This window comes from Spirillospora sp. CA-108201 (genome assembly GCF_050936235.1).
Lineage (GTDB): Bacteria > Actinomycetota > Actinomycetes > Streptosporangiales > Streptosporangiaceae > Spirillospora.
Window position 1 is genome coordinate 8194074 of record NZ_JBNJNE010000001.1, and the last position, 460308, is coordinate 8654381.

Consider the following 460308-nt stretch of genomic DNA (forward strand, 5'->3'; position numbering starts at 1 on the left):
GGCCCAGGCGAACAGGAGCGCCTTCGCCCGCGGGGACATCCGGCTGCTCGCCCGCATCGCGGCTACCGACAGCGGGTCGATCTGCGCGACGGCGATGCCGAGGACGAGGTAGCGGGCGTCGTGGAACACCAGCAGCATCACCCCGGCGATCAGGGTCGCCTTGATGACCACGCCCAGCGTGACGGCCACCAGCACGCCCCGGGCGTCCCGCCGGAGCGCCGCGAGATCGATCTCGTGCGTGCTCCCGAACAGGCCGATCGCCAGCAGGAACCCGGCGAAGAAGGAGTACGGGGCCGAGCCCGCGAGATCACCCGGATGGACGAGGGCGCCCGCGCCGAGTCCGGCCGTCGTGGCGAGCAGAGCCCCGACGACGATGAGGGGAACGATCCGCGGCAGTCGTCTCCACGATATGCGCGCACCCAAAAGGCGTACTCCGTTCCACGGGCCGACCGCGCCCTTCGGGACGGGACGGCGTCCGGATCGACGGACCCCCTCACCCGAGAACATCATAGAAATGATCGCCGTCCCCCGAAAGCCCGACGCGATATCCGCCCCCTTACCGCCTGTCCGAATCCGGCAACCAACCTGAATCCGCAAACACCTCTGTCAGCCGACCGAAACCCGTCCAACGCGACCGTCCGACGGCGAGGCGAAGAACCGGCGGCGCCACGAAGGAATTCGGGGTGATGATCGCAGTCAGTTGGCGGTGAGGGCGTCGTCGGCGTTCTCGTCCTGGTGGTAGGCCGAGGCTTGCAGGTCGTAGAGCTCGGCGTAGAGACCGTTCTGGGCCGTGAGTTCGCGGTGGGTGCCGTGTTCGGTGACGCGGCCGTCGGCGAGCACGTAGATGCGGTCGGCGTGGCGGACGCTCGCGAGCCGGTGGGTGATCAGCAGGACGGTGCGGCCCTGCCGCGCGGCGTGCCGGCGGATCTGGTCGAACAGGTGGTGTTCGGCGCGGGCGTCGAGCGCGGCGGTGGGCTCGTCGCAGATCAGCAGGGGCGCGTCCCGGTAGAAGCCGCGCGCGGCCGCCAACCGCTGCCACTGCCCGCCCGACAGCTCGCATCCGTTGGCGAAGCGCTTGTCCAGGAGCGTGTCGAGCCCGAGGGGCAGGGCGGCGATCACCTGGTCCGCGCCGGCCGTGGCCGCGGCCTCGTCGATGCTCGCCCGGACCCCCGCGGCGGCGGGGTCGTCGCCCATGGTGATGTTGTCGGCGGCGGTCATCGGCCAGTGGGTGTGGTCCTGGGCGACGACGGCGATGGCCCGCCGCAGGGCCTCGGGGTCCAGGTCGCCCACGCGGGTGTCGTCCCAGCTGACGGCGCCGCTCTGCGGGGCGTAGAGGCCGGCGAGGATCTTGGCGAGGGTCGTCTTCCCCGACCCGTTCTCGCCGACCAGCGCGACGATCTCGCCGCGGCCGAGCCGCACCGACACCTCGCGCAGCGAGGGCGTATCGCTGTCGGGATAGGTGAAAGTCACCCCCTCGGCGCGGATCTCCTCGAATCCGCGCAGCGCCTCAAGCTGCCTCTCGGCGTCGCCCGGTTCGCCGGTGCGGGCCCCCTGCACGCGTTGTTCGGCGGTCTGGCAGTAGGCCATGTAGTCGTTGAAGTACAGGCCGTCCTCATAGCAGCGGTTCAGGGCGTAGACGAGGTTGACCAGGGAGGTCTGCCCGGCGCGGATCGCCAGGACCGCCGTCCCGGCCACCGCGAGCGGCATCATGCCCCGCCACAGGAGCAGTCCGAGGGCCGCGTACATCAACGCCGTCGCGACCCCCTTGAGGACGTCGCCCCAGATCTGGGACATCGTCTGCCGGCGTGCCAGGTCGAGGAGCACGCGGCGGATGTGGACGGCCAGCGCGGCGTACTGGCGCAGCAGGAACGCCCGGACGGTGAAGGAGCGGACCTCGGCGGCGTGGCGCCGCTCGGTCATCAGGTCGGACATGATCCAGCTCCGCCGGCGCACCTCCACCAGGTCCAGCTGGGTCAGGTACCCCAGCCGGGCCGCGCGGACCGCCGCCCACCCCTCGGGCAGCGCGGTGAGCAGCAGCAGCGGCAGGAGCACCGGGTGCAGCACGCCGAGCGCGCCGGCCGCCGCCGCGACGCCGACGGCGGCGGTGAACAGGTCCACGGCGTTGTCCACCATGGACGGGGCCGAGTCCATGCCCCGCAGCCGGGCCCGATGCAGGTCGTCCTGGAACTCGGCGTCGTCGAACGCCGCCAGCTCGATCGCGGTCGTCAGCTCGTACAGCCGCTGCTCGACGATCTGCTGGACCTGCGGGCGCAGCCGGGCCTGCGCCCACTGCGCCCCCGCCGAGAACGCCGCCCGGACCGTGACCGCCGCCCCGACCAGCACCAGCTCCGGGGCCGCGGCCCGCACCCGGTCCGGGGTCGGGCCCGCCGAGAACAGCGCGCTCAGCACTCCGGTGGTGGCCAGCAGCCCGAACGCGGTGAACACCCCGGCGGCCACGTTGAACGCGATCGTCGCGGCCAGGTCCCGCCGGCTCGCCCGCCACGCGAGCCGCATCACCTGCCCGATCAGGGTCGGCAGCCGCCGCGCCATGGTGAGCGTCCCGGTGTCCGACAGCTCGGCGGCCTTGCGGTACCACTTGTGCTCGCTCAGGGCCGGTCCCATGAGCGCGTCGACCGGCGGGGCGATGCGCCTGCGCCGCCATGGCGGCCTCACCGGCCCACCTCCCGGGGCGACGAGGTCTCGCGATCACCGGGGCAGGCGGCACTGGTCATGGAACGGGCCTCCGGGCAGTAGGGGACGGCCACCACCCTCTGTGCCGCACTTGTGTGCAAGGAAGGGGTATGGCGGTCTTTGGCCCCGCGCTCCTGCGGCACAGTTCTCCACCCGCCGGGTAAGCCCCGCGAAGCGTCCGGCGGCCTGCGAGCGCCTCCCGGCCGGCGGGCGACGGGCGGGGCGTCCGTGACAAGGAGGAGGAAGCCATGGACAGCGCGGAGTGGGATCGCCGGTACGCGGGCCGCGAGCTGGTCTGGTCGGCCGGGCCGAACCGGTGGGTCGAGGAGGTCGCGGCGGACCTGCCGGCGGGCGTCGCCCTCGACCTGGCCGCCGGTGAGGGACGCAACGCGCTGTGGCTCGCCGAGCGCGGCTGGAGGGTCGCCGCGGTCGACTTCTCCGCCGTCGGGCTGGAACGCGCCCGTTCGCTCGCCGTCCGCCGGCTCGGTGATCACGCGGAACGGCTCCGGCTGGTAAAGGCCGATCTGCGGGAGTACTCGCCGGCCCGCCACGCCGCCGACCTTGTGATCGTCGCCTACCTGCAGGTCGGCGAGCGGGTGCGCCGCCGTGCCCTGCGCGCCGCCGCCGACGCGGTGGCGCCCGGCGGGCTGCTGCTCGTCGTGGCCCATGACAGCGACAACCTCGTGCACGGCTTCGGCGGACCCCAGGACCCCGCCGTGCTGTACACCGCGCAGGACGCGGCGTCCGACATCGCAGGGTCGGGTCTCCAGGTGCTGCGAGCGGAGCCCAGAACGCGCGAGGTCACCACCGACGAGGGATCGCGCACGGCCGTCGACGCGTTCTTGCTCGCCCAGCGTCGGTGACCCGCTCCGCAACACGTCCACCACGGCCCGGCTCGGCCCCCGGTCCTCGCCCTGCGAGCGGCTGCCTCGTCGCCCGCGCCATGCGATCATTCGGTCGGCTGACGTGCCGTGCGGCTCGTACCTGGATCTGGGGCGTGATGAGCGGAAGACGCGAGGTCGACTCGGTGGCGGCGAGATACGTCCTGCGCGGCCTGGGCCGCGCCGCCGTCGTCCAACTGCTCGCGGGCATCGCCCTGCTGATGCTCGGGAACCTCGCCTTCGGCGCCATGGTCGACGAGATCGGGGCCACCCGGCGTGCCGCGAGGGGCGACGGCGTCCAAGGCCTGTTCACCGCTGAGTCGAGGACGTGCTCGCGGGCTGGGTGCTTCTGGTACGGCAGCTTCCGGAGTGGCGGCGGCCGCCCTGTGACCATCGACCGGGTCCGGTTGCGAGGCGGCGGCGACCGTTCCGTCTCCGCGGGCGACGCGGTTCCCGCCCTCGACGTCGGCTCGCCGGACTTCGTGCACAGGGCCGGCGCATCGCCGGACTGGAGCGAGGCGGTCGGGGTGGGCTTCGTCGCCGCCCTCACAGGAGGGCTCGGCGCGGGCTCGACCGGCCGGGTGCTGTGGGGTGTGCGACGAACGCGGCCTCCTCGCTCGTCGCGCAGGCGTGCGGCGAGGAGCCGCGGCCGTTCCGCGATGCGCGACCTCGCCGGCCGGGACCGGTGGGGGTGGACGGCCCGGCCTGGGCGGTCCGTGGTCCGGGTGAAGGTCGCCAGGTCGTGGGGGAGGACCGTGGCGGCGGTGGTCGTCCTGGTCCCGCTGGGGGCGGCGACGCCGTCTCTCCTCGCCGGGTGGTGGACCCGCCTGGAGGGGACCACGGTGATCGAGACGATCGCCGGTTCGTGGTGGCCGGTCGTCCTGGCCGTGACGGCGACCGTCGCGATCCAGACGCTCAGGCTCGCTCTGATGCGTCCGCGTATGTGGGTCACCGAAGAAGAGGTCGTCATCTGGGACGGGCTGTTGCTGTGGAAGGCGCTGCGGATTCCGCGCACCGGCCTGGCGGCGGTGCGGTGCCCTGAGCCGGGGCGACGCCACGAGGAGGAGGCGGCCCGTCTGACTCCGTTCGGGGAGGAGACCAACCTCGTCCTGCGGACGCGGGACGCCGTCCGGCTCCCCGCCCGGCGGCTGCGCTGGGGCAACTGGTTCTGGGTCATGCTGTCCTCGCGCGGCCACGGCCCGGGCCCGACGATCCCTCAGCGCGGGCGTCCCGTCCGCTCGCTGGAACTGCGCGTCAGGGAGCCGCGCAGGACGGTCGCCGACCTCGATCGCTGGCTGGGGGAGAAAGAGGAGACGGCCCGTCCCCGGCCCGCATCGGACGATCACGCCTATCACGGCAGGCTCCGCACGTACCGCGGAACCGGGAGCAGGCGCCTGAGGATCAAGGGGCGGCTCCCCCAGCCGGTGATCGCCGAGTTCGCCGGCGAGGGTCCCGGCACGCTGAGGGCCTCCTTGCGGCGCACCGAGTTCGGCCGGGGGACCCCGCTGGTGTCGTGCGGTCCCGGAGCCAGGGCGGCCGCCACCGTCCTGGACGACCGCTGGGTGGCGGACGCCGAGCTCACCAGCCGGTTCGTGCACGTCGAAGCCGAAGGGCCCTGGACGGTCACGGTCGGCGGCCCGGAGCGGTCACGCTCGTTCGGCCGCTCGACCACGGGTCACGGGCCCGAAGTGCTCAGGTACGAGGGGTCACCTGGAGTAGCCGTCCTGACGTGCCCGGACGGGGGGTTCCACGAGATCCATCTGCGCGGACCCGACCTGTCCAGCCTCTACGGCCGCGGTTCGGTGGCAGCCGCAGGGATGCCTGGGGCAGAGGTGTCCTCAGCACCGAGCCGCAGCACGTTCGCCGTTCCCACCGGGGCCGTACTCCAGATAGGAGCCGACGACACTGAATGGCGGATCGATGTGACGCCACTGGAGCAGGCCGATGTGAGTTCCGTGGAAGACGCCGGCTCCGTGCCGCCGGCGGGCCATGTGAGGCCGTTCGAGGGCTTCATCACGGGCGACCACGCCGCGGTCGTGCGCTACCTGGGACCACCAGGACGCGTCCTGTTCCATGGCGGAGGCGGCTTCGGCCTCGTCCGTCTCAGCACCGCACTCGCTCCCGTGCGGACGCTCGTCCTCCCCGGCCGGGAGCAGGTGCTGGATCTCCGGTCGCACACTCTCCTCCAGGTCGCCGGCGGCTCCGGCGCCTGGTCCATGGAAGAAGCCCCCGCCGCCGGAGCAGGCACAGGGCGGCAGCCGCGTTCATGAGCCCGGACGGCGTCACCGCCCGCTCTCGGCTGCTGTGCGGGCTGCGCCGGGGTCAGGCTGTGCGGCCGACGCCGCCGTAGAGCCATTTGCCGACCTCGGCGGCCGGCCTGTCCGTCTCGTCGTCTTCGGGGTTCCAGGCGTCGATGGTGACGAGGCCGGGATCGACGAGCCCGAAGCCGTCGAAGAAGAGCTCGATGTCCTTCTTGCCGCGGAAGTAGATGGGGGTGGGGGTGGCCGCGTAGGCCCCCTCGATCTGGTCGACCGCCGCCGCGGCGTGCCCCTCCGTCGTCACGTGCGTCGCGGCGAGGTGGCTGCCCGGCGCCAGGGCCCCGCGCAGGGGCGCCATGACGTCCTCCCGCTCCTCCAGGGTGAGGAAGTGGGTCATGGCGATCATCAGCACGCCGACCGGGGCCTCGAAGTCGATCAACCCGGTCTTGCGGGCGTGGCCGAGGACCTCGGCGGGCCGGCGCATGTCGGCCTGGGCGACGGTGGTGTGCTCGTTGGTCGCGAGCAGTGCGCGCCCGTGCACCAGGACCACCGGATCGCTGTCGACGTACACGACGCGGGCGTCCGGGACGATCTCGTGGGCGATCTCGTGGGTGTTGCCGACGGTCGGCAGTCCGGAGCCGATGTCGAGGAACTGCCGGATTCCCCGGCGCGCCATGTACCGCACGGAGCGGCGCAGGAACGAGCGGTTCTCCAGGGCGAGTTCGCCGATCTCCGGCATGGCCCGCGCGACCCGGTCCGCGGCGTCCCGGTCGACCTGGAAGTTGTCTTTCCCGTGGAGGTAGTAGTCGTACATCCGGGCGACGCTCGGCCGAGTGAGATCGATTTCCGGGGACAAACCACCCTCGGCCACGTACGACCTCCGCTAATGATCAAATTATTGCCAGGGCAAGACTAGCCCGGGGTCGACAGGGTGGCCAAGTCCGGCCGCGGCGCTGGGATCGTCCACGCCCTTCTGCTAAGTGCGGCGAAAAGGGATGAAACGGGCTCGGTGTCAGGTTCGAGGCTCCCGCTGAAAGCGCGGCCCGGAGTCGGTGTTCCCGTCCCTGCGTCGCGGCAGCCCGGCAGACTCCTGAGAGGCCGCGTCCCGGCGCGGGGCGGACGGGATCGTCCTCGATCGGATGCCCTCGCCCGGGGGTTCCGGCGGGTCGGCGGACGCCGGGCCGGGGACGGCCCCGGGCCCCGCGACGAGGGGCGGTTCGAGGGTGGCCAGCCCGTCGGCGATGAGAGTGGCCAGGTCGCTCATGACCGGGAAGAGGCCGCGTCCGAGCGCGAAGGCGATGTCGCGCGGTGTCCGGCGCCCGTTGACCTTGGCGAGCAGTTCCCGGCGCTGGGCGTTGACGGGCACGGTACCCGCGGGCCGCTCGCTCCGCGGCCTCGAGCGCACGGACAGGCCCGGCGCGGCCCAGGAGTGGACGAGGTCGAGCCGGCGGTGGATCTCGCGGATGGCCCGCTCGGTGTCCAGGCCGGGGTCGGACGCGAGCAGCGGGGCGGGGTCGTCGGGGTCGGCGGTGCAGGTGCGGACCCCGTACAACGCCATGGCGAACAGTGCGTCGGCGACCGCCGCGCGGGTGACGACCTGCACGCCGGCGTCGCCCAGGAGCCCGCGCACCACCAGTTCGCGCTCCAGCCGGCCGTCGGGGGCGCCGGCGGTGAAGGCGGCGCTCCAGTCGGCTTCGCTGATCCGCCCCGACCGCAGCAGCAGCGGCTCGGGCCCCGGCGCGGAGGGGGTGGACGCGGCCACCACCAGCCCGTCGCGCATGCTCACCGAGCCTCCGGGCGACCCGTCCATCATCACTCGCCATCGACGACTCCAGCGAGGACATCCTCATCACATTGCAGCGGCAGTACCATTTGCTCCGCATCCTCGGGCGCGGCCACGGCCGCCTGTTCCTCTATCTCGCCCTCGACCGGGAACGCGCCAACCTGGCGCTCGCCCGGCATCACCTGCGGCGCATCGAAGCCGAACTCAGCGTCTGACCGCGTCTTCTGTGAAAGGAGAATTGGGGGGAACGGCTATGCGCGGAGCCGTGCTGGCGGAACTGCAGGCACTCCGTGGCCAGGTCGTGGGCGTCACGGACGCGGCCGTGGCGTCGGTGGACGGGATCCTGGTGGCCTCCGACACCGGCGAGGTGCGGCCCGACGTGCTGGCGGCGCTGGCCGCGGCCTCGCTGGGCCTCGGTCGAAGCGCGGGAAACGAGGTCGGCATGGGCGAGCTGCGCGAGGTGGTGACCCGCTGCCAGAGCGGTCACATCGTGGTCTACGCCGTCCGGCGCACGGGGCTGCTCGTCGTCCTGGGCGATGAGGGACTCGACATCGCCGACCTGCACTTGCGGTCCCGGACCACCGTGGACCGCCTCGGCGCCATTCTCGACCAGAACTGAACCGTCACCGGACGGGTCACGGCTCCTCCGCCGGCCACCCGATGCGGACCCGGGCGCCCGCGCCGGGAGCCGAACGGACGTCCACGGAGCCGCTGGTGTCTACTTGGACGTTCGGGCGCAGAAGTTCGTCGACGACACGGCCCTTGTGTGAACCCATATTCCTCACCTATTCAGGAGAGAGAAGTGGAAGCGGAAGGCGACAGCGTCGCTTTGGGGGAAGGGATCTGACGTCCTGAGTGCCGGAGCGGCTCACTGCCGGGGCGTTTCCGTGATGAGGGGAGCGGGGCGGAAGCCCTTGGCGATGAGGTAGACGCCCAGGGACGCCTCCCAGACGATTTCCGGCGCCGTGAACAAGAAGTTCACCGGGGACCGCTGCTCGTAGACGCCGAACAGGACGGCGGTCGCGGTGGCGCAGGCGATGGGGCCTCCGATGAGCCCGATGAGCGCCATCGGGCGCGGCACCAGGCCCGACCGGAACATCAGGTAGCCCAGCAGGACCCCGTTGCCGAAGCCCGCGCAGAAGGCGGGGCCGAGCAGGAACGTCTGATCCTTCACCGCCACCAGCGAGCGGCCGATCAGAGCGGCGCCGCCGCCGCCGTCCGGGTCCTGCCGCAGCGCCACGACGGCGAGCACGCTGACGACGCCCATCACGATGACGGTCGATTCGAGGATGCGCGTGCCGACGTAGCCGAGGGCGACGCTCTCGCTCTGCCGTTTCAGGACGGGGAACAGCACGACCGCGGTGGCGATGTTCGCGACGGCGGTCAGGATCTCCAGGAGGGCTCCCGCCCGCACCTGCGTGTCCGCACCCGACCCCAGAATGTAGTTCGCGTCGTTGAGGACCGGGTCGTACAGGAACACGGCCGGGATCGAGAGGACGAAGGTGAGGACGAACCAGACACCGGCGATCCTGGCGGTCCGTTGGACGGCGTCCGCCGAGGTGTCCGGCGTCGGAGAACCGATCGTGTTCACAGGACTCTCCAGGGCTCGCGTCGGCCTCGCCCGATTGCCGGGATAGTCGTAGGGAACCACTTCGGACGGGGGCTGTCCCCACCCCCGGGTGGCCGGTTCAAGCCGCCCCGCGGTGCGCCGCACGGGGGGTTCGGGCGACGCCGGCCCGGCGCGGTGAAAGGATGATCGGTATGGGACAAGTCGTGGTGACCGCGGAGAGAACGCTCAAGGCGGGTCCGGACCAGGTGCTCGGAGCGCTCGGCGACTACACGGGGGTGCGCTCCCGCATGCTGACGGAGCACTTCGGCGAGTACGAGGTGCGGGAAGGCGGCCAGGGCGAGGGCACGGTGGTGCACTGGAAGCTGGCGGCCACCAGCAAGCGGGTGCGCGACTGCCTCTTCAGCGTGAGCGCCCCCGCCAAGGACCGCCTGGTGGAGAAGGACGCCAACTCCTCGATGGTCACCACGTGGACGGTCACCCCGGCCGCCGAAGGCGCGCGGGTCCAGGTCACCACCACCTGGGACGGGGCGGGCGGCATCGGGGGGTTCTTCGAGCGCACCTTCGCGCCCAAGGGCCTCCAGCGCATCTACGACGCGCAGCTGGCCAAGCTGGACGACGCGCTCGGCTCGTGACCGCGCCGGCCGACGAGGTCTACCGGCGGCGCTCCGCCCGTGTGCTGCTGGTGGACGACGCCGACCGCGTCCTGCTGTTCCGCTGGCCGAGGGACGCGGGGAGGCCCGAGGCGGGCCACTGCTGGATCACTCCGGGCGGGGGAGTCGAGCAGGGGGAGAGCCTGCGCGTGGCCGCGGCCCGCGAGCTGCGCGAGGAGACCGGGGTGATCGTCTCCCCGGACGACCTCGGCCCGCAGGTCGCCCTGACGTCCGGGCACGCGGACCTCGGCTGGGCCCGGGGCCTGTTCCGGGACGACTTCTTCCTGCTCCGCACGCCCGCCCGTGACATCGACACCACGGGCTTCACCCCCCTCGAACGCGAGCACGTCGGCGCCCACCGCTGGTGGGGGCTCGGCGAGCTGGCGAGCGCGGAGGAGCCGGTCTATCCGCTCAAGCTGGTGGAACTCCTCACCGACCTCCTCGCGGGCCGCACGCCCTCAGAGCCCGTCCGCCTCCCCTGGCACCACTGAGCGGCCAACCCGAGCACCGGCGGGTTCATCATGGACTGGGGCGTTCCGTTCCTTCAGGTACTCGGCTATCTGGGGATGCTCGCGACCGGCCTGTGGCTGTGCCACAGAGAGGGCGTCACCGGCCAGACCCCGGGCAAGCGCCTGCTCGGCATCCGGCTGCAGGGAGCCGACGGCGGCGCCCCCATCGGGTTCGGCGCGGCGCTCCTGCGCAGGCTCGCCCACGTCCTGGACGCCCTGCCCTGCTACGCCGGATACCTGTGGCCGCTCTGGGACGACCGGCGCCAGACGCTCGCCGGCAAGATCATGACCACGGTGGTCATCGCCTCCGTGCGGACGCCCGACGCGGCACGCACGACCGTCCGGCGCTGAGACGACCTCCGCCGCGGAGCCGGAGCCGGGGGCCGCGCCGGGTCGGCAGGCCAGGCTCCGGTCGGGCGCGGCCTCCCACGCGAACCCGTCCGGGTCGGTGAAGGCCTCGTCGCCGCCGACCAGCACGAGCCGGTGCGAGCCGGTGCTCTCCTGGGCGAGGCCGACGTCCTTGGCGAGGGCGCGGAGCGGGTAGAGGGCCAGGGTGACGGCCGAGGACGGGGTGTCGAACTCGGCGTACTTGCCGCCGAAGCTCTTGGCGACGGCCAGGCCGCGGTCGACGTAGAACCGCTTGCTCGCGTCACGCTCCTGACGTCCGCGCGGACGACGCCCGCCGTCGCCCACGAGCTCGTCCAGGCCCTCGGCGAGGCCGCCCAGACCGGGATCGGCGTCGGGGACCTGCCGGGCGCCCGCCGGTGGGCGCGGCGGCTCGCCGACCACCCGTCGCTGGCCGAGGTGGGCCACCGCGCGACGAGCTGGCAGCTGGTCGCCGACGCGCTGGCGGGCGACGCGGGCGGCGTGCTGTCCGGCGCCGTCCGGTTCCTGGACGCGTGGCGGCGGAGCGGCGGCCCCGCCTGGACCGGACCTCGAACCGGCGGTGACCGCCGTCGCGACGATCCACGGCCTCCGCGGAGACCGGGACGCCCGGCACGAGTGGAACACGATCCTGGAGGGGGTCGGCACGTCCCCGAACCGCGTCCACGGGTACGGCGCGGTGTTCGACGCGATGCTGCTGCTCCACAACGGCCAGGCGCCGGAGGCGCTGGAGCGGACGGCCTCCGAGCCCGGCGAGGTGTGGAAACGGGTCACCTGGATCTGGCTCCACTGGTACGTGGCGCTGCGCGCGGAGGCCGGCGTGCTCGCAGGAGGCCCCGACGCCCGCGACCGCCTGGACGACGCCCGCGGGCTCACCGCCGGCAACCCGGTGGCCGGTGCCGTCGTGGAGCGCGCCGAGGCTCTGCTCGACGGCGACCCGGAGCGGTTGCTCGCAACGGTGGACGCGTTCGACGCGGCCGGCTGCCACTACCAGTCGGCCCGCACCCTGCTGCTCGCCGGCGGCGACCACGCCGCTCGCGGAGCGACCGCGCTGACCGGCATCGGCCTCGCTCCCATGACCGTCCGGTAGCCCCACGGGGCGGAAGGCATCGTGCCGATGCCTTCTGCCGGAAACTCCATGAACCGAACATGCTGGGCGGTTTGTCCCTGAGCGCGGTATTGATGGCGACAAAGCATTCGCCGCGGCGCAGGTGATCGTGTCTCGCTGACCGGATCGGGCCGAACAGTTGTGGCGGCGGGACCGCGGTGGAAGGCTGAGTTCTCGTTCGCCCGTCATCATCGGCCGATCTTGACCGAAGTGCGTGACCGACGACGGTCTGTCGTTTTCCGCAACCAGAATGCTGGATTCTTCCGTGTAGTTGCACATGGCTTCGGGGGCCGCCTGGTGGCTGATATCGATGCTCTGAAAAAGAAGTACTTCGTTCAGCCCGACGACACGAGTCCGCCATCGGAACCGCTGCCCGCGACTTTCGGCGGCTGCAAGGTCACCCCGCTGATCGACGGCGCCGCCTACTTCGCCGACCTCGCCGCGCAGATCGCCGCCCTGGGCCAGGGGACGCCGAGCGAGAACAGCGGCCAGTTCCTCTATATCGCCGGGTGGTGGCTCCACCTGATGGGCGGCGCCGTCAACCCGTCGCCCAGTTCGTCGGGCGCCTCCACCGGGCCCTCGGTCGGCCTGGAGAACCCGTTCTCCCTCGACGGCCCCGGAGCCCCGAACCACCTGGTCGACCTGCTCAAGGCCAAGGCCGCGGCCGGAGTCGACGTCCGCGTCCTCGGCTGGGTCTCGTTCTCGGTGATGGCCGACTACTTCGTGCTGACCGCGTCGATCCAGAATGGCGCGGCCAGTATTCGCGACGTCAACGTGGGCACGATGGCCGCGATCCGCGAACTGCGCAAGGAGCCCGCCCTCGCCGACAAGGCCTGCCTGAACATCATCGCCCATTCCGCCGGCGCGGTGCACGCAAAAATGGCTCTCGTCGGCGACGGAACAAGCGCCGTCGGCTACACCGGCGGGCTCGACCTCGTGGGCGACCGCCACGGCGGCCAGCCGCACCCTCCCGCGCAGTGGCACGATGTGCAGGCGAAAGTCGAGGGCCCGGCCGTGCAGGCGATGTACGACCTCTACCGCGACATGTGGAACGAGGTCAAGAAACGAAAAGTCAAGTCCTTTCGCTATGCCGAGGAGAAGATCGCCAGCCACTCGGCGGCCATGGCCGCCGTTCCGGCGCGCACTTTACCGGCCGCGCCCGTGGGCAAGCACCACGTCCAGTCGCTGCGCACCGTGCCGCGTTTCAACTACACGTTCTTCAACCTCCTGCCCGAGAACGAGAAGATCTCCTTCGCCCCCGACGGCCTGTTCGAGGTGCGCTCCGCCTGGTTCAACGCCGTCCTCACCGCCGAGAACTACGTCTACATCGAGGACCAGGGATTCTGGTCGGTCGAAGTGATGATCTGGCTGAACCAGGCCCTCAAGGCCCGCAACGACCTCAAGGTGATCCTGGTGACCGGGATCACCGACCCGAACGACCCGCACTTCCCCCCGTACGCCAACGTCGCGCTGTTCAAGGGCCTGCTCCACGACCTGAACGGCCAGCAGCGGGGCAGGGTGCGCGCCTTCAGCCGCAACCTGATCGTGCACACCAAGAGCACGATCGTCGACGACCACTGGGCGATCATCGGCTCGGCCAACGCCTTCCGGCGCAGCCTCTACAGCGACGTCGAGCACGCGGTGGGCCTGCTCGACGAGGACGACGTGCTGGTGCAGCAGTACCGGACGCGGCTCTGGAGCGACCACTTCGGCCTCCTCGCCCCCGCCGACCAGCAGAAGATCGCCGACATCGACAAGGCGCTCAACGTCTGGGACGGCACCTGGGGCACGCCGGGCAGCGGGGTGGCCCTGCCGGCCGCTCTCACCCCCATCCCGCTCCCCACCACGCAGACGGTGCTCAGTAGCAAGGATCAGGACAAATACGACCGTTACGCCGACGTCGACTCGCGCGAGGCGTGGGGGGGTTGCCTGCCATGAGCAGCAGCAGCATGTTCGTGACCCTCAATGACTTCCTGGGCAGCAAGTGGCCGGCCTTCCTGCCCAAGCCCCCCGACCCCGCCGCGCTCGACCATGTCTGGATCGAGCCGCCGCAGACCACCGCCAAGGCCGGCGAGGTCAACCTGACCACCCGCCTGCTCTTCGAGCGGGAACTCGTGCTGGGCCTGCCCGGTCTCGACGCGGTGAGCCTGGTGCTGTTCCCCTCCGGCGGCGACGGCGCGCCCGCCGAGCTGGGGCTGGAGATCGACATCCTGCCGCAGACCGAGCTGCGCGTCGCGGACGTGCCCGTCGCGCTGCGCTTCGACTCGAAGCTGCTGCGCCCCATGCGCAAGGTGGCGGGCGGCGGCGACGCCCGCTACGAGCCCGACCCCGGGCGCCCGTACGTCCAGCTCACGATGCCGAAGCTCGGCGGGAGCGCCGGCAAGGACGGCATCACGTTCGACGCGCCGTTCACCGCCCAGCTGCCCCACCCCGTGATGATCGGCGACACCGGGCTGGTGGTCGACGGCGCCGCGGTCGCCTTCCACCGCGCGGGCGGCAAGGCGTGCCTGGTGCTGCAGTGGAAGGAGAGCGGCCTCAACGGGCTGCTCGGGCAGCTCGTCCCCAACCTGGGCGACCGCAGCCCGGCGGGCGAGCAGCAGCTCACCCTGCGCCTGATCATCGGCGACGGCCTCGAAGAGCTGCGCCTCGACTGGCAGGCCGCCGCCCCCGGCGCCGGCTTCTCGCTCCCCGGCCTCACCGTGGGCGTTCCGGCGTCCAGCCGGTTCTCGCTCCTGCTGCTGCCCCAGGGCGGGGGCCTCGGCCGCGCCGCGTTCGTCGTCACCCTGGCGGGGGGCGACCCGGTGAAGGCGGGCAGCACGTTCGCCTGGGGCCGCGACGGCGACCGCGAGCTGCACAACGACGAGCCGCCCCCGCCGCCCGACAAGCCGCTGTTCAGCGTCACGCTCAAGCCGACGAGCGGTCCGCGCAGCCTGGTGCTGCTCGACGTCCCGCTCGGCGCCGCGAAGCTGCCCGGCTTCTTCCGCCAGCTCACCACGCCGATCGCCCCGCTCGACCTGAACGACCCCGACGCCCTCTGCACGCCCGTGGCCTTCGACCCAGCGGACCTCCAGGGGGACTGGATCGCCCAGCTGAGCGTCGACATCGACGCGGCCGGCGGGGCGTTCACCCTGCCCTTCCTCAAGCAGGGCCAAGGCGAGGACTCCCAGTTCCTTCAGCTCTTCCTCCACACGCCGCTCGACGGCATGCCGATCAAGCTGCCCGAGGGCGAGGTCGCCTTCGACATCGGGGTGCGGCTGCGCGTGCTGAGCCTCAGCTTCGACCTGCTGTGCCGCCTGACCTTCAACCTGAGCACCTTCGCCCTCAAGGTCGACCACGACCAGGGGATCGAGCTGCGCTCCCCGGAGCCCGAGCGCGAGTTCCCCGAGCTGTTCGGGATGCGCTGGCGGTTCAAGGGCAGGGATCTGGGCGACAAGACGTTCCACTACTTCACCATCGCCACGAAGGACTACCACTACCAGATCCAGCAGCCCGAAGGGTCCGTGCTGGAGCTGGACTTCACGCGGGCCAGCGAGGAGCCGATCACCTTCAGCGTGCGGGACTTCGCCCTCACGCCCAAGGGCGTCAACCTCGCCGCCACCGTCACCGACCGGCCGGCCCGGCTGAACGGCCTGGGCACGCGCTTCCGCTTCACCGACAGCGGCTTCGTGATCCGCGAGAACCGCATCGCCGACTTCACCCTCGCCGGCTCCGGCCCGCTGCCGCCCGACCTCGTCGGCGACGCCACGGCCGACATCGCCCTGCAGTTCGCCCAGCGCGAGGGCGGCAACCTCACCCTCGTGCAGGGCGCCGCGAACCTGCGCGGCGTCAAGCTGCTGGACTGCAAGGGCACGCGCTTCCAGTTCTCCGTGGACGCCCTGGGCCTGCGGTTCGTCGACGACGGCGCCTTCCACCTCTACTTCACCGTCACCGGCTCCGCCCAGTTCGTGCCGGCGCCCGGCGACGACGCCGACGGGCCGCTGGCCCTGCTCGGCAAGACCCGCATCGACCTCGTCCAGTGCCCGCTCACCGGCGACGCCCGGGTGATCGGCAAGCACGTGAAGTTCCTGATCGAGCTGCCCAAGCCCAAGTCGTTCAACTTCCTCGGCTGCTTCGAGATGGAGCTGCGCGCGATCGGCTTCGTGCCCCAGTGCGAGTTCTTCGGCGGCGACGGGGCCATGCAGGTGGCCGGCCAGCTGAAGTTCGCCCAGGGCCCCGGCGACACGCCGGACTCGCGGCCCGACTACCACGAGCTGTTCATCGGCCTGCCGGCGCCGGGCGAGTTCGTCCCGCGCATCCACTTCACGCGCCTGGCGGTGAACCTGGCCCTCGGCGCCGCCTTCCGGCTGAGCGGCGCGGTCGACTTCGTCGACGAGCCCGACCAGACCGGGCTGATCGGCGAGGGCGTGGTCCAGATCCAGGGCCTGCCCGCCATCGCCGCCAGCTTCGGCTTCCTGCGCGTGCGCCGCGGCCCCGGCTCGCCTTGGCTGCGGGCCTGGTTCCTCTACCTGGAGATCCGCCAGGTCAGCTTCATGATCCCGGTCATCCAGATCTATCTGCGCGAGATCGGCATGGGGTTCGGCTACCGCTTCACCATCGCCTCCATCAAGGCCGCCGACGCCGAGAACGACGTCAAGAAGCTGCTCAAGACCCTGGAGGGCCTCTCGCGCACGCAGGGGGACCTGTCCAAGCGCGACCGCTGGGCGGTGGACCTGGAGGAGGCCGGCCAGGATCCGCGCTGGACGATCGTCCTGCGGGCGATGATCTCGCAGACCTCGGCCTCGGTCTCGCCCCTGCGCTACGAGGCCTTCGCCGAGGCCGACCTCGCCTGCGTCTTCCTCGTCGACGCGATCATCGCCTTCCGCAGCGACCTGACCTTCTTCATGGCGGTGCGCGGCTGGTTCAACACCAACTACGCCGACTACGTCAACAACAAGGACGGCGCCCGCGAGAACCCCATCATGAGCGGCTTCGTGCTGCTCTCGCCGCGCCAGAAGCGCTTCCTGGCCCACATCTCCAAGCCCGAGGGCGGTAAGCCGGGCACCCATCCGCCGCTGCCCGACTTCGTCCGCGACGCGATCGCGAACAGCCGTTTCTCGGCCACGCTGCTGATCGAGCCGGGCCTGTTCCACTACGAGCTGGGCTGGCCGAACATGCTGCGCTGGCACACCGAGCTCGGCCCGCTGGCGGTGGAGGTCGAGGGCGGGTTCATCTTCCGCGTCTCGACCACGGAGATGGTGCTCGGGACGAGCTTCCTGGCCCGCGGCAGGCTGGTGCTGAGCGCCGGCGTGGACCTCGGGCTGGTCGGCATGCGGATCAGCGCCACCGCACGGGTGGCCTTCGGAGCGCGCTACATCGGCGTGATCGACTTCCGCGACCCCACGGCCGACTCGGCCGTCTACGGCGCGATCGGGCTGGAGGTGCAGGTCGCCTTCGCCATCGAGTTCTGGATCAAGATCCCGCTGGTCTTCACCACCATCAGGCTCTCGTTCAAGTTCAGCCTGGAGATCACGTTCAGCGCCGGCCTGGAGATCGGCGTCAAGGGGCTGAGCGTGCCCGGCGTGCGCGGCGTCGGCACCGTCGGCGTCTCGTGCTGCGGCCACAGCCTCCACGCCACCGTCAAGGTGGCCTTCGAGGAGGGGAACGTGCAGGCCGCCCTCGACCGGACCAAGGAGTTCCTGTCGCTGGGCCTGGAGGCCACCGAGGTCGAGCCGGTGCCGGGCACCGAGGGCGCGCTGGACGCCGCGCCGGCCTTCACGCGCATGGCCGCGCCGCGCCGCGCCGCCCTGCCGCCGCGCGCCCTCGCGGCCGTGCTCGGCGAGGGGGCGGCGGCCCCGGCCCAAGGCGACGTGTTCCACGTGCCCGGCTACGTCGTCTTCGTGCTGCGCGACGCGCCGAGCTGGGACCCCGAGAACCAGATCTACTTCGTGCTGCTGCCGCAGGGCGAGCGGCTGCACCGGGACGCGCAGGGCCGGTTCGAACTCGACGAGGACGGGTTCCCGGTGGCGGAGCCCGAGGTGGGCTTCCTGCCGCCGCCCCCGGCCGAGGGCACCGCGGTCGGGAACGACTTCTCCCTGCGCGTGCCGAAGCCGGCGCCCGGCGAGAGCTACACGCTGCGGCATTTCGAGCCCCTGCCCGGCCCGCGGTTCGTCGACGTGAGCGGCGCGGTCGCCGCCGGCCAGCCGATCACCTGGGGGGTGAACTGGTCCGCGCGGCTCTACGCCGACGGCTCCGCCGAGCGCCGCGTCGTGAACCAGGCCACGGGGGAGCCGGGCGCCCCCGCGCCCCTGGCGGACGGGCTCAGCCTGGCGCAGCACGTCGCCAACGCCTTCAAGCAGACCTACACCGGGACGGGGGACGGCGCGGCCGCACGTCCGGTCGGCGACCCCGGCGCGCTGCCCGGCTACCGCCCCCCGGTCACCGACCCGCGGGTGCAGAACCCCTCCGACAGCTCGTTCGAGGCGGCCGTGCGCGGAGCGTACGAGCAGTTCGGCGGCTCGCCCTTCCTCAAGCGCGACCCCCAGGAGCTGTACGAGCAGCTGCTGGAGTCGGCCTTCGACCCGCGTACGACGATCTACGCCGCCGACGGCGCCGCCCCGGCCGACGGCGATCCCGGCGCCGTCAGCCCCGTCCAGGCCGACCAGCAGGCCCACCAGCTGCGCGGCGTGATCATCCACGACATCATCTCCGACCTGCGCGCGTTCCACGCCGAGAGCAGCCAGAGCGGGCGCGACGCCCTGGTCGCCGGCTCGCTCGCCTTCCAGATGGGGCTGGTGTTCGCGGTGCGCTCCGCCGACGGCCACCGCCCCGCCTGGCTCGACCAGGTGGCGCCCGGCCTGGACGCCCAGCCGTCGATCAGCCAGCGCGAGCGCCCCGAGGCGACCGCGCCCGGCCCGGCGAGTGAGGACGTGCGCACCTTCAACGTCGCCCAGGCCCAGTTCGGCCTGTTCCCGCCCGAGTTCGAGCAGGTGCGCCAGTACAGCGACGCGAGCACGATCGCACTCGCCTGGGATCTGAGCTGGCAGCGGCAGGCCATGCCGGGGACGAGCCGGGTCCAGAACGACCCCGACCACCACCTGGCCCACTACCTGGTGCGCAGGCGCGCCCTCGACGGTGACGAGGCCGAGCACACCACCACGGTGAAGCCGGTCAAGGTGCTGCACCGCCACACGACCGACGTCGCCGCTCCCGAAGGGGCGGGCCAGGCCGCGCCGACCGACACCCTCTCGCTGCTCCAGCCGCGCTTCCAGGTCGTCGACCACTTCTCCGACACGGCGAGCGACCGCGCCGCGCTGCCGCGCGAGGGGCGCAGCTACGTCTACACGATCACCCCGGTCGACTTCGCCGGCGGCTCCGGGCGCCCGCTGACCCTGATCGCGACGCGCTACCCGAACACCCCTCCGGCGGTGCCGGTGGACGGCGATCTCACGGTGAGCTACAGCATCGCGCCGTCCGACCTCGATCCGGCCGGGAGCGCGGCGACCCCCCAGGTGATGTCGCCGCGCCAGGTCTACGTCGAGTGGAGCGAGCCGGCCCGCCAGAACGGCCCCGCGGTGCCGATCCGCACCTACCGGCTGATCTTCCGCCGCGAGAGCACCGTGCCGATCGGCTCCTACGGCCTGGACAGCACGACCCAGCGCGGGCGCACCGCCGGCCTGCCGACCTCGAACGCGCGCCCCCTGCCCACCGACATCAAGATCGACCTCGACCACGTCTTCGGGCCGCCCGGCGCGCGCGCCGCGGTGATCCCGGTCGCCGTGCTGCGCGAGCGGGGCGTGCTGCCGGACGGAGCGTGGCGCCCCGAGGCGTGGCGGGTCTTCTTCCAGACGGTCTCCGACCGCGACGTGCCGTCGGCCCTCGCCCCGGTGCAGCTCATGCTCGCCGCCGAGGCGGTGGCCGCGCCGCCGGCGTCCCCCGCGCCGACCGACCGCATCGAGCACTCGGGCAACCCGCGCGAGGAGCGCCGCCCGGCCGAGCTGGAGTGGCTGCCGCGCCCGACGGCCTTCGACGTGGTGCGGCCCGAGGACGAGCGGGCGGAGCCGGGCCTCGCCCACACGCCGATGCCGCTCCAGAGCGTCGATCCCGCCGACGCGGCCGGACCGGCCCCGTTCGTCTTCACCGGCGACATCGGGGCGATCGTCGGGTTCCGGCCGCACCCCCAGGGGATCCGCGCGATCCGGTTCCGCTGGAACCAGGGGCCGAGCGGCGACGCCGCCTACCCGCTCGAACTGAACGCCGGGTACCGGTTGTACGAGCTGAACATCGACGCGGCCACCACCGACACCTTCGCCAGCGCCGCCCGGCTCGCCGGGGAGCTGCGCCTCCTGCAGGACGTCCAGATGCTCCCGGCCGACGACCTGCCGCTCATGCCCGGCGACACGCTGAACACCAGCCAGTGGGAGGCCTGGTATCCCGGCGCGATCCAGCGCCGTCGCCGGCCCGATCCCGCCGCCCAGGGCGTCCAGGACGAGCGCGGCCCCTGGTACTCCTGGCAGGACTCCTATCTGGAATGGCCGGAGTGGAAGGGCGTCACCCAGCCCGGCGGGAAGCGTGAGACGGCGCTGCACCCGCTGCTCGAACGCCTGGTGGAGCGGCTGCGCGGGATGCGCCCCGGCAGTAGCACCGGTCCGCAGGGCCGGCTGTCGGACGGCTACGCCGCCGCGCTGCAGGTCAGCCCGCCGACACTGCCGGGCGACCTGGCCGGCTTCCTGGCCAGCTGCCCGCCCGGCGCCGACCGGTACGGCTGGGGCGTGCTCCAGCGCCTCGGGCTGGCGGTGACCTTCAGCCTCCACGACCCCGTCACGGGCGCCGTGCGCGGCCCGAAGCTGCTGGAACTGCTCCAGGAGCTCTTCGCGCGGCTGGGGAGCGGAGAGACCCCTGCCGACCCCGACGCCGCGGCCTTCGCCGCCCTTCGCCGCCACCTCCATGTCGAGCTGCTGTTCCAGCCGGGGCGCAGCGTCCAGCTCGGCGAACGCCCCGCCGGGGGCGACGACCTGCTCGCCCTGGTCCAGCTCAGCCTGCGGCCCGCCGTGCGGCAGCGGCTGCGCTACCGCGCCGTCACCATCAGCGGGCGCTCGAACACCGACGTCGAGGTGCGCCTCACGCTCACCGCGCCCTGCAGCCTCGTCGACCGGCCCGACGGCGGGACGGGACAGCAGGAGCTCGAACCGCAGCCGTCACCGATCACCCGCACGATCAGGCTGCCGCTCAACGGCGAGGCGGCCCTGCTCCTGCGCGGCGCCACGCTCCCCGCGACGATCGAGGTGCGCCCGTCGGTCAGGCTGAGCGCGGATCCGAAGGCCTTCGACCCGGCGATCGCGCCCCTGCTGACCTACGACCCGGGCCGCAGGCTGCTCACCGCCCGCACCATGCTCGGCGCCGACCAGATCAGGCTTCTGCGGCCCTCCCTCGCCCCGGCCGACCTCCAGGCCGCGCAGAGCCTCGCCGGGACGGTCCGGAGCGAGGAGTTCGGCCCGACCGACGAGCGTGCCGGGCACTTCACCGTCGCGACCGACGCGCTGGCCAAGGCGTTCGCCGCCGCGGACGGCGACCTGCCCGAGCACGCCCAGTGGCTGCGGCTCAAGTACTACCTGGAGACGCTGAACAGCAACGACCCCAAGGTGCCCGACACCAGCAGGGTCAGCCTCCCCACCGGCGAGGCGGAGATCGCCAAGGCGCTGCCCGACGTCCTGGCCTGGACGGCGCGCTTCTTCGACGCCGGCGGCGCGATCGAGGCGGGGCCGGACGGGCTCGCCAGGACGGGCGCCGGCCCCTGGGCGGCCACGGCCTACCCGCGGGCGGGCTCGCCCGTTCCCGCCACGCCGGACGACGGCGGCCGCCTGACCTGCACCCAGCTGATCGAGGACCGCTGGGCCCACACGCTGCGCTACTACTTCCAGCCCTACGGCCGCTACGACCTGCTCTGGCAGAGCCTGCGGCGCTCACCCACGCTCTTCCCCGGCCGCGCCGCCGCCGAGGTCGACACCCCGGTCGTGAAGGTGGACCCCGCCGCGGGCGGGCTCGACGTGGTGGTCGAGCGCACGCAGGCCGTCGACGCCCCGCTCGTCCTCGGGTCCCGCCGGCTCGACGAGGCGGCCACCCCGGCCCGCCCGCCGGCGCCCGGCGCGATCTGGGAAGTGATCGTCGCCGAGCACCACGAGCAGGGCCTGGCCGAGCGCAACCAGACCCTCGCCCGCCAGCTCGCCTTCCGCCGGCTGGCCTTCAGCCTGCTGCGCCGCTTCGGCTATCCGAGCTGGTACCACTGGGTGCGCGCCTTCGCCGAGGACCACCAGCGCGAGCTGCCCGTGCGCCTCGTCGAGGACGAGTACCCGGACATCCCGGACCGCCTGCCCAGCCTGCCGGACCACCTCGTCCTCGACGGCGCGGCCGACCAGGACGAGCTGCGCGGCCTCGACCTGCCCGAGCGCGTCGGCGACTTCTCGCAGGGCGTCCTCGCCCTGCAGTGGCGGGCCCTGCCGTTCTACTACGAGCACCGTCTGCTGTTGATCGCCCAGACCGACGGCACCGTCTCGCCGGTCAACAGCGTGACCCAGCACGACCTGACCTACCGCTCGCCCCTGCCGACCGCCACCGTGAGCGGCGCCGACACCGTGTGGCACCGGCTGCCGCCCTTCCCCGCCGGGGGCCCCGACGACGCCCGGCTCCAGGCCGACACCCGCGTGCGCACCGTCACCATCCCGCTGCGCCGGTTCTGGGACAGCCTGACCGACGAGGCCCAGCAGCGCTGGCCCGGCGAGGCCCCCGACCCGGCGACCGGCGAGGCGACGGCGCGCAAGCCCGGCGCCCTGCCCGACCCCGAGGTGGTCTACCAGATCGTCGAGCTGTTCAGCGGCAACATCGAGGTGCAGGCCGAGTGCTTCTACGACCCGGTCGCCGAGAAGTTCACCCACCGCCAGCTCGGCAAGCGCTTCTTGGCGGCGCGGACCGAGCTGCTGCCCCCGGCGGGCGCCCTCGGCGACTTCCCGCTGGCGGTCGACCTGGTCCAGGTGACCGAGGAGCAGCTGAGCAGCGGCTACTCCACGGCGAACCTGCCGCTCGACACGCGCAACCGGGTGGCCGTCGACGGGCACGGGCGACTGCTGCTCGCCGGGGTGATGACGCGGGCGGACCGCGACGCCCTGGTCGGGCTGATGAACGCGCCGGACGCCGCGAAGATCCGGCGCCTGTTCGAGAGCTGGGACGTCACCGAGCCGGTGAGCGCCCCCGGGGACCTGCCCGCCCGGCTCGAAGCGCTGATCGACTTCCTGCCCGCGCAGACCCTGACCCTGGTCTGGGAGGGCCCCTCGGACGCCGCCGCGGAAGATCTGCGGCGTCTCCCCGGCGACAGCGCCTTCACCGGGGCGATCGAGCAGGTCATCGCCCAGGCCGCGGGCGCGGGGCCGGACGCCGTCACCCGCGTGGAGATCCCCGTCGGGCCGGAGCAGATCCCCGAGGAGCTCCAGGACAGGGTGGAGCTCGCGCGCGACGCGCCGGGCACGCGGTTCACCGCCATCGGGTGGAGCGGCGCGATGAGCGCCGCCGACATCGCCGCCCTGCGGCGCTGGGCGCGCTTCCCCGCGTTCGCCGAGGCCGTGGAGGAGCTGATCGTCGCGGTGCGCGAGGCCGGCGACGGCGACGGTCCGGCGCCTCCGGTCACGGTCCCGCTCGCCGTGGCGGTACGTCCCACCCAGGCCGCGCTCGACGGCGTCCTCGCTGAGAAGCTGCTGCTCGGGGCGGTGCTGATGCGCCACCACGGCATGATGCGCCCGGACGATCCCGCCGCGCTCCTGCCGTCCTACCCGGGGCGGCCCGACCAGCTCGCCCTCCGGCGGCTGCACCGCGCGAGCCAGGGCGGCGGGATGCGCGGGCGGACCCTGGTGATCCGCGCCCGCCGCGGCAGCGCCGCACCGAGCGAGCCGCGGCAGATCGAACCCGAGGACGTGTAGGCGCAAGGGCCCTTGACGGTGGCCCCCGGGCCATGAGCGGACCAGGAGCAGCAGATGGCGAAACTCCCCGAGCTGCCTAAAGTGAAGATCGCGGGCCCCTTCTGGGCGGCCGAGGCCGAGGTGATCCGGCTGGCCGACCCGGCCGGCAATCTCGCGTTCCGCACCCTCTTCGCGGACACGACGCCGCGCCAGGCCGCCGGCGAGAACAACGTGCTGCTGCCGGGCACGCTCCTGGCGCTGGTCTACGTCACCAGCGTCACGATCAGCCCGACCGACGGCGGCACGCCGCAGTACGTGTGGAAGCGCGGCGGGAACAAGCCCGACGGCAAGCTCCCGCCGCAGGCGATCCGGGCCGCGATCACCGCCGGCACCGCCAGCCTGCTGCTCCTGCAGGCCCCGGCCGACGGCTGGCCCAAGAACGCCGGCGGCAAGCTGCCGACCTTCACCTGCCTCGGCGGCGAGATCGTCCTCGACCCGATGACGGCCCAGGCCGGCGCCGTGCAGAAGCTGTACACCGCGCTCGGGCTCGGATCGGCGGCGATCACGCAGCGCACCGGCGCGGCCCGCCTGCTCGGCGCCCTCGCCGTCCACGCCGGTGGCCTGTCGGCCTTCGGCCAGATCCGCCTGCTGTGGGACACCGCGCCGGTCACCGCCGTGTTCCAGCTCGCCCGCCTCGCCCCCGACCCGGAACCGGCGCCGGGGACGAAGGTGCGCGGCTTCCGGATGACGATCGAGGCCGAGCGGCTGACGGACGCCGAGCGGACGGCGATCATCGACTCCTGGCGGCGCCTCAACCGCTACCTCGACCCGAACAACCCCCTGAACGGCCTGGCCGAGCCGGTGCCCGCGCCGGAGTGGGCCACCCTGGAGCTCGCCAACCCGCTCGCCGTCCCGCGCCTCTTCTGGGAGATCGCGCCCTGGCAGGAGCAGCCCGGGACGCGCCCGGTCGGCTTCGCGGGCGACGAGTTCGGCGTGCTCCTGAGCGACCGCCGGCCCTACGACCCGGCCGCCCAGCCGGACACGCTGGCCCGGATCACGCCCGCCCGCGCGCGCGTGGCCGCCGACGGCACGAAACTGCGGGTGGAGCTGGCGGCCGGAGCCCCGCCCGCGGGCTCCGCCGGCACGCTCGGCTACCAGGCCGGCCGCGACGGCGCGGGCTGGAGCGAGCGGGTCACCCTCGCCGCCACCACGCTCGCCTTCGACCCGAACGAGGCGGCGCGACGGCTCCGCGCCACCCTCCAGGTGCCCGAGCCGTCCTGGAGCCGCCCGGCGCCCGCCGCCGCGCGTCCCGTCACCCCGGCCGTGCTGTGGGGATTCACTCCGCTGGACGACGGCTGGGCCCAGCTCCCGCTGCCCAACCTGTCCGAGCAGATCTACCTCGACGCGGGCGTGGCCCGGGAGGAGCCCGCCCCCGTCCCCGGCAACCTGCTGCGCGGCGCCGTCAGCTTCGGCAACGACGATCCGGCGGGGCTCGGCCAGGCCCCCGGCGAGCAGCCCTGGAGCCTCACCCTCGCCGCGGCCCAGCGCATGACCGCCACCTGGGTGCTCGCCCCGGCCGGCGGGGGATACCAGCTCCAGTCGGCCGATCTGGCGCTGGACGCTCCCGAGGTCGCGCTCAACGGCCTGCTCTGGCTGAGCACCGAGGCGCCCACCGCGGCCGACGCCCTGCCCGGCTACGACGACTGGATCGGCGGACTGGCGACCGTCCCCCTGCACACCGTCACCGGGCGCGAGCTGTTCCCGCCCCTCGTCCGGCTCGCCTTCGAGGCGATCAGCTTCGCGTGGCGGAGCGAGCCCGCCTCCTCGGCCGGCCTCGGCGCCTGGGCCTTCCAGTACGGCGTCGATCCGGTACTGCTGCGCGCCCTGGTGGACGGCGGCGTCCTGCCGGCCGACGCCGTCGGCGCCGCGCTGCCCCTCGTCTGGCGCCGCCACCCGTCGCTGCCGATGGTGCAGGCCCTCGCGCTCACCCAGAGCGTCAGCCCGCCCAACGTGCCGATCGCCGGCCGGCAGCTCGTGCCGTTCGAGCTTCCGGTGACCCGCCAGAACGGCGTCGACCTGCCGAACGGCTGGCGCTTCACGGCCGAGGGCGCCGCGGGCTGGCCGCGGTACGGCGGCGGCCTCTCGCCCGCCCGCGAATGGCTCGGCACGAACGACCAGAAGCTGTACGACCTGCCCCTGGTGGCGCTGTCACTGCCCGGTCTCGTGCTCGACCCGCGCCCGGACGGCGACCCGCCGCAGAGCGACTCCGGGCTCGGCCTGCCCGTCCAGTACCGCTACGACCTGCCCTACACCGACGAGATCCAGGTCCTGGCCCAGCTTCCCAAGATCCCCAAAGACCCGCGCGAGAGCTCGCCGCTGCCCGACACCGCGCGGCCCGAGCCGCCGCGCCCGCTCGCCCGCGCGGACTACGCCGGCCACTGGCGACGCCTCGCCGAGCGCGCCGGCCTCGCCGCCGCCGACAGCGTGGCCGCCTTCGCGCGGCAGGACGGCCAGACCGTCCTGCGCCACCTGGCCTCGATCCACGCCTGGCGGGTCCGCGCCACGCTCGCCCTCGACGGCTACCCCGGCGAGATCCGCCTGGACAACGCCGACCCCGCCCCGAGCGCGCCCCTGACGCTGACGCGCGAGGCGGCCCTGCTCGGCATCGACGGCGACTTCGCCGACGGGACGGGCGGCCTGCGCCGCCTGCCCGCGGACGCGCCCGCGGGCTCGGCCCAGTACCGGCTGACGGCCGGGAGCATGGCCGCCCGCCCGGCCGGCGACGCCGGCTTCGCCGACCAGCGCGGCCTGGTGCGCGGCGCGAGCCTGTCCGCGTCCAACCTGATCAGGACCCCGCTGAGCCATCCCACGGCGGGGGACGTGCAGCTGACCACCACCCGCCTGCCGCTCACCCTCGGCCACGCCGCGGGGACCTGGCGGCTCTGGTTCCGCGACCTGCCGGCCGAGGGCTCCGCCTTCGGCAAGGCCTCCGCCCGCTCGCCCAAGGCCGTCGAGCTCGATCTCGACGGCAACGACCCCGAGGCGCGCAGCAGCGACTACGAGCACCGCACCGGGTACGAGTGGCGCCTGCGCCCGGCCGACGACGACCCCGACGCGCCCGCGCCCGGTCTCGACCTGTTCGGCCTGCGCTTCTTCCCGCTGGTGCTCGACCGCGTGGTCTTCGCCGGCGACGGCGTGGCCGCGGTCGACGTGATCGGGCGGCTGCAGCTTCCGGTGGCCGGCTCCGACGGCGAGCAGACCGACCTCAGCAACTGCGTGCGGCTGACCTTCTCCGGCAGCGGCACCGCGCTGAGCCTCAGCGCCGTCAACCTCGACGGCACCACCCTGGAGTGGCCCCTCGCCGTCTCCGCCGGCGAGGCCGGCGACGCGCCGCGTCTGCGGATCGGCCGGATCGCGCTGGCGCCCGGAGGCGCCGGCCTGACCGTCGAGCAGGTGCGGCTGTCCTTCCACCTGTTCCAGGTGGAGTGGGCGGTCGGCCTGCCTCCGATCGGCTTCCCCGACCCCGCGACGCCTCCCTTCACCCTGCCCGGCGCGACGGGCCCGGACCCGATCGTGCCGCAGCGGGTCGCCCTCGGCCTCGACCTGCCCGGCGGCGAGCACACCCTGGACCTCACCGTCTCCGTCCGCGTCGGCAGGCCGCCGACCGGTCTGCAGGCCCTCTACCGCTTCGACGAGGGCGGCGGCGCCACCGTCCACGACTCCTCCGGCACCGGTCAGCCGCTGCACCTGAGCGCGGCCTCGACCCAGGGCATGAGCTGGAGCTCGGGCGGCCTGACCCTCACCAAGGCGACGCTCATCCGCTCGGCCGCCCCCGCCGCGAAGCTGAACGCCGCGGTGAAGGCGAGCAACGAGATCAGCGTCGAGGCGTGGGTCAAGCCCGTCGGCGGCGTGCTGACGGGCGGGCAGTTCAACATCCTCACCGTCTCCTCCGACGCCGGGCACCGGAACGTGACCCTCCAGCAGCGCAAGGGGCTGCTCGACTCGTCCTTCGTGGACGCGTGGCTGCGCACCAGCACCACCAACGACGAGGGCGCGCCTGACCTGGCCACCCCGGCGGGCTCGCTCACCGCCGCCCTCACCCATCTGGCCTACACGCGCTCCGCCGACGGCCGGGCCCGGATCTACGTCAACGGGCAGCTGAAGGCCGAGCAGACCGTGGGCGGGAGCCTGGCCACCTGGAAAGACCAGTTCGAACTGGCCCTCGGCGACGAGCTCACGGGCGGCCGGGCCTGGCTGGGCACCTACCGCATGGCCGCCCTCTACAGCCGCGCCCTCACCGCCGAGGAGGTGGGGGCGCGCTTCGCCGCGGGCCCGGCCGTGGCGCCGACCGCGTCCAGAGGCGAGGCCGTCGCGGCGGCGCTGACCTTCAACCTGATGGCGAAGGGGACGGATCGCTTCACCCTCGACTCCGCGAACCTCTTCGGCGATCTCACCCTCGCCGTCGCCCTTCCCGACGGCTCGCCCGCGGCCCTGGCCGACGACACCGCGCTGCAGTTCAGCTGGAACGGCTACAGTGCCCCGCAGCCCGAGGGCCTCCAGTTCCTGCCGGGCATGCGCCTGGCCGACGACCGGACGCCCGGCCTGGACGGACGCGCCGCCCCCGGCTTCGCCACGGTGACGTTCCGCGCCACCGCCCGTCCGGACGACGTGCCGAAACTGTCCCTGACCGGCGCCTTCGTGGAGGCCCTGCTCGTAGCCCACTGGGGCCGCTCGCTGCACGACCGCGGTCCGGGCGCGAGCGCCGACGCCGCGGAGCTGTACGGCTCCTCGGCCGGCGACCTCGTGGTGGGCTACACCTCGCGCCTGGAGGGCTCGGACTGGCAGGAGGGCTTCCTGCTCAACGGGATGCTGACCGCGACCAACCTGGTCTCCTGGCCGCAGCAGCTCGGCTACGACGCGGCCAACGCGCGCATCACCCTGCCGGCGGCCCGCGCCGCCGGCGCCCCGCCCCTGACCCATCTGCGCCACACGATCCGGGTACTGCTGAACCAGCACGAGCTGCCCGGCTCCGCCCTCACCGGCGCCGCGGGCCCGCTGCTGTTCACCTTCGCCCAGGGCCAGAGCTGGCAGACCCTGGCCCTGGTGGAGCACCAGCTCGCCGAGGTGACGCCCGCGGCCGACGGGAGCGGCGGGACCCTGGGCCGCGAGGTCCGCTGGACGGCCGTGCAGGAGGTGCGCCTGCTCGCGCCCCAGCGCGCCGCGCAGTTCCTGCGCGCCATGGCCACCCTGAAGACCACCGACCCCGTCGAGGGCGTCAGCCCGCTCGGCGGCGTCAGCTCCGGCTACCTGGGCTCCGGCCTGTCGGCGCTGCTGGCCGACTCGGGGGCGGCGCTCGACTCCCTGCCCCCGGACACGCTGCTCGTCGAGGCGAGCGCCCACCACCTGGTGGGACTCGCGCCCACCGGGGAAAGCGTGGCCACCACGCTGCAGTACCTCCCGACCGGCAGCCAGGGCGCCCTGCTCAGCAGCCCGGCGGACTACGCGCCCAGCGACCCGACCGACCCGCGGTGGCTGCTGCTGACCATGCCCTTCCTGGGCCGGCTGCAGGACACCGCCCGCGACCTCGCCCAGCCGGCCGCCGGGCAGCCCAGCCCGCTGCAGGTCGACCCGCTGCTGCTCATCGCCCGCCTGCGCGCCTCGGCCCCCGCCACCGCCCTGCCCGCCCTGGCTCTCGCCCTGTGCGGCTGGGCAGACAACGCCCCACTGCCCGTCACCTTCGCCAGCCTGGACACCGCGGTCGGCCGCGGCTTCGCCCGGCTCGACCCGCTGGCGCTGGAGGAGAGCTGGTTCCGCGCGCAGAATCCGTCCCCCGAGCCGCAGGACGCGCTGCTGCGAAGCGTCCTCGCGGCCCTGCCCGAGACGCCGGCCCGGCTCAGCCGTCCGGTCGCGCTGCGCCAGGCCCTCGACCCGCGCCGCCCCTTCTACCCGCCGCAGCCGGCCGGCCAACCGGCGCCGGCCGAACCCTCGCCGTACGCCGACCCCGTCTGGCGCGAGGACGGGCTGCTGCTGACCCAGGCCGTGAGCAGTCTGGCGCCGACCAGCAAACCGCCCTACGGCTGGACCCTGGCCGCCGCGCTCATCGCGAGCAGCGGACTGCTCGGCCAGCCTCCCGCCGCCGGCCAGGGCCCCCGCCGCTATCCCGCCGCCACCCTCATCCCCGCGCCTCTCGCGCTCGACGGCGCTGACAACCCCCGTCCACTGAACCTCGTCGTCAGCCCGTACCTGGGGCTCCAGTGGCGGCCGGCTCCGGCGGTGCCGGCGGGCGGTCCTTCGCCGCTGCGACCCCGCCTGCTGCTGGCCGAGCTGCTCTGCCTCGCGCCCAGCACCGCACGGCTCCAGCCCGTCGCGAGCCGCATGTGGAGCGTCCAGCCCGGCAATCCCGAGCTCGCCGACGAGGCCCACCTGCGCGCCCAGGCCCAGGGCTGGGCCGCGCAGTCCCAGCGCCTCCTGGCGCCGGAGTCGCCGATCGCGGTGCTGCGCTACCGGATCGTCAGCGACAACACCCGCCCCGACAACCTGGGAGAGGCGGCCCTGACCACCGGCTACGCCTTCGCCCTGGTCCGAGCGACGACCGCGTCCCCGCTGGCGAGGCGCCTGTTCCGCATCCGCCCGGACCTCGCCGGCCTGCGCTACCGCGAGGGCCAGTGCGCCATCGCGGCGATCCCCGCGGGCCCCCGCGACTTCGAACTCGCGCCGCCGCAGACCGCCGGCGTACAACCGCTCCACCTCACCCGGCGCCCGGCGCGCGGGGACCTGCCGGCGTGGCCCTGGGGTCTCAGCGCGCTGCGCGTCAGCGTGCACTACACCAAGGGGCGGCAGGGCGTCGCCGGCGCGGCCACGCCCGGCGCGGCGGGCCAGACGCTCTGGTGGCAGACGGTCCAGCGCACGGTCCAGTTCCGCTCGGCGCTGCACACCGACCGGCCCACCGGCGGCCTGCCGCGACGCTTCCGCGCCCCGGCCGTCCGCAGCCTGCTCCCCGCGCCGCCCGACCCGCCGCTGCCCGCGCTGACCGAGCCGCTGTTCGACCAGCCCGACCTCCCCGAGCCGAAGACCCCGGAGGGGCCGGCGCTGGAGCGCTGGCAGCCAGTCCTGCCCGGCGAACTGCACTACCTGGTGAGCGGCGCACGCGCAGGCGTGTTCGTGACGCTGCGCAACCACCTCCTGCGCCAGAGCGGCGTCACCCTGGCCGGCGAGCATCCTCGCCCGCGCGGCCTGGCCATGCTCTCCGGCGGAGTCCCGGTCGAGCACCGTGCCCCGCGTCCGGTACCGCTGCCGCCCAACGGCGACGGGAGGCAGGACGTCGCGCTGCGCACCTGGGCGAGCCATTTCGACCCCGAGAAGCCGGCTCTCGTCACAGCGTCCCCGACCGACGAGGCCTTCCGCGCCGGCTTCAGCGACCCCCCGGAGAACCCGACCTACCGGCAGACGGCCCAGCGCCTGCGCCTGCAACTGGCCGCCGTCGAGCGCCACGCTCTGGACGTGGGCTGGGACGGTGTCCTGACCTTCGTCTACCGGATCGACGGCGGCATCACGCCGCCCGGCGGCCAGAAGTCGGACACCGGCATCCTCGACTGGATCCTGGCCCTGGAACTCGTGAGCGCCAGGCGGATCACGACCCTTGAGAACATCACCACCCCGACGCTGGTGCTCACGCCGTCGCTGCGGGCCCAGCTCGGCGCGGTCGGCGTCCCCCTGCCGGGACCGGAGGTCGACACCGTCGAGACGGCGAAGCTCGCGATCTGCCAGTTCGGGCTCCCCGGCGACGCGAAGACCCGCGCCGACCGGGCCCGCGAGCTGATCGCCGGGATGCCGCCCGGCGCGACCATCCACGCGCGCGTCCGAGCGCAGTTCGCCCCCCACCAGCCCGGTGCGGAGCCGTATCACGACGGCTACGGCCACATGCTGCGCTTCCCGCTGCGTGTGGCCGACCCGAACGCGCCCTACCTGCCCCTCGTCCCGCGCCACGTCCATTTCGAGGACCCCGAGTACAACCGGCGCCTCGCCTCGCCGTCCGCCCACGCCACCGTCCCGGTGCAGTTCCCCCAGCAACCGGGCGGCGCGAGCCCGCAGCGGACCGTCACGCTCTCCGTCGAGCGGCGGGAGTGCAACCCGGAGAGCACGCTGGCCCTGCGCTTCGACTGGGACGAACCACCCCCCGGCAGCCCGAAGGTCGCCCTGACCCTCCAGAAGATCGACCTGGACCAGACGCCGCGCGACCTGGCGGACCCGGACGCTCCCCGAACGCTCGCCCCGGGGAGGCTCTACGAGCTCTCGCTGGCGGCGATCCAGAAGCTGAACGGCCCGCTCAACCCCGGCGAGCGCCTGCGGCTCGTCCTGCACGTCGACTCGGGCCCGGTGAAGCCGGCCGAGGCGCAACTCGACATCACCATCGTGGAAGCATCGGTCATCCCCGCGACCGAAGCGGCCTACGCACTCCTGCGCAGGCAGACGGCCGGCAACCGCACCTATGTCGAATGCGTTCGCTTCGCCTGGGGTCCAGAGGCACAACGCGTGGAACTGGTGAACCCGGCCGACCTGCGCACCGAGGTGGTACGCCGCCGAGCGGTCTTCCAGTTCACCGACTCGACCCGCCCTGCCCGCCAGGAGGTGTACACCGTCCAGAAACTCACCCGGTCCGGCTCGACCCACATCCCGCCGGACGACTTCGACCGCGCCGGAGAAGCTTGATCACCGCTCCCGGGGCAGGAGGGCGCGGAACGCGCGCGCGGCCGCCTCGATGTTGGCCACGGAGCAGGTCTCGTCGGTGACATGGGCCTGTTCCGGATCGCCCGGCCCGAAGATCACCACGTCGGGTCCGCCGAGCCTGGCCGCCAGCACCGAGGCGTCGGTGAAATAGGTGGCGTACCGGGGACTCCGCGCGGACGAGCCCGGCTCCAACGTCTCCAGGACGTCCGCCATGCCCGGCCCGGACGGGTCGGTCGCGATGCCGGGCAGGTCCACCAGCCGTTCGATCTCGATCTCCGGGCCGCAGAGTCCGGCGATGCCGGCGGCGGCCTCGGCGGAGTCGAACTCCGGGACCGTGCGGACGTCGATGCGCATCTCGGCCGAGTCCGGGACCAGGTTCGGCTGGACTCCGGCATGGAACGTGCCAATGTTCACCGTCACCGGTCCGTGCGTCGGGCTGACCGGCCAGCCGCCGTGGGCGGCCACCCGCGTCGCCGCGGCGGCGAGCGCGACCAGGGCGTTGCGGCCCAGCTCGGGGCGGGAGCCGTGTGCGGAGACGCCACGGGCGGTCGCCCGCAGCCAGAGCGTGCCCTTGTGCCCGAGGACCGCCCGGTTGCCGGTCGGTTCTGCCACGACCAGCAGCCCGGTCGGGGCCAGCGCGTCCGCGCCGAGCCGGGCGGCGCCGTCGCAGCCGGTCTCCTCGCCGAAGGTGAACACGAGCTGGACGGGGCCCGCGCCCTCCCGCGCGGCCCGCACCGCCGCCTCGACCTGGCAGGCGACCCCGGCCTTCATGTCGCTGGCGCCGCGCCCCAGCAGCCGCCCGCCGCGCAGGTCGCCGCTCAACGGGTCGAACGACCAGCCGGACGGATCGGCGGGCACGGTGTCCAGATGCCCGGTGAACGTCACCGGCACCCAGGATCCGGGCGGTCCCGTCCGGGCGACCACGTTGGCCCGGCCGGGCTCCGGTTCCTGCAGCACGACGTCGAACCCGGCGTCGTGCAGAACCCCGGCGACGAGGTCCGCCGCCGCGCGCTCGCCGCCGCCCCGGGTGTCCAGCCGCACCAGCCGCCGCGCCAGCTCCAGCGCTTCCACCGCCATGACCATCTCCGTCCTTTCGCTCGGAACCGCTTCCCGGTCCGCCCCGATCAGGGCGCGGGGGCCGGGGCCCGGGTGCTCTCGCGGACGACCAGGGACGGCACGAACGCGATGTGCGCGGACGGCGGCCGCCGGCCCCGGCCGCCCGGCTCGGCCGCCGCGGCGGCCAGCAGCCGCACCGCCTCCGCCGCGATCCGCTCGCGCGGCTGGTCCACGGTCGTCAGCGGGGGCTCGGCGAGCCGCGCGAACTCGATGTTGTCGTAGCCGGTGACCTGGACCGTCCCGGGCACGTCGACGCCGTGCGCCCGGCAGGCGCGGGTGACGCCCAGCGCGATCAGGTCGTCGGCGCAGACGATCGCCTCGGGCGGATCGCCCTCGTCGAGCAGGCGCGCGGCGGCCGTCTCCCCCCAGGCCACGCTGTAGTCGCCGAGGAGCACGTGGTCGGCGTCCACGGTGATCTGCAGTTCCCGCGCGCGGTGCCGGAACCCGGCGAAGCGCTGCTCGGTCGAGGAGTTGGTGAGCAGCGAGCCGACGAAGGCCGCCGAGCGCGCTCCGCCCTCGCGGAGGTGGTCCATGACCTGGCGCATGGCGGCGACATCGTCCACCCCGACCCAGTCGGTGCTGGTGCCGCCGACGAACCGGTCGAGCTGGACGAGAGGCACCCGGTCCGCCGTGGCCTGTACCGCCGCGCCGCTCTCGGTCCCGTGGCAGGGGCTGACGATGATGCCGTCGACGTTGCGCGCCACGAGCGTGGCCAGCCGCCGCGCCTCGATCTCCGGGTCGGATCGGGCGTCGCACAGGAGCAGCTCCTTGCCCTCGCGCCCGAGGGCGTGCTCGACGTTCTCCACCAGCGAGGTGAAGAACGGGTTGGAGATGCTCGGCACCACCATGCCGACCGTGTCGGTGCGGCTGTTGCGCAGCGCGCGGGCGATGGGGTTGACCTGGTAGCCGAGATCCTCGGCGGCGCGGCGCACCCTGCGCTGGACGGCGGCCGACACGGGCCCGCGCCCCGACAGCACGCGCGAGACGGTCGCGGTGGAGACCTCGGCGCGCTCGGCGACCTGAGCGATCGTGACCCGCTGCAATCGTTTACCTCTCTGCGAAGCGTCGACAGTGGATGCTGAAAGGTAAAAAGTCCTGTTCGCAGTGTAGACCCTTGACGCCGACCAGACTTCCTATCTACGGTTCCCCGCAAGTTCACTGTAATCGATTACATGGAGGCGACATGATGGAACCGGCCGGGTCAGAGCAAGGCACGGGGGTGTACCCGCCCCGGCCGAACGCCCTGGTCGAGCTGTTCGGGACCCCGAAGGTCGTCATCGGCGTCGTGCACCTTCCGCCGCTGCCCGGCAGCCCGCACTACGAGGGCGTCCCGCTGGACGAGATCTGCGAGTTCGCCGTGCGGGAGGCGCGGGCCTATCTGGACGGCGGCTGCCACGGCCTCATCGTGGAGAACCACTGGGACATCCCGTTCCTCAAGCCGGGCGAGCACGGATACGAGACCGCGGCGGCCATGGCCGTCGTGACCGACCGGGTCCGGCACGCCACCGGCGGACGGCTGGGCGTCAGCGTGCTGTCGAACGCGGCCGAGTGCTCCATCGCCTCGGCGTGGTCGGGCGGCGGGGGGTTCGTGAGGGTCAACCAGTGGGCCAACGCCTACGTCGCCAACGAGGGCATCATCGAGGGCCAGGCGGCCCATGCCGTTCGCTACCGCAGCCGGATCGGCGCGGGCCCGGTGAAGGTCTTCGCGGACGTCCACGTCAAGCACGGCGCACACGCCATCGTCGCCGACCGCACCTTGGCCGAGCAGACCGAGGACGCCGAGTTCTTCGGCGCCGACGTCCTGATCGCCACCGGCTCGCGGACGGGGGACGCCGCCGCCCTGGACGAGGTCGAGGGCATCGCCGCGCACACCACCCTGCCGGTGGTGATCGGGTCCGGGATCACCGCCGGCAACGTCGGTGAGCTGATCTCGGCCTGCGACGGAGTGATCGTCGCGTCCTCGGTCAAGGACAACGGCCGGTGGTGGGGCCGCGTCGACGCCGCGAAGGTGCGCGAACTGACGGCCGCCGCCGCCAGGGCCGGCGTGGTCCTGCCGTGATCGTCTTCTGCGGCTACGCGAACGCCGACCTCACGGTCGCCGTCCCGGAACTGCCGGGGCCGGGGGACCGCGTCCAAGCGACCGGCGTGCGGCGCGGCGACGGCGGAATGGCGGCCAACGCGGCGGCGGCCGCGGCCCGGATGGGCGCCGACGCGCGGTTCGCCGGCGTACTCGGGCCCGACCTCCGGAGCACGGAGTTCCTGGAAGCGCTCGCCGCCGACGGCGTCCGGACGGACTGGACGTCCCGGGCGGGCGTCCTCACCACGGCCGTCGTCCTGCTGACTCCGGACGGCGAGCGCTCGGTCATCAGCCAGGACGACCGGGTCACCACCGACCACGTCGAGGAGGTGGCCCGCCGTGCCCGTGCCGCGGGCGCGGACTGGCTCTATCTCGACGGCTACCGGTTCCCCGAGGCGGAGGCCGTGCTGGGCGGCCCGGGCGGTCCCGCGCTCGTGGTCGACCTGGACGGCTGCGACGGCCCGCGGGCCGCGCGCGCCGCCCTCGACGCCGCCGGCCACGCGATCGTCGGCCGGGCCCAGGCCGGGGCCTTCCTCGGCGGGGAAGACGGCGCGTTCGGGGCGGCGGCGGCGAACCATCGGGTAAACCTGGTGGTCACGGATGGTGCCCGCGGCTGGACGCTGTTCACCCCGGACGGCGGCCGGCACGGCGGCCCGGCGATCGATGTGACCGCCGTGGACGCCACCGGCGCGGGCGATTGCTTCGCCGGTGCCTACTGCGCGGAGCTGGACCGGGGGACGGACCCCCCGGCGGCGGCCCGGGTCGCCGCCGTCGCGGCGGGCCTGTCGTGCACGCGGCCCGGCGCCCGAGACGGCCTGCCCCGCCGGGAGGCCGTCCTCGCCCACATCGCGGCGACCCGTCCCGAAGCGACCCGCACAGATCCCGGCACCGACGGCGGAACGTCCGATCCCGCACCGGCCCGCACCCGGGGAGAGGAGACATGATGCGACGTACGGTGACGGCCGCCGCCGCGGCCGTGCTGCTGCTCACGGCGGTCGGCTGCGACGCACAGGCCCGGCGCGAGATCGCGGCCGAGAAGAAGGCGACCGAGCAGGGCCCGCCGCCGCCCTCGCGGATCGCGCAGTCCTGCAAGGTGCAGGGCCGCGCGCCCAAGATCGGGATCGTGCCGATCAACCTGCAGGCGCTGTTCTTCAACCAGATCAACACCGGCGCGCAGACGGTCGCACGCAAGGCCGGCGCGCAGGCGCAGGTCGTCAACGGCAACGACGACTCCACCACCCAGGCCAACGCGATCGACGACATGGTGGCGGGCCACTACGACGCGATCATCGTGGACGCGGTGGACACCGAGGGCATCCGGCCCGCGATCCGGCGCGCGAAGGCGGCCGGGATTCCGGTCGTCGCGGTGGACGCCACCGTCGACGACCCCGCGGTCGCCACCCAGGTCGGCACGGCCAACGCCGAGGGCGGCCGGCAGCTCGGGGAGGCGCTGCTCCGGTCGTCCGGCGGCAAGGGCGAGATCGGCGTGGTCGGCGCGCTCAACAGCACGATCCAGAACGAGCGGCAGAAGGGCTTCACCGACGCCGTCACCGCCGGCGGCATGAAGATCAAGGCCGTGGTGGACGGCCGCAACATCCAGGAGAACGCCCAGACCTCCGCCGAGAACCTGCTCACCGGCAACCCCGACCTGCCCTACGCCTACGCCACCGGCGAGCCCGCCCTGATCGGGCTGGCCGCGGCCGTGGTCGGGCAGCAGCGCACCGACGGCCTGAAGGTCGTCGGCTGGGACCTGTCCCGGCAGGCGGTGGACGGGCTGGAGGCCGGCTGGATCACCGGCGTCGTCCAGCAGAACACCTTCCGGTTCGGCTACGAGGCGATGAACGCCGCGATCGACCTGGCCTGCAAGCGGACCGCGCCCAAGGACGTGCCCGTCCCGACGCAGATCGTCACCCCGGCCAATGTCAAGGACTACCTGTACTACCTGGAGAAGTGATGAGCGATCGACCGCTGGTCGCGCTGCGCGGCATCACCAAGTCGTTCGGCGCGGTGCAGTCGCTGCGCGGGGTGGACCTGACGCTGGCGCGCGGCGAGGTCCTCGGCCTCGTCGGAGACAACGGAGCCGGGAAGTCGACCCTGATGAAGGTCCTGGCGGGGGCGGTGCAGCACGACGCCGGCCAGATCGCCATCGACGGCCGCGACGTCCGGTTCGCGAGCCCCGCCGAAGCCCGGCGGGAGCGGATCGGCATCGTCTACCAGGACCTGGCCCTGTGCGACACCCTCGACGTCGCGAGCAACCTGTTCCTCGGACGCGAGCCGCACAGGGGCCCGTTCGTGGATCGCCGGGCGATGCACCGCAGGGCCGCCGAGACGCTGTCGGACCTGCACGTCCGCGTCAAGTCGACCTACCAGGAGATCGGTCACCTGTCCGGCGGGCAGCGGCAGGCGGTCGCGATCGCGCGTGCCGTGTCGTTCGAGCCGCAGGTCCTGATCCTGGACGAGCCGACCGCCGCCCTCGCGGTCGCCGAGGTCCGCCAGGTGCTGTCCATGATCCGGGACGTGGCGGCGCGCGGCGTCGGGGTCATCCTCATCACCCACCGGCTGCAGGACCTGTTCGAGGTCTGCGACCGCATCACCGTCATGTACGAGGGCCGCAGCGTCGAGGACGAGCCGGTGTCCGCCCTGGACATCGAGCGGCTCGTTGCGATGATCACCCGTTCCGGACCCGCGAACGCAGAGGAGGTGGCCTGAGCATGAGCGCACCGACCGCACCGACCGCACCGGCGCCCACCGTTCTGGCCGAGGCGCCCGGCTGGTGGGAACGCGCCAACAAGGCGACGCTCGCCATGGCGGCCGTCACCGTCCTGCTGTTCGCCGGATTCGGGATCGGCGCGGACAACTTCCTGAGCTTCGACAACATCTCCAACCTCGCCACCCAGGTCGCGATCACCTTGATCGTCGCGGTGGCCATGACCTTCGTGATCACCACCGGGCAGATCGACCTGTCGGTCGGTTCGACGGTCGCCTTCGTCGCCGTCCTCACCGCCGAGATGCTCAAGGCGGGATGGGACTCCTCCCTGGTGATCGTCGCCGCGCTGCTCGCCGGGCTGTTCTGGGGCGCGGTGAACGGCTGGCTGGCGGCCTACCAGAAGATTCCGCCGTTCATCGTCACGCTGGCGACGATGTCGGCGATCCGGGGCCTCGCGCAGCTGTGGACCCAGGGTTTCTCCGTCCCGATCGACCGGCGGCTGTACGTCGCGAAGATCGGAGAGGCGAAGTTCCTCGGCTTCTCGGCGCTGGCCTGGATCGCGCTGGCCGCCGTCGTGGCCGGCGGGGTGCTGCTGGCCAGGACGCGGTTCGGCGGCTACGTCAACGGCATCGGCTCGCAGGAGGAGTCGGTCCGCCGGGCCGGGGTGAACACCGACCGGATCAAGATGGTCACGTTGATGCTGGCGGGGCTGGCGGCCGGCGTGGCGGGCCTGCTCACCGCCGCGCGGCTCGGCTCGGGCTCGGCCAACTCCGGGCAGGGCTTCGAGCTCACCGTGATCGCCGCGGTGGTGCTCGGCGGCACCGACCTGTTCGGCGGCCGGGGCACGATGACCGGCACCATCATCGGCGCGCTGATCACCGGCATGATCGCCAACGGGCTGACCCTGCTCGACGTGAGCCCGTTCCTCACCCCCATCGTCACCGGCCTGGTCCTGCTGGTGGCGATCTGGGTCAACCTGCGCGGCCGATCCCTGGCCCAGCTCGCGTCCCACCTGGTGCGCAGATCATGACCGCGGGAACCGCCGCGGTGATGACCGTGACCGGCCCCGTCCCCAGCGCCGGTCTCGGGCTCACCCTCACCCACGAGCACCTGCGCAACGACCTGAGCGCGGCGGTCACGGCCCCGGCCGACCCCGCGCTGGCCTTCCTGCGCGACGCCCGCACCACCCCGGGCCTGGCCTGGCTGCTGCGCGAGGAGCCGTACGCCTGCCTGGACCACTGCCGGCTGGACGACGACCCGGCGATGCTCGCCGACCTGCGCGCGTTCGCCGAGGCCGGCGGCGGCACCGTCGTCGACGTCACTCCCGGCGGCATCGGCCGCGACCCGCTCGCCCTGCGCTCGCTCGCCGAGCGCAGCGGCCTGCGGATCGTGATGGGTTCCGGCTGGTACCTGGAGCGCCACCACCCGCCGCACCTGTCGCGGACGGACGAGCGCGCTCTGGCGGCGGAACTCGTCTCCGAGTTCACCGGCGGAGCCGACGGCACCGGCGTGCGGCCCGGGGTGATCGGGGAGATCGGGGTGTCAGCGGACTTCACCCCGGACGAGCACACCGCGCTGCGCGCCGCGGCCCGGGCGCAGCGTGAGACCGGCGCCCCGTTGTACGTGCACCTTCCGGGCTGGCAGCGCCGCGCACACGAGGTGCTCGGCATCGTCCTGGACGAGTACGGCGTGCCGCCGGGCGCCGTCGTGCTCTGCCACATGGATCCGTCCCACAGCGACCCGGATTACCAGAACTCCGTCGCCGAACGCGGCGTCTGGCTGGAGTTCGACATGATCGGGATGCCGTTCGGCTATCCGGGCGAGGGCCAGTCGCCCGCCCCGCACGAGACGGCGCGCGCGATCGCCGGGCTCGTCGCGCGCGGGCACGCCGGGCGGCTCCTGCTCAGCCACGACGTCTTTCTCAAGAGCATGCTCACCGCGTACGGAGGCAACGGATTCCGGTACGTCCCCGAGCTGTTCGTCCGGCGGCTGGCCGGGCTCGGCGTCACCGCGGACGTGACGCAGGATCTCCTGCGGGCCAATCCCGCCCGGCTTTTCGAGGCCGCCGCGGCCTGAGGCCGCAGCACCACGCGACATTTCCACCCGACACCAGAAAGAGGTTTCACTAGTGAGCCGCGTCCTGATCGCAGGCGAGAGCTGGGTCACCCAGTCCACCCATATCAAGGGGGCGGACTCGTTCACCACCAGTTCCTACGTCGTCGGCGTCGAGCCGCTACGGCGTGCCCTGGAAAGCCGGGGCCACCAGGTCACGCACCTGCCCGCCCACCTCGTCCCCGCGGGCTTCCCCGGGGCCCCGGACGCCCTCGCCGCCTATGACGTGGTCGTGCTCTCCGACATCGGCGCGAACTCCCTCCAGCTCGCGCCCGAGGTCTTCGAGCGGGCCGTGCCCGGCGCGGACCGGCTCGGCGCGCTGCGCGACTGGGTCGGGGGCGGCGGCGGCCTCCTGATGGTGGGCGGCTACCTGTCGTTCACCGGCTTCGAGGCCAAGGCGGCGTTCCGCAACACCGTCCTGCACGAGGTCCTGCCCGTGGAACTGCTTCCCGAGGACGACCGCGTCGAACTGCCCGCGGGCGCGCGCGCGGCGGTGACCGCCGCGGAGCACCCCGCCCTGGGCGGGGCGACCGGCGAATGGCCGCTCCTGCTCGGCTACAACCGTGTCCTGCCGCGGCCCGGCGCCGAGGTCCTGGCCACTCTCGGCGCCGACCCGCTGGTCGCCGTCGCGCCTTACGGGGCGGGCCGTTCGGCGGTGTTCACCTCCGACTGCTCACCGCACTGGGCGCCCAAGCCGTTCTGCGAGGAGTGGGACGGCTACGCCCGGGTGTTCGGCGGGCTCGTCGAATGGCTGGCGGGATGAGCCGCTCCCGCCACCTGCTGGAAGCCTGCGCGGAGCCCATGGCGCGCGCGGTGTCCATGCGGTTCGCCGAGGAGGTCCGCACGGGCGTGATCGGCGACCAGGCGTACGCCGACTACCTGGAGATCGAGGCCTCCTTCGTCGCGACCGCGGCGCGGCTGCACGGCCTCGCGGTCTGGGACGCGCCCGGCTGGACGGCGATGGAGCGCAACGCCCGCGCCGTCCACGCGCTGACGACCGAGCAGGCCGCCTACTTCGACGCCGCCCGCGCGGCGTGGCCCGTCCAGGCCCGTCCGGACGCCGCGAGACGGGCGGCGATCCTGTCGGAGTTCGCCCTCACCGGCGCCCGCGAGGGCGGATACCCGGCGGTGATGACCATTCTGTTCGCCGCCGAGAGCCTCTACCTCACCTGGTGCACCCGCGCGCACAGGGAGGGCCGCGTCCCTGCGGGCCCGATCGCCGACTGGGTGGCCCTGCACGCGGGCGATGCCTTCCGCGCGGGCGTGGACGCGCTCGCGCGGGAGGTGGACGCGCTGCCGGCCGCCGTCCCGGACGCCCTGCTCGTTCGTCTGTTCACGGGGATGCTGGAGGCCGAGATCGCCTTCCACGACGCCGTGTACGCCTGAACGGCGCCACATCCGGGCGGGCCGCCGGGTGCGGCGCCGAGCATGGCGAACGGGTGGTCCGGGAGATGGACGGACCCCGTCAGGAGGTGCTCGGGGCGGCCAGGGCGAGGTCGAGGTAATGCCGTCAATAGAAGTGAGGGAGCGCTGTCGCTCACCCAAAACCGCTTTTCTCCGTGAAAACACGGGATGAAGAGAGCCGCTGCCGTCCGGTCCCGGCCTTTCCGGCCACGGTCGAGACCGTTCCGCCTTTCTCGGGGCCGCGGTGCTGATAGAGAGTGATGGTCCGGCCGATGAATCCCGAGGCGGTCGTGAGTGAGAGGCCGCGGTGCCCCGAATGGTGTGGCATCCGGGGAAACGGAGGCGGTCGATGCTGCGCAAGGGGGAGAACGCCGTGCTGGGCGGCGGACGGGCCAGGGTCTCCGTGACCGCCGCGGGCGCGGCGATCGACGTCTCGGCGGTGCTGCTGGGCGACGACCGACGGGTGCGGTCCGACGACGACCTGGTCTTCTTCCACCATCCCGCCCAGGACGGTGTGCGGCTGGAGGGCGCCGAGGTCGTCATGGACCTGGAGGCGGTGCCCGGCGACGTTTCGACGATCGCGCTCGTCGCCGGCGTGGACGGGCCCGGGACGTTCGACGGCGTCACGGTGCGCGCCGAGGTGCGGGGCGGGCCCGGGTTCGCGGCTCCGCCGATGGCGTCGGGGGAGACGGTGGCCGTCGTCGTCGAGGTGTACCGGTGTGCGGGGGCCTGGAAGCTGCGGGCGGTGGGGCAGGGATGGGCGAGCGGGCTCGCCGGCCTGGCCACCGATTTCGGTGTGGACGTGACCGAGGAGCCGCCCAGAGAGGTCGACCCGCGCGAGCGGATCTCGTTGCGCAAGGAGGCCGTCCGCGTCTCGCTGGAGAAGAAGGGCATCGCCGGCGTGCGGGCGCGCGTCGCCGTCGCGCTCGACGCCTCCGGCTCGATGCGCAGGCTGTACAAGGAGGGTGTGGTCGCCGAGATCGTCGAGCGCATGGCGGCGATCGCCCTGCAGGTGGACGACGACGGCGCGCTCGACGCGTGGATCTTCGCGACGGAGTTCGCGCGGCTGCCGCCGCTGCGGGTCGCCGAGATCGAGGCGTGGACGCATGACAACCTGCGCATGCACGAGGCCGTCGCCGCCGACGGGAGCCGGGTCAGCCTCGGCGGCCGCAACAACGAGCCGCAGGTGATCGAGGACATCCTCGCGTTCTATGACGCCGGCCCTGGAGAACCGGCCCTGGTGCTGTTCTTCTCCGACGGCGGCGTGGCCAGGACCGCACAGATCGCACGCCTGCTGCGCGAGGCGTCGAACCGGCCGGTCTTCTGGCAGTTCATCGGCCTCGGCCACGGCCGGTACGGCATTCTGGAAAAGCTCGACACCCTCGACGGACGCCTCGTCGACAACGCCGGGTTCTTCGCGGTGGACGACATCGCCCGCACCAGCGACACCGAACTGTACGAGCGCATCCTCTCCGAGTTCCCGACCTGGCTGAGATCCGCGAGAGCCCACGGGATACCCCTCGGCTCGAACTGATGCGGCACCGCCGTCACCAGGCGATCAGGTCGAGGACGCTGGTGCGCTACGAAGAGGCGGTGCAGGACGCCCTGCACGGCCGGAAGACGCTTTCGTCCTCTCCACCCCACGGGCTGGGAAGGCCGGGTGTGACGTTCTGCTTCGACGATCGCGCGCTGGACGAGGCGACGGACTCTCGGAAGAGGACCGCAACGCCCGTTCTTCGAAGAACAGGGCCCGGCTGACGCCGGGCCCTGCGATGGAGCATTCGTTGGCCGGCGCTGTCCGCCGGCGGGGTCGTTCAGGTCCGCGGTGCTGTTCCGCGTGCGAGCAGCTTCGCGGCCGCCGGCGCCATGAAGGCGACGGTGCCCGCCACTGAGGCCAGCGAGGCGAGGCCGGCGATGACCAGCGTCGAGCGTGGACCGAAGGTCTCGGCCAGCCAGCCGATCAGGGGATAGCCGACGAGGGAGCTCCCGGTGATCACCAGCAGGTACAGGCCCATCACCCTGCCGCGCATCTCCTCCGGAGCGCTGAGCTGCGTGAGCGAGTAGGCCGTCGTGGTGAAGGTCATCATCGCCATGCCCGTCGGCAGCTGCATGGCCGCGAAGGCCCAGTAGTGCGGCATCAGTCCGGTCGCGGTCACCAGGACCCCGAAGACCGCCGCCGCGGCCAGCATGTTCCGCATGCTCGGCCGCCTCCGGCGGGCGGTGAGCAGTGAGCCGGCGAGCCCGCCGACGGCCGCCATCGCCGTGACGAGGCCGAAGGACGAGGCTCCGGTGTGGAAGACCTCTCGGCTCATCAGGGCATCGGTCACCGCGAAGTTCATGCCGAACGCGGAGACCAGCAGCATGACGGTCATCAGCATGACCAGGTCGCGGCGCTCCCGGACGTAGCGCAGGCCCTCGCGCAACTGGCCTTTTGCCCGTGGCACCGGATCCTTGAGGTACAGCTCGTCCTCACGCATGAGGTAGAGCCCGAGTTCCATGGCGGCGAACGACGCGGCGTTGATGAGGAAGACCGGACCGGTGCCGACGGCGGCGATCAGTACGCCGGCGACGGCCGGACCGAGGATCATCGTCGTGTTGAACAGCGCGTTGTTCAGGCCGATGGCATTGGACACGTCACGGGGCCCCACCACCTCGAAGGTGAACGCCATCCGTGCCGGGCTGTCCACTGTCACGGCCAGGCCGAGGCCGAACGCCAGGGCGTACACGTTCCACACGCTGACGGAGCCGGTGACGGTGAGCAGGCCGAGCACCAGCGCGAGCGCGCCCATCACCGCCTGGCTGATCATGAGGATGCGCCGCTTGGGGTAGCGGTCGGCCAGGACACTGCCGTACAAGCCGAACAGCAGCGCCGGCAGTAGCTGCAGACCGGCCGTGATGCCGACCGCGGCGCCGCTGCCGTGCGTCAGTTCCAGCACCAGCCAGTCCTGGGCGGTCATCTGCATCCAACCGCCGATGCTGGAGATGCCCTGACTCGGCATGAGCAGCCGGTAGTTGCGGTGGTTCCGCATCGAGCGGAACAGCCTGGGGTCCTGCTGAGCCGCCTGAGGATCGCTGCTCGGCGGGCCCTCCCCGGCGGAGTCGGCTCCACCTGCGCCCGAGATGTCGGACATTGTCGTCCCTTTCGTTTGTGTGGTCGTGCCGTGGCGCCTCTGAACGCCACCGCAGGGACCGTCCTGCCTGCGCTCGGCAAAGCAAGAGGTCGCCGGGCAGGGTGAGAATCGCGACACTGGACGTGCTGGGCGACTCCGACCTCGCCCAGGCGCTCGACCGTCCGCGCGCAGAACGCCCTCGCCCACCAGTTGCGGGCTCTGACCAGCACCTTCTCGATCCGGGACGGGCCCGGATCCTCGGTTCAGGTGGCCCCCGGGCGCTACGCCGCGGGTCGCGGAATGCCGCCATGGTGGATGCGATCCACCAGTGGCCTCAAGGGCCAGACCGCTGACAGTAGGCTCGCCGCGTGGAACTACCCAGGTGGCTTGAGGGCCAGTCGGACGAGGAAGTGATCTCCGTTCTCCGAGCGGAGGTCGATAGTGACCACAACAGGTTGGCCAACGTGGAGAAGCTGACGTTTTTCCACGAGCTGGTCGATGAGCCCGAAGAGGATCTGGCCGGGGAGTGGGACGCGTACTGCCGCCACGCCTCGCTTGTGGACGAGCGGATGAACCGGCTCCGGTCGGTCGCTTTGGCCCGGTTCGACCGTGAGGTTGTCCCGTTGCCTCCGGCCGATGCCGCCGCCGTGGTGTACAGCGACGACGACTTCTGGTTTCCGGGCTTTGTGGCCGAGAATCGTCACCCCTCCGACGATCCCTGGTCGGGGTCGACGCCCGAGGAGAAGATCGAGCACGCCATCTTCGGGACGAGGCCGGCCGGCCGGAGCGAGCTGGCCGGCGAGCGGCGGTGCGCCGCTCGCGGTGCAGCCGAACGGCGTGACTACGCCATCTGGCGGTCGACTCATCAGCCGCCGGATCCGACTGCCCGGTCGGCCGCCGAGTCCCGGGTGACCCGGGACCGCGCCGCGGTCGAGCGGCGATTCGCCGACGACTGGGGCATCGAACTGCCTGACTCGATCTTCCGGTATTGGCAGTTCCTGCTGTCACTCGGGCCGGTCGAACAGGGCGCGCTCCACGACACGGAACTACGACCGTACGGAATCATGGAGCTGTTCGACGATCCCGCGTGCCCGCCGCGTGAAGGTCTCGACGTTCGGGTGCACGGCCGTTACTACCGGGATCCGCCCGAGTTCTTGACCTTCATGCACGGCGGCACCGATGGGCTGCACTTCGGACTCTGGTACGACGATGGCCTTACCTGCACCGGTGTCGCGTCCTACTACAACAACGACGGTGGTGGCGTCGGCCTGCCGTCCGGCACTGCGCTGGAGGCGGTGCGCGAACAGATCGAATGGCGTCAGGCCCACCTCGACAGCGAGGCCGGCGAGCATGAGCCGATCGCCGCGAACCTGGCCGAGGAGAGGTTCAGGCTGCGGGCGCTGCGGGAGGTTCTCATGACCTTCGAGACCGGTGACCGGCTGGAGGAGGGCGATGCCTACCACGAGACGCACCCGGACGAGGGCGAGGTGCTCAAGGACGGCGACCCGAGCCGGTTCGAGACCCTGGACGGTGGTGGGGCGCTGGCCGACGGGGAGTCGGTCGTTCCGCGCGGCCGGCAACGTCCCCATAACCGCTACGACTGGTGCACCAACCTGCACGAACAGCTGACCGGGCATCCTGATGCGGTCGCCTCGTGGGTCACCGAGGCCCTGCGGCGCTGCGCTGCCGGGGATCCGGCCGGCGCCCTCACTCTCGGGCGTGACCTGCACTGGGCCAGTGGGGGAGACGCCGAACGGGAGCGTCAGGCGCACGAGCTACTCGTTGCGGCTTATCGGGCTCTCGACCGGCACAACCTCGCCGGGATCGCCGCCGCGCATCACCGGCACCGCGACCTCCCCCAGGTGGGCGTGCTCCGTACCTGAACGATCCTGATCCCAGGAATGCGGTCGGCTTCGGTGAACCGGCCTCACCGGGGGCGCGGGGCGAACAGCCGACGCTTGAGGTCGAGCTGGATGCCGGTCGTGTCGGCGTGGAACAGCGGGGTCAGGCCGCCGTGGCGGCGATCAGTCCCGGTGGTCGAGCAGGTCGACGATGATCTGGTGACCTTTGATCCGCGCGATGTCGAGCGGTGTGGCGTTCACCGGGTGGCTCTCGAACGGCTTCTCCAGGCCACGCCCGGGGTCCGCGCCTGCCATGAGCAGGGCACGCGTCACCTCGGCGTGCCCGTTCTCTGCCGCTTCGTGCAGCGGGGTGAACCCGTAGTTCTCTGTGATGTCCGGGTTCGCTCCGGCCTGGAGCAGCAGCCGTACCGGGTCGAGATGACCGTGGCGGCTGGCGTAGTGGAGCGGCGAGACGCCGTCCTTGTCGCGCGAGTCGAGATCGACCTGCTTCGTCGCGATGAGCAGCTCGGTGATCTCAGCGGTGCCGCGCGACGCGGCGTGCGACAACGGGGTCTGCCCCGCGGACGTCGCCAGTTCGACGTCGATCCCCCCGTCGATCAGCATGCGCGCGATAGCGACGCAGTCATCGTATTCGTCGTCCGGGTGGGATCCGATCTCCGCGCGAATCTCGTCGCGGCCGGTGAGAATGGTCTCGACGCCGTCGCGTACCACGGTGACCTCGTAGGCCACCGGCCGGTCCTTGGTGTGCTGGATCACCTGGTGCAGTGCGGTGAAGCCGCCGGGGAGAGCGATTCCTGGATCCGCGCCCGCTGCGAGCAGCGCCTCGACGCCGTCGCGGAACGCTTCGCGCGCCGCGACCAGCAGCGCCGTCCAGCCCCGCTCGTCGGCGACGTTCACCTCGACTCCGGCCGCTATCTGCTCTTTGAGGACGGTCAGATTCCCCATGTACGCGGCCGTCCGCAGGGCGTCCGCCCGCGAGACGTCGTCGGTGTCCGTCACGTGTCGCCCCCGCCTGCTGCTGCCCGACATCTCGTCAAGATCAAAGATTGTGTCATAAGCGAGTGCCGCCACGGCCCGGGCGATGCTCGCTCATTCGGGCTCGGCCAGGGCGGGCCGCGACCGAGGGCAGGCGTCCAGGCCGCCTACCCTCGGGCAGGTACGGCTTGCAGCGGTTGATCTGCTTGATCCGCGGCAGCAGGTCGAACCCCGGCAGCCTGGTGATTCCGAACCCGATGAACGACTGTCCATGGGGGGGTGGCGTTCGTGATCGCGGGCCAGGCGCCGGTGTGCGGTGAGCACAGGCCGGCGTCCGTTCGACCGCCCACCTGCGGGCAGCACGGCGAACCCTTTCTGGTCTGCGGGCTTGCAGACGATGTCGAGGGTCGTGCGCAGGGTGCCTGCGGCCCAGCCGACCAGCCGTCCGGCGAACCCGGCGTCGGCGAACACGAACCGGCAGGTGGGCGAGGCGAGATACAGCCCCAGCAGCGTGCCCTTGGCGCCGTCGCGATCCTGCACGCTCGCGGCGCACACCGTGACCGTGATGAGCAGGCCGAGGTGATGATGAAACGCTTGCGTTCGGCCACCTTCTTGCCCGGTGGCAGCAGCGGCTCCACCAGCGCCCACTCCTCATCGGTGAGGTCCGAGGGGTAACGCAGCCACACTGACCGGGATCAACTTCTCAAACGCGCACTGAGCTTGTTCTTTAAGCTGCCTGGCCGCCCGGTGGCGATCTGCGGTGTTTGGCGGACATGGGACGGCCTCCACGTGATCATGTGTCAACGACCAAGAAGACATGTGATCGACCGTGGAGGCCGTGGGTTGAGTGTGCTGGATGAGCGCGCTGGTGTCGATGAGCGCAGCGTGTTGTCCCGGTTCCGGGCGGGTTTCTTCGGGTGCTTGACCGCGCGGGCGGACGTGTTGTTCGAGCTGACGGACGCGGTGCTGTGCGCGGACGGGCCGGTGAAGACGCTGGTGGATCTGACCTTGGTGCCCGAGCACCGGCGCGGGCACGGTGCCCTGCACGACGGGCTCAACTCTGGCCGGATCGACGTGGCGCGGCTGCGTTGGGCGCTGGCGGCGTTGCCGCCGCCTCGGGCGGCGGGCGGGCGGATCGTGCTGGCCGTCGACGTCAGCCCGTGGTTGCGGCCGGACGCGGCGACCTCGCCCGACCGGCTGTTCTGCCACGTCTACGGGCGAGCCAAGAGCCAGTCCCAGTTCATCCCGGGCTGGCCGTACTCGTTCGTCGCGGCGCTGGAGACGGGCCGCACCTCGTGGACGGCGGTGCTGGACGCGGTGCGGCTCGGCCCCGCCGACGACGCCACCGCGGTCACCGCCGCCCAGCTGCGCCAGGTGGTGGAACGCCTGCTCGCAGCCGGGCGGTGGCGTGACGGCGACCCTGACATCCTGATCGTCTGCGACGCCGGCCACGACGTCACCCGGCCGGCGTTCGCCCTGCGTGATCTGCCCGTCGAACTGGTCGGCAGGATCCGTTGCGACCGGGGGCTGCGGCTGCCCGCACCGCCCCGCGACCCGCACTTCATCGGACGGCCGCCACGGCACGGCGGCGAGTTCGCCCTGGCCAACCCGGCGACCTGGCCGCAGCCGCAGCACACCACCACGACCCGGACGGCGCGGTACGGCACCGCGACGGCGATGTCGTGGGACCGGCTGCGTCCACGCCTCACCCACCGCGCCGCCTGGCTCGACCACGAAGGCAGGCTGCCCATCATCGAGGGCACCCTGATCCGGCTGGAGGTCGAGCGCATCCCCGGCACCGGTGACCCCAAACCGGTCTGGCTGTGGTCCTCGGCCACCGGCGCGACCGCCGACCATGCCGACCGGCTCTGGCACGCCTTCCTGCGGCGCTTCGACCTCGAACACACCTTCCGGCTGTTCGAACAGACGCTGGGCTGGACCCGTCCCAAGCTCCGCACCCCCCAGGCCGCCGACCGCTGGACCTGGATCGTCATCGCCGCCCACACCCGACTCCGGCTCGCCCGACGGCTCGCCGACGACCTACGACGACCCTGGGAGAAACCGGCCGAGCCCCGCCGGCTCACCCCCGCCCGTGTCCGCCGCGGGTTTCGGAACATCCACCCGACCCTCGCCTGCCCGGCCAGCGCACCGAAACCCACCACACCCGGCCCCGGACGACCGCCGGGCTCCACCAACCGCCAGCCCGCCACCATCCACGACGTCGGCAAAACGATCAGACGCGAGACAACCCTCACCGCTCGCTTCGGCCAGGCAGCTTAAAGAACAAGCTGAGAGAACAGGTGAAGCGCCTGGTGGTCAAGATCGTCGCAAGTCTCGATCTGTCAGGAACTCCCTCGTTGTCGCCCACGCCGCGCGGGAGACAACCAGCCCGTGGCCTGCGGACCCAGGTTGGAATTGCCTCATTGCTCGGTGACCAGTCAGTTGGGCTTGAAGGCATGGATGATGACGGCGGAGGTGTCAGTGCCAGTCCTCTGCAGTAGTTCGAAGGCAATGTGCAGTTGCTTTCGCCCCATGCCTCTACAGTCCAGCCGGGTTTTGCGGGCGTTGTAGGCGGAATTGTTGTTCATGATCCACCGGCCGGTGAGCAGTTCGTCCGTCAGGATCTCGTTCGCGGACGCGCTGCAGAAGCTGGCCGACGCGCACGGACGACGATCGCCGGTGGTGCACGGGGGAACAGGAGCCCGGCAATATTCTGCCGGGCTCCTTCGCTCGAATCATGGAGACCTCCGCTAGACGCGGGCTGCCTTTGCGATGATCAGCCATGCCTGGACACGTTCCGTGTCGACTCCGACCAGGCGTGCTAGATTCGCGGCCCGAACCGATGCCTGTTCATCAGTCGGGGTCTTCCACGCGGCTACGGCCACGTCATAGCACACATCGCCGCTGACCCCGCGAGGATCGATCAGGAGTAGCTCCCCACCGGCCCCGAGGAGAATGTTGCCTGAGGATGCGTCGCCATGACAGACCGTGTTTGAGTCCCCAGCTCCCAGGTCCTCAAGGATGGCGGCCGCTTGTCGTCGCTCATCGCGTGAGGCCCGGGTACGTCCTGACGGGAGGTCGTTCGACCTTTCGTCATTGAGTCTGGAGCGCAGCCAGTCGGCGAGAGTTGGAAGCCTGTCATTCTCCGTCTTCCGATCAAGCATCTTCCGAAAGATCGGAGCCAGGCGTTCAACCGATACTGTTCTGCCCTTCAATGAGTCACCCGGGAAAATGCGGCTTGCTACGGTCCACACGCCGACTGGTGTTTGGACGACATCGTAGATGTGCGGACCTACGCCCATGTTGAAAAGTGCTTGCGCGACCTGCGCCTGATCCATTCCTAGTGGATCAGGCGTGGACCTGACGACCAACTGTTCGTGAGCTGTTGCGACTTCGACTACGAACCCGTAGCGAGAGTTGAAGGTCCGAACAGGACGCCCCTCGTATCGCTCACATATTCGCGCTAGTTCGTCCGGAGTCTTCTCCAGCCAGGCGGAGGCCAGGTCGGGCCAACATGCCGATACGGCCTCGATTACATTGGCCGGAATCTCTGTATCGGCGCCTAACATGCGCGGGCGACCATTCTTATTTTGTTTGTCACTATCTCTCCTTGATTTGCTTTTTTGGCGATTTCACGCGAACCCCATCTTGGAAGGGGCTTGCTAAGACTATCCCCTAGCTCCTGACCTCCTGCAAGTTCACGACCGAAGAGGGCTTGCGGCGGTCTTCTCCCGAGAGGGGTCGCGGTTCCTGCCCCGCGCACCCGTTATGCGCAATGAGTTCGGTTCGATCGACATCGAGGGCTCGTTGGCCGCCTTCTAGCCAAGGCTTCGAGTAGGATCAGTTGGCGTTTTCGGCGGTAAGGCGCACGCGTTGGCGGGCGTAGGGGCGTCACCCACTGGCCTCTCCGTACGGCGGGTCAGTGTGCCGCTCGCTCGCCCAGGTCGTGCAGTACCGCCGCGAAGCGGCAGGCGAGTTCGGGGGTCAGCGCCACAGCGCTGTCTTCGCTGTCGAGAAGGGCAAGTTCGACTTGGGTGAGGCCGGGCGCGGCGTTCAGCGGCGAAACGAACGCCGTCAAGCACAGCTGGGCGGTTGCCGATTCACCGTCGGGGACCTTGCAGACGTCGGTGGTGAGGGCGTCTACCGGCTCGCTGAGGTGATGGACCCCATCCTCCAGATGCAGGTAGGCGTCGGCATCGAAATGCTCCGTGTGCACCAGGGAGGGCAGGGCTGCAGGGTGACCTGCAGCCCGTCGCGGGTCGGACGAACCCGCCACGGCTCGTCGCGCTCGGGTGGTGTCACATCAGAGTTGTGGGCCACCGCCCATGACTACCAAGAGTGACGGCATTGCGACAACGGGACTCGCTGATCTGGCACCGGGGCGTCGACAGCGAGCCCGGCGGAGACTCTGATCGGTTCGTTACCCGCTCTGGGATGAAGTTCGGGCCTGTCAGCGGTGCTTCATTACTGCACGGGGACCGGGTGACCGTCTCGGGTCACTCAGCACATGAACCAAGTACCGCCCGACTCGCCTATCGGCCGAGAAACCGCTCGGAGCGGCCCGCGCCGGATGGTTCCCTTGACCGTCTGGCTGTGCTCGGACACCGCCGATACAACAATCGTCACCCGCAGGGACCTGGGGAGGGTGTTCATGCGGGTCAGGCTGTTGCGCGCCCGGCAGGATTCGAACCCGCGACCGTCGGATCAGATGGCAGTTGCGAATGCTGAAGGACCCCGGGCACAGGTCGATGCCCTGCCCCACGGCCATCATCACGGCTCATGGTCCCCCGTCCTCTCGACGATCATTTGCTTCCCCGCCGTCGCCTGCTCGATCGAGGGCGATCGTAACGACGGCGAGCGACAACGGCCGGTCTCGGATCGGCGCGGCGGCGGAGACGGACGGGCCCGCGGCGGAGGCACCCGCATGAAGCGGTCGGTCGCGCATAAAGGTGGAGCGCGGCACGGGGGTCCCGTGCCGCGCTCCAGGTATGCGGCGTCTACCCGAGGAGTTGCTCCAGCAGGCAGGCGCCTTCCGCCCCATTGGGGCACTTGGATCCCAGGTCCACTTGCACGATCTGGGCGAGGCCGATGGCGAAGTTGACGTCCGTCTCCACCAAAGCCTGAGTACCGATCCGGCTGCAGAACGGCTTGTCCATTTGGTAGAACGTCCGCCACTGAGCGACGGCGTCCTGGAACGAGGCGTCCTTGCCTTCGATCGCGGCGATCTCTTGAAGCCTCCCCCAGATGCTGGAGACGAGGCGCTGGATATCTCCTACTCGCGGCCACGGTTCGGGGCCTGCGAGTGGGAGGCTTATCGGAGGAGCCCGACGAGCACCGCCAGACGATGGACGTCCGCCGGTTGGACGCGCTCCGGCTGCGGGCCCATGTCAGGGCACTTGTCCATGTCAGGGCACTTGTCCACCAACAGAGACCTCGTGTTCTCCAGGAGCAGACTGAGGGCGCGATGACGCCGAAACTTCACGTCCTCGAAACCCGGTACGCCCCGGCCCCTTGACGGGAAGAGGTCGAGCCAACGATCGCGGAGTCCCCGGATCGGGTCCTCCCCGTCGCTGACGTCAGCGATCTCGTTCAGCCTCTTTCGAGTCTCGCCAACGAAGACTTCCGCCCAAACCAGCTCCTCGCCGCGAAAACGCCCAGGCTGGTGGACGAAGGCGATGAGCATGGTCAGGAGCTCGACGTCCGCCGACTTGACGATGCCGGCTTCCGCCCGTGCCGCCTCCTCCCGACGACGCCGGCTCGCGTGAAGTTCTGCCAGGTTGCCAGGGGTGAATGTGGTGGCCATGATTTGTCTCCCATCGCATTGGCGGGTGAAGAGCTGAGCTACTTCCTGTTCCGGACGATAACGGAAGCGGATTCGGAGCGCAAATTCCTGAGGGCCGTTGATTAAGATTTCTTCGGCTCGGGCGCGACAGTTGTCTATGTCCACCCCGGCATGCTCCTGCCCCACCGCTCAGTGGCGTCCTATCTGTGGCTCCGCTTGAATGCACGATTTTCAATCGGCGCTGGCAAGTAGGTGATCACAGCATGGTCGCGGGTAGTGCGACAGGCCCTGAAAAACGAAGAAGCCCTGGTAGGCCGGGCGATCTTTCGCAACCCTCCTGCCCCACCAGAGGATTCGCAGGCTTTCTGTCGTTCTTCGACCCGTTGTCGGGTCGGGCGCCGCAGTGCGTGACCGGAGCATCAAGCTGGAATCGCCAAGCGCCGCGTTCGATACAGAAAGGCAATCGGTGGGCCAGGTTGTCATCGGTCGTCAAACAAGACAGCCCTCGGCTCGCCGGGTCGGCGGTCACCCTCTTTCCTGTGTCCGAATCGAATATAGGTACAGGTGTCCCGCCAGAATGCTTTTGCGTGACCGCGTCGTTCGGTTTGCCGGTCAGCCAGTGCCTCGGGCGCGGCCCAGAGCCAGCCCTCCGAGTGTCATGCCGATCAGCCCTACGAGCAGGGCGACCAGGGCTCCGCCCAGCCCATTGCCGGTGCCGAGACTTCCGTCGGAGGTGACCGCGACCAGCCCGCCGAGGATGGTGCCGATCACCGCTGCCGTCAGAGCCAACCGTGCACCATTCCGCCCGTCGCCGTCGCCGTTGCCGATACGGCCGGTGGAGCGGGCCAGGGCCAACCCACCGGTGATCGCGCCGGCCAGTGCCGTCAGCGCGGCCACGATGGCCCCGAGCCGCCCGACGCTCATGGCATAGGGATCGGCGGCGGCGATCAGGTGAGGGATGGACATGATGCTCCTTCTGGTGCTGCGGCCGGCTGGACACCGCTGATGATGTCGCCCGGAGTGCCTGCCGGTCGTCCAGCAGATGCGGACACCTTGCGCTGCCGACCAGGCGGTAGCCGGTTGCCGCCGGCGCGGTAGCAAGTGGACGGGCTACCGCGGGTGCGGTAGCCGCTCCTCGTCCGCGCGCAGGAGACGCTCGCGCGGGCCTCCGGTTAAGGTGCGCGCATGGGTACGGGACGGCACGGTGTGCGAGCCGCGGTCATCGACTGGGCGATCGCCGTCTGCGTGGCGGCGACGCTGCTGTTCACCGGGCTTTCCGGCCGACACTCCGCCACGGACCTGGAGCTGCTGGGGCCCGTGCTGCTGGGCGCCGGGGGCTTGGCGCTGGCCGCGCGCCGGCACGCGCCGGTGCCGGTCCTGGCGGTCACCGGGCTGTGCGCGGTGGGGTACCAGGCGGCCGGGTTCGATGTTCCCGCGGTGGCGTACCTGTTCGCGGTGTACGCCGCCATGCGGGCGGGACACCGTGTTGTCACGGTGGCGGCCAGCGTGACGGTGCTTGCCGCCCTCCCGCTCGCGGCCCTGGCCTCGGGCCTGCACAGCGTGGGCGCAGCGCTCGCGCAGGCTCGCGGCGCTCTCGAGATTGCCTGGCTGATCGCCGCCGGCGCCGCCGGGGAGGCACTGCGGCAGGCCGAGCGGCGGGCGGATGAAGCCGAACGCACCCGAGAGGAGACCGCCCGGCGCCGCGCCGACGAGGAGCGGCTGCGTATCGGACGGGAGATGCACGATTCGCTCACCCACCAGATCTCGATCATCAAAGTCCAGGCCGAAGCCGCGGTGCATGTGGCCCGCAGGCGTGGCGAGCAGGTACCAGAGACCCTGCTGGCGATTCAGGAGGCCGCACGTGAGGCGACTCGGGAGTTGCGCGCGACCCTGGAGGCGCTGCGCGATGACGGCACGGCCCCGCCGCGTGGAGTCGACCACGTCCCGGAACTGGTGGAACGAGCCCGGGCGACCGGCTTGCAGGCCACGTTGACGATCGAGGGGCAGCGACACGGCGTGCCGGCCTCAGTGGACCGGACCGTCTACCGGATCGTGCAGGAGTCACTGACCAACATCGCCCGTCACGCCGGTGCCGCCACCGCGACCGTCCGGATCGACTGCCGTCCGGACGTGCTCGCGATACGCATCGATGACGACGGTACGGCCACGCCCGACCCTGCCGCCGCGCCCGGTGTCGGGCTGCTGGGCATGCGCGAACGAGTCGCCGCCCTGGGGGGCCGGCTGCGCACCGGTCCGCGCGAAGAGGGCGGCTTCACCGTGCAGGCCGAACTCCCCGTGGACCCGACGCCGTGATCCGTGTCCTGCTGGTCGACGACCAGCCGCTCATTCGCAGCGGCTTCCGCGCGCTCCTCGATCTGGAAGACGACATCGAGGTGGTGGCCGAGGCCGACGACGGAAGTCAGTGCCTGGAACTGGCCCGCGAGCACCTGCCCGACATCGCACTCATCGACATCCGAATGCCGGTCATGGACGGGATCGAGGCGACCCGGCGCATCGCCGCCGACCCTGCCCTGGCCGGGGTGCACGTGGTCATCCTGACCAACTACGGCCTGGACGACCACGTTCTGGACGCGCTGCGCGCCGGCGCCGCCGGATTCCTCGTCAAGGACATCCAGCCCGAGGACTTCCTGCACTCGGTCCGCGTCGCCTCGCGCGGCGACGCGCTGCTGGCACCGTCGATCACTCGCCGACTGATCGACCGCTACATCACCCAGCCGTCTACTCCCACTCCCGTCATGGGGCGACTGCACGGACTCACCCACCGCGAAAACCAGGCCGTCGCACTGGTCGCGCAGGGCTTGTCCAACGACCAGATCGCCGCCCGGATGGTGATCAGCCCGTCGACCGCCAAGACCCACATCAACCGGGCCATGACCAAGCTCCACGTCCGGGACCGCGCCCAACTGGTGGTCCTGGCCTACGAATCCGGCCTGGTCGCCCGCGGCAACTCCTGACCGCCTTTGCGGCGCTGTGGTGAGCTCTCCCGAGTTCGCAGGCCGAGGCCGCGCCACACAAGTGGCAGGGCCACCGCCTGGCCATGGCGGTGCTGGACGGCAAGAGCGCACCGGCCGGCGTACCCCGCGATGCCCGCTGCGCACCTGCTTCTGGGCGGGACAGCCAGCAACAGACGTGGGTGACCGTGGACCTGTCCGGCAGATCCGGGCACCTCACAGGTGCTACCTGGCTGCTGCCGGCGATGGAGGCGGGGCTCCCGCCCGTCCGGCTGCACGACCTGCGGCACGGCGCGGCCACCATCCTGCTGCGGGCCGGGCATGACCTGAAGGTGGTGCAGGAGACGCTGGGGTTGTCGTCGATCACCATCGCCTCCGACACCTACACCAGCGTCCTGCCCGACCTGGCCCGCCAATCGGCCGAGGACGCCGCCGCCGTCATCCTCAACGCCCGCACTCAACCCGGCCGAACGGCAGCATCCGGCCGTGTCGTCCACTTGCCGGAGGCGTCACGCCGGTGACCGGCATGTGTTGACCACCGGATTTTGACGTCGGTGTCCGCCAGAGCGGCAGTGGAGGGGCGATTGAGGCGGAGCGCGCAGGGTGCGGCGACAGGGCCGCGACATACGAGCAAACAACGAGCGGACACGGTCCGGTGCTGCGCAGGTTCGAGCCTCGGGCGGGCACAAACACCCCTACGCCGACGCCGCCGGGACAACAACCTGGAGATCTCGTCGCTGTGGATTCCACCGTCTAGTATGGCGGGCTACGCGGAGGGATCATCCCCGCGTGCGCGGGGATGATCCCAACAGGTTCACGTCGACGTTCACCTCCTGAAACCGAATGAGATGACGTCTTTAGTTGTGCGGCGGTGATTCGCCGATGGGGGTGTTCTGTGCCGCCGCGAGCCACCATCGCCCGGCGCGTTCGACGAGGACGTACAGTGCCATCTCGGAGAATCCGCCGGTGTCGGCCGCCTGCCGGCGGATGTGCGTCACCACCACGCCGGGTGCGGGGGTGAGTGCGGTGACCACCTCGAACCGTGATGGTGGTGCGGCATTCGCCCTCATGAGCCGTCGGTGGATGGCGTTCAGTTCGGCGTAGCCCGCCACGGTCGCTCCGTAGGGGCTGCCCCACAGTACGTCCGCCGCGAAGGCGGAGTCGTAGAGGTCGGCGTCGCGGGTCTCGCCGGCCCGCTGCAGTATCGCGGCGAAGTCGGCTGCCACCGTCCGCGCGTTCACGGGCGCTTCGGGGTCGCTCAGGGCGGGTCGCGTCTTCATGGTTCGTCTATCCGTTTCCGTGCTTGGCGTATTGGGGGAACAACTCGGCCATGATCTGCCACAGCCGGGGCTTCTCCTCTGCGGTGGCGGTGCGGGCGGTGGCGGTGAGATGGTCCGGTCCGACCTGCAGCGACACCCTCGGGGTGTCGGTGAGGTTGAGATACCAGGCCGGGTGGCGGTCCGCGCCGCCATTCGAGGCGACCAACAGGTAGCGGTCCCGATCCCGGCCGTAGATGAGCGCGGTGCGGCGCAGCCTGCCGGACCGGCGGCCTCGCGTGGTGAGCAGCAGCGTCGGCCAGCCCCCGAAGAGGTGGCCTTCGACGCCGTCGGTCTCGAGGTAGGCACGGATGTGGTCGGCGACCCAGGGTGTGGGGCTGTCGAGGATCTCGTCTTCGGGCGCCGTCATTGCCCGCTCCTCGCGTCGGCGCGGCGGGCTCTGGCCGTCCGGTGGAAGACGGGGATCAGCACGGCTCCAACGGCCACGTGGGTGAGAGCGAGCACCGCCTTGCTGCCGCCGGCGGCCTGCACGCCGATGACGGGCAGGAACGACATCGCGAGCAGCGCCAGGGCGGCGGCCGTCCAGATCCGGGCCGCCAGCGGCGTCACCCGCTCCAGCGCGGCCAGCAGCGCCCAGCCGAGCAGCGAGGGGATCAGGGCGAAGACGCCGATGGCGGCCGCCCCCAGGTCCCGCGGCTCCTGTCCCATCTGCTGGACGACCAGGTCATGGCCCAGCAGCGGATCCCCGACCGCCCAGACCGCCAGCGCGGCCGCGACTGCACCCGCCACGGCCAGTGCCCGCGCACGTCGTGTGCTCCGGAGGCCCGCGCACCCGCTCGCGCTCACTTGCGTCCTCACGACATCTCCTTCAGCTGCTTTATAGTTCAGATCCTGAAGCTTTCCTCGGAGCGTAGCATTTACTTCAGAAGCTGAAAAGTTCAGCGGCTTAAGTGGCGGCTATGCTGGCCGCATGAGCTCCGAAGCCGATGCCGAGGCCGCCGCCGAAACCGGTGCCGGTGGCGATGCGGATGCGGTCGTGGCCGAGTTGAGCGCTCTGGTCTTCGAGGTCACCGGGCGGTTGCGCGCCCAGTTCAACGCCGCCGCAGCGCAGCTCGGCCTTCCCCCGGCCCAGGCGCTCGTCCTGACCAACCTGTCCGGCCCCGCCCCGATGCGCCGACTGGCCGACTGGCTGTCATGCGAGCCGTCGAACGTCACCGGCATCGTCGACGGCCTGGAACGTCGCGGCCTGGTGACCCGCCGCCCCGCCCCGGACGACCGCCGCGTCAAACACGTGGTGCTCACCGAGGCCGGCGAGCACAAACGCCGGCAGTTGCGCTCCAGCGCCCACTCGCTGGCCCGGACCTTCTTCGAACTCCCCGGCTCCGACCAGCAGCACCTCCGTGACCTGCTGGCACGCCTCCTGGCCGGACCGGCGAGCACAGACGCCGAATCCGACTGAACGCCGAAGTGTCACGCCCTGCCGGGCGCCGCCGGTCGTTCAGGCACCGATCATCCGTGCGCCGGTCGTCAGCTCTGTCCGGCGGGCGGCCTGTGGATGATGCGGTGGACGGTGGAGCGTCTGACGCTGTTCTCGCCTGCCAGGTCGGCCGGCGACGTCTCACCTTCGGCGCAAGTACGGGGGTACATCGTCGGCTGGTGCGGGAGGCGTGACACGGCCGGCGCCGGCGCCACGGAAGACGCCGGTGCGCAGGTCACCGAAGTTAGAACCGTTCAAGAAGATCATCGATGAGTGGCTGCGGACGGACTTGGACGCGCCCCGAAAGCAGTGGTACACGCCCAGGCGGATCTACGGCCGGCCGGCCGCCGAGCACGGCATGGCCGATGTCGGCTACACGACGGTCGTGACTATGTGTTCCGCCCCGCCGGCCCCAGATTTGGATCGAGGAGGGCCGTGGCCCGGCCAAGGTGTTCATTCCGCAACATCATCCGCTGAGGCTGAAGGCCGAGGTCGATTTCGGTGAGTTGTGGGTGCGGCTGGCCGAGGTGATGACGAAGTGCTCCTTGTTCGCCTACCGGATGTCGTATTCGGGCAAGGCGGTCCATCAGGTGTTCGCGACCTGCGGGTAGGAGGCGTTCCTTGAGGGGGCACGTGCATGCGTTCACCACGCTGGGCGATCAAGACCAAGGACGGCCTGAAGGCGGCCCGCTCGAAACCGAGGCGGTCCGGTCGCCCGCCGACCGTCCGCTCCATCCGGGCCCTGGTACTCCGCTTGGTGCGGGAGAACCCGAGTTGCGGCCATCGGCGGGTGCACGGCGAACTGCTGGTGCTCGGTATCCAGGTGGCCGCCTCCACGGTCCGGGAGATCCTCAAGGACGCCGGCATCGATCCGGCGCCCGAGCGTTCCTCCACCAACTGGGCCAGCTTTCTGCGTTCTCAGGCCGAGGTGCTGCTGGGGTGCGACTTCCTGGAGACGGTCACGCTTACGGGTGCGCGGCTGTACGTGCTGGCGGTCATCGAGCATCACAGCCGCAGCATCCGGGCTCTGGGTGCCACTGCGCACCCGACCGCCTCCTGGGTGACGCAGGGGGCCAGGAACCTGGTCATGGATCTGGAGGATGCCGGTTGCCGGGCGCGGTGGTCGATCCGGGACCGCGACGGCAAGTTCCCTGAGCTGTCTGATGTGGTCCTGGCCGACGCGGGCATCCAGATCGTGCTCACCGGGGTGCGGATGCCACGGATGAACGCGATCATGGAACGTGGGTACAGACCTGCCGCCAAGAGTTGCTGGACCGGACGTTGATCTGGAACCAGCGCCACCTCCTCCACACGCTGCGTGAGTTCGAAACCTTCTACAACGAGCACCGGCCGCACCGGGGCATTTCGAACGCCCGCCCGTGCACTCCACTGCCTCTGCCGATCATCGACCCTGACCAGATCGCCGTTCTGGACGTACGAAGACGCCAGCGTCTCGGTGGAATCCTCAACCAGTACGAGCATGCCGCGTGACCTGCATGGATGAGGTTTTCGGCATGAGCAACGTCGACGCGGCACAACAGCAACCGCGCGACACGGTCGTTGACGGGATCGCCGCGCCCGTAGGGCGGCGCGGCGCACATGCACAGGGTGCGGCGGTCGTCGCCGTCGAGCGACCCACGTAGGCTCTCCAGTCCTTCGCCGCTGACGTCGGCGCCCGTGACGTGCGCTCCTTCCGCGACGAACTGGCGTACGGTCGCTGCGCCGATGCCGCTTCCCGCACCGGCGGCGAGGACGTGCCTGCCCGCGAACCGGTCGCTGATCGCGACCTGCGCGGGCAGGCCCCTGCGCGGCGCGCGTGTACTCGGGTCGTGGTAGGTGGTGAGCGATGCGGTCGCCGTCGCGACGCATCACGTTCACGCTGCGGCGTCGTATCGTTCGCCGGTGGTGTCGGTGAACACCGCCGTCCACTCCAGCGCCGCCTCCTCGGGACCGCCGGTCACCCGCACGACCTCGACCTCGAGCCTGGGAACCGCTCGGCGCTCTCCTGGTAGAACCGGCCGATCTCGTCGTGCCCGTGCGCGCTGACGCACAGCCCGTACCATTCGGCGTCCCGCGTGAAGAACGCGAGGATGGCGGAGACGTCGCGCGACTCCTTCGCCTACCAGTAGCGTCGCGCGATCTCCTTGATGGTGTTTATCGTCAGGCCTCCGCTCAGTTCTTCAGGAACAGCTCGATGACGGGCAGGAGCACGTTCGGCCGTGTCGTCGGCAGACCGAGCCAGAGTGCGCTGTCCTCCGGCTCGTGCAGCACCGCCGGGCCCTTCTCGGCCGGGCGGCGCACCTCCGAACCGTCGTGCAGCAACTGCGCGTAGGCCACCCGGTCGCGCAGGCCGGGAACCACCAGCGGTTCTGCCGGCCACTGTGCCATGTGCAGGTACAACCTGCTGGTCGTCGGGTTGTACGTGGCGCGCACGCCGGGGGGAAGGGCCGTGAGGACATCGTCAGGTGCCTGCGTGCAGCCGTATATCGACCGGCTGTGCTGCCTCATCCATTCCCCGATCCCGTTCAGCCGGTCGAGCACGCGCTCGTCGAACTCACCCCTGCCGGTCGGGCCGACGTTGAGCAGCAGGTTACCGCCCCTGCCCACAACGTCGACGAGCGTCAGCACGAGCTGCTCGACGCTCTTCCATGTGGACTGGTCGCGGTGGTAACCCCACGCGCCGGAGAACGTCTGGCAGGTCTCCCACAGCGCAGGCTCACCGTTCACTCGCGGCCAGGTCCTCGGCACACCCTGCTCCGGCGTCGTGATGTCGTAGCCGACGTCGAGCCCCAGCCGGTCGTTGACGAGGACGTCGGGGCCGGCGAGCTCCCTGATCATTGCGAGCAGTTCCTCGCTGTGCCAGTCCGCCGCCCCCTTGCCCGACCGCGTCGTGTCGCCGGGGAACGGCGTGTCGGGCACGGGCTGGTCCGAAGGACGGGAGCGATTCGCCATCAGCGCGAACGACGCGGGATCGTAGCTGAAGTCGGGCCACATCACGTCGACCGGCCCGTACTCCGTGAGGAGCTCGCGGATCTGCCCCTTGACGAATTCCCGGTACGTGTCCATCTCGCGGCCCTTGTTCAGCTTGGCCCAGTCGCCTGCACCCGCGAGCGGGTGCAGGACGTCGACGGTGAAGTCGGGGTGGTGCCAGTCGATCAGCGAGTAGTACAGGCCGGTACGCAGTCCGCGTGCGCGGAACGCATCGAGCATCGGCCGCAGCAGGTCGCGGCCCGCTGGCGTGTTCGGTGCCTTGAAGTCGGTGAGCTCGGTGTCCCAGAGGCAGAAGCCCTCCTGGTGCTTGGTGACGACGACTACGTACTTCATGCCGGCGTTCGCCGCGGCGTCCGCCCACGCGACCGGGTCGTACAGGTCGGGGTCGAACCTGCCGAAGTAGCGCGCCTCGTACTCGTCCGCGGGTATCGCCTCGTTGCGCTGCACCCACTCGCCGCGCGCGCCCATCGCGTAGAGGCCCCAGTGGATGAACAGGCCGAATCTGTCGTTGGTGAACCAGGACGAGTCGCCCGGCGTGTGCCGCGGCATGGGGACGTTCGCCATGCGGATTCCTTTCAGCGTTGATGGCGCCGGCGACGCCGCCGCTGATGAACTGCTTCATCATGAGGATGTACAGGACGAGCACCGGCAGCGCCGACATGACGACGCCGGCGAAGACGAGCCGTAGTTCGTGGTGTTCTTGCCGTAGAAGTTGAGGATCGCAGCCGGGTCCGCATACAGCTTCGAGATCGGCGACCAGCACTGCACCGCCACCTGCTCGGACCCAAAGCTCTAAGAGCTTGAGGCGCGAGGTCCCAGTAGCAGGGTGCCTGCGTCGACGGGGAGGGCAGCGCCGGTGATGTAGCGCGCCTCGTCGGAGGCGAGGAACGCGACCAGGCTGCTGACGTCGGTCGGCTCAACCCACGGGACCGGCAGGGCGTTGAAGCCGAGGTAGTGATCGGCGAGCTCGTCGGGAGCCACCTGAGGCGAGATGGCGAGAAGCATCTCGGTCAGCACCGTGGTCGGGTGGACTGAGTTGACGCGGATGGAGTGCGGCGCGAACTCCACGGCGAGGGCCTTCGCGAGGCCGAGGAGCCCATGCTTGGAGGCCGTGTACGCGACGGCAGTTCCGCTTGCGCGGAGTGCATAGATCGACCCGATCATGATGATCGAGCCACCTCGACCACCACGGATCAGGTGCGGCAGGGCTGCTCTGCATGTGTTCCAGGCGCCGGTCAGGTTGACGTCCAGCGCCAGCTGCCAGTCGTCCTGGCTGGTCTCGAGAGTCGAGCCGGTGCGGATCACGCCGGCGTTCGCAACGACCACGTCCAGCCGGCCCAGCCCCGCCACGCCGAGCTCGACGAGATCGCCGAGCTCGGCCGGGACGCGAACGTCCGCCGGCCCGGCCACCACGTGAGCACCGCGCGCCCGAGCCAACTGCGAGGTCTCCGCGAGTCGCTCACGCTGCGTGTCAGTCGCACTGAGGTCGGTCAGGATCAGATCGGCACCCGCATCCGCCAGTCGCAGTGCGTGCGCACGACCCTGGTCGCCTGCTGCGCCCGTGATGAGGGCGACCCGGCCATGCAATGCTGATTCGTGGACGGTGTTCAACGCATCTCTCTGATCCGGGGGGCGGCCTCAGCCACGGGCTCAAGGATGATGAGGGGGATCGCACGGTCGGTCGACGCCTGGTACTCGTCGTACTTGGGGAAGATCGAGGTCATCAAGGACCACAGCCGGTCGCGTTTGTCCGGCTCAGCGGTTCTTGCCCGCGCGATCAGCTTTCGGGCTCGCACCTGGACCTCGGCCACCGGGGTTGCACACAGGTTGAGGTACCAGTGAGGCTGATTCGCAGAGGCCGCGTTCGACGCAGCCAGGACATAACGATCAGCGTCCTGTCCGTAGATGAGCGCGGTGCGGCGGAACAGCCCGGAGGCACGCCCGCGCGTGGTCAGCAGCAGCGTCGGGAAGCCCGGGAAGTCATGCCCGTCCTCGCCGTCGGTCTCGACATAACGGCGGATGTGGTCGCTCACCCAGTCCGTCGGAGAATCGAGCACCATTCTCGGATCGAGGCCCGGTGCGACGACCGCTGGGCCTTCCACCGCCTTGCCCATGCCAGCGCGGGCGGACACGTCGTCAGGTTCGGCCATCGTCATCTCTTCTCCCTGCCACACCCGGGTTGGTGCGGCGATGCGCTGCTCTTCATCACCAGTCGACGGAGAGGTACTGGACCTCGCAGAACTCGCGGATTCCCTCGCGGGCCCTTCGCGACCGAGGCCGCTCTGCTTGACGCCGCCGAACGGCGCCGCGGGGGCCGAGACGTCGCCGCGATTCACTCCGACCATGCCCGCCTCGATTTGCTCGCCGAGAGGCAGTGCCCACCTGAGGTTCGCGGCGTAGACGTACGCCGCGAGGCCAAGCTCGGAGGCGTTGACCTGATCGAGCAGGTCCTCCTCGGAGGCCCAGGACACGACGGGAGCCACCGGCCCGAAGATCTCCTCGTGCAGGATCGATGCGCCCACCTGACATCGGTCAGCAATGCGGGCTCAACGAACGAGCCTCCGGACCGGGGGACCGATGCCGTGGCGGCCAGGACGGCACCCTCGGCGACTGCCCTGTCCACCAGCGAGCGGATCCGGTGCGCCGCACGGGCGCTGATCACCGGGCCGATCTCGGTCCCTCCGTCGAAGGCGTGTCCCGCCTTCAGGGACCTGATCGCCTCGCCGAATCGAGCAGTGAAGCTGGGCAGTACCTTTTCGCGGACGTAGAACCGGTTGGCCGCGGTGCACGCCTGCCCGCCATTGCGGAATTTCGCCACCAGCGCGCCGCCGACGGCGGCGTCGACATCCGCGTCCTCCGCGACGACGAACGGCGCATTGCCGCCGAGCTCCATCGACGAGTTCACGACTCGAGACGCGGCCTGAGCCAGGAGGGCCCGGCCGACGCCGGTGGATCCGGTGAACGAGATCTTTCGGATCCGCTCGTCGGACAGCCAGGCGGAAACAACCCCGGCCGGTCTGGTCGTGGGGACGATGTTGACCACTCCAGGTGGCGCGCCTGCCTCGGTGAGGACGCCCGCGACCGCCAGGGCGGTCAGCGGCGTTTCCGCTGCTGGCTTCAGCGCGACGGTGCAACCGGCGGCAAAAGCGGGTCCGATCTTCCTGGCGGCCATCGCGGCCGGAAAATTCCAGGGCGTGACCAGCGCCGCGACGCCGACCGGCCGGGTGGTGACGACGATGCGTGCGCCGCCGTCGGGTGCCTCTCCGTAGTGCCCCTCGGGCCGGACAGCTTCCTCGCTGAACCAGCGGAAGAACTCCGCGGCGTAACGCGCCTCGGCCCGGGCATCGGGCAAGGCTTTGCCGTTCTCCAGCGAGATCAGAGCCGCCAACGTCTCGCTCCGGGCGATCAGGGGTTCGTAGGCACGTCTCAGCACCTCCGAGCGTCGTCGCGGTGGCGTGGCCGCCCACGCCGAGACCGCGGCAGCGGCCGCATCGACCGCGGCGAGGGCGTCGACCTCATCGGCGTCCGCGATCTCGGCGACCGGTGCACCCGTTGCCGGATCATCGATCGTCGACGTCTGGCCATCCGCTGCGCCCCGGCGTTCGCCACCCGCGCGCAGCCCCTGTTCCGGGACGAGCGAGCCGACGAGTGCGATGACGGACTCGGGCACAGCGGGATGCCACGTCACGACTGCGCCTGGGGACGCGAGCCCGGCTGCCGGTCGAACGCCTTTCCACGGGGGTAGGAGACCAGCTCGAACTGCATTCCCCACGGAGCCAGGAAGTAGACCCAGCGCTGTCCTTCGGACGCCCCCCGGCTTGAGGTCGGGTTGCCCAGCACGGTCACGCCTCGATCGCGCAGGTGATCCACTGCGCGATCGAGGTCCTCGACGTAGAGCGCGACGTGATGGCCACCGACATCGCTGTTGCGGGGTGGGACACCGTGTTGGTCGATCGCGTCGTACTGGAAGACCTCGAAGACCGCCTGACTGCCGCAGCGCAGGAAGTCGAGCCTCCGCATCACCGTCCCGGGCGGCACGTTGAGGTGCTGGGCCATCCAGACGTCGTCGGTGTCGAACGGTCCGAGCGAGTAGAGGTATTCGCAGCCGATGACGTCCACGAGCCAGTCGCGGGCCGCGTCGAGGTCCGGGACGGTGAAGCCGACGTGGTCGAGGCGGGCGAGGCCGGGAATGCCCAAGGTGAGCTCCATTTCGGATCCATTACTGGTCCACCATGCACAGACGGCGGGCTGTGTTGCGTAGCTAGGATTGCTTTTGGATCCAATCCATGTCAAGGTGGGCCGCGAATGAGATCGTGGAAGGACCGCCATGCCTGAGACCCGCCGCCTTGACCCGGCCACCGAGTGGACAGAGTCCACTGTCACCCAGGACGACTGGGACGCGGCGCCCCCCCGGCTGCTGACCTCGATGTTCAGCCAGCTGGTCCTGATACGCGCTTTCGAGGAGCTCGTTCTGCAGCTTGCCGGGGAGGGCCTCGTCCACGGTCCCGCTCACTCCAGCATTGGTCAGGAGGGCGGCGCCGTCGGATCCTGTATCGCGCTCACCACTCATGACACGGTGAACGGGTCCCACCGAGGCCATCACCAGTTCCTGGCCAAGGTGCTCACTCATCTGCATCCTGACGGCCTTGATCCGACCAACGCGTGGCCTGACGACGTTCACGCGGCGCTGCTGCGCACCTTGCGTGAGATCTGCGGGCTGGAAGGCGGGTTCAGCCACGGGCGCGGCGGCAGCATGCACCTGCAGCGGCTTGAGGCCGGCGCCATCGGAACGAACGCGATCGTCGGCGGCGGCGTTCCGCTCGCGGCCGGATCCGCGTGGGCGCACCGCAACGCCGCCACCGATGCCGTCACGGTGACCTACTTCGGCGACGGTGCGATCAACATCGGGTCGACCCTGGAGACGTTCAACCTCGCGGCCGCCTGGTCCCTGCCGATCTGCTTCTTCGTCGAGAACAACCAGTACGCCGTCGCCACCCACATCTCCGAGGTGACCGGCGAGCCCCGTCTTTCCGGCCGCGGACCGGGCTTCGGCATCCGCAGTTGGAAGGTGGACGGGATGGACCCGCTCGCCGTGCACCTGGCCATGCGGGAGGCGCTGGACCACATGCGCTCGGGGCTCGGGCCCACCCTGATCGAGGCCGACGTCTACCGCTACTTCCACCAGAACGGCCCGTTCCCGGGCTCCGCGTTCCGGTACCGGAGCAAGGAGGAGGAAGCCGAGTGGCGCGAGCGAGACCCGCTCGACGCCACGGCCGGACACCTGCGGCGTCGAGGCGTCCTCGGCGATCGCGACGTCGAGGAGGCCATGGCTCGCACCCGGGAACTCATGTCGGAGCTCACGTCGAAGATCCTGGAGCCGAAGCCGAACGGCAAGCCGCGCGAGCGGCAGATCAAACCGGGCGAGTGGCCCGACCCCGGCTTCGTCGACGAGGGGGTCAGGAGTGATCTCAGCGAGCTCGCGGACATTCGGTTCTCCGACACCGATGACCACGCCGATCGCCTCGAGCAGGTGAAGTTCATCGATGCCGTCGCAGGGGTCATGCGGCGCCGGATGGAGACCGATCCCCGCGTCGTGGTGCTCGGGGAGGACATTCACCGGCTCAACGGCGGCACGAACGGAGCCACCCGCGGCCTCAAGGAGAGCTTCCCTGACCGTGTGCTCGGGACTCCGATCTCGGAGAACGCCTTCACCGGTCTGGCCGGCGGGATGGCGATGGACGGGCGTTTCCGGCCGGTGATCGAGTTCATGTACGCCGACTTCATGTGGGTCGCGGCCGATCAGCTGTTCAACCAGATCGGCAAGGCACGGCACATGTTCGGGGGGACCGGTGCGGTGCCGCTCGTGCTGCGGAGCAAGGTGGCGATGGGCACCGGCTATGGCTCGCAGCACTCGATGGATCCGGCCGGCATCTTTGCCGCCGCTCCGGGCTGGCGCGTCGTTGCTCCCTCGACCCCCTTCGACTACGTCGGGCTGATGAACACCGCGCTCGCCTGCGACGACCCGGTGGTCGTGCTCGAGCACGTCGACCTCTACGGATCCTCGGGCCCCGGGATTCCCGACGACTGGGACTACCACCTCCCCGTCGGCCGGGCGGCGGTCCGGCGGCAGGGGAGCGAGCTCACCATCCTCAGCTACCTCGCCATGTCCCGGCACGTCCTGGACGCCGTCGCCGAGGTGGGCACGGATGCCGAGGTCATCGATCTGCGCTGGCTGGACCGGGCCAGCCTGGACTGGGAGACGATCGAGGCCAGCGTCCGGAAGACCGGCCGAGTGCTGATCGCCGAACAGGGCGCGCGGGGCACGTCGTACGGAGGCTGGCTCGCGGACGAGATTCAGCGGCGGTTCTTCGACTGGCTGGATGCTCCCGTTCACCGCCTCACCGGCGGCGAGGCATCACCCAGCATCAGCAAGGTCCTCGAACGCGCGGCGTTCGCCGGCACCGACGAGGTCGTCACCATGTTGCACGAGATCGCGGGAGAGTGAAGTGGCGGAGATCCTGCGTATGCCCGAGGTCGCTGCCGGCGCCGTCGAGGCGGTGCTGTCCAGCTGGGTCGCCGAACTCGGCACCGCGTTCCGCGCCGGTGACGTCGTCATGACCATAGAGACGGAGAAGGCCGTCGTCGACGTCGAAGCCGAGGCCGATGGTGTCCTGCTCCGGACGCTCGTCGAGGAGGGCACGACCGTCGAGGTGGGCGCCCCGATCGCGGTGTACGGCACCGACGGCGAGTCGACGGCCGACGCCGAGGCCCTGCTGACGTCCCTTGGGGCGCCTCCCTCGTCGGCAGGCGCGCACACTTCGGAGCAGCCCGTCCCTCCGGCCGACGGGTCGATAGCGGTACGGACGAAGGAGACCGGGCCCACGGCAGTGGCCACGGGTCCGCGCGGTGGGGAGCGACTGTTCGCGTCGCCGCTCGCGCGCAGGCTCGCGCGGGACGCGGGGTTGGCGCTGGCGGACATTCGCGGGACCGGTCCGCGTGGGCGGATCCGCCGGCGGGACGTCGAGGCGGCGGTCAAGGCGCGTTCCGTTCCGGTCCCGGCGGAACAGCGGCCCGCGGAGGGGCCGGCCACGTCCGGACACCGCGGACCGGTGCCCGCGGCTGCGGTGTCAGAGGGCCTCGATCGAGGCCACGAGGACATGCCGAACTCGCGTCTGCGCCGGGCGGTCGCGCGTCGACTGACCGAGAGCAAGCAGACGACGCCGCACTTCTACCTGCGCGGCGTCGCCCGGGTCGACCGGCTGCTGGCGCTGCGTCAGGAGATCAACGGGAGCGGACACCGGGTCTCGGTGAACGATCTGGTGGTCAAGGCGGTGGCGCGAGCGCACCGGGCGGTGCCGGCGATGAACGTCGAGTGGCGCGACGACGTGATCCGGCGGTTCCGGCACGTCGACGTCGCCGTCGCCGTGGCCATCGACGACGGACTGGTCACACCGGTCGTGCGGGACGCCGATCAGTTGGGCATCGCTCGGCTCTCGTCCGTCACCCGGGATCTGGCCGGCCGAGCGCGCGAGCGCCGGCTCCAGCAGAGCGAGCTCGAGGGCGGGGCCATCTCGGTCACGAACCTCGGCATGTACGGGGTCGAGGACTTCGCCGCGATCATCAACCCGCCGCAGGCGGCCATCCTCGCGGTGGGCGCGGCTCGTGAGGAGGCGGTTGTCTCCGCAGGTCAGGTCGCCGCGGCGACGGTGATGCGGCTGTGCCTCGCGGTCGACCACCGTCCGGTGGACGGTGCGACCGCCGCGCAGTGGCTCCGGGCGCTCGTGGAGCTGCTGGAGAACCCGGTGGAGCTGCTCGTGTGACGTGCGCGGACCACCTGTCGAACGCGGATCACCTGTTGAACAGGCCGCGGTGGCGGGAGAGCCGGAGCCGGGAACGCTCGATGTGCATCCGGATCAGGTCCTCACCGCGGCGCGTCGACCCGTTGAGCGCCGCCTCGGCTATGAGGCGGTGCTCGATGTTGTTCAGCTCGTAATCCTCCGGGCTGAAGGTTCCGATGAGGATCCGGCGATAGCGCTGCGTGGTGTTCCAGAAGTCGACGATCATCTTCAGCAGCCGCGGTGTCGGGACGCCCGTGTAGCAGGCGAGGTGGAACCTGCGGTCGCCCTCCAGGTAGGCCTGAGCGTTCCCGGTCGCCGCCTCCAGCTCCGCCAGCAGTCGCGTGATGTCGTCCTTCTGCTCCCCGGTCAGGCGGCCGACGCTCTCGGTGAATGCGAGCGGTTCCAACCGCTCGCGCATCTTGTAGATCTCGGTGTACTCCTCGAAGTCGAGGACGGCGACCTTCGCGCCGCTGTTCGGCACGATCACGACGAGCCCTTCGCTCTCGAGCTGCCGCAGCGCCTCGCGGACGGGGATCCGGCTCACGCCGAGCTCGGCGGCGACGGTCTCCTGGCGTACCCGCGCGCCGGGCTCCAGTTCGCCGGACTGGATGGAGTCGCGCAGGCGGCGGGCCACCACCTGTGTCATCGACTCGCGGCCCCGTGCCGGCCGCTCGCCGTGTATGGCTCCCACATCCGTTCCTTCCTTGGCGACGATCGCGACCGTGGCGGTCAAATGGATCCAAAACTAGCAGAGGAAGGCGGTCCGGCGACGCGGATGCTGGGCGTGCCCATGCACGGGAGGTTAAATATTGGATCCGACGTAGCGGATGTTCTTGGGAAAACATGGTTCAGACTCTTGACGTGACCTGCGGATCGGATCCAATATGGCGGCCATCAGATGAGGGAGATGTCCATCTGACGCCCACCTACCCCCGCCGGAGGACCACCAGATGTATCCCTTCGCGAAAGGCGTATCCAGACGCCGCGGCACGGCGGCGACCGCCGCCGCACTCCTGTGCGTGCTCTTCCTGACCCTCCTGAGCGCGTGCGGAAACTCCGCGGAGGGATCAGGGAAGCGGACCCTGCGGATTGTGGCGCCCGACGGGGTGCCAGCCGACTTCTACCTGGGCACCGCCTACCCGCTTGGCATCTTCAGCATGTACCAGATGGCATGGGCCCTCTTCCTGCCGGGTGAGGACGACTTCAGTATCACCAACGGGTTGGCTTCGTCGTACCGGGCGTCCTCGGACGGCCTGGTCCACACGATCGGTGTGAAGGAGGGGTTCACTTTCCACGACGGGTCCCCGGTCGACGCGGAGGCGGTCGCCAAGGTCCTGCACTCATACCTCTTCGCGAACGATCCGCTGCGGGACGAGGGCCCGTACGGCGCGGTGTCGGCCGCCTTCGGAAGCCCGTCGATCGTGCGTGAGGTGAAGGTCGTCGACCCCGGATCCGTCAAGGTCGTGCTGAGTCAGGCGCGCTCCGACATCCGTGACCAGCTCCTCCAGATGCCGATCCTCAACCCGAAGGTGCTGGCGAAGCCGGGCTACGGGAAGAGCGTCAAGGACCTGCGCGACGCCGGGTCCGGGCCGTTCCGGATCACCGATTTCTCGCCGGGGGAGTTCGTCGAGTTCGAGCGGTACCCCAAATTCCCCGAGAAGGTGTCCCTCGACCGCCTGCGGCTGCAGCAGGTAGCCGACCCGGCCGCACGCGCGCTGGCGATGCAGGGCAAGAACGCCGACGTGGTGTTGGACCTCGCGCCCGAGGACCACAAACGCCTTGCCGGGATCGACGGCAACAAGGAGTACGCGGCGACCCCGAGCAGCAACGTGTTCTTCAGGTTCTTCACCCCCAAGCATCCTGAGCTGAAGGACCCGCGGGTGCGCAAGGCGATCTGGCTCGCTCTGGATCGGGATGCCTACCGCACGGCCTTCTTCAACCCCACCAGCTCACACAAGGTCGACCAGCCGGTGGTCGTGAAGGGCGTTCAGGGATACAACGACGGGCTGGACGACCTGAACCACGATCTGGCGCAGGCCAAGGCGCTGATGCAGCAGGCCGGCGTGCAGCGGCTGACATTGCGCGCCATCACCATGGAGTCGTCGGGCCCGATCCTGTCCCTGCGCCGGCTCCATGAGGCGATCGCGGCCGATCTGAAGAAGATCGGGATTGATGTGAAGATCGACGTCGTGGACTCGGCCACGTACCTCAGTGACCGTTACAACTACGACTACGAGGTGCTCTGGTACGGCAACTCGTTCAATCCCGACTTCATCTTCCGGCTCTTCTACCTGGGATATCCCAAGCCTTGGGCCGCCCCGAGCCCGCTGGCGGACCGTCGGGTCGCTGACCTGGTCACGCATGCCTCCACCGAGGTCGACCGCGCGAAGCAGGTCGCGGCCTGGCAAGAGCTTCAGCGGCTGAACAACGAAGAGTTGTTCATGGGTGTTCCGATCGTGAGTGTCGGCACGTCGGCCGTGGCCAGCAGCCGGGTCCGGGACTTCGAACTGGGGTGGAACAACCGCGGCGCGCTGGTCTGGTTGTTCAAGAACGTTGCGGTCGGCTGAGATGGCGACGATGACGGTCACCGCCCGCTGGGGCAACGGGCTGCTCGGCATCACGCTCAGACGGCTGCTGGCCCTCCCGCTCGTGCTGCTCGGCATCGCGCTGATCGTGTTCACCCTGAACCGGCTCGTCCCCGGTGATCCCGCTCAGATCTATGCCGGAGGCGACCACGCGAACCCGGCCGATGTGGCCCGCCTCCGCGAGCTCTGGGGGCTGGACCAGCCTGTCGTCGAGCAGTTCGTTCGCTACCTCGGTCAGCTCCTGCGAGGCGACTTCGGCCGGTCGTTCTCGCAGCGCGCGGAGGTGCTCGACGTGCTCGCGGCCAAGGCACCGGCGACCATCGAACTCGCCCTTGCGGCCCTGGCCATCGGGATTCCGACCGGCGTCGCGCTCGGAGTGCTGTCGGCTCGCCGACCGCGCTCCTGGATCGACCGGATGTCGTCGAGCCTGGCGGTGACCGGCATGTCGACGCCGGTCTTCTGGCTCGGGTTCGTGCTCATCTTCCTGTTCTCGGTGAGGCTGGGCTGGTTCCCGATGAACGGACGGTTCTCTTCGTTCACCCGGTTGGACGACGTGACCGGCTTCATGACCCTGGATGCGCTCCTTGCCGGCGACGGCGGCGCCTTCGTGACCGCGGTGCAACACCTGGTGCTGCCGGCAGTGACGCTGGCGGTGCTCCCCGCGGCAATGATGGCCCGCTTCACCCGAGTGAGCTTCGTCGAAGTCCTCGGGTCGCAGTACATTCTCGCGGCCCACGCCTTCGGCATCCGCCCGCGCACGATCCTGTGGCGACTGGCGGCGAAGAACGCCGTGCTGCCGCTGATCAACCTGCTAAGCCTCATCGTCCCGAGCCTCGTCGTCGGAGCGGTGCTGGTCGAGATCGTATTCTCCTGGCCGGGCATCGGGCGCTTCCTGCTCGAAGCGCTGCAGTCGCGGGACTACATCGTCGTGCAGTCGGTCACGCTTCTCGTTGGCGTCCTCTATGTGCTGCTGAACCTCGTCGCCGATGTGGCGCACGTGGCCTTGGACCCGAGGGCGCGACGATGAGCGCGGCGACGACCGGCCGTTCCGGAACGGCGAACCGACTCGGCCGCCCACGGCTGCTACGCGACGTGCGCCACCGCATCGCCGCGAACCCGACGACGGCTCTGGGGGTCACGATGCTGCTGCTCATCGTGCTTGCCGTCATGGTCGGTCCGCTGGTGTGGACGACGGACCCGAACGCCCAGGTCCTGGCGGCACGCAACGCCAGCCCGAGCTGGGTGCATCCGCTCGGGACCGACTCGCTCGGCCGGGACACCCTGAGCCGTCTGCTGGTCGGGGGCCGCGCGTCGTTGGGGATCACTGCGCTGGCTGTCGCAGCGAGCGGCGTGGGCGGTGCCGCCGTCGGCTTGGCGGCAGGCTTCTTCGGCGGCTGGGTTGACGCGGTTCTGATGCGGTTGTGCGATGTATTCCTCGCGCTGCCCTTCCTCCTGCTCGCGTTGATGATCTCCGTGGCCCTCGGCCCGGGTGTGGGCAACACGGTCATCGCACTCACACTGCCGGCGATCCCCCGTGACGCGCGGCTGATCCGCTCGGCGGTCCTGACGGTCCGGCAAGCCGACTACGTCTTCGCCGCGAAGGCCGCAGGGGTGCGGCCCTGGCGGATCGCCACACGCCACGTCCTGCGAAACTGCATGGGGATCGTGGTCACCGTGCTGTGCGTCGGCGTGGCCTACACACTGCTCGCAGTCGCCGGTCTCGGGTTCCTGGGCTTGGGCGTGCAGCCGCCAGACCCCGAGTGGGGCGCGATGCTCACCGACGCCCAGACCAGCATCATGAGCAATCCGGTGGCCGCCCTGGTCCCAGGTGTCGCAGTGCTGCTCACCGCACTGGCCGCCAACTGGTGCGGCGATGGCCTCGCGGATGCCTCGGAAGCGGTGAGGTGAGCGATGACCACACTGCATGTCGAGCACCTCAGCGTCGCGTACGACAGCGTCGCGGGACAGGTCGACGCGGTGCGCGACGTCTCCTTCGACGTCGCTCCGGGCGAGATCGTCGGCATCGTCGGGGAGTCCGGGTCCGGCAAGTCGGTGACCGCACGGGCGATCCTGGGCCTGGTCCAGCGGCCCGGGCGGGTCACCGGGGGCTCGGTCCACTTTGGCGACACGGACCTGCTGGCGCTGCCCGAGTCCCGCCTCCGCACGGTGCGGGGCCGGCAGATCAGCATGATCTTCCAGGACCCCAGGAGCGCCTTGAACCCGCTCTTCACCGTCGGCGACCAACTGCTGACGGTGATGCGGGCGCACGGCAACCGCGGCGGCCGCAAGCGCGCGGAGGAACTGCTCCGGGACACCGAGATCCCGGCGGCCGCCCGCCGGCTCGACCAATACCCCCACGAGCTCTCCGGCGGCATGCGGCAGCGGGTGATGATCGCGATGGCACTGGCGAACGAGCCCCGGCTGCTGATCGCCGACGAGCCGACGACCGCACTAGACGTGACGGTCCAGGCGCAGATCCTCGACCTGCTGGGCAGGTTGAACGAGCGGGACGCGATGTCGATCCTTTTCATCTCGCATTCCCTCGACGTCGTGGCCGAACTCGCCGCCCGGGTGCTCGTCTTCCGCGACGGCGAGCTGATCGAGTCCGGCCCGTGCGCCGAGTTGTTCGCCTCCCCGCAGCATCCGTACACACGGACCCTGCTGGAGGCGTCCCGCCGGACCGGCGGCGCCGGCATCGCCGCCGAGGCGGAGGCTACGGCGAACGGAGAACCGAGATGAGTGACGTACTGCTGAGCCTCGAATCGATCGAGTGCCGGATCCCCACCCGCCGCGGAGTCGTGCGCGCGGTCGACGGGGTGTCCCTGGACCTGCTCCAAGGCGAAGCGCTCGGGCTCGTCGGCGAGTCCGGGAGCGGCAAGAGCACCCTCGGGCGCATTGCGCTGCGCATGCAGGACCCGACCTCCGGGCGGGTCGTTCTCGACGGCGCCAAAATCACCGCTTTGTCCGGACGCCGGCTCCGACTGTTGCGCCGCGACATGCAGACCGTCCTGCAGGACCCGCACGCGGCCCTCAACCCGCGCATGACCGTGCGGCGGATCATCGCCGAGCCGATGGCCGAGCTCGGCGTGGTACGGCGGTCTGACCTGGACTCCCGCGTCGACCGGCTGCTCGCCCGCGTCCATCTGGACGAGGCCATCGGCGGCCGCTACGCCCGGCAGCTCTCCGGTGGTCAGGCGCAGCGGGTCGCGATCGCCCGCGCCCTGGGCGTGGAACCACGACTACTCGTCGCCGACGAGCCCGTGTCCGCCCTGGACGCGTCCGTGGCCGCCCAGGTGGTCGACCTGTTCGCAGAGCTCAAGGCCGCGCTCGACCTGTCGGTGCTGTTCATCTCGCACGACCTCGGCGTCGTCCGGCACCTCTGCGACCGGGTCGCGGTGATGTACCACGGCCGGATCGTGGAGTCGGGACCGGTCGAGGAGGTGTTCGCGGAGCCGCGACACCCGTACACGGCGGCCCTGCTCTCCGCCACGCCCGGAGCCCGGCGGCGGCCCGGCTCGCGCCGGATCCTGCTGGCAGGGGACCCGCCGGACCCGACCGCGTCCGCGGACGGGTGCGTCTTCGAGCCCCGGTGCCCCTTGCCCGGCACGGTCGACCCCTCGGGGGCGCTGTGCCGCAGGCAACGTCCCGAACCGCTGCCGTTCCCGGCCGGCCGCGAGGCGGCGTGTCACTTCTCGGACGAGGTCGGGCGGCTTGCCGAGTCGTCAACCTTGGTACCCGTACACGGCAAGGCCACGACGACTGAAGGAGAAGAGCAGTGACCCCCACGACACCCGCGCCCGCGGGCGACACCTCCTGGTTCACCACGGCGCGGTTCGGACTCTTCGTCCACTGGGGCCTGTTCAGCATGACCGGCCGGGACTTCGCCCACCAGCGCGAGACGGCCATGGCGGCGGAGGACTACGCCGCCCGCTACCTTCCGCGCTTCGACCCGGACCTCTACGACCCGGAGGTCTGGGCGGACGCGGCGGTGCAGGCCGGGATGAAGTACGTCGTCATCATCGCCAAGCACCACGAAGGGTTCTGCCTCTGGGACTCGCGCCACACCGACTTCACCGCGGTCAACACGCCGGCCGGCCGCGACCTGCTCCGGCCCATGCTCGACGCCTTCCGCGCGCGCGGTCTGCGGACGGGCCTGTACTACTCACTGATCGACTGGCACCACCCCGACTTCACCGTCGACCAGATCCATCCGCAAGCCCACGGCGACCGCGCGCAACTCAACGCCGGGCGCGACATGAACCGCTACCGCGAGTTCGTGCGCAACCAGGTACGTGAGCTGCTCACCGACTACGGGCCCATCGACGTCTTCTGGCCCGACTACAGCTACGACGACGCCGCCTGGGATCACCGGTCGGCCAGTCCGCGCAACAAGGCGGCGTTCCTCGAAGCGGTCAAGACCGGATGGACCAGGTTCGATCCCGCCGTCGACCCTGGAAAGGGCGCCGCGGACTGGGACGCGGCTGGACTGCTGGAACTCGTCCGGGAGCTTCAGCCCCACATCCTGGTCAACGATCGAATGGGTGGCGACTTCGACATCGTCACGCCCGAGCAGGCGGTGCCGGGCGCCTGGCCGACGCTCGGCGACGGCACGCCCGCGGTGTGGGAGACCTGCGAGACCATGTACGGCCATTGGGGCTACACGCCGGCGATGCCGAACCTGAAGTCGCCCGAGCAACTGGTCGCGCTGCTCATCGAGATCGTCAGCAAGGGCGGCAACCTGCTGCTCAACGTGGGCCCCAACGGGCGCGGCGAGATCGATCCGCCGAGCCTCGAGCGGCTGGCGTCCATCGGGGACTGGATGCGACGCCACGGACGGTCCATCCATGGCTGCACCCAGGCACCGGCGGAACTGGTCGGTTCGCTGCCGCCCGGCACCCTGGCCACCTACAACCCGCAGGCGCACCGCCTTTACCTTCACCTCCTGCATTGGCCGACCCAGCCCCTGGTCGTCCCCGGGCTGGGCGAGCACGTCGATTACGCCCAGTTCCTTCACGACGGCGCGGAAGTGCGATCCCCGTCGCACCCGCTGGAGTTGCTCCACGCCCCCGATCCCGGCGCCCTGTGGCTTGAGCTCCCCATCGCCAAACCTGACGTCACCGTCCCCGTCATCGAGCTCTTCCTCACCGACGAAGGCGAGCGGGCCCGATGACCGCGAACGAGCGGCAGCCGCTTGCCGGCCGGATCGCCGTCGTGACCGGTGCTGGCCGGGGCATCGGCGCGAGCACGGCCCGATTCCTCGCCGCGGCCGGGGCGCATGTCGTCCTCACCGCGCGATCGGCCGCCGAACTGGACCGGGTCCTGGAGCAGATCGCCCGGTCGGGCGGCTCGGCCGAGAGCCGAGCCGGTGACCTCACCGCCCCAGGGTTCGTCGACGAACTCTTCGCCGGCGTCCGGCGGCGGCACGGAAAGCTCGACGTCCTGGTGAACAACGCCGGCACGGCGGCGTTCGGCCCGATCGAGGATGTGCCCCCCGAACAGGTCAGGGCGGTGCTCGACATCAACACCGTGGCGCCGTACGCGTGCATGCGCCGAGCGATCGTCCTGATGCGGGAGCGTGGGACGGCGGGGCACGTGGTCAACATCGGCTCGGTCGAGGCGCACTGGACCGCGCAGGGCGAGTCGGGAGCCTACCCGGCATCGAAGTTCGCGCTGCGCGCGCTCACCCTGGCGGTCTCGAAGCAGCTCGGTCTGGAGGGCAGCCCGATCCGGGTCTCGCTGGTCAACCCCGGCGGCAGCGACACCACGCTGGTCAACCCTGACCGCGCCCCCCGCACCGACCTCCTCGATCCCGACGAGGTCGCCCGTTCGGTCCTCCACATCGTCACGGCGCCGCCCGGCTCGCATGTCTTCGAGCTCGGCGTCGTCGCCACGGGCCGGCACTACTGGTAGCCGGGCCCGCACCAATCAATCCGCGGAGGAAACATTGCCCACCATCGAAGAGATCGGCCGTGCCTACTGGCGGGCCGAGGAGTCGCGCGACGTCGACCGAATCCTGGAGTTCTTCACCGAGGACGCCGTCTGGGAGGGCCCGGGAGTGACCCTCACCGGACGCGAGCAGATCCGCGAGTACTACGCGGAAAGCGCCGCCGCCTACCCTGGACTCGAAGTGACGGTGGGCGCGGTCCGCGGTGACGACGACGCCGCGGCCCTGGAATGGCACGCCCGGTTCACCGGCCCCTCGGGCGAGGTAGTCCCGCTGGACGGCGTCAACATCATGCGGCGCGAGGGCGACAAGATCGCCGCACTGACGGCGTACTTCGACGCATCGGTCTTCGCCGGGGAGGATGCCCGTCCGCGTCCCGTCGCCGTCTCCGACCGGTTCCGTGACAAGCGGGTGCTCATCACCGGAGGGGGCAGCGGCATCGGAGCCGCGACGGTGCGCCAGTTCATCGCCGAAGGCGCCCATGTCACCGCGGCCGACCTGAACGGCGCTGGCCTTGAGGCGGTGCGTTCCAGCCTCGGCGAGCACGGCGATCGCCTGACGACGTGCGAGTTGGACATCACCGACCCGGCGCGACGGCGCGAGCTCATCGACGCCGCGTGTGGGCCGCGGGGCGAGTTGGACGTCCTGGTGAACAACGCCGCGGTGTTCCTCCTAGCGGGGGTCGGCGCGACCGAGCACGAGTGGCAGCGGACGCTGGAGGTGAACTTGATGGCCCCGGCGCACCTGGTATCGCTCGCGGCCGACGCTTTGGGCCGGTCCGACGCGGGCGCGGTGGTGAACATCGCGAGCATCTCGGGGCATGTCTCGCAGGCGGGCAGATGGACCTACAACGCGAGCAAGGGCGGCGTGCTCTCGCTGACGCGATGCCAGGCGCTGGACCTCGCGCCGCGGGGGATCCGGGTCAACAGCGTGAGCCCCGGTTACATCTGGACCGAGGTCCTGGACCGCGGTGCGGACGGGGACCGGGAGAAGTGGGAACCGATCTGGGGGCGCTTCTGCCCGCTGGAGCGCTGCGCGGAACCGTACGAGGTCGCCGCCGCCGTCGCGTTCCTCGCCTCCGGCGCGGCTTCCTTCGTGACCGGTGCCGATCTCGCCGTGGACGGCGGCCTCACCTCGATGAGCCCGGACGGGCTCGCGACGTACGAGTTCAGTTCATGAGCTCCTTCGTCGACGCCCACTTCCACCTCTGGGACATCGACCGGTTCCGCTACCCGTGGCTCGGCGACCCGGGAGGAGAGCACTTCGCGTTCAACTACGTTCTGGAGGACTGGCTCGCGGACGTCGGGAACGTGGACCTGGTCGCGACCGTGCACGTCCAAGCCGAGATGGACCATGCGGTCGATCCGGTCGTCGAGACCGCCTGGCTCGCCGAGGTCCGCGCGGGCCAGGCGGGCCGCGCCACGCCGACGGTGTGCGTCGGCTACGCGGACCTGCGCGCGCCGGACGTCGAGGACGTGCTGGACCGGCACGGCGAACACGAGTTCTTCCGGGGCATCCGGCAGGAGCTCTGGTACGACCCGGAGTCCAAACGCTCCGACATCCTCACGTACAACCTTCTCGACGATCCCGCGTGGGCGCGTGGCCTGGCACGTCTGGTCCCGCGCGGGCTCAGCTTCGATCTGCTCGCCTGGCCCGGCCAGCTCGGCCGGGCGACGGAGATCCTCAGGGAACTGCCGGAGCTCGCCGTCGTCCTCGAGCACGCGGGACTGCCTCCCGCCGACCCGGAGGGGCGCGGCGCCTGGCGTCGGATGATCAACCGGTTCGCCCGCGAGGTGCCGAACGCCACCCTGAAGATCTCCGCGTTGAGTTTCCTCTCTCCCGCCTGGGACGTCGACGAGCTCGGCGGCCTCGTCCAGGAGGCCGTGGAGATCTTCGGGCCGGAGCGGTGCATGCTCGGCAGCAACTTCCCGGTCGACCGGCCGGCTGTCTCCTACCAGCGGTTGTGGAGTGACATGGAGGGATGGACCGCCGGCCTCAGCCCGGCAGAGCAGCGACAGGTGCGCGTCGAGAACGCGCTGCGTGTCTACCGGATCGAGCCGGGAGCCGCAGCATGAGGCTCGGACTGGAGGGCCGGGTCGCGGTCGTCACCGGAGCGGGCAGCGGAATCGGCGCCGGCGTCGCCCGCGCACTCGCCCAGGAGGGCTGCCTCATCGTCGCGGCCGACCTCCGCGAGACGGGTATCGCGCCACCCGCGGAGGTCGGTGCCGACCGGTGGCTGGCCGTCCCTGGCGACGTTTCCACACCGGAGGGCGCGCGCCGTCCCGTACAGGTCGCGGTGGAGGCGTTCGGCCGGTTGGACGTCCTTGTGGCGTGCGCTGGCGTCTACGAGACCGGCTCCCTGGAGGACGTCGACGAGAAGGTCTGGGACCGGGTCCACAACGTGAACCTCCGCGGCTCCTACCTTTGCGCCAGGGCGGCCATCACCGAGATGGCCGGGCGCGGCTTCGGCCGGGTGATCCTTTTCAGCTCGATCGCCGCGCAGACCGGCGGCGGGGTGGCCGCAGGCCCGGCGTATGTCGCCGCCAAGGCCGGCATCATCGGCCTGACCCGGTCGCTCGCGCAGAAGGCCGGGCCCCACGGGATCACCGTCAACTGCGTCGCGCCGGGGGTGATCGATACCCCGATGACCGGGGTGATGGGCGACGAAGTCAAGCAAGAGGTCGCCAGCCGGGTCCCGCTCCGACGCACCGGAAGTCCCGACGACGTCGCCTTCGTCGTTGCGATGCTTGCAGCCGAGGGCGCCGGATACCTCTCGGGCACCCACGTGGACGTCAACGGCGGGCTGCACATGGCCTGAGACCGGGCCGGCCGGATCCAACAAGAGAGCACGATCCGCCAGAACCCGGTTTGCCCACCTCGAACGGAGAGGAGTGAACATGAACCAAGAGCAGCACGGCCGCGGCTGGGTCGGATGTTCCCACTGCGGCCGGTGGGAAGGCGAGGCTGACGCCTAGAGCGAACGGGTGAAGGCGGTGCAGACCGCCCGGGACCGTCGCCTGGATCACCGATGCCGGGGAGGGCCGGAGCATACGGGACAGCGTCAAGCGGCTGAGAGCCGAGCTCGGTGAGCGGCTCCCAAGACAAGACGGCGGTCGTCACCGGCGCCGGACGCGGCATCGGAGCCGCGGTCGCGTGTCCGGCCGGGGCGCGGGTAGGTTTGATCGACATCAAGCCCGCCCTTCTCGAGACGGCCGTGCGCGAAGACCGTCGGCTCCGGTGGCGGCGCGCGGGGCGGCATGGCGATCCCGGCACCAGCCGACGTCACCTCGGAATTGCGGCTCAGAACGACCGCCGATCAGCCGGCCACCCGACGACCAGATGTTACAGACGTGATCAGCTACTTGCTCGATCAGTCATCAATCTCTTCTAGGCGCACAGGAGAAGACGTATGAAGCTCGCCTGCTCCGACTACACCTTCCCACTTCTCGACCACGAGGAGGCCTGCGCTCTCATCGCGAGCCTGGGGTTCGCCGGGGTCAACATCGGAGTGTGGGGCTCGATAACCCAACTGCGAGCTGACGAGGCCGCGGCCGATCCGAGTGTCCGCGGGCGCGAGGTGGCCGAGCGGCTCGCCCGCCACGGCCTGGTGCCCGCCGACGTCTTCCTTATCGCCGACCCGGACTACTCGGTCCTCGCGGTAAACCATCCGAGTTGGGAGGAGAGGGCGCGCTCCCGGGAGCGCTTCCAGCGGTGGATCGAGTTCGCCGACGCCGTTGGTGCGAACGGACTCACGATCCTGCCCGGTCTCGACTTCGACGGCATCGGCCATGAGGACTCGCTCTCCCGGGCAGTGGACGAACTGGCCGTCAGGGTCCAGGCGGCGCAGGAGGCCGGACTAGAAGTCTCAGTGGAGCCGCACATCGGCTCCGTCGTCGCCTCTCCGGACGACACCCGGCGCCTGGTCGATCTCTGCCCGGGCCTCGGGCTGACTCTGGACCACTCGCACTTCGTCATGCAGGGATACGCAGTACCAGAACTCGACCCTCTGTTCGGACGGGTTCGGCACCTCCATGCCCGAGGAGCCCGGCTGGACCGCCTCCAGGTTGGGATGAAGAACAACGAGATCGACTACGAGTACGTCGTCGGCGGCCTTCAGAACGCCGGCTTCGACAATTTCCTGATCACCGAGTACCTGTGGATCGACCAGGGCCGCTGTGACGAGTGCGACACACTGTCCGAGACGATCCTGATGCGCGACAGGCTGGTGGCCGCCGCATCGGCGCATCCGTCCAGTTGAGCCTGTACACGATGGTGTTTACCCGTGACGGGTCCAGGTTCCTGAAACTGACCCAGATCACCACATAGGACAGGCTCTTAGTGATCGGGGTCCGCACTCGAACCGGAAGGCCGGGTGCGGGCCCCTCGCCGTCTCAGGGCAGGTGGACACCCAAGAGTCCCGCAGCCGCGGGATAGCCGCGGTTACTACGGGCAGCCAGCACGGCGACCAGGCATGCCTTACATCCGGCATCCGGGTTCACCATCCACGGAGCCGTACCAGACGACCTTCGGACCCTTGAGCGCCGTCAGGACCTCGGTATCGTCACGGGCGGCCCACTCCCGGTACAGCAAGATGCCCAGGTGGTTCTCGTCCGCCTTGTCCTGCAGCCCGGCCTGCAGCAGGGCCGTGCGGGCGCCCTCGCCCTCTCCCTCGACCCGCCGCTGCAGCCAGGCCCCCGACGCATGGGCTCTTGATCATCAAGGACACCCCGGGGGGGCAGATCGGATCAACTCGGCCCGCGAGGAGGCTGAGTTGAGGAATTAGCGGTAGGCGTTGAGAGCTCCAGGGGTGCCGGTAGCGATCGCGGAAATCCAACGAACCTATCCCCGACCTGGGGTTATTTGGGTTCTTAGGGCGGGCGGAGTGTAGCCCTCCACCCCGGATCCGGAGTGGAGGGCTACAAGTGCTCGAAGAGCAGACGCCCCGCCTCAGCGGGGCCCGGCTCATCGACTGCTTGTGCCCGTGGCTCGAAGGGTGGACCCTCCTGAGGAGGTGGGAACCACCGTCACGCCGTCGACCGTGGCCGACTCGGGCGATATGTTGGCAGCAGCCAGCGATCGGCTCACGACCTCCGATGCCAGTTGCCGTGCATCCTGCGAATGCCGCAGCGTGGGGGGCTGGATGGTGGTGTCGACCTCGACCACGAAGTCGCCGTCGGACTTGACCGTCACCTGACGACGCATAGTTGCCTCCTGTTCGGAGATGACGTGGCTGGCCACGCCGTCTCGATCTGGTTTTCAGTGTTTACGGATGGGACTGTCCGCGCGTGTACGAGATTGTCGACCAAGCGCTCGCACCTCAGGGCGATCACATGCTTTGTGCCCGCCGGGGCGGCATAGATCGCTGACCCCGGTCAGGTCCGGCCCGGCCGCCTTTGACCTGGTGCAATGCAACTTCAGCGCCGGTGCCCCACGGTGTGGGCGACGTCACCCGGGTGGACAGGGGTCCCGGTAGTCCTGGCCGAAAAATCAACGGATATTGCTGACCTGCGCTAACGCGGGGATGGTGTCGGGGCGTTGTGATCACGACCGCTACGGTTCGTGCCGTTTGTCCGGTACGTCCTGGAGGTAGTCGGTGGTGACGCGGTTGTTCTCTGATGATCAGCTGGAGCAGCTGCGGTCGTTTCCTGACATCGGCCGGGATGATCTGATCCGGTTCTTCACGCTGACACCGGCTGATGTCGCGTTCATCGATCCGGCCGCGGTCGGGGGCCCGGGATCAGCACTGAAGCCGTCGGCGCCGCCCTCGCCGGGCAAGACCCAGGCCGCCGACACACACGGCGGGGACCTCTGCAGGGCCGATGTGACACATAACGTTGCCGAGTCGCCTCCGTCGCGGCGGACGGAATGTCCGCCTGATCTTTCCCGGGTACCCGGCGACGCCGGGATTTCTTACTGAGGGCGGGGAGGCGTCCGTCCAGGGGGCCTGGTCGCGCAGGCTCCCCGGTCTATTGTGGCGGTCGGTCAGCGCGGCTTGGGCGGTGAGGTGTTGCGTCGCGGCAGGAGCAGAGCAGGGACGAGGGCGAGCGCGGCGAGACCGAGCGCCCAGGCGAAGGTGTGGTGGAATGCGCCGGGGAGCCCATGCACCGCGTCGATCTGGTGTTGCAGGATGATCGCGAGCACCACGGTGCCGAACGATCCGCCTATCTGTTGGATGATCCGGCTGGCGCTGGTCGCGGCAGCCAACTGCTCGGCGGACAACTGTCGGTAGGTGGCGGTCATCGCGGTCAGCAGCACGGCTCCGATGCCCGCACCGCTGACGAACAGTGCTACCGCCAGGAGCGGTTGGCTGGTGTGCGGTCCGGCGACGGTGAAGGGGATCGTCCAGATCTGGGCCGAACTGCTCGACCTCGACCCTGACGCGAGCACACTGCTGCCAACCTTGGCGGGCCTGCACGAACCCGAAAGCGGCAACCTCGACCTGCTCGGACGCCGACTGCCCCGGCCATTGAAGCGACGCACCCGCGACGACCTGCGCGCGATCCAGCTCGTCGGGCAGGATCCGGCCGGTGCCCTCAACCCCGCTCACCCGCCTCTAGGGCCGTGCAGACGTGCGGCGACTGCGCCTCATGTGCGGCGGCCCGGACGAATGCGGTACCCAAGCGGGCGTCGGCGGCCAGCCTGCGCACGGCGGCATCAGCCACGTCCGTGCCGACGTAACCGGACACGTGATCGCGCAGCCGGTGCATGAGCAGGCTTCGCGGTTGAGCACCGTGGCCGACCAGCCGCCCATCGAGATCAGGCTCATCGCGGTGTGCAGGCATGTCCTGCCGCCGGACGCGTCCGGCGCGATTCCGCAGCCGCGCGTCTACGACCTGCGCGAGGCGGGCGAAGAGGAGATCCGCACCACGCTGGAGCAGGTGCGGCACGAGATGGCCACGACCGGGCCGAACCCGCTGACCGGCCCGGGACTGGACGTGCGGCTCAGCCTGCTGCCGGGCGACCGGGGACGGAGGAAGCGGAGGTCCCGTCGCCGGCACTGCGGCTGGAGGAGGTCAGCGTCGCCTACGGCCCCGCCCTGGCTCTGGAGAAGATCGACGGCGAGGTCGCGCCGGGTGAGGCCGTCGCGCTGATCGGCCCGAACGGCGCGGGCAAGTCGACCCTCATCAAGGCGATCCTGGGTTTGGTGCCGCTTGCCGCAGGGCGGGTCACCGTGCTGGGCACCACTCCCGCCCAGGCGCGTCGCGACATCGCCTGCGTCCCGCAGGCCGACACGCTCGATCCGGAGTTCCCGGTCTCGGTCGGCCAGGTGGTGCTGATGGGCCGCTACCGCCGGATCGGCTGGCTGCGCCGCCCCAAGGCCGCCGACAAGCAGGCCGCCCACCGTGCCCTGGAGCAGGTCGGCCTGGCCGACCGCGCCCGGGACCGGTTCGGGACGCTGTCGGGCGGGCAGCGCCAGCGCGTTCTGCTGGCCCGCGCGATCGCCGCCGAACCACGCCTGCTGCTGCTGGACGAGCCGTTCAACGGCGTCGACGCCGTCAGCGAGCAGGCGCTTCTTGACGCGATCGCCGCACTGAAGAAGCAGGGCACGGCCGTGGTCGTGGCCACCCACGACCTGGCGCTGGCCCACCTGGCCTGCGAGGAGGTATGCCTGCTCAACCGCCGCCAGTTCGGCTTCGGACCCACCCGCGCCACGCTCACCCCCGACCGGCTGCGCGCCACCTACGGTGGGCACGCCCTCGAACTGCGCGGCGACCGTGTCATCGTCGCCCACTCGTAGGCGGCCGGCCATGTACCAGTTCTTCGTCGAGCCGTTCGGTTACCCGTTCATGGGCCGGGCGCTGGCCGAGATGGTGATCCTGGGTGCGCTGGCCGGGACCGTCGGCGTACTGATCCTGCTGCGCCGCCTGGCCTTCATCATCGACGCGCTGACCCACACGGTCTTCCCCGGCGTTGTCATCGGCTACCTGCTCAGCGGGGACGGCGACATCTTCTGGGGCGCGCTGGCCGCGGGCGCGGCGACCGCCGCGCTCACCCTGCTCACCCGGCACCGCGCCGTCACCGAGGACACCGCCCTGGCGCTCCTGCTGACCACCTTCTTCGCCGTCGGGGTCGTGCCGGTCTCCCGGCAATCGGGCTACACCGCCGATCTGACCGCTTTCCTGTTCGGCCGGATCCTCACCGTCACCGAGCAGCAGCTGGCGCAGACCCTGGCGGTCACCATCCTGGTCATCGCCTCGCTGGCGCCGCTACGACGACCGCTGATCGCCCGCGCGTTCGACCCGCAGGGCGCCCAGGCCGCCGGGTACCGGATCGGCCTGCTAGACCTGGTCACCAACACCATCGTCGCCCTGGTCGTGGTCGCCTCGGTCCGGGCGGTCGGAACGGTCCTGGTCATCGCGCTGCTGATCGTGCCCGCCGCCGCGGCCCGGGTGATGTCGGACCGGCTGGCGCTGATCGTGCCGGTCGCCGCCGTCCTCGGCGCGCTGGCCGGCTGGGCCGGCCTGGCGATCAGCTACGACGCGTCGATCCACCACGGGCTGCGGCTCGCCTCCGGCGGCACCGTCGTGCTCGTCCTCATCGCCTGCTACGCGGGCGCCCTCGCCGCGGGAACGATCCGGCGGCGGCTGCGCGTCCGCCGGCCCATCCGGGGGAGCGCGGCATGACGGCGGTCGACCGGGCGCTCGTCGAAGCCGTCCTCCTCGGCGTGGTCGGCGGATTGATCAGCGTTCAGATCGTGCTGCGCCGACTGCCGTTCTTCACCCTGGCCATGACGCATGCCACCTTCTCCGGCGTCGTCCTGGCCGCGGTCGCGGGCATCGACCTGTATGCGGGCGGCGGCCTGTTCGGTGTACTGATCGTGCTGGGGGTGCTGGCCCTGTCCCGGCGACCGGCGCAGGCCATGAGCACGGCGATCGGGATCGTGCTGTCGGCCGGCTTCGCGCTCGGTGTCGTCCTGCTGTCGGCACGCGACGGCTTCTCCAAGGATCTGACCGCCTACACAGTCGGCCAGATCCTCACCGTCGGAACCGGCGACCTGATCGCCGTGACCGTGGTCGGCGCCATCGTGGTCGCCCTCCTTCTCGGCGCGGGCCGACAGCTCACCTTCCGCGCCTTCGACCCCGGCGGATACGCCGCCGCCGGCTACCGCCCCGTCTTGATCGACCTGGCGCTGCTGCTGACGGTCGAGGCGGTCATCGTGTCGCCGTGCCCGCCGCCGTCGCGATCCTGTCCGTGGCCGTCCTGGTCGGCCCGGCCGCAATCGCCCGCCTATGGACCCACAACATCCCCGCCATGACCGCCATCGCCGTGGCCGCGGGAGCGGCCAGCGGGCTGATCGGCGTGCAGATCTCCACCCACTATGACGTCGCCGCAGGCGGCACCATCACACTCGTCACCGGAAGCCTGTTCGTTCTGTCCCTGGCCACGACCATGGCCTGGAACACGGTGGCCTCCCAGCGGGCAAGGACGGTCACGGATGAGCGGATTCGCTGAGAGGGCACCGCCGTCCCCGCCGTCGGCGCGACGCTACCCCGCGCCGGCCATGGCTTCGGCGACGGCTTCGCACCGCTGCTGGTAGCCGCCGTCGAAGCCGGTGAGCTGGAACATCAGGGTGATCTCGGCGGCGCGGGCTTCGGCCGGATCAGCGGGAATCAGGGTGGCTGTGACCGCCGTCCAGAGCGTGGCGGCGTCGGCGGCCGCCAGGGCCTTGCCGGCCGGGGTGAGCACTAGGCGCAGCTTATGGCGGCGGACGACACCCATCTGCTGCAGGAACTCGCGTAGGGTCTACGCCTCGGTGACGTCGTTCTCTGACCAGGCGTTCGGCGTGGACGCGCTCCAGCCAGGACGTCGGGTGGCTGGACGCCGGAGACCTCCATCGCCTCTTCCAGCGCGGTGAACCCGGTCTTGCGGTTCTGCTGCCAGGCCTCCAGCACCCGATGCGTCACCGGCGATGTGCACACGGCTGCGTAGCGGGGCATCTGCAGTTCCTCGAACAGCGCACCGAGAGCCGCTGCGCGCCGCCGATGTTCGGCCAGACCGCCCGACCACTTGACCGGAAGCTGATACCACAGCCAGTGCTGCAGCCCGTACAGCGCTGCTCCCCGCCACGATGACCCTGGAGCCCCGCAGCGGCGGCCGCCATGCGTTTCTCGAACATTTGGTCGAACCTGTCGAGCGTTCGGTCTGCTGCGTGGTCGGTCTCAGACCGGTCTCGTACACAGCTCTGGCGGATAGGGCTGGCGCCAACGATAACCGTCTGGGGGGACGAGTTCTCTGAGGTGATCGCCGGTGTGGGGCACCATGCTCTTGAAGCAGCGGGTTGGCGCCGCGCGCGGGTTGGTGCGCGCCAGGTACTCAAGTGCGTCACGTCCGGTGAGGTTGGCGTATCCGCGCTGGCCACGGCCGTGGAACACATAGGCGGGCCTGCCCCATTTCCCAGCCCCTGCGGCTCTGCGGCGCGAGACGGTGACGATGAGCCGGCCGGCCTTACGCCAGTTCGGCGCCTGCCAGGCGTCCAGCCAGACTCGCCGCCCGTTGGAGATCCATCTGACGTCCCATCCGTACAGGCTGAGAAGGCGGGCATCGGCGTCGAGGGTCGAGGGCCCTGCGGGACGAATGTCGGTCAGTTGCTCGTGGTCGTCGGTCTGCCGGATGTTCCGGATGTGGTCGCACTCGATCAGCCGGGCGCGCAGGTGAGTGAGGAAGGTCAGTTTCGGTATCCACTCATCGATAGAGGCGTCCTGCCGGGCATGGATCAGATGCCGGTCGGGCACGGCGAAGGCGGTGTCCAGGTGGTGGGGGCCGAGTTTGATCCCGATCTGGGTGAAGGTCTCCTCTCCCAGATCGATAAGGGCGTCTCGCCAGCGGGCGATGAGGGCGGGGTGCGCCAGCTCATCGAGGGTTTCGACGTGCTGGACATCGCGGGCGGCCAGACTCCGGAACCGACGGTCGTCGAGATCGATGAGCCTTCGGATGTCTGGTGTGAGCGGGGTGTCGGGAGCGGAACGGACATCTGACGGTCGTGCGGTCACGATCCGGTGAGCTTCCAGACGGCGCTGCCGGATGCAGGACACTCGGCGGTCGGCGGAGAGCGTGTCGGGGTCTTCCATCCCGCGTTCGATGATCTTGTTCCACCAGGAGCGCTGGTGAGCGCCCTCCTGGATCACCAGGGTCTGTTCCCACCTGTGGCAGACCTGCGGTGACCAGAGCCATTGTGTGACGGCGGCGGGGACGCGGTTGAGTGTCGCTTCGGCGACCGCCAGGAGACTGAAGACCTGCTCGTCCTGGCCGCAAAGGGCATCGATCTGACTGACGGTGATGTCGGGGTCGAGCGCGGCTACGGCGGCCGAAGTGCTTAAAGCGGTCATGGTGTCCTTAGGCTGCGGCACTACAAGGCGCACGACGGTAATCGTGTGGGTAGGCGCGTGCGGGGAATTGGTTGTCAAAGGTCTGGTTCCGATCCTCCGTTGAGCAGGTCGATGACCGGCTGCAGGCATCGGTCGGCCGTGGTCTGGCCCACGGCCACGACCCGGTCAGGGACCCGGCGTCGAGGAGGGCCAGGAGGACGCGCGGGTCGGCTACCGGATGGAGGAGATCAACCGGCTGACCTGGTTCGGCGGCGGCCTGGCCGACGCCGGCATCGAGGCCGGGACCGCGTTGCGGGACGAGGGCGACAAGGCCCCGGGCGAAGGCCGCCGTCCAGCATCAGCAGCAGCATCGCCAGGTCGCGTAGCCGTTTGCCGCTCGATGGCAGCACCCCCACGTCCTGGTCGTCCATGGGCCGGGGCAGCCGCCGCGGCCGCTTGACCTGCCACCCGGCGCGTGGGGCGCTGCCGGCTGGCGCGTCCCATGAACGGCTGGTGCCGTTCCGGCACGCGGGCCAGCGCGGGATCCTCCCGCATCTGCACCGGCGAGACGCCGTGGTCGTACTCCTCGGCGACGATCGCCCAGTCGTAGAAGCTCGACACCGCGGCCAGGATCCGATCGATCGTTGCCGGGGCCAGTAACCTGCCGGCCCGTCCCCGCTCTCGGCGACCACCGCCATGCCCAGCCCCTCCTGTGCCAGGAACATGAACAGGTAGCGCAGGTCGTAGCCGTAGGCGCTCAGCGTGTTCGGCGAGAACTCCCGATCAGCCAGGTGCGCGAGGAACCGGCAGACCGGACCGACCGGCTGCCCCTGGTCGTCCAGCAGCCGCACTCGACGGACGATGCCGCCATCTCGCTCCTTGACGACCCGCACCTCGGCCTCCCCACCTCGCGTCCTCCATGGCACGGGTCAACGTACGAGGCGGCAGCGAACCCATGAGGCGGAACGAAGGAACGCGTAGAGATGGGGTGTCCAGATAAGAACCTGATCGGCACCTACTCCTTCACCGCCCCCGACCTCGGCCCCTCGGGCGCCCGTGAGCTCCGCGCCCCCGACACCGACGATGAAGACGACTGATCCGCGCGGACGGCGGATGGCACCATCGATCCATGCCGTGGTGGAAGAGGAAACCCCGATGGCCCGTGGACACCGCTGAGCGGTCAGGGGCTACTTCGTTGGTATTTCAGTACCTGGTCGCGCAACTGACCTCCGTGGGCGACGACATGGACAAGGTGGCCGTCTACCTGTCCGGCTGCCGCTGTCTGGGCGTCAGCGGCAGTTGGCGGTCGACTCAGGGACGGCCAGGCCGGTGAGGAACCACGCCTCGATGATCTCATCGACGGTCACCATCGCCCGCCCATCGGGAGTAAACGAGACGATCTGGTGGTTCGGGGCTGCCCACAGTGTCCGTGCGGTCGAGTCGAAGAGCATCGAGCCCTTGTCCGCCGTGACGAAGGCGTACGGGCCGCGGTCGGTCCACACGGCGCGGGTCCCGAAAATAGCGAGGCTCGAGTTTGTGTCGATCTCGACCGGAAGCTCCGTCGGCCGGATCAGCTCACAGACCGCGCGGGAGGGTTCGATTTTCAGCAGCTGGGCGGCGGGTGCGGCATCGTCGGCCATACCGCCCACGGTGAACACTGCGGTTCCATCAGGCGCCATGGCGAGGGCGTTCACACGGCTGAGACGGGTTGGGATGGTGACCAGAACGGCACCGCTGTCGACCTCACGGACCACGACCCGGCCTTCCGGCGACGTGTGCGCCAGCAACCGGCCTTTCGCATCGAGTGCGACGGGGCCAAACGCCTGCTGTTCAACTGGGACGCTGAGCACTACTCGGCCCGTCTCTGTCTCCATGACGGCGACCCTGCCCGACACGTAGGTGCCGATGGCCACCCGGCAGCCGTTACCGCTGAAGCCGATCCGGACCGGGTCGTCCAGGCCGAGGCTCTCGTCGTCCTCGTCCTCGTCCTCGTCCTCCTCGTCCTCGTCGTCGAGGACGTCGTTGTTGTCCGTTCCGGTGCGCTCTGGAAGGGTCCACAACTCCTCCCCGGTCCCGGCGGACCAGGCGTGCAGGCGGCCTTCGACAGACGTCACCACAGTCCGACCGTCCGGGCTGACCTGCATGTCGTGGGGCTCGTCGTGATAGTCGGCTCCTTCGAGGAGCCAGGTCAGTCGATCCTTGTTAAGAGTGTTCCAGAGGACGATGTCGCCACCGTTATGGTGCCACTCGGCCGCCGCTCCCAACGCCACCCAGGACAGGTCGGAAGGCGCCGCCACTGCGGTCGCCCCGTAGGTGAAGGATGCCTCGTTGAGTCCCGTCTCCTCGCCTTCGTCGAACTCGTCCTCGTCAACGTGAAGGATTCCGAGGTGCCGCGCTCCTGCGAGGAAGTGGTGCGGGCGCACGTCGCCCGTCGTCCACTGGGCCCACCAGTCATCGGGCATGGGGCGCTGCTGCGCGGGCCAGGACAGCACCCGGGGCGCGACCGCGGCCAGCCTGTCCTCGTCCAATTCGGCGAGGAGCAGGCAGACTTCGCCCCAGACCTGTTTGGTCGGGCGCGCGTTCAGCAGTTCGTCAAGGGAGCTCATCGCAGCGACGTCCTTCTGGCTGTGGTCATGGGAGGGGGTGGGCATGCACGCCGTCGTCGGGTGAGGCGATCACCAGGGTGCGGCCGTCGGGGGTGAGCGTGGCGGCGATCCGCGGGCCGGGGACGTCCACCGTGAGGATGGCGGAGGCGGTGGCGAGATTCCAGACGGTGACGCGGTTCCGGTCCACGATCGGCACGCGCGGTTCGCCGCCGCACCATACGGGCCGCAGGTTGATCCGGTCGACTCGTTCGTCGGTCGGTACAACCACCGGTTCCGGGTCACCGGCCGGGTTGTCCAGGTCGATGATCGTAGCCACCGTCTGATCCGGCCGGGCGCCCACAACGACGAGTGCGGCACCGTCCGGACTGAACGCCAGGCCGTTCGCCCATGGGATACCGGTACGGCGCTCGGCGTGCGATCCGCTGCCAATCTCCTGGACGACGACCCCCTCGTCCTCCTTCCAAAACGTGCGGCGAGGGCGGCAGAACGCCAGGCGTGCTCCGTCGGCGCTCAGGGCGACGGCTCCCTCGCCCTCCACCCGGTCGTCGTAGGCGAGGTCCTTGAAGATCTCCCGGACGTCGTGGCGGACACGCCGGGTCTGCACGTCCCAGACGACAACGTTCCGGGTGAACGCGTTGGCTGTGGCGAACGATCGGCCGCCGACCGCAACCTGGGCGAGCGGCAGATCGTACGACCCGCCGCTCCCGATCATGCCTAGCCGCCATCGCTCACAGGGGTCGTCGAGCGCCCAGCGGTAGATCGAGTTGCCGCTGTCCATGGCGGTCAGCGCTGATCCATCGGGGTCGAAGAGGAGATCATGGACGCCTCGACGATCGGGAACGGTCAGGCGGGTCACGGCCCCGTCCGACAGCACCAGCACCTCGGTGAACTCCTGGAACCACGGCGCGGTCGTCGCGACCGCTGTCCGGCTCAGGTCCGTGGTGACCGCGACCGCGGTGATCCGCTGAGGTGTGGGCGAACGCGCGGGAAGGGGATGCAGTGTCTCCAGATCTTCGGGTGCACTGAGTTGCCGCACTGACATGACATCTCCGATCGGACATGATGATCAATCAGGACGTCGAGAGTATAGAGATCGTCACTGACGAATCTCAGACCGTCACGGAGCCCTTTTCATCCTCGGGTGGTTTTGTAGTTCTGTAGGACGGCGATGGCTTTGACGCGGTGGCCGGCCTTGCTGGGGCTGCAGCGGAGCTTGCGGAGGATTCGCCAGCTCTTGAGCTGGGCGTTTGCGTGTTCGCCGGGGCCGCGTAGCTTGGCGTGTGCCCGGTTCGCCTGCTTCTGCGACTCGGCTTGTTCTTGCCCTTGTAGGGGGTGATGACGACCGAGGCTTCGGCTCCTTGGTAGGCATTGTCGGCCAGGGTGGGGATCCCGGCCTTGTGCAGTGTGCGCAGGATTCCCCGGACGCGGGCGGCGGTCGGGTCGTGGATCTTGCCGGGCATCGCGCCCGAGGTCCACAGGATCGTCCCGTCCGGCCCGGCGATCACCTGCACGTTCATCCCGTGCACCCGATGCCTGCCGAGAAATAGGGGCGGTCGGCCTTGACCCGGTCGGTGTGGATCAGCGTGCCGTCCAGGACCAGGTGCGTCAGCCCGTCTGTCCTGGCCTTGCGCAACGCGGCCCCGAGCTTGGGTGAACGCGCCGACAGCAGCGCGACGATCTCCTCGACATAGCGCCGTGCCGCGGTCGTCGAGCATCGGGGGGAGATTCCTGCGAGTCACGGGGCGAGGTAGTTGTGCACGGCGGCGATGCACGCCTCCCTGCGTGTGGTGTCGTGAGGGAACCGTCGGCTGCATTCGGTGCGGACCCACTCCGGGGCCCTATTCGGCTGCTGTGGTTTGCCGGCACGTGGCCGGGGGTGGCGCGGTGCGGGGCGCTTTGGCTTGGCTGGGCGCGGTGTTTGCAGTGCCGGGGTGTGCTGTCTATCGACGGTCGGCTCAGAGTGCGGGGGCGCCTTTGGGGCGGGTGGTGACTGTTCGACGTCACGCCGAGGCCGTGCGGGGGGATAGCTGGTCTGGCCCGAGCGCTTGGAGGCGAGGGGCTGTGCTAGTGGGGATCGGCTCAACTGATGGCCTGGGCTTTCAGAGCCTGGCGTGTAAGTCGTGCCTGGCGTGTAGGTAGGGTGTGATGGCCTCGGGCCTGATGCGTCGCCGAGTTGGAGGGCGGCTGCGGTGCCAAGTGCTGCCAGGGCGGCACTGATCAGGGGTACTGCCCAGCGGCGGCTGTAAGACCGTTGCCGGTGTCGGCGGCGAGGGCGAACTCGCCACGGCTCATGGCGCTCCGGTGGTACGCGTGCGGGTGGTGTCACATCAGAGTCGTGGGCCACCGCCCATGACTACCAAGAGTGATGGCATCGCGACAACGGGACTCGCTGATCTGGCACCGGGGCGTCGACAGCGAGCCCGGCGGAGACTTTGATCAGTTCGTTACCCGCTCTGAGATGAAGTTCGGGCCTGTTAACGGTGCTTCATTACTGCACGGGGACCGGGTGACCGTCTCGGGTCACTCAGCACATGAACCAAGTACCGCCCGACTCGCCTGTCGGCCGAGAAACCGCTCGGAGCGGCCCGCGCCGGATGGTTCCCTTGACCGTCTGGCTGTGCTCGGACACCGCCGCTACAACAATCGTCACCCGCAGGGGCATCCAGGCCAGCGAACGTGCGCAGGTCGCCGACGTGGCGATGAAAATCTGTCTGCGGCACCGACAGTCGGTCGGCCGCGAACTGGCACGGCACCTGATCGGCAACTGCTCTGATGAGGGCGACGTCGTCGCCGAAGGCTTCACCACCAGCGAGGCGACACTGGTTGCCGCCGCCGGCCTTGGTCGACGCGGCATCGCGCTGGTCCCGCACTTCCCGCTCGCCCAGCACATCGGCGCCCGGCTACGCGCCACCCAGGACCGGGAGCAACTGGCGCGCGTGGAAATGCGTTCTGTCCGGCCTGACCAGATGGCCCGCGGACTGGCCGACCACCTCGGGTCCGTCGCGCTGGTGATCGCGGCACCGCCACCGTTTGAGACCGGCGGCCACGCCCCGCGCGGGGTCGGCGATCCCGGCTGCCCGGCCTGCCGGGCGGATCTGTGGATGTTGACCAGCGAACAGCTCGCGCTGTTCCTGGCCTCGGCGTGGAAGGTGCTGCGGCCGGGCGGGGTCTTGGCGATGACGACAACCGCCCGCCACGAGGCGGGGCGTTTCGTCGACCCCGCTCCGCGAATCATCCGCCAAGCCCAGGGGCTGGGGTTCCGTTACGCCCAGCACGTCATTGCGCTGCGCGTCCCCATCGAGGGGGACTCACTGGTCGTCCAGGCGGGACCTGCCGACCTGGCCCACCTGCGCGACATTCGCTCCCGCGCGGTGCCACCGCAGGTCAGCGTTCACGCCGACGTGTGCCTGTTCACCAAACCCCAGGCCCACCGGGACAGTGGCGGTGCCCGATGAACCACGGCTCCTCCTCCGTTCCACCCACGGCCCTGCCATCGGTGCTCGCGACCGGGCAGCAACCCTCGCGACTGCAGCGCCACGGCCGCTACACGCCCGAATCGATGTGCCACCCCGGCAAGATGCTGCCCGCCATCGCTGCCACCGTCATCAAGACCTTCACCGACCCTGGAGACCTGGTCGTGGATCCCATGTGCGGGATCGGCACCACCCTGGTCGAGGCGATCCACCTCGGCCGCAACGCCGCTGGCGTGGAGTACGAACCGGACTTCGTCCACCTCGCTCTCGACAACCTGCGGCACGCCCGCTCCCAGGGAGCCAGCGGCAGGGCGCAGTTGGCCTGCGGGGATGCCTGCAACATCGCCACGATCTACCGGGCCCTGCACCGGCAGGCGGCTCTGGTGCTGACCTCACCGCCGTACGGCTCGCGTACCCACGGACACATTCGCTCCGGACGCGACAACGGCGGAGGAAAGATCGTCAAGCGGCACCACCGCTACTCCACCGACCGCGGCAACCTCGCCCACCAGGACCTGTCCGGCCTTCTCGCAGGCTTCGGGCAGATCCTGGCCGGCAGTGCCGCCTTGCTGCGACGCGGCGGAAGAATCGCGGTGACAGTCCGTCCAATCCGTGTTCGTGGCGAGCTGATCGATCTTCCAGGACAGGTCATCGACACCGCTCGCCACCAGGGCCTGGTCCTAACCGGCCGCCACGCCGCTCTCCTCGCCGGCCTGCGCGACGGCGGACTGGTCAACCGCGCCTCCTTCTTCCAGATGCTGGAGACCCGCCGCGCCCGAGACCGAGGCATTCCCGCCTGCGCTACCGCCCACGAAGACCTCCTGCTCTTCCAACCCGCCACCGACCTGAGAGAGGTGGCCCGATGACGCGGCAGCGACGAAGCACGAGGGCAGGGCACCAGCGGGTTCTAGAGATGCTGGCGCGCCTCCAGTTGAGGCTGTGCGGTCGGTGTGGACGGGCCTGCTACGACACCCGCCGGGCCGCCCGCCACGCGGCCCGGATCGCCGCTCCCGGCGCCCAACTACGCGCCTACCGGTGCGTCGACACCTGGCACCTGACCAGCCCGCCCAACCGTCCCCAGCACATCACCCCGCCCGTCGCCCTCGCCCAGGACATTCGGGCCGGTAGGGCGGGGCTTGACCGGGAGGGCGCAGTCAAGCGTGCATACCGGTGCTCCCGCCCGGACCAATCCGCTGGTCCGCAACCTGCAGCACACACGTTCGGGCGCCGGAGCGGACCCGATCCGCTGGCAGACATCCCCAGCGCCCCACTGGCCCCTTCTCACGCGACGTACGGGGGCGGGCGGTGAGGCAGGGGCTGACGCCGGCGGAGATCCGCACGCTGCCCGCCGTGGTCGATTTGGTCACCGCAGGTCAGGCGCTGGGAGTGGGGCGCACCAAAAGCTATGAGCTGGCACGCGCCGGGCGGTTTCCCTGCCCAGTGCTGCGGGTCGGGCGCAGCTACCTGGTTCCCACCGCCGGACTGCTGGCCCTGCTCGGCCTTGACCAGTCGGCCGGGCAGCCCACGCCAGAAAGCGAGTAGGGCTCGTGTCTGTCGGAACGACCTACAAATCCTGCGGTTGCCGTACCCCCGAGGGACGGCTGCTGCGCACCAAATGCCCCAGACTGCGCCGCAAAGGCGGCGCATGGAGCCCGACCCACGGCAACTGGTACTACCAGTTCGAACTGCCGCCCAATTCCGACGGCACCCGCCGCAGCCCCATCCGCCGAGGCGGGTTCAGCAGCCAGGACGCCGCCGAAGCGCAGATAACTCGGCTCCACGAACTGCTGGGGATCAGCGGCGACCCCGAGGACCGCATCCGGATCGCCGATCTCATCACGGCCACTCTGAAGAAGGAGAAGCGGCTCCCGGTGCCTGAGGAAGTGCGCCGCAAGATCCGCACCGGTCAGGACCTGGACGCGGTGATCACGGTCGGGCAGTGGCTGCAGACCTGGCTCGCCGGACGTAAGGGGCTGCGCAGCGGCACGTTGCGCAGCTACCGCACTCACATCACCGCTCACCTGCAACCGGTGATCGGGCACATACGCCTGGACCGACTCCGCGTCGCCGACGTTCAGGCGGTGTTCGATGCCATCGACGAACGCAACGAGGTGATCGTGCGCGCCCGCGAATCCGGCGACCCCGGCCTTCGAGCGCGAGTGAAGGGCTGCCGGGTGGTCGGTCCGGCGACCATGCACCGGATTCGCGCCACTCTGCGCGCCTCCCTCAACCAGGCGATCCGGGAACGGCGCCTCGACCTCAACGTCGCATCCCTGATCGAACTGCCTTCCGGTCGCCGGCCCAAAGCGCTGGTGTGGACGTCTGAACGTGTCGGCGAGTGGCGCCAAGCCCGAGAAGCGTTCATCGCGACCAAGAGTCACACGCACTCCGCAACAGGTGGACCGGTGCGCAGCGGGCGTATCAAACCGATGGACGCCTATGTCAGCACGCCGCGACCTTCACCGGTCATGGTGTGGACACCAGAGCAGACCGGCACCTTCCTCGACCGCGCCGCCCGCCACCGCCTGTATTCGCTATACCACCTCATCGCGTTCCGCGGGCTGAGGCGCGGTGAAGCGTGCGGGCTGCGGTGGGCCGACGTCGACCTGGACGAGGGCACCATCCGGGTCCGGTGGCAGATCACCCAGATCGGGGGTCGCACCGAACAAGGACGCCCCAAGTCCGAAGCCGGAGAACGGCAGGTCACACTCGACCAGCACACCATCAAGCAGTTGGCCGCGCACCGGGCCCGGCAGAATCAGGAACGGCTGGTCGCAGGCGATACCTGGCACGACACCGGGTTCGTCTTCACCCAACCAGGAGGAGATCCGCTGGCGCCCATGGCCGTCTCCGAGCAGTTCCTGCTGCTGGCCATGGAGGCTGGACTCCCGCCCGTCCGGCTGCACGATCTGCGGCACGGCGCGGCCACCATCCTGCTGCGCGCCGGACACGACCTGAAGGTCGTGCAGGAGACGCTGGGGCTGTCGTCGATCACCATCGCCTCCGACACCTACACCAGCGTCCTGCCCGACCTGGCCCGCCAATCGGCCGAGGACGCCGCCGCCGTCATCCTCAACGCCCGCACTCAACCCGACCGAACGGCAGCAACCAGCCGTGTCGTCCACTTGCCGGAGGCGTCACGCCGGTGACCGGCATGTGTTGACCATCGGATTCTTGACGTTGGTGTCCGCCCCCCGAACCGTTCTGGGGGCGGACACCAACGCTCGTGCTGCGGGAGTAGTCGGCGGATGGAGGCCGGCAACCGCCTGAGCCGGGGGCGTTTCAGCGGCCGCGGGGGGCTACGGCCAGAGCGACGGTGGATGGGCGATTGCGGTGGAACGCGCTGGGTGCGGCGACAGGTCCGCGACATCCGAGCGAACATCGAGCGAACACGGGGACGAAGCGGGACATTATTTGGGATCTTGGCAGTGGTAAGACTGCAGGTCAGGCTGTTGCGCGCCCGGCAGGATTCGAACCCGCGACCGTCGGATTAGAAGTCCGATGCTCTGTCCAGCTGAGCTACGGGCGCTCGGCGCCCGGCGGGACGCCGGGACACAGTGTAAGGGTGCACGTCGTCTGGCTCCACATCTATAACGGCCTTACCGCTGGGGCGGGGGTCCTATCTTGGGGTGCTGTGGCGGTGAACATTGAGGTGCCGCTCTCCGGTGGGGCCGTGTCGGAGGGTGTGGTGCGGGTCGGGGAGACGGTGCGGAGGCCGCTGCGGGCGCACAGTCCGGCGGTCCACGGGTTGCTGCGGCATCTGGAGGGCGTGGGGTTCGAGGCGCCGCGGGTGCTGGGGGTCGATGAGCTGGGGCGGGAGGTGCTCAGCTGGGTGCCGGGGGAGGCGCCGCATCGGCCGCTGGCGGCGGGGGTCGTGTCGGAGGACGCGTTGCGGGGTGTCGGGCGGCTGCTGAGGCGGTACCACGACGCGGTCGCGTCGTACGAGGCGCCGGTGGGGGCGCCGTGGGACGCGGAGACGTCCAATGTGGACGGGGAGCCCGAGGTCATCGGGCACTGCGATGTGACGCCGGAGAACGTGGTGTTCCGGGGCGGGAGGCCCGTGGCGTTGATCGACTTCGATCTGGCGCGGCCGACCACGCGGGTGTTCGACGTGGTGACCGCGTTGCGGCACTGGGGGCCGATCGAGGATCCGGCCGATCGGGACGCCGTGCTCTACGGGGCGGACGTGGGGCATAGGCTGCGGATCTTCTGCGATGCCTACGGGTTGGACCGGGAGCGGCGGCGGGAGGTGCTGCCGGCGGCGCGGGTGCGGTTCGAGCGGTCCTATCGGGTGATGCGTGAGAGGGCTGAGCGTGGCGGGGGTTGGGCGCGGATCTGGCAGGGGGGCGCCGGGCCCCGGATCCGGCGGGCTCAGGACTGGCTGGAGCGGCACTGGGACGAGCTCGATGCGCGTCTCTGGTGAGGGGCTGGTTCTCGGGGTCGCGCTGGACGCTCTTCTCGGGGACCCGAAGCGGTGGCATCCCGTGGCCGGGTTCGGCCGGGTGGCGTCGGCGGCGGAGCGCTGGGTGTACGGGGATTCGCGCTGGCGGGGTGTTGTGTACGTCGGGGCTCTGGTGGGGGGCGCCGGGGTCGCGGGGGTCGCGCTTGAGCGGGCGAGCCGGCGTCCCGTGGTGCATTGCCTCGTGACCGCCGGGGTGACCTGGGCCGTGCTCGGCGGGACGTCGTTGGGGCGTGAAGGGCTCCACATGGCGCGGGTTCTGGAGCGGGGAGACGTGGGGGCGGCCAGGGAGCGGCTTTCGCATCTGTGCGCGCGGGATCCGCGGGGGCTGGGGGCTCAGGATCTGAGCCGTGCGGTGGTGGAGTCGGTGGCCGAGAACACGTCGGACGCGTCCATCGCGCCCTTGGTCTGGGGGGCGGTGGCGGGCATTCCGGGGCTGCTCATGTATCGGGCCGTGAACACGCTCGACGCGATGGTCGGGTACCGGAGTCCGAGGTACGAGCGGTTCGGGTGGGCGGCGGCGCGGCTCGATGATGTCGCGAACTGGGTTCCGGCGCGGGTCACCGGGGGGCTGGTCGCGCTCTGTTCGGGACGGGAGGCCTGGCGTGTTCTGCGGAGGGACGGGGCGAAGCATCCGAGTCCGAACGCCGGGCGGTGCGAGGCCGCTTTCGCCGGGGCGCTCGGGGTGCGGCTGGGCGGCGCCAACGCCTATGGCGGACGGGTCGAGCGGCGGCCCGAGATGGGGGACGGCCGGGCGCCCGAGGTCAGGGACATCCGGAGGGCCGTCCGGCTTTCGGCGGCGGTGACGTTCGCGGCGGCGGCCGTGGTCTGGAGCGTGCGGTGAGCGGGCTTCTGGTGGCGGGGACCACCTCGGACGCGGGGAAGAGCGTCGTCACGGCGGGGCTGTGCCGGTGGCTGGCGCGGCAGGGGGTGAAGGTCGCGCCGTTCAAGGCCCAGAACATGTCGCTGAACTCGATGGTGACGAGCGACGGGGCGGAGATCGGGCGGGCGCAGTACATGCAGGCGCAGGCCGCGGGGGTGGAGCCCGCGGCGCTGATGAATCCGGTGCTGCTCAAGCCGGGGAGCGACCGCAGGAGCCAGGTCGTGGTGCTGGGGAAGCCCGTGGCGGAGGTCGACGCACTCCAGTACGGGGCGCACAAGGAGTACCTCAAGGGCGTCGTGCTGGAGAGCCTCGCGGAGCTGCGGGCCGAGTACGACGTGGTGGTGTGCGAGGGCGCCGGGAGTCCCGCCGAGATCAATCTGCGGGGCGGCGACATCGTGAACATGGGGCTGGCGCGGGCCGCGGACCTGCCGGTGGTGGTGGTCGGCGACATCGACCGGGGCGGCGTCTTCGCGTCGCTCTACGGCACGGTCGCCCTGCTGGAGCCGGCGGACCAGGCGCTGATCGCCGGGTTCGTCATCAACAAGTTCCGGGGGGCGCAGGAGCTTCTGGCGCCGGGGCTGGAGCAGCTCGCGATGCTCACGGGGCGGCCGACGCTGGGGGTCCTGCCCTGGAAGCTCGGCCTGTATCTCGACTCCGAGGACACCCTGGCGTTGGACGCGCCGAGGCCCGACGCGAAAGGGCCCTACGGGCGGGAGACGCTGCGCGTCGCCGTCGTCCGGTTCCCGCGCATCTCCAACTTCACGGACATGGACGCCCTGGCCTGCGAGCCCGGTGTCGTCGTCCGGTACGCGGCGAGCGCCGGCGATCTGGCCGAGGCCGACCTGGTCGTGCTTCCGGGCACCCGGGCCACCCTCGCCGATCTCGCGTGGCTTCGCGAGCGGGGAATGGCCGAGGAGATCCGCAGAAGGGCCGAGGAGGGGCGGCCGGTTCTCGGGATCTGCGGCGGCTACCAGATGCTCGCCGGGGAGATCGTGGACGACGTCGAGTCGAAGCAGGGGACGGCGGAGGGGCTCGGCCTTCTTCCCGCGAGGGTCGAGTTCGGGAAGGAGAAGACCCTCGGCCGGCCTGTGGGGAGCGCCTATGGCGAGGCCGTGAACGCCTACGAGATCCATCACGGCATCGTGACCGCGGAAGGGGAGCCCTTCCTCGACGGGTGCCGGAAAGGCGCCGTGTGGGGGACGACCTGGCATGGCGCGATGGAGAACGACGGCTTCCGGAGGGCGTTCCTCGCGGACGTCGCCCGGACGGCGGGACGGGAGTTCGTCCCGGCCCCGGACGTGTCGTTCGAGGCGCTGAGGGAGGCGACCCTGGACACGCTCGGCGACCTCGTCGAGGAGCACCTGGACACCGGGGCCGTGTGGCGGATCATCGAGCGCGGCGCGCCCGGGGGCCTGCCGGTCGTCCCGCCCGGTGGAGCCCCGCGGCCGCGCTCCGGCGGTAAGGTGATCCACTCGTGAACAGGCGCACGCAGGCAGAGCACCAGGAGGAACGCCCCGTGACCGACCCGCGGTCCAAGCTGATCGTCCCGCTGATGAAGGCGCGGGTGCCGGCCGAGGTCCAGCTGGAGTTCCCGCTCCCGGCGGACGAGGAGCCGGTTCGCGACCCGTTCGCCGCCGACCTGTACGTCACCTACGCGCTGGAGATCGCCGACGAGGGCGCCCCGTCCGGCCGCCGCTACGAGCACGTGGCGCGCCGGCACTGCGCCGACCTCGGGGTGGCGCAGGGCGAGCTGCGCCGCCACGCGGTGATCAACCTGCGCGACCTGCGTCCCGAGCTGAGCCTCAGCTGGTATCCGGACGCCCGCGCCGTGACGGTGTCGCTGGGCGGGGCCCCGCGCGGCGGGGGCCTGGAGTCGGGCCTGGTGCTGGACGAGGGCTTCCTGGAGAAGCTGGCGCAGGACGTGGATGGCGACCTCGTCGTCGCGGCGCCCGCCCGGGACGTGTTCGTCGCGTCCGGCACCGGCCACCCGGACGGCGTCGACAAGCTCCGCTGGGCGGTCGCGCAGGTCTGGGCCGAGGACCGGGGCGACGACGGCGCCGACCCGGAGTGGGACGTCCCCGCCGGGAGCCTTCTCACGCACAACCTCCTGGTCCGCCGCGACGGCGCCTGGGACGTCCTCACGACCTGACCCCCGGAAAAAACGGGTGGGACGCCATGTCCGGAATGCGTACTCTGCCGGTCATGGTGTCGACTCATCAGCTTCTGGCGTTCTCCGCGATGGCGCTGGCCATCATCCTGATCCCGGGACCGTCGGTCCTGTTCGTCGTCGGCCGCGCGCTGGCGCACGGCCGGCGCACCGCGCTCGCGGGCGTGGTCGGCGGGGTGCTCGCCGCCCTGGTGCTGACCTCGGCGGTCGCGGTCGGCATCGGATCGGTCGTGGAGCGCTCCGTCGTCGTGTTCACCGCCCTGAAGATCGTGGGCGCGGTCTACATCGTCTACCTCGGGGTGCAGGCCATCCGGCACCGGCGCTCGCTCCAGGAGGCGATCGCGGGGAGCGCGGCGGAGCGCGGCGGGGGCCGGGCGCTGCTGCAGGGCTTCGTCGTGGGCATCACCAACCCGAAGACGACCGTGTTCTTCGCGGCCGTCCTGCCGCAGTTCGTGGTGCGCGAGAACGGCCACGTCGAGCTCCAGATGCTGGTGTTCGGCGCGATCTTCGCGGTGATCGCGCTGTGCTGCGACAGCGTGTGGGGGATCGCGGCGGGGACGGCCCGCGACTGGTTCGCGCGCTCGCCGCGCCGCCTCGCGGCGATCGGCGGCACCGGCGGCCTGATGATGATCGGGCTCGGCGTCACCGTCGCGGCTACGGGCCGCAAGGACTGAGCCCGGGCCTGTCTCGAAGTGGCCTCGGCGATGCGCGCGAACGCGTGACCTGGCCGGTGGAGCGAAGCCGGAGGCGAGCGGAACCGGGCGGATCGCGAAGCGATGCCGCGTTCGCCCAGGCCCGGTCACGTAGCGAGCCGCCAGGCGAGCGAAGAGGGCCGGGACTCCGAGACGCAGCCGCCAGGCGAGCGAAGAGGGCCGGGACGGTGAAACACGGCTAGACCTCGGTCCTGCGCGCCGCCGGCGGGGGCGCGGCGACCGGCGGGCGCCTGCCGAAGCGGCGGCGCAGCGGGTAGGCGAGCGCGACGGCGGCGAGGCTGACCAGGGAGGCGATCAGCTGGGAGCGCTGCCCGTCCATGAACGCCATCGAGACCAGCACGGCGAGCAGGGCGGCGATGACCACCCAGGTCAGGTACGGGAACAGCCACATCCGGTAGGTGAGGCTCGCGGGGTCCTCGCGCCGCAGGCGGGGGCGCAGCCGCAGCTGCGAGAACAGGATCGCCAGGTCGACGAAGGCCAGCACGACCCCGATCGAGTTCATCAGGAACTTGAAGACCTGGTCGGGGGAGACGTAGGACGCGACGACCGCCGCCCACGCCGCGACCGTCCCGAGCAGGATCGCCCGGACGGGGACGCCGCGCCGGTTCAGCCGCACCAGCCCGGCGGGGGCGTCGCCGTCGCGGGTCAGCACGTACAGCATCCGCGACGAGACGTAGATCGCCGAGTTCAGCACCGACAGGACGGCGGTGAGGATGACCGCCTGCATGAGGGTGCCGGCGGCGGGCACCTCCAGCCGGTCCAGGGCGCTGACGAACGGGCTGGTCAGGACCTTCGCGTCGTTCCACGGCAGGATCGACACGACGAGCAGGATCGACAGGACGTAGAACAGCGCGACCCGCCACAGCACGTTGCCGGTGGCCCTGGCGACGGCCCGGCCCGGCTCCTCGCTCTCCGCGGCGGCGATGGTGACGATCTCCGTCCCGCCGAACGCGAACATCACCGCGACGATCGCGGTGAAGACCGACCCGGCGCCGTTCGGGACGAATCCCCCGTGCCCGGTGAGCACGGCCGCCCCGCCGGGCGAGTCCGGCCACAGCCCGGTGACGTACAGGACGCCGAGGACGACGAACACCAGGATCGCGGCGACCTTGATCGAGGCGAACCAGAACTCGAACTCGCCGAACGACCGGACGGAGACGAGGTTCACCGCCGTCATCGCCACCAGCAGGCCGGCGGCCAGCGCCCACTGGGGCAGGCCGGTCCAGCCGGCGAGGATGCCGGCGCCCGCGGTCGCCTCCGCGCCGACGAGGATCACGTAGAGGTACCAGTACAGCCAGCCGATCGTGAACCCGGCGAAGGGGCCGAGCGCCATCCGCGCGTACTCGGCGAGGGACCCGGCGACCGGTCGCGCCACGACCATCTCGCCGAGGGCCCGCAGCACGCACAGCACCAGCAGGCCGGCCGCCGCGTACGACAGGACGGCGGCGGGCCCGGCGGCGCTGATCACCGCGCCGCTGCCGACGAACAGCCCGGCGCCGATCGCGCCGCCGATCGCGAGCATCGTCATGTGGCGGCGGCGCAGTCCGGCGCGCAGCCCCGCGCGGTCACTGCTCTCAGACATCACGACAACAGTAGGTGACCTGCGCGGATGGCCCCGCCGAGGGTCAGACCCCGCAGAGCGCGAAGTCGTCGAAGACCGCCTGCGGCCACCCGGTGGCGCCCTCGCGGCGGACGACGAGCAGGCCGCTGTTGCCCGGGACGCTGCTCGGCGGGGTGGCGGCGGACGAGGCGACCGGCTCGCCGTTGACCCACATCGCGAGGTCGATGTTGCCGTCCTCGCGCTTGACGCAGGCGGCCTGGAGGCGGTTGCCGTCGCGGAGCCTGGGCACGGTCCCGGTCGTCACGGTCTGCGCCTGCCAGGTGGTCAGCTTGGCGATGCGAGCCCGCCCGTCCGAGCCCAAGAGGAAGGCGTAGCCGAAGCCGCCGTGGCAGTACACCCCCGACTCGCCGTAGGCGTCCTTCGGCGTGACCTCGGCCTCGATGAGCTGGGAGTCGGGGATCCTGCCCGCCGGCGCGTCGACGGTCGTGCGCCCGGCCTTCGGCAGGACGTGGATCTCGTACTTCCTGTCGCGGTAGGACGCGTCGAAGACCGGCGTCGCGGCCGTCTTCCAGCCGGAGTCCGGGTCGTTGAACTTGTCGTCGAAGATCTTTTCCTTGACCTCCGGCGGTTCGTCGCCGAGGACGGCGGCCCCGCGGGGCGCCGAGGCGTCCGGGGCGTCGTCACCGCCCGGGATGTTGAGGGCCCCGATCACGGCGGCGACGGCGAGGACCGCGCCGGTCGCGACGATCAGCAGGCCGTGGCCCCGGTACGGGGACGGCCTGCCCGCCGGGGCCGCCGGCGTCCGCGCGCCGATCGGGCGGGTCGGCGGCACGGAGTCGACGCTCGTCGGGGGCGCCGGCGCGGGAGCCGGTGCCGTCGTGGACGCGGCCTTCGGCGCCGGGGCGGGCGGGGGCGCCGGCGGCTCGGCCGCGCGCGGGGACGCGGGCGGGGCGTCCTCGCCGGTCAGCGCCTGGACGAGCTGCTTCACCGTCGGGCGTCCGGCGGGTTCCTTGGCCAGCGACCGGGCCACCAGATCGCGGACGGCCGGGTCGAGGCCGTCCAGGTCGGGGTCGGCGGACGTCACCCGGCTGATGACCTCCAGGAGCGTCCCGCCGCCGAACGGGGCGCGCCCGGTGCCCGCGTAGGCGACGACGCAGCCCCAGGAGAACACGTCGGCGGCGGGCGTGATCTCCTGCCCGTGCATCAGCTCGGGCGCGATGTAGGCGGGCGTGCCCACGAACTGGCCGGTCCTGGTCGGGCCCTCGGTGGCGTCCAGCGCCCGGGCGATGCCGAAGTCGATCACGCGCGGCCCGGTCGGGGACAGCAGCACGTTGGACGGCTTCAGGTCGCGGTGCACGATCCCGGCGCCGTGGATCGCGCCCAGCGCCGTCGCGACGTTGACCGCGAGGGCCTCCAGGTCGCCGCCGCGCAGCGGGCCGTCCGCCTTGACGGCCTCCTCGACGGACGGGCCGTTGACGTACTCGGTCACCACGTAGAGCGGGTCGCCGTCGAGCCGGGCGTCCAGGACGGCGGCCGTGCAGAACCGGCTGACCTGCCGGGCGGCCGTCACCTCGCTGCGGAAGCGGTCGTGGAAGGCCTCGTCGTCGGCCAGCTCCGCGTTGATGACCTTGACCGCGACCCGCCGTCCGGTCTCGTCCTGGCCGAGGTAGACGGTTCCCATGCCGCCCCGCCCGAGCCGGGCGGTGAGCACGTACGGGCCGAGCAGCCGCGGGTCTCGGTCGCGGAGGGGCGCCTGCATGGCTCGACTCCCGGGGGTGGAGATGGGCTGTGATTCAGTCTGTCGTACGGTCAGTCTCTTTGACGCCCGATCATGGGGCATCAGTTCACCGGGCAGCGGGAGGAAAAGTGGACGTGACGGCGGACGTGCTCGGCCCCGGGTACGAGGCGATCGAGCTGCCGATGGGCCGCGACGCCGAGGGCGAGGTCGTGGCGACGCTCGTGCGCCGCCGCCGCGGCGGCGCCCCCTCCCGGCGGGCGGTGCTCTACCTGCACGGGTTCGTCGACTACTTCTTCCAGCGGCACCTCGCCGACTTCTACGTCGAGCTCGGCTTCGACTTCTACGCGCTCGACCTGCGCAAGTACGGGCGCTCACTGCGCCCGCACCAGACCCCCAACTTCGTCGAGAGCCTGTCGGACCACTTCCCTGAGATCGACGAGGCGGTGCGGATCGTCCGGGACGTGGACGGGCACGACACGCTCCTGCTGAACGGCCACTCGACGGGCGGCCTGGTCGCCGCCCTGTGGGCCGACAGGGCACGGGGCAAGGGGCTGGTCGACGGAGTGTTCCTCAACAGCCCGTTCCTGGACATCGCCGAGCCGCTGGTGATGCGCAAGGTCGGCGCGGGCCTGGCGCGGGCGCTGCGCCCCCGGTTCCCGAAGGCGAAGCTGCCGGCGGGCGTGTCCGAGCTGTATCCGCGCAGCATCCACCGGGACCATGAGGGCGAGTGGGAGTTCGACCTCGCCTGGAAGCCGCTCGCCGGATTCCCGGTGCGGGCGGCGTGGCTGGCGGCCGTCCGCCGGGGGCAGCTGCGCCTGCACCGCGGCCTGGACGTCGACGTCCCGGTGCTGGTCATGGCGTCGACGCGCAGCGTCCGCCCGACCCGCGGGGTCCTGGACGTGACGGGCGCCGACGCCGTCCTGGACGTCGAGCACATGGCGCGATGGGCGCCGCGCATCGGACGGCACGTCACGCTCGTGCGGATCGAGGGCGGCCTGCACGACCTGGTGCTGTCCGCCGAACCGGCCCGCGCGCAGGTCTTCGCGGAGCTGACCCGCTGGACGAACGGCTACCTGCCGGACCGGCCGGGCCCGGCCTAGTTGAGGATCTTCGACAGGTCGAAGTCGTCGAAGTCGACGACGATCTGCTGCGCGGCGTTGCCGCCCCGCTCGACCTGCAGGCCGGCCTTGCCGTTGCCGAGCGGCTGGTCGGCGTCGGTCGCGTCGAGGACCCGGTGGCCGTTCACCCAGAGCCGCAGCCGGACCTGCTTGCCCTCGGCGCCGCTCTCGCACGCGATCTGGAGCTTGTTGGTCTCGCCCTCGGAGAAGCCGGGGACCGAGTCGGGGCTGGCCAGCTCCTTGGTGCCGCGGTCCTTGGTGTACTTGCGGAGCACCGCGCCCTTGCCGTCGTTGCGGATCAGGAACATGTACTCGTTGCCGCCGTTCTCGGTCGAACGGCAGGTGAGGCCGTACAGGCCGTCGGCGGGCCCCTGGGCCTTGGCGCTGACCGTGGCCAGCATCGGGTCGGGGGCGAAGTCGTCCTTGGGCACGTCCCGGCCCGTCGCGTTCCCGGTGCTGTCGGTCTGCAGCCGGTAGCCGCCGTTGGTGTAGGTGTACTCGCCGTTGAACGTGCCCCAGCCGGAGGTGTCGTTGGAGAAGTCGTCGCTGAACGTCGTGGCGACGTTGCCGGGCGGCCCGTCCGGACGCAGGACGAGGAACCCGGCGACGGCGAGGACGGCGACGACGGCCGCGACGGCGCCCCCGATGATCAGCGGGCGCCGGGGGAGTCCGCCGCCGCTCGGCGCGGACCCCGGCCGGGCGTCCTGGCGGGTGGCGCCGGGCGGCGCGGCCGGCGGGTTCGGCTGCTGGAAGGCGGCCTGGGCCGTCCGCGCCTGGAGGGTCGGATCGCTCGCGGGGCCGTGCCAGCTCGCCTGGACGGTCTCGGCGAGCCTCGCCGGGTCGGCCTGGCCGTTGCCGACGAGCCGTCCGAGCAGGTCCTGGACGGTCGGCCGCCGGCGCGGGTCCTTGTCGAGCGCGGCGGCGACGACGTCGCGCAGGCCGGGGTCGAGCCCGTCCAGCCGCGGCTCCTCGTGCACGACGCGGTAGAAGATCTCCGGGACCGTGTTGCCCGAGAACGGGGGGCGGCCCGTCCCGGCGTAGGCGACGACGCAGCCCCACGAGAACACGTCGGAGGCGGACGAGACCTGCTCGCCGCGCAGCAGCTCGGGGGGCAGGTAGTTCGGGGTCCCGACGAACTGGCCGGTGCGGGTGGGGCCGTCGGCGGCGTCGAGGGCGCGGGCGATGCCGAAGTCGATGACGCGGGGGCCGGTGGAGGACAGCAGGACGTTGGCGGGCTTGAGGTCGCGGTGCACGATCCCGGCGCCGTGGATGGCGGCGAGCGCGGTGGCGACGCCGACCGCGAGGCCCTCCAGGTCGGAGCCGGGCAGCGGGCCGCGCTCGGCGACGGCGGTCTCCAGGCTCGGGCCCTCGATGTACTCGGTGACGACGTAGAGGGGGTCGGTGTCCAGTTCGGCGTCCATCACGGGCGCGGTGCAGAACCGGCGGACCTGCCGCGCGGCGGTCACCTCGCGCCGGAACCGCTCCCGGAACGTGCTCTCGCCGGCGAGCTCACGGTTGATCATTTTCACGGCGACGCGGCGGCCGGCGCGGTCCTCACCGAGGAAGACCGTCCCCATGCCGCCCCGGCCGAGCCGCCCGACCAGCCGGTAGGGGCCGAGCTCTCCGGGGTCGCCGGGGCGCAGGGTCTCCCCGTTCTCTCCTGCGTGCGTGGTCATCACGATCCTGTGTGGGGGATTCGGGAGTCTTTGTTGTAGAACCCTAGCGGTCCTCGGTATTCGGACGCGCGGAGCCGTCAGTGCGTTCGGCGGGCGCGGGGAAGAGTGCGGAACGGCGGCAGTTTCTCGCCGGTGAGCCCGAACGCGTACGCCACGACCCGGCTGGACCAGCGCTGGCACCCGACGACCAGCGCGTACAGGGCGCGGGGATACCGGCCGGTGAACGGGATGACCAGCCAGCTGAGCAGCATGACGACCACCAGGGCCGCGTACATGAGCAGCATCACGGCCAGGTGCGGGATCACCAGCAGGCCCCTGAGCAGGGTGAGCCAGCGCCGCGGGCCGCGCCATGCGGCCGGGAACGGCAGGTCGACGAGGACCGTCTCCGGGTCCGCGACGGGTTCGCGCGACGCCGCGGCGGCGGGTGCGGCGGCCTCCGGCGCGGGCCTCGGCGCCGGGACCTCGACGGCCGCGGGCCTCCCGCCGTCCGGATCGGGGCCGGGGGCCGGATCGGCGTCCGGATCCGGCCCCCGCCACGACGCCGAGATGGTCTCCACGGCCTGGGTGAGGTCGGCCTTCTCCTGCCCGACGAGCAGGGTGAGCAGCCGCCGCGCCGTCGGGCGGTCGCGCGGGTCCTTGACGAGCGCGGCGGCGGCGACGTCGCGCAGCCGCGGGTCCAGGCCGGCGAGGTCGGGCTCCTCGTGCTCGATGCGGCGGAACGTCTCGGCGACGGTGCCGCCCTGGAACGGGGGGCGCCCCGTCCCGGCGTAGGCGACGACGCAGCCCCAGGCGAACACGTCCGACGCCTGCTCGACCGGCTCGCCCCGCAGCACCTCGGGCGCGATGTAGGACGGCGTCCCGACGAACTGGCCGGTGCGGGTGGGGCCGTCCGGGGCGTCGAGGGCGCGGGCGATGCCGAAGTCGATGACGCGGGGGCCGGTGGAGGACAGCAGGACGTTGGCGGGCTTGAGGTCGCGGTGCACGATCCCGGCGCCGTGGATGGCGGCGAGCGCGGTGGCGACGCCGACCGCGAGGCCCTCCAGGTCGGAGCCGGGCAGCGGCCCCTTCCCCCCGACGGCCTTCTCCAGGCTCGGCCCGTCGATGTACTCGGTGACGATGTACGGCGGGTCCTGGTCGAGCTCCGCGTCGATCACGGGCGCGGTGCAGAACCGGTGGACGCGCCGCGCGGCGAGCACCTCGCGGCGGAACCGGGCGAGGAACGCCGGCTCCCCGGCCAGCTCGCGGTTGACGACCTTCACCGCGACCCGCCGCCCGTCCGGCTCGGCGGCCAGGTAGACCGTCCCCATGCCGCCGCGGCCGAGCCGCCCGAGCAGGCGGTACGGGCCGAGGACGCGGGGTTCGTCGTGCTCCAGCGGTCCGGCGGCGTACGTCGTCATGGGGGGCGGCGCTCCTTGGAAGATCGTTCGTCCGGGGCCAGCCTAGGGGAGGCGGCGCCGCCGGGCGTGACGGTCAGGGGATCAGCAGGAGCTTGCCGGTGCTGCGCCTCGCCTCCAGATCGGCGTGCGCGGCGGCGGCCTCGGCGAGGTCGTGGCGGCGGCCGACGTGGACCTTCACCGCCCCGGACTCCACCCACGCGTAGACGTCGGCGGCGCGCTCCAGCAGCTCCTCGCGCCTCTCGACGTAGTGGGCGAGGGAGGGCCGGGTCAGGAACACCGACCCGGCCCGGTTGAGGCGCTGCGGGTCGAACGGCGGGACGGGGCCGCCCGCCGCCCCGTACAGGGCCAGGGTGCCGCGCCGCCGGAGGCTCTCCAGGCTCCCGTCGAACGTGGGCGCCCCGACGCCGTCGTACACCACGGCGACGCCCTCGCCGCCGGTCAGCTCCCGCACCCGCTCGGGGAACCCGTCGTAGCCCATGGTGGCGTCCGCGCCCGCGTCCTTCGCCAGCCTCTCCTTCTCCGGGGTGGACGCCGTCGCGATCACCCGGGCGCCGAGGGAGGCGGCCGCCTGCGTGAGCAGCAGCCCCATCCCGCCCGCCGCCGCGTGCACGAGGACGGTGTCGCCCTCCCGGACCGGATACGTCGACCTGGTCAGGTAGTGCGCGGTCATGCCCTGCAGCAGCGACGCCGCCGCGTCCTCCAGGCTCACTCCGCCGGGGACGGGGACGACCTTGTCCGCCGGGACGACGGCCTTCTCCGCGTAGCCGCCCTGCACGTTCGCCCACGCGACGCGGTCGCCCGCCGAGAACTCCCGGACACCCTCGCCGACGGCGGCGACGGTCCCCGCGGCCTCGACGCCGGGCGTGTAGGGGGTCTCCTGCGGGTAGGCGCCCGTCCGGTAGTACACGTCGATGAAGTTGACCCCGGCCGCCGCGACGTCGATCAGCACCTCGCCCGGTCCGGGGCTCGGGTCCGGGCGCTCGGACGCCTCCAGGACCTCGGGGCCGCCGGTGCGGGTGATGACGATCGCGCGCATGTCGTTCTCCTGACGGTCGGTTCGCGTGGACGCTCCCGGAGAACCGGGCGCCTCTCCGGGCTATTCCACCGACGGGGCGCTCACACCCAGTCGCGCATGGTCCGGCCGGCGAGGGTCACGGCCTCCTCCACGCGGGCGGCGACCGTCCCGGGGTCCCAGATGTCGTGGCGGGCGCAGTCCTCGAACGCGACCTTGGTCGCGGCCAGGTAGAACGACACGACGATCCGCGGTCGCAGGTCCTGCTCCATGTCGACGCCCTCGCGGCGCGCGATCTCGGCGGCGAGCGCCTCCGCCGACGCCGAGTACCGCGCCATCTGCGCCGCCATCAGCGACGGCGTCGCCTCGATGACCTGCCGGACGCGGCGGAACCGGGCGCTGTCGGCCGGGTCGCTCTCGGCGATCGTCCGCAGCACGACGCGCAGCGACTCGAACAGCGCGGTGAACGGCCGCTCCCCGGACGGGCGGGCCGCGAGGGCCTCCGCCAGCACCTGGTCGTGCTCGCGGAGGAAGCTCGTGACCACGTCCTCCTTGGTGCCGAAGTAGCGGAAGAACGTGCGCTGCGACACCTCCACCGCCGCCACGATCTCGTCGATCGTCGTCGCCTCGTACCCCTGGGCGAGGAACAGGTCCAGGGCCGCGTCGATGAGCGCGAAGCGGGTCCGCTGCTTCTTGCGCTCGCGGAGCCCGGCCAGGGCGCGGCCCTGCTCGGGCCCTTGCCCGTGGACGCGCTGGTGGGTGTGGCCTGACGGGTCGCCGGCGGGGACGGCGCTCATCGGCTCGCTCCTTCTGTTCTGGCTGACGCGGACGATGCCCGCCTCACAGAGGCTTTTATCACGGACGGAGCCTCCGTATGCGGGCCAGGTTCCGGGAACCGGAAACCACCGGTGCGGTGATTGGCACGTATCCGGACGGCGCGCTACACCGCTTCTGCGGACCATCCCCTAGCGGGCGGGGTACACCCGTCCCCACTCTTGGGATTCTCCCCGCACGGCCCCCGGTTCGCCGTCATGCTGAGGAGTGGTCACCAACCGTCGCCGGAGGATCGCTCAAGGTCATGACGGCGGCACGGACCTGCTGAGGCGGCTGATGTGTCTGTAGTCGGTGGGCGGGAGATCGCCGAGATGCGCCGGCGTCACCTCGCGGCGCTCGCGCGCGAGGTCGAGACCCGGGGCCTGGCCTGGCGGTTCGCTGGGCCGGGGGAGTCCCTGCTGGCCGTCTACACGCCGGGCACGGGGCGCCATGTGATCGTGCTCGCCACCCCGTGCGGCGACGGCTGGTACTACCTGTGGCCCGCCGGGGGGATGGCCGACGCGGCCCGGCCCGGCGAGGCCGCCGACCGCGTCCGCGCGCTTCTCGGCTGACCCCGCCTAGCTTCTCGGCTGACCCCGCCTTGCTCCCCGGGCCCGGGGTTCCCTAGACTCGGTCTCCGAACGTTTGTTCGAGAACGAGTCCGCATGCTCCTTCCCCCGTGCGGCGAGCGCGAGGGGGAGGCAGATGACGCGCGTGTTCGGCGATCCGGTGGACGTCTGGGTGAGCGACGGCCGTCCGGTCCGGTTCGTCTGGCGTGGCCGGCTCTACAGCGTCCGGCGGGTGCTGGAGCACTGGGTCACGACCCGCGACTGGTGGCGGGAGCGGCATCCTGACGGCGAGGCCGCCGGCGAGCGGGAGTTCTGGCGGATCGAGGCGACCCCGGACCGGGAGATCGGCGTCTACGAGCTGCGTTATGACGTGGCCGCTGACAGCTGGCTGCTATCCCGGGTATGGGACTGACGTGCATATTCATGTCGCTTCGTCCTATTCGCTCCGGTTCGGCGTCGCGCCGCCCGCGGCGCTGGCGGAGCGCGCGGCGGTCCTCGGCATGGAGACGCTGGCGCTGACCGACCGCGACGGCCTGTACGGCGCCGTCCGGCACGTCCGGGCCTGCGCGGACGCGGGGATCGGCGCCGTCGTCGGGGCCGACCTCCGGGTCGCCTCCACCGGGGAGGAGCGCGTCGTCGTCCTCGCCGAGGGGCGCGCCGGGTGGCGGTCGCTGTGCCGGCTGGTGACGGCCGCGCACGCGGCGGGCGAGCGCGGCCGCCCGCTGGTGACCAGGGAGATGGTCGGGGCGCACGCCGAGGGCCTCGTCGTCCTGCTCGGCCCGGCGTCCGACGTCGGGCGGGCCCTCACCGGGCGGCGCCCGGACGTGGCGGCGGCCCGGCTGGCGGCGTGGCACGCCGCCGCCGAGACCGTGATCGAGATCGTCGACCAGCGCGACAAGGGCGACGGGCCGCGGGCGGCGCGGATGCTCGCGCTCGCCCGCGAGACGGGGACGCCCGCCGTGCTGGGCAACGCCGTCCGCTACCTGGACCCGTCCGACCACCCGGTCGCGCAGGTCCTGGACGTGACGCGCCGCCTCGTCCCGCTCGACCGGCGGCACCTGGACGACCGCACCGGGCAGGCGTACCTGAAGTCGGTCCCCGAGATGCGCCGGGTCGCGGAGGCGGTCTGCGGCCCGGACGGGGCGGAGGCGCTCCTCGCGGCCACCCGGCGGCTGTCGGAGCGCTGCGTCCTGGACCCCGCCCGCGACCTCGGCATGGACGAGGTCCACCTGCCGGCCGTCGAGGGCGACCCGCACGCCCGGCTCGCCGCCCGGTGCGCGGAGGGGATGGCGCGGCGCGGGCTCGCCGGGTCGCGGGAGGCCGCGGCCCGGCTCGACCAGGAGCTCGGCGTGATCGGGCGCAAGGGCCTGGCGCCCTACTTCCTCACCGTCGCCGACGCCGCCGCGCTGATCAGGGGGCGCGGCATCCGCTGCGCGATCCGCGGCTCGGGCGCGGGCAGCCTGGTCAACTACCTGGTCGGCATCGGCGACCTGGACCCGCTGCGGCACGACCTGGTGATGGAGCGGTTCCTCGCCGACAGCCGCGAGGGCCTGCCCGACATCGACCTGGACGTGGAGTCGGCCCGCCGGCTGGAGGCCTACCGGGCGCTGTTCGACCGGTTCGGCGCGGACGCCACGGCGTGCGTGTCGATGATGGAGACCTACCGGGCGCGCAGCGCGCTGCGCGACGTCGGCAACGCCGTCGGTCTCCCGCCGCACGAGATCGACGCGATCGCCAAGGCGTTCCCGCGGATCCGGGCGAGCCAGATCCGCACGGCCCTGCACGACCTGCCCGAGCTGCGGCAGAGCAACCTGGCGGCGGGACGCCTGGAGGTGCTGTTCCGGATCGCCGAGCGGCTGGACGGGCTGCCCCGCCACATCGCCATGCACCCGTGCGGCGTCCTGCTGTCGAACCCCGGCCTGCGGGACCGGACGCCGGTCGAGCGCGCCGCCGTCGGGTTCCCGATGAGCCAGTTCGACAAGGACGACGTCGAGGCGATGGGGCTGCTCAAGCTCGACGTGATCGGCGTCCGGATGCAGTCGGCGATGGCGCACGCGGTGGCGGAGGTCGCCCGGGTGACGGGGGAGGAGGTCGCGCTGGAGGACGTCCCGCGCGACGACCCCGCGACGTACGCGCTGGTGCGCACCTCCCGGACGCTCGGCTGCTTCCAGATCGAGTCGCCCGGCCAGCGGGAGCTGATCGGCCGGCTCCAGCCCCGCGACCTGGACGACCTGGTCATCGACATCTCGCTGTTCCGCCCCGGCCCGGTCAACTCCGACATGGTGACGCCGTTCCTGGAGGCCCGCGCGGGGAGGCGGGAGCCCGCCTATCCGCATCCCGACCTCGAACCCGCGCTGCGGGAGAGCCTCGGCGTGGTCGTCTTCCACGAGCAGGTGCTGCGCGTCATCGACGTGATGACCGGATGCGGCCTGTCCCGGGCGGAGGCGGCGCGCCGGAGCCTGAACCACGAGCGGGGCCTGGCCGTGGTCGGCGCCTGGTTCCGGGAGCGGGCGCTGGCGCGCGGCCACGACGAGGCGACGGTCGAGCGCGTGTGGAGGATGCTGACCGCCTTCGGCGCGTTCGGGTTCTGCAAGGCCCACGCGGCGTCGTTCGCGCTGCCCACCTACCAGTCGGCCTGGCTGAAACGGCACCACACGGCAGCCTTCTACGCCGGCGTCCTCACCCACGATCCCGGCATGTACCCCAAGCGAGTCATCCTCGACGACGCCCGGCACTTCGGCGTCCCGATCCTCCCCCTGGACGTCAACCGCTCGGACGCGCACTGGCGCGCCGAACCCGTCCCGGCGGGCGGCCCGGCCGGGATCCGGGTCGCGCTGAGCGAGGTCAGGGGCATCTCCGAGGCCGAGATCGACAGGATCGCCGGGGCCCGGCCGTACCGGTCGCTGACCGACTTCTGGCGCCGCGCCCGGGTGTCGCGGCCGATCGCCGAGCGGCTCGTCCTGGCGGGCGCGTTCGACGCCCTCCACGAGGGCGTCCCGCGCCGCGACCTGCTGTGCCGCGTCGGGGCGCTCGACCGGGTCACCGCCCGTCCCGCGCGCGTCCCGGAGGGCCAGCTCCCCCTCGGCCGGGAGGAAGGCGACGGGGCCCCGGGAGGCGTGGAGGCCGACCTGGCCGAGGAGATCCCGGCGGGCGGGCTGCCGCCGATGACGCCCGCCGAGGTGGTCGAGGCGGAGCTGGACATCCTGGGCATGGACGTGAGCCGGCACGTCATGACCTTCTACACCGGGCTGCTGGCCGGGCTCGGCGTCGTCCGGGCCGCCGACCTGCCGGGACGTCCGGACGGAAGCGAGGTCCTGGTCGCCGGGGTCAAGGTCGCGACCCAGACCCCGGCGGTCAGGTCGGGGCAGCGCGTCATCTTCGCGACGCTGGACGACGCGACCGGCCCGGTCGACCTCACGTTCTTCGAGTCGGTGCAGGACCGGTGCGCCGCCACCGTCTTCGGCTCCTGGCTGCTCGTCGCCCGGGGGCGGCTGCGCCGCGCCGGTGACCGCGCCGTCTCGATCACCGCGAACGCCTGCTGGGACCTGAACGCCCTGCACGAGGAGTGGCGCCGCGGCGGACCGGACGCCGTCCGCGCGGCCATGGCGGGCCCGTCCGGCCGGGGGCGCCCGGTGGGGCGCCGGATCGTCCAGCCCACGGGGTTCGCGATGTCGCCGTACTCCGACATCGGCCACGCGGGCCCGGCCGTCAAGCGCCCGCCGAGGACCCCCCTCTGGCACACCAGCCAGGGGAGCTCCGGGCCCCCTCCCGCCTGACCCGGCCCGCCCGGCTCACCGGGTGATCTGGATCCGGGTGATCTGGAAGACGGTGGCCATGCACAGCGCGGCGGCGAGGGCCTGGAAGGCCGCCGCGGCCACGCCGACGTGCACGTCGAGGCGGGCGTCGGCGAGGGTCTCGACGCTGCCGTGCGCGAACACGCGGCCGAGGACGAGGCCGAGCAGGGCGCAGGCCCACCAGCCCGCGACGACGAGCCCGGCGGCCTGCCGCTCGGCCGTCCGGTACCGGCCGCTGTTCACCCACACCTCGTAGACCATCCGGGGCGGCAGCCACAGGTTGACGACCGGCAGGAACCAGCCGAGCAGCACCCAGGCGCGGTGGTGGCGGTGCGGGCCGGGGGACTGGTGGAACGCCCGCCACAGCCAGGTCAGGTACAGCAGGCCGGTGACGCCCGCCATGATCGCGCCGATCGTGAACACGTCCGCGTAGGGGGCGAGGGCCTTGCCGGTGGCGGCGGCGTCGTAGCTGTCGTGCGTCGCGCCGTGCAGCGGCCGCGCCAGCCTGAGCAGGCTGATCCCCGAGCCGAGGGCCACGAACGCGTTGAAGCCGAGCAGCATGAAGACGGCCACGCCGACGGCCCGGAAGTCGCGGCGCCGCGCCCACGCGCCGCACGCCGGGCACCGGTCGACCTCGGTCGGGATGATGTCGCCGCACAGCGCGCACGGCATGATCCACCTCCCAGGGCCTTTGCTGTTGACTGTTTTGGATACTACGTACGTTTGACCGGCGCGGCCCAACGCGGGTTCGCGCCATTACAAGATCGTCACATGGAGAGGACGAGCCATGTGGCCGCGCACGTCGCGGTCGCGGTCACGGCCGCCCAGGCGGCGAGGCGTCCGAGGCCACCTGTGGACAGCAGCCGCTCGGGACGGAACCCGGTCACCGCCAGCAGCGCCCACCACTCGGCGGCCAGCGCGATCGCCGCGTACAGGGACCCGAGACCGATCAGCGAGAACAGCAGGACGGCGCCCGCCGGGGTCACGGTGTGCGCGAACAGGGCGGGCCCCCGGGACGGCCCGTCCAGGCCGCGCCGCAGCGCCAGCAGGACGCCGCCCCAGCCCGCGGCGCACAGCACCCACATGACCAGGACGGTCACGGGCAGTCCGTTCATCGACTCCGGTGCCAGTGCCGAGCCTCCCCCGTCTTCCCTGCGTTCCCCGTCCGCGTTCCCCTGCCCGGCCCGTCAGCTCATGAGGCCCGACTCCCAGGCCCACGCGGCCGTCGCGACGCGGTTGCGCGTCTCCAGCTTCCGGTTGACGCTGCCGAGGTGCGTCTTGACCGTGGAGAGCGACACGTACAGCTCGGCGGCGATCTCCTCGTTCGTCCGGCCGCGCGCGACCAGCCTGACCACGTCCAGCTCCCGGCCGGTGAGCGGCTCGCGCGGCTGGACGGGCCGCGCGGGCCGCCTGGCCAGGTGCTCCAGCAGCCGGACGGTGATGGACGGCGACACCAGCGACCCGCCGCCCGCCGCCGCGCGGACGGCCTCCACCAGCAGCGCGGGCCCGCTGTCCTTCAGCAGGAACCCGACCGCGCCGCCCCGCAGCGCCCCGTAGACGTACTCGTCCATGTCGAACGTCGTGACGATCACGATGCGCGGCGGGTCGGGGACGCCTGCGCCGGCGAGGGCGCGGGTCGCCTCCAGGCCGTCCATCCGCGGCATCCGGATGTCGAACAGGCACACCTGCGGGCGCAGGCGGCGGGCCAGCGCGACGGCCTCGGCGCCGTCGGCGGCCTCGCCGACCACCTCCATGTCGGGCTGCGAGTCGACGATCATCCGGAACCCGGTCCGGACCATCTCCTGGTCGTCGGCGATCAGTACGCGGATGGTCACCTTGCCGATTGTGTCAGCATCCTCGGCTATCCGTCCGATACGGGGAGGCGTGCGACGACCTCCCAGCCGCCCTCGGGGCGCGGGCCCGCGTGCAGCCGCCCGCCGAGCGCGCCGACCCGCTCGCCCAGCCCGGTGAGGCCGAAACCGCCGGACGGCAGCCGCCTGCCGCCGCGCCCCCGCCCGTCGTCCCGCACGGCGACCTCGACGTCGCCTCCGACCCGCGCCAGCGTGACCCGCACGGACGCGGCGTCGGCGGCGTGCTTGCGGATGTTGGTCAGCGCCTCCTGGACGACGCGGTGCGCCGACGCCGCGACCTCCGGCGGCAGGGCGCCGAGGCCGGGCTCCAGCGTGAGCGCGGCGGGCGGGTGGGCGAACCCCTCGACGAGGCTCCTGAGCTGCGTGAGGTCGCCGACGGGACGGGTGCCGGCGCCGCCGGAGGGGAGGGCCTCCCCGTCCGGGGCGTCGGGGTTCTGGGCGTCGCGCAGCAGCCCGACCATGCGCCGCATCGACGTGAGCGCCTCGGTCCCGGCCTTCTCGATCTCGCCGAGCATCCGGTCGAGCTGCTCCTGCGTCTGCGCGGCGCCCGACTGCGCCGTGAACCTCGCCGCCTGCGCCTGGACGACGATGCCGGTCACGTGGTGCGCGACGAAGTCGTGCAGGTCGCGGGCCAGCTCCAGCCGCTCGTCGCGCCGCGCCGACGCCAGCGACCTGGCCCGCCGCGCGTCCAGCGCCCGCAGGTAGAGCCCGACGCCGAGCGCGATCGCCACGGTGATGCCGAGCGGCGCGGTGAACAGCGCCGCCGCGATCGGCGACCAGCGCAGCGGCGTCGCCAGGAGCGCCGCGCCGAGCAGCACCGCGATCGGGACGAGCCGGTCGCGGCGGGCCTTCCACACCACCCGCGCGATGACGATCAGCAGGCCGCCGATCTCCGCGAACAGGCTCGGGGCGCCGAGCTCGGGCCGCACCGCCGTGCCGAGGTACAGGGTGCTGAGCGCCGACAGGGCCCCCGCTCCGGCCGCCCACACCAGGAAGCCGCGCCCGGAGACCGCCGCGACGTTGGCCGCCAGCGCGACGAACACCATCCACAGGGCGGAGGGGTCCCGGAATCCGGCGGCCGCGCACGCCAGCAGGTACAGGGAGGCGAACCCCGCGTACGCCACGCGTACCAGGCAGCCGCCCACCGAATGGATGCGGTCCAGTCGTGCCCCAACGTCGCTCACGCCCACGCAGCGTACGACCCGATGCGGACCGCCGGATCGGCCGTTCGGCCGATCCGGCGCCCGGTTCCCCGGCCCCGCGTCCGATGCGGCGGGGCGGCGGCGGGGCGCACGCTGGGGCCATGTACCTGATCTACGTTCCCCTCACCGCGGCGTTCGCCGCGTTCGTGGTCTACGGCGGCGTCGTGATGCCCGCCACGGAGGTCGTCGAGTCGATCCGCGACCGCCGCCGCACCCGTCCGCCCGACAACGTGCTGGAGCTGCGCCCGGCGGGCGGGCCGGATCCGGCGGAAGAGCGGGAGGAGGCGGCGTGAGCGAGCCCGTCCTGCTCGGCCGCGGGCTGGTGAAGCGGTTCGGGACGGCGGTGGCGCTGGACGGCGTCGACCTGGCCGCGGGCCGCGCCGAGGCCGTCGCGATCATGGGCCCGTCCGGGTCGGGGAAGACGGATATCGGATTGTGACACTTCTTCCCCGTGCTGACCTGCGCTGTTGTGGGGAGGCGGGTGCGGGCTTGGGTGGGGCGGCGGGCTGCTAGCCTCGCGCGGCTCCGGGCTGCCGCACGGCTGCCCACGTCAGGCCGGGGGCGGCCCGCCGGAGGGGCCCCGCCCAAGCCCGCACCCGGCGTCCCGTCACCTTCCCCGGCCCCGTGGGGGTCTACGCGGGTGCCCACCCTGTCCAGTCTGCGCGACGGTGGCTTAGCGCGCTGACCGAGGCGCACACGCTCTTATGGGTAGAGCCCTACGCCGGAGGCGGGTCCCTGTAAGGGGTGGGGGTCGGGGTTGGTTGGGAATCGAAGTAGCCGAACCTTGCGCGCCTGCTGGGGCGTTGAGCGCTTAGTGGGCCTACCGCTGAGGAAGAGACTGGCCGCTACACGCGGGGGGTAGCGGCCAGTCTCCGAACGATGACGAGCTAAAGCAGCTTCGCCGCTGTCATGACGCCGATGACGAACGTGGTCGCCCCAGCGAACGTGATGCCCGCTCTCGTTACGACTTCCAGTGTTGTCGCTCCGCTGAGCTTGGCCAGGAAGCCGACGACGGTTCCGGCGTTGGTTCCGACCAGCACTGCGATCCCAACCAGCAAGCCGCCGATAAGGGAACTCATCCTTCTAGATTTCCTTCTCGCAAGCTGCGCGTCCCCGCGGACGCGACAGGGGGTCAGGTCAACTCGCCCCGTGTCATGGGCGAGGCATGGCGGCAGCAACAGCTCCCTAGGGCTGCTGGTCCGCGTCTACACCTCCTTCTGATCCCCCCTTGCCACGCCGAGTATTTCATGAGGATCAGTCGGGCTGGGAGAGGTGAACGCCGGAGCCCTAGTGTCGCGTGGTCAGCTCGTATGGAGGCATCTCGCGGGAGCGTGGCGCACGATGGTGAGCAGCCGGCGGCCGTGCCGACGCGCTGAGGAGAACGTCACCAAGGACTAAGCACGGCTGCCGGTCGCGGAAGTTCGCGTGCACGTGGCAGCGGGCGGCCCGAGGGAGGACCGTCCTGGCGTCGGCGGGCCGAGCCAAGCGGCCGAAGGCCGCTTGGTCTCGTGCCCGTCCGTACGTCCGTTGACGGTAGCGAGCCGCTGGAACCCGCTCCGTCTGATTGGCGGCACCTGAGCCGTTCCAGAACTGGTACGCACCGGCCACCACGCGCGAAGGCGCGCGGCGGTGTGCCGCGCGCCTTGACCTACGTAGGGAAAATCCTCACACACGCGTCCGGCGAGGTGCGGGCGGCCTGGTGTGAAGCTAGTCGCGTCGGGCTCCATCGGGCCAGATGAGCTGCGGGAACCCTTCCCACAGCCGGTCACGCGGCGTATGCGTCGAGAACCTCACGCACTTGCGGAACATCCTTGTGCGGTTGAAGTTTTGCGAGGACCACACTGGTGCGTTGAGAGGTTCGCTCACTCGCGAAGTCTTTGGCGAGGTCGAACATCCTGCGGGCGGCTTGGGCGGCCTCCTCCGGTTCGTTGGCATCAACAAGGGCAACCGCGAGCCAGGACAGATAGAGCGCAAGCTCGCGAGTGTGTGTCGAGTCGTACCGTTCAAGCACCTTCTCCAAAAGGGGCACCGCACGCAGGGGCTTTCGCAACTCCGTGAACACCCTTGCGTCCATCACCGCGAGTTCATCCGATGAAACCCAGTACGCCCAGATTGGGGCACCTGACGGCTCATCCTGCTCCAGAGCTTCGTGCGCAGCGCTCAAGGCTCGCATCGCGGGTTGAGCCTCGCCCGCCTTCGCGTGTGCCCAAGCAATCCTGTCAAGGCTGAGGGCTCTGGCTCGCGCCGGAAGGTGGGGACCCGCCTCCTCAAGGGCAGCGTGAGCGAGGCTGACGGCGTCGGCCTCTCGGCCAGTGTTGGAGTACAGGTAAGCGAGGCTGCCCGCAAGGTTGCCGAGAAGGGCATCGTCTCCAGTGTTCCGCGCCGCCGAGATGCCGAGCTGGTAGGCGCGGTGCGCCTGGTCGTACTGGCCAGCGTCGCCAGCGATCCATCCCGCGATCTGCGCCAGCTCCGCGATGCTGCGTAGCAAGGCGCGTCCTACCTGCTCGGTGTGAGTCGTTTGACGGTAAAGCCGAACGGCACGGTCCAGCTCTCGCATCGCAGGGTCGAGAAGGTCCCTCCCCGCTATGACGTCATCAGCGAGGCGAAGGCCATGAGCACGAGATGCCAAGCTAGCGGCGGTGGACTCGCCAGCCTGTCTCCCCTGCGTGGTGATCAGTGGTCCGAGTTCTTCGACCGTGTTGGGGAGGAAGTACCCAAGCGCTTCGGCCGGGCTGAGGTTGCCAGAGAAGGGTTCGTCTCCACGCGCATGAGCGGCGGCACGTTCGAGATCATCAAGCGAGACCTCCAAGGCCGTAGCGAGAGCCGGGAGCCAAGCGTTAGGTACGCGGTCTCCCCGTTCCCACCTGCTGATCTCATTCCGCGTCAACGACGGAAGACCCGAAATGCGACAGAGCGCCTCGGCAAGCTGCCTCTGGCTAACACGCTTGTCCCGCCGCAAACGGGCTAGGTAAGCGCCGAACCGGCTACGCCGTTCGTCGATCATGCTGGCCCCTCCTCCCATCCAAGTCTGGCCCCTCCCTGGCCCCCTGGTTGGCACCTCCCCGAAATTGGAGGATCAGGAACGCTCAACTCCATGGAAAACACGATTCCTTCAGGCGGCAAGGGCACCGCCGGAGGCACTGGAGATCCGGGAGACGGAAGACTCTCCGGCCGGTTGTCGCTGGCGATGGGTGAGCGTCGCCTGCATTTGGCTGCGTTGGACGCGGTGGTGTCGGAGTGGGACGGGCCGCTGCGGGGCGGTCTGGTGAGCCGGGACGGCGTGCCGATGCTGCATGTGGTGAGCACGGTGGATGAGTCGCGGTGGATGGATGTCGACTGCGAGCCGGTCGGCGGGGTGTGGTGGTTCCTGCGGGCGGGCCGCGGTGAGGGCATCGTGCCGGTGGCCGAGGTGGCGGACGCTCCTGCGGTGCTGGTGCGTGTGGTCAAGCGTCATGCGGGTGGCGCTGGCGGGTCGGGGGTGGGTCGGTGACGGCGCGGCGGCCTGAGGCGTCGGGTGGTGGGCCTGACGGCTGGGGTGGTGGTCCGGTGGATTCGGCGTTGGCGCGGATTCTGGCGGGTGAGGGGCTGGACGAGCCTGTCTACGGTGCGGACGGGGCGTGGGATCCGGGGGTGCCGTCTCCGGCGCGGATGTACGACGTGTTCCTGGGCGGCAAGGACAACGTGGAGGTTGACCGGCGGGCTGCTGAGCGGGTGGCGGCGGCTGCGCCGTCGATTCCGCAGGCCGCCAGGGACAACCGGGCGTTCATGCATCGCGTGGTGGAGTGGGCGGCGCGGCGCGGGATCGATCAGTTCGTGGATGTGGGGACCGGTATCCCGACCGAGCCGAACGCTCACGAGGTCGCGCGGAGGTTCCAGCCGGATGCGCTGGTGGTGGGGGTCGACAACGATCCGCTGGTTTTGGCGCATGACCGGGCGCTGCTGGAGGGGATGCCGATCGTGCGCGGGGACGCGCGTGAGGTGGACGCGCTGATCGGTGATCTGGACGCGTGGGTGGACTGGGACCGGCCGGTGGCGGTGCTGCTGATCGCGGTCCTGCACTTCGTGACCGATGACCACGACCCGGCCGGGATCGTGCGGGCGTTCACGGGTCGGATGGTGCCGGGGTCGGTGGTGGCGGTGTCGCACGTGTGCTCCGACGGTGCGGACCCGGTGGCGGTGGCGCAGGTGGAGGAGGTCTACCGGGGCGCGACCGAGCCGGGGGTGTTCCGCACTGGGGAACAGATCACGGCGCTGTTCGGGCGGCGGCTGGAGGTGGCCGCGCCGGGGGTGGTTCCGGTGCAGCACTGGCCGGGTGTGTGCGGTGAGGTGACGCCGGTTCCGATCCTGGGCGGTGCCGGGGTGGTGCCCGATCCGCTGGCGGGCCCGGCGGCGGGTGGCGGGTGACCGGCGGCGGCAAGACCGCTTCTGACAGTCGAGAGAGCAGAAAGGGCAGGAAGCATTGAGCATCGACCAGGCTCCGCACCCGGAGTTCCCCGGGGCGAGATGGCGGAAGAGCAGTCACTCCTCCGGAGCGGACGCCGATGACAAGCATGTCTGTGTCGAGGTCGCCCCGGTCGGTGACGCCGGACATGCGATCCGCGACTCCACCGACCCGCAGGGAGCCGTGCTGCGTCTGGGCCCGGGGGTCCTGAGGAGCTTGATCGCCAAGTTGAAGTGATGCGGTGGCCGGTGGTGGGACGGGTCGGGGTGCGGGCGGTGAGCGGGCGGTGAGCGGGGCGGCTGGGCGTCTGGTGGTGTCGGCGGAGGTGTTGCGGGAGCGGTATGAGGCGGGTGAGTCGGTTCCTTCGATCGCGCGGCGGATGGGGCTTCCGGCGTGTCGGGTGTACCGGTGGATGCGGGTTGAGGGGATCGACCGGCGTCCTCCGGGTGGGCCGCTGTGGGATGAGTTCCCGATCTGTCTGGAGGAGTTGCGGGCCTGGTATGAGGCGGGTGAGTCGGTTGCGGGGCTGGCGCGGGAGCTGGAGGTGTCGGAGGGCACGGTGACGATGCGGCTGGCGGAGTCGGGTGCGGTGTTGCGGTCGCGTGAGCGGGGCGGGCGGATGGAGTTGGCGGTGCCCTCTCAGGTGCTGCGGGAGCGGTATGAGGCGGGCGAGACGCTGTCGGGCCTGGCCGCCTCGCTGGGAGTGGCGGTCCTGACGGTGAAGGTGCGGTTGCTGGAGGCCGGGACGGTGATGCGGCCAGTGGGCGCTGGGGCCAAAAGGATCGAGTTGGGGATCAGCTTGGCGGCGTTGCGTCGGCGGTGGGAGGCGGGTGAGTCGGCCGTTGGCCTGGCGGCGGAGTTGGGGGTGTCGGAGGGCACGATCCGGAACCGGCTCAAGAGCGCTGAGGCGCAGACGCAGACCGACCAGGGACGGCAGGACGGGCAGGAGCGATGAGAGCGGGAGGCGGGAAAGGCGTGGGAGCGGTGAGGCTGGCCGATGGGCTGTGTGACCGTGTCGGCGGGCTGCTGGGCGGTGCGGTGGACCAGGTGGAGCGGGGTGTGCTGCGGGGCCGTGATCTGGCGGGGGTGCGGACGCGGGTGCGGTACCTGGACCTTTTGGCGGTGTCGCTGGGCCCGTTGGGGTGGGGGTCCGTGCCGCTGTACCGGTTGCCGGTGCGTCCGCTGCCGGTGCGGTGTCCGCTGCTGTGGGTGTACAGCCGGGCGGGTGATGCGGGTCTGCCGGTGACGGTGTCTGCGACGTGTGCGGGCTGGTCGTATGTGGACGCCAGTGACCGGGAGGCGCGGTGGGTGGGGTGGTGCTGGGACCGGCCGGGGGCGGTCGCGGCGGTGGACGTGCGGTTGATGGCGCAGATCTCCGCGCAGGCCGGGCCTGCGGTGCCGCTGCGGTTCGGGGGCGGGCGGTGAGTGGGCCGGACGTGAGCGGGCCGGAGACGCTCGGGCCGGACACGGTGGAGACGGCGCTGGAGGCGCTGTTCCGGCAAGCCGAAGCGGCGTGGGAGGTGTTGAAGCGCGATTCGGACGCTCTGCCGCTGGAGGGGGCGGGCGATGCGCTGGAGGCGACCGTGGATGTGCTGGATCTGATCTGGGCGGTCCTGGGGGCGCTGACGGCGCGTGCCGAGGTGATCCGGGAACGGGAGATGACCGAGCGGCGGGAAGGGTCCTCATTTGAGGTGATGGACGATGCGTTGGTGCATCTGAGCTACGGCCTTGATGGGCTGATGGTGGCGCGTCACCTGGTGGGGATGGGCCGGGGTGAGGTGCTGCGGATCGTGCGCGGCGAGGCGTAGGCGTCACATGTGCGGGGGGGCCGCGAGGGTGTAGGGCCGCGGCCCCCTGTTCGCGCCTGGCTGAGGGGGTGGGCCGGCGGATATGGCCGGAGGCCACCCCGGAGGGGCGACCGCGAGGGAGTTCGGCCGGCGCAGCCCCGTCCCGGGGCACCTTCCGCCTGGGTTGGTGTCGGTGCGGGGGCCGCTGCCCGGCTCGGGCCTGAACGGTCGCGGGGTCTTGTTGGGGTGTCGGTGTGGGTGACGGGTCGCCCTTTGTGGTGGCCGGGAAGGAACGGGCTGCGCGATGACGGAGCTTCGGATGAGCTATGTGAATGTCGAGCACGGCGGCAGGGCGGCGGCGGGGTATTCGGGGTACTCCGGTGACGGCGGCCTGTTCGACTTCGGCCGGGTGACCGGGATGCTGCATGACGGTGACTGGCCTGATGTGCTGGTGGTGGGTGAGGGCGACCGGTACGAGCTGAACGGGATGGAGGGCGCGCACGAGGCGGCGGCGGCGCTGCGTGAGGCGGGCGGCCCGGCCTACGTGCCGTATCCGTGTTCGCTTCCGCGTGAGGGCGGGATGTTCGCGCCGGTGATCTACGTGGATCCGGGCAAGGTGGTGGTGCGCCGGTTCTTCGGTCATCGGCTGCCGGACTTCGCCTCCCGCAACCGCAACCTGATGGTGTTCACCCTGCCGGGCCGTCGTGACCCGGTGCGGCTGGTGGCCTGGCACGGCGACATCTACAGCGGGGATGACCGGCTGGCCGACGCGCGCCGGTTCGACCGGTTCTCGGCTCCGGGCATTCCGTGCGCGCTGCTGGGCGATTGGAACACCGTCCCCAGCGGCCCCCACTTCGAACCGGCCGACATGAACACGCCGGGTGTGCACAACCCGCGCCAGATCAACTACCGCGTCCAGTGGAAGGGCGGGTCTTCCCTTGCGGGGCCGCACGTGTACGACACGCGGGCGCTGGACGCGTTGTGCGGCTGGTGGAACCCCTCGACGCAGCGGCGGGAGGGCGGGCTGGGGTTCAGCCATTCGGCGGAGTTGGCGGGGGACTACACCCCGACGCAGGTCGAGCGGCCCAATGGACGCCAGTGCCTGCCGATTGACGCGATCTTGCTGAACGAGCCTCTGGCCGCCGCGTATGTGGCGGGCTCCTACCGCGTTCACGACTTCCGCGACCCTCAGCGGCCCGACTCCGACCACAAGCGGATCTCGCTCACGGTCGACATCTGATCCGACCTGGCGGGTCGGTCCCGTGCGGCGGGGCAAGCGGGTTCATCGAGGAGAAGGCGAGTGGGTCATGGGTCGGCGTAGGCGTGCGCAGAGTTGGGGCGGCCGGGGTGCCAGCGGGCGGCGGGTGGATCGGGCTGCGGTGTGCGGTAAGAGGGCGTTCGCGACGCGGGAGGACGCCGAGGCGGAGATGCGGTGGAAGCTGGCGCGCAAGGACAACGCGGACGGGTTCGCGCGGTTGCCTTCGCGGGTTCAGGAGTGCGAGAACTGCGACGCGTTCCACATCACGGGGGCGACGGCCAAGCCCGCTCCGGCGGGGAAGCTGCGGCGGCGGCGTCAGGGCGGGGGCGGCTGGAAGTAGCGGCGCGGGGCCCGGCCCGTGCCCTGCCCGGTGCGGGTGGTGGTGCGGGTCGGGTCCGGTCGGTCAGGTGAGCGGGATGTCGGTCTGAATGGTGGTGGCTTCGGGCCAGACCGACACGGTGTGGTCGATGGGGATGCCGTGGGCGTCGGCGGTGGTGGTGGCGCGGGTGAGTGCGTAGGTGCCGGGCGGGAGTTGCAGGGCGGCGTCCCATGGGGTCGCGGGCCGGGTGCTGATGCGGACGGCGGCGGTTGCGGGCTCCCGGGGGGTGTAGTCGGTGAGGTTCTCCATCCAGGTGCCTGGTAGCGGGTCGGGGTGGGTGAGCGTGCCGTGCTCGGCCACGCCGGGGATGTAGCTGGTGCGTAGCTCTAAGGGGAGTCGGCCGGTGGGGTCGGTGATCAGGCGGCGGCGGACTAGCACGGGCAGGCCGGGGCCGTCCATGTGCAGGGCTGCGGCGACGTCGGCGGGGGCCGGTTCGTAGGCGACGGACAGGATGCGGACGGCCGACAACTCGGCGGGGATGTCGGAGCCGATGGCGATGGTGTGTGCGGGGCGGGGCAGCGAGAGCGGGTCGGGTTCCTGGTCGGGGGCCGCGCTGGCTGCGGGGCTGGCTGCGGGGTCGGCGGGTTGGTCGGGGGCGGGGCCGGGCTGGGTGTGTTGAGCTTGGTCCGGCGGGGCGTGTGAAGCTTGGTACGGGAAGGGCGGCGGACCGCCTCCGGCGATGCGTGGGGCGGGTCCTCCGGTGGAGGTGTACCCGCGTGTTCCCCCGGGCTCGGCCCATCCTTCGTCAGTGAGCAGCGCCAATACTCTGCGGCTGGTGCGGGCCGACACCTTCCATGTCTGCTGAATCTCAGCATTGGTCGGCATTCGGGCTCCGCGCGGGTAGTGCCCTTCGACGACGGCCCGCACGATGGCATTTCGGATGACTTCCACGAGTTGGGGAGATCCTCCGGAATGGCCGGTCTCCTCGTTAAACGTTTTCTTCTGACCCATTGTGGTCACCCCTTCGGGGTTGTTACGTGTTGTGACCAGCACCTTTGCGTTTAGTAACTCCTTCTCCTGACAGCCTAGCGTGCCGAGTTCGGTACGGCGATGTTTACAGGTCTCTCCACATAGGGACACTGTTGTCATGACTCGTACCGTCTTCGGTACGGACGGCGGGATTCTCGGGAACGGGGGAAGTGTGCAGTTTCAGATCGTGATGGAGTCGCTGCGGTTTCTGGTGGCGGACATGCCCGAGCAGCGCAAGGTCTTCGAGTCGGGTGAGTTGCGGACGGACGACCAGGGGCGGCCGTTGTTCCAAGTGCGGCTGCTGGCGATGGACGGCGAGCAGAGCGCGCCGATCAAGGTGGGCCTGGTCGGCGACCCTGGCCTGACGCAGGGGACGTTCGTGATCCCGGCGGGTCTGACGCTCAACGTCGTGGACAGGAAGGGGGACTCGGTGACGTGGTGGACGGCCGAGCGTCTGGAGGCGGTCCCGATGCCGGGAGGCCCGGGAGGTCCGGGTGGCTCGGACGGGGGCGGCCGGGCGGTTCGCGGGTCCGGTAAGGGGGGCGAGTGATGCCGGTACCGGGTCGGGGGTCGGCCTGGCGGCTGGGGGGTCTGCTGGGCGGCGGGGTTGCCGGGGGGCGCTGCGGCGGCGACCTCCCGGCGGATGCGTCGGTGGCGCTCGGCGCGGTCGATCGGGCGTGGGACTTCGGTGAGTGCTCGTACGTGATCGGCCTGGGGGTGTCGGGGCCGGTGCGGGTGCACTACACCCTGTCGGAGCCGCTGGGGCCGACGTGGCTGCGGCTGGTGGAGGTGGGCGAGCGGCGGCGGCGTCAGGTGCTGGGTGCGGCGCTGGGGTGCGGGCTGCTGGCCGACGCGCCGCCCCCGCGCAGTCCTGGCAAGGCGGGCCGGTGGCTGCATGTGGCGGGCCATGGGCGGACGGCGTGGACGGACCTTCCGCCCGACCGGCGGGTCGGCGGGGTGCCGGTCGCGGACCTGGTGGCGGGGCTGGTGCCGCGCAAGGTGTGGCGGGAACTGCACGTGCGGCGTCAGGAGGCGTGGCAGGAGTGGGCGCGGTCGGCGTCACGCGCGGGCGGCCCGGACGATGCGGCGGGCCCTGGCGGTGCGGGAGGCGCTGGCAGTGCGGGGGGTCGCCGGGTGCCTGAACAGGGTGAGGGGTGGCCGGGTGCGCGGAGCGGCGGGGGGCGTGGTGCCTGGTGAGCCGTGAGCAGCGCTGGCACGGGGTGACGGCGCGGGGGCAGGTGGGTTTGCCTCCGGTGCTCCAGCGGCCGGACCTTCCGGTGCGGGCTCGGCTGACGGTCGGGTCGGCGCTGCTGCTGTGGGTGGTGCGGCCGTCGTGGCTGTGGCGGCGTGAGCTGGGCGCGCTGGCGGTACTGGCGGGGGCCGCTCTGGTGGGGTGGCTGGGCTGGGGCTGGGCCGGTGCGGTGTGCGGTCCGGCTGAGCTGGTGGTCGCGGTCGCCGGGTTCCCGTGGCTGCGGGTGCGGGCGGTGCGGTCGTGGCGGCGGGCGCGGCTGCGGCGGCACTGGGACCGTGCGTGCCGGTTCGCCGGGCTCACCACCCTCAACGACCGGATACCCCGGATCAGACGGGACCGGCGGGTTCCGGCGGGTGACCGGCTGCTGGTGCGGGTTCCGCGCGGGGCGACGGTGGCTGAGTTGGAGTCCGAACGCGAACGGGTGGCGGCGGTGCTGCGGGTCCGTGAGGTGCGCGTGGGCCGGGACCTCAAGCGGGCCGACCTGGCGCATGTGGACGTGGTTCGCCTCGACCCGTTCGCGGGGTCGGCCGCGCCGCTGCGGTGGCCGTGGGCCGATGGGGCGGCGCGCTCGCTGGGTGACCCGGTGCCCCTGGGCGTGGACGACATGGGTGATCCGGTGGCGGTGCGGCTGCCCGGCAAGCACGTGCTGTTCGGCGGGGAACCCGAAAGCGGCAAGTCGGCGGCGCTGTCGCTGGTGCTGGCGGCGGGGGCTCTGGACCCTGCGGCGCAGATCTGGGGGTGGGACGCCAAACGGGTGGAACTGGGGCTGTGGCGGCCGGTCATGACGAGGTTCGCGACCAACGACATGGAGGAGGCGATAGCGCAGCAAGAGGATCTGCAAGCGGAGATGGACCGGCGGTATGAGGTGCTGGAGGACCAGGGGCGGCGGGCCCTGCTGCCGGGTGAAGCGCCGGTGATCCTGGCGGTGATCGACGAGATGCGGTTCTACACCGCCAGCACCAACAGCAAGGCGGCCAAGCGTTTCAACGCGCTGGGTGAGGATGTGGCGGCCCGGGGGCGGGCGGCGCTGATCGTCCAGGTGGCGGCGACGCAGAAACCGGCGGGTGCGGTGGTGCCGACGGGGTGGCGTGACCTGATGGCGCTTCGGTGGGCGATGCGGTGCGCCACCCGGGACGCCTCCGACACGATCCTTGGCGCGGGGATGGCCACGGCTGGCTACGACGCGTCCACGATCGATATCGGGACGCGGGGTGTGGGGCTGCTGTACGCCGAGGGCGGGGTGCCTCGGCGGGTGCGGTCGTACTACCTGGACGACGCGGCGATCCGGGGGATCGTGCGGCGCGGGGTCGCGCTGCGGCAAGCGGCGGCCTGAGAGCGCCTCAAGCTCAACTCTTCTCAACCAACCATTTCGGGCCTCGCGCGGCGGGGTCGGCGGGAGCGTGCCCGCCGTGCGGGGCCCGGTTCTTCTCCTGTAGGGGGCGATGCGCGATGGCAGAGGGATCGGCGGAAGTAGCGGAGGAAGGACCGGCGGGGGTGTCTGCGGACCTGGCGGGCCGGGTGTGTCCGTGCGCGGCGGCGGTGGCGGGCCGGGTGTATCCGGTGGCTCGTCCGGCGGGCCCGGTGGACGACGTGTTCTCGGCGGCGCTGGTACGTGAAGTCGGTGACGTACTGGAGGTCGCGGGGTTCCCGCCCGTGGAGGACGACTCCCCCGACTGGTACGCGCTGTCGTGGTGTCTGTGGCGGTTCGTGTACGGGTACGGCGGGCGCGGACGTCACAGCGCGGGGACGGCGGATGCGGCGGGCCCGGACGGCGGGGACGGCGCGGACGGTGGCGGCGATCAGGTGTCGCTGTGGTGAGTGGAGGCCGGCGGACATGGCCGCAGGCCACCCCGAAGGGGCGACCGCAGGGAGTTCGGCCGGCGTCCGCGTCCGGGGTCCGCTATGCCCGGCCGGGGCGGCATCTGAGTCCTGTGCTGGCGGGGATGGCGGCGCGGGTCGGCGATGCGGACAAGTGGCGGGCGTGGTCGCGTCAGGTGGCGCACACGGGGCACTGCTCGCGGCCGGTGCGGGTGCGGGGCGGGGTGACGGCGGCGGACACGCGGACCGGTGAGGTCCGGGCCGAATGGTCCTCGGACGGGGAGCCGGACGGGATGTTGCTGCTGGCGTGCGGGGACCGGCGGGCGGCGGTGTGCCCGTCGTGCTCGCGGACGTACCGGCACGACACTTACCGCCTGATTGAGGCGGGCCTGCGGGGGCGTGCGCCGCGTCTGGCGGGGCGGGTGGATGCGGTTCCGGCGAGTGTGGCGGGGCATCCGGCGGTGCTGGCGACCTTCACCGCGCCCTCGTTCGGGGCGGTGCATCGGGTGAGCGGGGATGGTCCGTGCCGGGCGCGGGTGGGCGCGTTGGTGTGCGTTCATGCGGTGCGGCGGTGGTGCGACGCGAGGCACGGCGCGGGCGATGCGCTGGTGGGGCGTGCGCTGTGCTGGGACTGCTACGACTACCGGGGTCACGTGCTGTGGCATGCGGCGGTGCCTGAGCTGTGGCGGCGGACGGTGATCTACCTGTACCGGGCGCTGGCGCGGATCGGGTCGGATCGGACCGGGGTGCCGGTGACGGTGCGGGCGGTGCGTTCGCTGCTGCGGGTCTCCTACGTGAAGGTGGCCGAGTACCAGCGGCGCGGCGCGGTCCACCTGCACGCGGTGATCCGCCTGGACGGGGTGGACGGCGGGGAGCGGTCGGCGGTGGTGGCTCCCCCTGCCTGGGCCGACGCGGCGGCGCTGGAGGCGGCCATCAGAGAAGCGGCCCGGCGGGTCACGGTGCCGCTCCCGGACGTGGGGGCGCGCGTGGGGCCGGTGGCGCGGTGGGGCGGGCAGCTGGACGTGTCGCCGGTGGCTGACCCTGCCCGCGCTGCGGGGTATCTGGCCAAGTACGCGACCAAGACGGCGGGCGACACCTTCGGCGGGCTGCCCCCGCGCCGGTTCACCATCCGCGAGTCGGGCCGGGTGCTGCGGCGGGTCGACAACCCGCATGTGGGGCTGCTGGTGACGGCGTGCCTGCGGCTGGCCGAGCTTCCGGAGTGCGCGCGGTGGCGGCTGGCCGAACACGTCCACACCCTCGGGTTCGCGGGGCACTTCGCGACCAAGAGCCGCTGGTACTCGGTCACCCGGGCCACCCTCGGCGCGGTCCGGCGGGCCTGGCGCACGGGCGGGGACGCCAGCGGGCGGGATGAGCGGGCGGGGCCGGACCCGTGGGCGGACGCCGAACACGACGAGGGGGCGGTGCTGCTGCGCGACTGGCGGTACGTGGGGACGGGGTGGGCCCGGCTGGGGGATGCGGACCTGGCGGCGAGCCTGGCGCGCGATCACGAGGCGGCGCGGGCCCACGCCGATATCGCCTCGGTCATGCGGTGGGAGGCGGCGGATGGCTGACGTGCTGCTGAACGTGGTTGTGATGGTGGCGGTGCTGGCGGTGCTGCCCCGCCTGGTGCGGCTCGCCTCGGGTGGTCGGGGGCGGATGGTGATCCGGTTCCGGGTCCCGTTGCGGCACCGGTACCCGCGCCTGTTCTGGTCGCTGGTGTGGTTCGGGCTGCTGGTGGTGCTCCCGCTGGCCTGGCTCGGAAGCTCGTGCGGATGGTGGGGGTCGTGAGGGAGGCCAAGAACGTGGCGAAGGTGAAGGCGGCGAGCGAAACAGGGCGACGGGTCTGCACGGGGGCGGTTTGCCCGGTGGCGCGGCGGGGGGCGCGTAGGAGGCTGCGGGCGCGGTGGTTCCGGGTGTGCGGGGCGGTGCTGGTGCTGCTGGCGGTGGCGGGCCTGGTGGCGCTGATGGCGGCTCCGCTGCTGCTGGCGCTCACCCGGTAAGGCTGGTGCGGCCCTGTCCGCCTGGTTCGGCCTGCGGGACGGAGCGCGGGGGCGCGGGCAGGGTCGCACCCGGCAAGGCGCGCCGCGTAGCGGCTCCTTCCCAAGGGTGGTGGGTGGGGGTTTGTGGGACGGTGCGCGGCAACAGACCTGGACCATGATCATCTAGCTGGGGCGGGGTGATGGCGGCAAGCGACGGGGGCTCGGGGACCGGACGGGACGGCGACGGGGAAGACACCGATGCGGGCGCGGCGGCGGATGGTGAGGATCTGGCCGGGCACATTCGGGCGGTGGTGGACGGGTTGGGGCCGTTGACCACTGAGCAGGGAGACGTGTTGGCGCTGCTGTTCCGCGCTGACCGGTGACACAACGGGTGAGGTCCCGCCGGTGCTGGTCGACCGGCGGGACCTCGGCGTGTGCGGGGCCGCTGTGGGCGCTAGGCGGCCCTGGCGGGCTGGGAGCGGTGGCAATGGACGCGGTGGCGGGCCGGGACATTGCGGTGTCCGGATCCCACGGGCTTGATGGTGACCGCCATCAGGGCGCGCAGAGCGGCGCGGCGCTCTCCCAGGGACAGGGCGTCCCATGCGCGGGCCACGTCCTCGGCGTCGATCAGCGGGGCCAGCGGCGACACTTGGGCGGTGGCGGCAATCTGCTCCTCGACCTCGCTGATCTTGGCGCGGCGGCTCTCGGTCTGAAGCAGGTACTGGGAGCGGGTGATCCGGTCGGCCTCCCGGTCGGCTGCGATCTCCTCCAGCCGTTCCCGGTGCACGGCCAGTTGCGCGTAAAGCTCGGCGGCGCTGGGGCCGCTGCTGGCGGGCGTGACGAGCTTGACGGCGTCGGGGCGCGAAAGCCGCTCGATGACCACAAGACGTACGTAGGCGTCCGCGTCGGCGGCGCTGATGCGCACGTGCCCTTTGCCGCGCTCCTGGCACCGGTAGATCGGGTAGCGGTTGTTCCCGGTGGCCTTGCTGCCGCGCATCACGCCCCCGCACGGGCACTGGTAGATGCCGCTGCCCAGCCACTTGGGGGCGGGGCCGGTGGTGGTCGTGCGGTCCGGGTCGGTGAGCTTCGCGACGATCGCGCGCCATGCGTCCTCGGGCAGGATGGGCGCCCATGGCGCGGTGGCCATGATCTCCTCATCGGAGTAGATCCCGCGCGGGCGGTCGGGGGTCTTGGCCGGGCGGTGCACCATGAAACCGGCGTTGCGGGGCCGCAACAGCACGGAGCGGACGGTGGAGGTCTGCCAGCGGCGGCCGTCGGTGGTCGGCGTCTGGTCCTTGCGCAAGTCGGCTGCGATGGCGCGCAGCGACACCCCCGACAGCAGCGCATACCCCACGCGTATGATCACCGCTGCCTCGGCAGGCCGGACCGTGACCCCGTCGGGCTCGAACCCATAAGGGCGCTTGCCTCCCCCGTACTTGCCCTGCCGGGCCTGGCGGGCGCGGGCGGCGCTCACCCGTTCGGCGCGGTGCTCGGACTCGTACCGGGCAATGGCGCACAGCTGACGCGCGACCATGCGGCCGGTGGGGGTGGCCAGATCGATCGGACCGGCCTTGACGGTCTCGGTGACGATCCCGCGCGGCTCCACAACGTTGATGTAGTCCTCAAGCTCGGTGTTGGACCGGTGAAGCCGGTCGGTGTGCCAAGCCACAACACGCTGGGCCTTCCCGGCGGCCAGGTCTGCCAGCATCCGCTGATACCCCGGGCGCGGCTTGCCGGAGTAGGCGGACACGTCGTTGTCCACATAGGCCGCGCCGACGACGGTGTACCCGGACCGCTCGGCCAGCGTCCGGCACTGGCGCTCCTGCTCCGCCACGCCCAGACCTGCACCCTCCTTGTCCCGCGAGATCCGGACGTAGATCACTGCACGCGGGCTCATCGCCGTACCCTCCGTCTTGCCGTTTCCGCTGGTCATACCCTTATTGTTCCCGCTAAAAGTGTCACTATCCCAAGTTCGGGAAGTCGACGCTGCTGCACTGCCTCGCCGGGATCATGAAGCCGGACGCGGGGGAGGTGCGCCTGCTCGGCCAGCGGATCGACACGCTCGGCGAGCGCTCCCGCAGCGCGCTGCGCCGGAGCCGGTTCGGCTTCGTGTTCCAGTTCGGGCAGCTGCTTCCCGAGCTGCCCGCCGTGGAGAACGTCGCGCTGCCGCTGATGCTGAACGGCGCCTCCAGGCGGGAGGCGGTGCGCGCCGCGCGGGCCTGGTTCCGGCCCCTCGGACTGGACGGGCTGGAGCACCGGCGGCCCGGAGAGCTGTCGGGCGGCCAGGCGCAGCGCGTGGCGATCGCCCGCGCGCTCGTGCCCCTCCCGGCCGTCGTGTTCGCCGACGAGCCGACGGGCGCGCTCGACCAGGCGACCGGCCACGACACCATGCGGCTGCTCGTGGACGCCACCAAGCGCAACGGCGCGTCCCTGGTCGTCGTCACCCACGACCCGTCGGTGGCGGCCTGGTGCGACCGCGTCGTGGAGGTCCGCGACGGCCGTGTCCGGCCGCCGCTGGAGAGGACGGCCTGATGCGCACGGCAGCGGAGCTCTCCTGGCGCCTGCTGAAAGGCGGCGGCAGGAACGACGTGCTGGGCACGCTCCTGACCCTTGCCGCCGTGGCCGTCTCCACCGGGCTGCTGCTGTTCGCGGTGGGCGCCGACCACGCGTTCCTCCAGCGCGCCCACGCCGACGCCTGGCGGCATCCGGGGAAGGCGGCCGCGGACCCCTCCATGATCGAGGCGCTGTCGACCGACTACGTCCGGGGGAAGCCGATCACGGTCGTCGACCTGGCCGCGCTGAACGGCGACGCCCCGGCCCCGCCCGGAATGACCCGCTTCCCGAAGCCCGGCGAGGTGTGGACGTCGCCCGCCCTGGCCCGCCTGATGCGGGACCTGCCCGCCGACCGGCTCGCCGGGCGGTTCCCGTCCCGGGCGGGCACCCTCGGGCGTGGTGCGCTCGTCCATCCCGGGGAGCTCGTCGCGGTGGTCGGGCGCACCCCGGACGACCCGGCCATGACCGCCGGCCGGGGCGCCGTCGAGCATCTCGGGACGACCGGCGGCCCGTCGCGCATCGACCGGTTCGCGACCGGCGCGTCCTGGTCGGCGGGCGTCTACCTGCTGCTCGCGGGCCTGGCGTCGGTGCTGATGGTCGTGCCGCTGCTGGTGTTCGGCAGCGCCGCCGCCCGGCTCACCGTGGCCCGCCGCGACGGCCGGCTCGCGGCGCTGCGGCTGGTCGGCGCCACCCCGGCCAGGTCGTCGCGATCACCGCGACCGAGGCCGTGCTGACGGCCGTCGCGGGCGCGGCGGCCGGGCTCGCGCTGTACGCGGCGGCGGTGCCGGCGCTCGCCCGGATCACGATCGGCGGGGGCGGCTGGTTCGCCGGCGACCTGTGGCCGGGCCCGCTCGCGCTCGCGGGCCTGCTCGCGGCGGTGCCCGTGCTCGTCGGCGCCAGCGCCGTGGCCGGCCTGCGCCGCGTGGTCGTCAGCCCGCTCGGCGTCGCGCGCCGCGAGACCCCGCCCGGCATGCGGGCCGTCCGGATCGTCGCGCTGCTCGCCGTCGTGGTCGCCTTCGGCGCGGTGGGCGGCGGCCTGGCCGACATGGGCCGCGCGGGCATGATCGCTCTGATGGTCTTCCTCGTGCTCGCCTTTCTCACGATCAACTTCGCGGGCCCGTGGGTGGTGGCGGTCATCGGCCACGTGACGGCCGCCACGGCGCGCGGCCCGGCCCGGCTGCTCGCCGGGCGCCGCCTCGTGGACGACCCGCGCTCGGCCTGGCGGACGGTCGCCGGCGTCGCGCTGACCGGCTTCGTCGCCGGGTTCCTCGCCCTGCTGAACGCCCACCCCTCCGCAGGCGAGCCGCGGGACGAGCTGAGGCTGGCCGTCCCGTACGAGCGGTCCGCCGCCGTCGCCGAGCGGGCGAGGGGCAGGCTCGCCGGACTCGACGCGGGGGTCTCGGTGCGCAGGGTCGAGACGAGGGACGGCCCGCCCGCCTCCGGCGTCCGCGTCACCGCGACCGGCGTCGTGACGATCACCGTCCACGGCGGGCCCGCCGCCGTCGACCGGACCCGCACCGCACTGACCGGGCTCGTCCCGGGCCGGGCCGCCACCACCCCGGCCGACGACGAGGCGACCGGCGACCTCCTGGTGGCCGACCTGCGGACCGGCGCGCTGACCGTCCTCGCCGTCTCGTTCCTGGTGGGCATCACGAGCGCGGGCATCACCGGGGCTTCCGCCGTCCTGGACCGCAGGCGGACGTACGCGATGCTGCGCCTCGCCGGCACGCCGCTGTCCGTCCTGGACCGGGCACGCCGCGCGGAGACGCTGATCCCGCTCGCGGTCATGGGCGGCGGCTCGCTGCTGACGGGACTGCTCTTCGGCCTGCCGTTCGCCCAGGGGTTCGGGTTCTCCGGTCTGGAGGGCCTCGCGGGGTTCGTCGTCCTCGGCTTCGGCGGCGTCCTCGGCGCGAGCGCGCTGAGCCGCCCGCTGTTGCGCTCCGTGACCTCGGACCCGGCCCCGCGCCCCGACTAGCTCGAATAAGGGTTCGAGAATGTCAGACCCTCCGCGTAGCGTTGACCTTGTGATTTGGGAGACATCGGGAACACCTGTCGAACCAGATCGCTTTCAACGACGTACCTAGGGGTATGTGACAGACGGTGGTGCCCGCACAGGCGCGGCCCACCGGTCGAAGGAAGGGGCGTTGGCAGTGAGCGCAGCGACCGGCACGTTCCATCTCACCCACCCGCGGCTGGACGGGCCCGCCGAGCGGACCGTCGTGGAGCCGTGGCTCACCGACCTCTCCCATGCGGCGCTGAACGCCTACGCCGAGACCGCGCCCCCGCTCGCGGCGGTCGAGGCCCTGCCGGTGCGCCCGCAGCCCCTCCCCGCCCGCCGCGTCGCCGTGGCGGCCTGACCAGAATCGTCCGGAAGGGACCGAGGCCGGCGCCTCGGTCCCTTTCTCATGATCCGAGCATCTCATATATTGATACACATTTCTCAAAATCTGAGAAACGGCCGTACGGTGGGGGCACACCGGAACCAGAGAGGTGACCCCGATGAACGCGAAGGCGACCTACACCCACGGCCACCACGAGAGCGTCCTGAGCGCGCACCAGTGGCGCACGGTCGAGAACTCCGCCGCCTACCTGATCGAGCACCTGCGGCCCGGGCTGTCGGTACTGGACGTCGGCTGCGGACCGGGCACCATCACCGCCGGGATCGCCGAACGCGTCGCGCCGGGCCGCGTCGTCGCCGCCGACTCGGCCGGGACCGTCCTCGACGAGGCCCGCGGGAACACCGCCTCGCTGGGCAACGTCGAGTTCGAGGTCGCCGACGTCCACGCCCTGGACCACCCCGACGGCACGTTCGACGTCGTCCACGCCCACCAGGTCGTCCAGCACGTCGGCGACCCCGTCGGGGCGCTGCGGGAGATGCGCCGCGTGGCCAGGCCCGGGGGGATCGTCGCCGTGCGCGAGGCCGACTTCGGCACCATGGCCTGGTACCCGGACCCGCCCGGCATGGACGCCTGGCTGCCGATCTACTACAGGGTCGCGCGCGGCAACGGCGGCGAGCCCGACGCCGGCCGCCGCCTCGTCTCCTGGGCGCGCGCCGCCGGGTTCACCGACGTCACCGCGTCCGCCTCGGCGTGGTGCTACGCCACCCCGGGGGAGCGCGAGTGGTGGAGCGAGTCCTGGGGCGGCCGCATGGTCAGGTCGTCGGTCGCCGACCACGCCGTCGCCGGCGGCCACGCCACCCGCGCCGAACTCCGGCGCGTCTACGAGGGCTGGAAGGCGTGGGCCGCCGCCGAGGACGGCTGGTACTCCGTCACCCACGGCGAGATCATCTGCCGCGTGTGACGGCCGCCCCCACCCGCGCCGGGTGTCAGAAGGGGTCGGTGAGCTCGCCGAGCTTGTCGGTCAGCCGCAGGTTGTGGGAGTAGTCGACCGGGACGGTGATGACGGAGACCGCGTCGTCGGCGAGGGCCTTGCGGAGGGTCGGCAGCAGCTCGGCGGCCGACTCGACGCGGTACCCGCGGGCGCCGAAGCTCTCGGCGTACCGGACGAAGTCGGGGTTGCCGAACCGGATGTTCGAGCTGCGCCCGAGGTCGAGGTCCATCTTCCACCCGATCAGCCCGTAGGCGGAGTCCTCCCAGATCAGCACGGTGATCGGGATGTTCTCCCGGACGGCCGTCTCCAGCTCCTGGGAGTTCATCAGGAACGCGCCGTCCCCGGTCGCCGCCAGGACCCTGCGGTCCGGGTGCGCGAGCTTGGCGGCGATCGCGCCGGGGACGGAGAAGCCCATCGACGACAGGCCGTTGGAGACCAGCAGCGTGTTCGGCTCGTAGGTCGGGTACATGCGCGCCATCCACATCTTCACCGCGCCGGTGTCGGCCAGGACGATGTCGCCGCGGCCCATGGCGGCGCGGACGTCGGCGACGATGCGGCGGGGGGAGAGCGGGTGGCCGTCCTCGGTCGCGCCCTCGGCCAGCTCCTCCTGGAGCATCCGCCGGATCCCGCGGCCCGTCCCGTTCACGTCGAAGCGGCGGTGGACCGAGTCGGCGAGGGCGCGCAGCGACCGGGAGACGTCGCCCTGGATGCCGACCTCCACCGGGTAGTGGTCGTCGACCTCGGCGGGCGACTGGTGGATGTGGATGATCTTCTTGTCCGCGTTCGGGTTGATCTTGACGGGGTCGAACTCCTGGAGCTCGTAGCCGACGGCGATCAGGACGTCCGCCTCGTCCATCCCGAAGTTGACGTAGTCGTGGCGCATGAAGCCGACCGCGCCGAGCGCGTTGCGGTGGTCGTCGGGGAAGACGCCCTTGCCGTTGAACGTGGTGGCGACCGGCAGGCCGAGGCGCTCGGAGAAGTACACCAGGGCGTCGCTCGCGCGGGCGCGGGTGGCGCCGTGGCCGGCCAGGACGACCGGCCGCCGGGCGAGGGCGATCACGTCGGCGGCGCGGGCGATCTGGGACGCGGAGGGCTCCTGCGCGCGCACGACGTTCACCGGCAGGGGAGCGAGGCCGGCGGGGACCTCGGCCGACTCGACGTCCTCCGGGATCGCCAGGTAGACGGCGCCGGGGCGCTCGGTCTGCGCCGTCTTGAACGCCTTGCGCACCATCTCGGGCAGGGCCTCGGCCCGCGGCGCCAGCTCCGACCACTTGGTGATCGGCCGGAACAGGGACACCAGGTCGACGATCTGGTGCGACTCCTTGTAGATCCGGTCCAGCCCCACCTGGGCGGAGATCGCGACGACGGGCGTGCTGTTGGTGGTGGCGTCGGCGACGCCGAGCTGGAGGTTGATCGCGCCGGGGCCGAGCGTCGCGGAGGCCACCCCCGCCTTCCCGGTGAGGCGGCCGTAGATCTCCGCCATGAACGCGGCGCCCTGCTCGTGCCGGACGAGGACGTAGCGGATCGGCGAGTCGTTCAGCGCGTCCACGAAGTGGATGTTCTCCTCGCCCGGGATGCCGAAGACGTACTCGACGCCCTCCGCCTCAAGGGTCCTGACGAGAAGCCGGGCGGCGTCCTGCGTGGACATCGTGTGTCCCATCTCCAGTCTGCGTCTTTCCTGGGTGCCTTCCGTGCAGCGCCCGGGTCCCTGCCTCCATTCCGCGCGATGATGTGTTCTCGATCTCTCAGGAGTCGGCCATCTCCTTGATGGCGCGCAGCGTCGGCTCGTCCCCGACCCCGGCGATCAGCAGGGTGGTGACCGGGCTGTCCCGCCACAGCCGCAGCCTCTCCTTGATCCGCCCGAGCGGGCCCAGGAGGGAGATCGCGTCGGCCAGCCCGTCCGGCACGGCCCTGATCGCCTCGTCCCGGCGGCCGCTCAGGAACAGCTCCTGGACGCGTCCCGCCTCCTCCGCGTAGCCGAGCCGGCCGATCAGGTCGAGGTGGAAGTTGCGGTCCTTGGCGCCCATCCCGCCGATGTAGAAGGCGAGCGGGATCTTGGCGAACTCCAGCGCCGCCGCCAGGTCGTCGGTGACGATCGTGGTGACGGTCGCGGCGATCTCGAAGCCCTCCGGGCGCCCGGCCAGCGACCCGCCGAAGACGGGCTCGATCTGCTCGGGGTCGACGAACAGCGGCAGCCAGCCCTGCGCGGTCTCGGCCGACAGCGCGACGTTCTTCGGCCCCTCCGCGCCCAGGTAGACGGGGATCTCCGGGCGGAGGGGGTGGGCGATCGACTTCAGCGGCTTGCCGAGGCCCGACCCGCCGGGATAGGGCAGCGGGTAGTGCGGGCCCTCGCTGGTGACCGGCTCCTCGCGGCGCCACACCTGGCGGACGATGTCGAGGTACTCGCGGGTGCGGGCGAGGGGTTTCGGGAACGGCTGCCCGTACCAGCCCTCCACGACCTGCGGTCCGGACGCGCCGAGCCCGAGGATCACGCGCCCGCCGGACAGGGCGTCCAGGGTGAGCGCGTGCATCGCGGTGGCCGCCGGGGTCCGCGCCGACATCTGGACGACGGCCGTGCCCAGCTTGATCCGGGACGTGCGGGCGCCGTACCAGGCCAGGGTGGTGAACGCGTCCGAGCCGTACGCCTCGGCGGTGAACACCGAGTCGTAGCCGCAGCGCTCGGCGGCCAGGACCGTCTCGGTCTGGTCCTCGGGGTCGCGCTGCCAGTAGCCGACGTTGATGCCGAGCTTGAGTTCCGCGGTCACGTTGCACCCTCCGGTAGTCGACGCACCGGCGATACTAGAACACGTTCTAGTTTCTCGGAAGGGGCGTCCGGGGCCGCGGCGGGGCCGGGGTACGGCGAGGGGCCGCGGCGAACCTCGCCGCGGCCCCGTCGACCGGTCGCTAGCTCTCCCTGATCTCGTCCAGCAGGCCCCGCCAGGCCGCCGGCGTCAGCACCAGGGCCGGGCCGGAGGGGTCCTTGGAGTCGCGCACCGCGCGCAGGTCGCTGGACAGGGGGGCTACCTCGACGCATTGGTCTCCGCTTCCGCTGCGGGACGACTTGCGCCAGACGGCCAGGGTGAGTTCGCGCTGGAGGTGGGTCACAGGCTGCTCCTTGCTGCCTTGGCTATGAGGCGCGCGGACTCCTCGGGGGACAGGGCTCGCTTCATGATCCGTTCGAAGCGATCCCTATGTTTTGCTATTTCCTCGGCGCTCTCGAGGTAAACGTCGCCCATAGTGCCCTCGACGTAGGCGATATCGGGGTCTGCGGGGTCGGGATACGACAATATGGTGAAACGTCCGTCCAGGCCCGCATGCGCCGCTGCCGTGTAGGGGAGTACCTGGATCGTCACGGATGCCCGAGTCTCGGCGGCGGCGGCGAGGGCGTTCAGCTGGGCCCGCATCACCTCCTCGCCGCCGATCGGGCGGTGCAGCACCGCCTCGTCGAAGATCACCTGGAGGCGCGGCGCGTCGGCGCGGTCCAGCAGTGCCTGGCGGATCTTGCGGGCGGCGATGCGGCGCTCGATCTCCTCGTCGGAGGGCAGCAGCCGGCCCGCCGTGATCACCGCGCGGGAGTAGTCCTCGGTCTGCAGCAGCCCGTGCACGAGCTGCGGGTCCCAGGTGCGGATGTGCGAGGCCTCGTCCTCCAGCGCGACATAGCTGCCCGCGAAGACGTCCTGGTAGGCGGTCCACCAGCCGCGCTGACCGGCCTGCCGGGCCAGGGTGATGAGCGCGTCGCGGTCCGGGCTCGGCACGCCGTACAGGTCGAGGATGTCGGCGATGTCGCCGGGCTTGGGGCGGGTCTGGCTGGTCTCCAGCCGGGAGACGGTGGCTCTCGACCAGTCGAGCCGGTCCGCCACTTCCTGCAGTGTCAGGCCCTGCTCCTCGCGCAGCTTGCGGAGCTCCCTGGCGAGGCGGCGGCCACGGACGGTGGGGCGGTAGGTCATGGGAGTGGAGTCTTTATCACTCCCGGCGCCTGTCACAACGCGATTGACGAACCCGGCAGGAAGGTCAGAGCAATTCCATGAAGGGTGTTGCGATTGTGAGAATCTCAGGAGACTCTTGGTTCCGTGATCGGTCGTGAACTGACAGTGACGACCGGTCACCCCGCCCGCCCGTCACACTCGCACCAGTTTCGCGGGAGGAACCGTGAAGACCACGCCAGCCGACCTGACGGCGGAGACCATGGCCGACGCTCTGGCGGGCGGTGAATCCGCCCGGGGCGACGGTGTGCCCGGGTGGGTGTGGGCCCTGCCGGGCGGCCCCGGAGGCGCCGGGCACGCCCGCCGCGTCCTGCGCGACGCGCTCGCCTCCCTCGGCGTGCCGCCGGACGGGGCCGCCGACGCCCGGCTCATGGTGAGCGAGCTGGCCACCAACGCCCACCAGCACGCCGGCGAGCACGGCCCGCACGAGCTGTGGCTCTACATGGGGGACGGGACGGCGTGCGAACTGCGGTGCGCCGTCTTCGACACCTACGCCGACGTCGGCCTGCCGGGGTACTCCTGGACGTCCGGCGACTGCGGGCGCGGGCTCAGCATCGTCCACGAGCTGTCCCGCGGACGCTGGGGCCTGCGGCGGACCCTCTCCCGCCTCGGGCCGCCCGTCCGCGGCAAGGCCGTCTGGTTCGCCATCCCCGGCACCATCGACACGCTGCCCGGTTAGCCCGTTCCGGCCTGCGACCGGTCCTCCCTGGTGCCCTCCAGGGCAGGGCCGATGTCGCTGACCAGCGCGAGCAGCGACCGGGTGAGCAGCATGCGCACCTGGTCGCGGTCGAGCGTCTTCTCCTGGAGCCACTGGCGCGTCGCCGCGTCCGCGAGGCCGGAGTAGGCGCGCAGCACGGCGCGCAGCGTCTCGGTCGGCTCCGCCACGCGCAGCACCGCCAGCATGTGCTCGACCGTCTCGTCCCGGAACCGGTTGACGATGCGCAGGAGTTCGGGGTCCTGCCCGAAGCCCTCGGCGTCGAGCGCGGCGAACCACGTGGTCGCGTTGCGCTCGGCGGTGCCGAGGAACAGGTCGACGAGGAGCTCGACGGCCTCGGGCAGGGCCAGCCGCCCGTCCGGCGGCGGGGCCTGCATCGCGGCCGAGGCCGTCAGCCCCTGGACGACCTTGAGGAACAGCTCCCGCTTCGTCCCGAAGTAGTAGTGGATCAGGCCGCGCTGCACGCCGGTCTCCCGCGCGATCGCGGCCGTGGACACCTCGGCGTACGGCAGCTCGGTGAACATCCGCCGCGCGACGTCCAGGATCTGGGCGCGCCGCTCGTCCGGGGACAGGCGCTGGTAGCTCACCGCGACAGCCTATTCTGTGGGCGGCCGGCGCCGTACGGCCGCGGCCGATCCGGCTCTCGTCGGCGTGCCTCGGCGCCGCGCCGACGGCGCCTCCGGGAAGCTCGTCGCCGACGACCAGGAGGGACGGCACAGGTGACCGCTGCGGAGAAGACGCTCGTGATGTACGGAGACGGCGCGCGGGAGGCCGCGCGCCGGATGCTGCCGAAGCTGCCGGACGCGTGCTTCGTCCCGATCGCGGCGGAGCGGCTGCGGGAGGCGGTCGGGGACGGGCTCGCCCAGGTCGTCATGGTCGCCCGCATGCAGGAGCAGGCGGCCTTCCTCGGCGGAGCCGCCGGCCTGCTGGAATCGATCACGCTGGACATGGACTGCGGGCCCGCCCTGGCGGGCCGGGTGGCTCAGGCCGCGGCCGTCCAGGACGTCTACGAGCTGTGGGACGCCGCGGGCAAGCTCGGCCCGTGCGGGCGCGAGCTGTGCCGCAGGACGGCCGGGGGCCTCGAACGCCTCGCCGCCGAGGCGGACGGGGCCGCCGCCAGTCCGGTCGCGGCCCAGGTGGTGCTCCTGGACGCGCCGGGAGAGCGAATGGTCGGCATGTTCGGGCGGATGGCCCGATAGCGATGCTGACGGTCGTCGGCCGCGACGGGGCGCCCCTCTCCGAGGGGGCCAAGGCGGCTCTGGAAAGCGCCACGCTGGTCGTAGGAGCCCCAAGCCATCTGGACGGGCTGCCCCTGGCATCGGATGTGCGCACGGTCGCCACTACGGAACTCGTCGAGGTGCTCGAAGGCATCGATGTCACTGAAGAGGACGTCGTGCTCGTCGTGGACGGTGACCCCGGCTACTTCGGCGTCATTCGCGAGCTGCTCGAAAAGGGCCACGCGCCAGAGACCTTCCCAGCGACGCCCACGGTGGCGCGTGCCTTCTCCCAAGCAGGACTGCCCTGGGACGACGCTCTCGTCGTCTCGGCCAAGGGCGGGCACCTGAGGCAGGCCGTCAACGCGTGCCGCGCCCATCCGAAGGTGGCCGTGCTGACCGAGCCGGGTGCGGGGCCGTCCGAGCTGGCGCGCGCGCTGTTCCCCGTCACGCCGCGCTCCTTCGTGGTCTGCGAGGACCTGGGCGGGCCTAAGGAGCGCATCGTCTACGTCCGTCCGGCGGAGGCGACCACCCGCCCGTGGAACGACCCCGAGGTCGTGCTCGTCCTGGACAACCGTTACGCGCTGGGAGAAGCGGGGTGGGTCTCCGGGCCCGTGCTCGGCCCCGCCGGGTGGGCGCTCCCGGCGGACGCCTTCGGCGACGGGCCCGGCCCGCGCCCCGACGTGCGCGCCTTCGTCCTGGCCAAGCTCGGCCCGAGGGTCGGCGACATGGTGTGGGACGTGGAGTCCGGCGACGGTTCGGTCGGCATCGAGTGCGCCCGCTTCGGCGCGGCCGTCGTCGCCGTCGACCGCGACCATTCCGCGTGCGCGCGGGTACGGGAGAACGTCCGCCTGCACGGCGTCAAGGTCGCGATGGCGTCCGGCGACGTCCGGTCCAGCGCCGAGCACCTTCCCGAACCCGACGCCGTCTTCCTCGGCCGCGGCGGGCCGGAGGCCGTCCGGGCCTGCGCGGCGCTCCGCCCGTCCCGGATCGTCGTCCTCGCCGCGCCCGGCGAGGCTCACGCCATACTGGACGAACTGGGCGGGCAGGGTTTCGCCGCCGACGCCGTCCGGCTCCAGGCCGCCCCGCTGACCCCGCGGGACGAGGCCGCGGAGGCCGTGATCGTCGTCTGGGGCGAGCGCGGCGCCCGCACCCCCGCGGGGCGGCCGTCCCGGACGAGCCGCCCCATCGAGACCATCCCCGCGTTGCCCGGAGTTGTGGAGGAGCGCAGTTGACCGTCCGCCGGCCCCACCCGATCGAGGTGCGCTCGTATGAGGTCCTCCGGTCCCGCGTCGACCTGTCCCCGATGCCGCCGCTGTGGCGCGCGGTGGCCGAGCGGGTGATCCATGCCACCGCCGACCTGGAGTACGCGGTCGACCTGGTGACCGCCGAGGAGTGCCTCGCCCAGGGCTGGGCCGCGCTGCGCGCCGGCGCGCCGATCGTCACCGACGAGGGCATGGCCGCCGCCGGGATCAGCGCCCGCGAGGCGGTCTGCCACGCCGCCGACCCGGCCGCCGCCCGGATGGCGCGCGCCGCCGGCATCACCCGCTCGGCCGCCGCCGTCCGGCTGTCGTACTCGGAGGTCGGGCCGGGCGCGGTCTGGGTGGTCGGCTCCGCGCCCGAGGCGGTGTTCGAGATCGTCGCCCGCCGGGTCAGCCCGGCCCTGGTGATCGGGACGCCGGTCGGCTTCGTCGGCGCCCGCGAGGCCAAGGAGGCGCTGCGCGCGAGCGGGCTGCCGCAGCTCAGCAACGTCTCGGAGAAGGGCGGGTCGGCGGTCGCGGCCGCCGCCGTCAACGCGCTGCTCTACTACGAGGCGGAGCGGTCGTGACCGGGGCCGACGAGATCGACCTGCGCCACCACGGCGACACCGAGGTCGGCGACGGCCTCGCCGACTTCGCCGTCAACGTCCGCGCCGGCACGCCCCCCGCGTGGCTGGCCGAGCGGATCCGCGCGTCCGTCGACGGCCTCGCCGCCTACCCCGACCCCCGTCCGGCCCGCAAGGCGGTCGCCGCGCGGCACGGCAGGTCCGCCGAGGAGGTGCTGCTCACCGCCGGGGCCGCGGAGGCGTTCGTGCTGCTCGCGCGCGTGCTCACGCCGCGCCGGGCCGTGGTGGTGCACCCCCAGTTCACCGAGCCGGAGGCGGCCCTGCGGGCCGCCGGGCACGAGGTGGAGCGGCTGGTCCTGGACAAGGACTTCACCCTCGACCCGGGGGCCGTCCCGGACGGCGCCGACCTCGTCGTGATCGGCAATCCGACCAACCCGACGTCCGTCCTGCACCCCGCCCGCGCGGTCGCCGCGCTGGCCGCGCCCGGACGGACGGTCGTGGTCGACGAGGCCTTCATGGACTGCGTCCCGGGCGAGCCGGAGAGCCTCGCCGCCCGGCTGCCCCCGGGAGTGGTGGTCATCCGCTCCCTGACCAAGACGTGGGGGCTCGCCGGACTGCGCGCGGGGTACGTCCTGGCCGATCCTCACCTGGTCGGGCGGCTCGCGGAGGCGCAGCCGCTGTGGGCGGTGTCCACGCCCGCGCTCGCCGCCGTCGAGGCGTGCTCCGCCCCCGAGGCCGTCGCCGAGGCCGAGGCGTGGGCCGTCGAGCTCGCCGCCGAACGCGACCGGCTGGCCGCGGAACTGTCGGCGAGGGGCCTGTACGTCGTGCCCGGAGCGCGCGCGTCGTTCCTGTGCCTCCGCGTGCCGGACGCCCTGGGCATCAGGGCCCTGCTGAGGCAGCGCGGCTACGCCGTCCGGCGCGGGGACACCTTCCCGGGGCTCGGCCCGGACTGGCTGCGGATCGCCGTGCGCGACCGTCCGTCCAACGACCGCCTGCTGGACGTGCTCGGCGAGCTGGGCATCTGACCCCCCCCGAAAGGACACCATGAACCTGATCGAGGAGACCGTCGCCTCCATCACCCCCATGGACGGGTCGGCCATGCGGGACGCCCGCGACCTCCAGACCCGGCTCACCAAGCCGCCCGGGTCCCTCGGCGTCCTGGAGGAGGTGTCGGTCCGGCTCGCCGGGCTCGCCGGCCACTGCCCGCCGCCGCTGCCGGAGCCCGCCGCCGTCGCCGTGTTCGCCGCCGACCACGGCGTCCACGCCCAGGGCGTCACCCCGTGGCCGCAGGAGGTCACGGCGCAGATGGTGGCCAACTTCCTGGCCGGCGGCGCCGTCGTCAACGCGTTCGCCGGCCAGGTCGGCGCCGCCGTCACCGTGGTCGACATCGGGGTCGCCGCCGAACTGCGGGAGGCCCCCGGCCTGCTCCGCCGCAAGGTCGCGCCGGGCACCGCCGACATGACGGCCGGGCCCGCCATGACCGCCGAGCAGGTCCGGCGCGCCGCGGAGACCGGCGTGGAGGTCGCCCGCGACCTCCACGCGCAGGGCGCCCGGTGCCTGCTCACCGGGGATATGGGGATCGCCAACACCACCGCCTCCGCCGCCCTGATCGCCGCCTTCACCGGCCTGCCGCCCGAGCGGGTCACCGGACGGGGGACCGGCATCGACGACGCCACCCACGCGCGCAAGGTCGAGGTGGTGCGCACCGCCCTGGAGCGGCACGGGCTCCTCGGCGGGCGCGGCGCGGCGCCGCTGGAGGTCCTCGCGGCCGTCGGCGGGCTGGAGCACGCCGCGATCGCCGGGTTCGTCCTCGGCGCGGCGGCCCTGCGCGTCCCCGTCGTCCTGGACGGCGTGATCGCCGGTGCCGCCGCCCTCGCCGCCGCCGCGCTGTGCCCGGACGCCCTCGGCGCGTGCGTCGCCGGGCACCGCTCGGCCGAGCCCGGCCACGGCGCCGCGATCGAGTCCCTCGGCCTGCGGCCGCTGGTCGACCTCGAGCTGCGGCTCGGCGAGGGAACCGGTGCCCTGCTGGCGTTGCCGCTGGTCCAGGGCGCCGCGCGGGTCCTGCACGAGGTCGCCACCTTCGACTCCGCCGGAGTGAGCGAGAAGGACGCCGGGCGGCCGTAACGGCGCGATCACGGAATGAGTCACGCTCGGCTATCGAACGGGCGGTGCCCCTCTCCACGGACTCCCCGAGCCGAGTACCTTTGTTCCACAAAGAGACTGTCCGCCACCCGCGTCCGAGAGATCCACAGTGCCCCCGTACCTGCTTGGCCTGCGACTCGGCGGGCGACGCGTCCTCGTCGTCGGCGGGGGGCGGGTCGCCCAGCGCCGCGTGCCCGCCCTGCTCGACGCGGGCGCCGAGGTGGTCCTCGTGTCTCCCTCGGTCACCGCCACCCTGGAGGGCCTCGCCGAGCGCGACCGCATCACCTGGCACCGGCGGCGCTACCGGCGCGGCGACTGCGCGGGCGCCTGGCTCGTGCAGGCCGTCACCGACGACGCCAAGGTCAACGGCGACGTGGTGGCGGAGGCCGACGCCGCGCGGATCTGGTCCGTCCGGGCCGACGACGCCGAGTCGTCCCCCGCCTGGACCCCCGCCAGCGGGCACGCGGGCGACGCGACCGTCGGGGTGCTCCTCGGCGGCGACCCGCGCCGCGCCGCCGGCATCCGCGACGCGGTGGTGGAGGGCCTGCGCGACGGCGCCCTGGAGTCCCGGCACTCCCGGAGCAAGCCCGCGGGCGTCGCGCTCGTCGGCGGCGGGCCGGGCGACCCGGGCCTGATCACCGTGCGCGGGCGGCAGCTGCTCGCCATGGCCGACGTCGTCGTCACCGACCGGCTCGCCCCCGGCGGGCTGCTGGACGAGCTGGCCGCCGACGTCGAGGTCGTCGACGCCGCCAAGATCCCCTACGGCCGCACCGTCACCCAGGACCGCATCAACGAGTACCTGGTCGAGCACGCGCGGCAGGGCCGCTTCGTCGTCCGGCTCAAGGGCGGGGACCCGTTCGTGTTCGGGCGCGGCGGCGAGGAGGCCCTGTACTGCGCCCGCCACGGCGTCCCCGTCACGGTCGTCCCCGGCATCACCAGCGCGGTCGCCGTGCCGTCGGCCGCGGGCATCCCGGTCACCCACCGGGGCGTCGCGCAGGAGTTCCACGTCGTCTCCGCGCACGTCCCTCCCGGGCACCCCGACTCGACCGTCGACTGGGAGGCGCTGGCCCGTGCCAACGGGACGATCGTCCTGCTCATGGCGGTGGAGCGGATGGGGCTCATCGCGGCGGCCCTCATGCGCTATGGTCGGTCGTCCGGAACGCCGGTGGCCGTGGTGCAGGACGGCACTCTCCCCGGCCAGCGGGCGCTGACGGCGACGCTGGGCACGGTGGCCGACGCGATGGCCGCCGCAGATGTCCGGCCCCCGGCGATCGTGGTCGTGGGCGACGTGGTCAACGTGGCACAAGAGATCGACATGATTCGAGCGGACTTGGGACGGGATCCGTGACACCCCCCGCAGAGCAGAGCACGGTCCACGACGAGGAGGCCGGCGCCGGCTCGGGCCGGGCCGGAGAGCCCGCCCCCGACGAGGCCGCGACGCCCGGCGAGACCACGGGCGGCGACGACGCGCCCGGCGAGGACACGGGAGGCCGCGAAACGGCAGCCGAGAAGCAGACCTCGAAGAAGGGCGCGGCCGAGGACGACGCCGCGCCCGGCGACGAGGCGACGGACACCGGGACCGCGGGCGCCGAGGGCGTCAAGAAGTCCGAGGCCAAGTCCAGGCGCGGGCGGCGCCGCGCCCCGAGGGCCGGGACGACGGTCAACCGGGGGGAGCTGGTCCGCGCCCTGACCGCGCTGCGCGAGCAGCTCGGCGCGTTCGACCTCCTCCTGGACGTCCCCGGCGTCGAGCAGGCCCGCGAGGCCCGCGACGAGCTGCGCGCCCAGCTGGTCGACTACGTCCTGCCGCGCGTCCAGGCCGCCGGCGCCCCCATGCTCGTGGTGCTCGGCGGCTCCACCGGCGCGGGCAAGTCCACCCTGGTCAACACGCTCGTCGGCGCCCGCGTCAGCGCGACCGGCGTGCTGCGCCCCACCACCAGCAGCCCGATCCTCGTCTGCCACCCCGACCACGTGCGGTGGTTCATGGAGGGGCCGATGCTGCCCGGCATGGGACGGGTCCGCGGCCCCGCGCCCGACGCCATCGCGGGCGACCAGCTGGTCATCATCGCCAGCGACGTCCTGCCGCCCGGCCTCGCCCTGCTCGACAGCCCCGACTTCGACTCCGTCTTCGAGGACCACTACGAGTTCGCGACCAAGCTGATGGCCGCCGCCGACCTGTGGCTGTGCGTCACCACCGCCGCCCGGTACGCCGACGCCCAGGTCTGGCAGATGCTCCAGCGCGCCAAGGAGAACGGCGCCACGATCGGCGTCGTGCTGTCGCGCGTCCCGCAGGGCGCGGGCGCCGGCGGCGGCGAGATCGTCGAGCACTTCGCCGAGATGCTGGACGAGCACGAGGTCGGCGACGCGCGCCGCTTCACGATCCCCGAGACCCGGATCGAGGAGAGCCGCCTCCCCGAGGAGACCGTCGAGGACATCCGCGACTGGCTCACCGGCGTCGCCGAGGACGCCGAGGACCGCGAGATCGTCGTCAGCGACACCCTCGCCGCCGTCCTTGACAGCTTCCGCACCCGCGTCCCCGAGGTCGCCCGGCAGGTCGAGGCGCAGGTCGAGCGGCGCACCGAGCTGGCCAGGGAGGTCGAGGCCGGGTACGGCACCGCCCTCGCCGAGCTGGACGAGGCCACCCGCAACGGCTCGCTGCTGCGCGGCGAGGTGCTGGCCCGCTGGCAGGACTTCGCCGGCACCGGCGACCTGCTGCGCGCCCTGCACGTCCAGCGGCCGCGGCGCGGCCGCGCCGCGAACCGCCGCCACCGCAGCCCGGCCCGCGTGCGCGCCCTCAAGGCGGCGCTGCGCAGCGGCCTGGAGTCGCTGATCATGGCGTCCGCCGAGCACGGCGCCGAGCAGGTCATGGCCCGCTGGCGCGACCACCCGGCGGGCGCCCAGGTGCTCGCCGGCGCCGACGACGGCCTCGCGCACGTCTCCCCGGAGCTGTCGCGGCGCGTCACCCGGGCCGTCAGCGCCTGGCAGGACCACGTCCAGGAGTTGATCCGCACCCATGGCGTCACCAAGCGCTCGGTCGCGAAGCTCGTCTCGTTCGACACCGAGGCGGTCTCGCTCGTCCTGATGATCGGCCTGCTCGGGTACGGGACGTCCGACGTGGCCGTGGAGGGCGGCAACAGCGCCGTCCCGCAGCGGCTGCTGAAGGCCGTCTTCGGCGCCGAGTCCCTGCGCGGCATGGGCGCCAAGGCCCGCGCCGACCTGCGCAGCCGCATCGGCATGCTGTTCGACGAGGAGGCCATCCGCTTCGGGCAGGTGCTCGACTCCGCCGGCATCCCCGACGAGACCGTCCCCGTCCAGCTGTACCAGGCCACCTACAACCTCGAGGTTGCCCGATGACCACCTCGGCCATCCCCGCGAACTCCCCCGCGGGAACCGGCGAGACCCCGCTCCCCGACCTGACCGGAACCGGCGCCCCCGCCGGGACCGCCGACCCGCCCGGGCTCGTCGAACGTCTCGACGGGCTCGACCGGCTCGTCCAGGCGGGCCTCGGGAGGCTCGACCAGCCCGTCCTGGACGACGCCGACGCGCTGCTGCGGCGCGCCGGTCAGCGGCTGCGGCTGTCGGGCGACCACACCGTCGTCACCCTGGCCGGCGGCACGGGCAGCGGCAAGTCCTCGCTGTTCAACGCCATCTGCGGGCTGGAACTGTCGCCGACCGGGATGCGCCGCCCGATGACGTCGAAGGCCCACGCGTGCGTCTGGGGCCTGGACGGCGCGGGCCCCCTCCTCGACTGGCTCGACGTCGACAAGCGCCACCGCTACGCCCGCGCCAGCGCCCTCGACCTGGAGCGCGCCGACGCCACCCTCCAGGGCCTCGTCCTGATCGACCTGCCCGACCACGACTCCATCCAGGCGATGCACCGCGCCGAGGTCGACCGGTTCGTCACCATCGCCGACCTGCTGGTCTGGGTCGTCGACCCGCAGAAGTACGCCGACGCGGCCCTGCACCGCAACTACATCGTCCCGTTCGCCCGGCACACCGGCGTCACCCTGATCGTCCTCAACCAGGTCGACCGGCTCGCCCCGCACGAGATCGACGAATGCGTCGCCGACCTGCGCCGCCTGCTGGAGGCCGAGGGACTCGCCGACCCCCGGATCGTGACCACCTCCGCGGTCGCCGAAGACGGCGTGCACGGCTTCCGCGACACCCTCGTCGACACCGTCGCCGCCCGCCGCGCCCGCACCGAGCGGCTGACGGCCGACGTCGACCGGGCCGCCGAGCGGTTCACCGGCTACCGCTTCGACGCCGAGCCGCCCGTCACCGTGGACGACGGCCGCAAGGCCGAGCTCCTGCAGGCCCTCACCGACGCCGCGGGCGCGCCCGCCGTCGCCGAGGCCATGGAGAGCGCCTACGAGCTGCGCGCCGCCGACTTCATCGGCTGGCCCGTCACCGCCATGGTCACCCGGCTCCGGTCGGACCCGCTGCGCCGGATGCGCCTCACCGAGCTGCGCGAGGAGCTGCGCAACGCCTTCACCGGCCCGATCGGCGCCCAGCAGGGCGACGTCGACAACGCGCTCCAGAACGTCGCCGAGGGCGTCACGGCCGAGCTCCCGCCGCACTGGGGCCGCTCCGTCCGCGCCGCGGCCCGCTCCCACGCCGCCGAGATCCCGGAGGCGCTCGGCGAGTCCCTCAAGGACGCCCTGCCCACGTTCAACGTGGTGCCGCGCTGGTGGTGGCTGGTCAAGACCTGGCAGTACTTCCTGGTGCTGGTCGCCGCCCTCAGCGTCGTGTGGATCGGCTTCCTCGTCGCCTACGGCCTGCTCGACCTCGGCGGCGACGACCAGGACGGCCTCATCGGCCAGGCGGGCCTGATCCCGTACGTCGCCATCCTGGTGGTCTGCACGCTCGGGATGGGCTGGCTCACCGCGTCCGCGTGCCGCAACATGGTCGCGCTGTCGTCCGCCAAGCACGGCGAGAAGATGGAGCAGCACATGCGCCAGGGCATCGAGCGCGTCGCGCGCGAGAAGGTGATCGTTCCGGTCGAGGAGGACCTGGAGGTCTACGCCCGCTTCCGCCGGGACGTCGACGTCGCTCTCGGCTGAGTTATCCACAGTTCCGCGACCCGGGGCGCCGCCCTCCGAGTCTGAGCCACCGTTGTCTCCGTACGACGAGACAACGGAGGACGCGATGAACGAGGCGCACGTCACCATCACCGGCTGGGTAGCGGCCGAGCCCCGCTACGCCGTGACGGCCAACGGCCACCCCTTCCTGTCGCTGCGCGTGGGCTGCACGCCCCGCCGCTTCGACCGGCAGTCCGGCCAATGGCAGGACGACGAGCCCCTGTACGTCACGGTGAACTGCTGGCGCGGCCTGGCCGACAACGTCAACGCGTCCGACCTCCAGCGCGGCACGCCCGTCCTGGTCACCGGCCGCCTGCGCATCCGCCAGTACGAGCGCGACGACCAGTGGCGCTTCTCCGCCGAGATCGAGGCCACCACCCTGGGCCCCGACCTGACTCGCGGCACCGTCGACTACCGCCCCTCCCAGCGCAGCGGCCCCCTGACCGACGAAGACCGCCAACTCGCCCGAGACACCGCCGACCAATGGGCCCTGACTCCCCCCACAGAAGAAGAACCCAAAGCCGCCTGACCCCCACCGCTCAAGAAACAACGCCCAAGCAAAGCAACAACCACCCAACCCCACACACTCGGCGACCAGGTTGCTGGTGGCGAGGTGAGGCGGGTGACAGCCGGCGGGGCTCGGCGCGGTCGGCGAGCTGGTTCCGATGGCGGTTCGAGCCGGACGGTAACCCGCCCGGCTCCGCGCACTCAATGGTCAAGCTTCCCCGCCGACGTGTGTGGCAGGTCGAACCGGTCTGGTGCGGCGTGGTTGATGGCGAGGTACCTGTTCGCGGAACGCGACGGGCAGCAGTCGGCACGGCTCGGCGTAGTTGGTGGCCAGGTCGCTGGTGGCGGGTGGGGCGGGTGGCAGTTGGTGTGGCTTGGTGTGGTCGGTGGGCTGGGTTTCGAGGTGGGTGGGGGCCAGCCCGGGGCCGTGCTTCGGTGGCTGGGTCTTGGTGGGAGAGCGCAGGGGGGGCGGCCAGGTGCGGCCACTGGCGGTGGGGTGGAGGGGCTGGGTTGTGACGGGGGGTGCCGGGGTGGGGGTGAGGTCTGAGGGGGGTGGTGGGGGGATGTGGGCCGTGGGAGCGGTGATCGTGCGCCCTCGGCGTCGCGGATGGCTGTCAGCTGGTCAGATCCAGGAAACGCCGCGCATGGTGGTCCCCCTCAGGAAGATCGGGCTCCGCGGATCAGCGAGCCCGGATGCAGGTGATCAGAACGGTCACCGGCATGTGCGTTCCCGAACGTACCTGTTTCACGCCCGTTCCGCACACGTTGCAACTATCGTGTTACACAACGTGATGTGCGTAAGGGGGAAGGATGACGGCAGTGCAGTCGTCCGCCGAGGACCGAGGTGGGGAGCTGGTCCGCAGGCCCAGGCGCCGGGCGCGGCTCGGGCGTCCGGCCCTGCTCGTGGTCTACGTGCCGGTGGTCGTCGCCGTCCATCTGGTGCTCGTCGTCGCGGGGCTGGTCGAGACCCCGTTCCGGGGCGACGATCTGATGACCTTCGTGGCCCTGCTGGCCTGCGGCGCCGTGTGCATCGAGGCGACGCGGAGGCTGGGCATGCCGGCGGGGGTCGCGCGCGACCTGCTGTCGGCCTGGTGGCTGCCGGTCGCGCTGCTGCTGCCGCCGGTGTACGCGCTGCTGATCCCGGTGCCCATGCAGGCGCTGCTGCAGTTCCGCGTCCGCCGGACGCTGGTCTACCGGCGGGCGGTCGTCGCCGCCGCGCTCGGGATCGCCGGGGCGTGCGCGTCGGTGGTGTTCCACCGGGTGGTGGCCGATCCGCTGCAGGGGGCGCCGCAGTGGGTCGTCGACAGCTACCCGGGCATCCCGGCGGCCGTCGGCTGCGCGGCGCTGTTCACGGTGGTGAACGCGGCGATCGTCGCGGTCGCCGCGCACGCCGCCGATGCCGAGAGCCGCTGGCGGGACGTCCTGTGGACGCGCGAGAGCCTCCTGCTCGACACGGTGGAGCTCTGCGTCGGCATCCTGGTGGCGATCACGAGCGCCCTGTCGCTGGGGCTGCTCCTGCTGGCCCTCCCGCCGGTGATGCTCCTGCAGCGCAGCCTGATGCACCAGCAGCTCCAGGCGGCCGCGCGCACCGACGCCAAGACGGGCCTGCTGAACGCCACCGCGTGGCAGCGCGAGGCCGACACCGAGCTCTCCCGGGCCCAGCGCACCCACGACGCCGTCGCGCTCCTGCTGATCGACATCGACCATTTCAAGCGGGTCAACGACACCCACGGCCACCTGGTCGGCGACCAGGTTCTGGTGGGGGTGGCCAGCACCCTGTGCCACCAGCTGCGCGACTACGACGTGGTGGGCCGGTTCGGGGGCGAGGAGTTCGTCGTCCTGCTGCCGGGCGCCGACACCGTGGAGGCCTGCCGCGTCGCCGAGCGCCTCCGCGGCCGGGTGCGCCGCCTCGCCGTCCCCGCCGAGGAGGGAACGGTCACGGTGACGGTGTCCGTGGGGGTGTCGTTGTTCCGCACCCACGGCCAGGACCTCCTGGAACTCATGACGGCGGCCGACCTGGCGCTGTACCGGGCGAAGTCCTCGGGGCGCGACCGGGTGTGCCTGCCCGCCCTTGAGGGTCCGAAGCCGTCCGGCAACTGAGGCGGCGACGCGAAAAACAGGTTCCAGGACCCCCTAGTCTTGAGGATATGGCCGAGTACATCTACACGATGCAGCGTGTGCGCAAGGCACATGGCGACAAGGTCGTCCTCGACGACGTCACCCTGCATTTCCTTCCGGGCGCGAAGATCGGTGTCCTGGGGCCCAACGGCACCGGCAAGTCGACGCTGCTGCGCATGATGGCCGGTCTGGAACAGCCCTCGAACGGCGACGCGCGCCTCATGCCGGGGTTCAGCGTGGGCATGCTCCAGCAGGAGCCGCCGCTGAACGAGGAGAAGGACGTCCTCGGGAACGTCCAGGAGGGCGTCGCCGAGACCAAGGCGATGCTCGACCGGTTCAACGAGATCGCCGAGCAGATGGCGACGGACTACTCCGACGCGCTGATGGAGGAGATGGGCAAGCTGCAGGAGCAGCTCGACCATCGCAACGCCTGGGACCTCGACAGCCAGCTCGACCAGGCGATGGACGCTCTGCGCTGCCCGCCCGGCGACGCCGACGTGTCGAAGCTGTCGGGCGGTGAGCGGCGGCGCGTCGCGCTGTGCAAGCTGCTGCTGGAGGCGCCCGACCTGCTGCTCCTGGACGAGCCCACCAACCACCTGGACGCCGAGAGCGTCCAGTGGCTGGAGCAGTTCCTCGCCAAATACGAGGGCACCGTCCTGGCCGTCACGCACGACCGGTACTTCCTCGACAACGTGGCCACCTGGATCCTGGAGCTGGACCGGGGCCGCTGCTACCCCTACGAGGGCAACTACTCGCTCTACCTGCAGAAGAAGGCCGACCGGCTCAAGGTCGAGGGCAACAAGGACGCCAAGCGCAAGAAGCGCCTCGAGGACGAGCTGGAGTGGGTGCGGTCGAACCCCAAGGCGCGCCAGACCAAGAGCAAGGCCCGTCTTGAGCGGTACGAGGAGATGGCGGCCGAGGCCGCCAAGCACCGCAAGCTGGACTTCGAGGAGATCCAGATCCCGCCGGGCCCGCGCCTGGGGCAGACGGTGATCATCGCCGACAAGCTGACCAAGGGCTTCGACGACCGGCTCCTGATGGACGACCTGTCGTTCAACCTGCCCCCGAACGGGATCGTCGGCATCATCGGCCCGAACGGCGTCGGCAAGACCACGCTCTTCCGCATGGTCGTCGGCGAGGAGCAGCCGGACGCGGGAGACCTGCGGGTCGGCGAGACCGTCAAGGTCTCCTACGTCGACCAGGGCCGCGGCGGCATCGACCCGAAGAAGACGGTGTGGGAGGTCGTCTCCGACGGCCTGGACCACATCAACGTCGGCCAGGTCGAGATGCCGTCCCGCGCGTACGTCGCGGCGTTCGGGTTCAAGGGCCCCGACCAGCAGAAGCCCGCCGGCGTCCTGTCCGGCGGCGAGCGCAACCGGCTCAACCTGGCGCTGACGCTCAAGCAGGGCGGCAACGTCCTGCTGCTGGACGAGCCGACCAACGACCTGGACACCGAGACCCTGTCCAGCCTGGAGAACGCCCTCCTGGAGTTCCCCGGGTGCGCCGTGATCACCTCGCACGACCGGTGGTTCCTGGACCGCATCGCCACGCACATCCTCGCGTGGGAGGAGGGCTCGAACTGGTTCTGGTTCGAGGGCAACTTCGCCGACTACGAGAAGAACAAGATCGAGCGGCTGGGCGCCGACGCCGCCCGCCCGCACCGGGTCACCCACCGCAGGCTGACCCGCGACTGACTCCGGTCGCCCCGAACGGCCGCGCGATCCCGATCGCGCGGCCGTTCGCGTTTCCGGCGCGGCCGGTGATGCGCGCGGAGCATCGAACGATGCGGTCTTCGTGTTGGACAGGTATCGATCACGTCTCCTATCGTCCGGTTCAGGCATGCCGCCCAGCCGAGGAGGACGGGGACGTTGGCGCAGCTCACCGGGCAGATGCTGATCGGGTTCGAGCGCGCCGCCGAGCCGGGGAAGGAGTACGCCGGGTCGGTGACGCTGGGGGCCGGGCGGTCCTGTACCAATTTGGGCCTCGCCTTCGCGGTCGACGGACCCGGTCTCGACACGTTCCTGGACGCGGCGGCGGCGCGGCTGCTGCCCGTCCTGGAACGGCTCGCCGGACGGATCCTGTGGGGCGGGTGGCCCACCGGCGCCCGGGTCGGGCACGCCATGGTGCACGGCGGACCGTACCCGGCGACGTCCGACGGGCGGACGACGTCCGTCGGGAGCCTCGCCGTCGAGCGGTCCCAGCGGCCGAGCGCCTACCAGGGGGTTCCGCGGTGAGCACGCCGGTCGTCACCGGGATGCGGGTCGTGCCGGTCGCCGGGCGCGACAGCATGCTGCTCAACCTCGGCGGCGCCCACGGCCCGTTCTTCACGCGGAACCTGGTGCTGCTCACCGACTCGTCCGGCAGCACGGGCGCCGGGGAGGTGCCGGGCGGCGAGGGGATCCGGCGGACGCTGGAGGACGCGCGGGAACTGGTGGTCGGCCGGCCCATCGGACGCGCGGACGAGATCCTCAACACCGTCCGCGCGACGTTCGGCCACCTGGACGCGGGCGGGCGCGGCCCGCTCACGCACGACACCAGGATCACCGTCCACGCGGTGAGCGCGATCGAGGCGGCGCTGCTCGACCTGATGGGGCGGTTCCTCGGCGTGCCGGCGGCGGCGCTGCTCGGCGACGGCGTCCAGCGCCGCACGGTCCCGGTGCTCGGCTACCTCTTCTACGTCGGCGACCGCACCAGGACGGACCTTCCGTACGAGGCGCCCCCGGACGGGGCGGACGGCTGGTCGCGGGTGCGGCGCGAGGAGGCGCTGACGCCCGAGGCGATCGTCCGGCAGGCGGAGGCCGCGCGGGAGCGCTACGGGTTCGCCGACTTCAAGCTCAAGGGCGGTGTCCTGCGCGGCGAGGAGGAGGCGCGGGCCGTGCGGGCGCTCGCCGAGCGGTTCCCCGGCGCCCGCGTCACCCTGGACCCGAACGGCGCCTGGTCGCTGGAGGAGGCCGTCCGGCTCGGCGCCGGGCTGCGCGGCGTCCTCGCCTACGCCGAGGACCCGTGCGGCGCCGAGCGCGGCTACTCGGGCCGGGAGACGATGGCGGAGTTCCGCCGCGCCACCGGGCTGCGCACCGCCACCAACATGATCGCGGTCGACTGGCGGCAGCTCGGCCACGCGATCCGGCTGGACGCGGTGGACATCCCCCTTGCCGACCCGCACTTCTGGACGATGCGCGGCTCGGTGCGGGTCGCGCAGCTCTGCGAGGCGTGGGGGCTGACCTGGGGCTCGCACTCCAACAACCACTTCGACGTGTCGCTGGCGATGTTCACCCACGTCGCCGCGGCCGCGCCCGGCGAGATCACCGCGATCGACACGCACTGGATCTGGCAGGACGGCCAGCGCCTCACCACCGACCCGCCGCGGATCACCGGCGGCGCGATCGCGCTGCCCGAGGGCCCGGGGCTCGGCGTCGACGTCGACGAGGAGCGGGTCGCGGAGGCGCACGACCTCTACGTCCGGTACGGGCTGGGCGACCGCGACGACGCCGCCGCGATGCGGTACCTGATCCCGGACTGGCGGTTCGACCCGAAGCGACCCTGCCTTGTCAGGGACCGGACCCGCTCCGGGTAGCATCGGGCCGACCCCGGTTCCCCCCCTCATCCCAGGCGAGGACATGCAGCAGTTGCCCGCGGCCGAGTACCGCCACGTCTACGAGTTCAAGATCCGGTTCGGTGACATCGACTCCCAGGGACACGTGAACAACGTCAAGTTCCTCGGCTACCTGGAGGACGCGCGGCTGGAGATGTTCCACGGGGACCCGGTGCGCAAGGGGGAGCAGCCCGTCCGCGGCATGGTGATCTCCCGGCACGAGATCGACTACCGGTACCCGCTGCTGCCGACCGTCTACCCGATCCGGGTCGAGACGTGGGTGACCGAGGCCCGCGCCGCGTCGTTCAAGCTGGCCTACGAGGTGCGCGACGACGACCACGTGTACGCCGAGGCGACCTCGACCCTCGTCGCGTTCGACGTGGAGGCGAACCGGCTGCGCCGCTTCACGCCGGAGGAGCGGGAGTTCATCGGGCGGTACGTGGTGCCCCGCGCATGACGACTCTCGCCGGCCCCCCGCCCGCGCTCGACGGCCGTCGAGCGGGGGTGCGCCTGCGCGCCGTCCAGACGGCGGACGCGGAGGCGCTCGCGGCGCTGTACCGCGAGAACCGCGACTACCTGCGTCCCTGGGAACCGGAACGGGGCGAGGCGTCCTTCACCGTCGACGGCCAGCGCGACAACCTGCGCGAGCTGGTCGAGGCGTACGCGGCGGGGGAGATGTGGCCGGGCGTCGTCCTCGTCGACGGTGAGGTCGCCGGGCGCATCACGCTCAACAACATCCTGCGCGGTCCCCTCCAGAGCTGCTTCGTCGGCTACTGGGTGGCGCGCGCGCACGCGAGCAAGGGTGTCGCCACCGAGGCGGTCAGGCAGGCACTGGACGTGGCGTTCGGCGCGCTGCGCCTGCACCGCGTGGAGGCGTTCACGCGGGTCGACAACCTCGCCTCCCAGCGGGTGCTCGAACGCAACGGCTTCACCTGCGTGGGGACGGCACGCCGCCACATTCACCTGGACGGACGCTGGCACGACGAGCGGCTCTTCGAACGCCTGGCCCCCTGGGACGACGGCTTCGCCCTCGTCCCTCCCGCCTGACCGCGCCGTTCTCGCGCCAGGTGACTCGCGCGTCGCCGCGGACGGGACGACCCTTCGCCGACCCCGCAGCCGCCCTCGGCCGACTGAATCTCCCGGCCTGAGCGCCGTTGCGCCGAGCCGGTCGCCGTCCGGGCCCGCCGGTGTCTCGCGTCTGATCGAGGTCGCCCCGTTTCGGCCCCGGCCGAAACGATCTCTGGTTCCGGCCGGTCGCCGTTCCCCACGTGATCGAGGCTCGCCGGTTCGGCCCGCGTTCCTGCAGCGTGGACGCCATTGCCCGCCTGATCACCGTTTCGCCCATCATGAGGTTGTTTTCCGGTCTGATGGGGTGACAACCGACCTGTCACGGATAGGTAACAAGCCCAACAGCAATCCGTTTTTGCTGGGCTTCTCCCTCTAGGGTCGCGACGCGAATGTGGAGATCCCACGTGAAAGGGGCACAATGCGGCGCGTCTCACGAGGAGCCATGGCACTGCTGCTCGCCGCGGGCATGACCGGGGCGGGCGCCACCGCGGCGCAGGCCGCGGTCACGGCTCAGGCGGGCACGGCGAAGGCCGGCGCCGCCCAGGCGGGCGACATCCTCGCCCAGCTGAAGGCGATCCCCGGCATGCAGGTGACGGAGAAGCCGTCCACCCTGCCCGGCTACCGCTGGTTCTGGCTGGAGTACCGGCAGCCGGTCGACCACCGCAACCCGCGCGGGAAGTGGTTCGAGCAGCGCATCATGTTGCAGCACAAGGCGGCGGACCGCCCCATGGTGCTCTACACCAGCGGGTACAACACGCCGGAGACGATGTTCACCTCCGAGCCGACGGCACTGGTCGACGGCAACCAGATCTCCGTCGAGTACCGGTACTTCACCCCGTCCCGCCCGGAGCCGGCGGACTGGAAGAAGGACACGATCTGGCAGGCCGCCACCGACGAGCACCGGCTGATCGGCGCCCTGAAGACCATCTACCAGGGCAGGTGGATCTCGACCGGGGCCAGCAAGGGCGGCATGACGGCCGTCTACCACAAGCGGTTCTACCCGCGGGACGTCGACGGCAGCGTCGTGTACGTGGCGCCGAACGATGTCGACAACAACGACGACCGCGCCTACGACAGGTTCTTCCAGACGGTCGGCTCCGACCCCGAGTGCCGCGCGAACGTCAAGGCGCTCGCGCGCAAGTTCCTCGTCCGCCGCACCGAGATGCTCAAGCGCTTCAAGGCCGCCGCCGACGAGAACGGCTGGACGTTCGACATCCTGCGCACCCAGGACCGCGCGTTCGAGAACTCGGTGATGGACTACGAGTGGGGCTTCTGGCAGTACAGCCTCCAGTCCGACTGCGCGGCGCTGCCGAAGGCGGAGAGCGCCACGGACGACCAGCTCTACGAGACGCTCGACAACATCTCCGGCCTGTCGTTCTACAGCGACCAGGGGCTCTCCCCGTACATCCCGTACTACTACCAGGCGGGGACGCAGCTGGGCTGGCCGACGCCGAAGTTCAAGCACCTGCGTCCGCTGCTGCGGTACGAGGACAGCTACCAGCCGCGCACCTACGTCCCGCGTGACATCGCCATGCGGTTCGACAACGGCCGCGCCATGCGCGACATCGACCGCTGGGTGCGCGGGAACGCCGAGCACATGCTGTTCCTGTACGGCGCCAACGACCCGTGGGGCTCCGAGCCGTTCCGCCTCGGGCGCGGCAGCCGCGACTCGGCCGTCTACGTCGCCCCGGGCATGAACCACAGCGGCCGGCTCATCGCCAAGCTGCCCGGTGACCAGCAGTCCAAGGCGGTCGCCGACGTCAAGCGCTGGGCGGGCGCCGGGACCGGCATGCAGACCCTCAAGTCGGCCCCGATGGCCGACGACCCGCTCCAGCTCCAGCGCCCGCCCCTGTAGCCGGAGGCGCTGAGCGGTGCTGTAGCCGGAGGCGCTGAGCGGTGCTGTAGCCGGAGGCGCTGAGCGGTGCTGTAGCCGGAGGCGCTGTTCGGCGAAGGACCGGGGTGTGCCGGTCCGTGCGTTGACCCCTCGCACGGACCGGCGCACCGCGTCGTGCGTTCAGGGGGCGCTCAGCCAGGCGGCGGCGTTGCCGGGGAGCAGCTTCCCGTAGAGGGGTGTGCTGGTGAGGAGCGGTGTGCCCTCCGGGAGGCGCACCGGGTTCTCGCCGCAGTTGAGGGCCAGGACCAGGGAGCCGCGCCGGAAGAACAGGGCGGTCTCGGGGGAGTCGATCCACTCCAGGTCTTCCGGGAGGTCGCCGTGCAGGCGGCGGCGCAGGGCGAGCGCCTCGCGGTACCAGCTCAGCATCGAGGACGGGTCGGACGCCTGCGCCTCGGCGGTCATGGACGCCCACCGCTCCGGCATCGGCAGCCACGGCCGGACGCCGTCGGGGGAGAAGCCGTAGGGCTCGGCACGGCCCGACCACGGCAGCGGTACCCGGCAGCCGTCGCGTCCGGCCGTCTGCCCGTTCGTGCGCTTGAAGATGGGGTCCTGCCGGACCTCGTCAGGCAGATCGGTCACCTCCGGCAGCCCCAGCTCCTCGCCCTGGTACAGGTAGGCCGACCCTGGAAGCGCCAACAGGAGCAGTAACGCCGCCTTGGCCCTGGCGAGCCCGATGCCCTGGAAGCCGTCCTGCTGCCCGTAGCGGGTGACATGGCGGACGGAGTCGTGGCTCGACAGCACCCACGTCGGGGCGGCGCCCATGGGGGCGACGGCCTTCAGCGCGGCGTCGATGACTTCGCGGAACGCCATGGCCGACCAGGGGGCCAGTTGCAGGTCGAACTGGAAGACCTGGTGCAGCTCGTCTGGGCGCAGGTAGAGCGCGAGGTCTTCTGGGCCGTCCGTCCACACCTCGCCTATGGCCATGCGGTCGCCGTCGTACTCGTCGAGGATCTGGCGCCATCTCCGGTACACGTCGTGGACTTCGGGACGGCTGTACATGGGCCCGTTCAGCATGCGCCGGTCGTGGCCGTGGAGGTCGCGGAACGACGCGTCCTTGAACAGGCCGGCGGCGACGTCGATGCGGAAGCCGTCCACGCCGCGGTCGAGCCAGAACCGCAGGGTGTCCTCGAACTCGTGCCGCACGTCCGGGTTGCGCCAGTTGAGGTCGGGCTGCTCGGGCGCGTACAGGTGCAGGTACCACTCGCCGTCGTCCAGCCGCGTCCAGGCGGGGCCGCCGAACGCCGACGGCCAGTCGTTCGGCGGGGCCTCCTCACCGGGACGTTCTCCTGGCTTGCCGGAACGGAAGATGTAGCGGGAACGTGCGGGCGACCCGGGCGGCGCCGCGAGCGCCTCCCGGAACCAGCGATGCCGGTCGGAGGAGTGGTTCGGGACGATGTCGACGATCAACCGCAGCCCGTGGGCGTGCGCGTCCCCCACCAGGGCGTCGAAGTCGTCCAGCGCGCCGAACCGGGGATCGACGTCGCGGTAGTCGGCCACGTCGTAGCCGCCGTCGGCCAGCGGAGACGTGTAGAAGGGGGTCAGCCACAGCGCGTCCACCCCGAGATCGCGCAGGTGGCCGAGCCGGGACCGGATCCCCTGGAGGTCGCCTTCGCCGTTCCCGTCGGCGTCGGCGAAACTGCGGACGTAGACCTCGTACACGACGGCGTTGCGCCACCAAGGGGTTCGCGTCATACGGGGCCCTCTACCCGCTCAGGTCGGGGCGTTCACCATGCTCTGCGCCGCCATCGTGAAGTAGCCCCACAGCTGCCTCTCCAGATCCGCGGGAAGCCCGAGCTCGTCCACCGCGACGCGCATGTGCCGCAGCCACGCGTCCCGCTCGGCCGCGCCGATGACGAAGGGCACGTGGCGCATCCGCAGCCTCGGGTGCCCGCGCTGCGTGCTGTAGGTGTTGGGGCCTCCCCAGTACTGGATCAGGAAGAGGCGCAGTCTCTCCTCGGCCGGACCGAGGTCCTCCTCGGGGTAGAGCGCGCGGAGGTCGGGGTCGTCCGCGACCCCCTGGTAGAAGCGGTGCACCAGCCGGTGGAAGGTCTCCTCGCCGCCGACCGCTTCGTAGAAGGTCACCTGTTCAGCCATAGCGCTCCCACCCTATGTGAGGGACGTCCCCTTCCTCACCTTGATCCACTAGGAAGGCGGGCGGCACGGTCACGGGGCTCGGAAACGACGGGTCGGCCGCCCAAAGCACAAGAGCGGCCTCCCCGTCGTTACCAGCCCGGCGGAGATCGCCGAGGCCGAGGCACTCGGGGTCACGGAGAACGAACTCGGCCAGTACCTGTACGACGGGACCGGCGCGCTGGGAGCCGGGGCGACCGCCGCCCAGTTGCAGGCCCACCGGGAGCTGCAGGAGGCCGCGGGGGAGCCGCTCGACTACGAGAGGCACTTCCTCGCCATGACCGACCACGTCCCCTTCGGGGCCCGGGGGCGTGATCCGCCGCCGGCCCTCGACGAGAGCCCGGCCGTTACCTTTTCCGGTCCGGCGAAGCCCGGGAACGCCGGTCCCTTGCTAAGGGGCGGGGGTGGCGACGGTGACGCCCGCCTCGTCGAAGGCCCGCTTCACGCGTTCGCGCAGCTCGCGGGCGATGTCGCCCTGCCGGCCCGGGACCGTCTTCAGCACGACGCGGATCACGATGGCGTCGCCCGCGAGGGCCTGCACGCCCCACACCGACGGCTGCTCCAGGACGATGTCGTTCCACGGCGCGTCCGCGAAAAGCTCGTCGGCGGTGGCCTGCAGGATGTCCTTGACCTTCTCGGTGTCCTCGTTGATGTCGACCGGGATGTCCAGGACGGCGCGTCCCCAGTTCTGCGACTCGTTCCCGACCTTCTTGATCTCGCCGTTCGGGACGTACCAGACGACGCCGTCGACGTCGCGCATGCGGGTGACCCGCAGGGTCACGGCCTCGACCGTCCCCTTGGCGCTGCCCACGTCGATGACGTCGCCGACGCCGTACTGGTCCTCCAGCAGCATGAACAGCCCGGCGAGGAAGTCCTTGACGATGTTCTGCGCGCCGAAGCCGACCGCGACGCCGATGACGCTGGCGCTCGCCAGGATCGGCGCGAGGTTGAGGCCGAGCGAGCCGAGGATGCTGAACGCGGCCGTCCCCATGATGAGGATGGACGCGATGGAGCGCAGCACCGAGCCGAGCGTCTGGGCCCGCTGGGCGCGCCGCCTGTTGAGCAGGGCCGGGCTGCCCTCGAAGACCGTCCGGGACCGCTCCCGGACCTTCTCCGACATCGTGCCCTCGGCCATCCGCAGCGTGACCTTGGTGATCATCCGGTGCGCGATGTTCTTCACGATCAGCGCGACCACGAAGGTCACGATGATCCACAGCAGCGTGGTGAGCGGCTTGTCCAGCCAGGTGGCCCAGAACTGGGTGAAGTCGGTGTTCTTCGAGATGTTCCAGACCAGGCGGCACGAGACGCTGGGGTCCGTGTTCTTGCAGGCCGCCTCCGGGGTGCCGTTCTCGGCCCAGGGCAGGAAGGGCTTGGCGACCGGCGCCGCGGCGAGCGGCACGCTGATCGACGCGAACAGAGACATGGTGGTGCAGACCCTCCCCGGCCATCACGGTTCCTCGCCACCTCGCCGTTGACCGGCTGCGAGTACGAGCCCGATCGTAGGGGACGGTTCCGACCGGTTCATACGAACGCCGGGGCCGGTGGCGCGGACTGGCCGGGGAGGGGGGCCTGCCGGGCGAACGTGTCCCGCGTGGTCTGCGGCTGCCGCGCCCTTCGCCGCGGCCTCGCGGGACACGCCCGGCCTGGTGGGCGCCCGGTCGGAGGGCGCCCGAGTCTGTGACGGAACCCGGTCCCGGGCTCAGGGGCCCGGGGAGCGTCCGCTCACCTTGCGGCGAGCGGCTGGAGGACGTGCGCCAGCTTGAGGGCGGCGCCGCCGACGTCGTCGACGCGGTGCATGCGCTCGCCCCACGACCACCAGAAGTAGTGGTCCTTGGTCTCGGGAGCCGGCGCGCAGGTGACGTCCTCCGCGAGGCTCGCGGCCTCGGGGTTCACGACCCTCAGGAAGGCCGGCCCCGAGCGGGTCCTGACGACGCGCGCCACGAGGCCCCGCGTGTCCAGTTCATGCTCCAGCTCTTCGAGGTAGCCGACGCGTCTGTCGCTGACCACCTTCGCACCCCCTCCGTAGGCGGGCGGTCGCCCGCGAGCACACTGCCGGTCGATCCAGACGATCGACACTCCGGATTCGCTCGATCACAACACGAGAGATTTGCAACCCTCACACTGACCGGTCAAGGGGGCGGCCGAACATCGAAGAACCGGATTTCCCCATCTCAGGGGAAGTCCTCCTCCCCTTGGAGGAAAAATCTCTACCCGCGGGGTGCGAGGCGCCTCCCGGCCGTCACCACTTCCCCGGAATCGCTTGGCGGCGACTGTGGCGAGGATTACGCTGCGTGCGCAAGAGGTTATCTGTCGTGGTCGAAATCGACCGGTCGCCGTGGCAGGGACGACCGCCCACCCCCCCGAGGGGGCGGCGTTCCGGCCCGACGGGAGGAGGCCGGATGTCGGACCCCCCTCGGAGAGAAACGGACGTCGCTCGCCGGATCCGCGCGCACGCCCTGGCACGAGGACGGGGCCCGGTGGAGATCGCACATGAGATCCACGAGCAGTGCGGCCCGCTGTTCGGGACCAGCCGGGTCAAGGCGCACCGGCTGGCCCACGGCGTCGCGCTGTCCGACATCGTGGCGCAGGTCAAGGCGCTCTACGAGGTCGACGGCAAGCCGCCGCCGCGCCTCGGGGAGACGCTGCTGTCCGCCTACGAGAGCGGGTACAAGCGCCCCGGCCCGGAGTACCTGCACTACCTGTGCGCCGTCTACCGGGTGGAGCCCGACGCCCTCGAATACCAGAGTCCCTGTATCTGCGGCCGCGGTCACGCGGTCCGCGCGGGCGCCGCGAGCGTCCCGCAGCCGCGCGCGCCGGACCACCGTCCGGTACCCGACCCCGACGCGATCGTCGGGGCGATCGTGCCCAGGAGCGAGGAGCGCCCCTGGGCGACCGTGACCGATCTGAGGGGCCATGACCGCGCCGACGGCCCCCTGACCATTGATGTGGGAGAGGAGGACATCGTGCTTCGTAGAACGCTTCTGCAACTGCTGGCCGGAGCGGGCGTGGCGCTCGACGGTCAGTTCCTTGGGGCCGTCGACAACCTGCGCCGCAAGATGGACGACACGCTCGTCAGCGCGACCGTCTCGCCGACCATGCTGGACCAGTGGGAGGAGACCACCTACGGCTACGGCCGGCAGTACCAGGCGACCCCGTCCCTGCGGATGCTCTGCGACGTGCTGCTCGACTTCAGCGAGGTGCGGCGCATGTGCGACAAGCGCCAGCCGGTCGAGCTGCAGGAGCGCCTGTGCCGGATCGCCGCCCAGCTGTCCGGGCTGTCCGGGCTGATCATGATCAACCTGGGGGACCACCGGCTCGCCCGCTCGTTCTTCCGGACGGCGCGGACCGCCGCCGACGAGACCGGCGACCGGCAGCTGCGCGCCTGGGTGACCGTCCGCGAGTCGCTCGTGCCGATGTACTACGGCGACCCGCGCGAGGCGCTGCACCTGGCCCGCAAGGCGCAGGACCTCGCCGGCCGCACCCCCGGCGTCGCCGCCGCCATGGCCCCCGCCGTGGAGGCGCGCGCACTCGGCATGCTGGCGATGCGCGGCCGCGGCGACGCCGCCCCCAGCGCCCGCCGCGCGCTCGTGCGCGGCCGCTCGGTGTTCGACCAGCTCTCCAAGACCGACACCTCCGACCTGGTGTTCGGGTTCACCGACCGGCAGATGGCCTTCTACGAGGGCGACACGTTCACCAACCTCGGCGACCACAAGCAGGGCGACGAGGTGCTCAGCCACGCCCTCACCCTGTACTCGCCCACCGACCGCGTCGACCTGACCCTGGTGCGGCTCGACCGGGCGATGTGCAAGCTGCACGCCGGCCACCCCGAGGCCGCGCTGACCGCCGGCCGGGAGGCCATCTACGACCTGCCCGCCGACCACCGCTCCGACATCCTCGTGCACCGCGCCCGGCAGATCGGCGCGGCGGTCGCGACCAAGCACGGCCAGATAGCGGAGCTGACCGACTTCTACGAGGCCCTCTCCGGCCCGTCGGTCAAGAGCCCCACCCAGGATCCGCCCGCCGCCGTCCGCCCGGGGGAGCAGGTCTGACCGGGATGAGCACCGACAGCGCCTCCTGGCAAGGCCACCCCACCCTCGTCCGGCTCAGGGACGATCCCCCCGAATGGCGCTACGGCGACCTGCGGATCCGCCGCTACCACGCGGCCGACCACGGCGTCGTCCTGGCCCTGCACCAAGAGGGCCTGGCCCAGGTCGGCCTGCGCCCCGGCGACGGCGTCTACTACGACCACGACTTCTTCCAGATGGAGAACATCTATCTCCGCAACAACGGCGAGTTCCTCGTCGGCGAGCTCGACCGCCGGATAGTGGCGATGGGCGGCCTGCGCCGAGCCGACCTCATCCCCGGCGGCCACGACCGTGCCTACGGCGGCTACGCCCTCGGCAACCCGACCCTGGACACCGCCGAGATGGTGCGCCTCCGCGTCCTCCCGGCGGTCCAGCGCCGAGGCTACGGCACCGCACTGGTCCAGGCCCTGGAGGAACGCGCGGCAGAGTACGGCTACCGCATCCTCCGCGCCGACACCACCGAGCTCCAGACCCCGGCCCTGGCCCTCTACAGCAAGTTCGGCTGGACGGAAACCCGCCGCGAACCCATCGGCGGCATCGTCAACATCTACATAGAAAAACCGCTCCGCTAGCCGGCTATCAGGCGGCCGCGCCAACCCCAACTCCGCGATCGCGTCCAAAGGCAGATCCGAGCGAAGCAAGAACCTGATCGCGCGGAGCGATGCTGGAGGGCAGCCAGGCCGAAAGAGAAGAAAAAAGCAACAAACACGCCCCAACCCCCTCCTGGAGGCTTCCCAACCCCAGGAGGGGGCCGATCATGGGCACGGTTGGCCGTGCGTGTTCCCCCGGAAGCGTAGCGCGATCTTCGGAAGTCTCCTACCAAAGGAGGTCAGCCCAAGGCACCCCCACCCCCCCGAGCGCCCCCGCGACACCCCCAACAACCCCCGCGACCGCGAAACAGATCCGAGCGAAGCAAGACCCAGACCGCGCAGGGGCCGCAGGGCAAGCCGCAGCGATGCCAGCGGTGTGTCCTTCGGTTCCGAGGCAGGGGGTTGCGGCACTTGGCGCTCCGACCTCAGCCCCCACCGCAACCACGCGACAACCTCAATGGCCGCGATCGCGTCCGAAGGCAGGTTCGAGCGAAGCAAGAACCTGATCGCGCAGCGAGCCTCAAGGCGAGACGGAGCGATGCCAGCGATCGCTCGCAGTGCCCGACGATGGAGGGCCGCCAGGCCCGAAGGAGGAGTGCACTGCAATAGACACAGCACTCCCTGCTACTACCTGCATGAGGGGGTAGCGGCGTTGGCGGATGGCGGTGTAGCCGCGGTCGGTGAGGGCGCGGGTGATCTCGCGGTCGCCGAAGGCGGTGAAGCCGGTGGCGCGGCGGAGGAGTTCGGCGCCGAGGCCTGGGGTGGGGAGCGGGCGCCGGGAGGTGAGGATGATCAGGTTTCCGCCGGGCCTGAGGACGCGGGTCATGCCGTCCAGGGCGGCCCAGGGGTCGTCGAAGAGGTAGAGGGCGCCGAAGCAGCAGACGGCGTCGAACGCGCCGTCGTGGAACGGGAGGTCGACGGCGTCGCCGCGGATGTAGGCGACGGGGTCGTCGGCGGTGGTGTCGGCGACGGCGCGGGTGAGCATGGTCTCGGACGCGTCGAGGCCGACGACGAGGCCGCCCGGGCCGACGCCGGCGGCGAGGGCGCGGGTGACGTTGCCGGGGCCGCATGCCACGTCCAGGACGGTGGCGGGCGGGCGGGCGGCGTAGCCGGGTTGTGAGAGGCCGAGCCAGTCGCGCGCCATGGCGTGCTCCTCGGCGGTGTCCGGGCCGAACGGCCAGCCCTTCGCGAGGTTGAAGCCGATGGGCCGCCACGCCTTCTCATAGATGCGCGGGAGGAACGTCGACTCCATCACCGACTGGGCGAGCGAGGGCGACTTCTCGGACGCCCCGAGCAGGTCGAGGTACCCGGCGGACACATCAACGTCATCCGGCATCTCGCGGAGCAGCTCCAGCGCCCGCTCGACCGGCCCCCGCAACGTCGTGCTCATACAACTATTAGACCACGCGTCAATTCACCGCCCGCCCCCGAGCCCCGCTCCAGGCGGCAAGATCACGGCGCGACGGCAGCAACCCCGCTACTGCGCCCCCCTCAGCCACCGCCGCACCACGCGACAACCTGGGCCCGCGATCGCGTCCGAAGGCAGGTGCGAGCGGAGCGAGAACCTGATCGCGCAGCGAGCCTCAAGGCGAGACGGAGCGATGCCAGCGATCGCCGACTGTGTGCTCTGGCTCCGGGCCCCCAGGGCCCGGAGCCAGAGCACACAGTCCAAGCAAGAACGTGAGGGTGTCGGCTGTGAGGTCTGCTGAGCGGGTTACTGAGCGGGCGGCGTGGCCCACGTCGGGTTCGTCGCGCAGGAGGATCGGGTTTTCGGAGGAGGTGGCGTGCTGGAGGGCGGCGCACAGCTTGCGGGCGTGCAGGGGGTCGACGCGGGTGTCGCTGCCGAAGGTCGTGAACAGGACGGCCGGGTAGGCGGTGCCGGGGTGGACGTGGTGGTACGGGGAGTAGCCGATGAGCCAGCCGAACTCCTCGGGGTCGTCGGCGGTGCCGTACTCGTCGTTCCACGTCTGGCCGAGGCCGAAGCGCTCGTAGCGGACCATGTCCAGGAGCGGCGCGGAGCACACCACCGCCCGGTACAGGTCGGGGCGCTGGGTGAGGGCCGCGCCGACCAGGAGGCCGCCGTTGGAGCCGCCGGAGATCGCGAGCTGGGACGGCGTGGTGAGGCCGTCGGCGATCAGCTTCTCGGCGGCGGCGTGGAAGTCGTCGAAGACGTTCTGCTTGCGGTCCCGCATGCCGGCGCGGTGCCACTGCTCGCCCTCCTCGGAGCCGCCGCGCAGGTTGGCGACGGCGTAGACGCCGCCCGCCTCGACCCACGCGAGGATGCTCGCCGAGTAGGACGGCGTGAGCGAGATGTTGAACCCGCCGTAGCCGTAGAGGATCGTGGGGCGCGGCCCGGTCAGGCCCGGACGGGAGGCGACGAGCATGCGCACCTCGGTCCCGTCCCGGGAGGTGTAGACGACCTGGCGCGTCTCGATCTCGGGGACGTCGACCGTGCCCGGCGCTGACGCCCACGGCGTCGTCTCCCCGGTTCGGGCGTCGTAGCGCAGGACCGACGAGGGGGTCACGTTGTCGGTGTAGCCGAACCAGGCCTCGTGTCCGCCCTCGGGCCGCTCGACGATGCCGCCGATGGTGCCGAGCCCGGGGGTCGGGACGGCGCCGAGCCGCTCACCTGATGCCAGGTCGTGCACGGTGATCTCGCTGATCGCGTGGCGCGTCCATCCGGCGAGCAGGACGGGGCGTTCCAGGCCGTCGAGGATCGCGAAGTCGGTGAGCACGGCCTCCGGGTCCTGGGGGAGGAGGTCCCGCCACGTCCCGTAGGAGAGGTCGGACGGGTCGGCCACGCACAGCCGGGACCGGGGCGCGTCGCGGTCGGTGAAGACGTAGGCGCGGCCGTCGCGGCCCACGTGGACGCCGGTGGAGGCGTCGACGCCCTCCTGCACGGCCCGCAGCGCGGGCGCCTCGGGGGAGGACGCGTCCAGGTCGGCGATCCACAGGTCGTTGCGGGGCGCGGTGCCCTGCGACGAGGAGATCGTCAGCCAGCGGCCGTCGCGGCTGACGCCGACCCCGTAGTAGTTGGTCTTGTCCAGGCCCGCGCCGAAGACCAGCACGTCGTCGGTGTCGGGTTCGGTGCCGACGCGGTGCAGGTAGACGCGCCGGTGGTACTGCTCCTCGCCCTCCGGCACCTCCCGTGCGGGCAGCCGGCGCGTGTAGTAGTACGCCTCGCCGCCCGGCAGCCAGGCGACCGAGGAGTACCGGGCCCGGTCGATCGGGCCCTCGACGCGGTCGCCCGTCGCGACGTCGATGACGTACAGCAGCGACTCCTCGTCGCCGCCGGTCGACACCTTGTACGCCAGGAGGCGGCCTTCCTTGTCGGGCTGCCAGCCGTCCAGCGTCGTCGTGCCGGCGGGGTCGAGGGCGGTCGGGTCGACGAGGACGCGCTCGGATCCGTCCGGGTCCACGGTGTGGAGCACCGGGTGCTCCTGGTCGGCGGAGCGGCGGGTGAAGAAGCGCCGGTCGCCCCGCCACACCGGGGCCCCGACACTGCCCGCGCCGAGCAGGTCGAGGAGGCGGGCCCGCAGCGCGTCCCGGCCCGGCAGCGTGTCCATGATCTTGTGGAAGAGCCGGTCCTGCGCCTCGCGCCACTCGACGGTCTCGGCGCTGTCGGGGTCCTCCAGCCAGCGGTAGGGGTCGGCGACCCGGTGGCCGTGGATGTCCTCGACGATGTCCTGGCGGTGCGCGGACGGATACGGCGTCATGAATGCACTTTATTGGGGGTTAAGCGCTGCCCGCCCCAGTACTCCCCGCGGGTTCCGTGTTCGAGCGGTGTGCGGCTGGGGATTATTGGGGTAGCGGACGACCTCCCTCAGACGCCACACTGATTCTGGTCGGTTCGCCCCTGGGGAGGTCCTCATGGCGAGTGCGCAGGTGCCGGAGACGATAATCGGGCCTCGGTGGGAGGCGTGCTTTGCCGCGACCACCGGGGCGAGCAGACACCACGGCCCGGCGGAGGGCGTCTGATGCGACAGGTCCTCCTCCTGAACGCGACGTACGAACCCCTCACCACGCTGCCTCTGCGGAGGGCGGTCTGCCTCGTGCTTCGCGAGAAGGCGGAGATCGTCCATCACGACACCTCGGGCGACGTGCTCCACTCGGCCACGATGACGGTCGAGATCCCGTCCGTCATCCGGCTCCGCCGCTACGTCCGCATCCCCTTTCGGACCCGCGTGCCCCTGACCCGCGCGGCGCTGATGCGCCGCGACAACTTTCGCTGCGTCTACTGCGGCCGCCGCGCCGAGACGATCGACCACGTCCATCCGCGCAGCCGCGGCGGCAAGCACGTCTGGGAGAACTGCGTGGCCTCCTGCATGACGTGCAACCACGGCAAGGCCGACCGTCTGCTGTCGGAGCTGGGCTGGACGCTCAGCGTCACCCCGGCCGTTCCGAGGGGCGCGCACTGGCGGCTCATCGGCCTCGTCCACGACGGCGACCCCCAGTGGGCCGCCTATGTCACCGAGCCCGCCGCCTGACACGCGTATCCTGGCGGTGTGCCTCGCTATGAATACCGCTGCCGCGGGTGCGGGTCGACCTTCGAGGTCTCCCGCCCGATGATCCAGGCGTCCGACCCGGCCCCGTGCCCGGGCGGCCACGACGACACCGTCAAGCTCCTGTCCACCGTCGCCGTCACCGGCACGTCCCGCGGCGGGGCGCCCCAACCCCCGCCGAGCGCGGGCGGCGGCTGCTGCGGCGGAGGCTGCTGCTCCTGACCCCGCGCTTCGCCGGTCAGCCGGCCTGGGCCGCGCGCAGCGCCTTGCCGGTCGCGGCGACGTCGTAGTCCGGCGGGACGCCCTGGAGCAGCACGAGGTGTCCGGGAATGTGGTCGCTGCGCTTCGGCGCGATCGCCCGGTAGGCGTCCGAGTCGTACCAGTCGCGGGCCTTGTCCATGTCGGGGAACTCGATGATGACGTAGGCGCCGTCGAACGGGCCCTCGACCACCTCGGTCTCGCTGGCGTGCACGATGAACCGGCCGCCGAACGGGTCCATGGTCTCCTGGATGCTCTCCATGTAGACGAAGACGTCCTCGGGCAGCGGCGGCTGGGGGGTCATGTGGGCAAGGGCGTAGGCGGTCATCGCGGTCTCCTTCAGCGGTGGGGCCGGGCTGGTTCGCCCGACACCCACCACCTTGCCCTAGATGGGGGAATGGTCGCGATTACCTGCCGGGTAATCGCTCAGCCGTTGAGGCGGTCGAGCTGGGAGACGTCGCGCGCGGCGCCGGTCGAGGCGGACGTGGCCATCGCGGCGTAGGCGCGCAGGGCCGCGCTGACCGGGCGGTGGCGGTCGCGGGGCCGGTAGCCGCCGAGGTCGGCGAGCAGCTTCTCGCGGCGGATCTCCAGCTCGTCGTCCGGGACGTCGAGCTCCAGCGTGCGGTTGGGGATGTCGATCACGACGCGGTCGCCGTCCTCGACGAGGGCGATGATCCCGCCGCCCGCGGCCTCGGGGGAGGCGTGCCCGATGGACAGCCCGGACGTGCCGCCGGAGAACCGCCCGTCGGTGATCAGTGCGCACGCCTTGCCGAGCCCGCGGCCCTTGAGGAAGCTCGTCGGGTACAGCATCTCCTGCATGCCGGGCCCGCCCTTCGGGCCCTCGTAGCGGATCACGATGACGTCGCCGGCCTTGATCTTCCCGCCGAGGATGCCCTCGACGGCGTCGTCCTGCGACTCGAAGACGACGGCGGGGCCGGTGAAGGTCCACAGTTCCTCGTCCACCCCGGCGGTCTTGACGATGGCGCCGTCGGGGGCGATGTTGCCGCGCAGGACGGCCAGGCCGCCGTCGGCGGTGTAGGCGTGCTCGGCGGAGCGGATGCAGCCGTTCTCGCGGTCGAGGTCGAGCGACTCCCAGCGGGCGCTCTGCGAGAACGCCGAGGTGCTGCGGACGCCGCCGGGCGCCGCGTGGAACAGCTCGACGGCCTCCGGCAGGACGTCGGGGGAGAGCACGTCCCACTTGGCGAGGAACTCGTCGAGGGACGCGGAGTGGACCGAGTGCGCCGACGCGTTCAGCAGGCCGGCGCGGTTCAGCTCGCCCAGCAGGGCCGGGATGCCGCCCGCGCGGTGGCAGTCCTCGACGTGGTACTTGCCGGTGGCGGGGGCCAGCTTGCAGACGCACGGGACGCGGCGGGAGATCGCGTCGATGTCGGTGAGCCCGAAGTCGACGCCGCCCTCGGTGGCCGCGGCGAGCAGGTGCAGGATCGTGTTGGTGGACCCGCCCATCGCGACGTCGAGGACCATGGCGTTCTCGAACGCCTCGCGGGTGGCGATGCTCAGCGGCAGGACGGACGCGTCGTCGCCGTCGTAGTAGCGCTTGGCGACCTCGACGACGGTGCGGCCGGCGTCCTCGTAGAGGCGGCGGCGGGCGGTGTGGGTGGCGAGGACGGTGCCGTTGCCCGGCAGCGCCAGCCCGATCGCCTCGGTGAGGCAGTTCATGGAGTTGGCGGTGAACATGCCCGAGCACGACCCGCAGGTCGGGCAGGCGCTCTCCTCCATCTCCAGCAGCTTGTCCTCCGGGAGGGAGGAGTCGGCCGAGGCGATGATCGGGTCGATCAGGTCGAGCTTGTTGCCGCCCATGACGCCCTCGACGGGCTTGCCGGCCTCCATCGGGCCGCCGGAGACGAACACGGTCGGAATGTTCAGGCGCAGCGCGGCCAGCAGCATCCCGGGGGTGATCTTGTCGCAGTTGGAGACGCAGACCAGGGCGTCGGCGCAGTGCGCGTTGACCATGTACTCGATCGCGTCGGCGATCACCTCGCGGGACGGCAGCGAGTAGAGCATGCCGTCGTGGCCCATCGCGATGCCGTCGTCGACGGCGATGGTGTTGAACTCGCGGGGGACGCCGCCGGCCTCCCGGACGGCGCCGGCGACGACCTTGCCGACCTCGTCGAGGTGGACGTGGCCGGGAACGAACTGGGTGAAGCTGTTGGCCACCGCGACGATCGGCTTGCCGAAGTCCTCGCGTTCCACGCCGCTGGCCCGCATGAGCGCGCGGGCGCCCGCCATGTTCCTGCCATGGGTGACCGTGCGTGACCTGAGCGGTGGCATTTCGACCTCTCCAAACCTGTGGCGTGCGGGACGACGGGCCGCGCATGGTTCGGCGTGGGCGGGCGGGTCGCCTGGAAGGGTGTACGCGCAGCGGCGGGTCGCGGCGCTGCCGCCGGCTCAGCGGAGGTTCGCGCCCGGGCCGGCCCGTGGCCTCCGATGCTACCAACCGCCGGAGGGCAGGAAAAAAGCCGGGACGGCGCTGTCCCGGCTTTGCGGCGGGCGGCCCGGGGAAGGGGCCGCCCTCGGGCCTCAGTCGGGGTACTTCGGGGGGAGGGACTCCTCGGCCGCCTGGAAGATGCGCTGGACGTCGCTGTCGGTGAGGATCTTCGGGCGGCGGCGCAGGTACGAGCGCGCCCGGTTGCCCGCGTAGACGTCGACGTCCCGCACCCGCATGACCTTCCAGGGGATGGACGGGCCGTAGATCGCCACGGACGGCTGCACCGGCACGTCGAAGCCGACCTGCTCGGCGAGGATGAGGCTCGCCATCTGGGCCTCCCAGCGCGCCTCGTCCAGCCGGTCCTTCTTGTTGAAGGGGCCGTGGAAGAGCTTGAGGTGGGACATGGTGCGCACGGGGAGGCGCTTGTCCCACTTCTCCGAGTCGATGGCGTAGACGCCGCTCGGCCCGATGACCAGGTGGTCGATCCGCCCGTCGCTGACGCCGTCGTCGTCGCGGGGGACGGCCCTCGCGTGCAGTACGAGGTATCCGTTGCGGCGCAGTGACTTCAGCTGCTTCTCGGTGCGGCGCTCCGCCGCCGAGGACTTCTGCCAGGCGGTCACCGTGGAGCTCCTGCGGGACTGCCGCACGTAGTCGCCGATGACGACGAGCACCGCGACGGTCAGGCCGAGCCGCCAGCTGGTCAGCGCGAGCGCGGCTGCGCCGGCGAGGACGGCCGCGCCGATCCGGTACGCCCAGCGGCGGATCTTGGGATCCTCGAGAGCCGCCGCGGCGGCGCTCCCCTCCAGCCGCTCCTTCACCGGTGTCCGGTCATCGTGTTCACGCGCCTCCTCGGACTCGGGTCGCGCCCTGGCATCCTGCGTGTTGCCCCGCTCCATGGTCCCCATGGTGACGCTCCGTGTTCCTTTCCCGTCGAGGGCATGATCCTCCGTGCGCAGAGTAATCATCGAGAAGTTGGGCGACCAGTCATGCCGGGTTAATGTTTTGTCGCCCCACGTCAGTGATTCTCTTACGACGCGGTCGGGTAGGCCAGTATTAATCTCCTTCCGCCGCTGCTGTCGTGTGTGCCCTCTTTGATGCCCGCGCACACGGCGTCTAGCGTTCCGGTTCGTGACACACATTCATGACCTCAGCGCCACCCGCATGGCCTCGGCGGTCCGCGCCCGTGAGGTGTCCCCGGTCGAGCTCGCCGACCACTACCTGGCCCGCATCGAGCGGCTGGACGAGCGGGTGGGCGCCTACGTGACGGTCACCGCCGAGCGCGCCCGCGAGGAGGCGCGCCGCGCCGAGAAGGCGGTACTGGAGGCGGGCGACCCGGCGGAGCTGCCGCCGCTGCACGGCGTCCCGGTGCCGATCAAGGACCTGAACATGGTGAACGGCGTCCGGATGACGTTCGGCTCGGCGGTCTACGCCGAGCTGACCGGGTTCGCCGACGACCACGTGGTCGCCAAGCTGGCGGCGGCCGGGACGGTGCTCCTCGGCAAGACCGCGACACCCGAGTTCGGGCTGCCCTGCTACACCGAGGGCGCCGTGTCGCCCCCGGCCCGCACGCCGTGGGACCCGTCCCGGTCGGCCGGCGGTTCGAGCGGAGGCGCCGCGGCGGCGGTCGCGGCCGGGCTGGCGCCGATCGCCCAGGGCAGCGACGGGGGCGGCTCGATCCGCATCCCGAGCAGCGTGTGCGGCCTGTTCGGGATCAAGCCGACCCGCGGCCGCATCTCCCAGGGGCCGGTCATCCCCGACCTGTTCGGGCTCTCCACCAACGGGCCGATCGCGCGGACCGTCCGCGACGCCGCCCTCATGCTGGACGTGATGGCGGGCCACATGCCGGGAGACCTGTACCGGGCGCCGCAGGCGGACGGATCGTTCCTGGCCCGCGCCGACCGCGCGCCGGGCCGGCTGCGGATCGCGCGGAGCCTCCGGCCGCCGGTGCCGGACGTCGAGGTCCACCCCGACTGCGTCGCCGCCTACGAGGAGACGTCGGCGCTGCTTGAGGAGCTGGGCCACGAGGTCGTGGAGCTGCCGGAGGTGCTCGGCTCCGACCTCGTCCCGCACTTCGCGACGCTGTGGGGCGTGATGGCGACGATGACGCCCGTCCCGGAGGGAGGCGAGGACCTGCTCCAGCCGCTGACCCGCTGGCTGCGCTCGTACGGCGAGAAGACGACGGCGCCGCAGCTGTTCCAGGCCCACGCGGCGCTCCAGGGGGCCCTGCGCGCGGCCTTCCCGGTGATGGACGAGTTCGACGCGATCCTGCACCCCACGCTCGCCATGCCGCCCGTGCCGGTCGGGTACTTCCACGACCAGGACCCGGAGGAGAACTTCCGGCGGCAGACGCACTTCACCCCGTTCTGCGCCACGTACAACATCTCGGGGCAGCCCGCGGTGAACGTCCCGCTGCACTGGAACGGCGACGGGCTGCCCATCGGGGTCATGCTCGCGGGGCGTCTCGGCGGGGAGGGGACGCTGGTCTCGCTGGCCGCGCAGCTGGAGGAGGCCCGCCCGTGGATCGGCCGCAAGCCGCCCGTCTGGACGGCGTGACGCGTCCCGCACCGGGCATGGTGCAGGGCGTGGCTGACGACGGACTGATCAGACTGGCCGGGCACCACGGCGTCGCGACGCGCTACGAGGACTGGAGGGGACGGGAGACGCCGGTCTCGCGCGACACGCTCGTCGCCGTCCTCGCGGCGCTCGGGGTGGACGCCTCCACCCCCTCCTCCGTCCGGTCGGAGCTCGGCCGCCACCGCGAGCGGGCGCGGGAACTGCCGCCGACCGTCGTCGTCCGCAGGGCCGGCGGCGGCACGGCCGGCCGGATCCGCGCCGCGCTCGGCGCCCACCTGGACGGCGGGGCCGAGGTGGAGATCGAGACCGTCGCGGACGAGGTCCTGGCGCCGCCGCGCGCCCACGTGCCGCCCGGCGAGCGCTCCTTCGAGCCGCTGGACGGGTTCGCGGACGTCCCGCCCGGCTGGCGCGGCCTGCGCGTCCGGAACGGGACCGGGACGCGGTACTCCCAGCTGCTGGTGGCTCCGGACGCGCTGCGGCCGCCGCCCAGGATGTGGGGTTTCACGGCGCAGCTGTACTCGGTGCGGTCGGCCGCGTCCTGGGGGCTCGGCGACCTGCGCGACCTGGCGGACCTCGCGGACTGGAGCGGCCGGGAGCTCGGCGCGGGCTTCGTGCTGGTCAACCCGCTGCACGCGACCGAGCCGGTCCCGCCGGTCGGGGCGTCCCCGTACTCGCCGATGAGCCGCCGCTTCCCCTCGCCGCTCTACCTGCGGATCGAGGACATGCCCGAGTACGCGGAGCTGCCCGCCGCGGACCGGGAGCGGTTCGCGGTCCTCGCCGCCGGGCTGCGCGCCCGGGAGGGGCTGCTGGACAGGGACGCGGTGTGGGCCGCGAAGCTGGACGCCCTGGAGGCGATGTACCGCCACCGCCGGGACGGCGACCCGCGGTTCGAGGAGTTCAGGCGGCGGGAGGGCGCCGCGCTCGCGAGCTTCTCGACGTGGTGCGCCATCAGCGAGCAGCAGGGCTCGACGGACTGGCGGCGCTGGCCGTCCGGGCTCCAGGGGGCCCGCGACCACGGTGTGGTGGACAGCCCCCGGCACCATGCCCGCGCCGTGTTCCACGCGTGGCTCCAGTGGCGGCTCGACGGGCAGCTCGCGGCGGCGCAGCGCGCGGCCCGGGACGCCGGGATGCCCCTCGGGATCGTCCACGACCTCGCGGTCGGGGTGCCGCACGGCAGCGCCGACGCCTGGATGTACCGCGGCTCCTGCGCGGCCGGGATGAGCGTCGGGGCGCCCCCGGACGAGTTCAACCAGGTCGGGCAGGACTGGGGGCAGCAGCCGTGGCGGCCGGGCGCGCTCGCCCTCGCCGGCTACCGGCCGTTCCGCGAGATGGCCGCCGCCGCGCTGCGGCACGCCGGCGGGATCCGCCTGGACCACGCGATGCAGGTGTCGCGGCTGTGGTGGGTGCCCGAGGGGGCGTCGCCCGCCGACGGCACCTACGTCCGCTACGACCGCGACGCCCTGCTCGGCTCGCTGTCCTGGGAGGCCGAGCGCTTCGGCGCCGTGGTCGTCGGGGAGGATCTCGGCACCGTCGAGCCGGAGGTCCGGGAGGCGCTGGCCGGCAGCGGCGTCCTCGGCACGTCCCTGCTCTGGTTCGAGCGGGACGGGCGGGGCCGCCCCAAGCCGCCGGACCGCTGGCGGGAGCTGTCCCTGGCGACCGTCGGCACCCACGACATGCCGCCGATCACCGGGTTCGCGCACGGCGACCACATCGACCTGCGCGACCGCCTCGGGCTGCTCACCCGCCCCCGCGCGGAGGAGGAGGACGACCACCGCCGCCGGCTGGCCGGCTGGCTCTCGGTGCTGCACGACGAGAACCTGCTGTCCGCCGAGCCGGACGAGGTCGTGCGGGCGCTGGAGGACGGCTCCACCGCCTACGACGAGGAGATCGTCACCGCCCTGCAGGACTTCCTGACGCTCACCCCGGCCCGACTCGTCGGCATCTCCCTGGCCGACGCCGTGGGCGAGCGCCGCACCCAGAACCAGCCGGGCACCGTCGACGAGTACCCGAACTGGCGGGTCCCGCTGGGGGACGCGGAGGGACGCCCCGTCCTCCTGGACGATCTCAGGGCCGGCGGCGCGCTCAGGCTCTTCGGGCGAGCGCGGACGTGATGCGCTCCGTGACGTCGTGCAGGAGCGTGTCGGGCCGCAGTTCGGCTGCGGCGATCGCCGAGAAGACGCCCGGCAGGCCGGGCAGGGGATAGGAGTCGTCGTCCGCCAGCGCGGACTTGCCCAGCGGGTGCCGGGCCAGTGACCTGCGGGCGCGCGCCCAGGCCGTCTGGACCTCCTCGGGCGAGGGGACGCCGAACCCGTGGCCGACCGGTGCGGCGTGCCGCAGCTTCACCAGGGCGCCGTCGGTGAAGTCGGCGGCGAGCCGGCAGCGGTCGCTGAGGTCGGCGCGGACGAGGTCGTCCAGCCGGGTCATGACCGTGCAGGGGGTGCGGCAGCGGGCGGCGCAGTCGCCGAGCGCCGCCGCGACCTGGCTGTGCTGGCGGTCGAGGTAGGCGCGCCAGCCGGACGGCGGCTCCTTGGCGACCCGCAGGGTGCGCTCGCAGGCGGAGCGCTCCGGCCGGGTGTGGTCGCACGCGCGGGGCGACCCCGGCTCGACGGGGACGCCGAAGCGGCTGCCCTCGCCGCCCACCGCGGCACCGATCCGGGCCGGGTCGCCCGCGTGGCCGAGGACGGTCTCCCAGGCCAGCATCGGCAGGTACTCCCCGGCGATGTGGACGGCGGCGACGAGCGCGGCCATGTCGCGGCGGTGCCAGCGGATCGCGATGACCTCCAGCAGCAACGAATACGCAGGCCGGAGGCTGGCGAGCGCCCCGCGGGGGTGCTCCCGCGGCGCCTGCGGCATGCGGCTGGCGCGGGCCCGGTCGAGCAGGTCCCGCGGGACCTCCCCGGCCTCCTCCGGCATGCCGAAGTCCTCGGCGTCCAGGTCCAGGACGCGCTGCCCGAACGCGCACAGCGCCGCGACCGGCGCGGAGCGCCCCTCCGCGCCCAGGGCGCCCTCGGCGACCAGCGCCTCCAGGTCGCCGAAGGCGTGGCGCCGCGCCAGTGCCGTCAGAACGTCGCGAGCCGTCTCCACATCGTCCCCTCCCCGTGACCATGCAACGATCGCATGGCCACGGGGCCGTCGGGCACGTTCGGGGGGACGGGTCAGGCGGAGGCGGCGTCCTTCGCGCGGGCGCGCAGAGCCCGCGCGACGCCGTCGCGCCCCTCCGACAGCAGCCGCCGCAGCGCCGCCGGCGGGTCGTTCTCCGCGATGTAGGCGTCGGTGCGGTCGACCGTGGACTGCTCGATCACCAGGAAGGGGTAGGCGACCTCGGCGAACGTCTGGGACATGTCGCTGGTCCACTCCTTCCACACGCGCCCGACCTCGGCGAAGTACCTGTCGAGGTAGGGGACGAGCAGGGCGGCCTGGTCGGGCTCGACGAAGCCGCCGAGCGTCGCCCGGTAGACGGCGTTCGGCAGGTCGCCCGCGACGATCCGCTCCCAGGCGGCCGCCTTGGCCTCGGGGGTCGGGATCGCGGCCTTGCCGGCGGCGGCGTGCCGCTCGCCGGCGGCGGTCCGGTCCCGCTCGTGCTCGGCGTCGATCTCGGCCTCGCCCGCCTTGCCGGTGGTGACGAGGCGGCGCAGCAGCGCCCAGCGCAGGTCGGTGTCGACGGTGAGGCCGTCGAGGACCTGCGAGCCGTCCAGCAGGCCCTGGACGAACGCCAGGTGCTCGCCGGTGACGGCCGACGCGGTGAACGCCAGGGTGTAGGCGAGCTGGAGGTCCGAGCCGGGCTCGGCCTCGCGGGCCAGCTCCGAGAGCGTGTCGGCCATCAGGGCGAGGCCCTCTTCGCGCCACTGCGGGTCGGCGTACTGGTGGACGGCGGTGCGCGCCTGCCGCAGCAGCGTCTGCGTGACCGAGATGTCGGTGACGCCGCGGATGCCCTTCACCACGAGCCGGACGTAGTCGCGCGTCGCCATCTCGGCGTCGCGGGTCATGTCCCACGCCGCCGACCAGCACAGGGCGCGCGGCAGGCTGTCCTTGACCTCGCCGATGTCCTCGATCAGCGTCTTCAGGGAGTGCTCGTCCAGGCGGACCTTGGCGTAGGTGAGGTCGTCGTCGTTGACGAGGACCAGGTCGGGCCGCTTCTTGCCGACGAGCTGCGGGACCTCGGTGCGGGCCCCGACCACGTCCAGCTCGACGCGGTCGCGCCGCACGAGCCCGTCGGCGGTCTTGTCGTACAGGCCGATGGCGAGGCGGTGCGCCCGCAGCGTCGGGTAGTCGGCCTTGGCCTCCTGGAGCACGGTGAACGAGGAGAAGTTCCCCTCCGCGTCGACCTCGTACTCGGGCCGCATCGTGTTGACCCCGGCGGTCTCCAGCCACTCCTTCGACCAGGACGCCAGGTCGCGGCCGGACGTCTCCTCCAGCGCGCCCAGCAGGTCGGTGAGGACGGTGTTGCCCCACGCGTGCCGGTCGAAGTAGCGCCGCACGCCCTCCAGGAAGTTGTCGAGGCCGACGTACGCCACGAGCTGCTTCAGGACGGACGCGCCCTTGGCGTAGGTGATCCCGTCGAAGTTCACCTCGACCGCGCGGATGTCGGGGATGTCGGCGGAGATCGGGTGCGTGGACGGCAGCTGGTCCTGCCGGTAGGCCCACGCCTTCTCCAGGTTCGCGAACGTCGTCCACGAGCCCTTCCACTTGGTGGCCTCCGCCTGGCACAGGACGCTCATGTACGTGGCGAACGACTCGTTCAGCCACAGGTCGTCCCACCAGCGCATGGTGACGAGGTCGCCGAACCACATGTGCGCCATCTCGTGCAGGATCGTCTCGGCGCGCCGCTCGTAGGCCGCGTCGGTCACCCGGGACCGGAAGACGTAGTCCTCCAGGAACGTCACGCAGCCCGCGTTCTCCATGGCGCCCGCGTTGAACTCGGGCACGAAGAGCTGGTCGTACTTCGAGAACGGGTACGGGCGGCCGAAGACCTTCTCGAAGTAGCCGAAGCCCTGGCGGGTCACGTCCACGATCGCGTCGGCGTCGAGGTGCTCGGCCAGCGAGGCGCGGCAGTACACGCCGAGCGGGATGACGGTGCCGTCCTCGCGGCGGTACTCGTCCCGGACGACGTGGTACGGCCCGGCCACGAGCGCGGTGATGTAGGTGGAGACCTGCGGGGTCGGCGGGAAGTGCCACGTCCCGCCGCCGGAGGTCTCGGCGGCCTCGTTGGTGACGACCTCCCACTCCTGCGGGGCCTTCACGGTCAGCTCGAAGGCGGCCTTCAGATCGGGCTGGTCGAAGCAGGTGAACATGCGGTGCGCGTCGGCGGTCTCGAACTGCGTGTACAGGTACACGCTGTCGTCGACAGGGTCGACGAACCGGTGCAGGCCCTCGCCCGAGCGGGAGTACGCGCAGTCGGCCACGACCCGCAGCTCGTTGTCGGCCGCGAGGCCGGGCAGGGGGATCCGGCCCTTCTCGGCGTCGTAGGACCCGGCGTCCAGGGCCTCGCCGTTCAGGGTCACCTCCCGCACGACGGCGCCGTGCAGGTCGATGAAGGTGGACGCGCCGGTCTCGGCGCTCCCGAACCTGACCACGGTGGTGGAACCGAACCGCTCCTCGCCCGTCGTGAGGTCCAGGTCGACCGTGTACGACGCGACGCTGAGCAGCCGGGCCCGTTCCCGCGCCTCGTCGCGCGTGAGGTTGCCTGCCACATGAACTCCTTGGTCGGCTCAAAGGGTTGGTGACCCATGTCTACCAACCGGACGGCTCCACGGCCCGTCCGCCACGGCCTTCGGCGACCTCTCGCCGACGGGAATCGGGACGGCCGCGTCCGGGTTGTCGCTTGGTGGACATGCATCTTCCCTAGGAGGCCACGTTGCCCGAGGACGTTCCCACACCTGTGGATTTCTGGTTCGACCCGCTGTGCCCCTGGGCGTGGATCACCTCCCGATGGATCCTGGAGGTGCAGGAGCAGCGCCCGATCGACGTGCGCTGGCATGTGATGAGCCTGGCCGTCCTCAACGAGGACAAGGACATCCCGGAGAACTACCGGCGGATGCTCGCCGAAGCCTGGGGCCCGGTCCGCGTGTGCGTCGCCGCCGAGCAGAAGTACGGCCCCGAGGTGCTCGGGCGCCTCTACACCGAGATGGGCACCCGCAGGCACCACGAGCGGGAGAAGTTCGGCCGCGCGTTCTTCGAGGAGTCGCTGACCGCGGCGGGCCTCGACCCGGCCCTCGCGGACGCCGCCGAGTCCACCGACTTCGACGAGGCCCTGCGCGCCTCCCACAAGGACGGGATCGACCGCGTCGGCCAGGAGGTCGGCACCCCGGTGATCGAGGTCGAGGGGCACGCCTTCTTCGGTCCCGTCGTCACCCCGATCCCGCGCGGCGAGGCCGCGGTCAAGCTCTTCGACGGCGTCCTGGCGGTCGCGAGCACGCCCGGTTTCTTCGAGCTGAAGCGTACGCGGACCGAGGACCCGAGCTTCGACTGAGCGCGGACCGCGGCGGTCCCCGCCTCCTCGCCGGCAGGCCACACATCGGTTGCTATTGCGAAGATGTTGCAACTACGAGGTGTATGCCGACAAACTGGTCCTGCTGGCTGCAAAGAGGTAGGGGTGGTTGAGTCGTGCACGTACCGGACGGATTCATCGACGCGCCGGTCTCGCTGGCGGCGGGCGCCGTCGCGGTCGCCGGGGTCGGGGTCGCGCTCCGCGGGGCCCGGCGCGAACTGGACGACCGCACCGCGCCGCTCGCCGGGCTGACGGCCGCGTTCGTCTTCGCCGCGCAGATGCTCAACTTCCCGGTCGCGTCCGGGACGAGCGGGCATCTGCTCGGCGGGACGCTGGCCGCGATCCTCGTCGGGCCCTCTACGGGCGTCCTGTGCGTGTCGGTGGTCCTGCTCATGCAGGCGCTGCTGTTCGCGGACGGCGGCCTGACCGCGCTGGGCGTGAACATCACCACGATGGCGCTGGTCACCGTGGTCGTCGGCTACGGGTCGTTCCGGCTGCTGCTGCGGGTGCTGCCCAAGACGCGCGCCTCGGTGTCCGGGGCGGCGTTCGCCTCGGCCGTCGTCTCGGTGCCGGCCGCGGCCGTCGCCTTCACGCTGATCTACGCGGCCGGGGGGACCGCGGACGTCTCGATCGGCAAGGTCGCCGCCGCCATGATCGGCGTGCACGTGCTGATCGGCGTCGGCGAGGCGCTGATCACCGCCGTGACCGTGTCGAGCGTGCTCGCCGTCCGGCCCGACCTGGTGTACGGGGCGCGCGGGCTGCTGAAGCCGCTGGAGCTGCGCACGGGCGGGCCGAACGCCGCCGAAGCCAAGCCGTCCCGGGCCTGAGGAGGACCACGATGACCACCAAGCGCTTCTTCGCCGGGTTCCTGCTCGTCTCCCTCCTCCTGGCCGGGATCGTCAGCTACTACGCCAGCGCGAACCCCGACGGCCTGGAGAAGGTCGCCGAGGACAAGGGCATCAGCGCCAAGGAGAAGGACCACTCGCTCAAGGACTCGCCCCTCGGCGACTACGGCGTCAAGGGCGTCGACGACGCGCGGCTGTCGGGCGGGCTGTCCGGCGTGATCGGCGTCGGCCTCGTCCTCCTCGTGGGCGGCGGACTGTTCTGGACGGTCCGGCGGCGCGGTACGGCCGCGGAGGGGCCGGCCGCGGAGGGGCCGGCCGCGGAGCGGGACGAGAAGGCGCCGTCCGAGCCGTCCCGGAAGGGCTGATGGGCGCGGGCCACGCGCACCGGCTCTATCTCCCGGGCGCCTCGCCGGTGCACCGGCTGCCGCCGCAGTGCAAGCTCGTCGCCGTGCTGGCGTTCGTCCTGCTGGTCGTCGCCACGCCGCGCGAGCGGATCTGGGCGTTCGGCGTGTACGCGCTGCTGCTCGCGGCGGTCACGGCGGCGGCCCGGATCCCGTTCGGAACGGTCGCGCGGCGGATCGTCATCGAGGTGCCGTTCGTCGCGTTCGCCTTCCTCATGCCGTTCGTCGCGAACGGCGAGAAGATCACCGTGCTGGGGCTGCGGCTCAGTGAGAGCGGGCTGTGGGGCGCCTGGAACATCCTCGCCAAGGGCACCCTCGGCGTCGTCGCGTCGATCCTGCTGGCCGCGACGACCGAGCCGCGGCTCCTGCTGCTCGGCATCGAGCGGCTGCGGATGCCGCAGCTCATCACGCAGATCGCCACGTTCATGCTGCGGTACGGCGACGTCGTCGCCGCCGAGCTCGGCCGGATGAGGGTCGCGCGGGCGGCCCGCGGTTTCGAGGCCCGCGACCTCCGCGCGACGGGCGTGCTCGCCAGGTCCGTGGGGGCCCTGTTCCTGCGCTCCTACGAGCGCGGCGAGCGCGTGCACCTGGCCATGGTGAGCCGCGGGTACGAGGGCCGCATGCCCGTCGTCGACAGCGTGGGCGCGACGGCCGCGCAGTGGACGGCCGCCGCCGCGCTGCCCTCGGCCGCGGCGCTCGTCACGCTGGCTGCTTGGATGGCCCCATGACCCTGTCGCTGGAGGTGAAGGGCCTCGCCTACGGGTATCCCGACGGCACGCAGGCGCTGTACGGCGTCGACCTGACGGTCGGGCGCGGGGAGCGCGTCGCGCTGCTCGGGCCGAACGGCGCCGGGAAGACCACGCTCGTCCTGCACCTGAACGGCATCCTGCACGGCGGCCTGGGCGAGGTGCGGGTGGGCGGCCTCGCCGTGGACCCGAAGGACAAGAAGGCGCTGCGGGAGATCCGCCGCCGCGTCGGGATCGTCTTCCAGGACCCCGACGACCAGCTGTTCATGCCGACCGTCCGGGAGGACGTCGCGTTCGGCCCGGCCAACCTCGGCCTGCGCGGCGCCGACCTGGACCGCCGTGTCCGGGACGCGCTGGACCGCGTCGGCATGCTGGACGCCGCCGACCGCCCGCCGCAGCACCTCAGCTTCGGCCAGCGCCGCCGCGTCGCCGTCGCCACCGTCCTGGCGATGGAGCCCGAGATCCTCGTGCTGGACGAGCCGTCCTCCAACCTGGACCCGGCCAGCCGCCGCGAGCTCGCCGAGATCCTACTGAGCCTGGACGTGACGGTCCTGATGGTCACGCACGACCTGCCGTACGCGGCGGAGCTGTGCCCGCGGTCGGTGATCCTCTCCGGCGGGGTCATCGCGGCCGACCGCCCGACCCGCGACCTGCTCACCGACGCCGATCTGCTCGCCGCGCACCGCCTGGAACTGCCCTTCGGGTTCGACCCGGCCGCGGCCCTGCGCTGACCGGCGCGCCTCTCCCCGCCTTTCCCCCGGCCTTTCCCCGCGCCCGTCCCCACGACCCGGCCGTACCGGATCGCCGGCACTTCGGCCGTTCCGCTTGCCTGCCCGGCCCCGCTCCGGGAGACTCGTTGCCTGACAGTGGTAACGGTTTTCATATCCATAATGGGGGCATTCGTGAAGGTTGCGTTCGTCGGCAAGGGCGGCAGCGGCAAGACCACCCTGTCGGCGCTGTTCGTCCGCCATCTGGCCGGACGCGGGCTGCCCGTGGTCGCCATCGACGCCGACATCAACCAGCACCTCGGCGTGGCGCTCGGGCTGGACGAGGGCCGCGCCGCCAAGATCCCCGCGCTGGGCGACCGGCTCACCGAGCTCAAGGACCACCTGCGCGGCGCCAACGCGCGCATCTCCTCCGCGGCCGCGATGGCCAAGACCACCCCGCCCGGCTCCGGGTCGCGGCTGCTGCGGTTCCGCGGCGACGACCCCTTCCACGAGGCGGGCCAGGAGGTCGACGGCGTCACGCTGCTCGCCACCGGCCCGTTCAACGACGACGACCTCGGAGTGGCCTGCTACCACTCCAAGACCGGCGCGGTGGAGCTCTACCTCAACCACCTCGTGGACGGGGCGGGCGAGTACGTCGTCGTCGACATGACCGCCGGCGCCGACACGTTCGCGTCCGGGCTGTTCACGCGGTTCGACCTGATGTTCCTGGTCGCCGAGCCCACCCGCAAGGGCGTCGGCGTCTACCGGCAGTACACCGAGTACGCCCGCGACTACGACGTCGCCATCCGCGTCGTCGGCAACAAGGTGCAGTCCGAGGAGGACGTCGCCTACCTGCGCGAGCACGTCGGCGACGACCTCCTGACGTGGGTCGGCCAGTCCGCCGCCGTCCGGGCGCTGGAGCAGGGCCGCGAGGGCGTCGCCCTGGAGGACGGCAACACCGCCGCTCTCGACCGCATGCGCGCCGAGGTGGACGGCCGCGTCAAGGACTGGGACGAGTTCCAGCGGCAGGCCGTGGAGTTCCACGTCAAGAACGCGCGGAGCTGGGCGAGCCGGGCCGCGGGGGAGGACCTCGAAGCGCAGGTCGACCCCGGGTTCCGCTTCCCCGTCCCCGCGTCCTAGCGCCTACTGCGGGTAGTCCGGGCCCTACCGGCGGAGACGGAACGGCACTACTCTGCCCGCCATGACGATGCGGCGGATGCTCGCGATGACGGGCGGCGCGGTGGTTCCCCTGGCCCTCCTCGCGCTGCTCTTCGGCAACCAGTGGGTCGTCGACGAGATCAACAAGAGTGACTTCCGGTACGACGAGGGCCTCGGGCCGGTGGTGACGTGGCTGCTGGCGCTCAGCTGGCGGATCACGCCGATGGGAGGCCTCGGCGCGAAGCAGGTCCTCGCGGAGGACTTCAGCCTGCTCGTCTTCTTCGGCGTGCTCGTGGGCCTGGTGCTGGCGGGCACCCGGCTGGCGGATCCGGAGCGCGGCCCGTTCGGCGCCCTGATCATCGGCTGGTGGGCGGCGGTCGTCGCGGGCGGCGTGTCCGGGATCGCGGCCGCCCCGCTGACCCGCTGGGCGTACGAGTTCTCCGACGGGTCGTTCGCCCGGACCTTCGGCTCCACCGTCGGCCAGGGCGCCTCCTTCGGCTTCGCGTTCGGCTGGCTCGCCGGACTCGGCGCGCTCGGCGGGTTCTTCCTCGCCCGCACCCGCGAGTCCGGGCCCCGGCCGCGGCAGCCCTACGCCCCGGCCCAGCCCTACATGGCCCCGCAGGGCATGCCGATGCGGCAGCAGCCCCATCCGCAGCAGATGCCGCCGCACCCCTCGGCCGTCCCCTACGTCCCGCCGCAGGGGCAGCCGCAGCAACCCGCCTGGGGCGCCGCACCCGTCCCGCAGCCTCCGCCGCAGGGGCAGCCCCCGCAGCCGGGGCGGTTCGGCGTGCCGCCCGTGCCGCCGCAGCCGTCCGCGCCGCCGCAGGAGCAGGCGGCCCCGGAGGCCCCAGAGGCCCCGGGGGAGCCGGGCGGGGCGCCGGACGCGCCGGGGGAGAAGAGCCCGGAAGGTGCGCCGGAGCAGCCGAGGGAGTCGAAGGAGACCCCCGAGGACGGCCCGAAGGACCCGCCGAAGGACGCCCCCGAGGATCCGCCCGAGGACGACGACCTCGACCTCGCCGACCGGACCACGATCGACCGCCGGCGGGACGACGACACATGACCCCCGCGCGCGGGCACGGTGCGGGCCTGCGACAATCGGGCGCATGCGCGTGTTTCTTGGATCCGACCATGCCGGCTTCGAGCTGAAGGAGCACCTGGTCTCCTGGCTGAAGGCGAACGGGCATGAGGCCGTCGACTGCGGCGCGTTCGTGTACGACGCCGTGGACGACTACCCCCCGTTCGTCCTGCGTGCCGCCGAGCGGACGGCCGCGGAGCCGGGGGCGCTCGGCGTCGTGATCGGCGGCTCCGGCAACGGCGAGGCCATCGCTGCGAACAAGGTCAGGGGCGTGCGCGCCGCTCTGGTCTGGAACGAGGACACCGCCGTGCTCGCCCGCGAGCACAACGACGCGAACGTCATCGCGCTCGGGGCGCGGCAGCACGACCTGGACACCGCGACCCGCTTCCTGGAGCTGTTCCTCGCGACGGCCTACTCCAAGGAGCCGCGCCACACCCGGCGGATCAGAATGCTCGGCGCCTACGAGCACACCGGCGAGCTGCCCCCGCTGCCGCGCGAGGGCTGACCTCTAGAGCCCGTTCTCCGGGGGGCGGCGGGCGCCGCGCTTGTCGAGGCGGCGCCGCTCGTTCTTCTCGGCCTTGGTCCGCCTGCTGGTGTCGCCGGACTTGTTCGGGGTCGCTCCCGAGGCGGCCGCGGGACCCGGGCCGGGGGAGGGCGGCTCCCCGCCGGGGCGCGAGACGTCGCGGGCCCGCATCGCCGCGTCCACCGTGATCCGCATGCCCGACTGGACCATGTGCCGCTCCTCTCCGAGATAGTCGCAAGGCCACATTTACCCTGATTTCACGTAGCACGATCGTGACAGTGCGTCACTGGTGCCGTCGGATACTGACCGACCGGGCGCATTGCTCGATACAGTGCCGGAGTCATGCTTCAACGTCTGGTGCAGCTGCTCCCGCCGCCCGTGCGTGCCGTGCTGCGCAGGATCCCGTTCCTGGTGGTGCTCTACCGGTGGCTCCGGCGGGGCTCGCTGACCAGGGACCGGTACGTCTTCGCGGCGCTGGCGCTCCTCGCGGTCGCGATCGGCATCGCCACGTCCGGCGACTCGCGGGGGCTGGCCCCCTCCGGCGCGCTGGTGCTGATCGTGGTGGTCGGCGGGCTGCTGCTGAAGGTGCGGAGCCTGGTCGCCCTCCTGGCCGTCGTGGCCGCGATGGCCGCCTACAACGTCTGGAAGGACGTCGCGGCGTTCGGCCTCGGCATGATCGCCACGCTGAGCATCACCGCGGTGCTCGCGATCACCCTCGCCCGGACCCGCCAGCAGCTCGGCGTGCAGGGCCTGCGCGGCGACTCGATGCTGCTGGAGCTGCGCGACCGGCTCCGGCGGCACGGCGAGATGCCCCGGCTGCCGGACGGCTGGAGCTCGCAGGTCGTGATGCTCCAGGCGGGGGGCTCCTCGTTCGGCGGAGACTTCGTGGTGTCGGCGTCCGACGGCGACACGCTGGAGGTCGCGCTGGTCGACGTGTCCGGGAAGGGCACCGACGCCGGAACCAGGGCGCTGATGCTGTCGGGCGCCTTCGGCGGCCTGCTTGGATCGGTCCAGCCTGAGAACTTCCTGCCCGCCTGCAACGTCTACCTCCAGCGCCAGCGGTGGGACGAGGGCTTCGTGACGGCCGTGCACATCGTGGTCGACCTGCGCACGGGGGAGTACACCGTCGAGTCGGCGGGGCACCCGCCCGCCGTCCAGTTCGACGCGGGCAGCGGCGCCTGGCGGGTCAGCTCCGCCAAGGGCGTGGTGCTGGGCGTGGTGCCCGACCTGAACTGCGTGCCCGAGCGGGGGCAGCTGCGGCCGGGCGACGCGCTGCTCCTGTACACCGACGGCCTGGTGGAGTCGCCCGGCAGCGATCTCGACGCCGGGATCGACCGGCTGCTCGGCGAGGCGGAGCGGCTCGTCCCGCAGGGGTTCGGCAGCGGCGCGCGGGAGCTGGTGGAGACCATGTCCGCGTCGCGCGACGACGACTGCGCCCTCGTGCTGGTCTGGCGCACCTGACGGGTGCGGCCCGGCGGACCGGGCTCAGTGCCTGTGCCTGCCTTTGGCCTTGCCGTGCTTCGCCGCCTGCTTCGCCTTCGCCTTCTTCTCCTGGGGCTTCTGCTTCGGCTTCCGCCGGTCGGTCTTCGCCGGGGGCCGCTTGGACGCCGCGGCCCTGACGGCGCGCGCCTTCTTCGCGGGTGCGGCGGAGACCGCCGGCGCGGACGGAGCCGGTGCGCCCGGCGTGGACGGCGGAGCGGCCTTGGCCCCCGTGATCCCGAGGATGATCGCCCCGAGCACGAACGTGCCCGCCGCGGCGCCGGCGCCCGCCAGCAGGCGTGTGCGGGTGGACGTCGTGGCCCCCGCCACGCCGAGCGGCGTGAACGCCTGGGTGTCGGTGTCCTCGGCGCCGGAGCGGCGGGACCGGAACGGCGCCGACGGGCCCGGGGCGGGCTGCCGCCGCGAGCGCGCCGGGCGGGAGCGCCGGGCGGCGGCCGCGGCGCGCGGCTGCGGCTGCTCGACGAGGGCGAGCAGCAGGTCGGTGGCGGTGGGGCGGTCCGCCGGGTCCTCCGCCAGCGCCCATCGGACGAGGGGGACCAGGGCGTCCGGCAGGCCGGACAGGTCGGCGTCCCCGGCCGCGGTGCGCAGCGTCGCGGGATCGCCGCCGATCGGCATCTGCCCCGTCCCGGCGTGGGCGATGAGGCAGCCCCAGGCGAAGACGTCGGCCGCCTGGGACGAGGGGCCCCCGACGAGCACCTCCGGGGCGATCCACCCCGGGGTGCCGAACACCTGGCCGGTCGTGGCGGTGTCCTCCTGCGCGTCCTGGCTGCCCGCGATGCCGAAGTCGATGACGCGGCATCCGGACAGGGTGAGCATCACGTTGGCGGGCTTGATGTCGCGGTGCACGAGCCCCGCCGCGTGGATCGCGGCGAGCGCCGAGGCGACGCCCACGGCGACGCCGTGCAGGTCGGCGGGCGGCAGCGGGCCTCCGGTGGTGAGCCGGTCGTGCAGGGACAGGCCGCCGACGTAGTCGGTGACGAGGTAGGGGAGGCCGTCCTGCTCGCCCTGCGCGAGGACCCGCGCGGTGCAGAACGAGGCGACCCGGCTCGCTAGGTGCGCCTCGTCGCGGAAGCGCCGCCGGTAGGACGGGTCGCCGGCGAGGTGCGGATGGATCGTCTTGACCGCGACGCGCCCGCCCGACACCGGATCGGCTCCGAGGAAGACGGTCCCCATGCCGCCGGATCCGAGCCTGCCGAGAAGCCGGTGGCCGCCGACCTCGCGCGGGTCGGCTGGTTCGAGTGGCCTGAAGTCAGTATCCATGCGGTGCCTCAGCACCTCCCTTCCGTCTCTCCCGCCCACCCCTCCCCTTTCGGCGGCGAATTATGGCGGGTTTTTCCGAAGAAGGGCGGAAACGTGATCGTCACGTCGATGTAGCACCCCGTGCATCGGGGACCTGCACAGTGGAGGAAGCGGTGCCCGCGAGGGCGGCTCCCCAGGGGTGGGAGGCGCCGCCCCGCGGGCACCCGTCCGGTATGTGGCGATGTTTCGCAGGGCAATGGCCCGGTAAGAACCAGTTCTGCGCTCTCCCCCCGGCGCGTCGACGCGGCGCGGTTCCCTCCGCCGCGCGCGAGCCGGAAGGAGGAGGGGCGCCGGGTGCGGATCCTCGGGGACCTGCTGTCGCCGTCGTGCTGGTCGGCGCGGACCCGCGTGACCGCGGCCGCGACCCTGATCGTCACGATCCTGCTCATCGCCGGCGTCACGCTCTTCTACCAGGTGCTCCGCGGCACCGTCTTCCGGGGACTGCACGACCGCGGCACCCTGGTCGTCACCGACCTCGCCACGCTCGTCCGCGAGATCGACCTGCGGGGGACGATCCGCGTCGAGGATCCGGGCTTCCCGCTGCTCCAGGTCCAGGACGGCGAGGGCGACGTGCTCGCGGCCAGCGATCCGCTGCACGGCCGCGGCCCCGTGAAGGTCCCGGTCGCGCCGGTGGCGGGCCGCCCCGAGTACCACACGGTGCGGTTTCAGGGGCTCGCCGACTTCTACTTCGTCTCCGAGCGGGTGGACACCCGCTTCGGCCCCCGTACGGTCTACGTGGGCGCGCCCATCACGACGTTCACCCGCTCCAGGCCGGTCTTCATCGTCCTGCTCGCCGTGACGGTGCTGGTCGCGACCTCCGCGGTCGGCTGGATCGTGTCGCTGTCGGTGCGGCGGGCGCTGCGGCCGGTCCGGGTGATGAGCGCCGAGATGACGGAGATCACCGGCGGCGCCGACCGCCGGGTGACCGTGCCGGCGCCGAACGACGAGGTGGCCGAGCTGGCCGAGTCGGTGAACGTGATGCTGAACCGGCTGGAGGACGTCCTCGCGCGGCAGCGCGCGTTCGTCGCGGACGTCTCCCACGAGCTGCGCAGCCCGCTGACGGGCCTGCGCACCCAGCTGGAGGTGGCGCTGGAGCAGCCGGAGGACGAGGACTGGCCGGCGGTGGCGCGGGCGGCGCTCTCCGACGCCGACCGGCTGCAGGGCATCGTCGGCGACCTGCTCATCCTGGCGAAGCTGGGCGCGGGCGTGCACGTCGCGCGGGAGCGGGTCGACCTCGGCGAGCTGGTCCGCGCGGAGGTGAGCCGGCGGCCCCGCCGGGTCCCGGTCGAGGTCACGGCGGACGAGGGCGTCACGGCCCGGGTCACCGAGGCCCAGCTCGTCCGGCTGCTGACGAACCTGCTGGACAACGCCGAGCGGCACGCGGAGTCGCGGATCTGGGTGAGAGTGACCGAGGACGGGCCGGAGGCGGTGCTGGAGGTCCGCGACGACGGCGCGGGGATCGCGCCGGAGGACCGCGAGCGGATCTTCTGGCGGTTCCACCGGCTCGCCGAGGGCCGCGACCGCGACCGCGGCGGCACCGGCCTCGGGCTGACGATCTCCCGCGACATCGCCCGCGCGCACGGCGGCACCCTCGTGGCCGCCGACAGCCGCCGGGGAGCCCGGTTCGTCCTGCGCATCCCCCGCGAGGAGCTTTAGAGAAGGGCGAGGGGCGGGTGACGGGTGGCGTGGCGGGTCGCGCGCTCGAACGCGTGGCCGATCCGCAGGACGGCGAGGTCCGCGTGGTGGGGGCCGACGATCTGCAGCCCCACCGGCAGCCCGTCCGGGGTGAACCCGGCGGGCACCGACAGCGCGGGGCACCCGGTCGCCGAGATGAGGAAGCACGAGCGCATCCACTCCAGGTAGTCGCGCATCGGCCGCCCGGCGACCTCGTCCGGGTACTCGGCGGCGGCGTCGAAGGGCGGGACCTGGCTGACCGGCAGCAGCAGCGCGTCGTAGCGCTCGAAGAACTCCCGGACGCGGTGGAACAGCGCCGTGTGGAGGGTCTCGGCGCGGCCGAGGCCGGCGCCGGTGAGGGAGCGGCCGGCGTCGATGTTCTCGGCGAGGGAGGGCTTGAAGTCGGCGCGGCGCTCGTCCAGCAGGGGGCGCAGGGTGATGTCCCAGTGCCAGGCCCGCAGGGTCCGGAAGACCTCGTCGGCGCCGGTCAGGTCGGGCGAGGCCTCCTCGACGGCGCAGCCGAGGTCCTCGAACACCTTGGCGGCGGGTTCGAGGACGCCGGTGACGGCGGGGTCGACGGGGATCGTCCCGCCGAGGTCGGGGGACCAGGCGAGGCGCAGCCCCGTGAGGTCGCGGTCCAGCGGCGCGGCGAACGCCGATCCGGGCGTCTCCAGCGCGATCGGGCTGCGCGGGTCGGGGCCGGCGAGCACCGACAGCAGCAGCGCGACGTCCGCGACCTCCCGGGCCATCGGGCCCTGCACGCCCAGCGTCGACCAGCCCGCGAGGACCGGCCAGGACGGAACCCGGCCCGGCGACGGGCGCAGCCCCACGACGTTGCAGAACGACGCCGGGTTGCGCAGCGAGCCGCCCATGTCGCCGCCGTCCGCGAGCGGCTGCATCCCGCACGCCAGGGCGGCCGCGGCGCCGCCGCTGCTGCCGCCCGCCGACCGGGAGAGGTCGTAGGGGTTGCGGGTCAGGCCGAACACCGGGTTGAAGGTGTGGGACCCGGCGGCGAACTCCGGCGTGTTCGTCTTGCCGAGCGTGACGGCGCCCGCGGCGCGGATCCGCTCGACGACGAGCTCGTCCCGGTCCGGGACGTGGTCGGCGAAGATGGGGGAGCCGGAGGTGGTGCGGACGCCGGCGGTGGCGTGGGTGTCCTTGTGCGCCACCGGCAGGCCGTGCAGCGGGCCCGGCCGCTCCCCGGCGGCCAGCCGCTCGTCGGCCTCGCGCGCCTGCCCTAGCGCCCGCTCGGCGACCAGCGTGACGATGGCGTTGACCTGCGGGTTCGTCCGCTCGATCTGGTCGAGATGCGCCTGCAGGACCTCGCGGGCCGACAGCTCGCGGGCGCGGATCCGGCGCGCCAGCTCGCGGGCGGACGCGAAGCAGATCTCCTCCGACACTTGGCCTCCTCGTGCGCGGGGTCACCACCAGTGTCCACCCCGCGCGCCCGGTGATCCGAGGGTGAGGTCATCATGCAGGGGAGACCGGCCGGGAGGGTTTCGTGACGGGACGTGGTGTCGGGGCGCGCGAGCTGCTGCGCCGGGTGCTGGACGGGGGCGCCTGGACGTCCTGGGACGTCCCGCCCGCCGGGGGACCGCCCCTCTCCTGCGCGTACGCCGAGGAACTCGCCGCCGCCCGGGAGCGCAGCGGCTGCGACGAGGCCGTCCTGACGGGGGAGGGCCTGCTGCGCGGGCGCCGCGTCGCGTTCGTCGTGTCGGAGTTCCGGTTCCTCGCGGGCTCGATCGGCCTCGCCACCGCCGACCGGATCGTCGCGGCGGTCGAGCGCGCCACCGCCGAGGGCCTGCCGCTGCTCGCCGCGCCGTCCTCCGGCGGGACCCGCATGCAGGAGGGGACGGCCGCGTTCGTGCAGATGGCGCGCATCACCGCCGCCGTCATGGCGCACCGCGCCGCCGGACTGCCCTACCTGGTCTACCTGCGGCATCCGACGACCGGCGGGGTGTTCGCGTCGTGGGGGTCGCTCGGGCACGTGACGGCCGCCGAGCCCGGCGCGCTGATCGGGTTCCTCGGGCCGCGCGTCTACGAGGGCCTGCACGGGGAGCCGTTCCCGCCGGGGGTGCAGGTCGCCGAGAACCTGGCGGCCAAGGGCCTGCTGGACGCCGTCGTGGCCATCGACGATCTCGCCGGGACGGCGTCCGCCGCGCTGGGCGTGCTGTGCGGGCGGCCGCCCTCGGCCCCGTCGCCCCTGCCCGCGGGAGTTCCGCCGGAGGGGACGGCCTGGGACTCGATCGAGCGGTCGCGCCGCCGGGACCGTCCGGGCGTCCGCGAGCTGCTGCGCCACGGCGCCGGGGACGTGACGCCCCTGTCGGGCACCGGGCAGGGGGAGGCGGAGCCCGGCCTGCTGCTCGCCCTGGCCCGTTTCGGGGCGGCGCCGTGCGTCCTGGTGGGCCAGGACCGGCGCGGCGGCCACCCGCTCGGCCCGGCCGGGCTGCGCGTCGCGCGGCGCGGGATGCGGCTCGCCGCCGAGCTGGGCCTCCCGCTGGTCACCGTGGTCGACACGCCCGGCGCCGTCCTGTCGGCCGGCGCGGAGGAGGGCGGGCTCGCGGGAGAGATCGCCCGCTGCCTGGCCGACCTGATCACCCTCCCGGCGCCGACGCTCTGCCTGCTGCTGGGCGAGGGCGCGGGCGGCGCGGCGCTGGCGCTGCTGCCCGCCGACCGCGTCCTCGTGGCCCGGCACGCCTGGCTCTCGCCGCTGCCGCCCGAGGGCGCCTCGCTCATCGTCCACCGGACCCCGGCGCGGGCCGGGGAGATGGCCGAGGCGCAGGGCGTCCGGTCGGCCGACCTGCTGCGCGGCGGGCTGGCGGACGCGCTCGTCGACGAGCGCCCGGACGCCGCCGACGAGCCGGAGGCGTTCTGCCGGCGGGCCGCCGCGGCGGTGGAGCGGGGGCTGTCGGGCCTCGCGCCCACGGCCCCGGCGGCCCGCCAGACCCGCTACCGTCGAGGATCATGACCGAGACCGTGTCCGGCGCCTACGACGCCATCGCCGACCTCTACGCCGACCTCTTCCGCGACGCGCTCGACGAGCTCCACCTGGACCGCGCGATGATCAGCGCGTTCGCGGCGATGGTCCCGGCCGGGCCCGTCGCCGACCTCGGCTGCGGCCCCGGCCGCGGGACGGCGCTGCTGCACGGCCTCGGCCTGGACGCGTTCGGGGTCGACCTGTCGCCCGCCATGATCGCGCGGGCCCGCGCCGACCACCCGCACCTGCGCTTCGACGAGGGCGACATCACGGCGCTCGACCTCCCGGACGGCGGACTGGCGGGCGTCCTGTCGTGGTACTCGACCATCCACCTCGGGCCGGCGGAGATCCCGCGCGCCTTCGCCGAGTTCCACCGGGTGCTGGCCCCCGGCGGCCTGGTCCTGCTCGGGTTCCAGTCGACCGACGAGGGCGAGGCGGAGTCGTTCGACCACAAGGTCGCCCTGGCCTACCGCCGTCCCGTCGACGACATGGCCGAGATGGCCGCACGGGCCGGGCTGGTGGAGGTGGCGCGGCTCCTGCGCCGGCCCGCCGAGAACGAGCGGCCCATCCCCTCCGGCTGCCTCCTGGCCCGCAAGCCCTGAGGCACGCGGCGGTCACCACCCGGCGGACGCCTGGACCAGGGCCGTGAAGAGGGCCTTCTGGGCGCGGTCGGTGGCGGCGGTGTCCTCGGGGCGCCACCGGACGCCCAGTCGACTGGGAGTTCCGGGGCGTCCGCCCGCCCCGCAGGTGAGCCTCGGGAGTGGGGGGTGCGCGGGGTGTCAGCCGCGCGCGCGGCGGCCCGAGCGCCGGGGCGGCGGCGGCGACTCCTCGCGCAGCGCGGCCCGCCGCTCCTCGCCCTCCTCCTCCAGGTGCTCGATCACCGACCGGAGCGTCCGGGCGAGCGCGCGGTTCTCCTCGCCGCTCAGCCCCTCCACCACGAACGCCTCCTCGGTGTTGAAGGCCGGGAACATCTGCCGCATCAGCTCCTGCCCCTTGCCGGTCAGCCGCAGCAGGACCAGCCGCCCGTCCGTCGCGTGCGAGCCGCGCTCGATCAGGCCGCGCCCCTCCAGCGTCTTCACGACCCCCGTGAGCGTGCCCTTGGAGATGCCCGCCTCCTCGGCGACGTGCCGCGTCTCCATCTCGTCCCAGATCCACACCACCCACAGGACGACGAACGACGTCCACGTCAGGTCGGCGCCGCGCAGGACCGAGCTCTCGAAGTGCTGCCGGACCGCGGCGGCGGCGCGGTAGATGTTGGACACCGCCATCATCGCGTCGTGCCGCAGCGGCACGTCCCCGAGGCGCCGCTGGACGGCCTGCTCGGTCTCTTGCAGAGTGTGATGCCCGGTCACGTGCGTCCTCCCGTAAAGCCCGCGCCGACGGATCGCTTGCGCGCCTCTGGCGGGCCGGGGACGAATCTACTCCCGTCGATGGTCGTTCGGATCCGTACGATCCCGTGGTCCGGCTCCGGGGTTCCCCCGGGCGGGGGAGGGGGATGGCGCCCGCGGGTGATCAGCGCGGGCGGGGCGGGAGACGAGGGTGAGGCCATGACCCTTGCGAGCACATCACCGGTTCCGTTCGCGCGGCTGCGCGCGAACTGGGACGCCGCGCACGCGCCGGTCGCGGGCGTTCCGCGCTGGGCGCGGATCGCGGCCATGGCCGTCCCGCTCACCGTCCTGCCGTCGGGGCTGTGGCGGATCGCCGCCTTCGCCCTGCACCTGCCGATCCTCAGCGGCGACGGCCTGGACACGGGGACCGCGAAAGGCGACCTTCCCGGCTGGGTGCCGCTGGAGGCGTACGTGGTGCTGCTGTCGATCCTGTCTGAGGCGGTGGCGTTCACCGCCGTCGGCATGGTCGCCGGCTGGGGCGAGGTGTTCCCGCGGTGGGTGCCGGGCCTTCGGGGACGGCGCGTGCCGGTCATGGCCGCCGTGATCCCGGGTCTCGCGGGGGCCGCGATCCTGACCCCCTTGTGGACGGCCTCCGTCGTGAACTGCCTGCTGTTCCAGGAGACCGTCCAGGGGCGTCCGCTGCCCGAGGGGTTCCCCATCCACTTCCACGACTGGCAGGGCGTGCTCGGCGTCGTCGCCTACGCGCCGCTGCTGGCGTGGGGTCCGCTGCTCGCCGCCGTCACGCTCGCCTACTGGCGCCGCCGGACGCGCGCGTCCTGACCCGGTCAGGCCGGCCGGCCGCCGCCGTTCCGCACGACGCCCACCCGGCGGTAGCAGCAGGCGGCCCCGGTGCCGCGAGCCCTTTGCGGGAGGCTTCCGGGGGGGGCTGGGCCCCGGAGGCTACTGGGGAGTACGGTGTGCGGGACCCGAGGGGTGGAGGCTGCTGTGGCGTCGTTGGCCGAGAAGGTGCCGCCGGGGGTGACCGGGGCCGTGCTCCGCGCCGTGTTCGCGCTGCCGGGGCCGGTGAAGCGGCTCATCGCCGGTGCGCCGGTGCGGCGGGACGGGCAGGAGCTGGCGCTGGACGCGCAGCTCCTGCTGGCGATGATGCGGCTGGAGGGCGAGCGGAGGCTCGCCGGAGGCACGGTCGGGCAGGCGCGGCAGGGGATCGCCCGGGGGCAGTCGTACCTGCCGAAGGCGCCGGCGCGGCCCGTCAGGACGCGGCAGGTGGACGCGGGCGGCGTGCCGGCGCGGCTCTACACGCCGAAGGGCCTCGCGGAGGGGTCGCCGCTGCTCGTCTTCTACCACGGCGGCGGCTGGGTCATCGGGAGCCTCGACACGCACGACACGGTGTGCCGGTATCTCGCCGTGCACGCGGAGGTGCGGGTGCTGTCGGTGGACTACCGGCTCGCGCCCGAGCACCCCTACCCGGCGGCGACCGACGACGCGCTGGCCGCCTGGGAGCACGCGACGGCCCACGCCGCCGACCTCGGCGCCGACCCGGGGGCCGTGGCGGTGGGAGGCGACAGCGCCGGCGGCAACCTCGCGGTGGTCGTGGGGCTGACGGCGCGGCGGACGCCGGACTTCGCGCTGCTCTACTACCCGGCGGTCGACATGACCGTCCTGCGGCGGTCGCGGGACCTGTTCGCCGACGGCTTCTACCTGACCGACGCCGACATGACGTGGTTCAGCGACCACTACTGCCCGGAGGCGCGGCGCGCCGAGCCGGCCGCCTCGCCGCTGCTCGCCGAGGATCTGTCCGGCTTCCCGCCCGCCTACCTCGTCACCGCCGGGTTCGACCCGCTGCGGGACGAGGGGGAGGAGTTCGCCGAGCGGCTCCGCAAGGCCGGCGTCCCCGTCGCGCTGCGGCGCCAGGAGGACCTCATCCACGGGTTCGCGAACATGTGGTCCCTCGGCGGGCGGTTCCGGGAGGCGGCGTCGGAGGCGGCCGGGGCCCTGCGCACCGGGCTGTACGCGGGGCCCCGCGGCCGCGGCTAGAGGGGCAGCCCCGTGAAGATCATGACCTTCTCCTCGGTGTAGTCGGCGATCGCCGACCGCAGGCCCTCGCGGCCGACGCCGGAGTCCTTCACGCCGCCGTAGGGCATCTGGTCGGCGCGGTAGGACGGGACGTCGCCGATCACGACGCCGCCCACGTCCAGCTCGCGGTGGGCGCGGAACGCCACGTCCAGGCTCCGGGTGAACACGCCCGCCTGGAGGCCGAACCTGGAGTCGTTGACGAGGGCGAACGCCTCGTCGACGCCGTCCACGGGCTGGACGAACACGACCGGGCCGAAGACCTCCTCGCGGGCGACCTTGGCGTCGGAGGGGACGTCGGCGAGGACGGTCGGCGCGTACGCGGCGCCCTCGCGGGTGCCGCCGGTGAGGACCCGCGCGCCCGCGGCGACGGCCTCGTCCACCCAGGCCTCGACGCGCTCGGCGGCCGCCTCGTCGACCAGCGGGCCGACCTGCGTCTTGTCGTCCCAGGGGTCGCCGGTGACGAGGGAGGAGACCGTGTCGACGAGCTTCGGCAGGAACTCGTCGATGACGGACCGGTCGACGTAGACGCGCTGGACGGCGATGCAGCTCTGCCCCGCCTGGTAGTTGGCGAACAGCCCGATCCGCTTGGCGGCCCAGTCGAGGTCGGCGTCCGGCAGGACGACGGCCGCGCCGTTGCCGCCGAGTTCGAGGGTGACGTGCTTGCGCGGCGCCCGGTCGTTGATCGCCCAGCCGACCGGCACGGAGCCGGTGAACGACACGATCGGCAGGCGCGGGTCGTCGACCAGGGCGGAGGCCCGGTCGTTCGGCACCGGAAGGACCGAGAACATCCCGGCGGGCAGGTCGGTCTCGGCGAGCAGCTCGCCGAGCAGCAGCGCCGACAGCGGCGTGGCCGGGGCGGGCTTGAGGACGATCGGCGCGCCCGCGGCGATCGCCGGCGCGATCTTGTGGGCGGCGAGGTTCAGCGGGAAGTTGAACGGCGAGATGCCGAGCACCGGGCCCTTCGGCACGCGGGTGATGTAGGCCATCCGGCCCTCGGCGGCCGGGTCGGTGTCGAGCCGCTGCGTCGTGGCGGCGACGCGGCGGGCCTCCTCGGCGGCGAACCGGAACGTGGAGACCGCGCGGGCCACCTCGCCGCGCGCCCACAGCAGCGGCTTGCCGTTCTCGCCGGTGATCAGCCGGGCGACCTCCTCGGCGCGCTCGGCGAGCCGCGCGGACACGTGCGCGAGCGCCTCGGCCCGCACGTGCAGCGGCAGCGCCGCGGCCTCGCGGCGGACGGCGTCGGCCGCGGCGACCGCCTCCTCCACCTGCGCGGGCGTCGGCACCGCCGCCGTCCCGACCACGCGGCCGTCGTAGGGATGCGTAACGGTCAGCTCACCGTCACCGGTCTCGGGCCGGCCGGCCAGCCAGAATGGGGTCACGTTCATGTGTTTCACGGTATCCGCGGCTCGCCCGAATGGGAGTCGCCACGATGTCCAATCCGCTCCTCGTCGTTGGACGTGACGGCGAGCGCGATCCACAGTTCGGCGCGGACGGCGGGATCGTCCGGGTCGCGCCCGAGAAGCTCGGCCGCCTTGCGCATCCGCGAGCGCAGCGTGTGCCGGTGGACGCCGAGCGCCCGCGCCGCCGCCTCCCCCTGCCCGTTGGCCGCGACGTAGGCCCGCACGGTCTCGACCAGCCCCTCCGCGCGGAGGGGGGCGAGGAGCGCGCCGGCGAAGGCGTGCGCGAGGCCGGGGTCCAGCAGCCCGAGCACGCCCTGCCCGGGGAGCCGGGAGTAGTGCAGGACGTCGCGGCCCGACCGCCCGGCCGCCGCGAGGGCCTCCTCGGCCTGGCGCAGCGCGGCCCGCAGGTCCCCGGTGGCGGGGTCGCTGACGCCGATCGGGCCGCCGCCCGCGAGGAGCCGCTCGACCGTTCCGAGCTCCCCGTCGGGAACGATCACGGCGATGCGCCCGCCGAGCGGCAGCACCGGGCAACGCTCCCCGGCCGGGTCGGACTCCAGCGCGTCCAGGACGGCGCCGCCGCCTGCGCACGCCAGCACCCGGACGGGCCCGCGCGGGATCGCCGGGCCCTCGTCCGGGCGGCCGAGCAGCAGCGCCGCCAGCGACGCCCGGAGGTCGCGCCCGGTGCGGGGCGTCTCCGACTGGAGCGTCAGCAGGGCCACGGCGGCGCCCACGATCGTGTGCGCGGTGGGCGGGAGCGGCGCGTCGGCGCCCACCGCGAGGAACCCGCGCGGCCGCCCGCCCAGCCCGACGCGCTGCACGACGATGTGGTCGTCGGGGACCGCCAGCGCGACGCTCGCGGCGGGGCCGCCCCGGTCCGGGCGGCGCAGCCGGGCAAGCTCGGGCGCGAGGTCCCCGGCGCGGTCGCGGGCGCGGGCGGGCTCGGCGTGCCGGACGTCGCCGGACGCGTCCAGCAGCAGCGCCCACCCGCCGAGCAGCCGGGCCAGCCGGGCGACCAGCGCGCCGGGGCCGGTGAGCGCGGCGCGGGTCAGCTCGCGCTGGGCCTGGAACGCGCGGGTCACGTCCTCGTACCACTCGGCGGCGAGCACCCGGGAGACCGCCTTGCCGATCGCGATGAACGGGGTCGGGCGCGGGACCTCCAGCAGCACGAGCCCCTGGTCGCGGGCCGCGGCGAGCAGCTCCGCGGGGACGGTCTCGTGGATGACGCCGACCGCGAAGCCGAGCCCGGCGACGCCCCGCGCCACCAGCCGGGACACGTAGCCCCCGGCGTTCGCGGCGGTGAGCCGCATGCCGGTGGTCAGCACCAGCTCGCCGCCCTCCAGGAACGGGGTCGGGTCCTCCAGCTCGCTGACGGCGACCCACACGACCGGCGTCGCGGGGAGCGGCCCGGTGAGCGAGCGCAGTCCGAGCTGGGGGAGGGCGGCCACGGCGGCCAACGTGGGCGGCATGTCAATCCCTGTGCAAAGTGTCTACCTCGCCGGACGGATTTCGCCGTCCCGTACGGTTCATCGTAGGCGGCGCCCGGCTTATGTTCAGGCCATGACCAGCCAGGACACCACCCTCAGCGCGAGCGGCTCCCGCCTGCCCCAGGAGCGCCGCGTCGTGACCGAGATCCCCGGCCCGCGCTCCCGCGCCCTGCACGAGCGCCGCCTCGCGGCGGTGCCGCCCGGCGTCGGCAGCGTCCTGCCGGTGTACGTGACGGACGCGGACGGCGGCGTGGTCGTCGACGCGGACGGCAACTCGCTGATCGACTTCGGCTCCGGCATCGCGGTCACCAGCGTCGGCAACGCCAACCCGCGGGTCGCGGCGCGGGTGAAGGCGCAGGCCGACCGGTTCACCCACACCTGCTTCATGGTCGCGCCGTACGAGTCCTACGTCGCGGTGTGCGAGAACCTCAACCGGATCACGCCCGGCGACCACGAGAAGCGCTCCGTGCTGGTCAACAGCGGCGCCGAGGCGGTGGAGAACGCCGTCAAGATCGCCCGGTACGCGACGGGGCGGCAGGCGGTCGTGGCGTTCGACCACGGCTACCACGGCCGGACGCTGCTGACGATGACGCTGACCGCGAAGAACATGCCGTACAAGCAGGGGTTCGGCCCGTACGCGCCCGAGGTCTACCGGATGCCGCCGGCCTACCCCTACCGCTGGCCGACCGGCCCCGACCACTGCGGGCCGGAGGCGGCGGCGCAGGCGATCGACCAGATCACCAAGCAGATCGGCGCGACGAACGTCGCGGCGCTGCTGATCGAGCCGATCCAGGGCGAGGGCGGGTTCATCGAGCCCGCGCCCGGGTTCCTGCCCGCGCTCGCCGAGTTCTGCCGCGCCAACGGGATCCTGTTCGTCGCCGACGAGGTGCAGACGGGCTTCGCGCGGACCGGCGACCTGTTCGCCTGCGAGCACGAGGGGATCGTCCCCGACCTGGTCGCGACCGCGAAGGGCATCGCCGGCGGGCTGCCGCTCGCGGCCGTCACCGGGCGCGCCGACATCATGGACAAGGTGCACGGCGGCGGGCTCGGCGGCACCTACGGCGGCAACCCGCTCGCCTGCGAGGCGGCGCTCGCCGTCCTGGAGGAGATCGAGGACGGCAAGCTCACCGAGCGCGCCCGCCGGATCGGCGAGATCATGCTGCCCCGGCTGCGCGCCCTCGCCGAGCGGCACCCGGCGATCGGGGACGTGCGCGGGCGCGGCGCGATGATCGCCATCGAGCTGGTGCGGGAGGGCACGAAGGAGCCCGATCCCGAGCTGACCGCGCGGCTCGCCCGCCGCTGCCACGAGAACGGCCTGCTCGTGCTGACGACCGGGACCTACGGGAACGTGATGCGCTTCCTGCCGCCGCTGGTCATCTCGGAGGAGCTGCTCGCCGAGGGACTGGACGTCCTGGAGGCGGCCTTCGCGGGCTGACCCGCGCCGACGCCGGCCGCCGGTCTCCGCCCGGAGGCCGGCGGTTCCGCGTCCGGAGCGCGGGTCACGCCGCGCTGAGGCTCTCCTCGTACAGGCCGGCGAGGATGTCGTAGGAACGCAGCCGGTCGGCGTGGTCGAAGACCTGCGTGGTGACCATGACCTCGTCGACCCCGGTCCGGCCGACCAGCCCGTCCAGCTGCCGGCGGACGGCGTCCGGGCCGCCGACGACCTGGTCGGCCAGCCGCGCGTCGATCATCTGCCGTTCGATCGGCGTGTACGGGTAGGACGCGGCCTCCTCCGGCGTCGGCAGCAGCCCCGGGCGCCCCTGCCGCAGGCGCAGGAACGACAGCGCCTGCGGAGCGGCCAGCTCGCGCGCCCGCTCGTCGGTGTCGGCCGCCGTCACCGACACCCCGATCATCGAGTAGGGCTCGTCCAGCGCGCCGGGCCGGAACGACTGCCGGTACAGGGTCAGCGCGGGGACGGTGTTCTCGGCGCTGAAGTGGTGCGCGAACGCGAAGGGCAGACCGAGCAGGCCGGCGAGCCGCGCGCTGTACCCGCTGGATCCGAGCAGCCACACCGGCGGCTCGTTCCCGGCCGCCGGGGTCACCTTGCTGTCCGCGGCGAAGTACGCGCGCAGCTCGACGACCTGCTCGGGGAAGTCGTCGACCGACAGCGCCTCGGCGGAGCGGCGCAGCGCCCGCGCGGTCGCCTGGTCGGTGCCGGGGGCGCGGCCGAGCCCGAGGTCGATGCGCCCCGGGTGCAGGGCCTCCAGCGTCCCGAACTGCTCGGCGACGACCATCGGCGCGTGGTTGGGCAGCATGACCCCGCCCGACCCCACCCGCATCCGGGAGGTCGCCGCCGCGACCTGCCCGATCAGCACGGCGGTCGCCGAGCTGGCGATGCCGGGCATCGCGTGGTGCTCGGCCAGCCAGTAGCGGTGGAAGCCCAGCCGCTCGGCGTGCCGGGCCAGGTCCAGCGTGTTGCGCAGGGCCTGGCCGGACGTGGAGCCGGTGACGACGGGGGCGAGATCGAGGACGGAGAAGCGCACGGTCATACCGTGGCCAACCCGTCCCCGGCCGGTCCTCTTCCCGCTAGCCCTTCAGCGCGGCGACGGCGACGACGGCGACGACCGCGATGAGGACGGGGGCCGTGATGCTGAGCCACGACCAGTTCACCAGCGTGCGGGCCCGCGCGGGGTCCTCCCCGAACCGGGTCTCGGCCCGCGTGTACAGCAGGGCGCCGACCACGACCAGCGGCAGGAACGCGAACGTCGTGAGGAGGCCGAGGACGAAGGCGGCGACCTGCCCGAACCGGGTGTAGGTCCCGTCCGGGCCGATGCCGAACGCGAGGCGGGGAGCGGGCGCCGAGGCGGGAACGGCACCGGAGACGGCTTCGGTCATGAGCGTTCCTCCATTAATGCCCCGGCTTTCGAACCGGGGAGGAAAGGGGCATTTGCAGAGCGGGGCGGGGAAGCGGGGTATTTCGGCGTCTGCCAGATTGATATCCATCGCAGCTGCTAGAAGGTGGACTATGGCGCGGCGGATCAGGCGGGCGTTCAAGTACCGCTTCTACCCCACCGATGGGCAGGCGGCCGAGTTGTCGCGCACGTTCGGCTGCGTCCGCCTGGTGTACAACCTGGCGTTGGAGGAGCGCACACGGGCCTGGTACGGCGAGGGGCGCCGGATTTCCTACGCGCAGTCGTCCGCGCTGCTGACGCAATGGAAGAGAACCGCGGATCTGGCGTTCCTGGCCGAGGTGTCGTCGGTTCCGCTGCAGCAGGCGCTGCGGCATCTGCAGACGGCGTTCACGAACTTCTTCACCAAGCGGGCCGCCTATCCGCGGTTCAAGTCGCGCAAGAGGTCGCGTGCGTCGTCCGAGTACACCCGCAGCGCCTTCACCTGGCGCGACGGCCGCCTCACGCCGGCCAGGATGACCACGCCTCTGGACATCCGCTGGTCGCGTTTGCTGCCCGAGGGGGCGGAGCCGTCCACGGTGACGGTGTCGCGCGACAGTGCGGGCCGCTGGTTCGTGTCCCTGCTGTGCCAGGACACCATCGCCCCCGCCCCCGCCCCCGATGCGGCGGTCGGAGTGGACGCCGGAATCACTTCGCTGGTGACCTTGTCCACCGGGGAGAAGATCGCCAACCCCCGGTACGAGCGGCGCGACCGGGCGCGCCTGGCAAAGGCGCAGCGCAATCTGGCGCGCAAAGCCCCCGGTTCGGCGAATCGGGACAAGGCCCGCCGCAAGGTGGCCCGTGTGCACGCGCGGATCACCGACCGGCGCCGGGACCTGCTGCACAAGCTGTCGACCCGTCTCGTCCGTGAGAACCAAACGGTCGTGATCGAAGACCTTGCAGTCCGCAACCTCGTGAAGAACCGCAAGCTCGCCCGTGCGATCTCGGACGCGGCGTGGGCGGAACTGCGCTCCATGCTGGAGTACAAGTGCGCCTGGTACGGGCGCGAACTGGTCGTGATCGACCGCTGGCTCCCCTCCACCAAGCTGTGCGGAGCCTGTGGCGCGGTCCGCGCCAAGCTGCCGCTGGGGGTCCGCGAATGGACGTGCGAGTGCGGCAGTGTGCATGACCGCGACGTGAACGCGGCGCGCAACATCCTGGCCGCCGGGCTGGCGGTTTCCGCCTGTGGAGACGGTGTAAGACCTCAACGGGATTCCTCCCGGACGAGGCGGTCGTCGGCGAAGCAGGAAACCCAGCGGGCGACCGCTGAAATCCCCCGCCTCTAGGCCAGGGGATGACGCCAAGAGCGCACCCATCTCTAGGAATGAGGAATGTGACCTGGATCATACGCTCGGTGATCAGGGCGCGCGAGAGGGCCGGCCGCCCCTTTTCCGGCGGCCGGCCCCGGGCGGTGCCTCAGCGCAGGTCGAGGCCGAGGAGGACGGGGTCGTGGTCGGAGGAGCGGAACGCGTCCGGCCGGTAGAACGCGGGCGGGTTGAACTCGGTGTTGTAGTCGAGGAACACCGGCTCGTCGCCGTTGACGTGCCAGATCGTCGCGCCCGTCACGCGCCGCGACAGCGCCCGGCCCGCGAGCGCGTGGTCGAGCTCGCCCGACTGCCCGTCGAACACGTAGCTGTACCTCTGGCTCGGGCGGACGAACCGCTGCGTCTGCCCGACGAGCCCCGCCTCCGTGAGCGCCTTCACCGGGTCCTCGGCCGTGTAGGCGTTGAGGTCGCCGACGACGAGCGGGTTCGGCACGCCGACCGCGAGCGCGGCGACCGCCTTCGCCTGGGCCACGCGGCGGGCGTTGTAGCAGCCCTGCCCGTCGCCCTGGTCCTGGTCGGGGCCGGTGGCGTCGCCGCAGCCCTTCGACTTGAGATGGTTGACGATCATGGTGAAGGCCGTCCCGCCCGCCCGCGGGCGGAACGTCTGCACCAGCGGCGGGCGGTCGAACACGGGGTCCTGCGACGCGTGCGCGCCGCCGACCGGAGTGACCTTCGACGGGCGGTAGACGAGCGCCACGTGGATCTCGTCCGTCCCCGGGTACGGGTGCCGCACCCACGCGTACGTCCCGGCTCCCGCCGCCTGGTTCAGCCGGTCGACGATCGCCCCGACGGCGGTGTCGCCGTTGTTCTCGACCTCCATCAGCCCGACGACGTCGGCGTCCAGGCCCCGCAGCGCGGCGGTCAGCTTGGCGAGCTGCCGCTCCTGCTCCTCGGCCGTGTCCGCGCCGCGCTTGTCCAAGGTCGTGAACCAGTTCAACGTGTTGAAGCTGGCGACGCGCACGTCACCGCCCACGCTTTGCGGCCGTTTCGGCTCCGGGTTCGCGTTGTCGAACCGCGCGGGCCTGGTCGGCTGCAACGCGTAGGCGCCGAACTGGTAGGTGAGCACGCCGGTCAGCCCGGTCGTGGCGTCCCCGATCCGCAGGACGCGGGGGTCGGTGTACGGGATCGTCGCCGGGTTCTGCACGTTCGATCCGTCGTCGACGAGAAGACGCCGCGCGTCGTTGCCCGCCTGGGTGGCGCCGTGCCCGTCGGTCGGCTGGAAAAGGCGGCCGCCAGCGGAGACGGTGACCTGCCCGTACCGTCCGAGCTGGTAGGTCTCGGTGGCGGTGAGCCGCTGGCCGAACCGCAGCAGCATGCCCTCGTACTGCTCCATCCCCGCGCCGCCCTTGAGCGGCAGCCGGACGGCCGCGGGCGCCACCTTCCCCTTGCCGCACACGTCCACGGCCGAGACGGGCGACAGTTCGGTGAGCCCGTTGTACTCGACGGCCTTGCCGGTGACCAGGACCCGGTCGCCGACCGCGACCTCGGTGGTCGAGTAGACGAACAGCCCGTCGGAGGTCCGCGGATCCGCGTCGGGCGTCGGGTCCTGGACGAAGAAGCCCTTGAGCTGGTCGGAGCGCTGGAAGTCCGCGGTCACGACCCCCTCCACCCGGACGGTCTGCCCGGCGAGGGGGGTCGCGCTGCCGCCGCCCTGGACCTCGGCGATCTGGTGGTCGGCGGGAGTGCCGCAGGTGGACGGCTCCGCCGCGGCGGCCGTCTGCGCGCCGGCGGCGAGGCCGGCGGTCAGGACGGTCGCGAGTACTGCTGCTGTTCGGCGCATGCCGGGAGAGTAGGCGCGGCCCCTGGCCGACCAGCGAACCGTTAATGAAGACTCCACCAATTCGCAACGGACCCTGCTACCGGGCGGGGCGCTCCAGCAGCGTGATCAGGCGGGCGAGGCCGTCGTCGCCGTGGCCTTCCTCGACCGCGCGGTCGAGCAGGGTCCGCAGGGAGAGCAGGTACCCGGGGTCCACGCCCTGGTCGCGGCTCGTCTCGATCAGGCCGGGGAACGCGACCTGGCTGGTCGCGACGCTGGAGACGCTGGTCGCGAAGTCGCCCGCCTCGACGGCACGGGCCTGCTCGGGAAGTGAGCCCAGCATCGCGGTCAGCCACGCGGTGGCCATCGGCTCGAAGTCCGTGGCCGCGACCTTCTCCGACCGGACGAGCGCGACGGCGTGCTGGAAGCCGGTGAACATGCCGTACATGGCGTCCAGCAGGGCCAGGTCGAACAGCGGCGCGAGACCCGGGTCGGCGCCGAGGAACCTGGCCTGGCCCAGCACGGCGAGCGTCTCGCGGTGCTCCGCGAAGGCCTCCTCGTCGCCGCTGTAGAGGACCAGCGCCTCCGGCCGTCCGATCATCGGAGGGACGGCCATGATCCCGCCGTCCACGTACCGGGCGCCGAGCCCGGCGGCTCGTCCGGCCAGGGCGCGGGCCTGCCGGGGCGTCCCGTTGGTGAGCTGGACGATCGTGCGCCCGGCCGCCGCGCCGCCGAGGAGCTCCTCGGCGTTGGCGTACACGGACAGGCACACGATCACCAGCGGGCTCGCCGCGATCGCCGCCTCGGCGCTCTCCGCCTCCACCGCGCCCTTGGCCACCAGCGGTCCGGCCTTGGCGCGGGTGCGGTTCCAGACGGTCACCGTCCGCCCGTCCTCCAGCAGCGCCTCGGCGAGCGCGCCGCCCATGAGCCCCAGCCCGAGCACGGTCACGGAAGTCGTCGTCATGTCGGTCCCTTTCGTCGGTAGGGCCCCAGCCTGCGGCGGGCGGGTTCGGGAAAGGTTCGGGCCGCATTACGGTGGGGGCATGCGCTTCGGGGTCCTCGGTCCGCTGGAGGTGCGGACGGAGGACGGCCGTGCGGTCCCGGTCCCGGACCGGAAGGTCCGGGCGCTGCTGGCCGACCTCCTCGCGCACGCCGGACGCGTCGTCCCCGCCGACCGCCTCGTCGACGACCTGTGGGGCGACGCGCTGCCCGCCGATCCGGTCGCGACGCTGCGGGCCCGCGTCTCCCAGCTGCGCCGGACGCTGGAGGACGCCGAACCGGGCGCCCGGGCCCTGGTCGAGACCCGCCCGCCCGGCTACCGGCTGGCCGCGCGGACCGACGCCCTCGACTTCGCGGACCTCGCCGGGCGGGCGGGCTCCGACCCCGGCCCGGCCGCCCGAGCGGCCCGGCTCGGCGAGGCGCTGCGACTCTGGCGCGGCCCCGCGTTCGCCGACTTCGCCGACGCGCCGTTCGCCGCCCCGGAGATCGCCCGCCTGGACGAACTGCGCCTCGCGGCCCTGGAGGGGCGCGCCGAGGCCCGCCTGGAACTGGGCGACGACGCGGCGCTGGCGGCCGAGCTGCGCGGACCGGTGGACGAGCACCCGTTCCGGGAGCGGCTGCGCGCGGCCCACATGCGGGCCCTCTACCGCGCGGGGCGCCCCGCGGAGGCCCTCGCCGCCTACGACGACCTGCGCGTCCGCCTGCGCGACGACCTGGGCCTCGCCCCCTCGCCCGACCTGGCGGCCCTGCACGCGGCGATCCTCCGCGGCGATCCGGCGGCCGGCGGGCCCCGGGGCAACCTGCCGGCCGACGTGGCGCCCCTCGTCGGCCGGGACGCGGCCGTCCGGGACCTGACCGCGCTGCTGGGCGAGGCGCGCCTCGTGACGCTCCACGGGACCGGCGGGGTCGGCAAGACCCGGCTCGCGGTGGCGGTCGCGCGCGCCCTGCGCGGTCCGGGCGCGGTGTGGCTCGTGCGGCTCGACGAGGGGCTGGAGGCGGGCGCGTCCGCCGACGACGCGGCGTCGTTCGCCGCCGGGGTGCTCGGGCTGCGCGACGACGCCGGCTCCGGCGGCGGACCGGCCGCGCGGCTGGGCGAGGCGCTGCGGGGCGGGCGGACGCTCCTGGTCCTCGACAACTGCGAGCACGTGGCCGAACCGGTGGCGCGGCTGGCGGCGGCGCTGCTGCGCGACGTCGCGGACCTGCGGATCCTCGCCACGAGCCGGGAGCCGCTCGCGATCTCGGGGGAGCGGCTGTGGACCGTCCCGCCGCTGGACGCCGGGGCCGCCGCCGCGCTGCTCGCCGAGCGGGCGGGCCTGGCGCCCGGCCCGGGGGACGCCGCGGCGATCGCGGCGGTCTGCGACCGGCTCGACGGCGTCCCGCTGGCCCTGGAACTGGCCGCGACGCGGATACGGGCGCTCGGCCTCTCCGGCCTGGCCGAACGGCTGGAGGACCGCTTCCGGCTCCTGTCGTCCGGCGCCCGGGACGCCCCGCCCCGGCAGCGCACGCTCCGCGCCCTGATCGACTGGAGCTGGGAGCCCCTGGACGAGCGCGAGCGGGCGGTGCTGCGCCGGCTGGCGGTCCACGCGGGCGGCTGCACCCTCGACGCGGCCGAGGCCGTCTGCGGCGCCGACGTCGAGACGCTCGCGGGCCTCGTCGACCGGTCCCTGGTCGTGGCGGGGGAGGGGCCCCGGTACCGGCTGCTCGAAACCGTCGCCGCGTACTGCGCCGAGCGCCTCCGGGAGGCGGGCGAGGACGAGCGGGTGCGCCGCCGCCACGCCGAGTACTACGTCGGCCTGGCCGAACGCGCCGACCTGTGCGGCCCGGGGCAGCGCGACGCCCTGCGGCGGCTGCGCGCGGAGACCGGCAACCTGCGGGCGGCCCTGGACGGCGCCGTCCGGGCCGGGGACGCCGGACTCGCGCTGCGCCTGGTCGACGCGATGGGCTGGGCGTGGTTCCTGTGGGGCCGCGCGGGAGAGGCGCGCCGGGCGTTCGAGCGGGCGCTCGCCGTGCCGGGCGCTGGAAACGGGCCGTCCGCGGCGCGGGCGCGGACCTGGCACACCGGATTCTCCCTGCTGGACGGCGACGCCGCGGACCGCGACGTCCGCGTCCGCGAGGCCCTCGCCGCCGACGGCGGCCCGTGGGCGCACTGGTTCCTCGGATTCGTCCGGGGCGGCTTCGGCGACCTGGAGCCGATCGACGAGCTGACGGCCCGCGCGCTCGACGGGTTCCGCGCCCACGGCGACGCGTGGGGCGAGGCGGCGGCGCTCGCCGTGCGGGCCGCGCAGGCGCTGTCGGCCGCCGACCTCGTCCGGGCGCGGAGCGACGGCGAGCGGGCCCTGCGGCTGTTCGGCGCGGCGGGCGACCGGTGGGGCCGCCTCCAGGCCACCGAGACGCTGGGCCTGCTCGCGGAGGTGACCGGCGACTACGCCCGCGCGCGGGACCTCCACGAGCGCGGCCTGCGCGACGCCGAGGAACTCGGGCTCTGGGCGGAGGCGTCCGGCCGGCTGGCCCGCCTCGGCCGGGTCGCGCTGCTCGAAGGCGATCTCGACGCCGCCGACGACCTGCACGAGCGCGCCCGGCTGCTGGCCGTGCGCGAGTCGCACCGCCGGATGGAGCACTTCGCCGAGGTCGGCCTCGCCCTCGCGGCGCGCAGGCGCGGCCGCCTGGCCGAGGCCGAGGAGATCCTGCGGCGCTGGCTCGGCTGGTGCCGCGACATCGACGGCGCCCCCGGCCTCGCCTTCCTGCTGGCCGAGCTGGGCTTCATCGCCGAGCTGCGGGGCGACGCCGATCGGGCGCTCGACCTGCACACCGAGGGCCTGGCGGCGGCCCGCGCCACCGGCCATCCCCGCGCGGTCGCGCTCGCGCAGGAGGGCATGGCCGGTGCGCTCTCCCTCGCCGGCCGCCGCGCGGAGGCCGCGCTGGCGCTGGCCGACGCGTCGCGGGCCCGGGCGTCCGCCGGCGCGCCGCTGCCCGAGGCCGAGCGCACCGACGTCGACCGAATCGCCGCCCGGCTCGGCTAGAGATCCTTCTATGTTCGTCAAGCTCGGCTGATGGCTGTGTCGGTGGTGTTGAGGAGTCGGTAGATCTGGCGGGCTAGGTAGCGTTTGAGGCAGCGGCGGATCTCTTTGGTGGTGCGGCCTTGGGCCCGGCGTCGCTCGACGTAGGCGCGGGTTTGCGGGTCGTGGGTCATGCGGGTGAGGACGGCGATGTGCAGGGCTCGGTTCAGGCGCCTGTCGCCGCCGCGGTTGAGGCGGTGGCGGACGGTGTTTCCCGAGGACGCGGGGATGGGGTTCACTCCGGCCAGGGCGGCGAACGCGGCCTCGGAGCGCACCCGGCCGTGATGCGACCAGGCGGTCAGGCAGATGGCGGCGGTCACGGGCCCGATGCCGGTCTTGTTCAGCAATGGTGCGGCCTGGCTGGCCTGGACGAGCTGGGTCATGCGGGCGCCGTTGGCGGCGATCTGTTCGTCGAGTTCGAGCACGCGTTTGGCCAGCCGTATGGCCTCGGTGCGGGCGGTGGCAGCGCCCAGTTCCTCATCCCGAGCACGCCAGCGGGCCACCGTGGCGATCTGTGTGCCGGTCACTGGCTTGCGGGCATCGATACCCAGGTCGACGACGCGCAGGAGCGCGATCAGCGCGTTGAGGGTCGCGGTGCGTTCGGCCGTCATGTGGTCGCGGGCGGTGACCAGGACCCGCAGCGCGGCCCGCACCCCCTCGGCCAGGCGCGGGCGGCGCAACTCGCGGGTGTCCAGGGCGAGGACGGCGGCGGCGATGCGTTGAGCATCCAGCGGGTCGGACTTACCGATCCCGTGGTTGGCGCGCGCGTTCATCCGGGCCGCTTCGACCACCTGATAACCGGTCCGCTCGACCAGGGCTGCCAGACCGGCACCGTAGGACGCCACGCCCTCGATCACCCAGAGTGCGGCCAGGTCCGCGCCGGTGCGGCGGGCCGCCCACGCGATGGCGCGGGCCATGCCCGCCGCCGTGGTCGGGAACTGCCCGGTGTCGATGACCTCACCGGTGGCGGCAAGGATCGCCAGGACGTGGTTGCGGGCGTGGGTGTCGACGCCGATGACGAACGGGTGAGTTTGCGCGACGATGGCCACAGCGGCTCGGGTCCTTCCTATCCCAGGTACAGCGGTCCGGCCGCCGGCGGCCGGCGCCGGTCTGGATAGGAGTCACTTCGGGGCAGCACTGTGATGAGTCGCGCCCATCGGGCGGACAGCCTTCTGATCAGGTCACCGAGGTGGGCCAGGACGGCGTCGGCCGCCCCCGCCCCGGGACGGACAGATCTCTAGAAGAGCACCCCGGAAGGGGCCGAGCCTGTCTCGAGTCACGTCCAAGGTCGGAGCAGCCGACACCATCCTTGCCAGCCGATCCCAGACCAGCCAGCACAAGACTCACAGCCTGTCTCGAAGCGGCCTCGGCCACGCGCGCGAACGCGTGACCTGGCCGGTGGAGCGAAGCCGGAGGCGAGCGGAACCGGGCAGATCGCGAAGCGATGCCGCGTTCGCCCAGGCCCGGTCGCGTAGCGAGCCGCCAGGCGAGCGAAGTGGGCCGGGACTGTTTGAAACACAGCCGCCAGGCGAGCGAAGCGGGCCGGGACTTCAAACATGGGAGCTGCGGGAGAAGGCGAGGGGGAGGGCCAGGAACATCACGGCGGCGGTGAGCGCGAAGGCGGCCGGGTAGCCGGTCGCGGCGGCGGCGAGGCCGAACGCGGCGCCGCCGACCCCCATGCCGCCGTCGTAGCCGATGTTCCACAGCGCGCTGACCGTGCCGTAGCCGGACGCGGGCGCCCGCTCGAACATCATGGCCATGCTCGCGTTCTGCGTGACGCCGAAGCCCGCCCCGAACACCACCATGGCGGCGAGGACGGCGACCGTGCCCGTCGCGAGGGACAGCATCGCGATGCCCGACGCGGAGACGGCCACGGCGGGCAGGAGGAGCCGCGCGGCGCCGTGCCGGTCCCCGAGCCGTCCCGCCCACCAGCGCGAGAGCGTGGCGGCCGCCGGCTGGACGAACAGCGCCGCCGCCGCGACCCCGGCGGGGACGGCGTCGGGCAGGAACGTGACCAGGATGCCCGCCGCCATCGCGGTCGAGGCGAACGCGACGGCCGGGCGCACCAGCGCCGCCGACCGCAGTCCCGCGACGATGCCGAAGGAACGCCCGGGGGCCGGAGACGGGGAGCCGGGGCCGGTGGTCTCGCGCGGCAGGCCGGGCAGCGCCGCCAGCGCGGCGAGCGAGGCCGCCGAGCCCGCGACGAACACCGGCGTGTAGCCGACCTCGCCCGCCAGCCACACCCCGAGCGGCAGCGCGAGCAGCGACGGGACCCCGGCCACGACCCCGAACAGCCCGATCCCCTCGCCGCGCCGCTCCGCCGGGACGAGCGCCGCGACCAGCGCCCCCGTCACCACCACCGCCACCGCGAAGCCGAGGCCGCGCACCAGGCTCACCGCGGTGATCGTCGCCATGGCCGAGGAGAACGGCAGCGCGAGCGAGGGCGCGCCGAGCAGCAGGATCCCCGCCGCGAGCACCCGCCGGTGCCCGAACCGGTCGAGCAGCCGCGGCAGCGAGAGCTCGGCGAGGACCGTCGTCAGCATCAGCGCGCCCGTGGTGACGCCGGCCCCGACACCGCCCGCGCCGCCGTCCACCGCGTACATCGGCACGACCGAGAACAGCAGGAAGAACCCCGTCAGCGTGGTGAAGGCGGCCGCGAACACCAGCGCCAGATGCCGCCCGACCAGCGGCGGCCGCGCGGCCCGGACGGAGGTCGGGTGCGGCAGTGTCTCCCGTGTCTCGCTCATGGGCACGACGCTAGGGGAGCATCCGGCCTGCTATATGGTCCAATTTCATGGCAATCGAGTGGGCCGGTTCGCCGCCGGAGCTGCTGCTGGACCTGGACCGCGACGCGACCGGGACGCTGCGCTCGCAGCTGGAGGCCGCGCTGCGCGACGCGATCTGCACCGGACGGCTGAAGACGGGGGAGCGGCTGCCGTCGTCGCGCGAGTTGGCCCGTCAGCTCGGCGTCTCCCGCGGCCTCGTCCAGGAGTGCTACGGCCAGCTCACCGCCGAGGGGTACCTGTGCACGCGGACGGGGTCGGCCACGCGCGTGGCGCCCGTCCGCGCCGCCGGCGGCGATCCGGCGCCCGCCGCGCGGCCGGACGCGTCCCGGCTCCGCGTCGACTTCGCCGCGGGCGTGCCCGACCTGGCGTCCTTCCCGCGCGGCGACTGGTCGTGGGCGCAGCGGGAGGTCGCCCGGACGGTGCGGAACGAGGCGCTCGGCTACGGCGACCCGCGCGGCAGCGAGGTCCTGCGGGACGTCCTCGCCGGTCATCTCCGGCGGGTGCGCGCGGCCGCCGCCGAGGCCGAGGACATCGTCGTCTGCGGCGGCTTCGCCCAGGGGCTCGGCATCGTCCTGCACGTCCTGGCCCGCCGGGGCGTGCGCCGCGTGGCGTTCGAGGACCCCGGCTACGGCGACGGCGCGACCATGGCCGCCGCGGAGCGCGCCGGGATCGAGGCGGTGCCCGTCCCGGTGGACGACCTCGGGCTGGACGTGGACGCGCTCGACGCGAGCGGCGCCCGCGCGGTCGTCGTCACCCCGGCGCACCAGTGGCCGACCGGCGTCGTGCTGGCCCCCGGGCGGCGCCGGGCCCTCGCCGACTGGGCGTGCGAGCGGGACGGCGTCGTCGTCGAGGACGACTACGACGCCGAGTTCCGCTACGACCGGGAGCCCGTCGGGTCGGTGCAGGGCCTCGCGCCCGGCCGCGTCATCGCCCTCGGGACGGTCAGCAAGTCGCTGGCCCCGGCCGTGCGGCTCGGCTGGATCCTGTGCCCGCCCGCGCTGACCCGGGCGGTGGCGGAGGAGAAGCGGCTCGCCGACCGGGGCTCGCCCGTCCTCGACCAGCTCGCCCTCGCCGCGCTCGTCGAGTCCGGCCGCCACGGGCGGCACCTGCGCCGGATGCGGCCCGTCTACGCCGCGCGCCGCGCCGCGCTGGTGGCGGCGCTCGCCGAGCACGCGCCGGACGTGAGGCTGACCGGCCTGGCCGCCGGTTTCCACGCCGTCGCGCACCTGCCCGGCGGCGCCGACGAGCGCCGGGTGGTCGCCGAGGCGCGCAGGCGCTCGGTCGGCCTGTACGGGATGAGCACCTACCGGGCGTCCGGCGCGGCCGATCCGCCGCGGCTCGTCCTCGGCTTCGGCGACCTCACCGAGACCGCGGTCCGGGACGGGATCCGGGAGGTGGCCGACCTCCTCAGATCTTGAGTTGAGTGCTAATCGCGGCGCCCCGGCATGTGACAGGACTTCATTCCGCGCGCCGCGCCGGGTGGGGGACAGTCGTCAGCATTCGGTTTCCAGCCCACCCCTGGAGCGAGAATGCGCTTTCGGAGCCTCCTCACCGCCGCGGCGCTCGGCGCGGCCCTCGCCGTGCCCGCCGCCGCGCCCCCGGCCGCCGCCGCGTCCCCCGGCTGCGACGCCACCGACGCGGAGATCTACGCGGCGCCTCCCGCGGCGGTCACGGGAAGACCGGGCGACCTGCTCGCCTGCCGCCCGGCGAAGCTGGCGAACATCCCCGGCGACGTCCCGATGAAGGCGTGGAAGGTCCGGTACGTCTCGACCGACGCCAAGGGCGCCGGGAACGTGGTGACCGGGACGGTCGCCGTCCCCGACGCGGCCTGGACGAAGGGCGGGTCCCGCCCGACCGTCGCGTTCAACCCCGGCACGCTCGGCTCCGGTCCGCAGTGCGCCTTCTCCAAGCAGCTCGCCGGCGAGTACGTCGACATGTACGAGGGCGCGAACCTGACGCTGTTCCTCAAGGCGGGCTTCGCGGTCGCCGCCACCGACGGCGCCGGGTACCTCGCCGGCCGGGTCCACACCTACATGGTCGGCGCGAACGCCGGGCACGCGCTGCTCGACGCCGTCCGGGCGTCGCGCCGCGTCCCCGGCGGAACCCTCGCCGCGGACGGCGCGGTCGGCATCTCCGGCTACTCCGAGGGCGGCGCCGCCGCGCTGTGGGGCGCGCAGCTCGCCTCGTCCTACGCGCCGGAGCTGAGGGTCGTCGGCGCGGCGGCGGGCGGCGTGCCCGGCGACCTGAAGCCGACGGCGAAGCAGCTCGACGGCGGCCTGTTCGCGGGCTTCCTCGCCGACGCGCTCGTCGGCCTGCACGCCGCCCATCCGGAGATGCCCTTCGACGAGCTGATGAACGACCGGGGCAAGCAGGCGATCAAGGACGTCCCGGTCTTCCAGTACCGCGGCTGGCTGGAGGAGATCATCCCGCACGAGACCGAGGACGCCACCCGCCAGGCCTACTGCAGGGCCGGCATCACCACGACCTGGAACAACACCTACCCGGCCGAGCACCTGTCCACCGACTTGGGAGCCGCCGGGGACGTGACGAACTTCCTCGGCGACCGCTTCGAGGGCAAGCCCGCCCAGGGCAACTGCTGACCCGTTTCGAGGCACACCCGGAATCCGAGACCGACCTGGAAACAAGACCGAAGGGGAGTCCTGAACATGACAGCGGGCGTCGCCGACGTCGGCAGCCGCACCCCGCAGCCGGACATCTCCGGCGCCGTCCCGTTCCCCGAGCGCGTCGCGGTCGTGGTGTTCGTGGCCGGGCCCGTCATCGGGCTGCTGGGCGCCGTCCCCTTCCTGTGGGGCTGGGGGATCGGCTGGACCGACGTGGCCATCTTCGCGTTCCTGTATCCGCTGAACGCGATCGGGATCACGGTCGGCTACCACCGGCACTTCACGCACGGCGGCTTCAAGGCCAAGCGGTGGCTGCGGATCGCGCTCGCGATCCTCGGCGGGCAGGCCATGCACGGCTCGGTGGTCCGCTGGGTCGCCGACCACCGACGGCACCACAAGTACGCCGACCAGGAGGGCGACCCTCACTCGCCGTGGGCGTACGGGCCCGGCGTATGGGGGCTCACCAAGGGCCTCTACCACGCGCACATGGGCTGGCTGTTCGGCAAGGAGCGCACGTCCCGCAGCAAGTACGCGCCCGACCTGCTGAGGGACGAGGACATCCGGTTCCTGTCCCTCGACCCCGTGTACGCCGTGATCGTGCTGTCGACGTTCCTCGTGCCGCTGGGGCTCGGCGCGCTGCTCACCTGGTCGTGGCACGGCGCCGTCACCGCGGTGTTCTGGGCCGGGGTGATGCGCGTCTTCGTCGGCGACCACATCACGTTCTCGATCAACTCGATCTGCCACGTCTTCGGCAAGGAGGACTTCAGGACGCGCGACCGGGCCCGCAACGTGTGGTGGCTGGCGATCCCGTCGTTCGGCGAGTCCTGGCACAACCTGCACCACGCCGACCCGACCTGCGCGCGGCACGGCGTCCTCAGGGGGCAGATCGACATCAGCGCCCGCGTCATCTGGGTCTTCGAGCGGCTCGGCTGGGTCTGGGACGTCCGCTGGCCCGACCACGAGCGCCTCGCCGCCCGCCGCGTGACGGCCCCCGCCACCGGAGAGCGAGCATGACCGACCTCCCCCCGCTCGACCGCACGCCGCTGATCGAGCGGCTCACCCGGTTCGCCAGGGACTTCCCCGGCGACCGCGCCTACACCTTCATGGACTACATGACGGACCCGGACGGCGTCGCCACCGACGTCACCTGGGGAGAGCTGGACCGGCGCGCCCGCGGCATCGCCGCCGCCATCCGCCGGGCCACCGGGCCCGGACGGCGGGTCGCGCTGCTCGCCCCGCAGGACCTGCACTACGTCACCGCGTTCCTCGGCGCCATGTACGCCCGCGTCGTCGGCGTCCCGCTGTTCTCCCCGGACCTGCCGGGCCACGGCGACCGGCTCCTCGCCGTCTACCAGGACGCCGAGCCCGACGTCGTGATCACCACGAGCGCGGCGCTGCCGCACGTCCGCTCGTTCCTCGCGGGCGACTCCGTCCGGGAGCCCGCCGCGGTCGTCGTCGCGGACGAGGTGGACGCGGCGCTCGACTGGACGCCCGAGCCGATCGACCCCGGCGACGTCGCCTACCTGCAGTACACCTCCGGCTCGACCCGCGCCCCCGCCGGCGTGATCATCACGCACGGGAACTTCGCGACGAACGCCGAGCAGCTGTGGCGGACGTTCGAGGGCATCCCGCGCGTGTCGTCCGGCGTGAACTGGCTGCCCGTCTTCCACGACATGGGCCTGGTCACCACCGTCGCGCTCCCGCTGGTGTACGGCAACCCCGGCGTGATCATGGATCCGGTGGCGTTCGTGATGCGCCCCGTCCGCTGGCTGGAGCTGCTCAGCGCGCAGAGCCACGCCTTCACCGGCGGCCCCAACTTCGCCTACGAGTACCTCACCGCCCAGGTCACCGAGGAGGAGAAGGCGAAGCTCGACCTGAGCGGCGTGCAGGTCTTCATGAACGGCGCGGAGCCGATCCGGGAGAGCACGCTCACCGGCTTCCACGAGGCGTTCAAGGACTGCGGGCTGCGGCCCGAGGCGCAGGTGTGCGCGAACGGGCTGGCCGAGGCGACCGTGTACGTGTCGGCGTCGTCGCGGTTCCGGGAGCCGACCCGCGTCGCGTTCGACCGCGAGGGCCTGCGCCGGGGCGTCGCCGAACCGTGCGACGCCGGCGCGCCCGGCGCGATCCGGCTGATCGCCTGCGGGACGTCCTACGGCCAGCACACCGTGATCGCCGACCCCGGGACCGGCGCGCGGCTCTCGGGCGGCGCCGTCGGGGAGATCTGGGTGCACGGCCCGAACGTCGCGGCCGGCTACTGGGGGCGTCCCGAGGCCACCCGGGAGACGTTCGAGGCGGAGCTCGCCGACCCCGGCGACCTGCCGCGCTCCCCGTGGCTGCGCACCGGGGACCTCGGCGTCGTGCACGGCGGGGAGCTGTTCGTCACCGGCCGGATCAAGGACCTGGTCATCGTGGACGGGCGCAACCACTACCCGCAGGACATCGAGTACACCGTCTCCGGCGCGCACAAGGCGATCCGCCGCGAGTACGCCTGCGCGGTGGCCGTCGACACCGGCGACACCGAGGGCCTGGTCGTCGTCGCCGAGCGGAACCGCCGGGTGCCGATCGCGCTGCTCGACCAGGCGGAGGCGGCGCGGGCGGTGCGGGCGGCCGTGAAGCAGCAGCACGACCTGCGCGTGCACGACTTCGTGCTGATCGAGCCCGGCGGCCTGCCGCGCACCAGCAGCGGGAAGATCGCCCGTTCGGCGTGCCGGCTGGCCTACCTCGACGGGAGCCTGCCGGTCGCGGAGGCGGCGCCCCGGTCCGGGTGAGCCGGGGCCGCGCGCGTCACGCGTCCCCCCGTCGGCGCCGTCGCGCAGTGCGGCCTTCGCCGATGAATCCGGTCGCCGTTCGGGGACTCGTGCCGACGCAGGCGTTGCCGTCCGATCGCGCGCTCGGACGGTCGATCTGGAGAGGTCTACAACGCAGAGCCCTGAAGGAGACGGTCATGTCCGTTATCACTCTCGCCCGGTTCGCCGCCATCTTCGCCGGCGACAACGACGCCGCGATGATCGAGGCGGACCCGGCGGTCAGCGCCCGCCTCGTCGAGGCTGTCGAGGTGGCGCAGGCCCACGACTACCTGCGCATCCAGTACCCCGCCGTGGACTACTACCTGCCGGTGCCCGACGGCGCCGAGCTCGTGGTGATCCGCGGAGCCGTGCGGCGAGCGTTCGCGCTCAGGCTCGGCCAGGAGGTCTGGATCGGTTACTCGGAGGCCGGCAACGGCACTCCGGGTTTCGTCTGGGAGGGCACTCCCGACGAGTTCGACCGGTTGGTCGCCTTCGCCCGGTAGGGAGAAGGTACGCGCTTCGGCGCCCTGGTGGGCTCCAGCACGCACAGCGTGCCGGAGCCCACCACCTTTTGCGGTGACGAGGCGAAGGCCGGACAGCGTCGAAGATCTCCGGTCACCGTTCGGCGAAGGTCACATCGCGCAGCCAGACGGGGAGCAGCAGCATCAGCTCCAGCCGGATCGCCGGGTCCTCGATGTCGTACTCGAAGAGCTCGTGCAGCTGCGCCAGCCGGTACCGGACGGTCTGCGGGTGCACGCACAGCGCCTCCGCCGCGTCCGTGGCGTTGAAGCCGTGCCTGAGGCACTCCAGCAGCGTCGCGGCGAGCCGGCCGCCGCGGTGCGGGCCGAGCGCGGTGAGCGGGGCCAGCCGGCGCCGCGCCGCCGCCTCGGCGAGCGTCCAGCCCTCCTCCAGCAGCAGGTCGGGCACGTACCGGTCGGCGTGGACGAGCGTGCCGGGCCCCTGGTCGGCGAGCCGCCCGGCGGCCATCGAGTCGAGCGTCCGGTGCGCCCAGTGCAGCGAGACCCCGGCCCGGTCCAGCGGCACCGAGGGCCCGACCGCGCCCGCCCAGCCGCCGAGGGTGCGGGTCAGCCGGCCGGGGCCGCCGGGGCGGTCCGGGTCGGGCATCACCAGGCACGGCCGCCCGCGATCGAGGCCGCTCAGCAGGGACGGCGGCAGCCCGGCGGGCCCCTCCCCGCCGCTGCCGGGCCGCGGCTCCAGCACGATCACGGCCAGCCGTTCGGGCAGCGGCCAGCCGGCGAGGTCGGCCTGCTCGGCGACGACCTCCCGGGGCGCCGCCGGGTCGGACAGCAGCAGGCTCATCAGCCGTCCGCGGCGCTGCTCCCGCTCGCCCGCGGCCTTCTCCCGCGCCCGGGCGTAGCCCTGCGCGGCGGCGGACGCCAGCAGGTCCAGGTACGCGAAGTTCACCTCGGTGAGCGCGATCGCCAGGTCGCGGGGCTTCCTCAGCTGGTCGGCCTCCCCTGCCAGGTAGCGCCACGCCGTCCTGGAGGCGACCCGCATCGCGTTCTGCAGGTGCTCCAGCCCGCGCCCCTCGACCGCCTCCCCGTACCCGATGTCGAAGAAGACCTGGTGCACCTCCTGCCAGGAGGCGTCGGGGTCGGCGATCATCTGCACGAAGTGCCCCATGCCCTGCGCCACCGCGAGCCGCATCACGTTGGTGTAGACGGGGTCATCGGGCCGCGCGTACTCGGGGACGTGCCGCAGTACGCCCTCCACCATGGAGTCGACCAGGGCCGGAAGGTGCGGGCGCATCCACTGCGCCTCTTCCCGGGGCACGTCCCGCCAGGGTTCCCCTGACAGATCGTCGGCCTGGGCGGACCTCTCGTACAGCTCCGTCAAAGTGTCACCTCCGTCAGCGGACACCTGGGGCCGCCAGGCTAGGTAGCGTGCGTCACACAAGACACTCACATCGGTGACAACGCCGCCCGATTCCTTGTCACACCCGGCGGACGCGCCTGCCGGCACTGGACAGGCATTGGTCCTCACCCCGCCGCGACCGCGAACGCGAGGCCGGCGGCCTGGAGCCCGTCCACCACGCGCGCGGCGGCGGAGCGGGTCAGCCCGACGCGGCGTCCGAGTTCGGTGACGCCGAGGCCGGGCGCGTCCCGGCCCGGGAGGGCGCCGTTCGCGTGCGATGCTGGCGGGGTAGCGCTGCATTTCGGAGGTCGCCTGATGGATCGCGGAGCCGGGCCCGGCGCGGGGGAGGACGAACGGCGGCGGATCGCCCGCACGGACGTGCTGCTCGCCGAGCCCCGGCTCGCGAGCGCGGCGGGACGGCTCGGGCGCGGCGTCGTGAAGGCGGCGGTCGCCGCGGCCCAGCGCCGGGCCCGCGACGGCGAGATCCCGCCGGAGGCGGTGGCCGACACCGCGGTCGCGTCGCTGCCGCCGAGCGCCTCGGGGCTCCGCCCGGTGCTCAACGCGACCGGCGTCCTGCTGCACACGGGCCTCGGGCGGGCGCCGCTGTCGGCGGCGGCCCGCGATGCCGTGGCGGTGGCCTCCGGCGCCACCGACGTCGAGTTCGACCTGGAGACCGGCCGGCGCGCCCGGCGCGGTCGGTCGGTCCTCGCGGCGCTGCGGGAGCGGGTCCCCCAGGCGGAGGCCGCGCACGTGGTCAACAACGGCGCGGCGGCGCTGGTGCTGGCCGCGACCACGCTCGCGCCCGGCCGGGAGATCGTCATCAGCCGCGGCGAGATGGTGGAGATCGGCGACGGGTTCCGGATCCCCGAACTGCTCGCCGCCACCGGCGCCCGGCTGCGCGAGGTCGGCACGACGAACCGGACCACCCCGGACGACTACGCCGCGGCCGTCGGCGAGGAGACCGGGTTCATCCTCAAGGTGCACCCCTCCAACTTCCGCGTGACCGGCTTCACGCGGGGCGCCGGAGTCGCGGAGCTGGCCGGGCTCGGGGTGCCCGTCGTGGCCGACATCGGCTCCGGCCTGCTCGCCCCCGAGCCGCTCCTGCCGGACGAGCCCGACGCCGCGTCCATGCTCAAGGCGGGCGCGGGCCTGGTCACCGCCAGCGGGGACAAGCTGCTCGGCGGCCCGCAGTGCGGGCTCCTCCTCGGGCGGGACGAGCTGGTGCGGCGCCTCGCCCGCCACCCGCTCGCGCGGGCGCTGCGGGTCGACAAGCTGACGCTCGCCGCCCTGGAGGCCACCCTCCGCGGGCCGCTCACCCCGACCGCCGAGGCGCTGCGCGCCGACGCGGCCGCGGTGCGGGCGAGGGCCGAGCGGCTCGCCGCCCGGCTGCGGGACGCGGGAGTGGACGCGGCGGCCGTCGACAGCGAGGCGGCGGTCGGCGGCGGCGGCGCGCCGGGCGTCGTCCTGCCGAGCGCGGCGGTCTCGGTGCCCGAGCCGTACGCGGCGCGCCTGCGGCGGGGGACGCCCGCCGTGATGGGACGGGTCGAGGACGGCCGGTGCCTGCTCGACCTGCGGTCCGTGCCGCCCGGCCAGGACGCCGTGCTCGCCGGGGCCGTCCTGGCCCAGGCCGACCGGTCGGCCCGATGACGCACGTCGTCGCGACCGCCGGCCACGTCGACCACGGCAAGTCCACGCTCGTCCGCGCCCTCACCGGGATGGAGCCCGACCGGCTGGCGGAGGAGCGGCGGCGCGGCCTCACCATCGAGCTGGGCTTCGCCTGGACGACCCTGCCGGGCGGCGACCGGATCGCCTTCGTGGACGTCCCCGGGCACGAGCGGCTCGTCACCACGATGCTCGCCGGGGTCGGGCCCGCCCCGGCCGTCCTGTTCGCAGTGGCCGCCGACCAGGGCTGGCAGCGCCAGTCCGAGGAGCATCTGGCGGTCCTCGACGCGCTCGGCGTCCGGCACGGCCTCCTCGTCGTGACCCGCCGCGACCTGGCCGGCGCGGCGGCGGCCGAACGGGTGCGCGAGGAGGCGCTCGCGCACCTCGCGGGCACCACCCTCGGCCGCGTCGGATCGGTCGTGGTCAGCGGCGCCACGGGCGAGGGCCTCGACGAGCTGCGCGCGGCCCTGGAGCGCCTCACCGGCACCCTCCCGGAGCCCGACCGGGACGCCGACGTCCGCCTCTGGATCGACCGGGTCTTCACCGTCCGGGGCAGGGGCACGGTCGTGACCGGCACGCTCGGCGCGGGGACGATCAGCGTCGGCGACCGCCTCGCCGCGGGCGACGCCCTTTTGCGCGTGCGCGGACTCCAGAGCCTCAAGGAGGACCACCGCGAGGTCGGCGCCGTCGCACGCGTCGCCGTGAACCTGCACGGGAACGCGGAAGGCGTCGGCCGGGGCGACGCCCTGCTCGCCCCGGGGCGCTGGCTCACCGCCGGCGTCGTCGACGTCCGGCTGCGCGGCGACGCCGCACCCGACCTGCCGCGCGAGCTGACGCTGCACGCGGGGACGGCGGCCGTCCCGGTCCACGTCCGCCCGCTGGGCGACGACACGGCGCGGTTGTCGCTGCGCCGCCCGCTGCCGCTGCGCGTCGGGGACGCCGCGCTGCTGCGCGACCCCGGCCGCCACCGCGTCCCCGCGGGGGTGACGGTCCTGGACGTCCGCCCCGAGCCGTTCGCGCGGCGCGGCGCGGCGGCGGCGCGGGCCCGCGTGCTCGCCTCCATGACCGGGCGTCCGGACGGCGCCGCGGAGGTCCGCCGCCGGGGCCTGGTCAGGCGGCCGGACCTGGTGGCGATGGGGGTCCCCGTCCCCTTCGAGCCGGTGGCGGGGGAGTGGCTCGCCGACCCCGCCCTCTGGAAGGAGCTGCGCGAGCGCCTCGCCGCGGCCGTCGAGGAGCACGCCGCCGCGCACCCCACCGACCCCGGGTTCCCGGCCGACGCCGCGCGCCGCGCCCTCGGCCTCCCCGACCGCGTCCTCGTCGACGCCCTCGCCGGGGACCTCCGGCGGCGCGAGGGCAGGATCTACGGCCGGACGACCGCGCCCGAGCTGCCGCCGCCCGTGCGCGAGGCCGTCGACGCCGTCCGCCGCGACCTGGCCGCGGCCCTGTTCCGGGCGCCGGACGCGGGCCGGCTCGCCGAGCTCGGCCTCACGCCGAAGATGCTCGCCGTCGCCGCCGCGACCGGCGCGCTCCTCAAGGTGGCCGACGGCGTCGTCCTGCTGCCCGGCGACGACGCCCGCGCCGCCGGACTGCTCGCCCGCCTCGGCGGCCCCTTCACCCTCAGCGAGGCGCGCCGGGCGCTCGGCACCACCCGCCGCGTCGCCGTCCCCCTCCTGGAGTACCTGGACGACCGGGGCTACACGGTCCGGGTCGACGACCTCCGCCGCCGCTGCACCGAGAGGATTCCCAATGAGGTTGTCAACCCGACGCCGTAACCGATCGTGAGCGGTTCAGGCTGCTGTGGTCAGTTTCAGGGTGGGTGCAGCCATGTAGACGCGTCCGTCTCTGAGCATCGCCCACAGCACGTTGACTCTGCGGCGGGCCAACGCGAGCACGGCCTGGATGTGCTTCTTGCCCTCGGCCCTCTTGCGCTCGTAGAACGCTTTGGAGGCGGGACAGCAGCGGATGCTGACCATGGCGGACATGTAGAACACTCGCAGCAGGCGGCGGCTGTAGCGCCGGGGCCGGCGCAGGTTGCCGCTGATCTTGCCCGAGTCCCGGGGTACCGGCGCGAGTCCCGAGACACCGGCCAGCCGGTCCGCGCTGCCGAACGCGGCCATGTCGCCGCCGGTGGCGGCGATGAACTCCGCGCCCAGGAGGGGGCCGATGCCGGGCAGGCTGGTGATCACCGCGGCGTGTTCGTGCTCGCGAAACCGGGCCTGGATGGCCGCGTCGGTCTCGGCGAGTTCGGCATCCAGGGCGATCACCTCCTCGGCCAGGCGCTCGACCACGGCGGCGGCGGTCTTCTCGCCCGTGACCGTGGTGTGCTGGGCCTGGGCGGCCTCGATCGCGGCCAGGGCCACGCGGGCAGGGTTGCGGACCTTGCGGGCCCGCAGCCATGTCTCCAGCCGGGCCTGGCCGATCTTGCGCAGCGAGGTGGGGGTGCGGTAGCCGGTGAGCAGTGTCAGGGCGGCCTTGCTGTTGCTGTAGTCGAAGGCGCGCTCCAGGGCGGGAAAGTAGCCCAGGAGCTGGTCGCGCAGCCGGTTGATGGTCCGGGTGCGATCGCAGGCCAGGTCGGTACGGCGGCCGGTGAGGATGCGCAGGTCCGTGGCGATCTCGTCGAAGGACGCGATCGGGTGCAGGTCCCGGCGCATGCGGGCCTGGTCGGCGATGATGAAGGCGTCCTTTGCGTCGGTCTTGCCGCCGCCCCGGTAGGCGCCGGAGGCGTGGTGGACGGTGCGCCCCGGGATGTAGACCAGGTCCTGGCCGTGGCCGAGCAGCAGGGTGATGAGCAGGGCCCCTCCACCGCTGTTGAGGTCGATCGCCCACCGCAGGTCTTCACCCAAGGCGTTGGCCTCGGCGATGAGGCCCAGGATCTCGGCTTCGTCGTTGACCACCTTCCTGGACAGCAGCCGGTTGCCGTCGGGGTCGATCACGGTGCAGTGGTGGTGGGTCTTACCCGCGTCCACACCTGCCCAAATGCGTGGCATCGGGCTCCTCCGTCGTCGCAGCTCACATGGGGGTCCCGCAGACGACCGCGCCGTCGTGTCCTTACACAGCGATCTGTTCGCGCATCCCAATCAGCGGTCGGGTCGTCTTGGAGCGCCAGGCGGCCAATCCTCTCAAGCCACCCAGGTGGCAAACCCATGAAAGCCATACCTGGCGCTCCCGGGGTCCTCCCAACCCTACGGACGGTCAGGAACGAACACCCAGGAAGAAGGTAAGGAAACCATGACCGAGGCGCCCCCGAAGCGGCTGACCCACTACGCGCACGGCGGCGGCTGCGCCTGCAAGATCCCGCCCGGTGAGCTCGAAGAGGTCGTCGCCGGCCTCGGCGCCGCGGCCCCCTCGCCCAACGCCGACCTCCTCGTCGGCCTGGAGACCGGCGACGACGCGGCCGTGGTCCGGCTCCGGGACGGCCTCGCCGCCGTCGCCACCGCCGACTTCTTCACGCCCGTCGTCGACGACCCCTACGACTGGGGCCGCATCGCCGCCGCCAACGCCCTTTCCGACGTCTACGCGATCGGCGGCCTGCCCGTCGTGGCGGTGAACCTGCTCGCCTGGCCCCGCGACGTCCTGCCGTTCGACCTGGCGCGCGAGGTCCTGCGCGGCGGCCTCGACGTCGCCGCCGAGGCGGGCTGCCACGTCGGCGGCGGCCACAGCGTGGACGACCCCGAGCCCAAGTACGGCATGGCCGTCACCGGCGTCGCCGACCCCGCCCGCCTCCTGCGCAACGACGCCGGCAGGCCGGGCACGCCGCTCAGCCTCACCAAGCCCCTCGGCCTCGGCGTCCTGAACAACCGGCACAAGGCGACGGGCGAGGTCTTCGCGCACGCCGTGGCGGCCATGGCCGCGCTGAACCGCGACGCGTCCGCCGCCGCGCTGGACGCCGGGATCGCCTGCGCCACCGACGTGACCGGCTTCGGGCTCCTCGGCCATCTCTACAAGATGGCCCGCGCGTCCGGCGTGACCGCCGTGATCGACGCCGCCGCCGTCCCCTATCTCGACGGCGCCCGCGCGTCCCTCCGGGCCGGGTACGTCAGCGGCGGCACCCGCCGCAACCTCGACTGGGTCGCCCCCCGCACCGACTTCGGCGCCACCGGCGAGGACGACCGCCTCCTCCTCGCCGACGCCCAGACCTCCGGCGGCCTCCTCCTGGCGGGCGAGATCCCCGGCGCCCCCGTCATCGGCGAGCTGATCCCCGCCACCGACCACCCGCTGGTCGTGCGCTAGATCTCCCTACCGGTCCGGTCGGTGATGCCGGCGCGGTGCCGGTAGTCGCGGACCAGGGCCGCGGCGGCCGGGCCGCGGGGGCGGCGCCCCGGGCGGATGTCGACCGAGAGGGCCTTCGCCTCCTGGATGTGCGTGTTCGGGTCCAGGGACAGGTGCAGCAGCTCGTTCGCCGCGTCGCCGCGGCTGTAGCCGTTCGGGCCCCAGTGGTAGGGGAGCCCGACCTGGTGCAGCGTGCGGCCGTCCACGGTCAGCGGCGACATCCGCCCGGTCACCAGGACGCGCGCCTCCACGACGCCGCGCGGGCTGACGATCGTCGCCCAGCCGCGGTGCTCCAGGCGCCGCTCGGCCGCCAGCTCCGGCGAGACCTCGCAGAAGAACTCCGGTTGCAGCTCGGCCAGGTACGGCTGCCAGCGCGACATGCCGCCCGCCGTGTGGTGCTCGGTGAGCCGGTACGTCGTCGCCACGTACGGGTAGACCTCGCTCCCCGGGTCCGTGCCGCTCGGCGCGTACCGGTTGTCGGGATGCGGCGGCGGCAGGTGCCGGACGGGGTTGCGCTGCTGCCGGTAGAGCGGGTTCCGGAACGGCGAGTCCTGCGGTTCGTAGTGCGCGGGCAGCGGCCCGTCCGTCAGGCCGGACGGCACGTACAGCCACGCCTTGCCGTCGGCCTGCATGATGAACGGGTCGTCGCCGGCGAGCGCGTCCGGCCCGGTCGCGTCGCGCGGCGGCCGGTGGTCCGGCGGGCGGTCGGCGATGAAGTCGGGCACGTCGTGGCCCGTCCACCTCCCCTCCTCGGCGTCCCACCAGACCAGCGCCTTGCGGTCGCTCCACGGCCTGCCGTCCGGATCGGCGGACGCCCGGTTGTAGAGGATGCGGCGGTTCATCGGCCACGCCCAGCCCCACTCGGGCGCCACCCAGCTCTGGTCCTCGCCGGGCTTGCGGCGCGCGGTCTGGTTGACGCCGTCGGCGTAGCAGCCGCAGTAGATCCAGCAGCCGGACGAGGTGGACCCGTCGTCCTTCAGCTGCGTGTAGGACGACAGCGGGCCCCCGTCGGCGTCCCGGCCGTTGATCTCGGCGAGCACGGCCTCGGCGTCCGGCTCGGCGAGGTCGCCGCTCGTCGGGTAGTCCCACGTCAGGTCCAGGACGGGCCGGTCCATCTCGTCGGTGGACCCGGCGAGCCTCTCCCGGACGATGCGGCCGAGGTGGTACATGAACCACAGGTCGCTGCGGGCGTCCCCGGCGGGCTCCACGGCCTTGTGGTGCCACTGGAGCATCCGCTGCGTGTTGGTGAAGCTGCCGTCCTTCTCGGTGTGCGCGGCGGCGGGCAGGAAGAACACCTCGGTGCCGATGTCCTCGGTGCGCATCTCGCCCGTCTCGATCTCCGGGCCGTCCTTCCACCACGTCGCCGACTCGATCAGCGAGAAGTCGCGCACGACGAGCCAGTCGAGGCTGGCCATCCCGAGCCGCTGGATCTTGGCGTTGGCGGATCCGACGGCCGGGTTCTCGCCCATCAGGAAGTAGCCCTTGCACACCCCGTCGATCTGCGCCATGGCGGTCTCGTAGGTGCCGTGCGATCCGGTCAGCCGCGGCAGGTAGTCGAAGCGGTAGTCGTTGCCGGCCGTCGCCGCGTCGCCCCAGTACGCCTTCAGCAGGCTGACCATGTAGGCGCGCATGTTCCCCCAGAAGCCCTTGCGCGCGGACTCCGCCTGGACGAACGCGTCCAGGTCCTCGTTGCCGTGGGCGTGCGGCATCGGGATGTATCCGGGCAGCAGGTTGAACAGCGTCGGGATGTCCGTCGAGCCCTGGATGGACGCGTGGCCCCGCAGCGCCAGGATGCCGCCGCCGGGACGGCCGATGTTGCCGAGCAGCCCCTGCAGGATCGACGCCGCGCGGATGTACTGGACGCCGACCGTGTGCTGCGTCCAGCCCACCGCGTACGCGAACGCCGTCGTCCGGTCGCGCCCGGAGTTCTCGGTGACCATCTCGCAGACCCTGAGGAACCGGTCCTGGGGGACGCCGCAGATCCGCTCGACCATCTCCGGCGTGTACCGCGCGTAGTGCCGTTTGAGGACCTGGAACACGCACCGCGGGTGGTTCAGCGTCGGGTCCCGCTCCGGCTCGCCGACGCCGATCGCCGCGCCGCCCGAACCGTGCGCCTCGCCGCGCGCCGCCTCCTTGATCGGCTGGACGCGCTCCTCGTGCTCCATGTCGCGCCGGCCGGAGGCGGCCTGGACCTCCATGCCCGCGTACTGCCACGTCCTCGGGTCGTAGCTCCGCTTGCCGGTGTCCAGGCCGGAGAACACCCCGTCGAGGTCCTCGGTGCCGCGGAAGTCGTCACCGAGGATCACCGAGGCGTTGGTGTAGGGCACGACGTAGTCGCGGAAGTACTTCTCGTTCTCCAGGACGTAGCTGATGATCCCGCCGAGGAACGCGATGTCGCTACCCGCGCGCAGCGGGACGTGCACGTCGGCGAGCGCGCTCGTCCGCGTGAACCGCGGGTCCACGTGGATCAGCTTCGCCCCGCGCGCCTTCGCCTCCATCACCCACTGGAACCCGACCGGATGGCACTCGGCCATGTTCGAGCCCTGGACGACGATGCAGTCGGCGTGCTGGAGGTCCTGCTGGAAGGTGGTCGCGCCGCCGCGTCCGAACGAGGTTCCCAGACCGGGAACGGTGGAGGAGTGTCAAACGCGGGCCTGGTTCTCGATCTGCACCGCGCCGAGCGCGGTGAACAGCTTCTTGATCAGGTAGTTCTCCTCGTTGTCGAGCGTGGCGCCGCCGAGGCTCGCGAAGCCCAGCGTCCGCCGCACCCGCAGGCCGTCCTGCTCCCACTGCCAGCCGTGCCGGCGCGCCTCGACCACCCGGTCGGCGATCATGTCCATCGCCGTGTCGAGGTCGAGCGACTCCCACTCCGTGCCGTGCGGGCGCCGGTACAGCACCCGCTGCTCGCGGGCCGGCCCGGTCGTCAGCTGGAGGGACGCCGAGCCCTTCGGGCACAGCCGCCCCCGGCTGACCGGCGAGTCGGGGTCGCCCTCGATCTGGGTGACCTCGCCGTCCTCGACGTACACGTCCTGCCCGCAGCCGACCGCGCAGTAGGGGCAGACCGACTTCACGACCCGGTCGGCGGTGCCGGTCCGCGGCCTGATCCGCTCGGTGCCGGCGCTCTTGGCCGCCGCGCCGCGCCCGAGCGGGTCGTCCCCGCTGAACTGGCGGTAGACGGGCCACGACTCGATCCATGTGCGGACGCCCACGTCACACCGCCCTTCTCGGCTCGATCCGCGGCCCACCTACCCGCCGCCCGCCCCGCGAAACACGGGACGGCGGCGGGGCGGGCGCGCGTCACCGGGCGGCGAAGGCGGCGAGGCTCGCCGAGACCGGCTCGGGCCGGCCCCCGTTCTGGACCGCGGACGCCGTCAGCACGTCGATGTGCTGGTAGCCGGGCGCGACGACGCCGCCCGGCTGCGGGTCGCCGCCGAGGCCGCCCTCCGCCTCCAGGTCGAGCGTCGGGTTCGCCGCGATGCCGTCCTCGTGGACGGCGTCGTCGGCGATCCCCGGTGCGGCGGCCAGCGCGATGCCGGTGACCATCTTCGACGCCGGCAGCGGCACCCTGACCCGCACCGCCGACTCGGTGACGTCGGTGACGTGCGAGCCGGAGGCGACCGGCGTCTCGGACAATGGACGCGTCCTCCTTCGCGCGACGGTCCCGCGATCGCGCGATCTCCGCCCGGCTCTCGTGCGCCGGCGACAGGTCCCGCCCCCGGCGGGACCGCTCAGCGGAGCACGGCGGCGCCGACCGCGCCGATCCGCTCGGCGAACTCGGCCCGCTCGGACGGGGACAGCGCCCGCTCGTAGACGGCGGCGGCGAGCCGGTCGGTGATCTCCTCGGCCTCCGCCCGGCGCGGCCGGAGCGCCGCGCAGTCGGGCAGGTCGCCCTGCCAGCCGAAGAAGCGCGCGGTGTCCGGCCCGTCCTGCGTCAGGATCGCCTCCAGCGGGGAGAGCCCGACGGAGGTCGTCGCGACGAGGTGCAGCCCGCCGCGCAGCTCCCGCAGCACCTGCACCAGCTGCATGAGCCGGGCCCGGGCGCCGTCCGGCAGCGGCTCGGCGCGCCAGCCGCAGAACAGCGGCAGCCCCGACCCGTCGGCGGCGCCCGCGACGCGCTCCGCCAGCGCACACAGGCGCGGGTCTTCGGGCAGGTGGGACTCGCCCCAGGCCGCGCATCCGAGGGTGTACCGCCGCGTCGCCTCGCGCGCCCCGGCGACCGCGACCCCCTCGTCCCACTGGGGGCGGACGAACCCCGGCTCGAACCAGCCGAGCGCCGCCGAGACGACGTCGGCGTCGGTGTCGCCGAGCACCCCGCCGCGCCCGGCGAAGTAGTACGCGAACGGATTGCCGTACCCCTGCCGCCTGCCGTGCTCGGCCGTTCCGCGCGACAGCATCCACCGCGACCCGACCCCATGAATGATCTTGTCGGCGGCACGGACGGTCTCCGCGGCGCTCAGCTCGCCCATCGGCTCTCCCGCTTCCTCGCTGCACAAGTAACCGGAAGGTTACTGCCCAGCCGGGACGGGCCGGTGCCGCGGGCAGCTGTGTTTCAAGGTCCCGGCCCACTTCGCTCGCCTGGCGGCTCGCTACGTGACCGGGCCCGGGCGAACGCGGCATCGCTTCGCGATCTGCCCGGTTCCGCTCGCCTCCGGCTTCACTCCACCGGGCAGGTCACGCGTTCGCGTGCGGGGCGGAGGCCGGTTAGAAGGATCTCTAGGTCGGAGACTCGCCGCGCACGGCCCCGCCGCGCGGTTCCGGCGCCGGGCCGCCGGGCGGGTGGTGCCAGTCGAAGCACACCACGACGGCGTCGTCGGCGAGGTCGGCGCCCTCGTGGAAGTCGATGAGCTCGTCGATCACGGTCAGCGGGACCTCGGCCGCGGGCTGCAGCCGGCTCCGCCGGGTGGCCTGCTCCAGCAGGAGCGTCCCGTACTCGCCGGCCGTGGCCTTCGCCGCGAAGACGCCGTCGCTGACGATGACCAGCCGGTCGCCCGGTTCGAGGCCGAACCGCTGGGGCCGGTACTCGGTGTCGGGGAACATGCCGAGCGGAAGCTGCTGCTCCAGCGGCACCAGCGTCACCTCGGCGCCGCGCAGCAGGAGGATCCGCGGGGACCCCGCGTCGATGACGTGCACCGTCCCGTCGGCGAGGTCGATCCGCATGACGAGGGTCTCGGTGAACTCCCGGCCGCCGTGGCGCACGTGCACCATGTCGTTCGCCAGGCTCGCCTGCTCGCCGAGATCGGCGCCCGACCGGCGGGCGTTGCGCAGCGCGCCGACGGTCAGCGACGTCAGCAGCGCCGCGTTGATGCCGTTGCCCGAACCGTTGGTCACGGTCAGCGCCAGGTGGTCGTGCTCGACGGACCAGTCGAAGTTGTCCCCGCCGATCGAATAGGCCGGCTCCAGATGCCCCGCGAGGCTGAACGAGTCGTCCGCGTGCGCGTGGCCGGGCAGGAGCTGCCACTGCAACTCGGCGGCGAGCGTGAGGCGGCGACGCCGCCTGGCCCGCTCGTACCGGTCCGTCCGGTTCCACGCGACCTTCAGGGCGCTGCCGAGGAGCTCGCCGATCTCGGCCAGCTCGCCCACCTCGTCCGCGCTCCAGGGGCCGGACGAGACGATCTCGAGGACGCCGATCCGCTCGCCCCGCGCGCGGACCGGGATGTAGGTCCCGGACTCGCCGGACCCGTCGCCGTCGCCCTCGGCGGAGGCGAGGACGCGGCCGGTGACGAACGACCGGCCCGCCGGGGTCTGCCGGATCCGGATCACCTCGGCGCCCTCCTCCTCGGCGGACGCCGCCTCGCCGTCCGGGACGGCGAGCGCCAGGCTGTCCGGGTGGGGCGTCGCGAGAAGCGGCGCGACCGGCATCAGCGTGCGCGAGTGGTAGTCGCAGACCAGGAGCCGGGCCGTGGAGACCACGGGGTACTCCCGCGAGAGGGTCGCGGCCAGCACCTCGGGCAGCGCGTACGCGGGGGCGGCGCGCAGCGCCCGCTCGACCCTGGCCGTGCGCCTGCCCTCGCCCCCTGACGGGCGGACCGGCCCGTCCCCGGCCGGGCGGCCCTGTCCACCCCTGGCCGGGCGGCCGTGCTCATCCCTGGCCGGGCGGCCGTGCTCATCCCTGGCCGGGCGGCCGTGCCTGCTCATCGCGACCCCATCTCAATCACTGCCTGCCGACGCGCCGGACGCGGCCGAGTCCCCGTCGCGGTCCGGTTCAGGTGCGCCGGACCGCGGGAACGGCCGTGCCCCCTCGACCGGCCGTCCAACCGCGGGAATGCGGCTCTGCCATCGGGTCCGCCGCGTCTCGGACGCAGGACCGCAGGGGAAGACTGCCAAAGAGTTTGCCGTATGGCAAATACTTGATGTCGAGGCGCGAAAGGAGGGGGGCGCAGCGGGGGGCGCGGGCGCCGGTCAAGCCGTCCGGGACCCGGGCATCCCTCTCCCACCCTCCTCGCCCCGCTCGGCCGCCTGGCCGAACTCGGTGAGCGCGTCCAGCAGCCGTCCCCGGGAGGCCGGGGACATCTGCGCCAGCACGTCCCGCACCGCCGCGCGGCGCCGCCGGACCAGCTCGGCGTGCAGGCGTTCGCCCTGGTCGGTCAGCCGCAGCACGATCTCGCGCCGGTCGACGCGGGCGGTCTCCCGCACGATCAGCCCGGCCGCCTCCAGCCGGTCGCAGAGCCGGCTCGTGGACGAGGGGATCGCGCCGAGCTCCTCGGCGAGCCTGCCGAGGTTCAGCCGACCGAACCGCGCGATCACCTCGACGGCGCGCAGCTGGATCGGCGATATGGCGGGTTCGAGGCCCTGGTCGGCGCGGTTCCAGAGCAGCGCCGTCGAGCTCAGCACGCGTTCCACGGCGGCCGCGACGTCGCCCGGCACGGCGCCGTGCCCCTCTCCGGCCTGCTCTTCGCCTGACGGCCGCGGTCGTCGCTGACTCACACCTCAGCCTTTCGCACGGAGTCCCCGCCGGCGGCTCGCCCCCCGGCGGCCCCGCCGCGCCGCCCCCGGTCAGGGCCGGGCGGTACGGTCGCGGGCACTACCACGATAGAGGCTCGGGCCGTCGCGACGCACGGCGGCGTCCGATCCGAACCCGCGGGCCCCGGCGCGCGTACGAGGAAGTGGGCCCGCGGGGCCCGGCCGACGCGACGTGAACGGACAGGGATTCGTGGAGCCTGCGCGGGGTGACCGGAGTGGGTGACCGGGCGGCGAGCGCCGGGTTCCTGTCACGGCTGCTGGACGCGCTGGAGGACGACTGCGCGGTGTGCGGGGGAACGGGCGGCACCCCGAACGGGCAGTGGCTCGCCTGGCACCGCCGGGCCGGCGAGCTGATCGCGGTCGCCCAGGCCGCCCGCCGCGCCCACGAGCTGCGTCCCGCCGGTCCGCCGGGCGTCCCGCCGACGCCGGACGCGGTCGCCGAGCCCGCCATCGTGACCGCCGTGGAACGCGCCATCGACGATCACATGAGGGCCCGCCCGGACGGACCGGAGGAGGAGCGGTGCGCCGCGTGCCGGGGCCTCGGCAAGCAGCTCACCCCCGCCGGGCGGCAGTTCGCCGAGGTGCTCGCGCGGCACGGCTTCGTCCGCCGGGAGTGAGGCCCCGCTAGGGAGCGAGGAGGATCTCCAGCATGCGGTCCCGGGGGTCGGGCCCGGTCCCCGGCACGAGGTAGCCGCCGGCCCAGACCCGCAGCATCAGCTGCGCCCGCAGGAGCGCCTCCTCCTCGTCGAACCCCAGGTCCTCCAGGCACGCGGCGATGTGCCCGAGCAGGGCGCGGTCGGCGTGCCGCACCGCCTCCTGCGCCGCGGGCTCGTGCTGGGCCCACAGCCGCATCGCCCGATCGATCGGCGCGACCTCGCGGCCGAGCGCCTGGATGCGGCGCAGCCGCTCGCGCGGATCGGCGGTGCTGCCGAGCGCGAGCCCCAGCACCTCGTCGGTCCGCTCGTGCGCCCACCGGTCCAGCAGCGCCCCCATCAGCTCCGGGCGGTCGCGGAAATGCCAGTAGAAGCTGCCCTTGGTGACGCCGAGCCGGGCCGCCAGCGCGGTGATCGCCACACCGCGCTCGCCGGCGCGGGCCAGCTCCTCGTAGGCGGCCTCGATCCAGTCGCGCCGCGCCACCCTGGGCCGCGCGGCCGTCCCGCCCGCCGCCCTCGTGCCGGCTGCCTTCGCGCGGGCCGTCATCCCACCCCCTGTCTCCGCCGGGACGCCGTCACACCAGCGTCACCGCGCCGGGGTCCAGTCCCAGCTCGATCCTGCCGTAGAGGGCGTACGCCGCGTCCGGTTCGAACACCACGTGCCCGGAGATCGTATTCACGTCCCGCTGCGCCCGCTGGAAGGGGGAGTCGGTGAACTGCGCGCTCGCCCCGGCCGCCGCGCACAGGTCGTTGACGACCCGCCGCGCGGTCCCGGCGACGTGCGCCGCCACCAGCCGGGCCCCGGCCCGCCGGCGCAGGTCGCAGGTCCCCTCCGCCACGGCGCCGACGACGCCGCGCAGGGCGTCCTCCAGCAGCAGCCGGGCGGCGGCCAGGTCCGCGGTCGCCGACGCGAGCCGGATCTGCGCGCCGGTCGTCTCGCGCTGCCGCTCGCCGGAGTAGGCCATCACCCGGCCCCGCGTCCGCTCGGCGAACCGCGCCAGCGCGCCCTCGGCCACGCCGAGCACGGGCGCGGCGCCGGTCAGCGCGAACACGGGCACGAGCGGCGTCCGGTAGAGCGCCCCGGAGTGGACGAGGGACCCGGGCGAGCGCCCCTCCGCCAGGTCGAGGAGCGGCACCGACCGGTGCGCCGGGACGAAGACGTCCGCCACCTCGATGTCGTTGCTGCCCGTGCCCCGCATCCCGCTGGTGTGCCAGACGTCGTGGACCGCCGCCTCCTCGCGCGGCAGCAGGAACAGCCTCGGCTCGATCGCGTCGCCCGCGGTGACCAGGGCCGTCACCATGACGTGCCCGGCGTGCATGACGCCGCTGCCCCACGACCAGCGCCCGGTGACCCGGTGCCCGCCGTCCGCGGGGGCCGCCGTCCCCGTCGGCGCGAGGACGCACGGGATCAGCGCGTACGGCCGGTCCGCCCAGACCTCGGCCTGCGCCCGCCCGGGGAAGAGCCCGACCATCCAGTTGTGCAGCGTGTAGATGACCGACAGCCAGCCCGTCGAGGCGCATCCGGCGCCCGCCTCCCGGCACGCCGCCGCCATCTCCTCGAACCCGCGCTCGGCCCCGCCGAAGCGCTTCGGCACCAGCATCGCGAAGAGCCCGGTCGCGGCCAGGTCGGCGATGGTCTCGTCCGGCAGCCGCCGCGCCTCCTCGGCGGCCCGCGCGCGCTCGGCGAACACCGGCGCGAGGTCCCGGACACGGCGCGTGATCTCGTCTCCGTACTCCATGGTACGGAACCATACTCAAAGGTATGGTGGCGCCGCGAGCCCCTGCCCGGTGTACGCCGGACCCCAGCGGTGGGCAGACGGCTCGCCGGCGGCGCGGCGGTTCGCCGAGGAGTGGGACATGCGGTGGCCGGCCGCGCGCGGCCGGGCGGGGAGCAGGCCCCTCAGGAGGTCCGGTAGAGGGTCATCGCCGGGGTGAAGGTGACGGGGAGCGCGGCGAGGCGGCGGACCCAGAAGGACGGGAGCCACAGGAGTTCGTCCGGTTTGACGGCCAGTTCGATGTCGGGCAGGCGGTCGAGCAGGACCTCGACCGCCGTCCTGGCGACGACCTCGGCCAGCTCCGGGGCGGGGTAGGGGCATCCGTGGTCGCCGTGGCCGAACGACAGGTGGGCGCGGTTCCCCGCGCCGGCGCCCTGCACGGGCGGCTGGACCTGGGGGTCGGCGTTCGCCGCGGCCCAGCCGAGGATCAGCATGTCGCCCGGACGGATCTTGCGGCCGGCCAGCTCGCAGGAGCGCACGGCGAAGCGGCCGATGTTGTTCTGGGACGGCGTGTCCTCCCACAGCACCTGGTTGAGCGCGTGCGAGACGCTGCCGCGGCCGCCCTGGAGCGTCACGGCGAACTGGTCGTCCACCAGCATCAGCCGCAGCGTGTTGCCGATCCAGTGGCCGGTCGGCAGGGTCCCGGCGCTGAGCATGGGGATCAGGTCGCTGATCAGCTCGTCGACGGTGTAGCCGGCGGGGTGCTGGAGCAGGCGGGAGGTGACGTCCGCGCCGGGCTGCGCCCTGCGGGTCTCGGCCAGCCGGCGCATGGTCTCCTGGAGCCGCTGGTAGGCCGCGACGGCGTTCTCGTCCGAGCCCGCCACGTGCTGGATGTCGCGGATCATGTCCGGCACCTCGGCGTCGGGGACGCCGAAGAGGCCGACCATCACCATCGGGGGGAGCCGGTCAGCGAACTGCCTGCCGAGGTCGGCCTCGCCGTCCCCGGCGAACTCGTCGATCAGATGGTCGGCGACGCGCTCGCTGATGCCCGCCAGCTCGGTGCGGTCGACGGCGTCCAGCGCGTCGCTGATCGCCGCGCTGCGCCGGTGGTGCTCCTCGCCCTCGGCGAGCATCACCGAGGGGTTCCAGCCGACGAACGGCAGCAGCGACCAGTTCTCGGGGACCATGTCCCAGGCGTTCCAGCGGCGGGTGTCGCGCGCGAACAGCGCGGGATTGCCGGTGACGTGGTTGACCTCCCGGTACCCGATCACGTACCAGGCGGGGATGTCGCCTTCGAGCAGGACGGGCACGACGGGGCCGTGCTCGCGTCGCATCCGTTCGAAGAAGTCCCTCGGCCGCTGGTCGAAGGCCTCGCCGTACAGGCGGACGGCGTTCTCGTCGGTGGGCGGCCGGACGGTCTCGTCGGTCACTGCGCGGCCTCCTGGAGCGCGGCGGGATCGTGGAGGGTGGTGAGGTGCCGGACGAGCGTGATCAGCACGCTCTTGGAGGAGTCGCGCTGCCGGGCGTCGCAGTCGACCAGGGGGACGCCCTCGGAGAGCGACAGCGCGTCGCGGACCAGGTCCAGCGAGGGCTGCGGCTCGGGGCCGTCGAACCTGTTGACCGCCACCACGAACGGCATCTTGTGGTGCTCCAGCCGGTCGAGCGGATAGAAGGACTCCTCCAGGCGGCGCGTGTCCACCAGGACGACCGCGCCCAGGCTGCCGGAGAACAGCTGGTCCCAGATGAACCAGAACCGCTGCTGGCCGGGGGCCCCGAACAGGTAGAGCACGCGGTGGGCGTCCAGGGAGATGCGGCCGAAGTCGAAGGCGACCGTGGTCGTCCGCTTGTCGGCGACGCGGCTCGGGTCGTCGATGCCGACGCCGGCCTTCGTCATGATCTCTTCGGTGCTCAGCGGGCGGATCTCGGAGATCGAGCCGACCATGGTGGTCTTCCCGACGCCGAACCCGCCCACGATCACGATCTTCAGTGCGTCCCGGACGCTGCGGCGCAGTGGCACACCGCCCGCGGGCGCGTTCGCGGGGTCCGGTGCGAGGTCAGAGGGCTTTGAGTCCATCGAGCACCTCCTTCAGAGTGTCCAGGTCGGCCAGCTGGGTCGTCGCGGTGGCCGACGTCGGATGGCGGACGGTGATGTGGCCTGTGTCGCGCAGGTCGAGCAGGAGGATCTTCACGACGCTCACCGGCAGCCGCAGATGGGAGGACAGCTCGACCACCGCGACCGGCTCGTCCCTGCACAGCCGCAGGATCGTCACGTGCTCGGACTGCATGCCCGGCGCGGGGTCGTTCTCCGCGACGACCAGCGTGACGAGGTCCAGGTCGGTGTCGGCGGCCCGGCTGCGGCCACCGGTCACGGTGTAGAGCCGGTCCGGCCCGTCGAGATCCAGGGGACGCGGATTCATCTCGACGCGGACGTGCGCGGAGCCGCGGTGAGATAGCCGCCGATCTGCTCCACCAGCTCGTTCATGCTGTGCCCGACCAGGCCGACGTCGGCGTCGTCGCCGGCCACGACGGCCAGGTGCGCACCCTCGCCCGCCGGGACGATCAGCAGCAGCCCGCCGGCGAACTCCACCATCGACTGGCCGGCGCGGACGCCCTGGCCGAACTCGTGGGAGGCGGTCAGGGACAGGCTCTGGATGCCCGAGGCGATGGCCGCGAGCTGGTCGGCCCGGTCGTCGTCCAGGCCGGGGGTGTGGCAGATCTTCAGTCCGTCCCTGGACAGCACCAGGACGTGCTGGATGCCGGGAGCCCGTTCGGCGAGGGACGTCAGAAGCCAGTCGAGTCGACGCTCATCGGTGCTCATCAAGATCACGGGGCGCCGTCCGCCGCAGACGCGGGCCCCTGCCTCCTATCTGTCGATCCTGCGGTCCGGACGAGGCCGCCGGGACCGGTCGGCCGGCGGCCGTCCGCGGGACGGGCGCCGGGCCATGAGCTACTGATCGGGGTCTTCGGTGGGCGGGTCTTCGTGCCCGGCGCCGGTCTCGGCGCCGGTCGTTCGGTGGCTCCCCGACGTGGACGCGCGGAACGCGGCGAACCGCGCCCCCGGGTCGCGGGGCGGGGGAGGCGGGGCCGCCTCCTGCTCCATCGTTCCGGTGAGCGTGGCGCCGCGACGGCGCTTGGGCAGGTGGGCCGCCGGGTCGGAGGCGTCCGCGCCGGGCGCCGCCGCGGCGGCCATGGCCGGGGCGGGTTCGCGGGCGGGGACGCTGCGCCGGGGCGCGTTGCGGATGGACTCGGTCAGGGTTCCGGTGCCGGCGCCGCCGGAGGAGTGGGTGACGAGCTGGCGCGGGATCAGCACGACGACGCCGGTGCCGCCGCGCGAGGACGGCCGGAAGCTGACCCGCAGGCCGTGCTTGCCCGCCAGCCGCCCGACCACGGCCAGGCCGAGCCGGGTCCCGGGCAGCGACGTCAGGTCGCCCGCCTCGGAGACCAGCCGCTCGGCGCGCTCCCGCTCGCGCTGGCGCATCCCGAGCCCGCTGTCCTCGACGGTGATGACGATCCCGGCGTCCTCCTCCTCGGCGTAGACGTGCACGGCCGAGCCGTGCGGGGAGAAGTTGGCGGCGTTGTCCATCAGCTCGGCCAGCGCGTGCATGACGCCCTCGGCCGCGAACCCGGCGATGGCGGCGGTGCTGGTCGAGTGGTACTGGACGCGCTGGTAGGACGCGATCCGCCCCATGGCGCCGCGGATGACGCTCTCCAGCACGATGGGCTTGGTCCAGCGCCGTCCCGAGCGCCCGCCGCTCAGCAGCGCGATGCTGTCGGCCAGGCGCCCCATCTGGGAGACGTGGTGGTCGAGGTCGAGCAGGTCGCCGAAGACCTCGTCCTCGCTGTACTGGTCCTCCAGCTCCCGGAGCTGGGCGAGCATGCGGGTCGTCTGCGCCTGGATCCGCGCCGCCGCGGCCGCGGAGGCCGCCATGGCGGCCGCCCGGGTGCGCTCCCCGGCGGCCACGTCGTCGGCGAGCGAGCGGAGGAGCCGGTCGAGGGCCGCGTGCGCCGGCGCCGGGAACTCGGCCAGCACGGACGCGGCCGAGGCGCGGTCGCCGCGGATCCGCTCGATGAGGACGGGCAGCGTCGTGTCGGACAGCCGTTCGACCTCATCCTGGAGGGCGGCCAGCTCGGCCTCGGCGCGGGCCGCGTGCCGCTCTCCCGCGGCCACGCCCTCCGCCACCATGCGCACGAGGCGGCCCAGCAGGTGGTTCGGGACGGAGTGCAGTTCGGCGAGGGTCTCGTCCGGCGAGGCCCCGGCGTGGAGCCGCTCGATCAGCGCGGGGAGCGGCCCGTCGACCAGTTCGTGGAGCCTGCGCTCCAGGAGGTCGCTCTCGACCTCGACCCTGGACAGCCGGTCGTTGGCGGCCCGCGTGCATTCGAGGAAGTAGGCCGCGGCCCCGAAGGCGAGGCTGATCAGAAGCGCCCCGACGCCGCCGCCCACGGCGACGATGGTCCGCGAGCCTCCGTCCACGGCCAGCAGCGCCCCGAGCCAGGCGCCGCCGGTGACGACCGCCACGATCAGCCAGACCCAGAAGGCGCGTTCCAGCGCGGCGCGCTCGGTGCGTGCTCGATCCGCTCCTGTTGCCATCCCTCATGTCCCTGTGAGCGTCGGTGACTGGCGCGCAGGACTTGCTCGACCCGCTGCACGGCGGTCATATTGGTATAAGGCGTGACAAGAATGCACCAAAATGCTCGGGCGCACAGGTGATCACAGGAAATAGCGATCTTCTCGGGTCGCGCGGCGGTGCGCGCGCCGCGCGGCGTCCCGTGCGCCCGGGCCCCGCGCGCCTCCGGTCCGGCGGCCTGGCCGCCGGACCGGGCGGGCGTCAGGGCCGGACGGGGCCGAGGGCGGTGGGCAGGCTAAGCGGGCCGACCGTGAAGAACGAGGGCGAGTAGGGGATGTCGTCCGGGTCGACGGCCAGGGCGAGGTCCGGCAGCCGCCGGTAGAGTGCGGCGAGCGCCACCCGGCCCTCCAGGCGGGCCAGCGACGCGCCGATGCAGTACCGGGGGCCGTGGCCGAAGCTGACGCGCCCGTTGTTCTCCCGGGTGATGTCGAACCGCTCCGCGCTCTCGCCGTGCTCCGCCGGGTCGAGGCCGGTCGCCTGGTAGGCCACGCCGACGGCCTGGCCCTCGGGGACGCGCACGCCGGCGATGGTCACCTCCTTCGCGGTGAAGCGCCAGCTCGTCATCATCACCGAGTGGCGGTAGCGCAGGGTCTCCTCGACCACGTCGTCCCACCGGTCCCCGGCCTTGGCCAGTTCGAGCTGGCCGGGGTTCTCCGACAGCGCGACGATGGCGTGGCCGAGCAGGTGGACCGTGGTCTCGTGGCCGGCGACGAGCATCAGCCAGAGCACGCCGACCAGCTCGTCGGTGGTGAGCCGGTCGCCCTCGTCGCGCGCCTCGACCAGGCCGGAGGTGAGGTCGTCGCCGGGTTCCCTCTGCTTGCTCTCGGCCAGTTCGTGCAGGTAGGCCTGGAGCGCGTTCTGCGTCGCGAACGCCACGTCGGGCGGGGTGGTGTGCGCGAGCAGCGTCGCGGTCCACTCGCGCATCCGGGGGCGGTCCTCGGCGGGGACGCCGAACAGCTCGCAGATCACCCACATCGGCAGCGCCTCGGTGAAGGCGGGGACCAGGTCGACGACCTCGCCCGCGGTCACGACGTCGTCGAGCAGGCCCTCCACGATCTGGCGGACGCGCGGCTCCAGGGCCTGCACCCGCGCGGGCGTGAACGCCTTGCCGATCAGGCCGCGCAGCCGGCGGTGGTCGGCGCCGTCCTTGGTGGACAGGTGACCGCCCTCGACGATGGCGCGCAGCGGCCAGTCCTCGGAGATCGACCCGTCGTGCAGGGCGGGCCAGTGCCGCGGGTCGCGCAGGAAGGTCCGGTTGTCCCCGGCGAGGATCTCCCGGACGGCGTCGTGGGTCAGCGCCAGGTAGGCGGGGACGCCGCCGGGGAACTCCACCTCGACCACGGGGGCGATCTCCCGCAGCCGGCGGCAGGTGTCGAGCGGGTTCTCGTTCGCGGCGGGGAAGGGGGGCAGGGGGCTCGTCGTCATTCTGTCCCATTCGGAGATGAGGTAGTCGACCGATGGACCATCCTTTCCTCTGTGATCACCTTGTGGCAGGATTTTCACAGATTAGGTGATATATCATTTCTTGTGGTATTGGCGTGACGCGTACATCCGGCGATCCGACGGAAGGCGTCAATTCGGGCTGACCTTCGTGTTAACAAACCACCGGATCGTGTTACCTTGTGTGCCGCCCGGCCTACGCCGACAGCCCGTCGCGCGCGCCGGCCAGCGGGAGGTTCCGGGATGGTCGAGCAGGACGGGGGCGCGCGGGGACCGGAGCGGCGCCGGCAGGACATCGCCGACATCGTCCTCTCCGCCGGCTCGGTCTCGGCCGCCGGGCTCGCCGAGCGCTTCGCCGTCAGCCTCATGACGATCCACCGCGATCTCGACGAACTCGCACGCCAGGGCGTCGTCCGCAAGCACCGCGGCGGGGTGACCGCGCAGCCGTCCGGGGTGTTCGAGAGCAACGTCGCCTACCGGATGAAGTCGATGCGGCCCGCCAAGGACGCCGTCGCCGCCAGGGCCGTCGAGATGGTCGAGCCGGGCATGGCGGTCATGCTCGACGACTCCACCACGGCGCTGGCGCTGGCCCGCCGGCTGGCCGGGGTCGCCCCGCTGACCGTCGTCACCAACTTCCTCCAGGCCGTCAACCTGCTGTCCGCCGAGCGCGACATCCGGCTGATGGCGCTCGGCGGCGACTACGACCCGCTGCACGACTCGTTCCTCGGGGTCTCGTGCGTGGACGCGATCGAGGCGCTCAACGTGGACCTGTGCTTCGTGTCGACCTCGGCGGTGTCCGGCGGGTTCGCCTACCACCAGGAGCAGCGCATCGTGTCGGTGAAGCGCGCCATGCTCGGCGCCGCCGCCCGCAGCGTGCTGATGATCGACCATTCCAAGCTCAGCCGGGTGGCGCTGCACCGGGTGGCGCCGCTGTCGGCGTTCGACCGCGTCATCGTCGACGACGGCGCCGCAGCCGAGGCGCTGCGCGGGCTCGACGAGCACAAGGTCTCCTACGAGCTGGCGACGGCCTGACCGCGGGCCCCGCCGATCGCCGGGGCCCGCGGCGCGTGCCCATGCCGGCTCCGCGTCCCCGGCCGCGCCGGTGACGGCCTCCCCCACGGGCTCGGCGCCGCCTGAGCGACGCGAATGTGAGCCTTGACACCCTGATCAGCCGCCTCCTACTCTCAAGCTCACATTTTTAACGTTAACTTCACAGCCCACTTTGTGGGATTGCGATCGGAGCGGGTGAGTGACAGGTTCCCTGGGTCGCGGGCCAGCGCCGTACGGGCTCCGCTGCGACCACCGGGTGGAGCCGCTCGGGGTCGACGAGCCGGCTCCGCTGCTGTCGTGGCGGCTGACCTCCGGCCGGCGCGGCGACGCTCCCGCCGGTTTCCGGGTCCGGGTCGGCGCCGAGGACGGCACCGAGGTCTGGGACACCGGCGCCGTGGCCGACCCCTCCGCCGTCTCCGTCCGCTACGGGGGCCCCGCGCTGCGGCCCCGCACCCGGTACCGCTGGACGGTCGCGGTCACCGACGGGACCGGCGCGTCCTCGCGGGAGGAGTCCTGGTTCGAGACCGGGATGCCGAGCCCCTCCGCGTGGTCGGCCGCCTGGATCACGCTCGACCCGGGCTTCCAGGACGTGATGGACGCTCCCGAGGAGGGCGAGCTCGCCCTCGCCGACCACGGCCTCCAGCCGGCCGTCCGGCTGCGGAAGGCGTTCGAAGTCGCCGCCGCGCCGGTCGCCGCGCGCCTCTACGTCACCGCCCGCGGCGTGTACGAGATGCGCATCAACGGCGAACGGGTCGGGGACGCCGAGCTCGCCCCCGGCTGGACGGACTACCGCGACCGCGTCGACTACCAGGTCCACGACGTGACCGGCATGCTGCGGACGGGCGCGAACATGCTGGCCGCGACGGTCGCGGACGGCTGGTGGAGCGGGTTCGTCGGCTTCGACGAGCGCCGCTCGGGCGCGCATTACGGAACGTTCCCGCAACTGCTGGCCGAGCTCCGCCTCGTGCACGCCGACGGCTCCGCCGACGTCGTCGCGACCGGCGGCGACTGGCAGAGCGCGCGGTCGCCCGTCCGGTACGCCGACCTGCTGATGGGGGAGTGCCACGACCTGCGCCGCGAGACCCCGGGCTGGGACCTGCCGGACGGCGGCCGCGACGGCGCCGGATGGCGGCCCGCCCGGGTCGCCGCGACCGACCGGAGCCGGCTCACGGCCGCGGTCGCCCCGCCGGTCCGCGCCGTCCGGGAGCTGCCCGCGCGGTCGGTCACCCGGATCGGCGGCGACCGGTTCCTGGTCGACTTCGGGCAGAACTTCGCCGGACGCGTCCGGCTCACCGCGCGCGGGCTGAGCCCCGGCGACCGGGTGGTCGTCAGGCATGGCGAGGCCCTGGACGAGGCGGGCGCGCTCTACACCGCCAACCTGCGCACCGCCGACGCGACGGACGTGCTGATCGCGGGTGAGGACGCCGAGACCGTCTTCGAACCGCGCTTCACCTACCACGGCTTCCGGTACGCCGAGGTGACCGGCCTGGGCGCGCTCCGCGCCGCCGACGCCACCGGCGTGGTGCTGCACAGCGACACGCCCTGGGCGGGCGAGTTCACCTGCTCCGACCCGGACGTCGACCGCCTCCACCAGGCGATCTCCTGGGGGCAGCGCTCCAACTTCGTCAGCGTCCCGACCGACTGCCCGCAGCGCGACGAGCGGCTCGGCTGGCTGGCCGACGCGCAGGTCTTCCTGCCCACCGCCTGCCTCAACGCCGACGTCGCCGCGTTCTTCGACGGCTGGCTGCGCGAGGTGCGGGGCGCGCAGTCGCCGGACGGCGCGTTCGGCAACGTGGCGCCGAGGATCGCGGGGGTGGCCGACGAGGGCGCCCCCGGCTGGGGCGACGCGGGCGTCCTCGTCCCCTGGCACCTCTACCGCGTGTACGGGGACGAGCGCTTCCTGGAGCGCAACCTCGACGCCATGTGCGCCTGGGTCGACCACGTCCACCGGCACAACCCCGACCTGGTGTGGACCCGCCGCACGGGCCCGCACTTCGCCGACTGGCTCGCGCCCGCCCCCACCCCGCGCGACGTCCTCGCCACCGCCTACTTCGCCCGCAGCGCGGCGCTGACGGCGCGCGCCGCCGGGATCCTCGGCGCGGACGAGGCCGCGGCCCGGTACGGCGCGCTCGCCGCTGACGTCCGCAAGACGTTCGCCGAACGCTTCGTGTCGCGGGACGGGCGCGTCCACGGCGACACCCAGACCGCCTACCTGCTGGCCCTGGCGTTCGAGCTGCTCCCGGACGAGCTGGTCCCGGGCGCGGTGCGGCGCCTCGCCGAACTGGTCGAGGAGGCCGGTCCCGGCCTCACCACCGGGTTCCTCGGCGTCGGGCTGATCGCGCCCGTCCTCGACGCGCACGGCCGCGCCGACCTCGCGCACGCCCTGCTGCGCCGCACCGACCCGCCGTCCTGGCTGTACCCGCTGCGGCACGGCGCCACCACCGTGTGGGAGCGCTGGGACGGCTACACCGCCGACCGCGGGTTCCAGGCGGCGGCGATGAACTCCTTCAACCACTACGCGCTCGGCTCGGTCGGCGAATGGCTCTACCGGGGCGTCGCCGGCCTCGACCAGGCGCCCGGCTCGGCCGGCTACCGCGAGCTGCTGGTCCGGCCGCGGCCCGGCGCCCTCACCGCCGCGAGCGCCCGCTACGAGTCGGTGCGCGGGCTCGTCTCCACCGCCTGGACCCGCCGCGACGGCGTGTTCGAGCTGCGGGTGACGGTGCCGCCGGGCGCGACCGCCGCCGTCCACATCCCCACCGACGACCCGGGCGGGGTGCGCGAGAGCGGCATCCCGGTGGCGGACGCCCCCGGCGTCTCGGTCGCCGGAACGGCCCGGCGGGAGCTGCGCTGCCGGACCGGCTCGGGCGAGTACCGCTTCACGGCGGCCCTTCAATGACGTCCGTCCCCGCGAGGGACGGCCGCGGCCGGGACCGCCGCCACCCCGGCGGTCCGCGCCGCGAACGCGAGGAGGAAAGATGACATCGTCGTTCCAGAGGGCGGCCCTCAGCCGCCGCGGATTCCTGCGGATGTCCGGAGGAGTCGCGGCCGCGGCCGCGCTTCCGGCGGGCCTGGCCGCCTGCGGGGGGTCGTCCGGCGGCTCGGGGACCCTGCGCCTGGTGGGCGTCGCCGACCAGCAGAAGGCGCTCGACCTGCTCACCAAGAGCTACACCGGGGCGAAGTTCAGCACCTCGTTCGCGCCGACCGACCAGGTGCAGACGTCGGTGCGCACCCAGCTCGGCGCGGGCAACGCCCCCGACCTGCACGTGGTCTTCCCGGGCAACGGCAGCGCGATGAGCATGGCGCAGATCGCCCAGGCCGGGCTGCTCGCCGACCTGAGCGGCCAGGCGTGGGCGAAGAAGATCCCGGCGAGCCTGAAGCCGGCGTTCCAGAAGGACGGCAAGACCTTCCTCTACTCGGCCGGGTCGAGCGTCATCGGCGCGATCTACAACACGAAGGTGTTCGACAAGGCCGGGGTCGAGCCGCCGAAGACCTGGAGCGAGTTCCTCGACGTCTGCGAGAAGCTCAAGAAGAAGGGCACGGTCCCGATCGCACTCGGCGCGCAGACCCCCTGGGTCACGCAGCTGATCACCTACGCGCTGGTGCCGTCCACCGTGTACGCCAAGAACCCGCAGTTCGACAGCCAGATGCAGGCGGGGTCGACGTCCTTCGCCCAGTCCGGCTGGGTGCAGGCCCTCGACATGTACCTGGACCTGCAGAAGCGCGGGTACTTCAACGACAACCCCAACGGCACGACCTTCGAGCAGCAGACGTCCATGGTCGCCACCGGCAAGGCCGCCATGGCGATCCAGGTCTCGGCCGTCCTGCCCGACTTCCGCAAGGCCGCGCCGAACGCCGCCGACCTGTCGATGTTCCCGGTGCCGGGCGCGGACGACGCGGCGCAGGTGCGGATCCCCGCCGGGGTCGTCGTCGGGCTCGGCGTCAGCGCCCGCAGCAAGAACAAGGAGGCCGCCGAGAAGTTCGTCGCGTTCCTCGGCGAGCAGCAGAACATCAACCGCTGGGCCGAGGCCGTCGCCTGCGTCCCGCTCCTCCGCGACTCCTCCTCCAAGATCGACCCGGTGCTGGAGCCGTTCCTGCCGTACCTGGACGGCGACAGGGCCGACCCGTTCATGGACCAGGCGTGGCCGAACGCCGAGGTGCAGCCCGCCCACTTCGCCATGGTGCAGGAGCTGCTCGCGGGCAAGACCACGGTCGCCAAGGGCCTGGCCAAGCTGGACGAGACCTACCGGAAGAAGTGACCGTGCCCCCGACCGCACGTCCGGCACCGGCCGCCGCCTCGGCGGCCGGTGCCGCGGGACCTCCCGAGAGCGCGGCGCCCCGCCCGGCGCCGCCCCGGCGCCGCCGGCGGGGCGGTTTCCTGACGCCGCCGTGGTGGTTCGCGGCGCCCGCCCTGCTGGTGTACGCGCTGATCGTGCTGTATCCGAGCGCCAGCGGGATCGTCTACGCCTTCACCGACTGGAACGGCATCGGCGACCGGTCGTTCGTCGGCGCCGACAACTTCGAACGCCTGCTGCGGGACGACGCCGCGCGCGGGTCGCTGGTCAACACGCTGCTGCTGACGGTCGCGATCGTGGTCGTCCAGAACGGCATCGGGCTGCTGCTCGCGCTGGGCGTGCACACGCGCATCCGGTCGCGCGCGGTGCTGCGGGTCGTCTTCTTCGCGCCCGCCGTCGTCAGCCCCGTGATGGTGGCGTTCCTGTGGAAGTACGTCTACAACCCGGCGCCGGACGCGGGGCTCAACGGGATCCTCGGCGCGGTGGGCCTCGGCTCCCTGCGCCAGGACTGGCTCGGCGACCCCTCGCTGGCGCTGTGGTCGGTGGCCGGCATGGTGATCTGGCAGTTCTCCGGCTACTCGATGGTCATCTTCCTGGCGGGGCTGGAGGGGGTGCCGGCGGAGCTGCACGAGGCCGCGATGATCGACGGCGCCGGCCGGTTCCAGCGGTTCCGCAGCGTGACCTGGCCGCTGCTCGCGCCCGCCGTCACGATCAACGTGATGCTGTCCACCATCGGCGGGCTCAAGCTGTTCGACCAGGTCTACGCGGCCACGAGCGGAGGGCCCGGGCACGCCAGCGAGACGCTCTCGACCGTCCTGTACAAGCAGGCGTTCGTCTTCGGCAACTACGGCTACAGCACGTCGATCGCGCTGGTGCTGGCGCTGTTCGTCGCCGCGGTCTCGCTGATCCAGATCCGTTACCTGCGCGGTCGGGAGGTGGCATGAGCCTGCGCTACGGACTGCGCACGTTCGCCCTGGAAGTCGTGATGATCGCGGTCGCGCTGGCGTTCCTGTTCCCGGTGTACGCGCTCGTCACGCTGTCGCTGAAGGACAAGCAGCAGATCGCCTCGGCGCCGCTGTCCCCGCCGGCGTCGCCCACGCTCGGCAACTACTCCGACGCCTGGTCGCGGGCGTCGCTCGGCTCGGCGCTGCTGAACAGCACGGTGATCACGGTGGTGAGCCTGGTGGCGCTCATCGCGATCGGGGCGTTCGCGGCCTACTTCCTCGCCCGCTGCGCCTCGCGGCTCGGCTACACGCTGTACGTGCTGTTCCTGCTCGGCATCGTGCTGCCGTTCCAGCTCGGCATGATCCCGCTGTTCAAGCTCGCCGACTCGGCGGGCCTGCTCGGCACCTACCAGGGAATGATCGTCTTCTACACCGGCATCCAGCTGCCGTTCACGATCTTCTTGTACACGGGGTTCATCCGGGCGCTGCCGGGCGACTACGCCAACGCGGCGCTGATCGACGGCGCGGGCCACCTCCAGGCCTTCACCCGGGTCGTGTTCCCGCTGCTGCGGCCGATCACCGGCACGGTGCTGATCCTCAACGCCGTGTTCATCTGGAACGACTTCTTCACCCCGCTGCTGTACCTGGGCGGATCGGCGCGCGAGACGGTCCCGGTGCGGGTCTTCGCCTTCGTCGGCCAGTACGTCTCGGACTACGGCCTGGTCTTCGCCGGCCTGGTCCTCGCCGCACTCCCGATCATCGTGATCTTCCTGGTGCTGCAGAGGTATGTGATCAAGGGATTTGCGAGCGGGCTCAAAGGATGAGCGGAGCGAACCGGGGGGTGTGGGGGGTCGTCCCCCCGCAGGGCGCAGGGATGAGCGGAGCGAACCGGGGGGTGTGGGGGGTCGTCCCCCCACGGAAAGCGGGGGTGACTGTGATTCCTGGGCGGCTGCGGGAGGTGCTCGATGTGCCGCCGCGGGGGTTCTCGCCCGCGCCGATCTGGTGGTGGAGCGGGGAGCGGCTCGACCGGCGGCGGCTGCGCGGCCAGCTCGAACGGTTCACCGAGGGCGGCGTCCACAACCTGGTCGTGCTGAACCTGGCACCGTCCGGCCCGATGTTCGGCGCGGACGCCGACGATCCGCCGTTCTTCTCCACCGCGTGGTGGGAGCTGCTGGACGCCGTCTGCGAGGACGCCGCCGAGCTGGGCGTGTCGCTCTGGTTCTACGACCAGCTCGGCTTCTCCGGCGCCGACCTGCAAGCCCGCCTGGTGCGCGACGTTCCGGACTACGCGGGGCGGTGGCTGCGGCGGGACGGGACGGCGGACGTGCGCGGCTTCGACTACCTGTCGGCCGAGGCGTGCGCGGAGCTCCTCGACCGCGTGCACGGCGAGTTCGCGCGGCGGCTGGGGCACCGGCTCGGCAACGTGATCGTCGGGTCGTTCCAGGACGAGCTGCCGTCGCTGCCGACCTGGTCGGAGGGGTTCGCCGGGGAGTTCGAGCGGCGGCGCGGCTACGATCTGGCGCCGCACCTCGGCGCGCTGTGGGGGAGCGGGGGCGGGGACGCCCTCCGGGTCCGCCGCGACTACCACCTCACCCGCGCCGAACTGGCCGAGGAGGCGTTCTTCCGGCCGCTGGCCGAATGGCACGAGCGGTACGGCCTGCTCCACGGCTGCGACCAGCAGGATCCGGCGCGGGCCGGGCTTCCCGTGGACGGGGTGAGGCTGTACGCCGACTACGCGCGGACGCACCGCTGGTTCGGGGCGCCGGGGTCCGACCATCACGGCGACGCCCGTGTCCACTCCTCGCTCGCGCACCTGTACGGCCGGGGCCGCACCTGGATCGAGGCGTTCCATTCCAGCGGCTGGGGCGGGACGCTGGAGGAGACCTTCGACTGGCTGCTGCCCTGGCTGCGTGCCGGGGCGACCCTCTACAACCCGCACGCCGTCTACTACACGACCAAGGCGGGCTGGTGGGAGTGGGCGCCGCCGTCGACCGACTGGCGCCAGCCTTACTGGCGGCACCACCGCGTCTTCGCCGACGCCGTCGCCAGGCTCTGCGCGGCCCTCTCGCTGGGGCGTCACGTGTGCGAGGTGGCCGTGCTGTTCCCGACCGCGACGGCGCAGGCGGGGACGCGGCTCGACGGCGTGGACGAGGACGCCGCGCTCGCCCAGGAGACCTACCGCGATCTGGTCGGCGACATGGCCTGGTTCCGGATGGTGCCCGGCGTGCTCGACCGGCTGGGCGTCGACGCCGACGTCGTGGACGACGACTCCGTGCAGCGGGCCACGGTCGCCAAGGGGCGGCTGGACGTCGCGGACGAGTCGTACGGGGTCGTCCTCCTCCCGTCCTGCACGGTGCTCGAAGGGGAGACGGCGCGCAGGCTCACCGCGCTCGCCGAGAACGGCGGCCGTGTCGTCGCGGTCGGCGCGCCGCCCCGGCGCGGGGTCGGCGACCCGGGCGCCGACGAGGCGGTGGCCGGGCTCCGCGCGGTGCTGGAGGTCGTGCCGGGCACCGGCGACCTCGGCGCCGTCCTCGCCGGCGTCCGCCGGGTGGAGGCGCCGGTCCCCGCCCTCGTCCGGGAGGTCGACGGCACGACCCTGGTGTTCCTGACGGCGTCGCCGTCGATGGCCAGCCGCGTGTCGGTGGGGCGGCCCGACGAGCGCGGGGCCGACCTCGGCTGGCTCGACGTGACCTACGACTTCGATCCCGACCGGTACCTGCGGGACATGCGGGTGCGGGTCCGGGGCGTGAGCGGCCCGGCGTACGCCGCGAGCCCGTTCGGGGGCCCGCCGCGCCGGCTGGAGACGCGCGCGGTGGACGGGACGTCCGTCGAGGTCGTCGTCCCGTTCGACGACGGGCCCGCCGCGCTGCTCCTCTTCCCGGGCGGCGAGGACACCGCGGTGCCGGGCCCGGCCCCCGCGACTCGGGAGACCGTCCTCGACCTCGGCACGTCCTGGACGATGGACCTGGTCCCGACCCTCGACAACGCCTGGGGCGACTTCGCCCGGCCCGCCGGTCACGACGTTCCGCTGGAGCGCTGGACCGTGAGCCATCGGACGGAGGGGGAGCCGGAGTGGTCCGAGGCGCACGCCACGTTCGGGCCGCACGGTGTCTGGGCCAGGGAGAGCGAGGGGCGATGGCGCCCCTTCGTGTACTCCGACTCCCGCGGCATCCGCAAGGACACTCTGCACCGCGCCTTCCTCGGGCCGAAGGGACACGTCCCCGAGGAGTTCCTCGACTTCGGGGACGTCAGGTCCGGCGAAGGGGTCGTGCTCCGGACGCGCCTGACCGTGCCCCGCGGGGGCGGTTTCGTGGCCATCGGCGCGGCCGCCGCCAAGACGCTGGAGGTGGACGGCGTCGCCCTCCCCCTGGACGACCACGGCCACCTGGCGTTCGCCGAGACGCCCGTCCCCGCCGGTGACCACGACGTCGAGGTCCGGCTCGTCCCCGGCGAGGACGTGCGGCTGCGCGCCCACCTCGCCGTCGTCACCGACCGCGGGCGCTACCGGCGGCCGGAGTGGATCACAGCGGCGGGGCCGGCGCGGCCGGGGGCCGAGGTCGCGCTCAGCGTCCCCCTTCCGGCGTCCGCCGCCGGAGCGACGCTCCAGGTGGCCTCGGCCGCGCCCTGCCGCGTCCTCGTCGACGGCGAGGAGATCGGCCGCCAGGGAGGGTTCGACCCGTACGCCGAGCAGGAGATCCCGCGCGTCGGCCGCTACCGCGTGACGGGCGGCGACCTGACCCTGGTCCTCACCGAGGGCGGCCCGCCTCCCGCGGTCCTCGTGGACGGACCGGTCGTGTCCGGCGCCGGATGGACCGCGTCGCGCGACGGCGCCCCGGTGCCCGTCGCGGCGCGGCGCGCGCAGTACGGCGACCCGGCGTCCCTCCACCTGCGGCGGCGGCCCCATCCGCTGCCCGGCGCGGCGTGGCTTGAGGACGACCCGGACACCGGCGCCGTCCTCCCGGCGACGCTCGCGATGCCGGACGCGGTGCCGCGGACGGAAAGGCTGCGTTTCGCCGTCCCGCCCGGCGCGACGGCGATGGCCGTCGACGTCCGAGGCGACCTTCTGGAGGCGACGCTGGACGGGGAGCCCCTGCGACCGGGCCCCGAGATGGCGCTGCCGGGCCCGAAGGCCCCGCCCGGCCGGACGGCGGAGCTGCGGATCCGCACCCGCCCCGGCCACCGGGCGGGCGCGGCGCTCGCGGGGCCGGTGCGTTTCGCGGTGGGGCCCGGCACGATCGAGCTCGGCGACTGGGAGGACGCGGGCCTCGCCGGCTACAGCGGGGCCGTCCGCTACCGGCGCTCGCTGCGCCTCGACGCCCCGTCCGCCGCCGTTCTCGATCTCGGACGGGTGCGCGGCACCGCCGAAGTCACGGTCAACGGCGATCCGGCCGGGGTGCGCGTCTGCGCCCCGTACCGCTTCGACGTCGGAGCGGCCCTGCGCGAGGGCGCCAACGAGATCGAGATCCTCGTCTGCGGAACCCTCGCGCCCCACCTCGACGAGGTGAGTCCCACGCACTTCGTCTTCCAGGGCCAGCGCGCCTCGGGTCTCTACGGCCCCGTCCGGCTCGTGATGGAGGCACCGGCCGCCGGCGGCGGACGGTAGCGCCGCGCGGCGGCCGATGCCCCGCGTCACCTCACGAACTGGCGGGGGACGGCGGTCGTCGTCGCGCCCGGGGCCGCCGGTGCGGAACCGACCCAGACCGGGGCCGGGTCGGGGTTCTTCGCGCAGGTGCGGTCGACCAGGCCGCGGTCCGCCGGCACCCTGCCGTCGCGCAGATAGTCGGCCAGGAGGCCGTCGAGGCACGCGTTGCCCGCGAACGTGATCGCGTGGCTGCCGCCGCCCCTCTCCACGACGAGCCGCGCGCTCGGCAGGGCCCGCGCCATGTCGAGTCCGCCCTCGTACGGCGTCGCCGGGTCGTCGGTCGCCTGGAACAGCAGCAGGGGCGGCAGGCCCCTGCCGGTGATCCTGGTGCGGTGCCCCGCCTTGACGGGCCAGGTCAGGCAGCCCGCGTTGAACCACATGTTGTTGTAGGTGTAGAAGGGCGCCTTCTCGTTGACCTTCGCCTGGTCCTTCCGCCAGTACCGGAAGCCGCGCGGCCACCTGCTGTCGGTGCACATCACGGCGTTGTAGAGGTCGAAGGAGTCGTCCTCCGGGTCCGGCGCCGCGTAGCGCTCGTACGCGGTGACGAGGGGCGCGGTGTCACCCGAGCCGGTGTACGCGGACAGCACGGTCGCGAGCCGGGGCCACCGGAGGATGTCGTAGCCGCCCGCGACCTGCGTGTCGTCGAACTCGTCCGGCCCGATCCGGCCGGCCGGGTGCTCCCGCAGCCGGGCGCGCATGGCGTACCACTCGCCCTCGACCTCGGCGGGGTCGGTACCGAGGTGGTAGACGTCGTCGGCCTCGGCGACCCACGCGGTGAACGCCTTGAACCGCTTCTCGTGCTGCAGGTCCTGGAGGACGTTGTGGTCGTACCAGGAGACGGACGGTCCGACGATGCTGTCCAGGACGAAGCGGCGGACGTGCCGCGGGTACAGCTGGGCGTACGTCGAGCCGAGCGTGGTGCCGTACGACCACCCGAAGAAGTTGATCTTCTCGGCGCCGAGCGCGCGGCGGATCGACTCCATGTCCCGGACGTGGTCGGCCGTCGACAGGTGCGGCAGCAGCGAGGCGTGCTTCGCGGTGCACTCCGCGACGTAGCCGGCGGCCTTCCCAAGCCACGCCCCCGTGGTGCCCTGGCCGACCTGGAAGTCGGGCCGCGGCCCGTCGAAGTAGTGCGGATCGCAGGACATGCGCGGCTCGCTGTGCTGGGATCCGCGCAGGTCGAAGCCGATCCAGTCGTAGGCGGCGGCGATGTCGGGCGGCAGCCTGGAGGGGATCCAGCTCGCCATCCACAGTCCGCTGATGCCGGGGCCGCCCGGGTTGAGCAGCATCGGCCCCTGCCGCTCGCCCGGGGGCGCGGTGGCGGGCAGCCGGTTCAGCGCGATCCTGACCGTGCGCCCGTCCGGACGGGCGTGGTCGAGCGGCACCTCCAGCATCGCGCACTGCAGCGCCGGGTTCGCGGCGTCGCCGCAGGGCTTCCAGTCCAGGGGCGGCGGGTCCCCGGCCGCCCCGGTCGCCGGCGGCCCGGCCTGCGCGGTCGCGGGCGGCGGCGCGGCCGGCGCCGCCGCGGCCAGCATGCCGCCGCACGCGACGAGCGCGGCGCCGGCGCGTGTCCTGCTCGGTCGTCTCACGGACACCTCCAGAGTGAGTGTGACATTGCAGTGTACAATTTCACCTTTCTTTCGTCATTGTCCGGAAACGGCATCGGGCGCGCCTCGGGGCCGGAGACGGGGCGCCACCTCGGCGAATTCCTTTCCCGCGGGCCCCGGTGCGGTTCGTCCGCGAGATCCATAACCCAGATCGATGGTGCGGCTTATGACCACGGGGCGTTTCCGCACCACACACTGCGGTCGCACGCTTTCCCGACCCTCCGGGCCCTGGACCCCCGGAGCCCCGCGATTCCGTCCGGCACCCCTACCGGACGCCCGCCCCATGGAGGAAAACCCCCGTGAGAAACAGACGCAGATCGGCCCGCTGCCTGCTGGCGTCAATGGCGGTGGCCCTCGGGACGACGTTCCTCGTCGCGCCCGCGAACGCCGCCCCGAAGCCGCCTCCCGCCGCCGTCCGCCCCGACGGCGGCGACGCGCGCCACATCCGGAAGGCGCCGCTCCCCGCCAAGGACCGGCCGCCGCTCTCCGCGGACAACAACGAGCTGAAGAGCAGTCCGGACCAGCCGAAGAAGCAGGCGGAGCACAAGCGGCCCTCCATGAAGGCCGCTCCGAAGACGAGCGCCAAGGCCGCCGCGGCGTGCAGCGCGAGTGACTTCACGAGCCGTTCCGGAAGCGCGCTCGTCCAGCAGATCAAGTCGTCCACGACCGACTGCGTCAACTCGCTGTTCAGCCTCACCGGCACCGACGCGTACTACGCGTTCCGCGAGTCGCAGATGGCGAGCGTCGCCTACGGGCTGCGCGACAACGCGGTCTACTACCCGGGCGACAACACCACCGGGACGGCCCAACTGGTCCTCTACCTGCGGGCCGGCTACTACGTCCAGTGGTACAACCCGTCCACCGTCGGCACCTACGGGCCCACCCTGAAGACGGCGATCCAGTCGGGCCTGGACGCCTACTTCGGCAACTCCAGGTCCTCGACGGTCAGCGACGCCAACGGCGAGGTCCTCGCCGAGGCGGTCACGCTGATCGACAGCGCGCAGGAGAACGCCCGCTACATCTACGTGGTCAAGCGGCTGCTGACCGGCTACAACAGCTCCTACGACGCGTTCTGGTGGATGCTCAACGCGGTCAACAACGTCTACACGGTGCTGTTCCGCGGCCACCAGGTCCCGGAGTTCGTCTCCGCGGTCCAGTCCGACCAGAGCGTGCTCGACACGCTCGACTCCTTCGCCTCCGGCCACATCTCCCTGCTCGGCACCGACCGCAGCTACCTGACGTCCAACGCGGGACGCGAACTGACCCGCTTCGTGCAGCACTCCGCGATGCAGGCCAAGGTCCGGCCGCTGGCCAAGGGGCTGCTCGGGCAGAGCGCCATGACCGGGAAGACCGCGCCGCTGTGGGTCGGCGTCGCCGAGATGACCGACTACTACGACAAGGCGAACTGCTCCTACTACGGCACCTGCGACCTGGCGCAGCGGCTCGCCGCGAACGTCCTGACCATCAACCACACCTGCAGTCCGAGCATCAAGATCCGGGCGCAGGACATGACGGCCGCCCAGCTGTCGGACAGCTGCGCCAGCCTCCAGAACCAGGACGCCTACTTCCACGGCCTGGTGAAGGACGGGAACAGGCCCGTCGCCAACGACGGCAACACCACGATCGAGGTCTGCGTCTTCGATTCGAGCACCGACTACCAGACCTACGCCGGCGCGATGTTCGGCATCGACACCAACAACGGCGGCATGTACCTGGAGGGCGACCCGGCCGCCGCGGGCAACCAGCCGCGGTTCATCGCCTACGAGGCCGAATGGGTGCGCCCGGCGTTCCAGATCTGGAACCTCAACCACGAGTACACGCACTACCTCGACGGCCGCTTCGACATGTACGGCGACTTCAACGCCGGTGTCACCACGCCCACCATCTGGTGGATCGAAGGGTTCGCCGAATACGTCTCCTACTCCTACCGCAAGGAGGTCTACGACGCGGCGATCACCGAGGCGGCGCGGAACACCTACGCGCTCAGCACGCTGTTCAACACCACCTACAGCCATGACACGACCCGCATCTACCGCTGGGGCTACCTGGCGGTGCGGTACATGTTCGAGAAGCACCCGGGCGACGTCTCGACCGTGCTCGGCTACTACCGGACCGGCAACTGGAACGCGGCCCGGACGTTCCTGACGAGCACGATCGGCGCCCGCTACGACGGCGACTGGTGGACGTGGCTCGCCGCGTGCGCGTCCGGCGCGTGCGCGGGCGGCGGGGGTGGCGGCAACCAGGCGCCGGCCGCGGCGTTCTCGGCCGCGGCGAACGGCCGGGCGGTCTCCTTCACCGACCAGTCGGCCGACTCCGACGGCACCATCGCCTCCCGCCGGTGGGACTTCGGCGACGGCGCCACCTCGACCTCGGCCAACCCGTCCCACACCTACGGCGCGGACGGCACCTACACCGTGTCCCTCACCGTCACCGACGACAAGGGCGCCACCGGCACCGCGACCAAGCAGCTGGCGGTGTCGGCCGGGGGCGGCGGGACGACCGAGTGCACGGGGACGGACACCCGCCAGCTCGGGCAGAACTGCCAGCGCGGCAACCTGTCGGCCACCCAGGGCGACCTGGCCTACCTGTACCTCTACGTGCCGGCCGGCACGCAGTCGATCAGGATCACATCGTCGGGCGGCACCGGCGACGCGGACCTGTACTACAGCTCCAGCGGCTGGGCCACGTCGACGTCCTACACCCAGCGGTCGGCCAACACCGGCAACAACGAGACCCTGACCATCACCAACCCGCCCGCGGGCTACAACTACGTCAGCCTCTACGGCAAGCAGGCGTTCGGCGGAGTGACGGTGAAGTCCGAGTACTGATCCGACACCTGGCGACCCATCCGCCGGGGCCGGACCGGGAGGTCCGGCCCCGGTTCCGTGCGTATAAAATATTACAGTGCAATTGCACTTACCCTCCGTCAACACATCTCCACATCCAGGACTTTCACATGGACGACCTCGCAGCCGGCCGCTTCGCGACGGGCAGCCACGACCTGCCCGTCTCCGAGACCCTCGCCTCCTTCATGACCCGGGACTGGGCCCCGAGCAGGAAGCCGTTCCCGGTGCGCCGGTCCGTGGCGCCGTACGCGGAGAAACGCCGCGCGGCCCTGTCGGCGCTCTTCCCCGGCGAACGCCTCGTCCTGCCCGCCGGGCCGCCGAAGGTGCGCAGCAACGACACCGACTACCGCTACCGCGCGCACACCGCCTACGCCCATCTCACCGGGGACACCGGCGCCGACACCGGAACCGGCGCGGTCCTGGTGCTGGAGCCCGCCGGCACAGGCCACGACGCCGTCCTCTACCACCGGCCCCGTTCCCCGCGCGACGACGAGGGCTTCTTCCGCGACCGCCGGCACGGGGAGTTCTGGGTCGGCCCCCGCGCCGCGCCGGCCGAGACCGAGGAGAGGCTCGGGATCGCCTGCGCGCCTCTGGACGACCTGGCCGGCGCGCTCCGCGGCCAGGTCCCGACCCGGGTGATCCGGGGCGTGGACCCCGAGGTCGACCGGGCGGTCCCGGCGCGCGCCCCCGAGGCCGACGCCGAACTGGGCGCCCGCGCCGCCGAGCTCCGCCTGGTCAAGGACGACTGGGAGATCGCCCAGCTCCAGGCCGCCGTCGACCACACGGTGGACGGCTTCACCGCGGTCGCCGCCGGGCTCGCCCGCGTCGCCGGGATGCCGCGCGGGGAGCGGTGGGCGGAGGGCACCTTCGAGCGCGTCGCGCGGATCAGGGGCAACGGCGTCGGCTACGACACCATCGCCGCGGCCGGGGCGCACGCCTGCGTCCTGCACTGGACGCGAAACGACGGCACCCTGCGCCTCGGCGAGATGCTCCTGCTCGACGCCGGGGTCGAGACCGACACCCTCTACACCGCCGACATCACCCGCACCCTCCCGGTGAGCGGGTGGTTCACCCCGCGGCAGCGCCAGGTCTACGACCTCGTCTACCACGCGCAGGAGGCGGGGCTGGCGGCCGTGCGCCCGGGCGCGCGCTTCCGCGACTTCCACATGGCCGCGATGCGCGTCATCGCCGAGGGACTCCAGGACTGGGGCGTGCTGCGCAGCGCGGAGGACGCGCTCGATCCGGAGTCGGGCATCTACCGCCGCTACACCCTCTGCAGCAGCGGGCACATGCTCGGCATGGACGTCCACGACTGCTCGGCGGCGCGGGCGTCCCAGTACCTGGACGGGGAGCTGCGCCCCGGTCACGTCCTGACCGTGGAGCCCGGCCTCTACCTCCAGCCGGACGACCTGACGCTGCCCCCGGAACTGCGCGGGATCGGCGTGCGCATCGAGGACGACGTCCTCGTCACCGAGACCGGCGCCCGCCTGATGTCCCACGCCCTTCCCCGCCACCCCGAGGAGATCGAGACCTGGATGCAGTCCCTGAACGACTGACGGCGTGACGGGCGGTGCCGCTCCCGGGGCCACCGGGAGCGGCACCGCCCCTGTGCTCGGGCCGACGGAGAGGTCAGCCGCTGAGCAGGGACACCCCCAGGCCGGACAGGGCCCGGCCCACGGGCTCGTGGATCATTCCGCAGCCCGAGTCCGGGCCGCCGCTCAGGATGCCGTGGGCGTAGCCGCCGTCGAAGACGCCGCTGCCGCTGTCGCCGGGCCCGTCGCACGCGGTGCTCCAGGTCATGCCGGACAGCGTCCGGTCCGGGTAGGAGACGGTGGCGTCGACCTCGGTGATCGACCCGCAGGTGTAGCCGGTGGTCGAGCCCTGCTTGCAGACGTAACCGCCGACGTAGTCGCTCGCGCTTCCGTGGACGGACGTCTGGGGGAGCACCCAGCCCCTGGGCCGCCACCATCCCGGGTCGTCGATCGAGACGGCGGCGTAGTCGCCGTACCAGCCGAAGGTGTGGTCCGCGGCGCCTCCCACGCTCTGGTAGCCGTAGCTGTAGGTCGACACGTCCCACCAGTAGCCGAGCTCGGCGCAGTGACCGGCGGTGAGCATGAGGTACCGGCTGCCCGAGTACGTCATGAACGCGCTGGTGCAGCGCGCGCCGCCGGTGAAGATGGCCAGGCCCGACCGCAGCGGGGGGTCGCAGCTGTAGTCGTCGTAGCAGTAGAGGGGCACCGACCTGTGGGCGTAGGTCGACACCTGGACGGCGTCGCCGAACGTCCGCCGTGCCCAGCCGATGACGTCGCGCTGGGCCGGGGTGAGCGCGGCGCCCCTGAGGCTGCTCAGCCTCACCGCGTTGCCGGACGTGATGATGCCGGTCTGCAGGCCGCTCCCGGCACCCTCGTTGGCGGCGGCGACCCGCTTGGCCAGGGAGGCGGACACCCGCTGGAGATGGCCGAAGCCGTACCGGACCTTCGTCGTCCTGGTCGTGCCCAGACCGGCGGCCTTCGCCTTCGACCACACCCTGGCCGCCGCCCCGGCTCCGGTGACGCCGACGGTGAGTTCGCCGCCGTGCGCCTGGTCGATCCAGGCGCCGCCGTACGCGGAGCCCAGGTCCTTGCCGAGCCGGGCGGCCAGCCTGAACTGCGCGGGCTGCCGGTCGGCTCGGCGGCCGGCCTCCGCCGCCGAGACGCCGTGGTCCTTGACGATCTGCCTGACGAGCGTCTTCTCGGCCTGCTGCTGGATCTGGGACCGCGACCGGTGGTGCGGGGAGGGGGCGGGGGGTGCGCCACGGTCATCGTGGGCGCCGGCACGGGCCGGCGCCGCCGGTGAGGCCGCGGTCAGAGCGGCGGCCGCGATGACGGCCGCGGCGACCCTTCTGCGATTCGGGCGGACCATACGGGGAGCCTCCTTCGCGGACGGGGGGTGCCGCGGTGTCCGGCCGCGGCGTCCGCAATGCCATGTGAAATTGCACTGTAAAATGTGAAACGTCACTTGCCAAGAGCACCCGCCCCGGCGAAGGTCCAGCTCCGGGAGGTCATGGCCGGATCCGGCCAGGTGATGCGCGGGCGGAGGGCGCCCTCAGGCGCGGTCGCCCCGCACGTGGTCGAGGTGGCGCGTCATGAGCTCCCGCGCCTTCTCGGCGTCCCCGGCGACGAGCGCGTCCAGCAGCCCGAGGTGCTCACGCGCCGACGCCACCAGCGTCTCGGGCGCGGCCGGACGGACGAGGGCGTGCATCTGCGAGCGTCCGCGCAGGTCCAGGATCGTGCGGACGAGCGTCCGGTTGCCGGTGAGTTCGAGCAGTTCGGTGTGGAAGCGCCGGTCGGCGTCGAGGAAGCGGATCGGGTCGCCGTCCCGCGCCGCCGCGAGCGCCTCCTCGGCGAGGGCGCGCAGCCGGGGGCGGGTCGCCTCGGGAACGGCGCCGGCCAGCCGCGCGACGGCGGGGATCTCGACCAGTTCCCTGATCTCGGTGAGCTCGGCGAGGTCGCGGGCCGAGGGCCGCACCACCCGGAAGCCCCGGTTGCGCACGGCCTCGAACAGGCCGTCCCGCACCAGGTCGATCATGGCTTCGCGGACCGGAGTGGGGGAGATCCCGAACTCGTCGGCGAGGGTCGGGGCGGAGTACACGACGCCGGACCGCAGCGTGCCCGTCGCCAGCGCCTTGCGCAGCGCGTCGGCCACCTGGCCGCGCAGGCTGCTCTGGCCGCCGAGGTCAGGCAGCCCGACCAGGGCATCGGCCACCGGATCCATCGGCCCTCCTCACCCGTGATCAGAATACCGCCACGTGGGCGGCCCGCAGGCCCGGCGGCCCGCAGGCCCGGCGGCCCGCACCGGACGGCGTGATCACGGGCGCGTGGCCGCGGCGGCGGTCACAGCAGCGGGTGCACCTGGGGATGGGCCCGCCACCAGGCCTCGAACGTCGGATGGCTGCCGGTGTGCTCCACGTACGCGGCGGCCAGGCCCCGGTAGAGGGCGCCGGCCTCCTCCTCGTCCAGGCGGTCCCGCCGCCAGGCCACGATGAGCCTGGCGATCTGCGGCTCTCCGACCAGGGGCCGCACCACCGTGCCGGGGTGCGGCGGCCAGGACGGGTCCACCATCCGGACGCCGTGCCCCGCCGCGACCAGCGGGCACGCCGCCCCGCTCGGCGCCTCGTAGCGCACGATGGGCTCGAAGCCGGCCGCGCGGCACGAGGCCCGCAGGGAGGACAGCGAGCCGTCGTCGGCGCCCGGCGGGGCGATCCACGCCTCGTCCCGCAGGTCGGACAGGTCGATCTCGTCCCGGCCGGCGAGCGGGTGCCGATCGGAGAGCGTGACGAAGATCGGGTAGCGCGGCACCAGGGTGCGGCTGACCACGGGCGCCGCCATCGGGATGTCGAAGCCCTCCATGAGCCCGATCAGCGCGGCGTCCAGATGGCCGCGGGCGAGCGCGTCGCCCAGCAGGGCGGAGGAGGGCTCGATGCGCAGCGAGATCTCGCGGCCGGGCAGGGCCTCGGCCGTCCGCGCGACGACGCTCCCGACGCAGGCGAGGTGGACGCATCCGAGGCCGAGGGTCCCCTCCGGGCTCCGCGGTCCGCGCAGGTCGCCGAACAGCGTGTCCATCTCGGACAGGATCGTCCGCGCCCGGCTGATGACCTGGCCGCCGAGGGGCGTCGGCTCCAGGCCGGACCGGCTGCGGGTGAACAGCGCCCCGCCGACGATCTCCTCGACCCGGCGGAGCTGGTTCGACATTGCGGGCTGGGACATTCCCATCCGGGCCGCCGCCCGGGTGACGCTCCCGGTCTCCGCCATCGCGCACACCATCCGAAGGTGACTGATGTCGAGATCCATAGCTGGAAATTATGCATCAGCCGATGACCCGCGACTCGGACCGACCGCAATAATCTCCGTACCCCTCCACACAGGTGGGCGATCACGGCGCCGGCGGCACCCTCACCCTCGGTCCTCCGGCCGTGGTCGCGCGGATGGAAGAAGGGAGATCCCGTCTCGCCGGCCCCCAGGATGAGGACCCTTCTCACCCCTTTCCCCTCCTTGGGGGCCGGACGCGCCGCCGACAATCCTCGTGGAAAGTGATCGCCATGCCGGAAAAGCCGCGGACTGCGGAAACAAAGGGCGCGCGACTGGCCGATGGCGCGTTTCCGGCATGGCCCTTACCGCCCGGACCGAGGGCGGCGGCGTTCGCGCGCTCCGTCGCCCGGTCGGTGCTCGCCGAGCTGGGCATGCCCCCGGCCGCCGTGGACGACGCCCAGACGATCATCTCCGAGCTCGCCGCCAACGCCGTCGTGCACGGCGACCGGGACCGGGCCGAGGTGTGGGCGTACCTCAGCCGCCACCCCTCTCCCCACCTCACCCTCAAGGTGTTCGACGCCGCGCCCTGGCGGGGGACCGCCGCCGGCCCGGCGCACGCCGCCGCGCCGGTCACCGGGAGGCCCGCCTCCGACGCCTGCGGCGGCCGCGGCCTGATGATCGTGAACGCGCTGACCGAGGAGGCCGGCGGGCTCTGGGGCGTCCACCCCACCCGCCGACGGCTCGGCCCGGGGCCGGTGTCCGGCAAGGCCGTCTACTTCACGCTCCCGCTGCCGGCCGCGGCCGTCCTGCCCGCGCCGGCGCCGGACCCGCCGCCCGAGCGGCTCCGCGAGCTCGCCGCCGTGCGCGGGCTGCGGGCCCGCGTCTCGCTCGGCGCCGAGGCGACGGTGGTGCACTTCGGGGCGGGGTTGTGGGTGTGGGTGAAGGACGGAGCGCTGCTCTGCGACCTGCCCGGACGCGGCGTCGTCCGGTATCCGCCCTCGGACGCGATCGAGGTCGTCGAGCAGATGGTCCGGCTGTGCGAGGAGGGCGCGGCCGGCGGCCCCGCCCGCCGCGCGCGGTCGTGGGACCTGTGCTGAGCGGCGCCCGCCTCAGCGGCCCTCGGGCCGGTCCGCCCAGATCCCGCGGACGTGCCGCAGGTGGTGGCGCATCAGCGCCTCGGCGCCCTGGGCGTCGCCGTTCGCCACCGCCTCGACCAGGTCCTCGTGCTCGCGTGCGGACGGTTCGAGCTCGCCCCGCTCCGCGAGCCTCGGCACCCCGTACAGGCGGGACTTGTGGCGCAGCTCGCCCACGAGCCGGACGAGCTGCGCATTGCCGCCGAGCCCGAGCAGCGCGAGGTGGAAGCGGTGGTCGGCGTCGATGTAGGCGACGACGTCGCGCCGCTCCGCCGCCGTCACGATCGCCTCGGCCAGCGGCCGCAGCGCGCGGACCTCCGCGGCACGGCCGGACCGCGCGAGCCGCACGGCGGCGGGGACCTCGATCAGGGACCGGACGTCGGTGATCTCGTCCAGCTCGTGGTCGGACAGGTCGGCGACCCGGAAGCCCTTGTTGCGGACGACCTCGACCAGCCCCTTCCGGGCCAGGTCGATCATGGCCTCCCGGACGGGGGTCGCGGACACGCCGAACCGCTCGGCGATGGCCGGGGCGGAGTACACGACGCCCGACCGCATCTGGCCGCTGACGATCGACGCGCGCAGCGCGTGGGCGATCTGGACCCGCACGCTCTTCCTCGGGCCGAGCGAGGGCAGGTTCGGCATCACCGCTCCGTGAGGCGCGCGAGGATCCGGTCCTTGCCGCTCTGCCAGTTGGCCTTCAGGGCCTCGACGGCTCCCTCGACGTCCGAGTCGACCAGGCGTTCGGCGATCCGCTCGTGCTCCTCGGCCGAGCGCTCCAGGACCTCCCAGTCGCCGACCACGACGCGCTCGTAGCGGTGCATGGTGAGCTTCAGCGAGGTGATGAGGTCCATCAGCCGGTCGTTGGGGCAGCCGGAGAGCAGGAGGTCGTGCCAGGCGTCGTCGTAGCGCTCTATCACGGCGTGCTCCGCCTCGGGGGCGGAGAACGCGCGGGCCTCCTCCAGGAGCCGGGGGGCGACCGAGCGCAGGAACCCGGGGTCGGTCGACTCCAGCGCCAGCGACTCCAGGGCGGCGACGATCGTGGTGAGGTCGTCGAACTCCTTCGCGCTCATCGGGGCGAAGCGGAACCCCTTGCCGCGCTCGCTCACGATGATGCCCTCGCGCTCCAGCCCGATGAGCGCCTCGCGGAGCGGGGTGCGGCTGACGCCGAGGTCCGCGGCCAGCACCATCTCGTTGATCGCCTGTTCGGGGGCGAACTCGCCCTTGCCCAGCCGGTCGAGGATCTCGTCCTTGATCTGTTCGCGAAGCGGGCGGCGGTCGATCGGCATGCTGTCGTCTTCCTCTCCTGGGGTGACCGGACGGTCAGGCCGTTCCGCCGCCGTCGACCGGGATGACGGCCCCGCTGACGAACGCGGCCGCGTCCCCGGCGAGGAACGCCACCATCGCCGCGATGTCGGCGGGCCGGCCGATCCGGCCGAGGGGGCGGTCCGCCGCCTCGGCGTAGAACGCCTCCGCCGAGGCGCCGAGCTGGCGGGCCTCCTCGGCGAGCATGCCGGTGTCGGTGTCGCCGGGGCACACGCAGTTGACCCGGATGTTCCGCGGCCCATGGTCGATCGCCATGGCCCGGGTCATGTTCACCACGGCGCCCTTCGAAGCGCAGTAGGACACGGCCTGCGCTCCCCCTTGGACACCCCACCCCGAGCCGGTGTTGATGATACTGCCGCCCCCCGGCGGCGGCCATCAACGGTATCGCCGCCCGGCTCATCAACATGATCGATTTGACGTTGACGGCCATCACCAGATCCCAGTCCTCCTCGGAGATCTCCAGGACCGTGGAGCGGCGGATGACGCCCGCGTTGTTGAACAGGACGTCCACCCCGCCGTGGGCGTCCCGGGCGGCGCCGACGATCCGCGCGCAGTCGGCCGCGGAGGTGACGTCGCCGCGCACGAAGACGGCCCGGCCGCCGGCGGCCCCGATCGCCTCCGCGGCCCGCGCCCCCGCCTCGCCGTCGACGTCGGCCAGGACGACCGCCGCGCCGAGCTCCGCCATCAGCTCGGCGGCGGCCCGCCCGATGCCGCCCGCGGCCCCGGTGACCACGGCGCTCTTGCCTTCGAGTGAGTTCACGTTCGCTCTCCCTTTCATCGGACGGGGTACATGGCGAGCCGCCCGTGCCCGGTCAGCACGGGCAGGTGACCGCGCAGTCCGGCGTCGAGGTCCTCGTCGCCGGTGTCGACCAGCAGGGGGCGTCCGCCGAGCGAGGCGAGCTTGGCCTCGGTCGCCACCGGGGCGAGCCGGTCGCGGCCGGCGGCGCGCAGCACGGCGGGGGAGATCTGCTGGTTGCCCCTGCCGAACAGGAAACCCTGCCCGCCGATGGGAGTCACGGCCATCCACGCCGGAGCCGTGCCCGCCAGCGCCTCCAGCTCGGCGTCCGCGGCGTCCGCCGCGACGACCGCCCCGCCGCCCGTCAGTACGTTGACGCCCATGAGGGGAACGTCGGCGCCGAGGGCGGCCGCGACGGCGCGCATCGTGGTGCCGGGCCCGAGCACCAGCAGGCCGGACGGCCCGGCGCGCTCCGCGAGGCCGGCGGCGATGCCGGCGACCGACGACGGATCGGCGACCGTGCCGCCCACCTTGCGCTGCTGCACGCGCACCGGGACGTCGGGCACCCTCATGTGGCCGTACAGGCGGGCGGAGACGCGGCCGTCCCGGACGGCGTCCTCGTCGAGGTCCATGACCTCGGCGTCCCGGATCCGCGCGCCGCCGGAGGCCGTCAGGGCGGCGGCCTCCCCGGCGGCGCGCGGCGTCGCCCCGAACACCGCCGAGTGCATCTTCACGCCGGTGGGCACGCCGAGCACGGGGACCGAGGCCCCGACCGCGTCCAGCACGTCGCGCGCCGTCCCGTCGCCGCCGGCGAACAGCAGCAGGTCGACGTGCGGCGCGAGCGCGGCCGCGGCGCGCACGGTGTCGGCCGCCGCGGTGGGCTCGCCCGGCCGGTACCGGACGTCGGGGACCAGGCCGGCGCCGAGCACGGCGTCCTCGCCCATGGACCCGCCCGCGGTCGGCACCGCGAACGGGACGCCGAGCCGCGAGCGCAGCTCCGCCAGCGCGGCCGTGGCGCGCTCGGACGCGCGCGGCGCGGCGCCGAGCGCGCGGGCCCTCTCCTGGACGTCGGCGCCGTCGCTGCCCTTCAGGCCGACCCGGCCGCCGAGCCCGGCGACGGGGTTCACCACCAGCCCGATCCTCATCGCGGCCTCACTCCCCGAGGATCTTCCTGCGGTAGGCGCGCCAGGTGACGGCCCAGGTGGCCGGGTCGTCCTGGACGTCCTCGCGGGCGCGGTGCACGGTGGAGCGGTGCGGCGCGGTACGGACGGTCTCCGGGTCCTCGTAGGCCTCGCGGGCCACCTCGGCGAGGATGGCGGCGTACTCGTCCAGCTCGGCCCGGGAGTAGGACTCCGTCGGCTCCAGCGTCATCGGCTCGGGGACGATGTACGGGTGGTGGCTCGTCCAGTAGTGGGTGCCGAAGTCGGCCGCGCGGACGCCGATGTCCCCGCTGTGCACGCCGGTCTCCTCGGCGAGCCGCTCCCAGCTGTAGCGGACCTGCTCGACCCGGGGCCGCCCCGGCGCGTACGGCACCGACGCCCCGCGGATCTGGAGCACCTTCGCCATCAGGTAGTTGTTGTTGAGGACGGCCACCTCCGCGGCCTCGCGCAGCCCCGCGCCGCCCAGCGACATGATCCAGGCGTAGGCGCGCACCAGGTTCGGCACGACCCCGTAGAACGGCCGGATCTTCCCGATCGACTCGGGCCGGTCGTCGTCCAGCCGGTAGCGGGTGCCGTCGAACTCGACGGTCGGCGTCGGCAGGTAGGGGGCGAGCTCGGCGGTCACGCCGCAGGCGCCCGCGGCGGGCCCGCCGCAGGCGTGCGGAGTGGAGAAGGTCTTGTGCAGGTTGAAGTGGCACAGGTCGAACCCGGTGTCGCGGGCGCGGGTGATGCCGAGGATGCCGTTGGCGTTGGCCTGGTCGTAGGCGCACAGCCCGCCGGCCTCGTGCACGATCCGGACGAACTCCTCGATCCGCGGGTTGAACAGCCCGGTGTCCTCGGGGTTGGTGATGAGCAGGGCGGCGGTGCGGGGCCCGACGGCCCGCCTGAGCGCCTCGATGTCGGGGTAGCCGTCGGCGTCCGGGTACAGGGTGATGACCTTGAAGCCGGCCGTCTTCGCGCACGCCGCGTTGGAGGGGTGGGAGAAGATCGTGGTGATGACCTCGTCGCGGGTCTCGGCCTCGCCGCGCGCCGCGAAGTAGGCGCGGATCATCGCGACGTTGGTGTAGATCGCGGCGGAGCCCGCGCCCGGCTGGAGGGTGAACCGGTCCATGCCGGAGATCTCCCGGAGCAGCCCCTCCAGCCGGTACATGATCTCCAGGACGCCCTGCACGGTCCGCTCGTCCTGCAGCGGGTGCAGCCCGGCCACCTTCGGGTCGCGGACGAACCGGTCGTTGACCTTGGGGCTGTACTTCATGGTGCAGGTGCCCTGGCCGACGTCGACGTTGAAGTCGGCGCCGAGGTTCTCCTGGGACAGCCGCAGGTAGTGCCGCAGGACCTGCGGCTGCGACAGCTCCGGCAGCGCGGGCGGCGCGGTGCGGCGCAGCCCGTCCGGGAGGACGGCGTCCGCCGGCGCCTCCGGGAGGGGCGGCAGCACGCCGCGCTCGCCCGGGGAGCCCAGCTCGAACAGCAGCGGCTCGTCCCACCGGGCCTGGTGGAACCGGCGCAGCGGGGGCTTCGGGCCGATCTTCGCGTCGGCGGGGGTGAGGGGGGAGGGGGGCGGGCCCGTCTTCACTTGGCGATCTCCTGGAGGGTCTCGGCGAGCCGGTCGATGTCGTCCTTGGTGTGGATCTCGGTGACGCAGTACAGGGCGTCGGTCCCCGACAGGACCCTGCCGCCGAAGATCCCGTGCTCCAGCAGCGCCTCGCCGATCTCGGCGGCGGTCCGGGAGCCGGTGAAGCGGAGCGTGAAGTCGGCGAAGTGGGGGGCGCCGGCGTAGGGGGTCTCCACGCCCGGGACCCCGGCCAGCCGGTCCAGCGCGTACCGGGTGTTCGCGAGGATCGTCTCCGCGACCTCGCGTATGCCCCGCGGCCCCATCAGCGCCAGGTAGACCCCGGCGGCGATGCCGTTCAGGGCGGCGGCCGTGCCCACCCACTCCTTGCCCTCCTCGCGGACGGCGAAGGAGGTGCGCTCGTAGGCCACGTCGCCGAAGCCGTACTCGCCCTCGACGCTGGTGGGCGCCAGGCCGAACAGCCGGGAGGGGAACTCGCCCACGTAGAGCTCCTCGTCCCGCGTCGCGATGAAGCCGCCGTTCATCCCGCCGTAGCTCATGGGCAGCCCGAGCGGCTGGACGTCGCCGCAGACGATGTCGGCGCCGTACCCCGACGGCGGCGTCACCGCCCCCAGCGAGATCGGGTTGCAGCCGACGACGTACAGGCTCCCGGCCTCGTGCGCCGTCTCGGCCAGCGACGGGAGCGCGGGGTCCAGGATCCCGGACGCCGAGGGCGCCTCGGCGAACACCGCCGCGACGTCCCCGCCCGCCAGCTCCGCCCGCACCGCGGCCGGGTCGGCCAGCCCGGTGGCGGGATCCACCGGCACGACGACCACGTCGTGGTCGGGGCGGACATAGTCCTTGATCTTGGACAGCTTGTCCGGGAGGACGGCCGTCACGAGCAGCAGCCTGCGGCGACCGGTGATCCGTCCCGCCATGCGCAGCGCGGTGGCCGCGGCCTGGTAGCCGTCGTACACCGGCACGCTCACGACGTCCATCTCCAGCAGCTCGCCCATCAGCGACTGGTACTCCCAGAGCGCCTGGAAGCGGCCGTGGTCCTCGTACGGTTCGCCCGCGTACGCGGTGAGGAATCCGCTCCGGTTGACCACCTCGTCCACGACCGCGGGCACGTGGTGGTGGTAGCAGCCGGCGGCGGCCATCACGCGACCTCGTCCGCGATGCCGTCGACGTCGGGCGCCCGCCCGGCGCCGATGTCGGCCATGTAGCTCATCCACGTGGAGGCCGGGTCGCCCCGGCGGAGCAGCTCCCGGTAGAGCCGGTCGGTCATGTCCCGCCGCACGTCCGCGTAGGCGGGCGCCGTGTACACGTTCCGCAGCTCGTGGGGGTCGTCCTCCAGGTCGTACAGCTCGTGGACGCTCTCGGGGTTGAACACGAGCTTGTGGCGGCGGTCGCGGATCATCCGCTGCGAGTAGGGGAAGTGGTGGCCGTGGAACTCGGCGACCACCTCGGGGCGGGGGTCGTCCTCCCCGCGGATCAGCGGCAGCAGGCTCCGGCCGTCGCAGGGGTCGCCGGCGGGCAGCCCGGCCAGGTCCAGGATCGTCGCGTGCAGGTCGATCAGCGTGGCGAACTCGTCGACCGCGCGGACCGGCGCGCCCGGCACCCGGATGATCCCGGGGATGCGGTAGATGTCCTCGTACATCGCGGGGCCCTTGTCGTTGAGCCGGTGCGCGCCGGTGAACTCGCCGTGGTCGGCGGTGAAGGCGACCGTCGTGTCGTCCCACAGGCCGTGCTCGCGGAGCCGGTCGAGGATCCGCCCGGCCTGCTCGTCGATCATCGTGACGTAGCCCCAGTAGACGGCGATCAGCTTGCGCCAGGCGTCGGCGTCGAAGTGGTCGGCCGACCAGTACTCGGCGTAGCGGCGCTGGACGTCGGGCTTGCCGGCGAAGGTCTCGGCCATGGACTCCGGCAGCGGCACGTCCGCCGGGTCGTACAGGTCGTAGTAGGCGTCCGGCAGCAGGTAGGGCAGGTGCGGGCCGAACCAGTTGCACGTCAGCGCGAACGGCCGCCCGTCGGCGGCGTACCGGTCGACGAGCTCGATCGCCCGGTCGGCGAGGAACGTCTCGATGGTCGCCTCGGCGGGCTGCTCCAGCCTTCCGGCGATCAGGTGGCCGCGCCCGGAGTCGTTGGGGGCCTTGCCGAAGACCGCCTCGCGCACCTTGAACGGCGGGTGCCCGTTGTCCTTGAGCCAGGCCTGGTACGACGGGTGGTGGAACGGGTTCAGCGCCCCGGGCAGGTGCTCGCCGTCCATGCCGTAGTACTCGGGACCGCGCTCGCGGCCGATGTGCCACTTGCCGACGTGGCCCACGTTGTAGCCCGCGTCCAGCAGCGGCCGGACGAGGTTGGGGAAGTCGTCGTCCACCTCGTCCTTGGCGCCGCCGTTGCGTTCGGGGTTGACGAGCAGGCCGTGGCGGAACGGGTGGGTGCCGGTGAACAGGGAGGCGCGGGCGGGGGTGCAGATCGCGGTCGGCGTGTAGAACCGGTCGAACCTGGTGCCCTCGGCCGCCACCCCGTCCAGCGCCGGGGTGCGGACGACCGGGTTGCCGTAGCAGCCCAGCGTGTCGACCCGGTGCTGGTCGGTCATGAGGATCAGGACGTTGCGAGGGGGCACGGGACTCCGTTCATTAATTCCTGAGGGTTTACAAAAATCGACGCTGTGTTGCGGTCCGCGGGGCGGGCCGGTTCTAGGGGTCGGCGGGCTCCGAGCCGGGCGGGAGGGGGTCCCGCTCCTTGAGCACCAGGGCGATCGCGCCCATCGCCGAGGCGGCGGGCCCGAGGTCGGCCGGGACGACGTCCAGAGCGCGCGGCTTGCCCGGCAGGGCGAGCCCGCCGATCGCCGACCGGATCGGGTCGAGGACCAGGCCGCCGAGCGTGGCGAGGTCCCCGCCGACGACGACGCGCCGGGGGTCGAGCTGGGCCACGGTGCCCGCCAGGACCGTCCCCAGCGTGCGGGCCGCCTCGACGACCGCCTCGGTCACCGCGGGCGTCCGGGACCGCGCGGCCTCCAGCAGGTCGTCGGTGCCCGTCAGCCGGACGCCCCGCGACGCGGCGGCCTCCAGCAGCGCCGGCACGCCGATCCGTCCTTCGAGGCAGCCGCGCCCGCCGCAGTGGCAGGGCGGCCCCGCCGGGTCGACCGACACGTGGCCGAGCTCGCCGGACGCGCCGTGCGCCCCGCGCAGCAGCCGCCCGCCGGAGATGAAGCCGCCGCCGACGCCGACCGCCCACCGCACGTAGACCACGTCCTCGGCCGAGCGCGCGGCCCCCCAGGTCTGTTCGGCCAGCGCGGCGAGGCGAGCGTTGTTGTCGACCTCGACGCGGGTGCCGAAGGCGGACTCCAGGCGCTCGGCGGCGCGCCACCGCCGGTCGGAGGCGTCCATCACCCCGACCAGGCCGATCCCTATCGCCTCCAGCGCGCGCAGCCCGATGCCGCGGTCGTCGCAGACCTTGCGGATCAGCGCGACGGCGAGGTCGGCCTGCTCGCCCTCGTCCGCGTCCGGCGCCGAGTCGTCCACGGCGGTGGCGACGACCTGCCGGGCGATGTTGGCGATCGCGACCCGGATCCGCCGCCGCCCGAGGTCGACGCCGATCAGCAGCCCGGCGTCGGGGTTGAGCGAGACGCGGGTCGCCGGCCGCCCGCGGCCGCGGGGCCGGCCGTCGTCCTCGGCCCCGGACTCGATCACCGCCCCGCGCTCCATGAGCTCGGAGATGATGGCGAACAGCGTCGTGCGGGACAGGCCGGTGCGCTCGGTGAGCCGTGTCCGGCTCATCGGCCCCTCGGCGCGCAGCGCCGCAAGGACGGCGCCCTCGTGGGCCTGCCGGAGCCGTTGCAGCGCGTCCGCCCGTTTCTCCATGCCGGGAAGCATGAACGATGCCCTCGATTAATGTCAATGCTTCGGACGAAAACGTCCGGGATGGCTCTGACCAGCGCGGTCCTGCGGATCGCGCGCGCCCGCCCCGGTCGCCCGGGCGCCGAGCCGCCGTCGTGCGCCGGGCCGCGACCTCGCGGACACCTGCCAGGAAGACCGAGGGCCGAATCTCATCCGGCTCCTTTGGAGCAGCCGTTTCACGACGGGATCGTCGGCCCGATGACCTGGCCCGTCCTGCTGCGCGTCCAGGACCCCAGGGAGCCCTCGGCCTGGTGAGCCTCGATCCGGGTCAGGTCTTGTGGGGGATCTGCTGGACGGTGCCGCCGTCGACGACGAACTCCGAGCCCGTGGCGAAGGACGACTCGTCGCTGGCGAGGAAGACGACGAAGGAGGCGACGTCCTCGGGCAGGCCGGGGCGTCCGAGGGGGATCGGGACCATGTCGTCGGGGATGCCCTCGGTGAGCGGCGTACGGATCAGGCCGGGATGGAGCGAGTTGACCCGGACGCCGTGCGGGGCGAGCTCCACGGCGACCGACTTGGTCAGGCCCCGCAGCCCCCACTTGGAGGCCACGTAACCGTGCGCCCAGGAGGTGCCGCGCAGGCCCTCGATGGAGGAGTTGTTGATGATCGAACCGCCCCCGGCGGCGATCAGCGCGTCGGTGGCCGCGCGGATGCCGAGGAACGGGCCGGTGAGGTTGACGTCGATGATCTGCCGCCACTTCTCCGTCCTGAAGCGGTTGACGGCCGCGCCGTTGGCGATGCCCGCGTTGTTGAACAGCACGTTCAGCGCGCCGAACTCGGCGACGGCCGTCTCGACGGCGGCCGCCCAGTCCGCCTCGCTGGTCACGTCGAGGTGCACGTAGCGCGCGGCGTCGCCCAGCGCGTCCGCGACGGCCCGGCCCTCGTCGTCGAGGATGTCGCCGATCACGATCCTGGCGCCCTCGGCGGCCAGGGCCCGGGCGCTGGCCGCGCCGATGCCGCGGGCCCCGCCGCTGATGAGCGCGATCTTCCCGTCCACACGTCCCATGGTCGCCGTCCCTTCCGTCGGTGCCCTAGCCGGCCAGAGCCGCCGCGAAGACGCCGCGGGCGGTGGTGAACGGCAGGTCGAGCGGCGTCCGCAGCCCCGGCGGCGCCGCGATGACGTCGGGGATCGCGTTCACGATCCGCCCGGCGCCCGCCGCGATGGCGGCGTAGTTGTGGTCTCCCCTGGCGCTCGTCGGGCAGACGTCGACGCGGTAGGACGGTTCACCGACGATCTCGACCCGGTACGAGCCGCCGTCCTGCGCGGGCTGCGGCCAGTCGGGGCGCAGGTCGCCGCGCAGCCGGGTCGTGTGGTCGATGACCAGGACCTCCCGGCCGCCGGCGACGCCCGCGACCTGGAACCGGAGGGCGGCCATCCCGCCCGCGGGGATGTGCCCCGCCGCAACGTCGAACGCCTCCGGCGCGGGCTCCTGCTCGAACCGCTCGGTGATCTCGTCGAGCTCGAAACCGAACCCCCGGGCCAGCATCCGGAGGCTGACGCCCCACGACGCGGCCAGCATCCCCGGGCGAAGGATCTTCGGCAGGTCCCCCACGGGGCGGCCGAAGCCCATGAAGTCGACCATGACCGGGCCGCCGTCGTAGGTCGCGTAGTCGGCGATCTCCGAGCAGCGCACCTGCTCCACCCGCTGGCAGGTGCTCGCGATCGCGAAGGGCAGCAGGTCGTTCACCCAGCCGGGGTCCACGCCGGTGACGAAGACGCTCGTCCCGCCCGCCCGGCAGGCGTCCTCGACGGGACGGATCATGCGTTCCGGCAGCAGGCCCCAGGGGTAGATCAGCGGCACCGGCGAGGAGGCGACGACGTCGCAGCCCGCGGCGAGGATCCTCCCGATGTCGGCGAGGGCGCCCGGCAGCCGCGTCTCGCCGATCGCGCAGTAGACGGCGCAGTCCGGCCGGGAGGCGAGGGCCGCCTCAAGGTCGGCCGTGGCCGCGACCCCCGTGACCACGTCGAGGCCGGCGAGTTCGCCGGCGTCGCGCCCGACCTTCCCGGGATTCGACACGACCAGCCCGGCCAGTTCGAAGCGGGGGTCCTCGATCAGCTGCGCCAGGGCGATGCGGCCGACGTTGCCGGTGGCCACGTGCAGGACGCGGATGGCCATGATGCTCCTCGACGGGTGAGAGCGGTGCCGGTCGATAGAACGCGTTACCGACCAGCGAGGTCCCGAGGGCCGTCTCCGGCGTTCACCGGACCGCGCCGGGCGGCTGGCTGGACACATGTCCAGCATAGGGCGGGCTTCGATGTCGTCGCAATGGCCGACCTCGCCGACCATTCTTCCGGACATATGTCCAGACAGGCTTCCAGCTTCTTTGTAACACGTTCTACTATGAGGTCATGTGCGGGGGGAGCCGCGCCGAGCCCGGGACCGCGGCCCGGCGTCCCCGCCGACCTGATCAGCACCCGGGCAGGACCGCCGAGAAGGAGATCCGCAGATGGCCCACCCGCCGGTGACGCCTCCGGGCCGCTACGCCGACCTGACCCGCGAGGAGCTCGCGGTCGTCGTCCCCGAGCTGCTCCTGATCGGCCAGCTCATCGACCGCTCCGGGATGGCGTGGTGCATCTCCGCGTTCGGACGGCGGGAGATGGCGCGGATCGCGATCGAGGAGTGGGCGGCGTCGAGCCCGATCTACACCAGGCGGATGCAGCGGGCGCTCGGCTACGCCCCGGACGTGCCCGGGAAAGGCGACGTCCCGACCATCTTCAAGGGCCTGCAGCTCGACATCGGCGCCCCGCCGCAGTTCATGGACTTCCGCTACACCGTCCACGACCGCCGGCACGGCGAGTTCCACCTCGACCACTGCGGCGCCCTGATGGACGTGGAGCCGATGGGCGACGACTACGTCCGGTCCATGTGCCACGACATCGAGGACCCCACCTTCGACGCCACCGCGGTCGCGACCAACCCCAAGGCCCAGGTGCGGCCGATCCACCGTCCGCCGCGCAGCCCCGCCGACCGGCGCCCCCACTGCGCGTGGACGGTGATCATCGACGAGTCCCACCCGGACGCCGAGGGCATCCCCCTCCTCGCCGACAACGAGCGCTCCCGCGCCGCGACCCTCGAACTCGCACCGATCGACCCGTCCGACGACGGGCTCGCCGACTACTCCGGGCCGCTGCTCTCCGACCTCGACTTCGCCGCCTTCTCCCGTTCCGCCCTGGCGCGTGTCGCCGACGAGGTCTGCCTCCAGATGCACCTGCTCAACCGCGCCTTCACGCTCTCCGTGGCCCAGCGGGCCGCCGGCGCGGAAGAACTGCTCCGCATCCGCCGCAAGCAGCTCGTCGGCATCGCCGGTATCGCCGCCGAACGGCTCGCCCGCGCCCTGGACCTGCCGCGCGGCCCCGAGGGAGCGGCCCGCCTGCTCGCGGTGCACCCCCTCCTCAACCCCGCGGCCTACGTCGACGCCGACATCGACGGCGCGGACGTCGCCGTCCGTCCGTCCCCCGCGCATGAGGACGGCGCGTGGATCTCGCTCTGCGGCCCCGGGTGGACGACCGCGCTCCAGGCCGTCGTCCGCGCCGTGGACGTCCGCCTCGACGTCGAGGCGACCGGTTCCGGCGACGAATGGCGGCTGACCGTCGTCCGCCGCGACGACCCGGCCCCGGAGCCGGGCGAGGTCGCCGTCGTCCGCTTCAGCACCGGCGCCGCCTTCGCCTTCGAACCCCGCCGCTCCCTGCCGATCACTCCCGTCTGACGGCGCCGGCGCGCAGGCTCGGGGCCAGCCAGCGGGTCAGGACGGCGCGGAGCCGGGCCTCGTCCCTCGGCGGCTCGGCCGGATGCTGCAGCAGCGAGGTCAGCAGGCGCATGACGACCTCGGCGAGCCCGTCGAGATCGTCCTCGCCGACCCCGGCGGCCGCCCAGTCGACGGGGAAGCGCTTCAGCATCTCGGCCCCGTAGGCGACGGCCTCCGCGGTGGTGGCCCCGCGGCCGAAGGCGGCGGAGTCCTCCAGCTGGAGCAGCAGGCTCAGCCGCGGCTCGTTCGGGATGGTCCGCACGCAGAAGAGCATGCCTTCGACCACGGCCTCGGCCGGGTCGCCGACCCCCTGCAGATGGGCGATCAGCCGGTCGACGAACGCCTCCGCGCCCTGGGCCGCGACCTCGCCGATGATGTCGCTGATGCGGCCGAAGTGGCGGTAGACGGTCTGGCGGGTGACGCCGAGCTCGCTCGCGACGTCGGACAGGGTCGTCTTCGCGACGCCGTGCCGGTCGATGCAGCGGACGGTCGCGTCGACGATGCGCTGCCGGGCCTCGGCCTCCGACGCGGGTGGCCGGCCTCCCCAGCCGTGGTGCCCCATGGGCTCAGGATGGCACAGGCTCAGCCGTTCCCCGTGGCATGATCGCGCGGAGCGCGGCCGCGATGATCCCGGTGGCCGCGACGGCGCACAGCCCCGCGTACCAGAGGCTGCCGATCGGCGTGCCCTGCTCGGTGACGCCGTCGGTCGCCGCGAAGTACGCCGGCAGCGCGACGAGCCAGAAGACGAGGTGGACCCCGAGGTACAGCGCCGGATAGATCCGCGCGAACACCGGCGACGCCACCGGGACGGCCCTGCCGCCGCTCCCCGCGCGCCAGGCGTCGGCGAGCAGGTACAGGCCGACGAGCCAGACCGCGGCGAGCTCGGCGGTGAGGATGGCCCGCTGCACCCCGAGCCGTCCCTCGAAGGCGCCGCCGGGGGCGCTCACGACGACCATCGCGAGGGGCGTCACGACGCCGGCGACGAGGGTGCGCCCGCTGATCTGGAGGCCGCTGAGCGCTCCGCGGCCGTTCCCGCCGCCGACCAGGCGGACGACGAGGTAGGTCATCGCGCCGAAGGAGACCGAGGCGAACAGGAGCATGCTGTTCATCGGCACCGAGGCGAGCGCCGGCTGGTTGATCTTCTCGTTGGCGGGGTTCCACGCCCACCACCTCAGCTGCGGCCCGAGCTGGTCGAAGATCTCGTAGAAGACCTGGCAGGCGAACGCGACCGCCGCCGAGCCGATCAGCGGCCCGCGCCGCGCGAAGACGCCGAGCGCCCGGACGAGCTCGTAGGCGAGCTGCGAGATCGCGGGATAGAAGGCCACGATGTAGAGCGGCAGCCGGTCGTACATGAACTGCACGGTGAACACGTTGTGGGAGAAGATGAACCCGACGTGCTCTTGCAGGCCGAACCAGCCGGGGAAGTACAGCGGCGGTTCGATCACGGCCAGGTAGACCACCGAGGCGAACCACAGCGAGAGGTTGACCGGGTCGCCGTCGCGCCGCCACCGCCGCCACGCGTGGACCAGGGCGAACACCGCGCCGCCGACGATGAGCAGTTCGAGTGCCGCCATGGTCCCGTCGGCGAGGTCGAACGGGTTGCGCAAGCCCACCACGGGACGGGCGTCGTGGCAGGAGAAGCCGAGGCTCCCGGCGAGTCGCTCGGCCGCCGGGTCGCAGGTGTACCCCATGAGCCGCTCCCCGCCGTCAGGTGCCGACGAGATCGTCACCGCGGGCCGGCGCGGCGCCGCGGGGTTCGGTGTAGTCGATGCCGGGGGGATCCCGCCGGACGTCGAACCCGTGGGGCACGACGGTCCGTCCGAGCCGCTGCCGCACCCTGTAGCGCGCGACGCCGAACCAGAACCGCGGATCGGCGGCCATCCGCCGCAGCGACCTGTCGAGGTTGAACACCTGGGCGAACGTCCGCTCGACGTGGGCGTCCTCGCGGCTCGCGGCGGTGACGGCGTTGAAGACCGGCCAGCTCAGCCGCGCGATGATCCTGCGGCGCCAGGCGGCGGCGACCTCCGTCCCGGTCGCGAAGTCGTAGGCCTGGTCGCGGGCCATCGCCAGCATCCAGGGGACCTGGAGAGACTTCTTCTGCCTGCGCAGGAACGCGCGCATGAAGGCGAGGTCGACCGCGCCGCCCCCGTGCAGCACCTCGTCGAGGATGAGCGCGGAACGGGCGGCGGAGCTCATCCCCTGGGCGTAGAACGGGTTGAAGGCGCAGATGGAGTCACCGACGCACACCAGCCCGACCGGGGGCTTTCCGAGCAGGTCGTAACGGCGCCATTTGTTGCCGGTCGAACGGGTCAGATGCACTGCCGAAGTCGGGGTGCAGGCACGGGCCGCCTGCGCGAACACGGGTGTCCGCACGCGGTCCAGGGCGTCCTCGAACGCCTCGACCCCGCGCGGCATCGCGATGCCCCACGACCCCATGCACACGATGGCGCGCTCTCCCTCGATGGGGAAGAAGTTGCTGAGGAACTCGTGCTCGGCGGGGTGGTCGCCGGTGTCCTGGGTCGGGGTGATGACCAGGTGCTTCCACCACCACGTCTCCGGGCGCCGTCCCTCCGGGGGCAGGTCGTACCAGCGCGAGGTGTAGGTGACCTTGGCGTCGAGGGTCCTCTCCGGCGGCGCCTCCCACCCCGCCGCGCCGAGCCAGTCCACGACCGAGGACCCGCGTCCCAGCGCGTCGACGACCAGGTCGGCGGCCAGGTGGCCGCCGTCGTACTCGACCCCCTCGACGCGACCGTCCGCGGTGCGGAGCCCCGTGACGGTCACGCCCTCGCGGATCTCGATGGCCGGCAGCTCGCGCACCTTGTCGCGCAGGACCCGCTCGATCAGCACCCGGGAGCCGTACACCATCGTCATCGACCCGGACTTGCGCGGGGCCCAGCCGTCGTTCTCGCAGTAGGCCGCGTCCAGCGACGGCATCAGGTGCATCCCGCCCGCCGCGATCAGCGCCTCCTCGAACCCGGGGAAGATCTCGCCGATCGCCCGCCGGCCGGAGTTGAGCAGGAAGTGCGGGTGCTTGCTCTGCGGAACGCCCCGCCGATGCTCGGCGCCCGGCGGCAGCCGATCCCGCTCCAGCACGACCACCCGCCCGAAGTGCCCGGCGAGCACTCCCGCGGCGCACAACCCCGCCACACTCCCACCGAGCACCACGGCCGTCCCGCGCACCATCCCGCCACCGCCCATCCATTCATACACTCAACGAGTGAATGTATGATGCGCTCACGGCGAGGCAAGGTCAATAGGCATGGTTCGTCCCCGCGGCCGCAGCCTTCAGCGAGTCCCTGCCGCCTCGATCAGCGGCTCGATCCGCTCGGCGATGTCAGGCCAGCGGGCCGCTGCTGAAGGGCGGCTCGGGCGGATCGGAGTCTTCGCCGCTGCCCGCGACCATGACCTGCCAGCAGGGGTCGTCCGCATCATCGAGGTGAAGCCACACGTAGACGACGGGGAAGGGCCGTCCCACGTGGTCGAGGGGCGGGTCGGCGGCAGCGGCGGCGAGACGCTGGGCCAGGACGCCGGCGTAGTTCGCGGTGAACTGCGGGCGCAGGTTGACCTGTGCCACGGTCGTGGACCGGTCCCCCTGCCAGACGATGATCTGTTCACCGGAAACCCCGATGCCGGTGATGGTGTCCGCACGGACGAGGTGGACGTCTTCGGTCACCAGCCAGACCACTGGAGAACTCGTGAACGCGTCAGGCTCCATAGCAGCGGAGCCTAGAGGCGTTCGGCGTCCCCGAGAAGGCGTGCGGCGGTCCGATACGCGTGCGGACACGCGGCGCCCGGCCCCCGCGACGAGCGATGGAGCCGCTGTTCCGTGCAGGACTGGCGCGGATGTCCGCTGTCACCAGTATTGTGTGCGGGCTCGCGAGTCGACCTGGGGGCCGCATGGGAACGTCAGTGGAGCCGGAGTCGGACTCGGGGATGCGGCGCTGGCTGCTCCAGGGGCTGCACCGCCCGGGGCACAAGCCGGGGCCGCACAAGAAGCAGCCGCACCACGAGGACGCGCCGCACAAGCAGCACGCCTGGTGGCAGGTCATGTGCCTGACCGGCGTCGACTACTTCTCCACGCTGGGCTACCAGCCGGGCATCGCCGCCCTGGCGGCCGGGGCGCTGAGCCCGATCGCCACCCTGCTGCTGGTGGCGCTGACCCTGTTCGGGGCGCTGCCGGTCTACCGGTCGGTGGCGGGGCAGAGCCCGCACGGGCTGGGGTCGCTGTCGATGCTGGAACGGCTGCTGCCCGGCTGGCGCGGCAAGCTCCTGGTGCTGTTCCTGCTCGGCTTCGTCGCCACCGCGTTCATCGTGACGATCACGCTGTCGGCCGCCGACGCCACCGCCCACCTGCTGCACAACCCGTTCGCCCCGGACGCGGTCGCGGGCTGGCAGATCCCGGTCACGCTGGTGCTGATCGCGGCGCTGGGCGCGGTCTTCATGGTGGGGTTCAGCGAGGCGATCTCGATCGCGGTCGTCCTGGTCGCGGTGTACCTGGTGCTGAACGTCGTGGTGGTGGGGACCGCCCTGGTCGAGGTGGCGTCCGATCCGGGGCTGGTCACCGACTGGAGGCACGCGCTGACCGCCGACCACTCCAGCCCGCTGGTGATGGTCGCCGTCTCGCTGTTCGTGATGCCCAAGCTCGCCCTCGGACTGTCCGGGTTCGAGACCGGCGTGGCCGTGATGCCGCTGGTCAAGGGTGATCTGGACCGGCGGATCCGGGGCGCGCGCAAGCTGCTGACCACGGCCGCGGTCATCATGAGCGTCTTCCTGATCACCTCCAGCTTCGCCACCAGCGTGCTGATCCCCGAGAAGGAGTTCGAGGAGGGCGGGAAGGCCAACGGCCGGGCGCTGGCCTACCTCGCGCACGAGCACCTCGGGGAGTGGTTCGGCACCGCCTACGACCTCAGCACGGTCGCGATCCTGTGGTTCGCCGGCGCCTCCGCCATGGCCGGGCTGATCAACATCGTCCCCCGCTACCTGCCCCGCTACGGGATGGCCCCCGACTGGACCCGCGCCACCCGCCCGATGGTCCTGATCTTCACCCTCGTCTCGTTCGCCATCACCCTGCTGTTCGGGGCCCAGGTCGAGGCGCAGGGCGGCGCCTACGCCACCGGCGTCCTGGCGCTGATCCTGTCCGCCGCGGTCGCCGCGACGCTGGCGTCCTGGAAGCGCGGCCGCCGCCGCCCCGCCGCGGCCTTCGGCGCCGTCACCCTGGTCTTCGCCTACGCCACGATCGCCAACATCATCGAACGCCCCGACGGCCTGGTGATCGCCGTCGTGTTCTGCGTCGCGATCGTCGTCACCTCGCTGATCTCCCGCGCCACCCGCTCCACCGAACTGCGCATCACCGACGTCGAGTTCGACGAGAAGGCCCGCGAGTTCCTCGACCGGCCCGGCGAGTTGCGGATCATCGCCAACGAGCCCGACGAACGCGACCGCCAGGAGTACCTGGACAAGGCGCAGGAAGCCTGGGAACTGCATCGCCTCCGCGCCGATGAGGGGCTGCTGTTCCTCGAACTCACCGTCTCGGACGCGTCGGAGTTCGAGTCCACCGTGCGCGTCACCGGCGAGGAGCGGCACGGATACCGCATCCTGCGCACCGAGGGCCCGAGCATCCCCAACGCGATCGCGGCGATCCTGCTCCACGTCCAGCACGAGACGGGCAAGCAGCCGCACGTCTACTTCCACTGGGCCGAGGGCAACCCGATCGGCGCCCTGCTCCGCTACCTGGTCTTCGGCGGCGGCGACGTCCCGCCCCTGACCCGGGAGATCCTCCGCCAGGCCGAACCCGACGTCGAACGCCGCCCCATCGTCCACGTCGGCTGACGTCTCAGGCCGCCCCGCGCCCCCGGCTACCGCCAGAGGTGGTCATAGCGGTCCGGGGCCGGAGCGACCTGGACCCGCCCGTCCCTGACCTGCCACTCGATCTGGTGCCCCTCCTCGTGGAAGACGAGGAAGAGCCCGCACACCCGGTCGTCGTCCTCGTCGACGGCGGGGAGGGCCGCGATCCGCCGGACCTGGTCGAGAACGTCATCGGCGCCGGAGGGGCGAACCGCTCGGGCATAGCACGCCGCGTCGAGCCAGCCGCCCTCCGGAAACGCCCATCCCGCGGGGTCACCGCTGATGACGCGCTCGGCCTCGGCTCTCTGCCCGTGGAACTCCAGCCAGCCCCGTATGTAGACCCACGCGCTCATGACGCCGGGGCCTCCCGCCGGCCGGTCACATCAGACGGTCTTGGTTCTCGTCGGCCTCGGCGCGGACGGCGTCGGCGAAGGAGTCGTCGGCGTCCTCGTCCGATTCCGCGCTCTCCCGGTAGATGAGCCGGCATCCGCGGATCCCGTCGAGAAGGTCTTCGAGAAGGTCGTGCGCGGGCCGCATGGGGTCGAGCGGGGTGGTACGGAGCGACTCCAGAAGACCGCTCCGCAGGCGCGGGTCCTGGTGTTCGGCGGCGAGCTCGTCCGCCTGGCTGATGCAGTCGCGGACGGCGTCGATGTCGGGGATCCTGCCCTCGGCGGCCGCCATGGCGTCGCGGATCATGCCGGTGATCGCGTCGTAGGGGGAGAGGCCGACCTCCAGGCTCTCCAGCACGGCGGTGGGCGTGGCGTGCGCGAGGGCTTCGATGTTGTCGGCCTCCTCGACGATCTGGGTGGGGGCCAGCCCCGACGTCTCGGCCGCGACGTCGGCGGCCGCCTGCAGCCAGTGCGCGGCCGCGATAGAGGCGGCGACGGGATCGACGTCGGTGAACAGGGCGTGGCTGCCGAGCGGACGGTCGGAAAGGATCTTGTCGGCGGCCTGGACCTGCGCCGGCGAGGCCCCGGCGCGGGTGAGCGCCACGGCCTGCCGGGCGCGGCCGGTGAGGTCGCCGAGTTCCGCCTTCTCGACAGCGTTCATCTCGGTCTGCACCTCCGCCACGATGCACGCGGTCAGCTCCGCGCCGCCCGCGGCGCGCAGGGCGCGGCCGGCCCGATGCGCCGCCTCCTCGACGGGGTTGGACGACTGGAGCAGCACGCCGTCTCTCGGGAGGTTGGGGTCGGCGAGGGCGTCGGCGACCGTGGCGAAGGCTTCTCGATCGTGGTCGCGACGCCACCCCTCGCTGTTCTCGCTCTGGTCCTCGGCGGCGGACGCCGGGTGCGTGTAGGTCCGCCAGGCCTGCTTCGAGAGCAGCGTCAACGCGTGGACGAGCTGCTGAGCCTGATCGCCGGTGACCCCCTCGGAGAGCGCCGCGACGGTGAAGGCGGCGTTCCCCAGCCCGGTGTTCCAGAAGACCACCAATGCGTGACGCTCCACGTCGTAGGCGTACGTACTCAACATCCCTCCCTGACCTCGACACCTCCACCCTCCCACTCCCAACTACGAAGAGTGAGACGAACACACCTCCGGAATCGCACCGGCGGCGCCCTCGTCGCGGTCGCGGGCCATGCGTTTCAGGCGAGGCGGAAGGCCAGGAGGGTTCTGTCCTGGGCTGCCACGAGGGTGCGGTCGCGGGTGCTGAGCGCCCATTGCCTGGTCGGGGCGGAGGTGGCGGCGGGGTGGTTCCAGACGAGTTCGCCCGTTTCGGCGTCCCAGCCGTAGAGTCCCGCGCCCGTGGCGCCGGCCACGCCGGTGTAGACCGTCCCGCCGGCCACGGTGATGTTCGACGAGAGCCGCCTGTCCTGGTGGGGATCCGCCGCGGCCTTGGGAAGCTCGGCCGTCCAGAGCCTGTGGCCGGTGTCGGCGGCCAGCGCGTCGAGCGTGACGCCCGACGGGTTGCGGAAGATCAGGTTCCCGCCGCCCTCGGGGACGTAGGTCAGGCTCCCCTCCGGATCGGCCCAGCGGAGCGCGCCCGTCGCGGTGTCGAGCCTGACGAGGAGGCTTTCCGACCCCCGGTTCCCGAGCGCGACGAGGGTGCGGTTCGTGATGCCGTAGAGGAAGGCGAGGTAGGCCGTGAAGGGCCACTCGTGGGTCCAGAGGCGCCTGCCGGTGGCGGCGTCCACGCCGACGACGGCGGAGAACCGGCGGGACCACAGCTGCCGCCCGGTGTCGAGCGAGTGGCCGCGGTACACCACTCCCTCGTCGTGGGGGATGACCGTCCGGGAGAGGAGCCCGACCCTGAAGGCCCGGTCGGTGAGGTCGCCGATCGTCGTCCGCCACAGCGCCTTCGGCGGGGACGGCCTGTGCCCGGCCCCGCCGGCCGCGGACAGCGCCGCGGCCGTCCCGCCGCCGATGACGGCGAGTCCCGCGGCGGCGGCGCCGCCGAGCAGCAGCCGCCGGCGGGTGCGGGCCTTGGCGATCTCCCGCAGGTCCAGGAGGAGCGTGTCCTCCCGCTGCCGCAGCTCGTCGCCGAGGGTCCCCGGAAGCCAGCCGGGGGCCACCGGCTCGGCCGCCAGCAGTGACGGCAGCAGGTCGGTGGGCGGGCGTTCGCCGGGATCGCGGCTCAGGCAGCCGGCCACCATCCGCCGCAGGGACGCCGGTACGCCGTCCAGATCGGGCGCCTCGTGCAGCGTCCGGGTGGATGACCGCGGCCAGTCCGCCCCGGCCGAACGGGGCACGACCGGTGGCGGCGAAGGCCGGCACCGCCCCGAAGGCGAACACGTCGGCGGACGCGGCGAGCGTCCCGCCGCGGATCTGCTCCGGGGGACATGGAGCCGGGGGACCCGATGAACCGCCCCTCGGAGGTGAGCGCCTGCGTGGGCCCGTGGGCGGACGCGCCATGCTCGGCGGTCCTGCTGATGCCGAAGCCGATGACCCGGGGCCCGTCCTTGGCCAGCAGGATGTTGACCGGTTTGAGGTCGCGGTGCAGCAGCCCCGCCGCGTGGATCGCGATCAGCGCCTCGCCCAGCCCGGCGCCGAGCGCGCGCAGCAGCGGCTCGGGCATCGGCCCGTTCCGGTCGACCGTCTCCTTCAGGCTGAGCCCGTTGACGCACGCGGTCGCCAGCCACGGGACGGCCCCGTCCGGGTCGGCGTCGACCACCGGGCCGGTGAACGCGCCGCTGACCCGCCGGGCGGCGGCGGCCTCGGCCCGGAACCTGGCCCGGAACTCCGGGTCCCCGGCGAGGTCCGGCCGCACCACCTTGATCGCCACCGCTCGCCCGGCCGGGGACGCGCCCAGGTAGACCCGTCCCATGCCGCCCTCGCCCAGCCGCCGCAGCACCCGGTACCTGCCGATGCGGTCGGGATCGTCCGAGCCTGTCACGAGGCCGTCCGGAAGCACAGCAGCCGCTGATGATCGGTCGCGAAGATCGACGAGCCCGACACGACGACGCCCCATTCCTTGGCGCGGGCGACGTCGCTCCAAAGCGCCCACAGCCCCCGGCCGGAGGTCGTGGCGGCGAAGACCCCGCAGGCCGATCCACTGCTGAACGGGACCGCGAGGACGTCGTCCGACGCCGCGTCCCGCCCCGGCTGGCCGACGAACCTCTCCGGGCCCGCCAGCGTCCACCCGGGGCCCCGGTCGCACGGTCGTGGGTGTGCAGGTCGACCCCCCTGAAGATCACTTTGCCGGCCGAAGACCCTGCCACCGGCGACCGCGACGCCCCGGGTCGGCCAGTCCTGTCCGGACCTGGACCAGTCGACGGCCCAGCGCCTGCGGCCCGTGGCGAGGTCGACGGCGCTCAGCGTGTGCTTGGCGTTGAGGTACAGGCCGCTCCGGCCGACCGCGCCCTCGACGGCCGAGTCGGCGAGGGGGAACCGCCACCGGGCCTTGCCGCCGGCGAGGTCGACGGCCCACACGGCGGGGTGTCCTCGTCCGAGTACGTCCCCGACTCCAGCAGGATCGCGCCGCCGGCCACGCCGAAGACGGAACCGGGAAGCGCGCCCCCCCGGCATCGGCAGATGCGTCGGCTCACCGGACGCCGCGTCGACCAGGGTGATCGTCGTCTTGCCGTCGAGACCGGCGCCGTTCGGGAGCACGAACGTCGACCCGTGGACCGCGCCGCCCGCGAACATGCTGACGTCCGCCGTCCACAGCCGCCGCCCCGACGCGGCGTCCACCCCGTACGTCGCGTCTTCACCGCCCCACAACAACACATCGCCCGCGACCAGCAGATGCGATTCGTCGGACCCGACGCGCGCGGGCGGGACGAAGGTCCACGCCGGCGTGGGCGCCGCGGCGAGGGCGGTCCCGCGGGGCGAGGGCTCGGCGGGCTTGGACTTCCCGCCCGGTTCGCCTGGGCCTCCCCGGCCGCCAGGTCGCGGCGCAGGGCCGGGGAGACGAGCGCGGACGGGTCGGCGGGGGGCAGCGCCGCGAGCAGGTCCGCGAGCGGAGGCCGCCGGCCCGGCTCCTTCTCCAGACAGGCGGCCAGGGTGCTTCGCAGCGACGCGGGCACCCCGTCCAGACCGGGTTCGCCGTACATGATCTCGTAGAGCAGCGCGCCCGGGTCGCCCTCCCCGAACGGCCGCGCCCCCGTGGCCGCGTAGACCAGCACGCCCCCCAGCGCGAACACGTCCACCCCGGGCCCCGCGTCCTTGGCGCCGGAGATCTGCTCGGGCGCCAGGTACGCCAGCGTGCCGATCACGCCGCCGGTCCGGGTGATCTGCGTGGCGTCGACGACCTTGGCGATCCCGAAGTCGATGATCTTGGGGCCGCCCTCGGCCAGCAGGACGTTGCCGGGCTTGAGATGCCGGTGCACCAGCCCCGCCCCGTGGACGGCCTGCGGCGCCCCGCCGTCCTCGACGGCCTCCCGCAACGTGGGCGCGAGAACGAAGGCCGCGGCGAACCAGGCTGCGGCGCGTCGGCATCGGCGTCCAGCACGGGAGCCGTGTACAGCCCGCTGACCTTGAGAGCCGCCAGCCGCCAGCCGCCCACCCGGCGACCGGGCGAGATACACGACCCCATCCCACCGGCCCCAAGGCGGGCAAGAACCCGATACCCACCAACCCCGGCGGGATCCCCCGCCCGGAGTGGCCCCATCCCGCCTCCAGCTCAACAGAACAACCGCGTCTATAAGACTACCGACCCCCCACCCGCCGGGCTCCGGCGGTGAAATCCCCGTCTCGGGGCCCCGCCGGGTGGGATACGCACCTGAATCGAGAAGAATCGGCGGCGCAACGACACGCCGCCGCCAGCCGACACCGGTTCGAACGGTTGTGGATCAGGTCGTTGTGATGTTCGCCGCCTTGTACCGTTGCGCGTGCTGGATGATCATCGAGGGTGGGACGGCGCGTGATGGCGGGACTGACGGCGTACGAGGCCGGCTGGCGCAAGGTCTGTGGCGACCTGGACGACCATCCGCGGATCGAGGTCCGTTACGCCTTGCAGGATGAACCTGACACGGATTTCACCGATGTCGCGGCCTCGTGGGCGGCTCTCGTGGGCGAGCAGGAGGTCAAGGCGCCCGCTGGGCTGGAGCAGTGTCATCTGCGCTTTCGGGAGCTGGGGCGCCAGTGGATGGGGGAAGGACCGTACGTCAACGGTGAGTTCTACCTCACCCACATCGCACGGGCGGAAAGCCCGGGGCAGGAGGGTGAATGGATCGAGTCGTGGACGGGCAAGGAGCTTTTTCCGGCATCGCAACTGCGGATTATCGATGTGCACCCCTACACAGGTACGGGGCACTATGCCGCACTGCGGCTGCTGCCAGGCGGGGACGAACCCGAAATCTGGTGGGTGGCCGAGCCCAGGTACGGTGCGTGGAAGATGGACGTCGGCTACCGCGAGTACCTGGAAATGCTCCAGCTGACCAAGGGAGCCTTCAGCTGGCAGTTCCTGTTCACCCGGGCGCCGCTGGACAATGAGGAATTCAAGCCCGTGCGCGATCGAATTGAGAACATGCTCGACGCATTGCCGATCTTGTTCCCCGAGCATGACTACGAGCAGCTCGGAGAGCGCTTTTCGTCCTCCTGGTGACAGGCGGAATGAACGCGCTGGTTCGCGGTGAGGTGGTGGGGCCGGCAGGCGTCGAGGGCGCCGTCGCCGATGTCGGCTCTGAGCTGGCACGGATCTGGCACGAAGTCGGGAAACGGCCGAGGAGATCGGCGGCGATGTACGCCCGCCCGCGACTCCCCGCGACTCCCCGTGAGTCCCCCGTGATCACCATCCTGATGCGGAATTGACCTGCAAGTACGCGTCACCTGAGCTGGATGCGTAGGCGGTAAATACGCACACAATCCGCAGGGGCTCTACACTTCACCCGTGGGCATGATCGGATATTACGCGCGGCGGACCCCGGCCGAACTTGATCGCATGATCAGAGAACCGGCTTCGGCCAGGCGGCTGGCTAGCGAGCTGGTCACGGCGGAACGAGTCCTCAACATCGACAAGGCGTGGGACAGGATCGGTGACCTGTTGGACGAATTCGACTTCCCCGTCGACGTCGTCTACGGAGAGGAGATCCTACCCGGATCCGACGGCTGGGGGCCACTTGGATACCTCACCTCCAAACAAGTGCAAGAAGCCGCCGAAGCGCTCCTGCAATTCCGCCCCGAGACCCTGGTCACAGAATTCTTCACCCCGAGATCCCCAGTGCAGGCAGGGACCGATCCACACGTCATCCGGGAACGCTCTGGCGTGGTGGACTATGTCCTCAGCCACTTCGAATCGCTGGCTGCCTTCATCCAGACCGCAGCTCGCGCTCACGACGCCATCATCATGTGGCAGTACTGATGGTCTTCCCAGGGCAATGAGGCAGAGCCAGACGCCAACGCACCCGGCTCTGGAGGGCGCGTACCCGATCACTGCGGGCAACCGTGCTGACCTGCGCACGAACGCTCCAAGCTCGCCCTTCGACCGCTCGGCATTCCGCACATGTTCCGGATCTTGGTTCACACGTGTCGCTGGACCGGCTTGGGTGCTTGACCGCATCCTTATCAGTTCGATCACCGCCCAAGGCCGCTGGCTCACCTTCCCGCGCTGACCTCGTGGCGGCGGCTGATCATATGTGGTGGCGTCTGTTGCTGCCACGGCTGCTGTCACCGGCTATCCGAGCACTCGGCAGGTGGAGTGACCAAGAAGACGAGTAGCCACCCTGACCAGCTCACGGGCGGCCCCGCCCGGCACAACCGGGGCCGCCTGTTCCGCACTGGTTGCGCACGCCTAGAACTAGGCTCCGGACCGGGCGTGTCTACCGCTTCCGAGCCCGATAGTGCCTGAGCAGTGCCGTGATCTTCGCGTAGTCACGGTTTCCGTTCAGCTCGGCCAGGAGATCGTCGGGGCACAGTTCGTAGTGGTCTCCCCACCACTTGCGTCCCTTGGTGTCCCAGATGCGGTAGCCGCCGGGAACCCCACGGGCTACGTAGCGCCTCTTCGCCACATGTCACTCCATCGCTCGCTCGACTGCACCAACGAGCTTACGAACGGCCCTTGGCCCCAGCCATCCATTAACCCGTCCAGACGTCGGTCCGGCACGTGTGGTGTCCATGGCCCTGTGAGTCCCTGGGCGTGCGGCGTAGCCGCTGTTGTTCCCCCTGCCTTCCTCCCCCGGCCCCGACGAGACCTGCACTGAGCCCATTCCATCTTCAGTTGGCCTGGTGGTGGAGGGTGAGGATGGCCTGGACGATGGCGGTCAGTCTGCTGGGTGAACAGCGGGCCTTGCGCAGGATGTGCCAGTTCTTGAGCGTGGCAGCGCCCCGCTCGCCCTGGGCACGGACTTGGGCGTGATGCCGGTTGAACAGCTTCTTGCGTTTGCCCAGTGTGCGGCGCTTGCGCCGTTTGTACGGCGTGCCGATCGCGCCGCCGGCGCCGACGTATCCCTTGTCGGCGTAGCAGGCGATCGCTCGCGCGGTCAGGCTGGCGACGATGCCGTGGTGACGGGCGGCGGTCAGATCATGGGTCGATCCCGGCAGCGCCGGGGACGCCCAGATCAGTTCGCCGTGCGGATCGGTGAGGAACTGGACGTTCACTCCGTGCCGCCGGTGCTTGCCCGAGTAGAACAGCCGATCGTTCTCGCCCGACAGGCGGTCGGTGGCGATGAGGGTGCCGTCCAGGATGACGTAGGCCTTGCGCTGTGCGATCCGGAGGGCTTCGCGCAGGTCGGGTGCCTGTTCGGCGGGCAGTTCCACGACCTCGGTCACATACCGGTGTGCGGTGGCGGCCCCGACGCCGAACGCGGCGGCCAGGCGGGCGAAGGGTTCGTTGCGGCGTAGATGCACCAGCACCAGCAGCGCTTGGCGGTCCGGGCCCAGCACTCGCCACCGCGTTCCGATCTGGCGGCGGCGCTCGCGCACCAGCCGGGCCACGAACGTAAGGGTCTGGCGCGACAGATCGAGCGCGGCACGGTAGAAAAGCACATGAAGCTCCTGCGCGGACAAGGTTGATCTTGGTCGACAACCTCATCTAGCAGGAGCTTCACTCTTTACGGGCGCCTATCTGCCGTCCGCAACCAGCCCGTGACCTGCAGGCTCAGGTTGGAATTGCCTCACTTAGCGGCGGACGGGTTCTGGCCGCCGCCATTCTTGACAGATCGGGGGAGCCCCGCACCTTTCCAGCCCGACCGACAACATGCCTCAACCCACTTGGCGGTGTGGTGGGAGGCCGATAGGAATGCCTCATGGGCCTGTACCGCAGACATGAGGACTACATCGCTATTCGTGAATGGGAGACGCGCATGGCGGCGCTCCTGCGTCTGGTGGCGGATCGGCTGACTGACGACCAACTCCGCGGGGGCACGGAGTTCCTTGCGCATGCTGAGCACGGCCTGGCGATCGAGTCGGTCACTGAGGCTGAGCGGGCAGGGATGACAGCTCTGGCGACTGAGTTGGGGGCCGAGGTACTCGCCGGCGTCGGGCGGAGCCTCGACTACTGCCCATAGCGGCGGCGCGCCCCTGTGGAGAGGCGGGCGGGGCGAGGCCAGTGGATGTGTCGCGATGCGTGGCCCGGCGCGGCCGTCCGGTGACCGGCGCCCACGCCGCACGCTCCGGGCGGCCTGGCGCGGGGCCGCGCAGCGGCCCAAGCGCCGCCGCCCCTTGACGCCGCGACACAGAACGACACCCCGATCTCTCGGCAACTGCGGAGGCAGCGCGACCGACCGGCGTAAGCAGACCTCATCCTGCTCGGCATCCCAAGGGGCTGGAACATCGAGGGCGGCTCACCCTTGCTGTTCCAGCCTCTGGAAGCTACTCGACGAGATACCGCAGCGACTCTGGCAATGCTTCGATCACCTCGTCATCCAGGCGGAGCTCTTCGAGGTTGATGAGGTTCCCGATGGTGTCCGGGAGCGCCGTGAGCTGGTTGCCGTCCAGGCTGAGCGTGGTGAGGCTGGTGAGGTTCCCGATGCTGTCCGGCAGTGCTGTGAGCTGGTTGTAGTACAGGTGGAGCACGGTGAGGCTGGTGAGGTTCCCGATGGTGTCCGGGAGCGCCGTGAGCTGATTGCCCCTCAGGTCGAGCCAGTCGAGGTCGGTGAGGTTCCCGATCGTGTCCGGCAGCGCTGTGAGTGGGTTGTCGTCCAGGGTGAGCACGGTGAGTTCGGTGAGATTCCCGATCGTGTCCGGGAGTGCCGTGAGCTGGTTGTGTTGCAGCCCGAGGTCTTTGAGGTTGGCGAGGTTCCCAACCGTGTGCGGCAGCGCCGTGAGCTGGTTGTCGGACAGTTGGAGGTTGGTGAGGTTGGTGAGCTTTCCAACCGCGTCCGGCAACATCGTGAGCTGGTTGCGGTACAGGTTGAGCGTGGTGAGGTTGGTGAGATTCCCGATCGTGTCGGGCAGCGCCGTGAGCTGGTTGCCGTACAGGTGAAGCGTGATGAGGTTGGTGAGGTTGTCGATGCTGTCGGGGAGTGTGGTGAGTTTGTTGTTGGACAGGTCGAGGGTGGTGACGTTGGTGAAGTCGGGCAGTGTCGCCAGCGACTCGTGCAGTGTCTCCAATCCGAGATCGGCCAGTCTCAACTCCCAACCGCCGGAACCCGCTGTTTCCTCATGACTGTCCGTCCCTGAACTCACTGAACCTCCTTTTCATGCCACCAAGTTCCGAGAGACCTATCCAACCGAGACACCCCCTTTGAACGGGTGATGATCTCGTCGACACCGTCGCACCGGTTGTCGCATCTGCCGGCGCTGGCGAGGGACAACGCACACTGGATGCCCCCTACCGTGTCCCCCGGGTTTACGCAGGTCAGAGATGATGGGGGACGCGGGGGACACTCTGCCTGGTGATTTTATGGCCTTCGAGGACGGTAGAGAGACCGCCGGACCAAGAAGACGAGGAACCTCAGAGGCGGCCAGCAGCCCAATCTGGCACACCAGCCCCGAAAGGCCGCATGAAAACCGGGGCCCAAGGCTCCCTTTTATGCGGGTTGACCTGGATTTTTGAGTGGAGCGGGCGACGGGAATCGAACCCGCGTAGCCAGTTTGGAAGCGGCAGTTGAACACCTCTCGTCGATCGCCACTGAACCGCTAAACTGCAGGTCAGAGGCTGTTTCGTGTGCCATCCTGTGCTCGCCGATGTCGCTCGGATTTCCATGATCCAGTGACAAATGAGTGACAAATGATCTTCGGGGGATCATGGGTTTCACACGCAAGCGCAAGGGGCCCGAGGGCACCCGATACCAAGCGCTTTATGACGACGCTCGGGGCGTCCGCCAGACGGCCGGCACCTTCGGCACCCGCAAGGAGGCCGACCGCGCCTGGCAACGAGCCGAGTCCCGCATCGCCGAGGGCAAGGCGGGCGACCCCCGCCGAGCCCGCCAGACCTTCCGCACCTACGTAGAGGGTCGCTGGTTCCCGAACCACCGCATCGAGGCATCGACCCGCCAGGACTACGCCTACGCCCTCGCATCCCACGTCATGCCGTACTTCGCGGACATGAAGCTGCAGGACATCACCTCCGAGACCGTCCGCGAGTGGATCACGCACCTCAAGAAGCAGGGCGCCTCGGCCTACCGCATCAAGTACTGCAAGACGGCGATCCTCAACGCCATCTTCACCACCGCGGTCAACGACGGCGTCCTCGTCTACCACCCCAGCCGCGGCGTGAAGACCGACCCCGTCCCCGAGAAGCCGCGCCAGATCATCACCGCCGACCAGTTCGCCCGTATCTACGAGGCGCTCCCGGACGCGACCGCCCAACTCCTCGTCGAGACCGACATCGAAAGCGGTCTCCGCTGGGGCGAACTAACCGAGCTCCGCGTCAAGGACCTCGACTTCGCCACCGGCATCCTCACCGTCAGCCGCTCCGTCGTCGAACTCGTTCCCAAGTTCCACCCCGAAGGCCGCCGCTTCCTGGTGAAGGACTACCCCAAGGGCAAGCGCTGGCGCCGCTTCAAAATCAGCTCCCAGATCGTCGCCAAGCTCAAGGCTCACGTAGAGGCCAACGACCTCGTCCCCGACGACCTCTTCTTCAGCCGCCACCGAGCCGAGCCGCCCAACCTCGAACTCCTAGACCCCGACGCCCTCACCTTCGAAGCCCCGAACGGCCGCACCTACACCCACGGAACAACCACGGCCTACAGCCTCGGCAAGTGCAAGTGCCACCACTGCCGAGCCGCGTACGCCGCCTACCGAGCTGAGCGCCGCGCCCAGGGCAAGGACAACCCCCGCAAGCCCCGCGTCATCGACGACGACCCCCACATCTCCGCGAACTGGTTCCGCACCCGTTGCTGGCACCCAGCCCGAGCCGCCGCCGACCTCGGATGGTCGCCCCGCATCCACGACCTCCGCCACGCCCACGCCTCCTGGCTCCTGGCTGGCGGCGCCGACCTCCAGGTCGTCAAAGAACGCCTCGGCCACCGCAAGATCTCCACAACCGAGCGCTACCTCCACACCCTCCCCACCGCCGACGAAACCGCCCTAGAAGCCCTAGCAAAGATCCGCGCGACCCAGGGCAGCCAGGACGCACCCGCAGACCTCGAAGCCCAACTCGCCGAAGCCCAAGCAAAGATCACCCAGCTACAGGCCGTCCTAGCCGACCAGCTGATCGCCCAGCAAACCGAAACAACACCAAACCTCCGCTCCGTGTAGCGCATCCCTTCAGGGCGGACCCGGAGACAGAGGAGTTGATCACGAACATCCCATCCGAGGACATCGAGCGACTCGGCGGGGTCAGCGAGGCACGTGATCGCCGGAGCCGACTCGGCCGGCGCCGGGAGCGCTCTGAAGGATCATCATATTCCGTCAAAAAAGGGCCATCTGTGCCGTTTTTTTGTCCTGTTCTGCATGGATATACGAACGGGTTCGCGGCTTGTAGTGGATCTGCAACGCTAAACGCATGCGGCTGCTGCGGCTTCGACACCCCCTACGTGCGAACTCTGCACGCGCGCGGTTACATAGGGGGCGGGTGGTGTGGCGTTGGCCCCGCACTCACATACGCACCCTGGTGAGCTGTCCGGTCGGGCGTTTCACCTTCCCTCTATGGAAGGGCTGCGAGCGTGGGCGTGGATTATCCAGGTGGGCCGAGCAAAGGCCCCGAGACTGCCGACAAGACCACCCCGCAGGGCACCCGTGAGCAGTCGCCGACCGACCCTCCCGGAGCTAACGGGAAAACCCCCCGTATGGACAGCCTGACTGCAGCGGGCTGGAAGTTCCCCGGCCGACCGGAAGCCGCCGACGAGTCCTCCACCGACCCGACCGGCGACAAGCAGGAGTCCCTCGAGGATCGCTCAGCTGAAGCCAAGTCGGATGCCAAGAAAGAACCAGAGGCCGACGCGACCGACGGTGGCTCCCAGTCGACCGAAGAACCCGACGACACGGCCGAGCCTGCTGAGACCGGTAACGGTGACCCGGAAACGGAAGAGGCCGGCCAGGCCAAGACCGAGAACCCGCCCCAGGACGAGGGCGAGCGTGCAAACGAGAACCGTGTGCCTGGACTCGGTCGGCCCGAGGCCGGCGGAGCGGAAGGTCAGGACGACAGGGGTAGCAGCGCCGACGACAAGACTGACGACCCGGAACCACCCCAGCCGCAAGAGCCCTTCCCCACCGACGACGCAGCCCCTCCCAAGCCGCCGTCCCGCTTGGAAAGCTTGGCCCGCGCCCGCGAAGTTCAATTCCGAGACGCAGAACAACTACGAGCCAAGTTCCAAGAGGCCCAGATCGCCGATGGCGACAGAAGGGCCCCATCGCAAAGCGAGAACGTGGGAGGCGACGAGCGTGAGCCCGAGAAGCAGCTCGCAGCCACAGAGGCTTCACCCGGCGACAGCGGCGAACCGCCAGCCGCACCAGTAGCGGACGCCCCGCGCCCCGCGGGGGTCCGAGCACCCGTTGAGGGTTACAAAGCACAACCGGGCCCAGAAGCCGGCCAACCCGCCGAAAATGCAGTGTCCCCCTCCGGAGAAACTGGCGAGAACGCTGCGACCCCAGAGGTTCAGGGTGATCAGGACGGCGAGGGGGGTGAGAGCGCCGTCGCCGACGGTACTCGGGAGGGTGCTGAAGACGAAGCCACCACCATCGAGGCGGTCGAAGCCGAGACCACCGAACTCCCATCCGGCATCATTGAAGAACTCGTCGATGGTGAAGCGGCGGGCAAGCCCACACGGTTGGAAGGGCAGAGAGATTACGTCGTCGACGACCCGGCCGTGCCCGGCAGGACGATCACCGATATCGACCGCATCCAAGGCGGGGTTCTATGGGAAGAGAAGAGCGCGACCCACGCCAGCGATGTCGGACGGTGGGTGGCCAAGCACATTGATAAGAAATTCTCATCCTATCTTGATGCGCGCCAATACATCGTCGGGTACGAACAGGCGCCTATCGGCTTTCACTTCACGAGTCCCGGCGCCGATCCAGTGTTTCGATCCGAGGTAGAATCAGCGGTCGAGAGGCTGCGTCAAGCGTATCCAACTGAACAGATCCTGCTGGAGTGGTCATAGTGGGCTATATCTTCGACATCGACGACGAGACAGTGTGGAGCCCCTCGTTGAGAGTGGGGCAACTGTACGTCAATCTGGCAGAAGCAGCCGCCCATACCCTGGAGCTTCCGACCGGGCTGGAGGCGGTTGCAGAGGACATGTGCGACATCAACGCTTCTGTATTCAGTGACTTCACGCGCGCCCTTGTTAAGGAGTTCTTTTCCAGTCACCACGCTGTTGCTCAAGAAATGTTGCGTGGTGTACTATTCGCCTCCCTGATAATGCTTCAACGGGGCGGCATTGAAATCACTCCTCACGGCGAGGAGCAGAAGTCCCTCTGGTTGACCTTGCCTGAATTTGCGCAGAGAATGCCAACCTGACGGAAAATGGACAATGTCAGAGCCTTTAAGGTTCCGGACACTGGCCTTAGGGGTCGCAAATGCCGTTCGGTGGTCGTGATCTGATCATATGGCGGTCAGACTGGCGATGGGCTGCGACGCCAGTTGCGGGCCGAAGTGCGGGCGCTCTGCGGTGGCCGCAACAGCCCGCGCGGTGACCCTGTGGTGCTGTGGGAGCGCGTACGTTGTTGATCGGAAGCCATCTAAGGGCGATAGGCGGCGGCGCCGGGGGTTCGAAATTTCGGGCGTCAGCCTTCATTTCGGAGCGCTCCAGGCTTTGCGGCGATAGATTTAGTGGCGTTCGGGATTAGTCGGAGTCATGGCCAGCCGGCGACTGCGAGGTCTGCGTTGACCATTCTTGTGGAGGGGCCGGCTTGGAGCTCAAGAGGGCTTCCGCCGGTGGCAGGGCGATTCCCCTTGTCGGTTGAGTCGCACGTGCTGAACATGGTGGATCGACTCGTCCCAGGCGTGACCACGGTGACTCCGCATGCGCGCTACTACGCCGTACACGCCCTGGTCGCGCACGAGGCGGTAGGGCGGGATCTTTCTGGCAAGGACACGCAGGAACTGCTGCGCCGTGTCGAGGTGGCGCTCGCCGTGGTGTCGACCCATCACGATCACGAAGTCAGGCTGCCCAAGGCCCATGGACAGGATGCTTTGGCGGGAGTGAGTCCGGTCGTGCTCGCAGAGGCGGCCCAACCAGGCAAAGGCGGTTACAGCAGTTCTCCGTGGGGGTTCTGGAAGCCGTACTCGGCTTCAGAAAGAGCTTTGGGGATCCTCGAGCCGGGAGGCTCGTCTTTGACGCCGGGACCACGTAGCGACGAGGCAGTGTTGCGAGCCAGCCTGGGTCCGCTTCTCGAACTGGCGGCTCAAGAGGAGATCGGCGACGAAGCTGCTGCGTTTTCCGACCACCTGTGCTTGTGCACGGCAGGGGAGGCACCTGACGGCCAGTGGCTTTCAACCATCCTCTGTGGGGTGGGGGATGGGCCGACGACGCCTCACGACCGAGACCGCAGGGAGACGATTAGTCTACTGGCGCGCGTGCTTGCCACCCATCAGGTCGAGAGCCTCACCCAAGACTTCACGGAGGCGGTCGCATTCGGTGAGTTCGGTGTCACCGACGAGGTGGCCGCGTCGCTCTCCATCACTTCCGTGTGGCAGGGGTTGCTGCTGCGGAACTATGTTGTAGGCGCATGGCGACGTCTCTGGGCGTGGCTTGTGAACCAGATCGAATCCTTCATGCCCGCTGAGGAGCTGGGCGATCGCCTTGCTGCTGAACTGTCGGACCAGACAGTCGGCGCGTTCGTCGACGATTTGCCATCGTCCATCGATGGCAACGGGCACACGGCTCCGGTTGAACCGGCACTTCGTCGGAACGACTGGCCCTTGCCCTGCACCGAGCTGGCCGTCCTCGCCATCGGAGCTCGCCGCACCAAGGAACTCGAAGGCGACTCTTTGCGCGCGTTCATCGGTAGTGAACGGATTCGAGACCGCGAGCTTAGCCCCCTCTGGATGTGCCGCCGTCTGGAAGAGCACCGATCGCAGCATCTCCGAGACTTCGCCAGGGAACTGGTGAGGATCCTGCTGGCTCGCGCCCAGCGCATAGCGCTGGCCAAGTCGCAGCGACGGGACGATGGCAGCCTTTGGGTGCCCAGCAGGGTCCGCGGCCGTGACGGGCACCTGTTCGCGGTCGGGACAGAAGGCTCCGGGGACGTCGGCTTGCGCATCGACCAGCTCGGCAGCGTACTTGTCGGTGCCGGCGTGCTCACCAACGCGACGGGCCAATGGAAGGTCACGGAACGAGGGTGGGCGCTCCTTGCCTGACGACGATGGCTTCTCTGCGGCACCCGTCGAGAGCGAACGCTGGTTGATCTCGCCTCTTTCTCTGGTTCTAGAGGAAGAACGTCAGGGGGACGAGCAGACAGAGGAGGCTCTGTTCCTCAGTTACACCCTCGACTGGGGGTTCTTCGAACGGGTCATCTTGGGGCCCGCGAAGGCGACTGGTGCCAGGGTCACTGTGGTAGGTGACGCCACCGTGGCGGTAGCAGACCCCTACGCCGCCCGGCGGTGGGGGCGGGCGTACCTCGCCGCGCTGACCTTCGTGCCGAACGCTGCCTTCCACCCCAAGCTGATGGTCCTGGCCGGTCCGCGACGAACGACGGTGGCGATCGGATCCGGGAACACCACGATGGCCGGGTGGGCGGACAACCGCGAGATCTGGACGGTGGCCCGAGGCGGGCCCGACGGAGCACCGCTGCTGTTCGGCCGGCTGGCCGCCTGGCTCCGCGGCCAGGCCGGGCTGCCCGACCGCTTCACTCCGGCCGCCCGCGCAGCCTTCGGACGTACCGCAGATCTGCTGGATTCCTTCCCGGCGGAAGCCGAACCGTCGGAAGCGCGCCTCGTGAGCAGCTTGGAACAGCCGATCATCCAGCAGCTGCCCTCCGGCCCCGTCAGGGAGCTCGCGGTGTTCGCTCCGTTCTACGACCGCGCCTCGGCGGCACTGTCCGAGTTGGTGGAGAGATTGCGGCCGGACCGCCTGGTGGCCGTCTACCAACCCGGCCGCACCGAGCTGGACGGCAGCTCTTTGACCGAACTCGTCGCCCGTGTCGGCGGCGAGATCCGTGCTGACGGTGAACGGCGGTACCGGCACGGCAAGCTCGTTGAATGGGAGGTCGACGGTCGGCGCTTCGCCCTGACGGGCAGCCCCAACCTCTCTCGCCGCGCTCTACTGCTCGACCAGTCGGCAGGTGGCAATTGCGAGCTCGGTGTGATCGCACCCGTCGAGTCGTCGCTCTGCCCTGAGGGCGGAGCTGTGCCGCTTGCGACCGTACGCACGATCACGGTCCCGAAGTGGAAGCCGGCTCAGTCGGGCTCGCTGCTGCTGGCTGCCGAGTTGCAGGACGACGGCACCAGGCTGACTCTCGTGCCTCAGTCGTCCGTTGCGCGACTTCGGGTCTCCCCGGTCGACGCCCCGCCCGACCATTGGCAGGAACTGGCGCAGGTCGGTCCGGGCCGGCCGGCCGAGACCGTGCCCGTACGCCTTGCAGCTGGCAGCAGACTCCAGCTGGTGCTCGACACCGATAGCGGACCACGGTTCGGCAACATCATCGCGGTCAACGACCCTCGGCGAGTGCAGCGGCGACGCAGCACCCGCGCGAACTCCTCCGCGCCTACGCCCGAGGAATTCTGGGAGACCCCTGGACTTGCGGAGAAGTTCTTCGCCGATCTCGCTCAGTTGCGGGGCTCTCTCGCCGGTGCCGCCTCCACACCGGCTGCCGGAGCCCGCTCCGCGACATCCTCCTCTGGGGCGACCACGGATCATTCCACCTGGCGTGACTACCTGGATGAACGCACCGAACGGCTTGGTCTTCCCCTTCTGCACTTCGCGCTCGGGCTGCCCCGGCTGGCGGCCGTGACCGAAGGCGACGGGCCCGACCTCGTGCCCGCCTCCTGGGACGAGGAGTACGCCGACGATGATGCGGCCGGTCTGGAGAGCGACGAGGCCGAGAACTTCGTCCAGGACGAGCCGGACGGCTCAGCTCCCCCCGCCGCGGACCTGGCGGGGCGAAGCGAACATGAGCGGCGCCGCTACCGGCGCTTCGCGAAGGACCTCACTGAGCTGGCTCCGGAACTGCCGCCCCTCGAACGACTCCTGGCGCTGCGCCTCACATTGTGCGTGGTTGGGCAGAACGCCTGGGACCCCGGCATGGAGGCGGAGTGGCTCCCGCTGCTGCTCCTGGGGCTGGATTCGCTGGCCGAGACCGATATCCCCGAGCATCTGGAGCCGCACGCGGCGAGTCTCGCGGCCGTGGCCATTGCCATTGCGCGGAGCGAGATCCCGCGGCACTCCGGGACGCGCGAGAATCTGCTGGTGAGAGAGGTCATCGATTCCCTCAGCCACCTGCTCGTCGTCGCGGAGTATGACCTTATCGCCGAATACGGCGCCCATCTTGAGGACCGCTTCGGCTGGTACGTCCATCCCGAGGAGGTGCTCGCTCTCGCGCACGACATCGTCGAGAACGACACCTTGGACGAGGCCATCGCCGAGTTGACCGAACGCGGCATCGACGTCCATCGGCACTCGGACGCGTTGCTGCACGTGCATGGGAGCTTCGCCAATCCCATGAGGGTCGCACTCCAGATGATCGCAGCGGCCGAGAAGGCGGCGCTGGTGGGGGCGTGGGCGAGCAATGACCACGGGCTGTGGGCTCTCGCGCTCTGGGAGCCGCGCAAGCTGATCACCATCGAGATCATTCGCCAGAGCGGCCGTGTCAGGGGGCCGCTCTGGCGCCATTACGAGCTTTCGGGGATCGTGACCCCTGCGGCGGCGGTTTATGACGAGTCGGTGCTCAAGAGGTATTTGATCAACCATGGTCCCCTCAACCGCCCGGTACCCGGGGCGCGCGACCTTCTGGCCCGGCTCGGGCTGGACGATCCGGCTCCGCCTCGGTGCGGTGACCCACTGCGGTGACAGCAAAAGCGGACTATCGGCAGTTGGTGGATGTCGTGGTCAAAGTGCTTGAATGGTGAGCAGTCCGGTCGGGGGACCGATGAGGCTCCGGGAGGTCAGCGCTGGCACTCGACCACAGCAATCATCAGGGGAAGTTCGGTGAGGCGTTCGTTCGGACTGTTGCCGCGGCGTCCGGACTGCTGGTTTCGCAACCTGACCCCGACTTCGACGGCGTTGATTTCTCATTCAAGTACCCCGGGGCGAGGAAAACGGCGTACCTGCCGCAGATCGATGTCCAGGTGAAGTCGTGGCGCGTCCCCACCGGGGCGGGGGACACCTGGAACTACTCGATGGAGTCCAAGCATTTCAACCAGCTGGCCGGGACGTTCGACATCCCCCGATTCCTGTTCCTGGTCGTGGTGCCGGCGGATATCCGGGCCTACACTCGGGCTGACGACGAGTGCCTCCGCCTCTACCGGGCCTGCTACTGGGCGTCCTTCAAGGATGTTCAGCCCGCATGGGAGATTCCCGGCGACAAGGAGGTCAAGGCCCCGGTACCGAAGCGGAACCTGCTCACCGTCGACTCCTTGCTGGCGCTCATGGTCAGGCCGGTCACGTCGCTGGAGGCTTCATGACCGTCGAGGAGGATCTGCGCCGGACGCTCGCCGCGATCCCGCCGGACGACGTGAGGACCTATCTCTCACACAACGGCTGGGAAGCCTATGACCGGATCGGGTCGTCGCGTCTGTGGGCGGTCAGTGAGGGAGACCAAGACTTCGAGGTCGTCATCCCGCAAGACGCTGACGTGCGGGACTACGAGCTCCGCATGATCAACCTTCTCCAGGTCCTCACCGGGGCCGAAGGGCGCCCGCGCGAGCAGATCCTCCGGGACCTGACGAACGTGAACGTCGACCGCAACCGCGTCCGGACCCAGCCGCCGGCGCCGACCGGCAGTATCTCGGTGGCGGACGGGGCGGCCGCTTACGAAGGCGTCAGGGAGATGCTCATCGCCGGCGCCTACGCGGTGCTGAGCGAGCCTGCCGTCCGCCTGCCACGGCGCAAGCTCGCCCAGGTGGAGGAGTTTCCGAGGAAGGCAAGGCTGGGACCGGCGGAAGCCGGCAGCTACATCATCACCGTCGAGGTTCCGCTGGCGGAGGACGACGGCGCGATGTTCAGCGTTCCCCAGCCTCTTGGCCGCCGGGTCATGCTGCGGCTCTACAGCGCGATCCAGGCGGCCCACGCGGCGTCGAGTGAAGCCCTGGAGAGCTCCGAACTCGATCCGTTCGCGGACCGCGTCGGTGAGGGGATATCCGCACAGCTGTGCAGGGCGTTGGGCCGGTTCGGCGGCACCGAGCAGGACCAGCCCTTCGAGATGCGGTTCGCCTGGGCGCTGCGGACTCCGACCGGCATCGCGACTCCGCCCGTCCGCTTCGACGCGTCCATGGCATCGGTGCTCGCCCAGGCGGGTGAGGACCTTGGTGTAGGCGATCGGATCGACCGTGACGCCGTGGTCGTGGGTACGGTCTGGCGATTGCAACGGGTCCGGCCGACCGACGACGGCTGGATCATCGTCCGCGGCTCCAACACCGCGAGCGAGGATCGCCAGCGGCGGCTGATCAAGGTGCCCCTGCCACCGGAGGATTTCAACAAAGCCCTGCAAGCCAGCCGGGACGGTCGCCCGGTCAGGATCATCGGGACGTTGGCCCGCACGGGCAAACGCACGGAATTCAGATCCGTCCGCGACTTCTCCATAACCGACGCGGATCAGCGCGAGACCGGTTCCAGGGGACCCTGACCGGGACGCATCAGCCCGCGGAAGTGTCCGACCATGCGGCGCACGGCCGCCGGGTCGCGCACGACCACGCCCAGCTCGATGTTGTCGCCCAGCGCGCGGTCGGTGAGGTTGGCGCTGCCGAGGAAGGCGACCCGGTCGTCCGCCGCGACGAGCTTGGCGTGCAGCGCTGCGGGGGATGCGCCTGCCGCCTGCCGGTGGCGGGCTGGCCAGGTCCAGAAGGTGGCCGAGTCGCGCAGCGCGGCGAAGGCCGTTGCCGCGCCGGTTCCCCTGAGCGCACCGCCTTCCTGGCGGGGGCTTTCGAATACGAGGTCGATGTGGACGCCGCGCGCCGCGGCGTCCTTGAGTTCGCGGACGACCTCGCTCACGCCGAAGGCGGCGAAGCTCACGACGAGCAGAGCCGTCCTGCTGCTCCTGATGATCTCCGTGACGACCGCGCCGGTGAGCCTGACCGCCGGGCGGTCGCTGAGGGGGCCGCTCACGACGACGTCGGTCTGACGCCGAGCATGCCGGGCGTGCAGGACGGCCCCGGTCTCCAGCGCCAGCGCGACGGCTTCCCCCGGGGGACGTGGCTCGGCCTCCCGCCATGCCCGAGCGAGCCGCGCGGCGCGGACACCGGCCGCGAAGCCCGGCCCCGCCTCGATGAGCCGTGCTTCAAAGTCGGTGCCGGGCGCTCGGTGGCTGCGCAGGATCCGCGCCCACTCCTCGATGTGCCCCGGCGGTAGTTCTTCGGCCAGCCGGGCGATGACGCGGGCCAGCTCCGGGGTCACCGGGCGAGGAAGCCGATGTCGGAGTCGATCACGGTGTCCACGAGCAGCGCGCGGTCGAGGTAGTGGTTGCCGTGCTCGCAGGACGTCTCGGCCGCGAACAGGCACGCGTGGCAGGCCGCGCCGAACAGGCGGCCGTGCGGGCGCGGGTCGTGCTGCGCGCAGAGCGGGTCGGAACTGCACAGGCGGGCCGCGTCGAGCGCCTGGCCGATGAGGTCGCCGAGCCGGTCCCGGCGCCCCAGCGACACCAGGCCGCCGAACGTGCCCTCGCTGTCGGGGGCCGCGGTGTAGAGCAGGATCCCCGCCATGGGGCGGTCACCGGTGCGGGCGTAGATCCGTTCGGCGATGCCCGAAGCGTTGTAGCCGCACTCCAGAGCGAACTGCCGGATGAGTACGTGCGCGAAGGTGTGCAGGAGGACGTAGCGCATGCCGGGCCAGTCGCCCGGAGACATCTTCCGCTGCGCGCGCCAGCGCTCATGTCCGAGCCGCAGGACGCGCTGCCTCTTCAGAACCTCTGGCCGCTGTTCCCAGGCGGCGATCCTGTCCTCCTGGAAGCGCAGGAGGATGCCCTCACCGCGCGTTTCGGCGCAGGGCACCCAGGTCGGCGCTTCGCGGGACAGCCGGACGCGCCGGTTCGTGTCGGTCGCCTGGACGTCCCATTCCGGTGCGTCGATGCGAGTGAAGCCGTAGAGCGCGGACACCCGCCTCAGCCGCGGAGCGAGAACGACCTCGTGCAGCCAGGAGCGCGTCGTCGTCGGCGCCTTCTCCTTGCGGATGGTGAAGTCGGGAAGGTCGACCGGGTCGGGGCGGGTCAGCGCCTCCCATTCGGGGGTGTCGAGGTCGCGTTCGTCGGCGGGTTCGTCGTCGGTCTCGGTGGCGCGCTTGCGCACTGCCTGGAGGACCTTGTCGACGCCGAAGAATTCGAGGTCCTGCCAGCACGTGAGCTGGGTGACCAGCGCCTTCGCGCTCTCGTCGGGGAGCGGCACCAGGAGGCTGAGCTGCCCCCAGTTCTCGATGATCTTCTGGGTGAGCTCGTCGTCCGCGCGGGGGAGCGTGAAGGCCTGCAGTTGCATTGCGAACCAGGAGTTGGTCGCTCCGAGACCGAGAGTGCGGGTCGGTTCACCGCACTCGCTGAAGGACGCCAGATGGGGGTCGCGGCCCCGGCAGGCGGGCAGCCTGCGCCATGCCTCCGGGCCAAGGGCCGGAGCCATGGACCGGCCGCCGGACTTGTCGGTTCGGCACTCGCAGCTCACGTACACGTTCGCGGCCTCTCCCGTCGTGCCGCGCTCCTGAAGCTTCAGGGTGTGCTGCCCGCCTTCGGGGACGATCCCGTCGTGCACGTAGAACATCCAGGGGAAGTCGTCGAGGTGGCCGTGCTCGCAGGCCAGGACGAACCGCGCCGGGACGACGACGGGCCGGTTCCCGCCGCGCCCCCGGCATTCGTGGATGTACCGGATCCGCTCGGGCGAGTAGGAGTGCGGCAGCAGCTTGAACAGCCCGCTCTCCACGGGGGCGAGGATGTTGCAGCCCGAGCAGCGCAGCCAGCGGGGGAACAGCCGCACGGGGACGCCGACGCGGCTCCACTCGGCGAACGGGTCGCTGGTCTCCGGGATGTGCGGCGGCGTGCGCAGGGCTTCGACCTGGTCGCCCAGCTCCCTGCGCACGGCGGCGAGGAGCCGGTCCTCGCGGACCCGTTCGGACTTGGCGAGGTCCCAGTCGTCGAGTCCGCCGATGACGACGGACAGGTTCGGCAGGTCGGCGACAGCGCCGACCCCGAACGTGTGAAGGAGCTGGTTGGGCCGAAGCTCGCCGACCCGTAGCGGCTGGACCGTCATGGGGTCGCTCCGTCCTCTTCGTCGTCGGTCTCCACCGGGACGTGCGGGGGCTCATCGACGATCGAGAGCCCGTCGTCCTCGGGAAGCAGCAGCAGCCTGATCCCCGGCTCCACGTCGCGCAGCGAGGTGGGGCACGTCATCGGCTTCCACTTGCCCTCTTCCGGCCGGCGGAGCAGCCCCGCGGTGTCGGCTCCGGCACCGAGGGGTTTGTCGTAGGCGAGCCTGCGGCCCGGGATGAGGCGCTCCCTGTGCCACTGGTCGAGGCGCGCGTCGAGCAGGTGCTCGACGGTCCGTCCGACCGCGTTGTCTCCGGTGACGTCGGTGGCGCGCCGCCGAACGGACCGGACGACGTGGTCGGCGAGGCTGTTGTTCCGGTCGAACGCCGCGGCCTTCAAGTTGCCGTTGTAGGACAGGTCCAGGTCGCGCACCAGGGACATCAGGACCCCGGTCAGCCCGCGGTCCACGGCCCGCTCGGCGTACGGCGTGACCGAGAGCGCCTCCACGTGCTGGTAGATCGTCTGGTGGAAGTGCTCGAACGCCTCGTAGTGGGACAGGTCGCGGGGCCGGGCCCAGTTGAAGACGGTGAGGACCAGACCGGGCGCGGCCCGCCCGACACGGCTCGTCGCCTGGATGTACTCGGCGGTCGACTTCGGCTGGTTCGCCACCACCATCACGCCGAGCCGGGACACGTCCACCCCGACCGCGATCATGTTGGTCGCCAGCAGCACGTCGATGGGACGGCGCTCGCCCTTCGGCCGGTTCTTCCGGAACGGCACCTGGAGGTGGTCGAGCACCTCGGGGATCTGCTGGGACGACAGCCGCGAGGTCAGTTCCTGGGGGAGCGGGTCGTGCCGTTTGGCCAGCCCGCGCTCGTCGGCCCGCATCAGCCGGGTGGACACGTCGTCCTCGACCAGCCGCCGCATCCCCGCGAGGTCGCGGAGGCTGTTGAAGTAGCCGACGAGGGTCATGTACGGGTCGGTGACCTCGTTCTCGCCGTACTTGGTGTGGAGTGCCTGCGCGGCGCCCAACACCGCGACGTACACGCGGATGAGCGTGGACTTCAACCGGGTGCCGTGCGCGCAGATGCCGACGTAGCGCCGGCCGGGCGCGTACCCGGGCGCATCGGGGACGGTGGGCCGCTGCCGGGCGAAGAAGCCGTCGCCGATGTCGACACCGGGCGGCGGGAACAGGTCGGTTCGCCGGTCGAACAGGGCGCTGATCTGCTTCTCGGCGCGCCGGATCGTCGCGGTGGACGCGACGACCTTCGGCCTGACCTTGCGCCCCTCGCCCCGTTCCCAAGTCGCGAGCTTGTCGACCGCGGTCTCGTACAGGCCGACCATCGAGCCGAGCGGCCCGGATATGAGGTGCAGCTCGTCCTGGATGATCAGGTCGGGTGGGCGGAGGCGCCCGACCGGGACGATCCGCGCGGCGGGCGCGTCGCCCTTCGCCGGGTGGGGAGCCGCCGTCCCGGACAGCTCCCAGTCGTTGTTCTGGAGGTCCTCGGTGACGTAGCCGTGCCGTTCGCACCGGTACGCGACCCGGCCGAACAGCGTGACGGTCTCGCCCTTCCAGGCGAGCTGCGCGAACTTGTCGACCGTCCCGATGACCAGGCTCGGCAGCAGCCGGTAGATCTCCTCGTCGACCACCACGATCGGGATGCCCTCGGGGCCCGCCGCCGACCCGAACGGGCAGAAGACGTCCGGGCAGACGACGGTCGTGCGCCGCCGCGTCATGTCGACGTGGACGTCCTGCCCCGGCTCGATCCGGCTGCCGCACCACGGGCAGCTCGTCAGCTGGTGGGGTGAGCCCTGCCTGACCACGGGGCGCTTCCGGTTGCCCTTGTGCTGCTTCAGCCATTCGGAGGCCTGGTCGGTGCGGTTCGGGGTCACCCGGGCACCCACCCACAGACCGATCCGGAACGGTTCGACGCCCCACGTCGCCTCGTCGTCGCGCCGGAGCGTCTCGCATGCGCAGATCAGCGCGGTCGCCCGCTGGAACTGCTGGATGGTCAGCAGCCGCAGCGTGTACCGCATGAGGACGGCGACGCCGGCACGCGGGTCGAGGCCGCCCAGGGGGCCCTGGAGCCGCCGGATCGCCAGCGTGAAGGCGGTCAGCCCGAGATACGCCTCGGTCTTGCCGCCACCGGTCGGGAACCACAGCAGGTCGGCCAGCGCCGAGTGACCGTCGGCCCGCTCCTCGTGGGCGGGGTCGGCCAGCGACGGCAGGTTCAGCAGGACGAACGCCAGCTGGAAGGGCCGCCAGCTCCGGTTCCTCGCTACATCGACGGCCGCGACCACGTCGTCCAGCGGTCGGTCGGGCTCCTTCGTGCGGATGTCGGCGGCCATCGTGTGGACGCGCTGGAGATGCATCGCCCGGTTGGCGAACGCGAAGGCGCGGCGAACCGCCGGGTCGTCGTCCAGCAGCCGGATGCCCGCCTCGATCCGATCGGCGGCACGCACCGCCTTGCGGAGCGTCTCGTCGACCTCCGCGGTGTACCCGGCCAGGTGCCGCGCCGGATCGGTGAGCCCGGCCCTCTGCCGGTCGATCCAGGCGCGGTACCCGGTGACCAGCGGCATCAGGGCGCCCCGAAGGTCGCCCGCCGGGCTGCCCGCCAGCCCCGCGAGGTCGCTCATGTCGACCACGAGGTCGGCGAGTTCGGGCAGGTCGGCGTCCGTGCTCACGTCCGGGACGCCGGTGGCGGGGACCTCGTGGTCGGCCACGGCGACCGTCTCGACCCGGACCGCGCGCATCGGGTCGTCCGGCGACGGGGTGACCCGCACACCGGTGCTGTGACCGACGGCGAACTCGGGCGTGAACCGGTACGCCATCATCAGGCGCTTCTGCTCGGCCTTGTCGGCGTTGTCACCGCCGCTGACGGTGGCGGGCCTGGGCAGGAACACCGCCGCGCCGCCGGGACCCGTGACGCTCAGCCGGACCTGGAACATCCAGGCGGAGTCGGCGAGCTGGGACGGCTTGGGCCTGCCGTTCACCAGGAACACCGAGACCAGCCAGTTGCCGTCGAGCCGCCGGGCCCGGCCGCTCACCACGACCTCCGGATGCTCCGAGGTGAGCTGTTCGGGTGACAGGAAGCCGTCCCGCAGTTTCAGGGACGCGGATCCGTGCTCGGGCACGCGGCGCCACACCGGGCCCGAGGCGTCCTCGTCCTCGGGGTAGACGCGCTCGTGGTAGGCCCAGTCGGCCTCAACCACGAGTTCCTGGACGTCGCCGGACACGTAGACGGTGCACCCGAGCGACGACGGAGCCAGGCTGACCATGTTCGGCGCGTTGCGGTCGCGGTCATCCTCACCGTGGTCGCCACCGGCCCCGTCGGCGTTCTCGTCCTGCTCGTCAGGCTCGATCACCTCGCCGTCCGGTGCGAGCCGCCCGAGGATGTAGCGGTCGGTGGGCCGCTCCTCGAACTCCTCGCGCTCCCCGGCGAGCGGCCCGTGTAGATCTTTCAGGACGAGACCGAGCAGCTCGTCGCGGATCTCGGCGGGCCGGGGCACCCGCAGCACCGTGTCGTCGCTCACGGCGTCACAGTAGCGCCGACCGCCGACACCGCGCCGTCATCGATCTGAAAGGTCCGATCGCCACGAGGTGATCAGACCAGGTCGTGCCGACCCGCTTTGATGATGCTGGTGAAATCGGCCCAGGTGGAGGCATCGAAGGTCAGCATGGGCCCATCAGGATCCTTCGAGTCACGGACGGCGACGGACGGACTGACAGCCGCGACCTCGACACATTCACCACCCGTCCCACTGCTGTAGCTACTCTTGCGCCATTGCAAAAGCTCCTGGCCTGGTCTGGTCATAGGCCCTCCACGATCGCATGCAGTAGATCGAGGGACTGATCTGCGGACAGAGCAGCGCCCCTGATCAAGTTGAAGGCTAGCGCGTGCACACGGACTTCACGAGGGTCCTCTAGGAGTTGTCCGGAGCTCTGCCCTTCTATGTAGACGATGTCCGGGTCCTTCTCGAAGCCCAGGATCGTGAAGGGGCCTGCTGTTCCGCGGTAGGCGCCTTTGCTGCACGGGACGATCTGGATCGTGATCCTGGGATCCTCAGCCAGCGATGCCAGATGAAGGAGCTGCTCCTTCATGGTGGAGACTCCGCCAGTCGGCCGACGCAGCACACCTTCGTCGACGACCATGATGATCTGAGAAAGTCGCGTCTGTTGGAGGATCTCCTGTCTCGCAAGCCGTGCTTGGAGGATTTCTTCCGCTTCGGCCGCAGGGCGCCCTTCTTTAAGGACCTCGCGACCATACGCCGGTGTCTGGAACAGGCCATGCAGTACCAGGGCAGCGCAAATTTGGAGAACTGAAGCCCTGGCCTCGCGACGCACGTATTCGTGGAAGCCGGGCGGGCCGACGGGTTGCTTGCCCTCATTCTTGATCTCGGCCCAGAGGGTATGGAAGGTGCGGGTCTGGAGCTTGAAGAAGGTGTCGAAGTCGTCGGACGTCGCCTCGGACGGGGGCTTTTCGCAGGTCTCCAGTTTCTCGATCCAGCCCGGCGAGCAGCCGAGGGCTTCGGCGAGCTTGGCTCGCGACAGCGAGGCTGACTCCCGGTAGGAGCGTAAGAGCGCGGCGTAGGCCCTGATCAAGGGGTCCCGCGTGAAGTCGCAGGTGTCTGCGGACATGAGACCGACCGTTTCCTGAGTGACCCGGGACACGGTGGTGGAACGAACCGGCCCAGGTGGGGGGGGTGGTGGGGGGGCATCGGTATGTAGCTCGATCGTAACTCGCTGTATCACTCTCGTCACAGCAAATGCGCGAACGATCGACGGGAGGCCACCCTCAATGGACACAAAACCGTCCACAGATGATCAAGAGCTCAGCCGGCTCCGGGCGGACTTCACGAGTCACCGGATATGGCGGTCGGTCCGTTCGGACGGGCGACTCGGCGGTTGGGTCGCGACCCTGCACGACCCGGCGGCGGGCGTGGACCCCACCGTCGTCACGGACACGGCCACGCAACTGCGCGAGGCGCTCGTCCGAGAGCGCGACAGGGCAGCGGCCAGGCCCTTCCGTACGTCATGACACGGCACCGGGAACGCCGACGCGTCCGAGCGCGCCGACCGAACAGCGACCAGGTGTGGTCAGCCCCCGCGCTCTACCCGCCAGCCCAAGCACCGCCGCCGAAGATGCCGCTAGGAGCGGAAGAATGCCTGAGCGAACTCGCTCTCGAACTCGAAGCCAAAGGATGGATGACGCTCTCGCAATTCGACACATCTCCCAAGTTCCTGCGCGTCATCGATGCCCGGGCGCCGCGTATAGGGCAGAGCGTCATGCTCGTGGCGGCACCGAACGTCCCATCCGCTGAGCAGGTCCCGTGGTACAAGTCCGCGACAGGCGTGCTCTTTGGCCCGTGCACCGCTCCGGCGAAAGCGGCAGAGGCGGTCCACCACTTGCTGGCCCCGTGGGTCTCCAGCGCCCTACGGGCACGCCGCGACACCCATGAGCCTTTTCAATGATCGCTACCAGCGGCAGCGGAAGGCGTCAGAACAGAGTGTCGGGCGGCGAAAAGAGTCCGTCCTCAATCGACGCTTGCGACTCGGCAGAGGCTTTCGACGCGGGTGCACGCTTCGGGGCTCGCTTCTTCGGAGCGTGCAGGCCCTCTCGCTCCTCCTGGCGGTACCGGTAATGGTTCAACGCCAAGAGCTTGTCGAGCACATCAATCTGCGCCTGCGGGCTGATCGTGAACCGCACGCCCTGCCGAGTCTCATGGAACCCATGCCCAAGATCGATTTCCCGCCACGAGGGCAACGGCGTAGACGCGACCCGCTCCTCGAACTCCCGAATCCCAGGTTCCCGCTCCTCATCAAGTGCATAAGCATCCCGCACCGCCTCATCTACCTCAATATGACTTTGGCGTAGCACGTCAACCGCTGCGTCTTGCACTGAAGGAGTATGGACGAGGTTGTATATAGAAGTCAATCCTGGCTGCGAGTATTCTCTCACATCTTCTGTGCTTTGCTGAGCCCTCTCGAGAGTCGCTCCAGCTTGAGTCATTCTTTTGGTTCTAGTGCATTTTGGAAGCGTCTCGCAGCAATCTGAAAGTATATAGCGAAGATCGCCCTTCATGCTTCCGGAATGTCTCACGGTCCAGGTGTACTGAAGATTGCTGGATCGCAAAGCCAGGTCGGCGTAATCGTCGACAGGAAAGATGATTGCTGTTTGGTCAAAGACCTGTCTGCTGTCCACAAGTCGCGGTATTTGAGTCTTGCTTGTTAGGGCGATGGCAAGTACACGGGGAAGATCTTTGATTCTTTTTAGGAGTGCTGGCCGCTTCTCTGCGTGCTGCCACCAATAATCTCGATATACTTTGCGGTTATTCTCCAAGCGAACTGGCTTTATGTGTTTCTCGGCGAGTTCGAAAACATCCGCATAGGTAGCCGCCTTCTCTTCAGGCCAATCGTGAAAGTTGATTACCCATCGACTGGCGCGGGATTTCCAGCGTTGATTCAGATCTTCTCCATTGAGATAAGGAAAGATCACTTCGCCGTAAATTTCATTCTTCTGGATCAGGCTGCGAACTGTTTCCTCGTCGAGGATGAACCCCTTGCCAAGGATAATTACACCTTGGTATGCCTCATGTTCATTTGCCTTGAGTTGAGCGGGTTTGCCGGTGACTCGTGAGATGGGGTTTAGGGACGTGGTGATGGCCGGGACCTTGTTGCCGTCCAGTACGCGGGTCTCGTCCTTGGAGGCGTGGCCCTCCCACACCAGGGAGACCTCCAACGACGCGGTGCCCGGCCAGGGCTGGGATTTGACAGCGCGGTAGATGTCCCAGTTCCAGTCGGCGGCCTGGTCGAGGCCGACCTCTCTGGTGTCGCCTTGGGCGATCGTGTTGGTGGCGATGATGCCGGTCCGGCCCTGCGGCGCGAGGTCCAGGTTGCGCAGCAGGAAGTAGGAGCACAGGTCGGCGCTTCCGCGCTGCTCTCGGGCGATCCACTGGACGAGATACTCGCGCACGTCCTCGCCGATGCTCCCGGTCAGCTTCTGGCCACCGATGAACGGCGGGTTGCCGACGACGACGTCGAACCCGCCGCGCCCCATGACCTCCGGGAACTCCAGCGGCCAGTGCAGGGGCCGAATGGGGTCCTTCCGAGAACCCTGGAGCATCGGGGTGATGAGTTCGCGGACCTCCTTGGTGGCCCGCTCGGATTCCTCCTGGAGAGCGATCAGGTCCGCGCTTCCAGCCCACTGGTGCAGGAGGGCGTCGAGCCGCAGGCCGTACTCGCCCGGGTCGAGGTTCTCGTTTTCGAGGGAGCGCAGTGCGGCGGCGACGCCGGCGAGTGACGTCTCGACGTCTTCGGCGAGGCGGGCGAGGCGCTGCTCGTAGTAGTCCTCTTCGCGGCCGTCCGCGTCCTCCCAGTGGGGCCTGCGGTTCTGCTTCTTGTCGATCGCGGCGGTGAGGGCGGCGGCCACCACGGCGTCGGCGGCGAAGCGCAGGTCGTCCACCAGGCTGTCGGCCAGGGCGAGCTTCCTCGCGAGCTCCTCGCCGTGGACGGCGTCGCGGACGGGTTCGGCCTCGATCTCCCGGCGCAGCCGCTCGACCTGCTCGACGATCACCTGGGTGGTGTCGGTGAGGGTGTTGGTCAGCCGCGAGTTGACCCGGTACCCCTCCTGCGGGTCCAGGTGGAAGGCGAGGAGCTGGTCGATCGACGTCAGGCCCACCAGGGAGTCGCCGGTGCGCAGGGCGTGGTCCAGGAACGAGAAGGGCTTGTCCTTGGCGAGGGTCACCAGCCACATCGACAGCTTCGCCAGCTCCACCGCCATCTCGTCGCGGTCCACGCCGTAGATGCAGCGGGCGGCGACGCGGCGGCGGGCCTCCAGGACGAGGTCCTCGCGGTCGTGGCCGGGGCCGACCGCCGTCCGGACGTCGTCGGGGAGGCCGTCGCGGTCCCAGGCGTCCATGACCCGCTCGGCCAGGTAGCGGCAGGCGGACACCAGGAACGCACCCGAGCCCATCGCGGGGTCGAGCACCTTCAGTTCGAGCAGCTCGTCCGCCGACCTGGCGCGCCACACGGCGGGCTCGGCTCCCTGCGCGGGGCCGGGGGAGAAGCACAGCGGGGCGAGGGTGTGCTCGACCACCTCGTCGGCGAGTTCGCGCGGCGTGTAGTGGGTGCCGGTCGCGCGCCGGTCGCCGACGCGGCTGATGATGAGCGAGTTCTCGGGGTACACGGCCGGACGGCCGCGCAGGTCCTTCTCATAGAGGCCCCAGAAGCGCACCGCTCGGGCCGCGAGATCGTGGTCGTTGTCGCACGCCGCGTCGAGCCTGCCGACGTCGGCCTGTGCGGGCTCGGCGGCGAGCGCCTTGGTGAGCTGGGACGCCGTCGCGCCGCTCCGCTGGGCCAGCCAGTCCTTGAAGGACTCCTCGCCTTCGGCCGCAGCTTCCAGCGCCGCCAGCGGGACCTTCGCCTCCTGCTTGCCGATGAGCCGCACGTGCGGTTCACCGGTGATGGTGCAGGAGAACTCCAGCAGGCCCTCGTAGACGTGACCGATCTGCTCGACGCCGAGGCCCTTGTACGACAGCCGCTCGCCGCGCTTCTTTAGGAACAGCAGCGCTTCGAGGACGGCGTGCACCACCAGGTCCGAGACGGGAAGGTGCTCCAGCCAGGGGAAGCGTTCGGAGTCGAACAGCCGCCCGCCGTACGGGGGGATGCGCATCGCGTCGTGCTGCGAGCCGCCGTGCACCGCGCGGAAGATGGCGATCAGCCGGGGCCACGCGGCCGACCGGCGGTCGCCGACTCCCGGGCCGTGCCGGGACCGGTCGTCCTCCAACTGATCGAACAGTTTGCTGACCGAGTACGACAGGTCGTACAGCCGGGTGCCGACCGGCATCAGCCGGGCCTCCTCTGCGTAGAGGAGGAACACCAGCCGCATCATGACGACGAGGGCGCTGCGGTAGGCCTCGCGCGGCTCCACGCCCGCGAGCAGGCGGCCTTCCACGGCCCGGTCGAGCTGCCCCATCTCGGCGACGAGCAACTCGACCGCGTCGCGCACCTGGCCGCCGAGGGTGGTGGTGATCTCCGCCTGCGCCTCGGCGCTGCGCGCGAACAGGGCCGCCAGGCTCGTGGAGTGGGCGCCGTCCGGGGCCGTCGCGGGTGCGAGGACGCGCTGCGCCGACAGCAGCGTCACGAACGCGCGCAGGAGGTCTGTCTCCTCCAACCACAGGTCGGCGTCGAACTTGGCGATGGTCGCGGGTTCGTTGGGTCGCGCGTGCACGAGCGTCCACGACCGGCCGTTGGTCAGCAGCGCCAGGGGAGTGCCCCGGCGGCGGCACAGGTCGGCCGCGTGCTCGACGGGCGTGCCGATGGCTAGTCGTCCTGGCTTGTCCAGCGCCTCGGTCCACGGACGCCGGTACAGGAGCAGGCGTTCGGCGCGGCCGCCCTTGCCGTCGGGGCCGTACAGCACGCCGTCCGGCCGGGCCCGGTGGTCTCCGGGCGCGGCGCGCAGCGCGCCCGGGAGCGCCGCGCCCTCGGTGATGACTCCGCCGGTGAGGCGCAGAACCTCCCGCAGGACGAAGTCGCACCAGGCCGCGTTGAGGAGGTCCGGGGCGTCCTGGACCTCCTTCCACGCGTGCCGCAGGCGGTCCATCACCGCCGCGGGGACGGTGTCCAGTCCCTGCTCGAAGACCGCCGCGAGGACGGGGACGGCGATGAACGGGCCTTCGGTCGGCAGCAGCCGGACCCAGGCGGCGTGCTGGTCGGCGATGGACGGGGCCTTCGGCCTTCTTCCGCGCGGCGGCATTACTGGCTGCTCCCGTGGGCGATCGAAGCGGGCACGAGGAAGGTGACGGCGGCGGGGAACCACCGCGCCTTCGGGTCGGCGTAGCGGCGGCGGAGGGCGTCGGTCTCGTCCTGGAGCTGCGCGGGGATCGTCGCGAGGCGGCCGAGCAGGGCGTCGCGGTTGGCGCGCAGTTGCCGCTGCTCCACCTCGAACAGGCTGGGCTGCTCCCAGTGCTCCCTGTCGTCGAGGACGGATCGGATCGATTGCTCCAGTTCGGCCAGGACCCGCTCCATGGCGGAGATCTCCTGGGCGCAGCGGGCGTCGAGGTCCGCGCCGAGCCGCCCCTTGCGCTGGTTGGCGCGGGTCTCCAGAAGGCGGGCGAGGCGCGGGTCCAGTTCGTCGTCCCAGAGGCCGGTCAACCGGTCGAGCACGGGCGCGGGCGGCTGCTCCTCCGAGGCGGCGGCCAGCCATGCCTCCAGGTCCTCGGCCTTCACCCGGACGAGCTTCCCGCCTTCCAGCACCCCGCCGGCGACGATGATCTCCTCGTGCAGGCGGGTCCCCTCCGCACCGGTCACCACCACCCGCATGTGCGCGGCGATGGCGGGCGTGCGCAGCACGTCGCCGGGGACGACCCGGGCCGTCACGCGGTTCAGCTTCGTCCGCCGGGCGACGTCGTGCGCGCTCGACCACAGCTCCGCGCGCAGCAGGCGAAGGCACATCTGGACGAGACGGTGGCCCAGATGCAGCAGGACGACGTCGGTCCGGCCGCCGACGGCGTCGCCGTCGAAGGTCACCACGCGCTCCGCGCCGGTGAGGGGGTGGTGCAGGCCGTCGTTACGGGCGTCGGCCCATGAGCCCGACAGCGCGGGAAGCCGGAAGCAGGCCGCCGGGAAGTCCGGCGGCGGCTGCGCCGGGAGGAGATCCTTGTTGTGCTCCAGCCGCAGCGCGGTGCGCACGACCCGTTCGATGGTCTCAGGGGAGAGGTTGAGCTGGGTGCGGCTTCCCGCGAGGGTGTCGGCGAGCCGCTGGAGGTCGCGGGCGAGGTCGTGCTTGACCTTCAGGGCGGCCCGGCCGCTGCGCGTCGAGATCTCGGCGTCGGCGGTCTGCCAGTCGGCTCGCTTGCCGAGCATCTTCTGCTCGACCTGGACGGCGATGACGTCGCCGGCGCTGCCGAGGTCCTCACGGATCTGCTCGACCTTCTTGGCCGCCACGTACAGGAAGTGGAGCTCGTCCTCCAGGGAGCCGTCCTCGCGCGGCTTCGTCCCCTCCCAGCCCTTGGGGACGAAGTGGAACACCTCGACCCGGTCGGCCGTCTGCCCGTGTCGGTCGATGCGGCCGTTGCGCTGCTCCAGCCGGTTCGGGTTCCACGGGATCTCCCAGTGCAGCAGCCGGTGGCAGTGGTTCTGCAGGTTGATGCCCTCGCTGGCGGCGTCGGTCGCGAGCAGCACCCGGACCTCGCCGCCCTCGATCCGCGGATCCTCCTGGAAGACGTTCTTGACGTGTTCGCGCTCCTTGACGTCCTGACCGCCGTAGAGCTGGGCGATGCGCGCCGCCGGGTACCCCGCGATGATCAGCCGGTCGCGCAGCCAGCGCTGCGTGTCCAGGTACTCGGTGAACACGATGACCCGCTGGTCGGTCCAGCCGCCGTCCGGGGTGCGCACGATCGGTTCCAGCCACTTCAGGAAGGCGTCGAACTTGGCGTCCTGACGGTTCGTCGCTTTGCCGGCCCAGGTGTGGAGCTCGTTGAGCAGCCGCTTGTCCTCGGCATTGAGCGGCGCCATGACGCGACGCGCCGCACCGAGCGCCTCGGCCTCGGTCTCCGTGTAGGCGTCGTCCTCCTCCGCCGTCTCTTCGAGTCGCTCGATGAGGGGACGCAGGACGCGTTCACCCGCCTTCTCCGCTGCCCGCTCCAGCTCGTCAGGCCGGTCGGCCGCGCGCTCCCGCTCGGCCATGGTGCGCAGGTGCGTGCCGACCGTCTCGTAGAAGGCCTTCGGCGAGGAGAACAGCCGCTTCTTCAGCAGCATCGTCACGAAGTCGGCTGCGGTACGGCCTCCCTCGGAGGCCGCGGCCTTCCGCCGGCTCGCCGCATAGGCCGCGAGCTTGGCGTGCGCGTCGCGCTCCTGTTCGGAATAGGTGGTCTCCAGGTAGGAGGTGACGCGCTCCGGGAACTCCGGGGACCCGTCCCAGCGCCTGGGCAGCTCCCGCTTGAGCCGCCGCACCATGATCTGCGCGAGCTGCTCCTCGCCCGGCGGGACGTCGCGCGCGAACCGCTGGTCGTCGAGGAGTTCGAGCAGGGCCGCCCATGACTCCGGGAAGCCGTTGTGCGGCGTCGCGGACAGGAAGAGGCGGTGCTCGCAGTGCGGCGCCAGCAGGCGGATCGCCTCGGTCCGTCTGGAGTCCACCGCGTAACGGCCCCGCGTCGTGGGCGCGCACGTGTGCACCTCGTCCACGACGAGCATGTCGAATCTGCGCGGATACTTCGGGACTTCGGGCAGGATGTCGCGCAGCAGGCGCCTCGGCCGGTCGCGCTTGAGCCAGTCGACGCTGACGATGATCCGTGGGTAGTGCTCCCAGGGGTTCACATACAGGCCGCGCGACCTGCGCAGCTCCTTGAGCAGCGCCGAGTCCAGCACGACGAAGTCGAGGCCGAACTTGTCGCGCATCTCGGCCTGCCACTGAAGCGTCAGGCCGGCGGGGCAGACGATCAGCATCGTGCGGGCCCGGTGGCGGAGCATGAGCTCCTGCATCACCAGCCCGGCCTCGACCGTCTTACCGAGCCCGACGTCATCGGCGATCAGCAGGTTCGTCCGGGGCATGGACAGGGCCCGCACCACCGGGTCGAGCTGGTAGTCCTTGATCTGCACGCCCGACCGGAACGGCGCCTGAAGCACCGTGCGGTCGGCGGAGGCGATGGCGCCCCAGCGGACCGCGTCCAGGAACGCGTCGAGTTCGCGAGGGTCGTCGAACCCCCGGCCCGGATGGGGCAGAGCGTGCTGGTCATGGGCGACCGCACCGGGCTCCAGCTCCCAGACCACCTCCAGGCGCTCGTCGCGGGCGTCGTCCTCGATGCTGACCAGTTCCACCAGGTGGGGCGTTCGACCGGTCAGCATGCTGTCGGTCGCGCTGCTCACCGTCCCCGGCACGACGTTGGCGGCGACCCAGACGCGATTGCGTACCGTGACGAGCTGCCCGTGGGCCGGAACGTCACTGTCGAGTGCCACCGTTTCCGCCATGCGTCCCCGCTCCCCGTCGTGTTCAGGTGGACATCCTGCCCTAACAATCACGAGAATTCACCGTGAACCGCCCTCTGACCCGGGATACCACGGAGGCGAACAAGCGTGCCGAGACTCGCGATCGCGAAGAGCTTTCTGACCGGCTATGCAAACCTGGAGAAAACGGTGCGCAAGTCGGTCGATGAGGCGATCAGCCGATTCGAGCACCACACCTTCGCGGGCCTCCATCTGGAGAAGCTGCAGGGCGCCGAAGACCCCAACGTGCGCACGATCCGCATCGACGGAGGGCGGCGCGGGATCGTGCTCAAACCCGAGACCGGCGACGTGTACTGCCTCATCGCGGTGATGGAGCACGACGCCGCCATCAAGTATGCCAAGAGCCGCAAGTTCAGCGTCCACCAGAAGCTGGGCGTCCTCGAGGTCCGCGACGCGACGGCGCTCGCGCAGGTCAGGCCGGCACTCGACGCGCTGGCCCAGACGCAGCCCGAACGGCTGTTCGCGGAATACGACGACGGCGAACTGATCAACCTCGGACTGGACGCGGAGGTGCTGCCGATCGTCCGCCTGCTGACCAGTGAAGACCACTTGGTCGCGCTGGAGAGCATGCTCCCCCAGCCGCAGTACCTCGCGCTCGTGGCGCTCGCGAGCGGCATGTCCGCCCAGGAGGCGTGGGAGGAGATCTGCCAGCTCCTTCCCGACTCCTCGCCGCCCGAGGACGTGGACACCTCCGACCTGGTCAAGGCCATGGAGAGGTCACCGGGCGACGTGGTGTTCGTCTCCGGCCCGGACGAGTTGGCGCAGATGCTCGCCCACCCCTTCGCGCTCTGGCGCGTCTTCCTGCATCCGGCCCAGCGCAGGCTCGCCCGGCGCCCTTCGTACAACGGCCCCGTCCAGGTGACGGGAGGAGCCGGGACGGGCAAGACGGTCACCGCCTTGCACCGCGCCAGTCACCTTGCCGAGCAGGGCGAGCCCGTACTGGTGACGACCTTCACCACGACCCTCGCCGAGACCCTCGCCCACCAACTTGATCTCCTCGTCGAAAATCCCGAGGTCCGTGGCCGGGTCGAGGTGATCAATATCGACAAGCTGGCCTACCGGATCGTCAAGCAGGCCAACGGTCACAGCCCGAAGATCGCCGGAAGCGCTGAGATCCAGGCACTCTGGAACATCGCGATCACTGAGACGGACGCACCGTTCTCGGCCGCATTCCTGCACCGCGAGTGGGAGCAGGTCATCCTGGCCCAGGACCTCCTCGGCCGGGAGGCGTATCTCGGCTGCGTCCGCCGGGGACGGGGTAAGCAGCTCAGCCCCGAGCAGCGGAAGAAGGCGTGGGCGGCGATCTCCCGGTTCCTGGAACTGCTGGCAGGTACGCACGCTCGCACCCACATGCAGATCGCGGCGGAGGCCGCGCGGATCCTCTCCGCCGAGGCCCTTCCGCGTTACCGGCACATCATCGTCGACGAGTCCCAGGACCTGTACCCCGCGCAGTGGCGAATCCTCCGCGCGGCCGTCGCGGTAGGGCCGAACGACCTGTTCATCGTCGGTGATCCACACCAGCGCATCTACGATCACAGGGTCTCGCTGAAGAGCCTCGGCATCAGCGTCACCGGGCGCAGCCACAAACTGAAGCTCAGCTACCGCACGACCGCGGAGATCCTCAATTGGGCGGTGCGCCTGCTCGGAGTCGAGCCGGTCGCCGGGCTGGACGATGCGCAGGACAGCTTGGCGGGGTACCGGTCGTCCCTGCACGGGCGGCGACCGGCCGTCAGGGGATTCTCCGACCGAAGCTCGGAGCTCGATGCGCTGGTGGAGCAGATCAGGGCCTGGACCGACGCCGGTGTCGAGCCTCATGCCATCGGGATCGCGACGCGCTTCGTGAACGGGGTCGGCAAGATCGAACAGGCGCTCGCCGCCGCAGGAATCAGCACGGCGTCCCTTGCGGCCAGCGAGTCGGCCCAGGAAAGCGTGCGAGTCGGCACGATGCACCGGATGAAGGGGCTGGAGTTCCGCTGCGTCGCCGTGCTCGGTGCGGGTGCCGAGGCCTTGCCAGCCGCTTTCGCGCTCACTGAGAAGGACGAGGACCCGACAGCGCATGCTCACGATCTCCAGCGGGAACGCTGCCTGTTCTTCGTCGCCTGCACCCGGGCACGTGACGCATTGTATGTCTCCTACACCGGCCAACCGAGCCCGTTCCTACCCGACCATTCCCCCTGAACGAGGCGTGTGGCCGGCCCTCCCTTTGCCCCGAGGGCGTCTGAACCTGATCAGACTTCCGCAAGCCAGACTGACCTCTCACCGCTCGCTGATGACACTTGAGCCCGCCGCGGAGGTAACCGCCGCATCACCACCGAACACCGCACGTATACGTCATCGAAGCCGACACTGTTCAGATTGTCGTCTCCCATACCCACCACGAATGACGGACGAAGCTCTCGCTCCCCGAGGAAGCCGAGGGCCATCCCCGGTTGCGTGTACCGTCGAGCTCTCAGCGAGGACGTCCTTCAGCTCGCTGATGCCTTGTAGGTGGATTCCCCGCCGTCCGACCAGGTCCCGCGCGTCTGAGTGCACTTCGGAATCTGTCTGCGAACAGGGCGAGAACTGCTCCCGAGGCAACGCCGATCAGGAACTCGCGAGGGCGGCGGATCGGCGGTTCACGGCGCGGCCTCTCGTCCGGGAGAGGCGGCCCCTGCGCTTCCGCGGCCTGGTACATCTCGTCCACGATCCGGTGGAAACGGCGTTCCCGCCGGCTCGAGGATGTGGCGATGCGGGTTTCGCGGGCGCCGCCCCAGAACCGGCGGCCCGGCTCACCCTTGAACAGCGAGGACGTCACTGCGCATAGGAGGCGCTCATCCATCGTCTTCAACTCGAACGACATCTGCCAACTCGAGAAGATCAGATTTACGTAGATCTGTTGGAGATCGGCGTCCGGGTCGCGACCGGGCAGGACGGGACCCCAGGCCCGGCGGTACAGCGGGTTCTCCAAAGCCATCTTCAGCAGCTCCGCATGAGCCACCCGCTGACCCTGCTCGCGGTTTACTTTCGAGTCACGTGCCTGGAGGACCAGGGTCACCACGATGCCGACAAGCGCGAACGCCGACAGCAGTGCGGAGGCCGCGCCGTAAGTCTGCCCGATGAAGCTCAGCCGTTCCCATCGTGCCGCGTCACCGTCGAACAGGTCGAGAGCGATCGGAGACGCCCCGACCAGACCGACCGTGAGCAGAACAAGCAGGGTCAGCAGGACGGCCAGCGTGGTGCGTCGACCGCCGCCCGCGGTGAAGCTCGTCCGGGGCACGTCTCAGCGTTGCGCCGGCGGCGGTGGGAGCGGAGCGATTTCCCTGGCGAAGTAGGACGCGAGATCCTCACCGCCCTCCCAGAGCACGGTCATCTCGATCCGGCACTCGTCGATGACCTTCGGGTCGAGGATCCGTCGGGCGCCGTTGTGCACGCCCGCTTGGTCGTAGCCGACCTCGTAGAGCGCCACTGTTCCGAGGATGATCACCTCGGGTAGCGTCCCGCCCTCTTCGCGATCGCGGACCGAGTGCGCGTCCAGGACGCGTATTTGCTCGCCCGCCTCGGCCCGGACCCGCAACGCCTGCATCTCCCACTGGAGGTAAGCGCTGACGGGACGTTCGACGATACGGATCCTCCGAGACTCGAAGCCGGCCTTCTCGAACCGGTGCCGAAGCGCATCGAGACCCTCGTCCTTGATCCTCAGCGCCTCGTCCCAGTCGCCGCGCATGAACGCGCGGTAGCTGACATCTTCCTCTTCCTGGAAGGTCTGCCGCCGTTCGAGCTTCCAGAAGTAATCTCCGATGTCAGCGAAACGTTCTCTGGCATCGTACGCATATTGGTCGGGAGTAAGGAAAGTGGCGGGTATGTCGGGTATTTTGCTAAGCATCTGGGATATCCGGTTTGGCGGCGATAAGTATGTTGCGAGGCAGGATGACGATTCGCTCGTCGGATCCGACACTCACGCCCGGGGGTAGTTGAAGGCGGTACACCTCGGTCAGGTCGCGACCAATGGCGGCTACGTCCCCATTGGACAGCTCCCACAGGTCCGGACATGTTATGTCTTCGTTGGTGTCACCTAGCTCATGGGGTGACTTGCCCAGCCGTCGAGCGAACCGCGCGGTGGGATCAGCTTCCCACAACCTCGCCATGGCGCTTCCGATCACGCGTACCGATATTTCTCTCTAGGATCCCACGATCGTATTGCAGTGACAATATACGGTCTGCTGAAGCCGCTTTCGGCTCCGAGGGATGCGAATTTCGGCTCGTATCGAGGGTCCGCGCCCAGGGCGCCGCCAAAGTCTGAGCGGCGTGCCTGCTTTGAGGTCCGTGCCCTGTTGCTGTTGCGAGCGCACGTCGGCCGGATCGTGGAGGGGCCCATCAGATTGTCGTCTGGACGAGGCCTTGCCGGTTGGATCGCTGCGGCGACACCCGACTCCGGGCAACGGGCGGTGGCTTGTGCAATACGCGTTCGATGGGGAGACGATGAGGGTGCCCGCTCGTGGAACCAGGGCGGGTCGATGCGCAGGAAGCGGTTGCCGAGGCCGTCTGGCACGACGCCCCGCACCCCCCCTCTCGGGGGCAAGCAAGTGATCGATGAGGATGCGATCACGGCGGTGGAGCTCTGGCCAGATGGGTGGGTGATGCCGCGGTGCTGGTCGGAGCAGCTCCCTCCTCGCCAGAACGATTGATCGAACCTGACATCGGCGGTGCTTCCGGCGATTCCTGTTCTCGCTTCTCGAAGCGGATATTGAGGTGACCACTCGAAGAATGAACCTTGTGAAAGCGTCCGGCATCGAGCGCCATAATCGGCCCTTGATTGATACTGATTAGCCATCGAAGGTCATTCCATAACTGGCCCAGAACGGGGTGCAAGATAGCTGGTAGAGCGCTACCTGTTGTGGATAGCCTCCGCCCGGAAGCTCACACTGGCCAGGTGGGGACCGAGCGCGGTCCTCAAACGCCAGGAGCGGAGGTACATGACGACAGTCAGGCGAAGCAGCGACGAGCCGGAGCCGCTGCAGCGTCGAGCGAAGCTCGGCGGAGGCCGGCGGCGAGAGCGGGAACTGAGGATTCGCGTCAGCGACGTGGAGTACGAAGAAATACATGAAGCGGCGACGCGAGTCGGCCTTGCATGTAGTGCGTTCGTTGTAAGGACGGTGCGTACCGCGATTCGGGAGCAGCGACCCCTGGACGGAGCGCTCTTCGCGTTGCATGCCGAGTTGCGGAATGCCAGCCGTCAGGTGAATGCGGTCGGTGTCAATCTCAACCAGCTCGTGCGTCATGCCAACGCCTACAACGAGGTCCCGGAATCGGTGCAGTGGTTGGCGGCGTACTGCTTCCAGGTGGTGCGGCGGGCGGAAGCCGTCATCGTGGAACTCGGTCGACGGCTGCCGTGATCGCGAAGGTCACTCGCGGTACCGATGTCGGCAACCTGCTCCGCTATCTGTATGGGCCGGGCAAGCGGAACGAGCACGCTGCCCCTCACATCGTTGCCGGGTACCGGCACCCGGCTGCTCTGGAACCAGCACGACGCGCGGGCGGGAAGCGCGATCTCCGGCCGCTGGCCGAGGCGCTGCGCTCTCCGCTGGAGACGATGAGGCGGAGCCGGCCAGCGGAGCCGGTCTGGCAATGCTCGCTGCGAACTGCCCCTACAGATCGGGTCTTGACCGATGAGGAGTGGGCCGACGTCGCCGAGGAGCTGATGCACCAAACCGGGATCTCGCCACGAGACGATCCCGAGGCGTGCCGCTGGATTGCCGTGCGTCACGCGGACGATCACATCCATGTCGTGGCCATACTTGCGCGAGAGGACGGCCGGAGACCCAACATCACTCGCGACTACCTCAAGGCGCGCATGGCGTGCCACGTCGTCGAGCAACGGTATGGACTGTGCCGTACCGCTCCCGCGGATCGGACGGCGGCGCCCCGTCCTTCGCGGGCTGAGCTGGAACGGGCTCAGCGTGCCGGGTTGAAGGAGCCGCCTCGGGTCGCGTTGCGGCGGCACGTGGCCGCAGCCGCCGCATCGTCCGACAGCGAGGAGGCGTTCTTCGCCGGCCTGCGTGAGCGTGGGCTGGCGGTGCGGCTGAGATTCAGTGTCCGGACGCCTGGCGAGGTGACGGGTTACGCCGTTGCGGTGCCCAAGTACACCAACTCGTCGGGTGAACCGATCTTCTTCTCGGGCGGCAAGCTCGCCGCTGACCTCACCCTGCCCAAGCTGCGCCACAGGTGGACGGGTGGCGCCACCTACCGGCGGGCTGCAAGACCCCGCAGGTGGACGCCGGGTTCATCCGGCGACCACGCGGAGCGGGCCGCTGCCTACCGGGAAGCCGCCCGAGTTGCCGGGACGGCGGCTTGGCAGATGCGCGTCCTGCGTGATCCGAGTCTTCGCGCCGATATCGCCGCAGCGGCCTCTGACGTCCTCCATGTCACGGCGGACATCACCGGCAACCGCGAGCTGGCCGAGGCCGCCGACTTCTACGATCGCGCCGCCCGGGAACCGTTCGGCCGCCTGCCGCCGGTCACGCGGTATGGCAGCGCCTTGCGTGCGGTGGGTCGGACCCTTGCGGTCACCAACGTCGACTGGGGTGATCGGCGCGAGCAGAAGCGGGATCTCACGGTTGATCTGCTGTTCCTCATAGCGAACCTTGTAGATCTCATCGAGTCGGCGGCCGAGCATCGCCTTGCCCAGCATCGCGTTGCCCAGGCCGATGCTGCGCGCCTGGCCGCAAGGCGGCTGGACGCCGTCCGACGGATGGAGCTCCGTCCAACTACACCGGTATCGCCGCGAGTCGCGGAGACCCTTGAAGAGGGCCGGGCGACGGCGAGGCTTGCTGCCGAGTCCTTCCCCGTGCCGCTGGGCGACGGGTTGAGACCGGGGCCTGCGCCCGCACCCCATCCGTCTCAGCGATCTTCGCATCGAAGGGGCGCGCCCAGGCGCTGACCAGGGGAAGTCGAGACTCGCCGATGCGTTCGCAGTGATGGAGTCACGAACACGCTACGTGCACAATGACCGAGCGTAAACAAAGTCATGGAGCGGCAAAGCGTCTGCCTGTCGCTCCCCGAGAGAAAGGACGGGCCATGTCCATGATCAGCTATGGCCCTCCCGCGGAGGGTCTGCACCTTCAGGAGTGCACCCATGACCGACGACCACACCCAGGTCGGGCGTAACCCCCAAACCGACCACGAGACCGAGCATTCCGCCCTGGAGCTGGAGAGCGCCGTACGGTCGCTGAACCGGGCCGTGGGTCAGACGGGCGGCCTTGCCGGACCGGCGACCGCCTACGCAGTGCTGGACGCCGTCCACGCAGCCGCCTCCAGCCTCGACACTCTCCTCCTCCGACTCGAACGCTTTCTCGCGCGCCAGCATGCAGATGGACGCCTCACCCATGACCACGGCGCGTCTATCGACGAGGCACTCGACGCCTTCGGCCGCGCAGTTCTTCACGCCCGTCATCTGGGCGCGGGATGCGGCGAAGCCGTCGACCAGGCGCGTAGGGCGATCAACCACGTTCACAGCAACGAGCTGCCGCATGAGACCGGTGCACCACCGTCCTACGACACCGCCGCCGAACCTGCCCCCACCGCCCCGCACCGACGAGCCGAGCCACGAGCGAGACAGCCCGAGAACGGAAGGCCTCGGACGAGATGGTTCGGCAGCTCCCGGAAGGGGGCGGGAGCGTGAAGCAGATGAGCCAGGACGAGCTTCTCGCTCTCCCCACCACGGTCAGCGTTGAGACCGCCGCCCGTGCCATCGGGCTCGGACGTACTCGCGCCTATCAGCTCGCACGCCGAGGGCAGTTCCCCTGCAAGGTGATCCGCATCGGCACGAGCTACCGCGTCGTGACGGTCGATCTCCGCCGGCTGCTCGGCATCGAGCCGAGCTAGCGAGGCGTCCAACGAACGGAAGGTCCGGTTCCCCTCGGGGAGCCGGATCTTCCGTGTTGAGGACGCAAGATCCGCCACCGTGCCGATCTCCGTCAGGGACGGTCAAACGCTGATCACGAAGCACGGCAGTTGAACCAGGATGGCGCTCAGACGTGCCAGATCCCAGTGACAAATGGGTGACAAATGATCTTCCGAAGGGCGGTCAAGATCCCCCCACAAAGCGCTGACCTGGGGAAATGAGAGAGCGGGCGACGGGAATCGAACCCGCGTAGCCAGTTTGGAAGACTGGGGCTCTACCATTGAGCTACGCCCGCATGGCGGTTGAGGGGTTGGTGGGCCTCGGTTGCCATCCCGTAGCGTACAGGGTTCTCGGGGTGGACGTGCCGGGGCGGAGCGGGCGGGGGGCGATCGGGACTACACTTCTCGCGTCATCGCGTTCGGCGGTGGTTCGCGGGCTGTAGCGCAGCTTGGTAGCGCACTGGCTTTGGGTGCCAGGGGTCGTGGGTTCGAATCCCGCCAGCCCGACTTGGTCTAGCCCCGCTTCCTCCTGGGAAGTGGGGCTTTGTCGTGCCATCGGGTATCGATCCTCTGAGACGTCGTCAGGGGGGAAGCATGAAGGCACTGCAGTACCGGGAGATCGGGAAGGCGCCGGAGGTCGTGACGGTGCCGGAGCCCGTGCCGGGGCCCGGGCAGGTTCTGCTGAAGGTGACCGCGGCCGGGGTGTGCCATTCGGACATCGCGGTGATGAGCTGGCCCGCGGAGGGGTTCCCGTATGAGCTGCCGTTGACGCTCGGGCACGAGGGGGCAGGGACGGTGGCGGCGCTGGGGGACGGCGTGACGGGGCTCGCGGAGGGGGAGTCGGTCGCGGTGTACGGGCCGTGGGGGTGCGGGACGTGCGTCATGTGCGCCCAGGGCAAGGAGAACTACTGCACGCGGGCGGGGGAATTGGGGATCAATCCGCCGGGGCTGGGGGCTCCCGGGGCGATCGCCGAGTATCTGCTGGTGGACGATCCGCGTCATCTGGTGCCGCTCGGGGAGCTCGATCCGGTCGCGAGCGTCCCGCTGACGGACGCGGGGCTGACGCCGTACCACGCGATCAAGGGGGCGCTGCCGCGGCTGGTGCCGGGGAGCGCGGCCGTGGTGATCGGGACGGGCGGGCTCGGGCACGTGGCGGTGCAGTTGCTGCGGGCGCTGAGCGCGGCGACGGTGATCGCGCTGGACGTGGCGGAGGAGAAACTGGAGCTGGCCCGGCGGGTCGGGGCGCACGTGGCGCTGGTGTCGGACGGGCGCGCGGCGGAGCGGGTGCGGGAGCTGACCGGCGGCCTCGGGGCGCGGGCGGTGTTCGACTTCGTGGGCGTGGCGCAGACCGTGGAGCTGGCGACGGCCGTGGCGGGGGCGGAGGCCGAGGTCGTGGTGGTGGGCATCGGCGGCGGGGTCGCGAAGGTCGGCTTCGGGATGATCGCCTATGACGCGGCGGTGCGGGCGCCGTACTGGGGGAGCCGCTCGGAGCTGGTCGAGGTGCTGGAGCTGGCGCGGACGGGCGCGGTCGACGTCCATGTGGAGACCTACTCGATCGACGAGGCGCCGCGGGCGTACGAGCGGCTGCACGCGGGCGAGGTCAACGGGCGCGCGGTGATCCTGCCGAACGGGTGAGGGCGGCGTCCCCTCCCCGGAGGGAGGGGACGCGGCGGTCACGCCGGGAGGTCGCGGGCGGTGCGCGCCGCCACGGCGAGCGCCCGCTCCAGGTTCTCGGTGCGGCGGCCGCCCGCGCTCGCGACGGCGCCCTTGCCGCCCGCGCCGCCGCCCACCTCGCGCGCCGCGCCGGTGAGCAGGTCGCGGGCCTGGACGCCGCGGTCGGCGGGGCGCGGGCCGACCGCGGACACCAGCATCGCCTTGCCGTCCGCCGCCGCGCCGAGGACGACCACGTCCGCGCCGCGGGAGAGGATCTTCGACGCGAGTGCCCGCAGGTCAGCGCCGGTCACGTCGTCGACCACCCGCGCGACCAGCCGTCCGCCCGGGGTCGGTTCGGCGAGGGAGCCGAGGCGGTCGGCCTCCGCGTCCAGTCGCGCGCCGCGGAGCGACGCCAGTCGCCGCTGGGTCTCCGCGAGGGTTTCCAGCCGTTGCCTCAGGCGGTCCGGGGCCTGGTCGGGGTGGACGTTCAGCAGCGCCGCGAGCTCCTCCAGGAGCGATGCGGCGCGGTCGTGGTGGCGGAGGGCGTCGGCGCCGGTGAGCGCCTCGATGCGGCGCAGGCCGGTGCCGATGGACGACTCGCCGACGATGTGGACGGGGCCCGCCTGCGAGCCGTGGCCGACGTGGGTGCCGCCGCAGAGTTCGCGGGAGGCGTCCCCGATGTCGACGATGCGGACGTCGTCGCCGTAGCGCTCGCCGAACAGCGCGACCGCGCCGGCGCGCTCCGCCTCCCGTCGGGTCGCCTCCCAGACCCGCACCTCGGGGTCGTCGAGGAGGTAGTCGTTGACGAGGGTCTGGACGAGGCCGGTGTCGACGGGCGAGAAGTGCGCGAAGTCGAAGCGGAGGCGTCCGGGTTCCACGCGGGAGCCCCGCTGGGCCGCGTGCTCGCCGAGGGTGCGGCGCAGCATCGCGTGCAGGACGTGGGTGGCGCTGTGCGAGCGGGCGGTGGCCGCACGGCGGTCCGCGTCCACGATCGCCTCGGCCTCGTCGCCGGGACGGACCTCGCCGTCCACGATGCGGACGGTGTGGACGTGCAGGCCGTCCAGCCCCGGCCGGGTGTCGACGACCTCCAGGGTGGCGCCGGACGTGCGGATCGTGCCCGTGTCGCCGACCTGGCCGCCCGATTCCGCGTAGAAGGGGCTGCGGGGCAGGACGACCTCCAGTTCGTCGCCCTCGGTCGCGGTGGGGACCTCCCCGTCCGGGCCGAGCAGGGCGCCGATCCGTGTTTCGGCCGTTGCGGAGGAGTGGCCGACGAAGTCGGTGAGGCCGTGCGCCGCGGCGACGCGCCGGTAGAGGTCCTGGCGCGCGACCGCGCCGTCCTTGCGGCCCTGGCCGGCGCGGTGCGCCTGGCGGCGCTGCGCTTCGAGGAGTTCGGCGAAGGCGTCCTCGTCGACGGTGAGGCCGGCCGACCGCGCCGCGTCGACGGTCAGGTCGATCGGGAAGCCGTAGGTGTCGTGCAGTTCGAACGCGGTCCGCCCGGAGATGGCGGTCGTGGCGCGGCCGATCGCCGCGTCGAGGATCTGGGAGCCCTGGCGCAGCGTCCGCTCGAACGCCTGCTCCTCGGCCGTGACGACCTGCTCGATGAGCTCGGACCGCTGGGTCAGCTCCGGCCAGGTTCCGCCGAGGGCGCCGACGACGCTGGAGGTCAGCGCGGGCAGGACCGGGCCGTCGACGCCGAGCCTGCGCGCGTGCCGGATCGCGCGGCGCATCAGGCGGCGCAGGACGTAGCCGCGGCCGTCGCGGGCGGGCATGACGCCGTCCGCGATGAGGAACGCGACCGAGCGGGAGTGCTCCGCGACGACGCGGAAGGACGTCGAGTCGTCGCTGCCGTCGCGTCCCGGGTAGCCGCGGCCCGCCATCTCCTGGACGAGCCGGAACGTCGGTGCGAGCAGATCCGTCTCGCACACCGTGTCCACGTCTTGCAGGACCGCGGCGAGGCGGTCGAGGCCGAGCCCCGTGTCGATGTTCCGTGCGGGGAGTTCGCCGAGGATCGGGTATCCCTCCTTGCCGGGGCCTTCCCCGCGGAGGTTCTGCATGAAGACGAGGTTCCACAGTTCCTGGTACCGCTCGCCGTCCACCGCCGGCCCGCCCTCACGTCCGAAGGACGGCCCCCTGTCGTAGTGCAGTTCGGAGGACGGGCCGCAGGGGCCGGGGATGCCCATCGACCAGTAGTTGTCCTCCATGCCGAGCCGTTGGATCCGCTCAGAGGGGACGCCCACGCGCCGCCAGAGCCGGACGGCCTCGTCGTCGTCCAGGTACACGGTGACCCAGAGGCGCTGCGGGTCGAGGTCGTAGTGGCGGGTGAGGAGCTCCCACGCCCAGGAGATCGCCTCCGCCTTGAAGTAGTCGCCGAAGGAGAAGTTGCCGAGCATCTCGAAGAAGGTGGTGTGCCGCGTGGTGCGGCCCACGTTCTCGATGTCGGACGTGCGCGCGCATTTCTGCACGGACATCGCGCGCGGGTGGTCGGGCGCGGTCTCGCCGAGGAAGTACGGCTTGAACTGGTTCATGCCCGCGTTCGCCAGCAGCAGCGTGGGATCGGAGGGGATCAGCGGGCTGGACGGCACGACGCGGTGGTCGCGCTCCTGGAAGAAGCCCAGGAAGGTGGAACGGATGTCAGTCGAGCGCATGGGACGGCCTCACGAGGTCGATGGGATGACGGAGCACACCGCCGAGCCGGGCCGGGCACGTCTGCGCGTTCCCCGGCTCGGCGCGGCTAGCTCGCCGTCCCACCTCGTGAATGACCATCGCCGTCCACGTTACCGGCGCGCGTCGTCCGCCTGCACGTCCATTTGCCGGGCGTCGTAGTCGGCGCGGGCGGCGTCGATCTGGGCGAGGTGGTGCTCGGCCCAGGAGACGAGGGCGCCGGCCGCGTCCATCAGCGTCGCGCCCATCGGGGTGAGCGAGTACTCCACGCGGGGCGGCACCACGGGGTAGACGGTCCGGATGACGATGCCGTCGCGCTCCAGGCCGCGCAGCGTGACGGTGAGCATCCGCTGGCTGATGCCGTCGATCTCGCGCTTCAGCTCGGTGAACCGCTTGGTGCGATCGCCGAGCAGCGCGATGACCTGCAGCGACCACTTGTCGCCGACCCGGTCGAGGATCTCGCGGGCGCGGCAGCCCAGCGCGGTGTGCTCCATCGGTTCCCTCCAGGTGACCAGGGCAGAAAAAAGTGCCTTCTTGTGCCGGTCGTCGTGGTATCCGCACCATGGAAGCAGTTCCTGATGGGAACTGCCTTACCTTCCATAACCGTAGGAGACACCATGACGGCCCAGCTTGTCGAGATCCCCGGCTACGTCGCCGGGACCTGGACCATCGACCCCCTCCACTCGGGGGTCGGCTTCACCGTCCGGCACCTGATGGTCAGCCGGGTCCGCGGCCGATTCGGGACGTTCGAGGGGACGATCGTCACCGGCGCCGACCCGCTCGGCTCGTCGGTGACCGCGACCGTCGACCTGGCGTCGGTCGACACCGGCAGCGCCCAGCGCGACGATCACGTCAGGTCCGGCGACTTCCTCGACGTCGCGCGGTACCCGTCCATGGCCTACCGCTCCACCGGCGTGCGCCGGGACGGCGAGGACTTCGTGCTGGACGGCGAGCTGTCGCTGCGCGGCCTCACCAGGCAGGTCCCGCTCCGGCTGGAGATCGGCGGATTCGGGCCCGACCCGTTCCGGCAGGACGACCCGTCCAGGGGCGCCCGCGCCGGGTTCACCGCGACGGGCGAGCTCAGCCGGCTGGAGTTCGGCGTGGGCGCGGCGACGACGGTGGCGGGCGGCGGGCTCGCGCTCAGCGACAAGATCCAGATCGTGCTGGAGATCGAGGCGGTCCTCCAGGACGGCTGACCGCGCGCCGTGCGGCGCCGCCGCGCGGACGGCGCCGCGCCGCGCCGGCCGCCGTACCGTGTCAGCCGCCGAGCAGGGAGGGGAGCGCCTCCAGCGTCGTGATGCGCGCGACGTCCAGGGGCCCGGGGGCGGGCCGCCGGAGCGGTCGAGCCAGACGCCGGTGAGGCCCGCGGCGGCGGCGCCCCGCGCGTCGGTGACGAGCCGGTCCCCGACGTAGGCGGCCGCGTGCGGCTCGGTGCGCAGGGCCGCGCAGGCCGCCAGGAAGATCCCGGCGGCGGGCTTGGCGGCGCCCGCCTCGCTGGAGGCCACGACGACGGGGAGCCGGCCGGCGAACCCGAGCCGCTCGACCTTCAGGCGCTGCTGCGCGGCGTCCCCGTTGGTGATCACCCCGAGCCGCAGGCCGCGGGCCGCGAGGGCGTCGAGCGCCGGTCCGGCGTCCGGGAACGGGCGCCAGGCGGCCTCGTAGCGCGCCGCGTACCCGGTGACCCAGGCGTCGGCGCGGGCGCCGTCCCAGTCGCCGAGGCCGAGCTCCCGGGCGAGGGCGACGATCCGGAGGCGGCGCTGCTCGGCGAAGCTCAGCTCGCCCGCCAGGTACCGGTCGACCGCCTCCTCGGTCAGCTCGGTCCAGCGCGCGGCGAGCCGGGCCGGGTCCTCGTCCGGGAACATGCCGACGACGGCGCGGCGCGCGGCCCCCGCATGGTCGAGGAGCGTCCCGTCCAGGTCGAACAGCACCGCCGTGATCATGAGAGGAACGCGGTGAGCGCGGCGGTCAGCTCGGCCGGCGCGTCCTCCTGCACCAGGTGCCCCGCCCCTTCGACGGTGCGGAGGCGCGAGCCGGGGACGAGCGCGGCCAGCTCGCGGCCCTTGGCGACGGGGATCCAGGTGTCCTCGGCGCCCCAGCAGACCAGGACGGGGAGGTCGAGTTCGCCGTAGCGGCCTTGGACGTCGTCGGTGTAGCGCTGGTCGGCCTGGGCGATCTGCCGGTAGAACGCGGGCTGCCCGGCGTCCCCCAGCCAGGGGGCGACGAGCGCGTCGAGCGTGGCCGGATGGAGCCCCCTGTGGCTTGCGGACGTCACGTACTCGCGGACGAGCGCGCCGTGCAGCGCGGGCGGGAGCTGCTCGAACACCGCCGCGTTGGCTTCGACCAGGCGGAAGAACGGCGACCCCCACGGCGCCAGCGCCACGGGGTCGACCAGAGCGAGGCGGCGGTAGGAGGCGCCGTGCAGGAGGCGTGCGCGCAAAGCCACGGCGCCGCCGAAGTCGTGCGCCACGACGGACGGCTCGTCCAGGCCCCAGTGCGCCAGAAGCTCGACGAAGACTCTGCCTTGCGCCGCCAGCGAGACGTCCTGCCCTTCGCTCATCTCGGACGTCCCATAGCCGGGCATGTCCCAGACGTACACGCGATGGGTCATCGCCAGAGCGCGCGCGACGCCACGCCACACATAGGACGAGAAAGGTGTGCCGTGCAGAAGGACGACAGGATCCGCATGCTCGTTGCCGAGCACATCCCACCTGACCTCACCATTCTGGCTCCGGCAGATGTGACGCAGCGTCCAGTCCTGCAAGGGAAGCTCCCAATGTCGTCGAACCGGCTCAGCCGAACCCGTGTGATTCGGCGAGTACTCGCGCCGCCTCCATGACCGACGCGCGGCGGCGCGCGAAGGCGGCCGCGTCGTCCTCCTCGTCCAGGATCACCCGACGCAGCTGCGGGACGGCGAAGTTCCACGCGATGAGGCCGAACACGGTGAACATCAGGTCCTGGACGGCCCGCGCGCGGTCCGGGTCCGGGGGGCCGCCGCCGGCGCCGTGCTCCGTGAAGTGCGCGGCCTTCCGCCGGAACTCCGCGCGGCGCTCCGCCTCGCCCTGCACCTGGCCCGGGGTCTCCAGGGCCTCCCAGAGCAGCAGCCTGACCAGCTCCGGGTGCTCCCCGTACCAGTCGAACAGCCGGCCCACGGAGTCCGCCAGGCCGTCCGGATCGATGTCGGTCGCGTTGCCGATCTCCGCCATCTTCGCGCGCACCACGGCGCCGAACAGCTTCTCCTTGCCGCCGAAGTACAGGTAGATGGCCTGCTTGTTGGCCTGCGCCTCGGTGGCGATGCGATCGATCCGGGCGCCCGCGAGCCCGCGCGCGGCGAACTCGGCGGTGGCGGCCTGGAAGATCCGCCGGCGGGTCGCCTCCGCGTCGTAGCCCATACGCGGATTAAACCACCCGGTTGACTCCGGCCGGTCCGGCGGGCATTCTAAAACAACCAGATGGTTTATTTTGGAGGACTCATGACCACGACCGAAGCACCCGTCCCGGTCCGCTCACCGCTCCCGGAGAGCCTCGCCGGCCGCACGGCGGTGATCCTCGGGGGCAGCTCCGGCATCGGCCTGGCCGCGGGGGAGCTGCTCGCCTCGGCCGGTGCGCGGATCGTGCTCGCGAGCCGCGACAGGACCCGGCTGGATGCCGCCGTGGCGCGCGTGGCCGCGGCCGGAACCGCGGCCCAGGTGCTGGGAGCGGCCGCCGACGTCACGGACGAGAACGCGCTGGAGGAGGTCTTCGAGCGCGCCGGCGCCGTCGACCACGTGCTGGTGACGGCCGGGCGCGCGGCGGGGATGGGGCCGCTCACCGGGCTCACCCGGGACGTCGTGCGGGACGCCGTCGAGGGACCGGCGTGGGCGGTGCTCGCCGTCGCGCGCGCCGCCGTCCGGCGGATGCCCCCGGGCGGGTCGATCACGCTGACCTCGGGCATCCTCGTCAGGCGTCCCCGTCCGGGGATGTCCGCGCCGGTCGCGGCGGGCGGCGCCGTCGAGACGCTCACCCGCGCGCTCGCCGTCGAGTACGCGCCCGCGCGCCTGCGGGTCAACGCGATCCGGTGCGGGGCCGTCGACACCCCCCTGCTGCGGACGGCCTACGGAACCGCCTCCGGCGCGGAGGGCGACGCGGCGATGGCCGAGGCGGGCGGGTCCATGCCGCTCGGACGGTTCGGGACGGCCGAGGAAGCCGCCTGCGCCGCCCTGTTCCTCATGGCCAACACCTACATGAACGGCGAGATCCTCACGGTGGACGGAGGCCAGTCCCTCGTCTGAGCAAGGGGCGGGCCCCTGACCGGCGTCCGGTTGGTCAGGGGCCCGAAGTCTCGGCTGTCTGAGGGGCTGGGAGTACCCCTTCTGCGAACAGCTCAGCCGAGACCGCTCTTGATCGCGGTGATGAGCTCACCGCCCGCCGTGTCGCCGCTGAGTTCCCAGAAGAAGGCGCCGCCGAGGCCCTGGTCGCCGGCGAAGCCCATCTTCCCGCGGATGGTGGACGGGGTGTCGTAGCTCCACCACTCGCTGCCGCACTTGCCGTAGGCGGTTCCGGCGACCGTGCTCGTCGCGGGGCACCGGGACTTGATGACCTTGTAGTCCTCGATGCCGGCCTCGTAGGTGCCCGGCGCGGCGCCCGTCGCGGTGCCGCCGGGCTCGGACTGGGTGACGCCCGTCCAGCCCCGGCCGTAGAAGCCGATGCCGAGCAGCAGCTTGCTCGCCGGCACGCCCTTGGCCCTGAGCTTGGAGATCGTGTCGGTGCTGTTGAAGCCCTCGTGCGGGATGCCCGGGTAGGACGTGAGCGGCGAGTGCGGCGCCGTCGGTCCCTTGGCGTCCCAGGCGCCGAAGTAGTCGTAGGTCATGGGGTTGTACCAGTCGACGTACTGGGCGGCGCCTCCGTAGTCGGTGACGTCCATCTTGCCGCCGGCGCTCGCGTCCGCGGTGATCGCGGCGGTCACGAGGTCGCCGGACCCGAACTTGGCGCGGACCGCCGCCATCAGCTTCTTGAACGCGTCCGGTCCGCTGGTGTCGCAGGTGAGGCCGCAGGCGTTCGGGTACTCCCAGTCGATGTCGATGCCGTCGAACACGTCGGCCCAGCGGGGGTCCTCGACCAGGCTGTAGCAGGACTCGGCGAACGCGGCCGGGTTCTGGGCGGCCTGGCCGAAGCCGCCGGACCACGTCCAGCCGCCGAACGACCACAGCACCTTCAGGTCCGGGTGGAGCTTCTTCAGCTTGCGCAGCTGGTTGAAGTTGCCGCGCAGCGGCTGGTCCCAGTTGTCGGCGACGCCGTCGACGCTCTGGTCGGCGGTGTAGGCCTTGTCGTAGTCGGCGTAGGAGTCGCCGATCGCGCACCGGCCGCCCGTCACGTTGCCGAACGCGTAGTTGATGTGCGTCAGCTTGGCGGCCGAGCCGCTCGTCTCCACGTTCTTGACGTGGTAGTTGCGCTGGTAGACGCCCCAGTCGGTGAAGTAGCCGACGACCTTGTTCCCACCGCCTCCAGGATTGCCGCCGCCGCCCTCGTCGGTGGTGACCGAGACCGGGGAGGACGCGGGGGAGGCGTTCCCGGCGGCGTCCTTGGCCCTGACGGTGAAGGTGTAGGCGGTCTTGGCCGACAGCCCGCCGACGGTGGTGCCGGTGCCGGTCACCGACGCGGCCTTGGCGGAGCCGTTGTAGACGTCGTAGCCGGTGACGCCGACGTTGTCGGTCGAGGCGTTCCACGCCAGCGACACGCTGGTGGCGGTCTTGCCGGAGGAGCGGAGGCCGGCCGGGGCCGAGGGGGCCTCGGTGTCCTTCTCGGGAGGGACGGAGCCGTCGCAGGTCGCGCCGTTGATCGTGCAGCCGGTGAACCAGCCGGAGCCGGCGCCGCCGAACCCGAAGCTGGTGGTCGCGCCCGCGGCGATCGTGCCGTTCCAGCCGGTGTTGGCGAACGTGTAGTGGTTCCCGGAGACGGTCCTGGTCGCGTTCCAGACATTGCCGACGGAGGTCCCGGACGGCAGGTCCGCCTCCAGCTTCCAGCTGCTGATCGCCGAGCCGGTGCCGTTGGTGATGGTGCAGTTGCCGTCGAAGCCCGTGCCCCAGTCGGAGGTCTTCTTGCAGGTGGCGGTGACGGCCTGCGCCGACGACGCCGGGGGCGCCGTGAGCAGGGCGGTGGCCGCCGTCAGTGTCGCTGCGCCGGCGAGCGCGATGGCCCGCCGTCCGCCCGGTCGTGACATGGTTCTCCGTTCGGTTCGGCCCCCGAAGCAAACAGGAATCCCCGCCAACTCTTAGGAAAGTTTCCTAAGAATTGGGCCGATCGTAACCGCGCCGAACGGCGCCGACAAGGGCCCTCGCGCGATCCTCGGACGCCGGCGCGAGTGGTCTAAGCGACTGCCTGGACCCATACGGTCACCGGCCGCCGAGAAAAATTCAGGGCGCGCCGAACCAGCCCGGCATGTCGAGCCGCCACAGGCCGTCGGGCGTCATCCGGCGGAGACCGTCCTCCAGGGCCCGCATCCGCTCGGCGCCGAGCGTCCGGACCCAGTCGCCCCGGATCCGTTCGAAGGCGCGCTCGGACCGGGCGAGGGAGTCCACGGCCCGCGGGGTCAGTCGGACGATCTTCCGGCGGGCGTCCCGCGGGTCGGCCCCGCGCTCCAGGTAGCCCGCCCGCTCCAGCGACTCCACCATCTTGCCCGCGGCCTGCTTGGACACTCCGAGCCGACGGCCGAGCTCCACCGCGGTCGTGCCGTCCTGGCCGATGGCCTGGAAGACGAAGCCGTGCATCGGGCGCAGCTCCGGATGCCCCTCCCGGGCCAGCTCGGCATGCAGTTCGTCAATGATCGCGCGGAACGCCAGGAAGAGGCGCAGCGGCAGTTCGAAGCCGGGCGCGTCGCGCGGCCCGCCGTCACTTGACATAAAAGACAACCTCATTGACTATATGGACAACCACATTGTCTAACCTAGGGGACGGGGAGCCATGACGCTCATCCGCAACGCCGAGAGCCGCCGGACCGAGACGCCGAACGGCGTGATGACCACCGCCGCCACGCCGACCCAGGGCGGCACCGAGGAGATCGCCGTCTGGCGCGCGGAGATGGTGCCGGGCAAGACCGGTCCCTTGCACGCCTTCGACACCGAGCAGGTGTGGACGTTCCTCGACGGCGAGGCCACCGTCGACCTGGACGGGAGGAAGCTGGAGGCGGGCGCGGGCGACACCGTCGTCCTGCCCGCCGGCGCGCGCCGCCAGATCACGGCCGGGGACGCCGGGTTCAGCGCGGTCGTCGCCGCCCGCGCGGGCTGCCTCGTCTACGACCCGGACGCCCTGGTGGACGAGACCCGGTGCGCCATCGCGCCCCAGGGGGACGAGCGGATCGTCCCGCCCTGGGCCCGCTGAGGGCGCCGCTGGCGGTTCTTGGTGATCAGGCTCCGAGGTAGGCCAGGACGGCGAGGACGCGGCGGTTGTCGTCCTCGGACTGCGGCAGCCCGAGCTTGCCGAAGATGCTGTTGGTGTGCTTGCTGATCGCCTTCTCGGTGACGAACAGCGCCCCGGCGATCGCGGCGTTCGAGCGGCCCTCCGCCATCAGCCCGAGCACCTCCCGCTCGCGAGGGGTCAGCCGCTGCAGCGGCTCCTCGCGGGCGTGCCGGGTGAGCAGCTGCGCCACCACGTCCGGGTCGAGGGCGGTGCCGCCGCCGGCGACCCGGCGCACCGCCTCCACGAAGACCTTGACGTCCGACACGCGGTCCTTCAGCAGGTAGCCGATGCCGCCCGTGCTGTCCGACAGCAGCTCCCGCGCGTACAGCTGCTCCACGTGCTGCGACAGCACGAGCACCGGCAGGCCCGGGACCTCCTTGCGCGCGTCCAGCGCGGCCCTGAGGCCCTCGTCGGTGAAGGTCGGCGGGAGCCGGACGTCCACGACCGCCACGTCGGGCCGGTGGGTGATCAGCGCCCTGAGCAGGGACGGGCCGTTGTCGACCGCCTCGACGACCTCGAAGCCGAACGCCTCCAGCAGGCGGATCAGCCCGTCCCGGAGGAGGGCGAGGTCTTCGGCGATGACAACGCGCACGGCAGCTCCATGGTCACGACGGTCGGCCCGCCGACCGGGCTCGTCACCGCCATCGTCCCATCGAACGCCGCAAGCCTGCGCTCGATACCGCGCATTCCGCTGCCCGCCCCCGGGGCGGCGCCGCCCGACCCGTCGTCTCCGACGATCATGAGCAGCCGGTCGCCGGTGTGCTCGATCTGCACCCAGGCGCTCCGCGCGGCCGAATGCTTGACCACGTTGGCGAGCATCTCCGCCACCGCGAAGTACGCCGCCGACTCCACCGGGGCGTCGCCGCGTCCGGGCAGGTCGATCCGGACGTCCACGGGCAGCGGCAGGGTGAGCGCGAGGGCGCGCACCGCCCCGTCGAGCCCCCGCTCGGCCAGGACCGGCGGGTGGATGCCCCTGACCAGGTCGCGCAGCTCCGTCAGCGCCGTCCCGCTCGCCGCGCGGGCCTCGGCCAGGAGCTTGCCCGCCGTCTCGGGGTCGTGCCTCATCATCTCCTCGGCGAGGCCGATGTTCATGCTGAGCGCGACCAGCCGGGCCTGCGCGCCGTCGTGCAGGTCGCGCTCGATGCGGCGCAGCTCGGCCGCCGAGGCGTCCACCGCGTCCGACCGCGTCTCGGTGAGCCGCTCGACGCGCTCGGCCAGCGCGTCCCGCGTCGGCGCGAGCAGGGTCTGGCAGAACCTGGCGTGCGCCTCGAGGAAAAGCGGCCCCAGCGGGACGGACACCGCCGTCAGCGCCGCGCCCAGCACGACGGTGCCGACGAGGCCGACGACGCCCCAGTCGCTCAGAGGCCAGAAGGGGCCCCACCCGTACTCGGTCAGCTGCGCCACCCACGGCGCCACGAACACGCCCTCCAACCCGTACAGCGTCATGCCGCCCGCGAAGACGCCGAGGACGAGCGCGACCGGCACGTTCAGGAGCGACCACAGCAGGTCGCGCCACGAGGCCGGGTCGGTGAGGACCCACTTCAGCCGGCCGAACACGCCCGCCCCGGCGGGCTCCGCCCGGTACGGGACGGGGATCCGCACCCCGGACCACTCCGCCGCCCATACGCGCTGCTGGTTGGCGACCGTCCGGATCGCCTGGAACATCATCGGCGCCAGGACCACCCCGAACCCCAGCGGGATGAACGCGATCGACAACACGGTCACGATGAACAGCGGCAGGTTCACCGCGTACCCCAGCACGATCTGGGCGACGGCCCGGACGAAACAGGTGAGGGCACGCCGCCCGTACCCGCGCAGTAGCTCGCTCACCGTTCCTCCAAGCGTTCGCTGTGAGACCTCCACCATTGTCATCGTTCGCGTCTCGGTGCTCGGTGGTGCTAGACCCCCTCTTCGTGACCGACGCGGTGGAGTTAGCCCTACCGTCATTCGAGCGTGACAAGACAACCGGCCCCGTTCCCTGGACAATGCACAGGCGACACTCAGGGGAGAAAGCGAATCCAAGCTGTGACAGCGACCAACAGCCAGACGTCCGACGGCCAGGGCTCCGGGCCCGTCCTGCGGCCCATCACCGAGCGCATCGCCGAGGAGATCGGCGTCCGCGAGGGGCAGGTGCGGGTCGCGGTGGACCTGCTCGACGGCGGGGCGACCGTCCCGTTCATCGCCCGCTACCGCAAGGAGGCGACCGGCACGCTCGACGACGCCCAGCTCCGCGCGCTGGAGGAGCGGCTGCGCTACCTGCGCGAGCTCGACGAGCGCCGCGCCGCGATCCTGGAGTCGGTCGAGTCCCAGGGCAAGCTCACCGGCGAGCTGCGGGCGCAGATCATGACGGCCGACTCCAAGGCGCGGCTGGAGGACATCTACCTCCCGTACAAGCCGAAGCGGCGCACGAAGGCACAGATCGCCCGTGAGGCCGGGCTCGAACCGCTCGCCGAGATGCTGCTCGGCGACCCGTCCCGCGACCCGCAGGCCGAGGCCGCGGCGTTCGTGGACGAGGAGAAGGGCGTCGCCGACGCGACCGCCGCGCTGGAGGGCGCCCGCGCCATCCTGGTCGAGCGCTTCGCCGAGGACGCCGACCTCATCGGCGCGCTGCGCGAGCGGATGTGGAACCAGGGGCGCATGGTCTCGCGCGTGCGGGACGGCAAGCAGGAGTCGGGCGCCAAGTTCTCCGACTACTTCGAGTTCGCCGAGCCCTTCGCGAAGCTGCCCTCGCACCGCGTGCTCGCGCTGCTGCGCGGGGAGAAGGAGGAGGTCCTCGACCTCGACCTGGAGCCCGAGGAGGCGGGGGAGGACCCCGCCGCGCGCAGCTCCTACGAGGCGGAGATCGCCCGCCGGTTCCAGATCACCGACCAGGGGCGTCCCGCCGACAGGTGGCTGTCGGACGCGGTCCGGTGGGCCTGGCGCACCCGGGTCCTCGTCCACCTCGGCATCGACCTGCGCACCCGGCTGCGGCAGGAGGCCGAGGACGAGGCGGCCCGCGTGTTCGCCGCCAACCTGCGCGACCTCCTGCTCGCCGCGCCCGCCGGCACGCGCACGACGATGGGCCTGGACCCGGGGCTGCGCACCGGCGTCAAGGTCGCGGTCGTCGACGCGACCGGCAAGGTCGTCGCGACCGACACCATCTACCCGCACGAGCCCCGCCGCAGGTGGGACGAGTCGATCGAGACGCTCGCCGGGCTGGCCCGCGAGCACCGGGTCGACCTGGTCTCGATCGGCAACGGCACCGCCTCGCGGGAGACCGACAAGCTCGCCGCCGACCTGATCGCCCGGCACCCCGACCTCAAGCTGACCAAGGTCATGGTGTCGGAGGCGGGCGCGTCGGTGTACTCGGCGTCGGAGTACGCGGGCCGCGAGCTGCCCGGCATGGACGTCTCGCTGCGCGGCGCCGTCTCCATCGCCCGCCGCCTCCAGGACCCGCTCGCCGAGCTGGTCAAGATCGACCCCAAGTCGATCGGCGTCGGCCAGTACCAGCACGACATCTCCGAGGTGAAGCTGTCGCGCTCCCTCGACGCCGTCGTCGAGGACTGCGTGAACGGCGTCGGCGTCGACGTCAACACGGCGTCCGCGCCGCTGCTCACCCGCGTGTCCGGCATCGGCGAGGGCCTCGCGGAGAACATCGTCGCCCACCGCGACGCCAACGGCCCCTTCCGCAGCCGCGCCGGGCTGAAGGACGTCCCGCGGCTCGGCCCCAAGGCGTTCGAGCAGTGCGCCGGCTTCCTGCGCATCCCCGGCGGGGACGACCCGCTCGACGCCTCCAGCGTCCACCCCGAGTCCTACCCGGTCGTCCACCGGATCCTGGACAGCGCGGGCGCCGACATCAAGGCCCTCGTCGGCAACAGCGCCGTCCTGCGCTCACTCAGGCCGGCGGAGTTCGTCGACGACACCTTCGGGCTGCCGACCGTCACCGACATCCTCGCCGAGTTGGAGAAGCCCGGCCGCGACCCGCGCCCGGCGTTCCGGACCGCCACGTTCAAGGAGGGCGTCGACAAGCTCGCCGACCTCGAACCCGGCATGCTCCTGGAGGGCGTCGTCACCAACGTCGCCGCGTTCGGCGCGTTCGTGGACGTCGGCGTCCACCAGGACGGGTTGGTGCACATCTCCGCGATGTCGGACAAGTTCGTCTCCGATCCGCGCGAGGTCGCCAAGCCCGGCGACATCGTCCGGGTGAAGGTCCTGGACGTCGACCTCCAGCGCAAGCGGATCTCGCTGACCCTGCGCCTGGACGACGAGCCGGGCCGCGACCAGCAGGGCGGCGGCCGGCGCGGCGAGCAGCGCGAGCAGCGCGAGCAGCGTGACGGCGGCGCGCGTCCGGGGCGCGGCGGCCAGGACCGGCGCGGCCCGAACCAGGGCGGCCAGAACCAGGGCGGCCAGAACCGGCGCGGCCCGAACCAGGGCGGCCAGAACCAGGGCGGCCAGAACCGGCGCGGTCAGGACCAGCGCGGTCAGGACCAGCGCGGCCGGAACCAGCGCGGCGGGCAGCGCCGCGGAGGGCAGGGAGGCGGCGACTTCTCCGGCGGCGGCGCCATGGCCGACGCGCTCCGGCGCGCCGGCCTGGACAAGGGCCTCCCCGCCAAGGACAAGGGCCGTTCCGGCAAGAAGCGCTGACAGAGGGCGACCCGGGCGGAACGGTGTCCCGGCCTAGCGCCGGGACACCGTTCAGTCGTCGCCGAAGCCGCGCCAGCGCCCGTCCGAGCCCGTCTCGGTCGGGCGCTGCGGGCGGACGGGTCGGCGCGGCTGCGCCGCCTCGGGGTGAGGGGCCTCGGGCCGGTTGTAGGGGCCCTGGCCGAGCGGGTCCTCCGCGTACGGGGAGCGCTGAGGCGGCACCTGCGGCGCGTGATGGTACGCCTGGCCGAGCCGCGGGCCGCCCAGCGCCGGCCCGCCGACCGCCGAGCCGCCGAACGGGTCCACCGTGTCCGCGGCCGCCGCGGAGTCGTCGGGCTCGTCCGGAATCGGCCGGTGCCGTGGGAACTGCAGGACGGCGATCGCGCCCAGCGCCAGCGCGCCCAGCCGCATCGCCGAGTGCACCACGTCCTGCGGCCACGGCTCCGCGTAGAGGAACGTGCCCATCGCCAGCAGGTAGGTCTTCGCGCTCACCGTCATCACCGTGGCCACGATCGACACCCGGCAGCGCTGGAACGCCATGACCATGATCCCGAACCCGATGGCCGCCGCCAGCACCGTCAGGTACGGCCACGGCGTCGCCGCGATCCGCGGGCCGGTGGCGTGCGCGTCGTCGCTCCACCCCTTGATCGCGAGCTCGGCGGTGCCGACCGGGAAGCCCGAGCTCAGCCCGTAGGCGATGCCGGTCACCGGGCGAGCGTGCCGGCCGTCGGGCCGGTGGTCGCCGAGGACCAGGATCAGCACCGGCACCAGCACCGCCGGGGCGACCACCGCGGCGATCCTCCACAGCGGCGCGTCCGCCGAGCCGATCGGCTCGTCCCCCCGCAGCGACGCGGTGAGCAGCAGGATCGCCGCGCCGATCAGCACCAGGCTGAGCCACTCGCGCGAGGTCAGCCGCTCGCCGAAGAAGACCAGCGCGATCAGCAGCAGCGGCACGATGCCGGACATGAAGATCGGTACCGCGGTGGACAGCGGCAGGTTGCGCAGTGCGAGGATCTGGAGGCCGAGCCCGCCGAGCACGACGCCGAGCGCGATCAGGAAGACCCAGTTGCTGACGATCGTCCACACCATGTGCGGGATGCGGTTGCCCCGTACGGCGGGCATCCGGTCCGCCGCGAGCTTGAACACGGCGAACCCGAGGTAGTAGAGACCGGTCGCACTGAAGGCCGCGGCTATCCCGTTCATCCCGGACGAGTATGGGGGTCCCGGTGCTCCATGTCACTGCCCGTGCGGCGGCGTTGACGCGGTTTCGCCGGGGTTGCGCGCCTCCGGTGTCCGCAGACGGCGCCGCGACCCCATAGACTTGGCCGCGCGAAGGCGCGGAGCCGTATTTCGGCGTGCCCGCGCCGCCGAGAGACTGACCGGCCGAGCACCACGGCGCAGCCCGCTGCGTGGAGGCCGAGGGCTCGCACGTAAAGAGGAAGAGAACGCGTCGACCGCCGCGGCCGAGACAGCGCCCGATCAAGGAGACCGACCCCAGTGAAGACCGATGTCGAGGAGCTGACCCCCACGCGGGTCAAGCTCACCGTCGAGGTTCCGTTCGACGAGCTCAAGCCGAACCTCGACAAGGCGTACAAGGAGATCTCGCAGCAGGTGCGGATCAAGGGCTTCCGGCCCGGCAAGGTTCCCGCCCCGCTGATCGACAAGTACGTCGGCCGGGGCGCGGTCCTCCAGGAGGCGGTCAACGACGCGCTTCCCGAGCTGTACGGCCGCGCCGTCGAGGAGTCCGAGATCTTCGTGCTCGGGCAGCCCGACGTCGAGGTGACCGAGCTGGAGGACGGCACCCAGTTCGCCTTCACCGCCGAGGTCGACATCCGGCCGAAGTTCGAGGTGCCCGACTACGACGGCCTTGAGGTCGTCGTCGAGGACGCCGAGGTCACCGACGAGCAGGTCGGCGAGACCATCGACAACCTCCGCGAGCGCTTCGCCTCCCTCACCGGCGCCGAGCGCGCGGCCGAGGACGGCGACTTCGCCACCATCGACCTCGTCGCGCGGATCGACGGCGAGGAGATCGAGGACGCCTCCACCGCCGGTTACTCCTACGAGGTCGGCAGCGGCTCCGCGATCGAGGGCCTGGACGAGGCCCTCGTCGGCCTCGCCGCGGGCGAGGACAAGACCTTCACCGGCACCCTGGTCGGCGGCGAGCACGCCGGCGAGGAGGCCGAGATCACCGTCACCGTGCAGAGCGTGAAGGTGAAGAACCTGCCCGACCTGGACGACGAGTTCGCCCAGCTCGCCAGCGAGTTCGACACGATCGAGGAGCTGCGCGAGGACGTGCGCGTCCGGCTCGGCCGGCAGGTCAAGCTGCAGCAGCTGTCCGAGGCGCGCGACAAGGCCCTCGAGGCGCTCCTGGAGAAGGTCGACATCCCGCTTCCCGACAAGGTCGTGGAGGAGGAGGTCGACCGCCGCAACCAGCAGCTGGAGCAGCAGCTCCAGATGGCGGGCATGACCCGGGACGACTACCTCAAGGAAGAGGAGAAGACCGCCGAGGAGTTCGAGACCGAGGTCGCCGACGCGGCCCGGCTCGCGGTCAAGGGCGGCTTCGTGCTCGACCAGCTCGCCGTCCAGGAGGAGCTGGGCGTCGAGAACGAGGAGCTCAGCGAGTACGTCGTCTCGCAGGCGATGCAGATGGGCGTCCAGCCGCAGCAGCTCGCCGAGTACCTGACGCAGAACAACCAGCTCCCGGCGATCGTCTCGGAGGTGCTGCGCAGCAAGGTGCTGAACCTCGTCGTCGAGCACGTCACGGTCAAGGACGAGTCGGGCAACGAGATCGACGTCGACGCGGTGCAGCGCGAGCTGAACGGCGAGACCGACCAGGCCGAGGACGCCGCCGAGGACGCGTCCGACGCCGAGGCCGGCGAGGGCGCCCAGGACGAGGCCCCCGAGGAGACGGCTGAGGCCGCCGCTGAGGAGACCCCGGCCGCCGAGGCTGCCGACGAGCAGGACGCCAAGAGCAAGGACGCCTAGAGCTTCTCTGGACGTTCGTGAGGCACCGGGCGCGCCCCGCATCCGTACGACGGGTGCGGGGCGCGCGCGTGAGCGGGAGGCCCTCCGGGCCGGACGCCGCGGCGAAGATCGTCGGCGCCGGGCGAGTCGGCCGGGCCGCGCCGGGTACGCCCCTGGCGAAAAGCCGGGCTCCCGGGCGTGAGTGGGCCCGTGAGCGCGTTAATGTCCAATCATCCGAACCGATTAAAAGGACCGGAGGAACACCCGGTGAGCATGCCTCCGACTTTCGACGAGTCGTCGCGGATCCAGGCGCGGGTCGCCGAGGCGCCCCTGTTGCCTCTGGGCGACCAGCTGTTCCAGCGGCTGCTGCGCGAGCGCATCGTCTTCCTCGGCCAGCAGGTCGACGACGACATCGCCAACCGCATCTGCGCCGAGCTCCTGCTGCTGTCGGCCGAAGACGGCCGCCGCGACATCACGCTCTACATCAACTCGCCAGGCGGTTCCGTCACCGCGGGTATGGCGATCTACGACATCATGCAGTACGTCCCGAACGACGTCGTCACGGTCGGCATGGGCCTGGCCGCCTCGATGGGCCAGTTCCTGCTGTGCGCGGGCGCCCGGGGCAAGCGGTACGCCCTGCCGCACGCGCGGATCATGATGCACCAGCCGTCCGGCGGCATCGGCGGCACCGCCTCCGACATCAAGATCCAGGCCGAGCAGATGCTGTACGTGAAGAAGACGCTCGCGGAGAAGATCGCCGAGCACACCGGCCAGGAGCTCGACCAGATCGAGCGCGACTCCGACCGGGACCGCTGGTTCACCGCCGACGAGGCCAAGGACTACGGGTTCGTCGACCACGTCGTGCTCAGCGCCAACCAGGTGCCCTCCGAGGGCCCCGTCTCCTGACGACCTCACAACGATTCGGAGGCACACAGTGAGCGACCTCATCCGACCCGGTTTCAGCGATCCGGTCCGGTCCGCCGCGTACGCGGGCGGCGCTCCGAAGCCGGTCGACGACCGCTACATCATTCCGTCGTTCGTCGAGCGCACCACGTACGGGGTCAAGGAGATGAACCCGTACAACAAGCTCTTCGAAGAGCGGATCATCTTCCTCGGCGTGCAGATCGACGACGCGTCCGCCAACGACGTGATGGCCCAGCTGATCACGCTGGAGTCGATCGACCCCGACCGCGACATCAGCATCTACATCAACTCGCCGGGCGGCTCGTTCACCGCCATGACGGCGATCTACGACACGATGCAGTTCGTCAAGCCCGACATCCAGACCGTGTGCATCGGCCAGGCCGCGTCCGCCGCGGCGGTGCTGCTCTCGGCCGGGACGCCGGGCAAGCGGGCGGCGCTGCCCAACTCGCGGATCCTGATCCACCAGCCCGCGACCGAGGGCACCTACGGCCAGTCCAGCGACATCGAGATCCAGGCGCGCGAGATCATGCGGATCCGCGATCTGCTGGAGACGATCCTGGCCGAGCACAGCGGCAAGGGCATCGAAGAGGTCCGCCGCGACATCGAGCGCGACAAGATCCTCACGGCGGCCGAGGCCAAGGACTACGGCCTCATCGACGACGTCTTCGCCAGCAGGAAGCGGAAGGCCGAGGTAGTGTCGTCCTGAGACGGCACGAGGACGAGGGAGTCCCCCAGCCCGGTCGTCACACTTCCGGGCGAGGGGCTTTCCAAGTCCGCTGGAGGCGGTAACGTCGAATCCGACGTCGTGAGCCTCTGGGACGCAACCAGCTGCGCCGCATCCTCCAAGGCTGGCGGCCCCACGAAAAGGAGACGGTTGGGTGGCACGCATCGGCGACGGTGGTGACCTGCTCAAGTGCTCGTTCTGCGGGAAGAGCCAGAAGCAGGTCAAGAAGCTCATCGCGGGTCCGGGCGTGTACATCTGCGACGAGTGCATCGATCTCTGCAACGAGATCATCGAGGAGGAGCTCTCCGAGACCTCCGACCTCAAGTGGGACAACCTGCCCAAACCGCGGGAGATCTACGAGTTCCTCGACTCCTACGTCATCGGGCAGGAGACGGCGAAGAAGGCGCTCTCGGTCGCCGTCTACAACCACTACAAGCGGATCCAGTCGGGTGACACCGGCCGTGACGACCTGGTCGAGCTGGGCAAGTCCAACATCCTGCTCCTCGGTCCCACCGGATCCGGCAAGACGCTGCTCGCGCAGACGCTCGCCAAGCTGCTCAACGTCCCGTTCGCCATCGCGGACGCCACGGCGCTGACAGAGGCGGGCTACGTCGGGGAGGACGTCGAGAACATCCTCCTCAAGCTGATCCAGGCGGCCGACTACGACGTGAAGAAGGCCGAGACCGGGATCATCTACATCGACGAGGTCGACAAGATCGCCCGCAAGAGCGAGAACCCGTCGATCACCCGCGACGTGTCGGGGGAGGGCGTCCAGCAGGCCCTGCTCAAGATCCTGGAGGGCACCACCGCGAGCGTCCCGCCGCAGGGCGGGCGCAAGCACCCGCACCAGGAGTTCATCCAGATCGACACCACCAACGTGCTGTTCATCTGCGGCGGCGCGTTCGCCGGCCTGGAGAAGATCGTCGAGTCCCGGGTCGGCAAGCAGGGCATGGGCTTCGGGGCGCAGATCCGCTCCAAGTCCGACTTCGAGGAGTCCTCGGCCGTGCTCGGCGACGTGATGCCGGAGGACCTGCTGAAGTTCGGCATGATCCCCGAGTTCATCGGCCGGCTCCCGGTGATCACCTCGGTGCACAACCTGGACCGCGAGGCCCTGATCAACATCCTCACCGAGCCGAAGAACGCGCTGGTGCGCCAGTACCACCGCCTCTTCGAGCTCGACGGCGTCGACCTGGAGTTCACCGACGACGCCCTGGAGGCCATCGCCGACCAGGCCATCCTGCGCGGCACGGGGGCCCGGGGCCTCCGCGCCATCATGGAGGAGGTGCTCCTGTCGGTGATGTACGAGGTGCCGAGCCGCCAGGACGTCGCCCGCGTCGTCATCACCCGCGAGGCCGTCCTGGAGCACGTCAACCCGACCCTCGTCCCGCGCGACCGTCCCAAGCGCGAGCCGCGGGAGAAGTCGGCCTGACGCCGCGGAGGCACCGACACCGCACGACCTGACACGCACGAGAGCAGCGGGCGCCCACGCGGCACCGCTGCTCTCGGCGTTTCCGGCTAGGGCCGCCTCCCGCGCGCGGCCGCCTCGCGGGACGGGTGGTTCCTGAGGGCGATGTCGACGTGTCCGGCGTCCACGCCCAGGACGCGTCGGCCTCGCGGGGCGTGCGGCCGACCGGCAGTCACTTCGATGCTCACCGGGCACCGCCGCTCAGGAGAGCGAGCCGGCTCAGGAACACGCACTCGGACGAGTGATCATGACGGGGCGCCATGTCCGATATGGTCGTCATGGTCTAAAGCGCCTGGTTCCAGGAACCAGGTCGACCCCCCGGCCATGTCGGGGCGTAGTCGGTCTCAGCACCATGCACATTCCGGCCTCATTGGTCCGGACGCGCGTGGTCTGGTGAACCGCCATTGCGTCCCGGCTCACCCGGGACGCCACACAAAGGAAACGATAATGCTCAACGCCAAATTGACCAGGCCGACGCTGGGCGTCGTCCTGGCCCTCGGTACATTCGCCGCCGTCGTGGCGGCTCAGGCAGCCGGTGGCCACGCCAATGGCGCGGCGGGACCGCTGGTCGCCGCCACCCTGGCCGCCATCTTCGGGACGGTCGTGCTGAGCGTCCAGACGGGGTGGGGCATGCTCACGCGTCTGGCCAAGGCCCTCCGGAGCGGGGATGTCGCGGCAGTGCGCGCCGTCTTCCGGGACGCGGGGGCAGTGATCAGGCCTCTCTTCGATCGGCCGGCCACCCGCCGGTTGATCATCCGGATGTCCATCAGCAGGGCGCTCGTCACGCCCCTGACCTTGGGGGCCTTGTATTTCCTCGGGTTTCTGGGAGCTGTGAACGCCCTCATGGCGGTCGGCCCCATGTGGGTGGCGCTGGCGAGCATGAAGGGCTCACCTCAGCGGTGGCTTTCCGCCGCGACCCCTATCGGGGCGTTCGCCGGGGTCCTGTGCCTGACCCGGTTCTGGGAGAGTGAGGGCCCTGGGCGCTTCGGTGCTTGGGGCCTGCTCGTCGGCGGCCTGCTGGCCGTCGGCGCGGCCGCCACGTACGCCAACCTTCTCCTGACCTTCGAGGAGATGGAGAAGCACCCGCGGATGTCCGTGAACGTCGCCCTCGGCGGCATTCTCGGGACAGTGACGATCACCATTGTCACCGCCGTCACGGTGACGGCTCTGGCGGCTACCGGTCTGGCCGTGCCGGGCATCACGCCCGGCGGCCAGTGGCTCACCTGGTCGGTTCTCGGGTGGACGTTCCTTTCAGGGCTGCTCTTGCAGTTCGTGGCCCAGAAGACCCAGACGTGGATCTACGGGTGGAGGCTGCTGAGCCAGCGAACCTTCAGCGTCTTCACGGCTTTCGAGCCGGTCATGGGGACGTTGATGGGTTGGGCCATGCTCAGCCAGCAGCCGACCGGACTCGACTGGTTCGGCACAGGTTTGGTCTTCGTCATGGCCGGCCTGTGCTACTACCAGGCCGAGCTCTCGAAGACACGCCGCCTGAAGCCTCAGGCGGCGAGCTGAACCAGGCGGCGGCGGGGAGGAGCGATCCTCCCCGCCGCCGCTGCCCAGCAAGGCGGACCACTCGTCAAGGCCATTGCCGTCCTGCAGAACAACGAGGTCTCCCGAGCATGAGAAAGGGCCAGTGGACCACCACTCCCATCGACATGCGCATCGTGCGCGGCGCGCTCGAACTGGAGCGGACCGGCCGGGGAGTGCTGCCGCACCGGCTGCCCCTCGCCGTCCGCGTCCATTTCCCCGACGAGTACCTGGCGAGGACGGAGGAGCAGCCGTCCGGCGTGCGGCTGGCCTTCCGCACCCGGGCCACCGCCGTGGAGCTGGACGTCCTGCCCACCAAGCGCGCCTACAAGGGCACCCCGCCGCAGCCGGACGGCCTCTACGACCTCGTGGTCGACGGGCGCCCTGCGGGCCGGGGCAGCGTGCCCGGCGGGAACCTGGCCGTCATCGACATGGCGACCCAGAAGGCGGTCGTCGAGCCGGGCGAGCCCGGCACCCTGAGGTTCGCGGGCCTGGCCGCCGAGGCCAAGGACGTCGAGATCTGGCTGCCGCAGGTCGAGACGACCGAGCTGATCGCGCTGCGCACCGACGCCCCCGTCGAGCCCGTCCCGGACCGCGGCCGTCCCGTGTGGTTGCACCACGGCAGCTCGATCAGCCACGGCTCCACCGCCGCGAGCCCCACCTCCACCTGGCCCGCGGTGGCCGCCGCCCGGGGCGGCGCCGACCTGATCAACCTCGGCTTCGGCGGCAACGCGCTGCTCGACCCGTTCACCGCGCGCGCCATCCGCGACGCCCCCGCCGACCTGATCAGCCTCAAGATCGGCATCAACGTCGCGAACGCCGACGCGATGCGGCTGCGCGCGTTCGGGCCCGCCGTGCACGGCTTCCTCGACACCGTCCGCGAGGGGCACCCCGAGACGCCGCTGCTGCTCGTCTCGCCGATCCTGTGCCCCGTCCAGGAGCACACGCCTGGCCCCCTGGCCCTCGACCCCGAGGCGCCGCGACTTCGGTTCCGGGCCACGGGCGACCCGGCGGAGGTCGCGAGCGGGCGCCTGACGCTCGCCGTCATCAGGGACGCGCTGGCCGGCATCGCCGCGCGCCGCGCCCAGGACGACCCCCGCCTCCACTACCTCGACGGCCGCGCCCTCTACGGTGAGGCCGACTACGCGGAGCTGCCCCTGCCGGACGAGGTCCACCCGGCCCCGGAAAGCCACCGCCGCATAGGCGAACGCTTCGCCGCGCTGGTCTTCGAGAGCGAGCACGGAGCCTTCGCGGCCCGCTGAGCCGGGGGCGGGGGCGGACGCCCGGGATGCCGCTAGGCGACCGGGCCGGGGGAGATGTCGCCGACCAGCGCCGCGACCTCGTCGACGACGGCCTTCTGGTGCGGCTGGAGGTCCTGGCCCGCCATTCCGGAGACCACCGGCAGGAAGGGATCCTCGAAAGGCTCGGCGCCGGCCAGGGTCTCGATGACCGCCAGACCGCAGAACGGGACGTACACCGGGCTGTAGCCGCCCTCGTGCGACATCGCGATCCGGCCGGCGCACACGTCCTCGGCGACGTCCATGAGCCTGCGCGTCATGGCCCGGTAACCCGCGGAGGTGAGCAGCTGGCGGGCCAGCGGGTCCATCGCGCTGCCGTCGAAGCCCGAGGCCACGAGGATGAGATCCGGCCGGAACCGCTGCAGGGCCGGTGCCACCACCTGATCCATGGCGTACAGGTAGCCCCCGTCGCCGGTCCCGGGCGGCAGCGGAACGTTCAGCGCGTACCCGAAGCCGGCGTCGTCACCGCGTTCGGTGAGCGCGCCGCTGTCCGGCGGGAAGCAGTTGTCCTGGTGCAACGAGATCGTGAGCACGTCCGGGTCGCCGTAGAAGAAGGACTGCGTCCCGTTGCCGTGGTGGACGTCCCAGTCGACGACCGCGATGCGCCCCACGCCGAGGACGTCGCGGGCGTGCCGGGCGGCGATGGCGAGGTTGCCGAAGATGCAGAACCCCATGCCGCTGCCCGCGACGGCGTGGTGGCCGGGCGGGCGGACCAGGGCGTACCCGTTGGCGGTGTCGCCGTTGACGACCGCCTCGACCATCGTGATGACGCCGCCGGCCGCCAAGGTCGCGATCTCGTAGCCCCCCTTTCCGAACGGGCTGAAGCCGTCCCCGGCGTCGCCTCCCTTCGGCCACCCGCTCTCCGTCTTGATCCGCTCCAGGTGTTCCCGGGTGTGGACCTTCAGGATCTCCTCTTCCGTCGCGTGCCGCGGCCGCACCCGCTCCAGCCGGTCGATGAGCCCGGACACGACGATCAGTTCGTGGATGCGCCGCTTGGTCTCGGCGTTCTCCAAGTGCATGTAGGGCTGCAGCCCGGCCGCCGGGTCCGCCCCGAACAGGCCGGCGTTGGATCCGGTGTCGTGCCAGCCGAAGATCTCGTGATACAGGTAGCCCGTGGCCATCGCGTGTTCCTCTTCCGGTGACGAGAGCGCTTTGCCGAGTGGAGGCGCCGGTCGCCGCAGGTCCGCCTGCGGGCCCGGTCGCGTTATGGGACCGCGGGCCGGGCGTCCGGGACATCCGTAGAACTGCGGAGTCGCCCGACGGGTGCGGCGGCGGGCCCACCCGGGGCGCCGGGCGTGGTGCGGCTTCGGATCGTGACGACGGCAGATCTTGTCCGGGCACCCGTCTGCGCCGTAGATTCGGGGCTCTCGTCGTGGCTCGCTGCCCGACCGCGCGCGGCCAGGAGGTGCCATGCCCACAGATCGGCATGTCGCGCTCGCGGCCGAGATCGGGATGCTGGTCCACGAACCCGATGCGGTCCAGGCGCGTCAGGAGATGCTGCGGCTGCTGAACGAGGTCCTGGACGGCGACGCCGCGTCCCTGATCGCGGTCGATCCGTTCGACGGGGAGCACCGCCAGGTCGCCGGGTTGGGCTACACGGCCGAGACGGCGCGCTCGCTGGCCGTCGACTTCGCCCGTACCCCCTGGTTCGACGACGTGCTCGACTCCGAGCTCCCGCCGTCCATCTCCGACGAACCGAGCCAGAGCTTCCGCCGCGGCTGGTTCTACGAGAAGTACGTGGAGCCCGCGGGTTTCCGGGACGGCATGACGGGGGCCCTGCGGCGCGGCGGGCGGTACGTGGGCCTCGTGCACCTCTCCAGCGGACGGCACGGGGCGTTCGACGCCCGGGGACGTCTACTGCTCGCATCCATCATGCCCGCGCTGGCCGCGGTGGCGGATGTGACCGGGCGGGCCGTGCACGCCGGGGGCATGCGGCCCTCGGATCACGTCGCCCTGGTATCCGGTGACCGGATCATGCCGGTGCCGGAGCGAAAGCGGCCGCAGGTGCTGGAGGACGGCGCCTTCCGGGAGGTCGTCGCGGAGTTCCGGGAGTCGGGCGGCCGGCGGCTTCACGTCCTCTGGCCCCTCGACCGGACGTGGCACCGCGTCGGGCTGCTCTCACCGGAGCTTCCCGTCCGCCTGCCGGGAGCGGTGCTCGTCCACACGCGGCCTGCCGAGGTGCCGTACGGACTGACCGGTCGCGAAGTGGAGGTCCTGACGCGCCTGGCGATGGGGATGTCCAACGACGTCATCGCCCAGCAGTTCTTCCTGTCGCCGCGCACGGTCCACAAGCACGTCGAGCACGTCCTGCAGAAGACCCGGACGTCGAGCCGGACCGAGGCCGCGGCGCTCGCCGTGCGCGAGAGCATCCTGTGCCCCGTGCCCGGACTGCCCCGGCGCGCCGGGGTGCGGGCCTTCCTGACCGGTGCGGGCGGTTGAGGTGCGGCGGCCGGGGACGGTCCGCGTCGGCCCGTGCCCCTCGTCGGGACCGGGGGGTCAGCCGCGGGACTCGCCCAGGCCGGCTTCGCGGGCCAGGACGATGGCCTGGGCCCGGTCGGCGACGTGCAGCTTCATGAAGATGTTCGAGACGTGGTTGCGGACGGTCTTCTGGCTCAGGTAGAGCGTCCCGGCGATCTCGGTGTTGCTGCGGCCCTGCGCGATCAGTTCGAGGACCTCCCGCTCCCGCTCGGTGAGCTGCGGGAACGCGGCCTGCCGCGGGTCGGGCATGTCGGTGAAGTAGGTGAGCACGCGGCGCGCGATCTCCGGGCCGTAGATGGCCTCGCCGGCCGCGACCGCCTTCACGGCGCGGGCGATCTCCTCCGCGCCCGACTCCTTCAGCAGGTAGCCGCGGGCGCCGGCGCGCATCGCCGCGAAGACCGAGTCGTCGTCGCGGAACATCGTCAGCACCAGGACGCCGATGCGCGGGCTGGTGCGGGTGATGGTGCGGGTCGCCTCGATGCCGTTGCCGCCGGGCATGTGCAGGTCCATGATGACGACGTCCGGCTGCAGTTCCGCCGCCAGCCGCACCGCGCCGGGGCCGTTCTCGGCCTCGCCGACGACCTCCACCCCGAGCGCCTGCAGCAGGCCCTTCAGCCCCTGCCGGAACACCGGGTGGTCGTCGGTGATGAGCACCCGGATGGTCTCGGTCATCTCCGCCCGTCTCTTCCGATCGAGGGACGATGGTACCCGGCGGCGGTCTCCGCGGCGGCGAGCGGGAGCCGGACGGCGACCACGGTCCCGCCGCCGTTCCGGGACGTGATCGCGCAGCTGCCGCCGACCTCGGCGGCCCACTCCTTCATCGCCGCCATGCCGCGGCGCGGCCGCGGCTGGCCTCCGTTGCGGGCGGCGTCCGGCAGGCCGGGCCCGGTGTAGGCGACCATCAGGTGCAGGTCGGCGTCGCGGCTCAGCCGGACCGTCGCGGTGCTCCCGGGCGCGTGCAGCCGGACGTTCGTCAGCGCCTCCTGCGCGATCCGGTAGGCCGCGACCTCCACCGCGGCCGGCAGCCCCGCGGGCTCGCCGTCGAACCGGACGTCCGCCCGCTCGCAGCAGCCGTCGGCGAACGACTCGATCGCGGCGACGAGGCCGAGGTCGTCCAGCGCGGGGGGCCGCAGCCCGTGCGCCAGGTCCCGGATCTCCCCGACGGCCGTCGCCAGCCGGTCCCGGACCTCGGCGAGCAGCGGGTCCATCCGCTCCGGCTCGCCGGCGAGGGTGATGCGCGCCGCGTCCAGGGACATCGCGAGGCTCGCGAGCGTCGGCCCGAGCCCGTCGTGCAGGTCGTGCCGCAGCCGCCGGCGCTCCTCCTCGCGGCTCGCGAGGATGCGCTCCCGGGAGCGCTGCAGGTCGGAGGTGAGACGGCGGAGGTGGGGGATGGTCGCGGCGCGTGCCGCCACGGCCCCCGCTGTGAACGCGCCGGCCAGCACGGTGGCGCGTGCCAGTACCGCTCGCATCCCGCCTCTCCCTCCGCCCCGCCGTCGCGGGACTTCGCCGCCACCCTTTCCGGGGAGGCGACCCGGTGTCAGGTGACCAGTGTCCCGACCGCGGCGGGAAAACGCTCTCTGGCCCCGCCCGCGGCGTGTTGCGGACGTTGCGCATGACGCTGGCCAGGCCGGTGCCCGCGGACGGCGAGCGGGCCCGCCCGGCGGTCGCGGACGCGGTCCGGGCCCCTCCCGCCGCCGGACGGGCCGCCCGGCCGGTGGTTCCGGTCGACCGGATCCGGGCGATCTGCGTGGACGCGGAGACGGCGGCGGGATGCCCGCCGCCGCGGAATCCTCCGCGCGACCGGGCGTCCCTTGGGCCTTCCACCCCCGGCGTCCCCGTAGAATCGTCAGCCGTGACACAGCCCAGCACTGAGCGCGGCCAGGGCGCCGCCGCGGACGTCGACCTTCCCACGCAGTACCGACCGGCCGATGTCGAGGGCCGGCTCTACGAGCGGTGGGTATCGGCGGGGCTGTTCACCGCCGACCCGGAGCGCGCGCCGGAGCGGCCCGCCTTCTCCATCGTGATCCCGCCGCCGAACGTGACCGGCTCGCTGCACATGGGGCACGCCCTCGACCACTCCATCCAGGACACCCTCGTCCGGCGCCGCCGGATGCAGGGCCACGAGGTGGCGTGGGTGCCGGGCATGGACCACGCGGGCATCGCGACGCAGAACGTGGTGGAGCGCGAGCTGGCCAAGGAGGGCCTGTCGCGGCACGACCTCGGGCGCGCGGACTTCGTCGAGCGGGTCTGGCAGTGGAAGGCGGAGTCCGGCGGCCGCATCCTCGGCCAGATGCGCCGCCTCGGCGACGGCGTCGACTGGACGCGCGAGGCGTTCACGATGGACGACGACCGCGCCCGCGCCGTCCGGACGATCTTCAAGCGGCTGTTCGACGACGGCCTGATCTACCGCGCCGAGCGCATCATCAACTGGTGCCCGCGCTGCCTGACGGCGCTGTCGGACATCGAGGTCGAGCACGAGGAGGTCGACGGCGAGCTGGTCTCGATCCGGTACGGGTCGGGCGAGGACGAGATCGTCGTCGCGACCACCCGGGCCGAGACGATGCTCGGCGACACCGCCGTGGCCGTCCACCCGGAGGACCCCCGGTACGCGCACATGGTCGGGCGGGAGATCGAGCTCCCGCTGACCGGCCGCCGCATCCCGGTCGTCGCCGACGAGCACGTCGACCCCGCGTTCGGCACCGGCGCCGTCAAGGTGACGCCCGCGCACGACCCGAACGACTTCGAGATCGGACGGCGGCACTCGCTGCCGTCCCTGTCGGTCATGGACGAGCGGGGCAACGTCACCGCGCCGGGCCCGTTCGAGGGGCTGGACCGGTTCGAGGCGCGCCCGGCGGTCGTGGCCGCGCTGCGCGAGCAGGGCCGGATCGTCAAGGAGGTCCGGCCGTACAAGCACTCGGTCGGGCACTGCCAGCGCTGCTCCACGGTCGTCGAGCCGCGCGTGTCGCTGCAGTGGTTCGTCAAGGTCGAGTCGCTGGCGCGGGCCGCGGGCGACGCCGTCCGCGACGGCCGCGTCAACATCCACCCGCCGGAGATGGCGTCCCGCTACTTCGAGTGGGTCGACAACATGCACGACTGGTGCATCAGCCGCCAGCTGTGGTGGGGGCACCGGATCCCGGTCTGGTACGGGCCGGACGGCGAGGTCGTCTGCCCGGGTCCTGACGAGGAGCCGCCCGCCGGATGGACGCAGGACTCCGACGTCCTCGACACGTGGTTCTCCTCCGCGCTGTGGCCGTTCTCCACGCTCGGCTGGCCGGACGAGACGCCCGACCTGAAGCGGTTCTACCCCACCTCCGTCCTGGTGACGGGCTACGACATCCTGTTCTTCTGGGTCGCCCGCATGATGATGTTCGGGCTGTACGCGATGGACGGCGTCCAGCCGTTCGACACCATCGCCCTGCACGGGATGGTCCGCGACCAGTTCGGCAAGAAGATGTCCAAGTCGTTCGGGAACGTCATCGACCCGCTCGACTGGATCGAGGCCTACGGGGCCGACGCGACCCGCTTCACGCTGCTGCGCGGCGCGAACCCGGGCGGCGACGTGCCGGTGGCCGAGGAGTGGGCGCAGGGATCGCGCAACTTCTGCAACAAGCTGTGGAACGCGACGCGGTTCGCGCTCATCAACGGCGCGCACACCCGCGGCGACATGCCCGCCGAGCTCTCCACGGTCGACGCCTGGGTCCTGTCCCGGCTGCACGCGGTGATCGCGGAGGTCGACGCGCACCTGGAGGCGTTCGACTTCGCGAAGGCGTGCGAGGCGCTCTACCACTTCGCGTGGGACGAGGTCTGCGACTGGTACGTGGAGCTGGCCAAGGTGCAGCTCGCCGACGAGCGCGCCGGGGCGACCCGCCGCGTGCTCGGCGAGGTCTTCGACAACCTGCTGCGGCTGCTGCACCCGGTCGTGCCGTTCGTCACCGAGGAGCTGTGGACGTCCCTCACCGGCGCCGAGACGGTCGTCACCGCGCCGTGGCCGGCGGCCGACCCGGCGCGGCGCGACGGCGGCGCGGAGGAGCTCGTCGGCTCGCTCCAGCGGATGGTGACCGAGGTGCGGCGGTTCCGCGCCGACCAGGGGCTGAAGCCCGGCCAGCGGGTCGCCGCGCGGATCGACTGGAACGGCTCCGCCCTGCACCGCCACGAGGACGGCATCCGCGCGCTGCTGCGCCTCACCGAGCCGGAGGACGGCTTCTCCTCGACGGCGTCCCTGCCGGTCGAGGACGTGAAGGTGCACCTCGACACCGCCGGGGCGATCGACGTCGCCGCCGAGCGCAAGCGGCTGGAGAAGGACCTGGCCGCCGCCCGCAGGGAGGTCGACCAGGCGCGGCGCAAGCTCGGCAACGAGGCGTTCATGGCGAAGGCGCCCGAGGCGGTCGTGGCGAAGAACCGCGACCGGCTCGCCCAGGCGGAGTCCGACATCGGCAGGCTGGAGGCCCAGCTGGCCGCGCTCCCGGCCGGCTGACCCCGGCACGGCGGGCGGTCCGGGCCGCTCTTGACACCGGTGCTGACACGGCGATCTGTCGGCGCGGCGGCGCCCGCCGCAGTTACGATTCCGTAGGGCCCGTGAGCCTTTGCGGTATTTGAACCATCGGGAGTGCAATGGCCGATTCACCACCTCGGTCCGGCACGCCGGACTCACCGTCCGGCGACGACCTGGACGCGGCGCAGGTCATCGACGACGGTCCCGGACCGGGGGCCGCCCCCGCGCCCTTCGGCGGCGCGCGCCCCTGGTGGTCGCTGGACATCGGCGACGGGACCGGCCCGCACGCGATGGTGAACGGCACCGGCCCGCAGGCCATGCCTCCGCTGCGGGAGGTCTCGGGCCCGTACGCCATGCCGAGGAACGGCACGGGCCCGCACGCGATGCCCGTCTCGGCGAACGGATCGGGGGCGCTCCCGGTCGTCGGCACGGGCCCGCACGGCGTCCTCCGCGACGGCACGGGCCCGCTGCCGCCGGTGGCCGGAGCGCCTGGGGCGCCCCGCGGGCGCCTGCCGAAGCTCCTGCTGGCGGCGGGCGCCGTCGTGGTCGCCGGGATGCTGCTCGTCGCGGGCGTGCTGGCGCTGCGGGCCGGCGGCGCCGGGGAGGACGGGGAGGACGGCGGGACGGAGGCCGGCCCCGGGCCGTCCAAGAAGGTGATCAAGGCGGGCGCGACGGCCGGGGGCCTGCACAAGGACCCGCTGACCTCGCCGCAGGCCAGCGCCGCGTACCCCTTCGTCGTGGGCGCGGTCGAGGCGGGCGGCGTCCCGGTGGCCGAGAACGGCATCGCCGTCTACGCCGAGGAGCCGGCGCGCAGCGTGAACCTGCTGTTCGTGGGCGGGACGGGCCGGATCGGCGATCCCGCGGGCTTCCTCCAGGAGACGCAGCCCACCACGTTCATCGCCGGGCAGGACGCCGACCCGGGGCGCAGGGGCGGCAAGGCGGTCTGCGGCACGTTCGCCGTGCTCGCCGAGACCCACACCTACTGCGCGTGGGCGACCAAGGACTCCTTCGGCGTCGTCGCGTCCAACAGGCCCTCGGTGAACCCGCAGTTCCCGCTGATGGCCGACCTGATGCACCGCATCAGGAAGGACGTCGAGAAGCCGAAGTGACGTAGAGGCGCTCGGTGTCGGCGCCCACCTCGTCCAGGACGAGCCCGGTGAAGTAGACGGTGCCGAGGACGACCACGCGGTGCCCGAGCGTCGCGAGCGACGCGGGGGTGATGGCGGCGGGGCCGACCACGTCCCAGCGGGACGGCAGCGCGTGGGTGAACCTCAGGTGCGGCAGCGCCAGCCGGACGAACGTCACGGGCAGCGCGCCCAGCTCGGCGACGGCGCCGTCCAGGTCCTTGTGGTCGGGCAGGCAGACCACGACGTGGTCGATCGTCCCCCAGGCCTCCCGGGCGGCGCCGAGCGCGGCGGCGATCCCGGCCCGGTCGATCGCGGAGTCGACGAGCACCCGCGTCGCCGACCCGGGCACGCCGTGCCAGGACAGGCGGCCGGGCAGCACGACCGAGGACAGCACGTCCCGCAAGGCCCCGGCCGGGGGCTCGCCCACTCCGGGGAGGCGGCGGGCGGCGACCACGCCGAGTTCGGCCGCCGCGCGTCCGAGACCGGCGGGAAGCAGATCCGGTGGAAGCCCGCTGCCTCCCGGCCCGACGAACTCCACGCCGCCGAGAACCTCCGCGACCTCGGCCGACTGCGGCGCCGACAGGACGCGCGTCCGCGGCCCGGCGACGCCGAGCTTCTCCTCGGCGATCTCCGCCGCCGTGTCGCCGAGCACCCCGGCGTGCTCCCGGAAGACCGGCGTGATCGCGGCGACGTCCGGCGGGAAGAGGGCGGCCTCGTCCGACCGTCCGCCCATGCCCGCCTCCAGGACGAGCGCGTCCGCGCCGGCGCGGCGCGCGTGCAGGACGCCCGCGACCGTGAAGAGCCCCGACGGCGACAGGTAGCCGCCGGACGGCGGCGGGAGCGCCGCGACGGCCTCCCCGAGGACGTCCGCCAGGAAGGCGAGTTCCTCGGCGGAGACGGCGCGCCCGTCCACCCGGATGCGGTCGCGATCGCTGCGCAGCCCGGGGCTCGTGACCGTGCACACGCGGAGCCCGGCGGCCCCGAGGAAGGCCGACGCGTAGGTCGCCGCCGTCCCCTTCCCCTTGGAGCCGACGACGGTCAGGACCGGAACATCCGGCGCGAGGAGGCCGAGCGCGTCCGCGAGGGCGCGGGCGCGCCCCACGTCGCGCGCCTCGCCCGGGGCGCGCCGCTCCCACTCGCGGAAGAAGACCTCCATGCCTCCAGTGTGGGCCCGGGCGGAGGCGCGCCGGCCGCCGAGTAGGCTCTGTGACCGTGAGTCAGGTATCCGAGCCGTCCGATTACAAGGCCGCCGTCGGCGCGATCATGGGGCGCGGGGTCGAGTGGGAGATCGACCCCACCCTCGACCGGATCGCCGACCTGGTCGACGTCCTGGGCGGGCCGCACCGCGCGTACCCGGTGATCCACATCGCCGGGACGAACGGCAAGTCCACCACGGCCCGGCTCGTCGAGGCGCTGCTGCGCGAGCGCGGCCTGCGCACCGGGCTCTACACCAGCCCCGAGCTGACGACGCTGCGCGAGCGCATCGCGATCGACGGGGAGCCGATCAGCGAGGAGCGGTTCGTCGAGGCGTTCGACGACGTGCGGCCCTACCTCCAGCTGGTCGACGACAAGCACGAGACCCGGCTGTCGTTCTTCGAGGTGCTCACCGCGATGGCCTTCGCGGCGTTCGCGGACGCGCCGGTCGACGTGGCGGTGGTCGAGACCGGCATGGGCGGCGCCTGGGACGCCACGAACGTCGCCGACGGCGCCGTCGCGGTGATCACGCCGATCGGCCTGGACCACACCCGCTACCTCGGCGACACGCTGGAGCAGATCGCGGGGGAGAAGGCGGGCATCATCAAGCCCGGCGCGATCGCGGTGCTGGCGCAGCAGCCGGTCGAGGCCGCCGAGGTGCTGCTGCGGCGGGTCGTGGAGACCGGCGCGACGGCGGCGCGCGAGGGCGTCGAGTACGGCGTGCTCGGCCGGGACGTCGCCGTCGGGGGCCAGCAGATCTCGCTGCGGGGCCTGCACGGCGTCTACGACGAGATCTTCCTGCCGCTGTTCGGCGAGCACCAGGCGAGCAACGCCGCGACGGCCCTGGCCGCCGTGGAGGCGTTCGCCGGCGGCGCGCCGACCCGGGGCGAGCCGAACCTGGAGGCCGCGACGCGGATCGCGCCCGGCGAGTCCTTCCTCGGCGGCGAGGAGGGCCAGCTCGACCCGTCCCTGGTCCGCAGCGGCTTCGCCAAGTCGGCGTCGCCGGGCCGGCTGGAGGTCGCCCGGACGGGCCCGACGGTCCTGCTGGACGCGGCGCACAACCCCGCCGGGATGGCGGCGACCGTCGCCACGGTCACCGAGTCGTTCGGCTTCACCCGGCTCGCCGGGGTCCTCGCCATCGCCGCCGACAAGGACGTCGCCGGGGTCCTCGACCAGCTCGAACCCGTGCTGGCCGAGCTGGTGGTGACCCGCAACTCCTCGGCGCGCTCGATGCCGCCCGAGGAGCTGGCCGAGATCGCCGAGGGGGTCTTCGGCGCCGAGCGCGTCCATGTCGCCGAGCGGCTCGACGACGCGATCGACCGGGCGATCGGCCTCGCCGAGGAGACCGGCGAGTACCGGGGGGCCGGCGTGCTGATCACCGGCTCGGTGGTCACCGCGGGCGACGCCCGCACCCTGCTGCGCGTCGAGGAAGGCCGGTGACGGGCGTGAGCGCGCGGACCGCCGCGAGGAACCCGGCGAGCAGGCTCTTCGCCACGGTGCTGGCCTGCGAGGCCATCGTGATCGCGCTCGCGATCCCGGTGGCGGTGACGGTGCTGGACGTGGACGGGGCGACCGCCGGCGGCGTGTGCGGCGGGCTGGCCGTCGTTTGCCTGGTACTGGCCGGACTGCTGCGCTTCCCGTGGGCGGTCCCCGCGGGCACGGTCCTCCAGGTGCTGATCATCGCGACCGGGTTCATGGTGCCGGCCATGTTCTTCCTCGGTGTCGTGTTCGGGGCGCTCTGGGGCACGGCCATTTGGCTGGGACGCAAGGTGGGCGGCGCTCCACCGCGCTAGGTTCGCGGGGACGGCACCATTGCGTCCGCCGATTCCCACGCATTCCCGGCACCATTTTATTTGGACATTCTTCCCTTTTGGGAAATGTGCGTGCGGTGGACGACGACGTCCTAAGGAGCACGCCGTGTCCTCCCACGCACGCGAACACCCGCCCGGCGACCTCGCCGGCCCGCGGCCCGCCGGGCCCCCGGCGCGCCTCGCCGAGGGGGCCGCCCGGCGGCGGCTCGCGACGCTCGGCTCGCTGCTGCTGACGTTCACCGCGCTGCCCGCGGCCGTCCTGGTGGTGCCCGACGCGTCCGGCGGCGTCGTCCCGGCGGCGGCGAGCGCCCTCGCACTCGGCGACGCCGAGATCCCCGGGCTGCTGCGCGCCACCGGGTTGTCCCTGCCCGTCCTGCTGGTCACGGTGCCGCTCGCCGCCGTCGCCGCCCGCCGCCTCCCCGCCTGGGGCGTGCTCATGGCGGGGCTCGCGGTGCTTCTCGCGGGCACCGGCGCCGCCCGCCTCGCCCATTCGCTGCCGGACATCGGGACGGTCCGAGCCGTCCAGGGCATCGGCGCGGGCATCGTGCTGCCCGCGAGCCTCGTCCTGGTCTGGGAGCGCCGGAACCGCGCCCTGTCGGCCGCCTGGGCCGGGGCCCTCGCGGGCACGCTGATCCTCGCGATGCCGCTGGCGCTGAAGGCCGTCCCCGTCCCCGCCGACGGCGCCGCCGTCCACGACTGGCGGGTCGCGCTCGCGCCGTTCCCGCTGCTCGCCGTCGCCGCCGCCGGAACCGCGCTCGCCCACCCCCTCCTGCGCGGACGTCTCCACCGGCGCCCGTCCGCGTTCCGGCGCAGCGAACGCGGCCGACTGCTCCTCGTGCTCGTCCCGGCGGGCGGTTTCGCGTTCCTCGCCGTCGTCGCCGCGCACGCCTGGTCGCCCGGCGCGCGGCTCCTCCTCGCCGGGCTCACGCTGCTCGCCCTGGCCGGTCTCGCCGTCGCCGGCGGCCGGGAGGAGGCCGCCGGCGCCCCGTCCGGCGCCGCGCTCGCCATGGTCGCCGTCGGCCTGCTCTGCCAGCCCGTCGCCGGCCCGCTCGCCGGGCTGGCCGCCGCCCGGGCGGGCACCGGGGGCCCGCCGCTGCTCCTGTTCGCCGTGGCGGCCGCCGCCGCCCTCGCCGCCGCGCTCGCGGCCACCCGCACCGGGACGCGCGGCGCCGTCCGCACGGGCCACGTCCTCATGATCGCCGCCGTCCCGCTCGGTCTCGCCGCCGGCGCCCTCGGCCGCTGGGCGCTGCTCGCCCCCTCGTCCCCCTCGGCGCCGGCGCGGGGCTGGCCCTGGCCGCGTCGCTGCGCGACGCGCGGGTGAGCACCGCGCTGTTCGGGCTGTCGCTGTGCTTCCCCGCGGTGCTGGCCGGGCAACTGCTCGCCCTGTCGCTCCAGGCGGCGCGGCTCCAGCAGATGCGGTCGGCCACCGACGCCCAGCAGGCGCACGCCCTGCTGGAGGGCTACCGCATCTGGCTGGCCGTGGCCGGCGCGGCCGCCGTGCTGCTCGCCGGAGCCACCGCCCGGCTGCACGCCGGACGCCCCGCGACGTCGCGCGCACGCGCAGCGCGGCTCCCTGTGAATGCCACTGCGGACCCCGGAGCCGGGTAGGATTCGCGCGCTTACCGAATCCGACAGACCACTAGGAGAAACACCCGTGTCCGAGCGCACTCTTGTCCTGGTCAAGCCCGACGGCGTTCGCCGCGGCGTCGTCGGCGAGGTCATCTCCCGGATCGAGCGCAAGGGCCTGAAGCTCGTCGCGCTGGAACTGCGCACCCTCGCCCGCGAGACCGCCGAGGCGCACTACGAGGAGCACGCCAGCAAGCCGTTCTTCGGCGAGCTGGTCGACTTCATCACCGGCGGCCCGCTCGTCGCCATGGTCGTGGAGGGCCCGCGCGCCATCGAGGCGTTCCGCTCCCTCGCCGGCGCCACCGACCCGGTCAGCGCCGCCCCCGGCACCGTCCGCGGCGACTTCGCCCTGGAGATCGGCGAGAACATCGTCCACGGCTCCGACTCCACCTACTCCGCCGAGCGCGAGATCAAGCTCTTCTTCCCCGAGGTCTGAGCTGGCCCAGGGGGGCGACCCCCTGGAACCCCCGTTGCGAGCCGGGCGATCCTCACGCCACGGTGCGGGCTCTTGCGCCCGTGCGGGTTTGCGTCGTGTCGCTGCGGTCGCCCGGCTCGGCGGGTCGTGCGACCTCCAGGCCCGGCCACCCGACCCGCGCGCCGGTGCAGGTCCTGCTCCAAGAGCGTTACGGCGTGGCACGTCCAAGAGCGTTGGACGTGCCTCTTCTCGCGCCCTCTTGGGCCGTCGCTTCTCAGCCGAGGCAAGTGTGCCTGTGTTGGGTTGGGGTTCGGTCCGAGAGGGCTTGCTTGTTTCCATCTTGGAAATCTGCCTCGCCCCCTTCGGGGGCGGTTGCGGCTCGTCCCAGAACTCGTTCGTGGAGGAGTAAGGGCCGGCCCTGCTGTGGCTCGGCACCCTTCATGAGGTGGTAGATCGTCGGCCCGGGGTTCGGCTTTTCCGCGGGCGGGCGGGGCGGTGCCGCGGCGCCGGTCCGGCCGTGTTGGCGCGGAGGGCTGTGTGGGGGCCGGGGAGACCCCCTAAGATCCTCGGATACCCGGTGGCGCCGGGGCTGCCGTGGACGCCGCGCGTCTGCCGGCCGACCGTCCGCCGGGTCCGTCCGCCGGGTTCTCTTTATGGAAAACCGGGCTGGTCAGGACGCGTTTTTTTCGCGACGCGCGGCGCGGGGGTGACTGCCCGCGGAGGCGGCCGCACGTTACGATGGACGCGCCGCTATACACGCCCGTCAATCATGAAGGGCTCCCTTTCTTCATGGGTAACAAGCTGTCGTTTCTTGGCCGTGACATGGCGGTCGATCTAGGTACCGCCAACACTCTGGTGTACGTGCGCGGGCGTGGCATCGTCCTGAACGAACCCTCCGTGGTGGCGATCAATACCAATACCGGGAAGATCGTCGCGGTGGGCATCGAGGCGAAGCGGATGATCGGCCGTACACCGGGCAACATCGTCGCGGTCCGTCCGCTGAAGGACGGCGTCATCGCCGACTTCGACGTCACCGAACGGATGCTGCGCTACTTCATCCAGAAGGTGCACAAGCGCCGGCACTTCGCCAAGCCGCGGATCGTCGTGGCCGTGCCGAGCGGGATCACCGGGGTGGAGCAGCGCGCGGTGAAGGAGGCCGGCTACCAGGCCGGAGCCCGCCGCGTCTACATCATCGAGGAGCCCATGGCCGCCGCGATCGGCGCCGGGCTGCCCGTCTACGAGCCGACCGGCAACATGGTCGTCGACATCGGCGGCGGCACCACCGAGGTCGCGATCATCTCGCTCGGCGGGATCGTCACGAGCCAGTCGGTGCGCGTCGGCGGCGACGAGCTCGACCAGGCCGTGATCTCCTTCTCCAAGAAGGAGTACTCCCTGATGCTCGGGGAACGCACCGCGGAGGAGATCAAGATGGCGATCGGGTCGGCCTATCCCGGCGGCGACGAGGAGCCGCACGCCGAGATCCGGGGCCGCGACCTCGTCAGCGGGCTGCCGAAGACCGTCGTGATCTCCGCCGAGGAGGTCAGGCGGGCGATCGAGGAACCGGTCAACGCCGTGGTGGACGCGGTGAAGACCACCCTCGACAAGTGCCCGCCCGAGCTCTCCGGCGACATCATGGACCGCGGCATCGCGCTCACCGGCGGCGGCGCTCTGCTGAAGAACCTCGACGAACGGCTCCGCGAGGAGACCGGGATGCCCATCCACCTGGTGGACAACCCGCTCGACTCGGTGGTGCTCGGCACGGGCAAGTGCGTCGAGGACTTCGAGTCGCTCCGGCAGGTGCTCGTGCCGGAGCCGCGGCACTGATTTCGGACGTGGCCGGCCAGGGGGCGCGAGGGGTCGCCCCCGGGACGAGCCGATTCGGACACGGTCCGCCGAGGGGGACGCGGGGGCGTCCCCCTTCGTGAGTCACTGGGCTCCCGGCGGGCCACGGAACGGGAGGTCGGTGCGTGAAGGACACCCGGCGCACCCGCGTGGTCCTCGGCGCGTTGCTGGTCGTGGCACTCGCGATGATCACCATTGACTACCGCGGCGGGCACGACTCGCCGCTGCGCGGCCTGCGCGGCGTCGGCGCGACGGTGTTCGGCCCGGTGGAGCGGGCGTCGGCGTCCGTCGTCCGGCCGGTGGGCAACACCTTCGACGCGATCACCGACGCGCCGGGCGAGCGGCGCCGCGCCGACCGGCTCGTGCGGCAGAACCAGCGGCTGCGCGAGCAGCTGCGCTCCAGCCGCCTCGACCAGGACCGGTCCGCGCAGCTGCGCCGGCTGCTCGGCACCGCCGGGATGGGCGGCTACAAGATCCACGCCGCGCAGGTGATCTCCGCGGGGCAGGGCTTCGAGGACACCGTCACCATCGACGTCGGCAGCCGCAGCGGCATCAAGCCCGACATGACGGTGATGAGCGCCGACGGGCTCGTCGGCCGCGTCACCCGCGTCGGGCCCGCGACGGCCACCGTCCTTCTCGCCACCGACCAGACCTCCTCCATCGGCTCCCGGCTGGAAGAGTCCAAGGAGATCGGGATCACCCAGGGCCAGGGCCGCCGCGGCCTCGGCCGGGGCGGCGCGACGCCGCTGCGGTTCCAGCTGCTGGACGCGGCCGCCCCGATCCGGGTCGGCCAGCGGATCGTCACGCTCGGCTCCCAGGGGCAGAGGCCCTACGTCCCGGGCGTCCCGATCGGCGTGGTCGAGCGGATCGAGCGGTCCACCAGCGGGCTGACCCGCACCGCCTACGTGCGGCCGTTCGTCCGGTTCACCAGCCTGGACGTCGTCGCCGTCGTGGTCGCCCCGCCGAAGACCGACCCGCGGGACGCGGTGCTGCCGCCCAAGCCCCCGCCGCCCCCGACCCCGACGCCGACCGCGACGCCCTCGGCGAGCAAGAGCCCGAAGGCGAAGCCGCGCCGCTCGAAGAGCCCGTCCACGAATCCGACCCGGGGGGACTGACGTGCTGAACCCGCCCGAGGCGTCGCCGGCCGGCCGCGCCGCGGTGACCGCCGTGGTGATCGTCGTGACGCTGATCCTGCAGGTGTCGGTGGCCAACCGGCTGCCGCTGCCCGGCGGCGTCCAGCCCGACCTCGTGCTGCTGGCCGTCGTGGCGCTCGCGCTCGTCGCGGGCTCGATGACCGGGATGGTGGGCGGCTTCCTCGCGGGCCTCGCCGCCGACATCATCCCGCCCGCCGACCACACCATCGGCCGGTACGCGCTGGTGTACTGCCTCATCGGGTACCTGTGCGGCGCCGCGTCCGCCGAGATGGACCGCCAGTCGGCGGTGCCGTTCCTCGCCGTCGCCGCCGGCGCGCTCGCCGGGACCGTGCTGTACGCGGGCACCGGCATGATCCTCGGCGATCCGCGCGCCGAGTGGGCGACCGTGTCCAGCATGGTGCCGCTCCAGGTGCTCTACGACGTCATCGCGTGCCCGTTCGTGGTGTGGGCGGTGCTGCGCGCCACCCGCCGGTACGAACGCGGGGAACGCGCCCGCGGCGACCGGCTCGCCGTGCCCGCCGCCCGCTACCGCGCGATGTCGGGGCGGAGCGGCACCCTGTGAACCCGAGGACTCACTTCCGCCTCGTCGTCCTGTACGTGCTCGTCGCCGCGCTGCTGCTCGTCCTGATCGGGCGGATGTGGGCGCTCCAGGTCCTGGAGGGCGCGCACTACCGGGCGGTCGCCGCCGACAACCGCACCCGCGACATCGTCGTCCCCGCCACCCGCGGCATGATCCTGGACGACCGCGGCAGGCCGCTCGTGCGCAACCGCAGCGCGCTCGTCGTCTCGGTCGACCGCACCACGCTGTCGCGGCAGAAGGACGGCGGCCGGACCGTCCTGAAGCGGCTCGCCGCCGTGCTCGGGACGTCCGAGGACGAGATGTCCAAGCGGATCCGGCTGTGCGGGCCCGGCATCAAGCGGCCGTGCTGGCCGGGCTCTCCCTACCAGCCGATCCCGGTCGAGGACCACGTCGACCCCAAGCGCGCCCTCCAGATCATGGAGCGGCAGGAGGACTTCCCGGGGATCACCGCGCAGGTCCAGGCCGTCCGCGACTACCCCGAGCCGGAGGGCGCGCGCCCCGCGCAGCTCCTCGGCTACCTCCAGCCCGTGACGCAGGACGAGCTCGACAAGCGCAAGGGCCTCAAGGTCACCGGTTACAGCGGCGTCGACCTCGTCGGGCGGGACGGCCTGGAGGCGCAGTACGACTCGGTGCTGAGCGGCGAGCCCGGCTTCCGCAAGGTCCTGGTCGACAGCCAGGGCCGCGTCACCGGCACCGCGCAGGAGCAGCCCCCGAACGCCGGCAGCAACCTCGTCACCAGCATCGACGCGGGCGTGCAGGGCGCGGCGGAGAAGGCGCTCAAGAACGCGATCGACGGCGCGCGCAAGCAGGGCCGCCCCGCCGACGCCGGAGCCGCGGTCGTGATGGACGTGCGCACCGGCCGGATGATCGCGATGGCGAGCTACCCGACCTACGACCCGGGCATTTGGACCGGCGGCATCTCCCAGGACGAGTACGACGCGCTGCTCGGCAAGAAGCAGGGCGAGCCGCTGATCTCCCGGGTCACGCAGGGGCAGTTCGCGCCCGGCTCCACGTTCAAGATCTCCTCGGTGTCCGCCGCGGTGAAGGACGGCAACAGCCTGACCGGCACCTACGACTGCCCCGGCTCCTACAACGTCGGCAACCGCGCGTTCCGCAACTTCGAGGGCGAGGAGCTCGGGGCGATGTCGCTGCACACGGCGCTCGTCAAGTCCTGCGACACGATCTTCTACCGGTTCGCCTTCCAGGAGTGGCAGCGCGACGGCGGGACGAAGCCGAAGAAGAACCCCTCCGACCCGATGGTGAAGATGGCCCGCAGCTACGGGTTCGGGTCGCGCACCGGCGTCGACCTGCCCAGCGAGAGCGAGGGCCGCATCCCGGACCGGGGGTGGAAGAAGAACTTCTGGGACGTGACCAAGGCCGCCAACTGCAAGGGCGCCAAGGAGGGCTACCCGGAGCTCGCCAAGACCGACCCGGCCCGCGCCGCGTACCTGAAGGCCGTCGCGACGGAGAACTGCACCGAGGGCTACGTCTGGCGCCCCGGAGACGCGGCGAACTTCTCGGTCGGGCAGGGCGACGTCCTGGTGACGCCGCTGCAGCTCGTCCGCGCCTACTCGGCCATGGCGAACGGCGGCAGGCTGCTGACCCCGCGGCTCGGCGTCGCGGTCGTGCGCCCCGACGGCTCGATCGTCCGCCGGATCGACGCGCCGCCGCCGCGGAAACTGCCCGTCGACGACAAGGTGCTCAAGTACATCCGCGCGTCGCTCGCGGAGGTGCCGAAGAGCGGCACGGCGTCCGGGGCGTTCAACGGCTTCGACTTCAAGCGCGTCGACGTCGGCGGCAAGACCGGCACCGCCGAGGTCTACGGCAAGCAGGACACGTCCTGGTTCGCCTCGTTCGGCCCGGTGGACAAGCCGCGCTTCGCGGTGGTCGCGATGGTCTCCCAGGGCGGGCAGGGGGCGCAGACGTCCGCGCCGGCCGTCCGGGAGATCTGGGAGGCCATGTACGGGACGAAGGACCGCAAGGCCCTCCTCCAGGACGGGAGGCTCCCGTCCGAGCTGCCGCGGATGCCCGTCGAGGGGAACGCCCCGTGATCACAGGTTCCGGGGTCGGCAGCGTCGACGCCTACGCCGCGCACCGGTCGTGGACCAGCAGGCTCGGCGGGCTGCGCCGCCTCGACCTGCCGATGCTGCTGGCCGTGCTGGCGCTGTCGGCGGTGGGCGCGCTGCTGGTCCGCTCGGCCACCTTCCATCTGCTGACCGAGCAGGGCAAGGACCCCGAGGGCTTCCTCAAGCGGCACATCCTGAACCTGATCATCGGGTTCCTGCTCGGCGGCCTGGTCACCGTGCTGGACTACCGGCTCCTGCGCGCCTACGTCCCCATCCTGTACGGGCTGGCGTGCGTGGGGCTGCTGGCCGTGCTGACCCCGCTCGGCTCGACGATCAACGGCTCGCACTCGTGGATCGTGATCGGCGGCGGGTTCCAGGTGCAGCCCTCGGAGTTCGCGAAGGTCGGGCTCGTGGTGCTGCTGGCGATGATCCTCGGCGAGCCGCGCGACGGGGAGATCGGCCCCGGCCGGCGGGACGTGCTGCTCGCGCTCGTGCTCGCCGGGGTGCCCGGCCTGCTGATCATGCTCCAGCCCGACCTCGGCACCGCGCTGGTGTTCATCGCGGTGGTGCTCGGCATGCTGGCGATCTCCGGGGCGCAGAAGCGCTGGCTCGTCGGGCTGGTCGGCGGGGGCGTCGCCGCGGGCGCCGCCGTGTTCTTCTTCGGGCTGCTGAAGGCCTACCAGATCGCCCGGTTCACCGCGTTCCTGAACCCCGAGGCCGACCCGCGCGGCGCCGGCTACAACGCCCAGCAGGCCCGCATCGCGATCGGGTCGGGCGGGGCGTTCGGCAAGGGCCTGTTCCACGGCGAGCAGACCGGCGGCCACTTCGTCCCCGAGCAGCAGACCGACTTCATCTTCACGGTGGCGGGCGAGGAGCTCGGCTTCGTCGGCGCCGCCGTCATCATCGCGCTGCTCGGCGTGGTGCTGTGGCGCGGGCTGCGCATCGCCACCCAGGCCGCCGACCTGTTCGGGACGCTCGTCGCGACCGGGGTCGTGTGCTGGCTGGGCTTCCAGACGTTCGAGAACGTCGGGATGACGATCGGGATCATGCCGATCACCGGGCTGCCGCTGCCGTTCGTGTCCTACGGCGGGTCCGCGACCTTCGCGAACATGATCGCGTTCGGCCTGCTGCAGGCCGTCCACGTGCGCCGCCGCCCGTTCGATTAGCGTCCGGCGACCGCGTAGGCTGGACGTTCTTCCCACGTCCCCTGCACGGAGGGTTCCGTCATGCCGGTCGAGTCGCTCTTCCCGCGCCTGGAGCCGCTGCTCCCGAGCGTGCAGAAGCCGATTCAGTACGTTGGCGGCGAGCTGAACTCCCAGCTCAAGGACTGGGACGAGACCGCGGTCCGATGGGCGCTGATGTATCCGGACGCCTACGAGGTGGGGCTGCCGAACCAGGGCGTCCAGATCCTGTACGAGATCCTCAACGAGCGCGACGGCGTGCTCGCCGAGCGGACGTACTCGGTGTGGCCCGACATGGAGGCCGTCATGCGGGAGCACGGCATCCCGCAGTTCACGGTCGACGCGCACCGCCCGGTCTCCGCCTTCGACGTGTTCGGTGTGTCGTTCTCCACCGAACTCGGTTACACCAACCTGCTGACGGCGCTCGACCTCGCCGGCATCCCCCTGGAGGCCGCCGACCGCACCGGCGACCACCCGATCGTGATCGCGGGCGGGCACGCCGCGTTCAACCCCGAGCCGATCGCCGACTTCGTCGACGCCGCCGTCCTCGGCGACGGCGAGGAGATCGCCCTCGCCGTCACCGAGGTCGTCCGCGAGTGGAAGGCCGAGGGCGAGCCCGGCGGACGGGACGGGCTGCTGCTGCGCCTCGCGGCGTCCGGCGGCGTGTACGTCCCGCGCTTCTACGACGTCACCTACCTGCCCGACGGCCGCATCCAGCGGGTCGCGCCGAACCGCCCGGGCGTCCCGTGGCGGATCGAGAAGCACACCGTCATGGACCTCGACCAGTGGCCGTACCCGAAGAAGCCCCTGGTCCCGCTGGCCGAGACCGTCCACGAGCGGTTCAGCGTGGAGATCTTCCGCGGCTGCACCCGCGGCTGCCGGTTCTGCCAGGCCGGAATGATCACCCGCCCGGTGCGGGAGCGGTCGATCACCACGATCGGCGACATGGTGGAGCAGGGGCTCAAGGAGTCCGGCTTCCAGGAGGTCGGGCTGCTCAGCCTGTCCAGCGCCGACCACAGCGAGATCGGCGACGTCGCCAAGGGCCTCGCCGACCGCTACGAGGGCACCAACACCTCGCTGTCGCTGCCGTCCACGCGGGTGGACGCCTTCAACATCACGCTCGCCAACGAGTTCTCCCGCGGCGGCCGGCGCTCCGGTCTGACGTTCGCGCCCGAGGGCGGCTCCGAGCGGATGCGCAAGGTGATCAACAAGATGGTCAGCGAGGACGACCTGATCCGCACCGTCACCACCGCCTACGAGAACGGCTGGCGGCAGGTCAAGCTGTACTTCATGTGCGGCCTGCCCACCGAGGAGGACGAGGACGTCCTCGCCATCGCCGGCATGGCCAAGCGGGTCATCCAGGCCGGGCGGGACGCCACCGGCCGCAAGGACATCCGCTGCACCGTGTCCATCGGCGGGTTCGTGCCGAAGCCGCACACCCCGTTCCAGTGGGCCGCGCAGTGCGACCACGAGACCGTCGACCGCAGGCTGCGCGCCCTCAAGGACGCCCTGCGCGGCGACAAGCAGTACGGCCGCGCCATCGGCCTGCGCTACCACGACGGCCAGCCGTCGATCGTCGAGGGCCTGCTGTCGCGCGGCGACCGGCGCGTCGGCAAGGTCATCCGCGCCGTCTGGGAGGACGGCGGCCGCTTCGACGGCTGGAGCGAGCACTTCTCCTACGAGCGCTGGACGGCCTGCGCCGAGAAGGCCCTGGCCGGGGAGCCCGTCGACCTCGCCTGGTACACCGTCCGGGAGCGCGACGAGGTCGAGGTGCTGCCCTGGGACCACCTCGACGCGGGGCTCGACCGCGAGTGGCTCTGGCAGGACTGGCAGGACGCCGTCGACGAGACCGAGGTCGAGGACTGCCGCTGGACGCCGTGCTACGACTGTGGCGTCTGCCCCACGATGGGCACCGAGATCCAGATCGGCCCGACCGGCAGGAAGCTGCTCCCGCTGAACGTGGTGTAACCGGATTCGGCCGTGTCGTCCCTTGAGCTGCAGGGGTTCTGGGCTTACGGGGGCGGTGCCTGGCGGAACCGGGTCCGGGGCCCCGTACTCTATAGGGAGACCTTTATTTCGACTCGGCACGAGTAGGAAGGACCAGAACCCTGGCACCCATGCCGGAGGGTCCGGCGCCGGCCCCCGTGACCCAGCGACTGCGCGTCCGCTACGCCAAGCGGGGCAGGCTGCGGTTCACGAGCCATCGCGACATTTCCCGGGCCGTGGAACGCGCCGTACGGCGCGCCGGGATCCCTGTCGCGTTCAGCGCCGGATTCACCCCCCACCCGAAGATCTCGTATGCGGGTGCGGCGGCGACAGGGGTGGCCAGTGAGGCCGAATACCTCGAACTCGGGCTCACCGAGACCCGCGACCCTGCGCGGGTGCGAGCCGATCTCGACGCGGCCCTGCCCCCTGGACTCGACGTCCTGGACGTCGTGCCGGTCAGGGCGGGACGCGACGACGCCCCGGTGAAGCCGGGAGCGTTCACCGATCGGCTTGAGGCGTCCGAATGGCGGATCCGGCTCGACGGCGTCGCCGCAAGCGACGCCGCCGCGGCCGTAGCCGCCTTCATGGCCGCCGAGAACATCGAGGTGGAACGTCTCACGAAGAAGGGACGGCGCCGTTTCGACGTGCGTGCCGCCGTGTCCGCCTGCGAGCTGGACCGGCGCGCCGACGAGACGGCGGATGCCCCTTGTGCGATACTTCGAATGGTTGTTCGGCATTCCACACCCGCCGTACGACCCGACGACATCCTCACCGGACTGCGCCAGGTCGCCGACCTCGCGCCGCCGTCACCGCCGCTGGTGACCAGGCTGGCGCAGGGGCCCCTCGACGCGGACACCGGTGGCCTCGCGGATCCCCTGGATCCCGACCGGGAGACCGGCCTGCCGTCCGGCGACGACGCCGGGACGGCTCGCGGCCCTGAGCGGCCGCGATCCGGGGACGCCGCGAGCGCGGATGCCGTCAGCGCCTGACCGTGGGACCGAAGCCGTGGAGGCACGGAACCGGTCCCGCAGGGTACGGAAGGCGCACCCCCGACGACTTCGTCGTCACGGCCGGACCAGCGTCCGGCGGTGACGGCACCGACTGACGAGGTGCTCCCGTGCGGCGCACCGCATCGTCCCGCTCCTGGCGGGGCGGGCGGACGCGCCCGGGAGCCTGACGGGAGATTGCCCGGATGCTTGAGAACGAAGCCGACGCGGCCGAAGGCGCCGACGACGGGACCGTCGACGACGAGACCAGGGAGACCGCACAGACCGAGGGCGCGCAGAGCGGAAGCGCCCCGAGCGAGGGCAAGGGCGTGACGTCGCGGCCGCGCCGCGCGAGCCGGCCCGCCGGCCCGCCGCCCGACGTGGACGACGCCGCCGCGGCCCCCACCGCGCAGCCGGAGCCCGCCTCCGCCGAAGAGCCCGCCTCCGCCGCCGAGCCCCCCTCCGCCGCGGAGCCCGCCGAGGCGGCCGAGCCGCCGAAGCGGACCCGGACCCGCGCGCGCAAGAGCACGAAGGCCGCCGCCGAGACGGCCGAGCCCGTCCCGGTGACCGGCGCCGAGAGCTCGCCCGAGGCCCCCGCGGAGCAGGCCCCCGCCGAGCAGCCCGCCGAGGAGGCGCCGGCGCCCCGCACCCGGACCCGCCGCCGCCCCGCCAGGGCGGCCGCCGAGGTCCCGTCGGTGCCGCAGGTCCCCGCCGTCCCGGTCGCCGGTGAGGTGCCGGCCCCGGAGCAGGTGTCGGAGACCGAGCCCGCGAGCGGCGTCGGCGTCCCCGGCGTGACGTTCCAGCCGCCGATGGTCGTCTTCCAGCCGCCGCAGCCCAAGGCCGAGGCGCCCGCCCGTCCGAAGGCCGCCGAGGCCGAGCCCGCCGTGCAGGACGCCGGCGAGGAGGACCAGGACCAGGACCACGGGCCGGCGGACGAGGACGACTCCGAGGACCGCCCGTCCCGCCGTCGCCGCCGTCGCGGCGGCCGCGGCCGTGGCCGGGGCGGCAGGGAGGGCGCCGAGGACGAGGGCGAGGACACCGAGGCCGAGGCCGAGGAGCCCAAGGAGGAGCCGCAGCCCGCCAAGCCCGCCAGGGCGGCCAAGGGCAAGGGCGCGAAGGGCGGCAAGGCGTCCAGGGCCAAGGACAAGGAGCAGGACAAGGAGCCCAAGGCCGAGGAGGCCGAGCAGGCGGCCGCCGAGGGCGACGGCGATGACGAGGACGGCGGGTCGAGCCGCCGCCGTCGCCGCCGCAGGCGCCGTTCCGGGGCCGACGGCGAGTCCGGCGGCTCCGACGACCCGCCGAACACCGTCGTCCACGTCCGCACGGCCCGCGAGGAGCGCGCCGCCGCCGAGGACGAGGTCCAGTCCGTGCGGGGTTCGACCCGCCTGGAGGCCAAGAAGCAGCGCCGCCGCGAGGGCCGCGAGCAGGGCCGCCGCCGCCCGCCGGTGATCACCGAGGCGGAGTTCCTGGCGCGCCGCGAGGCCGTCGAGCGGGTCATGGTGGTCCGGCAGGAGGGCGAGCGCACGCAGATCGCCGTCCTGGAGGACGACGTGCTCGTCGAGCACTACGTCAACCGCGCGACGCACCAGTCGTACGTCGGCAACGTCTACCTGGGCAAGGTCCAGAACGTCCTGCCGTCGATGGAGGCGGCGTTCGTCGACATCGGCAAGGGCCGCAACGCCGTGCTGTACGCGGGCGAGGTCAACTGGGACGCCTCCGGGCTGGAGGGCCAGCCCCGCCGCATCGAGTCGGCGCTGAAGTCGGGCCAGTCGGTCCTCGTCCAGGTCACCAAGGACCCCCTCGGCCACAAGGGCGCCCGGCTGACCAGCCAGGTCTCGCTGCCCGGCCGGTACCTGGTGTACGTGCCGGACGGCTCGATGACCGGCATCAGCCGCAAGCTGCCCGACAAGGAGCGCAGCCGCCTCAAGTCGATCCTGAAGAAGGTCATGCCGGAGAACGCCGGCGTGATCGTGCGGACCGCGGCGGAGGGGGCGGCCGAGGAGGAGCTCGCCCGCGACGTCTCGCGCCTGGCCGCCCAGTGGGACAGCATCCAGAAGAAGGTCAAGACGGCCTCGGCGCCGTCCCTGCTCTACGGCGAGCCCGACCTGACGATCCGCGTCGTCCGCGACATCTTCAACGAGGACTTCTCCAAGCTCGTGGTGTCCGGCGCCGAGGCCTGGGACACCGTCTCCGACTACGTCCAGTACGTCGCCCCGCACCTGGCCGACCGCGTCGAGCGCTGGACCGGCGACCAGGACGCCCTGGCGGCGTACCGCATCGACGAGCAGCTCGCCAAGGCGCTGGACCGCAAGGTCTGGCTGCCGTCCGGCGGCTCGCTGGTGATCGACCGCACCGAGGCGATGACGGTCATCGACGTCAACACCGGCAAGTTCACCGGGCAGGGCGGCAACCTGGAGGAGACCGTCACCCGCAACAACCTGGAGGCGGCCGAGGAGATCGTCCGCCAGCTCCGGCTCCGCGACATCGGCGGCATCGTCGTGATCGACTTCATCGACATGGTGCTGGAGAGCAACCGGGACCTGGTGCTGCGCCGCCTCGTGGAGTGCCTGTCGCGGGACCGCACCAAGCACCAGGTCGCCGAGGTCACCTCGCTCGGGCTGGTGCAGATGACCCGCAAGCGGGTCGGCCAGGGGCTGCTGGAGGCGTTCTCGGAGACCTGCGAGTCCTGCAACGGCCGCGGCATCCACGTCCACCTGACGCCGGTCGAGCCGAAGGCGGAGAAGGCGGCCGGCAAGGAGTCCGGACGCCGCCGCAAGCGCAAGGGCGAGGTCGAGAAGGCCGTCGAGGAGAAGCTGTCCCGGCACGAGACCAAGCCCAGGGAGGCCGCGCCGGAGCCCGCCGGGGAGCCCGCGCGGGAGCTCGTCGCCGAGACGGCGCCGGTCGTGGAGGCGGCGCCCGAGCCGGTCCGTTCGCGGCCGAAGAAGTCCCGGCCCGCCAAGCGTCCGGCCGGCCCGCCGCCCGAGATCGACGAGGCCCCGGCGCAGGCGGCCGTGGAGGCCGCCGACGCCGCCGAGGAGACCGCCGGCACCGCGCCGGGCGCGCTGGACTCCGCCGAGCCGGTGCAGGTCGGCGCGAACGGCGCCGAGCCCGCCGGAGCCGAGCAGCCCGGCGGTGAGCCCGCCGGCGAGCTGAACGGCGTCGGGGCCCCTTCCGGCGAGTCCAACGGCACCGCCCCCGCGGGCGACCAGGACGGCGCCGAGCCCGCCCGCCGGCGCCGTGCCCGCCGCCCCCGCGCGGCGGCGGCGCAGGCAGCCGACGGCGGCGAGTCCTCGGACTGACACGGGGCCGGGCCCTGGCCGGACGCGTTCGCGTTCCGGCCAGGGCATCCGGTACCCTTGACCTTCGGCGCGTCTTCGGCGCGTCGCCCGAATCCGCACCGCGAGCTCCGTCCGGGGCATCGTTCGGTGCTCACCCCACCGATCCGGTGGGGCAAAGCAGAGAGCGCCAGGCTTCCTGGTGTGCCGCTCTCGGCCCGGTGCCGGGGGTAGGCCCCCATCCGGGGGCTGGTAAGCCACGCGCGGGACCGGTTCACTCCGGAAGCGCGCGCAGACGAAGGGTTTCCGCGGTGTACGCGATTGTCCGCGCAGGCGGCAGGCAGGAAAAGGTCGCCGTCGACGACGTGCTGACCGTCGACAAGCTGGCCGGTGACGTCGGGTCGACCATCACGCTCCAGCCCCTGCTGGTCGTGGACGGCGACGACGTCGTGAGCCGCACGGCCGACCTCGCGGGCTACGAGGTGACCGCCGAGATCCTCGGCGCGGTCAAGGGCCCCAAGATCAACATCATGCACTACCGGAACAAGACCGGGTACAAGCGGCGGATGGGTCACCGCCAGCCGTACACCGAGGTCAAGATCACCGGTATCAAGGCCGGCAAGAAGTAAGGGAGAGCGGTCTCATGGCACACAAGAAGGGCGCATCGTCCAGCCGCAACGGTCGCGACTCCAACGCCCAGCGCCTCGGTGTGAAGCGCTTCGGCGGCCAGGTCGTCAACGCCGGCGAGATCATCGTCCGCCAGCGCGGCACCCACTTCCACCCCGGCCCGGGCGTCGGCCGCGGCGGTGACGACACGCTGTTCGCGCTCGTCGCGGGCGCGGTGCAGTTCCGTCGCTACCGCGGTCGCAACGCGGTGAGCGTCGTCCCGCCGGCGGAATAGTCCGCCAGGGGCAGCGACTTTTGTTCGAAGGGGCGGACCGTTTCCGGTCCGCCCCTTCGCCGTTCTTACCAAGGTTCCCTGAGGAGAGTCACCGTGGCCGTTGGAGCGGGATCGGGCGCGCAGTTCGTCGACCGGGTGGTGCTGCACGTCGCGGCGGGCAACGGCGGCAACGGCTGCGCCTCGATCCACCGCGAGAAGTTCAAGCCGCTCGGCGGCCCGGACGGCGCCAACGGCGGCCGCGGCGGCGACGTCGTCCTGATGGTCGACTCGGGCGCCGCGAGCCTCCTCGAATACCACCGGCGCCCGCACCGCAAGGCGGGCAACGGCAGGCCGGGCCAGGGCAGCCTGCGGACGGGCGCGGACGGCGACGACGTGATCCTGGCCGTCCCCGACGGCACCGTCGTGAAGTCGGGCGACACCGTCCTCGCGGACCTGGTCGGCGAGGGCACCCGGTTCGTGATCGCCAAGGGCGGCAGCGGCGGCCTCGGGAACGCGGCGCTGGCGACGGCCAAGCGCAAGGCGCCCGGTTTCGCGCTGCTCGGCGAGCCTGGGGAGGAGCGCGACGTCGTCCTCGAACTGAAGAGCGTCGCCGACGTCGCGCTCGTCGGGTTCCCCAGCGCGGGCAAGTCGTCGCTGATCGCCGCGCTGTCGGCGGCCAAGCCGAAGATCGCCGCCTACCCGTTCACGACGCTGATCCCGAACCTCGGCGTGGTGAGCGCGGGCGACACGACGTTCACGGTCGCGGACGTGCCGGGCCTGATCGAGGGCGCCAGCGAGGGCCGCGGCCTCGGCCTGGACTTCCTGCGCCACATCGAGCGCTCCTCCACCCTCGCGCACGTCCTCGACTGCGCGACGATGGAGCCGGGCCGCGACCCGGTCAGCGACTTCGAGGTCATCGAGCGCGAACTCCAGGCCTACGACCGGGTGCTGGGCGACCGCCCGCTGTCGGACCGCCCCCGCGTCGTCGTGCTGAACAAGGTCGACGTGCCGGACGGCCGCGAGCTCGCCGAGATGGTGCGGCCCGAGTTCGAGGCCCGGGGCCTGCGGGTGTTCGAGGTGTCGGCGGCGTCGCACGAGGGCCTGCGGGAGCTGTCGTTCGCGATGGCGGCGATGGTCTCGGAGTACCGCGCCTCACTGCCGGCGGCGGAGCCCACCCGCATCGTCATCCGGCCCGAGCCGGTCGGCGGGGACACCGACTTCGAGGTCAGGACCCTCGGCGACAACACCTACCTGATCACCGGCGTGAAGCCCGTCCGGTGGCTGCGCCAGACCGACTTCGCCAACGAGGAGGCCGTCGGCTACCTCGCCGACCGCCTCGCCCGGCTCGGCGTGGAGGACGCGCTCGGACAGGCGGGCGCCAGCGCGGGCGCCACCGTCCTGATCGGCACCATGGACGACTCGATCGTCTTCGACTGGGAGCCGGAGGTCGCGGCGGGCGACGGCGTGCGGGGCCCGCGCGGCACCGACCGCCGCCTCGACGGCTGGTCCTAGGGGCGGAGAGGTCCGGGAGCGCGGAAGCCGTTCCCCGCGGGGGCAGGGTTGAACAAGGAGAACCGGAGTGCGGGGCGTCTCCCCGCATCGAGCAGGGCATGAGCGGAGCTGGTCATGAGTGGGCGTGAGGCGGTCGCGAAGGCGCGGCGGATCGTGGTGAAGGCGGGCTCGTCCTCGCTGACCACGCCGCAGGGCACGATCGCCGCGAACCGCATCGACGCGCTGGTGGACGTGCTCGCCACCCGCCGCGGCGAGGGCACCGACATCGTGTTCGTGTCGTCCGGCGCGATCGCGGCGGGGCTCGGCCCGCTCGGGCTGACGCGCCGGCCCCCAGACCTCGCGACCCAGCAGGCGGCGGCGAGCGTCGGGCAGGGCCTGCTGTTCGCCCGCTACACCTCCTCGTTCGCCCGGTACGCGCTGACGGTCGGGCAGGTGCTGCTCACCGCCGACGACATGATGCGCCGCTCGCACCACCGCAACGCGCAGCGCACCCTCGGGCAGCTGCTCGCCATGGGCGTCCTGCCGATCGTGAACGAGAACGACACCGTCGCCACCGACGAGATCCGGTTCGGCGACAACGACCGGCTGGCCGCGCTCGTGGCGCACCTGATCCGCGCGGACGCGCTGGTCCTGCTCTCGGACGTGGACGCGCTCTACACCGGGGACCCGCGCCGTCCCGGCGCCCGCCGCGTCGACGACGTGCGCGGACCGGACGACCTTCGCGACGTCGAGCTCGGCGGCTCGGGCCGGGTCGGCACCGGCGGCATGGTCACGAAGGTCGAGGCGGCCAGGATCGCGGGCATCCCCGTCGTGCTGACCAACGCCGCGTCCGCGGCGCGCGCGCTCTCCGGCGACCAGGTCGGGACGCTGTTCCATCCGGCCGAGGGCCGCCGGATGTCGACCCGCAACCTGTGGCTGGCGCACGCGACGACGGGCCAGGGCCGCGTCATGCTGGACGCGGGCGCGGTCGAGGCGGTCGTGCGGCGCCGGACGTCCCTGCTCCCGGCCGGAGTGACGGGCGTGGACGGCGACTTCGCCGCGGGCGACCCGGTCGACCTGTGCGCCGCCGGCGGCGAGGTCGTCGCGCGCGGCCTGGTGAACTACGACGCGTCCGAGATCCCCGAACTGATGGGGCGCTCGACGCGCTGGCTGGCCCGGGAGCTGGGCGCCGAGTACGAACGCGAGATAATCCACCGCGACCATCTGGTGATACTGCGATGACGGGAGCCTGCTGATGAGCGACGAGCGCGAGGAGTTCCTGCGGGTGGCGCGGCGCGCCAGGGAGGCCGCCGCCGGGCTGGCCCCGCTGCCGCGGTCGGCGAAGGACGCGGCGCTGCACCGCATCGCGGACGCCCTGGTCACCGCCGCCCCGGAGATCGTCAAGGCGAACGAGGCCGACGTCGCGCGAGCCCGCGGGAACGGCACCTCCGAGTACATGATCGACCGGCTGAGCCTGTCGGAGGAGCGGATCGCCGCGATCGCCGACGCGGTCCGGAAGGTCGCCGCGCTGCCGGACCCGGTGGGGGAGTCGGTGCGCGGGAACGTGCTGCCGAACGGGCTGGAGCTGCGCCAGGTGCGGGTGCCGCTCGGCGTCGTCGGGATCATCTACGAGGGCCGCCCGAACGTGACCGTGGACGCCGCCGCGCTGTGCCTGAAGAGCGGGAACGTGGCGATGCTGCGCGGCTCGTCGTCGGCGTACGGCTCCAACACCGTGCTGGTCGAGGTGATGCAGGGCGCGCTCACCGGGACCGAGGTCCCGCCGGACGCGGTGCAGCTCGTCCCGGGCACGTCCCGCGAGTCGGTGAAGCACCTGATGCGGGCGCGCGGCCTGGTGGACGTGCTGATCCCGCGCGGCGGCGCCTCGCTGATCAACTCGGTGGTGGAGGAGTCGACCGTCCCGGTGATCGAGACGGGCGTCGGGAACTGCGCGGTGTACGTGGACGCCGCCGCCGACGTCGACATGGCCGTGGACATCCTCCTGAACGCCAAGACGCAGCGTCCTTCGGTGTGCAACGCCGCCGAGACGTTCCTGGTGCACGCCGACATCGCCGACGCGTTCGTCCCGCGCGCGCTTGAGGCGCTGAAGAGCGCCGGCGTCACGGTGCACGGCGACGACCGGATCCGCTCCTTCGGCGGCGACGTCGTGGAGGCGACCGAGGACGACTGGCACGCCGAGTACCTCTCGCTCGACATCGCCGCCCGCGTGGTGGACTCCCTCGACGACGCCGTCGCGCACATCCGCCGGTACGGCTCGGGGCACACCGAGGCGATCGTCACCACGTCCCAGCCGGCCGCGAAGCGGTTCGTCGCGCTGGTCGACTCGGCGGCCGTGATGGTGAACGCCTCGACGCGCTTCACCGACGGCGAGGAGTTCGGGTTCGGCGCGGAGATCGGCATCTCGACGCAGAAGCTGCACGCCCGCGGCCCGATGGGGCTGCCGGAGCTGACGTCCACCAAGTACGTGGTGACCGGGGAAGGGCACGTGCGCGGCTGAGGTCCGGATTTGTGACAGTTTTGCCATTGATGTCACGTGGACGGCTGTGGTCTGATTCACGATTGTGACTCGTCAGTACAGCCGCCGTCGCGTCCTGCGGGGCGCCGCCCTCGGCGCGGGGATCGCCACCACCGGACTGGCCGCCTTCCCCGCGCGTCCCGCCGCCGCGGCGGCGCCCGCGCTGCGCGGTCCCGCCGCGGGCACCACCCTCGACCGGACCTACCTGCTCGGCGCCGCGGGCGCCGGCGGCTACCGCAAGGTGACCACCGGTCCGGGTGAGCCGCACCTGCTGCGCCGCGACCTCGGCGGCGCCGCCTCGGCGCGCCGGGCCGCCACCCGCCGCGGCATCCTGGCGTTCGGCCACCTCACCGACGTCCACATCATCGACGCCCAGTCCCCGGCCCGCGTCGAGTTCGTCGACCGGCTCAAGGACGGCCTGGACCTCCTGCCGGTCGAGGGCGCCTACCGGCCGCAGGAGATCCTGTCCACGCAGGTCGCCGAGGCCATGGTCCAGGCGGTGAACCGGGTCGGCCGCGGACCGGCGACCGGGCTCGGCCTCGCCTTCACCATCAACACCGGCGACGCCGCCGACAACGTCCAGTACAACGAGCTCCGCTGGATCATCGACCTGCTGGACGGCGGACGCGTCAGCCCCGACTCCGGCGACCCGAAACGCTACGAGGGCGTCATGGACTGGGCGTCCTACGACCGCTCGTTCTGGCACCCCGAGGGACCGCCGCCCGGCGCCGAGGCCGACCTGCCGAGCACCGGGTACGGCTTCCCGCGCGTGCACGGCCTGATCGACGCCGCGCGCCGCCCCTTCCGGGCGACCGGCCTCCGCGCGCCGTGGCTGGCCGCGTTCGGCAACCACGACGGGCTCATCCAGGGCAACCTGCCGGTGAACCCGCTGGTCTCCGGCCTCGCCACCGGCGGCATCAAGATCGGCGCCCCGGCGGACGCCGGCCAGGCCGAGCGCCTCGCCCGCATGATGAGCGGGGGCGACGCCGCCGAACTCGTCCGCCTCAGCCGCGAGCAGGGCGGCGCGGGGGGCCTGTTCCGCCCGGTGACCCCCGACCCGAACCGCCGCATGCTGTCGCGCGCCGAGGTCGTCGCCGAGCACTTCACGACCACCGCGTCCCTGCGCGGCCACGGCTTCACCCCCGCCAACCTCCGCGACGGGACGGCCTACTACGCCTTCGACAAGGGCGTCGTGCGCGGCCTCGTCCTCGACACCGTCAACCCCAACGGCTACTCCGAGGGCTCGCTCGACAGGAAGCAGTTCGCGTGGCTGGAGGCGCAGCTCAGGGCCGGCAGCGGCCGCTCCCTCGCACCCGACGGCTCCGTCGTGAGGAAGGCGGTGAGGGACCGGCTGTTCGTCCTGTTCAGCCACCACCCCATCGGCTCGCTGGAGAACCCGCTCGGCGGCGACCGCGTCCTCGGCGACGAGGTCGAGGCGCTCCTGCTGCGCTACCCGAACGTCGTCCTGTGGGTGAACGGCCACACGCACCGCAACCAGGTCATCCCGCACGCGCGCAAGGGCGGCGGGGGCTTCTGGGAGGTCAACACGGCCGCGCACATCGACTTCCCGCAGCAGAGCCGCATCGTCGAACTGGCCGACAACGGCGACGGCACCCTCTCGGTCTTCGCGACGGTCCTCGACTCCGCCGGGCCCGCCTCCCACGGCGGCCGCCTCACCGACCCGGTCAGGCTGGCGTCGCTGTCCCGGGAACTGGCGGGCAACGACTGGCAGGACCGCGAGGAGGACCGCCGCGGCGAGGCCGCCGACCGCAACGTCGAGCTCCTGGTCCCGGCCCCCTTCTGAGGACGGCGAAGGGCCGCCGCGTCCGTGTCGCGGCGGCCCCGGCCCGGTGCCCGGTCAGTTGCCGGACGTGGGCCCGTCGTCGCGCCGGGTGAACCGGTCGAACAGCCCGCCGGCCGCGCCCGCCGCGGCGTCGGCCATGTCGCGGACCTTGCCCACGAACGGGTCGGCCGTCCGCTCCCACGACTCGCGGTAGGACTGGGCGGCCTCCTTGATCCCGTCGCGGACCGACGCGTTGCCGTCGTCCTCCCGGCGCGCGTAGTCCCCGGCCAGGATGCGCTCGTACTCGCCGCTGCGCGCCCACTGCTCGATCTCGGCGAACCGGATCACCGCGAACGGGTGCGACTGCCCGAGCAGGTTCATGAACTTCAGCACCCCGTCCCGCACGTCGCCGGCCGCGTCGTACTCGCGCGCCTGCTGCAGGAACGCCTCGCTGCTCATCTCGCCGAGCCGCGTCCCGCCCGCGAGCTTCATGTTCACCCGCTTGGCCGCGTCGAGGTCCTGCCCGGCGAGCAGCCCGGCCCGGTCCGACGACAGCTCGGCCTTCCGGAACCACTCCCGCAGCCCGATGATGATCGCCGCGATCCCCACGTTGCCGAGCGGCAGCCACGCCAGCCGCGCCCCGAGCTGCAGCAGGATCTGCATCATCGTCTGGTACACCGCGTGCCCGGACAGGATGTGCCCGACCTCGTGCCCGACGACGAAGCGCAGCTCCTCCTCGTCCAGCAGGTCGATCAGGCCGGTGTTCAGCACGATGAACGGATGGTCGGACCCGAGCGCCATCGCGTTCGGCGTCGGGTCCTGCCGCACGTACAGCTCGGGGACCTCCGGCATGTCCAGGATGTAGGAGGCGTCGCGGACCATGTCGTAGATGTGGCGGAACTGGTCCTCCCCGACGCGCACCGTCCCGCCGAGGAACATCAGTCGCAGGGACCGCTCGTTGACCAGCCCCGACAGCTTGCGCAGCACGACGTCGAACCCGGAGAGCGAGCGCAGCGCCACGAGCGCCGAACGGTCCGCCGGGTGTTCGTAGGCCCGGGAACTGATCCCCGGGAACCGCGTACGTGCTCGATCCGGTGTGTTCTCCGTCATGTCTGGCATGGTAGTTCCGACGATTCACCGTGCCGCAGGGTTCCCCGCCGCGGGGGCTCCGTCCGGCTCTGGCCGCGCCCGGGAGGCAGGCATGTTCGACCCGAAGGCCGAGGCGATGTCCCTCGACGAGCGCGCCGCGCTGCAGCGGCACCGCGTGTGGGGGCTGGTCGACCGGCTCCTGGCGGCGGACGGCGTGCAGGGGCGGCGGCTCCGGGCGGCCGGGGTCGGGCGCGGCGCCGACGTGACGCTCGCGGGGCTGCGCGACCTCCCGTTCACCACCAAGCAGGACCTCTGGGACCACTACCCGTTCGGGATGCTCGCCGTGCCGCGCGACCAGGTCGCCGCCGTGCACGGGTCCAGCGGGACGCGGGGGCGCCCGACGCTCGTCGCCTACACCAGGGCCGATCTCGACCTGTGGGCGGCGATGTGCGCGCGCTCCCTGTCGTGCGCGGGGGCGTCGCCGGGCAGCGTCGTCCACAACGCCTACGGGTACGGGCTGTTCACCGGCGGGATCGGCATCCACCAGGGGGCCGTGGCGCTCGGCGCGACCGTGGTGCCGATGTCGGGCGGCATGACCGAACGGCAGGTGCGCATGCTCGCCGACCTCCGCCCCGACGTCCTCACCTGCACCCCCGCGTACGCGCTGCGGCTGGGGGAGGCCGTCGCCGAGGCCGGGATCGACGCGACGTCGCTCAAGGCGGGGCTCTTCGGCGCCGAGCCCTGGTCGGAGGAGCTGCGCGCGGCCATCGAGGACGTCCTGCCGATCAAGGCGATGGACGTCTACGGGCTGTCGGAGGTCATCGGGCCCGGCGTGGCCACCGAATGCCTGGAGCAGGACGGCCTGCATGTCAACGAGGACCACTTCGTCGTCGAGGCCGTCGACCCCGCCACCGGCGCCCCCGTCGAGGACGGCGCCCCCGGCGAGCTCGTCTTCACCACCCCCACCAAGCAGGCGCTGCCGCTGCTGCGCTACCGGACGGGCGACATCGCGTCCCTCACCCGCGGCGAGTGCGCCTGCGGACGGACCCTGGTGCGGATGAGCAAGATCCTCGGCCGGGCCGACGACATGATCGTCGTCCGGGGCGTGAACGTGTACCCGAGCGAGGTCGAGCGGGTCCTGCTCGGCTCCGGGCTCGTCCGGCCGCACTACCAGCTCGTCGTGGACCGGCGCAGCGCCGCCGCGCGGCTCCTCGTCGCCTGCGAGGCGCTGGCCGGCGACCCGCGGACCGCCCTCGTCCACGCCCTGTACGAGACGCTCGGCCTCACCGCCGAGGTCGCGGTGCTGCCCGAGGGCACCGTGCCGAGGGTCGAGGTGGGCAAGGCCGTGCGCGTCGTGACCTGGGAGGACGGCGACCCGCCGCTGCCCGGCCTCGCCTGAGCCGCCGGGGGCGGACGTTCCGGACGCCGGCCGGCTGGCTATTGTCGTCGCTATGACGCAAAAGCGGCGACTGGGGATCATGGGCGGCACGTTCGACCCGATCCACCACGGGCACCTCGTGGCCGCCAGCGAGGTCGCGCACTTCTTCTCCCTGGACGAGGTCGTGTTCGTGCCCACCGGCATCTCGGCCCACAAGGAGGGCGCCAAGGTCGCCGCCGCCGAGGACCGCTACCTCATGGCCGTGATCGCCACGGCGTCCAACCCGCGCTTCTCCGTCAGCCGCATCGACATCGACCGGCCCGGCGCCACCTACACCGTCGACACGCTCCGCGACATGCGCGAGATCCAGGGCCCGGACGCCGACCTGTTCTTCATCACCGGCGCGGACGCGCTGGAGAAGATGCTCACCTGGCACGACACCGACGAGCTGTTCGAACTCGCCCACTTCATCGGCGTCACCCGCCCCGGGCACCGGCTCGCCGACCCCGGGCTGCCTGACGGGCGCGTCTCCCTCATGGAGGTGCCCGCCCTGTCGATCTCCTCCACGGAGTGCCGCGAACGGGTCGGCAGCGGCGAACCCATCTGGTACCTCGTCCCGGACGGGATCGTCCAGTACATCAACAAGCGGGGCCTCTACCGCGGTACCGCCTGACCCGGCGCCGCGGCCACATATTCTGGATGGAGACCGGGGCCGCATCCGCCATTGCGGCCGAACAACAACAAAGAGGTCGATCGTCCGTCGCACGTGAGAAGGTGGAGGCGGAGACGACCCCTACAGGGAGGATCGCGAGCGCACCGTGACCGCATCCGAGAGGGCGGCGCAGCTCGTCCGGATCGCCGCCGAGGCGGCGGGCGACAAGCTGGCCGACGACATTCTTGCCTACGACGTGAGCGAGCAGCTCGTCATCACCGACGCGTTCCTGCTCTGCTCGGCCCCGAACGACCGCCAGGTCCGCGCCATCGTGGACGAGGTCGAGAAGCGCCTGCGCGAGGAGGCCGAAGCCAAGCCCGTCCGCCGCGAGGGCGAGCGCGAGGGCCGCTGGGTCCTGCTGGACTACGCGGAGATCATCGTGCACATCCAGCACGAGGAGGACCGCATGTTCTACGCCCTCGAACGGCTCTGGAAAGACTGCCCCCTCATCGACCTGCCGGAGAGCGTCACCGCCCACCAGGCCCAGCGCGCCCGCGCCGTCGGGAGCCCGAGTGACTGACGCGCGCCCGGCCCGCGAACCGGGCAGACGCCGCCTCGTCCTCTGGCGGCACGGCCAGACCGCGTGGAACGTCGAACGCCGCTTCCAGGGCAAGACCGACATCCCCCTCGACGAGACGGGCGTCGCCCAGGCCCGGCGCGCCGCCCGCCTCCTCGCCGGCCTCCGCCCCACCGCGCTGCTCGCCTCGCCGCTGCGCCGCGCCGCCGACACCGCCCAGGCCCTCGCCGACGTCACCGGGCTGCCCGTCGGCTACGACCGGGACCTCATCGAACGCGACGGCGGCGCCTGGGAGGGCCTCACCTCCCGCGAGATCCGCGAGCGCTACCCCGCCGAGCACGCCGCCTGGCAGCCGCCCGGCGGCGAGACCAGCGCCCAGGTCGCCAAACGCGTCGGCGCCGCGCTCGAACGCGCCCTCGACGACCTGCCGCCCACCGGCCAGATCGTCGTCGCCTCCCACGGCGCCGCGCTCCGCCTCGGCATGTCCCACCTCCTCGGCCTCCCCGAGGAGACCTGGGAACGGCTCGGCGGCCTGTCCAACTGCTGCTGGTCCGTCATCACCGAGATGCGGGGCGGCGGCTGGCGCCTCGCCGAGCACAACGCCGGCACCCTCCCCGAGCCCGTCCTCAGCGACGACCGCCCCGACGCCGGCGTCTGACCCCAAAGGATTCGAGACCAGCCCCGGCCGTCCTATACACTGGCTGGGCGCCGCGGGATGAACGTCCATGCGGCGGCGGGGCTATGGCGCAGTTGGTAGCGCGCCTCCATGGCATGGAGGAGGTCTGGGGTTCGAATCCCCATAGCTCCACGAACGGAGTTGGGAGTCCTCTACCCACGGAAAGCGTGGGTGGGGACTCCCTTCTTCGTTTCTTCTGGGGGGCGACCCCCAGACCCCCGATGTGGGGGCTCCGCCCCCACGCCCCCTCCCGGCTCAGCTTCTCGAGGTTGCCCCTTTGGCCGTTCTGCCTGGGGGTTCTTGTCGTGAGCGGGCCTGACCTTGGGGGCGGGGATGGTTTCATGCGGGGTATGGGAAGACACCGCAGGGCGGCGAAGCGCGAGGTCACCGTGGCCGACCTCATCGACGAGCTGCGCCGGTTCGATCCCGGCGCCGAGGTGCGGCTGGCCATCCAGCCGCGGATGCCGCAGGAGCATGCCGTCGGGCCCGTCGCGCAGGCCGACGGGATCGTGTGGATCGGTGAGGGCGGGCAGCGGGGCTACGCGCCGGACGAGGTCCGCGACCGCCTCGGGTGGGGCTGACCGCAAAGCCTTCGCCATGACGGCGGCTACCTTTCCCCCCACCGCGCTTCACCAAGTCGATCATGCGGGAAGGCCCTCACGTGGCGATGCATGATCGAGATGAGGGTTGACCCCATGAGAAGCCGGTTCACCGGGAAGAGGCTGCTGCTGGCCGCAGCGGTCGCCGGGGCGTCCGTCACGGCGACGACCGTTCCCGCGAAGGCCGCTCCGCCGCCCGACCACCAGGTCGACGACTGCGCCAAGGCGCTCGAAGTGCTGTCCTCCTTCAAGCTGCTCCCGAAACAGCCCGACCTCGGCCGGACCCTGTGCTCCATCGCGCAGCTGCAGAAGGATCAGAAGGACGAGTACACCAACGAGGTCCACACCGAGTACACCGACGAGAACGGCAAGAAGGTCGAGAGAGACACGGCTCTCGGCTCCGTCGAGTGGCTCAAAAGCCTCACCGTCAATGTCCCGACGACCAACGACCGCTGGTACGTCTACACCTCGAAGAACCGCTGAACCGCGCGCCGGCCGCGGAGGCCCGACCCTCCGCGGCCCGCGCGTCCCGAGCGCTCCCAACGTGCACTAAGCTTTTCCTCGCGAGGGGCTATGGCGCAGTTGGTAGCGCGCCTCCATGGCATGGAGGAGGTCTGGGGTTCGAATCCCCATAGCTCCACAGACGAACCGGAAGTGGCAGCCGAAGGCGTCGCTCCTTTTCGTTTCTCAGGCGGTGAACCGCAGGACGGCGCCCACGTGCAGGGTCGGGCCCGGGCCGTCCGAGGGCAGGACGACCAGTTCGCCGTCGGTCGCCGCGGCGGCTCTGACCAGCGCGGCGTCGGCGCGGTCCTCGCGGGGGTCGGCCACGCCGAACTCCTCGCGCAGCTCCTCGGCCGTGGTGGCGACCTGGGACGGGTCGGGGCCGACCCACAGCCGGGCGTGCGAGTCCAGGTCGTCCGCCAGCAGGAGCGTCTCCACCCGGGCCTGGCGCACGGCCTCCGTCGTCGCGTCCAGTCCGGAGACGGCGCGCTGGCCGTTGGCCAGTTCCCGGTCGAAGCGCTCCGCCACGGTCATGATGCGCTCGGTGGACTTCAGCCGCAGGAGGCGGCGCAGTTCGACGTCGAGATCCGGGTCGTCGACCGTGGTGTTCTTGTCGGCCTCGACGGTGTGCTCCAGGACGTGCTCCGAGACCTCCTCCAGGACCGCCGTCCGGGCGCGGGTGTCGCCGGCGATCACGACGGCCTCGGCGCCGCAGCGCTCCGCGGCTTTGTCGATCTCGTGGGCGACCTTCTTGGCGTTGCCCTTCCAGACGTTCTCCGCGGAGCGCTGGAAACGGGACTGGTTCCAGTCGCCCGCCTTGACCTTGCGAATGGGGTAGTCCTCGTCCCCGTCCACCTCGATGCGCTCGCGCCTCCCGTCGGCCGTGACGCAGTCGATCGCGCCGCCGCGCCGGTCGACGACCGCGAGCAGATGCGGGAACCGCTCGCCGCGCTCGACGAGGTAGGGCAGCACGTCCGGGAGCGGGGCGAGGGTCGCGCGCGTGCTGCGGGGCGGGCCCGGGAGGCGTTCGCTGTGCACCACCTCGCCGTCCGCCGCGAAGACCACGAGGCCTTCGGAGCGGCGCAGCGCCATGTCCTCCTGGACGGTCTGCTCGATCGCGCGGAGCGTGGCGTCCGGCGTGCTCCGGGCCTCCAGGTCCGAGCGCAGCGCCCGCCACCGCAGCTCCGCGGCCTTGGACGCGTCCTCGGTGGTCCGGGTGAGGTCGGCGTACACCGACGCGTAGGGGCCCGGCCGTTGGTACAGCGTTTTGAGGAATGCCAGATCCATGGGTTCGCCGTACCCCCCGTATCTGTGACAAACGTGGCGCTTGTGGCGTCAGCCCTCGGCGGACTTCTGGAGCCGCGCGTAGGCGAGCTGCAACCAGTCCGACCCGGCGACCGCGGTCATCGTGGCGCCGGCGAGGCCGATCTCCGGGGCGCGGTCGCGGAGGCGGCGGCCGAGCAGCGCCGGCGTCCCCGTGGTGACGGCGTAAGTGCCGAGATGGGAGCCGAGCGGCCGGTCCTCACCGGCGGCCTACTCCGCCTTCTGCCGGCGCGCGGTGTCGACGACCCCGTTCATGGACTCTCCTTCTTTCGGGGGCGGTCGGGCAGGAGAGCACCGGCCTCGCCGGGCGTCGCTAGTGGTCGCGCAGCGCCTTGACCAGCTCCGCCTTGTTCATCGAGGAGCGTCCCCCGATGCCGATCTCGCGGGCGCGCTTGATGAGGTCGTCCTTCGTCCACTCGTCGTAGGCGGGGCTCTTGCCGCCCCTGCGGCCGACCTTCTTCTCGCCCTCGCCCGCGGACGCGTCGGCGATCCGCGCCGCCTTCTCCTTGCTCTCGCCCTTGTCGCGGAGCGCCCGGTACTTCTTCTCGTCCTTGATCTGTGCTCTGGGCATGGGGAGCCCGTACCCGGCCCGCGAGATCCACACATCGGGGACAATGGCACCCGGGAAGGGGGCACGCGTGCGCATCGGCATCCTGGGACCGCTCGACGTGCGGGACGGGGCCGCGCGATCCGTCGAGGTCACGGGCCGCAGGCTGCGGGCCCTCCTCGTGCGGTTGGCGGCCGAGGCGGGCCGCCCCGTGTCGGCAGAGCGGCTGCTCGACGACCTGTGGGAGGGCGCCCCGCCCGGCGGGAACGCGCTCCAGGCGCTCGTGTCCCGGCTGCGCGGCGTCGCCGGACGGGACCTGGTCGAGCACGGCCCGGCCGGCTACCGGCTCGGGATCGAACCCGGCGAGATCGACGCGGTCGCGTTCGAGCGGGCCGTCGCCGCCGCCCGCGCCGCCGAGGACCCCTGCGCGCGGGCGGACGGCCTGCGCGCGGCGCTCGCGCTGTGGCGCGGGCCCGCCCTCGCCGACGTCGCCGACGCCGAGTTCGCCCACCCGACCATCGCGCGGCTGGAGGAACTGCGCCTCGCCGCCGTGGAGGACCGCGTCGACGCCGAGATCGCCGCGGGGCTCCCCGTCCCGCCGGTCGCGGAACTGGAGCCCCTCGCCGCCGCGAACCCGCTGCGCGAGCGCCTGCGCGGCCAGCTGATGCGCGCCCTGTACGCGGCGGGGCGCCAGGCCGACGCCCTGGAGGTGTACGAGGAGACGCGGCGCGCCCTCGCCGACCGCCTCGGCGTCGACCCGTCCCCGGAACTGGCCGCCGTCCACCTGTCGATCCTGCGGCGCGAGACGGCGGCCCCGCGGCCGGAGCCGGAGCCGGCGCCGCCCCCCGCCGTCCCGCGGCCCGCGCGCACCAACCTGCCCTCGCAGCTCACCAGCTTCGTCGGACGGGAGGAGGAGTCGCAGCGGGTCGGCAAGCTGCTCCGCGAGACCCGCCTGGTCACCCTGACCGGCCCCGGCGGCGCCGGCAAGACGCGGCTGGCCGGCGAGAGCGCCGCCGCGCTCCTCGACGAGATGCCGGACGGCGTGTGGTTCGTCCCGCTCGCCCCCGTGAGCGACCCGGGCGACGTCGTGCAGGCGGTGCTGTCGGCGCTGGCGGTCCCCGAGAGCGTCCGCCCCACCGAGACCACCCGCGTGGTGGTGCGGCCCCTCGAACGGCTCACCGACTTCCTCGCAGCCAAGCGGGCCGTGCTCGTCCTCGACAACTGCGAGCACCTCATCGACGCCGTCGCGCGGCTCGTCGACCACGTCGTCGCGCACGCCGACGGCGTCCGCGTCCTCGCGACCAGCCGCGAACCGCTCGGCATCACCGGCGAGTCGCTGTGCCCGGTGCCGTCGCTCCCGCTGCCGGCCGAGGACGAGGCCGACCCGGCCGACGCCCTCGGCCACGCCTCGGTGCGGCTGTTCGCCGACCGCGCCGCCGCCGTCCGCCCCGGCTTCGCCGTGGACGCCGGCAGCGTCGCCGACGTCGTCGCGATCTGCCGCGCGCTCGACGGCATCCCGCTCGCGATCGAGCTCGCCGCCGCCCGGCTGCGCTCCCTCACGCCCGGCCAGGTCGCGTCCCGCCTCGGCGACCGGTTCCGGCTGCTGACCGGCGGCAGCCGCACCGCCCTGCCCCGGCACCGGACCCTGCGCGCCGTCGTCGACTGGAGCTGGGAGCTGCTGGACGAGGGGGAGCGCGCCGTCCTGCGCCGCCTCGCGGTGTTCGCCGGCGGCGCCACGCCGGACGCCGCCGTCCGCGTGTGCGGCCTCGACGCGCCGGACGCCCCCGACCCGCAGGACGTCATCGACGTGATCGCGGCGCTCATCGACAAGTCGCTGGTGATGGCCGACGGCGACACCGACGTCCGCTACCGGCTGCTGGAGACCGTCCGCGTCTACGCGGGGGAGCGGCTGGAGGAGTCCGGCGAGACCCGCCGCGTCCGCGACGCGCACGCCGCCTACATGGTCGGCTTCGCCGAGCGCGCCGAGCCGGAGCTGCGCCGCCGTGACCAGCTGATCTGGTCCGCCCGGCTGGCCGCCGAACGCGAGAACTTCACCGTCGTGTTCCGGCACGTCACCGAGGTCGGAGACGTCGAGGCGGCCCTGCGGCTCGTGGCCGGGCTGGTGTGGTTCTGGATCCTGCGCGACATGGAGCGCGAGTCGGGCGGCTGGACGGTCGTCGTCCGCGACATGGCGGGCGGCGCCGCACCACCCGGCCTGGACGAGCCGTACGCCATCAGCGTGATGGCCGCCGCCATGGTGACCGAGATGACCAAGGAGTCGGGGCCCACGCAGGAGTCGCTGCGCCGGGCCATGACCGACGCGTTGGGCGTGGTGCCCCTGGCGCCCGTGTACCCCCTGCTCGCCCTCGCCGAAACGGCGGTGAGCATGTTCGGCGGGGGCATGGCGGAGGTCCGGCGGAGCCTCGGCCGCATCCGCGACCACGCCGACCCGTGGGTGCGGGCCGTCGCCCGCGTCATCCTCGCGCACATGGAGATCCACCACGGCGAGATCGACGACGCCGCCGTCCAGGCCGCCGACGGCTACGCGCGGTTCCGCGAGCTGGGCGACCGGTTCGGAATGATCGTCGCGCTGAGCGGGATGATGCAGACCGCCATGGCGCGCGGCGACCTGGCGGAGGCCGTCCGCCTCGGCGAGGAGGCCCACGGCTACGCCACGGGCGGCGTCAGCCCCGAGCAGGGCTCCGCGCTGCTCGCCCAGCTCGCCTGGGCGCGCGCCCGGCAGGGCGAGGTCGCGCGCGCCCGATCCGACCTCGAACGCGCCGTGGTCCAGTCCGAGCGCATCGGCGAGTTCGCCGACGCCGCGAACTCGTCCCTCATGCTGTGCGAGATCGCGCTGCTGGAAGGCGACCGCGAGACCGCACACGCCCATGCCGACCGCGCGTGCACGTGGGTCGAGTCGCGCGTCCACCGCCCCGACTTCGCGCAGACCGCCCGCAGGACGTTCAGCCGCCTGGGCTGCCTGGCGGAGGAGGAGGGCGACCTGGAGGCCGCGAAGCGCCGGCACGTCCAGGCGCTGAGCGACCTGCCGAACGACGCGATGATGGGAAACCCGACCGTGGCGGCCCTCGTCGAGGGCGTCGCCGCCTACGCCGCCGCGCGCGGGGAGCACGTGCGCGCCGCCGAACTGCTGGGCACGGCGCACAACCTGCGCGGCTACCGCGACGCGGCGAGCTACGAGGTCCGCCGGACGCTGTCGCTCGCCGGCGGCGTCCTCGGCGAGGAGGGGTTCGCCGCCGCATACGAGCGGGGGCGGCAGGTCACGCGGGACGACGTCTTCGAGCAGGCGGGCGGGCTGGTCACCTCCATCTGACCGCGCCCGCGCGGCGGCCGGCGCCTCCGGCGCACGAGGGCGCGTCGCCCCGAGGACCGACTCCTCGGGGCGACGCGCCCTCGCCCGCGGACCGGGCGTCAGGCCCTCCGCGAGTACATGCGCATGGCCAGCGGGAACGTGACGACGACGATCCCCGCCGCCCAGGCCAGCGTGTACCAGACGTGGTTCCCGACCGGGCCGCCGACCGTCAGGGCGCGCACCGACTCCGCCAGGTGCGTCACCGGGTTGACCTTCGTCCACGCCTCAAGCCAGCCCGGCATCGTGGACGTGTCCGGCACGAGGATGCTGCTGCCGAACGTCAGCGGCATCACCCAGATGAACGCGAGCCCCTGCACCGTCTCCGGCGTCGGAGCGACCAGCCCCACGAGCACGGAGATCCAGCAGACCGCCAGGTAGAACACGTACGCCAGCGCGAACGCCGCCAGGACCGACAGCGGATCGGTGTGGAACCGGAACCCGAGCACCGACCCGAACCCCACGAGCACCGTCATCACGGTGATGAACCGGACCGTGTCCCCGAGGACCGTCCCGAGCAGCGGCGCCGAACGAGCGATCGGAAGGCTCCGGAACCGGTCGAAGACGCCCCTGTGGATGTCCTCGTTCAGCGCCGTCCCGAGCCCCATCGTGGCGAACATCGCCATCTGCGCGACGAGTCCCGGCAGCAGCTGCTGCAGGTAGGAATGCGTGTCGCCGGACACCGCGCCGCCGAACACGTACAGGAACAGCAGCAGGAACACGATCGGCATCAGCGTCGTGTCCAGCAGCTTCTCCGGCGAGTGCTTCAGCTGGGCGACGTTGCGCCACGCCAGCGTCAGGCCGTGCCGCAGCGTCCTCCGCACGCTGATGCGCGCGGGCGGCTCAGCGGCGGAGTGACGGCCGTCAAGAGTGATCGCGGTCATGCGAGGCTCCCCTCGGTAACGAGCTCGGAGGCGGTCTCTTCGGCGTGGTGGCCCGTCAGCGTGAGGAACACCTCGTCCAGGCTCGGCATCCGCAGCGCCAGTTCCGCCGCCACGATGGACGCCTCGTCCAGCCGCCGCACCAGGACCGACAGCAGGCGCGGATCGTGCACGGGCGCCGTGACGAGGCCCGTGGCCTCCTGCACCTCCGGGCTCTCCCCGGTCAGTTCCGCGACGATCGCGCTGAGCTGCGCGGTGCGGAACGGCTCGGCCGTCCGGACCAGCAGGGTCTGCCGCCCGATCCGCCCCTTCAGGTCGTCGGAGGTGCCCTCCGCGATGACCCGCCCGTGGTCGAACACCGCGATCCGGTCGGCGAGCGCGTCGGCCTCCTCCAGGTACTGGGTGGTCAGCAGCACCGTCGCCCCTTCGGCGACGACCTCCCGGACCGTGTCCCAGACCTCGTTGCGCGCCCGCGGGTCCAGCCCGGTCGTCGGCTCGTCCAGAAAAATGATCTCCGGGTGGTTGATCAGGCTGGCCGCCAGGTCAAGCCGGCGGCGCATCCCGCCCGAGTACGTCTTCGCGGCGCGCGCCCCCGCGTCGGTGAGCCGGAAGCGGTCGAGCAGCCGCCGCGCCCGCGCCTTCGCCTCCGCGCGGCCGAAGTCCAGCAACCGGGCGATCATCACGAGGTTCTCGAAGCCGGTCAGCTCCTCGTCCACCGACGCGTACTGCCCGGTCAGCCCGATCTTCGCGCGGACGCGCACCGCGTCCTTGACCACGTCGTACCCGCCCACCTCGGCACGTCCGGCGTCCGGCTTCAGCAACGTCGCCAGCACGCGCACCGCGGTGGTCTTGCCCGCCCCGTTCGGCCCGAGGACCCCGAGCACCGTGCCGCGCCGCGCGGTGATGTCCACACCGTCGAGCGCCTTCGTCTCCCCGAAGCGCTTCCGCAGCCCCTCCGCGCGGATCACATCGTCCATCTGGGCGCCTCCCGTAAGTCTTTCGCTGTGACGGTCACCACCGTGGGGCAGGGCGCTGACACCGCGCGGACACCGGCGCGCCGCCGCTGACGTGACGCTGACGGCACGCTCACGCCACCGACTTGAACCGCGCATGACCTGGAGGTTTCGGCGAACGGGCCAACATGTGGCCGATCCCGATTTGACGGGCCCTCCGAGGCTGCCTAATGTCTGTGGTGCCCCAAGGGGATGCGGGACGCCGACAGGCGGACGGCCCCAGGGGACACCGAAAGAGGAAAACGGTTCGCAGGGCTCTGCGGGCCGGGGTACTCTTGAAGGGCAAGCCCAGGACGGGATGCAGGACACCGCAAGGTGGCCGGCCCGCAGGGCGCCTCCCACAGAACGATCTCTCCGAGTCTTCGGCTTGGTGTTGTGTCGTCCGCGTGGGGGACCGGCCCACTTTCGTTCGTCGAAAAGATCTTCGCGGATCGGCTTGACAGCGAGGATGAGTCTGGTAATTTAGCAGGGTTGCCCCGGAGCCGGGGGCCGCGGAAGCGGGGTCCGGCGCGGTGGGTGTCCGTTTCTTGAGAACTCAACAGCGTGTTAAAAGCCAGTGCCTTTATCGGCTCGGTCATGTTTTGGCCGGGTCGCCCCGTGCCGCTCTCGTTTATTCGGGGGTGGTGGGGATTTCTTTGAGGCAATGTCACCTCGTTTGAGGTGGCGATGCTGGGATTGTTTCCTGAGGTTTGGCTGGTCGGGGTTCGCCCCCTGGCTGGTCGTGTGACCTTGATGGAGAGTTTGATCCTGGCTCAGGACGAACGCTGGCGGCGTGCTTAACACATGCAAGTCGAGCGGAAAGGCCCCTTCGGGGGTACTCGAGCGGCGAACGGGTGAGTAACACGTGAGCAACCTGCCCCTGACTCTGGGATAAGCCCGGGAAACTGGGTCTAATACCGGATGTGACCAGCCTCCGCATGGGGTGTTGGTGGAAAGTTTTTCGGTTGGGGATGGGCTCGCGGCCTATCAGCTTGTTGGTGGGGTGATGGCCTACCAAGGCGACGACGGGTAACCGGCCTGAGAGGGCGACCGGTCACACTGGGACTGAGACACGGCCCAGACTCCTACGGGAGGCAGCAGTGGGGAATATTGCGCAATGGGCGGAAGCCTGACGCAGCGACGCCGCGTGAGGGATGACGGCCTTCGGGTTGTAAACCTCTTTCAGCAGGGACGAAGCTAACGTGACGGTACCTGCAGAAGAAGCGCCGGCTAACTACGTGCCAGCAGCCGCGGTAATACGTAGGGCGCAAGCGTTGTCCGGAATTATTGGGCGTAAAGAGCTCGTAGGCGGTTTGTCGCGTCTGTCGTGAAAGCCCACGGCTTAACCGTGGGTCTGCGGTGGATACGGGCAGACTAGAGGCAGGTAGGGGAGAATGGAATTCCCGGTGTAGCGGTGAAATGCGCAGATATCGGGAGGAACACCGGTGGCGAAGGCGGTTCTCTGGGCCTGTACTGACGCTGAGGAGCGAAAGCGTGGGGAGCGAACAGGATTAGATACCCTGGTAGTCCACGCCGTAAACGTTGGGCGCTAGGTGTGGGGTCCTTCCACGGATTCCGCGCCGCAGCTAACGCATTAAGCGCCCCGCCTGGGGAGTACGGCCGCAAGGCTAAAACTCAAAGGAATTGACGGGGGCCCGCACAAGCGGCGGAGCATGTTGCTTAATTCGACGCAACGCGAAGAACCTTACCAAGGCTTGACATCGCCGGAAAACCATCAGAGATGGTGGGTCCTTTTGGGCCGGTGACAGGTGGTGCATGGCTGTCGTCAGCTCGTGTCGTGAGATGTTGGGTTAAGTCCCGCAACGAGCGCAACCCTCGTTCCATGTTGCCAGCACTTCGGGTGGGGACTCATGGGAGACCGCCGGGGTCAACTCGGAGGAAGGTGGGGATGACGTCAAGTCATCATGCCCCTTATGTCTTGGGCTGCAAACATGCTACAATGGCCGGTACAGAGGGCTGCGATACCGTGAGGTGGAGCGAATCCCTTAAAGCCGGTCTCAGTTCGGATCGAAGTCTGCAACTCGACTTCGTGAAGTCGGAGTCGCTAGTAATCGCAGATCAGCAACGCTGCGGTGAATACGTTCCCGGGCCTTGTACACACCGCCCGTCACGTCACGAAAGTCGGCAACACCCGAAGCCCGTGGCCCAACCCTTGTGGGGGGAGCGGTCGAAGGTGGGGCCGGCGATTGGGACGAAGTCGTAACAAGGTAGCCGTACCGGAAGGTGCGGCTGGATCACCTCCTTTCTAAGGAGCATCAACTGGCCGGGTCGCCTCGTGAGAGGGATTCCGGTCGGTGGCTGCTGTTGACAGCGAATGTCTGTCAGGTGGCTGCTCATAGATGTGGAGCACTGGCTACTCAGTCTGCTGGCCGTGCGGCTCAGCTAGTACCGCTTCGGGGGTGACCTCGGGGAGTGGGAAAGGTGAGCTCCGGGCGGCTGGGAGGCTGAACACGCTGTTGAGTCCTGAGGGAACGGGCGCAAGCCCGGGTGGCCTCGGATTGCGGGACCAGAACCGCACCTCTTGGTTGGGGTGTGGTTTTGGTGGGCCCGGTTGTTTTTTGAGAACTGCACAGTGGACGCGAGCATCTCTGGTGAACGATGAGAGCTCCTTGGAGTGATCCTCTCTTGTGAGGGGTTGTCTTCGGGTTGTTCTTGTTTGTTTATCTGCGATTTGTTCTGATCGTTTTGTGTGTTCAAGTTTTTAAGGGCATACGGTGGATGCCTTGGCATCAGGAGCCGATGAAGGACGTGGGAGCCTGCGATATGCCTCGGGGAGTCGGCAACCAGACTTTGATCCGGGGATTTCCGAATGGGGAAACCTGGCACTCGTCATGGGGTGTCGCCGCCTGCTGAATGTATAGGCAGGTTGGTGGGAACGCGGGGAAGTGAAACATCTCAGTACCCGCAGGAAGAGAAAACAATAGTGATTCCGTGAGTAGTGGTGAGCGAAAGCGGAGGAGCCTAAACCGTGCGCGTGTGATAGCCGGCAGGCGTTGCGTGTGCGGGGTTGTGGGACCACCCTGGTCCAGCTGCCGCTGGGCCGAGGAGTTATAAACTGCTCGGATAGTCGAATGGCTTGGGATGGCCGACCGTAGACGGTGAGAGTCCGGTAGACGAAATTTGAGTGGCTTCTGGGTGTGTTCCCGAGTAGCACGGGGCCCGTGAAATCCCGTGTGAATCTGCCACGACCACGTGGTAAGGCTGAATACTTCCTGATGACCGATAGCGGACCAGTACCGTGAGGGAAAGGTGAAAAGTGCCCCGGTGAGGGGTCGTGAAATAGTACCTGAAACCGTGTGCCTACAAGCCGTCAGAGCCTCCTCGGCGACTCTTCGGGGTTGTTGTTGGTGATGGCGTGCCTTTTGAAGAATGAGCCTGCGAGTTATGGTGTGTGGCGAGGTTAACCGGTGGCGGGTAGCCGTAGCGAAAGCGAGTCTGAATAGGGCGTTTTTAGTCGCATGCTGTAGACCCGAAGCGGAGTGATCTAGCCATGGGCAGGGTGAAGCGCCGGTAAGACGGTGTGGAGGCCCGAACCCACCAGGGTTGAAAACCTGGGGGATGACCTGTGGTTAGGGGTGAAAGGCCAATCAAACTCCGTGATAGCTGGTTCTCCCCGAAATGCATTTAGGTGCAGCGTCGCGTGTTTCTTGCCGGAGGTAGAGCTACTGGATGGCTGATGGGCCCTACCAGGTTACTGACGTCAGCCAAACTCCGAATGCCGGTAAGTGAGAGCGTGGCAGTGAGACTGCGGGGGATAAGCTTCGTAGTCGAGAGGGAAACAGCCCAGATCATCGGCTAAGGCCCCTAAGCGTGTGCTAAGTGGGAAAGGATGTGGAGTTGCTGTGACAACCAGGAGGTTGGCTTAGAAGCAGCCACCCTTGAAAGAGTGCGTAATAGCTCACTGGTCAAGTGATTCCGCGCCGACAATGTAGCGGGGCTCAAGCACACCGCCGAAGCCGTGGCATTGACACCATGTGGTGTTGATGGGTAGGGGAGCGTCCTGTATCCGGTGAAGCCTCGGGGTGACCCAGGGGTGGAGGGTGCGGGAGTGAGAATGCAGGCATGAGTAGCGAATCACACGTGAGAAACGTGTGCGCCGGATGACCAAGGGTTCCTGGGGCAGGCTAATCCGCCCAGGGTAAGTCGGGACCTAAGGCGAGGCCGACAGGCGTAGTCGATGGACAACGGGTTGATATTCCCGTACCCGCTGGTATGCGCCAACGCTGAACCTTCTGATGCTAACCACCCGAACTGTTCTTTGGGCCTTCGGGCCTGGTGGATGGGGAGCGTGGGACCCGAGGGGGTAGTAGGTGAGTGATGGGGTGACGCAGGAGGGTAGCTCAGCCCGGGCGATGGTTGTCCCGGGGTAAGGCTGTAGGGAGAGAGACAGGTAAATCCGTCTCTCGCGTATCCTGAGAGCTGATGCCGAGCCGTTTTAGGTGAAGTGAGTGATCCCATGCTGCCGAGAAAAGCCTCTAGCGAGTGTACCGGCGGCCCGTACCCCAAACCGACTCAGGTGGTCAGGTAGAGAATACCAAGGCGATCGGGTGAACTGTGGTTAAGGAACTCGGCAAATTGCCCCCGTAACTTTGGGAGAAGGGGGACCTTGCCTGGTGATGGCATTTTCTGTCTGAGCTGGGTGGGGTCGCAGAGGCCAGGGGGAAGCGACTGTTTACTAAAAACACAGGTCCGTGCGAAGTCGTAAGACGCTGTATACGGACTGACGCCTGCCCGGTGCCGGAACGTTAAGAGGACCGGTTAGGGGGACTTGTTCCTTCGAAGCTGAGAATCTAAGCGCCGGTAAACGGCGGTGGTAACTATAACCATCCTAAGGTAGCGAAATTCCTTGTCGGGTAAGTTCCGACCTGCACGAATGGCGTAACGACTTCCCCGCTGTCTCAACCACAGGCCCGGCGAAATTGCAGTACGAGTAAAGATGCTCGTTTCGCGCAGCAGGACGGAAAGACCCCGGGACCTTCACTATAGCTTGGCATTGGCGCTTGGAGCGTCTTGTGTAGGATAGGTGGGAGACTCTGAAGCTCAGACGCCAGTTTGGGTGGAGTCATTGGTGAAATACCACTCTGGTCGTTTTGAGCGTCTAACCCGCACCCGTGTATCCGGGTGGGGGACAGTGCCTGGTGGGTAGTTTAACTGGGGCGGTTGCCTCCCAAAATGTAACGGAGGCGCCCAAAGGTTCCCTCAGCCTGGTTGGCAATCAGGTGGCGAGTGCAAGGGCACAAGGGAGCTTGACTGTGAGACGGACGTGTCGAGCAGGTGCGAAAGCAGGGCCTAGTGATCCGGCACCTACGTGTGGAAGTGGTGTCGCTCAACGGCTAAAAGGTACCCCGGGGATAACAGGCTGATCTTCCCCAAGAGTCCATATCGACGGGATGGTTTGGCACCTCGATGTCGGCTCGTCGCATCCTGGGGCTGGAGTAGGTCCCAAGGGTTGGGCTGTTCGCCCATTAAAGCGGCACGCGAGCTGGGTTTAGAACGTCGCGAGACAGTTCGGTCCCTATCCGCTGTGCGCGTAGGAGAATTGTGAGGGTCTGTCCCTAGTACGAGAGGACCGGGACGGACGAACCTCTGGTGTGCCAGTTGTCCCGCCAGGGGCACGGCTGGTTGGCTACGTTCGGTCGGGATAACCGCTGAAAGCATCTAAGCGGGAAGCCTTCCTCGAGATGAGTTCTCCCACCCCTTTGTGGGTGTAAGGCCCCCGGTAGACGACCGGGTTGATAGGCCGGAGATGGAAGCGCGGTAACGTGTGGAGTCGACCGGTACTAATAGGCCGAGTGGCTTGAACACACTGAACGTTCAGAGTGAGTCGCTGTGTGAGTTGTTCGCGTCCCTGTGTGGTTCCCAGGAAACAACCGGGAACCCGTGTTGATAAGTGAATGTCGAGCCGAATGGTTCGAACGTGGATTTGCCCGCCCCTTTGGGGTGGTGCGTTGAGACGTTCGGTGGTTTTGGCGAGGGGGAAACACCCGGTCCCATCCCGAACCCGGAAGTTAAGCCCTTCAGCGCCGATGGTACTGCATGGGGGACCGTGTGGGAGAGTAGGACGCCGCCGGACATATTTTGCAGAAAGGCCCCGCCGTTACCGGCGGGGCCTTTCTCATTTCGGCGGGGTGAACGGTCAGCTGGGCCGGTGGGCGATCTGGATGAGGTTGCCGCAGGTGTCGTCCAGGACGGCCGTGACCACCGGGCCCATCGCGACGGGCTCCTGGGTGAAGTGGACGCCGAGATCGCGTAGCCGGTCGTACTCGGCCTTGACGTCGTCGACGTCGAACGAGGCGTAGGGGATGCCGTCGGCGACCAGCGCCTTCTTGAACGGCTTCACCGCGGGGTGGCTGCTGGGTTCCAGAAGCAGGTTGGTGCCCTCCGGGTCTTTCGGGGACACCACCGTCAGCCACCGGTCCTCGCCCAGCGGGACGTCATGCTTCTTCTCGAACCCGAGTACCTCGGTGTAGAACCTGAGCGCCTTCGTCTGGTCGTCCACGAACACGCTCGCCAGGTTGATCCTCATGCCGGTTCCCTTTCCGCCTGCCTCGGAGCCGCTGTCAGGACCGCTCCGTGCCCATGGGTCTGTGAAGCCACCGCTCGACGATGTACTGGAGCGGGCTCGTGTTGATGTAGTGGAACTTGTACCGGCCCTCGCGCCTGGTCTCGACCAGGCCGGCGGCCTCAAGGACGTCGAGATGCTGCGAGATCGCCTGCCGTGACGAGCCGAGCCCGTGCATGGTCGTCAGGCGGCCGCAGATCTCGAAGAGCGTCTGCCCGTTCTGGCGGGTCAGCTCGTCGAGGATGGTGCGCCGGGTGGGGTCGGCCAACGCCCTGAACATGTCTCCCACTCACCCAACGTTAGGCAAGTCATCGCTTGCCTGTCAATGTCGGCCTCGGAGCGGCTCGACGGCTGATCCCGGGGGTGCCCCGAGGGGGCGTCCGGAGGAGCAGCGGCAATGCGGCGGCGGCCAGGCAGAGGAGACCTGCCACGAGGGTCGCCGCGTGCAGGCCGCCCAGGGTGGCCTGCACCGGGTCGGTCGTGGACGGGAACGCGCGGGCGCGGGCCGTCACCACGGCCGCCAGGCCGGCCGTGCCGACGCCGCCGAGGAACTGCGGCAGTTGGGACAGGCCGCCTGCGGTGCCCTGCTCGTCGTCCCGCAGTTTGGACGTCATGGTGGTGATGAAGGAGACGACCGTCAGGACGTGGCCGAAGCCCATCGCGGCGGACGTGGCGAGCAGGAGCGCATGCCCGTCCTCGGCCGGGAGGAGGACCATCGCGCCGGTGCCCACCCCCTGCACGGCGAGGCCGAGGCTCATGGCGCGAGGCTCGCCGAACGCTGTGATCAGCCGGGCCGCCAGCGCGCCGGCGGCCAGGGCCGCGATGCCCTCCGCCAGGAAGCCGGCGCCCGTGGCCAGTGCCGAGTATCCGAGCACGTCCTGCATGTAGAGGCTGAGCAGGACCGTCGTGCCGCCGCACATGCCGAGAGTGACGAGGCCGACGAGACCGCTCCACTTCACCGTCGGCCTGTTCAGCAGTCCCAGCGGGATCAGGGGAGCCGGGTGCCGTCGCTCCACCAGGAGGAACGCGCCCAGAGAGAGCACGGACAGGGAGAGCGCCCCCAGCGTCGGCGGGCTCGCCCACCCTGCGCCCGCCCCCGTTGAGATGCCGTAGACCAGTGAGAGCAGGCCGACGCTCGCCAACGCGGCGCCGGGAACGTCCAGGCGGGCCGCCGCCTGGGCGCCGGTGCCGCGCGGCAGCGTGGTCGTGCCGAGGAGCACCAGGGCGCTGATGGCGGCCAGGAGCAGCATGGTCCAGCGCCAGTTCAGGCCGCTGGTGATGACGCCGCCGCCCAGTGTGCCGAGCACGAATCCCAGCGACAGCACCGCGCCGTTGACGCCCAGCGCACGCGTCCGGCGGGGCCCTTCCGGGAACGCCGCCGTCATCAGCGCGATCGCCGTCGGGGTGATCATCGCGGCGGACGCGCCCTGGCCGGCGCGGGCGGCGATCAGCGGCGCGGGGCCGGGGGCCAGCGCCGCCCCGAGGGAGAAGGCCCCGAACAGGACGGCTCCCAGGGTGAACAGCCTGCGGTGGCCGACGATGTCGGAGACGCGGCCGAACAGGGGCAGCAGGCTCGCGGTCGGCAGCAGGCAGGCCGTCGCGATCCACTGCAGCGAACCGGCGCTCGCGAAGCCCAGGTCGCGTCCTATCTCGGGCAGGGCCACCGTCACCACCGAGAAGTCCAGGCCGGTCATGAACGTGGCGCCGCACAAGGTGATCAGGATCGGCCATCCGCGGCGGCCGAGTGCGCTGGAACGCGTGTGCCGGATCGAGTCGTCCGTCATGTTCGCCTTTCCCGTGTGCCGTGCCGGGACGCAGGACGTCGTCCCGGCAAGCCCCACCCTGCGGCGAACCGTGTGCGCTACCCAGCCCCCTGCTGAGGGCACCCCTGCCGTGCCTACACCTGAGGGGTGCAGGCAAGAAGGGAGGAATAAGAGCATGCTGGACGGCATGGAGCAGCGGTCCGAACTCGGCGACTTCCTGCGCAGCCGGCGCGCACGGCTCCGCCCCGAGGACGTCGGCCTGCCCGACTACGGCGGGCGGCGGCGCGTGCCCGGGCTGCGCCGCGAGGAGCTGGCCCAGCTCGCGGGCGTCAGCGCCGGGTACTACACGCGGTTGGAGCAGGGCCAGAGCACCAACGCCTCGGAGGCCGTCCTCGACGCGATCGCCCGCGTGCTGCGGCTGGACGGGACGGAGCACTCCCACCTGCGGAGTCTCGCCCGCCAGAAGGCGGAACCGCGCCGGCGCCCGCGACCGGAGCGGCTGCGTCCGGCCGTCCGGCCGTCCGGCTCATGGTCGCGGCGTTCGGTGGCACCCCCGCCCTGATCATGGGACGCCGCTACGACGTCCTCGCCTGGAACCGCGCCGCCCACGCGCTGCTCGCCGGGCACCTCCCGTTCGAGGCGCCCGAGCGGCCTCGTGGACGCCCCAACATCGCCCGCCTCGTCTTCCTGGACGCGCACACGCGCGAGCTGTACGCCGACTGGCGGACCAAGGCCCGGGACACGGTCGCGGACGTGCGCATGACCGCCGTCCGCCATCCCCACGACGCGGAGCTGACCGGCCTCATCGGCGAGCTCACCGTGCACAGCCCCGAGTTCGCGTCCCTCTGGGCGGCGCATCCGGTCCAGGACTGCGCCGTCCGGTACACGCGCGAGTTCCGGCATCCGCTGGTGGGGGTGATGACGCTGAACAACGAGATCTGGAGCTGTCCAATGACGAGGGCCAGCGCATGGCCGTGTTCACCGCCGCCCCCGGCACCCCCTCGGCGGCGGCGCTGAGCCTTCTCACGGACCTCGCGAGTCAGAGGGCCGCCGTGGTGGAGAGGTCTTCGGAGCGGTCGCTCCCGGCGTAGAGGTGCGAGGCGCGCGAGCCGGATGCTCGCGCGCCGGGAACGGCTGGACGGAACGGCCGAGGACCGAGCCGCGTCCTATCGCCTACGAAAGATCGCTGGGGAGGTCGCGCATGCCGAACGCGTGGGACGAGCCCCCCGCCATGTGATCGTCGGCCTCGACGGCGCCGACCACGTCGACGCGCCGGGTCTGGGCGTGCTGATGGGGCCCACACCGAGCCGGTGCCGCCGGTCACCAGGGGCATCCCGCTCTACGACTCGGTGGAGCAGGCCCTCGCCGCCGCCCAGGAGGATCGGCCGGCCTGACGGCCGCGTTCAGCCCAGGGCGTTGAAGACGGCTTCGGGGCCGTCGCGCTTGGCGTAGAGGTCCCACGCGGCGTCGGCGATGGCGTCGGGATCGAGGGTGCCGACGGTGAGGCCGTCCAGGTCGTCCAGCTGGGTGGTGACCATCCGGTGGATGTCGCCGCGCTCGATGAGGCCTCCGATCGTCAGCGTCCCGGCGTAGATCCCCTTCTCGGCCAGGGCCGCGTTCAGCGTCAGGGCGTAGTTCCGCAGGGCCGCCGAGGAGAGCGCGAAGCCGCCGAGCATGGGCATCGGGACGACGGCGCTGAGGCCGCCCGCGAACAGCAGCCCGCCGCCGCCGCGCTCCAGCATCCCGGGCAGGACGGCGCCCACCGCGTCGATCGCGGGATACATCCAGCTCATCGCCTCCTGGGCGGTCGGCACGTCCATCGAGGTGACGGAGGCCGGCCGGGCGGCGGGGTCCGCCGCGCCGGGCCCGTAGTAGAGGACGTCGACGGGGCCGATCGCGTCGAGCGCGGCGAGCAGCGCGTCGCGGTCGCGGACGTCCGCGGCGCGGGCCGTGGCCTCGATGCCCTCGGCCTCCAGCGCCGCGAGGTAGGCGGGGTGGCGCGTCCGGTTCCTGGACAGGAGCACGATCTTGTGGCCTTCGCGGCCGAAGCGGTGGGCGACGGACATGCCGAGACCCGGTCCGGCCCCGATGACGACGGTCGTGGAAGACATACGGACCTCCCGTAAGTTGAGGATGGCCTCAAATTACCATGAAACTTGAGGGCGACCTCAATTTCATAGGATGGGCGCATGGCCGGGATGAGCAGGCCGCCTCGGGCGGACGCCGTGCGCAATCGGGACAAGCTGGTGGCCGCCGGCGCGGCCGTGTTCGGGGAACGCGGCCTCGACGCGCCGCTGGAGGAGGTCGCGCGGCGGGCGGGCGTGAGCATCGGCACGCTCTACAACCACTTCCCCGCGCGCGAGAACCTGTTCGACGCCATCTTCCCCGCGCGCCTGGCCGCGCTGGACGAGATCGTCGAGCGGTCCCTGGCCGATCCCGATCCCTGGGGCGGGTTCGTCGCCTACATCGAGGGACTGTTCGCGCTGCAGGCCGAGGACCGCGGGCTCAACGACGCGCTCGCCCGGCGCTTCCCGCGCGCCTCCGAGTTGAACGCCGCCTGCCACCGGGGGCTGGAACACCTGGTGACGATCATGGCCAGGGCCCAGGAGTCCGGTGATCTGCGGCCCGACTTCGAGCCGCAGGACGTCATGACGCTGATGTGGGCGATGTCGCAGGTCATCCGGGAGTCGGCGGACGTCGCGCCCGACGCCTGGCGGCGCTGCCTCGGGTTCTTCCTCGACGGGCTGCGCGCCGAGGCCGCGCGGCCGCTGCCCGTCCCGGCGCTGACCCCCGAGCAGGTCGCGCGCTTCACGGCGTGAGTCCAGGCGCCGGGTTCCGCCCGCTCAGCCTTCCAGATCGTTCAGGAGCGCCTGCAAAGCGTCCAGTTCGTCCTCGCCGAAGACGTGGACGCCCGACCGGCGCAGGAGGGCCGTCGTCACGCCCGAGCCGGGGACGGGCGTGCCGGTGAAGGTGCCGTCGTAGACGCGGCGGCCGCCGCAGGACGGGCTGCCCTCCTTGAGCAGCGCGACGCGGACGCCGGCGCGCCGCGCGGTCTCCAGGGCCAGGCGGGCGCCGCGGAGGAACTCGCGGGTGACGTCGGCGCCGTCGCCGGTGAGGATGCGGGCGGAGCCGTCGAGGACGTCGCCGCCGTCCCCGCCGACGATCTCGGCGGGCGGGCGCGGAACGGGCAGGCCGCCCGACACCTCAGGGCAGAACGGGACGAGGCGGCCCTCGGCGCGCCAGCGCTCGAAGGGACCGCCGGCCATCGGCTTGGCCGCGCCGTCGTAGCGGACGGGCCGCCCGGCGAGGCACGAGCTGACCAGGATGCGCTCCACGCCGCCCAGCCTATGCGGGCCGGGCCCATGAGGCGCACGCCGCCCTCGCGGCGGTGCGGCGGCTCGCCGCGGCACCGCCCTGAACGACCCGCACGTCCCCTTTCGACCTTTGGCGTCCGCGGCCGCCGCAGGTCGAAAGGAAGCGTCCTACTGGCCGGCGCGGATGCGGTTGACGGCGATCTGGGCGACGCGGACGGCGGCGCCCGGGTTGAGGCGGACCCCGCGCCAGGCGAGGCGGCCGTGGGCGGGCGCGACGATGAGCGCCTGGTTCTTGGCGACGCCGCGCATGATGTCGCGGGCGAGCTTCTCGGCCGTGTAGAGGCGCGGGGCGGCCTTCGCGATGTCGCCGGTGGCGTCGCCGCTCAGCGGGGTCTCGGGCAGGTCGGGGTTGACGTTGTGCAGCAGCGGGGTGTCCACGAAGCTCGGGCACACCACGCTGACCTTGACGCCGCGCCCGGCGGCCTCGGCGCGCAGGCCGAGGGAGAGGCCGACGACGGCGTGCTTGGTGGCGGTGTAGGGGATGCCGATCGGCATCGGGACGAGCCCGGCGAGCGAGGCGGTGTTGACGATGTGGCCGCGGCCCTGCTCCAGCATGATCGGGTAGGCGGCGTGGACGCCGTGCACGACGCCCTTGAGGTTGATGTCGATGGCGCGGTTCCAGTGGTCGAGGGTGAGTTCCTCGGCCAGCCCGCCGACCGCGATGCCCGCGTTGTTGAACACCAGGTCGAGCCGTCCGTGGTCGGCCTTGACGCCCTCGCAGAGGTCGGCGACGGCCTCGGCGTCGGTGACGTCGAGGGGGGCGGAGGCGGCCTTGCCCCTGCCGAGGGTGTTCAGCCTGTCGGCGACCTGCGCGGCGCCCTCGGCGTTGATGTCGGTGACCACGACGGTGTCGCCGCGCGCCACCAGGGACGTGGCGATCGCCCGGCCGATGCCGGACGCTCCTCCGGTCACGATCGCGATGCTCATTGGCGCTCCGCTCGGGGTGAACAGCGGGCCCGGGCTCGGGGGTGGAGCGAGCCCGGACCGCACCGGCTAATTGGATGTTCTGTTCAATTGCGTGGATTCTAGGCGGCGGTGCGGGCCGCGGGTACTCAGCGGGACGACAAACCCGCCGCCGCCGACTCGTCCCGGCGCTCGATCTCGAAGTCGCCGGGGTCGAGGCGGCGGGTCCGCAGCCAGAAGGCGAGGGTGGACGCCGGCCACGCCGCCCGGTTCACGCCGTCGCGGTCGAGGTACCAGCTGTCGCAGCCGCCGGCCACCCACACGGCGCCCTCCGACCGCCGCCGCACCCAGCGGTTGAACCGGTCCTGCGCGGACGGCCTGACCGAGATCGCGGAGCCGCCCGCGCAGTCCAGCATCGCCAGGCACTGCAGGACGTAGCGGACCTGCGCCTCGATCATGAAGATCATCGAGTTGTGGCCGAGGCCGGAGTTCGGGCCGAGCAGCAGGAACAGGTTCGGGAAGCCCTTCACCGCGACGCCGAGGTGCGCCTCGATGCCGTCCCGCCAGGCGTCCTGGATCTTCAGCCCGTTCCGGCCGACGATGCGCGCGTCGGCGAAGGCGTCGGTGACGTGGAAGCCGGTGCCGAAGACGATGGCGTCCACCTCGTGCTCACGCCCGTCGCGCGTGACGATCGAACGGGGGCGGACCTCGGCGATGCCCTCGGTCGTCAGCTCCACGTCGGGCCGCATCAGCGCCGGGTAGTAGTCGCTGGACACCAGCGTGCGCTTGCAGCCCATCGTGTAGTCGGGCGTGAGCTTGCGGCGCAGGTCCCGGTCCGGCACCTGCCGGGCCATGTGCAGGCGCGCCAGGGAGGCGGCCGCCTTCAGCAGCCGCGGGTTCTTGAACCCGAGGACGAAGCTCTCCTGCATCAGGTAGATGCCGTTGCGGTACCCGCGCTGGACGAGCGGCGCCCGGCGGAACAGCGCGCGCTCCACGCCGGTGACCCGGCGGTCGGGCTTCGGCAGGATCCACGGCGGCGTCCGCTGGAACACCGTCAGATGCCGGACCCTCTTCGCGATCCGCGGGACGAACTGGATCGCGGACGCGCCCGTCCCGATCACCGCGACCCGCTTGCCCGCCAGGTCGTAGGAGTGGTCCCACTCGGCGGAGTGGAACGCCTTCCCCTCGAACGAGGCGAGACCGGGCAGGTCGGGGCGGGGATGCTCGGACGGTGCAGCGGCCCCATCCCGGCGACCAGGGCCCGCCCGCGGACGGTCTCGCCGCCGTTGACGGTCACCTGCCAGGTCCCGGTGGCGTCGTCGTACTCCGTCGCGGTCACCTCGGCTTTGAACCGGATGTGCTGCGCGAGTTCGTACTTGTCGACGACGTCCTTGATGTACCGCAGCAGCTCGCCCTGCTCGGGGAACATCCGCGACCAGTCGCTCTTCGGCTCGAACGAGTAGGAGTACAGCAGCGACATGATGTCGCACGCGCAGCCGGGATAGGTGTTCTCCCGCCACGTCCCGCCGACCTCGTCCGCCTTCTCCAGGATGACGAAGTCGTGCACGCCGGCCTTCTTCAGCCCGATCGCCATCCCGAGGCCGGAGAAGCCCGTCCCGATGACGACGACCCTGTACGGGCCGCCCGGTCCCGCCGCGGGCGTGACGACGGCGGGACCGCTCTTGGCCTGCGCCATTCTAGGCGGCCTTGGCCGGCTCGACGGAGCGGCGCCGCTTGGGCTCGTCCCAGATGCCGAAGGCCCTCCAGACCTGTCGGCTCACCGGCGTGACCACGCCGAGCTCGGCCATCAGGTCGCGGATCTTGCCGACGGAGTTGGAGATCTCCGCCTGCGCCGCGTCGTTCTTGTAGGCGGCGCGGACGACGTCCTTCGGGATGTTGAAGTGCCGCACCATCGGACCGGGCGGGGACAGCATGATCCGCGCCATCACGCCGAGGACGACGGGCGTCGCGATGCCGAGGATGCGGCGGCGCGCCGGGTTCATGTTCGGGACCCGGTGCTTGAGGTAGTGCCGGGCGAAGGAGATGTGCCGGGCCTCCTCCGCGATGTGGATCTTCATGATGGTCTCCTCCAGGGGGTGCTTGATGTGCCCGCCCTTGAGGGACTTGCGCTGGACGTAGTCGATCGGGTCCTCGCCGCCGAGCACGAAGACGAAGAACATCTCGGTGCTGACCAGCGGAATCCACGGGGCCGCCTGCGCGATGAGGTTGAGCGCGCGTGGCATGCCGCTGATCGGCATCTTCGTCCGGTTCACGAACTCCTGGAACATCATCCCGTGATGACACTCCTCGGTCGTCTCGTGGTAGACGTACCGGAACTCGGGCCGGCCGTTCGGCAGCCGGTAGGCGTAGTTGAGCAGCCCGCGCTTCAGCAGGTTCTCGAACTGGAGTCCGATCTTCATCGCGGTGGCGACGCGCCAGAGGCCGATCTGCGACTGGATCTCCGGCGGCTGCGACTGGTACCACGCGGTCTCCCCGAGCCGGTCGAACGGCGGCAGGACCCAGCGCGGGTCGTTCTTGTCGACGAGGAACTCGGGGTCGTCCCAGGGGATGTCGGCGTAGGCCTCCCAGTGCTTCTCGACCGAGGCCTTGTTCAGGCGGTCGATGACGCCGAGGTACGACTTCTTGTCCTTGACCTGCTCGCGGACCTCGTCGGCGAGTTCGGTGGGGGCTTTCGGCATGGGGGACGCTCCCTCGGGGCGGTGCGGTCGGCCGGGGCCGGTGTGTGACGGGTCGTGGCTAGGGGCCGGTGCGGGGCCGGGCCTCCGCCGTGCCCTGCTCGGGGACGATCAGCTGCGCGACGTCCTTGACCTGGCGCAGCACGGCGGCCTGGTGGCCGTCGGCGTCGTCGTCCAGCGCGTTCTGGATGGACAGCCCGACGAACATGGCGAACAGCGTGCGCAGCGTCGTCGAGACGAAGTCGGGGGGAAGGGTGTTGTCGGGGAACAGCCGCTCGAACGTCTCCGTGATCACCTGGAGGATCCGCTCGTTCAGGTCGCGGCACAGGGGCCGCAGCTCGTCGTCGGTGCGGGCCGCCACCGCCAGCTCCATGAGGGCCTTGGCCGGACGGCCGCGGAACACCTCCCAGAGCAGGTCGAGCGCCCCCGACACGTTGCGCCGCTCCGCCGGCAGCACCGCGAAGGCCGTCTCGTAGGCCAGGCGCTGCGCCTCCAGCAGGTGCTCCAGCGCGGCCGCGACGAGGACCATCTTCGTCGGGTAGTGGTGCTGCTGCGCGCCGCGCGAGACGCCGGCGCGCCGGGCCACCTCCGTGGTGGACGTCCCGGACCAGCCGAGGTCCACCAGGCACTCCGTGGTGGCCTCCAGGAGCCTGGCCTGCGTGCGCGACCGGCGCTCCTCCTGCGTGCGCCGCCCGGAGGAGCCGTACCGGTGGCGTCTGCGGCTGCTTACTGACACGTCTCCGAAGGTACGAGCGCGACATACATGCAATCAAGCCTGCATGTATGTTGCCCGCATCACAATTGGACGTCGAGTCTTATTGATCTTCGCTGGTCCGCCGTACCGCACCGGACGTACCCGGCGCCCCGCGCGGCCTCCCCGGGGAGCAGGCGCGGTGCCTCTCCTGGCCCGACGACGGGCCCCCTGCCGCGGGGCCACGATCCCGGTCATGGGAAACGCAGCGGAAGCACAGCGATCGATCGGCGAGGACGCCGTCGCGGGCGGCGCCCGCACGGTGGGCCTCGGCAAGGTGTACGGGTCCGGCGCCATGGCGGTCCGGGCCCTCGACGACGTCAGCGTGGAGTTCCCGGCGGGCCGCTTCACCGCGATCATGGGTCCGTCCGGGGCCGGGAAGTCCACGCTCATGCACTGCGTCGCGGGCCTGGAGGACGCGACGTCCGGCAAGGTCTACGTCGGCGGCCAGGAGCTCGGGGCGCTGTCGGACCGCCGCCTCACCCGGCTCAGGCGCGAGCGGATCGGGTTCGTGTTCCAGGCGTTCAACCTGCTCCCCACGCTGACGGCCCGCGACAACATCCTCCTTCCCCTGACCCTCGCGGGGGCGGGCCCGGAGCGGGAGTGGCTGGACACGGTCGTGCGCGTCCTGAGGCTGGGGGACCGGCTCTCGCACCGCCCGTCCGAGCTGTCGGGCGGGCAGCAGCAGCGGGTGGCGCTGGCGCGCGCCCTGGTCACGCGCCCGCAGATCGTGTTCGCGGACGAGCCGACCGGCAACCTCGACTCCCGCACCGGCGCCGAGGTGCTGGCCCTCCTGCGCGACGCCGTGGACGACCTGGGCCAGACCGTGGCGGTGGTCACCCACGACCCGGTCGCCGCCGGGCACGCCGACGCGGTGGTGTTCCTCGCCGACGGCCGGGTCGTGGACGTCATGGACGCGCCCACCTCCGACCGCGTGCTCGACCGCATGCGCGACCTGGGGGACCACCGATGACCGGGCTCGTCTTCAAGGAGCTGTGGGGACGCAGGCGCCGCCTGGCCGGCTCACTGGTGGCGGTCTTCCTCGGCGTGACGTTCCTGACCGGGACGCTCGTCCTCGGCGACACCCTCGCGGCGAGCATCGACGGGTACGTCTCCAGCGCCTACGGCGACGCGGACGTGGTCGTCCGGAACGCGACCAGGGTGAGCGACGCGCCGTGGGGTGCGCGCGGGCAGATCGACGCGTCCGTCCTGGACAGGGTGCGCCAGGTGAAGGGCGTGGCCAACGCCGAGCCCACCATCGAGGGGTCGGGGCAGCTGCTGGCCAAGGACGGCACGACGATCCCCTCGCGCGGGCCCCGGATGGCGGGCAACTGGAAGACCGACCCGAAGCTCAACCCCTACCGACTCGCCGCGGGGCGGGCGCCCCGCGCGCCCGACGAGGTCGTCATCGACAGGATGTTCGCCGACGAGGGCCGCCTGAAGGTCGGCGATCGGACGGCGGTCCTCACGCCGGAGAAGGTCCCGGTGACCGTCGTCGGCATCAGCATGTTCGGCGACGAGGAGGCCTTCGGCGAGACGTCGTTCACGGCGTTCTCCCTCGAAGGCGCCCGCAGGCACGTCGCGAAGGGCACCGACCGCGTCAGCGGCGTCGCCGTCCGCGCCGAGGACGGCGTCGACCAGGCGGAACTGGCGTCCCGCGTGCGCGCCGCGCTGCCCGCCGGCGTGCAGGCCCTCACGCAGAAGGCGCAGGTCGAGGAGGGGATGAGCCTCGTCGAGAACGGCTTCCTGCGCGTGTTCCGCACCGTCCTGGCCGCGTTCGGCGGGGTGGCGCTGCTGGTCGCCGCGTTCAGCATCCACAACACGTTCGCGATCACGACGGCGCAGCGCACCCGCGAGTCGGCCCTGCTGCGCGCGCTCGGCGCCGGGCGCCGCCAGGTCGCCGCCGTCGCCGGCGTGGAGGCACTGGTGATCGGCGCCGCCGCGACCCTCGCCGGGCTCGCCGGCGGGCTCGGGTTCGCCGCCCTCCTCCGGGAGCTGTTCGTCCGCTTCCGCATCGGGATCGCCCTGGAGGGCCTCACCGTCGCCGCCACCACGGTCATGATCACGGTTCCGGTCGGGCTGCTGGTCACGCTGGCCGCCGCGCTCGGCCCGGCGCTGAGGGCCTCGCGGGTGCCGCCGCTGGCCGCGCTGCGCGAGGTCGCGGCCGAGTCGTCCCGCCCGTCGGAGACCCGGCTCATCGTCGGCGGCGTCTTCGCGGCGGTCGCGGTCGGCACCGTCGCGTTCGGCGCCGTCACCGAGCAGATGGCGATGGCCGCCGCGGGCGCGGTGGTGACCGTCGTGTCGATGGTCGTGCTCGGACCCGTCGCCGCCCGTCCCGCCGCGGCGCTGCTCGGCGGGCCCGCGGCGCGGCTGCGCGGCGTTTCCGGGGCGCTCGCGCGCGACAACGCCGCCCGCAGCCCGGCGCGCACGGCCGGGGCGGCGACCGCGCTGATGATCGGCGTCGGGGTCGTCACGCTGATGACCGTGTTCCTCGGGTCCCTGCGCGCCTCCCTGGAGGACGGCGTCGCCGGGTCGTTCAAGGGCCCGATCGTCGTGGACGCGGGCACCAACGAGACCGGCGGGTTCGCCACCTCGCTCGTGCGGGAGGCGGCGAGACTGCCCCAGGTGGAGGACGTCGCCGGGATGGGCACGGGCGCCATGCGGGTGGGCGGCGCGCCGTCCACCGTCAGCGTGGCCGACCCGTCCAGCCTGCGGCGCGTCCTCGACCTGGACGTCGCCCAAGGCGGCCTCAACGACGCCGGTACGTTCGCCGTCTCGAAGAAGGCCGCGGATGACAACGGCTGGCGCGTGGGCACGGCGGTCGAAGTGACGTTCGCGGACGGCGTCTCGCAGAAGCTCACCGTGGGCGCCGTCTACGCCAACACCGACTTGACCGGCGACTACCTCGTCCCGCGCTCGGTGTGGGACGCGCACACCAGGCAGCCGCTGGACACCCGGGCGTTCGTCGAACTGAAGCCCGGCGCGTCGGTCGCGTCCGCCCGGCAGGCGCTCACGGCGCTGGCCAAGCCGTACGGGGCGCCCGCCGTGGAGTCGCGGGACGAGTTCGTGGCGGCGCAGACCGAGGAGATGGCCGGTTTCATCAGCGTCGTCTACGGGATGCTGATCCTGGCCATCGTCGTCGCGCTGCTCGGCATCGCCAACACGCTGTCGCTCGCCGTCCACGAGCGGACCCGCGAGCTCGGCCTGCTCCGCGCGGTCGGCGCGACGCGCCCGCAGATCGTGTCGATGGTGCGCTGGGAGTCGGTCATCGTGGCGGTGTTCGGCACCGGCGGCGGCCTCGTCCTCGGGCTGTTCCTCGGCTGGGGGCTCGGCGCCGCCCTCGGCAACCCGTTCGCGCCGCCCGCCGCGCAGGTGGCGGTCATCGCCGTCGCCGGCGGGGCCGCCGGCGCGCTCGCCGCGGTCCGTCCCGCCCGGCGCGCCGCCCGGTCGGCGATCCTGTCCGCCGTCGCCGCGCCGTGAGGCGCCGTTCCCCCGGGCGCCGCGCCCGGGGGAACGAGGCGTCGTCCCAGGTCGCGAGGCCGTTGCGGGGCGGGCCGCGTGTCGCGCGCGGGCCGTGGCTAAGGTAAGTCCATGCAGGTCAACCAGTCGGGCAAGCTGACCAATGTCTGTTACGACATCCGCGGGCCGGTCCTCAAGCGCGCCAAGCAGTTGGAGAACGAGGGAAGCAAGATCCTCAAGCTGCACATCGGCAACCCGGCCCCCTTCGGGTTCGAGGCGCCGCCCGAACTCCTCCAGGACATGATCCGCAACCTGCCGGAGGCGCACGGCTACAGCGACTCCAAGGGCATCCTCGCCGCGCGCCGCGCCGTCGTGCAGCGCTTCGAGGACAGCGGCGTCGCGGGCGTCGACGTCGAGGACGTCTACCTCGGCAACGGCGTCTCCGAGCTCATCGTCATGACGCTCCAGGCGCTGCTCAACGACGGCGACGAGGTGCTCATCCCGGCGCCCGACTACCCGCTGTGGACGGCGGCGGCGTCGCTGTGCGGGGGCACGCCCGTCCACTACCTGTGCGACGAGGACGACGAGTGGCAGCCGGACCTGGACGACATCGAGTCCAAGATCGGCGACCGCACCCGCGCCCTGGTGATCATCAACCCGAACAACCCGACCGGCGCCGTCTACTCGCGCGAGACGCTCTCGCGCATCGTCGAGATCGCCCGCCGCCGCAACCTGATCATCTTCGCGGACGAGATCTACGACCGGATCCTCTACGACGACGCCGAGCACGTCCCGATCGCGTCCCTGGCCCCCGACCTGCTGTGCCTCACCTTCGGCGGCCTTTCCAAGAACTACCGTGTCGCCGGGTTCCGTTCGGGATGGGTGGCGCTCTCCGGACCGAAGGAGCACGCCGAGTCCTACATCGAGGGCCTCGACATCCTCGCCAACATGCGGCTGTGCCCGAACGTCCCGGGGCAGCACGCCATCCAGGCCGCGCTCGGCGGCTACCAGAGCATCGACGACCTCGTCCTGCCCACCGGGCGCCTCGGCGAGCAGCGCGACCGCGCCTGGAAGCTCCTCAACGACCTGCCGGGCGTCAGCTGCACCAAGCCGCGGGGCGCCCTCTACGTCTTCCCGCGCCTGGACCCCGAGATGTACCCGATCAAGGACGACATGCGCTTCGCTCTCGACCTGCTGGAGCAGCAGAAGCTCCTCGTCGTGCAGGGGACCGGGTTCAACTGGCCGTCCACCGACCACCTGCGCATCGTCACCCTCCAGTACGCCGACGACCTGGAGGAGGCCGTCAGCCGCATCGGCGAGTTCCTCTCCGCCTACCGCGGCTGAGGCGGCGTCGCGGCGGCGTCCAGGCGGCGGAGCGCGCCGCGGACGACGGCGGGGTCCGTGGTGGCCCAGAACGGCGGCAGCGAGTTCTTGAGGAAGCCGCCGTAGCGGGCCGTGGCGAGCCGCGGGTCGAGGACGGCGACCACGCCGCGGTCGTCCATCGAGCGCAGCAGCCGGCCGGCGCCCTGCGCGAGCAGCAGCGCCGCGTGCGTCGCCGCGACCGCCATGAACCCGTTGCCGCCGCGCGCCGCGACTGCCCGGGACCGCGCCGACGACACCGGGTCGTCCGGGCGCGGGAACGGGATGCGGTCCATGATGACGAGCTGCAGCGAGGGGCCGGGGACGTCCACGCCCTGCCACAGCGACAGGGTGCCGAACAGGCAGGTCCGCTCGTCCTCGGCGAACTGCTTCACCAGCAGGGACGTGGAGTCCTCGCCCTGGCACAGCAGCGGGTGGGACAGGTGGTCCTTCAGCTCGTCGGCCGCCTGCCGCGCGGCGCGCATCGAGGAGAACAGGCCGAGCGTCCGCCCGCCCGCCGCCTCGATCAGCTCGGTGATCTCGGTCAGGTAGGCGTCGGCGAGGCCGTCCCGCCCCGGCTGCGGCAGATGCCGCGCGACGTAGAGGATGCCCGTCTTCGGATGGTCGAACGGCGAACCGACGTCGAGGCCCGACCAGACGACCTCGGTCTCCTCGCCCTTCTCCGTCGCGGTCCGCGCGAGGCCCTCGGCGGCGGTCTTGGCGTCCCTCGACGCGCCCTCGTCCAGCGGCGGCAGGCCCCACTGGCGGGCGAGCGGCTCGAACGACCCGCCCAGCGTGAGCGTCGCCGACGTGAGGACCGCGGTGCGCTGCTCGAACAGCGTCGTGCGCAGCAGCCCGCCGACCCCGATCGGCGCCACGTGCAGCGCCGGCGGCCGCTTCGGGCGCCCCTCCTGGACGAACGGCTTCTCCAGCCACACCACGTCGAAGCGCTGCGCCATCTCGGGCTGGAACGCGTCGAGGATCCGCACGGCCGTGTCGTGCAGCTCCTCCAGCGAGGACCGCGCCGCCTTGCGCGCGGCCATGTCGCCGGGGTCGGCGTCCTTCTTCTCCGGCCCGAGGGCCGTGACGCAGGCGTGCGCGGCGTCCCGCACGGACGCCAGGGTGGTGCCCAGGCCGCCGGGCAGGACGTCCATGCGACCCGCGGGCATCTCCTCCAGCAGAAGGCCGAGCCCCTCGGCGGCCTCCTTGAGCCGGTCGGCGAGATGCTCCTCGGTCAGCCGCCCGCACCGCCGCGCGGCCGTCTCCACGCCGGCCGCGCTCAGGTCCCCGGTCGCGACCGAGGTGACCCGGTCGACCAGCTCGTGGGCCTCGTCCACGATCACCACGTCGTGCTCGGGCAGGACCTGGAACTCCTCCAGGGCGTCGATGGCCAGCAGCGCGTGGTTGGTGACCACGATGTGCGCCTCGCCGGCCTCCGCGCGCGCCAACTCGGCGAAGCACTCGCTCCCCTGCGGGCAGCGCTGCGCGCCCAGGCACTCCTTCGCCGTCACGGCGACCTGCCGCCACGCCTGCTCGCCGACCCCCGGCACCAGCTCGTCGCGGTCGCCTGTCTTCGTCTCCTCGGCCCACTCGTTCAGCCGCTTGACCTGCCGTCCGAGCGAGGACAGCTGCTGCGGGTCGAACAGGCTCGGCCCGGCGTCCTCCTCCTCCGGCACGCCCGTCTGCACCCGGTGCAGGCACAGGTAGTTGCGGCGCCCCTTGAGGATCGCGAACTTCAGCTCCGTCCCGAGCAGCGGCCCGAGGGCCTCCGCGAGCCGCGGCAGGTCACGGTCGACGAGCTGCCGCTGCAACGCGATCGTCGCCGTGGACACCACCACGGTCGTCTTCTCCTTGACGGCATGGCGGATCGCGGGGACCAGGTAGGCGAGCGACTTGCCCGTCCCCGTGCCCGCCTGCGCGGCCACGTGCTCCCCGGACTCGATGGCCCTCTCCACCGCCTGCGCCATCGTCACCTGCCCGGGGCGCTCGGCGCCCCCGACGGACGCGACGGCCGCGGCGAGCAGGGTCGCCATGTCCGGAATCTGGGTCTCGCTGCCGGTCAGCAGATCAGGGGCGGGCACGTCGCCCAACGCTACCGCCCGCGGCCGACACCCGCGTCCCGTCCGGCGCGACCGCCTCCCGGATCACCCGGAGTTATCCACAGTTTCCCAAGGCTCGGCGGCCCCTTCGCGCCCCTGAAAACCTCGACGCATGACATCACTGGTGATCCGCTCAGCCCAGGACGCCATCGCGGCCGTCCCCTACCTCCTCGGCTTCCACCCCTCGTGCAGCCTCGTCGTCATCGGCTTCGAGGGGCGGTCCAGCGGCACATGCGCGATCCGGCTCGACTTACCGGCGTCCGGCGCCGCCGAACGCGTCGCCGCCGTCCTGTCCGGCAACGGCTTCACCCGCTCGCTGCTGCTCGGGTACGGCCCGCCCGGCGAGGTGGCGGAGGCCGCCCGGCCCCTGCGTGCGGCCCTGGCCGGCGCGGGCGTCCCCGTCGCCGAGGCCATCCGCGTCGCCGACGGCCGCTGGTGGTCGCTCACCTGCGACGACGTCTGCTGCCCTCCCGAAGGAACCCCGTACGACATCTCCGCCAGCGCCGTCGCGGCCCAGGCGACCTTCGGAGGCCACGTCGCCCTGGCCGACCGCGCCGAACTGGTCGCCTCCGTCCAGCCGCTCGGCGGCCCCGCCCGCGCCGCCATGCACCGCGCCGCCGAACGCGCCGAGCAGCGCCTCCTGGACCGCCCGCCCTCGTCCGCCGAAGACGACCTCGCCTTCGTCCTCGCCCTGCTCGCCCGCGCCCGCACCGGCCGCCGTCCGACCGACGACGAGGTCGCCTGGCTCGCCCTCCTCCTCACCGACCCGCGCGTCCGCGACGAGACCTGGATCGGCGCCGACGACGGCTCCCGGCCCGCCGACATCGCCTTCTGGCGCGACATCGTCCGCCGCGTCGACCCCGCCCGCGTCCCGGCCCCCGCGTCCCTGCTCGCCTTCGCCGCCTACTCCGCCGGCGACGGCGGCCTGGCCAACGTCGCCCTCGAACGCGCCCTGGCCGCCGACCCCGCCTACTCCATGGCCGTCATCCTCCGCGAAGTGATCAACGCGGGCATCCCGCCCGCCAGGCTGCGCATGGGCATGGCCCGGCCGCAGCGCCTGAGCCGTTCGGCGGACGGAGGATCGCGATCGGCCTGCTGACCGGGGCCACCGTCACCCGGCGTCGTCGAGGACCTCGCGGAGCCTGCGTGCGAAGGCTTCGGGCCGCCCGGCGTAGCCGGACTCCCCGCCGACGAAGCCGCCGTGGTGGCTCGGGAAGGCGGTCGGCCGCTGACCGAGCAGCTCGGCCGCCGCCACCGAGGTGCGTCCGGTGAAGGTGCCCGCGGACTCCTCGCCCACCGCGATCACGATCCGGGTCGGCGCCGCGGCCAGCGCGCGGACGTCGGGCCGGTAGTCGCTGACCGCCCACGACCGGTCGGACAGCAGCGGATCGTCACGGGACCGGTCGTCCTCGGCCGGCATCCCGAACGCGGCGGGATCCGGGGCGGGCTGGGCGAAGTAGTCGTCGGTGAACTCGCCCTGCCACGACGTCATCACGATGAAGGCCGCCATGCCGGCGCCCGAGCCCGCGTCCTCGTAGGCGTCCCGGACGCCGGCTCGGGCGCGCTCGGCGGCCCGGGCGTCGGGGAGCACCGCGATGAGCGGCGGCTCGTGCGCCACCAGGGTGGTCACGCGATCGGGGTGCGCGGTCACGAGGGCGAGCGCGGTCACCGCGCCGCCGCTGCTCGCGAACATCTCGACCGGGCCCGCGCCGAGCGCGTCGATGATGGCGTGCACGTCGCCGGCCTGGGTCGCGGGCGCCTGGTCGACGCGGCCGTCCTTGCGGACGCTGCGGCCGAGGCCGCGCGGGTCATAGGTGATCACGGTGCGGTCGGGGAAGTGCGACGCCAGCGCGCCGAAGCCGCCGGCGTCCATGGGCTGGCCGATCATGAACAGCGGCGGCCGCCCGCCTGCGGCCGGCAGCGGGCCGCGGACGTCGTAGACGAGGTCGACCTCGGGAGTCTCGAGCATCTGCGTAGTCATGACCACACTGACTCCGTCCGCCTCGCAAACTCATCGCTCCCGGCACCCACGACCGCCTCCGGCGACCGCAGACGGGCCACCGCGAGTCCGCCCGGCCCGAGGAGGCTCGCCGTGCGGCTCCTCGCGTGCCGTTCCGCGCCGCCGCGATGCCCCGTGCCGCGAAAGGGATCAGGACGAGACCGGGGCGGGGAGCGCGAAAAGCCCGGAGAGCCGTGTCAGGCGCTCGGGGACCATCCGGTAGTAGACCCACGTCCCGCGCCGCTCCTCGTCGATCAGCCCCGCCTGGCGCAGCACCTTCAGATGGTGGGAGATGGTCGCCGCGGTCAGCTCGAAGGAGCCGGTCAGGTCGCACACGCACACCTCGCCGCCCTCGGCTGAAGCGATCATGTTCAGGAGCCGCAGCCGGACCGGGTCCGACAGCGCCTTGAACACCTCGGCCGGCCCTCGCGCCTCGTCCTCGCCCAGGGTGGGGCCGCTGAGCGGCGCGCAGCACGCCGGATCGGAGACATCGTCCGGTCTCAGGAACTTGGCCATGCCTCTAATTTGGCATCCATCTAAGCAGCGAAGCGAACTGGGCACTGCTTAGAAGGATGTCTAAACAGCGAGGTGGGGTGGTGGTCTTGCCGCGGTCGGCGTCCGGCGCCCGCGATCGGCCGCCCCGCTTCCAGGACCACTGCGCGAACCAGCCGCAACCTCACCGGACGGCACCGCCCACGCCACTCGAACCGCGAGCTCGCACGAGGTCGCCGTAGACCTACCGCTGCGGTTGCTGCTGATGGTGCGGGTGCCGGCTCGCACGAGCTCGCCGTAGACCCATCGCGGCGGTTGCAGCTGATGGTGGCGGCGCGGGCCCGCACGAAAAGACGGAGCGGGGTGTCATCACGGCCTGGCGGGGCGTCAGGAGGAGACGGCCTCGCCGGGGGCGCCGGGGTCGATGCGGCGGTCGGGGTTGCGGTCGTTCCAGGCGCGCATGCGGGGCGGGTAGCCGACGATCTGGACGTCGTAGACGGGCAGGCCGAGGTCGCGGGCGACCTTGCCGATGACCCTGGGGGAGCCGACGCGGCGGCGCGTCCACTCGCCGTCGTGGGCGACGGCGACGGCCGTGGTGTCGGTGGCGAACGTCTCGGGCTCGACGAAGAACTCGACGCCGCGGCGGGCGCGGGCGAAGGCGATCAGCGCCTCGATGTCGGAGTCCGTCGCCTCCCTGTCGAGCTTCGTCACCGTGGATCCGCGGTGCCTGCGGATCCCGAACCGATCCCGGAACCTCATCGTTCACCCCGTTGCCGATCCCGTCCGGAACCGCTCCGGAGCGGGTTTGCGGTGTACGACGATAACGAGATCGGCGCTGCGCCGGTTCCCGACACAGCGGCGGCGACCCCGGCGGGCCGGGAGGCCGCGCCCTAGACTGGCGCCTTCGGGGGATCATCACGCGGGGGTGTCGATGAACGGGCCGAACCTTGTTCGGCGGGTGTCCGGAGCCGTGCTCGCGGTCGCGGTGTTCGGGTTCCTGAGCACCCTCACCCCGGCCCAGGGCCAGGCGCGGTCCATCGCGCGGACCCAGTCCTCCAAGCCGAGGCCCCGGCCGCGGCCGGCCGCGCCCCCGAGGCCCCCGCCGCCCGACTGCGCCCGGGTCAGGTGCCTGGCGCTGACGTTCGACGACGGCCCCGCGGAGAGCACCGCCGAACTGCTGGACATCCTCGCCGCCCGCAGGGTCAGGGCGACGTTCTTCATCGTGGGGGAGAACGCCGCGAAGCATCCGGAGCTGGTGCGGCGCGAGCTGGAGGCCGGGCACGAGATCGCCGACCACAGCTACACGCACGCCGACCTCGGGAGGGCGTCCCGGAAGAAGATCATGGACGAGCTGACCCGGACGCAGGACGCCATCCGGCGGGCGTCCGGGGTCACGCCCGTGCTGCTCCGGCCGCCCTACGGGTCGACCTCCGAGCGGCTCACGAAGATCACGCGGGAGCTCGGCATGGCGCAGGTGCTGTGGACGGTCGACCCCCTCGACTGGGAGCACCGCGACACCGGCTACGTCGAGAAGCGGGTGCTCAAGGCGGCGCGGCCCGGCTACATCGTCCTGATGCACGACATCCACCCGACGAGCGTGAAGGCCGTCCCGAAGATCATCGACCGGCTGGCGGCCGAGGGGTACGTGTTCGTCACGGTGCCCGAGCTGTTCGGCGGGCGCCTGACCCCGGGGAAGGAGTACGTCCAGCGGAATTCAGGGGATCCTCAGGGTCTTCCCTGATGGCCTCGCGGCGGGCCCGCGCGGAGCATGGGCGTATGGAGAGCAGCTACGCGGTGGGGGATCTGCGGGTCTCGGACGCCGAGCGGGAACCGGTCATCCAGCGGCTTCAGGAGGCCTACGCCGAGGGGCGGCTCGACGAGGACGAGTTCGACCTGCGCGTGCAGCTGGCGATGACGGCCAAGACGCGCAACGACCTCGGCGCCGTCCTCCTCGATCTGGTGCCCGTGCCCGCGCGGCCCGCGGCGGTCGAGGGCGAGGCGGCGACGGGGGAGGACCGCATGCTCGCCGCCGCCGCGCACGCCGTCGCCGTCCCCACGCTCTTCGTCGGCCCGCTCGCGCTGCTGCTGCTGAGCGGCAAGCGGTCGGCCTACGTCCGTCGGCAGGCGGCGGAGGCCGTGAACTTCCAGGTGACGCTGCTTCTGCTCACGATCGTCACGTTCGGGGTCGGCGGGGTCGTGTACGCGGTGGCGTGGGTCCTGTCGGCGGTCGCGGCCGTCTTCGCGCTGACCGGCCAGTCGTTCCGCTACCCGTGGATCCTGCGTCTGGTGAAGTGACGCGGGGCGCGGGAGCCCGGCGTTGAACGTGCCTCGGGTTTGTCGGAGGACGCCTCCGGGGAGGGATGTCGTGGCCGCGTCGAACGCGGCCGGCCGCCTCCAGGAGATGGAACGACGCCTATGTGTACGCCCGTGGGTTTATTCCCCTCCCTACCTGTGACTCCCCTAACGTCCGAGTTATGTGGACCGTGCATGGGATGATCGATTAACTATGCGAGGGAGGGGTAGATGACGGAGCTTGCGATCAAGGGCGATCACCAGCAGGCGGTGGAGGCTCTCAGGAGGTCCTACGAGGCCATCCCGGCGGGCACGCCGGTGCGGCTGGCCAAGCGGACCTCGAACCTGTTCCGGTGGCGCGACCCCTCTGCGGCGCCCGGCCTGGACGTCTCCGCCTTCGACAAGGTGCTGAGCGTCGACCCGGACGAGCGGACCGCGCAGGTCCAGGGCATGACGACGTACGAGGACCTGGTCGACGCGACGCTGCCGCACGGGCTGATGCCGACGGTCGTCCCCCAGCTGAAGACGATCACGCTGGGCGGGGCGGTGACCGGGCTCGGCATCGAGTCGACGTCGTTCCGGGACGGGCTGCCGCACGAGGGCGTCCTGGAGCTGGAGGTCCTCACCGGCGACGGGCAGGTCGTCACGGCGACGCGCGACAACGAGCACAAGGACCTGTTCCACGGCTTCCCGAACTCCTACGGGACGCTCGGCTACAGCCTCCGGTTGAAGATCGAGCTGCGGCCCGTCCGGCCCTACGTCCGGCTGCGGCACCTGCGGTTCACCGACGCGGCGGAGCTCGCCCGCGTCCTGGGGGAGATCACCGAGTCCGGGACGTTCGAGGACGAGACCGTCGACTTCATGGACGGGACGGTCTTCGGCGCGGACGAGCAGTACGTCACGCTCGGCTTCTTCGCCGACTCCGCGCCCTACACCTCCGACTACACCGGCCAGCAGGTCTACTACAGGTCGGTCCAGCAGCGGTCGGTCGACTTCCTCACCATCCGCGACTACATCTGGCGCTGGGACACCGACTGGTTCTGGTGCTCGGGCGCGTTCGGCGTGCAGAACCCGACCGTCCGGCGGCTGTGGCCCGACAAGTACAAGCGCTCCGACGTGTACCGCAAGCTGGTCGCCTACGACCGCCGGTACCACATCGTCGCGCGCGCGGAGCGGTGGCGGGGGCTGCGCCCGCGCGAGGACGTCATCCAGGACATCGAGGTCCCCGTCGAGCGGCTTCCGGAGTTCCTGGAGTTCTTCCACGACAAGGTGGGCATGAGCCCGATCTGGCTGTGCCCGCTGCGTGCGAAGGAGCAGTGGCCGCTGTACCCGCTGGACGTGGGCCGCCCGTACGTGAACGTCGGTTTCTGGGGGACGGTGCGGATCCCGCCGGGCCAGATCCCCGAGTACCACAACCGGCTCATCGAGCGTAAGGTCGCCGCCCTCGACGGCCACAAGTCCCTCTACTCGACGGCCTTCTACGGCCGGGACGAGTTCTGGCGGTACTACGACGGAGAGACCTACCGGCGGCTCAAGGGGTCCTACGATCCCGACGGGCGGCTGCTGGACCTCTACGACAAGTGCGTGCGCGGACGCTGACCAGGCGGCCCGCAGTTCGGGGGAGTCCCGCGCGGGAGGCGGCCGACCGCCGCCGCCCGCGCCGGGGCGGAGAGACAGGAGGAACCAAGATGACGCTGGCCAGGGTCTTCGAGCAGCTCGCCGGGGCTGAGGCGCCAGTGGAGTTCACGGCCTACGACGGATCTCGGGCGGGGGTGCCCGGCGCCGACATCCGTTTCGACGTGCGCTCACCGTACGCGGTCTCGTATCTGCTGCACTCGCCGGGCGCGCTGGGGCTCGCCCGCGCCTACGTCACCGGCATGATCGACGTCGACGGCGACATGATCGCGGCGCTGACGACGATGCAGCAGGTGTTCAGCGACGTGACGCCGCGCGACAAGGCGAGGATCGCGGGCGGGGTGATGGGCGATCCGCTGCTGCGCGCGGCGGCGTCGCGCCGGCTGGACCCGCCGCAGCAGGAGGCGCCGTTCAGCCGCATCCCGTCGTGGCTGCGACACTCCAAGAGGCGCGACGCGCGGGCCATCTCCCACCACTACGACGTGTCCAACACCTTCTACGAGTGGGTGCTCGGCCCCTCCATGGCCTACACGTGCGCGTGCTACCCGCATGAGGGCGCGACGCTGGAGGAGGCGCAGTACGCCAAGCACGACCTGGTGGCCAAGAAGCTCGGGCTGAAGCCGGGCATGCGGCTGCTCGACGTCGGCTGCGGCTGGGGCGGCATGGTGATGCACGCCGCGAAGGAGTACGGGGTCAAGGCGCTCGGGGTCACGCTGTCCAAGCAGCAGGCCGAGTGGGCGCAGAAGGCCATCGCCGACCGGGGCCTGTCCGACCTCGCCGAGGTCCGGCACATGGACTACCGCGACGTGACCGAGACCGGCTTCGACGCGGTCAGCTCGATCGGCCTGACCGAGCACATCGGGAAGAAGAACCTTCCGGCCTACTTCTCCTTCCTCCACGGGAAGCTGAAGAAGGGCGGGCGGATGCTGAACCACACCATCACGCGCCCGGACAACACGTCCCCGTCCCGCAAGGAGAACGGGTTCATCAACCGGTACGTGTTCCCGGACGGCGAGCTGGAGGGCCCGGGCCACGTCCAGTGCCAGATGAACGACGCGGGGTTCGAGATCCGGCACCAGGAGAACCTGCGCGAGCACTACGCGCGCACGCTCACCGGCTGGTGCGAGAACCTCGACGCGCACTGGGACGAGGCCGTCGCCGAGGTCGGTGAGGGCACCGCCCGCGTGTGGCGCGTCTACATGGCCGGCTGCGTTCTCGGCTTCAACCAGAACTGGATCCAGCTGCACCAGACGCTCGGCGTGAAGCTGGAGGACGACGGCACGAGCCGCATGCCGCTGCGGCCCGACTGGGGATCGTGACGGCGCGTCCGTCTCAGCCGCCGACGAGCCGACCGGGTGTTCCGTTCGGCTCGTCGCCGTTTCGGGGCCGTCAGGCTCGCGCCGCATCCCAGGCCCGGCTGGTGAGGAAGTAGGTGTCGTAGATCTCCTGGACGTCCAGGAGGCTCTCGGGCGGGACCTTCCCGTAGGCGATGCGCTCCAGGTGGCGGAAGTACTCGAAGCGCTCGACGCCCGGGGTGATGACGATGAGGATGTCGGCGCCCTCTCCGGGGGCGGCCGCGAAGGCGTGCGGCAGGCCGGGCGGGACGACCACGAGGTCGCCGCGTTCGGCGGTCACCACCTGCTCGCCCGAGAGGAGCTGGGCGGCGCCGTCCAGCATGTAGAACATCTCGGCGGAGCCGTCGTGGCGGTGCGGCTTGGCGCCGTCCGCGCCGGCGTCCAGGGTGACGCGCTGGGTGGACAGGGCGCCGCCGGTCGAACCGCTGTCGGCCAGCAGCCGGATGGTGACGGGGGATCGGCCGATCACCTCGGCCTCGGCGGAACGGACGATCACGGACTCGTCGAAGTCCGGTGGGATCAGCGACATGCGATGGGCTCCTCGTCCGGGACGGAAGGGTTCAGATGACGGGGTTCAGCTGACGGGGTTCGGGCGGCAGGGTTCGGGCGGCAGGGTTCGGGCGGCAGGGTTCGGGCGGCAGGGTTCGGGCGGCAGGGTCAGAGGGCGAACATCAGGGCCGCGCTGACGAGCACGATCACGGCGGTGGCGAGGTGGATGCCGAAGGCGGTGGCCTTGGTGCCGCCGTTGCGCAGCACGATCAGGGTGTCGCCGAGCGGGACGACGGCGACGGTCAGCATGTACCAGCCCACGGCGTGGGCGCCCGCGAAAGCGATCAGGGCGAGGCCGAGGATGCCGAACGTCAGGTCGCGCACCGCCTTGACCTGGAAGTAGGCGGCGTCGCCGTCGGGCTTGGCGGGGACGCCGTAGCCGGCGGCCGCCGCGATGGGCGCCGTGAAGAACCGCACGCCGAGGAACACGCAGAACAGGGCGAGCACGACGGCCAGTCCGTAGGCGACAGGGGTGAGCATGATCGGCATCTCCATGGTGCTAGCAGTGCTAGGAACAGGGTCGACGCTAGCATAGCGACGGCAGAATGGCTAGCAGTGCTAGAATCACTGCCATGTCGATCCAGGGACGCCGGGAACGCGAACGGGCGGAACGCGAGAAGCTGATCATCACGGCGGCGCGGGAGCTGGCCGAGAGCGAGGGGTGGGACGCGGTGACGACGCGGCGGCTCGCCGCCGAGATCGAGTACAGCCAGCCCGTCCTCTACAGCCACTTCAAGGGCAAGGGCGCCATCATGGCGGCGGTCGCGGTCGAGGGGTGCGCCGAGCTCGCGGGCGAGCTGCGGGAGGCGCGCGCCTCGGCCGCCGAGCCCGCCGAGGCGCTGGCGGACGTCGCGGCGGCCTACACCGACTTCGCGGAGCGCAGGCCCGCCCTCTACGACGTGATGTTCGTCAGCGACGTCGACCTGCCGTTCGCGACCCCCGAGGCGCCGCCCGCCCTCCAGGAGGCCTTCGGCGAGCTGCGCGAGACCGTCCGGCCGTTCGCGGGCGAGGACGACGTGGAGGTGCTCACCGAGACGTTCTGGAGCGGCCTGCACGGCCTCCTCACCCTGATGCGCGACGGGCGCATGCACCGCGAGCACCACGAGCGGCGCATGGCCGTCCTGCTCAGCCGCTTCTCCACCTGACCGCTCCGCCGCGCCTGACGCCGCGCCCGCCGCGCCCAGGCGCCGAGCCGGTCAGTCGGCGGCGGCGCGGCCCGCGCTGGTGGCCTTGATGAGGCCGTCGGAGGTGAAGGCGACCGTCACCTGGCCGCCCTGCGGGGCGATGCCGTCGATGGCCTCCTCGGACTCCCTGATCCGGCACCCGTGGTGGGCGAGGAAGCCGCGGACGACGCGGCGCTGCTCCGTGGGGAAGATCTCGGCGGCGGTCATCATCAGGCGCGTCGCCGAGAGCGGGTCGAACTCGGCCTGGGGGAGGGCGGGGTCGTCGACGTGGAAGTAGAACGAGCCCTTCCCGTCGTTCACGCGGCAGCTCCGCACGCCGTTGCCGCCGAGCAGCGCGGCGGCGGCGATGGCCATGGTGGTCGCGGCCTGGTGCGGGTCGGGAAAGCCGGAAAGGTCCAGGCGTCCCGCCGCCAGCTCCGGGACGGCGTGGCGCTCGCCGTGCTCGCGGACGGCGGCCAGCGGGGCGACGGCGGGCACGCTCTCGCCGAAGTGGGGGTTGGCCCACGCCCACAGCCACGTGTCGCTCAGGTGCGAGAAGCTGCCGAGGAACGTCATGCCGTGGAGGGTGCGGCCGCCCGCGGTGATGGTGCGCGCGTCGACGTCGAAGGCGACGTCGCCGTCGTCGACGGCGGCGTTGAGGACGTTCTGCCGCTGGATCGCCGCGGCCGAACCGGCGCTGGCGAACGCCTCGAACTCCGGGCTGTAGCAGCCGAGCCCGTTCACGAACTCCGACCAGAACCGGGCGCCGCGCTCGTCGCCCCGGCGCCGGTAGATGTCGCCGAGGCCGCGGGCGGCCTGCTCGACGCCGGCCTCCTGCACCGACCGGCGGAACCAGCCGATGGCGGCGTCCTCGTCCCCCGCCTGCTGGAAGTGCGCGCCGAGGCAGTAGGCGGCCTTGGGATGCCCGAGGCCGGCGGCCTGCCGCCACGCCTGGAGCCGCCCGGCGGAGTCGCCCCGGTCCTGCCGCACGAAGCCCAGGTTGAACGCGGCGCCGCCGTTGCCGCGCTCGGCGGCGCGGGTGTACCAGGTCTCCGCCGCTTCGAGGTCGCCCTTCCCGTCGTCGTCGTACAGCCGGCCGAGGTTGAAGGCGGCCTTGTCCTCGCCGAGCTCCCAGGCCCGGCGGAAGAAGCCCATGGCCTCCTCGACGTCGCCCCGGTTCTCCAGGAGGATGCCCAGATTCAGCGCGCCGCCGCTGAAACCGCCCTCGGCGGACCGCCGGTACCAGCGTTCGGCCGTCTCCAGGTCGCCGTCCCGCTCCGCCGCGTAGCCGACCTCGAAGGCGCTCTCGGGGAGTCCCGCCTCGGCGGCCCGCAGCCACCACGCCACCGCCTCCCGCTCGTCGCCGCGGTCCGCGGTGATGAAGCCGAGCTCGTGGGCGCCCCCCGGATGCCCCGCCTCGAACGCCCGCCGCAGCAGCTCCTCGGCCTCCGCGACGTTCCCGCCGCGCTTGGCCTCCCTGCCGCGCTCGTACGCTTCGACTGATTCGGCCGGGTACTCGGTCATCGCACGCCCCCTCTGGGTGATCACACGTTCACGGGATCGACGCCGCGTGCCCGGTCCGGGTTCCATGGGCGCGCGGGCGTCCGAAACCGTTCCGCACGCATGGACGGGCGGACCCTCCCGGTGGTAAGCCCGGGGGGAAGAACAGGCCGTGCCGCGGCCCGTGGAGAGCGGGAGCCCTATGGAACACGACTATGTCATCGTCGGCGCCGGGTCCGCGGGGTGCGCACTGGCCGCGCGGCTCTCCGAGGACGCCTCCGTCACCGTCGCGCTCCTGGAGGCGGGCGGCCCGGACGACAAGAGCGAGATCCACATCCCGGCCGCGTTCCCGAAGCTCTTCAAGACCGAGTACGACTGGGACTACAGCACCGCCGAGCAGCCCGAACTGGACGGGCGCGCGCTGTACTGGCCGCGGGGGAGGATGCTCGGCGGGTCGTCGTCGCTGAACGCGATGATGTGGGTGCGCGGCCACTACGACGACTACGACGAGTGGGACCTCCCCGGCTGGTCGTACGAGGACGTCGTCCCGTACTTCAAGCGGGTCGAGGGGCGCGTCGGCAGCAACAGGGGCGACGTGTACGGGACGTCCGGCCCGGTCACGATCTCCGAGCAGCGCAGCCCGAACGTGACGACGCGGGCGTTCCTGGAGGCGTGCGCCGCGAACGGCCTGAACAGGCTGCCCGAGCTGAACGGCCCGTCCAACGAGGGGTACGCGCTCACTCCGGTCAGCCAGCGGCGCGGCAGGCGGTGCAGCGCGGCGGACGCGTACCTGCGCCCCGCGCGGGGGCGCCCGAACCTGACCGTCGTGACCGGCGCGCAGGTGTCGCGGGTCCTGATCGAGGACGGCCGCGCGACCGGCGTGGAGTACGGCGGCGAGCGCGTCGCGGCGCGCCGCGAGGTGGTCCTGGCCGCGGGCGCGGTCGGGTCGCCGCACCTGCTGATGCTGTCCGGCGTCGGCGACCCCGAGCACCTGCGGGGCGCCGGGGTGGAGCCGGTCGTGGAGTCACCGCAGGTGGGGCGCCACCTCCAGGACCACCTGTCGGTCGGCGTCGTGCGGCGCTGCCCCCGGAAGGTCACGCTCGCGGGCGCGGAGTCGCTGCCGAACATCGCCCGGTACCTGCTCGCGCGGCGCGGGCCCTTCACCTCCAATGTGGGCGAGGCGGTCGCCTTCACCAAGAGCTCTCCCGCCCTGCACGCCCCCGACCTCGAACTGATCTTCGCGCCGGCCCCCCACATCGCGCACGGGCTCACCCCGCCGACCGAGCACGGCGTGACGGTCGGCGTCGTGCTGCTGCGGCCCGAGTCGTCCGGGCGCGTCGCGCTCGCCTCCGCCGACCCGGCCGCGCCGCCGGTGATCGACCCCGCCTACCTGACGCAGGAGGGCGACCTGCGGCGCCTGATGCACGGCGTCCGGCGCGCGGAGGAGCTGATGGCCGCCGACGCGCTCAGACCCTTCGTCGGCGACGTGATGGAGCCCTACACGGGCGCCGGCGACGAGGAGGCGCTGGCCGCCTACGTCCGGGGGCACGCCGAGACGCTCTACCACCCGACCGGCACCTGCCGGATGGGCGCCGGCGCCGACTCCGTCGTCGACCCGGACCTGCGCGTCCGCGGCGTCGAGGGGCTCCGGGTCGCGGACGTGTCGGTCCTGCCGCAGATCACCCGGGGCCACACCAACGCCCCCGCCATCATGATCGGCGAGAAGGCGGCCGACCTGATCAGGACGCCAGCCAGCTGAGCACGCGCTCGTTCACCTCGGCCGGGCGGTCCAGCTGGAGGAAGTGGCCGGCGCCGGGGATCCGCTCGGCACGCGATCCCGGCGGGAGGGCGGCCCGGACGGCGTCGAGGTCAACGCCGCCCGCGGCGATGCAGCCGTCCTCGGCGCCGTGCAGGTAGAGGACGGGGCGCTCGCCCACGACCGTGGTCGCCTGCTGCTCGGCCGCGTACCGGTCGACGAGCCGGGACGGGTCGAGCATCGCGCGGTAGTACCCGATGGCCGCCGCGGCGTTGGCGGGCGCGGCGAGGCACTCCATGACGCGGTCGACGTCCCCGGACCGGTCGCGGCCGTCTTCCGGGGACCAGTCGCGCCACAGTCCTTCGACGAACGCGCGGCCGAACGCGAGCTCGGCGAGCGGCGTCTGGAAGACGAAGATGTAGAACGAGCGCTTGAGCTGCTCGTAGTCCAGGAAGGTCGCCGTCATCACCGAGATGGGCGGGACGGACAGGGCGACCGCCCTGCGCCAGCGGTCGGGAGCGGCGTTGGCGGCTCCGTAGGTCGCGAATGCGCCCCAGTCGTGGCCGACGAGGACGGCGTCCGGGCCGCCGCCGAGCGCCTCGTGCAGGGCGACGGCGTCGGCGGCGAGCGCGCCGCTCTGGTACGCGCCGTCCTCGGGGACCGGTGTGGGGGCGTACCCGCGCATGAAGGGGGCCACGGCGCGGTATCCGGCGGCCGCCAGCTCCGGCATCAGGTGCCGCCAGGTGTGCGGGGAGTCGGGGAAGCCGTGCAGCAGCAGCGCCAGGGGCCCGTCGTGGGGGCCGGCGGCGAGGTATCCGAAGTCGAGCCCGTTCGCGTTGACCGATCCGGTCGTGATGTCGCTCATGTACCTCTCCTCGGTTCGCGGCGAACGGTACCCGGGCCCGGGTGGCGCGGGATGGGTAGGGCCATCTCTCTTCGGATATCGGCGTATCACCATGTGTTTACAGCGGAATCCGTAGTCACATAGCATCAATGCGACTGGATCGATCGCAGCGAGGGAAACGTGATGACGGAGTCGGACGTGACCAGCCAGCAGCACGACGCGATGCAGAGGGCGGCGCGCGACCATCTGTGGATGCACTTCGCGCGGCACTCGGCGTCCGGGGACGGCGCCGAGATCCCCGTGATCGTCCGGGGCGAGGGGCCCTACGTCTACGACTCGGCGGGACGCCGCTACCTGGACGGGCTCGCCGGGCTGTTCACCGTCCAGGCCGGGCACGGGCGCGAGGAGCTGGCCCAGGCCGCCGCCAAGCAGGCCGCCGAGCTGGCCTACTTCCCGATCTGGTCGTACGCGCACCCGAAGGCGGTCGAGCTGGCCGAGCGCCTCGCCGCGCTCGCGCCCGGGGACCTGAACCGCGTCTTCTTCACCACCGGCGGCGGCGACGCGGTGGAGAGCGCGTGGAAGCTCGCCAAGCACTACTTCAAGCTCACGGGGAAGCCGGGCAAGCACAAGGTGATCAGCCGCGCGGTCGCCTACCACGGCACCCCGCACGGCGCGCTGTCGATCACGGGCCTGCCCGGCCTGAAGGCGCCGTACGAGCCGCTGGTGCCGAGCGGGTTCCGGGTGCCGAACACCAACATCTACCGGGCCGCCGAGCACCGCGACGACCCCGAGGCGTTCGGCCGGTGGGCCGCCGACCGGATCGAGGAGGCCATCGAGTTCGAGGGCGCCGACACCGTCGCCGCCGTGTTCCTGGAGCCGGTGCAGAACGCCGGCGGCTGCTTCCCCCCGCCGCCCGGCTACTTCCAGCGCGTCCGCGAGATCTGCGACAGGCACGACGTCCTGCTGGTGTCGGACGAGGTGATCTGCGCGTTCGGCCGCCTCGGCACGATGTTCGGCGCGCAGCGGTTCGGCTACACGCCCGACGTCATCACCTTCGCCAAGGGCGTGACGTCCGGGTACGCGCCGCTCGGCGGGATGCTCGTCGCCGACCGCCTGTTCGAGCCGTTCAGGGGCGGGACGGAGATGTTCGCGCACGGCTACACCTTCGGCGGGCACCCGGTGTCGGCGGCGGTGGCGCTGGCCAACCTCGACCTGTTCGAGCGCGAGGACCTGACCGGGCACGTCACGCGCAACCGGGACGCGTTCCGGGGGACGCTGGAGCGGCTGCGCGACCTGCCCATCGTCGGGGACGTGCGCGGCGACGGCTACTTCTACGGCATCGAGCTGGTGAAGGACCAGGACACCCGCGAGACCTTCGACGACGAGGAGTCCGAGCGCCTGCTGCGCGGGTTCCTCGACAAGGCCCTCTACGAGGCGGGCCTCTACTGCCGGGCCGACGACCGCGGCGACCCCGTCGTCCAGCTGGCGCCGCCGCTGATCTGCGACCAGGGGCACTTCGACGAGATCGAGCAGATCCTGCGCTCCGTCCTCCAGGAGGCGTGGACGCGGCTGTGACCGGCCGCCGGGGCGCGGGACCGTTCCGTCCCCCGGCGGGCCGATGTGAGGCGCGTCACCCGGCCGATCAGTGTGCGCTTGCATCTTTACTTTGAGAGGGTGCATGTAAACCGAATCGGGTTCGGACATGACGAGGTGGTGGGCGCGTGCTCAAGGTCGACGACATCAACCTGACGGACTGGGAGTTCTGGCGGCGGCCGCACGACTACCGGCACGAGGCCTTCAAAGCGCTGCGGTGGCACGCCGGCCTCGTCCGCTACGAGGAGCCGGACATCGTCATCGCCCCCCAGGGCCCCGGCTACTACGCGCTGACCCGGCACGCCGACGTCGTCGAGGCGTCCCGCCGCCCGCAGGACTTCTGCTCCGGCAGGGGCGCCATCAGCATCCCGGACATGCCGGGTGACATGCACGAGTACTTCGGCTCGATGATCAGCATGGACGACCCCCGGCACGCCAAGATTAGACGCATCGTGTCCCGGGCGTTCTCGCCCCGCATGATCCAGCGGTTCGAGGACCGGGTCGAGGCGGTCGCGGGCCAGATCGTCGAGAACGTGGCGGAGGGCGGGGGTTCGGGCGACTTCGTCGCCGACGTCGCCGCCCGCCTCCCGTTGAAGATCATCTGCGACATGATGGGCATCGCGGAGGAGCAGTACGGGACCGTCCTGGACGCCACCAACGTCATCCTGGCGGGCAACGACCCCGAGTTCGTCCCGTCGGCGGAGCCGGAGCAGATGGCGATGGCCCTGCTCGGCGCCGGCGAGACGCTGCGCGGCCTGGTCGAGGAACTCGGGCGGCGGCGCCGCGCGAACCCCACCGACGACCTCACCTCCGCCCTGGTGAACGCCAACCTCGACGGCGAGTCGCTGACCGACCAGGAACTCGGCTCGTTCTTCATCCTGCTGGTCGTCGCCGGCAACGAGACGACCCGCAACGCGATCGCCCACGGCCTCGACCTGTTCACCCGGCACCCCGACCAGCGGGCCCTGCTGGTCGAGGACTTCGACGGCCGGATGCCCGGCGCGGTCGAGGAGATCGTCCGGTACGTCTCGCCGGTCATCTGGATGCGCAGGACCGCGACCCGCGACACCGTGCTGAACGAGCACGAGATCAAGGAGGGCGACAAGCTCGTCCTCTACTACTGGTCGGCCAACCGGGACGAGTCGGTCTTCACCGACCCGGAGCGGTTCGACATCCTGCGCGACCCGAACCCGCACGTCGGCTTCGGCGGGCCTGGGCCGCACTTCTGCCTCGGCGCGCACCTGGCCAGGCGCGAGATCACCGTGATGTTCCGCGAGCTGCTGCGCCGCGCGCCCGCCATCCGCGCCTCCGGCGACCCCGACCGCCTGGAGTCCAACTTCATCAACGGGATCAAGCGCCTGCCCTACACGGTCTGAGCCCGGGCTACCAGGGCAGGGGACCGTCCTCGGCGAGGAACGCGCCCGTCGGGCCGCCGTCGCCGAGGAGGGCCACCCCGGCGATCACGGACGCCCCCTGCTCCGGTGTCCGGTGCCCGGCGTGGTCGTTGAGATCCGTCGCGCAGTACCCGGGCGCGGTGGCGTTCACCGTGATCGAGGTCCCGGCCAGCTCCTTGGCATAGGCGACGGTGACGGCGTTCAGCGCCGACTTGGACGCGTTGTACGGCAGCAGGTTGACGCCGTGCACCGGACTGGACGGGTCGCTGTGCAACGTCAGCGAGCCGAGTCCGCTGGAGACGTTGACGATCCGCCCGGCGGGGGAGCGGCGCAGCAGCGGGAGCATCGCGTTGGTGACCGCGACGACGCCGAACACGTTGGTCTCGAACGCGGTCCGGACCAGGTCCGGCGTAGTCCGGCTCGGCGGGAAGCCGGTGGCGCCCGTCGTGGTGATCCCGGCGTTGTTGACCAGGATGTCGAGCCGGCCGAACTCGGCGCCGATCCACTTGGCGGCGGCCTCGACGGTGTCGGCGTCGGTGACGTCCAGCAGGACGAACCGGGCGTCGATCCCCTCGGCGGCGAGCGCGGCGGCGGCCGGCTCGCCGCGCTCGGCCGAACGCGCCCCGAGCAGGACGGCGGCGCCGCCGCGGCCGAGGACGCGGGCCGTCTCGAAGCCGATGCCCTTGTTGGCTCCGGTGATGAGTGCGATCTGTGTCGTCATGCCGTCCAGGTTTCCCGGCGGCGTCCGGGCTGAGGAGAGACCGGCCGAGGCTGGGATCGGCCGTACCACCCTGGACCCGGCGGCCGGTCCGCCGTATCGGACATGCTGGAGGACATGGACAGACAGGAGATGGCGGCGTTCCTGCGTTCCCGCCGGGCCCGCATCCAGCCCGCGGACGTCGGGCTCCCGGGAGGGACGCGCCGCCGAACCCCCGGTCTGCGCCGGGAAGAGGTCGCGCGGCTGGCCGGGATGTCGGTGGACTACTACATCCGGCTGGAGCAGGGACGCGGACCTCGCCCGTCCAGGCAGATCCTCGGTGCGCTGGCGCGCGCGCTGAGGCTGACCGACGACGAGCGCGCCTACCTCTTCGGCCTCGCCGGTGAGACGCCGGAACCGCCGATCGGCCCTTCGCAGGACGTCCCGCCGGGCATCGTCCACCTGCTCGAACGGCTGGACGACACGCCCGCCTACGTGCTCAGCGCCCGGCAGGACATCATCGCCTGGAACCCGCTCGCGGCGGCGCTCATGACCGACTTCGCGGCGAAGGCGCCCCATGACCGCAACGTCGTCCGGTGGCTGTTCGCCGGCCCCGACATCGAGCAGTACGGTGCCGACGAGTACGTGACGCAGTTCGCCCGCGGACTGGTGGCCGACCTGCGGGCGGCGTTCGGCCGTTATCCGGGCGACGCCGGCATCGCCGGGCTGGTCGCCGAGGTCGCCGGCCGCAGCGCGCTGTTCGCCCGGCTCTGGGACGAGGGCGAGGTCGGGATCAGGCGCGGCAGCCGCAAGCGCATGACGCATCCCGTCGTCGGCGAGCTGGACATGCACTGCGATGTCCTGTACGTCCCGGAACGCGACCAGCGGGTCGTCCTCTACACGACCACGCCCGGCACGCCCTCGCACGAGGCGATGAGACTGCTGCGCGTCGTCGGGACCCAGGACCTCGGCATCCGCTGAGGCCCCGAGCCCCGCGGGCGAGGCCCCGGGCCCCGCGGGCGGCTAGCGCAGCTCCCGCTTGAGGATCTTGCCGGTGGCCGTCATCGGCAGTTCGTCGCGGAACTCGACGATCCGCGGGTACTTGTAGCTGGCGAACTGCTCCTTGCCCCACGCGACCAGCTCGTCCTCGCCGACGGAGGCGCCGGGCGTGCGGATCACGTACGCCTTGACCTCCTCGCCGTGCGAGGGGTGCGGGACGCCCACGACCGCGGCCAGCGACACCTCCGGGTGGGTCATCAGGACCTCTTCCAGCTCCCGCGGGTACACGTTGTACCCACCCCGGATGATCATGTCCTTGGAGCGGTCGATGATGTAGTAGTAGCCCTCCTCGTCGCGGCGGGCCACGTCGCCGGTGCGGAACCAGCCGTCCCTGATGGAGGCCTCGGTCGCCTCGGGCCGCCCGTGGTAGCCCCTCATGATGTTGTGGCCCCGGACGGCGATCTCACCGGGCCCCTCGCCCTCGATCTCCTTCCAGTCGTCGTCGATCAGCTTCATCTCCACGCCCCACACGGGCAGGCCGATCGAGCCGGGCTTGGTCGGGCGGTCCGGGCGGTTGAACGAGGCCACCGGCGACGTCTCCGACAGGCCGTAGCCCTCCAGGACGTCCACGCCGAACTTCGTCTTGATCCCCTTGAGGACCTCCATCGGCAGCGCCGACCCGCCCGACACCGCGACCCGCAGGTTCTCCTGGATCGACGCGATGTCCTCGTCGGAGGTCTCGTCGGTCAGCAGGCCCCAGTACATGGTCGGGACGCCGGCGAAGATGTTCACCTTCTCCCTGACCATCAGCTCGACGGCCTGCCGTGCGTCGAACCTCGCCTGCATCACGAGCGTCGCGCGGCGGTAGAGGCCGACGTTCATCACGCACGTCTGCCCGAAGATGTGGAACAGCGGCAGTGTCACCAGCGACGTGTCGTGCAGCGTCCGGTAGAAGAGCGTGTCGTCCACCATGGCGTTCATGAGCAGGTTGCTGTGCGTGAGCTCGGCGCCCTTCGGCTGCCCGGTCGTCCCGCTGGTGTAGATGATCACGGCGGTGTCGCCCGGCCCGGTCTGCGCCGTCTCGAAGGTGCCCGGCTTCCCGGCGAGTGCGGCCCAGAACAGCTCGGCCCCCTCGACCGGGGACTCGGTGGCCGAGGGGTCGGCGGGCAGCAGGAACAGGTGCTCGCACCCCTCCGCCTGCTCGAACCCGGCGCGCCCCATCTCGCCGAGCGGCAGCTCCGGCGTCCCCTCGAAGCAGAAGAACGCCCTGGCGCCCGAGTCGCCGAGGTGGTAGGCGATCTCCCGCGGCTTGAGCAGCACGTTCAGCGGGACGACCACCGCCCCCGCCTTGAGCGCCCCGAAGTACACCATCGGGAAGTACGGGAGGTTCGGGCTGGACAGCGCCACCTTGTCGCCCGGCCCGATGCCGCGCTCGCGCAGCAGGTTCGCGACCTGGTTCGCGACCTGGTCGAGGAAGGAGTAGGAGAGCCGGAGGTCGCCGAACACGACGGCGTCGCGGTCGGGCGTCTCCCGGGCGGCGTCCTCCAGCAGCACGGACAGGTTGAGCATGGCACTCCTCGCGCGGAAAGGTGACCGGCCGGTTAGTTACCGACGAGTGTATGAAACCGTTCCGCACATCCTGCTGTATGGGCTCGCCCGGCGCCATGGTTCGCGGGCTTTGACGTGGCGTTTCCGTCGTCGCGGCGGTGGCCCTGGAGGGGAGGGGGCCGGACGGGACCGCGGTCCCGCCCGGCCCCGGGGGGTGCGGGCGACGGAGAGCGGCGCGCCCGCGGGGAGGTCCGACTTCTTTTATAGGAAACCTTCCTATTAGTTCGAGGATCGGGGATGGGGGCCGCCCCCGTCAAGCCTCCGGCGCCGTGACCGGATCCGGACGGCTCGCGCGGCCGCCCCACCCGGGCCGGATGCCCGCCGCCCGGCGGCGCTAGCATGTGCCGCTGCAGCGAGAAAGGGTGCGCGATCTTGATCATCTTCGGCTGGCGGGTGGTGTTCTTCACCCTGACCAGGGGAACCTTCCACTGCCCCGGGTGCGGCGGCGACCGCGACTACCGCCGCCGGCAGGGGCGCAACTTCTTCACGCTGTTCTTCATCCCGGTCATCCCGCTGACGAAGGCCGGCGGCGAGTTCGTCGAATGCGACACCTGCAAGGGCCGCTGGAACCCGGGCGTGCTCGACGTCCCCACCACCGCGCAGCTCGCGCAGATGCCCGCGATGCTGCTGCGCCTGGCCATCGCCCAGGTCCTGCGCTCCGGCGACTACACCAACGCGTCCGCCCGATCCCGCGCCGTCGCCGTCGTCCGGCAGGCCGGCGAGCCCGGGTACGACGAGTCCGCCCTGAACGCCGACCTCGGCCGTCCCTTCGACGAGGTCCGCGTCGAGATGGGACGCGCCGCCTCGGCCCTCGCCCCCGAGGCGCGGGAGAGCATCCTGCGCGCCGCCGCCGAGATCGCGCTGGTCGACGGCCCGCTGACCGTCTCCGAGGAGGAGACGCTGTCCGCCGTCGGCGCCGATCTGGAGCTGACCCGCGTGCAGGTGACCGGCGTCGTGTCCATGGCCCGCCAGGAGTCGGGGCACTGAGTCGCGGCGGGCGGGGTTGCGGTTGCGCTACTCTTTGAGGTATGCCAACCAGGCTGCTCCTCGAAGGACCGCGTTGACGCACTGACGTCAGCGTGGTGGCCCCTCCTGTGCGAGGGGCCGTTTCATGTCGGCGGACGGCCACGACCCAGCAGCAGGAACCGGAGTCAGAAGCGTGAGCAGCGACGTTCCCCACCGCGCAACGCCGGGGGGCACCGGGGGGGCGTCCCCCCTGAACGACGGGTACGACCCACGGGCGGTCCAGGACAAGTGGCAGGCCCGCTGGGAGGAGCTCGACCCGTTCAAAGCGGACGAGAAGGGCACCGCCGACGAGCGCCGCTACGCCCTCGACATGTTCCCCTACCCCAGCGGCGACCTGCACATGGGCCACGCGGAGGCGTTCGCCATCGGCGACGTCGTCGCGCGCTACTGGTTCCAGCGCGGCTTCAACGTCCTGCACCCGATCGGCTGGGACTCCTTCGGCCTGCCCGCCGAGAACGCCGCCATCAAGCGCGACTCGCACCCCGCCGAGTGGACGTACGCCAACATCGAGACGCAGGCGGCCTCCTTCCACCGCTACGCCCCGTCCTTCGACTGGACGCGGCGCCTGCACACCTCCGACCCCGGGTACTACAAGTGGACGCAGTGGCTGTTCCTGCGCTTCTACGAGCGGGGCCTGGCCTACCGCAAGGGCGGCCACGTCAACTGGTGCCCGAAGGACCAGACCGTCCTGGCCAACGAGCAGGTCGTGGGCGGCCACTGCGAGCGCTGCGGCGCGCTGGTCGAGAAGCGCGTGCTGACCCAGTGGTATTTCAAGATCACCGAGTACGCGGACCGGCTGCTGGACGACATGGCGCAGCTGGAGGGCAAGTGGCCCGAGCGCGTCCTGCTGATGCAGCGCAACTGGATCGGCCGCTCCACCGGCGCCGACGTCGACTTCGTGATCGAGGGGCGCGACGAGCCCGTCACCGTCTACACCACCCGCCCCGACACCCTGTACGGCGCGACGTTCATGGTCGTGGCCGCCGACGCCCCGCTGGCCGAGGAGGTCTGCCACCCCGACCACCGCGCCGCGTTCGAGGCCTACCGCGACGAGGTCTCCCGCGAGAGCGAGATCGAGCGGCTGTCCAGCGAGCGTGAGAAGACCGGCGTGTTCCTCGGCCGCTACGCGGTCAACCCGGTCAACGGCGAGCGGCTGCCCGTCTGGGCGTCCGACTACGTCCTGGCCGAGTACGGGCACGGCGCGATCATGGCCGTCCCGGCGCACGACCAGCGCGACCTGGACTTCGCGCTGAAGTTCGGCCTGCCCGTCCGCGTCGTCGTCGAGACCGGCCTGGCCGACCCCGCCGAGACCGGCGTCGCCACCCCCGGCGACGGCGCGATCGTCAACTCCGGCCCCATCGACGGGCTGACCAAGACCGACGGCATCGCCCGCATCACCGGGATCCTGGAGGAGCGCGGCACCGGCCGCGCGTCGGTGAACTTCCGGCTGCGCGACTGGCTGGTGTCCCGCCAGCGGTTCTGGGGCTGCCCGATCCCGATCGTGCACTGCGCGGCGTGCGGCGAGGTCCCCGTCCCCGACGACCAGCTGCCCGTGACCCTGCCCGAGGGCCTGCGCGGCGCCGACCTGGCTCCCAAGGGCACCTCGCCGCTGGCCGCCGCGGCCGACTGGGTCAACACCGAGTGCCCCAAGTGCGGCGGCGCGGCCACCCGCGACACCGACACCATGGACACGTTCGTCGACTCGTCCTGGTACTACTTCCGCTACTGCTCGCCCGACTACGAGGGCGGCCCGTTCGACGTCGAGCAGGTCCGCAAGTGGATGCCGGTCGACCAGTACACGGGCGGCGTCGAGCACGCCATCCTGCACCTGCTGTACAGCCGGTTCTTCACCAAGGTCCTGTACGACATGGGCATGGTCGACTTCACCGAGCCCTTCACCCGCCTGCTGAACCAGGGCCAGGTGATCAACCAGGGCAAGGCGATGTCGAAGTCGCTGGGCAACGGCGTCGACCTGGGCGAGCAGATCGGCGAGTTCGGGGTGGACGTCGTCCGCCTGGCGATCCTGTTCTCCGGCCCGCCCGAGGACGACATCGACTGGGCCGACGTGTCCCCGCACGGCATGTCGAAGTTCCTGTCCCGCGTGCACCGCATCGCCTCCGAGGTCTCCTCCGCGCCCGGCGCGGACGTCGCCTCCGGCGACACGACCCTGCGCCGCGCCACGGCCCGCACGGTCGACGAGGTCACCACGCTGGTCGAGACGCAGCGGTTCAACGTCGCCATCGCGCGGATCATGGAGCTGGTCACCGCGACCCGCAAGGCCGTCGACTCCGGCCCCGGCGCCGCCGACCCGGCCGTCCGCGAGGCCGCCGAGACGATCGCGCTCCTGCTGTCGCTGTTCGCCCCCTACACCGCCGACGAGGCGTGGGAGCTGCTGGGCCGCACCGCACCGGTGGTCCGCGCGGGCTGGCCGACGGCCGACCCCGCGCTGCTGGTGGAGGAGTCGGTCACCTGCGTCGTCCAGGTCGCCGGCAAGGTCCGCGACCGCCTGGACGTCCCGCCCGGCATCGCCGAAGAGGAACTGGAACGCCGCGCCCTGGCCTCGGCCAAGGTCCAGGACGCCCTGGCCGGCGCCGACATCGCCAAAATCATCGTCCGCGCCCCCAAGATCGTCAACATCGTCCCCAAACGCTGACCCGCAACGCCGCGCCGCTCCCACCCGAGCGGCGCGGCGCCAACCTCCCAACACGCCCCTCCCAGACCCCGGCCAGGGTCTCCACCAGCGCGCGGCATAGCGCACACAAAACGGCGCAAGCACCCCGCCGTCCACGGATTCGCCCCAACATGCCCGCGCGGCACGACGAGGCGATTCGCCGCAAGCGGGCTGCCCACCAAGGCAACGCACGCAACGCAACGCACGCAACGCAACGCGCATGAGGCGCCGCACACGGCGCGGCGCACGCAGGACGGACATGCTTGGCGTGACCTGCCCGAGATGCCACACGTGGGGATTGTCCACCTGAGACGACACGCACAACGTGACACGCGCGGAACGGCGCACATGGGCGGTGACGTACACGGGGTGGACAGGCGTAGCCCGACGTGGGCGAGGTGGCGCGAGTGACCTAGCGTGGCGTGCGGAGCTTGATCCCACGCCGTTGCCTGCGCGGCGTCACGTGTCCGAGATGGCTCGCACGGGGTGGCCGTGGCCGGAATTGGGGTCCATGGCGTCGCTCGCGTGGCTCGGCGTGCACGGCGCATGCAGCATGACATGCACGGGACGGCGAACGCGGGAAGGCGCGCGTCGTGGCCGTGGCGTGCGAGTGACATGACGTGGCGTGCGCAGCCTTTGCTAGGTGGCGCGAGTGACCTGACTCGGCGCGCGCAGCGTGGCTTCCACGGTGTTGCCTGAGCGCCATGACCATGCGAGATGGCATGAACGGAGTGGTGCGCGGGGTGGCCGTGGTGTGGGTTCGTGAAGTTGCGCATGTGGCTTGGCGTGCGCGACGTATGCGGGACGGCGTGCATGGCGTAACGCTTGCGGAGTGGCGCCAGTGACGTAGCGCGTGTGAGGTGGCATGACGTGCGCGAGATGGTGCGCGGCGTTGCGTGCGCGAGATGGTGCGCACCGAGGCGGCGTGCGTTGCTTTGGCGGGTGCGGAGTGAGGTGCGTGGCGCGCGGTGGCGGTGTGCGCGCCTGTCGCGCGCTCGTGGCGGGCGCGGGTGGCATGCATGGACTACGGGCTTGTGGTGTTTTGGGTGTGCGTTCAGCGGCCGCCGGGGTTCTCCGGCGGCCGCTGGAGGCGGCGTCACATCTTGCGGAGGACTGCCACTACGCGGCCGAGCACCGATGCCTCGTCGCCGGGGATCGGCTCGTAGGCGGGGTTCTGGGGCATCAGCCAGATGTGGCCGTCGTCGCGGCGCTTGAACGTCTTGACCGTGGCCTCGCCGTCGATCATGGCGGCCACGATGTCGCCCTGCTCGGCCACCGGCTGCTGCCGCACGACCACCCAGTCACCGTCCGCGATCGCGGCGTCGATCATCGAGTCGCCGGTGACCTTCAGCAGGAAGTGGGTGCCCTCGCCGACGAGCTGCTTCGGCAGCGTGAAGACGTCCTCGACGGCCTCCTCGGCGAGGATCGGGCCACCGGCGGCGATGCGGCCGACGAGCGGCACGTAGGCGGGCGCGGGCTGCCCCGAGGCCGGCTCGTAGGCCTCCTCGTGCGCGCGCACCGGCGTCGTGCCCGGGACCCGCACCTCGACCGCGCGCGGCCGGTTGGGGTCGCGCCGCAGGAAGCCCTTGCGCTGGAGCGCCCGGAGCTGGTGCGACACGCTGGAAGTGCTGGTCAGGCCCACGGCCTCGCCGATCTCGCGCATCGAAGGCGGGTAGCCGCGGCGCTGGACCGAGTCACGGATCACCTCCAGCACCATGCGCTGTCGCTGGGTCAGGCCCGTCTCGTCCATCGGCCCGTCGGGCAGCTCCCGGACCTTGCTCATCGCTCGTCGCCTCCCGGGCGCCTCGATCCGTCACTCCTTGTCATGGAACGCTATCGCGTCCAGGCCCGATGATCAAACAATTGTTCGAAGATGTGCTCGCTTTTTCCGCGCGGCCCCTGGTAGAACATCGTACAGACGTTCGATCGAAAATGCATTCGAAGTCGAGGAGGGGAGAGATGCCGGGTTCACCCCACAGTGACCGTCCCCCGATCCGCCTGACCCGCCGGGGCCGCGTCGTCCTGGTCGCCTTCGCCGCGACTGTGACGCTCGTACTGCTCTGGCTCACCGTGGGGCCGGGCGCCTTCGCCGTTGCCCGGCAGGGCCACGGCGCCCCGTCCCGTCCCGCCGAAACGGTCGTCGTCGAGCCCGGCGAGACCCTCTGGGGCATCGCCTCCGCCGCCGATCCCGGCGGTGACCCGCGCGTCGCGGTGCAGCGCATCATCGATCTCAACGGCCTGGCCGGCGATCCCACCGTCCATCCCGGCCAGGAACTCCTGCTTCCGGCGAGCTGACCGCCGCGCCCGGTTTCGTCGCGTTCGGTTACGGCGGGTGCCGCAGGTTCGGAGATCTGATTCCCCTGCTGCGGAGGTGGCGGGGCCGTCCCCTCCGGTGATGGCCGGCCGTGTTGGACGACCCTTACGTCAGTCGCAGTCGAGTGAGCATTGGGGTCGGCGTTGCTCTGGCGTGGTCACCGTGGTGGCGGCTGGCGGCTGGCGGCTGGCGGCTGGCGGCTGGCGGCTGGCGGCGATGCGCAGGTCTGCCTTCGGTGCGGGCGTGTGGGGGCGCGTGGTGGCTCGCGAGCGGCGAGCCGGGGTTGCGGTGAACGGTGGGTGGAGATCGGCGGGCTGCGGGCTGCTCGCGGGGGAGGGGTGGGGGTGTCTTGGCGGGAGTTTGGGCTGATGAGGGTCACTGGGAGGGGCCCTCCGGAGGCGCTGGGTGACGACACGCCCGGAGGGAAGATCGAGGTGTCGGAGATGACCTGCGCGGACGTGGCGGATGTGACGCGAGGGGCTGCGGACGAGGTTGCGAAGGCGTCCGGCGGGCCGTACGGTTGACCACAACATCTAGTAGTCACATCGATGTAGTTCCCTATATGTGGCGCTATCATCGGTGTAACTCGTTTACGTCAGGGGAGGGATTGAACGTGCACTGTCCGTTCTGTCGCAACCCCGACACCAAAGTGATCGACAGCCGTTCGACCGATGACGGGGGCGCCATTCGGCGTCGCCGGTCGTGCTCGGAATGCGGCAAGCGATTCACGACGCAGGAGAATGTGCTCGTGATGGTGGCCAAGCGCAGCGGGGTCACCGAGCCGTTCTCCCGGGAAAAGATCATCGCCGGTGTGCGCAGGGCCTGCCAGGGCCGTCCGGTCGACGAGGATGCGCTCGCGAAGCTGGGGCAGCGGGTCGAAGAGGCGATCAGGTCGTCCGGGTCCGCGGAAATCCCCTCGCACGAGATCGGCCTCGCGATCCTGGGGCCGCTCGGCGAACTCGACGAGGTCGCCTATCTGCGATTCGCCTCGGTCTACCGGAGCTTCGAGTCGCTGGACGACTTCGCCAAGGAGATCGAAGCACTGCGGAAGGCCGGTTCCTCGGGGGAGCCCGGCCCGTCCCGGTAGGGACGGTTCCGGAAACACATCAGTACAAGTAAAGACGTCTCCGCGCGGGCATGGCCCGTGCGGCGGCGTGGTTGTTCCTGGACAGGGCCCGGCGGGAGGGTCCGAGAGGGGGAAGGTCATGACGGAGACGGTGAGCGGCTCGGCGGCGCGGCGCGGCAAGGGGGGCCGCAAGGGGCTGAAGGTCGAGCGCATCTTCACCACGCCCGGCGTGCATCCGTACGACGAGATGCGCTGGGAGCGTCGTGACGTCGTCATGACCAACTGGCGCGACGGCTCGGTGAACTTCGAGCAGCGCGGCGTCGAGTTCCCCGACTTCTGGTCGCTGAACGCGGTCAACATCGTCACGTCGAAGTACTTCCGCGGGGCGGTCGGCACGCCGCAGCGGGAATGGAGCCTGAAGCAGCTCGTCGACCGTGTCGTCCGGATGTATGTGGACACGGGCCTCAAGGAGGGCTACTTCGCCTCCGAGGAGGACGCCGAGATCTTCGACCACGAGCTGAAGTACGCGCTGGTCCACCAGCTGTTCAGCTTCAACTCCCCCGTCTGGTTCAACGTCGGCACCAAGTCCCCGCAGCAGGTCTCGGCGTGCTTCATCCTGTCCGTGGACGACACGATGGAGTCGATCCTGGAGTGGTACAAGGAAGAGGGAGTGATCTTCAAGGGCGGCTCCGGCGCCGGCCTGAACCTCTCCCGCATCCGCTCCAGCCGGGAACTGCTGTCCTCGGGCGGGACGGCCAGCGGCCCGGTGTCGTTCATGCGCGGCGCCGACGCGTCCGCCGGGACGATCAAGTCGGGCGGCGCGACCCGCCGCGCCGCCAAGATGGTCGTGCTGGACGTCGACCACCCCGACATCGGGGAGTTCATCGAGACCAAGGCGCGCGAGGAGGACAAGATCCGCGCGCTGCGGGACGCCGGGTTCGACATGGACCTCGGCGGCAAGGACATCGGCAGTGTCCAGTACCAGAACGCCAACAACTCCGTCCGCGTGTCGGACGAGTTCATGCACGCGGTCGAGTCGGACGGCCAGTTCGCGCTGCGCGCCCGCATGACGGGCGACGTCGTCGAGACGATCAAGGCCAAGGAGCTGTTCCGGCTCATGGCCAAGGCGGCGTGGGAGTGCGCCGACCCCGGCATCCAGTACGACGACACGATCAACGACTGGCACACCAACCCCGAGACCGGGCGGATCACCGCGTCCAACCCCTGCTCGGAGTACATGAGCCTGGACAACTCGTCCTGCAACCTCGCGAGCATCAACCTGCTGAAGTTCCTCACCCCCGAGGACGCGTTCGACGTCGCGAGGTTCGTCAAGCTCACCGAGCTGGTCATCACGGCGATGGACATCTCCATCACGTTCGCCGACTTCCCGACGGAGAAGATCGCGCAGACGACCCGCGACTACCGGCAGCTCGGCATCGGCTACGCCAACCTGGGCGCGCTGCTGATGGCGACCGGGCACGCCTACGACTCCGAGGGCGGACGGTCCCTCGCGGCGGCGATCACATCGCTGATGACGGGCGTCGCCTACCGCCGCTCGGCCGAGATCGCGGGCGTCGTCGGCCCGTACGCGGGCTACGCCCGCAACGCCGAGGGCCACAAGCGCGTCATGCGCAAGCACGCCGCCGCCAACGACGACGTCCGCACGCTCGACGCGATGGACAAGGCGATCCACGCCGCCGCCGCCAAGCAGTGGGCGGACTGCCTGAAGGCCGGCGAGAAGAACGGCTACCGCAACGCGCAGGCCAGCCTGCTCGCCCCCACCGGGACGATCGGCCTGATGATGGACTGCGACACCACCGGCATCGAGCCGGACCTCGCGCTGATGAAGTTCAAGAAGCTCGTCGGCGGCGGGTCCATGCAGATCGTCAACCACACGGTGCCGCGCTCGCTGAAGAACCTCGGCTACCAGCAGGAGCAGATCGAGGCGATCGTCGAGTACATCTCCGAGCACGGCCACGTCGTGGACGCGCCCGGCCTGCGCCCCGAGCACTACGAGGTGTTCGACTGCGCGATGGGCGAGCGGGCGATCAGCCCGATGGGGCACGTCCGGATGATGGCGGCCGTCCAGCCGTTCCTGTCCGGCGCGATCTCCAAGACCGTCAACATGCCGGAGCAGGCCAGCATCGAGGACATCGAGAAGGTGTACTTCGAGGGCTGGCGGCTCGGCCTGAAGGCCCTGGCGATCTACCGCGACAACTGCAAGGTCGGCCAGCCGCTGTCCGCCGCGGGCAAGAAGGAGGAGCCGAAGGCGGCGGCGCCCGCGGAGACGGCGCCGCGTCCCGTCCGCAGGCGGCTGCCGAAGCAGCGGCCCGCGACCGTGACCCGCTTCTCCGTGGCGGGCGCCGAGGGGTACATGACCGCCTCGTCCTACCCGGACGACGGCGTCGGCGAGGTCTTCCTCAAGCTCGGCAAGCAGGGCTCCACGCTCGCCGGCGTGATGGACGCCTTCTCCATGGCGATCTCCATCAGCCTCCAGTACGGCGTCCCGCTGGAGACGTGGGTGGAGAAGTTCACCAACATGCGGTTCGAGCCGGCGGGCATGACCGACGACCCGGACATCCGCATGGCGACCTCGGTGATGGACTACATCTTCCGCCGCCTGGCGCTGGACCACCTCCCGTACGAGGAGCGCGCCGGCCTCGGCATCTTCACCGCCGGGGAGCGCGCGATGCAGGCCAACGGCGAGGACCCCGCCGCACTTCACGTCGAGGAGGAGGTCGACCCCGAGTCCCTGGCGCAGTCCGCCGAGATCGCCCGGCCGGCGGCGCCCGCCCCGGCCGCGGGCGGCGAGGCGCACTCGTCCATGGAGGTCATCGAGAGCCGCCAGGGCCGCACGGCCGACGCGCCGCTCTGCCTCACCTGCGGTACGAAGATGCGCCCGGCGGGCAGCTGCTACGTCTGCGAGGGCTGCGGCTCCACCAGCGGCTGCAGCTGATCCCGGGCACGTCGCACCGGGTGCGGCCACCGTCCTGATCAGTCGGGCCCTGCGGTCGGGGAGGGGATCCGGAAGATCCGGGTCCCCTCCCCGACCGTGGTCCGGGGGACGGCGGGGCCGCGGCTCGGCTTCGGCGGGTCCCCTCTTCGCCCGCCTCAGGACGACGGCGGCTCGGTGTCGTCGGTGGGGCGCCTGGTCGGCTGGGTGGTCGAGGCGCGGCGGCGCTGGGACGGCTTGCGGCGCCCGGCCACGAGCACGTCGTCGGGGTCGTCGGCGGGCTTGTCCGATTTCTCGGACGGCTCCGGCACGGGGATCGCGGGGGGTTTGGGGGAGCGGCGCGGCTTCTTCGCGGGCTTCAGTTCGGCCTGGCGCAGCGACTCCACGAAGCTCGCCGCGTCCTCCTCGTCCTTGTCGCCCTGTTCGGGGCGATGCAGGCGCTTCGCGACGACCCACTGGTCGATGGTCAGCCGGCCGCCGCCGCCCGCCGCGAACAGCAGGCCGGCCGCGGCGAGCACGACGACCAGTTCGTAGCCGTTCTGCACGGTCTCGCCGTCCACCATGAACAGGCCCTGGTCCGCGTGGACGAAGACGAACGCGCCCGCCATGTCGATGAACAGAAGGACGCCGGTGATCGGCAGTCCGAGCCCGACGATCAGCGCCGCCCCGCCGAGGAGTTCGACGAACGCGGAGTAGACGGCCGCGGCGGTCGGCAGCGGCACGCCGAGGGCGTCGAACGAGCGGCCGGTCGCGGTGACCCCCGCCTCGATCTTCTGCCAGCCGTGCGCCATGAAGACGATGCCCACGCCCAGCCGCGCCAGGACGGCGACGACGTCGTACAGCGGACGAGTACGCATGCCGGCGGCTCCTTCGGCGCGGGGGGACGGGCCCTGGTTGACGGAGAGTATGACGGCCCCGGGGCGGGTCTCGCGAACATCGCAGGTGAACGGGCCGTTCAGGTTTCGATGGAGGCGCGGGTGAGGGCCGCGGCGACGGTTTTGCAGGCGTGCTCGACGGCCGCGACGCCGTCCCGCAGGGTGGCGCTGCGTTCGGAGAGGGCGGCGAGCAGGAAGGTGCGGCCCGCGGCGCGGACGATTCCGATGCTGTTGACCGTCCAGGCGCCGCCGTGCCGTTCGCGCGGGAGCCAGCCGTTCTTCAGTTCGGCGCCGGTTCCGAGAGCGCCGACTCCCCACGCCTGCTCCGGCGTCACGGTTCCCATCAGCCGGCGAACGTAGCGGCGGTCCGCGGGACCGAGCGGGCCGTCTTCGGATGTGAGGGCGGCCAGCAGCCGGATCTGGTCGGCGGCGCTCGTCGTCGTCGAACCCCAGGAGCCGCCGGAGCCGGGTTCGGTGTCGCGCAGTCCCAGTTCCCTGTTGGCGGAGGCGAGGCCGTCCGCGCCGCCGATGATCCGCCACAGGCCGCTCGCCGCGTCGTTGTCGCTGACCTTGATCGCACGTTCGGCCAGGACCTTCTCGGCGGAGGTGAGCGCGCGTCGCTCGTGCCGCGCCTGGAGAAGCAGCGCGATGACGATGTCGACCTTGACGATGCTGGCCGTCGCCGTGCGCAGGCTTTCACCGTAGGAGTACGAGAGGCCGGTGGACACCTCGCGCGCCGATATCGACAGATCGCCGCGTCGGCCGTCCAGGTACCGGCGGAGCGCGCGGGTGAGGTCCTCGCGCTGGGAACGGGTGAACACGGGCGTCGGTTGCCCCCTCGGGGCCGGGGTGGTCGCGGTCATCCTAGGGACGGCGGGGGGTTCGTAGACGAACGACGCGGAACCGGCCACGAGCAGCGCGATCGCGGCGAGCGTCGCGCCGGCGAGAAGCACGGCCCGTCTCATCGACGCCGTCCTGCGGCGGAATCCATGATCGGGAGTGTGGTGAGCCGCCTGTTGCCTCTGCGTTAGCACCGCCTGTCATGCGGCGATAGGTGCAGCACATGACCCGCTCTGCGATGAGAGCATGAGCACATGATGGGTTCTCGCCAGCTGGAGTACTTCCGAGCGGTGGCGCGCGAGCTGCACTTCACGCGTGCGGCGGAGACGTTGCAGATCGCGCAGCCCGCGCTGTCCCAGCAGATCCGCAAGCTGGAGCGGCAACTCGGCATCACGCTGTTCGAGCGCAACAACCACCGGGTCGAGCTGACCCCGGCGGGGGCGGCCCTCCTGGATCACGCGGAGCGGATCCTGGCCGACATCGCGGCGGTCGAGGACGAGATGCGCGGCTGGTCGGCGGGGACGCGGGGCCGGATCCGGCTCGGCGGGGCCCGCGGTCTGACGGCCCGGCTCGCGCGCCTGCTGGCGGAGTTCGCCGCGGAGTTCCCCGCGGTCGACGTGGAACTGCGGGAGATGAACACCGAGGAGATGGTCGCGGGCCTCGGCGGGGGACGCCTCGACGCGGCGACCGTCGTCCGGATGCCGCCGCAGGAGGAGGGACGGCGGCTGGAGTCCCTCCCGCTCGGCGAGGAGCCGCTCGTCCTCATCACGTCGGTGTCGGCGCCGCTCGCGGGCACGTACCGGGTGCCCGTCGCCGCGCTGGACGGCGCCGACCTGGTCTGCTGCTCGCCGGGCTCGGTGATCCGCGAGATCGTCCTTTCCGCCCTGGCGGCCGCCGGCGCGACGGCGCGCATCCGCTTCGAGACGCGGGAGTACAGCACGGCCAGGGCCATGGCGAGCGTGGGACTGGCCGCGGCGGTCGTCCCCCGCTCGGTGGCCGAGGAGCCGGGCCGGCCGGTGAGCATCGTCCGCCTTGAGCCCGAACCGACCTGGGCGCCGTCCCTCGCCTGGCCGGCCGGACGCCGTCCGAGCCCCGCGCTGGCCGCGTTCATCGACTTCGCCGCGCGCCGTCCGGACCTCGCCTCGATCGGACCGTGACCGCCACGTCGTGCGGCGGATGATAAGCCAGAGATATGAACTCTAGCCTCATCAGGTCTTGGACATCTCGCCGGTGCCGGCAGGAGCATGGAGGCGTCCCACAGAGCGTGGACTGCTGACCGAGGAGCACGAGATGGACCGCGGCGAGCGCGGGCGGCGCGAGTACGAGGGGCTGATGGGGCGCGAGCCCGAAGAGGCGCTCGGTGAGGTGCTCCGGACGTCCCCGCAGATGTTCGAAGCCGTCGTGGAGGGCGCTTTCGGCGGGGCGCTGGCCCGGCCCGAACTGAGCCGCCGGGCGCGCGAGCTCGCCTCCGTCGCCATCATCGCGGCCCTGGGAGGCGCCGAACGCCGCCTCGCGAGCCATGTGCGGGGAGCGTTGCGGCAGGGGGTCGAGCCGTCCGAGCTTCTGGCGCTCTGCGAGCACATCTCGGTCTATGCCGGCTTCCCCCGCGCCCTGGACGCGCTGGCCGTCGTCAACGGCATCCTCGCGGAGCAGGGGATTCCGGAGCCGCCGCGGATGCACCGCGTCGCCCTTCCCGACCACGAGACCGTCGTCGCGCAGAGAGGCGACCGCGGACCGGCTGTGATCCTTTCGCATTCCCTGGGCGTGGACTGGCGCATGTGGGAGCCCGTCATGGAGCGGCTGGCGAACGGCCGGCGGGTCTTCGCCTACGACTTCCGCGGCCACGGCGCCGCCGCCGGCGCGCCCCGGCCGTTCACCATGGACGACCTCGCCGCTGACCTGCTCGGCGTCCTCGACGCGTTCGACGTGGGACGGGCGCACGTCGTCGGCCTGTCGATGGGCGGCGGCATCGCCCAGACCGCCGCCGTCCGCGCGCCCGAACGCGTCGCCTCGCTCGCCCTGCTCGCCACCACCGACCACGCCTTCGACGCCTTCGAGGCCCGTGCCCGCTCCGGCGAGGCCGACGGCATGGAGGCGCAGGTCGTCCCCACCCTGACGCGCTGGTTCACGCCCGACGCACTCGCCGCCGACCCGTGGGGCGTCCGGTACGCGCGGGAGCGCATCCGGCGCTTCGACTCCGCCGGCTGGGCCGCGGCCTGGCGGGCTTTCCAGGGCGTGGACGTCCAAGGCCGGCTCGCCGGGAAGGACTTCCCGACCCTGGTGCTCGCGGGCGAGTCGGACGCCTCGACCACCCCGGAGATCATGTCCGGCATCGCCGAGCGCATCCCGGGCTCGACTTACCGGGAGCTTCCCGGCACGCCGCACATGCAGACGCTCGAACGTCCCGACCTCGTCGCCGAGGCCCTCGACGAGTTCCTGCCGGCCGACCGGTAGAACCGGCGCGATATCCACCGCGCGGGTGAGGCGGACTCCCCGCGCGGGGGAACCGGCGCCCGCCCGGCGGACGCCAGTCTTCGATCATGACGGAGATGTCCGAAGCATTCGGGACGAAATGGACGGCGGCGCGACGGCTCGGCGGTTACGGAGCCGCCGCGTCGCTGTCGCTGTATCTGGTGGTCAAGGTCGTATGGATAGCGGCCGCGATGCTCGGTCACGTTCCGGCGCATTTCGGCGGCGCGGACTGGATCGTGCTCAACGCGGTGACGGTCGACATGTCCGCGACCGGGATCGCGCTGGGG

The 460308-nt window shown here is 71.9% G+C and carries 382 protein-coding genes, 5 tRNA genes, 3 rRNA genes and 12 pseudogenes (2 of these 402 running past the window's edge); 231 read left to right on the top strand and 171 right to left on the bottom strand.

Going from position 1 to position 460308, the window contains the following annotated elements; translation table 11 throughout:
- Positions 1 to 423: the beginning of a hypothetical protein gene (locus ACQEU6_RS39370; RefSeq protein WP_499338785.1), read on the bottom strand. The gene continues 840 nt to the left of window position 1, outside the view; the window shows 423 of its 1263 coding nt (coding positions 1-423); it begins with the start codon at positions 421 to 423; its stop codon lies off the left edge, out of view.
- 273 nt (positions 424 to 696) lie between these two features.
- Positions 697 to 2673 carry an ABC transporter ATP-binding protein gene (locus ACQEU6_RS39375; protein WP_499338786.1) on the bottom strand — a complete coding sequence of 659 codons (1977 nt, stop codon included), beginning with the start codon at positions 2671 to 2673 and terminating at the stop codon, positions 697 to 699.
- Positions 2674 to 2939: 266 nt separating this feature from the next.
- Here ACQEU6_RS39375 and ACQEU6_RS39380 point away from each other — a divergent pair, with 266 nt between their 5' ends.
- Together ACQEU6_RS39380 and ACQEU6_RS39385 are read left to right on the top strand one after the other, a co-directional pair.
- The gene (locus tag ACQEU6_RS39380; protein WP_499338787.1) at positions 2940 to 3554 is read left to right on the top strand and encodes a class I SAM-dependent methyltransferase; all 615 of its coding nucleotides are present in this window, start codon (positions 2940 to 2942) and stop codon (positions 3552 to 3554) included.
- A gap of 137 nt (positions 3555 to 3691) precedes the next feature.
- Positions 3692 to 5842 (top strand): hypothetical protein, encoded by a 2151-nt coding sequence (locus tag ACQEU6_RS39385; protein ID WP_499338788.1) that lies wholly within the window; start codon positions 3692 to 3694, stop codon positions 5840 to 5842.
- Positions 5843 to 5894: 52 nt separating this feature from the next.
- Here ACQEU6_RS39385 and ACQEU6_RS39390 read toward each other — a convergent pair whose 3' ends face one another.
- Together ACQEU6_RS39390 and ACQEU6_RS39395 are read right to left on the bottom strand one after the other, a co-directional pair.
- Entirely contained in the window at positions 5895 to 6701 is an 807-nt protein-coding gene (locus ACQEU6_RS39390; protein WP_499338789.1) for an SAM-dependent methyltransferase, read from the bottom strand.
- Positions 6702 to 6842: 141 nt separating this feature from the next.
- Positions 6843 to 7616, bottom strand: coding sequence for a hypothetical protein (locus tag ACQEU6_RS39395; protein WP_499338790.1), 774 nt, complete (start codon positions 7614 to 7616; stop codon positions 6843 to 6845).
- Positions 7617 to 7645: 29 nt separating this feature from the next.
- Between ACQEU6_RS39395 and ACQEU6_RS39400 the strand changes: the two are divergent.
- Positions 7646 to 7828, top strand: a pseudogene (locus ACQEU6_RS39400) (hypothetical protein); the annotation flags it as partial.
- A gap of 38 nt (positions 7829 to 7866) precedes the next feature.
- The gene (locus tag ACQEU6_RS39405) at positions 7867 to 8232 is read left to right on the top strand and encodes a roadblock/LC7 domain-containing protein (protein ID WP_499338791.1); all 366 of its coding nucleotides are present in this window, start codon (positions 7867 to 7869) and stop codon (positions 8230 to 8232) included.
- Positions 8233 to 8248: 16 nt separating this feature from the next.
- Here the strand turns inward: ACQEU6_RS39405 and ACQEU6_RS39410 are convergent, their stop codons facing one another.
- Both ACQEU6_RS39410 and ACQEU6_RS39415 read right to left on the bottom strand, forming a co-directional pair.
- Positions 8249 to 8389 carry a hypothetical protein gene (locus tag ACQEU6_RS39410; RefSeq protein WP_499338792.1) on the bottom strand — a complete coding sequence of 47 codons (141 nt, stop codon included), beginning with the start codon at positions 8387 to 8389 and terminating at the stop codon, positions 8249 to 8251.
- A 92-nt stretch (positions 8390 to 8481) separates the two neighbouring features.
- Complete coding sequence (locus ACQEU6_RS39415; protein ID WP_499338793.1) at positions 8482 to 9204, bottom strand: DUF4386 domain-containing protein; 723 nt, start codon at positions 9202 to 9204, stop codon at positions 8482 to 8484.
- 170 nt (positions 9205 to 9374) lie between these two features.
- Here ACQEU6_RS39415 and ACQEU6_RS39420 point away from each other — a divergent pair, with 170 nt between their 5' ends.
- From ACQEU6_RS39420 to ACQEU6_RS39450, 7 genes are all read left to right on the top strand, one after another.
- Positions 9375 to 9815, top strand: coding sequence for an SRPBCC family protein (locus ACQEU6_RS39420; RefSeq protein ID WP_499338794.1), 441 nt, complete (start codon positions 9375 to 9377; stop codon positions 9813 to 9815).
- The gene (locus ACQEU6_RS39425) at positions 9812 to 10324 is read left to right on the top strand and encodes an NUDIX hydrolase (RefSeq protein WP_499338795.1); all 513 of its coding nucleotides are present in this window, start codon (positions 9812 to 9814) and stop codon (positions 10322 to 10324) included. Before ACQEU6_RS39420 ends, ACQEU6_RS39425 begins: the two co-directional genes overlap by 4 nt.
- 30 nt (positions 10325 to 10354) lie before the next feature.
- Complete coding sequence (locus tag ACQEU6_RS39430) at positions 10355 to 10693, top strand: RDD family protein (protein ID WP_499338796.1); 339 nt, start codon at positions 10355 to 10357, stop codon at positions 10691 to 10693.
- A 595-nt stretch (positions 10694 to 11288) separates the two neighbouring features.
- Positions 11289 to 11816 carry a hypothetical protein gene (locus ACQEU6_RS39435; protein ID WP_499338797.1) on the top strand — a complete coding sequence of 176 codons (528 nt, stop codon included), beginning with the start codon at positions 11289 to 11291 and terminating at the stop codon, positions 11814 to 11816.
- 159 nt (positions 11817 to 11975) lie between these two features.
- Positions 11976 to 13772 carry a phospholipase D family protein gene (locus ACQEU6_RS39440; protein ID WP_499338798.1) on the top strand — a complete coding sequence of 599 codons (1797 nt, stop codon included), beginning with the start codon at positions 11976 to 11978 and terminating at the stop codon, positions 13770 to 13772.
- On the top strand, positions 13769 to 23776 hold the full coding sequence (locus ACQEU6_RS39445) for a hypothetical protein (protein WP_499338799.1): 10008 nt from the start codon (positions 13769 to 13771) through the stop codon (positions 23774 to 23776). The genes ACQEU6_RS39440 and ACQEU6_RS39445 overlap by 4 nt, the downstream gene beginning before the upstream one ends.
- Before the next feature lie 54 nt (positions 23777 to 23830).
- Positions 23831 to 32464 (top strand): LamG-like jellyroll fold domain-containing protein, encoded by an 8634-nt coding sequence (locus ACQEU6_RS39450; protein ID WP_499338800.1) that lies wholly within the window; start codon positions 23831 to 23833, stop codon positions 32462 to 32464.
- On the opposite strand, the gene ACQEU6_RS39455 is transcribed toward ACQEU6_RS39450, so the two are convergent.
- Both ACQEU6_RS39455 and ACQEU6_RS39460 read right to left on the bottom strand, forming a co-directional pair.
- Positions 32465 to 33559: a M20 family metallopeptidase gene (locus tag ACQEU6_RS39455; protein WP_499338801.1), complete on the bottom strand. Its 1095-nt coding sequence runs from the start codon at positions 33557 to 33559 to the stop codon at positions 32465 to 32467.
- A gap of 47 nt (positions 33560 to 33606) precedes the next feature.
- Positions 33607 to 34641 (bottom strand): LacI family DNA-binding transcriptional regulator, encoded by a 1035-nt coding sequence (locus ACQEU6_RS39460; protein WP_499338802.1) that lies wholly within the window; start codon positions 34639 to 34641, stop codon positions 33607 to 33609.
- 140 nt (positions 34642 to 34781) lie between these two features.
- On the opposite strand from ACQEU6_RS39460, the gene ACQEU6_RS39465 reads away from it, so the two are divergent.
- The 10 genes and pseudogenes from ACQEU6_RS39465 to ACQEU6_RS39510 all read left to right on the top strand — a co-directional run bounded on the left by ACQEU6_RS39465 (position 34782) and on the right by ACQEU6_RS39510 (position 43432).
- Positions 34782 to 35657 (top strand): BtpA/SgcQ family protein, encoded by an 876-nt coding sequence (locus ACQEU6_RS39465; protein ID WP_499338803.1) that lies wholly within the window; start codon positions 34782 to 34784, stop codon positions 35655 to 35657.
- Positions 35654 to 36619, top strand: coding sequence for a carbohydrate kinase family protein (locus tag ACQEU6_RS39470; protein WP_499338804.1), 966 nt, complete (start codon positions 35654 to 35656; stop codon positions 36617 to 36619). Before ACQEU6_RS39465 ends, ACQEU6_RS39470 begins: the two co-directional genes overlap by 4 nt.
- On the top strand, positions 36616 to 37629 hold the full coding sequence (locus ACQEU6_RS39475; protein WP_499338805.1) for a substrate-binding domain-containing protein: 1014 nt from the start codon (positions 36616 to 36618) through the stop codon (positions 37627 to 37629). Before ACQEU6_RS39470 ends, ACQEU6_RS39475 begins: the two co-directional genes overlap by 4 nt.
- Positions 37629 to 38384, top strand: coding sequence for an ATP-binding cassette domain-containing protein (locus ACQEU6_RS39480; RefSeq protein WP_499338806.1), 756 nt, complete (start codon positions 37629 to 37631; stop codon positions 38382 to 38384). The genes ACQEU6_RS39475 and ACQEU6_RS39480 overlap by 1 nt, the downstream gene beginning before the upstream one ends.
- Positions 38385 to 38386: 2 nt before the next feature.
- Positions 38387 to 39412, top strand: a complete 1026-nt coding sequence (locus ACQEU6_RS39485) for an ABC transporter permease (RefSeq protein WP_499338807.1) — start codon at positions 38387 to 38389, stop codon at positions 39410 to 39412.
- Complete coding sequence (locus ACQEU6_RS39490) at positions 39409 to 40458, top strand: phosphotriesterase family protein (protein WP_499338808.1); 1050 nt, start codon at positions 39409 to 39411, stop codon at positions 40456 to 40458. The genes ACQEU6_RS39485 and ACQEU6_RS39490 overlap by 4 nt, the downstream gene beginning before the upstream one ends.
- 52 nt (positions 40459 to 40510) lie before the next feature.
- The gene (locus ACQEU6_RS39495; protein WP_499338809.1) at positions 40511 to 41257 is read left to right on the top strand and encodes a glutamine amidotransferase; all 747 of its coding nucleotides are present in this window, start codon (positions 40511 to 40513) and stop codon (positions 41255 to 41257) included.
- On the top strand, positions 41254 to 41880 hold the full coding sequence (locus tag ACQEU6_RS39500) for a TenA family protein (protein WP_499338810.1): 627 nt from the start codon (positions 41254 to 41256) through the stop codon (positions 41878 to 41880). The genes ACQEU6_RS39495 and ACQEU6_RS39500 overlap by 4 nt, the downstream gene beginning before the upstream one ends.
- Positions 41881 to 42574: 694 nt before the next feature.
- Positions 42575 to 42703 (top strand): annotated as a pseudogene (locus ACQEU6_RS39505) (TerD family protein); the annotation flags it as partial.
- 96 nt (positions 42704 to 42799) lie between these two features.
- Positions 42800 to 43432: a vWA domain-containing protein gene (locus ACQEU6_RS39510; RefSeq protein ID WP_499340497.1), complete on the top strand. Its 633-nt coding sequence runs from the start codon at positions 42800 to 42802 to the stop codon at positions 43430 to 43432.
- Between the two features lie 280 nt (positions 43433 to 43712).
- Here ACQEU6_RS39510 and ACQEU6_RS39515 read toward each other — a convergent pair whose 3' ends face one another.
- Positions 43713 to 45029, bottom strand: coding sequence for an MFS transporter (locus ACQEU6_RS39515; RefSeq protein ID WP_499338811.1), 1317 nt, complete (start codon positions 45027 to 45029; stop codon positions 43713 to 43715).
- Between the two features lie 443 nt (positions 45030 to 45472).
- Here ACQEU6_RS39515 and ACQEU6_RS39520 point away from each other — a divergent pair, with 443 nt between their 5' ends.
- Complete coding sequence (locus ACQEU6_RS39520; protein WP_499338812.1) at positions 45473 to 46891, top strand: ADP-ribosylation family protein; 1419 nt, start codon at positions 45473 to 45475, stop codon at positions 46889 to 46891.
- Between the two features lie 141 nt (positions 46892 to 47032).
- On the opposite strand, the gene ACQEU6_RS39525 is transcribed toward ACQEU6_RS39520, so the two are convergent.
- The 3 genes and pseudogenes from ACQEU6_RS39525 to ACQEU6_RS39535 form a co-directional block, all read right to left on the bottom strand.
- Positions 47033 to 47941, bottom strand: coding sequence for an ankyrin repeat domain-containing protein (locus ACQEU6_RS39525; protein ID WP_499338813.1), 909 nt, complete (start codon positions 47939 to 47941; stop codon positions 47033 to 47035).
- Between the two features lie 24 nt (positions 47942 to 47965).
- Positions 47966 to 48119: pseudogene (locus tag ACQEU6_RS39530) on the bottom strand (Tn3 family transposase); the annotation flags it as partial.
- Positions 48120 to 48453: 334 nt separating this feature from the next.
- Positions 48454 to 48531 (bottom strand): annotated as a pseudogene (locus tag ACQEU6_RS39535) (transposase); the annotation flags it as partial.
- Between the two features lie 109 nt (positions 48532 to 48640).
- Between ACQEU6_RS39535 and ACQEU6_RS39540 the strand changes: the two are divergent.
- Positions 48641 to 50125: an NF041680 family putative transposase gene (locus ACQEU6_RS39540; RefSeq protein ID WP_499338814.1), complete on the top strand. Its 1485-nt coding sequence runs from the start codon at positions 48641 to 48643 to the stop codon at positions 50123 to 50125.
- 470 nt (positions 50126 to 50595) lie between these two features.
- On the opposite strand, the gene ACQEU6_RS39545 is transcribed toward ACQEU6_RS39540, so the two are convergent.
- The 5 genes from ACQEU6_RS39545 to ACQEU6_RS39565 all read right to left on the bottom strand — a co-directional run bounded on the left by ACQEU6_RS39545 (position 50596) and on the right by ACQEU6_RS39565 (position 54593).
- A complete protein-coding gene (locus ACQEU6_RS39545) occupies positions 50596 to 51414 on the bottom strand; it encodes a phosphotransferase (RefSeq protein WP_499338815.1) in 819 nt (272 codons plus the stop codon).
- Positions 51415 to 51764: 350 nt separating this feature from the next.
- Positions 51765 to 52061: a hypothetical protein gene (locus ACQEU6_RS39550; protein WP_499338816.1), complete on the bottom strand. Its 297-nt coding sequence runs from the start codon at positions 52059 to 52061 to the stop codon at positions 51765 to 51767.
- Between the two features lie 781 nt (positions 52062 to 52842).
- Positions 52843 to 53001: a hypothetical protein gene (locus tag ACQEU6_RS39555; protein WP_499338817.1), complete on the bottom strand. Its 159-nt coding sequence runs from the start codon at positions 52999 to 53001 to the stop codon at positions 52843 to 52845.
- A gap of 155 nt (positions 53002 to 53156) precedes the next feature.
- On the bottom strand, positions 53157 to 53648 hold the full coding sequence (locus ACQEU6_RS39560; protein ID WP_499338818.1) for a hypothetical protein: 492 nt from the start codon (positions 53646 to 53648) through the stop codon (positions 53157 to 53159).
- A 591-nt stretch (positions 53649 to 54239) separates the two neighbouring features.
- Positions 54240 to 54593, bottom strand: coding sequence for a DUF6223 family protein (locus ACQEU6_RS39565; RefSeq protein ID WP_499338819.1), 354 nt, complete (start codon positions 54591 to 54593; stop codon positions 54240 to 54242).
- Between the two features lie 219 nt (positions 54594 to 54812).
- Here ACQEU6_RS39565 and ACQEU6_RS39570 point away from each other — a divergent pair, with 219 nt between their 5' ends.
- From ACQEU6_RS39570 to ACQEU6_RS39580, 3 genes are all read left to right on the top strand, one after another.
- Entirely contained in the window at positions 54813 to 55940 is a 1128-nt protein-coding gene (locus tag ACQEU6_RS39570; protein WP_499338820.1) for a sensor histidine kinase, read from the top strand.
- On the top strand, positions 55937 to 56602 hold the full coding sequence (locus ACQEU6_RS39575; RefSeq protein WP_499338821.1) for a response regulator: 666 nt from the start codon (positions 55937 to 55939) through the stop codon (positions 56600 to 56602). The genes ACQEU6_RS39570 and ACQEU6_RS39575 overlap by 4 nt, the downstream gene beginning before the upstream one ends.
- Before the next feature lie 83 nt (positions 56603 to 56685).
- On the top strand, positions 56686 to 57120 hold the full coding sequence (locus ACQEU6_RS39580; protein ID WP_499338822.1) for a tyrosine-type recombinase/integrase: 435 nt from the start codon (positions 56686 to 56688) through the stop codon (positions 57118 to 57120).
- Positions 57121 to 57456: 336 nt separating this feature from the next.
- Here the strand turns inward: ACQEU6_RS39580 and ACQEU6_RS39585 are convergent, their stop codons facing one another.
- From ACQEU6_RS39585 to ACQEU6_RS39595, 3 genes are read right to left on the bottom strand one after another with little or no spacing between them, the layout of a single operon-like run.
- Positions 57457 to 57879 (bottom strand): hypothetical protein, encoded by a 423-nt coding sequence (locus ACQEU6_RS39585; RefSeq protein ID WP_499338823.1) that lies wholly within the window; start codon positions 57877 to 57879, stop codon positions 57457 to 57459.
- A gap of 7 nt (positions 57880 to 57886) precedes the next feature.
- Positions 57887 to 58285 carry a nitroreductase/quinone reductase family protein gene (locus ACQEU6_RS39590; RefSeq protein WP_499338824.1) on the bottom strand — a complete coding sequence of 133 codons (399 nt, stop codon included), beginning with the start codon at positions 58283 to 58285 and terminating at the stop codon, positions 57887 to 57889.
- A complete protein-coding gene (locus ACQEU6_RS39595) occupies positions 58282 to 58734 on the bottom strand; it encodes a DUF6069 family protein (RefSeq protein WP_499338825.1) in 453 nt (150 codons plus the stop codon). Before ACQEU6_RS39595 ends, ACQEU6_RS39590 begins: the two co-directional genes overlap by 4 nt.
- A gap of 112 nt (positions 58735 to 58846) precedes the next feature.
- Between ACQEU6_RS39595 and ACQEU6_RS39600 the strand changes: the two genes are divergently transcribed.
- From ACQEU6_RS39600 to ACQEU6_RS39620, 5 genes are all read left to right on the top strand, one after another.
- Complete coding sequence (locus ACQEU6_RS39600; RefSeq protein WP_499338826.1) at positions 58847 to 59335, top strand: MarR family winged helix-turn-helix transcriptional regulator; 489 nt, start codon at positions 58847 to 58849, stop codon at positions 59333 to 59335.
- Between the two features lie 467 nt (positions 59336 to 59802).
- Positions 59803 to 59964 (top strand): hypothetical protein, encoded by a 162-nt coding sequence (locus ACQEU6_RS39605; RefSeq protein WP_499338827.1) that lies wholly within the window; start codon positions 59803 to 59805, stop codon positions 59962 to 59964.
- A gap of 26 nt (positions 59965 to 59990) precedes the next feature.
- Positions 59991 to 60638, top strand: a complete 648-nt coding sequence (locus ACQEU6_RS39610; protein WP_499338828.1) for a hypothetical protein — start codon at positions 59991 to 59993, stop codon at positions 60636 to 60638.
- Complete coding sequence (locus tag ACQEU6_RS39615; RefSeq protein WP_499338829.1) at positions 60635 to 60844, top strand: hypothetical protein; 210 nt, start codon at positions 60635 to 60637, stop codon at positions 60842 to 60844. The genes ACQEU6_RS39610 and ACQEU6_RS39615 overlap by 4 nt, the downstream gene beginning before the upstream one ends.
- A gap of 23 nt (positions 60845 to 60867) precedes the next feature.
- Positions 60868 to 60996: a hypothetical protein gene (locus ACQEU6_RS39620; protein WP_499338830.1), complete on the top strand. Its 129-nt coding sequence runs from the start codon at positions 60868 to 60870 to the stop codon at positions 60994 to 60996.
- 314 nt (positions 60997 to 61310) lie between these two features.
- Here the strand turns inward: ACQEU6_RS39620 and ACQEU6_RS39625 are convergent.
- Positions 61311 to 61454 (bottom strand): annotated as a pseudogene (locus ACQEU6_RS39625) (nuclear transport factor 2 family protein); the annotation flags it as partial.
- A gap of 71 nt (positions 61455 to 61525) precedes the next feature.
- Positions 61526 to 62908, bottom strand: coding sequence for an alpha-L-fucosidase (locus ACQEU6_RS39630; protein WP_499338831.1), 1383 nt, complete (start codon positions 62906 to 62908; stop codon positions 61526 to 61528).
- Between ACQEU6_RS39630 and ACQEU6_RS39635 the strand changes: the two genes are divergently transcribed.
- Entirely contained in the window at positions 62907 to 63032 is a 126-nt protein-coding gene (locus ACQEU6_RS39635; protein ID WP_499338832.1) for a hypothetical protein, read from the top strand. The two genes, ACQEU6_RS39630 and ACQEU6_RS39635, sit on opposite strands and share 2 nt — an antisense overlap.
- Positions 63033 to 63136: 104 nt before the next feature.
- On the opposite strand, the gene ACQEU6_RS39640 is transcribed toward ACQEU6_RS39635, so the two are convergent.
- The 4 genes and pseudogenes from ACQEU6_RS39640 to ACQEU6_RS39655 form a co-directional block, all read right to left on the bottom strand.
- Positions 63137 to 63955 carry an SDR family oxidoreductase gene (locus tag ACQEU6_RS39640; RefSeq protein WP_499338833.1) on the bottom strand — a complete coding sequence of 273 codons (819 nt, stop codon included), beginning with the start codon at positions 63953 to 63955 and terminating at the stop codon, positions 63137 to 63139.
- Positions 63952 to 64500 (bottom strand): nitroreductase family deazaflavin-dependent oxidoreductase, encoded by a 549-nt coding sequence (locus ACQEU6_RS39645; RefSeq protein WP_499338834.1) that lies wholly within the window; start codon positions 64498 to 64500, stop codon positions 63952 to 63954. The genes ACQEU6_RS39640 and ACQEU6_RS39645 overlap by 4 nt, the downstream gene beginning before the upstream one ends.
- 49 nt (positions 64501 to 64549) lie before the next feature.
- A pseudogene (locus ACQEU6_RS39650) lies at positions 64550 to 65963 on the bottom strand (NAD-dependent succinate-semialdehyde dehydrogenase).
- Between the two features lie 65 nt (positions 65964 to 66028).
- Positions 66029 to 66553: a VOC family protein gene (locus ACQEU6_RS39655; protein ID WP_499338835.1), complete on the bottom strand. Its 525-nt coding sequence runs from the start codon at positions 66551 to 66553 to the stop codon at positions 66029 to 66031.
- 118 nt (positions 66554 to 66671) lie between these two features.
- Here ACQEU6_RS39655 and ACQEU6_RS39660 point away from each other — a divergent pair, with 118 nt between their 5' ends.
- Together ACQEU6_RS39660 and ACQEU6_RS39665 are read left to right on the top strand one after the other, a co-directional pair.
- The gene (locus ACQEU6_RS39660) at positions 66672 to 68849 is read left to right on the top strand and encodes an alpha-ketoacid dehydrogenase subunit alpha/beta (RefSeq protein WP_499338836.1); all 2178 of its coding nucleotides are present in this window, start codon (positions 66672 to 66674) and stop codon (positions 68847 to 68849) included.
- A gap of 19 nt (positions 68850 to 68868) precedes the next feature.
- A complete protein-coding gene (locus ACQEU6_RS39665; RefSeq protein ID WP_499338837.1) occupies positions 68869 to 70164 on the top strand; it encodes a 2-oxo acid dehydrogenase subunit E2 in 1296 nt (431 codons plus the stop codon).
- Positions 70165 to 70192: 28 nt separating this feature from the next.
- Here the strand turns inward: ACQEU6_RS39665 and ACQEU6_RS39670 are convergent, their stop codons facing one another.
- Entirely contained in the window at positions 70193 to 70873 is a 681-nt protein-coding gene (locus ACQEU6_RS39670; RefSeq protein ID WP_499338838.1) for a GntR family transcriptional regulator, read from the bottom strand.
- A gap of 259 nt (positions 70874 to 71132) precedes the next feature.
- Between ACQEU6_RS39670 and ACQEU6_RS39675 the strand changes: the two genes are divergently transcribed.
- From ACQEU6_RS39675 to ACQEU6_RS39725, 11 genes are all read left to right on the top strand, one after another.
- Complete coding sequence (locus ACQEU6_RS39675; RefSeq protein ID WP_499338839.1) at positions 71133 to 72749, top strand: ABC transporter substrate-binding protein; 1617 nt, start codon at positions 71133 to 71135, stop codon at positions 72747 to 72749.
- A 1-nt stretch (position 72750) separates the two neighbouring features.
- Positions 72751 to 73794, top strand: coding sequence for an ABC transporter permease (locus tag ACQEU6_RS39680; RefSeq protein ID WP_499338840.1), 1044 nt, complete (start codon positions 72751 to 72753; stop codon positions 73792 to 73794).
- The gene (locus ACQEU6_RS39685; protein ID WP_499338841.1) at positions 73791 to 74675 is read left to right on the top strand and encodes an ABC transporter permease; all 885 of its coding nucleotides are present in this window, start codon (positions 73791 to 73793) and stop codon (positions 74673 to 74675) included. Before ACQEU6_RS39680 ends, ACQEU6_RS39685 begins: the two co-directional genes overlap by 4 nt.
- A gap of 3 nt (positions 74676 to 74678) precedes the next feature.
- Positions 74679 to 75506 (top strand): ATP-binding cassette domain-containing protein, encoded by an 828-nt coding sequence (locus ACQEU6_RS39690; RefSeq protein WP_499338842.1) that lies wholly within the window; start codon positions 74679 to 74681, stop codon positions 75504 to 75506.
- Positions 75503 to 76546: an oligopeptide/dipeptide ABC transporter ATP-binding protein gene (locus ACQEU6_RS39695; RefSeq protein ID WP_499338843.1), complete on the top strand. Its 1044-nt coding sequence runs from the start codon at positions 75503 to 75505 to the stop codon at positions 76544 to 76546. The genes ACQEU6_RS39690 and ACQEU6_RS39695 overlap by 4 nt, the downstream gene beginning before the upstream one ends.
- Complete coding sequence (locus ACQEU6_RS39700) at positions 76543 to 77937, top strand: alpha-L-fucosidase (RefSeq protein WP_499338844.1); 1395 nt, start codon at positions 76543 to 76545, stop codon at positions 77935 to 77937. The genes ACQEU6_RS39695 and ACQEU6_RS39700 overlap by 4 nt, the downstream gene beginning before the upstream one ends.
- Positions 77934 to 78677 carry an SDR family oxidoreductase gene (locus ACQEU6_RS39705; protein ID WP_499338845.1) on the top strand — a complete coding sequence of 248 codons (744 nt, stop codon included), beginning with the start codon at positions 77934 to 77936 and terminating at the stop codon, positions 78675 to 78677. The genes ACQEU6_RS39700 and ACQEU6_RS39705 overlap by 4 nt, the downstream gene beginning before the upstream one ends.
- Positions 78678 to 78711: 34 nt before the next feature.
- Positions 78712 to 79890: an SDR family oxidoreductase gene (locus tag ACQEU6_RS39710; protein WP_499338846.1), complete on the top strand. Its 1179-nt coding sequence runs from the start codon at positions 78712 to 78714 to the stop codon at positions 79888 to 79890.
- Complete coding sequence (locus tag ACQEU6_RS39715) at positions 79887 to 80786, top strand: amidohydrolase family protein (protein ID WP_499338847.1); 900 nt, start codon at positions 79887 to 79889, stop codon at positions 80784 to 80786. The genes ACQEU6_RS39710 and ACQEU6_RS39715 overlap by 4 nt, the downstream gene beginning before the upstream one ends.
- Entirely contained in the window at positions 80783 to 81529 is a 747-nt protein-coding gene (locus ACQEU6_RS39720) for an SDR family NAD(P)-dependent oxidoreductase (RefSeq protein WP_499338848.1), read from the top strand. The genes ACQEU6_RS39715 and ACQEU6_RS39720 overlap by 4 nt, the downstream gene beginning before the upstream one ends.
- A gap of 591 nt (positions 81530 to 82120) precedes the next feature.
- A complete protein-coding gene (locus ACQEU6_RS39725; protein WP_499338849.1) occupies positions 82121 to 82969 on the top strand; it encodes a sugar phosphate isomerase/epimerase family protein in 849 nt (282 codons plus the stop codon).
- 704 nt (positions 82970 to 83673) lie between these two features.
- Here ACQEU6_RS39725 and ACQEU6_RS39730 read toward each other — a convergent pair.
- Positions 83674 to 83949 (bottom strand): hypothetical protein, encoded by a 276-nt coding sequence (locus tag ACQEU6_RS39730; protein WP_499338850.1) that lies wholly within the window; start codon positions 83947 to 83949, stop codon positions 83674 to 83676.
- A 358-nt stretch (positions 83950 to 84307) separates the two neighbouring features.
- Here ACQEU6_RS39730 and ACQEU6_RS39735 point away from each other — a divergent pair, with 358 nt between their 5' ends.
- Positions 84308 to 84628 carry a hypothetical protein gene (locus ACQEU6_RS39735; RefSeq protein ID WP_499338851.1) on the top strand — a complete coding sequence of 107 codons (321 nt, stop codon included), beginning with the start codon at positions 84308 to 84310 and terminating at the stop codon, positions 84626 to 84628.
- 65 nt (positions 84629 to 84693) lie between these two features.
- Here ACQEU6_RS39735 and ACQEU6_RS39740 read toward each other — a convergent pair whose 3' ends face one another.
- Positions 84694 to 85098 carry a hypothetical protein gene (locus ACQEU6_RS39740; protein WP_499338852.1) on the bottom strand — a complete coding sequence of 135 codons (405 nt, stop codon included), beginning with the start codon at positions 85096 to 85098 and terminating at the stop codon, positions 84694 to 84696.
- A gap of 335 nt (positions 85099 to 85433) precedes the next feature.
- On the opposite strand from ACQEU6_RS39740, the gene ACQEU6_RS39745 reads away from it, so the two are divergent.
- The 4 genes and pseudogenes from ACQEU6_RS39745 to ACQEU6_RS39760 all read left to right on the top strand — a co-directional run bounded on the left by ACQEU6_RS39745 (position 85434) and on the right by ACQEU6_RS39760 (position 88164).
- Positions 85434 to 85802, top strand: a complete 369-nt coding sequence (locus ACQEU6_RS39745; protein ID WP_499340620.1) for a hypothetical protein — start codon at positions 85434 to 85436, stop codon at positions 85800 to 85802.
- Positions 85802 to 86449 carry a metal ABC transporter ATP-binding protein gene (locus ACQEU6_RS39750; protein ID WP_499340498.1) on the top strand — a complete coding sequence of 216 codons (648 nt, stop codon included), beginning with the start codon at positions 85802 to 85804 and terminating at the stop codon, positions 86447 to 86449. The genes ACQEU6_RS39745 and ACQEU6_RS39750 overlap by 1 nt, the downstream gene beginning before the upstream one ends.
- Positions 86450 to 86459: 10 nt before the next feature.
- On the top strand, positions 86460 to 87335 hold the full coding sequence (locus ACQEU6_RS39755) for a metal ABC transporter permease (RefSeq protein WP_499338853.1): 876 nt from the start codon (positions 86460 to 86462) through the stop codon (positions 87333 to 87335).
- Positions 87332 to 88164 (top strand): annotated as a pseudogene (locus tag ACQEU6_RS39760) (metal ABC transporter permease). The gene ACQEU6_RS39755 and the pseudogene ACQEU6_RS39760 overlap by 4 nt, the downstream one beginning before the upstream one ends.
- Positions 88165 to 88197: 33 nt before the next feature.
- Here the strand turns inward: ACQEU6_RS39760 and ACQEU6_RS39765 are convergent.
- The 5 genes and pseudogenes from ACQEU6_RS39765 to ACQEU6_RS39785 all read right to left on the bottom strand — a co-directional run.
- Entirely contained in the window at positions 88198 to 88398 is a 201-nt protein-coding gene (locus ACQEU6_RS39765) for a hypothetical protein (protein ID WP_499338854.1), read from the bottom strand.
- Positions 88399 to 88871: 473 nt separating this feature from the next.
- Complete coding sequence (locus tag ACQEU6_RS39770) at positions 88872 to 90038, bottom strand: hypothetical protein (protein WP_499338855.1); 1167 nt, start codon at positions 90036 to 90038, stop codon at positions 88872 to 88874.
- A 1268-nt stretch (positions 90039 to 91306) separates the two neighbouring features.
- Entirely contained in the window at positions 91307 to 92623 is a 1317-nt protein-coding gene (locus ACQEU6_RS39775) for a WD40 repeat domain-containing protein (protein WP_499338856.1), read from the bottom strand.
- A 25-nt stretch (positions 92624 to 92648) separates the two neighbouring features.
- Complete coding sequence (locus ACQEU6_RS39780; RefSeq protein WP_499338857.1) at positions 92649 to 93503, bottom strand: WD40 repeat domain-containing protein; 855 nt, start codon at positions 93501 to 93503, stop codon at positions 92649 to 92651.
- Positions 93504 to 93754: 251 nt separating this feature from the next.
- Positions 93755 to 94334: pseudogene (locus ACQEU6_RS39785) on the bottom strand (transposase family protein); the annotation flags it as partial.
- Between the two features lie 892 nt (positions 94335 to 95226).
- Here ACQEU6_RS39785 and ACQEU6_RS39790 point away from each other — a divergent pair.
- The 4 genes from ACQEU6_RS39790 to ACQEU6_RS39805 all read left to right on the top strand — a co-directional run bounded on the left by ACQEU6_RS39790 (position 95227) and on the right by ACQEU6_RS39805 (position 99245).
- On the top strand, positions 95227 to 96078 hold the full coding sequence (locus ACQEU6_RS39790) for a hypothetical protein (RefSeq protein WP_499338858.1): 852 nt from the start codon (positions 95227 to 95229) through the stop codon (positions 96076 to 96078).
- Positions 96075 to 96962, top strand: coding sequence for a TRM11 family SAM-dependent methyltransferase (locus ACQEU6_RS39795; RefSeq protein WP_499338859.1), 888 nt, complete (start codon positions 96075 to 96077; stop codon positions 96960 to 96962). Before ACQEU6_RS39790 ends, ACQEU6_RS39795 begins: the two co-directional genes overlap by 4 nt.
- A 439-nt stretch (positions 96963 to 97401) precedes the next feature.
- Entirely contained in the window at positions 97402 to 97638 is a 237-nt protein-coding gene (locus ACQEU6_RS39800; RefSeq protein ID WP_499338860.1) for a DNA-binding protein, read from the top strand.
- Positions 97639 to 97643: 5 nt separating this feature from the next.
- Positions 97644 to 99245: a tyrosine-type recombinase/integrase gene (locus ACQEU6_RS39805; protein WP_499338861.1), complete on the top strand. Its 1602-nt coding sequence runs from the start codon at positions 97644 to 97646 to the stop codon at positions 99243 to 99245.
- A 306-nt stretch (positions 99246 to 99551) separates the two neighbouring features.
- Here ACQEU6_RS39805 and ACQEU6_RS39810 read toward each other — a convergent pair.
- Positions 99552 to 99625, bottom strand: a tRNA-Arg gene (locus ACQEU6_RS39810).
- A 105-nt stretch (positions 99626 to 99730) separates the two neighbouring features.
- On the opposite strand from ACQEU6_RS39810, the gene ACQEU6_RS39815 reads away from it, so the two are divergent.
- The 5 genes from ACQEU6_RS39815 to ACQEU6_RS39835 are packed head-to-tail and all read left to right on the top strand — an operon-like array spanning position 99731 to position 104279.
- Complete coding sequence (locus ACQEU6_RS39815) at positions 99731 to 100519, top strand: phosphotransferase enzyme family protein (RefSeq protein WP_499338862.1); 789 nt, start codon at positions 99731 to 99733, stop codon at positions 100517 to 100519.
- On the top strand, positions 100503 to 101399 hold the full coding sequence (locus tag ACQEU6_RS39820; RefSeq protein WP_499338863.1) for a cobalamin biosynthesis protein: 897 nt from the start codon (positions 100503 to 100505) through the stop codon (positions 101397 to 101399). Before ACQEU6_RS39815 ends, ACQEU6_RS39820 begins: the two co-directional genes overlap by 17 nt.
- Positions 101396 to 102916 carry a cobyric acid synthase gene (locus ACQEU6_RS39825; protein ID WP_499338864.1) on the top strand — a complete coding sequence of 507 codons (1521 nt, stop codon included), beginning with the start codon at positions 101396 to 101398 and terminating at the stop codon, positions 102914 to 102916. Before ACQEU6_RS39820 ends, ACQEU6_RS39825 begins: the two co-directional genes overlap by 4 nt.
- Positions 102913 to 103587: a DUF1444 domain-containing protein gene (locus ACQEU6_RS39830; protein WP_499338865.1), complete on the top strand. Its 675-nt coding sequence runs from the start codon at positions 102913 to 102915 to the stop codon at positions 103585 to 103587. Before ACQEU6_RS39825 ends, ACQEU6_RS39830 begins: the two co-directional genes overlap by 4 nt.
- 53 nt (positions 103588 to 103640) lie before the next feature.
- Positions 103641 to 104279, top strand: a complete 639-nt coding sequence (locus tag ACQEU6_RS39835) for a LysE family translocator (RefSeq protein WP_499338866.1) — start codon at positions 103641 to 103643, stop codon at positions 104277 to 104279.
- Between the two features lie 217 nt (positions 104280 to 104496).
- On the opposite strand, the gene ACQEU6_RS39840 is transcribed toward ACQEU6_RS39835, so the two are convergent.
- On the bottom strand, positions 104497 to 105900 hold the full coding sequence (locus tag ACQEU6_RS39840; RefSeq protein ID WP_499338867.1) for an amino acid permease: 1404 nt from the start codon (positions 105898 to 105900) through the stop codon (positions 104497 to 104499).
- A gap of 43 nt (positions 105901 to 105943) precedes the next feature.
- Complete coding sequence (locus tag ACQEU6_RS39845; RefSeq protein WP_499338868.1) at positions 105944 to 107638, bottom strand: serine/threonine-protein kinase; 1695 nt, start codon at positions 107636 to 107638, stop codon at positions 105944 to 105946.
- Between the two features lie 107 nt (positions 107639 to 107745).
- On the opposite strand from ACQEU6_RS39845, the gene ACQEU6_RS39850 reads away from it, so the two are divergent.
- Entirely contained in the window at positions 107746 to 108717 is a 972-nt protein-coding gene (locus tag ACQEU6_RS39850; RefSeq protein WP_499338869.1) for an alpha/beta hydrolase, read from the top strand.
- Here the strand turns inward: ACQEU6_RS39850 and ACQEU6_RS39855 are convergent.
- The 4 genes from ACQEU6_RS39855 to ACQEU6_RS39870 all read right to left on the bottom strand — a co-directional run bounded on the left by ACQEU6_RS39855 (position 108714) and on the right by ACQEU6_RS39870 (position 113617).
- On the bottom strand, positions 108714 to 110411 hold the full coding sequence (locus ACQEU6_RS39855; RefSeq protein WP_499338870.1) for a serine/threonine-protein kinase: 1698 nt from the start codon (positions 110409 to 110411) through the stop codon (positions 108714 to 108716). The two genes, ACQEU6_RS39850 and ACQEU6_RS39855, sit on opposite strands and share 4 nt — an antisense overlap.
- 77 nt (positions 110412 to 110488) lie before the next feature.
- Entirely contained in the window at positions 110489 to 111808 is a 1320-nt protein-coding gene (locus ACQEU6_RS39860) for a DUF4389 domain-containing protein (protein ID WP_499338871.1), read from the bottom strand.
- Between the two features lie 73 nt (positions 111809 to 111881).
- The gene (locus tag ACQEU6_RS39865; protein ID WP_499338872.1) at positions 111882 to 112844 is read right to left on the bottom strand and encodes a quinone oxidoreductase family protein; all 963 of its coding nucleotides are present in this window, start codon (positions 112842 to 112844) and stop codon (positions 111882 to 111884) included.
- An 80-nt stretch (positions 112845 to 112924) separates the two neighbouring features.
- Positions 112925 to 113617 carry a TetR family transcriptional regulator gene (locus ACQEU6_RS39870; RefSeq protein WP_499338873.1) on the bottom strand — a complete coding sequence of 231 codons (693 nt, stop codon included), beginning with the start codon at positions 113615 to 113617 and terminating at the stop codon, positions 112925 to 112927.
- Positions 113618 to 113932: 315 nt separating this feature from the next.
- Between ACQEU6_RS39870 and ACQEU6_RS39875 the strand changes: the two genes are divergently transcribed.
- From ACQEU6_RS39875 to ACQEU6_RS39885, 3 genes are all read left to right on the top strand, one after another.
- Positions 113933 to 114205, top strand: coding sequence for a hypothetical protein (locus tag ACQEU6_RS39875; RefSeq protein ID WP_499338874.1), 273 nt, complete (start codon positions 113933 to 113935; stop codon positions 114203 to 114205).
- 133 nt (positions 114206 to 114338) lie between these two features.
- On the top strand, positions 114339 to 114614 hold the full coding sequence (locus ACQEU6_RS39880) for a DUF6504 family protein (RefSeq protein WP_499338875.1): 276 nt from the start codon (positions 114339 to 114341) through the stop codon (positions 114612 to 114614).
- Position 114615: 1 nt separating this feature from the next.
- Positions 114616 to 117978, top strand: a complete 3363-nt coding sequence (locus ACQEU6_RS39885; protein ID WP_499338876.1) for a DNA polymerase III subunit alpha — start codon at positions 114616 to 114618, stop codon at positions 117976 to 117978.
- Positions 117979 to 117993: 15 nt separating this feature from the next.
- Here ACQEU6_RS39885 and ACQEU6_RS39890 read toward each other — a convergent pair whose 3' ends face one another.
- The 4 genes from ACQEU6_RS39890 to ACQEU6_RS39905 form a co-directional block, all read right to left on the bottom strand.
- On the bottom strand, positions 117994 to 118668 hold the full coding sequence (locus tag ACQEU6_RS39890; protein ID WP_499338877.1) for a DUF4328 domain-containing protein: 675 nt from the start codon (positions 118666 to 118668) through the stop codon (positions 117994 to 117996).
- 95 nt (positions 118669 to 118763) lie between these two features.
- Positions 118764 to 119111, bottom strand: a complete 348-nt coding sequence (locus ACQEU6_RS39895; RefSeq protein ID WP_499338878.1) for a hypothetical protein — start codon at positions 119109 to 119111, stop codon at positions 118764 to 118766.
- A 72-nt stretch (positions 119112 to 119183) separates the two neighbouring features.
- Positions 119184 to 119831: a response regulator gene (locus ACQEU6_RS39900; RefSeq protein WP_499338879.1), complete on the bottom strand. Its 648-nt coding sequence runs from the start codon at positions 119829 to 119831 to the stop codon at positions 119184 to 119186.
- 26 nt (positions 119832 to 119857) lie between these two features.
- A complete protein-coding gene (locus ACQEU6_RS39905; protein ID WP_499338880.1) occupies positions 119858 to 121051 on the bottom strand; it encodes a sensor histidine kinase in 1194 nt (397 codons plus the stop codon).
- 119 nt (positions 121052 to 121170) lie between these two features.
- Here ACQEU6_RS39905 and ACQEU6_RS39910 point away from each other — a divergent pair, with 119 nt between their 5' ends.
- Both ACQEU6_RS39910 and ACQEU6_RS39915 read left to right on the top strand, forming a co-directional pair.
- Positions 121171 to 121362, top strand: a complete 192-nt coding sequence (locus tag ACQEU6_RS39910) for a hypothetical protein (protein WP_499338881.1) — start codon at positions 121171 to 121173, stop codon at positions 121360 to 121362.
- A complete protein-coding gene (locus tag ACQEU6_RS39915; RefSeq protein ID WP_499338882.1) occupies positions 121359 to 121508 on the top strand; it encodes a hypothetical protein in 150 nt (49 codons plus the stop codon). Before ACQEU6_RS39910 ends, ACQEU6_RS39915 begins: the two co-directional genes overlap by 4 nt.
- Positions 121509 to 121956: 448 nt before the next feature.
- Here the strand turns inward: ACQEU6_RS39915 and ACQEU6_RS39920 are convergent, their stop codons facing one another.
- Together ACQEU6_RS39920 and ACQEU6_RS39925 are read right to left on the bottom strand one after the other, a co-directional pair.
- On the bottom strand, positions 121957 to 122148 hold the full coding sequence (locus tag ACQEU6_RS39920; protein ID WP_499338883.1) for a hypothetical protein: 192 nt from the start codon (positions 122146 to 122148) through the stop codon (positions 121957 to 121959).
- Between the two features lie 686 nt (positions 122149 to 122834).
- A complete protein-coding gene (locus tag ACQEU6_RS39925; protein ID WP_499338884.1) occupies positions 122835 to 124073 on the bottom strand; it encodes a helix-turn-helix domain-containing protein in 1239 nt (412 codons plus the stop codon).
- 90 nt (positions 124074 to 124163) lie between these two features.
- Between ACQEU6_RS39925 and ACQEU6_RS39930 the strand changes: the two genes are divergently transcribed.
- The 8 genes from ACQEU6_RS39930 (at position 124164) to ACQEU6_RS39965 (ending at position 128895) form a co-directional block, all read left to right on the top strand.
- Positions 124164 to 124559: a hypothetical protein gene (locus tag ACQEU6_RS39930; RefSeq protein ID WP_499338885.1), complete on the top strand. Its 396-nt coding sequence runs from the start codon at positions 124164 to 124166 to the stop codon at positions 124557 to 124559.
- 56 nt (positions 124560 to 124615) lie between these two features.
- Positions 124616 to 125473, top strand: a complete 858-nt coding sequence (locus tag ACQEU6_RS39935) for an SAM-dependent methyltransferase (protein WP_499338886.1) — start codon at positions 124616 to 124618, stop codon at positions 125471 to 125473.
- Between the two features lie 55 nt (positions 125474 to 125528).
- Positions 125529 to 125747, top strand: coding sequence for a DUF397 domain-containing protein (locus ACQEU6_RS39940; RefSeq protein WP_499338887.1), 219 nt, complete (start codon positions 125529 to 125531; stop codon positions 125745 to 125747).
- 49 nt (positions 125748 to 125796) lie between these two features.
- Complete coding sequence (locus tag ACQEU6_RS39945; RefSeq protein WP_499338888.1) at positions 125797 to 126465, top strand: hypothetical protein; 669 nt, start codon at positions 125797 to 125799, stop codon at positions 126463 to 126465.
- A 29-nt stretch (positions 126466 to 126494) separates the two neighbouring features.
- Positions 126495 to 126935, top strand: a complete 441-nt coding sequence (locus tag ACQEU6_RS39950; protein ID WP_499338889.1) for a hypothetical protein — start codon at positions 126495 to 126497, stop codon at positions 126933 to 126935.
- Between the two features lie 11 nt (positions 126936 to 126946).
- Positions 126947 to 127318 carry a hypothetical protein gene (locus ACQEU6_RS39955; RefSeq protein ID WP_499338890.1) on the top strand — a complete coding sequence of 124 codons (372 nt, stop codon included), beginning with the start codon at positions 126947 to 126949 and terminating at the stop codon, positions 127316 to 127318.
- Between the two features lie 298 nt (positions 127319 to 127616).
- Entirely contained in the window at positions 127617 to 128537 is a 921-nt protein-coding gene (locus ACQEU6_RS39960) for an endonuclease/exonuclease/phosphatase family protein (RefSeq protein ID WP_499338891.1), read from the top strand.
- 139 nt (positions 128538 to 128676) lie between these two features.
- The gene (locus tag ACQEU6_RS39965; RefSeq protein ID WP_499338892.1) at positions 128677 to 128895 is read left to right on the top strand and encodes a hypothetical protein; all 219 of its coding nucleotides are present in this window, start codon (positions 128677 to 128679) and stop codon (positions 128893 to 128895) included.
- A gap of 63 nt (positions 128896 to 128958) precedes the next feature.
- Here ACQEU6_RS39965 and ACQEU6_RS39970 read toward each other — a convergent pair whose 3' ends face one another.
- Complete coding sequence (locus tag ACQEU6_RS39970) at positions 128959 to 129759, bottom strand: UTRA domain-containing protein (RefSeq protein ID WP_499338893.1); 801 nt, start codon at positions 129757 to 129759, stop codon at positions 128959 to 128961.
- A 316-nt stretch (positions 129760 to 130075) separates the two neighbouring features.
- On the opposite strand from ACQEU6_RS39970, the gene ACQEU6_RS39975 reads away from it, so the two are divergent.
- The 8 genes from ACQEU6_RS39975 to ACQEU6_RS40010 all read left to right on the top strand — a co-directional run bounded on the left by ACQEU6_RS39975 (position 130076) and on the right by ACQEU6_RS40010 (position 135335).
- Positions 130076 to 130453, top strand: a complete 378-nt coding sequence (locus ACQEU6_RS39975; RefSeq protein ID WP_499338894.1) for a hypothetical protein — start codon at positions 130076 to 130078, stop codon at positions 130451 to 130453.
- A complete protein-coding gene (locus tag ACQEU6_RS39980) occupies positions 130453 to 131100 on the top strand; it encodes a hypothetical protein (RefSeq protein ID WP_499338895.1) in 648 nt (215 codons plus the stop codon). Before ACQEU6_RS39975 ends, ACQEU6_RS39980 begins: the two co-directional genes overlap by 1 nt.
- On the top strand, positions 131097 to 132488 hold the full coding sequence (locus ACQEU6_RS39985; protein WP_499338896.1) for an FtsK/SpoIIIE domain-containing protein: 1392 nt from the start codon (positions 131097 to 131099) through the stop codon (positions 132486 to 132488). Before ACQEU6_RS39980 ends, ACQEU6_RS39985 begins: the two co-directional genes overlap by 4 nt.
- Positions 132489 to 132649: 161 nt before the next feature.
- Entirely contained in the window at positions 132650 to 132973 is a 324-nt protein-coding gene (locus ACQEU6_RS39990; RefSeq protein WP_499338897.1) for a hypothetical protein, read from the top strand.
- 125 nt (positions 132974 to 133098) lie between these two features.
- On the top strand, positions 133099 to 134544 hold the full coding sequence (locus tag ACQEU6_RS39995; RefSeq protein WP_499338898.1) for a replication initiator: 1446 nt from the start codon (positions 133099 to 133101) through the stop codon (positions 134542 to 134544).
- Positions 134537 to 134761 carry a hypothetical protein gene (locus ACQEU6_RS40000; protein ID WP_499338899.1) on the top strand — a complete coding sequence of 75 codons (225 nt, stop codon included), beginning with the start codon at positions 134537 to 134539 and terminating at the stop codon, positions 134759 to 134761. The genes ACQEU6_RS39995 and ACQEU6_RS40000 overlap by 8 nt, the downstream gene beginning before the upstream one ends.
- Positions 134746 to 134973 (top strand): hypothetical protein, encoded by a 228-nt coding sequence (locus ACQEU6_RS40005; RefSeq protein ID WP_499338900.1) that lies wholly within the window; start codon positions 134746 to 134748, stop codon positions 134971 to 134973. Before ACQEU6_RS40000 ends, ACQEU6_RS40005 begins: the two co-directional genes overlap by 16 nt.
- A 179-nt stretch (positions 134974 to 135152) precedes the next feature.
- Positions 135153 to 135335: a hypothetical protein gene (locus tag ACQEU6_RS40010; RefSeq protein WP_499338901.1), complete on the top strand. Its 183-nt coding sequence runs from the start codon at positions 135153 to 135155 to the stop codon at positions 135333 to 135335.
- A gap of 71 nt (positions 135336 to 135406) precedes the next feature.
- Here ACQEU6_RS40010 and ACQEU6_RS40015 read toward each other — a convergent pair whose 3' ends face one another.
- The gene (locus ACQEU6_RS40015; RefSeq protein ID WP_499338902.1) at positions 135407 to 136885 is read right to left on the bottom strand and encodes a recombinase family protein; all 1479 of its coding nucleotides are present in this window, start codon (positions 136883 to 136885) and stop codon (positions 135407 to 135409) included.
- 53 nt (positions 136886 to 136938) lie between these two features.
- Here ACQEU6_RS40015 and ACQEU6_RS40020 point away from each other — a divergent pair, with 53 nt between their 5' ends.
- The 5 genes from ACQEU6_RS40020 (at position 136939) to ACQEU6_RS40040 (ending at position 140805) form a co-directional block, all read left to right on the top strand.
- Positions 136939 to 137484, top strand: coding sequence for an ABC transporter ATP-binding protein (locus tag ACQEU6_RS40020; RefSeq protein WP_499340499.1), 546 nt, complete (start codon positions 136939 to 136941; stop codon positions 137482 to 137484).
- On the top strand, positions 137484 to 138239 hold the full coding sequence (locus tag ACQEU6_RS40025) for a hypothetical protein (protein ID WP_499338903.1): 756 nt from the start codon (positions 137484 to 137486) through the stop codon (positions 138237 to 138239). The genes ACQEU6_RS40020 and ACQEU6_RS40025 overlap by 1 nt, the downstream gene beginning before the upstream one ends.
- Positions 138233 to 139480 (top strand): hypothetical protein, encoded by a 1248-nt coding sequence (locus ACQEU6_RS40030; protein ID WP_499338904.1) that lies wholly within the window; start codon positions 138233 to 138235, stop codon positions 139478 to 139480. Before ACQEU6_RS40025 ends, ACQEU6_RS40030 begins: the two co-directional genes overlap by 7 nt.
- A gap of 175 nt (positions 139481 to 139655) precedes the next feature.
- Entirely contained in the window at positions 139656 to 139862 is a 207-nt protein-coding gene (locus ACQEU6_RS40035; protein ID WP_499338905.1) for a hypothetical protein, read from the top strand.
- A 142-nt stretch (positions 139863 to 140004) separates the two neighbouring features.
- The gene (locus ACQEU6_RS40040) at positions 140005 to 140805 is read left to right on the top strand and encodes a methyltransferase domain-containing protein (RefSeq protein WP_499338906.1); all 801 of its coding nucleotides are present in this window, start codon (positions 140005 to 140007) and stop codon (positions 140803 to 140805) included.
- 25 nt (positions 140806 to 140830) lie between these two features.
- Here the strand turns inward: ACQEU6_RS40040 and ACQEU6_RS40045 are convergent, their stop codons facing one another.
- The 4 genes from ACQEU6_RS40045 to ACQEU6_RS40060 all read right to left on the bottom strand — a co-directional run bounded on the left by ACQEU6_RS40045 (position 140831) and on the right by ACQEU6_RS40060 (position 144782).
- Entirely contained in the window at positions 140831 to 142483 is a 1653-nt protein-coding gene (locus ACQEU6_RS40045) for an acetolactate synthase large subunit (RefSeq protein WP_499338907.1), read from the bottom strand.
- 97 nt (positions 142484 to 142580) lie between these two features.
- The gene (locus ACQEU6_RS40050; RefSeq protein ID WP_499338908.1) at positions 142581 to 143600 is read right to left on the bottom strand and encodes an LLM class F420-dependent oxidoreductase; all 1020 of its coding nucleotides are present in this window, start codon (positions 143598 to 143600) and stop codon (positions 142581 to 142583) included.
- A gap of 139 nt (positions 143601 to 143739) precedes the next feature.
- Positions 143740 to 143940, bottom strand: coding sequence for a DUF397 domain-containing protein (locus tag ACQEU6_RS40055; RefSeq protein ID WP_499338909.1), 201 nt, complete (start codon positions 143938 to 143940; stop codon positions 143740 to 143742).
- Entirely contained in the window at positions 143937 to 144782 is an 846-nt protein-coding gene (locus ACQEU6_RS40060) for a helix-turn-helix domain-containing protein (RefSeq protein WP_499338910.1), read from the bottom strand. Before ACQEU6_RS40060 ends, ACQEU6_RS40055 begins: the two co-directional genes overlap by 4 nt.
- A gap of 202 nt (positions 144783 to 144984) precedes the next feature.
- Between ACQEU6_RS40060 and ACQEU6_RS40065 the strand changes: the two genes are divergently transcribed.
- Positions 144985 to 145497: an ATP-binding protein gene (locus ACQEU6_RS40065; protein ID WP_499338911.1), complete on the top strand. Its 513-nt coding sequence runs from the start codon at positions 144985 to 144987 to the stop codon at positions 145495 to 145497.
- On the opposite strand, the gene ACQEU6_RS40070 is transcribed toward ACQEU6_RS40065, so the two are convergent.
- Positions 145494 to 146120: a TetR/AcrR family transcriptional regulator gene (locus tag ACQEU6_RS40070; RefSeq protein WP_499338912.1), complete on the bottom strand. Its 627-nt coding sequence runs from the start codon at positions 146118 to 146120 to the stop codon at positions 145494 to 145496. The two genes, ACQEU6_RS40065 and ACQEU6_RS40070, sit on opposite strands and share 4 nt — an antisense overlap.
- A gap of 132 nt (positions 146121 to 146252) precedes the next feature.
- Here ACQEU6_RS40070 and ACQEU6_RS40075 point away from each other — a divergent pair, with 132 nt between their 5' ends.
- The 16 genes from ACQEU6_RS40075 to ACQEU6_RS40150 all read left to right on the top strand — a co-directional run bounded on the left by ACQEU6_RS40075 (position 146253) and on the right by ACQEU6_RS40150 (position 164929).
- Positions 146253 to 146732 (top strand): hypothetical protein, encoded by a 480-nt coding sequence (locus tag ACQEU6_RS40075; RefSeq protein ID WP_499338913.1) that lies wholly within the window; start codon positions 146253 to 146255, stop codon positions 146730 to 146732.
- Positions 146733 to 146734: 2 nt separating this feature from the next.
- On the top strand, positions 146735 to 147982 hold the full coding sequence (gene cbiE / locus ACQEU6_RS40080; RefSeq protein WP_499338914.1) for a precorrin-6y C5,15-methyltransferase (decarboxylating) subunit CbiE: 1248 nt from the start codon (positions 146735 to 146737) through the stop codon (positions 147980 to 147982).
- Entirely contained in the window at positions 147979 to 148575 is a 597-nt protein-coding gene (locus ACQEU6_RS40085; protein ID WP_499338915.1) for a precorrin-8X methylmutase, read from the top strand. Before cbiE ends, ACQEU6_RS40085 begins: the two co-directional genes overlap by 4 nt.
- Positions 148572 to 149597 (top strand): Rv2231c family histidinol phosphate aminotransferase CobC, encoded by a 1026-nt coding sequence (gene cobC / locus ACQEU6_RS40090; protein ID WP_499338916.1) that lies wholly within the window; start codon positions 148572 to 148574, stop codon positions 149595 to 149597. Before ACQEU6_RS40085 ends, cobC begins: the two co-directional genes overlap by 4 nt.
- A 19-nt stretch (positions 149598 to 149616) precedes the next feature.
- On the top strand, positions 149617 to 150696 hold the full coding sequence (gene cobT, locus ACQEU6_RS40095) for a nicotinate-nucleotide--dimethylbenzimidazole phosphoribosyltransferase (RefSeq protein ID WP_499338917.1): 1080 nt from the start codon (positions 149617 to 149619) through the stop codon (positions 150694 to 150696).
- A 127-nt stretch (positions 150697 to 150823) separates the two neighbouring features.
- The gene (cobA, locus tag ACQEU6_RS40100) at positions 150824 to 152062 is read left to right on the top strand and encodes a uroporphyrinogen-III C-methyltransferase (RefSeq protein WP_499338918.1); all 1239 of its coding nucleotides are present in this window, start codon (positions 150824 to 150826) and stop codon (positions 152060 to 152062) included.
- Entirely contained in the window at positions 152059 to 154065 is a 2007-nt protein-coding gene (locus ACQEU6_RS40105) for a GTPase family protein (RefSeq protein ID WP_499338919.1), read from the top strand. Before cobA ends, ACQEU6_RS40105 begins: the two co-directional genes overlap by 4 nt.
- Positions 154062 to 155771 carry a GTPase family protein gene (locus ACQEU6_RS40110; RefSeq protein WP_499338920.1) on the top strand — a complete coding sequence of 570 codons (1710 nt, stop codon included), beginning with the start codon at positions 154062 to 154064 and terminating at the stop codon, positions 155769 to 155771. The genes ACQEU6_RS40105 and ACQEU6_RS40110 overlap by 4 nt, the downstream gene beginning before the upstream one ends.
- An 85-nt stretch (positions 155772 to 155856) precedes the next feature.
- Positions 155857 to 156318 (top strand): single-stranded DNA-binding protein, encoded by a 462-nt coding sequence (locus tag ACQEU6_RS40115; RefSeq protein WP_499338921.1) that lies wholly within the window; start codon positions 155857 to 155859, stop codon positions 156316 to 156318.
- A 788-nt stretch (positions 156319 to 157106) separates the two neighbouring features.
- Positions 157107 to 158396 (top strand): sensor domain-containing diguanylate cyclase, encoded by a 1290-nt coding sequence (locus ACQEU6_RS40120; RefSeq protein ID WP_499338922.1) that lies wholly within the window; start codon positions 157107 to 157109, stop codon positions 158394 to 158396.
- Between the two features lie 47 nt (positions 158397 to 158443).
- Positions 158444 to 160108: an energy-dependent translational throttle protein EttA gene (gene ettA, locus ACQEU6_RS40125; protein ID WP_499338923.1), complete on the top strand. Its 1665-nt coding sequence runs from the start codon at positions 158444 to 158446 to the stop codon at positions 160106 to 160108.
- A gap of 174 nt (positions 160109 to 160282) precedes the next feature.
- Positions 160283 to 160648, top strand: coding sequence for a hypothetical protein (locus ACQEU6_RS40130; RefSeq protein ID WP_499338924.1), 366 nt, complete (start codon positions 160283 to 160285; stop codon positions 160646 to 160648).
- Positions 160645 to 161988, top strand: coding sequence for an enolase C-terminal domain-like protein (locus tag ACQEU6_RS40135; protein ID WP_499338925.1), 1344 nt, complete (start codon positions 160645 to 160647; stop codon positions 161986 to 161988). The genes ACQEU6_RS40130 and ACQEU6_RS40135 overlap by 4 nt, the downstream gene beginning before the upstream one ends.
- A gap of 43 nt (positions 161989 to 162031) precedes the next feature.
- Positions 162032 to 162463, top strand: coding sequence for an acyl-CoA thioesterase (locus ACQEU6_RS40140; RefSeq protein WP_499338926.1), 432 nt, complete (start codon positions 162032 to 162034; stop codon positions 162461 to 162463).
- Entirely contained in the window at positions 162460 to 163053 is a 594-nt protein-coding gene (locus ACQEU6_RS40145) for a GNAT family N-acetyltransferase (protein WP_499338927.1), read from the top strand. Before ACQEU6_RS40140 ends, ACQEU6_RS40145 begins: the two co-directional genes overlap by 4 nt.
- 463 nt (positions 163054 to 163516) lie before the next feature.
- Positions 163517 to 164929 carry a S28 family serine protease gene (locus tag ACQEU6_RS40150; RefSeq protein ID WP_499338928.1) on the top strand — a complete coding sequence of 471 codons (1413 nt, stop codon included), beginning with the start codon at positions 163517 to 163519 and terminating at the stop codon, positions 164927 to 164929.
- 159 nt (positions 164930 to 165088) lie between these two features.
- Here the strand turns inward: ACQEU6_RS40150 and ACQEU6_RS40155 are convergent, their stop codons facing one another.
- The 4 genes and pseudogenes from ACQEU6_RS40155 to ACQEU6_RS40170 all read right to left on the bottom strand — a co-directional run bounded on the left by ACQEU6_RS40155 (position 165089) and on the right by ACQEU6_RS40170 (position 169105).
- A complete protein-coding gene (locus ACQEU6_RS40155) occupies positions 165089 to 166660 on the bottom strand; it encodes a glycoside hydrolase family 13 protein (RefSeq protein ID WP_499338929.1) in 1572 nt (523 codons plus the stop codon).
- Between the two features lie 24 nt (positions 166661 to 166684).
- Positions 166685 to 167050: pseudogene (locus tag ACQEU6_RS40160) on the bottom strand (globin); the annotation flags it as partial.
- A 439-nt stretch (positions 167051 to 167489) separates the two neighbouring features.
- Positions 167490 to 168521 (bottom strand): mechanosensitive ion channel family protein, encoded by a 1032-nt coding sequence (locus tag ACQEU6_RS40165; protein WP_499338930.1) that lies wholly within the window; start codon positions 168519 to 168521, stop codon positions 167490 to 167492.
- Positions 168522 to 168820: 299 nt separating this feature from the next.
- Positions 168821 to 169105 carry a hypothetical protein gene (locus tag ACQEU6_RS40170; RefSeq protein WP_179836786.1) on the bottom strand — a complete coding sequence of 95 codons (285 nt, stop codon included), beginning with the start codon at positions 169103 to 169105 and terminating at the stop codon, positions 168821 to 168823.
- A 470-nt stretch (positions 169106 to 169575) separates the two neighbouring features.
- Here ACQEU6_RS40170 and ACQEU6_RS40175 point away from each other — a divergent pair, with 470 nt between their 5' ends.
- Both ACQEU6_RS40175 and ACQEU6_RS40180 read left to right on the top strand, forming a co-directional pair.
- Entirely contained in the window at positions 169576 to 171147 is a 1572-nt protein-coding gene (locus tag ACQEU6_RS40175) for an NsdA family TPR-like regulatory protein (protein ID WP_499338931.1), read from the top strand.
- A gap of 5 nt (positions 171148 to 171152) precedes the next feature.
- The gene (locus ACQEU6_RS40180; protein WP_499338932.1) at positions 171153 to 171755 is read left to right on the top strand and encodes a GNAT family N-acetyltransferase; all 603 of its coding nucleotides are present in this window, start codon (positions 171153 to 171155) and stop codon (positions 171753 to 171755) included.
- 538 nt (positions 171756 to 172293) lie between these two features.
- Here ACQEU6_RS40180 and ACQEU6_RS40185 read toward each other — a convergent pair.
- Positions 172294 to 173163, bottom strand: a complete 870-nt coding sequence (locus ACQEU6_RS40185) for a class I SAM-dependent methyltransferase (RefSeq protein WP_499338933.1) — start codon at positions 173161 to 173163, stop codon at positions 172294 to 172296.
- Positions 173164 to 173356: 193 nt separating this feature from the next.
- The gene (locus ACQEU6_RS40190; protein WP_499338934.1) at positions 173357 to 175489 is read right to left on the bottom strand and encodes a prolyl oligopeptidase family serine peptidase; all 2133 of its coding nucleotides are present in this window, start codon (positions 175487 to 175489) and stop codon (positions 173357 to 173359) included.
- 261 nt (positions 175490 to 175750) lie between these two features.
- On the opposite strand from ACQEU6_RS40190, the gene ACQEU6_RS40195 reads away from it, so the two are divergent.
- Both ACQEU6_RS40195 and ACQEU6_RS40200 read left to right on the top strand, forming a co-directional pair.
- On the top strand, positions 175751 to 176260 hold the full coding sequence (locus ACQEU6_RS40195) for an HNH endonuclease (RefSeq protein WP_499338935.1): 510 nt from the start codon (positions 175751 to 175753) through the stop codon (positions 176258 to 176260).
- An 18-nt stretch (positions 176261 to 176278) separates the two neighbouring features.
- Positions 176279 to 176497, top strand: a complete 219-nt coding sequence (locus ACQEU6_RS40200) for an FmdB family zinc ribbon protein (protein WP_499338936.1) — start codon at positions 176279 to 176281, stop codon at positions 176495 to 176497.
- A gap of 16 nt (positions 176498 to 176513) precedes the next feature.
- On the opposite strand, the gene ACQEU6_RS40205 is transcribed toward ACQEU6_RS40200, so the two are convergent.
- The 3 genes from ACQEU6_RS40205 to ACQEU6_RS40215 all read right to left on the bottom strand — a co-directional run bounded on the left by ACQEU6_RS40205 (position 176514) and on the right by ACQEU6_RS40215 (position 179875).
- Positions 176514 to 176861, bottom strand: a complete 348-nt coding sequence (locus tag ACQEU6_RS40205) for a DUF1330 domain-containing protein (protein ID WP_499338937.1) — start codon at positions 176859 to 176861, stop codon at positions 176514 to 176516.
- Between the two features lie 98 nt (positions 176862 to 176959).
- On the bottom strand, positions 176960 to 178822 hold the full coding sequence (gene ilvD, locus ACQEU6_RS40210) for a dihydroxy-acid dehydratase (protein ID WP_499338938.1): 1863 nt from the start codon (positions 178820 to 178822) through the stop codon (positions 176960 to 176962).
- A 249-nt stretch (positions 178823 to 179071) separates the two neighbouring features.
- The gene (locus tag ACQEU6_RS40215; protein WP_499338939.1) at positions 179072 to 179875 is read right to left on the bottom strand and encodes a nuclease-related domain-containing protein; all 804 of its coding nucleotides are present in this window, start codon (positions 179873 to 179875) and stop codon (positions 179072 to 179074) included.
- A 232-nt stretch (positions 179876 to 180107) separates the two neighbouring features.
- On the opposite strand from ACQEU6_RS40215, the gene ACQEU6_RS40220 reads away from it, so the two are divergent.
- Both ACQEU6_RS40220 and malQ read left to right on the top strand, forming a co-directional pair.
- The gene (locus ACQEU6_RS40220; RefSeq protein WP_499338940.1) at positions 180108 to 181532 is read left to right on the top strand and encodes an amidase; all 1425 of its coding nucleotides are present in this window, start codon (positions 180108 to 180110) and stop codon (positions 181530 to 181532) included.
- Positions 181533 to 181561: 29 nt separating this feature from the next.
- Positions 181562 to 183664: a 4-alpha-glucanotransferase gene (gene malQ / locus ACQEU6_RS40225; protein ID WP_499338941.1), complete on the top strand. Its 2103-nt coding sequence runs from the start codon at positions 181562 to 181564 to the stop codon at positions 183662 to 183664.
- Here the strand turns inward: malQ and ACQEU6_RS40230 are convergent.
- Both ACQEU6_RS40230 and pepN read right to left on the bottom strand, forming a co-directional pair.
- Complete coding sequence (locus ACQEU6_RS40230) at positions 183636 to 184637, bottom strand: hypothetical protein (RefSeq protein ID WP_499338942.1); 1002 nt, start codon at positions 184635 to 184637, stop codon at positions 183636 to 183638. The two genes, malQ and ACQEU6_RS40230, sit on opposite strands and share 29 nt — an antisense overlap.
- 71 nt (positions 184638 to 184708) lie before the next feature.
- The gene (gene pepN / locus ACQEU6_RS40235) at positions 184709 to 187243 is read right to left on the bottom strand and encodes an aminopeptidase N (RefSeq protein ID WP_499338943.1); all 2535 of its coding nucleotides are present in this window, start codon (positions 187241 to 187243) and stop codon (positions 184709 to 184711) included.
- 164 nt (positions 187244 to 187407) lie between these two features.
- Between pepN and ACQEU6_RS40240 the strand changes: the two genes are divergently transcribed.
- From ACQEU6_RS40240 to ACQEU6_RS40275, 8 genes are all read left to right on the top strand, one after another.
- The gene (locus ACQEU6_RS40240) at positions 187408 to 188022 is read left to right on the top strand and encodes a mycothiol-dependent nitroreductase Rv2466c family protein (protein ID WP_499338944.1); all 615 of its coding nucleotides are present in this window, start codon (positions 187408 to 187410) and stop codon (positions 188020 to 188022) included.
- Positions 188023 to 188156: 134 nt separating this feature from the next.
- Entirely contained in the window at positions 188157 to 188867 is a 711-nt protein-coding gene (locus ACQEU6_RS40245; RefSeq protein WP_499338945.1) for an energy-coupling factor ABC transporter permease, read from the top strand.
- Positions 188868 to 188878: 11 nt separating this feature from the next.
- Positions 188879 to 189250, top strand: a complete 372-nt coding sequence (locus ACQEU6_RS40250) for a PDGLE domain-containing protein (RefSeq protein ID WP_499338946.1) — start codon at positions 188879 to 188881, stop codon at positions 189248 to 189250.
- Positions 189250 to 190014 carry a cobalt ECF transporter T component CbiQ gene (cbiQ, locus tag ACQEU6_RS40255; RefSeq protein ID WP_499338947.1) on the top strand — a complete coding sequence of 255 codons (765 nt, stop codon included), beginning with the start codon at positions 189250 to 189252 and terminating at the stop codon, positions 190012 to 190014. Before ACQEU6_RS40250 ends, cbiQ begins: the two co-directional genes overlap by 1 nt.
- A complete protein-coding gene (locus ACQEU6_RS40260) occupies positions 190011 to 190763 on the top strand; it encodes an energy-coupling factor ABC transporter ATP-binding protein (protein ID WP_499338948.1) in 753 nt (250 codons plus the stop codon). The genes cbiQ and ACQEU6_RS40260 overlap by 4 nt, the downstream gene beginning before the upstream one ends.
- Positions 190764 to 190934: 171 nt before the next feature.
- The gene (locus tag ACQEU6_RS40265) at positions 190935 to 191879 is read left to right on the top strand and encodes an ATP-binding protein (RefSeq protein ID WP_499338949.1); all 945 of its coding nucleotides are present in this window, start codon (positions 190935 to 190937) and stop codon (positions 191877 to 191879) included.
- A 61-nt stretch (positions 191880 to 191940) separates the two neighbouring features.
- Entirely contained in the window at positions 191941 to 192957 is a 1017-nt protein-coding gene (locus tag ACQEU6_RS40270; protein ID WP_499338950.1) for a hypothetical protein, read from the top strand.
- Positions 192958 to 193000: 43 nt separating this feature from the next.
- A complete protein-coding gene (locus tag ACQEU6_RS40275) occupies positions 193001 to 193477 on the top strand; it encodes a ribose-5-phosphate isomerase (RefSeq protein ID WP_499338951.1) in 477 nt (158 codons plus the stop codon).
- Between the two features lie 3 nt (positions 193478 to 193480).
- Here the strand turns inward: ACQEU6_RS40275 and ACQEU6_RS40280 are convergent, their stop codons facing one another.
- A complete protein-coding gene (locus tag ACQEU6_RS40280; protein ID WP_499338952.1) occupies positions 193481 to 193705 on the bottom strand; it encodes a hypothetical protein in 225 nt (74 codons plus the stop codon).
- 132 nt (positions 193706 to 193837) lie between these two features.
- On the opposite strand from ACQEU6_RS40280, the gene ACQEU6_RS40285 reads away from it, so the two are divergent.
- Positions 193838 to 194956: a PP2C family protein-serine/threonine phosphatase gene (locus tag ACQEU6_RS40285; protein WP_499338953.1), complete on the top strand. Its 1119-nt coding sequence runs from the start codon at positions 193838 to 193840 to the stop codon at positions 194954 to 194956.
- Positions 194957 to 194980: 24 nt separating this feature from the next.
- On the opposite strand, the gene ACQEU6_RS40290 is transcribed toward ACQEU6_RS40285, so the two are convergent.
- Positions 194981 to 196255: a serine/threonine-protein kinase gene (locus ACQEU6_RS40290; protein WP_499338954.1), complete on the bottom strand. Its 1275-nt coding sequence runs from the start codon at positions 196253 to 196255 to the stop codon at positions 194981 to 194983.
- Positions 196256 to 196588: 333 nt separating this feature from the next.
- Here ACQEU6_RS40290 and ACQEU6_RS40295 point away from each other — a divergent pair, with 333 nt between their 5' ends.
- On the top strand, positions 196589 to 197950 hold the full coding sequence (locus tag ACQEU6_RS40295) for a sensor histidine kinase (protein WP_499338955.1): 1362 nt from the start codon (positions 196589 to 196591) through the stop codon (positions 197948 to 197950).
- Here the strand turns inward: ACQEU6_RS40295 and ACQEU6_RS40300 are convergent.
- Positions 197947 to 199368: an amidase gene (locus tag ACQEU6_RS40300; RefSeq protein WP_499338956.1), complete on the bottom strand. Its 1422-nt coding sequence runs from the start codon at positions 199366 to 199368 to the stop codon at positions 197947 to 197949. The genes ACQEU6_RS40295 and ACQEU6_RS40300 overlap by 4 nt on opposite strands.
- Positions 199369 to 199469: 101 nt before the next feature.
- On the opposite strand from ACQEU6_RS40300, the gene ACQEU6_RS40305 reads away from it, so the two are divergent.
- Both ACQEU6_RS40305 and ACQEU6_RS40310 read left to right on the top strand, forming a co-directional pair.
- Entirely contained in the window at positions 199470 to 200936 is a 1467-nt protein-coding gene (locus tag ACQEU6_RS40305; RefSeq protein WP_499338957.1) for a carboxyl transferase domain-containing protein, read from the top strand.
- Entirely contained in the window at positions 200933 to 201547 is a 615-nt protein-coding gene (locus ACQEU6_RS40310) for a class I SAM-dependent DNA methyltransferase (RefSeq protein ID WP_499338958.1), read from the top strand. Before ACQEU6_RS40305 ends, ACQEU6_RS40310 begins: the two co-directional genes overlap by 4 nt.
- 177 nt (positions 201548 to 201724) lie before the next feature.
- Here the strand turns inward: ACQEU6_RS40310 and ACQEU6_RS40315 are convergent, their stop codons facing one another.
- Positions 201725 to 202297 (bottom strand): MarR family winged helix-turn-helix transcriptional regulator, encoded by a 573-nt coding sequence (locus ACQEU6_RS40315; RefSeq protein WP_499338959.1) that lies wholly within the window; start codon positions 202295 to 202297, stop codon positions 201725 to 201727.
- Between the two features lie 195 nt (positions 202298 to 202492).
- Here ACQEU6_RS40315 and ACQEU6_RS40320 point away from each other — a divergent pair, with 195 nt between their 5' ends.
- Entirely contained in the window at positions 202493 to 203113 is a 621-nt protein-coding gene (locus tag ACQEU6_RS40320; protein WP_499338960.1) for a hypothetical protein, read from the top strand.
- 165 nt (positions 203114 to 203278) lie between these two features.
- Positions 203279 to 204328 (top strand): alpha/beta hydrolase, encoded by a 1050-nt coding sequence (locus ACQEU6_RS40325; protein ID WP_499338961.1) that lies wholly within the window; start codon positions 203279 to 203281, stop codon positions 204326 to 204328.
- Here ACQEU6_RS40325 and ACQEU6_RS40330 read toward each other — a convergent pair.
- Together ACQEU6_RS40330 and ACQEU6_RS40335 are read right to left on the bottom strand one after the other, a co-directional pair.
- Complete coding sequence (locus ACQEU6_RS40330; RefSeq protein ID WP_499338962.1) at positions 204325 to 205752, bottom strand: aldehyde dehydrogenase family protein; 1428 nt, start codon at positions 205750 to 205752, stop codon at positions 204325 to 204327. The genes ACQEU6_RS40325 and ACQEU6_RS40330 overlap by 4 nt on opposite strands.
- 5 nt (positions 205753 to 205757) lie before the next feature.
- Positions 205758 to 207233: a PucR family transcriptional regulator gene (locus ACQEU6_RS40335; protein ID WP_499338963.1), complete on the bottom strand. Its 1476-nt coding sequence runs from the start codon at positions 207231 to 207233 to the stop codon at positions 205758 to 205760.
- Between the two features lie 91 nt (positions 207234 to 207324).
- Between ACQEU6_RS40335 and gabT the strand changes: the two genes are divergently transcribed.
- Positions 207325 to 208686, top strand: a complete 1362-nt coding sequence (gene gabT / locus ACQEU6_RS40340; protein WP_499338964.1) for a 4-aminobutyrate--2-oxoglutarate transaminase — start codon at positions 207325 to 207327, stop codon at positions 208684 to 208686.
- Between the two features lie 64 nt (positions 208687 to 208750).
- On the opposite strand, the gene ACQEU6_RS40345 is transcribed toward gabT, so the two are convergent.
- Positions 208751 to 209740 (bottom strand): LLM class flavin-dependent oxidoreductase, encoded by a 990-nt coding sequence (locus tag ACQEU6_RS40345; RefSeq protein ID WP_499338965.1) that lies wholly within the window; start codon positions 209738 to 209740, stop codon positions 208751 to 208753.
- Positions 209741 to 209777: 37 nt separating this feature from the next.
- Positions 209778 to 210086 (bottom strand): hypothetical protein, encoded by a 309-nt coding sequence (locus tag ACQEU6_RS40350; RefSeq protein ID WP_499338966.1) that lies wholly within the window; start codon positions 210084 to 210086, stop codon positions 209778 to 209780.
- 130 nt (positions 210087 to 210216) lie between these two features.
- Between ACQEU6_RS40350 and ACQEU6_RS40355 the strand changes: the two genes are divergently transcribed.
- A complete protein-coding gene (locus tag ACQEU6_RS40355) occupies positions 210217 to 211425 on the top strand; it encodes an RNA-guided endonuclease InsQ/TnpB family protein (RefSeq protein WP_499338967.1) in 1209 nt (402 codons plus the stop codon).
- 130 nt (positions 211426 to 211555) lie between these two features.
- Here ACQEU6_RS40355 and ACQEU6_RS40360 read toward each other — a convergent pair whose 3' ends face one another.
- Entirely contained in the window at positions 211556 to 213244 is a 1689-nt protein-coding gene (locus ACQEU6_RS40360; protein WP_499338968.1) for an ExeM/NucH family extracellular endonuclease, read from the bottom strand.
- 76 nt (positions 213245 to 213320) lie between these two features.
- The gene (locus ACQEU6_RS40365) at positions 213321 to 214184 is read right to left on the bottom strand and encodes an imine reductase family protein (RefSeq protein WP_499338969.1); all 864 of its coding nucleotides are present in this window, start codon (positions 214182 to 214184) and stop codon (positions 213321 to 213323) included.
- A gap of 79 nt (positions 214185 to 214263) precedes the next feature.
- Here ACQEU6_RS40365 and ACQEU6_RS40370 point away from each other — a divergent pair, with 79 nt between their 5' ends.
- The gene (locus tag ACQEU6_RS40370; RefSeq protein WP_499338970.1) at positions 214264 to 217239 is read left to right on the top strand and encodes an AfsR/SARP family transcriptional regulator; all 2976 of its coding nucleotides are present in this window, start codon (positions 214264 to 214266) and stop codon (positions 217237 to 217239) included.
- Between the two features lie 17 nt (positions 217240 to 217256).
- Here the strand turns inward: ACQEU6_RS40370 and ACQEU6_RS40375 are convergent, their stop codons facing one another.
- Together ACQEU6_RS40375 and ACQEU6_RS40380 are read right to left on the bottom strand one after the other, a co-directional pair.
- A complete protein-coding gene (locus ACQEU6_RS40375; protein ID WP_499334990.1) occupies positions 217257 to 218324 on the bottom strand; it encodes an IS110 family RNA-guided transposase in 1068 nt (355 codons plus the stop codon).
- Positions 218325 to 218825: 501 nt separating this feature from the next.
- Complete coding sequence (locus ACQEU6_RS40380; protein WP_499338971.1) at positions 218826 to 220022, bottom strand: MFS transporter; 1197 nt, start codon at positions 220020 to 220022, stop codon at positions 218826 to 218828.
- 47 nt (positions 220023 to 220069) lie between these two features.
- Between ACQEU6_RS40380 and pdxR the strand changes: the two genes are divergently transcribed.
- The 5 genes from pdxR (at position 220070) to ACQEU6_RS40405 (ending at position 225971) form a co-directional block, all read left to right on the top strand.
- A complete protein-coding gene (pdxR, locus tag ACQEU6_RS40385; RefSeq protein ID WP_499338972.1) occupies positions 220070 to 221479 on the top strand; it encodes a MocR-like pyridoxine biosynthesis transcription factor PdxR in 1410 nt (469 codons plus the stop codon).
- 111 nt (positions 221480 to 221590) lie between these two features.
- A complete protein-coding gene (locus ACQEU6_RS40390) occupies positions 221591 to 222661 on the top strand; it encodes a lipase family protein (protein ID WP_499338973.1) in 1071 nt (356 codons plus the stop codon).
- A gap of 66 nt (positions 222662 to 222727) precedes the next feature.
- Positions 222728 to 223696, top strand: a complete 969-nt coding sequence (locus ACQEU6_RS40395) for an acyl-CoA desaturase (RefSeq protein ID WP_499338974.1) — start codon at positions 222728 to 222730, stop codon at positions 223694 to 223696.
- Positions 223693 to 225450 (top strand): fatty acyl-AMP ligase, encoded by a 1758-nt coding sequence (locus ACQEU6_RS40400; RefSeq protein ID WP_499338975.1) that lies wholly within the window; start codon positions 223693 to 223695, stop codon positions 225448 to 225450. Before ACQEU6_RS40395 ends, ACQEU6_RS40400 begins: the two co-directional genes overlap by 4 nt.
- A 176-nt stretch (positions 225451 to 225626) precedes the next feature.
- On the top strand, positions 225627 to 225971 hold the full coding sequence (locus ACQEU6_RS40405; RefSeq protein WP_499338976.1) for a hypothetical protein: 345 nt from the start codon (positions 225627 to 225629) through the stop codon (positions 225969 to 225971).
- 112 nt (positions 225972 to 226083) lie between these two features.
- Here the strand turns inward: ACQEU6_RS40405 and ACQEU6_RS40410 are convergent, their stop codons facing one another.
- Positions 226084 to 227325 (bottom strand): PucR family transcriptional regulator, encoded by a 1242-nt coding sequence (locus ACQEU6_RS40410; protein ID WP_499338977.1) that lies wholly within the window; start codon positions 227323 to 227325, stop codon positions 226084 to 226086.
- Between the two features lie 333 nt (positions 227326 to 227658).
- On the opposite strand from ACQEU6_RS40410, the gene selA reads away from it, so the two are divergent.
- Together selA and ACQEU6_RS40420 are read left to right on the top strand one after the other, a co-directional pair.
- Entirely contained in the window at positions 227659 to 228990 is a 1332-nt protein-coding gene (gene selA / locus ACQEU6_RS40415) for an L-seryl-tRNA(Sec) selenium transferase (protein ID WP_499338978.1), read from the top strand.
- The gene (locus ACQEU6_RS40420; RefSeq protein ID WP_499338979.1) at positions 228987 to 230777 is read left to right on the top strand and encodes a SelB domain-containing protein; all 1791 of its coding nucleotides are present in this window, start codon (positions 228987 to 228989) and stop codon (positions 230775 to 230777) included. Before selA ends, ACQEU6_RS40420 begins: the two co-directional genes overlap by 4 nt.
- A 15-nt stretch (positions 230778 to 230792) precedes the next feature.
- Here ACQEU6_RS40420 and ACQEU6_RS40425 read toward each other — a convergent pair whose 3' ends face one another.
- The gene (locus tag ACQEU6_RS40425) at positions 230793 to 231992 is read right to left on the bottom strand and encodes an IS110 family RNA-guided transposase (RefSeq protein ID WP_499328410.1); all 1200 of its coding nucleotides are present in this window, start codon (positions 231990 to 231992) and stop codon (positions 230793 to 230795) included.
- A 241-nt stretch (positions 231993 to 232233) separates the two neighbouring features.
- Between ACQEU6_RS40425 and selD the strand changes: the two genes are divergently transcribed.
- A complete protein-coding gene (gene selD, locus ACQEU6_RS40430; RefSeq protein ID WP_499338980.1) occupies positions 232234 to 233235 on the top strand; it encodes a selenide, water dikinase SelD in 1002 nt (333 codons plus the stop codon).
- On the opposite strand, the gene fdh is transcribed toward selD, so the two are convergent.
- The 5 genes from fdh to ACQEU6_RS40455 form a co-directional block, all read right to left on the bottom strand.
- Positions 233232 to 236483, bottom strand: a complete 3252-nt coding sequence (gene fdh / locus ACQEU6_RS40435) for a formate dehydrogenase (RefSeq protein ID WP_499338981.1) — start codon at positions 236481 to 236483, stop codon at positions 233232 to 233234. The two genes, selD and fdh, sit on opposite strands and share 4 nt — an antisense overlap.
- A gap of 88 nt (positions 236484 to 236571) precedes the next feature.
- Complete coding sequence (locus ACQEU6_RS40440) at positions 236572 to 236907, bottom strand: hypothetical protein (protein ID WP_499338982.1); 336 nt, start codon at positions 236905 to 236907, stop codon at positions 236572 to 236574.
- A 95-nt stretch (positions 236908 to 237002) separates the two neighbouring features.
- Complete coding sequence (locus tag ACQEU6_RS40445; protein WP_499338983.1) at positions 237003 to 237740, bottom strand: SCO6745 family protein; 738 nt, start codon at positions 237738 to 237740, stop codon at positions 237003 to 237005.
- Between the two features lie 247 nt (positions 237741 to 237987).
- Positions 237988 to 239409, bottom strand: a complete 1422-nt coding sequence (locus tag ACQEU6_RS40450) for a PP2C family protein-serine/threonine phosphatase (RefSeq protein ID WP_499338984.1) — start codon at positions 239407 to 239409, stop codon at positions 237988 to 237990.
- Between the two features lie 264 nt (positions 239410 to 239673).
- Positions 239674 to 240198, bottom strand: a complete 525-nt coding sequence (locus tag ACQEU6_RS40455) for a MarR family winged helix-turn-helix transcriptional regulator (RefSeq protein WP_499338985.1) — start codon at positions 240196 to 240198, stop codon at positions 239674 to 239676.
- Between the two features lie 242 nt (positions 240199 to 240440).
- Between ACQEU6_RS40455 and ACQEU6_RS40460 the strand changes: the two genes are divergently transcribed.
- A complete protein-coding gene (locus ACQEU6_RS40460; protein WP_499338986.1) occupies positions 240441 to 240851 on the top strand; it encodes a hypothetical protein in 411 nt (136 codons plus the stop codon).
- 7 nt (positions 240852 to 240858) lie between these two features.
- On the opposite strand, the gene ACQEU6_RS40465 is transcribed toward ACQEU6_RS40460, so the two are convergent.
- The 8 genes from ACQEU6_RS40465 to ACQEU6_RS40500 form a co-directional block, all read right to left on the bottom strand.
- Positions 240859 to 241434: a TetR/AcrR family transcriptional regulator gene (locus tag ACQEU6_RS40465; protein WP_499338987.1), complete on the bottom strand. Its 576-nt coding sequence runs from the start codon at positions 241432 to 241434 to the stop codon at positions 240859 to 240861.
- Positions 241435 to 241462: 28 nt separating this feature from the next.
- Positions 241463 to 242626 (bottom strand): acyl-CoA dehydrogenase family protein, encoded by a 1164-nt coding sequence (locus ACQEU6_RS40470; RefSeq protein WP_499338988.1) that lies wholly within the window; start codon positions 242624 to 242626, stop codon positions 241463 to 241465.
- 161 nt (positions 242627 to 242787) lie between these two features.
- Entirely contained in the window at positions 242788 to 244032 is a 1245-nt protein-coding gene (locus ACQEU6_RS40475; RefSeq protein WP_499338989.1) for a cytochrome P450, read from the bottom strand.
- Positions 244029 to 244676, bottom strand: coding sequence for a GTP-binding protein (locus ACQEU6_RS40480; RefSeq protein ID WP_499338990.1), 648 nt, complete (start codon positions 244674 to 244676; stop codon positions 244029 to 244031). Before ACQEU6_RS40480 ends, ACQEU6_RS40475 begins: the two co-directional genes overlap by 4 nt.
- Entirely contained in the window at positions 244657 to 245019 is a 363-nt protein-coding gene (locus tag ACQEU6_RS40485) for a DUF742 domain-containing protein (protein ID WP_499338991.1), read from the bottom strand. Before ACQEU6_RS40485 ends, ACQEU6_RS40480 begins: the two co-directional genes overlap by 20 nt.
- Positions 245016 to 245420, bottom strand: a complete 405-nt coding sequence (locus ACQEU6_RS40490; RefSeq protein WP_499338992.1) for a roadblock/LC7 domain-containing protein — start codon at positions 245418 to 245420, stop codon at positions 245016 to 245018. Before ACQEU6_RS40490 ends, ACQEU6_RS40485 begins: the two co-directional genes overlap by 4 nt.
- Positions 245421 to 245549: 129 nt before the next feature.
- Positions 245550 to 247190, bottom strand: a complete 1641-nt coding sequence (locus tag ACQEU6_RS40495) for a sensor histidine kinase (RefSeq protein ID WP_499338993.1) — start codon at positions 247188 to 247190, stop codon at positions 245550 to 245552.
- A 238-nt stretch (positions 247191 to 247428) separates the two neighbouring features.
- Positions 247429 to 248652 (bottom strand): cytochrome P450 family protein, encoded by a 1224-nt coding sequence (locus ACQEU6_RS40500; RefSeq protein WP_499338994.1) that lies wholly within the window; start codon positions 248650 to 248652, stop codon positions 247429 to 247431.
- Positions 248653 to 248910: 258 nt separating this feature from the next.
- On the opposite strand from ACQEU6_RS40500, the gene ACQEU6_RS40505 reads away from it, so the two are divergent.
- From ACQEU6_RS40505 to ACQEU6_RS40530, 6 genes are all read left to right on the top strand, one after another.
- Entirely contained in the window at positions 248911 to 249699 is a 789-nt protein-coding gene (locus ACQEU6_RS40505; protein ID WP_499338995.1) for a DeoR/GlpR family DNA-binding transcription regulator, read from the top strand.
- Positions 249700 to 249916: 217 nt separating this feature from the next.
- Complete coding sequence (locus ACQEU6_RS40510) at positions 249917 to 252613, top strand: alpha-L-rhamnosidase (protein WP_499338996.1); 2697 nt, start codon at positions 249917 to 249919, stop codon at positions 252611 to 252613.
- A gap of 79 nt (positions 252614 to 252692) precedes the next feature.
- Positions 252693 to 253973 (top strand): ABC transporter substrate-binding protein, encoded by a 1281-nt coding sequence (locus ACQEU6_RS40515; protein WP_499338997.1) that lies wholly within the window; start codon positions 252693 to 252695, stop codon positions 253971 to 253973.
- Positions 253974 to 253975: 2 nt separating this feature from the next.
- The gene (locus ACQEU6_RS40520; RefSeq protein ID WP_499338998.1) at positions 253976 to 254953 is read left to right on the top strand and encodes a carbohydrate ABC transporter permease; all 978 of its coding nucleotides are present in this window, start codon (positions 253976 to 253978) and stop codon (positions 254951 to 254953) included.
- A complete protein-coding gene (locus ACQEU6_RS40525; RefSeq protein WP_499338999.1) occupies positions 254950 to 255777 on the top strand; it encodes a carbohydrate ABC transporter permease in 828 nt (275 codons plus the stop codon). The genes ACQEU6_RS40520 and ACQEU6_RS40525 overlap by 4 nt, the downstream gene beginning before the upstream one ends.
- A 104-nt stretch (positions 255778 to 255881) precedes the next feature.
- Positions 255882 to 259556 (top strand): glycosyl hydrolase, encoded by a 3675-nt coding sequence (locus ACQEU6_RS40530; RefSeq protein WP_499339000.1) that lies wholly within the window; start codon positions 255882 to 255884, stop codon positions 259554 to 259556.
- A gap of 26 nt (positions 259557 to 259582) precedes the next feature.
- On the opposite strand, the gene ACQEU6_RS40535 is transcribed toward ACQEU6_RS40530, so the two are convergent.
- On the bottom strand, positions 259583 to 261184 hold the full coding sequence (locus ACQEU6_RS40535; RefSeq protein WP_499339001.1) for an alpha/beta hydrolase: 1602 nt from the start codon (positions 261182 to 261184) through the stop codon (positions 259583 to 259585).
- Positions 261185 to 261501: 317 nt separating this feature from the next.
- Between ACQEU6_RS40535 and ACQEU6_RS40540 the strand changes: the two genes are divergently transcribed.
- Both ACQEU6_RS40540 and ACQEU6_RS40545 read left to right on the top strand, forming a co-directional pair.
- Positions 261502 to 264030: a collagenase gene (locus ACQEU6_RS40540; RefSeq protein ID WP_499339002.1), complete on the top strand. Its 2529-nt coding sequence runs from the start codon at positions 261502 to 261504 to the stop codon at positions 264028 to 264030.
- Between the two features lie 128 nt (positions 264031 to 264158).
- Positions 264159 to 265604, top strand: coding sequence for an aminopeptidase P family protein (locus ACQEU6_RS40545; protein ID WP_499339003.1), 1446 nt, complete (start codon positions 264159 to 264161; stop codon positions 265602 to 265604).
- A 73-nt stretch (positions 265605 to 265677) separates the two neighbouring features.
- Here the strand turns inward: ACQEU6_RS40545 and ACQEU6_RS40550 are convergent, their stop codons facing one another.
- The 3 genes from ACQEU6_RS40550 to ACQEU6_RS40560 all read right to left on the bottom strand — a co-directional run bounded on the left by ACQEU6_RS40550 (position 265678) and on the right by ACQEU6_RS40560 (position 268877).
- The gene (locus tag ACQEU6_RS40550) at positions 265678 to 266949 is read right to left on the bottom strand and encodes a S1 family peptidase (protein ID WP_499339004.1); all 1272 of its coding nucleotides are present in this window, start codon (positions 266947 to 266949) and stop codon (positions 265678 to 265680) included.
- 183 nt (positions 266950 to 267132) lie between these two features.
- Entirely contained in the window at positions 267133 to 267801 is a 669-nt protein-coding gene (locus tag ACQEU6_RS40555; protein WP_499339005.1) for a GntR family transcriptional regulator, read from the bottom strand.
- A 119-nt stretch (positions 267802 to 267920) separates the two neighbouring features.
- Complete coding sequence (locus tag ACQEU6_RS40560) at positions 267921 to 268877, bottom strand: LysR family transcriptional regulator (protein WP_499339006.1); 957 nt, start codon at positions 268875 to 268877, stop codon at positions 267921 to 267923.
- Positions 268878 to 269125: 248 nt separating this feature from the next.
- Between ACQEU6_RS40560 and ACQEU6_RS40565 the strand changes: the two genes are divergently transcribed.
- Positions 269126 to 269932, top strand: coding sequence for an ATP-binding protein (locus ACQEU6_RS40565; protein ID WP_499339007.1), 807 nt, complete (start codon positions 269126 to 269128; stop codon positions 269930 to 269932).
- A 12-nt stretch (positions 269933 to 269944) separates the two neighbouring features.
- Here the strand turns inward: ACQEU6_RS40565 and ACQEU6_RS40570 are convergent, their stop codons facing one another.
- The 11 genes and pseudogenes from ACQEU6_RS40570 to ACQEU6_RS40620 form a co-directional block, all read right to left on the bottom strand.
- Entirely contained in the window at positions 269945 to 270610 is a 666-nt protein-coding gene (locus tag ACQEU6_RS40570) for a GntR family transcriptional regulator (protein ID WP_499339008.1), read from the bottom strand.
- A complete protein-coding gene (locus ACQEU6_RS40575) occupies positions 270610 to 271254 on the bottom strand; it encodes a GntR family transcriptional regulator (protein WP_499339009.1) in 645 nt (214 codons plus the stop codon). The genes ACQEU6_RS40570 and ACQEU6_RS40575 overlap by 1 nt, the downstream gene beginning before the upstream one ends.
- A gap of 34 nt (positions 271255 to 271288) precedes the next feature.
- Complete coding sequence (locus ACQEU6_RS40580) at positions 271289 to 271594, bottom strand: SDR family NAD(P)-dependent oxidoreductase (protein ID WP_499339010.1); 306 nt, start codon at positions 271592 to 271594, stop codon at positions 271289 to 271291.
- 118 nt (positions 271595 to 271712) lie between these two features.
- Positions 271713 to 272069 (bottom strand): annotated as a pseudogene (locus ACQEU6_RS40585) (SDR family NAD(P)-dependent oxidoreductase); the annotation flags it as partial.
- Positions 272066 to 273172: an ATP-NAD kinase family protein gene (locus tag ACQEU6_RS40590; RefSeq protein WP_499339011.1), complete on the bottom strand. Its 1107-nt coding sequence runs from the start codon at positions 273170 to 273172 to the stop codon at positions 272066 to 272068. The gene ACQEU6_RS40590 and the pseudogene ACQEU6_RS40585, both read right to left, overlap by 4 nt.
- Positions 273173 to 273179: 7 nt before the next feature.
- A complete protein-coding gene (gcvPB, locus tag ACQEU6_RS40595; RefSeq protein ID WP_499339012.1) occupies positions 273180 to 274760 on the bottom strand; it encodes an aminomethyl-transferring glycine dehydrogenase subunit GcvPB in 1581 nt (526 codons plus the stop codon).
- Positions 274757 to 275896 (bottom strand): aminomethyl-transferring glycine dehydrogenase subunit GcvPA, encoded by a 1140-nt coding sequence (gene gcvPA, locus ACQEU6_RS40600; RefSeq protein WP_499339013.1) that lies wholly within the window; start codon positions 275894 to 275896, stop codon positions 274757 to 274759. Before gcvPA ends, gcvPB begins: the two co-directional genes overlap by 4 nt.
- Positions 275896 to 277365, bottom strand: a complete 1470-nt coding sequence (locus ACQEU6_RS40605; RefSeq protein ID WP_499339014.1) for a sulfatase family protein — start codon at positions 277363 to 277365, stop codon at positions 275896 to 275898. The genes gcvPA and ACQEU6_RS40605 overlap by 1 nt, the downstream gene beginning before the upstream one ends.
- A gap of 73 nt (positions 277366 to 277438) precedes the next feature.
- The gene (locus ACQEU6_RS40610) at positions 277439 to 278605 is read right to left on the bottom strand and encodes an ROK family transcriptional regulator (RefSeq protein WP_499339015.1); all 1167 of its coding nucleotides are present in this window, start codon (positions 278603 to 278605) and stop codon (positions 277439 to 277441) included.
- Positions 278606 to 278909: 304 nt separating this feature from the next.
- The gene (locus ACQEU6_RS40615; RefSeq protein WP_499339016.1) at positions 278910 to 279647 is read right to left on the bottom strand and encodes a glucose 1-dehydrogenase; all 738 of its coding nucleotides are present in this window, start codon (positions 279645 to 279647) and stop codon (positions 278910 to 278912) included.
- Between the two features lie 25 nt (positions 279648 to 279672).
- Positions 279673 to 280758 (bottom strand): NAD(P)H-dependent amine dehydrogenase family protein, encoded by a 1086-nt coding sequence (locus tag ACQEU6_RS40620; RefSeq protein ID WP_499339017.1) that lies wholly within the window; start codon positions 280756 to 280758, stop codon positions 279673 to 279675.
- 331 nt (positions 280759 to 281089) lie between these two features.
- On the opposite strand from ACQEU6_RS40620, the gene ACQEU6_RS40625 reads away from it, so the two are divergent.
- Complete coding sequence (locus ACQEU6_RS40625; RefSeq protein WP_499339018.1) at positions 281090 to 282349, top strand: hypothetical protein; 1260 nt, start codon at positions 281090 to 281092, stop codon at positions 282347 to 282349.
- On the opposite strand, the gene ACQEU6_RS40630 is transcribed toward ACQEU6_RS40625, so the two are convergent.
- The 4 genes from ACQEU6_RS40630 to ACQEU6_RS40645 all read right to left on the bottom strand — a co-directional run bounded on the left by ACQEU6_RS40630 (position 282336) and on the right by ACQEU6_RS40645 (position 286061).
- Positions 282336 to 282950 (bottom strand): TetR/AcrR family transcriptional regulator, encoded by a 615-nt coding sequence (locus ACQEU6_RS40630; protein WP_499339019.1) that lies wholly within the window; start codon positions 282948 to 282950, stop codon positions 282336 to 282338. The two genes, ACQEU6_RS40625 and ACQEU6_RS40630, sit on opposite strands and share 14 nt — an antisense overlap.
- 4 nt (positions 282951 to 282954) lie before the next feature.
- Positions 282955 to 284079, bottom strand: a complete 1125-nt coding sequence (locus tag ACQEU6_RS40635) for a hypothetical protein (protein WP_499339020.1) — start codon at positions 284077 to 284079, stop codon at positions 282955 to 282957.
- A gap of 16 nt (positions 284080 to 284095) precedes the next feature.
- Complete coding sequence (locus ACQEU6_RS40640) at positions 284096 to 285571, bottom strand: FAD-dependent oxidoreductase (RefSeq protein WP_499339021.1); 1476 nt, start codon at positions 285569 to 285571, stop codon at positions 284096 to 284098.
- 151 nt (positions 285572 to 285722) lie between these two features.
- Entirely contained in the window at positions 285723 to 286061 is a 339-nt protein-coding gene (locus ACQEU6_RS40645) for a hypothetical protein (RefSeq protein ID WP_499339022.1), read from the bottom strand.
- Positions 286062 to 286285: 224 nt separating this feature from the next.
- Between ACQEU6_RS40645 and ACQEU6_RS40650 the strand changes: the two genes are divergently transcribed.
- The gene (locus tag ACQEU6_RS40650; protein WP_499339023.1) at positions 286286 to 288217 is read left to right on the top strand and encodes an amino acid transporter; all 1932 of its coding nucleotides are present in this window, start codon (positions 286286 to 286288) and stop codon (positions 288215 to 288217) included.
- A 26-nt stretch (positions 288218 to 288243) separates the two neighbouring features.
- Here the strand turns inward: ACQEU6_RS40650 and ACQEU6_RS40655 are convergent, their stop codons facing one another.
- The 6 genes and pseudogenes from ACQEU6_RS40655 to ACQEU6_RS40680 form a co-directional block, all read right to left on the bottom strand.
- Positions 288244 to 288585 (bottom strand): hypothetical protein, encoded by a 342-nt coding sequence (locus tag ACQEU6_RS40655; RefSeq protein WP_499339024.1) that lies wholly within the window; start codon positions 288583 to 288585, stop codon positions 288244 to 288246.
- Positions 288586 to 288610: 25 nt separating this feature from the next.
- Positions 288611 to 289702 carry a hypothetical protein gene (locus tag ACQEU6_RS40660; protein WP_499339025.1) on the bottom strand — a complete coding sequence of 364 codons (1092 nt, stop codon included), beginning with the start codon at positions 289700 to 289702 and terminating at the stop codon, positions 288611 to 288613.
- Between the two features lie 113 nt (positions 289703 to 289815).
- Positions 289816 to 290823 carry an outer membrane protein assembly factor BamB family protein gene (locus tag ACQEU6_RS40665; protein ID WP_499339026.1) on the bottom strand — a complete coding sequence of 336 codons (1008 nt, stop codon included), beginning with the start codon at positions 290821 to 290823 and terminating at the stop codon, positions 289816 to 289818.
- Entirely contained in the window at positions 290805 to 291563 is a 759-nt protein-coding gene (locus ACQEU6_RS40670; protein ID WP_499339027.1) for a protein kinase domain-containing protein, read from the bottom strand. Before ACQEU6_RS40670 ends, ACQEU6_RS40665 begins: the two co-directional genes overlap by 19 nt.
- The gene (locus tag ACQEU6_RS40675) at positions 291560 to 292390 is read right to left on the bottom strand and encodes an outer membrane protein assembly factor BamB family protein (protein WP_499340622.1); all 831 of its coding nucleotides are present in this window, start codon (positions 292388 to 292390) and stop codon (positions 291560 to 291562) included. Before ACQEU6_RS40675 ends, ACQEU6_RS40670 begins: the two co-directional genes overlap by 4 nt.
- A 230-nt stretch (positions 292391 to 292620) precedes the next feature.
- Positions 292621 to 293196 (bottom strand): annotated as a pseudogene (locus tag ACQEU6_RS40680) (protein kinase domain-containing protein); the annotation flags it as partial.
- Positions 293197 to 293534: 338 nt separating this feature from the next.
- On the opposite strand from ACQEU6_RS40680, the gene ACQEU6_RS40685 reads away from it, so the two are divergent.
- Together ACQEU6_RS40685 and ACQEU6_RS40690 are read left to right on the top strand one after the other, a co-directional pair.
- Positions 293535 to 294215, top strand: coding sequence for a hypothetical protein (locus ACQEU6_RS40685; protein WP_499339028.1), 681 nt, complete (start codon positions 293535 to 293537; stop codon positions 294213 to 294215).
- Between the two features lie 291 nt (positions 294216 to 294506).
- Positions 294507 to 294971 (top strand): DUF1877 family protein, encoded by a 465-nt coding sequence (locus ACQEU6_RS40690; RefSeq protein ID WP_499340501.1) that lies wholly within the window; start codon positions 294507 to 294509, stop codon positions 294969 to 294971.
- Between the two features lie 851 nt (positions 294972 to 295822).
- Here the strand turns inward: ACQEU6_RS40690 and ACQEU6_RS40695 are convergent.
- Positions 295823 to 296593: a transposase family protein gene (locus ACQEU6_RS40695; RefSeq protein ID WP_499340503.1), complete on the bottom strand. Its 771-nt coding sequence runs from the start codon at positions 296591 to 296593 to the stop codon at positions 295823 to 295825.
- 260 nt (positions 296594 to 296853) lie between these two features.
- On the opposite strand from ACQEU6_RS40695, the gene ACQEU6_RS40700 reads away from it, so the two are divergent.
- Complete coding sequence (locus tag ACQEU6_RS40700; RefSeq protein WP_499339029.1) at positions 296854 to 297114, top strand: hypothetical protein; 261 nt, start codon at positions 296854 to 296856, stop codon at positions 297112 to 297114.
- Between the two features lie 304 nt (positions 297115 to 297418).
- Here the strand turns inward: ACQEU6_RS40700 and ACQEU6_RS40705 are convergent, their stop codons facing one another.
- Positions 297419 to 298159 (bottom strand): leucine-rich repeat domain-containing protein, encoded by a 741-nt coding sequence (locus ACQEU6_RS40705; protein WP_499339030.1) that lies wholly within the window; start codon positions 298157 to 298159, stop codon positions 297419 to 297421.
- A gap of 636 nt (positions 298160 to 298795) precedes the next feature.
- Between ACQEU6_RS40705 and ACQEU6_RS40710 the strand changes: the two genes are divergently transcribed.
- From ACQEU6_RS40710 to ACQEU6_RS40740, 7 genes are all read left to right on the top strand, one after another.
- On the top strand, positions 298796 to 300250 hold the full coding sequence (locus ACQEU6_RS40710) for a tyrosine-type recombinase/integrase (RefSeq protein ID WP_499339031.1): 1455 nt from the start codon (positions 298796 to 298798) through the stop codon (positions 300248 to 300250).
- Between the two features lie 530 nt (positions 300251 to 300780).
- On the top strand, positions 300781 to 302094 hold the full coding sequence (locus tag ACQEU6_RS40715; RefSeq protein ID WP_499339032.1) for a hypothetical protein: 1314 nt from the start codon (positions 300781 to 300783) through the stop codon (positions 302092 to 302094).
- A complete protein-coding gene (locus ACQEU6_RS40720) occupies positions 302094 to 302453 on the top strand; it encodes a DUF6086 family protein (protein WP_499339033.1) in 360 nt (119 codons plus the stop codon). The genes ACQEU6_RS40715 and ACQEU6_RS40720 overlap by 1 nt, the downstream gene beginning before the upstream one ends.
- A gap of 453 nt (positions 302454 to 302906) precedes the next feature.
- Entirely contained in the window at positions 302907 to 304295 is a 1389-nt protein-coding gene (locus ACQEU6_RS40725) for a hypothetical protein (RefSeq protein ID WP_499339034.1), read from the top strand.
- Positions 304288 to 306942 carry a hypothetical protein gene (locus tag ACQEU6_RS40730; RefSeq protein WP_499339035.1) on the top strand — a complete coding sequence of 885 codons (2655 nt, stop codon included), beginning with the start codon at positions 304288 to 304290 and terminating at the stop codon, positions 306940 to 306942. Before ACQEU6_RS40725 ends, ACQEU6_RS40730 begins: the two co-directional genes overlap by 8 nt.
- Positions 306943 to 307043: 101 nt before the next feature.
- Positions 307044 to 307556: a DUF4365 domain-containing protein gene (locus ACQEU6_RS40735; protein WP_499340504.1), complete on the top strand. Its 513-nt coding sequence runs from the start codon at positions 307044 to 307046 to the stop codon at positions 307554 to 307556.
- Entirely contained in the window at positions 307553 to 308716 is a 1164-nt protein-coding gene (locus ACQEU6_RS40740; RefSeq protein WP_499339036.1) for a hypothetical protein, read from the top strand. Before ACQEU6_RS40735 ends, ACQEU6_RS40740 begins: the two co-directional genes overlap by 4 nt.
- On the opposite strand, the gene drmC is transcribed toward ACQEU6_RS40740, so the two are convergent.
- The 7 genes from drmC to drmD form a co-directional block, all read right to left on the bottom strand.
- Complete coding sequence (gene drmC / locus ACQEU6_RS40745; protein ID WP_499339037.1) at positions 308686 to 309483, bottom strand: DISARM system phospholipase D-like protein DrmC; 798 nt, start codon at positions 309481 to 309483, stop codon at positions 308686 to 308688. The genes ACQEU6_RS40740 and drmC overlap by 31 nt on opposite strands.
- Entirely contained in the window at positions 309480 to 311315 is a 1836-nt protein-coding gene (drmB, locus tag ACQEU6_RS40750; RefSeq protein ID WP_499339038.1) for a DrmB family protein, read from the bottom strand. Before drmB ends, drmC begins: the two co-directional genes overlap by 4 nt.
- Entirely contained in the window at positions 311312 to 314845 is a 3534-nt protein-coding gene (drmA, locus tag ACQEU6_RS40755; RefSeq protein ID WP_499339039.1) for a DISARM system helicase DrmA, read from the bottom strand. Before drmA ends, drmB begins: the two co-directional genes overlap by 4 nt.
- A 71-nt stretch (positions 314846 to 314916) precedes the next feature.
- Positions 314917 to 315126: a DUF397 domain-containing protein gene (locus ACQEU6_RS40760; protein ID WP_499339040.1), complete on the bottom strand. Its 210-nt coding sequence runs from the start codon at positions 315124 to 315126 to the stop codon at positions 314917 to 314919.
- Positions 315123 to 315950 carry a helix-turn-helix domain-containing protein gene (locus ACQEU6_RS40765; protein WP_499339041.1) on the bottom strand — a complete coding sequence of 276 codons (828 nt, stop codon included), beginning with the start codon at positions 315948 to 315950 and terminating at the stop codon, positions 315123 to 315125. Before ACQEU6_RS40765 ends, ACQEU6_RS40760 begins: the two co-directional genes overlap by 4 nt.
- 859 nt (positions 315951 to 316809) lie before the next feature.
- Positions 316810 to 321066: an Eco57I restriction-modification methylase domain-containing protein gene (locus ACQEU6_RS40770; protein ID WP_499339042.1), complete on the bottom strand. Its 4257-nt coding sequence runs from the start codon at positions 321064 to 321066 to the stop codon at positions 316810 to 316812.
- Complete coding sequence (drmD, locus tag ACQEU6_RS40775; RefSeq protein WP_499339043.1) at positions 321066 to 324266, bottom strand: DISARM system SNF2-like helicase DrmD; 3201 nt, start codon at positions 324264 to 324266, stop codon at positions 321066 to 321068. The genes ACQEU6_RS40770 and drmD overlap by 1 nt, the downstream gene beginning before the upstream one ends.
- 357 nt (positions 324267 to 324623) lie before the next feature.
- On the opposite strand from drmD, the gene ACQEU6_RS40780 reads away from it, so the two are divergent.
- Positions 324624 to 326492: a UvrD-helicase domain-containing protein gene (locus ACQEU6_RS40780; protein WP_499339044.1), complete on the top strand. Its 1869-nt coding sequence runs from the start codon at positions 324624 to 324626 to the stop codon at positions 326490 to 326492.
- Positions 326493 to 326763: 271 nt separating this feature from the next.
- On the opposite strand, the gene ACQEU6_RS40785 is transcribed toward ACQEU6_RS40780, so the two are convergent.
- A complete protein-coding gene (locus ACQEU6_RS40785; RefSeq protein WP_499339045.1) occupies positions 326764 to 327570 on the bottom strand; it encodes a DUF6082 family protein in 807 nt (268 codons plus the stop codon).
- A gap of 3 nt (positions 327571 to 327573) precedes the next feature.
- Positions 327574 to 328176 (bottom strand): DUF6879 family protein, encoded by a 603-nt coding sequence (locus ACQEU6_RS40790; protein WP_499339046.1) that lies wholly within the window; start codon positions 328174 to 328176, stop codon positions 327574 to 327576.
- A 1090-nt stretch (positions 328177 to 329266) separates the two neighbouring features.
- Between ACQEU6_RS40790 and ACQEU6_RS40795 the strand changes: the two genes are divergently transcribed.
- From ACQEU6_RS40795 to ACQEU6_RS40810, 4 genes are all read left to right on the top strand, one after another.
- Positions 329267 to 329686, top strand: a complete 420-nt coding sequence (locus ACQEU6_RS40795) for a plasmid mobilization protein (protein ID WP_499339047.1) — start codon at positions 329267 to 329269, stop codon at positions 329684 to 329686.
- 197 nt (positions 329687 to 329883) lie between these two features.
- A complete protein-coding gene (locus ACQEU6_RS40800) occupies positions 329884 to 331230 on the top strand; it encodes a relaxase/mobilization nuclease domain-containing protein (protein ID WP_499340506.1) in 1347 nt (448 codons plus the stop codon).
- Between the two features lie 195 nt (positions 331231 to 331425).
- Positions 331426 to 331971, top strand: coding sequence for a hypothetical protein (locus tag ACQEU6_RS40805; RefSeq protein ID WP_499339048.1), 546 nt, complete (start codon positions 331426 to 331428; stop codon positions 331969 to 331971).
- A gap of 5 nt (positions 331972 to 331976) precedes the next feature.
- Positions 331977 to 332174 (top strand): helix-turn-helix domain-containing protein, encoded by a 198-nt coding sequence (locus ACQEU6_RS40810; protein WP_353832528.1) that lies wholly within the window; start codon positions 331977 to 331979, stop codon positions 332172 to 332174.
- Positions 332175 to 332417: 243 nt separating this feature from the next.
- Here the strand turns inward: ACQEU6_RS40810 and ACQEU6_RS40815 are convergent.
- Positions 332418 to 332488: transfer RNA gene (locus tag ACQEU6_RS40815), tRNA-Gly, on the bottom strand.
- Positions 332489 to 332625: 137 nt separating this feature from the next.
- Between ACQEU6_RS40815 and ACQEU6_RS40820 the strand changes: the two genes are divergently transcribed.
- Both ACQEU6_RS40820 and ACQEU6_RS40825 read left to right on the top strand, forming a co-directional pair.
- A tRNA-Pro gene (locus ACQEU6_RS40820) sits at positions 332626 to 332699 on the top strand.
- Positions 332700 to 332786: 87 nt separating this feature from the next.
- Positions 332787 to 333827, top strand: coding sequence for an NAD(P)-dependent alcohol dehydrogenase (locus ACQEU6_RS40825; protein WP_499339049.1), 1041 nt, complete (start codon positions 332787 to 332789; stop codon positions 333825 to 333827).
- A gap of 38 nt (positions 333828 to 333865) precedes the next feature.
- Here the strand turns inward: ACQEU6_RS40825 and alaS are convergent, their stop codons facing one another.
- Positions 333866 to 336490 carry an alanine--tRNA ligase gene (gene alaS / locus ACQEU6_RS40830; protein ID WP_499339050.1) on the bottom strand — a complete coding sequence of 875 codons (2625 nt, stop codon included), beginning with the start codon at positions 336488 to 336490 and terminating at the stop codon, positions 333866 to 333868.
- Positions 336491 to 336619: 129 nt separating this feature from the next.
- A complete protein-coding gene (locus ACQEU6_RS40835; RefSeq protein ID WP_499339051.1) occupies positions 336620 to 337000 on the bottom strand; it encodes a winged helix-turn-helix transcriptional regulator in 381 nt (126 codons plus the stop codon).
- Positions 337001 to 337219: 219 nt separating this feature from the next.
- Here ACQEU6_RS40835 and ACQEU6_RS40840 point away from each other — a divergent pair, with 219 nt between their 5' ends.
- Positions 337220 to 337702, top strand: a complete 483-nt coding sequence (locus ACQEU6_RS40840; RefSeq protein WP_499340508.1) for a YceI family protein — start codon at positions 337220 to 337222, stop codon at positions 337700 to 337702.
- A 159-nt stretch (positions 337703 to 337861) separates the two neighbouring features.
- On the opposite strand, the pseudogene ACQEU6_RS40845 reads toward ACQEU6_RS40840, so the two are convergent.
- The 3 genes and pseudogenes from ACQEU6_RS40845 to ACQEU6_RS40855 form a co-directional block, all read right to left on the bottom strand.
- A pseudogene (locus ACQEU6_RS40845) lies at positions 337862 to 338446 on the bottom strand (HAD family hydrolase); the annotation flags it as partial.
- The gene (locus ACQEU6_RS40850) at positions 338443 to 339267 is read right to left on the bottom strand and encodes an alpha/beta fold hydrolase (RefSeq protein WP_499339052.1); all 825 of its coding nucleotides are present in this window, start codon (positions 339265 to 339267) and stop codon (positions 338443 to 338445) included. The gene ACQEU6_RS40850 and the pseudogene ACQEU6_RS40845, both read right to left, overlap by 4 nt.
- Positions 339268 to 339295: 28 nt before the next feature.
- Positions 339296 to 339895 carry a TetR/AcrR family transcriptional regulator gene (locus ACQEU6_RS40855; protein ID WP_499339053.1) on the bottom strand — a complete coding sequence of 200 codons (600 nt, stop codon included), beginning with the start codon at positions 339893 to 339895 and terminating at the stop codon, positions 339296 to 339298.
- Between the two features lie 81 nt (positions 339896 to 339976).
- Here ACQEU6_RS40855 and ACQEU6_RS40860 point away from each other — a divergent pair, with 81 nt between their 5' ends.
- Entirely contained in the window at positions 339977 to 340774 is a 798-nt protein-coding gene (locus ACQEU6_RS40860) for an SDR family oxidoreductase (RefSeq protein WP_499339054.1), read from the top strand.
- Between the two features lie 92 nt (positions 340775 to 340866).
- On the opposite strand, the gene ACQEU6_RS40865 is transcribed toward ACQEU6_RS40860, so the two are convergent.
- Positions 340867 to 342702 carry a glycosyl hydrolase family 18 protein gene (locus ACQEU6_RS40865; RefSeq protein ID WP_499339055.1) on the bottom strand — a complete coding sequence of 612 codons (1836 nt, stop codon included), beginning with the start codon at positions 342700 to 342702 and terminating at the stop codon, positions 340867 to 340869.
- 193 nt (positions 342703 to 342895) lie between these two features.
- Complete coding sequence (locus ACQEU6_RS40870; protein WP_499339056.1) at positions 342896 to 343381, bottom strand: MarR family winged helix-turn-helix transcriptional regulator; 486 nt, start codon at positions 343379 to 343381, stop codon at positions 342896 to 342898.
- A gap of 61 nt (positions 343382 to 343442) precedes the next feature.
- On the opposite strand from ACQEU6_RS40870, the gene ACQEU6_RS40875 reads away from it, so the two are divergent.
- Complete coding sequence (locus ACQEU6_RS40875) at positions 343443 to 343859, top strand: cupin domain-containing protein (protein WP_499339057.1); 417 nt, start codon at positions 343443 to 343445, stop codon at positions 343857 to 343859.
- Positions 343860 to 343884: 25 nt separating this feature from the next.
- Here the strand turns inward: ACQEU6_RS40875 and ACQEU6_RS40880 are convergent, their stop codons facing one another.
- Together ACQEU6_RS40880 and ACQEU6_RS40885 are read right to left on the bottom strand one after the other, a co-directional pair.
- Entirely contained in the window at positions 343885 to 344529 is a 645-nt protein-coding gene (locus ACQEU6_RS40880) for a LuxR C-terminal-related transcriptional regulator (RefSeq protein WP_499339058.1), read from the bottom strand.
- Positions 344481 to 345767, bottom strand: a complete 1287-nt coding sequence (locus ACQEU6_RS40885) for a sensor histidine kinase (RefSeq protein ID WP_499339059.1) — start codon at positions 345765 to 345767, stop codon at positions 344481 to 344483. Before ACQEU6_RS40885 ends, ACQEU6_RS40880 begins: the two co-directional genes overlap by 49 nt.
- Before the next feature lie 195 nt (positions 345768 to 345962).
- Here ACQEU6_RS40885 and ACQEU6_RS40890 point away from each other — a divergent pair, with 195 nt between their 5' ends.
- Positions 345963 to 348560 carry a Tex family protein gene (locus ACQEU6_RS40890; RefSeq protein WP_499339060.1) on the top strand — a complete coding sequence of 866 codons (2598 nt, stop codon included), beginning with the start codon at positions 345963 to 345965 and terminating at the stop codon, positions 348558 to 348560.
- A gap of 51 nt (positions 348561 to 348611) precedes the next feature.
- Here ACQEU6_RS40890 and ACQEU6_RS40895 read toward each other — a convergent pair whose 3' ends face one another.
- Entirely contained in the window at positions 348612 to 349760 is a 1149-nt protein-coding gene (locus ACQEU6_RS40895; RefSeq protein WP_499339062.1) for a hypothetical protein, read from the bottom strand.
- A 294-nt stretch (positions 349761 to 350054) separates the two neighbouring features.
- Here ACQEU6_RS40895 and tig point away from each other — a divergent pair, with 294 nt between their 5' ends.
- The 6 genes from tig (at position 350055) to ACQEU6_RS40925 (ending at position 357423) form a co-directional block, all read left to right on the top strand.
- Positions 350055 to 351542 carry a trigger factor gene (gene tig, locus ACQEU6_RS40900; protein WP_499339063.1) on the top strand — a complete coding sequence of 496 codons (1488 nt, stop codon included), beginning with the start codon at positions 350055 to 350057 and terminating at the stop codon, positions 351540 to 351542.
- A 252-nt stretch (positions 351543 to 351794) separates the two neighbouring features.
- Positions 351795 to 352427, top strand: a complete 633-nt coding sequence (locus ACQEU6_RS40905; RefSeq protein ID WP_141587275.1) for a ClpP family protease — start codon at positions 351795 to 351797, stop codon at positions 352425 to 352427.
- 28 nt (positions 352428 to 352455) lie between these two features.
- Positions 352456 to 353151, top strand: coding sequence for an ATP-dependent Clp protease proteolytic subunit (locus ACQEU6_RS40910; RefSeq protein WP_499339064.1), 696 nt, complete (start codon positions 352456 to 352458; stop codon positions 353149 to 353151).
- Positions 353152 to 353323: 172 nt separating this feature from the next.
- Positions 353324 to 354598, top strand: coding sequence for an ATP-dependent Clp protease ATP-binding subunit ClpX (gene clpX / locus ACQEU6_RS40915; protein WP_149261596.1), 1275 nt, complete (start codon positions 353324 to 353326; stop codon positions 354596 to 354598).
- Between the two features lie 483 nt (positions 354599 to 355081).
- On the top strand, positions 355082 to 356146 hold the full coding sequence (locus tag ACQEU6_RS40920; protein WP_499339066.1) for a DMT family transporter: 1065 nt from the start codon (positions 355082 to 355084) through the stop codon (positions 356144 to 356146).
- Between the two features lie 107 nt (positions 356147 to 356253).
- The gene (locus ACQEU6_RS40925; protein WP_499339067.1) at positions 356254 to 357423 is read left to right on the top strand and encodes a GDSL-type esterase/lipase family protein; all 1170 of its coding nucleotides are present in this window, start codon (positions 356254 to 356256) and stop codon (positions 357421 to 357423) included.
- Between the two features lie 32 nt (positions 357424 to 357455).
- Here the strand turns inward: ACQEU6_RS40925 and ACQEU6_RS40930 are convergent, their stop codons facing one another.
- Positions 357456 to 358580, bottom strand: a complete 1125-nt coding sequence (locus ACQEU6_RS40930; protein ID WP_499339068.1) for a class II histone deacetylase — start codon at positions 358578 to 358580, stop codon at positions 357456 to 357458.
- Positions 358581 to 358869: 289 nt separating this feature from the next.
- Between ACQEU6_RS40930 and ACQEU6_RS40935 the strand changes: the two genes are divergently transcribed.
- Entirely contained in the window at positions 358870 to 359898 is a 1029-nt protein-coding gene (locus ACQEU6_RS40935) for a helix-turn-helix transcriptional regulator (RefSeq protein WP_499339069.1), read from the top strand.
- A gap of 57 nt (positions 359899 to 359955) precedes the next feature.
- Here ACQEU6_RS40935 and ACQEU6_RS40940 read toward each other — a convergent pair whose 3' ends face one another.
- Positions 359956 to 360609, bottom strand: a complete 654-nt coding sequence (locus tag ACQEU6_RS40940; protein WP_179836648.1) for a response regulator transcription factor — start codon at positions 360607 to 360609, stop codon at positions 359956 to 359958.
- A complete protein-coding gene (locus ACQEU6_RS40945) occupies positions 360606 to 361406 on the bottom strand; it encodes a sensor histidine kinase (RefSeq protein ID WP_499339070.1) in 801 nt (266 codons plus the stop codon). Before ACQEU6_RS40945 ends, ACQEU6_RS40940 begins: the two co-directional genes overlap by 4 nt.
- A gap of 383 nt (positions 361407 to 361789) precedes the next feature.
- Here ACQEU6_RS40945 and ACQEU6_RS40950 point away from each other — a divergent pair, with 383 nt between their 5' ends.
- Together ACQEU6_RS40950 and ACQEU6_RS40955 are read left to right on the top strand one after the other, a co-directional pair.
- The gene (locus ACQEU6_RS40950; protein ID WP_499339072.1) at positions 361790 to 364411 is read left to right on the top strand and encodes a valine--tRNA ligase; all 2622 of its coding nucleotides are present in this window, start codon (positions 361790 to 361792) and stop codon (positions 364409 to 364411) included.
- A gap of 137 nt (positions 364412 to 364548) precedes the next feature.
- On the top strand, positions 364549 to 365538 hold the full coding sequence (locus ACQEU6_RS40955) for a hypothetical protein (RefSeq protein WP_499339073.1): 990 nt from the start codon (positions 364549 to 364551) through the stop codon (positions 365536 to 365538).
- Here the strand turns inward: ACQEU6_RS40955 and ACQEU6_RS40960 are convergent.
- Positions 365510 to 366712, bottom strand: a complete 1203-nt coding sequence (locus ACQEU6_RS40960) for a folylpolyglutamate synthase/dihydrofolate synthase family protein (protein WP_499339074.1) — start codon at positions 366710 to 366712, stop codon at positions 365510 to 365512. The two genes, ACQEU6_RS40955 and ACQEU6_RS40960, sit on opposite strands and share 29 nt — an antisense overlap.
- Positions 366713 to 366819: 107 nt before the next feature.
- Between ACQEU6_RS40960 and ACQEU6_RS40965 the strand changes: the two genes are divergently transcribed.
- From ACQEU6_RS40965 to ACQEU6_RS41055, 19 genes are all read left to right on the top strand, one after another.
- Positions 366820 to 368190, top strand: coding sequence for a bifunctional folylpolyglutamate synthase/dihydrofolate synthase (locus tag ACQEU6_RS40965; protein ID WP_499340510.1), 1371 nt, complete (start codon positions 366820 to 366822; stop codon positions 368188 to 368190).
- The gene (locus tag ACQEU6_RS40970) at positions 368187 to 368543 is read left to right on the top strand and encodes a DUF4233 domain-containing protein (RefSeq protein WP_499339076.1); all 357 of its coding nucleotides are present in this window, start codon (positions 368187 to 368189) and stop codon (positions 368541 to 368543) included. Before ACQEU6_RS40965 ends, ACQEU6_RS40970 begins: the two co-directional genes overlap by 4 nt.
- 124 nt (positions 368544 to 368667) lie before the next feature.
- Positions 368668 to 369882 carry a hypothetical protein gene (locus ACQEU6_RS40975; protein WP_499339078.1) on the top strand — a complete coding sequence of 405 codons (1215 nt, stop codon included), beginning with the start codon at positions 368668 to 368670 and terminating at the stop codon, positions 369880 to 369882.
- Entirely contained in the window at positions 369879 to 370169 is a 291-nt protein-coding gene (locus ACQEU6_RS40980) for a hypothetical protein (protein ID WP_499339079.1), read from the top strand. Before ACQEU6_RS40975 ends, ACQEU6_RS40980 begins: the two co-directional genes overlap by 4 nt.
- A 46-nt stretch (positions 370170 to 370215) precedes the next feature.
- Entirely contained in the window at positions 370216 to 370623 is a 408-nt protein-coding gene (ndk, locus tag ACQEU6_RS40985; RefSeq protein ID WP_499339080.1) for a nucleoside-diphosphate kinase, read from the top strand.
- Between the two features lie 768 nt (positions 370624 to 371391).
- Positions 371392 to 372426 (top strand): rod shape-determining protein, encoded by a 1035-nt coding sequence (locus ACQEU6_RS40990; protein WP_067794123.1) that lies wholly within the window; start codon positions 371392 to 371394, stop codon positions 372424 to 372426.
- 143 nt (positions 372427 to 372569) lie between these two features.
- Positions 372570 to 373559, top strand: coding sequence for a rod shape-determining protein MreC (mreC, locus tag ACQEU6_RS40995; protein WP_499339082.1), 990 nt, complete (start codon positions 372570 to 372572; stop codon positions 373557 to 373559).
- 1 nt (position 373560) lies between these two features.
- Entirely contained in the window at positions 373561 to 374160 is a 600-nt protein-coding gene (gene mreD / locus ACQEU6_RS41000; RefSeq protein ID WP_499339083.1) for a rod shape-determining protein MreD, read from the top strand.
- Positions 374157 to 376229, top strand: a complete 2073-nt coding sequence (gene mrdA, locus ACQEU6_RS41005) for a penicillin-binding protein 2 (RefSeq protein WP_499339084.1) — start codon at positions 374157 to 374159, stop codon at positions 376227 to 376229. Before mreD ends, mrdA begins: the two co-directional genes overlap by 4 nt.
- Positions 376226 to 377410 (top strand): rod shape-determining protein RodA, encoded by a 1185-nt coding sequence (gene rodA / locus ACQEU6_RS41010; RefSeq protein WP_499339085.1) that lies wholly within the window; start codon positions 376226 to 376228, stop codon positions 377408 to 377410. Before mrdA ends, rodA begins: the two co-directional genes overlap by 4 nt.
- Positions 377411 to 377470: 60 nt before the next feature.
- Positions 377471 to 379393, top strand: a complete 1923-nt coding sequence (locus tag ACQEU6_RS41015) for a TIGR03960 family B12-binding radical SAM protein (RefSeq protein ID WP_499339086.1) — start codon at positions 377471 to 377473, stop codon at positions 379391 to 379393.
- A gap of 149 nt (positions 379394 to 379542) precedes the next feature.
- Positions 379543 to 380400 carry a TIGR03936 family radical SAM-associated protein gene (locus tag ACQEU6_RS41020; protein ID WP_499339087.1) on the top strand — a complete coding sequence of 286 codons (858 nt, stop codon included), beginning with the start codon at positions 379543 to 379545 and terminating at the stop codon, positions 380398 to 380400.
- 203 nt (positions 380401 to 380603) lie between these two features.
- On the top strand, positions 380604 to 383696 hold the full coding sequence (locus ACQEU6_RS41025; protein WP_499339088.1) for an Rne/Rng family ribonuclease: 3093 nt from the start codon (positions 380604 to 380606) through the stop codon (positions 383694 to 383696).
- 287 nt (positions 383697 to 383983) lie between these two features.
- Positions 383984 to 384301, top strand: coding sequence for a 50S ribosomal protein L21 (gene rplU / locus ACQEU6_RS41030; protein WP_089309479.1), 318 nt, complete (start codon positions 383984 to 383986; stop codon positions 384299 to 384301).
- A gap of 14 nt (positions 384302 to 384315) precedes the next feature.
- The gene (gene rpmA / locus ACQEU6_RS41035) at positions 384316 to 384573 is read left to right on the top strand and encodes a 50S ribosomal protein L27 (protein ID WP_067640985.1); all 258 of its coding nucleotides are present in this window, start codon (positions 384316 to 384318) and stop codon (positions 384571 to 384573) included.
- 93 nt (positions 384574 to 384666) lie between these two features.
- Positions 384667 to 386064, top strand: coding sequence for a GTPase ObgE (gene obgE / locus ACQEU6_RS41040; protein ID WP_499339089.1), 1398 nt, complete (start codon positions 384667 to 384669; stop codon positions 386062 to 386064).
- A 114-nt stretch (positions 386065 to 386178) separates the two neighbouring features.
- A complete protein-coding gene (proB, locus tag ACQEU6_RS41045; RefSeq protein ID WP_499339090.1) occupies positions 386179 to 387285 on the top strand; it encodes a glutamate 5-kinase in 1107 nt (368 codons plus the stop codon).
- A 13-nt stretch (positions 387286 to 387298) separates the two neighbouring features.
- Positions 387299 to 388558 carry a glutamate-5-semialdehyde dehydrogenase gene (locus tag ACQEU6_RS41050; RefSeq protein ID WP_499339091.1) on the top strand — a complete coding sequence of 420 codons (1260 nt, stop codon included), beginning with the start codon at positions 387299 to 387301 and terminating at the stop codon, positions 388556 to 388558.
- A 64-nt stretch (positions 388559 to 388622) separates the two neighbouring features.
- Complete coding sequence (locus ACQEU6_RS41055) at positions 388623 to 390380, top strand: TIGR03767 family metallophosphoesterase (protein WP_499339092.1); 1758 nt, start codon at positions 388623 to 388625, stop codon at positions 390378 to 390380.
- 54 nt (positions 390381 to 390434) lie between these two features.
- Here the strand turns inward: ACQEU6_RS41055 and ACQEU6_RS41060 are convergent, their stop codons facing one another.
- Positions 390435 to 391469, bottom strand: a complete 1035-nt coding sequence (locus ACQEU6_RS41060; protein ID WP_499339093.1) for a M48 family metallopeptidase — start codon at positions 391467 to 391469, stop codon at positions 390435 to 390437.
- A 91-nt stretch (positions 391470 to 391560) separates the two neighbouring features.
- Here ACQEU6_RS41060 and ACQEU6_RS41065 point away from each other — a divergent pair, with 91 nt between their 5' ends.
- From ACQEU6_RS41065 to ACQEU6_RS41100, 8 genes are all read left to right on the top strand, one after another.
- A complete protein-coding gene (locus ACQEU6_RS41065) occupies positions 391561 to 392847 on the top strand; it encodes a phenylacetate--CoA ligase family protein (RefSeq protein ID WP_499339094.1) in 1287 nt (428 codons plus the stop codon).
- Between the two features lie 52 nt (positions 392848 to 392899).
- On the top strand, positions 392900 to 393499 hold the full coding sequence (gene nadD, locus ACQEU6_RS41070) for a nicotinate-nucleotide adenylyltransferase (RefSeq protein ID WP_499339096.1): 600 nt from the start codon (positions 392900 to 392902) through the stop codon (positions 393497 to 393499).
- A 145-nt stretch (positions 393500 to 393644) separates the two neighbouring features.
- The gene (gene rsfS / locus ACQEU6_RS41075; protein ID WP_499339098.1) at positions 393645 to 394058 is read left to right on the top strand and encodes a ribosome silencing factor; all 414 of its coding nucleotides are present in this window, start codon (positions 393645 to 393647) and stop codon (positions 394056 to 394058) included.
- The gene (locus tag ACQEU6_RS41080) at positions 394051 to 394713 is read left to right on the top strand and encodes a histidine phosphatase family protein (protein WP_499339100.1); all 663 of its coding nucleotides are present in this window, start codon (positions 394051 to 394053) and stop codon (positions 394711 to 394713) included. The genes rsfS and ACQEU6_RS41080 overlap by 8 nt, the downstream gene beginning before the upstream one ends.
- A 77-nt stretch (positions 394714 to 394790) precedes the next feature.
- Positions 394791 to 394863, top strand: a tRNA-Ala gene (locus ACQEU6_RS41085).
- 218 nt (positions 394864 to 395081) lie between these two features.
- Complete coding sequence (locus tag ACQEU6_RS41090) at positions 395082 to 395312, top strand: hypothetical protein (RefSeq protein ID WP_499339101.1); 231 nt, start codon at positions 395082 to 395084, stop codon at positions 395310 to 395312.
- A 114-nt stretch (positions 395313 to 395426) separates the two neighbouring features.
- Positions 395427 to 395813, top strand: a complete 387-nt coding sequence (locus ACQEU6_RS41095) for a hypothetical protein (RefSeq protein ID WP_499339102.1) — start codon at positions 395427 to 395429, stop codon at positions 395811 to 395813.
- An 84-nt stretch (positions 395814 to 395897) separates the two neighbouring features.
- Positions 395898 to 395970, top strand: a tRNA-Ala gene (locus ACQEU6_RS41100).
- A gap of 47 nt (positions 395971 to 396017) precedes the next feature.
- Here ACQEU6_RS41100 and ACQEU6_RS41105 read toward each other — a convergent pair.
- Both ACQEU6_RS41105 and ACQEU6_RS41110 read right to left on the bottom strand, forming a co-directional pair.
- A complete protein-coding gene (locus ACQEU6_RS41105; RefSeq protein ID WP_499339104.1) occupies positions 396018 to 397118 on the bottom strand; it encodes a baeRF2 domain-containing protein in 1101 nt (366 codons plus the stop codon).
- A 349-nt stretch (positions 397119 to 397467) separates the two neighbouring features.
- A complete protein-coding gene (locus tag ACQEU6_RS41110) occupies positions 397468 to 397725 on the bottom strand; it encodes a DUF7218 family protein (RefSeq protein ID WP_499339105.1) in 258 nt (85 codons plus the stop codon).
- A 67-nt stretch (positions 397726 to 397792) separates the two neighbouring features.
- On the opposite strand from ACQEU6_RS41110, the gene ACQEU6_RS41115 reads away from it, so the two are divergent.
- On the top strand, positions 397793 to 401032 hold the full coding sequence (locus tag ACQEU6_RS41115) for an AfsR/SARP family transcriptional regulator (RefSeq protein WP_499339107.1): 3240 nt from the start codon (positions 397793 to 397795) through the stop codon (positions 401030 to 401032).
- A 98-nt stretch (positions 401033 to 401130) separates the two neighbouring features.
- Here ACQEU6_RS41115 and ACQEU6_RS41120 read toward each other — a convergent pair whose 3' ends face one another.
- Both ACQEU6_RS41120 and ACQEU6_RS41125 read right to left on the bottom strand, forming a co-directional pair.
- The gene (locus tag ACQEU6_RS41120; RefSeq protein WP_499339108.1) at positions 401131 to 401952 is read right to left on the bottom strand and encodes an ABC transporter permease; all 822 of its coding nucleotides are present in this window, start codon (positions 401950 to 401952) and stop codon (positions 401131 to 401133) included.
- On the bottom strand, positions 401949 to 402926 hold the full coding sequence (locus ACQEU6_RS41125) for an ATP-binding cassette domain-containing protein (RefSeq protein ID WP_499339109.1): 978 nt from the start codon (positions 402924 to 402926) through the stop codon (positions 401949 to 401951). Before ACQEU6_RS41125 ends, ACQEU6_RS41120 begins: the two co-directional genes overlap by 4 nt.
- Before the next feature lie 765 nt (positions 402927 to 403691).
- Here ACQEU6_RS41125 and ACQEU6_RS41130 point away from each other — a divergent pair.
- From ACQEU6_RS41130 to rrf, 3 genes are all read left to right on the top strand, one after another.
- Positions 403692 to 405207, top strand: a 16S ribosomal RNA gene (locus ACQEU6_RS41130).
- A gap of 446 nt (positions 405208 to 405653) precedes the next feature.
- Positions 405654 to 408767 (top strand): 23S ribosomal RNA (locus ACQEU6_RS41135).
- Positions 408768 to 408918: 151 nt separating this feature from the next.
- Positions 408919 to 409035, top strand: a 5S ribosomal RNA gene (rrf, locus tag ACQEU6_RS41140).
- The 16S, 23S and 5S rRNA genes sit together here, the layout of an rRNA operon.
- Positions 409036 to 409098: 63 nt before the next feature.
- Here rrf and ACQEU6_RS41145 read toward each other — a convergent pair.
- Genes ACQEU6_RS41145 through ACQEU6_RS41155 form a run of 3 tightly spaced genes read right to left on the bottom strand, consistent with a single transcriptional unit; the run spans position 409099 to position 411308 of the window.
- Complete coding sequence (locus tag ACQEU6_RS41145) at positions 409099 to 409488, bottom strand: VOC family protein (protein WP_499339110.1); 390 nt, start codon at positions 409486 to 409488, stop codon at positions 409099 to 409101.
- A 34-nt stretch (positions 409489 to 409522) separates the two neighbouring features.
- Positions 409523 to 409804: an ArsR/SmtB family transcription factor gene (locus tag ACQEU6_RS41150; RefSeq protein ID WP_499340512.1), complete on the bottom strand. Its 282-nt coding sequence runs from the start codon at positions 409802 to 409804 to the stop codon at positions 409523 to 409525.
- 28 nt (positions 409805 to 409832) lie between these two features.
- A complete protein-coding gene (locus ACQEU6_RS41155) occupies positions 409833 to 411308 on the bottom strand; it encodes an MFS transporter (RefSeq protein ID WP_499339111.1) in 1476 nt (491 codons plus the stop codon).
- A gap of 154 nt (positions 411309 to 411462) precedes the next feature.
- On the opposite strand from ACQEU6_RS41155, the gene ACQEU6_RS41160 reads away from it, so the two are divergent.
- On the top strand, positions 411463 to 411849 hold the full coding sequence (locus ACQEU6_RS41160; protein WP_499339112.1) for a helix-turn-helix domain-containing protein: 387 nt from the start codon (positions 411463 to 411465) through the stop codon (positions 411847 to 411849).
- Complete coding sequence (locus ACQEU6_RS41165; protein WP_499339113.1) at positions 411816 to 412304, top strand: MmyB family transcriptional regulator; 489 nt, start codon at positions 411816 to 411818, stop codon at positions 412302 to 412304. The genes ACQEU6_RS41160 and ACQEU6_RS41165 overlap by 34 nt, the downstream gene beginning before the upstream one ends.
- 386 nt (positions 412305 to 412690) lie before the next feature.
- Here the strand turns inward: ACQEU6_RS41165 and ACQEU6_RS41170 are convergent, their stop codons facing one another.
- Positions 412691 to 413398: an SDR family NAD(P)-dependent oxidoreductase gene (locus tag ACQEU6_RS41170; RefSeq protein WP_499339114.1), complete on the bottom strand. Its 708-nt coding sequence runs from the start codon at positions 413396 to 413398 to the stop codon at positions 412691 to 412693.
- A 78-nt stretch (positions 413399 to 413476) separates the two neighbouring features.
- On the opposite strand from ACQEU6_RS41170, the gene ACQEU6_RS41175 reads away from it, so the two are divergent.
- Positions 413477 to 414106 carry a TetR/AcrR family transcriptional regulator gene (locus ACQEU6_RS41175; protein WP_499339115.1) on the top strand — a complete coding sequence of 210 codons (630 nt, stop codon included), beginning with the start codon at positions 413477 to 413479 and terminating at the stop codon, positions 414104 to 414106.
- A 24-nt stretch (positions 414107 to 414130) separates the two neighbouring features.
- Here ACQEU6_RS41175 and ACQEU6_RS41180 read toward each other — a convergent pair whose 3' ends face one another.
- The 6 genes from ACQEU6_RS41180 to ACQEU6_RS41205 form a co-directional block, all read right to left on the bottom strand.
- Entirely contained in the window at positions 414131 to 414622 is a 492-nt protein-coding gene (locus ACQEU6_RS41180) for a 2-thiouracil desulfurase family protein (protein WP_499339116.1), read from the bottom strand.
- 147 nt (positions 414623 to 414769) lie between these two features.
- The gene (locus tag ACQEU6_RS41185) at positions 414770 to 415588 is read right to left on the bottom strand and encodes an SDR family NAD(P)-dependent oxidoreductase (protein ID WP_499339117.1); all 819 of its coding nucleotides are present in this window, start codon (positions 415586 to 415588) and stop codon (positions 414770 to 414772) included.
- Between the two features lie 125 nt (positions 415589 to 415713).
- On the bottom strand, positions 415714 to 416772 hold the full coding sequence (locus ACQEU6_RS41190) for a flavin-containing monooxygenase (protein WP_499340514.1): 1059 nt from the start codon (positions 416770 to 416772) through the stop codon (positions 415714 to 415716).
- The gene (locus ACQEU6_RS41195) at positions 416682 to 417260 is read right to left on the bottom strand and encodes a flavin-containing monooxygenase (protein WP_499339119.1); all 579 of its coding nucleotides are present in this window, start codon (positions 417258 to 417260) and stop codon (positions 416682 to 416684) included. Before ACQEU6_RS41195 ends, ACQEU6_RS41190 begins: the two co-directional genes overlap by 91 nt.
- Position 417261: 1 nt before the next feature.
- Positions 417262 to 418263 carry an AurF N-oxygenase family protein gene (locus tag ACQEU6_RS41200; RefSeq protein ID WP_499339121.1) on the bottom strand — a complete coding sequence of 334 codons (1002 nt, stop codon included), beginning with the start codon at positions 418261 to 418263 and terminating at the stop codon, positions 417262 to 417264.
- A gap of 58 nt (positions 418264 to 418321) precedes the next feature.
- Positions 418322 to 418996, bottom strand: coding sequence for a TetR/AcrR family transcriptional regulator (locus tag ACQEU6_RS41205; protein ID WP_499339122.1), 675 nt, complete (start codon positions 418994 to 418996; stop codon positions 418322 to 418324).
- A 211-nt stretch (positions 418997 to 419207) separates the two neighbouring features.
- On the opposite strand from ACQEU6_RS41205, the gene ACQEU6_RS41210 reads away from it, so the two are divergent.
- The 3 genes from ACQEU6_RS41210 (at position 419208) to ACQEU6_RS41220 (ending at position 423814) form a co-directional block, all read left to right on the top strand.
- Positions 419208 to 419984 carry an ABC transporter ATP-binding protein gene (locus ACQEU6_RS41210; RefSeq protein ID WP_499339123.1) on the top strand — a complete coding sequence of 259 codons (777 nt, stop codon included), beginning with the start codon at positions 419208 to 419210 and terminating at the stop codon, positions 419982 to 419984.
- Complete coding sequence (locus tag ACQEU6_RS41215) at positions 419981 to 422491, top strand: ABC transporter permease (RefSeq protein ID WP_499339124.1); 2511 nt, start codon at positions 419981 to 419983, stop codon at positions 422489 to 422491. Before ACQEU6_RS41210 ends, ACQEU6_RS41215 begins: the two co-directional genes overlap by 4 nt.
- 111 nt (positions 422492 to 422602) lie before the next feature.
- Entirely contained in the window at positions 422603 to 423814 is a 1212-nt protein-coding gene (locus ACQEU6_RS41220) for a pyridoxal phosphate-dependent aminotransferase (protein ID WP_499339126.1), read from the top strand.
- On the opposite strand, the gene ACQEU6_RS41225 is transcribed toward ACQEU6_RS41220, so the two are convergent.
- Complete coding sequence (locus ACQEU6_RS41225) at positions 423802 to 425862, bottom strand: ATP-dependent DNA helicase (RefSeq protein WP_499340516.1); 2061 nt, start codon at positions 425860 to 425862, stop codon at positions 423802 to 423804. The two genes, ACQEU6_RS41220 and ACQEU6_RS41225, sit on opposite strands and share 13 nt — an antisense overlap.
- A gap of 178 nt (positions 425863 to 426040) precedes the next feature.
- On the opposite strand from ACQEU6_RS41225, the gene ACQEU6_RS41230 reads away from it, so the two are divergent.
- Positions 426041 to 427027, top strand: a complete 987-nt coding sequence (locus ACQEU6_RS41230) for a DUF4192 domain-containing protein (protein ID WP_499339127.1) — start codon at positions 426041 to 426043, stop codon at positions 427025 to 427027.
- Positions 427028 to 427039: 12 nt separating this feature from the next.
- On the opposite strand, the gene ACQEU6_RS41235 is transcribed toward ACQEU6_RS41230, so the two are convergent.
- From ACQEU6_RS41235 to ACQEU6_RS41245, 3 genes are all read right to left on the bottom strand, one after another.
- Positions 427040 to 427897: an alpha/beta fold hydrolase gene (locus tag ACQEU6_RS41235; protein WP_499339129.1), complete on the bottom strand. Its 858-nt coding sequence runs from the start codon at positions 427895 to 427897 to the stop codon at positions 427040 to 427042.
- A 180-nt stretch (positions 427898 to 428077) separates the two neighbouring features.
- The gene (locus ACQEU6_RS41240; RefSeq protein ID WP_499339130.1) at positions 428078 to 428443 is read right to left on the bottom strand and encodes an ArsR/SmtB family transcription factor; all 366 of its coding nucleotides are present in this window, start codon (positions 428441 to 428443) and stop codon (positions 428078 to 428080) included.
- A gap of 363 nt (positions 428444 to 428806) precedes the next feature.
- Positions 428807 to 429178 carry a hypothetical protein gene (locus tag ACQEU6_RS41245; RefSeq protein WP_499339131.1) on the bottom strand — a complete coding sequence of 124 codons (372 nt, stop codon included), beginning with the start codon at positions 429176 to 429178 and terminating at the stop codon, positions 428807 to 428809.
- Between the two features lie 199 nt (positions 429179 to 429377).
- On the opposite strand from ACQEU6_RS41245, the gene ACQEU6_RS41250 reads away from it, so the two are divergent.
- The 4 genes from ACQEU6_RS41250 to ACQEU6_RS41265 all read left to right on the top strand — a co-directional run bounded on the left by ACQEU6_RS41250 (position 429378) and on the right by ACQEU6_RS41265 (position 433665).
- The gene (locus ACQEU6_RS41250) at positions 429378 to 430160 is read left to right on the top strand and encodes a polysaccharide deacetylase family protein (protein WP_499339132.1); all 783 of its coding nucleotides are present in this window, start codon (positions 429378 to 429380) and stop codon (positions 430158 to 430160) included.
- Between the two features lie 35 nt (positions 430161 to 430195).
- Complete coding sequence (locus ACQEU6_RS41255; RefSeq protein ID WP_499339133.1) at positions 430196 to 430714, top strand: DUF1707 and DUF4870 domain-containing protein; 519 nt, start codon at positions 430196 to 430198, stop codon at positions 430712 to 430714.
- Between the two features lie 228 nt (positions 430715 to 430942).
- Positions 430943 to 432310, top strand: a complete 1368-nt coding sequence (locus ACQEU6_RS41260) for an FAD-binding oxidoreductase (RefSeq protein ID WP_499339135.1) — start codon at positions 430943 to 430945, stop codon at positions 432308 to 432310.
- Positions 432311 to 432399: 89 nt separating this feature from the next.
- The gene (locus ACQEU6_RS41265) at positions 432400 to 433665 is read left to right on the top strand and encodes a class I SAM-dependent methyltransferase (protein WP_499339137.1); all 1266 of its coding nucleotides are present in this window, start codon (positions 432400 to 432402) and stop codon (positions 433663 to 433665) included.
- Positions 433666 to 433735: 70 nt separating this feature from the next.
- Here ACQEU6_RS41265 and ACQEU6_RS41270 read toward each other — a convergent pair whose 3' ends face one another.
- Both ACQEU6_RS41270 and ACQEU6_RS41275 read right to left on the bottom strand, forming a co-directional pair.
- Complete coding sequence (locus ACQEU6_RS41270; protein WP_499339138.1) at positions 433736 to 434230, bottom strand: cupin domain-containing protein; 495 nt, start codon at positions 434228 to 434230, stop codon at positions 433736 to 433738.
- A 128-nt stretch (positions 434231 to 434358) separates the two neighbouring features.
- On the bottom strand, positions 434359 to 434730 hold the full coding sequence (locus tag ACQEU6_RS41275; RefSeq protein WP_499339139.1) for a DUF4267 domain-containing protein: 372 nt from the start codon (positions 434728 to 434730) through the stop codon (positions 434359 to 434361).
- Positions 434731 to 434822: 92 nt separating this feature from the next.
- On the opposite strand from ACQEU6_RS41275, the gene ACQEU6_RS41280 reads away from it, so the two are divergent.
- Positions 434823 to 435395, top strand: a complete 573-nt coding sequence (locus ACQEU6_RS41280; RefSeq protein WP_499339140.1) for a TetR/AcrR family transcriptional regulator — start codon at positions 434823 to 434825, stop codon at positions 435393 to 435395.
- A gap of 51 nt (positions 435396 to 435446) precedes the next feature.
- Here ACQEU6_RS41280 and ACQEU6_RS41285 read toward each other — a convergent pair whose 3' ends face one another.
- Positions 435447 to 436937, bottom strand: a complete 1491-nt coding sequence (locus ACQEU6_RS41285) for a DUF6882 domain-containing protein (RefSeq protein WP_499339141.1) — start codon at positions 436935 to 436937, stop codon at positions 435447 to 435449.
- 178 nt (positions 436938 to 437115) lie between these two features.
- On the opposite strand from ACQEU6_RS41285, the gene ACQEU6_RS41290 reads away from it, so the two are divergent.
- The gene (locus ACQEU6_RS41290) at positions 437116 to 438672 is read left to right on the top strand and encodes a GMC family oxidoreductase (protein WP_499339142.1); all 1557 of its coding nucleotides are present in this window, start codon (positions 437116 to 437118) and stop codon (positions 438670 to 438672) included.
- On the opposite strand, the gene ACQEU6_RS41295 is transcribed toward ACQEU6_RS41290, so the two are convergent.
- The gene (locus ACQEU6_RS41295; RefSeq protein WP_499339144.1) at positions 438653 to 439534 is read right to left on the bottom strand and encodes an alpha/beta fold hydrolase; all 882 of its coding nucleotides are present in this window, start codon (positions 439532 to 439534) and stop codon (positions 438653 to 438655) included. The genes ACQEU6_RS41290 and ACQEU6_RS41295 overlap by 20 nt on opposite strands.
- A 162-nt stretch (positions 439535 to 439696) precedes the next feature.
- On the opposite strand from ACQEU6_RS41295, the gene ACQEU6_RS41300 reads away from it, so the two are divergent.
- A complete protein-coding gene (locus ACQEU6_RS41300) occupies positions 439697 to 441088 on the top strand; it encodes an aspartate aminotransferase family protein (RefSeq protein ID WP_499339145.1) in 1392 nt (463 codons plus the stop codon).
- Positions 441089 to 441234: 146 nt separating this feature from the next.
- The gene (locus ACQEU6_RS41305) at positions 441235 to 442482 is read left to right on the top strand and encodes a cytochrome P450 (RefSeq protein ID WP_499339147.1); all 1248 of its coding nucleotides are present in this window, start codon (positions 441235 to 441237) and stop codon (positions 442480 to 442482) included.
- Between the two features lie 7 nt (positions 442483 to 442489).
- Here the strand turns inward: ACQEU6_RS41305 and ACQEU6_RS41310 are convergent, their stop codons facing one another.
- The gene (locus tag ACQEU6_RS41310) at positions 442490 to 443221 is read right to left on the bottom strand and encodes an SDR family oxidoreductase (RefSeq protein WP_499339149.1); all 732 of its coding nucleotides are present in this window, start codon (positions 443219 to 443221) and stop codon (positions 442490 to 442492) included.
- 114 nt (positions 443222 to 443335) lie between these two features.
- On the opposite strand from ACQEU6_RS41310, the gene ACQEU6_RS41315 reads away from it, so the two are divergent.
- A complete protein-coding gene (locus ACQEU6_RS41315; RefSeq protein WP_499339150.1) occupies positions 443336 to 444178 on the top strand; it encodes a helix-turn-helix transcriptional regulator in 843 nt (280 codons plus the stop codon).
- 42 nt (positions 444179 to 444220) lie between these two features.
- On the opposite strand, the gene ACQEU6_RS41320 is transcribed toward ACQEU6_RS41315, so the two are convergent.
- Positions 444221 to 445765 (bottom strand): long-chain-fatty-acid--CoA ligase, encoded by a 1545-nt coding sequence (locus ACQEU6_RS41320; RefSeq protein ID WP_499339152.1) that lies wholly within the window; start codon positions 445763 to 445765, stop codon positions 444221 to 444223.
- 411 nt (positions 445766 to 446176) lie between these two features.
- Between ACQEU6_RS41320 and ACQEU6_RS41325 the strand changes: the two genes are divergently transcribed.
- Both ACQEU6_RS41325 and leuS read left to right on the top strand, forming a co-directional pair.
- Positions 446177 to 446791 (top strand): hypothetical protein, encoded by a 615-nt coding sequence (locus ACQEU6_RS41325; protein WP_499339154.1) that lies wholly within the window; start codon positions 446177 to 446179, stop codon positions 446789 to 446791.
- 229 nt (positions 446792 to 447020) lie between these two features.
- The gene (leuS, locus tag ACQEU6_RS41330) at positions 447021 to 449483 is read left to right on the top strand and encodes a leucine--tRNA ligase (protein WP_499340518.1); all 2463 of its coding nucleotides are present in this window, start codon (positions 447021 to 447023) and stop codon (positions 449481 to 449483) included.
- A 1114-nt stretch (positions 449484 to 450597) separates the two neighbouring features.
- Here leuS and lexA read toward each other — a convergent pair.
- Positions 450598 to 451284, bottom strand: a complete 687-nt coding sequence (gene lexA / locus ACQEU6_RS41335) for a transcriptional repressor LexA (RefSeq protein WP_499339155.1) — start codon at positions 451282 to 451284, stop codon at positions 450598 to 450600.
- A gap of 176 nt (positions 451285 to 451460) precedes the next feature.
- On the opposite strand from lexA, the gene ACQEU6_RS41340 reads away from it, so the two are divergent.
- From ACQEU6_RS41340 to ACQEU6_RS41350, 3 genes are all read left to right on the top strand, one after another.
- On the top strand, positions 451461 to 451796 hold the full coding sequence (locus ACQEU6_RS41340; RefSeq protein WP_499339157.1) for a LysM peptidoglycan-binding domain-containing protein: 336 nt from the start codon (positions 451461 to 451463) through the stop codon (positions 451794 to 451796).
- A 632-nt stretch (positions 451797 to 452428) separates the two neighbouring features.
- Positions 452429 to 452902 carry a transcriptional regulator NrdR gene (gene nrdR, locus ACQEU6_RS41345; RefSeq protein ID WP_141583086.1) on the top strand — a complete coding sequence of 158 codons (474 nt, stop codon included), beginning with the start codon at positions 452429 to 452431 and terminating at the stop codon, positions 452900 to 452902.
- A gap of 118 nt (positions 452903 to 453020) precedes the next feature.
- Positions 453021 to 455837, top strand: coding sequence for a vitamin B12-dependent ribonucleotide reductase (locus ACQEU6_RS41350; RefSeq protein ID WP_499339159.1), 2817 nt, complete (start codon positions 453021 to 453023; stop codon positions 455835 to 455837).
- 155 nt (positions 455838 to 455992) lie between these two features.
- On the opposite strand, the gene ACQEU6_RS41355 is transcribed toward ACQEU6_RS41350, so the two are convergent.
- Entirely contained in the window at positions 455993 to 456691 is a 699-nt protein-coding gene (locus ACQEU6_RS41355; protein ID WP_499339160.1) for a DoxX family protein, read from the bottom strand.
- A gap of 98 nt (positions 456692 to 456789) precedes the next feature.
- The gene (locus tag ACQEU6_RS41360; protein WP_499339162.1) at positions 456790 to 457674 is read right to left on the bottom strand and encodes a serine hydrolase; all 885 of its coding nucleotides are present in this window, start codon (positions 457672 to 457674) and stop codon (positions 456790 to 456792) included.
- 129 nt (positions 457675 to 457803) lie between these two features.
- Here ACQEU6_RS41360 and ACQEU6_RS41365 point away from each other — a divergent pair, with 129 nt between their 5' ends.
- From ACQEU6_RS41365 to ACQEU6_RS41375, 3 genes are all read left to right on the top strand, one after another.
- A complete protein-coding gene (locus tag ACQEU6_RS41365; protein WP_499339163.1) occupies positions 457804 to 458706 on the top strand; it encodes a LysR family transcriptional regulator in 903 nt (300 codons plus the stop codon).
- A 133-nt stretch (positions 458707 to 458839) separates the two neighbouring features.
- Positions 458840 to 460003, top strand: a complete 1164-nt coding sequence (locus tag ACQEU6_RS41370) for an alpha/beta hydrolase (protein WP_499339165.1) — start codon at positions 458840 to 458842, stop codon at positions 460001 to 460003.
- 95 nt (positions 460004 to 460098) lie between these two features.
- Positions 460099 to 460308: the 5' portion of a hypothetical protein gene (locus ACQEU6_RS41375; protein ID WP_499339166.1), read on the top strand. It continues 825 nt past the right edge of the window; 210 of the gene's 1035 nt are visible here — the first part of the coding sequence; it begins with the start codon at positions 460099 to 460101; the stop codon falls past the right edge of the window.

What these genes read in the sequence shown, in the direction of transcription:
- ACQEU6_RS40335 (WP_499338963.1), bottom strand. Translation starts at nt 207,233, where the DNA reads ATGCCGCCCACGTTGGCCGCCGTGGCCGCCCTCCCCCAGCTCGGACTG.
- ACQEU6_RS39570 (WP_499338820.1), top strand. Translation starts at nt 54,813, where the DNA reads ATGGGTACGGGACGGCACGGTGTGCGAGCCGCGGTCATCGACTGGGCG.
- ACQEU6_RS39910 (WP_499338881.1), top strand. Translation starts at nt 121,171, where the DNA reads ATGTACCTGATCTACGTTCCCCTCACCGCGGCGTTCGCCGCGTTCGTG.
- ACQEU6_RS41350 (WP_499339159.1), top strand. Translation starts at nt 453,021, where the DNA reads ATGACGGAGACGGTGAGCGGCTCGGCGGCGCGGCGCGGCAAGGGGGGC.
- ACQEU6_RS41265 (WP_499339137.1), top strand. Translation starts at nt 432,400, where the DNA reads ATGACGCTGGCCAGGGTCTTCGAGCAGCTCGCCGGGGCTGAGGCGCCA.
- ACQEU6_RS39775 (WP_499338856.1), bottom strand. Translation starts at nt 92,623, where the DNA reads ATGAGCTCCCTTGACGAACTGCTGAACGCGCGCCCGACCAAACAGGTC.
- ACQEU6_RS41270 (WP_499339138.1), bottom strand. Translation starts at nt 434,230, where the DNA reads ATGTCGCTGATCCCACCGGACTTCGACGAGTCCGTGATCGTCCGTTCC.
- ACQEU6_RS41150 (WP_499340512.1), bottom strand. Translation starts at nt 409,804, where the DNA reads ATGTTCAGGGCGTTGGCCGACCCCACCCGGCGCACCATCCTCGACGAG.
- ACQEU6_RS39725 (WP_499338849.1), top strand. Translation starts at nt 82,121, where the DNA reads ATGAAGCTCGCCTGCTCCGACTACACCTTCCCACTTCTCGACCACGAG.
- ACQEU6_RS40180 (WP_499338932.1), top strand. Translation starts at nt 171,153, where the DNA reads ATGAGCACCGACAGCGCCTCCTGGCAAGGCCACCCCACCCTCGTCCGG.
- ACQEU6_RS39770 (WP_499338855.1), bottom strand. Translation starts at nt 90,038, where the DNA reads ATGACCGCTTTAAGCACTTCGGCCGCCGTAGCCGCGCTCGACCCCGAC.
- gabT (WP_499338964.1), top strand. Translation starts at nt 207,325, where the DNA reads ATGACCAGCCAGGACACCACCCTCAGCGCGAGCGGCTCCCGCCTGCCC.
- ACQEU6_RS40045 (WP_499338907.1), bottom strand. Translation starts at nt 142,483, where the DNA reads ATGTCCACGCAGGACGCCGCCCGGCTTCTCGTCAGGACCCTTGAGGCG.
- ACQEU6_RS40365 (WP_499338969.1), bottom strand. Translation starts at nt 214,184, where the DNA reads ATGACGACGACTTCCGTGACCGTGCTCGGGCTGGGGCTCATGGGCGGC.
- ACQEU6_RS40960 (WP_499339074.1), bottom strand. Translation starts at nt 366,712, where the DNA reads ATGGAGGTCTTCTTCCGCGAGTGGGAGCGGCGCGCCCCGGGCGAGGCG.
- ACQEU6_RS40825 (WP_499339049.1), top strand. Translation starts at nt 332,787, where the DNA reads ATGAAGGCACTGCAGTACCGGGAGATCGGGAAGGCGCCGGAGGTCGTG.
- ACQEU6_RS39630 (WP_499338831.1), bottom strand. Translation starts at nt 62,908, where the DNA reads ATGGCGAACGTCCCCATGCCGCGGCACACGCCGGGCGACTCGTCCTGG.
- ACQEU6_RS40420 (WP_499338979.1), top strand. Translation starts at nt 228,987, where the DNA reads ATGACGCACGTCGTCGCGACCGCCGGCCACGTCGACCACGGCAAGTCC.
- ACQEU6_RS40495 (WP_499338993.1), bottom strand. Translation starts at nt 247,190, where the DNA reads ATGGCAACAGGAGCGGATCGAGCACGCACCGAGCGCGCCGCGCTGGAA.
- ACQEU6_RS39430 (WP_499338796.1), top strand. Translation starts at nt 10,355, where the DNA reads ATGGACTGGGGCGTTCCGTTCCTTCAGGTACTCGGCTATCTGGGGATG.
- selA (WP_499338978.1), top strand. Translation starts at nt 227,659, where the DNA reads ATGGATCGCGGAGCCGGGCCCGGCGCGGGGGAGGACGAACGGCGGCGG.
- ACQEU6_RS40870 (WP_499339056.1), bottom strand. Translation starts at nt 343,381, where the DNA reads ATGTCAAGTGACGGCGGGCCGCGCGACGCGCCCGGCTTCGAACTGCCG.
- ACQEU6_RS40260 (WP_499338948.1), top strand. Translation starts at nt 190,011, where the DNA reads ATGACCCTGTCGCTGGAGGTGAAGGGCCTCGCCTACGGGTATCCCGAC.
- gcvPA (WP_499339013.1), bottom strand. Translation starts at nt 275,896, where the DNA reads ATGGCCGCCGCCGGCTGCTACCACCACCACGTGCCCGCGGTCGTGGAC.
- ACQEU6_RS41185 (WP_499339117.1), bottom strand. Translation starts at nt 415,588, where the DNA reads ATGAGCATCGCGATCGTGACCGGAGGAGCGTCCGGCATCGGCCGGGCG.
- ACQEU6_RS39960 (WP_499338891.1), top strand. Translation starts at nt 127,617, where the DNA reads ATGAGCTATGTGAATGTCGAGCACGGCGGCAGGGCGGCGGCGGGGTAT.
- ACQEU6_RS40715 (WP_499339032.1), top strand. Translation starts at nt 300,781, where the DNA reads ATGGACAGCCTGACTGCAGCGGGCTGGAAGTTCCCCGGCCGACCGGAA.
- ACQEU6_RS41060 (WP_499339093.1), bottom strand. Translation starts at nt 391,469, where the DNA reads ATGACGGAGAACACACCGGATCGAGCACGTACGCGGTTCCCGGGGATC.
- ACQEU6_RS40005 (WP_499338900.1), top strand. Translation starts at nt 134,746, where the DNA reads ATGGTGGGGGTCGTGAGGGAGGCCAAGAACGTGGCGAAGGTGAAGGCG.
- ACQEU6_RS41370 (WP_499339165.1), top strand. Translation starts at nt 458,840, where the DNA reads ATGGACCGCGGCGAGCGCGGGCGGCGCGAGTACGAGGGGCTGATGGGG.
- ACQEU6_RS40555 (WP_499339005.1), bottom strand. Translation starts at nt 267,801, where the DNA reads ATGGATCCGGTGGCCGATGCCCTGGTCGGGCTGCCTGACCTCGGCGGC.
- ACQEU6_RS40620 (WP_499339017.1), bottom strand. Translation starts at nt 280,758, where the DNA reads ATGGCCATCCGCGTCCTGCACGTGGCCACCGGCAACGTCGGCCGCATC.
- ACQEU6_RS41260 (WP_499339135.1), top strand. Translation starts at nt 430,943, where the DNA reads ATGACGGAGCTTGCGATCAAGGGCGATCACCAGCAGGCGGTGGAGGCT.
- ACQEU6_RS40930 (WP_499339068.1), bottom strand. Translation starts at nt 358,580, where the DNA reads ATGGCCACGGGCTACCTGTATCACGAGATCTTCGGCTGGCACGACACC.
- ACQEU6_RS40895 (WP_499339062.1), bottom strand. Translation starts at nt 349,760, where the DNA reads ATGAACGGGATAGCCGCGGCCTTCAGTGCGACCGGTCTCTACTACCTC.
- ACQEU6_RS41235 (WP_499339129.1), bottom strand. Translation starts at nt 427,897, where the DNA reads ATGCTCGAGACTCCCGAGGTCGACCTCGTCTACGACGTCCGCGGCCCG.
- ACQEU6_RS41230 (WP_499339127.1), top strand. Translation starts at nt 426,041, where the DNA reads ATGACATCACTGGTGATCCGCTCAGCCCAGGACGCCATCGCGGCCGTC.
- ACQEU6_RS40355 (WP_499338967.1), top strand. Translation starts at nt 210,217, where the DNA reads ATGGCGCGGCGGATCAGGCGGGCGTTCAAGTACCGCTTCTACCCCACC.
- ACQEU6_RS40140 (WP_499338926.1), top strand. Translation starts at nt 162,032, where the DNA reads ATGCAGCAGTTGCCCGCGGCCGAGTACCGCCACGTCTACGAGTTCAAG.
- ACQEU6_RS40195 (WP_499338935.1), top strand. Translation starts at nt 175,751, where the DNA reads ATGCGACAGGTCCTCCTCCTGAACGCGACGTACGAACCCCTCACCACG.
- ACQEU6_RS40515 (WP_499338997.1), top strand. Translation starts at nt 252,693, where the DNA reads ATGACATCGTCGTTCCAGAGGGCGGCCCTCAGCCGCCGCGGATTCCTG.
- ACQEU6_RS40060 (WP_499338910.1), bottom strand. Translation starts at nt 144,782, where the DNA reads ATGACCTACCGCCCCACCGTCCGTGGCCGCCGCCTCGCCAGGGAGCTC.
- ACQEU6_RS39560 (WP_499338818.1), bottom strand. Translation starts at nt 53,648, where the DNA reads ATGGCCACCACATTCACCCCTGGCAACCTGGCAGAACTTCACGCGAGC.
- proB (WP_499339090.1), top strand. Translation starts at nt 386,179, where the DNA reads ATGAGTGGGCGTGAGGCGGTCGCGAAGGCGCGGCGGATCGTGGTGAAG.
- ACQEU6_RS40500 (WP_499338994.1), bottom strand. Translation starts at nt 248,652, where the DNA reads ATGACGACGAGCCCCCTGCCCCCCTTCCCCGCCGCGAACGAGAACCCG.
- ACQEU6_RS41275 (WP_499339139.1), bottom strand. Translation starts at nt 434,730, where the DNA reads ATGCTCACCCCTGTCGCCTACGGACTGGCCGTCGTGCTCGCCCTGTTC.
- ACQEU6_RS40450 (WP_499338984.1), bottom strand. Translation starts at nt 239,409, where the DNA reads ATGAGCAGGCACGGCCGCCCGGCCAGGGATGAGCACGGCCGCCCGGCC.
- ACQEU6_RS39685 (WP_499338841.1), top strand. Translation starts at nt 73,791, where the DNA reads ATGAGCGCGGCGACGACCGGCCGTTCCGGAACGGCGAACCGACTCGGC.
- ACQEU6_RS39455 (WP_499338801.1), bottom strand. Translation starts at nt 33,559, where the DNA reads ATGGCGGTGGAAGCGCTGGAGCTGGCGCGGCGGCTGGTGCGGCTGGAC.
- ACQEU6_RS39995 (WP_499338898.1), top strand. Translation starts at nt 133,099, where the DNA reads ATGGCGGCGCGGGTCGGCGATGCGGACAAGTGGCGGGCGTGGTCGCGT.
- ACQEU6_RS40655 (WP_499339024.1), bottom strand. Translation starts at nt 288,585, where the DNA reads ATGAGCGCGTGGGTCTACATACGGGGCTGGCTGGAGTTCCACGGGCAG.
- ACQEU6_RS39590 (WP_499338824.1), bottom strand. Translation starts at nt 58,285, where the DNA reads ATGACGGCGCCCGAAGACGAGATCCTCGACAGCCCCACACCCTGGGTC.
- ACQEU6_RS40390 (WP_499338973.1), top strand. Translation starts at nt 221,591, where the DNA reads ATGCGCTTTCGGAGCCTCCTCACCGCCGCGGCGCTCGGCGCGGCCCTC.
- ACQEU6_RS39870 (WP_499338873.1), bottom strand. Translation starts at nt 113,617, where the DNA reads ATGAGCGCCGTCCCCGCCGGCGACCCGTCAGGCCACACCCACCAGCGC.
- ACQEU6_RS41015 (WP_499339086.1), top strand. Translation starts at nt 377,471, where the DNA reads ATGCCGGTCGAGTCGCTCTTCCCGCGCCTGGAGCCGCTGCTCCCGAGC.
- ACQEU6_RS40275 (WP_499338951.1), top strand. Translation starts at nt 193,001, where the DNA reads ATGCGCGTGTTTCTTGGATCCGACCATGCCGGCTTCGAGCTGAAGGAG.
- ACQEU6_RS39660 (WP_499338836.1), top strand. Translation starts at nt 66,672, where the DNA reads ATGCCTGAGACCCGCCGCCTTGACCCGGCCACCGAGTGGACAGAGTCC.
- ACQEU6_RS40330 (WP_499338962.1), bottom strand. Translation starts at nt 205,752, where the DNA reads ATGAACGTGACCCCATTCTGGCTGGCCGGCCGGCCCGAGACCGGTGAC.
- ACQEU6_RS40360 (WP_499338968.1), bottom strand. Translation starts at nt 213,244, where the DNA reads ATGCGCCGAACAGCAGCAGTACTCGCGACCGTCCTGACCGCCGGCCTC.
- ACQEU6_RS40590 (WP_499339011.1), bottom strand. Translation starts at nt 273,172, where the DNA reads ATGAGGATCGGGCTGGTGGTGAACCCCGTCGCCGGGCTCGGCGGCCGG.
- ACQEU6_RS40940 (WP_179836648.1), bottom strand. Translation starts at nt 360,609, where the DNA reads ATGACCGAGACCATCCGGGTGCTCATCACCGACGACCACCCGGTGTTC.
- ACQEU6_RS39635 (WP_499338832.1), top strand. Translation starts at nt 62,907, where the DNA reads ATGCGGATTCCTTTCAGCGTTGATGGCGCCGGCGACGCCGCCGCTGAT.
- ACQEU6_RS41245 (WP_499339131.1), bottom strand. Translation starts at nt 429,178, where the DNA reads ATGAGGTTCCGGGATCGGTTCGGGATCCGCAGGCACCGCGGATCCACG.
- cbiE (WP_499338914.1), top strand. Translation starts at nt 146,735, where the DNA reads ATGCTGACGGTCGTCGGCCGCGACGGGGCGCCCCTCTCCGAGGGGGCC.
- ACQEU6_RS40115 (WP_499338921.1), top strand. Translation starts at nt 155,857, where the DNA reads ATGAACGAGGCGCACGTCACCATCACCGGCTGGGTAGCGGCCGAGCCC.
- ACQEU6_RS39645 (WP_499338834.1), bottom strand. Translation starts at nt 64,500, where the DNA reads ATGACGATGGCCGAACCTGACGACGTGTCCGCCCGCGCTGGCATGGGC.
- ACQEU6_RS40920 (WP_499339066.1), top strand. Translation starts at nt 355,082, where the DNA reads ATGCTCAACGCCAAATTGACCAGGCCGACGCTGGGCGTCGTCCTGGCC.
- ACQEU6_RS40955 (WP_499339073.1), top strand. Translation starts at nt 364,549, where the DNA reads ATGGCCGATTCACCACCTCGGTCCGGCACGCCGGACTCACCGTCCGGC.
- ACQEU6_RS40110 (WP_499338920.1), top strand. Translation starts at nt 154,062, where the DNA reads ATGACCACCTCGGCCATCCCCGCGAACTCCCCCGCGGGAACCGGCGAG.
- ACQEU6_RS39890 (WP_499338877.1), bottom strand. Translation starts at nt 118,668, where the DNA reads ATGCCGTGCGCGCTGTGCGGCGACATCATCCCGACCGAGGTCGACCGG.
- ACQEU6_RS40205 (WP_499338937.1), bottom strand. Translation starts at nt 176,861, where the DNA reads ATGACCGCCTACGCCCTTGCCCACATGACCCCCCAGCCGCCGCTGCCC.
- ilvD (WP_499338938.1), bottom strand. Translation starts at nt 178,822, where the DNA reads ATGCCACCGCTCAGGTCACGCACGGTCACCCATGGCAGGAACATGGCG.
- ACQEU6_RS39665 (WP_499338837.1), top strand. Translation starts at nt 68,869, where the DNA reads ATGCCCGAGGTCGCTGCCGGCGCCGTCGAGGCGGTGCTGTCCAGCTGG.
- ACQEU6_RS40855 (WP_499339053.1), bottom strand. Translation starts at nt 339,895, where the DNA reads ATGGGCTACGACGCGGAGGCGACCCGCCGGCGGATCTTCCAGGCCGCC.
- ACQEU6_RS40405 (WP_499338976.1), top strand. Translation starts at nt 225,627, where the DNA reads ATGTCCGTTATCACTCTCGCCCGGTTCGCCGCCATCTTCGCCGGCGAC.
- ACQEU6_RS40840 (WP_499340508.1), top strand. Translation starts at nt 337,220, where the DNA reads ATGGTCAGCCGGGTCCGCGGCCGATTCGGGACGTTCGAGGGGACGATC.
- ACQEU6_RS40545 (WP_499339003.1), top strand. Translation starts at nt 264,159, where the DNA reads ATGGACGACCTCGCAGCCGGCCGCTTCGCGACGGGCAGCCACGACCTG.
- ACQEU6_RS40685 (WP_499339028.1), top strand. Translation starts at nt 293,535, where the DNA reads ATGGCGGGACTGACGGCGTACGAGGCCGGCTGGCGCAAGGTCTGTGGC.
- ACQEU6_RS41225 (WP_499340516.1), bottom strand. Translation starts at nt 425,862, where the DNA reads ATGGCGACCCTGCTCGCCGCGGCCGTCGCGTCCGTCGGGGGCGCCGAG.
- ACQEU6_RS40370 (WP_499338970.1), top strand. Translation starts at nt 214,264, where the DNA reads ATGCGCTTCGGGGTCCTCGGTCCGCTGGAGGTGCGGACGGAGGACGGC.
- ACQEU6_RS41160 (WP_499339112.1), top strand. Translation starts at nt 411,463, where the DNA reads ATGCTGGACGGCATGGAGCAGCGGTCCGAACTCGGCGACTTCCTGCGC.
- ACQEU6_RS40350 (WP_499338966.1), bottom strand. Translation starts at nt 210,086, where the DNA reads ATGACCGAAGCCGTCTCCGGTGCCGTTCCCGCCTCGGCGCCCGCTCCC.
- ACQEU6_RS40000 (WP_499338899.1), top strand. Translation starts at nt 134,537, where the DNA reads ATGGCTGACGTGCTGCTGAACGTGGTTGTGATGGTGGCGGTGCTGGCG.
- ACQEU6_RS41145 (WP_499339110.1), bottom strand. Translation starts at nt 409,488, where the DNA reads ATGAGGATCAACCTGGCGAGCGTGTTCGTGGACGACCAGACGAAGGCG.
- ACQEU6_RS39500 (WP_499338810.1), top strand. Translation starts at nt 41,254, where the DNA reads ATGAGCCGCTCCCGCCACCTGCTGGAAGCCTGCGCGGAGCCCATGGCG.
- ACQEU6_RS40215 (WP_499338939.1), bottom strand. Translation starts at nt 179,875, where the DNA reads ATGGAGCGGGGCAACACGCAGGATGCCAGGGCGCGACCCGAGTCCGAG.
- ACQEU6_RS39380 (WP_499338787.1), top strand. Translation starts at nt 2,940, where the DNA reads ATGGACAGCGCGGAGTGGGATCGCCGGTACGCGGGCCGCGAGCTGGTC.
- ACQEU6_RS41360 (WP_499339162.1), bottom strand. Translation starts at nt 457,674, where the DNA reads ATGAGACGGGCCGTGCTTCTCGCCGGCGCGACGCTCGCCGCGATCGCG.
- ACQEU6_RS40575 (WP_499339009.1), bottom strand. Translation starts at nt 271,254, where the DNA reads ATGCCGATCGACCGCCGCCCGCTTCGCGAACAGATCAAGGACGAGATC.
- ACQEU6_RS39610 (WP_499338828.1), top strand. Translation starts at nt 59,991, where the DNA reads ATGCGTTCACCACGCTGGGCGATCAAGACCAAGGACGGCCTGAAGGCG.
- ACQEU6_RS39580 (WP_499338822.1), top strand. Translation starts at nt 56,686, where the DNA reads ATGGCGGTGCTGGACGGCAAGAGCGCACCGGCCGGCGTACCCCGCGAT.
- ACQEU6_RS40505 (WP_499338995.1), top strand. Translation starts at nt 248,911, where the DNA reads ATGGTCGAGCAGGACGGGGGCGCGCGGGGACCGGAGCGGCGCCGGCAG.
- ACQEU6_RS40550 (WP_499339004.1), bottom strand. Translation starts at nt 266,949, where the DNA reads ATGGTCCGCCCGAATCGCAGAAGGGTCGCCGCGGCCGTCATCGCGGCC.
- ACQEU6_RS41215 (WP_499339124.1), top strand. Translation starts at nt 419,981, where the DNA reads ATGACCGGGCTCGTCTTCAAGGAGCTGTGGGGACGCAGGCGCCGCCTG.
- ACQEU6_RS41340 (WP_499339157.1), top strand. Translation starts at nt 451,461, where the DNA reads ATGCCGGGTTCACCCCACAGTGACCGTCCCCCGATCCGCCTGACCCGC.
- cobT (WP_499338917.1), top strand. Translation starts at nt 149,617, where the DNA reads ATGAACCTGATCGAGGAGACCGTCGCCTCCATCACCCCCATGGACGGG.
- ACQEU6_RS39720 (WP_499338848.1), top strand. Translation starts at nt 80,783, where the DNA reads ATGAGGCTCGGACTGGAGGGCCGGGTCGCGGTCGTCACCGGAGCGGGC.
- ACQEU6_RS39705 (WP_499338845.1), top strand. Translation starts at nt 77,934, where the DNA reads ATGACCGCGAACGAGCGGCAGCCGCTTGCCGGCCGGATCGCCGTCGTG.
- ACQEU6_RS40150 (WP_499338928.1), top strand. Translation starts at nt 163,517, where the DNA reads ATGGCACTGCTGCTCGCCGCGGGCATGACCGGGGCGGGCGCCACCGCG.
- ACQEU6_RS40610 (WP_499339015.1), bottom strand. Translation starts at nt 278,605, where the DNA reads ATGGAGAAACGGGCGGACGCGCTGCAACGGCTCCGGCAGGCCCACGAG.
- ACQEU6_RS40865 (WP_499339055.1), bottom strand. Translation starts at nt 342,702, where the DNA reads ATGTCACGACCGGGCGGACGGCGGGCCATCGCGCTCGCCGGCGCAGCG.
- ACQEU6_RS39970 (WP_499338893.1), bottom strand. Translation starts at nt 129,759, where the DNA reads ATGCCGACCAATGCTGAGATTCAGCAGACATGGAAGGTGTCGGCCCGC.
- ACQEU6_RS40560 (WP_499339006.1), bottom strand. Translation starts at nt 268,877, where the DNA reads ATGGATCTCGACATCAGTCACCTTCGGATGGTGTGCGCGATGGCGGAG.
- ACQEU6_RS39835 (WP_499338866.1), top strand. Translation starts at nt 103,641, where the DNA reads ATGGTGTCGACTCATCAGCTTCTGGCGTTCTCCGCGATGGCGCTGGCC.
- ACQEU6_RS40470 (WP_499338988.1), bottom strand. Translation starts at nt 242,626, where the DNA reads ATGGAGTACGGAGACGAGATCACGCGCCGTGTCCGGGACCTCGCGCCG.
- ACQEU6_RS41125 (WP_499339109.1), bottom strand. Translation starts at nt 402,926, where the DNA reads ATGGACGATGTGATCCGCGCGGAGGGGCTGCGGAAGCGCTTCGGGGAG.
- ACQEU6_RS41255 (WP_499339133.1), top strand. Translation starts at nt 430,196, where the DNA reads ATGGAGAGCAGCTACGCGGTGGGGGATCTGCGGGTCTCGGACGCCGAG.
- ACQEU6_RS40765 (WP_499339041.1), bottom strand. Translation starts at nt 315,950, where the DNA reads ATGTCCGCAGACACCTGCGACTTCACGCGGGACCCCTTGATCAGGGCC.
- ACQEU6_RS40925 (WP_499339067.1), top strand. Translation starts at nt 356,254, where the DNA reads ATGAGAAAGGGCCAGTGGACCACCACTCCCATCGACATGCGCATCGTG.
- alaS (WP_499339050.1), bottom strand. Translation starts at nt 336,490, where the DNA reads ATGCGCTCGACTGACATCCGTTCCACCTTCCTGGGCTTCTTCCAGGAG.
- ACQEU6_RS39715 (WP_499338847.1), top strand. Translation starts at nt 79,887, where the DNA reads ATGAGCTCCTTCGTCGACGCCCACTTCCACCTCTGGGACATCGACCGG.
- ACQEU6_RS39980 (WP_499338895.1), top strand. Translation starts at nt 130,453, where the DNA reads ATGCCGGTACCGGGTCGGGGGTCGGCCTGGCGGCTGGGGGGTCTGCTG.
- ACQEU6_RS39565 (WP_499338819.1), bottom strand. Translation starts at nt 54,593, where the DNA reads ATGTCCATCCCTCACCTGATCGCCGCCGCCGATCCCTATGCCATGAGC.
- ACQEU6_RS39675 (WP_499338839.1), top strand. Translation starts at nt 71,133, where the DNA reads ATGTATCCCTTCGCGAAAGGCGTATCCAGACGCCGCGGCACGGCGGCG.
- ACQEU6_RS41095 (WP_499339102.1), top strand. Translation starts at nt 395,427, where the DNA reads ATGAGAAGCCGGTTCACCGGGAAGAGGCTGCTGCTGGCCGCAGCGGTC.
- ACQEU6_RS40190 (WP_499338934.1), bottom strand. Translation starts at nt 175,489, where the DNA reads ATGACGCCGTATCCGTCCGCGCACCGCCAGGACATCGTCGAGGACATC.
- ACQEU6_RS40640 (WP_499339021.1), bottom strand. Translation starts at nt 285,571, where the DNA reads ATGGTGCGCGGGACGGCCGTGGTGCTCGGTGGGAGTGTGGCGGGGTTG.
- ACQEU6_RS40965 (WP_499340510.1), top strand. Translation starts at nt 366,820, where the DNA reads ATGGGGCGCGGGGTCGAGTGGGAGATCGACCCCACCCTCGACCGGATC.
- ACQEU6_RS41105 (WP_499339104.1), bottom strand. Translation starts at nt 397,118, where the DNA reads ATGGATCTGGCATTCCTCAAAACGCTGTACCAACGGCCGGGCCCCTAC.
- ACQEU6_RS40635 (WP_499339020.1), bottom strand. Translation starts at nt 284,079, where the DNA reads ATGGGGTACACCTGCGACCCGGCGGCCGAGCGACTCGCCGGGAGCCTC.
- ACQEU6_RS39405 (WP_499338791.1), top strand. Translation starts at nt 7,867, where the DNA reads ATGCGCGGAGCCGTGCTGGCGGAACTGCAGGCACTCCGTGGCCAGGTC.
- ACQEU6_RS40945 (WP_499339070.1), bottom strand. Translation starts at nt 361,406, where the DNA reads ATGCGAGCGGTACTGGCACGCGCCACCGTGCTGGCCGGCGCGTTCACA.
- ACQEU6_RS41165 (WP_499339113.1), top strand. Translation starts at nt 411,816, where the DNA reads ATGGTCGCGGCGTTCGGTGGCACCCCCGCCCTGATCATGGGACGCCGC.
- ACQEU6_RS41025 (WP_499339088.1), top strand. Translation starts at nt 380,604, where the DNA reads ATGCTTGAGAACGAAGCCGACGCGGCCGAAGGCGCCGACGACGGGACC.
- cbiQ (WP_499338947.1), top strand. Translation starts at nt 189,250, where the DNA reads ATGGGCGCGGGCCACGCGCACCGGCTCTATCTCCCGGGCGCCTCGCCG.
- ACQEU6_RS40565 (WP_499339007.1), top strand. Translation starts at nt 269,126, where the DNA reads ATGCCGGAAAAGCCGCGGACTGCGGAAACAAAGGGCGCGCGACTGGCC.
- ACQEU6_RS39410 (WP_499338792.1), bottom strand. Translation starts at nt 8,389, where the DNA reads ATGGGTTCACACAAGGGCCGTGTCGTCGACGAACTTCTGCGCCCGAAC.
- ACQEU6_RS40650 (WP_499339023.1), top strand. Translation starts at nt 286,286, where the DNA reads ATGGGAACGTCAGTGGAGCCGGAGTCGGACTCGGGGATGCGGCGCTGG.
- ACQEU6_RS39840 (WP_499338867.1), bottom strand. Translation starts at nt 105,900, where the DNA reads ATGTCTGAGAGCAGTGACCGCGCGGGGCTGCGCGCCGGACTGCGCCGC.
- ACQEU6_RS40395 (WP_499338974.1), top strand. Translation starts at nt 222,728, where the DNA reads ATGACAGCGGGCGTCGCCGACGTCGGCAGCCGCACCCCGCAGCCGGAC.
- ACQEU6_RS40710 (WP_499339031.1), top strand. Translation starts at nt 298,796, where the DNA reads ATGGGTTTCACACGCAAGCGCAAGGGGCCCGAGGGCACCCGATACCAA.
- ACQEU6_RS39860 (WP_499338871.1), bottom strand. Translation starts at nt 111,808, where the DNA reads ATGACGACGTACGCCGCCGGACCGCTGGAGCACGACGAACCCCGCGTC.
- ACQEU6_RS39545 (WP_499338815.1), bottom strand. Translation starts at nt 51,414, where the DNA reads ATGTTAGGCGCCGATACAGAGATTCCGGCCAATGTAATCGAGGCCGTA.
- ACQEU6_RS39895 (WP_499338878.1), bottom strand. Translation starts at nt 119,111, where the DNA reads ATGAACGGACTGCCCGTGACCGTCCTGGTCATGTGGGTGCTGTGCGCC.
- ACQEU6_RS41200 (WP_499339121.1), bottom strand. Translation starts at nt 418,263, where the DNA reads ATGCCGAAAGCCCCCACCGAACTCGCCGACGAGGTCCGCGAGCAGGTC.
- ACQEU6_RS40290 (WP_499338954.1), bottom strand. Translation starts at nt 196,255, where the DNA reads ATGGATACTGACTTCAGGCCACTCGAACCAGCCGACCCGCGCGAGGTC.
- ACQEU6_RS39475 (WP_499338805.1), top strand. Translation starts at nt 36,616, where the DNA reads ATGATGCGACGTACGGTGACGGCCGCCGCCGCGGCCGTGCTGCTGCTC.
- ACQEU6_RS39480 (WP_499338806.1), top strand. Translation starts at nt 37,629, where the DNA reads ATGAGCGATCGACCGCTGGTCGCGCTGCGCGGCATCACCAAGTCGTTC.
- ACQEU6_RS40040 (WP_499338906.1), top strand. Translation starts at nt 140,005, where the DNA reads ATGAACGCGAAGGCGACCTACACCCACGGCCACCACGAGAGCGTCCTG.
- ACQEU6_RS40860 (WP_499339054.1), top strand. Translation starts at nt 339,977, where the DNA reads ATGACCACGACCGAAGCACCCGTCCCGGTCCGCTCACCGCTCCCGGAG.
- ACQEU6_RS41155 (WP_499339111.1), bottom strand. Translation starts at nt 411,308, where the DNA reads ATGACGGACGACTCGATCCGGCACACGCGTTCCAGCGCACTCGGCCGC.
- ACQEU6_RS40280 (WP_499338952.1), bottom strand. Translation starts at nt 193,705, where the DNA reads ATGGTCCAGTCGGGCATGCGGATCACGGTGGACGCGGCGATGCGGGCC.
- ACQEU6_RS40165 (WP_499338930.1), bottom strand. Translation starts at nt 168,521, where the DNA reads ATGTCTCTGTTCGCGTCGATCAGCGTGCCGCTCGCCGCGGCGCCGGTC.
- rpmA (WP_067640985.1), top strand. Translation starts at nt 384,316, where the DNA reads ATGGCACACAAGAAGGGCGCATCGTCCAGCCGCAACGGTCGCGACTCC.
- ACQEU6_RS39695 (WP_499338843.1), top strand. Translation starts at nt 75,503, where the DNA reads ATGAGTGACGTACTGCTGAGCCTCGAATCGATCGAGTGCCGGATCCCC.
- ACQEU6_RS40465 (WP_499338987.1), bottom strand. Translation starts at nt 241,434, where the DNA reads ATGACGGCCCGCGCGAAGGCAGCCGGCACGAGGGCGGCGGGCGGGACG.
- ACQEU6_RS40660 (WP_499339025.1), bottom strand. Translation starts at nt 289,702, where the DNA reads ATGTTGAGTACGTACGCCTACGACGTGGAGCGTCACGCATTGGTGGTC.
- ACQEU6_RS39655 (WP_499338835.1), bottom strand. Translation starts at nt 66,553, where the DNA reads ATGGAGCTCACCTTGGGCATTCCCGGCCTCGCCCGCCTCGACCACGTC.
- ACQEU6_RS40185 (WP_499338933.1), bottom strand. Translation starts at nt 173,163, where the DNA reads ATGAGCACGACGTTGCGGGGGCCGGTCGAGCGGGCGCTGGAGCTGCTC.
- ACQEU6_RS39690 (WP_499338842.1), top strand. Translation starts at nt 74,679, where the DNA reads ATGACCACACTGCATGTCGAGCACCTCAGCGTCGCGTACGACAGCGTC.
- ACQEU6_RS39540 (WP_499338814.1), top strand. Translation starts at nt 48,641, where the DNA reads ATGTGTCAACGACCAAGAAGACATGTGATCGACCGTGGAGGCCGTGGG.
- ACQEU6_RS40525 (WP_499338999.1), top strand. Translation starts at nt 254,950, where the DNA reads ATGAGCCTGCGCTACGGACTGCGCACGTTCGCCCTGGAAGTCGTGATG.
- ACQEU6_RS41175 (WP_499339115.1), top strand. Translation starts at nt 413,477, where the DNA reads ATGGCCGGGATGAGCAGGCCGCCTCGGGCGGACGCCGTGCGCAATCGG.
- nadD (WP_499339096.1), top strand. Translation starts at nt 392,900, where the DNA reads ATGACGCAAAAGCGGCGACTGGGGATCATGGGCGGCACGTTCGACCCG.
- ACQEU6_RS41315 (WP_499339150.1), top strand. Translation starts at nt 443,336, where the DNA reads ATGGACAGACAGGAGATGGCGGCGTTCCTGCGTTCCCGCCGGGCCCGC.
- ACQEU6_RS41110 (WP_499339105.1), bottom strand. Translation starts at nt 397,725, where the DNA reads ATGCCCAGAGCACAGATCAAGGACGAGAAGAAGTACCGGGCGCTCCGC.
- ACQEU6_RS41020 (WP_499339087.1), top strand. Translation starts at nt 379,543, where the DNA reads ATGCCGGAGGGTCCGGCGCCGGCCCCCGTGACCCAGCGACTGCGCGTC.
- ACQEU6_RS39485 (WP_499338807.1), top strand. Translation starts at nt 38,387, where the DNA reads ATGAGCGCACCGACCGCACCGACCGCACCGGCGCCCACCGTTCTGGCC.
- ACQEU6_RS39930 (WP_499338885.1), top strand. Translation starts at nt 124,164, where the DNA reads ATGGAAAACACGATTCCTTCAGGCGGCAAGGGCACCGCCGGAGGCACT.
- ACQEU6_RS39555 (WP_499338817.1), bottom strand. Translation starts at nt 53,001, where the DNA reads ATGGACAAGCCGTTCTGCAGCCGGATCGGTACTCAGGCTTTGGTGGAG.
- ACQEU6_RS39445 (WP_499338799.1), top strand. Translation starts at nt 13,769, where the DNA reads ATGAGCAGCAGCAGCATGTTCGTGACCCTCAATGACTTCCTGGGCAGC.
- ACQEU6_RS40770 (WP_499339042.1), bottom strand. Translation starts at nt 321,066, where the DNA reads ATGCCGCCGCGCGGAAGAAGGCCGAAGGCCCCGTCCATCGCCGACCAG.
- ACQEU6_RS40025 (WP_499338903.1), top strand. Translation starts at nt 137,484, where the DNA reads ATGCGCACGGCAGCGGAGCTCTCCTGGCGCCTGCTGAAAGGCGGCGGC.
- ACQEU6_RS39600 (WP_499338826.1), top strand. Translation starts at nt 58,847, where the DNA reads ATGAGCTCCGAAGCCGATGCCGAGGCCGCCGCCGAAACCGGTGCCGGT.
- ACQEU6_RS40400 (WP_499338975.1), top strand. Translation starts at nt 223,693, where the DNA reads ATGACCGACCTCCCCCCGCTCGACCGCACGCCGCTGATCGAGCGGCTC.
- ACQEU6_RS40155 (WP_499338929.1), bottom strand. Translation starts at nt 166,660, where the DNA reads ATGACGCGAACCCCTTGGTGGCGCAACGCCGTCGTGTACGAGGTCTAC.
- ACQEU6_RS40810 (WP_353832528.1), top strand. Translation starts at nt 331,977, where the DNA reads ATGAGCCAGGACGAGCTTCTCGCTCTCCCCACCACGGTCAGCGTTGAG.
- ACQEU6_RS40250 (WP_499338946.1), top strand. Translation starts at nt 188,879, where the DNA reads ATGACCACCAAGCGCTTCTTCGCCGGGTTCCTGCTCGTCTCCCTCCTC.
- ACQEU6_RS40380 (WP_499338971.1), bottom strand. Translation starts at nt 220,022, where the DNA reads ATGAGCGAGACACGGGAGACACTGCCGCACCCGACCTCCGTCCGGGCC.
- ACQEU6_RS39620 (WP_499338830.1), top strand. Translation starts at nt 60,868, where the DNA reads ATGAGCAACGTCGACGCGGCACAACAGCAACCGCGCGACACGGTCGTT.
- ACQEU6_RS41300 (WP_499339145.1), top strand. Translation starts at nt 439,697, where the DNA reads ATGACGGAGTCGGACGTGACCAGCCAGCAGCACGACGCGATGCAGAGG.
- ACQEU6_RS39755 (WP_499338853.1), top strand. Translation starts at nt 86,460, where the DNA reads ATGTACCAGTTCTTCGTCGAGCCGTTCGGTTACCCGTTCATGGGCCGG.
- ACQEU6_RS40145 (WP_499338927.1), top strand. Translation starts at nt 162,460, where the DNA reads ATGACGACTCTCGCCGGCCCCCCGCCCGCGCTCGACGGCCGTCGAGCG.
- ACQEU6_RS40310 (WP_499338958.1), top strand. Translation starts at nt 200,933, where the DNA reads ATGACCGAGACCGTGTCCGGCGCCTACGACGCCATCGCCGACCTCTAC.
- drmB (WP_499339038.1), bottom strand. Translation starts at nt 311,315, where the DNA reads ATGACGGTCCAGCCGCTACGGGTCGGCGAGCTTCGGCCCAACCAGCTC.
- ACQEU6_RS39465 (WP_499338803.1), top strand. Translation starts at nt 34,782, where the DNA reads ATGATGGAACCGGCCGGGTCAGAGCAAGGCACGGGGGTGTACCCGCCC.
- ACQEU6_RS41170 (WP_499339114.1), bottom strand. Translation starts at nt 413,398, where the DNA reads ATGTCTTCCACGACCGTCGTCATCGGGGCCGGACCGGGTCTCGGCATG.
- ACQEU6_RS40990 (WP_067794123.1), top strand. Translation starts at nt 371,392, where the DNA reads ATGGGTAACAAGCTGTCGTTTCTTGGCCGTGACATGGCGGTCGATCTA.
- ACQEU6_RS40795 (WP_499339047.1), top strand. Translation starts at nt 329,267, where the DNA reads ATGACGACAGTCAGGCGAAGCAGCGACGAGCCGGAGCCGCTGCAGCGT.
- ACQEU6_RS40690 (WP_499340501.1), top strand. Translation starts at nt 294,507, where the DNA reads ATGATCGGATATTACGCGCGGCGGACCCCGGCCGAACTTGATCGCATG.
- selD (WP_499338980.1), top strand. Translation starts at nt 232,234, where the DNA reads ATGACCGAGGCGCCCCCGAAGCGGCTGACCCACTACGCGCACGGCGGC.
- ACQEU6_RS40010 (WP_499338901.1), top strand. Translation starts at nt 135,153, where the DNA reads ATGGCGGCAAGCGACGGGGGCTCGGGGACCGGACGGGACGGCGACGGG.
- ACQEU6_RS41240 (WP_499339130.1), bottom strand. Translation starts at nt 428,443, where the DNA reads ATGGCCAAGTTCCTGAGACCGGACGATGTCTCCGATCCGGCGTGCTGC.
- ACQEU6_RS40780 (WP_499339044.1), top strand. Translation starts at nt 324,624, where the DNA reads ATGGAGCACGACGCCGCCATCAAGTATGCCAAGAGCCGCAAGTTCAGC.
- ACQEU6_RS40445 (WP_499338983.1), bottom strand. Translation starts at nt 237,740, where the DNA reads ATGGGCGAGCTGAGCGCCGCGGAGACCGTCCGTGCCGCCGACAAGATC.
- ACQEU6_RS40485 (WP_499338991.1), bottom strand. Translation starts at nt 245,019, where the DNA reads ATGAATCCGCGTCCCCTGGATCTCGACGGGCCGGACCGGCTCTACACC.
- ACQEU6_RS40285 (WP_499338953.1), top strand. Translation starts at nt 193,838, where the DNA reads ATGCTTCAACGTCTGGTGCAGCTGCTCCCGCCGCCCGTGCGTGCCGTG.
- ACQEU6_RS41290 (WP_499339142.1), top strand. Translation starts at nt 437,116, where the DNA reads ATGGAACACGACTATGTCATCGTCGGCGCCGGGTCCGCGGGGTGCGCA.
- ACQEU6_RS41220 (WP_499339126.1), top strand. Translation starts at nt 422,603, where the DNA reads ATGCAGGTCAACCAGTCGGGCAAGCTGACCAATGTCTGTTACGACATC.
- ACQEU6_RS41365 (WP_499339163.1), top strand. Translation starts at nt 457,804, where the DNA reads ATGATGGGTTCTCGCCAGCTGGAGTACTTCCGAGCGGTGGCGCGCGAG.
- ACQEU6_RS39385 (WP_499338788.1), top strand. Translation starts at nt 3,692, where the DNA reads ATGAGCGGAAGACGCGAGGTCGACTCGGTGGCGGCGAGATACGTCCTG.
- pdxR (WP_499338972.1), top strand. Translation starts at nt 220,070, where the DNA reads ATGGCAATCGAGTGGGCCGGTTCGCCGCCGGAGCTGCTGCTGGACCTG.
- ACQEU6_RS41195 (WP_499339119.1), bottom strand. Translation starts at nt 417,260, where the DNA reads ATGGCGCAGGCCAAGAGCGGTCCCGCCGTCGTCACGCCCGCGGCGGGA.
- ACQEU6_RS41050 (WP_499339091.1), top strand. Translation starts at nt 387,299, where the DNA reads ATGAGCGACGAGCGCGAGGAGTTCCTGCGGGTGGCGCGGCGCGCCAGG.
- ACQEU6_RS41355 (WP_499339160.1), bottom strand. Translation starts at nt 456,691, where the DNA reads ATGCGTACTCGTCCGCTGTACGACGTCGTCGCCGTCCTGGCGCGGCTG.
- ACQEU6_RS40790 (WP_499339046.1), bottom strand. Translation starts at nt 328,176, where the DNA reads ATGCTTAGCAAAATACCCGACATACCCGCCACTTTCCTTACTCCCGAC.
- ACQEU6_RS39925 (WP_499338884.1), bottom strand. Translation starts at nt 124,073, where the DNA reads ATGATCGACGAACGGCGTAGCCGGTTCGGCGCTTACCTAGCCCGTTTG.
- ACQEU6_RS40800 (WP_499340506.1), top strand. Translation starts at nt 329,884, where the DNA reads ATGAGGCGGAGCCGGCCAGCGGAGCCGGTCTGGCAATGCTCGCTGCGA.
- ACQEU6_RS40835 (WP_499339051.1), bottom strand. Translation starts at nt 337,000, where the DNA reads ATGGAGCACACCGCGCTGGGCTGCCGCGCCCGCGAGATCCTCGACCGG.
- ACQEU6_RS41090 (WP_499339101.1), top strand. Translation starts at nt 395,082, where the DNA reads ATGGGAAGACACCGCAGGGCGGCGAAGCGCGAGGTCACCGTGGCCGAC.
- ACQEU6_RS39450 (WP_499338800.1), top strand. Translation starts at nt 23,831, where the DNA reads ATGGCGAAACTCCCCGAGCTGCCTAAAGTGAAGATCGCGGGCCCCTTC.
- ACQEU6_RS41210 (WP_499339123.1), top strand. Translation starts at nt 419,208, where the DNA reads ATGGGAAACGCAGCGGAAGCACAGCGATCGATCGGCGAGGACGCCGTC.
- ACQEU6_RS40480 (WP_499338990.1), bottom strand. Translation starts at nt 244,676, where the DNA reads ATGGACTCAAAGCCCTCTGACCTCGCACCGGACCCCGCGAACGCGCCC.
- ACQEU6_RS39490 (WP_499338808.1), top strand. Translation starts at nt 39,409, where the DNA reads ATGACCGCGGGAACCGCCGCGGTGATGACCGTGACCGGCCCCGTCCCC.
- ACQEU6_RS41320 (WP_499339152.1), bottom strand. Translation starts at nt 445,765, where the DNA reads ATGCTCAACCTGTCCGTGCTGCTGGAGGACGCCGCCCGGGAGACGCCC.
- ACQEU6_RS40875 (WP_499339057.1), top strand. Translation starts at nt 343,443, where the DNA reads ATGACGCTCATCCGCAACGCCGAGAGCCGCCGGACCGAGACGCCGAAC.
- ACQEU6_RS40570 (WP_499339008.1), bottom strand. Translation starts at nt 270,610, where the DNA reads ATGCCGAACCTGCCCTCGCTCGGCCCGAGGAAGAGCGTGCGGGTCCAG.
- ACQEU6_RS41120 (WP_499339108.1), bottom strand. Translation starts at nt 401,952, where the DNA reads ATGACCGCGATCACTCTTGACGGCCGTCACTCCGCCGCTGAGCCGCCC.
- ACQEU6_RS40700 (WP_499339029.1), top strand. Translation starts at nt 296,854, where the DNA reads ATGGGCCTGTACCGCAGACATGAGGACTACATCGCTATTCGTGAATGG.
- ACQEU6_RS40615 (WP_499339016.1), bottom strand. Translation starts at nt 279,647, where the DNA reads ATGGGACGTGTGGACGGGAAGATCGCGCTCATCAGCGGCGGGGCCCGC.
- ACQEU6_RS39855 (WP_499338870.1), bottom strand. Translation starts at nt 110,411, where the DNA reads ATGACCACGCACGCAGGAGAGAACGGGGAGACCCTGCGCCCCGGCGAC.
- ACQEU6_RS39680 (WP_499338840.1), top strand. Translation starts at nt 72,751, where the DNA reads ATGGCGACGATGACGGTCACCGCCCGCTGGGGCAACGGGCTGCTCGGC.
- ACQEU6_RS40425 (WP_499328410.1), bottom strand. Translation starts at nt 231,992, where the DNA reads ATGCCACGCATTTGGGCAGGTGTGGACGCGGGTAAGACCCACCACCAC.
- ACQEU6_RS41285 (WP_499339141.1), bottom strand. Translation starts at nt 436,937, where the DNA reads ATGACCGAGTACCCGGCCGAATCAGTCGAAGCGTACGAGCGCGGCAGG.
- ACQEU6_RS41310 (WP_499339149.1), bottom strand. Translation starts at nt 443,221, where the DNA reads ATGACGACACAGATCGCACTCATCACCGGAGCCAACAAGGGCATCGGC.
- ACQEU6_RS41065 (WP_499339094.1), top strand. Translation starts at nt 391,561, where the DNA reads ATGTTCGACCCGAAGGCCGAGGCGATGTCCCTCGACGAGCGCGCCGCG.
- ACQEU6_RS41295 (WP_499339144.1), bottom strand. Translation starts at nt 439,534, where the DNA reads ATGAGCGACATCACGACCGGATCGGTCAACGCGAACGGGCTCGACTTC.
- ACQEU6_RS40490 (WP_499338992.1), bottom strand. Translation starts at nt 245,420, where the DNA reads ATGAGCACCGATGAGCGTCGACTCGACTGGCTTCTGACGTCCCTCGCC.
- ACQEU6_RS40345 (WP_499338965.1), bottom strand. Translation starts at nt 209,740, where the DNA reads ATGACCGTGCGCTTCTCCGTCCTCGATCTCGCCCCCGTCGTCACCGGC.
- ACQEU6_RS40270 (WP_499338950.1), top strand. Translation starts at nt 191,941, where the DNA reads ATGACGATGCGGCGGATGCTCGCGATGACGGGCGGCGCGGTGGTTCCC.
- ACQEU6_RS39585 (WP_499338823.1), bottom strand. Translation starts at nt 57,879, where the DNA reads ATGAAGACGCGACCCGCCCTGAGCGACCCCGAAGCGCCCGTGAACGCG.
- ACQEU6_RS40320 (WP_499338960.1), top strand. Translation starts at nt 202,493, where the DNA reads ATGACCCTTGCGAGCACATCACCGGTTCCGTTCGCGCGGCTGCGCGCG.
- ACQEU6_RS40665 (WP_499339026.1), bottom strand. Translation starts at nt 290,823, where the DNA reads ATGGTGGCCGGCTGCCTGAGCCGCGATCCCGGCGAACGCCCGCCCACC.
- ACQEU6_RS40935 (WP_499339069.1), top strand. Translation starts at nt 358,870, where the DNA reads ATGCCCACAGATCGGCATGTCGCGCTCGCGGCCGAGATCGGGATGCTG.
- ACQEU6_RS39820 (WP_499338863.1), top strand. Translation starts at nt 100,503, where the DNA reads ATGCGCGTCTCTGGTGAGGGGCTGGTTCTCGGGGTCGCGCTGGACGCT.
- ACQEU6_RS40630 (WP_499339019.1), bottom strand. Translation starts at nt 282,950, where the DNA reads ATGGGGCACCACGGCTGGGGAGGCCGGCCACCCGCGTCGGAGGCCGAG.
- ACQEU6_RS40760 (WP_499339040.1), bottom strand. Translation starts at nt 315,126, where the DNA reads ATGACCAGACCAGGCCAGGAGCTTTTGCAATGGCGCAAGAGTAGCTAC.
- lexA (WP_499339155.1), bottom strand. Translation starts at nt 451,284, where the DNA reads ATGAGCAAGGTCCGGGAGCTGCCCGACGGGCCGATGGACGAGACGGGC.
- ACQEU6_RS41280 (WP_499339140.1), top strand. Translation starts at nt 434,823, where the DNA reads ATGTCGATCCAGGGACGCCGGGAACGCGAACGGGCGGAACGCGAGAAG.
- ACQEU6_RS40905 (WP_141587275.1), top strand. Translation starts at nt 351,795, where the DNA reads ATGCCTCCGACTTTCGACGAGTCGTCGCGGATCCAGGCGCGGGTCGCC.
- ACQEU6_RS40740 (WP_499339036.1), top strand. Translation starts at nt 307,553, where the DNA reads ATGACCGTCGAGGAGGATCTGCGCCGGACGCTCGCCGCGATCCCGCCG.
- ACQEU6_RS39420 (WP_499338794.1), top strand. Translation starts at nt 9,375, where the DNA reads ATGGGACAAGTCGTGGTGACCGCGGAGAGAACGCTCAAGGCGGGTCCG.
- ACQEU6_RS39845 (WP_499338868.1), bottom strand. Translation starts at nt 107,638, where the DNA reads ATGCAGGCGCCCCTCCGCGACCGAGACCCGCGGCTGCTCGGCCCGTAC.
- ACQEU6_RS39865 (WP_499338872.1), bottom strand. Translation starts at nt 112,844, where the DNA reads ATGCGCGCGATCGTCATCACCCGCACCGGCGGCCCCGAGGTCCTGGAG.
- ACQEU6_RS39920 (WP_499338883.1), bottom strand. Translation starts at nt 122,148, where the DNA reads ATGAGTTCCCTTATCGGCGGCTTGCTGGTTGGGATCGCAGTGCTGGTC.
- ACQEU6_RS40015 (WP_499338902.1), bottom strand. Translation starts at nt 136,885, where the DNA reads ATGACCAGCGGAAACGGCAAGACGGAGGGTACGGCGATGAGCCCGCGT.
- ACQEU6_RS40120 (WP_499338922.1), top strand. Translation starts at nt 157,107, where the DNA reads ATGACGGCAGTGCAGTCGTCCGCCGAGGACCGAGGTGGGGAGCTGGTC.
- ACQEU6_RS39515 (WP_499338811.1), bottom strand. Translation starts at nt 45,029, where the DNA reads ATGTCCGACATCTCGGGCGCAGGTGGAGCCGACTCCGCCGGGGAGGGC.
- ettA (WP_499338923.1), top strand. Translation starts at nt 158,444, where the DNA reads ATGGCCGAGTACATCTACACGATGCAGCGTGTGCGCAAGGCACATGGC.
- ACQEU6_RS40805 (WP_499339048.1), top strand. Translation starts at nt 331,426, where the DNA reads ATGACCGACGACCACACCCAGGTCGGGCGTAACCCCCAAACCGACCAC.
- ACQEU6_RS39880 (WP_499338875.1), top strand. Translation starts at nt 114,339, where the DNA reads ATGACGCGCGTGTTCGGCGATCCGGTGGACGTCTGGGTGAGCGACGGC.
- ACQEU6_RS39795 (WP_499338859.1), top strand. Translation starts at nt 96,075, where the DNA reads ATGAACCACGGCTCCTCCTCCGTTCCACCCACGGCCCTGCCATCGGTG.
- ACQEU6_RS40625 (WP_499339018.1), top strand. Translation starts at nt 281,090, where the DNA reads ATGGCCCACCCGCCGGTGACGCCTCCGGGCCGCTACGCCGACCTGACC.